Annotated in this window: 445 protein-coding genes, 11 tRNA genes, 2 other RNA genes and 5 pseudogenes (2 of these 463 only partly in view); 198 read left to right on the top strand and 265 right to left on the bottom strand. The window is 65.0% G+C overall.

Annotated elements, in window-relative coordinates:
* Both J0J06_RS05360 and secG read right to left on the bottom strand, forming a co-directional pair.
* Positions 1-1,484, bottom strand: partial view of a CTP synthase gene (locus J0J06_RS05360; RefSeq protein ID WP_294040295.1) — the 5' portion only. 151 nt of this gene lie to the left of the window's left edge; only the first 1,484 of its 1,635 coding nucleotides appear in the window; its start codon is at positions 1,482-1,484; its stop codon lies beyond the left edge, outside the window.
* Positions 1,485-1,582: 98 nt separating this feature from the next.
* Positions 1,583-1,987 (bottom strand): preprotein translocase subunit SecG, encoded by a 405-nt coding sequence (secG, locus tag J0J06_RS05365; protein ID WP_294040845.1) that lies wholly within the window; start codon positions 1,985-1,987, stop codon positions 1,583-1,585.
* 243 nt (positions 1,988-2,230) lie between these two features.
* Here secG and J0J06_RS05370 point away from each other — a divergent pair, with 243 nt between their 5' ends.
* From J0J06_RS05370 to eda, 8 genes are all read left to right on the top strand, one after another.
* Positions 2,231-2,551, top strand: a complete 321-nt coding sequence (locus J0J06_RS05370; RefSeq protein ID WP_294040846.1) for a MarR family transcriptional regulator — start codon at positions 2,231-2,233, stop codon at positions 2,549-2,551.
* A complete protein-coding gene (locus J0J06_RS05375) occupies positions 2,487-2,861 on the top strand; it encodes an SH3 domain-containing protein (RefSeq protein ID WP_294040296.1) in 375 nt (124 codons plus the stop codon). Before J0J06_RS05370 ends, J0J06_RS05375 begins: the two co-directional genes overlap by 65 nt.
* Positions 2,858-3,787: an N-acetyl-gamma-glutamyl-phosphate reductase gene (argC, locus tag J0J06_RS05380; RefSeq protein WP_294040297.1), complete on the top strand. Its 930-nt coding sequence runs from the start codon at positions 2,858-2,860 to the stop codon at positions 3,785-3,787. Before J0J06_RS05375 ends, argC begins: the two co-directional genes overlap by 4 nt.
* Positions 3,788-3,801: 14 nt before the next feature.
* On the top strand, positions 3,802-5,271 hold the full coding sequence (zwf, locus tag J0J06_RS05385; protein WP_294040298.1) for a glucose-6-phosphate dehydrogenase: 1,470 nt from the start codon (positions 3,802-3,804) through the stop codon (positions 5,269-5,271).
* A gap of 112 nt (positions 5,272-5,383) precedes the next feature.
* Positions 5,384-6,097 (top strand): 6-phosphogluconolactonase, encoded by a 714-nt coding sequence (gene pgl, locus J0J06_RS05390; protein ID WP_294040299.1) that lies wholly within the window; start codon positions 5,384-5,386, stop codon positions 6,095-6,097.
* A gap of 85 nt (positions 6,098-6,182) precedes the next feature.
* The gene (gene edd / locus J0J06_RS05395) at positions 6,183-7,991 is read left to right on the top strand and encodes a phosphogluconate dehydratase (RefSeq protein WP_294040300.1); all 1,809 of its coding nucleotides are present in this window, start codon (positions 6,183-6,185) and stop codon (positions 7,989-7,991) included.
* Entirely contained in the window at positions 7,988-8,962 is a 975-nt protein-coding gene (glk, locus tag J0J06_RS05400; protein ID WP_294040301.1) for a glucokinase, read from the top strand. Before edd ends, glk begins: the two co-directional genes overlap by 4 nt.
* Complete coding sequence (gene eda / locus J0J06_RS05405) at positions 8,955-9,575, top strand: bifunctional 4-hydroxy-2-oxoglutarate aldolase/2-dehydro-3-deoxy-phosphogluconate aldolase (protein ID WP_294040302.1); 621 nt, start codon at positions 8,955-8,957, stop codon at positions 9,573-9,575. The genes glk and eda overlap by 8 nt, the downstream gene beginning before the upstream one ends.
* Here eda and mltG read toward each other — a convergent pair whose 3' ends face one another.
* The 5 genes from mltG to fabG form a co-directional block, all read right to left on the bottom strand.
* On the bottom strand, positions 9,576-10,544 hold the full coding sequence (mltG, locus tag J0J06_RS05410) for an endolytic transglycosylase MltG (protein ID WP_294040303.1): 969 nt from the start codon (positions 10,542-10,544) through the stop codon (positions 9,576-9,578).
* 10 nt (positions 10,545-10,554) lie between these two features.
* Entirely contained in the window at positions 10,555-11,814 is a 1,260-nt protein-coding gene (fabF, locus tag J0J06_RS05415) for a beta-ketoacyl-ACP synthase II (protein ID WP_294040304.1), read from the bottom strand.
* A gap of 112 nt (positions 11,815-11,926) precedes the next feature.
* A complete protein-coding gene (locus J0J06_RS05420; protein WP_146571264.1) occupies positions 11,927-12,163 on the bottom strand; it encodes an acyl carrier protein in 237 nt (78 codons plus the stop codon).
* Positions 12,164-12,256: 93 nt separating this feature from the next.
* A complete protein-coding gene (locus J0J06_RS05425; protein WP_294040305.1) occupies positions 12,257-12,772 on the bottom strand; it encodes a hypothetical protein in 516 nt (171 codons plus the stop codon).
* Positions 12,769-13,509, bottom strand: coding sequence for a 3-oxoacyl-[acyl-carrier-protein] reductase (fabG, locus tag J0J06_RS05430; protein ID WP_294040306.1), 741 nt, complete (start codon positions 13,507-13,509; stop codon positions 12,769-12,771). The genes J0J06_RS05425 and fabG overlap by 4 nt, the downstream gene beginning before the upstream one ends.
* Before the next feature lie 47 nt (positions 13,510-13,556).
* Between fabG and J0J06_RS05435 the strand changes: the two genes are divergently transcribed.
* Positions 13,557-14,000, top strand: a complete 444-nt coding sequence (locus tag J0J06_RS05435; RefSeq protein ID WP_294040307.1) for a hypothetical protein — start codon at positions 13,557-13,559, stop codon at positions 13,998-14,000.
* Between the two features lie 24 nt (positions 14,001-14,024).
* Complete coding sequence (locus J0J06_RS05440; protein WP_294040308.1) at positions 14,025-14,432, top strand: hypothetical protein; 408 nt, start codon at positions 14,025-14,027, stop codon at positions 14,430-14,432.
* Between the two features lie 4 nt (positions 14,433-14,436).
* Here the strand turns inward: J0J06_RS05440 and fabD are convergent, their stop codons facing one another.
* Positions 14,437-15,372, bottom strand: coding sequence for an ACP S-malonyltransferase (gene fabD / locus J0J06_RS05445; protein ID WP_294040309.1), 936 nt, complete (start codon positions 15,370-15,372; stop codon positions 14,437-14,439).
* 171 nt (positions 15,373-15,543) lie between these two features.
* On the opposite strand from fabD, the gene rpsF reads away from it, so the two are divergent.
* The 3 genes from rpsF to rplI are packed head-to-tail and all read left to right on the top strand — an operon-like array spanning position 15,544 to position 16,812.
* A complete protein-coding gene (gene rpsF, locus J0J06_RS05450; protein ID WP_294040310.1) occupies positions 15,544-15,948 on the top strand; it encodes a 30S ribosomal protein S6 in 405 nt (134 codons plus the stop codon).
* A gap of 12 nt (positions 15,949-15,960) precedes the next feature.
* Positions 15,961-16,185, top strand: a complete 225-nt coding sequence (gene rpsR / locus J0J06_RS05455) for a 30S ribosomal protein S18 (protein WP_066583513.1) — start codon at positions 15,961-15,963, stop codon at positions 16,183-16,185.
* A 12-nt stretch (positions 16,186-16,197) separates the two neighbouring features.
* Positions 16,198-16,812 (top strand): 50S ribosomal protein L9, encoded by a 615-nt coding sequence (rplI, locus tag J0J06_RS05460; RefSeq protein ID WP_294040311.1) that lies wholly within the window; start codon positions 16,198-16,200, stop codon positions 16,810-16,812.
* 318 nt (positions 16,813-17,130) lie between these two features.
* On the opposite strand, the gene mutL is transcribed toward rplI, so the two are convergent.
* Positions 17,131-18,936, bottom strand: a complete 1,806-nt coding sequence (gene mutL / locus J0J06_RS05465) for a DNA mismatch repair endonuclease MutL (protein WP_294040312.1) — start codon at positions 18,934-18,936, stop codon at positions 17,131-17,133.
* A 141-nt stretch (positions 18,937-19,077) separates the two neighbouring features.
* Between mutL and J0J06_RS05470 the strand changes: the two genes are divergently transcribed.
* The 6 genes from J0J06_RS05470 (at position 19,078) to J0J06_RS05495 (ending at position 24,911) form a co-directional block, all read left to right on the top strand.
* Positions 19,078-20,121 carry a rod shape-determining protein gene (locus J0J06_RS05470; protein ID WP_294040313.1) on the top strand — a complete coding sequence of 348 codons (1,044 nt, stop codon included), beginning with the start codon at positions 19,078-19,080 and terminating at the stop codon, positions 20,119-20,121.
* 50 nt (positions 20,122-20,171) lie between these two features.
* Positions 20,172-21,047, top strand: coding sequence for a rod shape-determining protein MreC (gene mreC, locus J0J06_RS05475; protein ID WP_294040314.1), 876 nt, complete (start codon positions 20,172-20,174; stop codon positions 21,045-21,047).
* Positions 21,044-21,556, top strand: coding sequence for a rod shape-determining protein MreD (gene mreD / locus J0J06_RS05480; protein WP_294040315.1), 513 nt, complete (start codon positions 21,044-21,046; stop codon positions 21,554-21,556). The genes mreC and mreD overlap by 4 nt, the downstream gene beginning before the upstream one ends.
* A complete protein-coding gene (mrdA, locus tag J0J06_RS05485; protein ID WP_294040316.1) occupies positions 21,553-23,625 on the top strand; it encodes a penicillin-binding protein 2 in 2,073 nt (690 codons plus the stop codon). Before mreD ends, mrdA begins: the two co-directional genes overlap by 4 nt.
* Complete coding sequence (gene rodA, locus J0J06_RS05490) at positions 23,622-24,752, top strand: rod shape-determining protein RodA (RefSeq protein ID WP_294040317.1); 1,131 nt, start codon at positions 23,622-23,624, stop codon at positions 24,750-24,752. Before mrdA ends, rodA begins: the two co-directional genes overlap by 4 nt.
* Before the next feature lie 83 nt (positions 24,753-24,835).
* Positions 24,836-24,911 (top strand) — tRNA-Lys (locus J0J06_RS05495).
* Between the two features lie 78 nt (positions 24,912-24,989).
* Here the strand turns inward: J0J06_RS05495 and J0J06_RS05500 are convergent.
* Positions 24,990-27,614, bottom strand: a complete 2,625-nt coding sequence (locus J0J06_RS05500; RefSeq protein ID WP_294040318.1) for a sensor histidine kinase KdpD — start codon at positions 27,612-27,614, stop codon at positions 24,990-24,992.
* 226 nt (positions 27,615-27,840) lie between these two features.
* Here J0J06_RS05500 and kdpF point away from each other — a divergent pair, with 226 nt between their 5' ends.
* Genes kdpF through J0J06_RS05525 form a run of 5 tightly spaced genes read left to right on the top strand, consistent with a single transcriptional unit; the run spans position 27,841 to position 32,965 of the window.
* A complete protein-coding gene (kdpF, locus tag J0J06_RS05505; protein WP_294040319.1) occupies positions 27,841-27,930 on the top strand; it encodes a K(+)-transporting ATPase subunit F in 90 nt (29 codons plus the stop codon).
* The gene (gene kdpA, locus J0J06_RS05510; protein WP_294040320.1) at positions 27,930-29,633 is read left to right on the top strand and encodes a potassium-transporting ATPase subunit KdpA; all 1,704 of its coding nucleotides are present in this window, start codon (positions 27,930-27,932) and stop codon (positions 29,631-29,633) included. The genes kdpF and kdpA overlap by 1 nt, the downstream gene beginning before the upstream one ends.
* Before the next feature lie 10 nt (positions 29,634-29,643).
* Entirely contained in the window at positions 29,644-31,662 is a 2,019-nt protein-coding gene (kdpB, locus tag J0J06_RS05515) for a potassium-transporting ATPase subunit KdpB (RefSeq protein WP_294040321.1), read from the top strand.
* A gap of 11 nt (positions 31,663-31,673) precedes the next feature.
* A complete protein-coding gene (gene kdpC, locus J0J06_RS05520) occupies positions 31,674-32,264 on the top strand; it encodes a potassium-transporting ATPase subunit KdpC (protein WP_294040322.1) in 591 nt (196 codons plus the stop codon).
* Between the two features lie 8 nt (positions 32,265-32,272).
* A complete protein-coding gene (locus tag J0J06_RS05525; protein WP_294040323.1) occupies positions 32,273-32,965 on the top strand; it encodes a response regulator in 693 nt (230 codons plus the stop codon).
* A gap of 213 nt (positions 32,966-33,178) precedes the next feature.
* Here J0J06_RS05525 and J0J06_RS05530 read toward each other — a convergent pair whose 3' ends face one another.
* Positions 33,179-33,778 carry a PEPxxWA-CTERM sorting domain-containing protein gene (locus tag J0J06_RS05530; protein ID WP_294040847.1) on the bottom strand — a complete coding sequence of 200 codons (600 nt, stop codon included), beginning with the start codon at positions 33,776-33,778 and terminating at the stop codon, positions 33,179-33,181.
* Between the two features lie 303 nt (positions 33,779-34,081).
* A complete protein-coding gene (locus J0J06_RS05535; protein ID WP_294040324.1) occupies positions 34,082-34,732 on the bottom strand; it encodes a PEPxxWA-CTERM sorting domain-containing protein in 651 nt (216 codons plus the stop codon).
* Positions 34,733-35,019: 287 nt separating this feature from the next.
* On the opposite strand from J0J06_RS05535, the gene J0J06_RS05540 reads away from it, so the two are divergent.
* The 5 genes from J0J06_RS05540 (at position 35,020) to J0J06_RS05560 (ending at position 40,992) form a co-directional block, all read left to right on the top strand.
* Positions 35,020-36,735 (top strand): tetratricopeptide repeat-containing sulfotransferase family protein, encoded by a 1,716-nt coding sequence (locus J0J06_RS05540; protein WP_294040325.1) that lies wholly within the window; start codon positions 35,020-35,022, stop codon positions 36,733-36,735.
* 124 nt (positions 36,736-36,859) lie between these two features.
* Positions 36,860-37,810, top strand: coding sequence for a sulfate adenylyltransferase subunit CysD (cysD, locus tag J0J06_RS05545; protein WP_294040326.1), 951 nt, complete (start codon positions 36,860-36,862; stop codon positions 37,808-37,810).
* Positions 37,807-39,723: a sulfate adenylyltransferase subunit CysN gene (gene cysN / locus J0J06_RS05550; protein WP_294040327.1), complete on the top strand. Its 1,917-nt coding sequence runs from the start codon at positions 37,807-37,809 to the stop codon at positions 39,721-39,723. The genes cysD and cysN overlap by 4 nt, the downstream gene beginning before the upstream one ends.
* On the top strand, positions 39,720-40,457 hold the full coding sequence (locus J0J06_RS05555; protein ID WP_294040328.1) for a 3'(2'),5'-bisphosphate nucleotidase CysQ: 738 nt from the start codon (positions 39,720-39,722) through the stop codon (positions 40,455-40,457). The genes cysN and J0J06_RS05555 overlap by 4 nt, the downstream gene beginning before the upstream one ends.
* A 10-nt stretch (positions 40,458-40,467) precedes the next feature.
* Positions 40,468-40,992 (top strand): gamma carbonic anhydrase family protein, encoded by a 525-nt coding sequence (locus tag J0J06_RS05560; protein ID WP_294040329.1) that lies wholly within the window; start codon positions 40,468-40,470, stop codon positions 40,990-40,992.
* A 93-nt stretch (positions 40,993-41,085) separates the two neighbouring features.
* Here the strand turns inward: J0J06_RS05560 and J0J06_RS05565 are convergent, their stop codons facing one another.
* The gene (locus J0J06_RS05565; RefSeq protein ID WP_294040330.1) at positions 41,086-43,674 is read right to left on the bottom strand and encodes a M1 family metallopeptidase; all 2,589 of its coding nucleotides are present in this window, start codon (positions 43,672-43,674) and stop codon (positions 41,086-41,088) included.
* A gap of 145 nt (positions 43,675-43,819) precedes the next feature.
* Between J0J06_RS05565 and J0J06_RS05570 the strand changes: the two genes are divergently transcribed.
* Complete coding sequence (locus tag J0J06_RS05570) at positions 43,820-44,779, top strand: nitronate monooxygenase family protein (RefSeq protein WP_294040331.1); 960 nt, start codon at positions 43,820-43,822, stop codon at positions 44,777-44,779.
* A gap of 86 nt (positions 44,780-44,865) precedes the next feature.
* On the opposite strand, the gene J0J06_RS05575 is transcribed toward J0J06_RS05570, so the two are convergent.
* Entirely contained in the window at positions 44,866-45,327 is a 462-nt protein-coding gene (locus J0J06_RS05575; RefSeq protein WP_294040332.1) for a DUF1465 family protein, read from the bottom strand.
* Between the two features lie 68 nt (positions 45,328-45,395).
* The gene (locus J0J06_RS05580) at positions 45,396-45,593 is read right to left on the bottom strand and encodes a DUF465 domain-containing protein (protein WP_294040333.1); all 198 of its coding nucleotides are present in this window, start codon (positions 45,591-45,593) and stop codon (positions 45,396-45,398) included.
* Positions 45,594-45,733: 140 nt separating this feature from the next.
* Between J0J06_RS05580 and J0J06_RS05585 the strand changes: the two genes are divergently transcribed.
* Positions 45,734-45,889, top strand: coding sequence for a YdcH family protein (locus J0J06_RS05585; protein WP_294040334.1), 156 nt, complete (start codon positions 45,734-45,736; stop codon positions 45,887-45,889).
* Between the two features lie 41 nt (positions 45,890-45,930).
* On the opposite strand, the gene J0J06_RS05590 is transcribed toward J0J06_RS05585, so the two are convergent.
* The 4 genes from J0J06_RS05590 to J0J06_RS05605 form a co-directional block, all read right to left on the bottom strand.
* Positions 45,931-46,299: a PilZ domain-containing protein gene (locus J0J06_RS05590; RefSeq protein ID WP_294040335.1), complete on the bottom strand. Its 369-nt coding sequence runs from the start codon at positions 46,297-46,299 to the stop codon at positions 45,931-45,933.
* 95 nt (positions 46,300-46,394) lie between these two features.
* Positions 46,395-46,856, bottom strand: a complete 462-nt coding sequence (gene dksA / locus J0J06_RS05595) for an RNA polymerase-binding protein DksA (RefSeq protein WP_294040336.1) — start codon at positions 46,854-46,856, stop codon at positions 46,395-46,397.
* A 417-nt stretch (positions 46,857-47,273) separates the two neighbouring features.
* Positions 47,274-48,104: a hypothetical protein gene (locus tag J0J06_RS05600; RefSeq protein ID WP_294040337.1), complete on the bottom strand. Its 831-nt coding sequence runs from the start codon at positions 48,102-48,104 to the stop codon at positions 47,274-47,276.
* 27 nt (positions 48,105-48,131) lie between these two features.
* A complete protein-coding gene (locus J0J06_RS05605) occupies positions 48,132-48,314 on the bottom strand; it encodes a hypothetical protein (protein WP_294040338.1) in 183 nt (60 codons plus the stop codon).
* 134 nt (positions 48,315-48,448) lie between these two features.
* Here J0J06_RS05605 and serS point away from each other — a divergent pair, with 134 nt between their 5' ends.
* From serS to J0J06_RS05625, 4 genes are all read left to right on the top strand, one after another.
* The gene (serS, locus tag J0J06_RS05610) at positions 48,449-49,726 is read left to right on the top strand and encodes a serine--tRNA ligase (protein ID WP_294040339.1); all 1,278 of its coding nucleotides are present in this window, start codon (positions 48,449-48,451) and stop codon (positions 49,724-49,726) included.
* A gap of 59 nt (positions 49,727-49,785) precedes the next feature.
* A complete protein-coding gene (locus J0J06_RS05615; protein ID WP_294040340.1) occupies positions 49,786-50,862 on the top strand; it encodes a M23 family metallopeptidase in 1,077 nt (358 codons plus the stop codon).
* A gap of 25 nt (positions 50,863-50,887) precedes the next feature.
* The gene (gene tyrS / locus J0J06_RS05620) at positions 50,888-52,111 is read left to right on the top strand and encodes a tyrosine--tRNA ligase (protein WP_294040341.1); all 1,224 of its coding nucleotides are present in this window, start codon (positions 50,888-50,890) and stop codon (positions 52,109-52,111) included.
* A 78-nt stretch (positions 52,112-52,189) separates the two neighbouring features.
* Complete coding sequence (locus J0J06_RS05625; RefSeq protein WP_294040342.1) at positions 52,190-52,522, top strand: PilZ domain-containing protein; 333 nt, start codon at positions 52,190-52,192, stop codon at positions 52,520-52,522.
* Here J0J06_RS05625 and recG read toward each other — a convergent pair.
* Entirely contained in the window at positions 52,519-54,570 is a 2,052-nt protein-coding gene (gene recG, locus J0J06_RS05630) for an ATP-dependent DNA helicase RecG (protein WP_294040343.1), read from the bottom strand. The genes J0J06_RS05625 and recG overlap by 4 nt on opposite strands.
* Before the next feature lie 76 nt (positions 54,571-54,646).
* Here recG and J0J06_RS05635 point away from each other — a divergent pair, with 76 nt between their 5' ends.
* The 3 genes from J0J06_RS05635 (at position 54,647) to J0J06_RS05645 (ending at position 58,970) form a co-directional block, all read left to right on the top strand.
* Entirely contained in the window at positions 54,647-54,922 is a 276-nt protein-coding gene (locus tag J0J06_RS05635; RefSeq protein WP_294040344.1) for a succinate dehydrogenase assembly factor 2, read from the top strand.
* Positions 54,919-58,371, top strand: a complete 3,453-nt coding sequence (mfd, locus tag J0J06_RS05640) for a transcription-repair coupling factor (protein WP_294040345.1) — start codon at positions 54,919-54,921, stop codon at positions 58,369-58,371. The genes J0J06_RS05635 and mfd overlap by 4 nt, the downstream gene beginning before the upstream one ends.
* A gap of 83 nt (positions 58,372-58,454) precedes the next feature.
* Positions 58,455-58,970: a GAF domain-containing protein gene (locus J0J06_RS05645; protein ID WP_294040346.1), complete on the top strand. Its 516-nt coding sequence runs from the start codon at positions 58,455-58,457 to the stop codon at positions 58,968-58,970.
* Here J0J06_RS05645 and J0J06_RS05650 read toward each other — a convergent pair.
* Positions 58,967-59,773, bottom strand: coding sequence for an EAL domain-containing protein (locus J0J06_RS05650; protein ID WP_294040347.1), 807 nt, complete (start codon positions 59,771-59,773; stop codon positions 58,967-58,969). The genes J0J06_RS05645 and J0J06_RS05650 overlap by 4 nt on opposite strands.
* Positions 59,774-59,851: 78 nt before the next feature.
* Between J0J06_RS05650 and moaA the strand changes: the two genes are divergently transcribed.
* From moaA to J0J06_RS05670, 4 genes are all read left to right on the top strand, one after another.
* A complete protein-coding gene (moaA, locus tag J0J06_RS05655) occupies positions 59,852-60,865 on the top strand; it encodes a GTP 3',8-cyclase MoaA (protein ID WP_294040348.1) in 1,014 nt (337 codons plus the stop codon).
* A 256-nt stretch (positions 60,866-61,121) separates the two neighbouring features.
* On the top strand, positions 61,122-61,901 hold the full coding sequence (locus tag J0J06_RS05660) for an NAD kinase (protein ID WP_294040349.1): 780 nt from the start codon (positions 61,122-61,124) through the stop codon (positions 61,899-61,901).
* Between the two features lie 53 nt (positions 61,902-61,954).
* Positions 61,955-62,029 (top strand) — tRNA-Asn (locus tag J0J06_RS05665).
* A 152-nt stretch (positions 62,030-62,181) separates the two neighbouring features.
* Entirely contained in the window at positions 62,182-62,763 is a 582-nt protein-coding gene (locus J0J06_RS05670; protein ID WP_294040350.1) for a hypothetical protein, read from the top strand.
* Between the two features lie 60 nt (positions 62,764-62,823).
* Here J0J06_RS05670 and secA read toward each other — a convergent pair whose 3' ends face one another.
* The 3 genes from secA to J0J06_RS05685 form a co-directional block, all read right to left on the bottom strand.
* A complete protein-coding gene (secA, locus tag J0J06_RS05675; protein ID WP_294040351.1) occupies positions 62,824-65,565 on the bottom strand; it encodes a preprotein translocase subunit SecA in 2,742 nt (913 codons plus the stop codon).
* Positions 65,566-65,661: 96 nt separating this feature from the next.
* Entirely contained in the window at positions 65,662-65,916 is a 255-nt protein-coding gene (locus J0J06_RS05680; protein WP_294040352.1) for a hypothetical protein, read from the bottom strand.
* A gap of 94 nt (positions 65,917-66,010) precedes the next feature.
* Positions 66,011-66,838: an energy transducer TonB gene (locus J0J06_RS05685; protein ID WP_294040353.1), complete on the bottom strand. Its 828-nt coding sequence runs from the start codon at positions 66,836-66,838 to the stop codon at positions 66,011-66,013.
* 101 nt (positions 66,839-66,939) lie between these two features.
* On the opposite strand from J0J06_RS05685, the gene argJ reads away from it, so the two are divergent.
* Both argJ and trmFO read left to right on the top strand, forming a co-directional pair.
* Positions 66,940-68,166 (top strand): bifunctional glutamate N-acetyltransferase/amino-acid acetyltransferase ArgJ, encoded by a 1,227-nt coding sequence (gene argJ, locus J0J06_RS05690; protein WP_294040354.1) that lies wholly within the window; start codon positions 66,940-66,942, stop codon positions 68,164-68,166.
* On the top strand, positions 68,166-69,476 hold the full coding sequence (trmFO, locus tag J0J06_RS05695; RefSeq protein ID WP_294040355.1) for a methylenetetrahydrofolate--tRNA-(uracil(54)-C(5))-methyltransferase (FADH(2)-oxidizing) TrmFO: 1,311 nt from the start codon (positions 68,166-68,168) through the stop codon (positions 69,474-69,476). Before argJ ends, trmFO begins: the two co-directional genes overlap by 1 nt.
* Here trmFO and J0J06_RS05700 read toward each other — a convergent pair.
* Positions 69,473-69,955 (bottom strand): EF-hand domain-containing protein, encoded by a 483-nt coding sequence (locus tag J0J06_RS05700; protein WP_294040356.1) that lies wholly within the window; start codon positions 69,953-69,955, stop codon positions 69,473-69,475. The two genes, trmFO and J0J06_RS05700, sit on opposite strands and share 4 nt — an antisense overlap.
* Positions 69,956-70,015: 60 nt before the next feature.
* Positions 70,016-70,672 (bottom strand): squalene/phytoene synthase family protein, encoded by a 657-nt coding sequence (locus J0J06_RS05705; protein ID WP_294040357.1) that lies wholly within the window; start codon positions 70,670-70,672, stop codon positions 70,016-70,018.
* A gap of 75 nt (positions 70,673-70,747) precedes the next feature.
* On the opposite strand from J0J06_RS05705, the gene J0J06_RS05710 reads away from it, so the two are divergent.
* Genes J0J06_RS05710 through J0J06_RS05720 form a run of 3 tightly spaced genes read left to right on the top strand, consistent with a single transcriptional unit; the run spans position 70,748 to position 73,955 of the window.
* Positions 70,748-72,652 (top strand): TadE/TadG family type IV pilus assembly protein, encoded by a 1,905-nt coding sequence (locus J0J06_RS05710; protein WP_294040358.1) that lies wholly within the window; start codon positions 70,748-70,750, stop codon positions 72,650-72,652.
* Positions 72,652-73,236 (top strand): TadE/TadG family type IV pilus assembly protein, encoded by a 585-nt coding sequence (locus J0J06_RS05715; protein WP_294040848.1) that lies wholly within the window; start codon positions 72,652-72,654, stop codon positions 73,234-73,236. Before J0J06_RS05710 ends, J0J06_RS05715 begins: the two co-directional genes overlap by 1 nt.
* The gene (locus J0J06_RS05720) at positions 73,236-73,955 is read left to right on the top strand and encodes a hypothetical protein (protein WP_294040359.1); all 720 of its coding nucleotides are present in this window, start codon (positions 73,236-73,238) and stop codon (positions 73,953-73,955) included. Before J0J06_RS05715 ends, J0J06_RS05720 begins: the two co-directional genes overlap by 1 nt.
* A 71-nt stretch (positions 73,956-74,026) precedes the next feature.
* On the opposite strand, the gene ahcY is transcribed toward J0J06_RS05720, so the two are convergent.
* Entirely contained in the window at positions 74,027-75,433 is a 1,407-nt protein-coding gene (gene ahcY / locus J0J06_RS05725; protein WP_294040360.1) for an adenosylhomocysteinase, read from the bottom strand.
* A gap of 211 nt (positions 75,434-75,644) precedes the next feature.
* Positions 75,645-76,205, bottom strand: a complete 561-nt coding sequence (locus tag J0J06_RS05730; RefSeq protein ID WP_294040361.1) for a YqgE/AlgH family protein — start codon at positions 76,203-76,205, stop codon at positions 75,645-75,647.
* Between the two features lie 97 nt (positions 76,206-76,302).
* Here J0J06_RS05730 and J0J06_RS05735 point away from each other — a divergent pair, with 97 nt between their 5' ends.
* The 3 genes from J0J06_RS05735 (at position 76,303) to J0J06_RS05745 (ending at position 78,824) form a co-directional block, all read left to right on the top strand.
* The gene (locus J0J06_RS05735; RefSeq protein ID WP_294040362.1) at positions 76,303-76,785 is read left to right on the top strand and encodes a peroxiredoxin; all 483 of its coding nucleotides are present in this window, start codon (positions 76,303-76,305) and stop codon (positions 76,783-76,785) included.
* 98 nt (positions 76,786-76,883) lie between these two features.
* Positions 76,884-77,342 (top strand): hypothetical protein, encoded by a 459-nt coding sequence (locus J0J06_RS05740; RefSeq protein WP_294040363.1) that lies wholly within the window; start codon positions 76,884-76,886, stop codon positions 77,340-77,342.
* A 45-nt stretch (positions 77,343-77,387) separates the two neighbouring features.
* A complete protein-coding gene (locus J0J06_RS05745) occupies positions 77,388-78,824 on the top strand; it encodes an AMP nucleosidase (protein ID WP_294040364.1) in 1,437 nt (478 codons plus the stop codon).
* A gap of 34 nt (positions 78,825-78,858) precedes the next feature.
* Here the strand turns inward: J0J06_RS05745 and J0J06_RS05750 are convergent, their stop codons facing one another.
* The 15 genes from J0J06_RS05750 to J0J06_RS05820 all read right to left on the bottom strand — a co-directional run bounded on the left by J0J06_RS05750 (position 78,859) and on the right by J0J06_RS05820 (position 91,675).
* Positions 78,859-79,410 carry a hypothetical protein gene (locus tag J0J06_RS05750; protein WP_294040365.1) on the bottom strand — a complete coding sequence of 184 codons (552 nt, stop codon included), beginning with the start codon at positions 79,408-79,410 and terminating at the stop codon, positions 78,859-78,861.
* Between the two features lie 193 nt (positions 79,411-79,603).
* Positions 79,604-80,293 (bottom strand): SIMPL domain-containing protein, encoded by a 690-nt coding sequence (locus J0J06_RS05755; RefSeq protein WP_294040366.1) that lies wholly within the window; start codon positions 80,291-80,293, stop codon positions 79,604-79,606.
* On the bottom strand, positions 80,293-82,122 hold the full coding sequence (locus J0J06_RS05760) for a M2 family metallopeptidase (RefSeq protein WP_294040367.1): 1,830 nt from the start codon (positions 82,120-82,122) through the stop codon (positions 80,293-80,295). The genes J0J06_RS05755 and J0J06_RS05760 overlap by 1 nt, the downstream gene beginning before the upstream one ends.
* Before the next feature lie 53 nt (positions 82,123-82,175).
* Positions 82,176-82,937 (bottom strand): alpha/beta fold hydrolase, encoded by a 762-nt coding sequence (locus tag J0J06_RS05765; protein ID WP_294040368.1) that lies wholly within the window; start codon positions 82,935-82,937, stop codon positions 82,176-82,178.
* A complete protein-coding gene (locus tag J0J06_RS05770) occupies positions 82,918-83,361 on the bottom strand; it encodes a GFA family protein (protein ID WP_294040369.1) in 444 nt (147 codons plus the stop codon). The genes J0J06_RS05765 and J0J06_RS05770 overlap by 20 nt, the downstream gene beginning before the upstream one ends.
* Before the next feature lie 82 nt (positions 83,362-83,443).
* Positions 83,444-83,802, bottom strand: an RNA gene (gene rnpB / locus J0J06_RS05775) — RNase P RNA component class A.
* A gap of 43 nt (positions 83,803-83,845) precedes the next feature.
* On the bottom strand, positions 83,846-84,604 hold the full coding sequence (locus tag J0J06_RS05780; protein WP_294040370.1) for a CHAP domain-containing protein: 759 nt from the start codon (positions 84,602-84,604) through the stop codon (positions 83,846-83,848).
* Positions 84,605-84,715: 111 nt separating this feature from the next.
* On the bottom strand, positions 84,716-85,405 hold the full coding sequence (locus tag J0J06_RS05785; RefSeq protein WP_294040371.1) for an N-acetylmuramoyl-L-alanine amidase: 690 nt from the start codon (positions 85,403-85,405) through the stop codon (positions 84,716-84,718).
* 37 nt (positions 85,406-85,442) lie between these two features.
* The gene (locus J0J06_RS05790) at positions 85,443-86,261 is read right to left on the bottom strand and encodes a protein-glutamate O-methyltransferase CheR (protein ID WP_294040372.1); all 819 of its coding nucleotides are present in this window, start codon (positions 86,259-86,261) and stop codon (positions 85,443-85,445) included.
* A complete protein-coding gene (locus J0J06_RS05795) occupies positions 86,255-87,325 on the bottom strand; it encodes a chemotaxis protein CheB (protein ID WP_294040373.1) in 1,071 nt (356 codons plus the stop codon). The genes J0J06_RS05790 and J0J06_RS05795 overlap by 7 nt, the downstream gene beginning before the upstream one ends.
* Positions 87,326-87,341: 16 nt before the next feature.
* Positions 87,342-87,707 (bottom strand): response regulator, encoded by a 366-nt coding sequence (locus J0J06_RS05800; protein WP_294040849.1) that lies wholly within the window; start codon positions 87,705-87,707, stop codon positions 87,342-87,344.
* A 62-nt stretch (positions 87,708-87,769) separates the two neighbouring features.
* Positions 87,770-88,213, bottom strand: a complete 444-nt coding sequence (locus tag J0J06_RS05805; protein WP_294040374.1) for a chemotaxis protein CheW — start codon at positions 88,211-88,213, stop codon at positions 87,770-87,772.
* Positions 88,210-90,516 carry a chemotaxis protein CheW gene (locus J0J06_RS05810; protein ID WP_294040375.1) on the bottom strand — a complete coding sequence of 769 codons (2,307 nt, stop codon included), beginning with the start codon at positions 90,514-90,516 and terminating at the stop codon, positions 88,210-88,212. Before J0J06_RS05810 ends, J0J06_RS05805 begins: the two co-directional genes overlap by 4 nt.
* 57 nt (positions 90,517-90,573) lie before the next feature.
* A complete protein-coding gene (locus J0J06_RS05815) occupies positions 90,574-91,218 on the bottom strand; it encodes a histidine phosphotransferase family protein (protein WP_294040376.1) in 645 nt (214 codons plus the stop codon).
* Positions 91,219-91,285: 67 nt separating this feature from the next.
* Positions 91,286-91,675, bottom strand: a complete 390-nt coding sequence (locus tag J0J06_RS05820; protein ID WP_294040377.1) for a M67 family metallopeptidase — start codon at positions 91,673-91,675, stop codon at positions 91,286-91,288.
* Between the two features lie 20 nt (positions 91,676-91,695).
* Between J0J06_RS05820 and J0J06_RS05825 the strand changes: the two genes are divergently transcribed.
* The 5 genes and pseudogenes from J0J06_RS05825 to mtgA all read left to right on the top strand — a co-directional run bounded on the left by J0J06_RS05825 (position 91,696) and on the right by mtgA (position 96,286).
* Entirely contained in the window at positions 91,696-92,646 is a 951-nt protein-coding gene (locus J0J06_RS05825; RefSeq protein ID WP_294040378.1) for an RluA family pseudouridine synthase, read from the top strand.
* 67 nt (positions 92,647-92,713) lie between these two features.
* On the top strand, positions 92,714-93,616 hold the full coding sequence (gene rpoH / locus J0J06_RS05830; RefSeq protein ID WP_294040379.1) for an RNA polymerase sigma factor RpoH: 903 nt from the start codon (positions 92,714-92,716) through the stop codon (positions 93,614-93,616).
* A 168-nt stretch (positions 93,617-93,784) separates the two neighbouring features.
* A complete protein-coding gene (locus J0J06_RS05835; RefSeq protein WP_294040380.1) occupies positions 93,785-94,276 on the top strand; it encodes a hypothetical protein in 492 nt (163 codons plus the stop codon).
* A 3-nt stretch (positions 94,277-94,279) separates the two neighbouring features.
* Positions 94,280-95,476, top strand: a pseudogene (locus J0J06_RS05840) (NAD(P)/FAD-dependent oxidoreductase); the annotation flags it as partial.
* A 99-nt stretch (positions 95,477-95,575) separates the two neighbouring features.
* Complete coding sequence (gene mtgA, locus J0J06_RS05845) at positions 95,576-96,286, top strand: monofunctional biosynthetic peptidoglycan transglycosylase (protein ID WP_294040850.1); 711 nt, start codon at positions 95,576-95,578, stop codon at positions 96,284-96,286.
* A gap of 111 nt (positions 96,287-96,397) precedes the next feature.
* Here mtgA and J0J06_RS05850 read toward each other — a convergent pair whose 3' ends face one another.
* The 8 genes from J0J06_RS05850 to J0J06_RS05885 form a co-directional block, all read right to left on the bottom strand.
* Positions 96,398-96,721: a YbaB/EbfC family nucleoid-associated protein gene (locus tag J0J06_RS05850; RefSeq protein WP_294040381.1), complete on the bottom strand. Its 324-nt coding sequence runs from the start codon at positions 96,719-96,721 to the stop codon at positions 96,398-96,400.
* Complete coding sequence (locus J0J06_RS05855; RefSeq protein WP_294040382.1) at positions 96,718-98,352, bottom strand: DNA polymerase III subunit gamma/tau; 1,635 nt, start codon at positions 98,350-98,352, stop codon at positions 96,718-96,720. The genes J0J06_RS05850 and J0J06_RS05855 overlap by 4 nt, the downstream gene beginning before the upstream one ends.
* Positions 98,353-98,401: 49 nt before the next feature.
* Positions 98,402-98,743, bottom strand: coding sequence for a hypothetical protein (locus tag J0J06_RS05860; RefSeq protein WP_294040383.1), 342 nt, complete (start codon positions 98,741-98,743; stop codon positions 98,402-98,404).
* 171 nt (positions 98,744-98,914) lie between these two features.
* Positions 98,915-99,012, bottom strand: an RNA gene (gene ffs / locus J0J06_RS05865) — signal recognition particle sRNA small type.
* Positions 99,013-99,056: 44 nt separating this feature from the next.
* Positions 99,057-99,290 (bottom strand): hypothetical protein, encoded by a 234-nt coding sequence (locus J0J06_RS05870; protein WP_294040384.1) that lies wholly within the window; start codon positions 99,288-99,290, stop codon positions 99,057-99,059.
* Between the two features lie 93 nt (positions 99,291-99,383).
* Positions 99,384-99,713 (bottom strand): 2Fe-2S iron-sulfur cluster-binding protein, encoded by a 330-nt coding sequence (locus J0J06_RS05875; RefSeq protein WP_294040385.1) that lies wholly within the window; start codon positions 99,711-99,713, stop codon positions 99,384-99,386.
* Positions 99,710-100,801 carry a cysteine desulfurase family protein gene (locus tag J0J06_RS05880; protein WP_294040851.1) on the bottom strand — a complete coding sequence of 364 codons (1,092 nt, stop codon included), beginning with the start codon at positions 100,799-100,801 and terminating at the stop codon, positions 99,710-99,712. The genes J0J06_RS05875 and J0J06_RS05880 overlap by 4 nt, the downstream gene beginning before the upstream one ends.
* On the bottom strand, positions 100,798-101,871 hold the full coding sequence (locus J0J06_RS05885; RefSeq protein ID WP_294040386.1) for an aminotransferase class V-fold PLP-dependent enzyme: 1,074 nt from the start codon (positions 101,869-101,871) through the stop codon (positions 100,798-100,800). The genes J0J06_RS05880 and J0J06_RS05885 overlap by 4 nt, the downstream gene beginning before the upstream one ends.
* 101 nt (positions 101,872-101,972) lie before the next feature.
* On the opposite strand from J0J06_RS05885, the gene J0J06_RS05890 reads away from it, so the two are divergent.
* Both J0J06_RS05890 and J0J06_RS05895 read left to right on the top strand, forming a co-directional pair.
* Positions 101,973-102,629, top strand: a complete 657-nt coding sequence (locus tag J0J06_RS05890; RefSeq protein WP_294040387.1) for an alpha/beta hydrolase — start codon at positions 101,973-101,975, stop codon at positions 102,627-102,629.
* A complete protein-coding gene (locus tag J0J06_RS05895; protein WP_294040388.1) occupies positions 102,626-102,949 on the top strand; it encodes a hypothetical protein in 324 nt (107 codons plus the stop codon). The genes J0J06_RS05890 and J0J06_RS05895 overlap by 4 nt, the downstream gene beginning before the upstream one ends.
* Before the next feature lie 8 nt (positions 102,950-102,957).
* Here the strand turns inward: J0J06_RS05895 and J0J06_RS05900 are convergent, their stop codons facing one another.
* Together J0J06_RS05900 and J0J06_RS05905 are read right to left on the bottom strand one after the other, a co-directional pair.
* On the bottom strand, positions 102,958-103,125 hold the full coding sequence (locus J0J06_RS05900; protein ID WP_294040389.1) for a hypothetical protein: 168 nt from the start codon (positions 103,123-103,125) through the stop codon (positions 102,958-102,960).
* 121 nt (positions 103,126-103,246) lie between these two features.
* Positions 103,247-104,254, bottom strand: a complete 1,008-nt coding sequence (locus J0J06_RS05905; protein WP_294040390.1) for a threonine/serine dehydratase — start codon at positions 104,252-104,254, stop codon at positions 103,247-103,249.
* Between the two features lie 141 nt (positions 104,255-104,395).
* On the opposite strand from J0J06_RS05905, the gene J0J06_RS05910 reads away from it, so the two are divergent.
* From J0J06_RS05910 to J0J06_RS05925, 4 genes are all read left to right on the top strand, one after another.
* The gene (locus J0J06_RS05910) at positions 104,396-105,580 is read left to right on the top strand and encodes a type III PLP-dependent enzyme (protein ID WP_294040391.1); all 1,185 of its coding nucleotides are present in this window, start codon (positions 104,396-104,398) and stop codon (positions 105,578-105,580) included.
* A 101-nt stretch (positions 105,581-105,681) separates the two neighbouring features.
* Complete coding sequence (locus J0J06_RS05915; RefSeq protein ID WP_294040392.1) at positions 105,682-106,761, top strand: deoxyhypusine synthase; 1,080 nt, start codon at positions 105,682-105,684, stop codon at positions 106,759-106,761.
* Positions 106,762-107,040: 279 nt separating this feature from the next.
* Complete coding sequence (locus J0J06_RS05920) at positions 107,041-107,478, top strand: MAPEG family protein (RefSeq protein WP_294040393.1); 438 nt, start codon at positions 107,041-107,043, stop codon at positions 107,476-107,478.
* Positions 107,471-107,656, top strand: a complete 186-nt coding sequence (locus tag J0J06_RS05925) for a hypothetical protein (protein ID WP_294040394.1) — start codon at positions 107,471-107,473, stop codon at positions 107,654-107,656. Before J0J06_RS05920 ends, J0J06_RS05925 begins: the two co-directional genes overlap by 8 nt.
* Before the next feature lie 100 nt (positions 107,657-107,756).
* Here J0J06_RS05925 and J0J06_RS05930 read toward each other — a convergent pair whose 3' ends face one another.
* From J0J06_RS05930 to J0J06_RS05985, 12 genes are all read right to left on the bottom strand, one after another.
* Positions 107,757-109,637 (bottom strand): XrtA/PEP-CTERM system amidotransferase, encoded by a 1,881-nt coding sequence (locus J0J06_RS05930; RefSeq protein WP_294040395.1) that lies wholly within the window; start codon positions 109,635-109,637, stop codon positions 107,757-107,759.
* On the bottom strand, positions 109,638-111,164 hold the full coding sequence (gene xrtA / locus J0J06_RS05935; protein WP_294040396.1) for an exosortase A: 1,527 nt from the start codon (positions 111,162-111,164) through the stop codon (positions 109,638-109,640).
* A complete protein-coding gene (locus J0J06_RS05940) occupies positions 111,161-112,357 on the bottom strand; it encodes a TIGR03087 family PEP-CTERM/XrtA system glycosyltransferase (RefSeq protein ID WP_294040397.1) in 1,197 nt (398 codons plus the stop codon). Before J0J06_RS05940 ends, xrtA begins: the two co-directional genes overlap by 4 nt.
* The gene (locus J0J06_RS05945; RefSeq protein WP_294040398.1) at positions 112,357-113,430 is read right to left on the bottom strand and encodes a FemAB family XrtA/PEP-CTERM system-associated protein; all 1,074 of its coding nucleotides are present in this window, start codon (positions 113,428-113,430) and stop codon (positions 112,357-112,359) included. Before J0J06_RS05945 ends, J0J06_RS05940 begins: the two co-directional genes overlap by 1 nt.
* Positions 113,427-114,266, bottom strand: a complete 840-nt coding sequence (locus J0J06_RS05950; protein WP_294040399.1) for an XrtA system polysaccharide deacetylase — start codon at positions 114,264-114,266, stop codon at positions 113,427-113,429. Before J0J06_RS05950 ends, J0J06_RS05945 begins: the two co-directional genes overlap by 4 nt.
* Before the next feature lie 12 nt (positions 114,267-114,278).
* Positions 114,279-115,289 carry an AAA family ATPase gene (locus tag J0J06_RS05955; protein ID WP_294040852.1) on the bottom strand — a complete coding sequence of 337 codons (1,011 nt, stop codon included), beginning with the start codon at positions 115,287-115,289 and terminating at the stop codon, positions 114,279-114,281.
* A gap of 13 nt (positions 115,290-115,302) precedes the next feature.
* Entirely contained in the window at positions 115,303-116,919 is a 1,617-nt protein-coding gene (locus J0J06_RS05960) for a hypothetical protein (RefSeq protein WP_294040400.1), read from the bottom strand.
* Positions 116,916-117,866 carry an AAA family ATPase gene (locus J0J06_RS05965; protein ID WP_294040401.1) on the bottom strand — a complete coding sequence of 317 codons (951 nt, stop codon included), beginning with the start codon at positions 117,864-117,866 and terminating at the stop codon, positions 116,916-116,918. Before J0J06_RS05965 ends, J0J06_RS05960 begins: the two co-directional genes overlap by 4 nt.
* A complete protein-coding gene (locus J0J06_RS05970; protein ID WP_294040402.1) occupies positions 117,863-119,374 on the bottom strand; it encodes an XrtA system polysaccharide chain length determinant in 1,512 nt (503 codons plus the stop codon). The genes J0J06_RS05965 and J0J06_RS05970 overlap by 4 nt, the downstream gene beginning before the upstream one ends.
* Before the next feature lie 14 nt (positions 119,375-119,388).
* Positions 119,389-120,033 carry an XrtA/PEP-CTERM system exopolysaccharide export protein gene (locus tag J0J06_RS05975; RefSeq protein WP_294040403.1) on the bottom strand — a complete coding sequence of 215 codons (645 nt, stop codon included), beginning with the start codon at positions 120,031-120,033 and terminating at the stop codon, positions 119,389-119,391.
* Between the two features lie 106 nt (positions 120,034-120,139).
* A complete protein-coding gene (locus tag J0J06_RS05980) occupies positions 120,140-121,351 on the bottom strand; it encodes a pyridoxal-dependent decarboxylase, exosortase A system-associated (protein ID WP_294040404.1) in 1,212 nt (403 codons plus the stop codon).
* Positions 121,348-122,835: an AMP-binding protein gene (locus J0J06_RS05985; protein ID WP_294040405.1), complete on the bottom strand. Its 1,488-nt coding sequence runs from the start codon at positions 122,833-122,835 to the stop codon at positions 121,348-121,350. Before J0J06_RS05985 ends, J0J06_RS05980 begins: the two co-directional genes overlap by 4 nt.
* 79 nt (positions 122,836-122,914) lie before the next feature.
* Between J0J06_RS05985 and J0J06_RS05990 the strand changes: the two genes are divergently transcribed.
* From J0J06_RS05990 to J0J06_RS06000, 3 genes are read left to right on the top strand one after another with little or no spacing between them, the layout of a single operon-like run.
* On the top strand, positions 122,915-123,190 hold the full coding sequence (locus tag J0J06_RS05990) for an acyl carrier protein (protein WP_294040406.1): 276 nt from the start codon (positions 122,915-122,917) through the stop codon (positions 123,188-123,190).
* On the top strand, positions 123,187-123,879 hold the full coding sequence (locus J0J06_RS05995; RefSeq protein WP_294040407.1) for a hypothetical protein: 693 nt from the start codon (positions 123,187-123,189) through the stop codon (positions 123,877-123,879). Before J0J06_RS05990 ends, J0J06_RS05995 begins: the two co-directional genes overlap by 4 nt.
* Entirely contained in the window at positions 123,867-124,631 is a 765-nt protein-coding gene (locus J0J06_RS06000; protein ID WP_294040408.1) for a hydrolase 1, exosortase A system-associated, read from the top strand. Before J0J06_RS05995 ends, J0J06_RS06000 begins: the two co-directional genes overlap by 13 nt.
* A 1-nt stretch (position 124,632) precedes the next feature.
* Here the strand turns inward: J0J06_RS06000 and trxB are convergent, their stop codons facing one another.
* Positions 124,633-125,601 carry a thioredoxin-disulfide reductase gene (gene trxB / locus J0J06_RS06005; protein ID WP_294040409.1) on the bottom strand — a complete coding sequence of 323 codons (969 nt, stop codon included), beginning with the start codon at positions 125,599-125,601 and terminating at the stop codon, positions 124,633-124,635.
* 145 nt (positions 125,602-125,746) lie between these two features.
* Between trxB and J0J06_RS06010 the strand changes: the two genes are divergently transcribed.
* The gene (locus J0J06_RS06010; protein WP_294040410.1) at positions 125,747-126,772 is read left to right on the top strand and encodes an alpha/beta hydrolase; all 1,026 of its coding nucleotides are present in this window, start codon (positions 125,747-125,749) and stop codon (positions 126,770-126,772) included.
* 1 nt (position 126,773) lies between these two features.
* Here J0J06_RS06010 and J0J06_RS06015 read toward each other — a convergent pair whose 3' ends face one another.
* Positions 126,774-127,970, bottom strand: a complete 1,197-nt coding sequence (locus J0J06_RS06015) for an acetyl-CoA C-acyltransferase (protein ID WP_294040411.1) — start codon at positions 127,968-127,970, stop codon at positions 126,774-126,776.
* Between the two features lie 60 nt (positions 127,971-128,030).
* On the opposite strand from J0J06_RS06015, the gene J0J06_RS06020 reads away from it, so the two are divergent.
* Positions 128,031-128,900: a CoA ester lyase gene (locus J0J06_RS06020; RefSeq protein WP_294040412.1), complete on the top strand. Its 870-nt coding sequence runs from the start codon at positions 128,031-128,033 to the stop codon at positions 128,898-128,900.
* 193 nt (positions 128,901-129,093) lie between these two features.
* On the opposite strand, the gene J0J06_RS06025 is transcribed toward J0J06_RS06020, so the two are convergent.
* The 4 genes from J0J06_RS06025 to J0J06_RS06040 form a co-directional block, all read right to left on the bottom strand.
* Positions 129,094-129,170, bottom strand: a tRNA-Met gene (locus tag J0J06_RS06025).
* A gap of 55 nt (positions 129,171-129,225) precedes the next feature.
* Positions 129,226-129,723: a 2'-5' RNA ligase family protein gene (locus tag J0J06_RS06030; RefSeq protein ID WP_294040413.1), complete on the bottom strand. Its 498-nt coding sequence runs from the start codon at positions 129,721-129,723 to the stop codon at positions 129,226-129,228.
* A 141-nt stretch (positions 129,724-129,864) separates the two neighbouring features.
* Entirely contained in the window at positions 129,865-131,805 is a 1,941-nt protein-coding gene (locus tag J0J06_RS06035; protein ID WP_294040414.1) for a potassium transporter Kup, read from the bottom strand.
* A gap of 105 nt (positions 131,806-131,910) precedes the next feature.
* Positions 131,911-132,354, bottom strand: coding sequence for an Lrp/AsnC family transcriptional regulator (locus J0J06_RS06040; protein WP_294040415.1), 444 nt, complete (start codon positions 132,352-132,354; stop codon positions 131,911-131,913).
* 124 nt (positions 132,355-132,478) lie between these two features.
* Here J0J06_RS06040 and ald point away from each other — a divergent pair, with 124 nt between their 5' ends.
* A complete protein-coding gene (gene ald, locus J0J06_RS06045; protein WP_294040416.1) occupies positions 132,479-133,585 on the top strand; it encodes an alanine dehydrogenase in 1,107 nt (368 codons plus the stop codon).
* Between the two features lie 48 nt (positions 133,586-133,633).
* On the top strand, positions 133,634-133,948 hold the full coding sequence (locus J0J06_RS06050) for a hypothetical protein (RefSeq protein WP_294040417.1): 315 nt from the start codon (positions 133,634-133,636) through the stop codon (positions 133,946-133,948).
* Between the two features lie 2 nt (positions 133,949-133,950).
* Here J0J06_RS06050 and J0J06_RS06055 read toward each other — a convergent pair whose 3' ends face one another.
* The 17 genes from J0J06_RS06055 to J0J06_RS06135 all read right to left on the bottom strand — a co-directional run bounded on the left by J0J06_RS06055 (position 133,951) and on the right by J0J06_RS06135 (position 149,214).
* Entirely contained in the window at positions 133,951-134,580 is a 630-nt protein-coding gene (locus tag J0J06_RS06055) for a hypothetical protein (protein ID WP_294040418.1), read from the bottom strand.
* Between the two features lie 73 nt (positions 134,581-134,653).
* Positions 134,654-136,585, bottom strand: a complete 1,932-nt coding sequence (locus J0J06_RS06060; RefSeq protein WP_294040419.1) for a heme lyase CcmF/NrfE family subunit — start codon at positions 136,583-136,585, stop codon at positions 134,654-134,656.
* Positions 136,582-136,704: a hypothetical protein gene (locus J0J06_RS06065; RefSeq protein WP_294040420.1), complete on the bottom strand. Its 123-nt coding sequence runs from the start codon at positions 136,702-136,704 to the stop codon at positions 136,582-136,584. Before J0J06_RS06065 ends, J0J06_RS06060 begins: the two co-directional genes overlap by 4 nt.
* Before the next feature lie 81 nt (positions 136,705-136,785).
* A complete protein-coding gene (locus J0J06_RS06070; protein ID WP_294040421.1) occupies positions 136,786-137,838 on the bottom strand; it encodes a Glu/Leu/Phe/Val dehydrogenase dimerization domain-containing protein in 1,053 nt (350 codons plus the stop codon).
* A 93-nt stretch (positions 137,839-137,931) separates the two neighbouring features.
* Positions 137,932-138,008, bottom strand: a tRNA-His gene (locus J0J06_RS06075).
* Between the two features lie 48 nt (positions 138,009-138,056).
* Positions 138,057-138,776: a type II secretion system protein N gene (locus J0J06_RS06080; protein WP_294040422.1), complete on the bottom strand. Its 720-nt coding sequence runs from the start codon at positions 138,774-138,776 to the stop codon at positions 138,057-138,059.
* Entirely contained in the window at positions 138,773-139,246 is a 474-nt protein-coding gene (gspM, locus tag J0J06_RS06085; RefSeq protein WP_294040423.1) for a type II secretion system protein GspM, read from the bottom strand. The genes J0J06_RS06080 and gspM overlap by 4 nt, the downstream gene beginning before the upstream one ends.
* Entirely contained in the window at positions 139,243-140,340 is a 1,098-nt protein-coding gene (gene gspL / locus J0J06_RS06090) for a type II secretion system protein GspL (protein WP_294040424.1), read from the bottom strand. The genes gspM and gspL overlap by 4 nt, the downstream gene beginning before the upstream one ends.
* Positions 140,337-141,302, bottom strand: coding sequence for a type II secretion system minor pseudopilin GspK (gene gspK, locus J0J06_RS06095; RefSeq protein ID WP_294040425.1), 966 nt, complete (start codon positions 141,300-141,302; stop codon positions 140,337-140,339). The genes gspL and gspK overlap by 4 nt, the downstream gene beginning before the upstream one ends.
* Positions 141,292-141,972: a type II secretion system minor pseudopilin GspJ gene (gene gspJ, locus J0J06_RS06100; RefSeq protein WP_294040426.1), complete on the bottom strand. Its 681-nt coding sequence runs from the start codon at positions 141,970-141,972 to the stop codon at positions 141,292-141,294. Before gspJ ends, gspK begins: the two co-directional genes overlap by 11 nt.
* Positions 141,969-142,379: a type II secretion system minor pseudopilin GspI gene (gene gspI, locus J0J06_RS06105; protein WP_294040427.1), complete on the bottom strand. Its 411-nt coding sequence runs from the start codon at positions 142,377-142,379 to the stop codon at positions 141,969-141,971. Before gspI ends, gspJ begins: the two co-directional genes overlap by 4 nt.
* A gap of 61 nt (positions 142,380-142,440) precedes the next feature.
* On the bottom strand, positions 142,441-142,914 hold the full coding sequence (locus tag J0J06_RS06110; protein WP_294040428.1) for a GspH/FimT family pseudopilin: 474 nt from the start codon (positions 142,912-142,914) through the stop codon (positions 142,441-142,443).
* A 3-nt stretch (positions 142,915-142,917) separates the two neighbouring features.
* The gene (gene gspG, locus J0J06_RS06115) at positions 142,918-143,397 is read right to left on the bottom strand and encodes a type II secretion system major pseudopilin GspG (RefSeq protein WP_294040429.1); all 480 of its coding nucleotides are present in this window, start codon (positions 143,395-143,397) and stop codon (positions 142,918-142,920) included.
* Positions 143,398-143,404: 7 nt separating this feature from the next.
* On the bottom strand, positions 143,405-144,631 hold the full coding sequence (gene gspF, locus J0J06_RS06120) for a type II secretion system inner membrane protein GspF (protein WP_294040430.1): 1,227 nt from the start codon (positions 144,629-144,631) through the stop codon (positions 143,405-143,407).
* The gene (locus tag J0J06_RS06125; RefSeq protein WP_294040853.1) at positions 144,624-146,102 is read right to left on the bottom strand and encodes an ATPase, T2SS/T4P/T4SS family; all 1,479 of its coding nucleotides are present in this window, start codon (positions 146,100-146,102) and stop codon (positions 144,624-144,626) included. Before J0J06_RS06125 ends, gspF begins: the two co-directional genes overlap by 8 nt.
* Positions 146,103-146,176: 74 nt before the next feature.
* The gene (gene gspD, locus J0J06_RS06130; RefSeq protein WP_294040431.1) at positions 146,177-148,378 is read right to left on the bottom strand and encodes a type II secretion system secretin GspD; all 2,202 of its coding nucleotides are present in this window, start codon (positions 148,376-148,378) and stop codon (positions 146,177-146,179) included.
* The gene (locus tag J0J06_RS06135) at positions 148,375-149,214 is read right to left on the bottom strand and encodes a type II secretion system protein N (protein ID WP_366931195.1); all 840 of its coding nucleotides are present in this window, start codon (positions 149,212-149,214) and stop codon (positions 148,375-148,377) included. The genes gspD and J0J06_RS06135 overlap by 4 nt, the downstream gene beginning before the upstream one ends.
* A gap of 167 nt (positions 149,215-149,381) precedes the next feature.
* On the opposite strand from J0J06_RS06135, the gene J0J06_RS06140 reads away from it, so the two are divergent.
* Entirely contained in the window at positions 149,382-150,071 is a 690-nt protein-coding gene (locus J0J06_RS06140) for a 2OG-Fe(II) oxygenase (RefSeq protein ID WP_294040433.1), read from the top strand.
* A 206-nt stretch (positions 150,072-150,277) separates the two neighbouring features.
* Positions 150,278-152,902: a TonB-dependent receptor gene (locus tag J0J06_RS06145; RefSeq protein WP_294040434.1), complete on the top strand. Its 2,625-nt coding sequence runs from the start codon at positions 150,278-150,280 to the stop codon at positions 152,900-152,902.
* A gap of 231 nt (positions 152,903-153,133) precedes the next feature.
* Here J0J06_RS06145 and J0J06_RS06150 read toward each other — a convergent pair.
* From J0J06_RS06150 to lon, 3 genes are all read right to left on the bottom strand, one after another.
* Positions 153,134-153,208, bottom strand: a tRNA-Val gene (locus J0J06_RS06150).
* 53 nt (positions 153,209-153,261) lie between these two features.
* On the bottom strand, positions 153,262-153,534 hold the full coding sequence (locus tag J0J06_RS06155; protein WP_294040435.1) for an HU family DNA-binding protein: 273 nt from the start codon (positions 153,532-153,534) through the stop codon (positions 153,262-153,264).
* A 165-nt stretch (positions 153,535-153,699) separates the two neighbouring features.
* Positions 153,700-156,093, bottom strand: coding sequence for an endopeptidase La (lon, locus tag J0J06_RS06160; RefSeq protein ID WP_294040436.1), 2,394 nt, complete (start codon positions 156,091-156,093; stop codon positions 153,700-153,702).
* Between the two features lie 97 nt (positions 156,094-156,190).
* Here lon and J0J06_RS06165 point away from each other — a divergent pair, with 97 nt between their 5' ends.
* Together J0J06_RS06165 and J0J06_RS06170 are read left to right on the top strand one after the other, a co-directional pair.
* Entirely contained in the window at positions 156,191-157,888 is a 1,698-nt protein-coding gene (locus J0J06_RS06165; protein ID WP_294040854.1) for a M1 family metallopeptidase, read from the top strand.
* A gap of 10 nt (positions 157,889-157,898) precedes the next feature.
* Positions 157,899-158,504, top strand: coding sequence for an isoprenylcysteine carboxylmethyltransferase family protein (locus tag J0J06_RS06170; protein ID WP_294040437.1), 606 nt, complete (start codon positions 157,899-157,901; stop codon positions 158,502-158,504).
* On the opposite strand, the gene J0J06_RS06175 is transcribed toward J0J06_RS06170, so the two are convergent.
* From J0J06_RS06175 to clpP, 4 genes are all read right to left on the bottom strand, one after another.
* Positions 158,501-159,079: a GNAT family N-acetyltransferase gene (locus tag J0J06_RS06175; protein WP_294040438.1), complete on the bottom strand. Its 579-nt coding sequence runs from the start codon at positions 159,077-159,079 to the stop codon at positions 158,501-158,503. The genes J0J06_RS06170 and J0J06_RS06175 overlap by 4 nt on opposite strands.
* Positions 159,076-159,321 (bottom strand): DUF1272 domain-containing protein, encoded by a 246-nt coding sequence (locus J0J06_RS06180; RefSeq protein WP_294040439.1) that lies wholly within the window; start codon positions 159,319-159,321, stop codon positions 159,076-159,078. The genes J0J06_RS06175 and J0J06_RS06180 overlap by 4 nt, the downstream gene beginning before the upstream one ends.
* A 101-nt stretch (positions 159,322-159,422) precedes the next feature.
* On the bottom strand, positions 159,423-160,694 hold the full coding sequence (gene clpX, locus J0J06_RS06185; protein ID WP_294040440.1) for an ATP-dependent Clp protease ATP-binding subunit ClpX: 1,272 nt from the start codon (positions 160,692-160,694) through the stop codon (positions 159,423-159,425).
* Between the two features lie 113 nt (positions 160,695-160,807).
* The gene (gene clpP / locus J0J06_RS06190) at positions 160,808-161,482 is read right to left on the bottom strand and encodes an ATP-dependent Clp endopeptidase proteolytic subunit ClpP (RefSeq protein WP_294040441.1); all 675 of its coding nucleotides are present in this window, start codon (positions 161,480-161,482) and stop codon (positions 160,808-160,810) included.
* A 149-nt stretch (positions 161,483-161,631) separates the two neighbouring features.
* Here clpP and J0J06_RS06195 point away from each other — a divergent pair, with 149 nt between their 5' ends.
* From J0J06_RS06195 to J0J06_RS06205, 3 genes are read left to right on the top strand one after another with little or no spacing between them, the layout of a single operon-like run.
* Positions 161,632-162,657 carry an aldehyde reductase gene (locus J0J06_RS06195; RefSeq protein WP_294040442.1) on the top strand — a complete coding sequence of 342 codons (1,026 nt, stop codon included), beginning with the start codon at positions 161,632-161,634 and terminating at the stop codon, positions 162,655-162,657.
* A complete protein-coding gene (locus tag J0J06_RS06200) occupies positions 162,654-163,037 on the top strand; it encodes a DOPA 4,5-dioxygenase family protein (RefSeq protein ID WP_294040443.1) in 384 nt (127 codons plus the stop codon). Before J0J06_RS06195 ends, J0J06_RS06200 begins: the two co-directional genes overlap by 4 nt.
* A gap of 31 nt (positions 163,038-163,068) precedes the next feature.
* Entirely contained in the window at positions 163,069-163,401 is a 333-nt protein-coding gene (locus J0J06_RS06205; protein WP_294040444.1) for a hypothetical protein, read from the top strand.
* Position 163,402: 1 nt separating this feature from the next.
* On the opposite strand, the gene J0J06_RS06210 is transcribed toward J0J06_RS06205, so the two are convergent.
* The 3 genes from J0J06_RS06210 to J0J06_RS06220 form a co-directional block, all read right to left on the bottom strand.
* Positions 163,403-164,329 (bottom strand): glycosyltransferase, encoded by a 927-nt coding sequence (locus J0J06_RS06210; protein WP_294040445.1) that lies wholly within the window; start codon positions 164,327-164,329, stop codon positions 163,403-163,405.
* Between the two features lie 139 nt (positions 164,330-164,468).
* Positions 164,469-166,067, bottom strand: a complete 1,599-nt coding sequence (gene tig / locus J0J06_RS06215) for a trigger factor (RefSeq protein ID WP_294040446.1) — start codon at positions 166,065-166,067, stop codon at positions 164,469-164,471.
* Between the two features lie 60 nt (positions 166,068-166,127).
* A tRNA-Leu gene (locus J0J06_RS06220) sits at positions 166,128-166,212 on the bottom strand.
* 95 nt (positions 166,213-166,307) lie between these two features.
* On the opposite strand from J0J06_RS06220, the gene J0J06_RS06225 reads away from it, so the two are divergent.
* Entirely contained in the window at positions 166,308-166,457 is a 150-nt protein-coding gene (locus tag J0J06_RS06225) for a hypothetical protein (RefSeq protein WP_294040447.1), read from the top strand.
* Here J0J06_RS06225 and J0J06_RS06230 read toward each other — a convergent pair whose 3' ends face one another.
* The 3 genes from J0J06_RS06230 to J0J06_RS06240 form a co-directional block, all read right to left on the bottom strand.
* Positions 166,458-167,099: a peptidylprolyl isomerase gene (locus J0J06_RS06230; RefSeq protein WP_294040448.1), complete on the bottom strand. Its 642-nt coding sequence runs from the start codon at positions 167,097-167,099 to the stop codon at positions 166,458-166,460.
* Between the two features lie 112 nt (positions 167,100-167,211).
* Positions 167,212-168,702, bottom strand: coding sequence for an Asp-tRNA(Asn)/Glu-tRNA(Gln) amidotransferase subunit GatB (gene gatB / locus J0J06_RS06235; protein ID WP_294040449.1), 1,491 nt, complete (start codon positions 168,700-168,702; stop codon positions 167,212-167,214).
* Between the two features lie 38 nt (positions 168,703-168,740).
* A complete protein-coding gene (locus J0J06_RS06240; protein WP_294040450.1) occupies positions 168,741-169,181 on the bottom strand; it encodes a response regulator in 441 nt (146 codons plus the stop codon).
* 126 nt (positions 169,182-169,307) lie between these two features.
* Between J0J06_RS06240 and J0J06_RS06245 the strand changes: the two genes are divergently transcribed.
* The gene (locus J0J06_RS06245; RefSeq protein ID WP_294040451.1) at positions 169,308-170,369 is read left to right on the top strand and encodes a pseudouridine synthase; all 1,062 of its coding nucleotides are present in this window, start codon (positions 169,308-169,310) and stop codon (positions 170,367-170,369) included.
* Positions 170,369-170,905 (top strand): 16S rRNA (guanine(966)-N(2))-methyltransferase RsmD, encoded by a 537-nt coding sequence (gene rsmD, locus J0J06_RS06250; protein ID WP_294040452.1) that lies wholly within the window; start codon positions 170,369-170,371, stop codon positions 170,903-170,905. Before J0J06_RS06245 ends, rsmD begins: the two co-directional genes overlap by 1 nt.
* Here rsmD and J0J06_RS06255 read toward each other — a convergent pair.
* The 4 genes from J0J06_RS06255 to J0J06_RS06270 form a co-directional block, all read right to left on the bottom strand.
* Positions 170,902-172,365, bottom strand: coding sequence for an NAD(P)/FAD-dependent oxidoreductase (locus J0J06_RS06255; RefSeq protein ID WP_294040855.1), 1,464 nt, complete (start codon positions 172,363-172,365; stop codon positions 170,902-170,904). The two genes, rsmD and J0J06_RS06255, sit on opposite strands and share 4 nt — an antisense overlap.
* 67 nt (positions 172,366-172,432) lie before the next feature.
* Positions 172,433-176,638, bottom strand: a complete 4,206-nt coding sequence (locus J0J06_RS06260; RefSeq protein ID WP_294040453.1) for a translocation/assembly module TamB domain-containing protein — start codon at positions 176,636-176,638, stop codon at positions 172,433-172,435.
* Positions 176,638-178,689, bottom strand: a complete 2,052-nt coding sequence (locus J0J06_RS06265) for a BamA/TamA family outer membrane protein (protein ID WP_294040856.1) — start codon at positions 178,687-178,689, stop codon at positions 176,638-176,640. Before J0J06_RS06265 ends, J0J06_RS06260 begins: the two co-directional genes overlap by 1 nt.
* A 191-nt stretch (positions 178,690-178,880) precedes the next feature.
* Entirely contained in the window at positions 178,881-179,336 is a 456-nt protein-coding gene (locus J0J06_RS06270; protein ID WP_294040454.1) for a MarR family winged helix-turn-helix transcriptional regulator, read from the bottom strand.
* 129 nt (positions 179,337-179,465) lie between these two features.
* Here J0J06_RS06270 and hppD point away from each other — a divergent pair, with 129 nt between their 5' ends.
* A complete protein-coding gene (hppD, locus tag J0J06_RS06275) occupies positions 179,466-180,533 on the top strand; it encodes a 4-hydroxyphenylpyruvate dioxygenase (RefSeq protein ID WP_294040455.1) in 1,068 nt (355 codons plus the stop codon).
* A gap of 85 nt (positions 180,534-180,618) precedes the next feature.
* Entirely contained in the window at positions 180,619-182,052 is a 1,434-nt protein-coding gene (gene hmgA, locus J0J06_RS06280) for a homogentisate 1,2-dioxygenase (RefSeq protein WP_294040456.1), read from the top strand.
* Between the two features lie 1,467 nt (positions 182,053-183,519).
* Here the strand turns inward: hmgA and J0J06_RS06285 are convergent.
* The 3 genes from J0J06_RS06285 to J0J06_RS06295 all read right to left on the bottom strand — a co-directional run bounded on the left by J0J06_RS06285 (position 183,520) and on the right by J0J06_RS06295 (position 186,272).
* Positions 183,520-184,929: a coniferyl aldehyde dehydrogenase gene (locus tag J0J06_RS06285; protein ID WP_294040857.1), complete on the bottom strand. Its 1,410-nt coding sequence runs from the start codon at positions 184,927-184,929 to the stop codon at positions 183,520-183,522.
* A gap of 111 nt (positions 184,930-185,040) precedes the next feature.
* Positions 185,041-185,508, bottom strand: coding sequence for a hypothetical protein (locus J0J06_RS06290; protein ID WP_294040457.1), 468 nt, complete (start codon positions 185,506-185,508; stop codon positions 185,041-185,043).
* Entirely contained in the window at positions 185,505-186,272 is a 768-nt protein-coding gene (locus J0J06_RS06295; RefSeq protein ID WP_294040458.1) for an A24 family peptidase, read from the bottom strand. The genes J0J06_RS06290 and J0J06_RS06295 overlap by 4 nt, the downstream gene beginning before the upstream one ends.
* 105 nt (positions 186,273-186,377) lie before the next feature.
* Between J0J06_RS06295 and J0J06_RS06300 the strand changes: the two genes are divergently transcribed.
* The gene (locus J0J06_RS06300) at positions 186,378-187,562 is read left to right on the top strand and encodes an acetyl-CoA C-acyltransferase (protein WP_294040459.1); all 1,185 of its coding nucleotides are present in this window, start codon (positions 186,378-186,380) and stop codon (positions 187,560-187,562) included.
* A gap of 30 nt (positions 187,563-187,592) precedes the next feature.
* Here J0J06_RS06300 and J0J06_RS06305 read toward each other — a convergent pair whose 3' ends face one another.
* Positions 187,593-187,907: a septum formation initiator family protein gene (locus J0J06_RS06305; RefSeq protein WP_294040460.1), complete on the bottom strand. Its 315-nt coding sequence runs from the start codon at positions 187,905-187,907 to the stop codon at positions 187,593-187,595.
* Positions 187,908-188,014: 107 nt separating this feature from the next.
* Positions 188,015-189,298 (bottom strand): phosphopyruvate hydratase, encoded by a 1,284-nt coding sequence (gene eno, locus J0J06_RS06310; protein ID WP_294040461.1) that lies wholly within the window; start codon positions 189,296-189,298, stop codon positions 188,015-188,017.
* Positions 189,299-189,442: 144 nt separating this feature from the next.
* Here eno and J0J06_RS06315 point away from each other — a divergent pair, with 144 nt between their 5' ends.
* From J0J06_RS06315 to J0J06_RS06335, 5 genes are read left to right on the top strand one after another with little or no spacing between them, the layout of a single operon-like run.
* On the top strand, positions 189,443-189,895 hold the full coding sequence (locus J0J06_RS06315; protein WP_294040462.1) for a hypothetical protein: 453 nt from the start codon (positions 189,443-189,445) through the stop codon (positions 189,893-189,895).
* 15 nt (positions 189,896-189,910) lie between these two features.
* A complete protein-coding gene (locus J0J06_RS06320) occupies positions 189,911-190,270 on the top strand; it encodes a phage holin family protein (RefSeq protein WP_294040463.1) in 360 nt (119 codons plus the stop codon).
* Positions 190,267-190,554 (top strand): DUF3618 domain-containing protein, encoded by a 288-nt coding sequence (locus J0J06_RS06325; protein ID WP_294040464.1) that lies wholly within the window; start codon positions 190,267-190,269, stop codon positions 190,552-190,554. Before J0J06_RS06320 ends, J0J06_RS06325 begins: the two co-directional genes overlap by 4 nt.
* A 25-nt stretch (positions 190,555-190,579) precedes the next feature.
* Complete coding sequence (locus tag J0J06_RS06330) at positions 190,580-191,035, top strand: hypothetical protein (protein WP_294040465.1); 456 nt, start codon at positions 190,580-190,582, stop codon at positions 191,033-191,035.
* Positions 191,036-191,071: 36 nt separating this feature from the next.
* Positions 191,072-191,299 (top strand): DUF4170 domain-containing protein, encoded by a 228-nt coding sequence (locus J0J06_RS06335; RefSeq protein ID WP_294040466.1) that lies wholly within the window; start codon positions 191,072-191,074, stop codon positions 191,297-191,299.
* Here J0J06_RS06335 and J0J06_RS06340 read toward each other — a convergent pair.
* The 5 genes from J0J06_RS06340 to carA form a co-directional block, all read right to left on the bottom strand.
* The gene (locus tag J0J06_RS06340; RefSeq protein ID WP_294040467.1) at positions 191,296-191,886 is read right to left on the bottom strand and encodes a rhomboid family intramembrane serine protease; all 591 of its coding nucleotides are present in this window, start codon (positions 191,884-191,886) and stop codon (positions 191,296-191,298) included. The genes J0J06_RS06335 and J0J06_RS06340 overlap by 4 nt on opposite strands.
* A 50-nt stretch (positions 191,887-191,936) precedes the next feature.
* The gene (gene greA / locus J0J06_RS06345; protein WP_294040468.1) at positions 191,937-192,413 is read right to left on the bottom strand and encodes a transcription elongation factor GreA; all 477 of its coding nucleotides are present in this window, start codon (positions 192,411-192,413) and stop codon (positions 191,937-191,939) included.
* 79 nt (positions 192,414-192,492) lie between these two features.
* Positions 192,493-195,816, bottom strand: a complete 3,324-nt coding sequence (gene carB, locus J0J06_RS06350) for a carbamoyl-phosphate synthase large subunit (protein ID WP_294040469.1) — start codon at positions 195,814-195,816, stop codon at positions 192,493-192,495.
* Positions 195,816-196,379: a hypothetical protein gene (locus tag J0J06_RS06355; protein WP_294040470.1), complete on the bottom strand. Its 564-nt coding sequence runs from the start codon at positions 196,377-196,379 to the stop codon at positions 195,816-195,818. The genes carB and J0J06_RS06355 overlap by 1 nt, the downstream gene beginning before the upstream one ends.
* On the bottom strand, positions 196,376-197,548 hold the full coding sequence (gene carA, locus J0J06_RS06360; RefSeq protein WP_294040471.1) for a glutamine-hydrolyzing carbamoyl-phosphate synthase small subunit: 1,173 nt from the start codon (positions 197,546-197,548) through the stop codon (positions 196,376-196,378). The genes J0J06_RS06355 and carA overlap by 4 nt, the downstream gene beginning before the upstream one ends.
* 105 nt (positions 197,549-197,653) lie before the next feature.
* Between carA and J0J06_RS06365 the strand changes: the two genes are divergently transcribed.
* From J0J06_RS06365 to rpoD, 3 genes are all read left to right on the top strand, one after another.
* Positions 197,654-198,106 (top strand): GatB/YqeY domain-containing protein, encoded by a 453-nt coding sequence (locus J0J06_RS06365; protein ID WP_294040472.1) that lies wholly within the window; start codon positions 197,654-197,656, stop codon positions 198,104-198,106.
* 65 nt (positions 198,107-198,171) lie between these two features.
* Positions 198,172-200,043 (top strand): DNA primase, encoded by a 1,872-nt coding sequence (dnaG, locus tag J0J06_RS06370; protein WP_294040473.1) that lies wholly within the window; start codon positions 198,172-198,174, stop codon positions 200,041-200,043.
* Positions 200,043-202,079: an RNA polymerase sigma factor RpoD gene (rpoD, locus tag J0J06_RS06375; RefSeq protein WP_294040474.1), complete on the top strand. Its 2,037-nt coding sequence runs from the start codon at positions 200,043-200,045 to the stop codon at positions 202,077-202,079. The genes dnaG and rpoD overlap by 1 nt, the downstream gene beginning before the upstream one ends.
* A gap of 142 nt (positions 202,080-202,221) precedes the next feature.
* Here rpoD and J0J06_RS06380 read toward each other — a convergent pair whose 3' ends face one another.
* Both J0J06_RS06380 and J0J06_RS06385 read right to left on the bottom strand, forming a co-directional pair.
* Positions 202,222-203,466, bottom strand: coding sequence for an NF038122 family metalloprotease (locus tag J0J06_RS06380; protein ID WP_294040475.1), 1,245 nt, complete (start codon positions 203,464-203,466; stop codon positions 202,222-202,224).
* 236 nt (positions 203,467-203,702) lie between these two features.
* Positions 203,703-204,929, bottom strand: coding sequence for an NF038122 family metalloprotease (locus J0J06_RS06385; RefSeq protein ID WP_294040476.1), 1,227 nt, complete (start codon positions 204,927-204,929; stop codon positions 203,703-203,705).
* 188 nt (positions 204,930-205,117) lie between these two features.
* Between J0J06_RS06385 and J0J06_RS06390 the strand changes: the two genes are divergently transcribed.
* A complete protein-coding gene (locus tag J0J06_RS06390; protein ID WP_294040477.1) occupies positions 205,118-206,584 on the top strand; it encodes a sulfotransferase in 1,467 nt (488 codons plus the stop codon).
* A 63-nt stretch (positions 206,585-206,647) separates the two neighbouring features.
* On the opposite strand, the gene J0J06_RS06395 is transcribed toward J0J06_RS06390, so the two are convergent.
* Together J0J06_RS06395 and J0J06_RS06400 are read right to left on the bottom strand one after the other, a co-directional pair.
* Positions 206,648-207,361 (bottom strand): PEPxxWA-CTERM sorting domain-containing protein, encoded by a 714-nt coding sequence (locus tag J0J06_RS06395; protein ID WP_294040478.1) that lies wholly within the window; start codon positions 207,359-207,361, stop codon positions 206,648-206,650.
* A 207-nt stretch (positions 207,362-207,568) separates the two neighbouring features.
* Positions 207,569-209,257: a M28 family peptidase gene (locus J0J06_RS06400; RefSeq protein ID WP_294040479.1), complete on the bottom strand. Its 1,689-nt coding sequence runs from the start codon at positions 209,255-209,257 to the stop codon at positions 207,569-207,571.
* Positions 209,258-209,373: 116 nt separating this feature from the next.
* Between J0J06_RS06400 and J0J06_RS06405 the strand changes: the two genes are divergently transcribed.
* The 6 genes from J0J06_RS06405 to J0J06_RS06430 all read left to right on the top strand — a co-directional run bounded on the left by J0J06_RS06405 (position 209,374) and on the right by J0J06_RS06430 (position 214,389).
* A complete protein-coding gene (locus tag J0J06_RS06405; protein WP_294040480.1) occupies positions 209,374-209,904 on the top strand; it encodes a hypothetical protein in 531 nt (176 codons plus the stop codon).
* Positions 209,905-210,019: 115 nt separating this feature from the next.
* Positions 210,020-210,685: a hypothetical protein gene (locus J0J06_RS06410; protein ID WP_294040481.1), complete on the top strand. Its 666-nt coding sequence runs from the start codon at positions 210,020-210,022 to the stop codon at positions 210,683-210,685.
* An 88-nt stretch (positions 210,686-210,773) separates the two neighbouring features.
* Entirely contained in the window at positions 210,774-211,628 is an 855-nt protein-coding gene (locus J0J06_RS06415) for a MoxR family ATPase (protein ID WP_294040858.1), read from the top strand.
* Positions 211,629-211,736: 108 nt separating this feature from the next.
* The gene (locus J0J06_RS06420; protein ID WP_294040482.1) at positions 211,737-212,594 is read left to right on the top strand and encodes a DUF817 domain-containing protein; all 858 of its coding nucleotides are present in this window, start codon (positions 211,737-211,739) and stop codon (positions 212,592-212,594) included.
* Positions 212,595-212,658: 64 nt separating this feature from the next.
* A complete protein-coding gene (locus J0J06_RS06425; protein ID WP_294040483.1) occupies positions 212,659-213,183 on the top strand; it encodes a CHAP domain-containing protein in 525 nt (174 codons plus the stop codon).
* A gap of 27 nt (positions 213,184-213,210) precedes the next feature.
* Complete coding sequence (locus tag J0J06_RS06430; RefSeq protein ID WP_294040484.1) at positions 213,211-214,389, top strand: VWA domain-containing protein; 1,179 nt, start codon at positions 213,211-213,213, stop codon at positions 214,387-214,389.
* Here J0J06_RS06430 and J0J06_RS06435 read toward each other — a convergent pair whose 3' ends face one another.
* From J0J06_RS06435 to J0J06_RS06450, 4 genes are all read right to left on the bottom strand, one after another.
* The gene (locus J0J06_RS06435; RefSeq protein WP_294040485.1) at positions 214,390-214,533 is read right to left on the bottom strand and encodes a hypothetical protein; all 144 of its coding nucleotides are present in this window, start codon (positions 214,531-214,533) and stop codon (positions 214,390-214,392) included. It lies immediately after the preceding gene.
* Between the two features lie 125 nt (positions 214,534-214,658).
* Positions 214,659-215,531 carry a hypothetical protein gene (locus tag J0J06_RS06440; protein ID WP_294040486.1) on the bottom strand — a complete coding sequence of 291 codons (873 nt, stop codon included), beginning with the start codon at positions 215,529-215,531 and terminating at the stop codon, positions 214,659-214,661.
* A 7-nt stretch (positions 215,532-215,538) separates the two neighbouring features.
* Complete coding sequence (locus J0J06_RS06445; protein WP_294040487.1) at positions 215,539-216,735, bottom strand: DUF1343 domain-containing protein; 1,197 nt, start codon at positions 216,733-216,735, stop codon at positions 215,539-215,541.
* Positions 216,732-217,073: a hypothetical protein gene (locus tag J0J06_RS06450; RefSeq protein ID WP_294040488.1), complete on the bottom strand. Its 342-nt coding sequence runs from the start codon at positions 217,071-217,073 to the stop codon at positions 216,732-216,734. The genes J0J06_RS06445 and J0J06_RS06450 overlap by 4 nt, the downstream gene beginning before the upstream one ends.
* Before the next feature lie 343 nt (positions 217,074-217,416).
* Between J0J06_RS06450 and rimO the strand changes: the two genes are divergently transcribed.
* From rimO to J0J06_RS06470, 4 genes are all read left to right on the top strand, one after another.
* Positions 217,417-218,751 (top strand): 30S ribosomal protein S12 methylthiotransferase RimO, encoded by a 1,335-nt coding sequence (rimO, locus tag J0J06_RS06455; RefSeq protein WP_294040489.1) that lies wholly within the window; start codon positions 217,417-217,419, stop codon positions 218,749-218,751.
* 158 nt (positions 218,752-218,909) lie between these two features.
* Positions 218,910-219,893: a hypothetical protein gene (locus J0J06_RS06460; RefSeq protein WP_294040490.1), complete on the top strand. Its 984-nt coding sequence runs from the start codon at positions 218,910-218,912 to the stop codon at positions 219,891-219,893.
* A gap of 44 nt (positions 219,894-219,937) precedes the next feature.
* Complete coding sequence (locus J0J06_RS06465) at positions 219,938-221,341, top strand: serine hydrolase (RefSeq protein ID WP_294040491.1); 1,404 nt, start codon at positions 219,938-219,940, stop codon at positions 221,339-221,341.
* Positions 221,338-222,720 (top strand): M17 family metallopeptidase, encoded by a 1,383-nt coding sequence (locus J0J06_RS06470; protein ID WP_294040492.1) that lies wholly within the window; start codon positions 221,338-221,340, stop codon positions 222,718-222,720. Before J0J06_RS06465 ends, J0J06_RS06470 begins: the two co-directional genes overlap by 4 nt.
* Positions 222,721-222,751: 31 nt before the next feature.
* On the opposite strand, the gene J0J06_RS06475 is transcribed toward J0J06_RS06470, so the two are convergent.
* On the bottom strand, positions 222,752-223,042 hold the full coding sequence (locus J0J06_RS06475) for a hypothetical protein (protein ID WP_294040493.1): 291 nt from the start codon (positions 223,040-223,042) through the stop codon (positions 222,752-222,754).
* A gap of 62 nt (positions 223,043-223,104) precedes the next feature.
* Entirely contained in the window at positions 223,105-223,863 is a 759-nt protein-coding gene (gene tpiA, locus J0J06_RS06480; protein WP_294040494.1) for a triose-phosphate isomerase, read from the bottom strand.
* Between the two features lie 118 nt (positions 223,864-223,981).
* Between tpiA and J0J06_RS06485 the strand changes: the two genes are divergently transcribed.
* Together J0J06_RS06485 and J0J06_RS06490 are read left to right on the top strand one after the other, a co-directional pair.
* Positions 223,982-225,961, top strand: a complete 1,980-nt coding sequence (locus tag J0J06_RS06485; protein ID WP_294040495.1) for a peptidylprolyl isomerase — start codon at positions 223,982-223,984, stop codon at positions 225,959-225,961.
* Between the two features lie 8 nt (positions 225,962-225,969).
* Entirely contained in the window at positions 225,970-227,478 is a 1,509-nt protein-coding gene (locus tag J0J06_RS06490) for a chorismate-binding protein (protein ID WP_294040496.1), read from the top strand.
* A 53-nt stretch (positions 227,479-227,531) separates the two neighbouring features.
* Here J0J06_RS06490 and J0J06_RS06495 read toward each other — a convergent pair whose 3' ends face one another.
* Complete coding sequence (locus J0J06_RS06495) at positions 227,532-227,954, bottom strand: hypothetical protein (RefSeq protein ID WP_294040497.1); 423 nt, start codon at positions 227,952-227,954, stop codon at positions 227,532-227,534.
* A gap of 147 nt (positions 227,955-228,101) precedes the next feature.
* Between J0J06_RS06495 and J0J06_RS06500 the strand changes: the two genes are divergently transcribed.
* The 4 genes from J0J06_RS06500 to moaC all read left to right on the top strand — a co-directional run bounded on the left by J0J06_RS06500 (position 228,102) and on the right by moaC (position 231,019).
* A complete protein-coding gene (locus J0J06_RS06500; RefSeq protein ID WP_294040498.1) occupies positions 228,102-228,686 on the top strand; it encodes an aminodeoxychorismate/anthranilate synthase component II in 585 nt (194 codons plus the stop codon).
* A complete protein-coding gene (gene trpD, locus J0J06_RS06505; protein ID WP_294040499.1) occupies positions 228,683-229,678 on the top strand; it encodes an anthranilate phosphoribosyltransferase in 996 nt (331 codons plus the stop codon). Before J0J06_RS06500 ends, trpD begins: the two co-directional genes overlap by 4 nt.
* Positions 229,675-230,463 (top strand): indole-3-glycerol phosphate synthase TrpC, encoded by a 789-nt coding sequence (gene trpC / locus J0J06_RS06510; RefSeq protein ID WP_294040500.1) that lies wholly within the window; start codon positions 229,675-229,677, stop codon positions 230,461-230,463. Before trpD ends, trpC begins: the two co-directional genes overlap by 4 nt.
* Before the next feature lie 85 nt (positions 230,464-230,548).
* Entirely contained in the window at positions 230,549-231,019 is a 471-nt protein-coding gene (gene moaC / locus J0J06_RS06515; protein WP_294040501.1) for a cyclic pyranopterin monophosphate synthase MoaC, read from the top strand.
* Here the strand turns inward: moaC and J0J06_RS06520 are convergent.
* On the bottom strand, positions 231,016-231,651 hold the full coding sequence (locus tag J0J06_RS06520) for a hypothetical protein (protein WP_294040502.1): 636 nt from the start codon (positions 231,649-231,651) through the stop codon (positions 231,016-231,018). The genes moaC and J0J06_RS06520 overlap by 4 nt on opposite strands.
* A 92-nt stretch (positions 231,652-231,743) precedes the next feature.
* Between J0J06_RS06520 and glp the strand changes: the two genes are divergently transcribed.
* Complete coding sequence (glp, locus tag J0J06_RS06525) at positions 231,744-232,928, top strand: gephyrin-like molybdotransferase Glp (RefSeq protein ID WP_294040503.1); 1,185 nt, start codon at positions 231,744-231,746, stop codon at positions 232,926-232,928.
* A gap of 56 nt (positions 232,929-232,984) precedes the next feature.
* A complete protein-coding gene (lexA, locus tag J0J06_RS06530) occupies positions 232,985-233,650 on the top strand; it encodes a transcriptional repressor LexA (RefSeq protein ID WP_294040504.1) in 666 nt (221 codons plus the stop codon).
* On the opposite strand, the gene J0J06_RS06535 is transcribed toward lexA, so the two are convergent.
* The gene (locus tag J0J06_RS06535) at positions 233,541-235,799 is read right to left on the bottom strand and encodes a ComEC/Rec2 family competence protein (protein ID WP_294040505.1); all 2,259 of its coding nucleotides are present in this window, start codon (positions 235,797-235,799) and stop codon (positions 233,541-233,543) included. The genes lexA and J0J06_RS06535 overlap by 110 nt on opposite strands.
* Positions 235,800-235,827: 28 nt before the next feature.
* Between J0J06_RS06535 and gltX the strand changes: the two genes are divergently transcribed.
* From gltX to J0J06_RS06555, 4 genes are read left to right on the top strand one after another with little or no spacing between them, the layout of a single operon-like run.
* Positions 235,828-237,258, top strand: coding sequence for a glutamate--tRNA ligase (gene gltX / locus J0J06_RS06540; RefSeq protein ID WP_294040506.1), 1,431 nt, complete (start codon positions 235,828-235,830; stop codon positions 237,256-237,258).
* A 19-nt stretch (positions 237,259-237,277) separates the two neighbouring features.
* Complete coding sequence (locus J0J06_RS06545; protein WP_294040507.1) at positions 237,278-238,555, top strand: citrate synthase; 1,278 nt, start codon at positions 237,278-237,280, stop codon at positions 238,553-238,555.
* Complete coding sequence (locus tag J0J06_RS06550; RefSeq protein ID WP_294040508.1) at positions 238,555-238,746, top strand: hypothetical protein; 192 nt, start codon at positions 238,555-238,557, stop codon at positions 238,744-238,746. The genes J0J06_RS06545 and J0J06_RS06550 overlap by 1 nt, the downstream gene beginning before the upstream one ends.
* A gap of 25 nt (positions 238,747-238,771) precedes the next feature.
* Complete coding sequence (locus J0J06_RS06555) at positions 238,772-239,017, top strand: hypothetical protein (RefSeq protein WP_294040509.1); 246 nt, start codon at positions 238,772-238,774, stop codon at positions 239,015-239,017.
* Positions 239,018-239,022: 5 nt separating this feature from the next.
* On the opposite strand, the gene J0J06_RS06560 is transcribed toward J0J06_RS06555, so the two are convergent.
* From J0J06_RS06560 to J0J06_RS06575, 4 genes are read right to left on the bottom strand one after another with little or no spacing between them, the layout of a single operon-like run.
* On the bottom strand, positions 239,023-240,381 hold the full coding sequence (locus J0J06_RS06560) for a HAMP domain-containing sensor histidine kinase (RefSeq protein WP_294040510.1): 1,359 nt from the start codon (positions 240,379-240,381) through the stop codon (positions 239,023-239,025).
* Positions 240,378-241,421 (bottom strand): DUF2336 domain-containing protein, encoded by a 1,044-nt coding sequence (locus J0J06_RS06565; protein ID WP_294040511.1) that lies wholly within the window; start codon positions 241,419-241,421, stop codon positions 240,378-240,380. Before J0J06_RS06565 ends, J0J06_RS06560 begins: the two co-directional genes overlap by 4 nt.
* A gap of 48 nt (positions 241,422-241,469) precedes the next feature.
* Positions 241,470-242,648 (bottom strand): hypothetical protein, encoded by a 1,179-nt coding sequence (locus J0J06_RS06570; RefSeq protein ID WP_294040512.1) that lies wholly within the window; start codon positions 242,646-242,648, stop codon positions 241,470-241,472.
* Between the two features lie 40 nt (positions 242,649-242,688).
* Positions 242,689-242,979, bottom strand: coding sequence for an Hpt domain-containing protein (locus tag J0J06_RS06575; RefSeq protein ID WP_294040513.1), 291 nt, complete (start codon positions 242,977-242,979; stop codon positions 242,689-242,691).
* 81 nt (positions 242,980-243,060) lie between these two features.
* Here J0J06_RS06575 and J0J06_RS06580 point away from each other — a divergent pair, with 81 nt between their 5' ends.
* Positions 243,061-244,881: a hypothetical protein gene (locus tag J0J06_RS06580; RefSeq protein ID WP_294040514.1), complete on the top strand. Its 1,821-nt coding sequence runs from the start codon at positions 243,061-243,063 to the stop codon at positions 244,879-244,881.
* A 10-nt stretch (positions 244,882-244,891) separates the two neighbouring features.
* Here J0J06_RS06580 and J0J06_RS06585 read toward each other — a convergent pair whose 3' ends face one another.
* The 33 genes from J0J06_RS06585 to gap all read right to left on the bottom strand — a co-directional run bounded on the left by J0J06_RS06585 (position 244,892) and on the right by gap (position 274,240).
* Positions 244,892-245,161 (bottom strand): DUF1467 family protein, encoded by a 270-nt coding sequence (locus J0J06_RS06585; RefSeq protein WP_294040515.1) that lies wholly within the window; start codon positions 245,159-245,161, stop codon positions 244,892-244,894.
* 1 nt (position 245,162) lies between these two features.
* On the bottom strand, positions 245,163-246,803 hold the full coding sequence (locus J0J06_RS06590) for a ribonuclease J (RefSeq protein ID WP_294040516.1): 1,641 nt from the start codon (positions 246,801-246,803) through the stop codon (positions 245,163-245,165).
* Between the two features lie 45 nt (positions 246,804-246,848).
* A complete protein-coding gene (locus tag J0J06_RS06595; protein ID WP_294040517.1) occupies positions 246,849-247,625 on the bottom strand; it encodes a type III pantothenate kinase in 777 nt (258 codons plus the stop codon).
* 15 nt (positions 247,626-247,640) lie between these two features.
* Positions 247,641-248,336 (bottom strand): biotin--[acetyl-CoA-carboxylase] ligase, encoded by a 696-nt coding sequence (locus J0J06_RS06600; protein ID WP_294040859.1) that lies wholly within the window; start codon positions 248,334-248,336, stop codon positions 247,641-247,643.
* 8 nt (positions 248,337-248,344) lie between these two features.
* Complete coding sequence (gene nuoN / locus J0J06_RS06605) at positions 248,345-249,793, bottom strand: NADH-quinone oxidoreductase subunit NuoN (RefSeq protein WP_294040518.1); 1,449 nt, start codon at positions 249,791-249,793, stop codon at positions 248,345-248,347.
* Complete coding sequence (locus J0J06_RS06610; RefSeq protein WP_294040519.1) at positions 249,793-251,322, bottom strand: NADH-quinone oxidoreductase subunit M; 1,530 nt, start codon at positions 251,320-251,322, stop codon at positions 249,793-249,795. Before J0J06_RS06610 ends, nuoN begins: the two co-directional genes overlap by 1 nt.
* A complete protein-coding gene (gene nuoL / locus J0J06_RS06615) occupies positions 251,319-253,388 on the bottom strand; it encodes an NADH-quinone oxidoreductase subunit L (protein WP_294040520.1) in 2,070 nt (689 codons plus the stop codon). The genes J0J06_RS06610 and nuoL overlap by 4 nt, the downstream gene beginning before the upstream one ends.
* Before the next feature lie 4 nt (positions 253,389-253,392).
* On the bottom strand, positions 253,393-253,698 hold the full coding sequence (gene nuoK / locus J0J06_RS06620; RefSeq protein WP_146570401.1) for an NADH-quinone oxidoreductase subunit NuoK: 306 nt from the start codon (positions 253,696-253,698) through the stop codon (positions 253,393-253,395).
* Complete coding sequence (locus J0J06_RS06625) at positions 253,695-254,306, bottom strand: NADH-quinone oxidoreductase subunit J (RefSeq protein ID WP_294040521.1); 612 nt, start codon at positions 254,304-254,306, stop codon at positions 253,695-253,697. Before J0J06_RS06625 ends, nuoK begins: the two co-directional genes overlap by 4 nt.
* A gap of 33 nt (positions 254,307-254,339) precedes the next feature.
* On the bottom strand, positions 254,340-254,825 hold the full coding sequence (nuoI, locus tag J0J06_RS06630) for an NADH-quinone oxidoreductase subunit NuoI (RefSeq protein ID WP_294040522.1): 486 nt from the start codon (positions 254,823-254,825) through the stop codon (positions 254,340-254,342).
* Positions 254,822-255,241 carry a hypothetical protein gene (locus tag J0J06_RS06635; protein ID WP_294040523.1) on the bottom strand — a complete coding sequence of 140 codons (420 nt, stop codon included), beginning with the start codon at positions 255,239-255,241 and terminating at the stop codon, positions 254,822-254,824. The genes nuoI and J0J06_RS06635 overlap by 4 nt, the downstream gene beginning before the upstream one ends.
* On the bottom strand, positions 255,238-256,290 hold the full coding sequence (gene nuoH / locus J0J06_RS06640; RefSeq protein ID WP_294040524.1) for an NADH-quinone oxidoreductase subunit NuoH: 1,053 nt from the start codon (positions 256,288-256,290) through the stop codon (positions 255,238-255,240). The genes J0J06_RS06635 and nuoH overlap by 4 nt, the downstream gene beginning before the upstream one ends.
* The gene (locus J0J06_RS06645; RefSeq protein WP_294040525.1) at positions 256,287-256,568 is read right to left on the bottom strand and encodes a hypothetical protein; all 282 of its coding nucleotides are present in this window, start codon (positions 256,566-256,568) and stop codon (positions 256,287-256,289) included. The genes nuoH and J0J06_RS06645 overlap by 4 nt, the downstream gene beginning before the upstream one ends.
* Positions 256,565-258,583: an NADH-quinone oxidoreductase subunit NuoG gene (gene nuoG, locus J0J06_RS06650; protein ID WP_294040526.1), complete on the bottom strand. Its 2,019-nt coding sequence runs from the start codon at positions 258,581-258,583 to the stop codon at positions 256,565-256,567. Before nuoG ends, J0J06_RS06645 begins: the two co-directional genes overlap by 4 nt.
* Before the next feature lie 24 nt (positions 258,584-258,607).
* Entirely contained in the window at positions 258,608-259,324 is a 717-nt protein-coding gene (locus J0J06_RS06655) for a hypothetical protein (RefSeq protein ID WP_294040527.1), read from the bottom strand.
* An 8-nt stretch (positions 259,325-259,332) separates the two neighbouring features.
* Positions 259,333-259,944, bottom strand: coding sequence for a hypothetical protein (locus J0J06_RS06660; protein WP_294040528.1), 612 nt, complete (start codon positions 259,942-259,944; stop codon positions 259,333-259,335).
* A 43-nt stretch (positions 259,945-259,987) separates the two neighbouring features.
* The gene (locus J0J06_RS06665; protein ID WP_294040529.1) at positions 259,988-260,449 is read right to left on the bottom strand and encodes a hypothetical protein; all 462 of its coding nucleotides are present in this window, start codon (positions 260,447-260,449) and stop codon (positions 259,988-259,990) included.
* 221 nt (positions 260,450-260,670) lie between these two features.
* A complete protein-coding gene (gene nuoF, locus J0J06_RS06670) occupies positions 260,671-261,975 on the bottom strand; it encodes an NADH-quinone oxidoreductase subunit NuoF (RefSeq protein ID WP_294040530.1) in 1,305 nt (434 codons plus the stop codon).
* On the bottom strand, positions 261,975-262,142 hold the full coding sequence (locus J0J06_RS06675; protein WP_294040531.1) for a hypothetical protein: 168 nt from the start codon (positions 262,140-262,142) through the stop codon (positions 261,975-261,977). The genes nuoF and J0J06_RS06675 overlap by 1 nt, the downstream gene beginning before the upstream one ends.
* Positions 262,142-262,807 (bottom strand): NAD(P)H-dependent oxidoreductase subunit E, encoded by a 666-nt coding sequence (locus J0J06_RS06680; RefSeq protein WP_146570385.1) that lies wholly within the window; start codon positions 262,805-262,807, stop codon positions 262,142-262,144. Before J0J06_RS06680 ends, J0J06_RS06675 begins: the two co-directional genes overlap by 1 nt.
* Positions 262,808-262,993: 186 nt before the next feature.
* Positions 262,994-264,229: an NADH-quinone oxidoreductase subunit D gene (locus tag J0J06_RS06685; RefSeq protein WP_294040532.1), complete on the bottom strand. Its 1,236-nt coding sequence runs from the start codon at positions 264,227-264,229 to the stop codon at positions 262,994-262,996.
* The gene (locus J0J06_RS06690) at positions 264,222-265,130 is read right to left on the bottom strand and encodes an NADH-quinone oxidoreductase subunit C (protein ID WP_294040533.1); all 909 of its coding nucleotides are present in this window, start codon (positions 265,128-265,130) and stop codon (positions 264,222-264,224) included. The genes J0J06_RS06685 and J0J06_RS06690 overlap by 8 nt, the downstream gene beginning before the upstream one ends.
* Entirely contained in the window at positions 265,127-265,699 is a 573-nt protein-coding gene (locus J0J06_RS06695) for an NADH-quinone oxidoreductase subunit B family protein (RefSeq protein WP_294040534.1), read from the bottom strand. Before J0J06_RS06695 ends, J0J06_RS06690 begins: the two co-directional genes overlap by 4 nt.
* Positions 265,696-266,070 (bottom strand): NADH-quinone oxidoreductase subunit A, encoded by a 375-nt coding sequence (locus J0J06_RS06700; protein WP_294040535.1) that lies wholly within the window; start codon positions 266,068-266,070, stop codon positions 265,696-265,698. The genes J0J06_RS06695 and J0J06_RS06700 overlap by 4 nt, the downstream gene beginning before the upstream one ends.
* A 110-nt stretch (positions 266,071-266,180) precedes the next feature.
* Positions 266,181-267,374 carry a diguanylate cyclase gene (locus tag J0J06_RS06705; RefSeq protein WP_294040536.1) on the bottom strand — a complete coding sequence of 398 codons (1,194 nt, stop codon included), beginning with the start codon at positions 267,372-267,374 and terminating at the stop codon, positions 266,181-266,183.
* A gap of 55 nt (positions 267,375-267,429) precedes the next feature.
* Positions 267,430-268,242, bottom strand: coding sequence for an inositol monophosphatase family protein (locus J0J06_RS06710; RefSeq protein WP_294040537.1), 813 nt, complete (start codon positions 268,240-268,242; stop codon positions 267,430-267,432).
* A 6-nt stretch (positions 268,243-268,248) separates the two neighbouring features.
* Positions 268,249-268,812: an elongation factor P gene (efp, locus tag J0J06_RS06715; protein WP_294040538.1), complete on the bottom strand. Its 564-nt coding sequence runs from the start codon at positions 268,810-268,812 to the stop codon at positions 268,249-268,251.
* Positions 268,813-268,846: 34 nt separating this feature from the next.
* Positions 268,847-269,548, bottom strand: a complete 702-nt coding sequence (thiE, locus tag J0J06_RS06720; RefSeq protein ID WP_294040539.1) for a thiamine phosphate synthase — start codon at positions 269,546-269,548, stop codon at positions 268,847-268,849.
* Between the two features lie 337 nt (positions 269,549-269,885).
* Complete coding sequence (locus J0J06_RS06725; RefSeq protein ID WP_294040540.1) at positions 269,886-270,350, bottom strand: hypothetical protein; 465 nt, start codon at positions 270,348-270,350, stop codon at positions 269,886-269,888.
* Between the two features lie 36 nt (positions 270,351-270,386).
* Positions 270,387-271,058 carry an O-methyltransferase gene (locus tag J0J06_RS06730; protein WP_294040541.1) on the bottom strand — a complete coding sequence of 224 codons (672 nt, stop codon included), beginning with the start codon at positions 271,056-271,058 and terminating at the stop codon, positions 270,387-270,389.
* Complete coding sequence (locus tag J0J06_RS06735) at positions 271,058-271,954, bottom strand: fructose bisphosphate aldolase (RefSeq protein ID WP_294040542.1); 897 nt, start codon at positions 271,952-271,954, stop codon at positions 271,058-271,060. The genes J0J06_RS06730 and J0J06_RS06735 overlap by 1 nt, the downstream gene beginning before the upstream one ends.
* A 77-nt stretch (positions 271,955-272,031) precedes the next feature.
* A complete protein-coding gene (locus J0J06_RS06740; RefSeq protein ID WP_294040543.1) occupies positions 272,032-273,228 on the bottom strand; it encodes a phosphoglycerate kinase in 1,197 nt (398 codons plus the stop codon).
* Between the two features lies 1 nt (position 273,229).
* Positions 273,230-274,240: a type I glyceraldehyde-3-phosphate dehydrogenase gene (gene gap / locus J0J06_RS06745; RefSeq protein WP_294040544.1), complete on the bottom strand. Its 1,011-nt coding sequence runs from the start codon at positions 274,238-274,240 to the stop codon at positions 273,230-273,232.
* A 146-nt stretch (positions 274,241-274,386) separates the two neighbouring features.
* Between gap and J0J06_RS06750 the strand changes: the two genes are divergently transcribed.
* The 4 genes from J0J06_RS06750 (at position 274,387) to J0J06_RS06765 (ending at position 275,919) form a co-directional block, all read left to right on the top strand.
* The gene (locus J0J06_RS06750) at positions 274,387-274,560 is read left to right on the top strand and encodes a hypothetical protein (protein WP_294040545.1); all 174 of its coding nucleotides are present in this window, start codon (positions 274,387-274,389) and stop codon (positions 274,558-274,560) included.
* Positions 274,553-274,861, top strand: coding sequence for a cell division protein ZapA (locus J0J06_RS06755; RefSeq protein WP_294040546.1), 309 nt, complete (start codon positions 274,553-274,555; stop codon positions 274,859-274,861). Before J0J06_RS06750 ends, J0J06_RS06755 begins: the two co-directional genes overlap by 8 nt.
* A gap of 273 nt (positions 274,862-275,134) precedes the next feature.
* Positions 275,135-275,680: a 5-formyltetrahydrofolate cyclo-ligase gene (locus J0J06_RS06760; RefSeq protein WP_294040547.1), complete on the top strand. Its 546-nt coding sequence runs from the start codon at positions 275,135-275,137 to the stop codon at positions 275,678-275,680.
* Entirely contained in the window at positions 275,677-275,919 is a 243-nt protein-coding gene (locus J0J06_RS06765) for a DUF2842 domain-containing protein (RefSeq protein WP_294040548.1), read from the top strand. The genes J0J06_RS06760 and J0J06_RS06765 overlap by 4 nt, the downstream gene beginning before the upstream one ends.
* A 204-nt stretch (positions 275,920-276,123) precedes the next feature.
* On the opposite strand, the gene J0J06_RS06770 is transcribed toward J0J06_RS06765, so the two are convergent.
* Together J0J06_RS06770 and J0J06_RS06775 are read right to left on the bottom strand one after the other, a co-directional pair.
* Positions 276,124-276,200, bottom strand: a tRNA-Asp gene (locus J0J06_RS06770).
* A 62-nt stretch (positions 276,201-276,262) separates the two neighbouring features.
* On the bottom strand, positions 276,263-277,471 hold the full coding sequence (locus tag J0J06_RS06775) for an AI-2E family transporter (RefSeq protein WP_294040860.1): 1,209 nt from the start codon (positions 277,469-277,471) through the stop codon (positions 276,263-276,265).
* A gap of 86 nt (positions 277,472-277,557) precedes the next feature.
* Here J0J06_RS06775 and J0J06_RS06780 point away from each other — a divergent pair, with 86 nt between their 5' ends.
* Positions 277,558-279,042: a glycerol kinase gene (locus J0J06_RS06780; protein ID WP_294040549.1), complete on the top strand. Its 1,485-nt coding sequence runs from the start codon at positions 277,558-277,560 to the stop codon at positions 279,040-279,042.
* A 10-nt stretch (positions 279,043-279,052) separates the two neighbouring features.
* Here the strand turns inward: J0J06_RS06780 and J0J06_RS06785 are convergent, their stop codons facing one another.
* Positions 279,053-279,793, bottom strand: a complete 741-nt coding sequence (locus J0J06_RS06785) for a Crp/Fnr family transcriptional regulator (RefSeq protein WP_294040550.1) — start codon at positions 279,791-279,793, stop codon at positions 279,053-279,055.
* A gap of 44 nt (positions 279,794-279,837) precedes the next feature.
* The gene (locus tag J0J06_RS06790; protein WP_294040551.1) at positions 279,838-280,350 is read right to left on the bottom strand and encodes a GNAT family N-acetyltransferase; all 513 of its coding nucleotides are present in this window, start codon (positions 280,348-280,350) and stop codon (positions 279,838-279,840) included.
* Between the two features lie 98 nt (positions 280,351-280,448).
* On the opposite strand from J0J06_RS06790, the gene J0J06_RS06795 reads away from it, so the two are divergent.
* Positions 280,449-281,720, top strand: a complete 1,272-nt coding sequence (locus tag J0J06_RS06795; protein ID WP_294040552.1) for an MFS transporter — start codon at positions 280,449-280,451, stop codon at positions 281,718-281,720.
* Here the strand turns inward: J0J06_RS06795 and J0J06_RS06800 are convergent.
* Together J0J06_RS06800 and J0J06_RS06805 are read right to left on the bottom strand one after the other, a co-directional pair.
* The gene (locus J0J06_RS06800) at positions 281,717-281,851 is read right to left on the bottom strand and encodes a hypothetical protein (protein WP_294040553.1); all 135 of its coding nucleotides are present in this window, start codon (positions 281,849-281,851) and stop codon (positions 281,717-281,719) included. The genes J0J06_RS06795 and J0J06_RS06800 overlap by 4 nt on opposite strands.
* 72 nt (positions 281,852-281,923) lie before the next feature.
* Complete coding sequence (locus J0J06_RS06805) at positions 281,924-283,627, bottom strand: class I adenylate-forming enzyme family protein (RefSeq protein ID WP_294040861.1); 1,704 nt, start codon at positions 283,625-283,627, stop codon at positions 281,924-281,926.
* A gap of 167 nt (positions 283,628-283,794) precedes the next feature.
* Between J0J06_RS06805 and J0J06_RS06810 the strand changes: the two genes are divergently transcribed.
* The 6 genes from J0J06_RS06810 to J0J06_RS06835 all read left to right on the top strand — a co-directional run bounded on the left by J0J06_RS06810 (position 283,795) and on the right by J0J06_RS06835 (position 291,791).
* Positions 283,795-285,015, top strand: a complete 1,221-nt coding sequence (locus tag J0J06_RS06810; protein WP_294040554.1) for a serine hydrolase — start codon at positions 283,795-283,797, stop codon at positions 285,013-285,015.
* 98 nt (positions 285,016-285,113) lie between these two features.
* Positions 285,114-287,141 (top strand): 3-hydroxyacyl-CoA dehydrogenase NAD-binding domain-containing protein, encoded by a 2,028-nt coding sequence (locus tag J0J06_RS06815; protein WP_294040555.1) that lies wholly within the window; start codon positions 285,114-285,116, stop codon positions 287,139-287,141.
* A complete protein-coding gene (locus J0J06_RS06820; protein ID WP_294040556.1) occupies positions 287,141-288,484 on the top strand; it encodes an amidase family protein in 1,344 nt (447 codons plus the stop codon). The genes J0J06_RS06815 and J0J06_RS06820 overlap by 1 nt, the downstream gene beginning before the upstream one ends.
* Positions 288,481-289,665, top strand: a complete 1,185-nt coding sequence (locus J0J06_RS06825; RefSeq protein WP_294040557.1) for an acyl-CoA dehydrogenase family protein — start codon at positions 288,481-288,483, stop codon at positions 289,663-289,665. The genes J0J06_RS06820 and J0J06_RS06825 overlap by 4 nt, the downstream gene beginning before the upstream one ends.
* 90 nt (positions 289,666-289,755) lie before the next feature.
* Positions 289,756-290,883: an acyl-CoA dehydrogenase gene (locus tag J0J06_RS06830; protein WP_294040558.1), complete on the top strand. Its 1,128-nt coding sequence runs from the start codon at positions 289,756-289,758 to the stop codon at positions 290,881-290,883.
* Entirely contained in the window at positions 290,883-291,791 is a 909-nt protein-coding gene (locus J0J06_RS06835; protein WP_294040559.1) for an acyl-CoA thioesterase II, read from the top strand. Before J0J06_RS06830 ends, J0J06_RS06835 begins: the two co-directional genes overlap by 1 nt.
* A gap of 3 nt (positions 291,792-291,794) precedes the next feature.
* On the opposite strand, the gene J0J06_RS06840 is transcribed toward J0J06_RS06835, so the two are convergent.
* The 8 genes from J0J06_RS06840 to J0J06_RS06875 all read right to left on the bottom strand — a co-directional run bounded on the left by J0J06_RS06840 (position 291,795) and on the right by J0J06_RS06875 (position 298,804).
* A complete protein-coding gene (locus J0J06_RS06840) occupies positions 291,795-292,040 on the bottom strand; it encodes a hypothetical protein (protein WP_294040560.1) in 246 nt (81 codons plus the stop codon).
* A gap of 120 nt (positions 292,041-292,160) precedes the next feature.
* The gene (locus J0J06_RS06845) at positions 292,161-293,063 is read right to left on the bottom strand and encodes an energy transducer TonB (RefSeq protein ID WP_294040561.1); all 903 of its coding nucleotides are present in this window, start codon (positions 293,061-293,063) and stop codon (positions 292,161-292,163) included.
* 210 nt (positions 293,064-293,273) lie between these two features.
* The gene (locus tag J0J06_RS06850) at positions 293,274-293,573 is read right to left on the bottom strand and encodes a putative quinol monooxygenase (protein WP_294040562.1); all 300 of its coding nucleotides are present in this window, start codon (positions 293,571-293,573) and stop codon (positions 293,274-293,276) included.
* On the bottom strand, positions 293,573-294,373 hold the full coding sequence (locus J0J06_RS06855; protein WP_294040563.1) for an SDR family oxidoreductase: 801 nt from the start codon (positions 294,371-294,373) through the stop codon (positions 293,573-293,575). The genes J0J06_RS06850 and J0J06_RS06855 overlap by 1 nt, the downstream gene beginning before the upstream one ends.
* 123 nt (positions 294,374-294,496) lie before the next feature.
* Positions 294,497-295,261, bottom strand: a complete 765-nt coding sequence (locus J0J06_RS06860; protein ID WP_294040564.1) for an SDR family oxidoreductase — start codon at positions 295,259-295,261, stop codon at positions 294,497-294,499.
* Between the two features lie 20 nt (positions 295,262-295,281).
* The gene (locus tag J0J06_RS06865) at positions 295,282-296,349 is read right to left on the bottom strand and encodes a phosphotransferase family protein (RefSeq protein WP_294040565.1); all 1,068 of its coding nucleotides are present in this window, start codon (positions 296,347-296,349) and stop codon (positions 295,282-295,284) included.
* Positions 296,346-297,431, bottom strand: a complete 1,086-nt coding sequence (locus J0J06_RS06870; RefSeq protein ID WP_294040566.1) for a Zn-dependent alcohol dehydrogenase — start codon at positions 297,429-297,431, stop codon at positions 296,346-296,348. The genes J0J06_RS06865 and J0J06_RS06870 overlap by 4 nt, the downstream gene beginning before the upstream one ends.
* Before the next feature lie 89 nt (positions 297,432-297,520).
* Positions 297,521-298,804 (bottom strand): acyl-CoA dehydrogenase family protein, encoded by a 1,284-nt coding sequence (locus tag J0J06_RS06875; RefSeq protein WP_294040567.1) that lies wholly within the window; start codon positions 298,802-298,804, stop codon positions 297,521-297,523.
* Between the two features lie 163 nt (positions 298,805-298,967).
* On the opposite strand from J0J06_RS06875, the gene J0J06_RS06880 reads away from it, so the two are divergent.
* Positions 298,968-300,209 (top strand): TetR/AcrR family transcriptional regulator, encoded by a 1,242-nt coding sequence (locus tag J0J06_RS06880; RefSeq protein ID WP_294040568.1) that lies wholly within the window; start codon positions 298,968-298,970, stop codon positions 300,207-300,209.
* On the opposite strand, the gene J0J06_RS06885 is transcribed toward J0J06_RS06880, so the two are convergent.
* The 4 genes from J0J06_RS06885 to J0J06_RS06900 all read right to left on the bottom strand — a co-directional run bounded on the left by J0J06_RS06885 (position 300,206) and on the right by J0J06_RS06900 (position 306,848).
* Positions 300,206-301,501 (bottom strand): MFS transporter, encoded by a 1,296-nt coding sequence (locus J0J06_RS06885; protein ID WP_294040569.1) that lies wholly within the window; start codon positions 301,499-301,501, stop codon positions 300,206-300,208. The two genes, J0J06_RS06880 and J0J06_RS06885, sit on opposite strands and share 4 nt — an antisense overlap.
* A gap of 71 nt (positions 301,502-301,572) precedes the next feature.
* Positions 301,573-304,317: a TonB-dependent receptor gene (locus tag J0J06_RS06890; RefSeq protein WP_294040862.1), complete on the bottom strand. Its 2,745-nt coding sequence runs from the start codon at positions 304,315-304,317 to the stop codon at positions 301,573-301,575.
* Positions 304,318-304,526: 209 nt separating this feature from the next.
* Positions 304,527-305,600, bottom strand: coding sequence for an acyl-CoA dehydrogenase family protein (locus J0J06_RS06895; protein WP_294040570.1), 1,074 nt, complete (start codon positions 305,598-305,600; stop codon positions 304,527-304,529).
* 36 nt (positions 305,601-305,636) lie between these two features.
* Positions 305,637-306,848: an acyl-CoA dehydrogenase family protein gene (locus J0J06_RS06900; protein WP_294040571.1), complete on the bottom strand. Its 1,212-nt coding sequence runs from the start codon at positions 306,846-306,848 to the stop codon at positions 305,637-305,639.
* Between the two features lie 49 nt (positions 306,849-306,897).
* On the opposite strand from J0J06_RS06900, the gene J0J06_RS06905 reads away from it, so the two are divergent.
* Both J0J06_RS06905 and J0J06_RS06910 read left to right on the top strand, forming a co-directional pair.
* On the top strand, positions 306,898-307,617 hold the full coding sequence (locus J0J06_RS06905; RefSeq protein WP_294040572.1) for a DNA alkylation repair protein: 720 nt from the start codon (positions 306,898-306,900) through the stop codon (positions 307,615-307,617).
* Positions 307,618-307,807: 190 nt separating this feature from the next.
* Complete coding sequence (locus tag J0J06_RS06910) at positions 307,808-309,031, top strand: MFS transporter (RefSeq protein ID WP_294040573.1); 1,224 nt, start codon at positions 307,808-307,810, stop codon at positions 309,029-309,031.
* Here the strand turns inward: J0J06_RS06910 and J0J06_RS06915 are convergent.
* Positions 309,028-309,825, bottom strand: a complete 798-nt coding sequence (locus J0J06_RS06915) for an SDR family oxidoreductase (protein WP_294040574.1) — start codon at positions 309,823-309,825, stop codon at positions 309,028-309,030. The genes J0J06_RS06910 and J0J06_RS06915 overlap by 4 nt on opposite strands.
* Positions 309,822-310,433 carry a glutathione S-transferase family protein gene (locus J0J06_RS06920; protein ID WP_294040575.1) on the bottom strand — a complete coding sequence of 204 codons (612 nt, stop codon included), beginning with the start codon at positions 310,431-310,433 and terminating at the stop codon, positions 309,822-309,824. The genes J0J06_RS06915 and J0J06_RS06920 overlap by 4 nt, the downstream gene beginning before the upstream one ends.
* A 72-nt stretch (positions 310,434-310,505) precedes the next feature.
* Here J0J06_RS06920 and J0J06_RS06925 point away from each other — a divergent pair, with 72 nt between their 5' ends.
* The 5 genes from J0J06_RS06925 to J0J06_RS06945 all read left to right on the top strand — a co-directional run bounded on the left by J0J06_RS06925 (position 310,506) and on the right by J0J06_RS06945 (position 315,712).
* A complete protein-coding gene (locus J0J06_RS06925; RefSeq protein ID WP_294040576.1) occupies positions 310,506-312,038 on the top strand; it encodes a class I adenylate-forming enzyme family protein in 1,533 nt (510 codons plus the stop codon).
* Entirely contained in the window at positions 312,035-312,808 is a 774-nt protein-coding gene (locus J0J06_RS06930) for a thioesterase family protein (RefSeq protein WP_294040577.1), read from the top strand. Before J0J06_RS06925 ends, J0J06_RS06930 begins: the two co-directional genes overlap by 4 nt.
* A 164-nt stretch (positions 312,809-312,972) precedes the next feature.
* Positions 312,973-313,524: a hypothetical protein gene (locus J0J06_RS06935; RefSeq protein WP_294040578.1), complete on the top strand. Its 552-nt coding sequence runs from the start codon at positions 312,973-312,975 to the stop codon at positions 313,522-313,524.
* Positions 313,525-313,616: 92 nt separating this feature from the next.
* Positions 313,617-314,336: a response regulator gene (locus J0J06_RS06940; protein WP_294040579.1), complete on the top strand. Its 720-nt coding sequence runs from the start codon at positions 313,617-313,619 to the stop codon at positions 314,334-314,336.
* Between the two features lie 29 nt (positions 314,337-314,365).
* Positions 314,366-315,712: a HAMP domain-containing sensor histidine kinase gene (locus J0J06_RS06945; protein ID WP_294040863.1), complete on the top strand. Its 1,347-nt coding sequence runs from the start codon at positions 314,366-314,368 to the stop codon at positions 315,710-315,712.
* On the opposite strand, the gene J0J06_RS06950 is transcribed toward J0J06_RS06945, so the two are convergent.
* Both J0J06_RS06950 and J0J06_RS06955 read right to left on the bottom strand, forming a co-directional pair.
* A complete protein-coding gene (locus J0J06_RS06950) occupies positions 315,709-317,229 on the bottom strand; it encodes an MFS transporter (protein WP_294040580.1) in 1,521 nt (506 codons plus the stop codon). The two genes, J0J06_RS06945 and J0J06_RS06950, sit on opposite strands and share 4 nt — an antisense overlap.
* Before the next feature lie 11 nt (positions 317,230-317,240).
* Positions 317,241-318,272 carry a LacI family DNA-binding transcriptional regulator gene (locus J0J06_RS06955; RefSeq protein ID WP_294040581.1) on the bottom strand — a complete coding sequence of 344 codons (1,032 nt, stop codon included), beginning with the start codon at positions 318,270-318,272 and terminating at the stop codon, positions 317,241-317,243.
* A 254-nt stretch (positions 318,273-318,526) separates the two neighbouring features.
* Here J0J06_RS06955 and J0J06_RS06960 point away from each other — a divergent pair, with 254 nt between their 5' ends.
* The 6 genes from J0J06_RS06960 to J0J06_RS06985 all read left to right on the top strand — a co-directional run bounded on the left by J0J06_RS06960 (position 318,527) and on the right by J0J06_RS06985 (position 329,921).
* Positions 318,527-319,903, top strand: a complete 1,377-nt coding sequence (locus tag J0J06_RS06960; RefSeq protein WP_294040582.1) for an alpha-amylase family glycosyl hydrolase — start codon at positions 318,527-318,529, stop codon at positions 319,901-319,903.
* 180 nt (positions 319,904-320,083) lie between these two features.
* Positions 320,084-322,870: a TonB-dependent receptor gene (locus J0J06_RS06965; protein ID WP_294040583.1), complete on the top strand. Its 2,787-nt coding sequence runs from the start codon at positions 320,084-320,086 to the stop codon at positions 322,868-322,870.
* Between the two features lie 62 nt (positions 322,871-322,932).
* Positions 322,933-324,450 (top strand): tryptophan halogenase family protein, encoded by a 1,518-nt coding sequence (locus tag J0J06_RS06970; protein ID WP_294040584.1) that lies wholly within the window; start codon positions 322,933-322,935, stop codon positions 324,448-324,450.
* Positions 324,447-326,246, top strand: a complete 1,800-nt coding sequence (locus J0J06_RS06975; protein ID WP_294040585.1) for an alpha-amylase family glycosyl hydrolase — start codon at positions 324,447-324,449, stop codon at positions 326,244-326,246. Before J0J06_RS06970 ends, J0J06_RS06975 begins: the two co-directional genes overlap by 4 nt.
* The gene (locus tag J0J06_RS06980; RefSeq protein WP_294040586.1) at positions 326,243-327,865 is read left to right on the top strand and encodes an alpha-glucosidase; all 1,623 of its coding nucleotides are present in this window, start codon (positions 326,243-326,245) and stop codon (positions 327,863-327,865) included. The genes J0J06_RS06975 and J0J06_RS06980 overlap by 4 nt, the downstream gene beginning before the upstream one ends.
* 10 nt (positions 327,866-327,875) lie before the next feature.
* Positions 327,876-329,921, top strand: a complete 2,046-nt coding sequence (locus tag J0J06_RS06985) for a glycoside hydrolase family 97 protein (protein WP_294040587.1) — start codon at positions 327,876-327,878, stop codon at positions 329,919-329,921.
* A gap of 11 nt (positions 329,922-329,932) precedes the next feature.
* On the opposite strand, the gene J0J06_RS06990 is transcribed toward J0J06_RS06985, so the two are convergent.
* The 3 genes from J0J06_RS06990 to J0J06_RS07000 form a co-directional block, all read right to left on the bottom strand.
* Positions 329,933-330,017 (bottom strand) — tRNA-Leu (locus J0J06_RS06990).
* Between the two features lie 58 nt (positions 330,018-330,075).
* Complete coding sequence (locus tag J0J06_RS06995; protein WP_294040588.1) at positions 330,076-330,621, bottom strand: DUF805 domain-containing protein; 546 nt, start codon at positions 330,619-330,621, stop codon at positions 330,076-330,078.
* A gap of 60 nt (positions 330,622-330,681) precedes the next feature.
* Entirely contained in the window at positions 330,682-332,190 is a 1,509-nt protein-coding gene (locus J0J06_RS07000) for a YifB family Mg chelatase-like AAA ATPase (protein ID WP_294040589.1), read from the bottom strand.
* Positions 332,191-332,432: 242 nt separating this feature from the next.
* Between J0J06_RS07000 and rpmH the strand changes: the two genes are divergently transcribed.
* From rpmH to J0J06_RS07035, 7 genes are all read left to right on the top strand, one after another.
* Positions 332,433-332,567, top strand: a complete 135-nt coding sequence (rpmH, locus tag J0J06_RS07005; protein WP_135983209.1) for a 50S ribosomal protein L34 — start codon at positions 332,433-332,435, stop codon at positions 332,565-332,567.
* Between the two features lie 5 nt (positions 332,568-332,572).
* Positions 332,573-332,890, top strand: a complete 318-nt coding sequence (rnpA, locus tag J0J06_RS07010) for a ribonuclease P protein component (RefSeq protein WP_294040864.1) — start codon at positions 332,573-332,575, stop codon at positions 332,888-332,890.
* Positions 332,887-333,111, top strand: a complete 225-nt coding sequence (gene yidD, locus J0J06_RS07015; RefSeq protein ID WP_294040590.1) for a membrane protein insertion efficiency factor YidD — start codon at positions 332,887-332,889, stop codon at positions 333,109-333,111. Before rnpA ends, yidD begins: the two co-directional genes overlap by 4 nt.
* 24 nt (positions 333,112-333,135) lie before the next feature.
* The gene (yidC, locus tag J0J06_RS07020) at positions 333,136-334,836 is read left to right on the top strand and encodes a membrane protein insertase YidC (RefSeq protein ID WP_294040591.1); all 1,701 of its coding nucleotides are present in this window, start codon (positions 333,136-333,138) and stop codon (positions 334,834-334,836) included.
* Positions 334,837-335,487: a ribosome biogenesis GTP-binding protein YihA/YsxC gene (gene yihA / locus J0J06_RS07025; RefSeq protein ID WP_294040592.1), complete on the top strand. Its 651-nt coding sequence runs from the start codon at positions 334,837-334,839 to the stop codon at positions 335,485-335,487. It abuts the gene before it with no gap.
* A gap of 118 nt (positions 335,488-335,605) precedes the next feature.
* A complete protein-coding gene (locus tag J0J06_RS07030; RefSeq protein ID WP_294040593.1) occupies positions 335,606-335,755 on the top strand; it encodes a hypothetical protein in 150 nt (49 codons plus the stop codon).
* Positions 335,756-335,819: 64 nt separating this feature from the next.
* Positions 335,820-336,935: a zinc-binding dehydrogenase gene (locus J0J06_RS07035; protein WP_366931196.1), complete on the top strand. Its 1,116-nt coding sequence runs from the start codon at positions 335,820-335,822 to the stop codon at positions 336,933-336,935.
* Positions 336,936-336,946: 11 nt separating this feature from the next.
* Here J0J06_RS07035 and J0J06_RS07040 read toward each other — a convergent pair whose 3' ends face one another.
* Entirely contained in the window at positions 336,947-337,564 is a 618-nt protein-coding gene (locus J0J06_RS07040; RefSeq protein ID WP_294040594.1) for an SH3 domain-containing protein, read from the bottom strand.
* Positions 337,565-337,698: 134 nt separating this feature from the next.
* On the opposite strand from J0J06_RS07040, the gene J0J06_RS07045 reads away from it, so the two are divergent.
* The 4 genes from J0J06_RS07045 (at position 337,699) to J0J06_RS07060 (ending at position 340,574) form a co-directional block, all read left to right on the top strand.
* The gene (locus J0J06_RS07045) at positions 337,699-337,830 is read left to right on the top strand and encodes a hypothetical protein (RefSeq protein WP_294040595.1); all 132 of its coding nucleotides are present in this window, start codon (positions 337,699-337,701) and stop codon (positions 337,828-337,830) included.
* A gap of 68 nt (positions 337,831-337,898) precedes the next feature.
* Positions 337,899-338,567 carry a glutathione S-transferase family protein gene (locus J0J06_RS07050; protein ID WP_294040596.1) on the top strand — a complete coding sequence of 223 codons (669 nt, stop codon included), beginning with the start codon at positions 337,899-337,901 and terminating at the stop codon, positions 338,565-338,567.
* Positions 338,568-338,694: 127 nt separating this feature from the next.
* Positions 338,695-339,759, top strand: a complete 1,065-nt coding sequence (locus J0J06_RS07055) for a hypothetical protein (protein ID WP_294040597.1) — start codon at positions 338,695-338,697, stop codon at positions 339,757-339,759.
* 11 nt (positions 339,760-339,770) lie between these two features.
* Entirely contained in the window at positions 339,771-340,574 is an 804-nt protein-coding gene (locus J0J06_RS07060) for a hypothetical protein (protein WP_294040598.1), read from the top strand.
* 57 nt (positions 340,575-340,631) lie between these two features.
* Here J0J06_RS07060 and J0J06_RS07065 read toward each other — a convergent pair whose 3' ends face one another.
* Entirely contained in the window at positions 340,632-341,081 is a 450-nt protein-coding gene (locus tag J0J06_RS07065) for a cupin domain-containing protein (protein ID WP_294040599.1), read from the bottom strand.
* Positions 341,082-341,112: 31 nt separating this feature from the next.
* Here J0J06_RS07065 and dapE point away from each other — a divergent pair, with 31 nt between their 5' ends.
* Positions 341,113-342,231 (top strand): succinyl-diaminopimelate desuccinylase, encoded by a 1,119-nt coding sequence (gene dapE, locus J0J06_RS07070; protein WP_294040600.1) that lies wholly within the window; start codon positions 341,113-341,115, stop codon positions 342,229-342,231.
* 75 nt (positions 342,232-342,306) lie between these two features.
* Here the strand turns inward: dapE and J0J06_RS07075 are convergent, their stop codons facing one another.
* The 4 genes from J0J06_RS07075 to glmU are packed head-to-tail and all read right to left on the bottom strand — an operon-like array spanning position 342,307 to position 347,111.
* A complete protein-coding gene (locus J0J06_RS07075) occupies positions 342,307-343,680 on the bottom strand; it encodes a cytochrome P450 (RefSeq protein ID WP_294040601.1) in 1,374 nt (457 codons plus the stop codon).
* A 32-nt stretch (positions 343,681-343,712) separates the two neighbouring features.
* A complete protein-coding gene (locus J0J06_RS07080) occupies positions 343,713-343,937 on the bottom strand; it encodes a hypothetical protein (RefSeq protein ID WP_294040602.1) in 225 nt (74 codons plus the stop codon).
* Positions 343,934-345,757 (bottom strand): glutamine--fructose-6-phosphate transaminase (isomerizing), encoded by a 1,824-nt coding sequence (glmS, locus tag J0J06_RS07085; protein WP_294040603.1) that lies wholly within the window; start codon positions 345,755-345,757, stop codon positions 343,934-343,936. Before glmS ends, J0J06_RS07080 begins: the two co-directional genes overlap by 4 nt.
* A 1-nt stretch (position 345,758) precedes the next feature.
* Positions 345,759-347,111, bottom strand: coding sequence for a bifunctional UDP-N-acetylglucosamine diphosphorylase/glucosamine-1-phosphate N-acetyltransferase GlmU (gene glmU, locus J0J06_RS07090; RefSeq protein ID WP_294040604.1), 1,353 nt, complete (start codon positions 347,109-347,111; stop codon positions 345,759-345,761).
* Positions 347,112-347,191: 80 nt separating this feature from the next.
* Between glmU and J0J06_RS07095 the strand changes: the two genes are divergently transcribed.
* Positions 347,192-347,833, top strand: a complete 642-nt coding sequence (locus J0J06_RS07095; protein ID WP_294040605.1) for an HAD-IA family hydrolase — start codon at positions 347,192-347,194, stop codon at positions 347,831-347,833.
* On the opposite strand, the gene J0J06_RS07100 is transcribed toward J0J06_RS07095, so the two are convergent.
* Positions 347,827-348,234 (bottom strand): hypothetical protein, encoded by a 408-nt coding sequence (locus tag J0J06_RS07100; RefSeq protein ID WP_294040606.1) that lies wholly within the window; start codon positions 348,232-348,234, stop codon positions 347,827-347,829. The two genes, J0J06_RS07095 and J0J06_RS07100, sit on opposite strands and share 7 nt — an antisense overlap.
* 101 nt (positions 348,235-348,335) lie before the next feature.
* Between J0J06_RS07100 and J0J06_RS07105 the strand changes: the two genes are divergently transcribed.
* From J0J06_RS07105 to J0J06_RS07135, 7 genes are all read left to right on the top strand, one after another.
* Positions 348,336-349,391, top strand: a complete 1,056-nt coding sequence (locus tag J0J06_RS07105) for an ATP-binding protein (protein WP_294040607.1) — start codon at positions 348,336-348,338, stop codon at positions 349,389-349,391.
* Positions 349,392-349,447: 56 nt separating this feature from the next.
* The gene (gene phoU / locus J0J06_RS07110) at positions 349,448-350,134 is read left to right on the top strand and encodes a phosphate signaling complex protein PhoU (RefSeq protein ID WP_294040608.1); all 687 of its coding nucleotides are present in this window, start codon (positions 349,448-349,450) and stop codon (positions 350,132-350,134) included.
* Complete coding sequence (phoB, locus tag J0J06_RS07115; protein WP_294040609.1) at positions 350,131-350,823, top strand: phosphate regulon transcriptional regulator PhoB; 693 nt, start codon at positions 350,131-350,133, stop codon at positions 350,821-350,823. The genes phoU and phoB overlap by 4 nt, the downstream gene beginning before the upstream one ends.
* A 155-nt stretch (positions 350,824-350,978) precedes the next feature.
* Positions 350,979-351,290 (top strand): hypothetical protein, encoded by a 312-nt coding sequence (locus tag J0J06_RS07120; RefSeq protein WP_294040610.1) that lies wholly within the window; start codon positions 350,979-350,981, stop codon positions 351,288-351,290.
* A 137-nt stretch (positions 351,291-351,427) separates the two neighbouring features.
* On the top strand, positions 351,428-352,327 hold the full coding sequence (locus J0J06_RS07125) for an SDR family NAD(P)-dependent oxidoreductase (protein ID WP_294040611.1): 900 nt from the start codon (positions 351,428-351,430) through the stop codon (positions 352,325-352,327).
* Positions 352,328-352,387: 60 nt separating this feature from the next.
* Positions 352,388-352,570, top strand: coding sequence for a hypothetical protein (locus tag J0J06_RS07130; protein WP_294040612.1), 183 nt, complete (start codon positions 352,388-352,390; stop codon positions 352,568-352,570).
* A gap of 72 nt (positions 352,571-352,642) precedes the next feature.
* Positions 352,643-353,674, top strand: coding sequence for a hypothetical protein (locus J0J06_RS07135; RefSeq protein ID WP_294040613.1), 1,032 nt, complete (start codon positions 352,643-352,645; stop codon positions 353,672-353,674).
* 61 nt (positions 353,675-353,735) lie between these two features.
* Here the strand turns inward: J0J06_RS07135 and J0J06_RS07140 are convergent, their stop codons facing one another.
* Together J0J06_RS07140 and epsC are read right to left on the bottom strand one after the other, a co-directional pair.
* Entirely contained in the window at positions 353,736-354,080 is a 345-nt protein-coding gene (locus J0J06_RS07140; protein WP_294040614.1) for a DUF2794 domain-containing protein, read from the bottom strand.
* On the bottom strand, positions 354,080-354,754 hold the full coding sequence (epsC, locus tag J0J06_RS07145; RefSeq protein ID WP_294040615.1) for a serine O-acetyltransferase EpsC: 675 nt from the start codon (positions 354,752-354,754) through the stop codon (positions 354,080-354,082). The genes J0J06_RS07140 and epsC overlap by 1 nt, the downstream gene beginning before the upstream one ends.
* A gap of 157 nt (positions 354,755-354,911) precedes the next feature.
* On the opposite strand from epsC, the gene J0J06_RS07150 reads away from it, so the two are divergent.
* A complete protein-coding gene (locus J0J06_RS07150; RefSeq protein ID WP_294040616.1) occupies positions 354,912-355,682 on the top strand; it encodes a sulfite exporter TauE/SafE family protein in 771 nt (256 codons plus the stop codon).
* Between the two features lie 18 nt (positions 355,683-355,700).
* Here J0J06_RS07150 and J0J06_RS07155 read toward each other — a convergent pair whose 3' ends face one another.
* Together J0J06_RS07155 and J0J06_RS07160 are read right to left on the bottom strand one after the other, a co-directional pair.
* Positions 355,701-356,219, bottom strand: coding sequence for a carboxymuconolactone decarboxylase family protein (locus J0J06_RS07155; protein ID WP_294040617.1), 519 nt, complete (start codon positions 356,217-356,219; stop codon positions 355,701-355,703).
* 147 nt (positions 356,220-356,366) lie between these two features.
* Complete coding sequence (locus J0J06_RS07160; protein WP_294040618.1) at positions 356,367-356,912, bottom strand: peroxiredoxin; 546 nt, start codon at positions 356,910-356,912, stop codon at positions 356,367-356,369.
* A 157-nt stretch (positions 356,913-357,069) separates the two neighbouring features.
* Between J0J06_RS07160 and J0J06_RS07165 the strand changes: the two genes are divergently transcribed.
* Positions 357,070-357,969 carry a hydrogen peroxide-inducible genes activator gene (locus J0J06_RS07165; protein WP_294040619.1) on the top strand — a complete coding sequence of 300 codons (900 nt, stop codon included), beginning with the start codon at positions 357,070-357,072 and terminating at the stop codon, positions 357,967-357,969.
* Here J0J06_RS07165 and J0J06_RS07170 read toward each other — a convergent pair.
* From J0J06_RS07170 to pgsA, 3 genes are read right to left on the bottom strand one after another with little or no spacing between them, the layout of a single operon-like run.
* On the bottom strand, positions 357,966-358,403 hold the full coding sequence (locus J0J06_RS07170; RefSeq protein WP_294040620.1) for a molybdenum cofactor biosynthesis protein MoaE: 438 nt from the start codon (positions 358,401-358,403) through the stop codon (positions 357,966-357,968). The two genes, J0J06_RS07165 and J0J06_RS07170, sit on opposite strands and share 4 nt — an antisense overlap.
* A complete protein-coding gene (locus tag J0J06_RS07175; RefSeq protein ID WP_294040621.1) occupies positions 358,400-358,639 on the bottom strand; it encodes a MoaD/ThiS family protein in 240 nt (79 codons plus the stop codon). Before J0J06_RS07175 ends, J0J06_RS07170 begins: the two co-directional genes overlap by 4 nt.
* Positions 358,636-359,187 (bottom strand): CDP-diacylglycerol--glycerol-3-phosphate 3-phosphatidyltransferase, encoded by a 552-nt coding sequence (gene pgsA / locus J0J06_RS07180; RefSeq protein ID WP_294040622.1) that lies wholly within the window; start codon positions 359,185-359,187, stop codon positions 358,636-358,638. Before pgsA ends, J0J06_RS07175 begins: the two co-directional genes overlap by 4 nt.
* Before the next feature lie 139 nt (positions 359,188-359,326).
* Between pgsA and J0J06_RS07185 the strand changes: the two genes are divergently transcribed.
* Together J0J06_RS07185 and J0J06_RS07190 are read left to right on the top strand one after the other, a co-directional pair.
* Positions 359,327-360,616 carry an MFS transporter gene (locus J0J06_RS07185; protein ID WP_294040623.1) on the top strand — a complete coding sequence of 430 codons (1,290 nt, stop codon included), beginning with the start codon at positions 359,327-359,329 and terminating at the stop codon, positions 360,614-360,616.
* Positions 360,617-361,195: 579 nt separating this feature from the next.
* The gene (locus J0J06_RS07190) at positions 361,196-362,359 is read left to right on the top strand and encodes a site-specific integrase (protein WP_294040624.1); all 1,164 of its coding nucleotides are present in this window, start codon (positions 361,196-361,198) and stop codon (positions 362,357-362,359) included.
* A 3-nt stretch (positions 362,360-362,362) separates the two neighbouring features.
* Here the strand turns inward: J0J06_RS07190 and J0J06_RS07195 are convergent, their stop codons facing one another.
* The 4 genes and pseudogenes from J0J06_RS07195 to J0J06_RS07210 all read right to left on the bottom strand — a co-directional run.
* Complete coding sequence (locus J0J06_RS07195; protein WP_294040625.1) at positions 362,363-362,608, bottom strand: helix-turn-helix domain-containing protein; 246 nt, start codon at positions 362,606-362,608, stop codon at positions 362,363-362,365.
* A complete protein-coding gene (locus tag J0J06_RS07200) occupies positions 362,605-362,832 on the bottom strand; it encodes a DUF2274 domain-containing protein (protein ID WP_294040626.1) in 228 nt (75 codons plus the stop codon). Before J0J06_RS07200 ends, J0J06_RS07195 begins: the two co-directional genes overlap by 4 nt.
* Positions 362,833-362,834: 2 nt before the next feature.
* Positions 362,835-364,055 carry a TrbI/VirB10 family protein gene (locus J0J06_RS07205; protein ID WP_294040627.1) on the bottom strand — a complete coding sequence of 407 codons (1,221 nt, stop codon included), beginning with the start codon at positions 364,053-364,055 and terminating at the stop codon, positions 362,835-362,837.
* Positions 364,052-364,516 (bottom strand): annotated as a pseudogene (locus J0J06_RS07210) (TrbG/VirB9 family P-type conjugative transfer protein); the annotation flags it as partial. The gene J0J06_RS07205 and the pseudogene J0J06_RS07210, both read right to left, overlap by 4 nt.
* Before the next feature lie 99 nt (positions 364,517-364,615).
* On the opposite strand from J0J06_RS07210, the gene J0J06_RS07215 reads away from it, so the two are divergent.
* On the top strand, positions 364,616-365,161 hold the full coding sequence (locus J0J06_RS07215) for a HEPN domain-containing protein (protein WP_294040628.1): 546 nt from the start codon (positions 364,616-364,618) through the stop codon (positions 365,159-365,161).
* Positions 365,162-365,510: 349 nt separating this feature from the next.
* On the opposite strand, the gene J0J06_RS07220 is transcribed toward J0J06_RS07215, so the two are convergent.
* The 4 genes from J0J06_RS07220 to J0J06_RS07235 all read right to left on the bottom strand — a co-directional run bounded on the left by J0J06_RS07220 (position 365,511) and on the right by J0J06_RS07235 (position 371,221).
* On the bottom strand, positions 365,511-366,722 hold the full coding sequence (locus J0J06_RS07220; RefSeq protein ID WP_294040629.1) for a serine hydrolase: 1,212 nt from the start codon (positions 366,720-366,722) through the stop codon (positions 365,511-365,513).
* Between the two features lie 92 nt (positions 366,723-366,814).
* A complete protein-coding gene (locus tag J0J06_RS07225) occupies positions 366,815-369,046 on the bottom strand; it encodes a TonB-dependent receptor (protein WP_294040630.1) in 2,232 nt (743 codons plus the stop codon).
* Between the two features lie 137 nt (positions 369,047-369,183).
* A complete protein-coding gene (locus J0J06_RS07230; RefSeq protein WP_294040631.1) occupies positions 369,184-370,485 on the bottom strand; it encodes a hypothetical protein in 1,302 nt (433 codons plus the stop codon).
* Entirely contained in the window at positions 370,463-371,221 is a 759-nt protein-coding gene (locus tag J0J06_RS07235; RefSeq protein WP_294040632.1) for a GntR family transcriptional regulator, read from the bottom strand. Before J0J06_RS07235 ends, J0J06_RS07230 begins: the two co-directional genes overlap by 23 nt.
* 87 nt (positions 371,222-371,308) lie before the next feature.
* Here J0J06_RS07235 and J0J06_RS07240 point away from each other — a divergent pair, with 87 nt between their 5' ends.
* Positions 371,309-372,328 carry a serine hydrolase gene (locus J0J06_RS07240; RefSeq protein WP_294040633.1) on the top strand — a complete coding sequence of 340 codons (1,020 nt, stop codon included), beginning with the start codon at positions 371,309-371,311 and terminating at the stop codon, positions 372,326-372,328.
* Between the two features lie 31 nt (positions 372,329-372,359).
* Here the strand turns inward: J0J06_RS07240 and J0J06_RS07245 are convergent, their stop codons facing one another.
* Positions 372,360-373,745 (bottom strand): ATP-binding protein, encoded by a 1,386-nt coding sequence (locus J0J06_RS07245; protein WP_294040634.1) that lies wholly within the window; start codon positions 373,743-373,745, stop codon positions 372,360-372,362.
* Positions 373,746-373,747: 2 nt separating this feature from the next.
* On the bottom strand, positions 373,748-374,467 hold the full coding sequence (locus J0J06_RS07250; RefSeq protein ID WP_294040635.1) for a response regulator: 720 nt from the start codon (positions 374,465-374,467) through the stop codon (positions 373,748-373,750).
* Positions 374,468-374,633: 166 nt separating this feature from the next.
* Here J0J06_RS07250 and J0J06_RS07255 point away from each other — a divergent pair, with 166 nt between their 5' ends.
* The 4 genes from J0J06_RS07255 (at position 374,634) to J0J06_RS07270 (ending at position 377,950) form a co-directional block, all read left to right on the top strand.
* Positions 374,634-375,041, top strand: a complete 408-nt coding sequence (locus J0J06_RS07255; protein ID WP_294040636.1) for a hypothetical protein — start codon at positions 374,634-374,636, stop codon at positions 375,039-375,041.
* Between the two features lie 117 nt (positions 375,042-375,158).
* The gene (locus J0J06_RS07260; RefSeq protein WP_294040637.1) at positions 375,159-375,527 is read left to right on the top strand and encodes an EF-hand domain-containing protein; all 369 of its coding nucleotides are present in this window, start codon (positions 375,159-375,161) and stop codon (positions 375,525-375,527) included.
* A 1-nt stretch (position 375,528) separates the two neighbouring features.
* A complete protein-coding gene (locus tag J0J06_RS07265) occupies positions 375,529-376,398 on the top strand; it encodes a sterol desaturase family protein (protein WP_294040638.1) in 870 nt (289 codons plus the stop codon).
* Positions 376,399-377,053: 655 nt separating this feature from the next.
* On the top strand, positions 377,054-377,950 hold the full coding sequence (locus J0J06_RS07270; protein WP_294040639.1) for a hypothetical protein: 897 nt from the start codon (positions 377,054-377,056) through the stop codon (positions 377,948-377,950).
* A gap of 262 nt (positions 377,951-378,212) precedes the next feature.
* Here J0J06_RS07270 and J0J06_RS07275 read toward each other — a convergent pair whose 3' ends face one another.
* Positions 378,213-378,620, bottom strand: a complete 408-nt coding sequence (locus tag J0J06_RS07275) for a darcynin family protein (protein ID WP_294040640.1) — start codon at positions 378,618-378,620, stop codon at positions 378,213-378,215.
* A 31-nt stretch (positions 378,621-378,651) separates the two neighbouring features.
* On the opposite strand from J0J06_RS07275, the gene J0J06_RS07280 reads away from it, so the two are divergent.
* A complete protein-coding gene (locus J0J06_RS07280) occupies positions 378,652-379,296 on the top strand; it encodes a TetR/AcrR family transcriptional regulator (protein ID WP_294040641.1) in 645 nt (214 codons plus the stop codon).
* Positions 379,297-379,888: 592 nt separating this feature from the next.
* Here J0J06_RS07280 and J0J06_RS07285 read toward each other — a convergent pair.
* Positions 379,889-380,644, bottom strand: coding sequence for a hypothetical protein (locus J0J06_RS07285; RefSeq protein WP_294040642.1), 756 nt, complete (start codon positions 380,642-380,644; stop codon positions 379,889-379,891).
* Positions 380,638-381,339 carry a hypothetical protein gene (locus J0J06_RS07290; RefSeq protein ID WP_294040643.1) on the bottom strand — a complete coding sequence of 234 codons (702 nt, stop codon included), beginning with the start codon at positions 381,337-381,339 and terminating at the stop codon, positions 380,638-380,640. Before J0J06_RS07290 ends, J0J06_RS07285 begins: the two co-directional genes overlap by 7 nt.
* Here J0J06_RS07290 and J0J06_RS07295 point away from each other — a divergent pair.
* Both J0J06_RS07295 and J0J06_RS07300 read left to right on the top strand, forming a co-directional pair.
* Complete coding sequence (locus J0J06_RS07295) at positions 381,325-381,657, top strand: hypothetical protein (protein WP_294040644.1); 333 nt, start codon at positions 381,325-381,327, stop codon at positions 381,655-381,657. The genes J0J06_RS07290 and J0J06_RS07295 overlap by 15 nt on opposite strands.
* A 136-nt stretch (positions 381,658-381,793) precedes the next feature.
* A pseudogene (locus tag J0J06_RS07300) lies at positions 381,794-382,003 on the top strand (IS6 family transposase); the annotation flags it as partial.
* A gap of 177 nt (positions 382,004-382,180) precedes the next feature.
* On the opposite strand, the gene J0J06_RS07305 reads toward J0J06_RS07300, so the two are convergent.
* Genes J0J06_RS07305 through J0J06_RS07350 form a run of 10 tightly spaced genes read right to left on the bottom strand, consistent with a single transcriptional unit; the run spans position 382,181 to position 396,769 of the window.
* Entirely contained in the window at positions 382,181-384,250 is a 2,070-nt protein-coding gene (locus J0J06_RS07305; protein ID WP_294040645.1) for a beta-galactosidase, read from the bottom strand.
* A complete protein-coding gene (locus tag J0J06_RS07310; protein ID WP_294040646.1) occupies positions 384,247-385,638 on the bottom strand; it encodes a hypothetical protein in 1,392 nt (463 codons plus the stop codon). The genes J0J06_RS07305 and J0J06_RS07310 overlap by 4 nt, the downstream gene beginning before the upstream one ends.
* Before the next feature lie 11 nt (positions 385,639-385,649).
* Positions 385,650-387,197, bottom strand: a complete 1,548-nt coding sequence (gene treA / locus J0J06_RS07315) for an alpha,alpha-trehalase TreA (protein ID WP_294040647.1) — start codon at positions 387,195-387,197, stop codon at positions 385,650-385,652.
* Positions 387,194-388,417 carry a sugar MFS transporter gene (locus tag J0J06_RS07320; RefSeq protein ID WP_294040648.1) on the bottom strand — a complete coding sequence of 408 codons (1,224 nt, stop codon included), beginning with the start codon at positions 388,415-388,417 and terminating at the stop codon, positions 387,194-387,196. Before J0J06_RS07320 ends, treA begins: the two co-directional genes overlap by 4 nt.
* Entirely contained in the window at positions 388,414-389,448 is a 1,035-nt protein-coding gene (locus tag J0J06_RS07325; RefSeq protein ID WP_294040649.1) for an alpha/beta hydrolase fold domain-containing protein, read from the bottom strand. The genes J0J06_RS07320 and J0J06_RS07325 overlap by 4 nt, the downstream gene beginning before the upstream one ends.
* Positions 389,445-390,407, bottom strand: a complete 963-nt coding sequence (locus J0J06_RS07330; RefSeq protein ID WP_294040650.1) for an alpha/beta hydrolase fold domain-containing protein — start codon at positions 390,405-390,407, stop codon at positions 389,445-389,447. The genes J0J06_RS07325 and J0J06_RS07330 overlap by 4 nt, the downstream gene beginning before the upstream one ends.
* Positions 390,404-391,615: a family 1 glycosylhydrolase gene (locus J0J06_RS07335; protein WP_294040651.1), complete on the bottom strand. Its 1,212-nt coding sequence runs from the start codon at positions 391,613-391,615 to the stop codon at positions 390,404-390,406. Before J0J06_RS07335 ends, J0J06_RS07330 begins: the two co-directional genes overlap by 4 nt.
* Positions 391,612-392,922, bottom strand: a complete 1,311-nt coding sequence (locus J0J06_RS07340; protein ID WP_294040652.1) for a family 1 glycosylhydrolase — start codon at positions 392,920-392,922, stop codon at positions 391,612-391,614. Before J0J06_RS07340 ends, J0J06_RS07335 begins: the two co-directional genes overlap by 4 nt.
* Positions 392,919-394,310, bottom strand: coding sequence for a prolyl oligopeptidase family serine peptidase (locus tag J0J06_RS07345; protein ID WP_294040653.1), 1,392 nt, complete (start codon positions 394,308-394,310; stop codon positions 392,919-392,921). The genes J0J06_RS07340 and J0J06_RS07345 overlap by 4 nt, the downstream gene beginning before the upstream one ends.
* A 23-nt stretch (positions 394,311-394,333) precedes the next feature.
* Positions 394,334-396,769, bottom strand: a complete 2,436-nt coding sequence (locus tag J0J06_RS07350) for a TonB-dependent receptor (RefSeq protein WP_294040654.1) — start codon at positions 396,767-396,769, stop codon at positions 394,334-394,336.
* 139 nt (positions 396,770-396,908) lie between these two features.
* Between J0J06_RS07350 and J0J06_RS07355 the strand changes: the two genes are divergently transcribed.
* Complete coding sequence (locus J0J06_RS07355) at positions 396,909-397,940, top strand: LacI family DNA-binding transcriptional regulator (protein ID WP_294040655.1); 1,032 nt, start codon at positions 396,909-396,911, stop codon at positions 397,938-397,940.
* A 47-nt stretch (positions 397,941-397,987) separates the two neighbouring features.
* Here J0J06_RS07355 and J0J06_RS07360 read toward each other — a convergent pair whose 3' ends face one another.
* The 3 genes from J0J06_RS07360 to J0J06_RS07370 all read right to left on the bottom strand — a co-directional run bounded on the left by J0J06_RS07360 (position 397,988) and on the right by J0J06_RS07370 (position 401,573).
* Positions 397,988-399,229 (bottom strand): MFS transporter, encoded by a 1,242-nt coding sequence (locus J0J06_RS07360; protein ID WP_294040656.1) that lies wholly within the window; start codon positions 399,227-399,229, stop codon positions 397,988-397,990.
* A 23-nt stretch (positions 399,230-399,252) separates the two neighbouring features.
* A complete protein-coding gene (locus tag J0J06_RS07365; RefSeq protein ID WP_294040657.1) occupies positions 399,253-400,548 on the bottom strand; it encodes a glycerate kinase in 1,296 nt (431 codons plus the stop codon).
* Between the two features lie 119 nt (positions 400,549-400,667).
* Positions 400,668-401,573, bottom strand: coding sequence for a LysR substrate-binding domain-containing protein (locus tag J0J06_RS07370; RefSeq protein ID WP_294040658.1), 906 nt, complete (start codon positions 401,571-401,573; stop codon positions 400,668-400,670).
* A 167-nt stretch (positions 401,574-401,740) separates the two neighbouring features.
* On the opposite strand from J0J06_RS07370, the gene J0J06_RS07375 reads away from it, so the two are divergent.
* The 3 genes from J0J06_RS07375 to J0J06_RS07385 all read left to right on the top strand — a co-directional run bounded on the left by J0J06_RS07375 (position 401,741) and on the right by J0J06_RS07385 (position 406,788).
* Complete coding sequence (locus J0J06_RS07375; RefSeq protein WP_294040659.1) at positions 401,741-404,215, top strand: TonB-dependent siderophore receptor; 2,475 nt, start codon at positions 401,741-401,743, stop codon at positions 404,213-404,215.
* Position 404,216: 1 nt separating this feature from the next.
* A complete protein-coding gene (locus J0J06_RS07380) occupies positions 404,217-405,485 on the top strand; it encodes a trehalase family glycosidase (RefSeq protein ID WP_294040660.1) in 1,269 nt (422 codons plus the stop codon).
* Positions 405,486-405,633: 148 nt separating this feature from the next.
* Positions 405,634-406,788 (top strand): serine hydrolase, encoded by a 1,155-nt coding sequence (locus J0J06_RS07385; RefSeq protein ID WP_294040661.1) that lies wholly within the window; start codon positions 405,634-405,636, stop codon positions 406,786-406,788.
* Positions 406,789-406,882: 94 nt separating this feature from the next.
* Here J0J06_RS07385 and J0J06_RS07390 read toward each other — a convergent pair whose 3' ends face one another.
* The 4 genes and pseudogenes from J0J06_RS07390 to J0J06_RS16860 form a co-directional block, all read right to left on the bottom strand.
* The gene (locus J0J06_RS07390; protein WP_294040662.1) at positions 406,883-407,728 is read right to left on the bottom strand and encodes an alpha/beta hydrolase; all 846 of its coding nucleotides are present in this window, start codon (positions 407,726-407,728) and stop codon (positions 406,883-406,885) included.
* Between the two features lie 136 nt (positions 407,729-407,864).
* Positions 407,865-408,188 carry a TonB-dependent receptor gene (locus tag J0J06_RS07395; protein WP_366931199.1) on the bottom strand — a complete coding sequence of 108 codons (324 nt, stop codon included), beginning with the start codon at positions 408,186-408,188 and terminating at the stop codon, positions 407,865-407,867.
* 43 nt (positions 408,189-408,231) lie between these two features.
* Positions 408,232-408,888, bottom strand: a pseudogene (locus J0J06_RS07400) (substrate binding domain-containing protein); the annotation flags it as partial.
* Positions 408,824-408,997 (bottom strand): annotated as a pseudogene (locus tag J0J06_RS16860) (LysR family transcriptional regulator); the annotation flags it as partial. The pseudogenes J0J06_RS07400 and J0J06_RS16860, both read right to left, overlap by 65 nt.
* A 151-nt stretch (positions 408,998-409,148) precedes the next feature.
* On the opposite strand from J0J06_RS16860, the gene J0J06_RS07405 reads away from it, so the two are divergent.
* Both J0J06_RS07405 and J0J06_RS07410 read left to right on the top strand, forming a co-directional pair.
* Positions 409,149-410,279, top strand: coding sequence for an SDR family NAD(P)-dependent oxidoreductase (locus tag J0J06_RS07405; RefSeq protein ID WP_294040663.1), 1,131 nt, complete (start codon positions 409,149-409,151; stop codon positions 410,277-410,279).
* Between the two features lie 485 nt (positions 410,280-410,764).
* Positions 410,765-411,022 carry a hypothetical protein gene (locus J0J06_RS07410; protein ID WP_294040664.1) on the top strand — a complete coding sequence of 86 codons (258 nt, stop codon included), beginning with the start codon at positions 410,765-410,767 and terminating at the stop codon, positions 411,020-411,022.
* 405 nt (positions 411,023-411,427) lie between these two features.
* Here the strand turns inward: J0J06_RS07410 and J0J06_RS07415 are convergent.
* Together J0J06_RS07415 and J0J06_RS07420 are read right to left on the bottom strand one after the other, a co-directional pair.
* Positions 411,428-411,503: transfer RNA gene (locus J0J06_RS07415), tRNA-Ala, on the bottom strand.
* An 80-nt stretch (positions 411,504-411,583) separates the two neighbouring features.
* The gene (locus tag J0J06_RS07420; RefSeq protein WP_294040665.1) at positions 411,584-411,898 is read right to left on the bottom strand and encodes a TIGR02300 family protein; all 315 of its coding nucleotides are present in this window, start codon (positions 411,896-411,898) and stop codon (positions 411,584-411,586) included.
* A 98-nt stretch (positions 411,899-411,996) separates the two neighbouring features.
* Between J0J06_RS07420 and aroA the strand changes: the two genes are divergently transcribed.
* From aroA to J0J06_RS07435, 3 genes are read left to right on the top strand one after another with little or no spacing between them, the layout of a single operon-like run.
* Positions 411,997-413,325, top strand: a complete 1,329-nt coding sequence (aroA, locus tag J0J06_RS07425) for a 3-phosphoshikimate 1-carboxyvinyltransferase (protein WP_294040666.1) — start codon at positions 411,997-411,999, stop codon at positions 413,323-413,325.
* On the top strand, positions 413,322-414,305 hold the full coding sequence (locus J0J06_RS07430; RefSeq protein WP_294040667.1) for a proline iminopeptidase-family hydrolase: 984 nt from the start codon (positions 413,322-413,324) through the stop codon (positions 414,303-414,305). The genes aroA and J0J06_RS07430 overlap by 4 nt, the downstream gene beginning before the upstream one ends.
* 24 nt (positions 414,306-414,329) lie before the next feature.
* Complete coding sequence (locus J0J06_RS07435; RefSeq protein WP_294040668.1) at positions 414,330-414,965, top strand: d(CMP) kinase; 636 nt, start codon at positions 414,330-414,332, stop codon at positions 414,963-414,965.
* On the opposite strand, the gene J0J06_RS07440 is transcribed toward J0J06_RS07435, so the two are convergent.
* Positions 414,957-416,255: a chloride channel protein gene (locus J0J06_RS07440; RefSeq protein ID WP_294040669.1), complete on the bottom strand. Its 1,299-nt coding sequence runs from the start codon at positions 416,253-416,255 to the stop codon at positions 414,957-414,959. The genes J0J06_RS07435 and J0J06_RS07440 overlap by 9 nt on opposite strands.
* 281 nt (positions 416,256-416,536) lie before the next feature.
* Here J0J06_RS07440 and rpsA point away from each other — a divergent pair, with 281 nt between their 5' ends.
* Together rpsA and ihfB are read left to right on the top strand one after the other, a co-directional pair.
* Complete coding sequence (gene rpsA / locus J0J06_RS07445) at positions 416,537-418,258, top strand: 30S ribosomal protein S1 (RefSeq protein ID WP_294040670.1); 1,722 nt, start codon at positions 416,537-416,539, stop codon at positions 418,256-418,258.
* A 197-nt stretch (positions 418,259-418,455) separates the two neighbouring features.
* Positions 418,456-418,734: an integration host factor subunit beta gene (ihfB, locus tag J0J06_RS07450; RefSeq protein ID WP_294040867.1), complete on the top strand. Its 279-nt coding sequence runs from the start codon at positions 418,456-418,458 to the stop codon at positions 418,732-418,734.
* Between the two features lie 161 nt (positions 418,735-418,895).
* On the opposite strand, the gene J0J06_RS07455 is transcribed toward ihfB, so the two are convergent.
* Positions 418,896-418,981 (bottom strand) — tRNA-Leu (locus J0J06_RS07455).
* A gap of 76 nt (positions 418,982-419,057) precedes the next feature.
* On the opposite strand from J0J06_RS07455, the gene J0J06_RS07460 reads away from it, so the two are divergent.
* Positions 419,058-420,533: an ABC transporter substrate-binding protein gene (locus J0J06_RS07460; protein ID WP_294040671.1), complete on the top strand. Its 1,476-nt coding sequence runs from the start codon at positions 419,058-419,060 to the stop codon at positions 420,531-420,533.
* 26 nt (positions 420,534-420,559) lie between these two features.
* The gene (locus J0J06_RS07465) at positions 420,560-420,964 is read left to right on the top strand and encodes a DUF4112 domain-containing protein (protein ID WP_294040672.1); all 405 of its coding nucleotides are present in this window, start codon (positions 420,560-420,562) and stop codon (positions 420,962-420,964) included.
* Here the strand turns inward: J0J06_RS07465 and J0J06_RS07470 are convergent.
* From J0J06_RS07470 to nadC, 3 genes are read right to left on the bottom strand one after another with little or no spacing between them, the layout of a single operon-like run.
* A complete protein-coding gene (locus J0J06_RS07470; protein ID WP_294040673.1) occupies positions 420,961-421,680 on the bottom strand; it encodes a ribonuclease T2 in 720 nt (239 codons plus the stop codon). The genes J0J06_RS07465 and J0J06_RS07470 overlap by 4 nt on opposite strands.
* Positions 421,677-422,084 (bottom strand): hypothetical protein, encoded by a 408-nt coding sequence (locus J0J06_RS07475; RefSeq protein WP_294040674.1) that lies wholly within the window; start codon positions 422,082-422,084, stop codon positions 421,677-421,679. Before J0J06_RS07475 ends, J0J06_RS07470 begins: the two co-directional genes overlap by 4 nt.
* A gap of 31 nt (positions 422,085-422,115) precedes the next feature.
* Positions 422,116-422,973, bottom strand: coding sequence for a carboxylating nicotinate-nucleotide diphosphorylase (gene nadC, locus J0J06_RS07480; RefSeq protein WP_294040675.1), 858 nt, complete (start codon positions 422,971-422,973; stop codon positions 422,116-422,118).
* Positions 422,974-423,026: 53 nt separating this feature from the next.
* On the opposite strand from nadC, the gene J0J06_RS07485 reads away from it, so the two are divergent.
* Positions 423,027-423,548 (top strand): DUF1697 domain-containing protein, encoded by a 522-nt coding sequence (locus tag J0J06_RS07485; RefSeq protein ID WP_294040676.1) that lies wholly within the window; start codon positions 423,027-423,029, stop codon positions 423,546-423,548.
* Positions 423,549-423,639: 91 nt separating this feature from the next.
* Positions 423,640-424,395: a polyphosphate kinase 2 gene (locus J0J06_RS07490; RefSeq protein ID WP_294040677.1), complete on the top strand. Its 756-nt coding sequence runs from the start codon at positions 423,640-423,642 to the stop codon at positions 424,393-424,395.
* A gap of 37 nt (positions 424,396-424,432) precedes the next feature.
* On the opposite strand, the gene J0J06_RS07495 is transcribed toward J0J06_RS07490, so the two are convergent.
* The 15 genes from J0J06_RS07495 to J0J06_RS07565 all read right to left on the bottom strand — a co-directional run bounded on the left by J0J06_RS07495 (position 424,433) and on the right by J0J06_RS07565 (position 436,754).
* A complete protein-coding gene (locus J0J06_RS07495; RefSeq protein ID WP_294040678.1) occupies positions 424,433-424,654 on the bottom strand; it encodes a hypothetical protein in 222 nt (73 codons plus the stop codon).
* 81 nt (positions 424,655-424,735) lie between these two features.
* Entirely contained in the window at positions 424,736-425,734 is a 999-nt protein-coding gene (gene nadA, locus J0J06_RS07500; protein ID WP_294040679.1) for a quinolinate synthase NadA, read from the bottom strand.
* A 39-nt stretch (positions 425,735-425,773) separates the two neighbouring features.
* Complete coding sequence (locus J0J06_RS07505) at positions 425,774-426,562, bottom strand: hypothetical protein (protein WP_294040680.1); 789 nt, start codon at positions 426,560-426,562, stop codon at positions 425,774-425,776.
* A 40-nt stretch (positions 426,563-426,602) separates the two neighbouring features.
* On the bottom strand, positions 426,603-427,472 hold the full coding sequence (locus J0J06_RS07510; RefSeq protein WP_294040681.1) for an MBL fold metallo-hydrolase: 870 nt from the start codon (positions 427,470-427,472) through the stop codon (positions 426,603-426,605).
* 99 nt (positions 427,473-427,571) lie between these two features.
* Positions 427,572-429,122 (bottom strand): M56 family metallopeptidase, encoded by a 1,551-nt coding sequence (locus J0J06_RS07515; protein WP_294040682.1) that lies wholly within the window; start codon positions 429,120-429,122, stop codon positions 427,572-427,574.
* The gene (locus tag J0J06_RS07520) at positions 429,119-429,487 is read right to left on the bottom strand and encodes a BlaI/MecI/CopY family transcriptional regulator (RefSeq protein ID WP_294040683.1); all 369 of its coding nucleotides are present in this window, start codon (positions 429,485-429,487) and stop codon (positions 429,119-429,121) included. The genes J0J06_RS07515 and J0J06_RS07520 overlap by 4 nt, the downstream gene beginning before the upstream one ends.
* A 279-nt stretch (positions 429,488-429,766) precedes the next feature.
* Positions 429,767-431,056: a glycosyltransferase gene (locus tag J0J06_RS07525; RefSeq protein WP_294040684.1), complete on the bottom strand. Its 1,290-nt coding sequence runs from the start codon at positions 431,054-431,056 to the stop codon at positions 429,767-429,769.
* A gap of 21 nt (positions 431,057-431,077) precedes the next feature.
* Entirely contained in the window at positions 431,078-431,407 is a 330-nt protein-coding gene (gene grxD, locus J0J06_RS07530; protein WP_294040685.1) for a Grx4 family monothiol glutaredoxin, read from the bottom strand.
* A 27-nt stretch (positions 431,408-431,434) separates the two neighbouring features.
* Complete coding sequence (locus J0J06_RS07535; protein ID WP_294040686.1) at positions 431,435-431,665, bottom strand: BolA family transcriptional regulator; 231 nt, start codon at positions 431,663-431,665, stop codon at positions 431,435-431,437.
* Position 431,666: 1 nt separating this feature from the next.
* Positions 431,667-431,990, bottom strand: coding sequence for a DUF1476 domain-containing protein (locus J0J06_RS07540; protein WP_294040687.1), 324 nt, complete (start codon positions 431,988-431,990; stop codon positions 431,667-431,669).
* A gap of 145 nt (positions 431,991-432,135) precedes the next feature.
* Positions 432,136-433,137 (bottom strand): NADPH:quinone oxidoreductase family protein, encoded by a 1,002-nt coding sequence (locus J0J06_RS07545; RefSeq protein ID WP_294040688.1) that lies wholly within the window; start codon positions 433,135-433,137, stop codon positions 432,136-432,138.
* Positions 433,118-433,729, bottom strand: a complete 612-nt coding sequence (leuD, locus tag J0J06_RS07550) for a 3-isopropylmalate dehydratase small subunit (RefSeq protein ID WP_294040868.1) — start codon at positions 433,727-433,729, stop codon at positions 433,118-433,120. Before leuD ends, J0J06_RS07545 begins: the two co-directional genes overlap by 20 nt.
* 216 nt (positions 433,730-433,945) lie before the next feature.
* A complete protein-coding gene (leuC, locus tag J0J06_RS07555; RefSeq protein WP_294040689.1) occupies positions 433,946-435,382 on the bottom strand; it encodes a 3-isopropylmalate dehydratase large subunit in 1,437 nt (478 codons plus the stop codon).
* 92 nt (positions 435,383-435,474) lie between these two features.
* A complete protein-coding gene (locus tag J0J06_RS07560; RefSeq protein ID WP_294040690.1) occupies positions 435,475-436,044 on the bottom strand; it encodes a hypothetical protein in 570 nt (189 codons plus the stop codon).
* A 29-nt stretch (positions 436,045-436,073) separates the two neighbouring features.
* Positions 436,074-436,754, bottom strand: coding sequence for a ferritin-like domain-containing protein (locus J0J06_RS07565; RefSeq protein WP_294040691.1), 681 nt, complete (start codon positions 436,752-436,754; stop codon positions 436,074-436,076).
* Between the two features lie 124 nt (positions 436,755-436,878).
* Here J0J06_RS07565 and purS point away from each other — a divergent pair, with 124 nt between their 5' ends.
* The 4 genes from purS (at position 436,879) to J0J06_RS07585 (ending at position 438,646) form a co-directional block, all read left to right on the top strand.
* On the top strand, positions 436,879-437,106 hold the full coding sequence (purS, locus tag J0J06_RS07570; protein WP_294040692.1) for a phosphoribosylformylglycinamidine synthase subunit PurS: 228 nt from the start codon (positions 436,879-436,881) through the stop codon (positions 437,104-437,106).
* 126 nt (positions 437,107-437,232) lie between these two features.
* A complete protein-coding gene (gene purQ, locus J0J06_RS07575; RefSeq protein ID WP_294040693.1) occupies positions 437,233-437,901 on the top strand; it encodes a phosphoribosylformylglycinamidine synthase subunit PurQ in 669 nt (222 codons plus the stop codon).
* 35 nt (positions 437,902-437,936) lie between these two features.
* Positions 437,937-438,200, top strand: coding sequence for a hypothetical protein (locus J0J06_RS07580; protein ID WP_294040694.1), 264 nt, complete (start codon positions 437,937-437,939; stop codon positions 438,198-438,200).
* The gene (locus J0J06_RS07585; protein ID WP_294040695.1) at positions 438,197-438,646 is read left to right on the top strand and encodes a PIN domain-containing protein; all 450 of its coding nucleotides are present in this window, start codon (positions 438,197-438,199) and stop codon (positions 438,644-438,646) included. The genes J0J06_RS07580 and J0J06_RS07585 overlap by 4 nt, the downstream gene beginning before the upstream one ends.
* Here the strand turns inward: J0J06_RS07585 and J0J06_RS07590 are convergent.
* On the bottom strand, positions 438,643-439,383 hold the full coding sequence (locus tag J0J06_RS07590) for a queuosine precursor transporter (RefSeq protein WP_294040696.1): 741 nt from the start codon (positions 439,381-439,383) through the stop codon (positions 438,643-438,645). The genes J0J06_RS07585 and J0J06_RS07590 overlap by 4 nt on opposite strands.
* Before the next feature lie 58 nt (positions 439,384-439,441).
* Between J0J06_RS07590 and J0J06_RS07595 the strand changes: the two genes are divergently transcribed.
* From J0J06_RS07595 to J0J06_RS07610, 4 genes are all read left to right on the top strand, one after another.
* Positions 439,442-439,518 (top strand) — tRNA-Arg (locus J0J06_RS07595).
* 89 nt (positions 439,519-439,607) lie between these two features.
* Positions 439,608-440,087 carry a hypothetical protein gene (locus J0J06_RS07600; protein ID WP_294040697.1) on the top strand — a complete coding sequence of 160 codons (480 nt, stop codon included), beginning with the start codon at positions 439,608-439,610 and terminating at the stop codon, positions 440,085-440,087.
* A gap of 215 nt (positions 440,088-440,302) precedes the next feature.
* The gene (locus J0J06_RS07605) at positions 440,303-441,208 is read left to right on the top strand and encodes an IS1595 family transposase (RefSeq protein WP_294040869.1); all 906 of its coding nucleotides are present in this window, start codon (positions 440,303-440,305) and stop codon (positions 441,206-441,208) included.
* The gene (locus J0J06_RS07610; RefSeq protein WP_294040698.1) at positions 441,208-441,411 is read left to right on the top strand and encodes a hypothetical protein; all 204 of its coding nucleotides are present in this window, start codon (positions 441,208-441,210) and stop codon (positions 441,409-441,411) included. Before J0J06_RS07605 ends, J0J06_RS07610 begins: the two co-directional genes overlap by 1 nt.
* On the opposite strand, the gene J0J06_RS07615 is transcribed toward J0J06_RS07610, so the two are convergent.
* The 3 genes from J0J06_RS07615 to J0J06_RS07625 all read right to left on the bottom strand — a co-directional run bounded on the left by J0J06_RS07615 (position 441,404) and on the right by J0J06_RS07625 (position 443,671).
* Positions 441,404-441,793 carry a hypothetical protein gene (locus tag J0J06_RS07615; RefSeq protein ID WP_294040699.1) on the bottom strand — a complete coding sequence of 130 codons (390 nt, stop codon included), beginning with the start codon at positions 441,791-441,793 and terminating at the stop codon, positions 441,404-441,406. The two genes, J0J06_RS07610 and J0J06_RS07615, sit on opposite strands and share 8 nt — an antisense overlap.
* Before the next feature lie 610 nt (positions 441,794-442,403).
* Positions 442,404-443,228 carry a hypothetical protein gene (locus tag J0J06_RS07620; protein WP_294040700.1) on the bottom strand — a complete coding sequence of 275 codons (825 nt, stop codon included), beginning with the start codon at positions 443,226-443,228 and terminating at the stop codon, positions 442,404-442,406.
* A gap of 14 nt (positions 443,229-443,242) precedes the next feature.
* Positions 443,243-443,671, bottom strand: coding sequence for a hypothetical protein (locus J0J06_RS07625; protein ID WP_294040701.1), 429 nt, complete (start codon positions 443,669-443,671; stop codon positions 443,243-443,245).
* Positions 443,672-443,848: 177 nt separating this feature from the next.
* On the opposite strand from J0J06_RS07625, the gene J0J06_RS07630 reads away from it, so the two are divergent.
* Positions 443,849-444,025, top strand: coding sequence for a DUF2158 domain-containing protein (locus J0J06_RS07630; protein ID WP_294040702.1), 177 nt, complete (start codon positions 443,849-443,851; stop codon positions 444,023-444,025).
* Positions 444,026-444,186: 161 nt separating this feature from the next.
* Here the strand turns inward: J0J06_RS07630 and J0J06_RS07635 are convergent, their stop codons facing one another.
* Positions 444,187-444,696, bottom strand: a complete 510-nt coding sequence (locus J0J06_RS07635; protein WP_294040703.1) for a hypothetical protein — start codon at positions 444,694-444,696, stop codon at positions 444,187-444,189.
* 63 nt (positions 444,697-444,759) lie between these two features.
* Here J0J06_RS07635 and J0J06_RS07640 point away from each other — a divergent pair, with 63 nt between their 5' ends.
* Complete coding sequence (locus tag J0J06_RS07640; protein ID WP_294040704.1) at positions 444,760-445,116, top strand: DUF2513 domain-containing protein; 357 nt, start codon at positions 444,760-444,762, stop codon at positions 445,114-445,116.
* A gap of 115 nt (positions 445,117-445,231) precedes the next feature.
* On the opposite strand, the gene J0J06_RS07645 is transcribed toward J0J06_RS07640, so the two are convergent.
* From J0J06_RS07645 to J0J06_RS07660, 4 genes are all read right to left on the bottom strand, one after another.
* Positions 445,232-446,266, bottom strand: a complete 1,035-nt coding sequence (locus J0J06_RS07645; RefSeq protein WP_294040705.1) for an amidohydrolase family protein — start codon at positions 446,264-446,266, stop codon at positions 445,232-445,234.
* Positions 446,267-446,412: 146 nt separating this feature from the next.
* Positions 446,413-447,444 carry a CaiB/BaiF CoA-transferase family protein gene (locus tag J0J06_RS07650; RefSeq protein WP_294040706.1) on the bottom strand — a complete coding sequence of 344 codons (1,032 nt, stop codon included), beginning with the start codon at positions 447,442-447,444 and terminating at the stop codon, positions 446,413-446,415.
* Position 447,445: 1 nt separating this feature from the next.
* Positions 447,446-448,228 carry an SDR family NAD(P)-dependent oxidoreductase gene (locus tag J0J06_RS07655; protein ID WP_294040707.1) on the bottom strand — a complete coding sequence of 261 codons (783 nt, stop codon included), beginning with the start codon at positions 448,226-448,228 and terminating at the stop codon, positions 447,446-447,448.
* A 12-nt stretch (positions 448,229-448,240) separates the two neighbouring features.
* Positions 448,241-449,416, bottom strand: coding sequence for an acetyl-CoA C-acetyltransferase (locus J0J06_RS07660; protein WP_294040708.1), 1,176 nt, complete (start codon positions 449,414-449,416; stop codon positions 448,241-448,243).
* A 134-nt stretch (positions 449,417-449,550) separates the two neighbouring features.
* On the opposite strand from J0J06_RS07660, the gene J0J06_RS07665 reads away from it, so the two are divergent.
* Positions 449,551-451,270, top strand: partial view of a malate synthase G gene (locus J0J06_RS07665; RefSeq protein ID WP_294040709.1) — the 5' portion only. 371 nt of this gene lie beyond the right edge of the window; the window shows 1,720 of its 2,091 coding nt (coding positions 1-1,720); its start codon is at positions 449,551-449,553; its stop codon lies off the right edge, out of view.

Below are 451,270 nucleotides of genomic sequence, written 5' to 3' on the forward strand. Positions count from 1 at the left end.
TCCGGGGACATCCCGCTGAAGACCAAGCCGCCTTTTTCCAGCGCGTCGCGATAGCCGGTATTCACTTCGTACCGATGGCGATGACGTTCCGAAATGCTGGTCGCGCCGTAGATCGAGGACACGACGCTGTTTCCGTCCAGCTTCGCTTCATACGCGCCGAGCCGCATCGTGCCGCCCAGATCGCCGCCAGCCTCGCGCTTTTCGACGCCTTCCTTGGTCATCCACTCGGTAATGATCCCGACCACCGGTTCTTCGGTCGGGCCGAATTCGGTCGATGACGCCTTGTCGATGCCCGCCAGGTTCCGCGCGCCTTCGATGCACGCCATCTGCATCCCGAAGCAGATGCCGAAATAGGGCACGCCGCGTTCGCGCGCGAACTTGACCGAGGCGATCTTGCCCTCCGCCCCGCGCTCGCCGAACGCGCCAGGCACGAGGATGGCGTGGAGCGGTTCAAGATGCTGGGCGATGTCGCTGTCGGCGTGCTCGAATATCTCCGCGTCGATCCAGCGGACGTTGACCTTCACGCGGTTCGCGATGCCACCATGGACGAGCGCTTCGTTGAGCGACTTGTACGCGTCCTGCAAACCGACATATTTGCCGACCACGCCGACCGTCACTTCCCCTTCGGGATTGGTCAGCCGATCGGTGATGTCGGTCCAGCGCGAGAGATCGGGCTTGGTGCCGGGCTCGATCCCGAACGCGTTGAGGACCGCCTCATCAAGGCCCTCCTGATGATATTGTTCGGGCACTGCGTAGATGCTCTTGGCATCGAGCGCGGGAATTACCGCTTCCTTGGGCACGTTGCAGAACAGGGCGATCTTCGCGCGCTCTCCGGCGGGCAGCGGTTGCTCGCAACGGCAAACCAGCACGTCGGGCTGAACGCCCAAAGCAGCGAGCTCGCGCACCGAATGCTGGGTCGGCTTGGTTTTCAGCTCGCCCGCCGCCGCGATGTAGGGAACCAGCGTCACATGCACGCTGACCGAATTGCCGCGGCCGAGGTCGTTGCGGAGCTGGCGGATCGCCTCGATGAACGGCAGCGATTCGATGTCGCCGACCGTTCCGCCAATCTCGCACAGCACGAAGTCGAGATCGTCGGTCTCGTCCAGCGCGAAAGCCTTGATCGCGTCGGTGACGTGCGGGATCACCTGGACGGTCGCGCCCAGATAGTCGCCGCGCCGCTCCCGCTGGATGATCTGCTGATAGATCCGGCCGGACGTGACGTTGTCCGACTGCCGCGCCGCGACGCCGGTGAAACGCTCATAGTGACCGAGATCGAGATCGGTCTCCGCCCCGTCGTCGGTCACATAGACTTCGCCATGCTGATACGGACTCATCGTGCCCGGATCGACGTTGAGATAGGGATCGAATTTCCGGATGCGGACGCGATAACCGCGCGCTTGCAGGAGGGCCGCCAGAGAGGCTGCCATCAAACCCTTGCCAAGCGAGGAGACCACGCCGCCGGTAATGAAGATAAACCGCGCCATGGGAGAAAACGCCTAGCTTGGAATGGGGACGAACGGCAAGCGCGCGGATGCCCGCACCGGCAAATAAATTGCCGGCGCGGCGCGCGAAAACCGCAAAGTTACTTCTTGGGGGCGGTCGTATTGCCCTGTGGCGACGTTACGCCCGGGAAGCTCAAATTGGCGGGCGCCGCCGCATTGCCCGTGTCGCCGCCAAACGACCCGGCATTGGGCAGCGGCTGGTTGGGCGCCGGAGCCGTCGTCGGCGCGGTGCGCTTGATCGACGTGTCGACCGTCGTCGCGTGGCGCGTCGCCGCCAGAAAGGCGAGCGCGATCGACAGCACGACAAAGGCCGTCGCCAGGATCGCTGTCGAACGCGTCAGGAAATCCGCCGCGCCGCGCGCAGACATCAGCCCCGCAGGGCTGCCGCCGCCAGTCAGCCCGCCGCCCTCCGAACGCTGCATCAGGATGACCGTGACGAGCGCGAGCGCGATCAGGAAGTGGACGACGAGCAGGAAGCTGAACAGCATGGAAGGATGAATGCCTGAAATTGCGAAAGCGGGCACATAGGCGAGCGAACCGCCGCGATCAACCTGTCCACGAAGATGGCTGGTCCTGGTCGATCGTGTGACATTTCGTATCAATCCTGAAACCAACCAGCCTTTGCGCACGTTGTTACGGCACCGATCTCGTCCCGTTTTCGAGTAGTTGATGTGAGCAACGCAATGAACATCGCCGCGACTTTCGCCACCGCACCACTGACGCGGTGGATGAATACACTGGTCGATTATGTCCGGTCCGGCGAACCGGACCTGACCAATCGCCAGATGGCGCTATTGTTGGTCGTCTACCTCAGCCCGGGCCCCCATACGGTGCGTGGACTGGCCCGCGCGCTGAACGTATCCAAGCCCGTCGTGACGCGCGCCTTGAATAGGCTGGGCGCACTCGGCTATCTGCGCCGCCAGCGCGACGATACCGACAAACGCAACATCTTCATCGCGCGGACCACCGAAGGGGCAGAATTTCTTGAAGAATTCGGACAATTTGTGGGAGAAGGCGGCGCATCCCGCGCTCGCCGCGCCACCGCGTAAGAATTTCTCGTTGACCGGCCGGTCGGTCGCGATCGACCCGCGCCACAACGCTGTTCGCCCCGATCTCGCCGACGTCCGCCTCGCCGAATACGTATTCGCCCCCCACTACGCCGCGCCGATGACCTGTGTGGTGACTCGCTCGGTCGCGCTGCACGCCGAATCCTCGCCCGCGTCCGAAATTCTGGCAGAGTTGCAGCCGGGCGAAGCGTTCGAATGCCTGGAAGTCCTACGCGAAGTGGCGTGGGGCGTGTCGCCCGACCGGCGCCTTGCCGGTTATATCGACCGGGACGCACTGGATCAGGTCACGTGACCGTCAGCATATTTATCGACGGAGGCCACGGCACGACAGGCCTCGAGATCGCCGAGCGGCTCGGCGGGCGCGACGACGTCGCGTTAATCGTCCTGGACGACACCCGGCGCAAAGATGCCGCGGCGCGCGCCGAAGCGCTCAATGACGCGGATTTCGTCATCCTCTGCCTGCCCGACGATGCGGCGCGGGAGGCGGTCGGCCTGATCTCGTCCGCCCGGACTCGCGTGATCGACGCGTCCAGCGCGCATCGTGTCGCCGATGGCTGGATCTACGGCTTTGCCGAACTGGAGTCCGGCCAACAGTCCGCGATCGCCGCTGCCCCCCGCGTGGCCAACCCCGGTTGCTACCCGACCGGATTCCTCGCTTTGGTCCGACCGCTGGTCCGCGCGGGACTGATTCCTTCGGGCTGGCCGCTTAGTGTCAACGCGATGTCGGGCTATTCGGGCGGCGGCAAATCGATGATCGCCGAATTCGAGGGCGGCGAGCCCCCTACCCGTGCCCGCGCCTATGGCCTCGACCTCGCGCACAAGCACATCGCCGAGATGCGCAAGCATGCCGGGCTCGATCACTTGCCAATCTTCCAGCCCGGCGTCGCCGACACCTATCGCGGGATGATCGTCGAGGTGCCGTTGCCGCTCCATGCGCTGCCCGGCAAGCCAACGCTGGCGCAGATCGAAGCGGCGCTGAGCGAAGCCTATGCCGGATCGCCGATCGTCCACGTCGCGCCGGGCGACGTCAAATTCGTGCGGATCGAGGACGATGCGGGAACCGATCGCTTGACGTTGCGCGTTTGCGGGAACGACGCGAACGGTCAGGCGCGCCTGATCGCGACGCTCGATAATCTCGGCAAGGGCGCGGCGGGCGCGGCGGTACAGAATCTCAACATCATGGCCGGGTTCGATGCGACCGCTGGCCTGACGCTCTAGAAGAAAGGCTTACGATGCCCGGAACGCGCCAGCCGCTCGACAAACTGTTGCTGTTCGGGGCGACCGGCGACTTGTCGCAGCGCATGCTGCTGCCGTCGCTCTACGGGCTGGACGAGGACGGGCTGCTCCCCGGCGGCATGAAAATCACCGGAACCGCGCGCACCGTGTTCGAAGACGGCGCGTTCCGCAAATTCGCGAAGGATGCGCTCGAAAAATACCTGCCCGAGGATCGCAAGGACAAGGACAAGATCGCGTCCTTCCTGAAGCGTCTAAACTATCAGGCGCTCGACGCGACCCAGCCCGAACATTTCAAGGATCTGTCGGACGAACTCGGCGACACGTCGAAGGGCATGGCGATTTTCCTGTCGACGGCGCCCAGCCTGTTCGAACCGACGATTAAGGGGCTGAAGACTGCCGGATTGGCGCATGGCAATGTGCGGATCGGGCTGGAGAAGCCGCTCGGCTACGATCTCGCCTCCAGCCGAGAGATCAACGACGCGGTCGCCGCGGTTTTTCCCGAGGACCGGATTTTCCGCATCGACCATTATCTGGGCAAGGAAACCGTCCAGAACATTCTGGCGCTGCGCTTCGGCAATTCGTTTTTCGAGCCGGTGTGGAACTCGCAAGGCATCGACAATATCCAGATCACGATCGCCGAGACGGTCGGGCTGGAGGAGCGCGCGGGCTATTATGACGGCGCGGGCGCGCTGCGCGACATGATCACCAACCACGCGCTTCAGCTCCTCGCGCTGATCGCGATGGAGCCCCCTGCGCGCTACGACAAGGATGCGATCCGCGATGAAAAGGCGAAGGTGTTTCGCTGCCTGCGCATCATGTCGCCCGCGGAAGTGCCGCAGAACACCGTCACGGGCCAATATGGCCCCGGCGCGGTCGATGGGCAGATCGTTAAGGGCTACCTCGACGAACTGGGCAAGCCGTCGGTCACCGAGACCTTCGTCGCGATCAAGGCCAATATCGACAATTGGCGGTGGCAGGGCGTGCCCTTCTACCTGCGCACCGGCAAGCGCATGGCGGTGCGCCGCAGCGAGATCGCGATCCAGTTCAAGCCGGTGCCGCATTCCATGTTCGCGGGGCGCGGCGGTCTGCTCCAGCCCAACCGGCTGACCATCCGGCTGCAGCCTGAGGAATATATTCAGATGCTCGTGATGGCGAAGGAGCCGAGTCTGGACCGCGACGGCGTGCACCTGCGCGAAGTGCCGCTCAATCTCAGCCTCGACGCCGAATTCGCGGGCACCCGCCGCCGCATCGCCTATGAACGCTTGCTACTCGATTTGATCGAGGGCGATCAGACGCTGTTCGTGCGCCGCGACGAGGTGGAGGCGCAATGGACTTGGACCGACGCGATCCGCGCCGGATGGGCCGCGAACGATATGAAACCCAAGACCTACGCCTCGGGCAGTTGGGGGCCCTCCACCTCGATCGCGCTGACCGAGCGCGACGGCGTGACCTGGCAGGACGACTGATCGACCAAATCCGTCACCCCGGACTTGACCCGGGGTCCCGCTTGATGCGTTGAAAAACAAGAAGCGGGATGTCGGATCAAGCCCGGCATGACGCAAGGGAAAGCACAGAAATATGGCCGTGAACGAAGAGATCGAATGGTGGGACTATGAGGATGCGGAGGAGATGGCCGAAGCCGTCGCCGGCGACATCCAGTTCATCATCGAAAGCGCGATCGACGCGCGCGGCGCCGCGGTCATCGCGCTCGCGGGCGGCAAGACCCCGCTCCCCATCTACGCGCTCCTGAGCGAGGCCAAGCTCGACTGGAAGCGCGTGACGATCATCCCCGGCGACGAGCGCATTGTGCCGTTGGGCGATCCGCTATCGAACGTAACATCCCTCGCCCGGACATTCCTGCCCAAGGGTGCGCGAGTGATGCCTATCGTGCCGACCGCGACCGCGGATTATAAGGCTGCGGGGCGTTCGGCCGATGCGCTGATGCAAGATCTCCACTGGCCGCTCGACCTGTGCCTGCTCGGCGTCGGCGGCGACGGGCACACGGCGTCGATCTTCCCTGGCCCCGATTTCGACGAGGCGCTGAACGGACCGAAGGAACGCCGTGCCTTGGGCGTGATGCCTGAACCGCTGCCAGCCGAAGCACCGGTCGCGCGCGTGACGCTGAGCCGCGCGGCGATCGTGTCGTCGGCGTCGGTGATGATCGCCGTGACGGGCGCGGCCAAGAAGAAGGTGATCGAGGACGCGATCAGCCAGGGCGCGGGTTCGCCCTATCCGATCGGCCGCGTGCTGGCCGACACCGAATTGCCGGTCGACATCCACTGGGCGCCGTGACTATCGGCATACGTATGTGACCGCCACCCCGGTCTTGTGCCGGGGTCCGCCGAGCCGCAAAGCGTCAGGGCATGAGGGATAGACGATGAACCCCGCCGTTTCCGCTGTCACCGATCGCATCATACAACGCTCGCGCACCGGGCGTGCGGCCTATCTCAACCTTATCGCGCGCGAACGCGACGCCGGGCTCAAGCGCCCGATGCTCGGCTGCGCCAACCTCGCGCACGGCTATGCGGGGACCGAGGAAGATCGCGACGCGATGAAGGCCGATCGCGGCATGAACATCGGCATCGTCACCTCGTACAACGACATGCTGTCGGCCCACGCGGTCTATTACCGTTACCCCGAACAGATGAAGGTGTGGGCACGCGAAGCCGGGGCGACGGCGCAGGTCGCAGGGGGCGTGCCCGCGATGTGCGATGGCGTGACGCAGGGCTATCCGGGCATGGAGCTGTCGCTGTTCAGTCGCGACACGATCGCGCTCGGCACGGCGGTGGCGCTGAGCCACGGCATGTTCGAGGGCGCGGCGCTGCTCGGCATTTGCGACAAGATCGTGCCGGGGCTGCTGATGGGAGCGCTGCGCTTCGGGCATCTGCCGATGATCCTCATCCCCGGCGGCCCCATGCGCACTGGCCTCGCGAACAAGCAGAAAGCCGCGGTGCGCGAAGCGTTCGCCGAAGGGAAAGTCGGGCGCGAGGAACTGTTGGACGCGGAAATCGGCGCCTATCATTCGAAAGGCACCTGCACCTTTTACGGCACCGCCAACACCAACCAGATGATGATGGAGGTAATGGGCCTGCACATGCCCGGCGCGGCGTTCGCCAATCCGGGTACCAAGTTGCGCCAGGAGCTGACGCGCGCGGCGACCCATCGTTTGGCGGCGATCGGCTGGGACGGCGACGATTATCGCCCGCTCGGACATTGCGTGGACGAGAAAGCGATCGTCAACGCCGCAGTCGGCCTGCTCGCGACGGGCGGCTCGACCAATCACTTGATCCACCTGCCCGCGATCGCTCGCGCCGCCGGGATCATGATCGATTGGGAGGATTTCGACGCGCTCAGCCGGGCCGTGCCGCTGGTCGCGCGCGTCTATCCCAACGGCTCGGCCGACGTGAATGGGTTCGAGGACGCCGGCGGGATGCCATTCGTGATCCGCGAGCTGCTAGGTGCCGGGTTGCTGCACGGAGACATCCTGACCGTTGCGGGCGACTTCGCGGATTACGGGAGGCGACCGGTGGTCGAGGGCGACGGCCTGCGCTGGGAAGATCCAGGCGCGAGCGGTGACGACACCATCCTGCGCCCCGCCTCCAATCCCTTCTCGCCCGAAGGCGGCTTCCGCATCCTCGCCGGCAATCTGGGCCGCGCGTGCATCAAGGTGTCGGCGGTCGATCGCGAACGGTGGATGATCGAAGCCCCCGCCCGCGTGTTCCACGACCAGGCAGAGGTGCAGGCGGCGTTCAAGGCTGGCGAACTCGACCGCGACGTCATCGTCGTCGTCCGCTTCCAGGGCCCGCGCGCCAACGGCATGCCCGAACTCCACAAGCTGACCCCGCCGCTGGGCGTCCTGCAGAATCGCGGGTTCAAGGTTGCGCTGGTCACCGACGGTCGCATGTCGGGCGCATCGGGCAAGGTGCCGGCAGCGATCCACTGCTCACCCGAGGCGCTGGGTGGCGGGCCGCTCGGCAAGGTGCGCGACGGCGACGTGATCCGGCTCGATGCAGTGAACGGCACGCTCGAGGCCCTGGTCGATGCGGTCGAATGGGATGGGCGCGAGCTCGCCGAATGCCCGCCAGCCGCCGAGGGCATGGGCCGCGAACTTTTCGGGCTGTTCCGCGGCGCGGCTGACGAAGCCGAACTCGGCGCGTCGGCGATCTTCGCGGGAGCCGGTCTGTGACGGAGGTCGTCGCGGTCGATATTGGTGGCACCCACGCGCGCTTCGCCATCGCCGAGGTGGCGGGCGGCAAGGTCGTTTCGCTCGGCGATGTGGTGACTCAGAAGACCGCCGAGCACGCGAGCCTGCAGACCGCGTGGCAGGATTTCGGCAAACAGGCAGGTCGTCCACTGCCCAAGGCCGCGGCGATCGCGGTGGCCTCGCCGGTCGGCGGCGACGTCATCAAGCTCACCAACAATCCGTGGATCATCCGCCCGGCGCTGATCCCTGAACGGCTCGGCGCTGACACCTGGGTCATCGTCAACGATTTCGGCGCGATCGCGCACGCCGTGGCGCAGTTGCCCGACGCGGATTTCCTCCACATCTGCGGACCCGAGCGGCCGCTGGCGCGCGACGGCGTAACCTCGATCTGCGGGCCCGGCACCGGCCTGGGCGTCGCGGGCGTGCTCCATGCGGGCGGAACCTATCACGTGATGTCGACCGAAGGCGGGCACGTCGATTTCGCCCCGCTGGACGCGTTCGAGGATGCGATGCTCAAGCGGTTGCGCAACAGCTTCACGCGCGTGTCGGCCGAGCGTGTCTGCGCCGGCCCGGCTATCGTCGCGATCTACGAAACGCTGGCGGAGATCGAGGGCAAGGCGGTGCGGCACCTCGACGACAAGGCGATCTGGGGGCTGGCGTTCGACGGCAGCGACAGCCTGGCGATCGCCGCGCTCGACCGTTTCGTCCTCGCGCTCGGCGCGTTCGCAGGCGACCTTGCACTGACGCAAGGCGCGAAGGACGTCGTCATCGCCGGCGGGCTTGGCCTACGGCTCAAGGATCACTTCGCCCGATCGGGCTTCGCCGAACGCTTTACCGCCAAGGGCCGGTTCCAGCAGATGATGGCGAATACGCCGGTCAAGCTCATCACTCACCCCCAGCCCGGCCTCTATGGCGCCGCGGCCGCCTTCGCGCAGGAGCATTCCAATGACTGACGGCGTGAACGACATCGAACGCATCATGCTGGCCGCGCCCGTGATCCCGGTGATCGTGATCGAAGACCTCGCCACGGCGCGTCCGCTCGCCGAGGCGTTGGTCGCGGGCGGCCTGCCGGCGCTCGAAGTCACGATGCGCACGCCCGTGGCGCTCGACGCGATCCGCGCAATGAAGGAGGTCCCCGGCGCGATCGTCGGCGCGGGGACGGTGGTCAACACGGCGCAGTTCGAACAGGTGATGGACGCCGGCGTCGAATTCATCGTCTCGCCGGGGCTGACCGAACGACTCGCCCAGCCGATCATCGCGAGCGGCGTGCCCTACCTTCCGGGCATCGCCAATTCGGCCGACATCATGCGCGGGCTCGATCTCGGCCTGACGCACTTCAAGTTCTTTCCTGCCGAGGCGAATGGCGGGCTGAAGGCGCTCAAGGCCCTCGCGGCACCCTTCTACCAGTGCAAATTCTGCCCAACCGGTGGAGTCAGCGAAGCGAATGCGCCCGACTGGCTGGCGTTCGACCCGGTGCTGTGCGTCGGCGGCAGCTGGGTGTGCAGCGGCACGCCCGAAGAGGTCGAGGCGAAGGCCCGCGCTGCGGCAGGACTGCGCGCTTCCTGATCAGCAGAAGCCCGTTTCGCCCCGCTGGCACCGTATCTGCCGCCATTTGGCGACGTTCGCCGATTGCTGTTCGAGCGTGTCGGAGAACACGCTGCCCCCCGTCCCGTCCGCGACGAAATACAGCGCGTTCGAGTCCGCCGGATCGAGCACCGCGTCGATCGAAGCGCGCCCCGGATTGGCGATCGGCGTCTTGGGCAACCCAGTCATCGTATAGGTATTATACTCGTTCTTCGCGTTCTTTTCGGACAGCAGGATGCGCCGGCCGAGCGGCTTGCCGAACGTCACCGGATAGATGATCGTCGGGTCGGCCTGGAGCATCATCCCCTTCTTGAGCCGGTTCGAATAGACGGCCGCGACCATGCGGCGCTCGTCGGGCTTGCCGGTTTCCTTCTCGACGATGGAGGCGAGGATCAGCGCTTCCTCCGGCGTCTTCACGACCAGCCCCGGCTTGCGCTTGGCCCATGCCTTGGCGAGGTAATCCGTCATCGCGCGCTGCATCTGCGCGACCACCGACGCACGCGTATCGCCGCGCTGATAGCTGTAGCTGTCGGGCAGGAGCGATCCTTCCGCGGGCCGGGCAATCGTCCCGGTCAATTCGGGCGCCGCCATGATGCGTTCCTGCGCCAGGATCGACGGCAAGCCTTCGGGAATCGTCACGAAGCGCTGGAGCGTCTTGCCGCCCTGCAGCACTTTCAGGACATCGGCTGCGCTGAGATGCGCCGGAATGCCGAATTCGCCGGCCTTGATGCCTTCGCTGCCGCCCAGAATCTTGGCGAACAGCACGAAGCGCGTGGCCGAACGGATCGCTCCCGCCGCTTCGAGCTGCTTGGCCGCTCCGTTCAGGCCTGTGCCCGGCTCGATCTCGACCGTCAGGTTACGCGGCGCGGGCCCGGCCCCGCCCCAATCATGGATCGCCCATACCGCAAACGCGATCAGGGCGAGAAACGTCAGGCAGCCGAAGCGGCGCATCGCCCTTCCCTCAGATCGCCTTCATCACCAGGCTGGCGTTGGTGCCGCCGAACCCGAAGCTGTTGTTGAGCACCGCCTTGACCTTGCGCTCCTTCGCCTTGTGCGGGACCAGATCCACGCCCGCGCAATTCTCGCTCGGATTGTCGAGGTTGAGTGTCGGCGGGACGATCTGGTCGCGCAACGCGAGGATGCAGAAGATCGATTCGACCGCGCCCGCGCCACCGAGCAGATGCCCGATCGCCGACTTGGTCGAGGACATCGACATATGATCGAGTTCGTTGCCGAACAGCCGCCGCACAGCGTTGAGTTCGAGTTCGTCGCCGAGCGGCGTCGAGGTGCCGTGCGCGTTGATGTAATCGATGTCGCCAAGGCTCAGCCCCGACTTCTTCATCGCCATTTCCATCGACCGATACGCCCCCGATCCCTCTGGGTGCGGCGCGGTCACGTGATAGGCGTCGCCCGACAGGCCGTAACCGACGACTTCGGCGTAGATTTTCGCGCCGCGCTTCTTCGCGTGCTCATATTCCTCGAGGCACACCACACCTGCGCCTTCGCCCATCACGAAGCCGTCACGCGCCTGGTCATAGGGGCGGCTCGCGCGCCATGGCTCGTCGCGGAAACCGGTCGAGAGGGCGCGGGCCTGCCCGAACCCGGCGATGCCGATCGGGCAGATCGCACTTTCGGAGCCACCCGCGAGCATCACGTCTGCGTCGTCCATCGCGATCATCCGCGCGGCGTCGCCGATCGAATGCGCGCCGGTCGAACAGGCCGTCACGACCGCGTGGTTCGGACCCATCAGCCCGTATTTGATCTGCACCTGGCCGGTGATGAGGTTGATGAGGCGGCCGTGGACGAAGTGCGGCGAGACTCGCTTCGGGCCTTTTTCCGCCAGCACCAGCGACTCGCTCTCGATCCCCGGCAGGCCGCCGATCCCCGACCCGATCGAACAGCCCGCGCGATAGCGCTCCTCCTCGCTCATCTCGGTCAGGCCGGCATCCTCCAGCGCCTGGCCGGCGGCGTCGATGCCGAACACGATGAACGGATCGACCTGACGCTGAATCTTGTGATCGACTCGCTTGCTCGCGTCGAAGCCATATTCGTGATCGGCCGGCTTCACTTCGCAGGCATAGTTGCTCTGGAAATCGGTGGCGTCGAACCGCGTGATCGTGCCCGCGCCCGATTTCGCGGCGATGATGTTCTTCCACGTCGTTTCGACGTCGGCGCCCAGGGGGGTCACCAGGCCCAGCCCGGTTACGACTACGCGGCGCATGCCAATCTCCAGATCATTGTCGTCAAAAGCGAAACGGCCCCCCGCCCTGGGTTGCCCGGGGACGGGGAGCCGCTCGTTACTCTATACCGCGGCGACACGCCACGGTGCGGGCTCAGCCCTGGTTCGCGTCGATATAGGTGATCGCGTCGTTGACAGTCGTGATCTTCTCCGCGGCGTCGTCCGGGATCTCGACCCCGAATTCCTCCTCGAACGCCATCACCAACTCGACAATGTCGAGGCTGTCGGCACCGAGATCGTCGATGAAGCTCGCTTCGGGCGTTACCGATGCGGCTTCGACGCCCAGATGCTCGACCACGATCTTCTTCACCCGGTCGGCAGTATCGCTCATTCGTCGCTTCCCTCTATTGTTCGGAGGGCGTCGCCTCCGGGGTTTCCTGAACGCACGTAGAACGCGGTGGGTGCCTGCGCAAGAGGGGCCTTGTCAGGCGGCGGCGAAGTCAGCTTTGTCGAATTCCAGTGCGGCCAACGTCGAGAACCAAAGCATCACCAGATATTTTCGCTTGGGATCAACCGCGGCAACCGCAACCGCGTCTTTGGCTTTGTTGGAAGGATCGCCGTCGACCAGACTGCGCCGATCCACGGCGGCCATGGCGGAATATCGCGTTGCCAATGCCACCGGATCGAACCCATTGCGCTTCAGGACCGGCTCCGCGCCTTGGCGCGTTGCCGTTGCCAAAGCATAGGACACGGCCAGCTGCGTGGCATTGCCCGACCAGCCATTGGCGTCCTGGCACGCCGCACGCGCCGCCAGTAGCGCGTCGCGATCATCGGCTATCGGGTCACCCGCCTTGCCAGCCTCCACGGCGGCAACCACGCGGGCACCGATCCGCTGCATCGCCGCCGGACCAAGTTTCGCCTCGATGCAGCCGATGTCGCCGTTCGCCGCCCAGGCGCTGCCGGGAGCGAACAAGGCCGCTGCGATCAACAGCGTCTTCACAGCATCGCCATCCCGCCATTGACGTGGATCGTCTGGCCGGTGACGTAACCCGCTTCCTTCGACGCGAGGTACACGACCGCCGCGCCGATGTCCTCTCCGGTGCCGAGGTCCCCCGCCGGAATGCGCGTCAACAGCGCGGTCTTCTGCGCCTCGGGCAAAACATCGGTCATCGCCGAGCGGATGAAGCCCGGCGCGACGCAATTGACTGTGATGTGCCGGCTCGCGAGCTCCTGCGCCAACGCCTTCGACATGCCGACCAGCCCCGCTTTCGACGCGGCGTAATTGGCCTGGCCCGGATTGCCCGTCGCGCCGACGACGCTGGTGATCGAAATGACGCGGCCATAGCGCGCCTTCATCATCGGCTTGGCGGCGGCGCGGATCAGGCGGAACGCGGCCTCCAGATTGACGCGGATCACTTGGTCCCACTCCTCGTCCTTCATCCGCATCGCCAAATTGTCGCGCGTGACGCCGGCATTGTTGACCAAGATGTCGAGCTTGCCACCCAGCGCCTCGACGGCTGAGGGCACGAGCGCATCGACCGCCGCGCCGTCGGACAGGTCGCATTGCAAGGCTACGTGATCGCCACCGAGCGATGCACGGAACGCCTCCAGCTTATCGGCATTGGACCCCGACACCGCGAGCCGCGCGCCTTGCCCCGCCAACGCCTGCGCGATCGCCGATCCGATCCCTCCCGAAGCGCCCGTCACCAGCGCGGTCATGCCTGTCAGATCGAACATTATTGGCTCCAACTTGGTGGCAACTTACGTTGCGCGGTTTCGGTCCTTTGACGATCAAGCGCCATATTCGACAGGACTGGACAATGGCAATCGCGCCCGAAGCAGAGGACAACGATCCGGAACCCGGGCCAGGTGAGCCTGCGCCTGCTGAGGAACCTGTTCAACCTGCGGCGGCGGAAGCTGCCGACAAGGATGCCCCGCCCGCACCGCCCGACCCGCAACCCGATACCGCGGCGGCGGCAGCTGCGGCTACCGCGGCGGCTGTCGCAGCGGTAGTGAGCGCCGATCCTAACCTGGTATCGACCACCGTAGCGCTTCCGCTCGACGCCCTGGAGTTTCTGCGCTCCGAATCAACAAGGAACGGAACCAGCACAGGCGACGAACTCCGCCGGTCGATCGGCACGCAGAAGTTCCTGCGCGACAAGATAGCGGAAGGCGCGACGCTTCAGTTGCGTGATGCAAAAGGCAATTTGTTCGACGTGAAGATCTGACGGGACCGATTGGGGGCAACGGAGATGGCGACGAATCTCGATCTGGAAACCACGGGGACCGGCCCCTCGTTGCCGGCCAACCAGTTGCCCGCGCCCTTCACGATCGAATCCGGCGACGCCGCAACGCGCAAGTGGGTAAGCTTCATCCTTATCGCGATACTGGCGGCGCTGATCCTCGCCGCCTTCGTGGATCTGTTCATCGTGAACGGGCCAAACCCATCCCCGCCGGTATCGGTTACTGGAATGAGCGGTGATTCGATCCAAAACGCGCTGTCCGTCTACAACAACGCTGTTTCGCTGGATTCGTCGGCCGATGCCGATCGTCTACTGAGACTGCTCAACATCATATTCGGCCCCGTCGTGACGCTGGTCAGTTCGGTCGTCGGTTTCTACTTCGGCGCGCGCACCGCAAAGGAAGGCGCGAGCGGTTGAGCGCCTAGAAACTCTTCGCCAGCCCCTCGATATCGTCCATCGAGATCACGCTGGTCGCATCGACATCGGGGGCGATGCGCTTGACCATCGGGGATAGCACCTTCCCGCCGAATTCAATGAAGCGCTCGACCCCGGTGTCGGTCATGTTGAGCACCGATTCGCGCCAGCGGACCATGCCGGTAACTTGCTCCACCAACAGCTTGCGGATCGTATCGACGTCGCTGACCGGTTGCGCGGTGACGTTGGCGAATACCGGCACAAGCGGCGTGTCGATCCGCGCCTCGGCCAGCGCCTTGTCCATCGCATCGGCGGCCGGCTGCATCATCGGGCAGTGGAACGGCGCCGACACTGGCAGCGCGATTGCGCGCTTGGCACCATATTCCTTGGCGATTTCGATCGCTCGGTCGATCGCGGCTTTTGCCCCGGAAATCACGACCTGTGACGGGTCGTTGTCGTTGGCGACCGTGCAGACTTCGCCCTGCGCGGCCGCATTGGCGATCACCTGCGCGGTTGCGAGATCGGCGCCGAGCAATGCCGCCATGCTTCCCTGTCCGACCGGAACCGCTGCCTGCATCGCTTCACCGCGATGGCGCAGCAACAGCGCGGTCGTCGCGAGATCGAGCGCCCCGGCGGCGCACAAAGCGCTATATTCGCCGAGCGAATGCCCGGCGACATAATCGGCCTTGTCGGCGAGCACCACGCCGCCATCCTTCTCCAGCACCCGCAACGTGGCGATCGCGTTCGCCATGATCGCCGGCTGGGCGTTGGCGGTGAGCGTCAGTTCGTCCGCCGGCCCTTCGAACATCAGCCGCGACAGGTGCTGGCCCAGCACCTCGTCGACTTCCTCGAACACCGCCCGCGCGACCGGACTGGCCTCGGCGAGCGCTTTCCCCATGCCGACCGCCTGACTGCCCTGCCCCGGAAAAATGAACGCGCGCATCTTGCCTCTCCTTCGGCCTGCGGCACTAGAAATGTCGGACGCGACGCGCAACGCTTGCTTTTTGCGTTCGATTCCGCCAATGCCCCGCGCTTCCGAACAAACGGAAAGACGATAGCCGGAGGGGCGTCGCACGGTGCGGCGTCAGCGATCGGCCAACAGTGAGAAGAAAGCATGGCTCTTTACGAGCATGTGTTCCTTGCGCGCCAGGACCTGGCACAGGCGCAAGTGGACGCTCTGGCGGAAGCCGCCACCAAGATCATCGAAGCCGGTGAAGGCAAGGTCGTGAAGACCGAGACCTGGGGCCTGCGTTCGCTCGCCTATCGCATCGCGAAGAACCGCAAGGCGCATTACGTGATGCTCGAAATCGACGCACCGGGTTCGGTCGTCGCCGAACTGGAGCGTCAGACGCAGATCAACGAAGACGTGATCCGCTACATGACCGTCAAGGTCGACGAGCATGAGAACGGCCCGACCGTCATGATGCGCAAGGGTGAGCGCGACCGCGAGCGTGGTCGTGAACGCGGCGATCGCCCCGACCGTGACCGCGGTCCCCGCGGCGGCTTCGACAGCGAATAAGGAATTAGAGACATGGCACGACCCTTTTTCCGCCGCCGCAAGAGCTGCCCCTTCTCCGCGAAGGACGCTCCCCGGATCGACTACAAGGACGTCCGGCTGCTGCAGGGCTTCGTCTCCGAGCGTGGCAAGATCGTCCCCTCGCGCATCACCTCGGTGAGCGCGAAGAAGCAGCGCGAACTCGCCCAGGCGATCAAGCGCGCCCGTCATCTGGGCCTGCTGCCCTACCTCGTTAAGTAAGGAGCGCCCGCGATGGACGTTATTCTGCTGGAACGCGTCGAGAAGCTCGGCGCCATCGGCGATGTCGTGAAGGTCAAGGACGGGTTCGCCCGCAACTTCCTTCTGCCGAACAAGAAGGCGCTCCGCGCCAACGAAGCCAACCGCAAGGTCTTCGAAGCCAACCGCGCGAAGATCGAGGCCGACAACGCCTCGCGCCGTTCGGACGCCGAGAAGGACGCCAAGTCGTACGACGACGCGTCGGTCACGCTGATCCGCCAGTCGTCGAACACGGGCCAGCTGTACGGCTCGGTCGCGGTGCGCGACCTGGTCGAGGCGATGGAAGCGGCCGGCCATAAGGTCAGCAAGAGCCAGATCGTGCTCGCCAAGCCGATCAAGGCGATCGGCCTCTATGACGTGAAGGTGCAGTTGCACCCCGAAGTCGCCGTGACCGTCAAGGTCAACGTCGCGCGCTCGCCCGAAGAGGCAGAGATGCAGGCGTCGGGTGTCGACGTCATGGCGGCGATGTTCGAGAAGGACGAAGCGGGCTTCACCGAGGATTTCGATCCGAACGCCGAACCCGGCGCGACCGCCGAGGTCAAGGTGGTGGCCGATGCGACGGAAGCCACCGAGGACAACGCCGAAGCCTGAACAGTTTCGTCATTGCCGAAATGAAGAAAGGGTCGTCCGGGCATTTCCGGGCGGCCCTTTCTCATTGCGACCCTCACGGGAATGATGAAGAATTCGCGACGTTCCGAAGCGGGGAGGTCAGAACGTCGAAACGCATGCTCCGAGCACCGCAGCCAACGGGATCAGCGCAAAGATAACGGGCACTACCTTATTCACGGCGATTTCCATCGGGTCTTGATGACCTCAAGTCGCTAAAATGCGCCGTCGCCACAATGTTTCCAGGGGATGAACGAAATAGATATTGGTGGGCTGGCGGAACTTTTTGTTGTTCCGGCCACGTCACTTCCTTCCAAACAACTTCTCGATGTCGCCGTGCGCCAGCTTCACCCAGGTCGGGCGGCCGTGGTTGCACTGGCCCGAATGCGGGGTAACCTCCATTTCGCGGAGCAGCGCGTTCATTTCGGCGACTGACAGCACGCGGCCCGCTCGGACCGATCCGTGGCACGCCATCGTCGCGGCGACGTGATCGAGGCGCTCCTTCAGCGATAGCGCTTGGTCGAACGCGGCGAGTTCGTCGGCCAGATCGGTAACAAGGCCCGTCACGTCGCCCCGCCCCAGCATCGCCGGAGTCGCGCGGACCAGCATCGCGCGCGGCCCGAACCGTTCGAGTTCCAGCCCGAGTTCAGTGAGTTCGCCGAGCCGCGCTTCCAGCCGGTCGCAGGCGGGTTCGTCGAGTTCGATCACTTCGGCGATCAGCAGCGCCTGGCTCGCCACCCTGCCCCCGGCCAGCGCCGCGCGCATGCGTTCGAGGACGAGGCGTTCATGCGCCGCATGCTGATCCACCAGCACCAGCCCGTCCTCCGCCTCGGCAACGATATAGGTCTTGGCGACTTGCCCGCGCGCCACGCCGAGCGGGTGCTGGATGGTATCGGGCAGCTGCGCATAAGCCGGCTCGGCGCGCGCGGCTGGGGGAGGCATCGTAAATGTCGGGCGTCGGTCATAAACCCTTTCCGTCACCCCCGCGAAAGCGGGGGCCCAGCTCCTATCCGAACCGCTAGGTGCAAGCGTTGGAGATGGGTCCCCGCTTTCGCGGGGATGACGATCAAGAGGCTCCGCCTGCCACGCTGCCAGCGCATCCTCATTCGGCCGCTGGGAACTACGATGCCCCGCTTCGTCCAGCGCGCGGCGCAACCCGCTGACGATCAGCCCGCGAATCATCTGCGGCTCGCGGAATCGGACTTCGGTCTTGGCGGGGTGGACGTTGACGTCGACCTCGCTTGCCGGAAGATCGAGGAACAGCGCCACCACTGGATGCCGGTCGCGCGCGATCATCTCCGCATAGGCGCCGCGGATCGCGCCCATCAGCAACCGGTCCTTCACCGGTCGCCCGTTGACGAACAGATACTGATGATCGGCAACGCCACGGTTGAAGGTAGGCAGCCCCGCCACCCCGCCCAACCGCACGCCCTCGCGTTCCAGATCGACGCCGACACTGTTTTCCGCCAGCGCGCGATCAGTCAGCGCCGCAACGCGCGCGGGGCGATCTTCCGCGCCGTTGGTCGCCAGTGCGCGCCTGCCGTCATGTTCGACCGAAAAGGCGATATCGGGTCGCGCCATCGCCAGCCGGCGGACGATATCGAGGCTCGCGCCATATTCGGCCCGTGCGGTGCGCAGGAATTTGCGCCGCGCCGGCACCTTGCCGAACAGTCCCTCGACCAGCACCCGCGTGCCCGGCGGCAAGGCGGCAGGGCCTTCCTCGGCCAGCGCTCCATTATCGACTACACGCCGCCAGCCGTCGCCGCCGCGCACCCGGCTCTCCAGCGTCAAGCGTGCGACGCTCGCGATCGACGGCAACGCCTCGCCGCGGAAGCCCAGGGTCGTTACTTGATCGATCTCCTCATGGGGCAGCTTCGACGTCGCGTGCCGCTCCAGCGCCAGCGCCATGTCGGCGGGCGTCATCCCGCATCCGTCATCGACCACTTCGATCAGGTCAATGCCCCCGCTCGCCAGCCGAACCGCGATCCGCGTCGCGCCCGCATCGATCGCGTTTTCGACCAGTTCCTTCAACGCGCTGGCAGGTCTTTCCACCACTTCACCGGCAGCGATACGATTGACCAGATGTTCGGGCAGGCGCCGTATTGACATGGTTATGACTCTAGCCCAAGCGACCGGCTCTCGCGACCGTTAATGCCGTCCCCCCGGAGCCCGGAAATCGGCTTTGGCGGCGAGAGAACAGATAATCGACGCGCGCATTGGTCGCGCAGCTTTTCGGGCGGTGTTTTCACTATGGTCTTCGGGCGTTTCTTCAAGCTGATGTCGCACGACATGGCGATTGATCTCGGTACTGCCAATACGGTCGTTTATCTGCGCGGGCGCGGCGTCGTGCTCAACGAGCCGTCGGTGGTCGCGGTCGAAACGCTCAACGGCCAGAAAAAGGTCAAGGCAGTCGGCGACGACGCCAAGCTGATGATGGGCAAGACCCCGGACAGCATCCAGGCGATCCGTCCGCTGCGTGACGGCGTCATCGCCGACATCGACGTCGCCGAGCAGATGATCAAGCACTTCATCCACAAGGTGCATGGCGGGCAGAAGCGCTTCATGCGCTGGCCGCAGATCGTGATTTGCGTGCCGTCGGGTTCGACCAGCGTCGAGCGCCGCGCGATCCGCGACGCCGCGCAGAACGCCGGCGCATCGCAGGTCTGGCTGATCGAGGAGCCGATGGCGGCCGCGATCGGTGCCGATATGCCCGTGACTGAGCCGATCGGCTCGATGGTCGTCGACATCGGCGGCGGCACGACCGAAGTCGCGGTGCTGTCGCTGCGCGGCCTCGCCTACACGACCTCGGTGCGCGTCGGCGGTGACAAGATGGACGAAGCGATCGTCTCCTACGTCCGCCGCAATCATAACCTACTGATCGGCGAAGCCACCGCCGAGCGGATCAAGCAGGAAGTCGGCACCGCCAAGCCGCCTGCCGACGGCATCGGCCTGACGATCCACATCAAGGGCCGCGACCTCGTCAACGGCGTGCCCAAGGAAATCCAGATCAACCAGGGCCAGATCGCCGAGGCGTTGTCCGAACCGGTCGGCACGATCGTCGAGGGCGTGCGGATCGCGCTGGAAAACACCGCGCCTGAACTGGCGGCGGACATCGTCGATCAGGGCATCGTACTCACCGGCGGCGGTGCGTTGCTCCACGGCATCGACGAGGTGCTGCGCGACGAGACCGGCCTGCCGGTGACGATCGCCGAGGATCCGCTGACCTGCGTTGCGCTCGGCACCGGCCGCGCGCTCGAGGATCCAATGTTCCGCGGCGTCCTGCACACCGCCTGATTTTGCTGCTAAGGCACGACCCACGCGGCCTTTTGATGTGAGGGAGTTGGATGGCGCCGCCACGCAACCGGCGCCCGGGTTTCTCACGGCGGGCGCAATATAGTCTGTTCATTGGCTACGTGATTGCGATCGCGGGGGCGCTTGTTGGCGCTGTCCTGCTCGCACTTTCGACGCTCAATCCGCCGGCTTTTTCCGCGCTGCGCGCCGGCGCGGCCGAAGTCATGGCGCCGGTAAGCTGGGCGCTAGGTTCGGTGTGGAACGCGATTACCTCGATCCCGGAGGCGATCGGCAGCTATTTCGGCGTGCATGCCGAGAATGCACGGCTGAAGGAGCAAGTTACCGACGATCGTCGCCAGCTCGTTCGTGCCCGGGCGATCGCGTATGAAAATATCCGATTGAAGAAACTGCTGTCGGTCCGCGAACCGGGCAGCGACACGATCGCCACCGCGCGTATCGTCAGCTCCTCGGCCAGTAGCACGCGGCGCTATGGCCTGATCTACTCGGGTCTGATCCAGGGCGTCCATGCCGGTATGCCAGTGCGCGCGGCCGACGGGCTGGTCGGGCGCATCCTGGAGGCCGGGCCTGACACCGCCCGTGTCCTGTTGTTGATCGATCCCGAGAGCATCGTGCCCGTCCGCCGCACAAGGGACGGCGCGCCGGGCTTCGCAACCGGGCGCGGCGATGGCTTGCTCGACGTCAAGCCGATCGCGCTGGGCAATGCCGAATATGCTCCGGGCGATGTTCTCGTGACATCAGGGTCGGGCGGCATCTTTCCGCCCAATATACCCGTCGCAAAGGTCGTCAGCCGCAACCGCGACGGCGTGCTTGCTAAGCCGTTCGAATTGCCGGACGCTTTCGATTATGCGGTCGTGCTGCGCGCATATCTGACTGCGCCTCTTCCCACGACCGGCGAGACGCAGCCTTGAAGCCCCAAAGCGGCGCCTTTGCGCCAGAACCTTCGCGGGCTGCAATATGGGCGATCCCCGTCGCCTCGGTGATGGCGGGGTCGTTGCTTACGATCATCCCGCTGGTGGCGACGTTCCCGGTGTTGCCCCCGCTCGGGCTCATGACGTTGCTCTCGTGGCGGCTGCTGCGGCCGGAATGGACTCGCATATGGAGTCCCCTGCCCTTTGGCTTTTTTGACGATCTCGTCAGCGGTCAGCCGCTGGGCAGCGCGATATTCCTGTGGTCGATCGCGTTCCTGATCGTCGATTTGCTCGATCGCCGCTTGGTGTCGCGCGATTTCTGGCAGGATTGGGTACTCGCCTCGGGTGCGATCACGTTCTGCCTGTTCGGCGGACGCTTGATCGCGGCCCCGCTTGCGGCGCATGTCGATACCGTGTTGCTGTTTCAGATGGTCACCGCGGTGCTGCTCTTTCCCGTCGTCTCCCGCATCGTCGCGTGGCTCGATACCAAGCGTGGTCGCCAGCCATGAGCCGCCCGCCGCGCCAGATTACCGAAGCGGCGCAAAGCTACAGTTTCTCGCGCCGCGCCATGATGGTCGGCGCCGCGCAGGGCGCCGTCGCGCTGGCGCTGGCCGGACGAATGGGCTGGCTCGCCATCGCGCAGAACGAGCAATACAAGCTGTTGTCCGAACGCAACCGCGTCAACCTGACGATGATCCCACCGCGGCGCGGGTGGATCGTCGATCGCTATGGCCATGCGATCGCCAACAACCGCACCGATTTCCGCGTCGATATCATCCGCGACCGCCTGCCGGCATCGGAAGAACCGCGCGTTCTCAAGTTGCTCCAGCAATTGCTCGGCCTGCCACCCGAGCAGATCAGCCGGATAGAGAACGACCTCAAGCGCGCCGCGGGATTCCAGCCTGTTCAGGTCGCCGAGAACCTGAACCCCGAAGTGTTCGCCGCAGTACAGGTGCGCTTGCCCGAACTGCCCGGCGTCGCTCCCACCGCCGGCTATTCGCGTAACTACCCCGCAGCTCAGGCGGTCGCGCACCTGACCGGCTATGTCGGCACGGCGTCCGCCGAGGATTATCAGAAAACCAAGAATCCGTTGCTGATCACGCCCGGTTTCAAGATCGGCAAGGACGGACTCGAACGCGCGCTGGAGGACAAGCTGCGCGGCACGCCCGGGGCCAAGCGAGTCGAAGTCACCGCGCGCGGCAAGCTTGTTCGCGAGCTCGAAACACGACCCGACATCGCCGGGCACGTCCAGCGGCTGACGATCGATGCCGGTCTGCAGGAATATGCTGCGCGCCGGCTCGGCACCAATTCTGGGTCGGCGGTCGTGATCGACGTCACGAGCGGCGACGTGCTCGCATTCGTCTCGGTCCCCGCCTACGATCCCAACAGCTTTTCCGGTGGAATCAGCCATCTCGAATGGAAGATGCTGTCGGATAACGACCACGTTCCGTTGATGAACAAGGTCCTCCAAGGGTTGTATCCTCCGGGATCGACGGTCAAGCCGATGAACGGGCTGGCATTGCTCCACAACGGGGTCAGTCCCGAAGACCGGGTCACCTGCAGCGGCGCGCTCAGGGTGGGTACGGGCGTTTTCCACTGCCACAAGCGTGGCGGCCATGGCCCGCTCAATCTCAAGCAAGCGATCATGTACAGCTGCGACATCTATTTTTACGAGATGGTGCGGCGCCTGGGCTATGATCACGTTGCGCCGATCGCGCGGACGCTGGGGCTCGGGCAGAAGTTCGACCTGCCCTTCTCCACGCAACGCTTCGGCACCGTGCCCGACAGCGCGTGGAAGCGCCGCAAATACAAGTCCGATTGGACCGTGCCCGATTCGCTCAACGCGTCGATCGGCCAAGGTTACGTTCTGGCCAATCCTCTGCAACTCGCCGTGATGGCGTCGCGGATCGCGTCTGGCCGCGCGCTTACCCCGCGACTGCTAATGAATGGCCCGGCGACGATCGCGAACCCTCTGCCGATCAACCCCGATCACCTCGCGATCGTCCGCAACGCCATGTACGGCGTGGTGAACGAAGGCGGCACCGGCGGCCGCGCGCGGCTCAACATCCCCGGCGCGTCGCTTGCCGCCAAGACCGGCACCGCGCAGGTCCGCCGCATCACCATGGCGGAACGCGGCAGCGGCGTGCTGAGCAATGCCTCCCTGCCCTTCAAGCTGCGCGACCACGCCTTGTTCGTCTGCTTCGCGCCGGTCGAAAACCCCAAATACGCCGCCGGCATCGTCCTCGAACATGGCGGCCATACGGTGACCAATCTCGATACCCCGGGCATCGGACGCGACATCATCACCTACCTGCTCGACCGTGATAAGGCGCTGGCGTCGCTCGCCGAAGTCGAACCGACCTGGGGCGGCGACATCGCGACACGCGCGGCGGCGGAGACGGCGGCTTATCAGGGCAAGATCTCCGCGCTGCAGGCGGTACAGACCGAAACCGACGCGACCGCGCCGACCGACGCTCCCGCGGTCGAGGCGGCGACTGACGCAGCCAATACGTCCGCCGCGGCGATCGCCAACACCGCATTGCCCGCCGAACAGGGATCGCACGAGGTCGAACAGTGACCCAGGGTTCATCGGCGTCGCTCGGTTTCGTGCCCGAACCGCTCGCGCAACTGCCGTGGAAGATCATCCTGCTGATCCTGGCGATCGGCTGTTTCGACTTGCTGGTCCTCTATTCGGCGGCGGGGGGGCATATTCGTCCCTGGGCCTTGTCGCAGGGCATCCGGTTCTTCGTATTTCTCGGCGGCGCCATATTGCTCTCCCGCGTGCGGGAAGATGTGTGGGGCATGATCAGCCTGCCGGCCTATGTCGTCATCCTGGTCATGCTGATCGGGGTCGAACTGCTGGGCAAGGTCGCGGGCGGCGGCCAGCGCTGGCTCGACCTCGGGATCATTCGCCTGCAGCCGTCGGAACTGATGAAGCCGTTCATCGTCCTCGCCTGCGCCCGCTTCTACGACCTGCTCCCGCCCAGCGAGGTGCGCAAGTTCGGCGCGATTTGGCCCGCTTTGTTGCTAATAGCGCTTCCCGCTGGCCTCGTCATGCTCCAGCCCGATCTCGGCACCGGCTTGATGATTACCGCGGGCGGCATCACCGTGATGTTCCTGGCGGGCATCCCGCTACGGCTGTTCATCATTGCCGGGCTGACCGCGCCCGTCCTCGGGCTGGTCGCCTATAATTACGTGCTGCACGATTATCAGCGCAACCGGATCGCGATCTTTCTTGATCCCGAAAAGGATCCGCTGGGCATCGGCTATCACATCACCCAGTCGAAGATAGCGATCGGATCCGGCGGGATTTGGGGCAAGGGCTTCCTCAACGGGTCGCAAAGCCACCTCGACTACCTGCCCGAGGGCCAGACCGACTTCGCGCTCGCGACGATGATGGAGGAATGGGGACTGGTCGGCGGCGTTCTGCTGATCATCGCCTGGTTCGCGATCATCTGGTGGGCGATGGGCGTCGCGATGCGCGCGCAAGGCCGCTTTGCGCGGCTGACGGCTGCCGGCCTCGCTACCACCCTGTTCTTCTACGTGTCGATCAACATGGCGATGGTGATGGGCATGGCGCCGGTCGTCGGCGTGCCGCTTCCACTCATTAGCTTCGGGGGCACGGCGCAGATGACGGCGTTGCTGTGCATCGGCATCCTGATGTCGATCGACCGCAGCAGCCGGCAGCAACCTATCGGCTGGTAGCGGCGCGACGTAAAAAGTGTTTGCAAAGCGCGACCGCGATGCTAACGGCCTCCCTCCCCGATCGGGGACAGCCTTTCCGGCATGGACGCATAGCTCAGTTGGTAGAGCAGCTGACTCTTAATCAGCGGGTCCTAGGTTCGAGCCCTAGTGCGTCCACCACCCGATCTGAATAGTTGGCTCGATTGCAAGGCGATGCCCCGCGAGTCGCGCAATCACCGCGGAGGCACGCGCGATTGATCATGGGCCGACGGGAAATCTCAAACTAAACACTGCCCCACCTTCGGTCGCATTGGATGCGCCGATCGAAACGCCCATCGCGTCGGCGAATCCCTTTGCGATTGCTAAACCAAGCCCGCTTCCGCCGGTGCGATCTCCGCCCCTGCCCTGCACAAACGTCGCAAAGACGCTTTCCTCGTTGCCGGGTTCGAGGCCTAACCCGCGATCTCGCACGGACAAGATGACGGCGTCCGGAGCCCGCTCGCCAATGATTTCGATCGGTCCCGCGCCGCCGTGGATCGCCGCGTTGGCGAGCAGGTTGATCAGGATGTGATGCAGCAGGACCGGATCGGCTTCGACCAGCGGCAGATTGGCCGGCACGCGCAAGTCGATATGGTTGCCGCGCAGTAGGTCCTTCAAATCATGGACCGCACTCGCAACTGCGTCGGTCAAGTCGATAGGCTCCGGGGAGATGCGCAAAGCGCCAGTATCGATCCGCACCATGTCGAGCAGATTGTCCAGAAATCGCCGCAACCGCGCGATGTCGGCGCGCGCCATTGGCATGGATTCGGCGTCGGGATACTCCTTCGCAAGCGCATCGATCGAGGCGGCGACCGAGGTCAACGGCGTCCTGAGATCATGCCCGATCGACGACAGCAAGGCAGCGCGTAGCCGGTCGCGCTCGCGCAGCACCGAAACGTCGCGGAGCTGATCCTCGAGCTTGAGCCGCTCCTGCGCCAGCGCGGCCTGGCCGAGGATCGTCGTGAGCAGCACCGCGCGACCGGCGCCCACCGGATCGCCGCCATCGTCAGCAAGGAGCCCGACGACACCCAAGGTGCCGAGCGACGTCACGAGCGGCTGAAACTGCCAGTCCGCCGATATGAGGGTCGCGGTGCCGACCCCGGCCGGCTCGCCTTTGCTCCACGCCCAGTCGGCGGCGGCGCGATCGACCGTGCCGAGCGCCGGCGCGTCTCCCGGCGCCGCGGCGATCGGCGTCAGCTCGCCGTTGCGCTGATCGAGCAGGATCGTGGTAACACCTAGCAGTCGGGCGATCTCCGTCGCAATCGTCTGGCTCGTCGTTTGCCAGTCGGCGGCGCGGGCCAGCGCCTGGCCGAATCCCGCCACCGCCGCATTTTCCTGCGCGCTGCGAGCGCCGATCGTTGCGCGAATCTTGAGGCGGCCGGTCAGGTTCGCCGTCAGCGCCGCGATGCCGATCAGCACGAACATCGTCAGCACACTTTGCGGATCGGCGATCGTGAACGTGTAGATCGGCGGCAGGAAGAAGAAGTTATACGCGAGACCAGAGAGGACGCCGGTCGCGATGCCTGGCCACAGACCGAGCCGCCCAGAGGCGACGATCACCGGCAATAGATAGATTAGATCGATCCCGCCGACGCCGATCCACGGTTCCACCAGCTTGGCGAACCCGGTCGTCGCCCCAACCAGGGCGATGACGGCGAGTCCGTACAGGGCCAAACTCCAATCGCTCTGCACGATCGCGGCGCGCATGCGTGGCGTCGCTTCGCCGGCGGGGATGACGTGGACCGCGAGTCCTTCGCTCACCGCGAGCATCGACTCGACCACCGACCCGTGGCGCAGCGCGAACCACCAGGAGCGGTGCGACTTGCCGATCACCAGTTGGGTAATACGCGCTTCGGTGACTTGCTCGCGCAATCCTGCCGTGACGCTCTCGGCCGGGATGGTGGCGATGGTGGCGCCGAGACTAGCGGCGAGGCTCAGCGTATCGGCGACCTGACGGCGTTGGTCGTCGCCGAAAGCCGCCGCGCGGGGCGTCTCGATGAACACCGCCTGCCACGGCGCGCGCAGGGCATCGGCGAGCCGCTTGGCCGTGCGGACCAGATTTTCGGCGCCGGGCAGCTCGCTGACCGCGACCAGCACGCGCTCGCCGCCCGCATAGGTGCCCGTCGTCGCCTGCGCGTCGAGATGCTCGGTCAGCGCGCGATCGACGTTGAGCGCCGCGTGACGCAATGCCATTTCGCGTAGCGCCGTCAGGTTGGCCTTTGAGAAGAAACGATCCAGCGCGCGCGTCGCCTCGGCGGGGATATAGACCTTGCCCGCCTTCAGCCGATCGATCAGTTCGTCGGGCGGCAGGTCGACAACCTCGACCTCTGCGCCGTCGAACACGCTGTCCGGCACCGTTTCGCGCACACGGACGCGGGTGAAACTCGCAACGACGTCGTTCAGGCTTTCGACATGCTGGACGTTAAGCGTGGTGTAGACATCGATCCCGGCGTCGAGCAGCTCCATCACGTCCTGCCACCGCTTTGGATGGCGGCTGCCCGGCGCATTCGTGTGGGCAAATTCGTCGACCAAGGCGAGTTGCGGGCGGCGAGCGAGGATGGCGTCTAGGTCCATCTCTTCGAGCGCGTGGCCCTGATAATCGACCGTTCTCCGCGCAATCGCCTCGAGCGGTTCAACCAGCGCCTGCGTTTCCGCGCGGCCGTGCGTTTCCACCACCGCGACCACGACATCGGCGCCGCCGCGCAACCGCTCGGCGCCTTCCTGCAACATCTCGAACGTCTTGCCGACCCCGGGCGCTGCCCCGAGGAAGATCTTCAGCCGCCCGCGTCTTTCCGCATTCGCGGCCCGCAGCAGCGCGTCGGGTGAAGGGCGAGCATCGATCATGCGACAGACCTAGGCACTGTTCCGCGCGCGTGAAAAGGCCGCCGCGGGGATCTTTATGGCTTCTTAATGCGAACCGCCCGTTTTCGCCCGCGAACCTTAATGCTCTCCGCGCCTATCTCGCCGGCCGACCCAATCGGAGGCCGCAAATGCCCGACATCATCTGGCTCGCCATTATCGGCGGGCTGTTCCTCGCGACGCTCGCCTTCGTGCGGCTGTGCGACAACGCATGAGCCTGCACCTCACGCTCGCGGGCGTCACCGCGCTCGGCCTGCTCCTCTATCTCGTTGCCGTGCTCGTGCGGCCGGAGAAATTCTGATGACTTGGCAAGGCTGGGCGCTGATCGCGCTGTTCTTCACTGTTCTCGCCGCGCTGGCCAAGCCGGTGGGGTCATGGCTGTTCGCACTTTACGAAGGACGCCGCACGCCGCTGCACGCGGTGCTCGGGCCGGTCGAACGAGGGTTCTACAAGCTGTCGGGCATCGACCCGGACGCCGACCAGAACTGGCGGCGCTACGCCGTGCATATGCTGGTGTTCCAGCTCGTCACGGTCTTGTTCACTTATTTCGTCCTGCGGGCGCAGAGCTGGTTGCCGCTCAACCAACGCGGCATGCCCGGCGTCGGGGCGGACGGTTCGATGAACACCGCGATCGCCTTCGTCACCAACACCAATTGGCAATGGTATGTCGGCGAAGCGACCATGTCGAACCTCAGCCAGATGTTGGGGCTGACCATCCATAACTTCTTCAGCGCGGCAACCGGCATCGCGATCGCTTTCGCCCTGTTCCGCGGGTTCGCGCGGCGCGAGGCGAAGGGGGTCGGCAATTTCTGGGCCGACATGACCCGGATCACGCTCTACGTTTTAGTGCCGATCTGCGTCGTGTATGCGCTGTATTTGCTCCTGAGCGGCGTGCCTCAGACGTTCGCGGCGAGCATCGACGCGACCACGCTGGAGGGCGCAAAACAGACGATCGCGCTTGGCCCAGTCGCGTCGCAGGAAGCGATCAAGATGCTCGGCACCAACGGCGGCGGTTTCTTCAACGCAAATTCCGCGCATCCGTTCGAGAATCCGACCGCGTTGACCAACCTGGTCCAGATGCTGTCGATCTTCGTCCTCGGCGTCGGGCTGACCTATACGTTCGGTAAGGCGGTCGGCGATACGCGCCAGGGCTGGGCGATCGTGGGCGCGATGGCGATCCTGTTTCTTGCCGGCACGACGGTCGCCTATTGGCAGGAAGCGGCAGGGAACCCTGTCCTTCACCATCTCGGCCTGGCCGGGGGCAACATGGAGGGCAAGGAGGTGCGCTTCGGCATTTCCGCCAGCGCCCTGTTCGCCGCCGTCACGAGCGCCGCATCGTGCGGCGCGGTCAACGCTATGCATGACAGCTTTACGGCGCTCGGCGGCATGATCCCGCTTTTCAACATCCAGCTCGGCGAGATCGTCGTCGGCGGGGTCGGGTCGGGCATCTACGGCTTTCTGCTGTTCGCCATTCTCGCGGTGTTCGTCGCCGGGCTGATGGTCGGGCGCACGCCCGAATATGTCGGCAAGAAGATCGAGAGCCGCGAGGTCAAGCTCGCGGTGCTGGCGATCGCGGTGCTGCCATTGTCGATCCTGGGGTTCACCGCGCTGTCGGCGGTGATGCCTGATGGGCTGGCGGGGCCGCTCAACAAGGGACCGCACGGGTTCAGCGAAATCCTCTACGCCTTCGCGTCGGCCACGGGGAATAACGGTTCGGCCTTCGCTGGTCTGACCGCAGGGACACCCTGGTACAACGGGTTGCTCGGGGTTGCGATGTGGGTGGGGCGGTTCTTCGTGATCGTCCCCGTGCTCGCCATCGCCGGCAGTCTTGCGGCGAAGAAGCACACGCCGGCCGGTGCGGGGTCGTTCCCGACCACCGGTGGCCTTTGGGTCGGGCTGCTGGTCGGGATCATCCTGATCCTCGGCGGTCTCACCTTCCTGCCCAGCCTCGCGCTCGGACCGATCGCTGATCATCTCGCGATGATCAACGGCCAGCTTTTCTGAGGACATCACAATGACCACAACATCCATGTTCTCGGGCGAATTGATCGTCCCGGCGATCGGCGACGCGATCAAGAAGCTCGACCCGCGCCAGTTGGTGAAGAATCCGGTGCTGTTCGTGACGGCGGTCATCGCGCTGCTGCTGACCGTGCTACTCGCGCTCGGCGGCGAGCCGCTCCCGGCCGGGTTCCAGATCCAGCTCATCGTGTGGCTGTGGCTGACCGTTCTGTTCGGCACCTTCGCCGAAGCGCTCGCCGAGGGTCGGGGCCGCGCGCAAGCCGCGAGCCTGCGCGCCACCAAATCCGAACTTCAGGCCAAGCGCCTGACCGGCGTCGGCGACACGTGGGGCATGATCGAGGCGTGGCGGCTGCAAAAGGGCGAGACGGTGCTGGTCGAAACCGGCGACCTCATCCCCGCCGACGGCGAAGTGGTTGAGGGCGTCGCCTCGGTCAACGAAGCCGCGATCACCGGCGAGAGCGCGCCGGTCATCCGCGAAGCCGGCGGCGACCGCTCGGCCGTCACCGCAGGGACCCGCGTCATCTCCGATCGCATTAAGGTGCGCGTCACGCAGGAGCCGGGCCAGGGTTTCCTCGACCGCATGATCGCGCTGGTCGAAGGCGCCGAACGTCAGAAAACACCGAACGAGATCGCGCTGACGATCCTGCTGGTCGGCCTGACGATCATCTTCCTGATCGCGGTCGGGACGATCCCCGGCTTTGCGAGCTATGCGGGGGGCAGCGTGCCGGTGGCGATCCTCGCCGCACTGCTGATCACGCTCATCCCCACGACCATTGCGGCCCTGCTGTCGGCGATCGGCATCGCTGGCATGGACCGGCTGATCCGCTTCAACGTGCTCGCCAAGTCGGGTCGCGCAGTCGAGGCGGCTGGCGACGTCGATACGCTGTTGCTCGACAAGACCGGCACGATCACCATCGGTGACCGCCAGGCTAGCGAGTTCCGCCCGATCGGCGGGATCGACGCCAAGACGCTCGCCGAAGCGGCGATGCTCGCCAGCCTGGCCGACGAGACGCCCGAAGGCCGGTCGATCGTTGTTTTGGCGCGTGAGAAGTTCGCCTTGTCGGCCACGTTGCCCAGTGACGCCGAGATCATCCCGTTCACCGCGCAGACGCGTAGTTCGGGGATCAAGCTCGACGGGGTCGTCGTGCTCAAGGGTGCGGTGGATTCGATCCTGAAGACGTTGCCCGCCGACGCTCCCGGCGCGGTCGATATCAAACGCGCTACCGATGAGATCGCGCGCGGCGGCATGACCCCGCTCGCGGTGATCCGCGACGGGCGACTGCTCGGGGCGGTCGCGCTCAAGGACGTGGTGAAAGCCGGCGTCCGCGAACGCTTCGCCGAACTCCGCCGGATGGGCATCCGTACCGTCATGATCACGGGCGACAACCCGCTGACCGCCGCCGCGATCGCCGCGGAGGCTGGCGTGGACGATTTCCTCGCCGAGGCGACGCCGGAGGACAAGCTGGCCCTGATCCGCAAGGAGCAGCAGGGTGGCAAGCTGGTCGCGATGTGCGGCGACGGCACCAATGACGCGCCTGCGCTTGCCCAAGCTGATGTCGGCGTGGCGATGAACACCGGCACCCAAGCCGCGCGCGAGGCGGGCAACATGGTCGACCTCGACAGCGATCCGACGAAGCTGATCGAGATCGTCGGACTCGGCAAGCAGTTGTTGATGACGCGCGGCGCGCTTACCACTTTCTCGGTCGCAAACGACGTCGCCAAATATTTCGCGATTATCCCGGCGATGTTCGTCGCGCTCTATCCAGGCCTGGGCGTCCTCAACGTCATGGGTCTGGCGAGCCCGCGAAGCGCAATCCTGTCGGCGATCATCTTCAACGCGCTGATCATCCCGTTCCTCGTCCCGCTCGCGCTCAAGGGCGTCAAATATCGCGCGATCGGCGCGGGCCCGCTGCTCGCGCGCAACCTTACCGTCTACGGCCTTGGCGGCCTGATCGCCCCGTTCGTCGGCATCAAGCTGATCGACCTTGCCGTCGCCGGCCTCCATCTCGCTTGAGGAAATACACCATGCTCAAGGAATTCACTTCCGCGCTGCGCCCAGCGATTGTGCTGACAGTGCTGTTCGCCGCCTTGCTCGGCCTCGTCTATCCCGCCGCGATCACGGGCATCGGTCAAATCATCGCACCTGCCGCCGCCAACGGCAGCTTGATCAGGGACGCCAAAGGTAACGTCATTGGGTCGGCGCTGATCGGCCAGTCCTTTTCGAGTGCCGCCTATTTCCACGGTCGCCCCTCCGCCGCCGGAAAGAACGGCTATGATGCCACCGCCTCGTCGGGGTCTAACCTTGGCCCGACGAGCCAGGCGCTGGTCGATCGCGTGAAGACCGATCTCGCCGCGGCCAAAGCCTCCGATCCAGGTTCCAACGTTCCCGCCGACCTGGTGACGGCCTCCGCCTCGGGGCTCGATCCCCACATCAGCCCCGAGGCAGCTTTGTTTCAGGTCGCGCGCGTGGCCAAGGCGCGCGGAATCGCTGCTGACAAGGTGAAGGCGCTTGTGGCGGACAACACGTCGTGGCCGTTGCTCGGTTTCATCGGCGAGCCGCGCGTCAACGTGTTGCAACTCAACCTCGCGCTCGACCGGATCGCACCGCGGCCGTAACAGGGGGCATGGCCGCGAACTCCAAGATCCTGATCGTCGAGGACGACGCGCATATCCGCCGCCTGCTCCGCGTCGCCATCGAGCGCGCGGGTTATGCGGCGGGTGAAGCGGCAACGGCGCGAGAAGCGCTGTCGCTGGCCGACATCGATAAGCCCGACGTCGTGCTGCTCGACCTCGGCCTGCCGGATCGCGATGGGCTCGAACTGATCCAGCTGTTTCGCGGCAAGGCGGCGGTGATCGTCGTGTCGGCACGCGAGGACACGACGGAAAAGGTCGCCGCGCTTGACCTCGGCGCCGACGACTATCTCACCAAGCCGTTCGACACCGAAGAACTCCTCGCCCGGGTGCGTGCGGCGCTACGTCATCGGGCGGCCGGTGACGCTGGCCAAACCGTCGTCACCGCAAGCGACGTCGAGATCGACCTGAACCGCCGTCGCGTTCGTCGCGCGGGCGAGGAAGTCCACCTCTCGCCGAAGGAATATGGCGTTCTCGCCGAACTGGCGAAACGCCCCGACCGGGTGATCGGCCACCGCCAGCTCCTCCGCACTGTCTGGGGCCCGGCACATGAGGATCACATCGACTATTTGCGGATCGTGATACGAAACCTGCGGCAAAAGTTGGAAGCCGACCCATCCCGCCCCCATTTAATCGCAAACGAACTAGGCGTCGGCTACAGGCTGTTGCAGGACCAATCGCTCTAACGCGGCGCTTGCGTCTCGATCTTCCCCATATGGCGTTTTAAATAGCGAAACTTCACCGGTCACTTGGGCAGTTCCAAGGGCCACGCGAAGTCGTGAACACAACTCCTTATTGAAGAGATCGGCGCAGGCGGGTCAAGTGCAGGTCGGCACGCAAAAAGAAACCGCCGTCCGGATTACCCGGACGGCGGCTTGCTTTCGTTCGTTCTCTAGCGATCAGGCCGCGTAGCGGACCCGCGTCGTCGTTGCACGAGTGCGGCGCATCGTCGCGCCCATCGCACCGAAGCCCAAAATCATCAGCGCCCACGTCGCCGGCTCGGGAACACCCGCCGTCGCACCCGGTACCGTGATCGCGCCGCCGCTATTTTCAAAGGTCCAGCCATTGATCGTCAGCGGGAAGCCGGTCGAGCCGCCGCTGGTCAGGGTCATATAGCCGTAATTGATCGCGCTAGTGGCCTCGTTATAGAAGCGGAACCCGAGAATATGCGTGCCCGGGGTTTGAAAGGCCGCCGTAGCAGTCGATGCGGTAACCTGGGCGAAAACCGACGCCGAAGACACTACCGCGCCTGGAGCGAGAGCAACATAAGGACCGGTGGTCGTCGAAGCCACACCGCTGGCTTGCGATGGCGTGGCGCTCCAGAAGAAGGAAAGAGCGGTGCCGGAATTGTAGGGATTGAAGTCCCAACCGGAGACGGCCGATCCGGTCGCGCCCGTCGCGCCCGTCAACAGGTTTATATAAATGCCGTCGAAACTGTTCGGGACGTTGATCGGTGTCGAGAACGTGATGGGCCCCGCATATGCAGTTCCCGTGGACATGAGCAATGCAGCGGCGGCTGCAGCGAATTTCGATCTCATCAGAAAAACTCCCTGTTACAATCAGATGGCAACATTGCGGCCCGCTTTTTTGCCCGACTTTTCCCTTGTGCCATGAAGGTTGGGCGAGTCGTTAATCTGACATTAACACAATTTAACCCCCACCGAGCGCCTATTTCGGCACATGTCCCGAACCGGGACAAGCTCGATGGAGAGGCGAGGACTCCCGAAGCAATGCGTGAAGCAAAAAGAAACCGCCGTCCGGATTACCCGGACGGCGGCTTGCTTTCGTTCGTTCTCCAGCGATCAGGCCGCGTAGCGGACCCGCGTCGTCGTTGCACGAGTGCGGCGCATCGTCGCGCCCATCGCACCGAAGCCCAAAATCATCAGCGCCCACGTCGCCGGCTCCGGAACACCCGCAACCGCGGCGGGCACAGTGATCGCGCCGCCCGAATTTTCGAACGTCCAGCTCAGGATTGTAGCCGGGAAGCCGTTAGGACCCGTATTCTGGATCCGCATATATCCGTAATTGATGCTGGAGGTCGATTCATTGTAAAATCGGAAACCCAGCGTGTGGATACCGGTCGTCTGGAACGCGGCCGATCCAGCGGCTCCGCCACCGCCCGAGGTAGCCGAGAAAGCCGACAACGACGAAACCACAGTTCCCGGCGCCAGGTCGAGATAGGCACCATTGGCGGTAGCTGCGACGCCGCCGCTTACGCTAGGCGCGGTGTTGTTCCAGAAAAACGTGAACACCGAATTGGTGAGATACATGTTGACGTCCCAACCGGATACGCCTGAGCCGCTCGATCCAGTCGCTCCCGTCAGGAGATTGAGGTAAACGCCATCGATATTGTTCGGAACATTGATCGGGGTCGAGAAGGTAACCGGTCCAGCGTAAGCGTTGCCGGCGGTCATGAGCAATGCGGCTGTCGCTGCGGCGAGTTTCGATTTCATCAACTGGCTCCCTTTCAAATGATAATCAGGTCATCTCGGTTCTGTTCGCCCAACTCGCCTTTCGGGGTTAGATCGAATCGTTAATCGGACGTTAACACAAGTCATCAGGTCGCTCGGCACTATTCCGACTAACCCAGGTCATGGAGAGCCGAAAATGCGTCCCGAAACGAAACAGGTTTACCTGTTACGACTGTCGGCTTTGTCATTACGCTCACGGTGGGATCAGCGCTTAGGATTTAGGCCCGTGCGAATGGCGTCTCACGATTTGAACGCTTAAGACTGGGCGGATGCGAAAACTTTCCGTCTCGGGCCAAACGCTGCCGCCGCTCGACAACACACTGGATTGGCGCCGCCGGGCGGCCAAGCTCTTGGCGAAGGGCGATCGCAAGGGCGCCGCCAAGGCATTCCAGCGCTATATCGCCGCGCCGATGACGCAGCCGCTTTTGCGCAGTGCTCAGGCGTCGATCGCACGACGCGATTTCGCCTCGGCCGAGTTCTTGCTCGACCAACATCTCGCCAGCGATCCAGACGATCCCGCGGCGCTGCATTTGCTCGGGCAGGTCGCGTTGGCGACCGGCAAGTTCGGCGCAGCGGAGGCGGCGTTGCGCCGCGCGATTGAAATCGTGCCCGCATTCGCCGAAGCGCGCTATCGCCTCGCCTTGGCTTGCCTTTCGCAGGGTAAGTTCGATCTCGCACTGGCCGAGGCCGATCACTTGCTGCGCACGGCCCCCCGCCACCTCGACTATCTCCGGATGCGGGCGGCGGCACAACTCGGCCGGGGAGACGCGGTCAAAGCTGCCGAAACCAATGCGGCACTGGTTCAGGCGCATCCCGGACGAGCCGATCTGTTGCTCGCTTACGGTAATTCGCTCCGGCCGCTGCGCCGCGCGAAGGATGCCGCCGCCGCCTATCGCGGCGTCATCGATCTGGCGCCACATATGGGCGAGGCCTGGTGGCAACTCGCCAACATGAAGATCGCCGCGCTCGATGACGAAGACGTCGCGACGATCCGGACGATCCTCGCTTCGGATGCGCCGTCCGGTGACGATCGGTGCCATTTGAATTTCGCCCTGGCGCGCGCGCTCGAGGATCGCGGGGACTACGGCCCGGCCATGGAGGCCTATCGCGTCGCCAATCGCGAGCGGCTGCGCATCCAGCCCGAAGTGCCGGGCATTACCGGTGCCGAACTGGCCGATCGCGCGATTGCGTTGTTCACGCCGGAGTTTCTGGCAGCGCATGAGGGGATGGGCGATCCGTCGCGCGCGCCGATCTTCATCCTCGGCATGCCGCGCAGCGGATCGACGCTCGTCGAGCAGATTTTGGCGGCGCATCCCCAGATCGAAGGAATGCAGGAACTACCCGAGCTCGGCCTGGTGGTGCGTACGCTCGATAATGGCGGCCATCCGGGCGCGGCAGCTTATCCCGAAAGCCTCGCCGATTGCGGGCCGGATCGGTTACGCGCCCTCGGGGCGGAGTATCTGGCAGGCGTCGCCGCCAAGCGCCGCACCGATCGCCCGCATTTTCTCGACAAGCAATGGTCGAACTGCCTGCATGTCGGGCTGATCAACTTGATACTGCCCAACGCGCGGATCATCGACACCCGCCGCGATCCACTCGCCTGTTGCCTGTCGATGTTCCGCCAGCATTTCGCCAGGGGCGCGTCGTTCACTTACTCCATCGACAGCCTTGCCCAGACATATCGTGCCTATGACCGGCTGATCGCCCATTTCGATGCCGTCCGCCCCGGGCGGATCAAACGCATCCAGCTCGATCACCTGATCAGCGACACCGAAGCGACGGTGCGCGATTTGCTAGATCACCTGGAACTGCCGTTCGCGCCCGAGTGCCTGCGCTTTCACGAATCCGACCGTCCGGTATTCACGCCGAGCGCTGAACAAGTACGCCGGCCGATCAATCGTGACGCGGATGCGCTGGTGGCGGGATTCGCGCCCTTCGTGGATGATCTTCGCGCCGCCTTGGGCAATCTCTTCGCCGCATCCTGACGGCTTTTTACGCTAGAAGCGGCGCCGTTTCCTACGCGGCGGACCGTGCATGACGCAGACAGGCTTTCGCGCTTTAAAGAAGCGTTGGCGTGCGTCGTGCTATGCGGCCACTATGTAGGCGGCGATGTATGGGATCGATCAACCGATGACGGCGCGGGTTTCCGGCAATCGCGCGCAGCCTCCGCTCACGCACCTGCAGCGGCTGGAAGCGGAGAGCATCCATATCCTGCGCGAGGTAGTGGCCGAGGCGGAGCGCCCGGTCATGCTCTATTCGGTCGGCAAGGACAGCGCGGTGATGCTGCACTTGGCGAAGAAGGCCTTTTATCCGGCGCCCCCGCCCTTCCCGCTGCTTCATGTCGATACGACCTGGAAATTCCGCGACATGTATGCCCTGCGCGACAAGGCGGCGCGCGATGCGGGGATGGAGTTGCTTGTCCATCAGAACCCCGAGGCCGCCGCGCGGGGGATCAATCCGTTCGACCATGGGGGGCTCCATACAGATATGTGGAAGACCGAGGGTCTGAAGCAGGCGCTCGATAAATACGGCTTCGACGCCGCGTTTGGCGGCGCGCGGCGCGACGAGGAAAAGAGCCGCGCCAAGGAACGGGTATTCAGCTTCCGCTCGGCGAGCCATCGCTGGGACCCGAAGGCGCAGCGGCCCGAACTCTGGAACCTCTACAACGCGAAGAAGGCCAAGGGCGAAAGCATCCGCGTCTTCCCGCTGTCGAACTGGACCGAACTCGACATCTGGCAATATATCGATCTGGAGGGGATCGAGATCGTCCCGCTTTATTTCGCCGCGCCGCGCCCGACGGTCGAGCGCGACGGCATGCTGCTGATGGTCGACGATGAACGCTTCCGCCTCGCGCCCGGCGAAGTGCCGGTCGAACGCTCGATCCGTTTCCGCACGCTTGGCTGCTATCCGCTGACCGGCGCGGTCGAGAGTGAGGCGGCGACGCTGCCCGACATCATCCAGGAAATGCTGCTGACGACCACCAGCGAGCGCCAGGGCCGCGCGATCGACCACGACCAGGCGGCGTCGATGGAGAAGAAAAAGCAGGAGGGCTACTTTTGACCGCCGCCTTCCGCCCCGACGCGTTGATCGCGCAGGACATTCAAGCCTACCTGGCGCAACATCAGCGCAAGACGTTGCTGCGCTTCATCACCTGCGGGTCGGTGGACGACGGCAAGTCCACGCTGATCGGGAGGCTGCTGTACGACAGCAAGATGATCTTCGACGACCAGCTCGCCGCGCTGGAGGCCGACAGCAAGCGGGTCGGCACACAGGGTCAGGAAATCGATTTCGCGCTGCTGGTGGACGGCCTCGCCGCCGAGCGCGAACAGGGTATCACGATCGACGTCGCCTATCGCTTCTTCGCGACCGAGAAGCGCAAATTCATCGTCGCCGACACGCCGGGGCACGAGCAATATACCCGCAACATGGTGACCGGCGCCTCGACCGCCGACCTCGCCGTGATCCTGATCGACGCACGCAAGGGCGTGCTGACCCAGACGCGGCGGCACAGCTATCTCGCGCACCTGATCGGCATCCGCCACGTCGTGCTGGCGGTGAATAAGATGGACTTGGTCGGCTACGATCAGGCGACCTACGACGCGATCGTCGCCGATTATGCCAAGTTCGCGAAGAGTATCGGTATCGCCGCGTTCACGCCGATCCCGATATCCGGATTCAAGGGCGACAACGTCACCGCCCCCTCCCCCAACACGCCGTGGTATGTCGGCCCGAGCCTGATCGAGCATCTCGAGACGGTCGAACTCGACGCCGACGCCGACCGCGCCAAGCCGTTCCGCATGGCCGTGCAATGGGTCAATCGTCCCAATCTTGATTTCCGGGGATTTGCCGGGACGATTGCGGCTGGGACGATCGCGCCCGGCGACGCCATCCGGGTGCTACCTTCGGGCAAGACGTCCTCTGTCGAGCGAATAGTGACGTTCGATGGTGATCTGGATTTGGCGGTCGCCGGCCAGTCGGTGACGCTGACCCTGGCGGACGAGATCGATTGCTCGCGCGGCGACGTCATCGCGGTCGCCGACAACCCGCCGCAGGTCGCCGACCAGTTCGAGGCGACGATCGTCTGGATGGCGGACGACGCGCTGCTGCCCGGCCGCGGATACTGGCTGAAGCTCGGTACCCAGACCGTCACCGCACAGATCCACGCGCCCAAATATCAGGTCAACGTCAACACGCTCGAACAAATCGCGGCAAAGACGCTCGATCTCAACGCAATCGGCGTCGCCAACCTGGTGACCGACAAGCCGATCGTGTTCGAACCCTATGCCGACAGCCGCGAGCTCGGCGGTTTCATCCTGATCGACAAGCTGACCAACGCGACGGTCGCTGCCGGCATGCTGCACTTCGCCCTGCGCCGCGCCCGCGACGTCCATTGGCAATCGATCGACGTGACGCGCGCCGCTCATGCCCAGCAAAAGGGCCAGGAGCCGAAGGTCCTGTGGTTCACCGGTCTGTCGGGTTCCGGCAAGTCGACCATCGCCAATCTGGTCGAGAAGAAGCTGTTCGCGCTCGGCCGGCATTCCTACCTGCTCGACGGCGACAATGTGCGGCATGGGCTCAACAAGGACCTTGGCTTCAACGATGCCGACCGGATCGAGAATATCCGCCGCGTCGGCGAAGTCGCCAAGCTCATGACAGATGCCGGCCTGATCGTGCTGACGGCTTTCATTTCGCCGTTCCGCGCCGAGCGCGAACTGGTCCGCGCGATGCTACCGGCGGGCGATTTCGTCGAGATTTTCGTCGACACGCCGCTTCAGGTGGCCGAGGCGCGCGACGTGAAGGGCCTCTACAGGAAGGCGCGCACCGGGGAGATCGCCAACTTCACGGGCATCTCCAGTCCCTACGAAGCGCCCGAACGGCCGGACATCCGCGTGGATACCACTGCGGAAACTCCCGAGGCGGCGGCGGAGCGGATCGTCGAACATATCATGGGCGTCTGGAGTCCTGACCTGTGAGCGCGCCCACGCAGGACGACGCAGATTTCGCCGCGCGGATCGCGGAAGCGGCAGGGAAGCTGCTCCAGGAAGTACGCGCGTCGCGGGATTGGGAGCCGAAGGAACTCGGCAAGGCGGGCGATAGCGCCGCGAACGACCTGCTATGTCACGCGATCACCACAGAACGGCCCGACGATGGCTTGTTGTCGGAAGAGCGCAAGTGTGACGGTTCGAGGCTCCTGAAATCGCGAACGTGGATCATCGATCCGGTCGACGGCACCCGCGAATATGGCGAGGCGCGCGAGGACTGGGCGGTGCACGTCGCGCTCTGCGTCGACGGGGAGCCCGTGCTCGGCGCAGTCGCCTTGCCGGATGTGGGACTGGTGCTTCGCTCGGATGCTCCCCCTGCCCTTGGCCCCCTCAACGATCCGCCCCGCATGCTGGTCAGCCGCACGCGCCCAGCGGCCGAAGCCGTCGCAGTCGCGGAAGCTATCGGTGCGGAACTCGTTCCGATGGGATCGGCAGGTGCAAAGGCGATGGCCGTGGTGCGCGGGACCGCCGACATCTATCTGCATTCGGGCGGGCAATATGAATGGGACAGCGCCGCCCCGGTCGCGGTCGCGCTCGCCGCGGGGCTGCATTGCGCGCGGCTCGACGGCACGCCGCTCATCTACAATTGCGAAGATACATACGTTCACGATCTGCTGATCTGTCGTAAGGAACTGGTCGGCGCGGTGATGGCCGCGCTCGGCTGAGGGAGCGCGCATGCCCATCTACGAACTCGACGGCAAAGTCCCCGTCATTGGCAAGGGCGTGTGGATTGCGCCCGACGCGCATGTGATCGGGGAGGTCGTGCTCGGCGACGATGTCGGCGTGTGGTTCGGCACGGTAATCCGCGGCGACACGTCGCTGATCACGGTGGGGGACCGCACGAATTTGCAGGACGGCAGCATGCTGCATTCCGACCATGGCGTGCCGCTGACGATCGGTGTGGAGTGCACGATCGGCCACCATGCGATCCTGCACGGCTGCACCATCGGCGACCGCGTGCTCGTCGGGATGGGCGCCACTGTCCTGAACCAGGCGGTCATCGGCGACGAATGCGTGGTCGGCGCCAACGCCCTCGTGACGGAGGGCAAGAGCTTCGAACCGGGCAGCCTGATCGTCGGCAGCCCCGCCCGTAGCGTCAAGACGCTCGATCCCGGCAAGCGCGCGTTCCTGAAGCTCTCCGCCGATCACTATGTCGCGAACGCGCACCGGTTCGCGAAGGGCCTGAAGCGGATCGACTGATCCCGCCGTCACCCCGGCCTGGAGCCGGGGTGACGTTTTTTCAGACGAGAAAGCGAGATGCCGGATCAAGTCCGGCATGACGGGAACGAGGCTCTAGCTCGCCGCCCCGGCCCACCCCGCCACGCCGCCCCGTAGCCGATCGGCCACCGCCTTGCGGACGGCGATCTGCGACAGCGCACGCTTCGCGCCGCCGCGCGCCGTTTCGGGTTGCTTGGCGGCAAAGGCCTGAATTTTGCCGGGCATGGCGGGGTCGTTCGATCCAGCGCCCAGGCTCGGAATGAACGCCGCGCGAGAACTCGCCTCCAGCGCGCCGTTGACCAACTCCGCATTCGCAACCGCGAAATCGAACGCCAGGTCGGGGTGCCCACCGGCCACCGCACGCAGGATCGTCGGCTTCTGTTGCGCGGTCAGCACGTCGCCTTTGACCAGATCAAGCGCGCGCGCCGCCAGCACCGGGTCCTTCGCCGACCCGAGCAGCCGGACATATTCGTTCTTCACCACCGGATTGTTCTCCGCCTTGAACAGCGCGAGCAGGTCATCCCACTCGGCCGGCGTCGCGTTGGCGGCGAAGGTCGCCAGGATCGGCGCGCGGATCGCTGGCGGGATCGCCGACTGATCGGTCTTGAGTCGGGCGAAATAGGCCCGCGCACGCTTGAGCACCTCGGGATCGCCGGCGCGGCCCAGCCGTCCAACCAGATCCTCGCGCAAATTGGTGACGAGCGGCGATTCGCCCGCTCGCGCCTCATACCCGATCTTCGCCAGCACGGGTCCGAGCTTGCGGATCGTCAACGCATTGACCTGGGCGTTCAGCGGCGTGCCGCCGTAGAGTCCCGAAAGACTGCCGAGCTGGCCCGATACCAGCGACCATTCGAGCGGGCTCGCGTCAGCAGGCACCGCGTCGAGCGTTGCTGCATACGTGGCAAAGTCCTGATCGCCGCTCCGCGCCAACGCATAATCGTCGCCCAGCATGCCGAGCCGATCGGCCAGATCCATCTTGGCGTAATTCGCGACCAGCGCGGCATGCGGCTCCGCCGCGTAGCGAACGCGCGCGTAGCTGCCCTTCCCCAGATTGACGACGACTGGCGCGCAACCCTTCACCGTCACCGAATAGGGTTTGTCGCTTTTGACCAACGACGTCGTGACCGGCCCGCCGATGCTCGCAACGCGCAACGGCACTTGCCACTGCTGCGGCGTCTTCGACGCGGCATCGAGCCCGAACCGCCCCTGATCGAGCGTGACCAGCGTATTGCCGTTGGTGCACGTCGCACTGGTCACGGTGATCAACGGCACGCCGCCCTGCAGCGTGAAGTCGTGCGCGAACGACGCGACCGGCTTGCCCGACGCTTGCTCCAGCTCGGCCCAAAGCTGATCGGTCTGCGTGTTCCCATATTTGTATTTGGCCATGTAGCGGCGGATGCCAGCACGGAACGCATCCGGCCCGATCGTCGATTCGATCATGCCGATCACCGCCTGGCCCTTTTGATAGGTGATCGTGTCGAACGCCTCGCCGATCTGATCGACGGTCTCGACGTGGCGGATGATCGGATGGGTCGCCGCCGTCGCATCGAGCGCAAAGCCAGCCTCGCGATCCGACGACACCGCCGCATCACGCGCGAACCAGTCGGGATTGAGATCGGCCGACGCCTTGTTCTCCATCCACGACGCAAAACCCTCATTCAGCCACAGGTCGTCCCACCAGCGCATCGTGACGAGGTCACCGAACCATTGGTGCGCCATTTCATGCGCGACGACGACGAAGATGCGCTGTTTGTCGCTTTCGGTGGCGCGCTTCTGGTCGAACAGCAATTCGGGTTCGAAATAGAAGATCGCGCCCCAATTCTCCATGGCGCCGAAAAACTGGCTGGTGCCGGGTCCGGCGATCATGTCCAGCTTGGGCAGCGGATAAGGCTGGCCGAAATAGTCGTTGTAATAGGTCAGCAGGCGCTTGGCCGATGCAAGCGCGTAGTCGCCCTGATGCGACACGCCCTTGCGCGTGATGACGCCGATTTCGGTCTTGCCGGCCATCACCGTCTTGCGCTCCATGTCGCCCATGCCGAGGAACAGCAGGTAGCTCGACATGACCGGCGACTGTTTGAAGCTGTAGAGTTGCGTGCCGTCGGGTCGCGGGGTCACGACGCCCGGCATGTTCGAGAAAGCAAGTTGCCCCTTGGGCGCAACCGCCCGCAGCGTGAACTTCGCCTTGAAGCTCGGTTCGTCCCACATCGGCGCGAACCGGCGGGCGTCGGGCGCCTCGAATTGCGTCGCGAGCATCCGGGCCTTCGACCCGTCGTTGTTGGTATAGTCGATCGCGAAGAAGCCGGCGGCGGACTGGTTGATCTTGCCGGTCCAGGCGAACGCAATCGTATGGACCCCGACCTTCGCTGCCATGGGGAGCGTCAGCGTCACGCGCTGATTGGCGTCATCCAGCTTGAACGTCACCGCCTTGCCATCGACCGTCGCCTTGTTGATCGCGAGTTCGGCGGCGTTGAGCGTGATCGTCTTCGTCGCCGTCTTCACGTCGACCGTAATCGTTTCGCTTCCAGTGAAGGTCATCGCCCCCGCGTTGGGATTGATCGTGATGTCATAGGCGACCGGCACGACGTCACGGCCCAGTTGCGCGGCGGCGAGCGCCGGACTTGCGGTGGTGACCATCAGCGCGGCGGCGGCGGCAAGAAGCTTCATTGGGCGACCTTCATTCTTGGTGTGTTGCCGGGCCATAACGCCACGGCGGTGATTGGCAAATGGATTGATCCGGTCAGAATCGGCCGTGACGTACCGTCATTTCGAAAGGGCTTTTCTGTGGTTACGGCTGCGCTATGAACCTAGCATGAGCCTGCCGCCTTTGTTCGATCGCCTGCGCCTGCCCGTTATCGGGTCGCCGCTTTTCATCATCTCCGGCCCGGAACTGGTCATCGCCCAGTGCAAGGCTGGGATCGTCGGCTCCTTCCCCGCGCTCAACGCTCGGCCCCAGTCGCTGCTTGACGAGTGGCTGCACCGCATCACCGAGGAATTGTCGGCGCATAACCGCGACAACCCAGACCGGCCCGCCGCGCCGTTCGCGGTCAACCAGATCGTCCACAAATCGAACGACCGGCTCGAAGCCGACCTGATGACCTGCGCCAAGTGGCAGGTGCCGATCATCATCACGTCGCTCGGCGCGCGCGAGGAACTCAACACCGCCGTCCATGGCTGGGGCGGCATTACGCTGCACGACGTGATCGACGATCGGTTCGCGCGGAAAGCCATAGAAAAGGGTGCGGACGGGCTGATCGCGGTCGCGGCCGGCGCCGGGGGCCATGCCGGCCGGCTGTCGCCGTTCGCGATCATCCAGGAAATCCGCCAGTGGTTCGACGGCCCGCTCGCTTTGTCGGGGTCGATTGCCAATGGCGGCGCGGTGCTGGCGGCACAAGCGATGGGGGCTGATCTCGCCTATATCGGCTCGCCGTTCATCGCGACCGACGAGGCCAACGCGGTCGAGGGCTACAAACAGGAGATCGTCGAGAGCAAGGCCGCCGACATCGTCTATTCGAACCTGTTTACCGGCGTTCACGGCAATTACCTGCGCGGCTCGATCGTCGCGGCCGGCATGGACCCGGATAATCTGCCCGAAGGCGACCTCAGCACGATGAATTTCGGCGACGGCAATTCGAGCAAGGCCAAGGCGTGGAAGGACATCTGGGGGTCCGGTCAGGGCATCGGCGTGATCGACAAGGTCGAACCCGTCGCGGTGCGGGTCGATCGGCTGGAAGCGGAGTACAAGGCGGCGAAAGCGCGGATCCTGGCCTAACCGTGCTCCTGCGAAAGCAGGAGCACAGGGTCGCGCTTACCGAAAACTATCCTAGGCTCCTGCCTTCGCAGGAGCACGCTAATGGATCAAAAAGCCATCGCCAGCCGGGCCTGCATATGCTGCACAGGGCTGTCGGACGGTTGCGGCTCGACCTGCGCATCATCGAGCCGCGCGACGCGGCGATGAAGGTCGATGCTCGCGGCGATCAGCGTGCGGGCCTCTGCCGGCATCTGCTCGAGCACGGCTTCGTCGGTGACCGGCGCATCGCCCAGCCGGCGCGCCGGATCGAGCGCGTCGCGCGCGCTGAGCTCGCCCGCATCGACCGCGCGCTGAGTCAGCAGCCAGGCAATGATGTGCATCAGCCGCGTCGTCACCTTCAACGATTCGCAGGAAAAGGTAACACGCCCCAGCGGGTCGAGCGCTTCGCGTTCGATCCGTGCGCCTTGGTCGAAATAGCCCCGCGCCTCGTCGGCGAGCAGCATCGCATCGACATAGAGCGAGTCGATCATCCGGCGATGAATCCGCGCGTTGGTTACATCGGCTGCCATGTCGGCAACGTCGCCTGAATCGACCGCAGCCGCAAGGGGAACTCGCTGACTCCGCGTCCCAAATTCGATCAGGCGATTATATCCGGGATGAGCTGATCCTCCAGCATCGCGATCTCGTCCTTCAACGCCAACTTGCGCTTCTTCATCCGGGCAAGCTGGAGCTGATCGCTCGTACCGAGCAGCCGCAATGCGTCGATCGCCGAGTCGAGGTCGCGATGCTCGGTCCGAAGCGTGCCGAGCCGTAGGATGATCTGGGCCTCGTCCATGGATTCTCCACATTTCCCGGCACTTTTCCGATCATCGGCAAAACGACGCGGCGTGTCGATTCGCAAGCGAAATCGATGGCGACTTTTAACGCTTTTCGTGTTCTATTTGCTTCCCCCACTGAATGAAGGAGGTTGCTCCCATGCAGAACCCGCATCTTTCGGCTCTCGAGACGAAGCACAGCGTGCTGGACCGGCAGATCATGGCCGAGAGCCATCGCCCGGCGCCGGATTCACGCATTCTGGCGGACCTCAAAAAGCAGAAATTGCGAGTGAAGGAAGCGATCGCCTCGCTGTAACGGGCAAAGTGGGCGTCCTCGGCCCGCCCGGGGCGCCCGTTTTAAAAGAGCGGCTTTAACGGCTCGCTTTTCGTGGGTGCGCTCCGCGAGCTCACGGGCTTTCGCGCTTTCAGCGGATCGATCGGGTTGTCGAAGGCGATGCCGATCCGCCCCGCCGCGCTCCACGCGACTTGCCCGGTCACCCTGCCGACGCCGCGCAGGTCGATGTCGACCGGATTGCCGATGTCCAGCGGATGCGCATATTCCGCCATCAGCCCGCCCGGCGACAGGTTGCGCACGCGCACCTGGAGCGGCCCCGGCCGTCCGTGGATCGCAAGGTCCGCGACCAGGAACAGACTGTCACGCGACTTTGCCCGCTTCGCCGAATCGACGCTCAAATCGGGAAAAGTGTTGGGTGTGGAATCGTTCATGCGCCCTGCCCGAAACGGAAACGTCTCGCCAGCGCACGGATAAGGCCGAATTGTTGTCGAAAGGGTTAAAGCCGCGGCAGGGCTAATGTCCCGATTCAGTCCTCGCGGGACACCTTCTCGTTACGTTCGTGACGCTCCTGCGCCTCGACGGTCATCGTCGCGATCGGGCGGGCCTCCAGCCGGCCCAGCGAAATCGGCTCGCCAGTAACCTCGCAATAGCCATATTCCCCGTCCTCGATGCGGCGCAAGGCAGCGTCGATCTTCGCGATCAGCTTGCGCTGGCGATCGCGCGTGCGGAGTTCGATCCCCCAATCGGTCTCGCTCGACGCACGATCGGTCAGATCCGCCTCGCGCAGCGGTTCGACCTGCAACTGCGACAATGTGGTTTCGGCTTCCTTGAGGATCGCCTCTTTCCAGCGGAGCAGCTTGGTGCGGAAATACGCTTGCTGCCGCGGGTTCATGAACTCTTCGTCCGCGCTCGGACGATAGCCGTCGTCGGCGTCGTTCGCGGGCAGTTCGAAACTGGAATCTTCTAAGCGATTCAAAGCCGTTGCCATCCCCACTCTCCCGACTGACCCGTGGCGCCGCTTCTGCCGCTGCCCCGGGTCGCCCCGTGGGGCGGGCCTATAGCGATGCTCGGGCGGCTCCACAAGCAATTGACGACAGGCCGTTTCGATCGCTCCCGTCGCCGGCCCTCCGGGTATAGCAGTCCGGCTTTCGCAGCCCTGAACCCCATGGTCAGGAGCATGAAAGTAAAATCGAACAGCATCGAGCCACGGTGAGCGAGCGCCGTCACGTTTCACAATGAAACGTTAACTATAACTGCATCGCGACAGTCACGGCGAAAGACGTTTCCGTATCATTATTCTTGGTTAATGGCGTTGCACTTAATGTTTTGTTTCGCACTATGCCAATAGTGGCTCACCAGCTGCAATGAAGCATCACCGTCTCCGGTTTTTGGGGGATTGGGACGGTTAACGATAAGAGAGTGACGCGATGTCTGTTCGGATGGCCATGGCAAAACTTTGCGCCTGCGCTTGCGGCGGCGCGATCATCGGCGGGGGCGCCGTCAAGGTATCCGAAACGGCCAAGCCGCGCGCCGGGTACGCCAAGACGACATACAAGAAGCGCGTCGTCCGCACGACGCGGACCGCCTCGGCCCGCGCCGCACGCGTTCGCAAGGTCGTGACCACGACCACGACGGCCTGCCCGCCTGCGGTCGTCACCGTTGCCGGTGGCCCGCCGCTACCCGCTCCGCCGCCCTTCACGGGGTCGAGCGGTGATGGCGGCGCGGTAGTCGTCGGGGGTTCGGGCGGCGGTTTCGGCGGCGGCTTCTTCACTGGCGGCTTTTTCGGCGGCAGCGGCGGATCATCGGGCGGCGGGATCGTTGTATCATCGACCTCCTCGACCAGCGGCGGATCGACCAGCAGCTCGACGTCGGGCGGTTCCTCTTCGACCTCCTCCGGCGGCAGCGGCGGGTCCTCGACCTCGTCGTCGACCGGCGGTTTCTCGTCGGGCAGCACCTCGTCCAGTTCGTCGGGCAACGTCTCGTCCGCGTCGGGCGGATCGTCGGGCAACGTGTCGTCCGCATCGGGCGGCTCGTCTAGCTCCTCTTCGGGCAATGTCTCGTCGTCCTCGAGCGGCGACGTGTCCTCGTCGACATCTTCCTCGTCGTCGGGCAACGTCTCCTCGTCGTCCTCGTCCAGCGGCAATGTGTCGTCGTCGACCTCGTCCTCGACCTCCTCGTCGTCCAACGGCTCGTCGAGCTCGACCTCGTCGTCTTCGAACGGCTCGAGTTCATCCAATTCGTCGGCCAGCAGTTCCTCGTCGAGCTACGGCTCGTCGTCCAAGGGCTGGAGCTCGTCGAGCAGCTGGGGCGGTTCGAGCGGCTGGCACGGCAGCAGCGGCTCGACCGGTTCGTCGGGCGGTCCGCCCGCGCCGGTTCCCGCACCGCCGATGATCTTCCTGTTCGGTGGCGCCGCCGCCGCCTTGGTCGCGCGCAAGCGCTTCGCCAAACAGACGACCGTTACCGCCTAAGGCGTATCTTTGTAGGGCGGGGTCAGGCCGGCGGGACCATCAGGTCCCGCCGGCCTTTCCTTTTCGCGCGCGGGTTGCGCAGCCCGCCCCGCCCCGCCATAGCCGCGTCGCCATGCACGACATCCGCCAGATCCGCGACAACCCGGAAGCTTTCGACGCAGGACTTGCCCGGCGCGGCCTGTCGCGGATGGCCACGGACTTACTCGCGCTCGATGAGAAAAGGCGCGCGGTGATCACCGAATTGCAGGCAGGTCAGACGCGCCGCAACGAAGCATCGAAAGCGATCGGCGCGGCTAAGGCCGCGAAGGACGAAGCGACCGCTCAGGCGCTGATGGCGGAAGTCGCCACGCTCAAGATGCGGATGCCGGAACTGGAGGAGGAGGAGCGGGCGGCGGAGGCGGCGCTCAACGATTCGCTTGCCGCAATCCCCAACCTCCCGCTCGCCGACGTGCCGCAGGGCGCGGACGAAGACGATAACGAACTCGTGGCCGAGCATGGCAAGCGTCCCGACTTCGCCTTCGCGGTTCGGGAGCATGACGAGATTGGCCCCCCGCTCGGTCTCGATTTCGAGACCGGCGCGATACTCGCCGGTGCGCGATTCACGCTGGTGCGCGGGGCGGCGGCGCGGCTCAACCGCGCGCTCGGCCAGTTCGGCCTCGACGTGCTGACGCGCGATCACGGTTATGAGGAAGTCGTCCCGCCGCTGATGGTCCGGGATGATGCAATGTTCGGCACCGGCCAGCTCCCCAAATTCGCCGAGGATCTGTTCCAGACCACCGACGGCCGCTGGCTGATCCCGACCAGCGAGGTCAGCCTGACCAACATCGTCCGCGAAAAGATCCTGAGCGGTGATGAACTTCCCTTGCGCTTTACCGCCCTCACCCCCTGCTTCCGTTCCGAGGCGGGCGCGGCGGGACGCGATACGCGCGGGTTCATCCGCCAGCACCAGTTCGAAAAGGCCGAAATGGTCTCGATCGTCGCGCCGGATCAGTCCGAGGCCGAGCACGAACGCATGACCGCCGCCGCCGAGGACGTGCTGACACGGCTCGGCCTGCCCTTCCGTCGGATGAAGCTGTGCACCGGCGACATGGGCTTCTCCGCCGCGCGCACGTACGACCTCGAAGTGTGGCTGCCCGGCCAGGGCCGCTATCGCGAGATTTCGAGTTGTTCGACCTGCACCGATTTCCAGGCGCGCCGCATGAATGCGCGCTATCGCGGCGAGGACGGCAAGCCCGCGTTCGTCCACACGCTCAACGGTTCGGGCCTCGTGGTCGGGCGGATGATGGTCGCGATCCTGGAGAATTATCAGCAGGAGGACGGATCGGTCGCGATTCCCGACGCGCTGCAACCCTATCTGCGCGGTCTCAACCGGCTGGAACCGGCCGCCTGATTGCCTCCCGCCTTGCCTGCGCTATGCTCCGCTAGCGGGGGTTGAACATGCGAGCGACCATGTCTGTAGTGTTGATGCTGGCGCTTACCGGCTGCATCCCCCCGGGACAGGATTATGGGCCGCCCGACGCGGGACAGCCGCAAACGGCTTACGATCCGCCGCCCGGCCGCGACGATCCGCAGGACGATTACGGCCGTCGTCCGATCGATGCCGATGTCCCCGCTCCGCCCGCTGCCCCGCCAGCCTGGGTCGCGCAGCCGGTCACGCCCGACGCGCGGACGATTCCCAACTCGACCTATGTCGTCCGGTCCGACGACACGCTGCGCGGCGTCGCGGAGCGGGTCGGCGCAAGCGCGGAAATCATCGCGGATGCCAACGGCCTGACCGCCCCGTTCACGCTCCGCCCCGGCCAGCGGCTGACGATTCCCGGCGGCCGCTATCACCTGATCCGCCCCGGCGAGTCGGGCATTGCGATCGCGCGCGCCTATGGCGTCAAATGGGCCGACATCGTCGCCGCCAACGATCTGGCCGAGCCTTACGTGCTGCGCTCCGGCCGCCGCATCCTCATCCCGGGCGGCACACCGCCGCAGACGCTTGCGGAGCGCGCCGCCGCGTTCAAGATCGACCTGGGTGACATCGCCACCGGCGGCGGCGAGCCTGCTATTCCCGAAGGTGGCCGCGCGCCCCGCGCCGCCAGCGTCGTACGCAAGCCGCTGCCACCCACCGTGCCGATCGCGACGCCCGGCCCGTTCAACGGCGCCTTCGTGTGGCCCGTCTCCACCGGCAACGTCGTCAAGCGGTTCGGCGCAGGCGACAGCGGGGAGCGCAACGACGGCATCAAGATCGCGGTGCCGCTCGGCACGCCGATCAAAGCGTCAGCGGACGGCGTGGTAATCTACACCGCCACCAACGTCCCAGGCCTCGGCGGGCTGGTGATGGTCAAGCATGGCGACGGCTGGACCAGCGTCTATGGTCATGCCAGCCGCATCCTCGTCCAGCGCGGCCAGGCGGTGAAACGCGGCCAATCGCTCGGGCTGTCGGGGGCGACGGGCTTCGCCGACCGGCCCGAGTTGCACTTCGAGCTGCGCAAGGGGCGTGTCCCGGTCGATCCGCTGAGCGAGTTGCCGAGGCGGTAGTGCGAATGCTACCGGCGCGCGCATCATGACCTACCAATCCGATCTGCTCCGCCTGCTCGACGAGCGCGGCTACATTCATCAGATGACCGACGCGGCGGGGCTCGATGCACTCGCCGCCCAGCAGATCGTGCCCGGCTATATCGGCTTCGATCCAACCGCGCCGTCGCTCCATGTCGGCAGCCTGGTGCAGATCATGCTGCTGCGCCGGTTGCAGCAGTCGGGGCACAAGCCGATCGTGCTGATGGGAGGCGGTACCGGCAAGGTCGGCGATCCGAGCTTCAAGGACGAAGCGCGCAAGCTGATGACGGTCGAGACGATCAACGCGAACATCGCTTCGCTGAAGACCGTATTCGCGAAGTTTCTTAAATTCGGCGACGGTCCGACCGATGCGGTGATGGTCGACAATGCGGAGTGGCTCGACAAGCTCGAATACCTGCCGTTTCTACGCGACATCGGGCAGTATTTCTCGATCAACCGGATGCTCGGGTTCGACTCGGTCAAGCTCCGGCTCGACCGCGAGCAATCACTGTCGTTCCTCGAATTCAACTATATGATCCTTCAGGGCTACGACTTCCTGGAACTGTCGCGGCGGATGGGATGCCGGCTGCAGATGGGCGGGTCGGACCAGTGGGGGAATATCGTCAACGGCATCGACCTCGCGCGCCGCGCCGACGGGACCGAGGTGTTCGCCGTGACGACGCCGCTGATCACGACCGCGGACGGCGGCAAGATGGGGAAGACCGCGGCGGGCGCCGTGTGGCTCAACGAGGATGCGCTGCCAGCCTATGACTATTGGCAGTTCTGGCGGAACACCGACGACCGCGACGTGGGCAAGTTCCTGCGGCTGTTCACCGATTTGCCGCTCGACGAGATAGCCCGGCTGGAGGCGCTGGAAGGCGCGGAGATCAACCAGGCCAAGATCGTGCTCGCCAACGAAGCTACCGCGATGTGCCGGGGGGCGGATGCCGCGACGCTGGCGGCAGATACCGCGCGCAGGACTTTCGAGGAGGGTGCGAGCGGCGATGCGTTGCCGACGCTCGCCGTTAGCGGGTCGGTGGGTATCGTCGATGCGCTGGTCGGTTTGGGCTTCTGCGCATCGAAGGGAGAGGCGCGGCGGTTGATCGCGGGCGGCGGCGCTCGAGTCGACGGCGAGAAGGTCGCGGACGAAACGCTCGTCATTGAAATGGACGGAAATCCGGTCCGCTTGTCGGCGGGCAAGAAGCATCACGGGCTGCTGACGCCTAATTAAAGCATCGTTAACGCCCGTTAAATACGTTCCTTTTCAAGCTTTTCACACGCGAGTTCCTAGCGTGGCGGCGGAACAGGGATGACGATACCGATGGCCGCAGCCGCAATGGCCTTTACCGACAGACGCGACGTCCCGCGCGACGAGGTGGATTATCGCGCGCGGGCCTATGGCGCCGATGCGCAGCCGCTGTCGTTGCAGGTCGTCAACATGTCGGCACAGGGCCTGATGGCGCGAATCGTCGGCGACCGCCCGGTCGGCGAACGGCTGCGCATCACCTTGCCGGTGGTCGGCGCGATCGGCGCCGAAGTGCGCTGGTCGCTCGGCGGTCGGATCGGGTGCGAGCTCGACCGGCCAATCGGGATGGCGGAATATTACGAACTGCTCGCCGCGCTGCTGAAGGGCGTGCGCTAACCCGAGCGGAGAAGCTGCACCCCGGCATCGCGCTCGAACAGATAGAGCGCAATCCGCGCCGCCTGGCCTCGTGGCCCCGCCAGCCCGCCATCACGATCGATCAGGAGGCGCGCGTCGTCATTGGCGATGGGCAGCAGCTCGTTGAGCTGCTCCGGCGTCGCGATCCGGAACCCCTGCTCGCCCGATTGCCGGGTGCCGAGCATCTCCCCCGCGCCGCGCAGCCGCAGATCCTCCTCGGCGATGCGGAAGCCGTCATTGGTCTCGCGCATCAGCGCCAGCCGCGCGCGCGACGTCTCGCTCAGAGTTCCACCGCGGATCAGCAGGCAGATCGACTTTCCGCTTCCCCGCCCCACGCGTCCGCGCAGCTGGTGGAGTTGCGCCAGTCCGAAGCGGTCGGCATGCTCGATGACGATCAGGGTCGCATTGGGCACGTCGACACCGACCTCGATCACTGTCGTGGCGACCAGCACGCCGAGCCGCCCGCTCGCGAACGCGGCCATCACCGAATCCTTCTCGGTGGGCTTCATGCGGCCGTGGACCAGCCCGATGCGGTCGCCGAACCGCGCCTGCAGGGCCGCGGCGCGCGCTTCGGCGGCGGCGAGGTCGGACTTTTCCGACTCCTCGACCAGCGGGCACACCCAATACGCCTGCCCGTCGGCCTCGAGATGCCGACCGATCCCCTCCACCACCTCGCCCAGCCGATCCTCCGACACCACGCGAGTCTCAATTGGCTGGCGGCCCGGCGGCATTTCGTCGAGCCGGCTGACGTCCATTTCGCCATATTGCGCGAGCGTCAACGTGCGCGGAATCGGCGTCGCGGTCATCGCCAGCAGGTGCGGCGCGTTGCCCTTGTCCTGCAGCAGCATGCGTTGCGCGACGCCGAAACGATGCTGCTCGTCCACGACGACTAACCCGAGATCCTTGTAAGTCACCGCTTCCTGGAAAATCGCGTGCGTGCCGACCAGAATGTCGATCGACCCATCGGCGAGCCCCATCAGCGTCGATTCGCGTACTCGCCCCTTATCGCGGCCGGTCAGCACCGCGACGTTTACTGGCAAGCTTGCGAGCATCCGCTGCAACGTTTCGAAATGCTGCCGCGCGAGGATTTCGGTCGGGGCCAGAAACGCACCCTGCGCCCCCGCCTCTACCGCGATCAGCAGCGCCATCGTCGCGACCAACGTCTTGCCCGATCCGACATCTCCCTGGAGCAGCCGCAGCATCGGTGAGGATTGCGCCAGGTCACCCTCGATCTCGCGAATCGTCCGCGCCTGCGCGCCCGTCGGCGCATAGGGCAGCTTGAGCATATCCCGCAGCCGCCTGTCGCTCGCCAGCGCCTTGCCCCGCCGCGCTCGCGACGACGCGCGGACCAGCATGAAGGCGAGCTGGTTGGCGAACAGTTCGTCATAGGCGAGCCGCTCGCGCGCCTTGGCGTCCGCCGGGTCGGCATGCGCGCGCGCCAGCGAATCGCGCCAATCAGGCCATTGGTGCCGCGATTTCAGTCCCGGCTCGATCCATTCGGGCAAATCGGGCGCGCGATCGATCGCCTGATGCGCGAAATCGCCCAGGCGGCGCGAGCTCAGCCCTTCGGACAGCGGATAAATCGCCTCGCGCTCGCGAAACCCCTCCCCAGCGTCGATCAGATCGGGGTGGATGATCTGGAGCTCCTGCCCATACATCTCCAGCTTGCCCGACATCCGCTTCGGCTCGTTGAGCGGCAACAGCTTCCGCACCCAGCCCGACGATCCTCCGAAATAGATCAGGCTGACGTAGTTGCCATGCCCGTCGATCGCGTGGACGCGCATCGGCCCGCGCGGGCTGCTGCTGGTCCTGTAGTCAACCGGCGTCAGCGTGATCGCGATCGTCCGCCCGGCATCCGCCATATCGAGTTCGTCGCGTGGGACTCGATCGATGAATCCGGTCGGCAGGTGGAACGCGACATCGACCACGCGGTGCAGCCCGAGCTTGTCGAGCGGCTTGGCCAGCCCCGGCCCGACGCCCTTCAGCGCGGTGACTTCGGCAAACAGCGGGTTGAGGATGTCGGGGCGCATAGCTATCTGAAACCGACCCTAGCCCCAGCCGACTGCGCCGAAAAGCGCCGCCGGCCAATTGCCGTTGGAACTCCGCATGGACCGCGACATTCGCCTCAAACGCCTGCGCTTTCGTTCGTGGCATCGCGGCACCAAGGAAGCCGACCTGATGATCGGGGGATTCTTCGACCGTCACGGGGCGAGCTGGGACGCGGCGCAGCTCGACTGGTTCGAGGCGCTGCTGGAGGAACAGGACGTCGACATCATGGCCTGGGCGATGGGCACTCTTCCCTGTCCCGAGCGGTGGGAGGGGGCCATGATGGCTCAGATGCGCGCGCTCGATTTCGTTCCGATAGCCGCGAAGCCCGCATGACCGACCCGCGTAAAATTCTATCCGCGACGCAGCCGCTGACGCTGGCGGGCGTCCCGGCGGGATTCCTGCCGGTGCTGCTGGCGGATCTCGCGCGCGCGGCGCCGGCGCGGACGGTATTGATCGCGCCCGACGACGCGGAGATGCGCAGCGTCGCCTCGACGATAGGCTATTTTGCGCCGGAGATCGAGGTGATCGCATATCCCGCGTGGGACTGCCTGCCCTACGACCGCGCGAGTCCGACGCTGCGGATCATGGCCGAGCGGCTTGCGGCGCTGCACCGGCTGCAAGCCAAGCCAAAGGGGCCGCAACTGCTCGTCACGACCGCCAACGCCGCGACGCAGCGCACGCTGACGCCGTTCCGCGTGCGGCAACTGGTCGCGCGGCTGGCGCCCGGCGAGCGGATCGGGCGCGACAAGCTGGCGGCGTTGCTGTCGGCCAACGGCTATGTCCGCACCGACACGGTCCACGACCAGGGCGAGTTCGCGGTGCGCGGCGGGCTAGTCGACCTGTTCCCGAGCGGCGAGGAACAGGCGCTGCGGCTCGATTTCTTCGGCGACGAGATCGAGAGCGTGCGCACGTTCGATCCGAGCGATCAGCGCACGACCGGGCGGATCGATGGTTTTACGTTGCTGCCCGCGTCGGAGGCGCTGCTCGATGACGACTCGATCAAGCGGTTCCGCGCGCGCTATCGCGAGACGTTCGGCGCAACCGCGACCGGCGATCCGCTCTATCAGGCAATCAGCGAAGGCCGCCGCCTAGCCGGGATGGAGCATTGGCTGCCGTTGTTCGAGGAGCGGCTGGAGACGCTGTTCGATCATATCGGCGACGACGCGCTGGTCGTGTGCGAGGCTGGGGTCACCGCGGCTGCCGAGCAGCGGTTCGAGGCGGTCACCGATTATCACGCCAATCGCGTCAAGGCGCAGTCGGGCGATCCGGGCAGCTATCGCCCCCTGCCCGCCAACGCTTTGTACCTCACCGCCGACGATTGGTCCGCCAAGCTCGCGACAGCGAAGGCGCACCTGGCCACGCCGTTCCATGAACCCGAAAGCGCTACCGTTATCGACTTCGACGTCGACGGTCCCCGCGACTTCGCGCCCGAACGCGCGAGCGGCGTCAACATTTACGAGGCCGTCGTCGAGCACCTCGACAAGCTGCGCAAAGACAAGAAGAAACTGATTCTCGCCAGCTATTCCGCCGGGTCGCGCGAGCGGCTCGCGGGGTTGCTGCGCGATCACGACCTGACCGGTGCCGTGCTGGTCGACACCTGGCAGGAGGCGCTCGGCGCGGCGGATCGCGGTGTCGCGCTGACGATCCTGTCGCTCGACCACGGTTTCTCCGCTCCGGACATCGCGTTGCTGACCGAGCAGGATATGCTCGGCGACCGCCTGGTCCGCCGCAACCGGCGCAAGAAATCGGCCGACGCCTTCCTCGCCGAACTCGCTACGCTGTCGCCCGGCGATCTCGTCGTCCACGCCGATCACGGCATCGGCCGCTACGAAGGGCTGACCCAGATCCCGGTGCAAAAGGCGCCGCACGATTGCGTCGCGCTGACCTATGCCGGCGGCGACAAGCTCTACGTCCCGGTCGAGAATCTCGAAGTCCTGAGCCGCTACGGGTCGGACGAAGGCGGCACGCTCGACAAGCTGGGCGGCGAGGCGTGGCAGCGGCGCAAGAGCCGCATGAAGGAGCGCATCCGCGAGATCGCCGGCGAGCTGATCGCGACCGCGGCGGAGCGCGCGCTCCACCCTGGCGACGTCATCACGCCCGACGAGGCAGGCTATCCGGCGTTCGTCGACCGCTTCCCCTATGAGGAAACCGACGACCAGGATCGCGCGATCGACGACGTGCTCGGCGATTTGTCGGCGGGCAAGCCGATGGACCGGCTGGTCGTCGGCGACGTCGGCTTCGGCAAGACCGAGGTCGCGCTGCGCGCCGCGTTCGCCGCCGCGATGGCGGGCAAGCAGGTCGCGATCGTGTGCCCCACCACGCTGCTCGCGCGCCAGCATTACAACAATTTCGTCACGCGGTTCGAAGGCTTCCCGATCAGGATTGGCCGCCTTTCGCGCCTCGTCGGCACCGCCGAGGCGAAAGCGACGCGCGAGGGCCTCGCCGACGGCACGACCGACCTCGTCGTCGGCACGCACGCGATCCTTGCGAAACAGGTCGAGTTCAAGCGGCTCGGCCTCGTCGTGGTCGATGAGGAGCAGCGCTTCGGCGTCACGCACAAGGAACGCCTCAAGACGCTGCGCGCCGACGTCCATGTCCTCACGCTGACCGCGACGCCGATCCCGCGCACCTTGCAGATGGCGATGTCGGGCATTCGCGAACTGTCGGTGATCCAGACCCCGCCGGTAGATCGCCTGGCGGTGCGCACCTACGTCATGCCCTGGGACCCGGTCGTGCTGCGCGAAGCGTTGCTGCGCGAACATTATCGCGGCGGGCAAAGCTTCGTCGTGACGCCGCGCATCAAGGATCTGCCCGATATCGAAGCCTTCCTGCGCGAGCAGGTGCCCGAAGTCCGCTACGTCGTCGCGCACGGCCAGATGGGCGCGGGCGAAGTCGAGGAGCGGATGTCCGCCTTCTACGACAAGAAATTCGAGGTACTGGTTTCGACCACCATCGTTGAATCGGGCCTCGACATCCCCAGCGCCAACACGATGATCGTCCACCGCGCCGACATGTTCGGCCTTGCCCAGCTCTACCAGCTGCGTGGGCGCGTCGGCCGGTCGAAGACGCGCGCCTATGCCTATATGACGACGCCGCCCAACCGCATCGTCACGGAGACCGCCGACAAGCGCCTGAAGGTGCTGAGCGACCTCGACACGATCGGCGCGGGGTTCCAGCTGGCGAGCTACGACCTCGACATTCGAGGTGCCGGCAATCTGCTCGGCGACGAGCAGTCGGGGCATATCCGCGAGGTCGGCTACGAACTCTACCAGTCCATGCTCGAGGAGGCGATCATGGAGGCGAAGGCGGGCGGCATAGCAACGCGTCCGCGCGATTTCAGCCCCCAGATCACTGTCGATGCGCCAATCATGATCCCGGAGGATTACGTCCCCGACCTCGACCTGCGCATGGGCCTCTATCGCCGCCTCAACGACCTCGACGAACAAGACAGCATCGAGGCGTTCGCCGCCGAACTGATCGATCGTTTCGGCCCGTTGCCGGAGGCGACCGCGAACCTGATCAAGCTGATCGAGGTGAAGCTCAACGCCAAGACGGCGTGCGTCGCCAAGATCGACCTCGGGCCGAAGGGCGCATTGGTCAGCTTCCACGACGACAAGCCGCCGAATGTTGAGGGGCTGCTCGCTTATGTCGACCGGCTTAAGGGGGTCGCCAAACTCCGTCCCGACAGCAAACTCGTCATCGCCCGCGAATGGGCCGATCCGCAGGCCCGGTTGAACGGCGCGCTGCAATTGTCGAAGGGGCTGGCCAAGGCCGCGCTATAATCCAATATAAGCATGGGTCGACAACGGCTTATCGGTAACCCCTGCTTTACCCGAGGGGCGTAGGATGGGGACGGGAGGCGCCGATGAACAAGACCGTCCGATTCCAGCGCTGGCGTTTGCTGAGCGCCGCGACGCGTCGGCTCGGCGAGGCGGGTTCGCTCGACGGGATCCTCGAAATCCTGCGCATCAGCGCACGCGCGATCCTGCAATCCGACGGCGTTGCGGTGGTGCGCCGCGAAGGCGACATGGTCCATTATGTCGGCGAGGACGCGATCGCGCCGTTATGGTCGGGCCAGCGCTTCCCGATCGCGACCTGTATTTCCGGAATCTCGATGCTCGAACGGCGGATGGTGGTTATCCCGGACATTCGCGTCGATCCGCACGTGCCGCTCAACGCCTATCTGTCGACGTTCGTCGCCAGCATGGCGATGGCGCCGATCGGCCACGGAGCGCCCGTGGCCGCTATTGGCGCCTATTGGCGGACGACCGCCCCGATCGAGGAGGATGCGCTGACCTTGCTCGACATGCTGGCGCGGGGCGCAAGCGCACAGCTCGAACGGATCGCCGACGAACGGCTCCTGTCGCGCATCGCTTCCTAGCTGCCGGCCAGTTCAGCCAACGCGGCGCTGGACAAGGGCGCGGCACAAAGGAAACCCTGGAATATATCCGCGCCCGCCTCGGCCAGCAGATCGCGCTGGCGTTGGGTTTCGACCCCCTCGACGATGACCGTCAGTCCCAACGCGCGCGCGATCGCGATCACACCCTTCACCACCACTTGGCCGCGCAGCGACCCGTCAATGTCGTGCGTCAGCCGAGCGTCGAGCTTGACCACGTCGGCCGGCAGTTCCTTGAGATACGCCAGACTAGAATAGCCCGTCCCGAAATCGTCGAGCGCGACGCGACATCCGCCCGACCGAAGCGCGTCGAGCACCGCGGCGGCCTTGGCCAGATCGGCGATGAGGTCATGCTCGGTCACTTCGATCGTCAGCCGCGACGCCGGAAAGCCGTGCTGCGCCATCCGCGCGAGCAGCACCTCGGCAAACCCCGATCGGGCGAGATCACGCCCCGTGACGTTGATCGACAGCCGCAAATTGCCGAGCGCAGCGGGCCACGCCGCCGCATCGGCCAGCGCCACATCATGGATTTCGTCGGATACCGCCGCGATCAGCTCCGCGCGCTTGGCCGCGGCGAACAGCCGTTCCGCCCCCACCTCGTCCCTGCCCGGCCGACGCCAGCGCGCCAGCGCCTCGGCGCCGACGATCGCGCCGCTCGCCATCGACACTTGCGGCTGGAACAGCACGACGATTTCGCCACCGCCCAGCGCTGGGGGTAAATGGTCCGAGAGTCGCCGGCCGCGCGGCGTCCCCTGTTCGTTGGTTTGTCGCCCCGCTGGTCGATGCATCGTCTGTCCTTACGCACCGCGCCCTGTTCGGCCAAGCACTTGTGCGTTTGCGTCGCACCGCCTAGCTCTCGCCTCACGATGGCGTCCCAATCCGCCCTGATCGGCAACCCATTGAAAGATGGGCACGGCCGCACGATCAGCTATCTGCGCGTGTCCGTGACGGACCGCTGCGACTTGCGCTGCCGCTATTGCATGGCGGAGAAGATGACCTTCCTGCCGCGGAACGCGCTGCTCGCGCTGGAAGAAATCGCCATCATCGCCGAACGCTTCATCGCGCGCAGCGTTACCAAGATCAGGCTGAGCGGCGGCGAGCCGCTGGTGCGGCGCGACGTGATTGATCTCGCGCGGCGATTGGGCCGGCATATCGGGTACGGGCTCGACGAACTGACGATGACGACCAACGGCACGCGGCTCGCGGAACATGCGGAGGCGCTGCATGCCGCCGGGATGCGCCGCCTCAACGTCAGCCTCGACAGCCGTGATCCCGACCGATTCCGCTATATCACGCGGCACGGCGATGTGGGCCAAGTCCTCGACGGGATCGCGGCGGCGAAATCTGCCGGGCTGGCGGTCAAGATCAACATGGTCGCGCTGAAGGGCCTTAATGCCAACGAGATTGCCCCGATGCTCGCCTGGTGTGTCGAGCAGGGCCACGACCTCAGCTTGATCGAGACCATGCCGCTGGGAGCGATCGACGAGGATCGCGCCGATCGTTTCCTGCCACTGACCGATGTGTTCGCCGACCTGTCGGAAGCGTTCGGTCTGACTCGCGATACGCACGACAGCGGTGGCCCGGCGCGCTATTGGCGAGTGGGCGCGAGCGGCACGCGGCTGGGCCTGATTTCCCCGCTGACCGCCAATTTCTGCGACGGCTGCAATCGCGTGCGGCTGACCACCGAGGGCCGGCTATACTCGTGCCTCGGCCATGACGATCAGGTCGATCTGAAGGTCGCCCTGCGCGAGGGCGGAGTCGCGGGCCTCGACGCCGCGATCGACCGCGCCGTCGCGATCAAGCCCGCCCGCCACGATTTCCGCGTCGCCGCTGGCGCGGCGCCCACCGTCGCGCGCCATATGAGCGTCACCGGCGGATGATCGGCGCCTGCACTCATGGCCGGCAATGGTCGAGATCGCCCGGGAAAGGCCGCCGGCGAGGAGCGCAGCGCAGTCGCGTAGCCGGCGCTACGCGCAAGCAAGCGACGAAGACCGGTGGGCTTTCCCGGGCCGCGAAGCGGCGGGCGGAATTTCGCACCGGGACGTCGTCGCTCGTCGGTCACGATGCATTTGGCATCGCTCCCTCCTTGCTCCTTGCCCAGCACGAAATTCCGCTCCGTCTCGACCGTTGCCGGCCATGAGTGCAGGCCCCAAACGCGCCCTGGTCGTCTCGCCGACCGCCCAAGCCCAAACCGCTAAGCGCGAGTTGCGCGGCGCCTATGACTGGGTGCCGGTCGAGGAGGCGGAGTTGATCGTCGCGCTCGGCGGCGACGGTTTCATGCTTCAGACGCTCCACGCGATGCTCGAGCGGCGCGGCGATCCGGTGCCGGTGTTCGGCATGAACCTCGGCACGGTCGGCTTCCTGATGAACGAATGGCGCGGCGACGGGCTGGACGCACGTCTGGAACGCGCCAAGTCTTTCAAGGTCACGCCCTTGCAGATGACCGCCCGCACTGTCTCGGGCGAAAGCTTCGTGTTGCCAGCGATCAACGAAGTGTCGCTGCTCCGCGAAACCCGCCAGACGGCAAAGCTCGAAGTGACGGTCAACGACCGCATCGTCCTGCCCGAACTGGCGTGCGACGGCATCCTGGCCGCGACGCCCGCGGGATCGACCGCCTACAACCTGTCCGCCAACGGCCCGATCCTGCCGCTAGGATCGGGGATGATCGCGCTGACCGCGATCTCGGCGTTTCGCCCCCGGCGCTGGCGCGGCGCTGTCCTGCCCGAAAAGGCGCGTATCACGCTCAAGGTGCTCGAACCCGCCAAGCGGCCGGTCTCCGCCGTGGCCGACCAGCGCGAAGTGCGCGACGTCGCACAAGTCGACATCGCGATCGACCGCACGCGCGAACTGACCTTGCTGTTCGACCCCGAACATGCGCTCGACGACCGCATCACGATGGAGCAGTTCGCCTCATAGCTTTGGGGTTGCATCGCGAAGTCGGGCGTTTATAGAGCGCCCCTCAACGCTATTCCCTGATAGCTCAGCGGTAGAGCTCTCGACTGTTAATCGAGCGGCCGTAGGTTCGAATCCTACTCAGGGAGCCAGCGGCGCGACCGTCGGCGGCGTCGCCACCTCCCGCGACAAAATGTGACAATTTATTTCCGGCCTCGGGCGGGAGCCAAGCCGTTCATCCTGCGTTCCACCTATCCGCGATAGGATGGATCGTTTAGAACCATCGGCGAACGGAGACTTGTTTATGGCGTTTTCATTCCGCCGCACCTCGGCCCTGGGCCTGATCGCGGCTTCGACGCTGGCACTCGCCGGCTGTATTTCCGAAACCACATATCGCCCGGCCACGGGCACCGGCTTCGCTCGCGAGGGGTTCAGCGATCGACAGATCGAAGCCAACCGCTTCGTCGTCAGCTTCGCCGGCAACACCGTGACCAGCCGCGACACCGTCGAGAAATACCTCCTGTTCCGCGCGGCGGAGATCACCGTCCAGAACGGCTATGATTATTTCGTCACGGCCGATCGCGACATCGACAAGAAGGAGCGGACCTATACGACGCCCAGCTTCGGCGGCGGCTACGGCTTCGGCTATGGCGGCTGGGGCCCGCGCTGGCGCTATTACGGGCGCGGTTATGGCTGGCGCTCGTGGGATCCGTTCTGGGGCGATCCGTTCTTCGACCGCACCGTCGATATTAATACGGTCGAAAAATACGAAGCCACGGCAGAGATCGTGATGGGCAAGGGTCCGAAGCCCGCGGGCAACGTCCGCGCGTTCGACGCCCGCGCGGTGATGTCCAACATCGGCCCGTCGGTGGTGCTGCCGAAATAAGCGGCGCGCCATTCACGCAAAGATGAAAAGGCCGGGGATCACTCCCCGGCCTTTTTCGTTTTAAGCAGCCTGCCCGTGGCAATGCTTGTATTTCAACCCCGACCCGCACGGGCACGGCGCGTTGCGGCTGACCCTGCCCTCCCATTCCGCGGGATCGGTGCCCAGATCGGGTTCCTCGGGCCGGACGTAGGATAACGGCGGCAGCGTCGTGGTGACCGTGCCCAGCGCCCCGCCGTCGAGATCGCGCGTATCGTCCTCGCCCGAGAACGGATCGAAATGCTGCGTGATGAAATCGGGCAGCTCAGGCAGTTCCGGCGGCGGCTGGAAACGGAACTCGGCATGCGCGAGCGTGCGAGTCACATCCTCGCGGATCGACGACAGCATGCGCTCGAAAAGCGCGAACGCCTCCTGCTTATACTCGTTGATCGGCGTCTTCTGCGCATAGGCGCGCAAGTGAATGACCTGGCGCAGCGCGTCGAGCGTCGCGAGATGCTCCTTCCAGTGGTGGTCGAGATTCTGCAGCAGGATTGATTTCTCGATCGTGGTCCACGTTTCGGCATCGATGTCCGCGCTCTTGCTCGTGACCAGGGCATCGGCGGCCTCGCGCAGCCGCTCCTCGACCATCTCGACATCGACCGATTCCTCGGTGAGCCAATCGTCGACCGGCGGCGTAATACCGAGCAGCTCGGTCGCTTTGGCCTTCATGCCCTCGACGTCCCACTGTTCGGGGTAGGATCCCGGCGGGCAAGAATCGCCGACGATCGAATTGACCGTCTCGGCGCGCATATCCTCGACCACGTCGCCAACCGCGTCGGCATCCATGATGTCCGCGCGCTGTTCGTAGACGACCTTGCGCTGGTCGTTCATCACGTCGTCATATTCGACGACCTGCTTGCGGATGTCGTAGTTGCGCGCTTCGACCTTCTTCTGCGCGGTCTCGATCGCCTTCGACATCCAGCGCGACGGCGGCAGCGCCTCGCCATCCTCCAGGCTGGAGCGCATCATCTTCGCGAACAGCGTGTTGGGTCCGAAGATACGCAGCAGGTCGTCGTCCAGCGACAGATAGAATCGCGACAGGCCGGGGTCGCCCTGGCGGCCCGAACGGCCTCTCAACTGATTGTCGATGCGACGGCTTTCGTGGCGTTCGGTGCCGAGCACGAACAGACCACCGGCCGCGAGCACTTCCTGCTTCTCTGCGGCGATCTCCGCCTTGATCCGCTCGATCGCGGCGTCGCGTTCCGGCCCTTCGGGCATTTCGGCGAGTTCGTCCTCGATGCGGAACTCCAGGTTGCCGCCAAGCTGGATGTCGGTGCCGCGGCCCGCCATATTGGTCGCGATCGTGACCGCGCCCTTGCGGCCCGCCTGCGCCACGATATGCGCTTCCATCTCGTGATAGCGCGCGTTGAGCACCTTGTGCTCGACCCCTTCCTCGACAAGGAATTCGGAGAGCATTTCGGATTTCTCGATCGACACGGTGCCGACCAGGATCGGCTGACCCTTGTCGGCATGTTCCTTGATCGTCTTCGCGATGCCGCGGAACTTGTCGTTCAGGTCCTTGTAGAACGTGTCCTCCTCGTCCACGCGCTTGACCGGCACGTTGGTCGGTATCGACACGACGTTCATCTTGTAGATGTCGTAGAACTCCGCCGCTTCGGTCGCCGCGGTCCCGGTCATGCCCGACAGCTTGGGATACATGCGGAAATAGTTCTGGAAGGTGATCGAGGCCATCGTCTGGTTCTCGGGCTCGATATCGACGCCCTCCTTCGCCTCGACCGCCTGGTGCAGGCCGTCCGACCAGCGCCTGCCGTCCATCATGCGACCGGTGAACTCGTCGATGATGATGACCTTGCCGTCTTTCACGATGTAATCGATGTCGCGCTTGAACATCATGTTGGCGCGCAGCGACTGGTTGAGGTGGTGGACCACCTGCGTGTTTTCGAAATCGTAGAGGTTATCGCCCTGGAGCAGCCCGGCCGCCTCCAGCATCCGCTCGACCGCCTCGGTGCCGTCTTCGGTCAGGATGATCGACTTCTGCTTCTCGTCCTTTTCGTAGGTGTCGGGCGCGAGCTGCTTCACGATCGCATCGACGCTCTTGTAGAGTTCCGACTTGTCGTCGGTCGGGCCGGAGATGATCAGCGGCGTGCGCGCTTCGTCGATCAGCACCGAATCGACTTCGTCGACGATCGCCATCGCGAACGGACGCTGCACCATCTGGTCGCGCTCGTATTTCATGTTGTCGCGCAGATAGTCGAAGCCGAATTCGTTGTTCGTGCCGTACGTGATGTCCGACCCATAGGCCGTCTTGCGCTGCTCGTCGGTCAGGTTCGGGATGATGACGCCGACCGTCATGCCTAGGAACTTATAGATCCGCCCCATCCACTCGGCGTCGCGCGCCGCCAGATAGTCGTTGACGGTAATGACGTGGACGCCCTTTCCGGTCAGCGCGTTGAGATAGACCGCCAGCGTCGCGACCAGGGTCTTGCCCTCGCCCGTCCGCATCTCGGCGATCTCGCCGCGATGGAGGACGATGCCGCCGATCATCTGCACGTCGAAATGACGCATGCCGAGCACGCGCATCGCCGCCTCACGCACGGTGGCGAAGGCTTCGGGCAGCAAATCGTCGAGCTTCTCGCCGTTCGCGAGCCGCGCGCGGAACTTGACCGTCTGATCGGCCAGCGTCGCATCGTCCATCGCCTTGAGCGACGGTTCGAAGCCGTTGATCTTGTTGACGATCGATCCGAGCGACTTAACGTAACGATCGTTGGACGACCCGAAAATGGATTTGGCGAGTCCGCCGAGCATGATGGTATTCCTGTTATATGGAGTGCGCGCAGCGCCGGGGACGCCGCACGGAAAATCAGCGTTGTGAAGGGGTCCGGCGCAGGCCAGACAGCCGGCTTATTCGCGCCGGCGGCTCGCGAAGGCGGGAACCGGATCGGCCAGCGCGAACGCGCGAAGCTCCGGCGTGACGCTGGTAGCAGGACCACCGACCGCCTGAACCGGCCGCGCCGCCACCTGAAGCCGCGCTGCCGCCGTCGCCTTGACGACGCTCGCGACGCTGCTGCTCAACGCCGCCGGCGTGACCGGCGCACGCACGCCACCCGAACCGCTAAGCGCGGACAGCAGGGCGGACAGGAGCAGGATCAGGTTCAAGCGATTACTTCACAGACGATGCGTGCGCGGTGACATAGGGGCGCGGAGGTTAAAGGTCTAATTATTTTGGCCAGCCATGCGAGACGGTCTGCCATCATTGCGCCGTTGGACGAGACATGACGAGTTTGACTCGGACGCCGCTCGGCTTGTCGATAGGCAAAAATGGGCCAGGTGGATTAGTGCATGTGTTCGTAATGGGCGGTCCACTCTGCGCCTCGACCCGGCAATTCGACACCTTACCGTCCGTGTTCACGTCAACATGTATGATCATCATCATGATGGCTTCACGGCCATCAGCTTCGTAGGTCATTGGGATTGCCGGTGTCCCATCGATGCCAAGCGATGACTCTACAACGAGTTCGGTCATTGGTGCAGTCGAGTTGCCGCGTGCAAAAGTTCCGAACTCAGGGGGCATTTCGCGCGTGACTGCACACATTTGCACGTCTGCCGGTGCAGGACCGGTGCGTTGCTCACTGCATGAAACGATCTTGCCAGCGGAATCGATCTTGATCTTGGCCCCGACACGCCAAGGCCCCGTCAGTTTAGTTGGCGGGCTGTCCTGCAATTCCCATCTCACTGCCGGCAACGTGTAGGTCGATGCGACAGGTCGGCCGCTCGCGTCCTTGGCCGGAACGAACCGCGCATTGGCAAGCGCCAGTTCGCAGGTACGCGCGTCCAGCGAAGCCGAACCGCTGCTCTCGACGATTTTGCAGGCAACGGCGGCGCCGGTCTTGTCGACCGAAAGTTGAGCGACGACCCGGCCCTGCTCGCCCTTGCGTTTCGCTTCGGGCGGATAGATGTCCATCGGGAACCAGTCGCCAATATTTCCCCGCGGGTGCGTCGGCTCCAGTCCGTCCTGGGCCGCGCCGGCCGTCGGCAATGCCAGCACCATCGCCAGCCCCAGCAATACCCGTCGCATCATATCTGCACCAACCGATCTCGAATTACTCGACCCTAGCCGATATCGATTGGTTGTCATCCACCCACTTTGCCTTGATCGAATAGGCCTCTTATGAGGCGTGCATGACCGACCGCTCTCCCCTCGCCCCGTCATCGCTGCCTGACCTGCCCGAAATCGCCGGCGTCACGCGCCGTGTCGCGCGGGCGCGTTACAAGACGTGGGACCGGTGCGACCTGACCTATGTCGAGCTGGCCCCGGGCACGACGGTCGCCGGTGTAACGACCAAGAGTAAATGCGCCTCGCCGGAGGTTGATTGGTGCCGCGCGGCGCTGGTGCTGGGCCGTGCGCGTGCACTGGTCGTCAATGCCGGCAACTCCAACGCCTTTACCGGCGATCGTGGACGGTATGCGGTCGAAGGCCTCGTCGCTCGCGTCGCCCGCCGTCTCGATTGCCAGCCCTCGGACGTGTTCGTCGCCTCTACGGGCGTGATCGGCGTGCCGCTGCCGCTCGACAAGGCCGAAGCCGGCTTGAGTGCCGCGTTCACCGCCGACCCCTGCGACTGGATCGTCGCGGCAGAGACGATCATGACCACCGACACCTTCGCGAAGGTCGCGGTAACGCAAGCCGTGATCGGCGACAAAACCGTCAACCTGGTCGGCATCATCAAGGGGTCGGGCATGATCGCGCCCGACATGGCGACGATGCTGGGCTTCGTCTTCACCGACGCGGCGGTCGATGCCGCGTGGCTGCAATCGGCGCTGTCGGCGGCGAACACCAAGAGCTTTTCGTGCATCACGGTCGACAGCGACACGTCGACCAGCGACACCGTGCTCGCCTTCGCGACGGGGGCGGCGGGCAACGTCGCGATCGCCGATAATGGCGACCCGGGGGCAAACGCCTTCCGCGCCGCGCTAGACGATCTCTGCCTGCAACTCGCTCACCTGGTCGTGCGCGACGGTGAGGGCGCGTCGAAATTCATCCGCATCGACGTGACCGGCGCCGAGAGTGACGACAGCGCGCATCGCATCGGCATGAGCATCGCCAACTCGCCGCTCGTGAAGACCGCGATCGCCGGTGAGGACGCCAATTGGGGGCGCGTGGTGATGGCGGTCGGCAAGGCGGGCGAACCCGCCGAGCGCGACAAGCTCGCCATCCGCTTCGGCGAGACGCAAGTGGCGAAAGACGGCCTCGCGGTCGATGGCTATGACGAAGCGCCGGTCGCGGCCCATTTGAAGGGCCAGGACATCGACATCGGCGTTGATCTGGGCCTTGGCGATGGCCGGGCAACGGTGTGGACGTGCGACCTGACCCACGGCTACATCTCGATTAACGCCGACTATCGCAGCTGATGACGCATCAGGTTCACATCATCGGCGGCGGTCTGGCCGGATCGGAAGCGGCATGGCAGCTCGCCGAGGCGGGCGTGCGCGTGAAGCTGTCCGAAATGCGCGGCGGCGGTGACATGTCGCCCGCTCACCAGACCGACAGCCTGGCAGAGCTCGTCTGCTCGAACAGCTTTCGGTCGGACGACGCAGAGAACAACGCCGTCGGCCTGCTCCACGCCGAGATGCGCACGTTCGGTTCGATCATCATGGCCGAGGGCGACCGGCACAAGGTTCCCGCCGGATCGGCGCTGGCGGTCGATCGTGAGGGCTTTTCGGCCGGCGTCACCGCACGCCTGGCGGCACATCCCAATATCGAGATCGTCCGCGAACGCGTCGATACATTGCCGGAGGGTCCCGCGATCATCGCCACCGGCCCCCTCACCGCCCCTGGCCTGGCCTCCAGCATCGGCGCGGCGACCGGCAGCGACGCTCTCGCCTTTTTCGATGCGATCGCCCCGATCGTGCATCACGACAGCATCGACATGAGCGTCGCGTGGCGCCAGGCGCGATGGAACAAGGGCGGCGACGACTACATCAACTGCCCGCTCGACAAGGACCAGTATCACGCCTTCGTCCAGGGCCTGATCGACGGCGAAAAGGGTGAGTTTCGCGACTGGGAAAAGAACACGCCCTATTTCGAAGGTTGCATGCCGATCGAGGTGATGGCGGAGCGCGGGCCGGAGACGTTGCGGTTCGGGCCGATGAAGGGTGTCGGACTGGACGATCCGCGCACCGGGCGCTGGCCCTATGCCTGCGTCCAGCTACGCCAGGACAATGCCAGCGGTACGCTGTGGAACATCGTCGGGTTCCAGACCAAGCTGAAGCACGCCGAGCAGGTGCGGCTGTTCCGGACGATCCCGGGGCTTGAGAACGCCGAATTCGCACGGCTGGGCGGTCTGCATCGCAACACCTTCATCCGCTCGCCCGAATTGCTCGACCCAACGTTGCGGCTCAAGTCGCGGCCCAACATCCGGTTCGCCGGCCAGATCACGGGCTGCGAGGGCTATGTCGAAAGCGCGGCGATTGGGTTGCTCGCGGGCCGGTTTGCCGCGGCGGAACTGCGGGGTGACGTCATGACGCCGCCGCCGGTCGAGACGGCCCTGGGGGCACTGCTGCATCATATCACCGGCGCAGCGGAGGCCGAGACCTACCAGCCGATGAACGTCAATTTCGGGCTGATGCCGCCGATCCCCGGCCGCACCAAGAAAGCGGATCGCAAGAAGATGTACACCGACCGTGCCCGCGCCGCGCTCGCGGAGTGGATGGCGGCTTAGGATTCTTCGTCGCGATTGTCGCTCGCGGGCGCCGGTTTGTCGCGGCAGTTCGCCTTGGCGCGGGGCTTACGCTTGACCGCCGTCGTGGCGAACTCGGTCGCGTTCATCGCGCCGGACTTGTCGGCGTCGGCGGTGGCGAACTTGGTTTCGGCCTTGATCGCCCATTCGTCGAACGACAACGCGCCGTCGCCATTGGTGTCGAGCTTGGCATAGGCTTTCTTCCGGGACGCGAGATATTCGTCGCGTGTGATCGATCCGTCGCGATCCTTGTCATAGCGATTGAAGCGCTTTTCCTCGCGCGTCTTGGCCGTCGCCTCCGGCACGGCGGGATCAGCGGTGGCCTGGCCCTCGGCGGTCGCGGCGCTCGCCGCCGGCATCGCCGCGAGCGGCGCCACCGTCGCCGGCCGCATCGCCTGCAGCATCATCCCCGCCACGACCAGCAAAGCCCCTGCGCCAGCCCCCGCCAGATACCGCCACATCGCGCCGCCCCCTTGATGCCCAGGTGCGATAGAATATCGTGTAATCCTCGACGGTAAAGACTAGCGCCCCGTAAGCCGGTGCCAGGCCAGCCGCGCCACGCGCCGCGCCGTCGCGGGACCGGCAAGATTCATCCGCGCGATATGTGTCAGTGCCCCCAACGGCCGGCCCTTCCGGCTCCATCGGCGGGCCGTCGCGCCGACAAGCAGCGGCAGCGCCGCGTCTCGCGCGATACCGGCCAGGACAGGATCACTGAGATGCGCGGCGAGATCGGCCAGCGCCCAGCCTCGCCCGGCCTCGGCCAGCGGGTCATCGACGCTACCGAGCACGGCTCCAGCCACCTCGAACAGGACTGCGCCCCGTAACCGCCCGTATTCATCGATGGCGTGTTGGTCGACAGGGCCGAGCAGCAATTCCCAACCGTCGTTCATCGTGGCGAGCGCCTCGCCCGTCAGTCCGAGCGGCAACACGTCCGCCGCGAGCGCCTCCAGCACCGGCTCCGCAGGCGGCGGCGCGGTATCGAGTTTCGCCAGCGCCTCCCGCCACCAAGCCAACCGCATCTGCCCTACCATCGGCTCCCGCGTCGTTCGCAGGACCTGGCCCAGCGCGGCGTCGAGTGCGAACAGCGCCCGTAACCCCGCACGCCGATCCGCTGGAGCATAGCTCATTGCCAGCGCGCGCTCCGGGTCCTCGATCGTCGTCACCGTAACATTAACCATTCGTCTTTAGGCGTCGTTATCCCTGCGAAGGCCATAGCGCACGCTCGTAGGATTTTATCGGGCGGAACGGGGCGGATGATCCAACCAGACGATCGTAAGGCGGTGCGGACGGCGTCCACCATGGGCAAGCTCCGTCGCGACGTGCGCGGCAACACGCTGGCGATGATGGCGATCGCGCTGATTCCGATTTCGGCGATGATCGGTTCGGGCATCGACACCGCGCGACTCTATGTCGTCAAGGTACGGTTGCAACAGGCTTGCGACGCTGGCGTGCTCGCCGGGCGCAAGGCAATGCTGTCGTCGAACTCGACTACGCTCGACACGAATGCCACGAATCAGGCAAGCGCATCGTTCAACAACAATTTCAAGGCGGGCTGGATGCGGACCGACACGGTCAGCTTCACGCCCTCGAAGACGACCGACCAACAAGTCAGCGGCGTGGCGTCGGCGAACGTGCCGATGAGCATCATGAAGATGTTCTCCGCGCCCGATGTCACGCTGAACGTGACGTGCGAGGCGCGCTACGACGTCGCCGACACCGACATGATGTTCGTGCTCGACACAACCGGGTCGATGGCCTGCACGTCGGGCGGCACCTGCACCGGCGCGGTCGATACTTATACGCGGTCCAACGGCACGACCGGCTATAAATCGCGCGAGGCGTCGGGATCGAAGATTTCAGGCCTGCGGACGGCCGTGCTCAATTTCTACGATACGATCGCGGCCAATATCGATCCTACCACGCACGTCCGCTACGGCTTCGTCACCTATTCGTCGACAGTGAACGCCGGCAAGGCGTTATACGACCTGTCGCCGAGCAACATCGTCGACAGCTGGACCTATCAGTCGCGCAAGATCGTCGGCGATGCCTACAACGGCAATTCGTCCACGACGAACTATACCGGCAAGACCGACGCCGATTGCAACGCGATGGCGGGCCGTACCCCAGCCACGGGTTTTACCACTACCGGCCAGGCCACACTGTACACCGTCGCCAAGCTCCCGTCGGCCAACAGCGGTACGTGTCAGATCAAGAACCAGCCGCTGAAGCCGACATGGCGCTACCAGCCCGTCACCTATGACACGAGCCAGTTCAAGACCGGCAACGCCGTCAACGATCCCAGCCGGATCGACGGCTCGAAGAGTTCCTGGGCCGGCTGTATCGAGGAACGCGATACGACCGCATCGGCGACGTTCGACGTCAACAACTTGCCACCCGACCTCGATCCCGACCTCGCTCCGACCAACGACTCGACCAAATGGCGCCCTATGTGGCCGGATGTCGAATATTACCGCGGCGGCAATACGACGTTGGACTATTCGGGCGACAGCAGCCTCCCGACCACTCCGGTCGCGCCTTATGCGTTCGGTGATAAGGAATATACCGGCAGCAGCGCGGTTCAATCGATGGTCCCGATGGACTATTCCGCCAACCAGAGCAGCGGATATTATTCCTGCGGCAAGCCGGTGTCACGCCTGGCAGTGATGACCCGGACGGATGTCAGCAACTTCGTCAACGCCGTCGATTTCGTCGCGCTCGGCGGCACGTATCACGATACCGGGATGATCTGGGGTACCCGGATGATCTCACCCAACGGCATCTTCGCGTCGGACACCGCCGCCTGGCCGGGCCGCAACGCGCCGAACCGCTATATCGTCTTCATGACCGACGGCGACATGGCGCCGAACGAGAAGATCTACGGCATGTACGGCATGGAATATTACGACAAGCGCGTCACTGGATCGGCCGGGACGTCGAACCTCACCAACTATCACAACGCACGCTTCCTGGCGGAATGCGCGGCGGCGAAGGCGCGCAACATCAAGGTGTTCGTGATCGGCTTCGGCCAGACCCTCACCACGCAGCTCACTCAGTGCGCTTCGCCGGGCAAGGCCTATTACGCCAGCGACAATGCTTCCCTGAACCAGGCGTTCCAGGACATCGCCAAGCAGATCGCGCTGCTCCGGATTTCGCAGTGATGCGTGCGCTCCGCTCCCTCCGTCGCGATACGCGCGGCGCGACGATCGTCGAATTCGCGATCGTCGCGCCCGTGATGATCCTGATGATGATGGGCATCGGCGATCTCGGCTATCAGGTCTACGCGCAATCGATCCTCAACGGCGCGATGCAAAAGGCCGGGCGGGACTCCGCGATCCAGGGCGGCGCCAACGCCACCGCGACGATCGACGGCAAGGTGTCGGCGATGGTGAAGAACATTGCGCAGAATGCGACGATCAGCTTCACGCGCAAGAACTACAGCTCGTTCAGCGTCATCAAGCCGGAGCCGTTCACCGATACCAACGGCAATGGCGTGCGCGACACTGGCGAGTGCTACACGGACGTCAACGGCAACAAGCAATGGGATGCCGATCCGGGCATGACCGGTCAAGGCGGCGCCAACGACGTCACGGTCTACACCGCCACGGTCACCTATCCCCATCTTTTTCCCGTCACCGGCCTGTTCGGCTGGCCGAGCACGCAGACGATCACCGCGTCGACCCTGCTCAAGAACCAACCCTATGCGTCACAGACGGTGGTGACTCCCGCGACGATATGCACATGATGATCTCCAAGGCTCGCACCGCTTTCTCGGCGCTCGCGCGCATGCGCCGCCGGCTGTCTCGCGACACCAGCGGTCTCGCGATGCTCGAATTCGCGTTCTCCGCGCCGATCGTGCTGATGATCGGGCTTTACGGTGTCGAGACCGCCAATCAGGCGCTGATCAACCTCAAGATCAGCCAGATCGCACTCAGCCTCGCCGACAACGGCTCGCGCGTCGGGTTGATCAGCGGCGCGAACATCGAGCAGTTGCGCGAGATCGACTTGAACGACGTGCTGGTAGCGGCGAAGAACCAGGGTTCCAGCATCGGCCTGACGACCAACGGCCGCATCACCATGTCGAGCCTCGAAAAGGATTCGAGCGGCACCCAACGCATCCATTGGCAGCGCTGCATCGGAACGAAATCGGGCACCAACTACGATTCGAGCTACGGGACGACGACCGTGACGGCGGGTACCGACACCACCCCCGCAAATGCCGGAACGCTCGCCCCCAATGGAATGGGCGACCCCGGCGCGCAGGTCCAGGCCCCGACCAGCGGCGGCGTGATCTTCGTGGAGATCAACTACGATTATCAGCCCATCGTCGGCAATTGGCTGTTCGGTCCGATGCGCATTCACTACCTCGCGTCGTTCGTGGTGCGCGACAATCGCGACTTCACGCAGATCTACAACCCCTCGCCGACCGCGACGCGGGCGACCTGCAACCTCTACCCGGCCTGATCCGCCGAACATGAAAAGGCCGCGCTCCCGATCGGAAACGCGGCCTTTTCCTTGCCCGTTCGGGCCGAGCCTTAGTAGCGGTAGTGATCCGGCTTGAACGGCCCTTCGACCGGCACGCCGATATAGTCCGCTTGCTTCTGCGACAGCTTGGTCAGCTTCACGCCCAGCTTTTCGAGGTGCAGTTCAGCGACCTTCTCGTCCAGGTGCTTCGGCAGGACATAAACGTCGTTCTTGTACTCGTTCGCCTTGGTGAACAACTCGATCTGCGCCAGCGTCTGGTTGGTGAAGCTCGACGACATCACGAACGACGGATGGCCGGTCGCGTTGCCCAGGTTCACCAGCCGGCCCTTCGACAGGATGATGATCTGCTTGCCGTCGGGGAATTCGACCAGATCGACCTGCGGCTTCACCTCGGTCCACTTGTAATTCGACAGGCCCGAAATCTGGATCTCACTGTCGAAATGGCCGATGTTGCAGACGATCGCCATGTTCTTCATTCCCGCCATATGCTCGGCGGTGATGACGTCGGCGTTGCCGGTCGCGGTGACGAAGATGTCGGAGCGCGTGACTGCTTCCTCCATCGTGACCACCTCATAGCCTTCCATCGCCGCCTGCAGGGCGCAGATCGGGTCGATCTCCGTCACCAGCACGCGCGCGCCGCCGTTGCGCAGCGACGCCGCCGATCCCTTGCCGACATCGCCGAAGCCGGCGACGGTCGCGACCTTGCCGGCCAGCATCACGTCGGTGCCGCGACGGATGGCGTCGACCAAGGATTCCTTGCAGCCATAAAGGTTGTCGAACTTCGACTTGGTCACGCTGTCGTTGACGTTGATCGCCGGGAACGGCAGTTCGCCCTTCTTCGCGATCGCGTACAGGCGGTGGACGCCGGTGGTCGTCTCTTCCGACACGCCCTTGATGTTCTTGACGGTCTCGGTGAGGTAGCCAGGCTTGCGCTTGATGAATTCCTTCACCGCGCGCTGCATCTCGACTTCCTCGTCATTCTCGGGCTCGCCGAACGACTGGCCGGCTTCGAGCTTGGCGCCCCACAGTGCGAACATCGTCGCGTCGCCGCCGTCGTCGAGGATCATGTTGCAGGTCTCGTCGCCCCAATCGAAGATCGAGCCGACATAGTCCCAATATTCGGCCAGGCTCTCGCCCTTCACCGCGAACACCGGCACGCCCGACGCCGCGATGGCGGCGGCGGCATGGTCCTGGGTCGAGTAGATGTTGCAGGTTGCCCAGCGAACCTTCGCGCCCAGCGCGGTCAGCGTCTCGATCAGGACAGCGGTCTGGATCGTCATGTGCAGCGAACCGGTGATGCGCGCACCCTTCAGCGGCTGGCTGGCGCCGAATTCCTGACGGAGCGCCATCAGACCCGGCATCTCGGTCTCGGCGATGTCGATTTCCTTGCGGCCGAAATCGGCGAGGGAAATGTCCTTCACGACATAATCGGTTGCACGGTCGAGCACGGTGGCCACGTCAGAATTCTCCGAAATTGGATTGATGCCGCGCGCCCTACAGCGATGCGCCCCGGATTGCAATAAGCATATAAAGATTTCTTTATATGTCTTTCGCCAAGATAGTCGCGGCCATGTCCTCGCCCTAGTCGCGACGATAGTTGATTACCCTACGCCAGGTGCGCTCGGCCCGTCCGCGGTGCATTCCACAAGGGACGGTCGAGCGGCTGGCTCACGCCCTGCCGGTCTCCGGCGCGAGCAGGCGAGGATCGATCCCCGCGCTAGCGAACCCCGCGGCCCAGCGATCGTCCGCCGGCGTGTCATAGATCAGGCTTTCATCCGCCGTCACGTTGAACCAGCCGTGACGCAACATCTCGCCGTCAAGCTGCCCCGCGCCCCACCCGGCATAGCCCAAGGCAACGACCCACCGACTCGGCCCCGCCCCCTCGGCAATCGCGTGCAGCACATCGACCGTGCCCGACAGCGACCAGCGTCCCGCGACGTCGATCGTGTCCTGCCCTCCCCAATCGGTCGAATGGATCACGAATCCTCGCCGTGGCTCGACCGGGCCGCCGAAATGGACCGGCGCATCGGGCGCGACGCCATGATCGATCTCGAACTGGTCGAGCACGTCGTGCAGTCCAAGACCGTCGATCTCGGCGCCGATGCCGATACCGATCGCGCCGTCCTCGTCATGCCCGCACATCGCTATCACGGCATGGTCGAACCGCGGATCGCCGATCCCCGGCATCGCGAGCAGGAATTGTCCGACCAGAAAACGCGCCGACTCCATGCCCGCTATCTTAAGCGGAGCGTCACCGCTTCGTCACCGCTTGAAATTACGCGCCGGCATGCCAAGTGGCTCACGACACTTTTAGGGAGAAGATGACATGACCGTTTCCGTCGGCGACAAGCTGCCCTCGACCACCATCGTCAAGGCGACCGAGAACGGGCCGGAAGCGGTCAGCTCCGACGAGTTCTTTGCAGGCCGCAAGGTCGCGCTCGTCGCGGTGCCGGGTGCGTTCACGCCTACTTGTTCGGCGCGTCACTTGCCCGGCTTCCTCGACAAGGCCGAGGAGATCAAGGCGAAGGGCGTCGATGAGATCGCTTTCACCTCGGTCAACGACGCGTTCGTGATGGGTGCCTGGGGCAAGGCCAATGAGGCTGCCGGCAAGGTGACAATGCTCGCCGACGGCAACGGCGATTTCGCCAAGGCGGTCGGGCTGACGATGGACGGCAGCAAATTCGGCATGGGCGAGCGCAGCCAGCGTTATTCGATGATCGTCGACGACGGCGTCGTCACCGAACTCAATGTGGAAGCGCCGGGCGAGTTCAACGTCAGCTCGGCGGAGCACTTGCTCGAACAGCTCTGATTCGTCGCGCCTCCGAAACAAAAGACTCGGTTCCTGGAACGCTTGGTGTAATCCTGGCGTTCTCGAAACCGTAATCTTGGCAATTTCGGAGAGTAAAGATGGCTGACGCGAAGAAGCCCACGACCCCCGCCCGCGCAAAGCCCGCCGCCGCGGCGAAATCAACCGCCAGCAAGCACTGGGTCGACGCCGAAAAACTGCTCGCCCGCGCGCAGAAGGAAGCGAACGTCCTGCTCGACCGCGCCCAGAAGGAGGGCGCCAAGCTGCTCGACAAGGCGCAGAAGGAAGCCGGCGTCCTCCTGAACAAGGCGCAGGTCGCGATCAGCGACGGCGCGAGCAAGGCGGTCAAGGCCGCGAAGGACAATCCGAAGGTCGCGGCCGGGATCGCGGCCGGGGCCGCCGCGACGATCGCCGGGGGCGCCTATGCCGCGACCAAGCTGAAATCGGGCAAGAAATCCGCCGCCGCGCCGAAAACCACGGCAGCCGCCAAACCCGCCGCGCGCAAGCCGGCAGCCCGCAAGCCCGCCGCACGCAAACCGGCGGCCCCGAAGAAGCCGTAACGCCACCGACTTGCCAGCGTCACTCTCCTGCTTTAGCCGCAGGAGATGACGCAGGCTTCCGAGATCGTCGCCGAACTCGATCGGCTCTACACCGCATCCGTCGCGCGCTTGAAGGCTGCGCTGACCGATTACATCACCTCCGGCAAGACGCCCGCGCCTGAAGCGCGCATCGACGGCTCCTATGCCTATCCCGAAATACGCCTGGTCTATCGCGGCAATGATGATCGCCCAGCCCCGCTGCGATCTTTCGGACGGCTGTCGGAGGCGGGCGATTACCGCATCAGCGTGACCAAGCCGGCGATCTTCGCCGACTACCTCACCGAACAACTCACGCTGCTGATCGAGGATTACGACGTCGAGGTCTCCGCGGTGCCGGGCCGGCAGGAGATCCCCTTTCCCTACGTGCTCGACGCCGAACAGGTCAGCGCGCTGGAGACGATCTCCGTGCTGGAACTCGCACGCTGGTTCCCGGCGACCGAGCTCGCCCATATCGGCGACGAGATTGCCGACGGCCTGCTGACGCCCAACGAAGCGCGCCCGCTTGCGCTGTTCGATGGCCTGCGCACCGATTTCAGCCTCGCGCGGTTGCGGCACTATACCGGCACCCCACCCGAACACGTCCAGCGCTTCGTGCTGTTCACCAACTATCACCGCTATGTCGACGAATTCGTCCGCTGGGCGTTCGCGCAACTGGGCGAAGGCAGCCGCTTTACCGGCGTGTCGGGCGCGGGCGGCGTGTTGCTGCACGCGGGCGACGATCTGGAGGCGGCGATGGCCGACACCAGCGCGTGGCGGCGGCATCAGATGCCCGCCTATCACTTGATGGCCGACGACCATACCGGCATCACGCTGGTGAATATCGGCGTCGGGCCGTCGAACGCCAAGACGATCTGCGACCATCTCGCGGTGCTGCGGCCCGAGGCCTGGCTGATGATCGGGCATTGCGGCGGGCTGCGGCCGAGCCAGCGGATCGGCGACTATGTCCTCGCCCACGCCTATCTGCGCGACGATCACGTGCTCGACGACGTGCTGCCCCCCGAAATCCCCGTTCCGGCGATCGCCGAGGTGCAGGTGGCGATGGCGCGCGCGGCGGAAAAGATCAGCGGCCAGTCCGGTGAAGAGCTAAAGCGGCGGCTGCGCACCGGCACGATCGTCACCACCGACGACCGCAACTGGGAGTTGCGTTATACCAAATCGGCGTTGCGTTTCTCGCTCAGCCGCGCAGCCGGGATCGACATGGAATCGGCGACGATCGCGGCGCAGGGCTATCGCTTCCGCGTGCCGTACGGGACGCTGCTGTGCGTGTCGGACAAGCCGCTCCACGGCGAACTCAAGCTGCCCGGCCAGGCCAACGCATTCTACGAACGCGCGATCGCCGAGCACATGCGTATCGGCATCCAGACGTGCGAGGAATTACGGCTTGAGGGCGCCAAGCTCCACAGTCGCAAACTGCGCGCATTCAACGAACCGCCCTTCCGTTAGGGAAGGTGCGGGCTGGTCGCGACGGAACGATCTGTTATGCATTGAGAATCGGGACGAAGAACAGGGAATCCGCGATGGCCACGACTCCGAAAAAGACCGGCACGACCAAACCCAAGGCGGCGGCTGCAAAGCCTGCAGCCGCAAAGGCCGAGGCTGCGGCAAAGCCCGCCACGACCAAGACGCCGACCAAGCCCAAGGGCCCGACCGCCAAGCCGGCGGCGACGGCGAAGCCTGCAGCCAAGGCTCCGGCCAAACCCAAGGCAGCCGCGAAACCTGCCGCCAAGCCCGCCGGCGTTACTGCGGCCGCGCCGAAGGCCAAGGTCGCACCCAAGGCCAAGGCGGCCACGAAGCCCGTCGCGTCCGCTAAGTCGGCCGCGCCAAAAACCGCCGCCGAACCGACGCCAGCCGCAAGCACGAAAACGGTGGCGAAGGCAAAGCCGGCCGCTAAGCCAAAGGCTACCGCAGCGGCGAAACCTGCCGCCAAGCCGAAGGCTGCAGCGACGCCGAAACCCGCTGTTAAGGCGGCAACCAAACCAAAAGCCGCCGCAAAACCCAAAGCGTCAGCCAAACCGAAGGCGACGCCCACGGTCGAAGCTGTCGCGACACCCGAACCCGTTGCGGTAGTACCCGAACCGACGCCGGTGCCTTCCCCCGCTCCGGCGATTTCGAAGTCCGACACGCCGCAACGCAAGCGCGGGTTCCTCGCCAAGCTCGCGGCGTTTTTCTCCGGAAATAGCGACTGAACGCACGCCGGGGTCTGACCCCGGCGGCGCGTCACATCATTTCTTGCCGTCGAGCCGGAAGGTCACGGTCACGGCCACGTCGATCGGCACGGTGTCGCCGCGCGACGGCTCGAATATGTTTTTGGGACCGCGCGCCGCGATCGACATGCCGTAGCTGACCAACGTGCCGAGATCACCGCGTTCGCTGACTTTGACCACCGTCGCGTTGGCGTAACCGAGCGAGTCGGCATAATTCTGCGCGTCGAGCTTGGCCTTGGCGATCGCATCCCGTTTGGCCGCGCGGTTCGCGACCGTCGTGTCGCTGATCGAACTGACCGGAGCCTGATCGGCGCTCGCGCCCTCCGTCCTGCTTACGAACTCGCGCGCTGCGTTGATCGCCACGCGCGTCGTCGCCTGGACCGAGAAGCTTTCGGACGCGCTCGGTTTTTCCTCGGTCTTGTCGGTAGAGGTTTCGAAAGCGTCGAGCTTGATCGACGCGGCCTTGGTCGCGCCCGATTCTTCGGGAACCAGCGTCGCGCCGGCGGCGGACAGTTGCTGGAGCAACGCAGCCTTCTTCGTCGCCAGCGCCGCCTTCGCCTTGGCCTCAGTATCGCCGGTCGCGGTCAGGTCGACCGCTAGGACGAATCGGGTCGCCGGCGCATCGACGTGCCCGACCGCGACGACTTCGACCGTCACCGGCTCGTTTGCCGCGCCCGCCAGCGCGAGCGCCAGCCATAAAGGTGCCATCACCATCCGCTCGGTTTTCCCTTATTCTGTTGGTCCAGCCATTTCTTCAGTGGCGCAAAATAATCGACCAGAGCTTGCCCCGAAATCTCGCGGCTCCCAGTGAACGCCTGCAACGCGTCGGGCCATGGCTTCGACTGGCCCATCTCCAGCATTTTCTGAAGGTTCGCGCCGACCTGCTTGTTGCCGTAGAACGAACAGCGATGCAGCGGCCCAGTCCAACCGGCCTGCTTGCACGCCGCCTGATAGAATTGGAACTGCAGCAACCGCGCCAGGAAATAACGCGTATAGGGTGTGTTCGCGGGGATGTGATATTTTGCCCCGGCGTCGAACCGCGTGGCGTCGCGCGCGACGGGCGGCTTGATCCCCTGATATTGCAGCCGCAGCGAATCCCACGCGCCCTGATAATTGTCAGGCTTGATGCTGCCATCGAACACGCCCCAGCGCCATTTGTCGACCAGCAGGCCGAACGGCAGGAACGCGACCTTGTCCATCGCCTGGCGGAGCAGCAGCCCGGTGTCCTTGTCCGCGCTCGGGACCTTCGACGGATCGAGCAGGCCGATCTTGACCAGGTAATCGGGCGTGATCGACAGCGCGACGAAATCGCCGATGGCTTCGTGGAACCCGTCATTGGCGCCGTTCTGATAGAGGAACGACTGGTTCATGTACGCGCGCTGGTAATAATTATGCCCCAGCTCGTGATGGATCGTCACGAAGTCGTCGGCATTGACCTTCGTGCACATCTTGATGCGGACATCGGTCTTGTTGTCGATGTCCCATGCCGATGCGTGACACACCACTTCGCGGTCGGCGGGCTTGGTGATCTGTGATCGCGTCCAGAACGTGTCGGGCAACGGTGCGAAGCCGAGCGAGGAATAGAAGCCCTCGCCGGTCTTCACCATCTTGATCGGGTCGTAACCCTTCTCGCGAAGGAGTGCGCCGGTATCGTAACCGATGTCGCCCGCCCCCTTGGGCGCGACGATGTCATAGATGTTGCCCCATTCCTGCGCCCACATATTGCCCAGCAGGTCGGCGCGGATCGGGCCGGTCTTGGGCTGGACCGCATCGCCATATTTCTCGTTCAGCTTCCAGCGGACATAGGTGTGGAGCGACTTGTAGAGCGGCTCGACCTGCTTCCACAGCCGGTCGGTCATCGCCGCGAACTGCTCAGGCGTCATGTCGTAGCCCGACCGCCACATCGCGCCGACATCCTTGTAGCCGAGCTCGGCCGCCCCTTCGTTGGCGATCCCGACCATCTCCGCATAATTCGCCTTGGACGGCGCGCCGACATTGTCGTTCCAGCTCGTCCACATCTCCTGCAACTTCGCCGGATCGCGCGTCGTGCCCATCGCCGCTTCGATGTCCGACCCGTTGATCGGCTTACCGTCGAGTGTCCCCCTCCCTTTCCCGTAATCAGACTGCAGCCTGGTCGCGATCCGCGACAGCTTGTCGGCCGCGCCGAGCGTCGATGGCGCGGGAAGCGTAAGACTATTGCGTAGGAGGTCGAGCTTGCGCTTGGTGTCGGGGGAAAGTCCCGCGACCTTCTGATATTTCGCCGCCTCACCGGCATATTTGACGCCAAGCAAGGTCAGCTTCGCGCCCACCCGCGCCGCCAGCGCATCGGTGTCGTCGGTGATGTAGGTCGCGTTGACCCAGCCGACCTGATTGCCCTCGATCGACGCCTCGGCCAGAGTCTTTTCGGCGTCGGCGGTGAACTTGTCGGCGTCGGCTGCGGTCGGCTCCGTGCCCTCGTTCGCCTGGCTGGCGATCGCGACGGCGCCCGACAGGACCAGGGCGAGCGCAAGGCTAGACGCCACGGCGGTGCGGATCATTGGACGACTCCCCGAATGTGAAGCTCAGACACTGATATGCCGCCCGAGGGCGGTCAAGCAGCCAAATAATCCGCGATCTCCTGGCCGAGTTCGGGGCGCAACACGGCGCTCATGTGGGTGCCCGGAATCTCGCGATAGGTGGCGTGCGGCAACGCCTCGGTGAGTACGTGCGCGGAACCATTGTCGTGGTCATCCGCGCCCTGCAGCACCAGCACCCGCATCGAGACCGCGCGGACCTTTTCCTCCGGAGTGTTTACGAAAGTGTCTAGTATATGGAGCAACGCAACGGGATCGCCCTTGGTGGTTTTGAGGAAAGCCTCGGCCAGCCATTCCGGGCTGCCCTGCTTGAACGTGCCGAGATTGGTCAGGATGTTGCGGAAATGATCGCTGCGCCCTTCGGTGTGCGTCAGCCCCGTCAGACCCATGCCCGACAATATCGCACGCCGCGGCTTCGCGCCGTTTACCAGCATCCGCATCGTCGTGCGCGCGCCCAGCGAATAGCCGCCGAGATCATACTCTGTGAGACCGAGATGCTCGATCAGGGCGAACCCGTCGCGCATCAGCACGTCGGGCGGATAGGCGGCCGGATCATGCGGTTTCGCGCTCGACCCGTGCGCACGCAGATCGGGCATGATCACCCGGAACCCAGCCGCCGCGATCGTCGCCGCATGGCCATACCGAATCCAGTTGGTGTGCGCGTCGGAGAAATAGCCGTGGATCAGGACCAGCGGACGCCCCTCCCCCGTCTCGCGCCAGGCCAGCCGCTCGCCGTCGAAGCTGTCGAAAAACTGTGGTTCAATCGGGGAGTTTGCCACAGGCGGCGATCCACTTTGCGGTGATGTTGGGATTGTCATCGGTGCGATATTCGGGGAGCCCGTGCAACTCCATCCACGCTTCGTTGCGGCTTTCGACACCCGAATGGTCGACCGGGCGGAAGCGGGACGGGTCGTCGAAGCTGCCCACGGTCAGGTCCATCCCGTCCGACCCGTCGCCTTCATAGGTCAGCGGCGTGCCACATGCCGCGCAGAATCCACGCACAGCGATCGGCGACGAACGATACCGCTCCGGCTCACGCTCCCAGTGGAGGCCGGAACGCCTCACTTGCTTGAGCGCCGCGGCAAATCCGCCGGTCGCCCGCTGGCACATGCGGCAATGGCAGAGATAGGCATCCTGATCGTCGACCTGCACGGCGTAACGGATGCGGCCGCACTGGCATCCTCCGGCCATCGTTTCGGACATTCCACGCCCTCCATGAGAGGCGAACCGCGCGTTCGCCTGCGCCCGCGCGCCGACGGTTAGCACCCGCCAACCGCCCCGCAAAAGCGCCAGAGGATCTGTAAGCCGGGTTCTGTCCACCGCCGAAGCGGATGGGCGACCATTCCTCTAGGACGACGCTTGCGCGCCGCCTCCAGCAACCAACCCGGGCGACGGGTGGGAACACACCCATATGCCGCCCCTATTCGGTCTTGCTCCCGGTGGGGTTTGCCGTGCCGCCGCTGTTACCAGCCGCGCGGTGCGCTCTTACCGCACCCTTTCACCCTCACCCGCCGAAGCGGGCAGTCTGCTCTCTGTGGCACTTTCCCTGGGGTCGCCCCCGGCGGGCGTTACCCGCCACCGTCGTTCCGCGGAGCCCGGACTTTCCTCGCGTGCTTGCACACCCGCGGCCGCCCGATCCTCTGGCGCAACAGCGTGTACATGACGCCCCGCCCCCGCTCAAGCGCGGTCAAGTGAAGTCGAGAAAACCCTTGAGTTCGCTATCGGGAATCTTGCGGCGATTGAGTTCGAAGACCCCTATGCCGTTGCTGCTGCCGTTGGGGTTACTATTTCCCTCGACGGTGCGCAGCGCGCCGCCGCTCACCGACTTGATGATGCCGGTGTGCCCTAGCCCATCGCCGTGATCGAGGATGAATACCATTCCCGGCTTGACGAGCGACGGGTCGGCCATGGCGCGTGCCTTGGTCAGGATGCGCGTGGGCATGCCGGTCTTTACGCGGTTCCAGGCGTCGAGGCAGCCGGCCGTCCGTGGGAACAGGTTCTGCATCCCCTGGTTCGCGGCGCCATGCTTGAAGCACCAATAGACGAATGCCATGCACCAGAAATTGCCGACCCCGACACCAGCCTCCGTCAGATAGGCATCGACTTGCGGTCCACGGTTCGATCCCGGCGGCTGTTCCATCACGCCGATCTGGGTAATCGCCTCTGCCAATGCGGCGGCGGCAAGCCCCGTGGCCACATTCGTCGTGGTCGTGCCGAACAGTGCCCCCCAAGTCATCGGGCCGATCACCCCGTCGACCTTGAGCGGCAATCCGCCCGCGTCGAAATGTTGCGACTGGAACAATTTCACCAGCGACGCGACCGACGCATCGAAGCCGTTATTCGCCCCGCTCAACCGGTACCCAAAATTCGCCAGCGCACCGACGACGGCGGCAACGATTCCCGGGTCGGTCTCGCCGACTTTGATGAGACGGCCTGGATAATTCATGATGCCTTCCCCCGAAGACCATTCGCCGGCCCCAGCCCTTAGGCGGGGCTGCATCCCGACTATCATCGGGCCGGAGATGGCCTAAGCGGGGAAGCAACCGATTCGGCTGCTTCAGTCGTCGCCTTGGGGTTTGGGAAGCAGCAAGGCGAGGAGCAGGCAGCGGCATTCGCCGTCTATCTCGCCGTCAATCAATTCGGGGCGGAAGCGCCGCTGAAAGGCGACGACCGCGGCAAGCTTGTCGGTCACTTCGTAGCCGAAGCGTTCTAGCGCGAGGAGGAAACCGGCATCGCTCCACAACGGATCGATCAAGTTCTTGGTCGGGCGGGGCATCGCCAACCGCAGCCGCGCGAGCTTGCCCCAGGGGAACAATTCACCCGGATCCTGCTTGCGCGTCGGCGCAATATCCGAATGACCGACGATGTTGCCGCGCGTGATGCCGTGGCGTTCCTTGATGTCCTGCATCAACACGATCAGCGCGTCGATCTGCGCCTCCGGAAAGTCGCGATAGCCGAATTCGTGGCCCGGGTTGACCAATTCGATCCCGATCGACGCGGAATTGACGTCGGTTATCCCCCGCCAATGCGACTGGCCCGCGTGCCAGGCGCGCTTGTCCTCGGGCACCAGCCGATGGACCGTTCCGTCCTCGTCGATCAGGTAATGCGCCGACACCTCCGCGTTCGGATCGGTCAGCCGCGCAATCGCAGCCTCGGCGCTTTCCATGCCGGTATAGTGCAGCACGATCATCGTGACCGGCAGTTGCCGCTCGCTGAAATTGGGCGACGGGGTCTCGACGATACTCACGAAGCGAGGATTGCGGCGAACGCGGCGGAAAGTAAACCTACGCCGCGGCGGCGGTTGCGACGGCCGGTTCGTAGAGACCGCGGAACCGCTGGCTCGGGCGGAACGCATCGGTCTGGCCGATTACCGTCTCCCCCGCGCCGAGCACGAGCACACCATCGGGCCGCAGCACCTGCGCCAGCCGCGCAAGCACCTTGCGGCGCAGATCGAGCGAGAAATAGAGCAGAACGTTGCGGCACAGGATCACGTCGAACCGCCCGGTCGGCAGCGGATCGGCGACCAGGTTCATGCGGCGGAACGACACCAATCGCGTCAGTTCCGGGTTGGCGATCCACTCGCCATCGACCGTGTCGAACCATCGCATCATCCGCCGGACCGCCAGGCCGCGCTGGATTTCGAACTGGGTGTACCGCCCGGCCCTGGCGCGCGCCAACACCGATTCCGACACGTCCGTCGCGACGATCTCCGGCATTTCGGCACCGATATTCTCGGCGAACATCATCGCGAGACTGAGCGGTTCCTGCCCGGTCGAGCATCCCGCCGACCAGATACGCGCGCGCCGGGTGTTGGGGATCGCCGCGATTGCTTCCGCCACCAGATCGAACACTGCGGCGTCGCGGAAGAAGAAGCTTTCCTGATTGAGCAATTCGTCCACCACGCGGTCGGCGAGCGGCCCGTTGCGATCGGCTCGGACTGCCGCCGCCAGTCCTTCGAGACAGTCATGGCCGGTATCGCGCATGGAGGGCTTGAGCGCGGTTTCGATCCGCCAGCGGCGGCTGGCGTCGATTTGCTGTCCGGTCCGCGATTCCAGCAACGCTGCAAATTCGTTGGTCGGGCTGCCGGTTCGGGGGATCAGCATGAGGGAGCCGATGCCGGACGACGCCGGCGCGCGATCAACTGGCCGATCTCATCGGGCGGCAGGATCGCGTCGGCCAGACCGCCCGCCGCCACCGCGCCGGGCATGCCCCAGATGACCGACGACGCGCGGTCCTGTACCACGACGCAGCCGCCAGCGGCGGCCAGGCTCGCCGCGCCGATCGCGCCATCGCGGCCCATCCCGCTCAACACCACGCCAAGCGCGCGATCGCCGTAGGTCGCCGCGATCGAATCGAGCATCGGATCGACCGACGGCAGACATCCGCTCGGCGCGGGCGTGGTCGACAGCCGTACCGCCGTCGTCTCGCCGATCGAGACACAGCGCAGATGCGCATTTCCCGGCGCGATCAGGATGCGGCCCGGCCGGATTCGGGCATGATCCTCGGCCACCTCGCACGGGCGATTGGCCAGCACCGCCACCTGGGCCGCGAAATAGGGCATGAACGAGTCCGGCAAATGCTGGGTGATCAGGATCGGCAGGCGGAAATCGGCCGGCAGCGACCGCAGCAGCAAGCTGAGTGCATGGATGCCCCCTGTCGATGCGCCGATCGCGACGATGTCGAAGTCATCGCCCGGCGCGAATACCGCGACGGGCGTGCGCGGCACGACGATCTCGTCATTTTCGACGAGGCGGGCGATCTTGTGGTTGAGGAGATCGGCGAACCGGCCGGCGAACGCGCCGACCTCCGGCTTGACCAGCGTATCGGCGGCGCCGAGCGCCAGCGCCTGGACCGTAGTGGCGGCGCCATCGCCGCACGCTGACGAAACGATCAGGACGCGCGCGCCCTGCCCCGCGGCGATGAGGTCTGGCAAGGCGGTCAGGCCGTCGACGCCGGGCATCTCGATGTCGAGGATGATCACGTCGACGCGGTGCCGGGCAAGGAAGTCCTGCGCGGCATCGGCGTTCGGCACCGCACCGGCAACGAGGAAGTCGCCCGCCCCGTCGATCGCACGCGCCATCACGGCGCGCGCGACGACCGAGTCATCGACGATCAGGACCGATGGCGGTGTGTCGAATTGTTGTTTGTCGGGAGCCGGGCTGGCCATCGCGCCAACGCCGGGCTCAGGCCATGCCCACGATCTGGAGCTTGCTCTCGAGCGTCTCGCGGTCGAATGGCTTCATCACATATTCGTCGGCACCCGCATCGATCGCGGCGCGGATATAGGCCATCCCGTTCTCGGTCGTGCAGAACACCACCTTGGGGCGGCTGGCGAGCGCCGTGTCGCGAAGAGCGCGCAGGAAATCCATCCCGCTCATCACCGGCATGTTCCAGTCGAGTAGGATCACGTCGGGTGCGGACGCCAGGCAGCTGTCGAGCGCTTCGCGACCGTCGGCGGCCTCGCTGACCTCGAAGTCGAGCGCTTCGAGGATGTGGCGGGCAACCTTGCGGATCACCTTCGAATCATCGACAACCAGACACGTCTTCATGATCGTAAAACCCTGTAACATCGCCCCGTTCAACGACTTAGCTTCAACTAATGATCAGCAAGTTAATTGATCGCCGCGGTGTGATCCGACGCGCCATGAACCAGCGCCGTCAGGTTGATCGCCAGAATGGGCTCGCCGTCGCGCTCGATCTCGCCGCAACCCGCGCGTCGCCAGCCCGCGTCGAGCGCAATCCCCGACGGCAGCGGCGACGCTTCGAACGGTGCGACGTCCTCCAGTGAATCGACCAGCACCGCGTAATGATGTCCATCGATCACAGTGATGACCGCGCGCGATCCCGCAATGCCGATCGGCGGCAGGCCAAGCGCCGCGTGAGTATCGATCACCGTCACCACGCGGCTGCGCAGCGCGGCAAGACCGCGAATGTGTTTCGCGACGCGGGGCGTCGGCGTGACGGAGCCGATGTCGACGACCGATTCGACCTGAGCGGAATCGATTGCGACACCGCGTCCGGCGATATGCGCTATCAGAAAGAGTTGCTCGCTCATGCCGCCTCCACCCGCTTGGCGACCGCCGCGAGGAGTCCCGCCCGGTCGTAGCGGTAAACTTGTTCGCTCGATCCGATGTCGCGGCGATCATTGGTCAGCCGGATGATGCGATCGTCGTGCCGGTCGTCCGCGTCGGTCGTCAGAATGACAGCCGGCTCCTCGCCCGCATCGGTCTTCATCGCGACGCGATACCCCGCTGCCTCCAGCACCGGCTTGAGGAAGGTCGCGATCCAGCCGTCCCCTTCGCCGTGGATCAGGCACAAGGGCGCGCCGGGCTGCACGACAGCCGCGCTGTTGGGGCCGAGCAGCCATTGCGGGTCGATCAGTTCGATCTGTTCGTCATCGATCGTGACGACGCCCAGGATCGGCCCTGCCTGGACCGACGGAACTATTTCCGCTGGCACTGCGACAATATCGACCGGCTCGGCGATGGCGTAAGCAACTTCCGCCTCGCCATCCTTGATCCGCAGCACCGCGAGATCGACGCGGCCGGCAACGTCACCAAGCGACGCGAGCGGGACGATCCGGCCGTCGATCAACAATCGCATCCGACCGCCGCTGAAGCGAGCCGTGTCGGACGGGACGGTCTCGACGCGGTCGATGATCGCCAGCGGCACCGCACGGCGTCGGCCGTCGAGATCCTCGAACAACAGGGCATCGACCGTCGGCGCGACTGCCGCTTCGGTCTCTTCGTCGTCGATCACCGCATCGTGCGTGAAATTGATGCCCGCCGCGGTCGCGATCCCGGCGCAATCCAGCAGCAGCATCGGCGATCCGCTGTCGGGCAGCGTCTGGCCGGCATAGATGCCCGACGCCATCACCGCGGGCGCGGCCGGCTTGATCACCAGCTCTTCGTGATCGAGCACCGAATCGACCGCGACGGCGAAGCTGCCGCCGCTCGCGCTGATGATCGCCAGCATGTCGGCGGCGGCCGGGTTGGCGGGCGCCAGGCCCAGCAGAGCGCCAAGATCGACGAGCGGCATCCGCCGGTCGCGCACCGTCGCCGCGGCGGTATCGCCCAGCAAGTCGATGCGGATGGCATCGCCGCCGACATGGACGATTTCTTCGATCGCTTGCCGCGTGACGGCAAAGCGTTGTCCGGCGACGCCGATGACGATGGCGGGAATGATCGACAAGGTCAGCGGGACATGGATCAGGATGCGCAGGCCACGACCGCGCGCGTTGACCAGTTCGATGCGACCGCCAATCTGTTCGATATTGGCGCGTACCACGTCCATCCCGACGCCGCGCCCCGAAATCGCCGTGACTTCGTCCTTGGTCGACAGGCCGGGCTCGAAGATTAGGTCGAGCTTGGCACGTTCGCTGAGCGCTGAAAGGTCGCGCCCGCGCGACTGGCCTGACGCAGTGAGTTTCTGAACCAGCCGGTCGGTATCGATGCCGCGCCCATCGTCGGAGATCTCGATGATGATCTGGTTGCCCGACTGGCGCGCGCAGACCACGAGGCGCCCGACCTCGCGCTTGCCGGCGGCGCGGCGCTGTTCAGGAGATTCGATGCCGTGGTCGATCGAATTGCGGATGATATGGACCAGCGGGTCGCGCATCATCTCGATCATCTCACGATCGAGTTCGACGTCGGCGCCCTCCACGACGAGCTGAACTTGCTTGCCCAGTTCGGCAACGGTGTCGCGGACCATGCGCGGCAACGCGGAGAAAAGCGCGTCGATTTTTTGCATGCGCGTCCGCGTGACGGTGTCGCGCATTTCGGCGACGGTCAGCGACAGACGATCCAGCGCGGCCTCGATCCCGGGATCGCCCTGATGATCGCGCATCCGGCGCGCGAGTTCGTTACGCGCCAGCACCATGTCGGACATGCCGCTCATCATGCGGTCGAGCAAATCGGTCGAAAGCCGAACGCTGCGATTGGCGGCGCGCTGGCTGGACGACGCCTGTTGCGCGACGGGCGTAGCCATCTCCGCGCTGCCGTCGAGTGCGGCAATCAGCAACTCTTCGCCGCTGTCGTCCAACGCCGTGCCAGCGTCGATGGCTTCGACGATTTCACCGATCCGATCGACGATCGCGAGCACCGCTGTGACGAGCGGGGCGTCGGGCGAGCGTTCGCCCGACCGCAGCGCCGACAGCACGTCCTCAGCGGCATGGCTCAACCGCGCGAGACGCGGCAGATCGAGAAAGCCGCAGCTTCCCTTGACGGTGTGAACGAAGCGGAAAATGGCGTCGAGCCTGGCCCGATCCTCTGGCGCAGCTTCCCACGCGACGATCTCGCCCGAGAGCGCTTCCAGCGTCTCGCGCGTTTCGGCAATGAATTCCTGGAGCAGATCGTCCATGGGTCCCCGGGTCTGGCGCTCGGGCGAACATTGGACGATCAGTGGTAAAGGAGACGTTTACCCGGCGTGAATTGTCACGCCAAACAGCAGGATAGGCGAATCAGGCTCGGAAATCTGAACGGTCCCGTTGCCCGCCGTCACCAGCGAGTGCACCAAATAGGCCGCCGCGCTACGCGGGGTCACGCCGTCCTCACCCAGATCACCGAGCAGGGTCGAGCGCAATTCCTGGTCGAGCACCAGCCGCGGCCCCTCGGCGCGGACGACGATCTCGATCTTGTCGCCCAGTTCCTCTGCGCCGATGTCGAGCTGGCCGCCACGGACCAGCGCATCGCCCGCGATCAGCGCGAGGTTCATCAGCACCTTGACCGCCGGCTTGGGCAACGCGCCCTCCTCGATCATCCAGCCGATCGCGATTTTCCCGCCCTCGCCGAACAACCCCTCGATCGCGGTCCGCGCTTCGCGCGTGTCGACCTTGTCGCCAAACCCGCCCGCCGCACCGAATGCCAAGCGGAAGAATTTGAGCTTGTTGGCCGACGCCCGTGCGCTTTCGTTGAGCAGATCCAGACACCGCTGCCGCATATCCGGGTCGTGCTCGTCGGCAAGCAGCTCGAGTCCGTTATTCAGCGCGCCGACCGGGCTGAGCAAGTCGTGGCACAGGCGCGAACAGAGCAGGCTGGCGAAATCGACCGGGGTGATGGTCATGCGGACGTTTCTTTCGGTTCTTGTCGTGCGCTTCTTGGCGTAGCATGCCGTCGCTAGCAACCTTTCGTCATGTCAGCCGGAATGGGAGGCGCTCGAACGTGGCGTCGTTCGAGGCAAGCCACGCGGTCGCATCGCTGTCGGCGACTATCACCCACACCTCCCCGCCCCGCGCCGACGCGGCATCGCGGGCCGACGGTTCGGCTTTACCGGTGGGGTGAGAGTGGTAGTGCCCGATCACTGCGGGACCGCCTATTCGCGCCTGCTTATGGGCAGTGATCAGCGCTTGCGAATCGATCTCGAATGCCATCCTCGGCTCCGCCGCGACGTTCCGGCACGGTACTACGCGTTCGACCTGTAACCCCCGGCCGAGCAGCAGCCCGCACACCTCGACGTCGGGACTCGCCGCCGCCTCGGCCCGGATCGCGTCGAGCGCCGCCCTTGAAATTTCCAGCCTCATCCCCATCTCCGTACACGAAAATGGTCTCGGGGGTTTCCATCATCGAAGCGCAGGTTTCCGCGGCCGCCAACGGCTGGCGGCTCGACCGTGCGCTGGCCGACGCGGTGCCGACACTGTCGCGCGAGCGGCTGAAGGCGCTGATCTCGTCGGGCGCGGTCAGCGACCGGACGGGGGCGCTGTTGCGCGACCCAGCCAGGAAAGCGGTGGCGGGCGACGTGCTGTCGGTCGCGGTGCCCGATCCCACTCCAGCGCACAACGAAGCGCAGGACATCCCGCTGGTCGTCGCGTTCGAGGACGAGCATCTGATCGTGATCGACAAGCCCGCGGGCCTGGTCGTCCACCCGGCAGCGGGCAACCTCGACGGGACGCTGGTCAACGCGCTGCTCCACCATTGCGGCGGCAGCCTGTCGGGGATCGGCGGCGTGGCGCGGCCGGGGATCGTGCACCGCATCGACAAGGATACGTCAGGGCTGATGGTCGCCGCCAAGACCGATCGAGCGCATGTCGGCCTCGCCAAGCAGTTCGCCGATCACTCGATCGACCGCCGCTACAAGGCGATCGTGTCGGGCCGCCTGACCACCAAGTCTGGCACCGTCGATGCGCCGCTCGCGCGCAGTCCGCAGAACCGCAAGAAGATCGCGATCGTGCAGACCGGCAAGCGCGCGGTCACGCACTGGTCCCAGCTTGCCCAGCTGTCGGACGCCACGTTCGTCGAATGCCGCCTCGAAACCGGACGCACGCATCAGGTGCGCGTGCATATGGCGTCGATCGGCCATCCCTTGCTGGGAGACCCGGTTTATGGTAGAACAAAACAGGTTCATCGGAAGGATTTGGAAACCCTGAATTTCCGCCGCCAGGCATTGCACGCGGCGGTTCTGGGGTTCATCCATCCCATCACAAGAGAAGCTTTGTCGTTCGAAAGCGAAATGCCTGCGGACATGCAGGAACTGTTCGATACACTGGCTCGTTGATTATTGTGCAGCGCAGCACGTCGCCTCTTCTGGGGCGTGCCGGCTGAAGGAAAGGGAGTAGAAGATCATGGCAAACCGCAGCAACGTCCCCGCGACGATTCCTGCTCTCGGCGGCGAGGCGAGCCTCAACCGCTATCTGGCCGAGATCAAGAAATTCCCCGTCCTGACGCCGGAGCAGGAATACATGCTCGCCAAACGTTTCGAGGAACATGGCGACACGGAAGCCGCGCATCAGCTCGTCACCAGCCACCTGCGCCTCGTCGCGAAGATCGCGATGGGCTATCGCGGTTATGGCCTGCCCGTCTCGGAACTGATTTCCGAAGGCAATATCGGCCTGATGCAGGGCGTGAAGAAGTTCGAGGCCGATCGCGGCTTCCGCCTCTCGACCTATGCGATGTGGTGGATCCGCGCGTCGATCCAGGAATTCATCCTGCGCTCGTGGAGCCTGGTGAAGATGGGCACGACCGCCGCGCAGAAGAAATTGTTCTTCAACCTGCGCCGGATGAAGTCGAAGCTCGACGCGTTCGACGACGGCGACCTGTCACAGGAGAATCTCGCCAAGATCGCCAAGGACCTCGGCGTGACCGAGGAAGAGGTGACCAGCATGAACCGCCGCATGGCGATGGGCGGCGACACGTCGCTCAACGTCTCGATGCGCGAGGATGGCGAAGGTCAGTGGCAGGATTGGTTGCAGGACGATTCGCCCTTGCAGGATCAGGTCGTCGCCGAGACGCAGGAGGCGGACGTCCGCCACAGCCTGCTGACCGAGGCGATGGAAGACCTCAACGAGCGTGAACGCCACATCCTGACGGAACGTCGCCTGACCGACGACCCCAAGACGCTCGAGGAGCTATCGCAGGTCTATGGCGTCAGCCGCGAGCGTGTCCGCCAGATCGAGGTGCGCGCGTTCGAGAAGCTGCAGAAGGTGATGATGCGGCTTGCAGGCGAAAAGCGCCTGATCGCGGCGTAAGCCTCCTTTATCCGTCACCCCGGCCTTGAGCCGGGGTCCTGCTTTCTCAACCGGAAGAAGAAGCGGGATGCCGGATCAAGTCCGGCATGACGAACGGGGTTTGCACCTCCTGGTTTACACGCGCCCTGCGGCTCCCTAGCCTCCCCGCTCAACCATCGGGGACCGATCATGTGGCGTTACGTCAAGATACCCAAGGCCATCGCGCTGCTGGCGTTCCTGCTGCCGTGGATGACGGTGTCGTGTTCGAACACCAAGGTAGCGGAGGCGAACGGCTGGGAACTGGTGCTGGGCCGCATCCGCCCCGTGATGCAGGCCGCGAGCGACGCGCCCGCCCATGCCGATAAACTCAACATTTACCTCGCCGCCGCCGTCGCGTTGATCGTCGTCGGGCTAATCTTTTCGCTGATGCGCAAGCGTCTCGCGCCGGTGGTGGTCGCGACGTCGCTCGGCGCGCTCGCGCTGATCTGGGCGGGCGCTCAGCAATATACGCCTCAACGCCTCGCCGACGCCGCGAAGCGTGGCGGTGAAGCGGGCATGGACGACATCGCCACATCGGTGATCCGCATCGATTGGCAGATCGGCTATTGGGTCGCGCTCGGCGCGCTCCTGGTTGCCGCCCTGCTGGCGTTCCTCGCGATCCGTGATCCCGACACGCGCTAACGGATGAAACACGACGTCGTCGTCATCGGCGGGGGCGCGGCCGGGATCGCCGCCGCCCGGCGTCTGCACGACGCGCGCGCCGACGTCCTGCTGGTCGAGGCGAGCGGACGGCTCGGTGGGCGGGCGCATACCGTTCGGGTGCGCGGCGAAGTGCTCGACCTCGGCTGTGCGTGGCTGCATTCGGCCGATCGCAATCCATGGACCCGGATCGCATTGGCGGAAGGGTTCCAGATCGACCGCACGCCGGCGGGCTGGCGCACGCAATGGAACGATCTGGGCTTTTCCAGGGAGGAACGCGCGGCGTTCGAAGCGGCCTACGCCCAATGGCACGAACGCGCGGAACGCTTCGTCCACGGCCCAGACCGCCCGCTCAGCGACTTCATCCCCGCCGCCTCGCCCTGGCGTCCGCTGATCGATGCGATTTCGGGCTATGCCAACGGCGCGAATTTGCGGGACGTCTCCCTCCACGACTGGGCGGCGTACGAAAATGCTGCGGGCGACGACAATTGGCGGCTGCGCGAGGGATATGGCACGCTCATTTCGGCGTACGGGAAGCGGCTGCCCGTCAAGCTCGACGCGCCCGTCTCGCTGATCGATCATCGCGGTGCCGTCATCCGTCTCATGACGCCCAGCGGCATCATCGAAGCGGATCGCGTGATCGTCGCGGTGCCGACGCCGATCATCGCCGATGGCGACCTTCGTTTCGACCCGCCGCTCGAGGACAAGCGCCAGGCCGCCGCCGCGCTCCCGCTCGGGCTGGCCGACAAGATCTTCCTTGGCATTAAGGGCGGTGACTATCCGCAGAACGCGCACCTGATCGGCAACCCGCGCAGCGCCAATACCGCGAGCTATCAGGTCGGTTGGCTCGGCCAGCCAGTGATCGAAGCTTTTTTCGGCGGCGATTGTGCCGAGGCGCTGGAACGGATCGACGACCGCGCCGCCGCCGATTTCGCGATCGGAGAATTAGCGGGACTGCTCGGCAACGACTGGCGGATGCGGCTACAGCCTCTCGCCCGTACCCGGTGGCGCGCGGAGAAATTCATTCGCGGGAGCTATTCGCACGCGCGCGTGGGCCAGGCCGGGCAGCGCAATATCCTGGCTTCGGCGCACGACGACCGCTTGTTCTTTGCCGGCGAGGCATGCCACCCGAACGATTTCTCGACCGCGCACGGCGCTTACGAGACCGGGATCACCGCCGCCGAAGAGGTGCTTGCGGCGGGGCGCCGTCCGCGCGTAGTGGCGGCCATGCCGCTCGCCGCGGTCCCGACCCTCGCCACGACCGAACCTGCCGACGACGCCATGCCTGCAAGACGCACCAGCCCCCGCCGTTCTTGGCCGCGCCGCATCTTTGGATGGGCCTGGAAATCCGTGCTGGGCTTCGTGGTGCTCAGTGTCGTCTGGGTCGGACTCTACCGTTTCGTCAACCCGCCGATCACCTTCACGATGCTGGCGGACGGCGTGTCGGGGAACGGCATCGTCAAGCAGTGGATGTCGCTCGATCAGATGGATCCGCGGATGGCCCGCGCCGCGATCGCGGGCGAGGATTCGCGCTTCTGCCTGCACAACGGCTTCGATCTTCGCGCGATCGAGCAGGCCTATAATCGCAACCAGAAAGGCGGCCGCATCCGCGGCGGCTCGACCATCAGCCAGCAGACCGCGAAGAATGTCTTCCTGATCCAGGGCGGCGGCTATGTCCGCAAGGCGTTCGAGGCGTATTTCACCTTCCTGATCGAACATCTGTGGGGGAAGCGGCGGATCATGGAGGTGTATCTCAACGTCGCGGAGACCGGGATCGGCACCTACGGCGCCAATGCCGGGTCGATCCGCTATTTCGGACACGACGCGTCGAAACTGACGGCGATCGAGGCGGGGCGGATCGCCGCGGTGTTGCCGCTACCGAAGAAGCGCGACGCAGTGGACCCGACGGGCTTCGTGCGGCGACACGGCAACGCGATCGCGCGCTATGTGGACGTGGTGCGCGGCAGTGGGCTGGATAGCTGTTTGAAATAGCGTTGCGGTGCTCCCTCGTCACCCCGGCCTCGAGCCGGGGTCCCGCTTGATCGACGCAGAAAAGAAGTGGGATGCCGGATCAAGTCCGGCATGACGACGTAAAACTACTCGTCAGAAGGGCAGCTTGAACCCCGGCGGCAGCGGCATGCCCTGCGTCATCTTCGACATCTCGGCATTCGACGCGGCATCGGCCTTCGCCCGCGCATCGTTGAACGCGGCGACGATCAAATCCTCCAGCATCTGCTTGTCCGCCGGCACGATGAGCGAATCGTCGATCGAGATGGCGATGATCCGACCCTTGGCCGACGCCTTCACCTTGACGAGGCCACCACCCGACGCACCTTCGACCTCGATCTGGTCGAGCCCGTCCTGCGCCTTGGCCAGTTCGGCCTGGACGTTCTGCGCCATCGCCATGATGTCTTCGAGACTCTTCATGATGCCTGTATTTCCTTGTTCCAGTTTTCCAGCACCGCGTCGGGGAACGCCTCGAACGCCGCCTTGACGATGGGGGTTTCGAGGATCGCGGCACGCTCCGCTTCTTCCGCCGCCTTGCGCCGCTCCGACAGCGTCGCCTCTCCCACGGCATCCTCGGTCGTGATCTTCCATTTGACGCCCGTGAGGTCGTGCAGTCGCGCCGCCAATTGGCTTGGCAAGTCGGCCGGGAGCGGCCGCTGCGTGCTCAGCGTCAGTTCGGGCGGCGCATAGCGGATCGGGCGGGCATTGGCGTTGAGATGCGACAATAGCGATCCCCCACCGTTGCGCTGGATCAACCCGACCATGTCCTCGAATGTCGCCGGGAGAGCGTTGACCGGTGTAGCGGCGAGCGCTGACGTTCCGCTGGCGGCGGGAGCAGCCGCGATCGGCGCACCCGACGCGATCTGGCGCGCCAGTTCGCCCGGGTCTGGCAGGCTGGAGGCATGGACCACGCGCAGCAGCGCCATCTCCCCCGCCTCGATCGGCAAGGCGGCGCGCCCGACCTCGTCATGCCCCTTGAGCATCAGCTGCCACAGCCGATGCAGCGCCGGGAACGAAAGGTTCTGCGCCCAGCTCCGATAGGCTTCGCGTTCCTCCGCCGATTGCGCAGGGTCGGCATCGCCGCCGAGCTTGGCCAGCGTGGTCGCATGGACGGTCTCCAGCAATCCACGCAACACCGACTGCGGATCGACGCCGAGATCGTATTGCGTTCGTAGAGCACTGAGCGCGCCCGCCGCGTCGCTCGCCAGCAGCAGCCCAAACAGGTCGCGGATCGCCGCACGATCGCTCAAGCCCAGCATCGCGCGGACCGCTGGCGCGCTCACGCCGCCGCCCTCCATCCCGGCATGCGCGATCGCCTGATCGAGGATCGAGAGGCCGTCGCGCGCCGACCCGTCCGCCGCACGCGCGATCAGCGCCAGCGCCTCAGGCTCGGCCTCCGCGCCCTCCAGCTCCGATACATGCGCGAAATGCGCCGCCAGTTTGTCCGCTGGGATCCGCCGCAGATCGAACCGCTGGCACCGCGACAGCACGGTCACTGGCACCTTCTGCACCTCGGTCGTCGCCAGCAGGAACTTCACATGCTCGGGCGGTTCTTCCAACGTCTTCAGAAGCGCGTTGAACGCATTCTTCGACAGCATATGGACTTCGTCGATGATGTAGATCTTGAACCGCGCGCCGAACGCCGCCAGTCGCGCCGCGTCGATCACCGCGCGCATGTCATCGACGCCGGTGTGGCTCGCGGCGTCCATCTCGATCACGTCGATATTGCGCCCTTCGGCGATCGAGACGCAGGGCTCGCACACGCCGCACGGGTCGATCGTCGGACCCCCCTGCCCATCCGGGCCGATGCAGTTGAGAGCCTTCGCTATCAAACGCGCGGTGCTGGTCTTGCCCACCCCGCGCACACCCGTCAGCAGGAACGCGTGCGCGAGCCTCCCGCGACGGATTGCATTGGCCAGCGTCTGGACCATCGCGTCCTGGCCGATAAGCTGATCGAAACTCTGCGGCCGGTATTTGCGCGCCAGAACGCGATAGGCGGTGTCTTTGGGCTGAGGCGGCTCGCCAAGGTCGAGGAAGGAGTCGTCGGACATCGACCCCTATCTAGGATCGGCGAGCCGTAATGTCGAAGGCTATGCGCCCTCAATAAACGCGATAGCAGCGACGATAGCCGTGGCGGTAGCGGCACACCGTGCGGCCACCACGCCAGCTGCGATACGGGCGGTAGTAGCGATTGGGGCGGTAATAGCCGCGCCGATAGTAACCGCGATTACCACGCCAGCTGCGGTTGCCGCGCCAACCGCGATCGGCCCGCCAGCCGCGACCGTCGCGATATTGCTCAGCGGTGGTGCCGGCGGCCGGGTCCGCGTTGATCGATGAAGAGACGGGAACCGCCTTCGTCAGTGCCGTGCTGGCTGCGGCGGGCGTCGCGCTCACGATGCCGGCAAAGGCCAACGCCGCGGCAAGAATTGGGGCAAAACGCATCACAAGTCTCCTTTAGGTCAGAGGCATTGTCCAAATGCGCTACCACGGATTGTTGTTCCGGCGTTATGACTGAGGAAACGCGTCATAGCAAAGCGATGGCGTCGGACAGCGCCTTGCACTGCCGGCCGCGCTTGTTTTCGAGGCGCGATGCAATCGCGCACTCGAAAACTGCGCGGTGGGAGCCGGAACGACCCGTGGCGAAATCGTTGTGGCTGCTGCCTTCCGGCCCTGACCAGGTTGGCGACGACCACGTCCGCCCGACTCCCGCGCGCCATATGGCGGGGTCGGGCGGCGCTTTCAAGCGGTCAGCGAATTACCAGCGGACGCGCACGTTACGGCATTGGCGCCATTTCTTCCCGTGCCGCCACTTGGTCGTGCAGACCTTTTTCCATTTCCAGCGATGGCCACCGTTCCAGCGGCGCTCTGTATCGCTGGTTCGCGTCACCGTGGTGCGGGTGACTCGTTCCTGACCGGGAGCGGCGTTCGCGGCGGCCGGCACGACCACGACACCCGCAGCCATGGCCGCAATCAAAAGCAGCTTTTTCATATGCAGTTCCTCTTCCTGAATTCCCCCATGCCGCCAGAACGGTCGAGCGGCAGGCTCGTTCCGTAACCGAAATATCGGCACGGATCGGCCGGATCAGCGGCCCTGCATGTTCTTGGATTCGGGGGGTATATGCACGGTCAGGGCCTCGATGCCGTCGAGCCAGATCTGGCAGGCGAGTCGGCTGTACCGTGTGGCGCCAGCCGCGAGATCGAGCATGTCTTCCTCCTCCTCGACGGCAGGCGGCAGCTTGGCGAAGTCGCCGGCGTCGATGATCACATGACAGGTCGAACAGGCCATCTGTCCCTCGCACGTTCCCTCCAGCGGCTCGCCGGCGTTCTGCGCCACGTCGAGCAGGCGGTCGCCGGGCTGCGCCTCGACTTCGCGCCGTGAGCCGTCCCGCTCGATGAAGGTCACGCGAGTCATGCTGCGATCCGCTGCGCGCGGGCGGCGGCATCGATCCGGGTAAGTGCGTCGACCAGTTCGTCCTCGGTCGTGTACCGGCCGAAACCCAACCGGATGCTCGACTTCGCCTCTGCGTCGCCAAGCCCGATCGCCTGCAGCACGTGGCTCGGCCGTCCCGATCCGCTGGCGCAGGCGGATCCGGCAGAGAAGGCAATGTCGCGCAAGTCGGACATCAGCCGCGCGACGTCGAGACCTTTGCGACGGATGTTGAGGTTGCCTTTGAAGCGATGGTCGATCGAACCGTTGATCGTCCATTCCGGCCCGAGCCTACTAACCGCAGCATCCCACAGATCGATGATATGATCGTCTTCGCCTCCGACATCGTCGACGTAGATGCGCGCCGCCGCACCGAAACCGGCGCACAGCGCTGGTGACAAGGTGCCGGATCGACCGCCCGGCTCCTGCCCGCCGCCGTTGAGCAGCGGATCGAGCTTTATGCCCTCGCGTATCCATAGCGCGCCGACCCCCTTGGGTCCGTAAATCTTGTGCGCTGACACCGCGATCAAGTCGGGTGATTGGGGCATGTCGAGTTTGCCGTATCCCTGCACGGCGTCGCACAAGAATAGCGCGCCAGCTTCGTGCGCCAGCGCCGCCAATTCGTCGATCGGCTGGATCACGCCGACTTCGTTGTTGATCAGCATGATGGCGACCAACCCCGTGCCGGGCTGGATGACCTCGGCCGCGCGATTGAGATCGATCAAGCCGTCTGGCTGGACGGGTAGGACCGTGAACGGTCGCCCATAGCGGGCCTCCGCATACACCGTGTCGAGCACCGCCGCGTGTTCGGTGCTGGCGGTGACGATCGGACCAGTCGTGCCCTTAATCGCCCAGTTGAGCGCCTCGGTCGCGCCGCTCGTGAAGCTGACCGTGCCGCCTTCCGGCAGTAACGCTGCGACTTGCTCGCGCGCCACCTCGACCGCCGCCTTCGCCGCGCGGCCTTCACGGTGCGCCGAATGCGGGTTGGCGTGTTGGTCGCGGAGCCACGGCAGCATCGCCTCGAACGCCTCGGACGCGAGCGGTGTCGTTGCCTGATAGTCGAGATAGGTCATGCCGCCCTCGATCGCCCCGCCACGATGTCGCGCCATACCGCGATGAACGTGTCCAGGTCGCCTTGGGTGGTCGATCGCCCGAAGCTGACGCGCACTACCTCCTGCGCCGCCTGCTGATCCCAGCCCATCGCGGTCAGCACATGGCTCGGCTTCATGCTCCCGCTGGCGCAGGCGCTGCCCGCCGATACCGCGATCCCGGCCATGTCGAGCCGGATCAATTGGGTGGTCGCAGCAACGCCGGGCAAGCGGTACGATCCAATCGCCGGATGCCGCAATGCCCCCGAAAGCACCGGCTCGGCACCGAGTGACGTCATGGCGTCGTCGAGATAGCGGCGCAGCTCGGCATAGCGCGCGACGTCCTCCGGCTCGGCGAGCGCGGCGGCATAGCCGAGTATCGCGGGCATGTTCTCCGTTCCCGGCCGATAGCCCCGCTCCTGCCCCCCGGTCGGGTCGAGCGTGGCGAGATCGCGCACCAGCAGCGCGCCGACCCCGATCGGCCCGCCGCGCTTGTGCGCCGACAGTGCGACGAAATCGGCATGCCGCGCGACGTCGCGATCGGCGCCCGCCGGCATCTGTGCAGCATCGACCAGCAGCAGGTGGCCAGCGGCATGAACGCGCTCAGCCAGCGCCGCGATCGGCTGGCGCACGCCGGTTTCGCTGTTCGCCCATTGGATCGCGACGACCGCCCGGCCCTCCCCCGCCATCGCGGCGTCGAGCGCGTCGCCATCGACCAGCCCGTCTGCGCCAACCTTGATGAGCGCGATGTCATACGCCGCGCGCAGCACCGCGTCATGCTCGACCGCGCCCGCCAGCCGCCGTTCGACCGTGCTCCGCGTCAGCGCGATGCTGAGCGACTCGCTCGCCCCGCTTGTGAACAGCACTTCGCCCGCCCAGCCATAGGCCGCTGCGACTTGCCCCCGCGCGGCCTCCAGCGCCGCTTTTGCCGCGCGCCCCTCGGCGTGCGGCGAGGACGGATTGGCCCAGCGCGCGAACCCTTCCGCCATCGCCTCGCGCGCCGCAGGCAGCAGCGGCGTGGTCGCGGCATGGTCGAGATAGATGCGGGCGCTCATCGGGGCCGATTCGTTCCAATTGCGTGACAGGACTTCCTGCCTATATAGCGCGCAACCTTTCCCGCCACACTGGCGGCCACTTATTCCTGCGACAGGACATTATGCCCGAAGTCATTTTCCCCGGCCCCGAAGGCCGTCTCGAAGGCCGTTTCAACCCCGGCCCCAAGCCCCGCGCGCCGGTCGCGATGATCCTACACCCGCACCCGCAGGCGATGGGCACGATGAACAACCGCATCGTGATGGAGCTCTACAAGACGTTCCAGCGCCGCGGCTTCGCGACCTTGCGCTTCAATTTCCGCGGCGTCGGCAAGAGCCAGGGCACGTTCGACAACGGCATCGGCGAGCTGTCGGACGCGGCGTCGGCGCTCGACTGGGTGCAGAGCTTCCATCCGGAGGCCTCGACCACCTGGATAGCGGGCGTCAGTTTCGGCGCGTGGATCGGCATGCAGCTCTTGATGCGCCGCCCGGAAATCCGCGGCTTCATCTCGGTCGCGCCGCCCGCGAACCTCTACGACTTCACCTTCCTCGCGCCGTGCCCGGCGAGCGGCATCCTGATCGCCGGCGAGAATGACGAAGTGGCGACCCCGGTCGCGATCCAGAAGCTGGTCGACAAGCTCCGCACCCAGCGCCACATCACGATCCACCACGACACGATCCCGAAAGCGAACCATTTCTTCGAGCATGAGATGGGGGAATTGATGGGGAGCGTGGACAAGTATCTGGACATGCGGCTCGACCCGAATTCGCCGATCAGGTGATCGTTTCGCGGCTAGCGCTGGCTGCCGTCGCCGCGCTGGTCGCGCTTGCACCCGCTTATTCGGCGTCCCGATCTCTGCCAATCACAGTGCAAATCCGTGACGCTGCGAGTTGTTTTGCATCGGTCGATGGTAGCGACTTCAAACTGCCAGACGATCGCGGGCGCTTTGTTCAGCGGCTTAAGCAGCTGCGAAAAAAATGGCGCGGGATTTCGATCGTTAGCGACACCGACGTCCGTTATAAATGCGTCGGCGGGGTCATCTTTCTAGCTCAATCTGCTAAGTTCAAAAACGTCGGCTTCCCGGCGCAACCGCCGCAATGACCAGACGTCTAAAGCGTCCAGATCACCACATTCCCCACCAGCACCAGCGCCATCACGACCATCAGCATGCCCTTCGTCCGCGTGTCCGGGCGTAGCGTCAGCCTCACGCCGAAGAACGCCAGGATGAACGCCGCGATCATCGCGATCGCGGGGGCGACCTGTTCGAGGCCAGTCATGCGTGCCGATACTCTTTTGCTCGTGCTCCGGCGCAGGCCGGAGCGCTGGAGATGGAAGGCTGCGATTGCCAACGCTCCGGCCTTCGCCGGAGCACAGCCAAGGAACTGATCGACGTGGTCTTCATGCGCCGCTCAGCGCCGGGATGGCGGGGGCTTCGGCGGGTTCGGGCGCCAGCGCGCGCGCATACGCCTCCATGTCCACATTGCCGCCCGACAGGATGATCAGCATCCCCGGCTCGGCCTCGACCTTGCCCGCGAGCAGCGCCGCCAGCGCCACCGCGCCACCCGGCTCGACCACCAGACGCAGCACCGACGCCGCCCAGCGTTGCGCCGCGCGCACCTCGGCCTCGCTGACCGCCACGCCCTTCGCGTCACGGCGCGCCAGCACCTCGAACGTCAGCGGTGAGACCTCCGGCGTCTGCAACGCGTCGCACGCGGTCGGCGGCGGGTTGGGGCCGACCGGCTCGATCCAGCTCGCCTCCAGGCTGCGGCGCATGTCATCCCAGCCCTCCGGCTCGACCACGGTGATCCGCGCCTCCGACAGGCCGAGCGCGATGCCAGACGCGAGGCCGCCGCCGCCGCATGGCACGACGACATGGCTCGGCTCGCCCAGCCCCATCGCTTCCATCTGCCGCCGCGCCTCGATCGCGACCGATCCCTGCCCCTCGATGATCCACGGATCGTCGAAGCTCGGCACCAACGTCGCGCCCCGCGCCTCGGCCAGGTCGCGCGCCTTGCGGATACGATCCTCACCGCCCGCGCGGTCGTAAGGCACCACTTCCGCCCCCAGCGCAAGTGTCCCGTCGCGCTTCGCCCGCGGCGCGTCGGCGGGCATCACGATGGTCGCGGGCATGCCGAGTCTCTTCGCCGCCCAGGCGACGCCTTGCGCGTGATTCCCGGAACTGAACGCAACGACTCCCTTGCGTCGTTGATCCTCGTCCAGCGCCGTCAGCCGGTGCCACGCCCCGCGCAGCTTGAACGCGCCGATCGGCTGCAGCGATTCCGCCTTAAAGGCGACCGTCACACCGTTGAAATCATGCGTAAAAAGCGGCGTCGGCGGCAGGATCGCGGCGATTTTCGCGGCGGCGTCCCGCACCCCGGCCCGCGTCGGCTGTCGCACGATCGTCACTGCTCGCCTCCTGTCACAAAAAAACGCTTTACGTGGGGGGTCACCGACCCTATCTGCCCGCTTCCCGCTGCCCCATGGGACTTCCAACCGCAAGGCAGCATTTCGTGAACGACGGCGCAAGCCACTTGGAGGTCCCTTGAATTGCAGCAGCATCATAACGCGCTGGGGCTAGCTACTGCCCTCCGACCGGTAGCTCCGGTCACGCTCATTCGTCCGCACGCTGCCGCGCGCGCCGCTCGATTCTTCGTAGAGAAGTTTCCGGGCCGCTCGATGTATGCGGTGAAGGCGAACCCCTCGCCCGATCTGCTCCAGATCCTGTGGGACAGCGGCATCACGCATTACGACGTCGCGTCGCTCAACGAAGTGCGGCTGGTGCGGCGCACGTTGCCCGAGGCGGTGCTGTGCTTCATGCACCCGGTGAAGGCCGAGGAAGCGATCGCGCAGGCGTATTTCGAGCATGGCGTGAAGACCTTCAGCCTCGATTCGATCGAGGAACTCGACAAGATCGTCCGCGCGACCCGCAACGCCAGCGACCTGACGCTCTGCGTGCGGCTGCGCGTCTCGTCGGAACATTCGAAGCTCAGCCTCGCGTCGAAGTTCGGCGTGGCGCCCGGCGAATCGAAGGAATTGCTGTTCCAGGCCCGCCAGGTCGCCGACGCGCTCGGCATCTGCTTCCATGTCGGCAGCCAGGCGATGACGCCCCAGGCCTATGCCGATGCGATGGAGCGCGTGCGCCAGGCGATCGTCGAGGCCGCGGTGACGGTCGACGTCGTCGACGTTGGCGGCGGGTTCCCGTCGACCTATCCGGGCATGGAGCCGCCGCCGCTCGAACTGTATTTCGAGACGATTTATCGCGCGTTCGAATCGCTGCCGATTTCGTATTCGGCGGAATTGTGGGCGGAGCCGGGCCGCGCTTTGTGTGCCGAATACAGCTCGATCATCGTGCGCGTGGAAAAGCGTCGCGGCGACGAACTGTACATCAACGATGGCGCGTACGGTGCGCTGTTCGATGCCGCGCATATCGACTGGCGCTTTCCGGTGACGCTGCTGCGCGAGCCCGACAGCAACGCCAAGGACATGCCGTTCAGCTTCTACGGCCCGACCTGCGACGATCTCGATTACATGAAGGGTCCCTTCCTGCTCCCGGCGGACATCCGTGCGGGCGATTATCTCGAGATCGGGATGCTCGGCGCGTACGGTTCGGCGATGCGAACCGCGTTCAACGGCTTCGGATCGGACGAGACGGTGATCGTCGAGGACGAACCGATGGCGTCGCTCTACGTCGCGCCGGACCAACAGGTCGCGTCGAACGTCGTAAAGCTGTAACAACTCGTTTCTAGCGAATTGGCGGCGGCGCGCTGCGGTGCACCGCCCCCTTACGGGTTTCCGCGTCCCCATAACGACGGCGGCATGAGAGAAAGAAAACCATGACCGACACCCTGACCAAGACCGCCGCGGCGAACGCGCCGATCAACGACACCCGCAAGGCGGAACTGCTGTCGAAGCAAGTCAAGCACATCGACATCACCAGCTTCGACGCGCGACCGATCGTCGATGCGATGAGCGACATGAGCTTCACCAGCCGCGACCTTGGCCGCGCGACGAAGATTTATAATCAGATGCTGGCGGACAAGGATTGCACGGTTTGCCTGGTCATCGCCGGATCGACCTCGGCCGGCGGCTGCATGGACCTCTATGCAGAGTTGATCCGCAACAACATGGTCGATGTCGTCGTCGCGACCGGCGCTTCGATCGTCGATATGGATTTCTTCGAAGGCCTTGGCCACAAGCACTATCAGGCGCTTGAAATTCCTGACGATGATACGCTGCGCTCGCTTTATATCGATCGCATCTACGACACCTATATCGACGAGGAGCAGCTCCAGGATTGCGACCATACGATCCTGAAGATCGCCGATTCGCTCGAGCCGAAGCCCTATTCGAGCCGCGCGTTCATCCGCGAGATGGGCAAGTATCTCGCCGAGCACGGCAAGAAGGATAACAGCCTCGTCAAGCTCGCCTACGAGCATGACGTGCCGATCTTCTGCCCGGCGTTCGTCGATTCATCGGCCGGCTTCGGCCTCGTCAAGCATCAGGTCGACCGTGCCAAGGCGGGCAAGCCCTATATGGTGCTCGACGCGATCGCCGATTTCCGCGAGCTCACCGAGATCAAGATCCAGGCGGGCACCACTGGCCTGCTGATGATCGGGGGCGGCGTGCCGAAGAACTTCATTCAGGACACCGTCGTCTGCGCCGAAATCCTGGGCCATGAGGATGTCGAGGTCCACAAATACGCCGTGCAGATCACCGTCGCCGACGTCCGCGACGGCGCGTGCTCGTCCTCGACGCTGCAGGAAGCCGCAAGCTGGGGCAAGGTGAACACCGGGATCGAACAGATGGTGTTCGCCGAAGCCGGGTCGGTCATGCCGCTGCTGGCGTCGGACGCCTATCACCGCGGCCATTGGAAGGACCGCGCGAAGCGCGCCTGGGGCAAGCTGTTCGCCTGACCCCAAACACCAACCGTCGTGCCCCCGGCCCTGAGCCGGGGTCGCGCTTTTCGTCGCGAACAGAACAAAGACCCGGGATGCCGGATCAAGTCCTGCATAACGATTGGTTGATCCTTACCGTGCCGCCCTCGCGACACCCGCCATCCGGTTGATATGCGCGAACGAAGCATCGACGCCGCCCGAGCCGCCTTCGACGCTCTTAAAGCGTTTTCACCAGCAACGTTGCGTTCCCGAACCGATTGATGCAGCCTAACCGGTAACGCTTTGGGGAGAGGCTTGATGCACAGTGAAATCCTGAAACCGATGGTCGTCCTGATCGCATGGACGCTGGTGATGCTCGTGTGGCTGGTCGCAACGCGACTGCCGGCAATGAAGGCGGCCGGTGTCGATCTCGGCAAACTGGTCGGTGGCAAGGGGGCCGATGCGGACGGCGTTCTGCCCCCTGCAACACAATGGAAGGCGCACAATTATAACCACCTGATGGAACAGCCCACGTTGTTCTACGCGGTGTGTCTGGTCATCGCGTTCAGCGGCACGGGCGACGGCATGAACGCCTGGATCGCCTGGGGCTATGTCGGTTTCCGGATTGCGCACAGCTTGTGGCAAGCGACCGTCAACAAGGTATCGACCCGCTTCCTGCTGTTCGCGCTATCGACTCTGTGCCTCGTAGCGCTGACGCTCCATGCGGCGATGGCGGTGTTCCAGTTCCATGGCTAAGGGCGAAGGGTTCGAGCGCCACAAGCAACCGTGGCGTCAGAACGAGGTGCAGAAGCTCCACACGCTCGCCAAGAAGGGGATGGCGCTGAAAGCGATCGCCAAGGCGCTGACCCGGAGCGAGGAATCGGTGAAGGCCCGCGCGAAGGAAGACGGGCTGAATATCGCCAAGCTGCGTTAGGCTCGGCGCAGTGAAATAGCTGCGCTATTTCGCGCTTTGCGCCGAGTCCGGCCGGCGGCGCGTCTGCGCCGACCGACGGCGCGAATTCACTTCGCGCCACCTAGCCGAACAGGTGCGCCAAACTCCGCTCGAGCGTCACCAGCTGCCATAACGTCCGGCCATGCTCGGCGCGCCCGGCCCGGTGGTCGGCAGCCAGCTTCTCGATCGCCGGGCCGTCGAACCATTGCAGTAGCCGCGGCGACCGAGCGAGCCCAGCCGCCTCCCCGGCCAGATCCCGGCGAAACCAGGTGCTGATCGGCGTCACGAACCCCATCTTGGGCCGATACAGGATGTCGCGCGGCAGATAGCGCTCCATCGCCTTCTTCATCAGCCATTTGCCCTGCCCGCCGCGCAAACGCATCGACACCGGTAACGACGCGGCGAATTCCATCAGCCTGTAGTCGAGCAACGGTTCACGCGCCTCCAGGCTCACCGCCATGCTGGTGCGGTCGATCTTGGTCAGGATGTCGCCGGGCAGCCAGTGCTGCACATCGGCATATTGCGCGCGGTCGAGCGCTTCGCGCGCCGGCGCGTCGCGCATCGTCGCGATGTAGCGGTTCTCCGCGCGATGCCCGCCGAGCTGCCGCCAGGCGTCGACGGTAAAGAGCTGCTGGCGCAGCGCCGGCGTCGTCACCCCGACCGATCGCGCATAGGCGGTCGCGCCGTCATCCGCGAGCGCAAGCAACGTCGTCTTTGCCCGCAACGGCCGCGGCGCCCAATCGGCCTTGGGATAGAACCGCCCGAGCGTCCCGAACACGGTCGAGGACAGGCCACCCGGCAGCAGCGACCGCACGCGTTCCTCAGCCGCCTGAAACTTGTAGCGGCGATACCCCGCGAACGCTTCGTCGGCGCCGTCGCCGGAAAGCGCGACCGTGACTTGCTCGCGCGCCAATTCGCACACGCGATACGTCGCGAGCGCTGAGGCATCGGCGAAGGGTTCGTCGAACGCCGTAGTCAGCCGGTCGATCAGCGCGAAATCGTCCGCCGCGACGACGCGCTCGCGGTGATCGGTGTGGTACCGCGCAGCGATCGCATCGGCGTAGGCGCGCTCGTCATGCCCCGCTTCCTGGAAACCGATCGTGCACGTCTTGACCGCGCCCTTCGACGCCTCCGCCATCAGCGCGACGACGGCCGAACTATCGACCCCGCCTGACAGGAACGCGCCGAGCGGCACGTCCGACACCATACGCAGCCGCACCGCCGCGCGCATCCGCTCGACCAGTTCGGCCTCCAGATCCCGGACCGACCCGCTGGCGCGCCGGGTGAAGTCCATGTCCCACCAGCGTTGCGGGTGCGGGATCGGCCGCCCGCGCTCTAGCAGCAGGAAATGCGCGGCGGGCAGCTTCTTCACTCCCGCGACGATGCAGGCGTCGTCGGGGACGTAGCCGAGCCCCATGAAATCCTCGATCGCCGACAGATCGGGCGCGCGGCGCAGCAACGGATGCGCGAGCAGTCCCTTCAACTCTGACGCGAACGCCACCGACCCATCGCTCAGTTCGACATAGTGGAGCGGCTTCACCCCGAGCCGGTCGCGAGCGAGGAAGAGGCTCTGTCGTCCGGCGTCGTGCAACGCGAACGCGAACATGCCGTTGAGCCGCTCCAGCATCGCCGGTCCCCAGGCGCGCCAGCCATGGAGCAACACTTCGGTATCGCCATTAGTGACGAACTTCGCGCCCATCACCTGAAGCGCCTTACGCACCTCGGCGAAATTATAGATCTCGCCGTTATACGTGACCGTCAGGTCGCCGTCCTGCATCGGCTGCGAGCTGCCCGCGACGTCGATGATCGCGAGGCGGCGATGACTGAGCCCCACGCCCGGCGCGGTCCACACCCCTGCCCCGTCCGGCCCGCGATGCGCCTGCGCGTCGGCCATCGCCAGCACTCGAGCGCGATCGACCGGCTTTGGAGTTCCGGGGTGGAAGACCCCGGCGATACCGCACATCTAGCGCGTCATGCCCGCGCTGCGATCCGCCAGCACGTCGAGCGGGCCGAGCGACGCCAGGAACGTCGTCATCGTCGCCCGCGGATCGCGGCCGCCTTCCACCGACAGATGGATCGCGACGGCACGCTGCGGGCCACCGAACAGTTTCGCCTTGAGGGTTTCGAGCTTCACGATTTTCCCGCTGGAGGTCAGCACCGACCCGACCCGATACCATGTCGCGACTTGCCGCTCCACCGGTCCCGGCGCGGTCATCGCCACGACTGTGCCACCGTTCAGCGCATCCAGGTCCTTTATCTTCACCCAGCGGTCATCCTGCCGGATCGCGCCGATGCCGAATCCGACGATCTCCTTGCCCTCGCGCTGGCTGCCATAGACGGCGATGGCAAGATCGACCGTATTGCCTTGCGCATCGACGTAACGGCCGAACAGCTGATGGTCGGCGCCCGGATAGTTGGGCATCCACGGTGCGGTCGTGCTGACGGGTGCGCGATTCCAACCGGGCACTTGCGGCAGATCGATGTGCGCGGGCAGCGCTTGTGCCCGATGCGCAATCGCCGCAGACCATGTGGGAAAGATCATCGCCGTCGCCAGCACGAGCAACGCGGCGACCGGCACGTCGAGCCGCCACCGAATGGCTCCCCGGAGCTTCGCCGGATCGAACGCCGGCGCATCGGGCGCGCGGTCGAACCACTTCCACCCGATCGCGAGCACCGCCGCCATCACCAGCCCGAAGAACACCCAGCCGAACACGATATGGTCGTATCCGGTCGCTTGCTCCACGCTCGTCAGAACGGCGGCATAAATCGTCCCGAACGCGCGGATACCGTTCGCCAGCACCGGCACGACCAATGCCATCGCCATGAAGGCAAGCCGTCGCGGCCAGGTGCGGTAGCAAAGGTTCGCGACCAGCACGCCGTACGCGACCATCGCGATCACGAACTTCGATCCCGAGCACGCTTCCGCCACCTCGAAATACTTGCCCCCTGCGGTGATCAGCACGCCATCGACCGTCGCCGGCGCGCCGACCAGATGAAGCAAGTGCATCGTCATCCAGACCGTCACTGTCTGGAGCGGCGGCTCGAGGAAGTCGCCGAAGGGCACCAGGAACAGCGCATAGGCCAGCGGAAAGAGCAGCCCGCGCGCGACGTTTGGCCCCAGCACCGTCACCACGGCGCCCTGCAACATCATCACCAGCCCGAAATGCCGCGCGAACGACACTGTCCCGGCATCGCCGAGCAGCCAGCCAAACCCGCCCGCCGCGACCAGCGCCAGCCCCGGCGCCCAGCCCTGCGGCGTCAGTTGCGCGAGTTCGCTCCGCCGGATCCACACCAGCCAGCCGATCACCGGCGCGATGAACAGGCAATGCCCGAACGTCGTATTGGTCCAGTAGAGCGCGGCGAGATCGCTCACGTCGCGGCGGAACGCGACAAGCAGCACCGCCACGACCAGCCCGAGCGCAACCAGCGGTCGACGCCATGCCGCCGCTAGTGTGAAGGCGTTCGGCGCGGTCTGCGCGATACTGGTCACGCCGCGCTCCGCGCCGCGGACGATCCACCGACCAGCGCATCCAGCAGGGCCAGCCGCGCCGTCCAGCCATAGCGTCGTTTGACCTGCTCGCGCGCCTTCCGGCCCAGCGCATCGGCCCGGTCCCGATCGCCCAGCAGTTCCACCACCGCCCGCGCAATATCATCCGCCCCGGCTCCACTCAGGATCGCGCCGTCATGGTCGATCCCCTCGGACGCCGGCATGCTCGCAACCACCGGCTGCGCCATCGCCATGGCTTCGAGCACCTTGTTCTGGATGCCCCGCGCGATCTTGAGTGGCGCAACCACGCATGCCGCCGCGGCGAGCCAGCCGCGCACGTCCGCAACCTCGCCGGTGACGATCACCGCGTCGCCCGCCAACGCCCGAACCGCGTCGGTCGGATGACGCCCGACGATCGCAAATCGCGCGCCCGGATGCGCCGCGCGGATCATCGGCAGGATGTCGCGCGCAAACCACGTCACCGCCTCGACATTCGGGCGGTAATCCATCTGCCCGGTGAACACGATCAGCGGCCCCGCGACATCCACCGTTTCGAACGCCACGTCCGGATCGAAAAAGTCGGTATCGATGCCGTTCTCGACCACCTGCACGTTCTGCGCGCCCGTTCTCACGCGAAAGATCTGCGCCTCGGCCGCGCTGACGAACAGGCTGGCGTCGACGCGGCGCGCCGTCGCCTGTTCGAACGCCTGCAAAGCCCCCGCCTCGCGCGCCATCAGCCAGCGCATCGGGCCGTGCGAACCCTTCGCGTAATCGGCGAACTTCAGCGAATCCATGTCGCAGAAATCCATGATCACCCGCCCGCCAAAATCGGCGGGGACATATTGCGCCATTTGCCCCGAGAAGACGTAGATCGTGTCGATCGCCTCGCGCGCCAGCACGTCCGCCACTGCGGCGCGCATCGCCTTGTCGTCGAACGCGGTCAGCGAGGCCGGCTTGCCCTGCGCCAGCGCTTCCAGTGTCGCGACCACCCGCGACTTGCCGCGCCAGAGCACTTCCCGGCTCGCGGTCAGCGACGCCAGGCCGCCATGATCCAGATCACGCCGATCATCAGCGAACGCGAGCAGATGCACTCGCTTCCGGCTGCTGAGATACTTGAGCACGTTATACGCCCGGATCTTGTCCCCACGATCGGGCGGAAACGGCGACCGGTGCGCCAGGAACAACAAATCACCCATCAGCCGAGGCCTTTGGCGATCACCGGCCCTATCGTGTTCGCCAGCCACAAGGGCAGCTTCTTCCAGACCGCGACTTGCAGCCGATATTTCGGGCTCATCGGGTTCATTTCGCGCGGAGCCTCGCCCGGCGCGACGCGCTTGGCATAGCGCAGCGGCACACCCTCGAACCCCCAATTCTTCTTGAACGCGGCGACGCCCGTTCCCGCCTTCGATCTGCCGAAATCGTAGCGCGTACAGGCCTTGTTCGCGCGAGCATGGCGCATAAGCTCGTAGTACAGCCGATCGTTCGCCTTCAGCGCGCGCGCTTCGCGCGTGCCGCCGCCCCAGAACGGGTAGACGGTGCCGTTGAGATAGACGCTGAACACGCTCGCATGCGGCGTGCCGCGATGCGAGACGGTGACGATATCGGCATGATCGCCGAGTTCCTTCGCGACCTCGCGAAACAGCTTCGCCGGGAACACGGGCGTGCCGAGGTTCCGCACGCTTTCCGAGAACACGCTATAGTGCATCGCGAGGTCGTTCGGCCAATTGCCGATCGCGACTTGCAGGTCGCCGTCGAGCGACTTGCGCACCTCTGCGCGCTGCTTGCGGGGGATCGCGAGCAACTGCGCCTCGTCGTCGGCGGACAGGTCGCGCGAGAAGCCGAGATAGGTCGTGTCATCGACGATCCACCCCTCGCCCGGCGCCGGTCCGCCACGCAGTTCGAGACTCGGGCAGCCCAGCTTTTCGGCGAGCGCCCAGCCCGATGCCGCCAAGGCGTCGGCGACGGCATCGCGGCGCGTCAGGATGCCGCCATCTACCGCGAACCCGGTCGACACCAACGCGTTGCCGAACAGCGGCGAGCGAATCTCCGTCAGCGGCAACACGCCGACGATCTCGCCATCGGCGGTCTGCGCGATCAGGCAATGCGCGGTCTGGCCGCACGCGCGCGCCACCGCGACGTTCCAGCCGGTCAGATGGAACGGCGTCGCATCGGGATGCGCGCGAACATAGTCGTCGATCCGCGCGCGCTCGGCGGCATCACCGAGGTCGGCAGGCGTTATGGCGACGAGCGTGGAAGGCTGGACGGTCATGACAGCCGCGCCGCTTCCTGCGCGACAACCGCATCGACGCGACCCCATTGATGCTTCGCGACCAGGGTCCGCAGCTTGCCCGCCATCGCACCGAGCCGCGGATAGTGGCGCAGCTTCGACCGCAGCGGCGCGTTCGCGACGCGCGGCTGGCCGGGATCCATGTCCCACGGGTGGAAATAGAAGACGGCTGGGCGATCGGCGCGGTTGGTCCGGGCGATCGCGCGATAGGTGATTTCGCCGGGCAGCAACCGGAAGAAGCCGCCTCCGGTCACGATTTTCCTGACGCCGATACTCGCCAGGCTAACCGGCAGCTCGATCAGATCCGATCCCGCAACCGGTCGATAGGCATGCTTGGGCGCATCCGCCCAGCCATAATGGTCATGCGAGATCGGCGCGACGCTGGACGAATATCGATAGCCTTCCTCGGCAAGTACCTGATGCGCCCAGGGCGTCCGGTGGTCGATCGAGAAACTCGGGGCGCGATAGCCGGTAACCTTCTGCCCCGATGCATCCTCCAGCGCCGTTCGCGCGCGCTTCAGATCGTCGCGGAACGCCGCCGCATCCATCGTGAACACGCGGTCATGGTCCCAGCCGTGACTGGCGACCTCATGACCCTCCGCGACCATGCGCCGGATCAGTTTCGGATGCCGGTCCGCCACCCAGCCGAGCGTGAAGAACGTCGCCTTGACCTCGCTCTCGGCGAACAGGTCGAGCACCTTGCCGGTATTGTAGTCGACGCGACCCTCCAGCCCGTCCCAGTCGGCCTTCTTGATCACGCGTTCGAACGCGCCGACCTGGAACCATTCCTCGACATCGACGGACAGGCCGTTGAGCATGATCCCTCTCCGTCAGGCCGCGCGGCCGCCGCGCATTGCCTCGGCGCCCTCGACCCAGTCGACCAGCAACGCGAGCACGCGGCGCAGCGCCGCATCCTGTTCCTCCAGCCGCGCCTCGATCGCCGCGAACCGGTCCGGCGCGATCGACACGGGGTGCGCAACCGGCCCCGGCATCGGCAGCGGCGCAGGAACGGGCGCAGGGACGACCGGCATGTCGCCGTTGATGTCGGCCGCGACCAGATCCACCGTCCGGCCGTCGATCACGTCGAGCCGCTCGACCGCGCCTTGCAGCATCACGCGCGCGGCAAGCTGGTTGAGCCGGCGCGGCACGCCGTCCGAACCGCGATACAGCGCGTCGATCGCGTCCGGCGTGAAATCGGGATGCCCACGCCACCCGGCAAGCGACAGGCGGTGCGCGATATAGGGCTCGATCTCCTCGCGCCCCATCGGGTCGAGATGATGGACCGCGATCACGCGCTGGCGAAGCTGTTCGAGCCGGTCAGACCCGTTGAGCGCCGCACGAAATTCGGGCTGGCCGAGCAGCACGGTCTGCAACAGGGCATGCCCACCAGCCTGGAAATTGGACAGCATCCGCAATTCTTCCAGCGCGCCATTGTCCAGCGCCTGCGCCTCGTCGACGATCAGCAATGTCCGCCGCCCGCTCCGCGCGACTGCGTGCAAGCCCCGCTCGATCGCAACGAGCAACTGCGCCTTGGTCAGTCCGGCGTTCTCGACCCCCAGCCCGCCCGCGACGATGCGCAGCAAGTCGTCGGCCTCGATCTGGGTGGAGACCAGCTTGATCGCGTGCAGCCGGTCGTGGTCGATCGTCGCCAGCAAGTGGCCGATCAGGGTGGTCTTGCCCGCACCCACCTCTCCGGTGATGACGATGAATCCCTCGCCCTGGCTCAGACCATAGCCCAGATAGGCCATTGCCTTGCGGTGCGTGGCGCTGTCGAACCAGAATTTCGGATCGGGCGTCAGCGCGAACGGGCGTTCGCTCAGTCCGTAATGGTCGTCGTGCATCATCGCTTGCCCTTCAGAACTGATACCGCGCGCCGACCAGCGCCTGCGCCTGCGTCTGGTCCTGCTGCCCGTCCTGGCTGAACGTGTAGGCGCCGACGGACAGGCTCGTGCCCAACCGCCCGAAGCTGCGCGACAGCGAACCGGTGGCGCCAAGGCTCAGGATGCCGGGCGCAAGGCCGCTGTCGTAATAATTGGCGAACACGTCGCCGCTCAGCGTCGTGCGCGGCCCGAGCCGGGTCGAATAGAACAATTGCGCGTAATAGCTTTCGTCGGTCACGCCATAGATGACGATGCCCGGGCTTTGCGGCGCGTAGAGCTTGCGGTTGGCATAGCCGGCGCCAAACCCGATCTGCGACTCGCCGCGCGTCAGGCTGACCGTGCCGTCGATCCCGCGCGAACGATAGGTCGCGTTGGACACCGACTGGAACACCGAATTGAGGCAGGCGCCCGTCGCCCCGCCACCGGTCGTGCCGAACGTGCAGCCGCTGAACTGCTGCGCCAGCAAGTCGCGCGTCTGCGTGAATTCCTTGGGCAGGCCGCGCAGGCCCCGCTGCAATTGGCCACCAAACGTCTCCACCTGGTCATAGACGGCGACCTGGACGCCGACGCTCGGCGTCGGTGCATAGCTGAACGATCCGGTGTAGCTCCAGCTGCCGTACCGCCGCCCGACCCGCGCTTCGAACTGGGTGCGCGGACTGGGCCGCCACAGCACGCCAGCGTCCCAATAGATGCCGTCGGTGCGATAGGCGATGCGGCGCGGCGATGCCGGGTCGGTGACGAAGCGGCCGTTGCGGTCGATCACCGGATCGCCCGCCGTATCGAGCAGCGGATCGCGCGCGCTCGACGTGATCTTCTCGTAACCGACGCCGCCCACCACAGCGACCGTACGGCTGAGCGGCATAACGATGTCGCCGCGGCCATACAGGCCCTCGAACCGGCCACCGAGCTGGCCCTGATCCTCCCGCGTCCACCCACCGCTCAGAGTCATGCCGAACGGCGCGACCGTGCCCGACTTGAACCCGGTCGACAGCGTCGCGAGATGGATCTTCGAATCGTCGAAATAATCGATCCGCGGGCTGCCCGGAGCGATGCCCGTCGGGCCTGGCTCGGTCACCTTGGTATAGGCGAAGCGATAGCCGCCGTTGATGAAGATCGGCCCGCGCCCGGTCGCGAAGCTTGGCCCGACATACGCCGAATAGACGTTGCTGACGTTGCTGTTGTCGTTGCCGAAAAAGATCGGCGCCGCGCCGCGAATATCGTTGCGCGTGCGCGTCGCGATTCCGCCCGCCTCGATCGACAAGCCACGCGTCACGCGCAGTTGCGCGTTGGCGAGACCGCTCAGGATGTCCGCGTCGCTCTGGCGGTTATCGTAGGTGAACTGATGTTCGTAGCGCGCCGAAATGTTGACCGTGACGCGCTGCGTATTGACCGACGCATCCACGCCGGCCGCCGCCGACGTATAGGTCAGCACGTCGTCCGATACCGAATCCCACGTCAGCACCTGACTGAGCTCGATATAGGGCGCGATCGCGACGTGACGCTTTCCGCCTCCGTCGCGATCCTGCGCCGCCGAAGGCGTCGCCGCCAGCAGCGCCGCGATCATCGCGGCCCCGGTTATCCTGATGATCATTGGCCGTCCCCCTGATGGCCGTAATAGCTGCCGAAGCGCGCGCCCCCGGGCGCATACGAAACGCTGTTCAGCAAAAGCTGGATTTCTTCGCACCCCTCGAGCCGATGCACGGCGTCCCGAATGTCGCTTTCGATCGTACTGTCGGCGCGGACCACGAGCATGACCTGACCGACATGGAGCGCAAGCACCGATGCGGGCGACGCGGCGAGCGCGGGTGGCGAATCGAAGATCACGACGCGCTGCGGATCGGCCGCGAGCAACCGCGCGATCACCGCGGGCGTGCGGTCGCTGGCGATGAGTTCGGTGTCCGACGTCGATCCTGCGCCGGCCGGCAACAGGCTGAGATTGGGAATATCCGTCCCCACGACGCAGCTTTCGACGTCGATCGACGGATCGCCCAGCGCGTCGAGCAGGCCGGGGCCATCCTGGACGCCCAGGCGGCTCATCACGCTCGGCTTCGCGAAATCGGCATCGACCAGTAGGACGCGCACGTTGCGCTCCGCCGCCATCGAGATGGCAAGGTTGACCGCGCAATAGGTCTTGCCGTCGCCGGGCTGGGGCGAACAGACCAATATCGTGCGCGCCTTGGCCGGATCGATCGCGGCGAGGCGGCGTGCGGTCAGGAGCAACTGCCGCTTGGCGAGGCGGAATTCCTCCGCGAGCACGCCGACCGGCGCGCCGGGGACGAGCAGTCCGTTTTCGGCCAGCGCCTCACGGTCGATCGCCGCCTCGCGCGTGGGCACCGGTGGCGCGTAGGACACGCGCGCGGCGGCGGGCGGCTGTACGACGGCCTGCAATTGCGGTTCACGTTCAACCGGCTCGACGGGCGGCGCGGGCGGCAAGTCGTTTTCGGGAATGACCGGCACGCGGAAATGCGCGGTGAAATCGTACACCTCGGCCGCGCGTTCGAGCAGCGAGCCGCCTTGCCTGATGATCGGCTTGTTCATGCCGCCAGCCCCCGCATCAGCATCTCGACCCCGAGCAGCCCAACGAACGCCACGACCAGCGCCGCGCTCGCCCCCGCGAACAGCTTGAGCTTGCGCTTTCGTAAATCGGCGTCGGCACGCGACACACGCTCGCTGATCGATCCGATCACGGGCAGCCCGCTCGCCTTTTCCAGCCGCCCGGCAGTCGCGAACGTCACCTTGAGCTGCGCCATCGCATAGGCCGCCGCGAGTCCGCCGCCGATCGCCAGGATCAACACGCCGGCCAGCAAAACCGGCCGGTTGGGTGCGGTGGGCTTGCGCGGCGCCGTCGGTGGATCGATCGTGCGGAACTTGATGGCATCGGTCTGCGCCTGCGCTTGCGCACGCACGCGGATCGTCTCGCGCTGGCCGAGCATTGCGTCGTACTTGTCCTTGAGCACCTGATAGTCGCGCTCGATCTGGCCCTGCTCGCTAGCGACCGCCGGGTCGCCGTTCAGCTTGGCGATGATCGCGTTGATGTCACCCTGCAGCTGTGACTTGCGCGCGCTGAGCGCGGCGACCTGTGCCTGCTTGTCGGCCTGCATCGACTTGAGCGAAAGATACATTGGGTTGGGCTGTCCGCCCCCGCCCGCGCCCAAGGGTTCGGCATTCGCGGCTGCCCGCGCCGCCGCAAGCTGGCTCTTGAGCGCAACCACGTCGGGATGGCTCTCGGTATAGCCCTTGGCCCGCGCGTCGGCGAGCTGCCCTTCGATCGCGGCCAGCCGTGCGCGCGCCGGGCCGCCGACGACGCCTGTAGGCCCCGCCACGGTCGGCTGCGCGCCCGCCATCTGGCCGTTGATCGCGGCAAGGCTGGTCTGCGCCGCCGCGAGATCGCTGTCGATCTGCGCCATCTGCGTACGCGCCGCCGCCATGCGATCCTGCAATGTGCCCGTGCCCGGCAGCGAGCCGAGATACTGGGTCTGGAACTGCGTCCGCTTGGCGTCGGCATCGGCGAGCCGCGTCTGCATCTGATCGACCTGCCCGTCGAGGAAGCGCAACGTCGCCTGCGTATCGGTGCGGTCGTCCGACAAGTTCTGGTCGACGAAGATCGAGATCAGCTTGTCGACGATTTGCTTGGCGAGTTTGGGGCTCGAAGCGGACGCCGTGATCTCGAACAGGTTATTTTGCTGCGCGACGACCTTGATCGATGTCTGCAGGCCGGCGACGCGATCGGCAATATCCTGCGTACCCGATACGGTATTAGCCAGGTCGGTGCCGCGCACGACCTTTTCCAGGTTGACCGCGCTGGTCAGCGTCTGGCGGATCGTATCGACATCGTTCTGCTGGTCGGCGGCGGTCACGCCGATCGCCGCGGGCAGCACGCTGCTGATCTGGACAAACACGCGCGCCTTCGCTTCATAGCGGTTGGGCAACTGGCTGACGACCAGCCAGCCGAGGATCGCAATTCCCCACGCTACGCCCAGCGCGAGCCAGCGGCGACGCCAGATCGAATGCAGGGCGATGCGGATTTCTTCGTAGAGGCCGTTCACCGGTCGATGCCCCCTTAGAACATCGACTCAGGGATGATGATGACGTCGCCCGGCTCCAGCCGGACGTTCGCCGTCGGGTCGCCGCTCTTCAGCAACTTGCCGATCTTGATGTTGTAGGTCTGCTGCTTCCCAGTGTCCCGGTTATAGCGGACCAGTCGCGCGCGGTTGCCCGCGGCGTATTGGTTGAGGCCCCCGACCGCGATCATCGCATCGAGCAGCGTCATGTTGGCTCGATACGGCAGCGACGCCGGCTTCTCGGTCGCGCCGACGATGCGGATCTGCTGGCTGAACGTGCTCTGCGCCGATTCGACGATGACCGAGACGATCGGGTCCTTGATGTAGGTGCCGAGCGCGATCTTCATGTCGTCGGCCAGCATCGCCGGGCTCTTGCCGACGGCGGGCATATCGCTGACCAAGGGCGTCGTGATGCGGCCATCGGGGCGCACCGTGACCTTCGCCGACAGTTCGGGGTTGCGCCATACGAAGATGTTGAGCTGGTCTAGCGGGCCGATAATATATTCCTCGCCCGGCTGCTCCTTGGAGGCGACGAATGCGGCGGGTGGTAGCGAGCCGCGCCCCCCGCCTCCCGCACAGCCGCTGAGCGCGCTGGCGCTCGCCCCCAAAAGGACGGCGGCCCTGGAAAGTTCGATGAAACGCATAACCGGCCTCCTGATGCGCGCTTGACGATGCCGGTGACGTCACTTCCGGCGCGCGCAGACTTTCAGCGGCGGCTATGGGCCGACGGGGGTAAAGATAGCGTTAGGACTATGCTCGGGGAATCTGGGTGTCGCCGGTCAGGAACTCGGCGGGCCGGGCGTGGCCGAGAAAATCGACCGGGCTGGCGCTCAGGCCATAGGCCCCCGCCATGAACACCGCGATGACGTCACCCGGGCGGGCCGCGGGCAATTCCACCTGATCGGCGAGCCGGTCGAGCGGGGTGCAGAGGGGGCCGACCACGGTGACGGTCTCGGTCGGCGTTCCGGCCTCGGCGGTCGCGACGGCGACTGGATAATTCCGGCGGACAACGGTGCCGAGATTTCCGGTCGCCGCGAGTTGATGATTGAGGCCGCCGTCGCACACCAGAAAGGTCTCACCGCGGCTTTCCTTCCGATCGACGACGCGCGTCAGATACACCCCCGCTTCGCCTACCAGCCAGCGACCCAGCTCAATCGCGAAACGCGTCTCGGGCAGCGCGGAAAGGCGCGGCATCAACGTCGCGCCGATCGCCTCGACATAGAGGGGCGTCTCGCCCGGAAAATAGGGAATGCCAAACCCGCCGCCGAGATTGACGAGCGGCGGCGTGGTTCCCGCCTCGTTCGCCAGACGCTCTGCGAGATCGAGCGTATGCGCCTGGCTGTCGATGATCGCGGCGACGTCGAGCGCTTGCGACCCGGCGAAGATATGAAAGCCGCGCCAGTCCGCACCCGCCGCGATGATGCGCTTTACCAGGGCCGGCACTTGCTCCGCATCGACCCCGAACGGCGAGGCACGCCCGCCCATTCGCATCCCCGATCCGCGTAGTTCGAATTCGGGGTTTACGCGCACCGCCAGCCGGGGCGTGAATCCGATGCGATCCGCTATGGCGAGCGCGCGGTCCGCCTCTCCCGCCGATTCCAGGTTGATCGTCACCCCGGCGCGGATCGCCATCTCCAATTCCGCGTCGCGCTTGCCCGGCCCGGCGAAGCTGCGCTGATTCGCGAAGTTGTCGGTCATCGCCAGTTCGCCGCCCGACGCGATGTCGAACCCATCCACCAACGGCGCCATCGCCGCCAGCATCGGCGCGAACGGATTGGCCTTCACCGCATAGTGCAGATCGACGACGGGAAACGCCGCCCGGAACCGCTCAATCCGGCCGGCGACCATTCCGAAGTCATAGACAAACACCGGCGTCTGGGCGGTGAAGTCGCTCACCGGCCGTCCACCGATCGTGAGCGGCGCTTCGCGGAATTCGGCGGGGATCGCGCCCATCGGCTTCATGACGTCACTTCCCCCTTGAGTGCCGCGCGGTCGAGCTTGCCGTTGGCGTTGCGCGGCAATTCGCCGCGCCACACGTAGCGCGACGGCTGCATGAAGTTCGGCAGGTCGCGGCGCAAGCGCTCACGCAATGCGTCCTCGGCCGACCCGTCCCCCTTCGCCACGACGACGATCACTTGCCCCAGCTTGTCATCGGACACGCCGATCGCGACCGCCTCCGCAGTTTCGCCACCCGCCATCACGGCTTCCTCGACCTCGGTCGGACTGATCCGGTTGCCCGCCGATTTGATCATCTCGTCGTCGCGTCCGACGAAGCGCAGTAAGCCGTCGGCATCGGCGACGACAGTGTCGCCCGACCATACCGCCATGCCGCCCGTCCCCGACCAGTCCGGGGCAGGCCTGAACCGTACCGCCGTGCGCTCCGGATCGCGCCAATAGCCTTGAGCGACCAGCGGGCCGGCATGCACCATTTCACCCGCCTCGCCGGCCCCGGCGGCGCTGCCGTCAGGGCGCACGACCAGCACTTCGGCGAACGGGATCGCGCGCCCGATCGAATCGGGGTTGTCGGCCACCAGCGCCGGATCGAGATAGGTCGACCGGAACGCCTCGGTCAGGCCGTACATGGGGTAGATGTCCATTGTCGGGAAACGTTCGCGCAGACCGTCGATCAGCCGCCGCGTCAATGTGCCGCCGGAATTGGTAATTCGTTTCAAACTACTTACGTCTATATCCTTCGGGGTAACCTCAAGTAGTTGCGCCCATAGCGGCGGCACGCCGGCCAGCGTCGTGATCCGATCGCGCTCGATCGCGCGATAGACGTCACGCGGCAGCAGATAATCGAACGGCACCACGCACGCCCCCGCCGCCCAGGTCGAGAGCAACTGGTTCTGCCCATAATCGAAACTGAGCGGCAGCACGCCAAGCACACGGTCTTGCGGCGTCAGTTTCAGGTAATGCGCCACGCTGATCGCGCCGAGCCACAGATTGGCGTGACTGAGCATCACGCCCTTGGGTCGTCCGGTCGATCCCGACGTGTATAGCAACGCCGCCAGCGCATCGGGGTCGGCATCCGACGGCGGCATGACGCTACCGCCGAGCGGCGGATCGTCGGTCACGACGCGCCACGCCCCCGACGCCAGCGTCTCCGCCCGCGCCGGCTGGGTCAACAGCAGCCGCGCGCCGCTGTCGCCCAGAATATGCTGTACCTGCAATGCCTTGAGTAGCGGATTTACCGGCACATGGACGAAACCCGCGCGCGCCGCCGCCAGCGGCATCAGGCACGCAAGGCGCGTTTTGGGCAGCCATGTCGCGACGCGATCGCCCGCCGCCAGTCCCTGCCCCGCCAGCCACGCCGCCAGCGCGCCGACCGCCGCCTCCAACCCGGCATAGTCGAGCACGCCTTCGCGAGTCGCCAGCGCCGGATCGCCGGACTTGCCCCGCAACGTCAGGTGATCGATCGGCAGCGGCACGGCGTCGAGCGGGATCATGCCGCCCTGATAGCGGCACACGGCGTCCGCCCCAAGCGCCCTTCCCAATCCGCCGGCTTGCCGTTACCGCGCCGTCACGATGACCAAGCACCATGCCGCCGCGAAGGTCGACCGGACCGTCCGCGCCGTTCTCAAGGATGTCCTCGCCCTCAGCGATGCTCGCGTCGCCGCGTTCGACGACGAAACGCCGCTGTTCGGCGCGCTGCCCGAGCTCGATTCGATGGCGGTGGCGGGCGTGCTGACCGAAATCGAGGACCGGCTCGGCATCCTGATCGAGGATGACGAGGTCGACGGCGAGATGCTTGAGACGTTCGGCGCGCTCCGGCGGTTCGCGCAATCCAAGGTGAAGGATTGAACGACACCTATGACTGGGCCGGCGGGCGCGAGGCGATGCTCCGCTTCGGACCCGCCACCGGGCCGGTCGTGATGGTCGCGCTGCCCCTGTTCGAGGAAGCCAATCGCACGCGCACATTCGCGGTCGGGCTGTTGCGCAGACTGGCCGATCGCGGCGTCGGCGGCGTGCTGCCCGATCTGCCCGGCCAGAATGAAAGCCCCGTCGCGACTGAACACGCCATGCTGGCGGGCTGGCGAACGGCGTTCGCGGCGGCGGCGGCGGCGACTGGCCGACAAGTGCATAGCGTTACGACGCGCGGCGGGGCGCTGGTCGATCACGACGCGAACGTTGTCAGCCGCTGGCAACTCGCGCCGGCCAAAGGAGAAGCGCTGATCCGCGAACTTTTCCGCACGGCGCAGGCCGCCGGCGAGCCGGTCGAGATCGATCTCGATGCATGGAGCGACGAAGGCGGCCCCGTCACCATCGCCGGAAACCGCATCAGCCGCCCCCTGCTCCGCGACCTCAACGCCGCCGATTGCGTGCGCGACGGGCTGGTCCGCGTGGTGCGGCTCGACACCGACCCCGCCGTCGCCGACCGCAAGGTCGAAGGCGCGCCGCTCTGGCGCCGCAGCGAGCCTGGCGACGACGCCGCGCTCGCCACCATCCTTGCCGACGACATCGCCGATTGGATCGCGCGATGCGCGAGCTGATCTGGTTCCCCTGCGAGGGCGACACGCTCGCCGGCACGCTCGACGACGCGGCGGGTGGCACCGGGCTGCTGATCGTCTCCGGCGGCAACGAGATCCGCTGCGGCGCGCATCGCGGCATGGCGCTGCTCGCGGCGGAACTGGCGGCGGACGGCGTGCCGGTGTTCCGGTTCGACCGGAGGGGGATCGGCGATTCGGAAGGGGCGAATTACGGCTATGCGGAAAGCGGCCCCGACATCGCCGCCGCCGCGCAGGCGTTCCGCACCGTCGCCCCGAATGTGAAGCGCATCGTCGGGTTCGGCAATTGCGACGCCGCGACCGCGCTGGCGCTGTTCCATCGCGCGGCGGGGATTGACTCGCTGGTGCTCGCGAATCCGTGGATCGGCGACGAAGACGACGGCATGCCCCCCGCCGACGCGATCCGATCGCACTATGCCGATCGCGTGCGCGACCCCAAACAATGGCTGCGGCTGGCGACAGGTGGGATCAATATCGGCAAGGCGATCAAAGGCTTGCGCAAGGTTTCGAAGGGAACGCCGCAACCCGGCAACCCGATCGCCGAGCAGATGGCGACGGCATTGGGCGACACGCCGCACCGCTTCCTGCTCGCCAACCGGGACAATACGGCGATGCGTTTCGCCGGTTTGTGGCCCTATGGCGGGGACAAGCGCGAATGCGCGACCGACAGCCACAGTTTCGCGCGGCCCGGCGACGCGCAATGGCTCGCCGCGCAACTCCGCGAGGCACTCGGCTAGCCTATTCCGCCGCTTCGGCGACCTTCTCGAAATCGGCCTCGGCCAGGAACCGCTCGGCGTCGAGCGCCGCCATGCACCCGGTCCCAGCCGCGGTCACGGCCTGGCGATAGACCTTGTCCATCACGTCGCCGCACGCGAACACGCCGGGTACGCTGGTCCGCGTCGATCCGGTCTCGACCTTGATGTAATGGTCCGAATCTAGCTCCAGATGCCCGCGGAACAATTCGGTCGCCGGGTGATGGCCGATGGCCACAAAGCCGCCCTCGACGTCGAGCCGCGACAATTCGCCCGTCACCGTGTCGCGCAGTTCGAGCGCGACCAGCCCGGACGTGCCCCCGCCATCGACGAAGCTCTCGACTTCCTTGTTCCAGATCACCCTGATCCGCTCGTTTGCGTGAAGCCGCTCCTGCAGGATCTTCTCCGCGCGCAGCGAATCGCGGCGGTGGATCAACGTCACGTCGGGCGAATGGTTGGTCAGGTACAGCGCCTCCTCAACCGCGGTATTGCCGCCGCCGATCACCGCGACCTTCTTGCCGCGGTAGAAGAAGCCATCGCATGTCGCGCACGCGCTGACGCCCTTGCCCTTCAACGCTTCCTCGCTGTCGAGCCCCAGCCACTTGGCCTGCGCGCCCGTCGCGATCACCAGCACGTCGCCCTCGTAAATGTCGCCACCATCGCCGACGAGCCGGAACGGGCGGCGGGTCAGATCGACCTCGACGATCGTGTCCCACATCATCCGCGTGCCGACATGTTCGGCCTGCGCCTGCATTTCCTGCATCAGCCACGGGCCCTGGATGATCTCGCGGAAACCGGGATAGTTCTCGACATCGGTGGTGGTGGTCAGCTGGCCGCCCGGCTGGATGCCCTGCACGACGATCGGCGACAGCCCGGCGCGCGCGCCATAGATCGCCGCGCTGAGGCCGGCCGGACCGGAACCGAGGATGAGCATGCGAGTGGTATGCGTGGTCATGGAGTGCGTCCTAAGGGCGAAGGCCCGTCGGGTGCAAATGTGGCGCGCGGCTTATCCACAACAAGGTTGGTGCCACAGGAGAAAAGCTTGCATCGCCTCAAGCGCGGCAAGATGCTTATCCCTCCGCTTTATCGGGGAGAATCGCGTGCGTCGCCTGTCATTGGCTCTCTTCGGTCTTGTCGCGCTGGCCAACGCGGCGTGTAGCACTGAGAAGGCACCGGCGACGGCCAAGCCGACCCCAGCGCCAGCGCTGGCCGCTCCTTCAACTGCCGATTCTCCCGCCGTGCGCAGCACTGGGGTCTGGCAACCCGCCCCTGGCCTTATCCAGACGCCCATTTGGCCCGGCAGCCCGCCCGATGGCACCTTCAAGCCGCAGGGGCCGGAAAGCCTGCTGACGTTCAAGGAGCCGCCGGAATATGGCGGCAAGTCGCAGGCTGTGCTCGACATCGCGACTCCGACACTGACCGTAATCCCGCCCAAGGGCCGCAATACCGGCACCGCAGTCATCGTCTTTCCCGGCGGCGGGTTCCAAATGGTGTTCATCGACCTGGAAGGCACCGAAATCTGCAACTGGCTGGTTGAGCGGGGCATCACTTGCATCGTTTCCAAATACCGCGCGCCCGGCGGCAACGACTATTGGGACAAGGACCTCAAGCGCCAAATCACGCCCGGCATACCACGCGCGCTGCAGGACGCGCAGCGTACGATCCGGCTGGTGCGATCTAAGGCAAAGGAGCTCAATATCGATCCGAACAAGATCGGGGTGATGGGCTTTTCCGCGGGCGGCTATCTCGTCGCCCAGACCAGCAACATTCTCAAACCGACGTACAAACCCGTCGATGCGATCGACCAGATCAGCAGCCGCCCCGATTTCGCCGTCGCGCTCTATCCGGGCCACATCTGCCGTAACGAGGGCACGACGTTCGACCCCTCGCTACCGATCGCCAAGAACGCGCCACCCACCTTCATCGCGCAGGCGTGGGACGACCCGGTCGACCCGATCTGCAACAGCCTGATGTACGCGAGCGCGCTCGACAAAGCGGGCGCATCCGTCGAAATGCACCTGTTCGCCAAGGGCGGCCACGCCTTCGGCCTGCGCAAGAAGGACCAGCCGGTGGGTGAATGGCCGCTGCTGGTCGAGCGGTGGATGAAGGCGATCGGGGTGCTGTAGGTCAGGGAATTTCGAACAACCCCGCCGCGCCCATGCCGCCGGCGGTGCACATCGAGACGACGACGTATTGCACGCCGCGCTTGCGGCCTTCGATCAGCGCGTGGCCGACCAGGCGGCTGCCGGTCATGCCGAACGGGTGCCCGACCGCGATCGCGCCGCCGTTGACGTTGAGCTTGGCGGGATCGATCCCGAGTTCGTCGCGGCAATACAGGCATTGCGACGCGAACGCCTCATTGATTTCCCACAGGCCGATGTCCCCGATGCTCAGCCCCGCGCGCTTGAGCAGCTTGGGGATCGCGAACACGGGGCCGATGCCCATCTCGTCGGGTTCGCACCCCGCGACCTGGAACCCGCGATAGATGCCGAGAATGTCCTTGCCCTCGGACTCCGCCGCCTTGCGCTCCATCAGGATCTGCGCGGCGGCGCCGTCCGACAGTTGCGAGGCGTTGCCGGCGGTGATGTACTTGCCTTCCTTGATCACCAGGCCGTCCTTGAACACGGTGCGCAGACCAGAGAGGATCTCGGTCGTCGTCCCGCCGCGAATGCCCTCGTCCTGCGTCACCGTGACCTGTTCGGTGCCCGTCTGGTTGCCTTCCTTGTCGAAGGTAGCCTTCTCGACCGTGATCGGCACGATCTCCTCGGCGAACGCCCCCTTCGCCAGCCCGTCGAACGCGCGCTGCTGGCTCATCGCGGCGAACTCGTCCTGCGCCGCGCGGCTGATGCCGTACCGCTCCGCCACCACCTCGGCGGTTTCGATCATCGGCATATAGGCGTAGGGCTTCTTCGCGATGACGGACGCGTTCTGGTACGGCGCCGGGGCCTGCTTCATCGTCAGCGTGATCGATTCCATGCCGCCCGCCAACGCCACGTCGAGCTCGTCGCACATGATCCCGCGCGCCGCGAGCGCGATCGCGGTCAGGCCCGATCCGCACTTTCGATCAAGCGTAAAGGCCGGCACGCTGGTCGGCAGCCCGGCCGCGAAGATCGTGTTGCGCGCGACGTTATAGCCTTGCGTCCCCCACTCGTTGCCCGCGCCGTAGAACACGTCGTCGATCCGCGCCGGGTCGATCCCCGCCCGCTCCACCGCCGCGTTCATTACGTGCGCGCCCATCACCGGCGCCTCGGTCGCATTGAAATAGCCCCGGCCGGCTTTGCCGATGCCCGTCCGGGCGGTGGAAACGATCACGGCTTCACGCATGGGATTCTCCTCGTTTGCGACCCACTAGCGCGTCGTCGCGCTCTCGGCCACATTGCGCGCATGACCGAACCGCTCACCGCCCGCTCGCTGTTGTTCGCCCCCGGCGACTCCCCCCGCAAGCTCGAAAAGGCCGGCCTGAGCGCCGCCGACCTCGTCATCATCGACCTCGAGGATGCCGTCGCCGAAAGCGCCAAGCCAGCGGCGCGGGTTGCGGTCGCGCAGCACCTCGAGACCGCGGATCGCCGCCAGCCGCACTGGGTGCGGATCAACCCGCTCGACACGCCGCACGCGCTGCCCGATCTCGCGGCGATCGTGGCCTCGCGGCCCGATGGCGTCATGCTGCCAAAGGCGACTCGCGCCGACGCGGAGGCGCTGAACCGCTACCTCGAAGCACTCGAGACGGCGGCCGGCCTGCCGCTTGGCGGTATCCCGGTGTGCGTGCTCGCGACCGAGACCGCGGCGGGTGTGTTCGATGTCGGCAATTATGCCGGCTGCCCGCGTCTCGCGGGTTTGAGCTGGGGCGCGGAGGACAGCGCGACCGCGCTCGGCGCGACGAGCAACCGTGGCGACGACGGCGAGTATGACTTCCCCTATCAGGTATTCCGCACCCTCTGCCTGACCGGCGCCGCAGCGGCGGGCGTCAGCGCGATCGAGACGATCTACGGCGACTTCCGCGACGCCGCTGGCCTGGAAAAGATGGCGCGCGCCGCCCGCCGTGCGGGTTTCCGCGGGATGCTGGCGATCCATCCCGATCAGGTGCCGGGGATCAACGCCGCCTTCTCCCCTACCGCCGACGAGATCGCGCACGCCGAAGCCGTCGTCGCCGCGTTCGCCGCCAATCCCGGCGCGGGTACGGTCGGGCTGAACGGCGCGATGCTCGACATGCCGCACCTGAAACGCGCGCAGGCCGTGCTGGCGATGCGGCGGTAAAACGATGCGAAGGGGCCTGATCGCTATTGTCGCATTCGCCGTGATCGCCAGCGCTGGATTTTTCGCGGGATGGTGGTGGCGCGGGGAAACGGCGAAAGAGGCTTGCCGTATGGCGGAAGGCACATGGCGACCGAATGACGGCTATTGTGTCGCGCCGAAACTGGGCGAGATGCAAACCTGATTGGATTGCAAATGGTAGCGGAGGAGGGACTTGAACCCCCGACCCCAGGATTATGATTCCCGTGCTCTAACCAGCTGAGCTACTCCGCCCCGAAAGGCCCGCGTTGCCGCGAGCGGCGGGCTATAGGTAGCGCTCCATAGGCGGTCAAGCGCACATATGGCGCGACAGCGGCTCCCACGGCCCGCCGCGATACCACCAGGCGGCATAACCGGTGATCTTTAAGGGGCGCGGGCGGAAATCGGCCTGCAATTCGGTCAGCAGTGCTTTGGCCACAGGCGGTTCAACCTTGTTCTGGATCGTGATGTGCGCCCGCCAAGGCGCGGCGTCCTGCGGCGTCAGTACTCCCGACCAGATGTCGGCCAGATATTCTCTGACGCCTTCCAGCCCCGGGCTATCGATGCGATAGGCCACGCCCCTCCCCAGCGGGATCAGTGAGGCAACGTGTCCCTTGGGCGCTCCTTCCCGCGCCGCGTCGCCAAGACGCTGCCGCACTTCGCTTTCCAGCGACGGCGGCAAATGATGGAAAATCGTCAGGTGTGCGCTCAGGAAATTGCGCTCGGGCGGGAAATGCGCCTGCCGCTGCCGGTCGAACCACGCCTGATCCTCGCCGCCGAGCAACGCCGTGACGATTATGGGCGCCATCTCCATACGACCGTCATCCCCGCGAAAGCGGGGCCCCATCTCTCAGGCCATCACCGCTAAAATCGGTTGTGGCGATGGATTGCGTAGGAGATGGGTCCCCGCTTTCGCGGGGATGACGAAATTGGAAGATACGCCGCCCCGTCAAATCTCGACCTGGCTCCCCAGCTCGACCACGCGGTTGGTCGGCAGGCGGAAGAACTCCATCGCGCTTTCGGCGTTCCTCAGCATCCACGCGAACAGCTTCTCGCGCCAAATCGCCATCCCCGGCTTGGACGAGGGCAGCAGCGTCTGCCGCGCCAGGAAGAAGCTGGTGTCCATCATCTTGAACTTGTCGCCGCATCCAGTGACGAGGCCCAGCGCGGCGGGCACGTCCGCCTCCTCCATAAAGCCGTATTTGAGGACGACGCGATGGAATCCGTGGCCCAAATGATCGAGATGCACACGCTCGGCCGCCGGGTAGTACGGGACATCGACGATCTTCACGGTCAACAGGATGATGCGTTCGTGCAGCACTTTGTTGTGCTTTAGGTTGTGGAGCAGCGCGTGCGGCACGCCGTCGGCGCTGGACGTCATGAACACGGCGGTGCCGGGCACGCGGCTGGCATGGGTCGCGGCGGACGAAATGAACACCTTGATCGGCATCGCGGCCTCGCGCAGCCGCGCCATCATCAGCTGACGCCCCTTCGCCCACGTCGTCAGGATCGTGAACACGATCAGACCGACCAGCAAGGGGAACCAGCCTCCGTCGGGAATCTTGGTCAAGTTGGCCGCAAGGTACGCACCGTCAACTAGGAAAAAGACGCTGAGCAGCGGGATCGCCGCCCATTTCGGCCAGTGCCACAACCGGAACAGCACGACGCCGAGCAGGCAGGTGTCGATCGTCATCGCCCCCGTCACCGCGATGCCATAAGCGCTGGTCAGGTTGGACGAGGTGCGGAAGAACAGCACCAGAAGGATGACCATGGTCAGCAGCAGCCAGTTGATCAGCGGAATGTAGATCTGTCCCGCGGTCGACGCGCTGGTATGTTCGATGCGCAGGCGCGGCACGAAACCGAGCTGGATCGCCTGTTGCGTCACTGAAAAAGCGCCCGAAATCACCGCCTGCGACGCGATCACCGCGGCGGCGGTCGCCAGCAACACGAGCGGAAGCTGGAGATAGTCGGGCGCGAGCAGATAGAACGGGCTTTCGAGCGCGGGCGCTCCGTCGCGAGTCAGCAGCGCCGCCTGCCCCATATAATTGAGGATCAGCGCGGGCAGCACGAAGAACAGCCACGACATGCCGATCGGCTTGCGCCCGAAATGCCCCATATCGGCGTAGAGCGCCTCCGCACCCGTCACCGCGAGCACGACCGACCCGAGCGCCAGGAACGCGCGATGCGGATCGAGCAGGAAGAACTCGACCGCGTAATGCGGAGAGAAGGCCCATAGCACGCCCGGGGTCGCGGCGACGCTGATGACACCCAGCGTCGCGATCACCGCGAAATAGGTCAGCATGATCGGCCCGAAGAACAGCCCCACCTTCGCGGTGCCGCTTTTCTGGATCAGGAACAGGAAGATCAGGATGCCGATCACGATCGGCAGCACGAAATGCGCCATGCCCGGCTGCGCGACGGCCAGACCCTCTACGGCCGACAGCACCGACACCGCCGGGGTGATCATCGAATCGCCATAGAACAGCGACGTCGCGAACACGCCGAGCAGGACGATCCCCGCAGTCCATCGCTTGTTGCCTGCGGTGCGCGAGATCAAGGCGAGCAGCGCCAGACTGCCCCCCTCTCCCTTGTTATCGGCGCGCATGATGATCGCGACATATTTGACCGTTACGACGATCATCATCGACCAGAACATCAGGCTGGTGACGCCCATGATGTGCGCCGGGTCGAGGCTCAGCTTGTGGTGACCGTTGAAGGTCTCGCGAAACGCATAGAGCGGGCTGGTGCCGATGTCGCCGAACACGATGCCGATCGCGCCGATCGCCAGCTTGAGGATGCCGTCATTGCCATGGCCGTGCCCATGCCCGTCCGGCGCGTCGATCGCGGGCGGGGTCGGCGAAGTCGATACGGAGGGATTGGCGGCGCTCATCGCGCGGCCGATGGGAGGGTCATGACGACCGTGTAAGCCCCTGTTTACGGTGGCGGTCCGTTAGCATCAGGCGGCACGGCCCGCAACGGGCGAGTGAATGCCCGGTCATGGCCGCCGGAGCACTTCGCGGATGACGAAATGCGACGCGAGCCGAGTGACTCCCGGCAACCGCGATAGCGTCTCGCGATGGATTCGCTCGAAACTGTCGTCGCGAGTCACCTCGACGTGGAGCATATAATCGGCTTCGCCGCTCATCAGGAAACAGTCGCGCACTTGCGGACATTCCGCGATTTCCTTCTCGAATTCGGCCATCGTTTCCTGGCGTTGATCGCGCAACGTGACGTTGACCATCACGACGCTGGGATGCCCCCGCGCCTCGCGCGACAGTACCGCGCGGAATCCCGCGATTAGGCCCCGTTCGCGCAACGAACCGACCCGGCGATGCGCCGCGCTGCCCGACAGGCCCACCTTCTCGCCCAGTTCCGCGCTGGTAAGATCCGAGTTGGTGACGAGCTGACCGAGAATCCTGCGGTCCAGGGCATCGAGCATTTTTTCTCACTCACGAATGTAATGGCGCAAGGATTTCCCGCCAACAGGCATCATCGCGGATAATTTTGCGAACCTCTCCCGCCCTTCTGGCTGTATTCCCGCGACAATCAAGAGGAGAGATTTCATGCGAGTCGGTGTCCCCAAGGAAATCAAGAACCACGAATATCGTGTCGGCCTGACCCCGGCGTCCGTCGCCGAGCTGGTGCATGCCGGTCACGAAGTGATCGTCGAGACCAAGGCCGGCAGCGGCATCGACTTCGCCGACAGCGCCTATACCGACGCGGGCGCGCGCATCGTCGGTACCGCGCAGGAAGTGTTCGATCAGGCCGAGATGATCGTGAAGGTCAAGGAACCGCAGCAGAGCGAGATCGCGATGCTCAAGCCCCATCATCTGCTGTTCACCTACCTCCACCTCGCCGCCGACAAGCCACAGGCCGAGGGCTTGATGAAGTCCGGCGCGACGTGCATCGCCTACGAGACCGTCACCGACCGCAAGGGCGGGCTCCCGCTGCTCAAGCCGATGTCCGAAGTCGCAGGCCGCATGTCGGTCCAGGTCGGCGCGCACTATCTCGAAAAGGAACAGGGCGGCCGCGGCGTGCTGCTCGGCGGCGTGCCCGGCGTGGCCCCGGCCAAGGTCGCTATTCTTGGCGGCGGCATTTCGGGCGTCAACGCTGCGCAGATGGCGGTCGGCATGCGCGCCGATGTCACGATCTACGACATTTCGAACGATCGGCTCGCCGAACTCGACATGTTCTTCTCGTCGCAGATCAAGACCGAATTCGCGTCGAAAGCAGCGATCGCCGAAGCCGTGAAGCACGCCAATCTGGTGATCGGCGCGGTGCTGGTCCCCGGCGCGGCGGCGCCCAAGCTCGTCACGCGCGAGATGATCAAGACGATGCAGCGCGGTTCGGTGCTGGTCGACATCGCGATCGACCAGGGCGGCTGCTTCGAGACTAGTCACGCGACGACGCACGAGGACCCGGTGTTCGAAGTCGACGGCGTGATCCACTATTGCGTCGCCAACATGCCCGGCGCGGTCGCGCGGACGTCTGCATTCGCGCTCAACAACGCCACCCTGCCCTTCGCGCTGCAACTCGCGAACCTGGGGGCGGAAGCGGCGATGAAGGCTAATCCGCACCTTGCGGCCGGCCTCAACGTCTACAAGGGCAAGATCGCGTTCAAGGCGGTCGCCGACGATCTCGACTTGCCCTATGAGGCATGGAACGGTTGAGCCGCACCGCGACGGCGGTTATGATTGCGCTGGAACGGAGGGACTCCGATGAAATCGATGATCCTGATCGCCGCCGCGCCGGTCCTGCTGGCGGGGTGCAAAGCCAGCGGAACGGCCGATGCGAACACCGCATCCACCGCCAACGCATCAGCGCCTGAAGTCGTCCCCGATTCGGTGACGGTCAACGGCGTGACCTATGTTCGCGCCGGGCTCGACAAGATCAGCCCGGCGTCGGCACCGGCCCCCATACCGACACCCGCCGCTTCGCCGTCGAGCACCCCGCCCCCAGCGATGTCGGATACCGGATCGTCGGTCCCGCCGAACAGCGGCACTGGCGGCGCCGCGGCGGACCACGAGCAATAGAGTCAGGGCCTGGCGTTCGCCTGGACCAGATAGGCGTCGAGTATTGCCAGTCGCTTGGCGATGTCGCCGCGATAACTCGCGTTCGGCGGCGTCAGCTTGAGCGCGCGCACCCAGAAAGGCCGCGCTTCCGCTAGCTGCCCCGCCCGCACATAGGCCCAGCCGAGGAAAAAGGGCGGCCCGGGATGGTCGGGCGCGAGGCGCATCGCCTGTTGGTAGGCAAAGAGCGATGCCGGCGAGACGACGTTGTCATGGAGCGCGATGACGTTGCCGAGTTCACTCCACAACGCGGGGTTCTTCGGCGCATAATCGACACCGCCGGTGACGACGCGAGCGGCGAACTCGGTCTTGCCGTCGGCGAGCGCGACGTCCGAAATACCGAAATACATCGACTCGCCACCGAACCGCCCGAACAGTGCGTCGCGCATCGCCTTGTAAGCCGGATCGACCGGCAGCTTGACGCTCTGCGCCTTTACCGGTTGCCCGCCGGTCAACGGCTGACCCTGCCGAGCATAGCCCGCGGCGCCGAGCATCAGCATCGACCCGACCAGCGACCACAGCAACCGCGGCACGCGCAGTACGACGAGCAACGCCGCCGTCGTCACCACGATCAGCGCGAGCATTACCCAGCCCATCAGCCGTCCCTCCGGCGGAAGCTCAACCGCGCGACAGCAGCGCCGCCGACCAGCAACACGATCCGCGCCCGTATCACCCGTAATAGTCCTCGTCGGCGACCACGCGCGGCCGACCGCGCCGCACGCGCCCGATCAGCGACAGCGCGCCGCCCAGCGCGACCATCGCCCCGCCAAGCCAGATGAACGTCACGAACGGCTTCCACCACAATCGCAATTGATACCCGCCGCTCGGGTCGCGCTGGCCGAGCACGGTGTAAAGCTGCCCGTCGATCCGTGTCGAGATGGCGGACTCGTTCGTATTGGTCGGCGGGTCGGAGAAATAGCGCGCTTGCGGCGACAGGGTGAACGGCGCGCCGTTCTGACCGCGCGTAATACTGAGATCGGCGGCGATCGCCGACCAATTCGGCCCCATTACCGGCCGCAGCCCCTTCAACCGCACCCAATACGGCCCGACAGCGTGCGCCTCCCCGATTCGGGCCACCACCAACCGTTCCTTAGTGAAGGCACTGTCGCTCGCCATGCCGGCCAGGCTGACCGCGATGCCGAGGTGCGCGACCACCATGCCCCAGGTGAACAACGGCGTGCGGCGCAGATTGCGCCCCCACAATGGCGCGACGCTCGCCACCGCCAGCCCTGCCGCCAGCGCCAGCCCGAGCAGCGGCAGCACGCCGATCCCCCAGGCGAACGGCACCAGGACGATCAGCGCCGCGCCGAACCCCGCGACGGGCCACGTCATCCGCTTGAACAAGGCATTCGCCTGATCCCGCCGCCAGCGCAACAGCGGCCCGGCCGCCATGAACACCACCAGCACCAGCGCGATCGGCCCAGTGGCCTTGTCGAAGAACGGCTTGCCGACCGACAATTGCACGCCCATCCCCGCCGCGACGATCGGATAGAGCGTACCGATCAGCACGATCCCCAGGATCACCGATAGCAGCAGATTGTTGACCACCAGCGCACCCTCGCGGCTCAAGGGCGCGAACACGTTCCCCTGCCGCACCGTACCGACCCTGAGCGCAAACAACGCCAGCGCCCCGCCGATATAGATCGCGAGTAGCGCCAGGATGAACGCCCCACGCTCCGGATCGACCGCAAAGGCATGGACGCTGGTCAGGATGCCCGACCGCACCAGGAACGTCCCGATCATGCTCATGCTGAATGCAACCACCGCCAGCATGATCGTCCACGCGCGCAAACCGTCGCGCGTCGCCAGCACGCTGACCGAATGGAGCAGCGCCGTCGCGGCCAGCCAGGGCATAAGGCTGGCATTCTCGACCGGGTCCCAAAACCACCAACCGCCCCAGCCGAGCTCGTAATAGGCCCAGTAGCTGCCCGCGGTGATGCCCAGCGTTAGGAACACCCACGCTCCCAGCACCCAGGGCCGCATCGCCCGCGCGAACGCCGGCCCGACCTCGCGCGTCACCAGAGCCCCGACCGCGAACGAAAACGCGACTGAAATCCCGACATAGCCGATGTAGAGCGTCGGCGGATGGAACGCCAAACCCGGGTCCTGCAGCAGCGGGTTGAGGCCCTGCCCGTCCGCCGGCGCCGGAAACACCCGGGCGAACGGGTTGGAAGCGATCAGCAGGAACGCGTAGAACCCCGTCGCGATCAGCGCCTGTGCGCCGATCGTCGCGCTCAGCGTCCGCTGATCGAGACGCCGCTCGAACACCGCCACCGCCGCGCCCGCCAGCCCCAGGATCGTCACCCAGAGCAGCATCGAGCCCTCATGGTTCCCCCACGCACCGGCCAGCTTGTACAGCATCGGCTTGGCCGAATGGCTGTTCTCCACGACCAGCTTCACCGACATGTCGCTGCGCGCGAACGCCAGGATCAGGCACAGCATCGCCAGCGCGACGAGGAACCCCTGCGCGATCGCGACCGGGCGGATGGCGCGGACCATCTCCTCCCGACCGCTGTAGACGACATTCGCCGCTAGCAGCAGCTGCAACGCTGCCATGGCCGCTGCCAGCCACAGCGCGGCAAGCCCTGCCTCGGCGATCATTGCTTCAACGACCCGATTTCGTGCAGCTTGCCCGCAAGTTCGGGCGGCCGATACTTCTCTTCAAGCTTCTCGAGCCACTGGAAACACGCGGGATTCGCGAAGGGGGTTAGGCTGGGCACGATCAACGGCGGATAGGCGAAGATTTGCGCGGCGTCATCACCGCCGCGCGCTAGTGTGACCCTGACGTGACCTTTGGCCAGTCAGCCCCGGCCGATCAGCCGCCGCGCGATCGAATCGGCAACGTCGGACGACGGCGCACCGGTGCGGTCGCTTTCGTCCCAAACCTCGACCAGTCGCTCTGGGATCTTGGCGATACGCGCCTCGACCTCGGCCTGGTCGCCTTGCCCCAGATATTCGAGGCCGACATTGATGATGCCGCCTGCGTTGATCACATAATCGGGTGCATAGAGGATGCCACGCGCGTGGAGCCGCGCGCCGTCCTCGCGCGTCGCGAGCTGATTGTTCGCGCCACCGGCAATGACCTTCGTGTTGAGCGCTGCGATCGACTGTTCGGTCAGGATCGCCCCGAGCGCGTTGGGGCTGACGATGTCGGCCTCCAGGCTCAGGATCGCGTCGGTCGCAACGGTCTCCGCACCAAGTTCGGCGGCCAGCGCCTTCGCGCGTTCGGCGTTGACGTCGGCCAGGGTGAGTTTGGCCCCGTCCTTCGCCAGCAACTTCGCCAATCCACCGCCAACGCTGCCGACGCCCTGAATGGCGACATGCACACCCGCCATGCTGTCGACGCCGAGCCCGCGCTTTGCCGCCGCCTTGACGCCCTGATACACACCGCTCGCCGTATAGGGTCCGGGATCGCCGCCAGCGCCGCCCGCCGCCACCGGCAGCCCGGAGACATGGCGCGTCTTCGTCGCGATCACCTTCATGCTCGCTTCGGACATACCGACATCCTCGGCCGTCACATACCGCCCGCCGAGCGATTCAACCGCGGCGCCGAACGCCTCGAGCTGCGCCTCGCTGATCGTGTCGCCCGGCTTGGCCGCTAGCACCACGCCCTTGCCCCCGCCCAGCGGCAGGCCGGCCATCGCATTCTTGTAGCTCATCCCGCGCGACAGCCGCAGCGCGTCGGTGATCGCACGATTGGCGTCGGCATAATGCCAGAAGCGCACGCCGCCCGCCGCCGGGCCGAGGTTGGTCGAATGCACCGCGATGATCGCGGTAAGTCCGGCCTTCGGGTCGCGGAACAGGTGGACGCCCTCATGGTCGTCGAAATCGGGCAAGTCCCAAACTGAGGTCATGGTCGCTCCGGCGGCAGCGAAGAAAATTACTGCGGCGCGTAATATTGTTTTAGCGCAGCAAAGGCGAGTCGGAATACGCCGCGCTTGCGAAAATGGGGCGACCGACGGGACTTGAACCCGCAACTTCCGGCATCACAAGCCGGCGCTCTAACCAATTGAACTACGGTCGCCGCGAAGCGCCCGCCCCTAGCGGGAGGCGGGTGGCGCGGTCAAGCTTATCAGAAGTTGCCATTCACCGTCATGCGATAACCGGCGTTGGTCTGGCGAAATCCCGCATTCGTCAGCGACTCGCCGACCGCCGGATCGGATGGGCGCACCACCAACTCCGCCCGATACTTGCCGTCGGCCTCAATCGTGACCGCGATCGATTCGGTCTGTGCCTGGCTGGCCAGCGGGATCCGCAGGGCGCCGCCTTCGCACCGCGCATTGCCTGTCAGCGTCGGCGGCAAGTTGAGCTGGGGCATCGTCGCAGCGATCATCGCCGTGACCTTGCCCTCGGCGGTCTCGCATCGCCCGTCGCGGAAACGCACGCTCACGTCGTCGAGCTGAATCGAGGTGATCGGCACCGGCGCGAAGGCGTCGCCCGCCGGAACGATCGCGCTCACGTCATCGACTCCGCTGGTGTTTCGGCTGAAGCTGACAGCGCCGGAAAGCCCTGCATTGGCCGCCCCTTCCTGCCCTCGAACATCGATCCGCGCGCGCCCGATGAGCAACTGGATCGGCGACAGGCCGGCGCTCACATCACCCAGCGCGACATTGCCATAATGTGCTTCGTTCAGCCCGCCCCACCAGACCGGGCCGGTCACTTCGCGCGCGCTCAATCCTTCGCCCGCCAGCCCGAACACGCCGAGCGCGAGCCGCATCGGGAACAATATGATCAGCGCGATCAGCATCATCCCGCCGAACAAAGCGACGGGCCGCGTTTTGAGAGCGATCACGACGCCATCTTTCGGAAAGTGATGTCGGCCGCGACGTTGCGGTTGCCAGCGTCGGTCACATTGATCTGATCGACGATCACGCCCTGCTCCTCAAGCCCGCCGATCCAAACGAGCAACGCCCCGCCCCGCGCCGAATTGAGGTGAACGCGCAGCTTCGCCCCGTCCGGGGCCACCGAATCGAGCGCGAACCCCGCAGCCGACGCAGATTCGCGGACCAGCGCATCAAGCGGCGTCGCGGGCGGCTCGGGCCGGACACGGCGCAGCGCCTTGACCGCATCGACTTGCGCTCGGGTCTGCGCCAGCCGTACTGCGGCGTCCGCATTGCGCCGCCGCGCCGACGAAAGCGCGTCGTCGATCGGCAGCACGACCGCCCAGACGATCGTCACGCCGAGCAGCGCGAGCATAACGAGAATCATCCACTTCTCGCGCTTGCTGCGCTCGTCGAACCAGGTCCTTGCGCGCGCGATCATAGCGGCCCCACCGTCAGCACCCCGGTCAGCCGCCCGGCGCCACCGGTAAAGGTGCTCGGCTCGGCGCTGAACCCCGCTGCCGCCAGCCGGGTCTGGACGTCGACGATCTGTCCTTGCGTCTGCGTCGCGAGCGACACGCGCAGCTTGCCGCTGGGGTCGAAGGACAGCCCGGTGATTTCCGCCCCCGGCACCGCCGCGACCGCCGCCGACACGCTCGCGGCGGTACGGCTGAACCCGGCCCCGCCGCCGCGCAGACGAGACAGGCGGTCGGTCAATTGCTGCCCGGCGTCGTTCACCGTCTCGCCACGCGCCAGACCATCGCGCGCCAGCGCATCGGCTTGCGCCTCCAGCGATGCGGCCGACAGGTTGTAGCGGACGATCTGCACCAGCGTGATCAACAGCGTCACGCTCATGATCGCGGCGATCAGCCAGGCCAGCCGCCGCACCAGCGCCCAGTCGATCGCGGCGCGCTTGCGCAGCGCGAACGCGCCCTGCCGCAAATCGAGCGGGGGATCGGCCAAAGCGGCGACGATCGCCGCCTCCATCGCATCGCGATCGAGCGTCGCGACCGGCGCGTCGCCAACGATCAGCGCGGTCAAGCCGTCCTCGTCGGCGAACCCGCTCGACGGCCCGCGCACCACGCGCCCGTCGCCGAGGTCGCCGATCACATAACCTTCGTCCGGGCGGGGCAGCAGCATCGGCGAGGGCACGACCGACGCCGCCTCGAACCCGCTTTCCGCAAGCATGGCGAGCCAGTCGCTCATCTGCCCGGCCGCGACCGCGCCGACCGGACGCTCGCTCAATCCTTCTTCCTGTCCGACCGCGACATGCAGGTCGCCGAGCGGCGTCACGCTCGCCTCGGCAACGAGCAGCCGCGCCGCAGCAGTGGCCTGGGCCAGCGAGCGATCCGGCAAATCCGCCCAGTGCAGCACCACCGCGTCGGCCGGCGCGATCGCGACCGTCGTCGCCTCGGGCGGCTGGTCGCGGCCCGGCAAGCCATCGCCACGGCTTGCGATCACGCCATCGCGAATCGTCAGCCAGCGCCACGAATCCTTGGGCCGCGCGGGCAGGAACAAGGCGACGATGTCGCTCATGCTCCCTCGCCCCATTGCCGCGCCACCAGCGCAGGTTGCGGCGTCCGCGCGTCGATCAATCCGGTCTGGCGCAGCGTCGCGCCGCCGATCGTCACGTCAGTGATCAGCGCGAACCACTGTGTCGTCACGCCCGTTCCCCCCGGTGCCCCGCCGGGCACCTTAGCGGCAAGCGAGCCGCTGCTCCAGAAATTGCTGACCTGCGACCAGCCAGTCTCGGGCCGCGTCAGCAGCGCGCGCCGCACCTCTTCCGCGCCGAGCGTATCGGGCGTCATCGCCGCGATCAGCGCGCTGCGCTCGGGCTCGATCGTGTTGACGTTGACCGTCGCCGGATCAGTCGTCGGCAGCGCACAGACATAGGGGCGCAGCTTCTCGTAGATCTGCGGCGTGACGCCCGCGACGGCGCGCAATTCGCTGGGATCGGCCATCAGCGTGTTGGCGGTGCGATAACCGCTATAGGCCGCATCCTCCGCACCGCCCGCGATCGGATTATTGTCGGTGTCGATCCAGTCCGCGCTCGCCGCCGCGATCGAATCGCCATTGGGCACGCCGATCAGCCGCATCAGCCGCGCGAACTGCGTCACGCCAGCGGACCGCACGACATAGGTATCGACCCCGCTGCGTACGACCAGACTGTTGAGGTTGAAGCAATTCCCGCCGTCATGGACGCGCGCGGTCGCGACGCCGTCGGGGATCGGGAGCGGGAACGGCCGGTCGCTCCACCCGCCCGCCAGCGACACCGTAGATTTCGGGTCCTTGCGCACCGACTGGATGCGGATCAGCGCCATCACCGCCGCCGCCTGCGACCAGCCGCGCGCTTGCTCCATCGCCTTTGCGTTGGCGGCCTGGCGTGTCGACAGGTTGAGCTTCTCCATCGTCGCTGCCGCCAGCGCGCCGACAATCGCGACCAGCAGCAGCACGGTCAGCAGCGCCGCGCCGCGCTCTTGTCCGCGATCAGTTCGCATTGGCCACCGGCTTCGCCATCGCATTGCCGATACCGACGAGGAAGAGTTCGCGAAAGGTCGTACCGTCCGTGCGCGTGATCGTCATTTCGACCGCATCGGGCAACGGCGTACCCGGCTTCCCTTGCCAACGATCCGACCACGCTCCGGCTAGGCGATAACGTAGCGTCACCGACGACACGCCGGTCAGCAAAGTAGCAGCGGGCAACGGCGCGGCGCCGTCGAGCATCGGATAGGCGACGCGGTCGATCGTGCCCGTCTCGCTCAGGACATAGTCGACCTTCTGCGCATTGGGCCGCGGCGCGGCATCGACGTTGTCCCACCCGCCACGCACAAGGCGCAGCAAGGTCGCGCCATTGCTTCCTTCAAACGCGGGCCGCGTGGCGCCGCCTTCGTCGCGCGTCGGTCTGGGCAGCGCCTGCGCCAGATCGCCGACCAGTACGCCGTCGAGCCGCGACAGAGCAGCCACATCGTCGAGCTTCTTCCCCGCGACCGCCTGTGCGCGCACGCCGAACGACAGCAGCGACACCCCTGCTGCCGCCAGCAGGCCGAAGATCAGCAACGAGATCATCATCTCGATGAGCGTGAAGCCGTGTTCGGCAGAACACGTCAAAGAGTCGAAGCCGTGTTCGGCGGAACGCCCCACAGGATCGAAGCCGGTATCCTGCTTCATGGTGTCGGGCTCGGCGTGGGCGTCGGACTGGGAGGCGGTGGCGGCGGGTTGTCGCGTAATACCGTCAGCTTGCCCGCGACGCCCGCCGCGTCGGCCACGGTGACGTCGATCCGAAACACGCGGTCGCCGTCCCCCACCGGCGAAACCGTTCGCGTCCATTGCCAGTTATGGCGACCGTTGGTCTCCGTCCCCTGCGCCGTGCCGAGCGTCGGCACCTTGGCGTCGGTCAGCGCCTCGACCGCGACGTTGCGCGCGACGATCCCGGCCAACAGCGAGCGATCGACCGCCGCCGCCCCGCGAAAGCTCGCGCCTTCGAGCCGGATCAACGCGAGCGCGGCCAGGCTGAACACGGTCAGCGCGACCATCATCTCGATCAGCGTGAAGCCCTGTTGGGCGGAACGTCGCAAGGGTGTGAAGCCGTTTTGGGCGGAACGCCGCAAGGACAAGGAGCCACGTTGGCCAGAGCGCTCAACCACCGACCCGTACCGCCCCGTTGATCCCGACCGCGACGCGCATCGATTGCCCCTCGCGGCGCAGTTCCACGGTCATCGGCCGGTCCGCCATGCCGGTCGGATCGAACACCACGCGATCGCGTCCGCCCAAGCCGGCCGGCACCGCCTTGATGCCGTTCTTCCATTGCACGACGCCGAGTTTGTCGCCGAGCGCGCGCCATTGCCCGCCGATGCGCTCGTCGAAGCCATAGCCGCCCACTGTAACCCACACGCTGACCGGCCGCGCATTGACGATCGCGGCGTCATGCGCCGCTCGTGCGCGCGCCGCGAAGCGCTCGGCATCGTCGCGGATCCGGCCCCGCGGATCGGGAATCACCAGCACGACCGCCGCCGTCATCAGCGCGATCACCGCGATGACGATCATCAGTTCAATGAGCGTGAAGCCCTGTTGGGCGGAACGCCTAGAAAAGCTGAATCCGCGTTCGTCCATTCGTTATTGCCAACTGCCAATATCGGCGTCCGCGCCCTGTCCACCTTCCTTGCCGTCCGCGCCCAGGCTCCACACGTCGAACGCGCCGTGCTGACCCGGCGAGGCGTAGAGATAAGGGCGCCCCCAGGGGTCTTTCTCGATCTTCTTGATGTAGCCGCCCTTCTGATATTGCGACGGATCGGTCAGGCTCGCGGGCGGCGTCACCAACGCGTTTAGCCCATCCGCAGTCGACGGATAGCTGCCCATCGAGAGCTGATAGGCGTTCAGCGCACTTTCGAGCGTCGAGATGTCGCTCTTCGCCTTCACGACCTTCGCCTTGTCGCCGAACGGGACGACGTTGATCACGACGATCGCCGCGAGCAGGCCCAGGATGACGATCACTACCATCAGTTCCACGAGCGTGAAGCCGTGTTCGGCGGAACGCCTGGAAGTCTCGAAGCCTTGTTCGTCGTCGCGGCGGCAGTCGGGGTTCAGGATACGCATATCGGCCTCATTGTCCGGCAAGGGTTTCGAGCTGCAGGATCGGCAGCAGGATGGAAAGCACGATGGTGGCGACGATGCCCCCCATCACGACGATGATGATCGGCTCGAGCAGCGACAGCGCGGTCGCGGTGAAGCGGTCGAACTCGCGCTCGAGATAATCGGCAGCGCGTTCGAGCATCTCGTCGAGCCGCCCCGCCGCCTCGCCCGACGCCGCCATGTAGGTCAGCAACGGCGGGAAGACCTGCGACCGCCGCATCGCGGTCGACAGGCTGCCGCCGCCGCGGATCGCATCGACGATCTCGTCGGTCGCGGCGCGCAGGCGCAGGTTGTTGATCGTACTCGCGGTCAGCGTCAGCCCGTCGAGCAACGGCAACCGGCTCGCCACCATCGTCCCCAGCGTCCGCGCCATGCGTGCGGCGTGGAGATCGCGGATCAGCCGCCCGAGAAACGGCAGCCGCAGCAGCCAGCTGTCGAACCGCAGCTTGAACGCCGGGCTCTTCATCCCGCGCCAGAACGCGAAACCGATGCCCGCAACGACGATCAGCGCCAGCCACCAATAATGCGCCATCACCCACGACACGCCCATTACCGCGCGCGTCAGGAAGGGAAGTTGCTGCCCGACATTGTCGAACTGCTCGACCACTTGCGGCACGACGAACATCATCAGCGCGGTCACGACGAGCACCGCGACGACCGCCAGCACGCTGGGATAGGCGAGCGCTGTAATCACCTTGCCGCGGATTTCTGCCTGTCGCTCAAGCAAGACCGCCAGCCGATCGAGGATCGTCGGCAGCGTTCCCGAACCCTCGCCCGCCGCGACCATCGCGCGATAGAGCGGCGGAAAACTCTTCGGCTCGCGCGCCATCGCGTCGGACAGGCGGCGGCCCTCGACCACGCCCGCATGGACGTTATCGACCACCGCCCGGACGGCTTCCTGCTCGGTCTGGCGCGTGATCGTGCGGAGCGACTCCTCGAGCGGGGCGACGCGGTTGAGCGTCGCGAGCTGGCGCGTGAACAGGGTCAGCGCCTTGCCGTTCATCCGTTTGGCGCCGCCGATCTCCAGATTGAGCAAAGACCGTGACTTGGGGGGCGGCCCCGAGCCGGCCTCGATCCGCACAACATACATCCGCCGCCGGTCGAGCGCATTGCGCGCCTCGTCGATCGAGGGCGCGGCGATATGCCCCTTCTGCTCGTGCCCGCGCGTATCGATCGCGATGTAATCGAAGTCAGCCATCGTCCGGCACTTCGGCCATGTCGTTGCGCGACACGCGCACAGCCTCCTCGGGCGTCGTCAGGCCGTCGCGCACCAATTGCCGCGCCGCCGCCGCCAGATTGGGCGAATTCGAGAAAGCGTGGCGCGCGATCGCGGTCTCGTCGCCGCCTTCGTTGATCAGCCGCCGGACCGTCTCGTCGACCCGAACCGCCTCGAACACGCCGATACGACCCTTGAACCCGGTCTGCGAGCACTGTTCGCACCCGGCCGGTTCGTAGATCGTCGCGCCAACTTCGATCCCGAGCAAGGCGGCGACTTGCGGCGACGCTGGCTCGGCCTTGCGGCAATGCTCGCACAGCCGCCGCACCAGCCGCTGGGCGATCACCGCGCGCAGCGTCGAAGCGAGCAGGAACGGCTCCACCTTCATATCGCGCATCCGCGTGATCGCGCCGACCGCGTCGTTGGTATGGACGGTCGACAGCACGAGGTGCCCGGTCAGCGACGCCTGCACGGCAATCTCGGCGGTCTCGCGGTCGCGGATTTCGCCGACCATCACGACCTCGGGATCCTGACGCAGGATCGCGCGCAGGCCCGCCGCAAAGGTCAGCCCGACCTTCGGGTTGACCTGCGTCTGGCTGACCCCCTCGATCGCATATTCGACGGGGTCCTCGATCGTCAGGATATTGCGCGTGCCGTCGTTGAGCAGCCGCAGCGCGCCGTAAAGCGTCGTGGTCTTGCCCGACCCGGTCGGGCCGGTGACGAGGATGATGCCGTTAGGTTCGGCCAGCGCGTGCCTCAACAGCTTGTTGGTCGCCGGCGTCATCCCAAGTACGTCGAGGTCGATCCCGGCATTGTCCTTGTCGAGGATACGCAGCACCACGCGCTCGCCAGCGCGGCTCGGCAGGGTCGAAACGCGTACGTCGAGCAGCTTGCCGCCCAGCGTCAGGCCTATCCGCCCATCCTGCGGAATACGCCGTTCGGCGATGTCGAGGCGGGCCATCACCTTGATGCGGCTGACCACCACGGGCGCGACATGCGGCGGCATCCGCAACGTCTCGCGCAGCACGCCGTCGATCCGCATGCGCACGACCAAGCCCGTCTCGTACGGCTCGATATGAATGTCCGACACGCCGTTGCGCGCGGCGTCGGCGATGATGCCGTTGATCAACCGGATCGCGGGCGCGTCGTCGGCGGTGTCGAGCAGATCGTCGGCGGTCGGCAGATCGGTCGCCAGCATGTCGAGCTCGCCAATCCCGAGTGTCCCGGCGGCCAGCGCGGTCGCCTGACCGTCCATCGCGTAGCGATCGCCAAGCAACCGGTCGAACGCGTCGGGTGCAACGCTCTGGACCGCGAACGGCCGCCCCAGCGCGCGGCGCAATTCAAGCAAGACCTTGGGATCAGCTCCTTCGCGCATGCTGACTGACAAACTATCGCCGTCACGATCCAGCACGACCCCGAACCGGCGCGCGAACAGATACGGCACCGCGACCATCGCCGCGGGCGTCACCAGCGGTTCGGGCCCCGGCGCGTCGTCCGCCGCGATCATGTCGCCGGTGCGGATGACGGTCATTTCCTCGGCTTGCCCTTGGTGGGCGTTGCCGGGCCGCTCATCGTCGGCACCGCGATCCGGGGGTCTTCGATATTGCCGGGAATGGGGGCCGAAGGAATCGGCGGGGTCGCGCCCATGTAATCGCGCACCAACTGGTCGATCGACGGCTCCTCGTCGGGGCGCTGCCCGGCCTGTTGCAGCCGCAGATAGCCGTAACGCTGTTCGGTGACTCGCCGCGTATCCGCCGCCGTCTTGAGGATGGTCGGTCGGATGAAGATCATCAGGTTGGTCTTGGTCCGCGACCGGGCTTTCGACTTGAACAGATTGCCCACCACCGGAATGTCGCCGAGCAGCGGAATCTTCTCGATCGTGCGCCGCTCGTCGTCGCTCAACAGCCCGCCAATCACCGCGATCTGGCCGTCATCGACGGTCAGCACGGTCTCGACCTCGCGCTTGTTGAGGATCAAGTCCGAATTGTCGCTGCTGACCGGCCCAGCAATCGAACTGACTTGCTGGCGCAGATAGAGCTTGATCGCGCCGCTCGAATTGACCTGCGGCCGCACCTGCAACTGGATGCCGACATTCTCGCGTTGCGTGGTGCGGAATGCATTGTCGAAATTGCTCGACAGGGCTTGCCCCGTCGTCACCGGCACTTCCTGGCCGACCAGGATACGCGCCTCGGTATTGTCGATGACGGTCACCGACGGCGCCTGGAGCAGGTTGGAGGTGGTATCGCTCTTCACCGCGTTGATGATCGAGCCGAAAATCGCGTCCTTGCCGATATTGAACGCACCGCCGCCGAAACCGCCGTTCGCGCCCAGGATCGAACTGATTGCCGACTGCGCCAGGCTGTCGCTGACCGCGTTATTGGTCGTCGTGACAGTTGTGGTGCCGTTGACGGTCGTGGTCGTCGTCGCCAGCGACCGCGCGCCGATCGCGCCCGCAATTGTGAGAAGGTTGGGCGCGGAATTGCTGAAGGTGGACGCGAAGCTGGGGATGCCGCTGCCGGGCAGACCGGCGAGCAGAAACTGGACCCCCAGCTTGCTGGCCGTCGTGTCGGACACTTCGGCCACGATCGCCTCGACCAGCACTTGTTCGCGGCGCGTATCGAGCTTGGCGATGACATCGGCGAGTTGACGCTGCACTTCGCCGGGCGCGGCGATGACGATCGCGTTGGCTCCGGCGAAACGCGTGATCACAGACGCGCTGCGGCCGCCGATCCCAGTAATCGCGGGCGTGCCACTGGCAGGAGCCGTGGTCGTCGCGACCGGCGCGGCGGCCGGCGCCGTTGCCGCCGTGGTCGACCCGGTCGTCGAATTGTTGCCGCCAATACTGCTCGCCGCGCTCAGCCCCTGCGTCTCGGGCGGTTGCGTCACCGGCTGACCGACCAATTGCTGGAGCACGGGCAGTAATTGCGCGGCGTCGACATTCTCCAGGAACACCACGCGGATTTCCTGGCCGCTGCGCGCCTTCTTGTCGAGGTCCTGCGCCATCGCCGCCAGCCGCGCGACCGTGTTCGCGTCGCCGCGGATCGCGACGGCGTTGGAGCTTTCGATCGGCACGACGCTGGCGCTCGACGCGCCTGTTCCAGCGCCGCCCGCCGCGCCACTGATCAACGCACTCAGCGCGGTCGCGATCTCCTTTGCGTTGGCGTTCTGCAGCGCGATGATCCGCGTCGCCGCAGCGTCGGTGTCGAGGCGTCGCAATACTTCGCGCACGCGGCGGACATTGTCGGCGAAATCGACGACCACCACCGCGTTGCTGCCGCGATTGGCCGTCACCGATCCTTGCGGACTCACCAGGCTGCGCACGCTGTCGATTGCCTGGGTCGCGTCGATCGAGCGGAGCCGCACGATTTCCGTGACGAACTGGTTGCGGTTAGCGCCTGCGGATCCGACCCGGCCGGGCTGGGTCGCGGCACCGTCGAGCGGCTGGATACGGAACGCGCCGTTTGTGGTCGGCACCGCGACGAAGCCGTTTGCGCGCAAAGTCGACAGGAACAGCTCGAAATATTCCGACCGGCTCAGCGCACGCTCGCTGACCACCGTCACCTTGCCTTGCACGCGGCTGTCGATGATGAACACGCGGCCGGTCACGCGCGCGGCATCGGCGATATAGGCGCGAATGTCGGCGTCGCGCACGTTGACCGTGGTCTGCGCGGCCAACGGCTCGGCGAGCGTCAGCGCGATCAGCGCGGCGGCGAAGGGAAGTTTCTTCATTGACCTCTTATCGTCGTAGTGAGCGCCAGCGTCTGGCCATTGCGCTCCACGGTAATCGAAATGCTAGAACCGGCCGTCAGTCCGGAAAAGACGCGATCAAGATCAGCGGGGCCGGTAATTGCCCGTCCTCCGGCGGCGGTGACGACGTCGCCATCCTTCAAGCCGATGGTGCGGAAGGCGGCGCCATTGCCTTGCGAGCGGACGACGAGGCCGGTGATGCGGCCGCCGTCGATACGCGGGGTGAACCCGATGTCGGACTTGAGCTGCGACGCGTTGACGCCCGGCAGCTTGCCGTCTGCCGCCGATCCGACCGGCGGCGGCGGCGGCGCGACAGGGACAGCGCCCTGAGGCACGGCACCTGGAGCCGACGCAACCGGCGCCGCCACGGTCGCTGCGGGAGCCGGCCCGCCCGACTGGTCGATGTACAACTCCTCGGCCTTGCCGCCGCGGTCGATCGTCACATGGTCGAACGCCACCGCCTTCAGACGCACGCCGGGAACGATCTCCTGCCCAAGCCCGATGCTGTTCTGCACGCCGTCGGGCCCGGCGATGATCGCCGAACTTTGGCCCGTCGCATCGTCGATCCGCGTGCCGAACAACGTGAGTTGCAGCGACGTGACCGCCGTCGTTCCGCCCTGCGCGCCGCTAACGCGGAAGAACGGGTCGAACCCGCGCAGGATCGCGGCCGGCGATCCGCCCATTCCCGGCTGCGCCAGTCGCCAGTCGCCCAGCGGGCCGACCGGGGTGACGATCGTCCAGAACAAGCGCGCGCACTGGATCGCCAGGACGGCAAGCAGTAGCAACTCGCCAATCGAATAGAGATTCAACGCCGGCATCCGGCGGAGCATGGCGCGCAAGCGGGGGCTGGGACTAAGCCGCATGACGCACCTCGCCGATGCTCGCGACGCGGCGGAAATATGGACGGGGGGCACGTCGCATAAGCATTGTTTAGCGATTCAGCAGAATCTGGCGACTACCAATTTTGTCTGGCAGTAGAATAACGATGATCGCCCCCACGACCGCCGCCTTAGCAACTGGCTTTGGATCAGGCCATCCGTCCGAACCCGTCGTCGCACACATCCTGTCGCATCCGGGCGTCCTGCGCACTCCCAGTCCGAAACTTACCCTGTTTCAGAAGCGCGGGTTCGCCGACCCGGCGCTGTGTGCGCAACTGGTTGCGCTGATCGATGAGTCACGCCGCCCCTCGACCGTTTCCGACTATAATGGCGATGCCGCCTTCCGGACCAGCGAGACCTGCGATCTCGATGCGGCCCTGCCCGTCGTGGCCGACATCGAGCGACTGATCATCGATTTCACCGGATTGGACCCGGTGCACGGCGAACCGATCCAGGGCCAGCGTTACGCGGTCGGCCAGGAATTCAAGGGGCACACCGACTATTTCGAGCCGCAGGGCATCGACTTCCACAAATATTGCTCGATCGCCGGCAACCGGACCTGGACGGTCATGATCTACCTGAACGAACCCGACGCCGGCGGCGCGACGCGGTTCAAGGCGATCGACAAGACGATCCAGCCAGAGACCGGCAAATTGCTTTGCTGGAATAACCTGCGCCCCGACGGCTCCCCCAACCCGAGCACAATCCATCAGGGCATGAAGGTCCGCGCCGGCGTGAAATACGTGATAACCAAATGGTTTCGCGAGCGCCCCTGGGGGTTCGGCGAGGCGCCGTGACGCCTGGACCGTCATCGAACCGTCACAAGAGTCTCCAAAACTTCATCCAATCGTTACGCCGGAGTCACGCGACTGACGCCGAAGCGTCGCACGCCGTTCCTAGAGGACCCCAGACGAAGCCGCGAACGACAGTGATTCGCGACTGATCGTCGGCATGTTGATCGATCGGCGACGCAACAGCGCGCCGAATTGGGGACCGGAAAATCATGAACCTTTCTTCACGCCTTCGCGCGCAGCTTCTGCTTGGCGGCGCTTTGCTGGCGATGACCGCCACGCCCGCCATCGCGCAAACCGCGCCGGCCTCTGCCCCAGCACCGCAGGACCAGCCTGCCCCGCAGGACAATGGCGAAGGTCTGGCCGACATCGTCGTCACGGCGACCAAGGTAACGACCAACCTCCAGAAGACGCCGATCTCGATAAGCGTGCTCAGCACCGAGGCGCTGACCGACCGCCACGTCCAGAGCCTCTTCAACCTCGCGGACGGCACCGTACCGTCGCTGCGTATCGCGACGTTCGAAGCGCGCCAGTCGGCGCTGACCATCGGTATCCGGGGTATCGTCCCTTACGACCAGAACCAGACGGCGCGCGACGGCGGCGTCAGCGTTTATATCGATGGCGTCGCGCTGGGTAAGACACAGGGCCTGAACGCGGCGTTGTTCGACATCGAGCGCATCGAGGTGCTGAAGGGTCCGCAGGGCACGCTGTTCGGCCGCAATACCGAAGGCGGTGCGCTGTCGCTGGTGACCAAGGCGCCGACCGGCGAATGGGGCGGCAACCTGACCGCCGGCCTCGGCAATTACGGCAGCCGGAACGCCAACATCAACATCAACCTGCCCGAATTCATGGGCTTCTCGTTCAAGTTCGACGGCGTCTATCAGCACCAGGACCCGACCGTGAAGAACCCGCTCTCCGGGTCGACCGGCTGGAACTATTACGACCGCAAGGGCGGCCGCGCCGCCGCGCGTTGGAAGCCCTTCGAAGGCTTCACCGCCGACTTCGCCTATGACTATGCGAAGGACGAGAACACGCCGCAGTACAGCCAGTTGCTGAACTACAATCCGAACAACTACCTTGTCGGCACCTACACCAACCCGCAAACCGGCGTTCTCGGCACCTCGCTGTTCGTGCCGGGCACGGGCGCAGCAACCCCGATCGCTTGCGGCGGCACGATTACCGCGGCGCAGGCCGCGGCTGGCCGTCCCGTCTGCGTTGCGCCGCTGGCGCCACTGGTCAAAGTTCACACCGGCCGCCAAACCGTTGCCGACATCGGTGTTCCGCAGCAGCCCAGCGTCGACATCACGCACGGCTTCTCGGCGAACCTGAAGTACACCGCCGCCCCCTGGCTCGAACTGCGCTCGATCACCGCCTGGCGCGGGGTATCGACCGACCAGTGGGACAATTCGGGCGGCGCCAACCGCAGCACTTACGCGCCGAACGCGAACTTCAGCCGCTACAGCCTGTCGTTTCTCCGCCAGCATCAGTTCAGCCAGGAATTCCAGGCGGTCGGCAGCACCGGCGGCTTTCAGTATGTGCTGGGCGCCTATTACTACACGGAGCGCGCCACCGAATATGCCGCGACCCCGCTGAGCAACCTGTGGAACGCCGATGGATCGGCCTACACCATTCGCAGCGCGATCCCCGGACCGGGCACGATCACGGGCGCGAATTCGGGCTATCAGCAGTATGACCCGTCGTGCGCCAACAATCTGGCGGCGGTCGTTCCGCAGTTCGCGAACAGCTGTCAGTTCATCACGCGCGCCAGCGAAGCGTTCGATCACAACTATTCGATCTTCGGCAACGTGACCTACACGCCGGAAGCCCTGGATTGGCTGCACGTCACCGCCGGCGGCCGCTGGACCAAGGATAAGCGGCGCGGTCAGCTCTACGTCGTGAACAACCGCGCCGACCTCAACCCGCTCAGCGCGGTCGTCAACAGCGTTGCGGCGCCGTTCCGCTTCTCGAACAGCATCAGCCGCTTCGACCCGATGTTCAACATCGCGATCGACGCCAGCGACGATGTCCATCTCTACGCGAAATATGCGACCGGCTTCCGGGCCGGCGGCGCCAACGACCGTTCGCAGAGCTTCAACGCGTTCGGGCCGGAATCGGTCAAGTCGTATGAAGTCGGCGCGAAGATGGAGTTCTTGAACCGCCGCGTCCGCCTGAACCTGGCGGGCTTCATCATGGATCGTAGCAATACGCAGTTCGATTTCGACTTGTTCGACACCGCCGCGACCAGCCCGACCAACGGCGCCCATATCGAGCAAACCCAGAATGCCGGCATGAGCAAAATCCGCGGTATCGAAGCCGATCTGACGATCGCGCCGGTGCGCGGCCTGACCCTGAACGCCTCCTATGCCTACACGTACTGGAAGGCGCCTTCGGCGATCAATTCGATCACCGGCGGTCTGCCGCAGCAGCTCTACATCGTCTACACGCCGAAGAACGCGGCGTCGGGTTCGATCGATTATGAAGTGCCCGTTGCCGGTGGCGACACGAAGGTCCGTTTCCACCTCGATGCGGCCTATGCGAGCAGCCAGTACAGTTTCCAGCTCGAACCGACCAAGACCGACGCGAGCTTCATCGTGAATGGCCGCATAGCGCTCGCCGACATTGCGGTTGCCAGCAGCAACAAGGTGACGCTGGCGTTCTGGGTGCGCAACCTGTTCGACCGGACCTACGTCTATCGCCGCTCGGCTGCGAACTCGTCGCCGGTGCTAAATTACAACGGCACGACGCTGGTTTCGACCAACTATGGCGGCATCCTGGGTGACTACGGCAATCTCAACCCGCCGCGGACCTGGGGTTTCGAACTCAGCGCGAAGTTCTAACCACTCCTCCCCAAGGAAAACTGAGGGCGGCTCGAAAGGGCCGCCCTTTTCTTTGTACGGGCAGCACAAGGCGCGGGCGACCGTGCCGGACGGCATAGCCTTTTTGCGCTTGGAATTTTTGGAGGCCGTAGCGCCGCAGCGAAACCGCTTCGTCGAACGGCGCCGTAGCCCGCCGGCCGCGCTTGATGGCGTGCGAACTAGCCACGCTAGCCCGTTTCACCATCTGCGCGATGGTGGGCGCGACAGGGATTGAACCTGTGACCCCACCCGTGTGAAGGGTGTGCTCTACCGCTGAGCTACGCGCCCGCTATCGTCGGGAGAGCGCGCCTTAGAGAGCGGCGCGCACGGTGTCCAGTCGATTAGTTGACCGAATCCTTCAGGCCCTTGCCCGCCTTGAACTTGGGCTGGCTCGACGCCTTGATCGTCATCGGTTCGCCAGTACGCGGATTGCGTCCGGTCGACGCCTTGCGCTTGGAAACCGAAAAGGTACCGAACCCGACCAGGCGAACCTCGTCGCCCTTCTTGAGCGCGCCGCCGATAACATCGAACACCGCTTCGACCGCTTTCGATGCATCGCCCTTGCTGAGGCCAGCAGTATCGGCAACCGACGCGATCAGCTCTTGCTTGTTCATGGGACTCGAAACCCCCGTTTTGAGTTTATGTCGGTAATAAGACTCGCCGCACCGGCGGACGGCGCAGTAAGGCGATTGCCCTATCCCGAGTCAAACCGATTCCGCCGCAAATCCAATCCCATTGGGAGAATTTGCGGCGGATCGTTTCGGCAGCGGTTGCATCCCCTAGTGGTGCATTTCCCCCGCGGGTGCGATCGGCGCGGGCGGTTGCGCCGCCAGTTCATCCGCCTCGGTCCAGTCGATCGCCTCGAGCGGACCGGTCAGCGCCAACCGCAGCACCTCATCGACATGCTCGACCGGCACGATCTTCAGGCCGTCGCGGATGTTCTGCGGAATGTCGGCGAGATCCTTCTCGTTCTCCTTGGGGATCAGCACCGTTTCGATACCGCCGCGCAGAGCGGCGAGCAGCTTTTCCTTCAACCCACCGATCGGGAGAACGCGACCACGCAGCGTCACCTCACCGGTCATCGCTACTTCGCGCCGCACCGGAACCCCGGTCAGCGTCGAGACGATCGACGTCACCAGGCCCACGCCCGCCGACGGACCGTCCTTCGGCACCGCCCCTTCGGGCAAATGGACGTGAATGTCCTTGCGCGCGAACAGGCTGGGCTTGATGCCGTACGACGGCGATCGCGCCTTGATGAAGCTCATCGCCGTCTCGGCCGATTCCTTCATCACGTCACCCAGCTTGCCCGTCAGCTTGATCGCGCCCTTACCCGGCACCGTCACGCTCTCGATCGTCAGCAGCTCGCCGCCGACTTCGGTCCAGGCGAGCCCGGTGACAGCACCGATCTGGTGCTCGGTCTCCGACAGGCCATGGCGGTATTTCTGCACACCGGCATATTCGTGGAGATTTTCGGGCGTGATCGTTACGCTTTCCGCCTTGCCCTCCAGGATCTGGCGCAGCGCCTTGCGGATCAGCTTGGCGATCTCGCGTTCGAGCGTGCGGACTCCTGCCTCGCGCGTGTAACGCTGGATCAACGCGCGCAGGCCTTCCTTGGTCAGCGTGAACTCGCCGTCCTTCAGGCCGTGCGCCTCGATCTGCTTGGCGATCAGATGGCGCTCGGCGATCTCGACCTTCTCGTCCTCGGTGTACCCTTCCAGTCGGATGATCTCCATCCGGTCGAGCAGCGGCTGCGGCAAGTTGAGCGAGTTCGCGGTCGTGACGAACATCACGTCCGACAGGTCGATGTCGATTTCGAGATAATGGTCGTTGAACTTGTTGTTCTGTTCGGGGTCGAGCACTTCGAGCAGCGCCGACGCCGGATCACCCCGGAAATCCTGGCCCAGCTTGTCGATCTCGTCGAGCAGGAACAGCGGATTGCTCGTCCCCGCCTTCTTGAGGTTGGTCACGATCTTGCCCGGCAGCGAACCGATATAGGTCCGCCGGTGGCCACGGATCTCGGCCTCGTCGCGCACGCCGCCCAGCGACTGGCGGATGAACTCGCGACCCGTCGCCTTGGCGATCGACTTGCCCAGGCTCGTCTTTCCCACACCCGGAGGACCGACGAGGCACAGGATCGGACCCTTCAGCTTGTTGGTCCGCGCCTGCACCGCGAGATATTCCACGATACGATCCTTGACCTTCTCCAGCGCATAATGGTCCTCGTCGAGCACCGCTTGCGCCGCGGCAATGTCCTTCTTGAGCTTCGACTTCTTGCCCCATGGCAGCCCGAGCAGCACGTCGAGATAGTTGCGCACGACGGTCGCCTCGGCGCTCATCGGCGCCATCGTCTTGAGCTTCTTGAGCTCGGCGGTCGCCTTGGTACGCGCTTCCTTCGACAGCTTGAGCGTCGCGATCTTCTGAGTCAGCTCGGCGATCTCATCGCCGTCGCCTTCCTCGCCCTCGTTGCCGAGTTCGCGCTGGATCGCCTTCAACTGCTCGTTGAGGTAATATTCACGCTGGGTCTTCTCCATCTGGCGCTTGACCCGCGACTTGATCTTCTTCTCGACCTGCAGGACGCCGAGCTCGCCTTCCATGAAGGCATAGACCATCTCGAGCCGCTTCGACTGATCGAGCTCGACCAGCAGCGCCTGCTTGTCCGCGACCTTGATCGCGATGTTGCCCGCGATCGAATCGGCCAAGCGAGACGGTTCCTCGATCTCGCTCATCTGCACGGCGGTTTCGGCGGGCAGCTTCTTGTTGAGCTTCGAATAATTTTCGAACTGATCGACCACGGAACGCATCAGCGCGGCAATCTCGACCCCCTGCGCCGGTTCCTCGTCGATCCGCTCGACATCGGCGGTCAGGTGATCGCCGACGCCGGTCAATTCGCTCAGCGTTGCACGCGCCTTGCCCTCGACCAAGACCCGCACCGTGCCGTCGGGCAGCTTCAGCAGCTGCAAGATCGTCGCGATAACACCCATGTCATACAGATCATCGCGGCCGGGGTCGTCCTGGCCGGGATCGAGCTGCGCGACGAGAAAAATCTCCTTATCGGCCGCCATTGCGGTTTCCAGCGCCGCAACCGACTTGTCGCGGCCGACGAACAGCGGCACGATCATGTGCGGAAAAACAACGATGTCGCGCAGCGGCAAAACGGGGAAGGATTGGGTCATGAATACTCCGACGGCGCCCGATCCGAGCGCATTTCCCCGTTTATATGGGAATGATGAGCATTCCATCAATCGCTGGCGACGTTTCGGGACTGTGTTCCTGGGGATAAGCGTGCTGCTCGCTGCGTCCTCCGGCGCTGCGACGACATTGCCCAAGAAGGGCGAACCGCCGCTCACCGAACAGACTCAGCGATCGGGCGGGCCGATCGATCCGGACCAGGCCAAGTTGCGGTTCGACCTCGCCGATCTGTCGTTCGAGGTGCTGCCCGAGGTGGAGCAAGTCAGGAACGTCGCGCGGCTCACCTTCACCGCAAAGGCGCCGATCGACAAGCTCGTCATCGATCTCGACCGCAACCTCGGCCCCAGCGCCGTCGCGATCGACGGCAAGGCTCTGCCGCGCTCGGCTTTCGCCAATCCCGAAGGGCGACTGACGATCACCCTGCCCCGCACCTACGCCGCCGGCGATAAGGTGACGGCGACGATCACTTACGGGGGCACACCCCATGTTGCCGTCAAGGCGCCATGGGACGACGGGATGGTCTGGTCCAAGACCAAGGACGGCCGCCCGTGGATCGCGAGCACCAGCGAAGGTTATGGTTGCGACATTCTCTGGCCTTGCCTCGACTTCCCGACCGGGGAGCCCGCCCTCGTCAGGCTGCACATCACCGTCCCGAAGGGACTGAAAGCGCCCGCCAACGGCGTGTTCAAGGGAGTCGATACCCTGCCCGATGGCCGGACGACCTGGAACTGGGAAGCCAAGCACCCCAACACCTACGCCATCGCGCTGAACATCGCGCCGTACGAGGTGATCGAGGGTAATTACCGGAGCCGCTTCGGCAACACGATCCCGATGTTCTACTGGTATCTGCCGGGCGAGGAAGCGCAGGCAAAGGCGCTGTTTGCCGAATTCGCGCCCACGCTCGATTTCTACGAGGCGAATGTCGGCCCCTATCCGTTCGGGGACGAGAAGGTCGGCGTGGTGGAAACCCCGCACCTCGGCATGGAGCACCAGACGATCAACGCATATGGCAACGCCTACAAGAAGGCGCCCGAAGGGTTCGACTGGCTGTTCCAGCACGAATTCGGCCACGAATGGTTCGGCAACCAGATCACCGCCGCCAATTGGGACGATTACTGGCTGCACGAGGGATACGAGCAATATATGCAGCCCGCCTACGGCCTGTGGCGCGAAGGCTATGCCCGCTACGCGACGATGATGGACAAGCAGCGCAACGCCATCATGAACCTAGTGCCGATCGTCCGCGACCGCGAGGTGACGGAGGAGGAAGTCTATGAGCTTTCCAAGGGCGGACCAGGCCAAGACATCTACAACAAGGGGTCGTGGATCCTCCACACCTTGCGCTGGCTGATCGGCGACAAAGATTTCTGGGACGTGACGCGGCTGGAGGTTTACGGTCGATCCGATCCAAAGCCCGGCAACTTTGCCCCGCGCTACGGATCGACCCGCGAATATCAGGCTTTCGTGAAGAAGGTGACGGGCAAGGATTACGACTGGTTCTTCGACGTCTATCTACGCCGTGCCGCGCTCCCCGAACTGATCGAGGCGCGGAGCGGCGATAAGCTGACCCTGGTGTGGCTGACACCGGACAATCTGCCCTTCCCGATGCCGATCGAGGTGTTGATCGGCGACAAACTGGTGACGGTGCCGATGCCGGAGGGCGGCGCGACGATCGACGCGCCCGCCGATGCGCGCGTGCTGGTCGATCCGTTCGCGCGCGTGCTGCGCCGGTCGAAGGCGGTCGAGGATTTTCAGGCAGGGCTGCGCAAGCCAAGTTAGGAGGGCGGCGGTGTCGAGATATTTCCCAAACGATCCCGTTGGCTTGCCGGGGCTGGCGGTCATTTGCGTCGGCTTTCTGGGCTTCTTCATCGCGTTGCTGATCGCGCGCGCCCGCGTCGTCCGCGCCGCGGCCGCGCCGATGTCGCAAAGTGCGCCGATCACGCGGCTGTGGATCGTCGTGCAGGGCGTCGGCATCGGGATCGCCGGCTTCGGCCCAATCCGCGTCACGCTCGATCCCATGTCGAGCCAGGCGATCGCCGAGGCGATCATGGTGGGACTGCTGATGGCTGGCGCGGTCGGGCTGTTCAACGCGTCGTCGCGCGCGATGGGCAAGAATTGGGCGGTGGTGGCGCAAACCCGTAGCGACCACGTGCTGGTGCAGAACGGCCCGTTCGCGTGGGTACGCAATCCTATCTATGTCGCGATGTCGTTCTTCATGTTCGCGATGACGATCGCGTTCGGGCATTCCCGCAACCTAGTCGTCGCGATTCCGGTGTTCGCGCTGGGCACCTGGATGCGCGTGGTGCGCGAGGAAGGCCTGCTGCGGAGCCAGTTCGGGGCGGCCTATGACGATTATGCCGCGCGAGTGAAACGTTTCGTACCCGGGCTATTCTAGGCCGGGCGGAGCATCGACCAGAATTTCGGACCGCCCTTCGGGACATGCCACTCGCTCGTCACGTGAAAGCCGATCGATTGATAGAGCGCGACGTTGCGCTCGGTGGCCGTCTCCAGATAGGCGGGCGCTCGTTCGCTGGCGGTGCGGGCCAGACCTTCGCGGATCGACGCGCCGCCCAGCCCCTTCCCCTGAAACGCGGGATCGACGCCGGCGATATGGAGATACCAGTGGCGCTCGGGCGGGGCGTGCTCTTCGATCGCATTTCCGACCCTGAGCGCTCGGGGAAGCGCGAAACCGAGCGCGCCGACCAACGGGATCGCCTGGCGCAGCAAGTCGATCGTCGTGGCCTGCGCGGTTCCGGGCCGCTGCCACAAGGTCGCCGCCTGCGCATTGCCGGTGACGAGGCGCATCCCGGGCGCGTCGGCGTCGAACAGCAGAGCGAACAGCCGCGGCAGGCGCTTCACCCGGTCGCGCGGGTCGGGAAAGATGTAGCTCATCGCCGGATCGTCGGCGAAGGCACGCGCCAGCATCGCGGTGATCGCGGCGCTGTCGTCCTGAACCGCCTCGCGAATCACGCCGCCTGGCAGCCCTTGGCTTTCAGGATGCGCTTGGTCGATGCAGGATGCCGTTCGAGGAAGGCCTTCGGGCGGATCGGCCGGGGCACGAAATTACCGCCGCAGTTCGGACATACCCCGCCCAACACGCCTTCCGCGCAATCGGCGCAGAAGGTGCATTCGAACGTACAGATCCGCGCATCCGGGCTGTCCGGCGGCAAGTCGCGGTCGCAGCATTCGCAATTGGGGCGAAGTTCAAGCACCTCAAAACTCCCCCCGGCGTGCTCCGGCGCAGGCCGGAGCGCTGGCAACAAGTGATACGCCCAATCCCAGGACTCCGGCCTTCGCCTGAGCACGGGCCAGCCTATGCCGCGTCGCCTGCGCCCGCCTTTTCCTTCTTGGCGTACACGCGGATCGGGTCCTTCGTGCCGTTGACCACGTCCTTGTCGATCATGACCTCGTCGACGCCATCCATCCCCGGCAGGTCGAACATCGTGTCGAGCAGAATGCCCTCCAGGATCGAGCGCAGCCCGCGCGCGCCGGTTTTGCGGTCGATCGCCTTCTTGGCGACCGTGGTCAGCGCGTCGTCGGTGAAGCCGAGCTTCACCTCCTCCATGTCGAACAGCTTCTGATACTGTTTGACGAGCGCGTTTTTCGGCTCGCTCAGTATCTTGACCAGCGCATCGGTATCGAGGTCCTCGAGCGTCGCAATGACGGGGAGACGACCCACGAATTCGGGTATCAGCCCGAACTTCAGCAGATCCTCGGGCTCGACATTCTTGAGCACTTCGCCGGTGCGGCGTTCCTCGGGAGTCGCGACATAGGCGCCGAAGCCGATCGACTTGCCCTGCTGGCGATCGGCGATGATCTTTTCGAGGCCGCTGAATGCGCCGCCGCAGATGAACAGGATGTTGGTCGTGTCGACCTGCAGGAATTCCTGCTGCGGGTGCTTGCGGCCGCCCTGCGGCGGGACGCTCGCGGTGGTGCCTTCCATCAGCTTCAGCAGCGCCTGCTGCACACCCTCGCCCGACACGTCGCGCGTGATCGAGGGGTTCTCCGCCTTGCGGCTGATCTTGTCGATTTCGTCGATATAGACGATCCCGCGCTGCGCCCGCTCGACGTTATAGTCCGACGCCTGAAGAAGCTTGAGAATGATGTTCTCGACATCCTCGCCGACATAGCCGGCTTCGGTCAGTGTCGTCGCGTCGGCCATCGTGAAGGGCACGTCGAGGATGCGCGCCAGCGTCTGCGCCAGCAGCGTCTTGCCGCATCCGGTCGGACCGACGAGCAGGATGTTCGACTTGGCGAGTTCGACCTCCGCGCCCTTCGCGCCGTGGTTGAGCCGCTTGTAATGGTTGTGCACCGCGACCGACAGCACGCGCTTGGCGCGGCGCTGGCCGATTACGTAATCGTCGAGCACGTCGCAGATTTCCTGTGGCGTCGGAACGCCACCGTCCTTCTTCGACACCAGCGCCGACTTCGTTTCCTCGCGGATGATGTCGTTGCAGAGTTCGACGCACTCGTCGCAAATGAACACGGTCGGGCCGGCGATGAGCTTACGGACTTCGTGCTGCGACTTGCCGCAGAACGAGCAATAAAGCGTGCTCTTCGAATCGCCGCCGCTGAGTTTCGTCATTCAAACTTTCCTTCGCCCCGACGGGGGCTTGAGCGCCGGGAGTGTAACCCGACGCTCTCAATTACCACAATGACCAAAATAAGACGTTTACGACGTTCTGTTTTTGGCTCCGGTTACGCGGCCTGCGCCTCGTCCGCGGGGGCAGGACGCTTGTCAAACACTTCGTCGACCAGCCCGAACGCCTTGGCTTCCTCGGCCTCCAGGAAATTGTCGCGATCCATCGCCTTTTCGATCACTTCGATCGGCTGGCCGGTATATTTCGAGTAAAGCGTGTTCATCCGGTGCCGGATGCGCAGGATCTCCTTGGCCTGGATCTCAATGTCCGACGCCATGCCCTGCGCGCCGCCCGACGGCTGGTGGATCATGATCCGCGCGTTGGTCAGCGCGACGCGCATGCCCGGCTCACCAGCCGCGAGCAGGAAGCTGCCCATCGATGCCGCCTGGCCGATGCACACCGTGCCGACGCGCGGACGGATATATTGCATCGTGTCGTGGATCGCCATGCCCGCCGTGACGACGCCGCCCGGCGAGTTGATGTACATGAAGATGTCCTTCTTCGGGTTCTCCGACTCGAGGAAGAGCAACTGGGCGGTGATCAGCGAGGCCATGTGATCCTCGACCGGCCCAACTACGAAGATGATCCGCTCGCGCAGCAGCCGCGAATAGATGTCGAAGCTGCGCTCGCCGCGGTTCGACTGCTCGATGACGATCGGCACCAGCCCGCCGGTCACGGGGTCGATCTGGAAGCCCGGAGGAGTGAACTGGCCGGTTTCGAACGGATTGATCATGGGAAGTCTCGTGGTCCTTATGCCCTTGCGACGCCCTACATCGGCGCTCGGTTCGCGGGGCGCAAGGGGGGCACGTGGTGAACGGCGGCGGCTGGCCGTCTTGCGCCATCCCCCGATCGCGCCCACTTTCCGGTAAAAGGGGAGCGACAATGAGCACAGTTCTGGTCACGGGCGGGTCGGGGTTCGTCGGCGGACACGTCATCCTGCAATTGCTGGAGGCTGGTCACACCGTACGGACAACGGTGCGCAGCCTGCCGAAGGAAGCCGCCGTGCGCGCGACGCTGGAGAAAGGGGGCGCGACCAATCTCGACAAGCTGACGTTTTTTGCCGCCGACCTGGAGAAGGATGACGGCTGGGCGGCGGCTGTCGCGGGGTGCGAGTACGTCCAGCATGTCGCCTCCCCTTTCCCGATCGCGCAGCCCAAGGACGAAATGGAGCTGATCCGCCCCGCGGTCGAGGGCACCCTCCGCGTGCTGCGCGCCGCGCGCGACGCCGGGGTCAAGCGCGTCGTCCAGACCTCGTCCTTCGCCGCGATCGGTTATGGCCATGGCCAGAGCGACAAGGAGTATGACGAACGCGACTGGACCAATGTCGATGGCCCCGCCGTCCAGCCGTACATGAAGTCCAAGACGCTCGCCGAGCGTGCCGCATGGGACTTCGTCGAGCGCGAAGGCAACGGGATGGAACTCGCCGTGGTCAATCCGGTGGGTATTTTCGGGCCAGCGCTCAACGGCGACCTTTCCACGTCGGTCGAACTGGTCAAGCGCATGATCGAGGGCAAGCTGCCTGGCGTGCCGCGGCTCTATTTGGGGGCGGTCGACGTGCGCGACGTGGCGGGCATGCAGGTCAAGGCGATGACCGCGCCGGAGGCCAGAGGCGAGCGTTTCCTCGCGGTCGCGGGCAAGGCGTTGTCGTTCCACGACATGGCGGAAGCGCTGCACACGGGACTCGGCGAGGAAGGCGCGAAGGCGAAGATGCGCGAACTGCCCGACTGGCTGGTGCTTATCGTCGCAATCTTCAACCCGCTCGCGCGCGAAGCGGTGCCCCGGCTGGGGATCAAGGCCAACGCCAGCAACCGCAAGGCGCGCGAGGTGCTGGGCTGGGAGTTCATTTCGAGCGAGGATGCGATCGTGGCGAGTGGGCGCAGCCTGATCGATCTGGGATTGATCAAGTGAACGACAACGCGCCGTGGCACGCGCATATCTATTACGATGCTGGCGAGCGCGACGCCGCCGAGGCACTTCGCGCGCGGTTCGAGAATATCGCGGCGGACGCGCCGATCCTGTTCGTCGGCGGCATGGTCGATCGCCCGGTCGGTCCCCACCCCATTTCCCAGTTCGAAATCCACTTTCCGGCCAGCGCCCGCGCGGCCGTGGCGGAGGAAATCGGCAAAACCGGACTGCGCGCGCTGATCCACCCGCTGACCGATGACGACCTGGCCGATCATACGACGCTGGCGCACTGGATCGGCGAGCCGCTCGACCTCGACGTCAGCGTGCTCGACCCGCCGGGCATGAACCAGGGAATGGCGCGATTCGGAAAGAGTGACTTCTGAGATGATACGGGTCGCGCTCACCCTAGCGTCATTGGCCGCGATGGCTGGCACGGCACTAGCGACAGGCGACACCGCAAGGACCCGGTTTCGCGCCGGCGATGCGATCGTGTTGGGGACGGTCAAGAACCTCGACTATCGGGCCGCTAACATGCCCGACGACATACTCGGCCACGGCTGGATCACGGCGGACCTGCATATCACGAAGGTCGAGCGCGGCACCGTGCCGACGTCCGATCTCAAAGTAAGGTACTTCGCCCATACCTATCGATATGGAGACAGGATTCTGCGATTCCATATTCGCCCGTCTGGCGACGGCATCTATTCGGTCTGTGCCAAACGCGGTGAAGGCGTGCGCTGCAAATAGGTCAGCCACCCGGCGCCGGGTGCGCCAGATAGGCCAGCCGCCGCACCTCGCGCCGTCCTCGCACCACGGTGTCCAGGATCAGCCCAGCGAAGAAGCTCAGCGCCGCAAGGATGATCAGTCCGGTCGCCAGTATCGCGGTCGGGAAACGCGGGACGAGTGAGGTTTGGAGGTAGGTCACGACCAGCGGGATCGCGAGGATTACCGCCGCTACCGCCAACAGCGCCGCGATCCAGCCGAAGAACAACAAAGGCCGTTCGATACGATAGAGCATCGCGATCGTCTTCGCGATGCGCCAGCCGTCGCCATAGGTGCTGAGCTTCGACACCGACCCTTCGGGCCGCGCGAAGTAACGCGTTTCGACCTCGCCGACCGGCATGCGCAGCTCGAGCGCATGGACGCTGATCTCGGTCTCGATCTCGAAGCCCCCGCTGAGCACCGGAAAGCTTTTCACGAAGCGGCGCGAAAACGCGCGATAGCCCGAAAAGATGTCGGTGAAGCTGCGCCCGAACAGCCGGGCGAGCAGCCCAGTCATCGCGCGGTTGCCCATCACGTGTCCGCGTCGATAGGCGTCGGCGGCTTCGTGGACTCGCGTGCCGACCACCATGTCGAGTTGCTCGCCGGACAGCCGCGCGATCATCGCGGGAGCTGCCTCAGCGTCATAGGTCGCATCGCCGTCTGCCATCACGTAGATGTCGGCGTCGACATCGGCGAACATGCGGCGGACGACATTGCCCTTGCCCTGCATGCGTTCGGTGCGAACGATCGCGCCCGCCTCGCGCGCCACCTCGACCGTGCGGTCGCTCGAATTGTTGTCGTAAACGTAGATCGCAGCACCGGGCAGCGCGGCGCGGAAACCCGCGACCGTCTGCGCGATCGCGGCTTCCTCGTTATAGCAGGGCAGCAGGACTGCGATGCGTGGTTCGGTCAAAACAACCCCCAGTCGTCACCCGGCCTTATGCCGGGGTCCACCGGGCGGCCAAGTGAGAAGTTAGAACCTCTTGACCATAGCTTGCGGCACCGTGGACCCCGGCACAAGGCTGGGGTGACGGTTTTGACGTTGGGCTCGCTTAAGCCTTCTTCGCCGGAGCCTTCTTGGCGGCTGGCTTCTTGGCCGGAGCCTCTTCAGCCTTCTCGGCAGACGCCTTCTTGGTCGCCGCCTTCTTCACCGGCTCTGCCTTTTCGGCGGCAGGCTCGGCATCAACCTTCTTCGCCTTGGACTTTGCCGCTTCCGGCTTGGCGTCGTCGGCCTTCGCATCCTTCTTGGCAGCGGTCTTCTTCGCCGCCTTGGGCTTGTGGTTGTCGTGGTCGTGATGGTGCGTGCCGGTCGCGAAGCCGTCCTCGCTCTCGATCGCTTCCTCAAGCTGCTCGCGAGTCACTTCGCGATCCTTGATCTCCGCCTTCTCGAACAGGAAGTCGACGACCTTGTCCTCATAGAGCGGCGCGCGAAGCTGAGCTGCGGCCATCGGCTCCTGCTGGATATACTGGATGAAACGCTGCTGATCCTCGGGACCGTACTGCTGCGCGGCCTGCGCGATCAGGCGGTTCATTTCCTGGCTCGACACCTCGATGCCGTTGGCCTGGCCGATTTCCGACAGGAGCAGGCCAAGACGCACGCGGCGCTCGGCGATCGCGCGGTAATCGTCCTTCTCGCTCTCCATCTCGGCCAGCGCGGCCTCGGGATCGGGCTCGTGCGTCGCTTCGTGCTTGAGCTGTTCCCAGATCTGCGCGAACTCGGCTTCGACCATCGACGGCGGGACCGGGAAGTCATGGCCAGCAGCGAGTTGATCGAGCAGCTTGCGCTTCATGTGCGTGCGCGTCAGGCCGTTGAGTTCCTGCTCGACCTGCCCTTTGAGCAGCCCCTTGAGCTGATCGAGATCCTTGAGGCCAAGCGACGTCGCCAGCGCGTCGTTGATCTTGGTCTCGCCCGCGGTCTTCACCGACTTGGCGACGAGGTCGAACGTCGCGGGCCGACCGGCGAGTTCCTTCGCGGGATAATCCTCGGGGAACGTCACCTTGATCTGCTTTTCGTCGCCGGCCTTCATGCCGACGACCTGGTCCTCGAAGCCGGGGATCAGGCGGCCCGCGCCGATCTCCACCGCCATGTCGGTGCCGGTGCCGCCGTCGAACGCGACGCCGTCGGCGGTCTTGCCGGCGAAATCGACCGTGACGAGGTCACCCTGCTTGGCCTTGTATCCGTCCTTGGTGTCGTTCCAGCTCTTCTGCTGGTCGGCGAACTTCTGGAGCTGCGCCTGGACCGCGTCGTCATTGGCCGGAACCGTCAGGCGCTCGAGCTTGATCTTGTCGATCGCCGGGGTCGGCACGTCGGGCAGGACTTCCAGCTCGACCTTGAGTTCGGCGTCCTTGCCTTCCTCATATTCGTTCTCGAGGCTAACGGAAGGCGACATCGCCGGGCGCAGCTTTTCCTTCGAGATCAGGTTCTGGATGCCGTCCTGAATCGCGGTGTTGAGCGCATCCTGCATCAGCGCGGGGCCGTGCATCTTGCGGATCAGGTTCGCGGGCACCTTGCCGGGACGGAAACCCGGCATGCGGATCTGCGGCGCGACCTTCTTGACCTCGGCATCGACCTTGGCGTCGATCTCCTTGGCGGTAATCTTCAGGGTGTAGGCGCGCTTCAGCCCTTCGTTCAACGTCTCGACAGTCTGCATTTCAGGCCTTTGTCGTAAAAGGAAATTGGGTGTCAGTGCCTCCCCGTTCGTCACGGGGACTGGTGCGGGCGAAGGGACTCGAACCCCCACATCTTGCGATACTGGAACCTAAATCCAGCGCGTCTACCAGTTCCGCCACGCCCGCTTGGGACACCGCCGGTCGGCGGCGTCTATAGCAAGTGTCGGGTAAGGAGCAACCCGGCACGACACAAAGGCGTTGATGTCCCGAAAGGAACCATCATGGCCACTCAACCGCCCCCCGAACTGCCGCCCCATCCGAGCCAGCCGCTCGAACCCGACGGACCCCCGCCAGAGATCAGTCCGCCGACGCCGGACGTGGACGTGCCATCGCCGGGAGAACAGCCGACGGGGCCGGCGAATCCGGTCTAGTTACTTCACCCGCCGCGCCGACAATATCCGGACCGGCGCGACGGGCACTTCGCCCTTGAACGCGCCGCGGATCGAACCGGTCTTTGACACAGGCGCATCGAATATCTTGAGGACGACATCCATCCCCTCAACCACGCGGCCGAACGCGGCATAGCCGGCATTGTCCCCCGGCTTCGAAGGGTCCGCATCCATCGACGCGCGCTGGTCGCCGAGCATGATCGTGAAGTCTCCACGCGCGGTGCCGGGCTTGAGGCGGGGCGTCGAGAGCACGCCGTCGATGTGCTGGATACCGGTCAGCGTCGTCGGCTCGTGTTTGACCGGCGGCAGCGTCTTTGCGGGATCACCGTTGGTGCCGAACTGGACGAACCCGAACCGCGTATCGACCTTGACCACGCGGTAGAAGGTGATGCCGTCGAGCCGTTTCTGATCGACATAGCGCAGGAAATTGCCCGCGCTGATCGGGGCGCGTTTGGTGTCGGCCTCGACAACGAAGCGGCCGGCGGTCGTTTCGATCGCGACTCGGGGGAGTGGCGGACCGGCTGGCGTTGGGGCGGGTGACGGGACTGGCGCGGGTGGCGGCGTTGTCTGGGCCGAGATAGGAGCGGCTATCAACGCCGCCAGCAGTGCAATCAACCGCCGCATATCGACCTCCTATTTCGTCATCCCCGCGAAAGCGGAGACCCATCTCTTGACCGTGCCGCCAAGCCCATCGGTGAGGAGATGGGCCCCCGCTTTCGCGGGGGTGACGGTGAAATTACGAGGCCAACGCCTTCTTGAGCAGTTCGTTGACCACCGCCGGATTGGCCTTGCCCTGCATCGCCTTCATTGTCTGGCCAACGAAGAAACCGAACAAAGCCTCCTTGCCGCCGCGATACTGTTCGAGCTGGCCGGGATTCTTCCCCAGCACGTCTGCGATCACCGCTTCGATCGCGCCGGTGTCCGACGTCTGCTTGAGTCCGCGTTCCTCGACGATCTTGCCCGGTGCGTCGCCGGTTTCCAGCATCACCTCGAACACCTGCTTGGCCAGGCTCCCCGACAGCGTGCCGTCAGCGACGAGCGCCAGCAGTTCGGCGGCCTGTCCCGGCCCGACGGGCGACTCGCTGATGTCCTTGCCCAGCCGGTTGAGCGCGCCGAACAGCTCTGACGAAACCCAGTTCGCCGCCGCGACCGGCTTCGCGCCCTGGTCGAGCAGCGCGTCGAACCAGCGCGCGGTCTCGACCTCGGCGGTCAGGACATTCGCCTGGTACGGCGTAATCCCCAACCCTTCGTAGCGCGCGCGCTTGGCGTCGGGCAGTTCGGGCAGGCTTGCGCGGCACTCCGCCAGGAACGCGTCGTCGAGTTCGAGCGGGAGCAGATCGGGGTCGGGGAAGTAGCGGTAATCGTGCGCGTCTTCCTTCGAGCGCATCGACCGCGTCGTGCCGGTGTCGGGATTGAACAGCCGCGTTTCCTGGACGATCTGGCCGCCGCCTTCGAGCACATCGACCTGGCGTGACGCCTCATGCTCGATCGCCTGCATCACGAAGCGGATCGAATTGACGTTCTTGGTTTCGGTACGCGTGCCGAAATCCCCACCCGGGCGGCGCACGCTGACGTTGACGTCGGCGCGCATCGACCCCTGGTCCATATTGCCGTCGCACGACCCGACATAGCGCAGGATCGACCGCAGCTTCGTGAGGTACGCCCCGGCTTCGGCAGGCGAGCGCATATCGGGGCGGCTGACGATTTCCATCAACGCGACGCCCGAGCGATTGAGATCGACATAAGACCGGGTGGGGTGCTGATCGTGCATCAGCTTGCCGGCGTCCTGCTCAACATGGATTCGCTCGACGCCGATCGTTTTGGTCGGGGCCTCCTCGCCCTCCAGCTCGATCTCGATTGCGCCCTCGCCGACCAACGGATGGTAAAGCTGGCTGATCTGATACCCCTGCGGCAGATCGGCATAGAAATAGTTCTTGCGGTCGAACCGCGACCATTTGTTGATGTGCGCGTCGATCGCCATGCCGGTGCGCACCGCCTGGCGGATGCACTCGCGGTTGGGAACGGGCAGCATGCCGGGCATCGCGGCATCGACCAGCGATACCTGCGTGTTCGGCTCCGCGCCGAACGCGGTCGCCGCGCCGGAGAACAATTTGGCGTTCGACGTGACCTGGGCATGGACCTCCAGCCCGATGATCACTTCCCACTCGCCGGTGGCGCCGTGGATGCGGTACGAGGAAGGCGCGGCTTTGCTCAGGACGTCAGTCATGCGCCGCGAATAGCCCTAGCGGGCGTCGTGCCGCAAGATCAGGCGACCGCTTCCTGATCGAACAGTGAGAAACCACGCGGCAGGCGGCGCGGGCGGGCGCGGCCCTGCATGTGGTTGTCGACCGCCGCGATCGCGCCGATCAGGTCCGCGGGACTGTAGGGCTTGGCGAGACACCCCCGCGCGAACGCCTTGCCGTCGGCCGGGCAATCGCCGGTGCAGAAGATCACCGCAACCCCGCGCGCATGGGCATGGCGCGCAAGGTCGATCCCGCTTCCGTCGGCCAGCGCGACATCGGCGAGGATAAGGTGGACATCGGCATTGGCATTCAGCACGGCCAGCGCGTCGGACACCCGATCGACCGTCGCCACCACCTCGAATCCTTCTTCGGTCAGGGTGTGTTCGTTGTCGAACGCGATCAGCGGCTCGTCCTCGCAGATCAGGAGCCGCGTGATCGTTCTTTTGCGCCGTCCGAACACCATTGCCGTTCATTCCCTGCACGCGGATCGTTTCGTTCGCGCGTCGTTACGCTGCCGTCGCTTAACCCCCGGCAACGATTCGGGATGCAGATTTTAGGCCCGTCGCCGACAAAACGGTATATTGGCGTGATGATGCCATCGACCAAGACCCCCGACGACCAGCGAATCGCAAAATTATTGGCGCGTGCCGGCGTCGCATCCCGGCGAGAGATCGAACGGATGATCGTCGAGGGGCGTGTGGCGCTGAACGGAGTTGCGATCGACACGCCAGCTACCCTGCTGGCCTCACTCGACGGGGTGACGGTGGACGGCAATCCGGTCGCCGCCCCCACCGCGGCGCGGCTGTTCATCTACCACAAGCCAAGCGGGCTGCTGGTGACGGAGCGCGATCCGGGCGGGCGGCCGACCATTTACGATCGCTTGCCCAAGACGTTGCCGCGCGTCGTCCCGGTGGGCCGGCTCGACCTCAATACCGAGGGGTTGCTGCTGCTCACGACCGATGGGGGGTTGAAGCGGCAGTTGGAACTTCCCGCGACAGGTGTCGAACGCGCCTATCGTGCGCGCGCCTATGGCAACGTGACGCAGGCGCAGCTCGAGGACCTGATCGAGGGCGTCGAGATCGAGGGCGTGCGCTACGGATCGATCGACGCCAATCTCGAACGCCGCACCGGGGCGAACGTGTGGATCGAACTGGTCCTGACCGAGGGCAAGAATCGCGAAGTCCGGCGCGTGCTCGAACATCTCGGCCTCAAGGTCAGCCGGTTGATCCGCACGCGCTACGGCCCGTTTGTGCTGGGCGACTTGCCGGTGGGCGCGGTCGGCGAAGTGCGGCAGCATGACGTCGAATCGTTCCGCGCCAATCCTACGCGCAAGGACTTGCCACAGCCCGCGCGCAAACGGGAACAAAGCGTGCAGCCGGTCACGCCGCGCACCGCGCCGAAACGCGAGCCGGATCGCCCTACCTCGCGTCCGGCAAAACCGGCGCGGCCCGCCACGCCCGCCAAGGCCCCTCGACAGCGCGCCGACGGTACACTCGCGGTAAGAGCCGGATCGACCAGCGCCGCGCGCTCGTCGCGGGCGCGGAGTTTCCGTGAGGATCGCGGCGACCGGCCTGCCCCTGCCCGTCCCTCTCGCGGCCCCGCCGGCGGTCGCGGCAAGCCGGGCGGACGTCCCCCGCGCGGGCGCAAATAATGCGGATCATCGCCGGGCAATGGCGCGGACGCGCGATCGTCGCACCGAAGGGCGACGCGACTCGCCCCACCGCCGATCGCACGCGCGAAGCCTTGTTCTCGATGCTGGTCAGCCGGATCGGCAGTTTCGATGGGCTGGCGGTCGGCGACCTGTTCGCCGGATCGGGCGCGCTCGGGCTGGAAGCATTGTCGCGGGGAGCGGCGTCATGCCTGTTTGTCGAGCAGGACAAAGCCGCGCTCGACGCCTTGCGGGCGAACGTCGCGAAGCTTGGCGCGAAGGCAGACGTTCGCGCGCAATCGGTGATGGCATTGGGGCCGGCCACCGCGCCGCTCGACGTGATCATGATGGACCCGCCCTACGGCACCGGCGCGGGCGCGGTCGCGCTCGACCGGCTGGCGCGGCTCGGCTGGGTCGGCCCGGCGACCTGGGTGAGCATAGAATCGCAGCGCAACGAACCAGTCGAAGTCGCCGGGTTCGTCGCGGATGCCGACAAGATCTACGGCAAGGCGCGGGTTACGCTATTGGGGATGGCCTAGGCCGCTTCCTTCACCCGCGCCGGCACCGGGTTCGAAAACACCATTTCGTTGTCCACCGACCCGAACTTCAGAGCCATTAGGTCTAGCGCGTAATTCTGGTGGACCTTCCACGGCTTGCGCGCGCCCTGTTTGGGGAATTTGTCCATCGCGCGGGTGACGTAGCCCGACGAGAAATCGAGGAAAGGCTCCTCGCCCACCGCGTCGGTCGGTGTCGGCGTCGCCTGGCGCAGCCCGCGCTTCTTCATCGTGTTGAGCAACCGGCAGACATAGGCGCAAGTCAGGTCCGCCTTCAGCGTCCAGGACGCATTGGTATAGCCGAACGACGACGCCATGTTCGGGATGCCCGAATACATCATGCCTTTGTAGTTGATCGTCTTCGACAGGTCCTGCGCGACGCCGTCGACCGAGAATTGCACGTCGCTGAGCAATTGCAGCTCCAGCCCCGTCGCGGTGACGATGATGTCAGCGGGGAGCGTCTTGCCCGACGCGAGCTTGATTCCCTCCGGCACGAAGCGGTCGATAGTGTCGGTGACGACATCCGCCTTCCCTTCGCGGATCGACGCGAACAGGTCGCCGTCGGGGACCAGGCACAGGCGCTGGTCCCACGGGTTATAGCGCGGCGTGAAATGCTTTTCGATGTCGTGGTTGGGCAATTCCTCGCGCACCATGCCGAGCAACCGCTCCTTGGTCCGTTCCGGCTTCTTGCGCGCCATGCGGAAGAAGAACATGCCGAACAGCACGTTGCGCCAGCGCGTGATGCCATAGGCCGCCTTGGATGGCAGCTTGGCGCGCAGCCAGTTGGCCAGCGCATCCTGGGCGGGCCGCGCGACGATATAGGTCGGCGATCGCTGGAGCATGGTGATGTGCTTCGTCTTCGGCGCCATGGCGGGCACCAACGTCACCGCGGTCGCGCCGCTACCGATCACGACGACATTCTTGCCGGAATAATCCAGGTCCTCGGGCCAGAACTGGGGATGGACGATCCGTCCCTTGAAGTCGTCCGCACCGGCGAACTCCGGCGAATGACCCTTGGCGTAATTGTAATAGCCGGAGCACATGAAGAGGAAATTGCAGGTCATCGTGACCGGTCCGTCCGGCCCCGTCGCCTCGACCGTCCAGCGCGCATCCTCGGTCGACCAGGCCGCCCGCTTGACATGGTGGTTGTAGCGGATCTTTTGGTCGATGCCGTAATCGGCCGCGGTCTTTTGCAGATAGTTCAGGATGTTGGGGCCGTCGGCAATCGCCTTCGGCTCGGTCCAGGGCCGGAACGAATAGCCCAGGGTGTACATATCCGAATCGGAGCGGATACCGGGATAGCGGAATAGATCCCAGGTACCGCCGAGCGACGCCCGCCCCTCCAGAATCGCGTAACTCCGGTCGGGGCACAGGGTCTGCAGATAATACCCCGCGCCGATCCCCGAAATCCCCGCGCCCACGACCAGAACGTCGACATGTTCCATGGCAGCCACCTCTCCTCCATACCGGATATTCGATTGGCGAGCGGATGGCAACTTACATCGATGTCAGTTAGAAATTCTTCTGATACTTCACGCTCGCGCCGGACCCACCGAACGAGCTCATCTGCGACAGGATGCTGAGGCTCTTGGTCAGCGAGATTTCGAGCTGGGTCGCGGTGAAGCCGCGCGCGTCGGTGATGATCTCGATATAGATGTTACGCGTGATGTACTTCCCCGCGGCAAGCGCCGTGCCGCGCCCGGTCACGTCGTCCGCGCCGAGGATGCGCAAGCGGTCGATCCCCAAACCACTGCGCAGCTTGCCGAGTCCGCCAAGCCCCCCGCCCCCGCCGCGCAACGAATTGAGCGCCGCAGCGAGCTGAAGCGCCTCGACCGCCGACAGGTTTTCCGGGTTGGTGCCGAACAGCAACCGGCTCAGCACCTCGTCCTGCGGCAAGGTCGGCGTCGAGGTGAAGGTGATCTGCGGCCGCTGGCCCGTGCCGCCGATATTGATTACCGCCGTGATGCCGTTGGTGTCGGTCGTCGCCGAAATGTCGATGTCGGGATCGCTCAGCGCGTTGCCGCTGAACCGCACGTTGCCACGATTGATGTCGAACCGCTTGCCCGCGAAACTATAGGTGCCGCGCACGACCTCCGCCGAGCCCGACACGGTCGGCGAGGCCGATGTCCCGCCCACGCGCATGTTGAGCGACCATTCGGATTCGAGACCCATGCCGCTGACGAACAACTGGTTGGCGGCGCGAATCCGCAGGTCGAGCTTGAAATTGCTGTCCGCTGCCGGCGCGGTGTGCGGGCGCGGGCCGTCCGACTTGCGGCGCACGCCCTTCAGCTCGGGCACTTCGGCCTGGCCCTGATAGACCACTTCATAGCGCGCGTTGGGGATGCGCAGGTCACCCTTGATCAGGCCGCCCTGCTTGCCGTTGGTGACGCTGATCGTGCCGGTCGCCGTGCCCGACAGCGCGTCGCTGTCGGCAAGCGTCGCATTCTGCAACGTCGCGTCGAGCTGCAGCGGGAAACCGGCGTCGGCGGCGAGGCCGATCCAGCCCTTGGCACTGACCGTACCCTGCCCCGCCTTGGCCTCCAGATTGGTGATTTCCAAACGGTCCCGGGTGAACCGCCCGGCGAGCTGCATGTCGGTCAGCTTCGTTCCATAGGCTGTATTGATATAGGTCAGATGGTCGGCGCGCACGATGCCGTTGAGCTGCGGCGACCCGAGTTGCCCGCCGAAATCGGCCGCGACCGCGATACCGCCCGACGCTTGCTGGTTGGGCAGGCCGGTCAGCGAGAACAGCACGCCCGCCGGGCCGTTATAGCGGATGCCGCCGGTCAGGGGCGCGGACATCAGCCGATCCGACCAGTATGCGCCGGACCCGAGCGGGGCGAGGTTGGCCTGCATCCGCCCGACCGTCGTCGTCCCGCGCTTGACCAGCGCGCGCACGTCGCCCCCCTCGGCGGTCAATCGACCGACCAGGGTTATGTCGACCGGCTGCGACACGATTTCCGCGCTCGACCGGGTAAAGCCCGTGACCGTCATCTGCGTGTCGATGTTCGGCACCGTCCCACCGTCGCGCTGGACATAGTCCACGCTGCCGGTCGCCACCCCGTCGATGTTAAGGCCCGGCACCAGCGCGTTGGCGACCGACAGATCGAGCTTGTCGAGCCGCGCCTGGAGCGTCGTGTCCTTGCCGTAGCTGCCCGCGATGCGCGCGGTTCCCTTGTCGAACACGATCTGGGTCGGCTGTAGTTTGTATTCGCCATTGATCGGCTCGATCCGCGCCGGGCGCGGCGTACGGAACGCGATGCCATTGGCTTTGCCCTGTACCGCGACAAGCCACAGATCGGGGCGCAGCTGCCCGCTCAGCCCCATCGTGAAGGGCACGCCGCTCGACCCGTTGGCCATCGCCTGCACCGTGCCGGTCCGGTTGGCATAGTCGATCTTCGCGCGTGCCACGGCGAGGACGGTGTCGCCGTACCGCAGGTTGGCGAGCTGGACGTCGGCCAGCACCCGCGGCGCGTTCGGGTAGAGGATGATCGTCCCCGTCGCGAGCGCGCGCCCGATCGTGAAGTCGACCGCCCCGGGGATCTTAGCGTTATAGGCGCGGGCGTCGAAATCGGCGCGCTGGACGTCGCCCTCCGCAGCAAGGGTCGCGACGCCGTTGACCCCGGAACCCGCGAATTTCAGCGTCCCCGCGAACGGCCCGGCTGGCGTCTGCTGAAGGTTGCCGAGCAGATTGATCCCGGCAAGCTGCGTCCCCTGATTGACCTGTACCGTCAGCACCTTGCCGGTGCGGATGAACACGTCGGCGCCGAACGCGCCATAGGCGGTGTCGCCTTTTGCGATCACGGCATAGCCGTCGCCCTTGCCCCGGATCGTCGCTTCGAGGCCCGACAGTCCCACGCCCATGCCCGGGCGCGGCGCGCGGATGACGGCGACCGGCGCGCTCGCGGTACCCGTGACTCGCGCCGAAACCGGGCCGTACGCCTTCGACAGGCCATCGCCCGCGAACAGCAATTGTCCGTTGGGGGAATAGCTCCCCGCGCCCCGATACAGCGTGAATTGCGGCGCCGTCAGCTTTACGTTGTTGAACGTGATCAACCCGTTGGTGTCGTAACCGACGTCGCTCGACACCAGCGCATTGCCGCCCAGGAAATCGGATACGCCGCCATTGAAGATGCGCTTGGTCCGCGCGACGACATGGCCCTTGATCCCGAATCCGCCCGACGGGACGCTCACCAGCTTTGCGTCGGTGGTCAGATTGACGATGCCGATGCCGTCGATCGTGTAATCGTTGACTCTGCCCTTCAGCGCGCCGGTGTAGCGGCCGCTCGGCAGATCGGCGACGACGATCGCGGTGGCGTCGATCCGGTCCGATTTGAGCTTGAGGTTGTCGGACAGCAGCTTGCCGTTCGCATAGGCGAAATCGCCGATCGCGCTGACATTGGTGAGCAGATTGCCTGCCGCCGCGTTCAATCCGGTCACGCGCCGTGCCCGTGCGTTGACCGGGACCAGCACATGCTTCGCATCGACCGTCGCCTTGCCCGATGCGGCTAAACCTTCAACCCCGGTGCCGTTGAACGACAGAGCGGCCGCGCTGATGCTGTAGCCGATCGTCGGCGTCGCGAACGGCCCGTCGAGCGTCAGGTGCGCCATCGCGTCGCGCCCCGCCAGATTGGGCAGGATCGCACCCGGCGTCAGCAACCGCGCATCGACGACGACATTGCCGAACGTATTCTCGCCCAGGTCAAACAGCCCGTTCGCCGCGACCGCCAGCGCGCTCGACTTGAGCGTCATCCGCGTCGTCGCCTTGCGCTTGTCGAGCGTCGCGGCGACATCGATCATCATCCCGCCCGCGGTCAGCCGCTCGACCGGGCCGGCCATATAGAGTCCGGGATGAGTCAATCCGCGGATCGTGAACGTGCCGTTCGCCGCGCCGAGGTCGAGATTGGCGAGATTCTGGCCGCCGAGCGTCGCGATCCCCTTGCCGGTCCATGACTTCCAATCGCCTTTGCCGTCGACACGGACAGCGAGTGGCGCCTTTGTACCGCTCATCGCCGCGACCACGCCGTCGCCGGGCGCGTCGAGCGAGGCCTTGATCGTCAGCCGGTCGTCCTTCGGGACCGCGTCGAGCGTCAGCCGCAGCCTGTCGCCGCCAGCAATCCCCGGCCCGCGCAAGGCGTCGGCATTGGCGACGAGCTGGGCGCGCCCGCTCGCAATGTGCGTCGCGCCGTCGATGCGGACCAGATGCGACTGGCCCGTCACCCCCTTCACCAGCACCAAACGGTCGACCTTCAGCCGGTCGATGTCTATGTCGATGTCGGGCAACAAAGGCGCATTGGGATCGCTGGGCTTTAGGTCTACCGCCCGCGTCATGGTGACGAGCGGCGCTTCCATCGAATTGACGTCGATATGATTCCAGAAGAACTGGAACGGGTGCCAGTCGATCACGGCTGACGGCGCGGTCAGGAACACCCCCTTGGTGTCGCTGACGCGCAGATCGACCAACTCCATGCGGTTGTAGATCGATCCCTTGATCCGCCCGACCTTGATGTTGAGCCCGGTCTCGGTTGTGTAGGCCGCGAGGCGCGAGACGATGAAGCGATGCCCCGGCGCGGTGTCGAGCAACACATATACCGCAAGCAACAATGCCGCGATGCCGAGCAGGACGATCGCGACCCAGCGCGTGATCGACTGCCACAGCGGTCGGCGCACGACAACCACCGTCTCCGGCGCATCCGCGGGGACGACCGTATCCGCCATCAGAATGCCTGGCCGATCGAAATGTAGAGAGCGATGCGGCCGTCGCCCTTGCGCCGGTTGAGCGGCGTCGCGACGTCGACGCGGACCGGGCCGAAATTGGTGTAGAACCGCCCGCCGATCCCCGCACCGAAGCGCAGATCCTTGAACTTCGGCATGCTGGATTCGTACGAATTGCCGCCGTCGAGGAACGGCACGATCCCGAAATTGCCGAAGCGATAGCGCGCTTCGACGGCGAATTCGTTGAGGCTGCGGCCGCCGACTGGATCGCCGTTGGGATCGAACGGGCCGAGCCGCTGATAGCCGTAACCGCGCACCGACCCGCCGCCGCCGCCATAATAGCGCCGCGACGGCGCGAGATCGTCGCGCGCGATGTTCTGGATCGACCCGACGCGGACGCGCCCCGCCAGCACCAGGTTGTCCATCACCGGATAGTAGGTGCTGGCCTCTGCGATCGCACGCAGATAGGGCCGCACCGCGCCCCGTACCGACGTTTCGGGGCTGAGCGACAGCTTGAACCGATAGCCCTTCGTCGGGTCCAGCAGGTCGTTGGTGGTATCGAATTGCCCCGCGACCGGCAGCGCGGCGATGAAATAGGTTCCGCGCCGGCGCTTGGCCAACGCGAAGTCATAGACATCCTCGTTGGTGCCGGTCAGTTCGAACCCGTATTGATACGTGAATTTCTTCTGCCAGATCGGCGTGGAATCATAGGATACGCGCCCGATCAGCGACAGCGACACGGCGTTGAACGCGTCGTAATTGTTGCGCCCAGCCGCCAGCCCGAAACTCAGCGTACGGTCGCGCTGACGCCAGTTCGATCGGCGGAAAGTTATGCCTGCCCCCTGTTCCTGCGTGCCCGCCACCGCATTCAGGATCAGCGCGCCCTCTGGGGGGAACGCGTTGCGCGCGGTGTAGGTCGCCTCGGCACGAAGTCCTTGCCCGGTGCTATAGCCTCCCGTCGCAGCGATCGAGCGCGTCTTGCCGACACGCTGGGTCACGGCAATATCGACGATGCGCGTACCGTCCGGCGCGTCCTTGCCCGTATCGACCGGTTCGACCGTAACGGTCGAGAACAGGCCGGTCGCGACCAAAGCCTTGCGCAGATCGTCGATACCGCGCGTGTCGTACAGTTGCCCCGGCTTGAAGCGGCGCAGCACGCGGATATGGTCGGCCCCGAACGCCAATCGCCCGTTCGTCGTGATGTCACCGAAACGCGACCGCGGTCCCGTGTCGATCGGCAGCGTATAGTCCCCGGTGAAGTTGCTTTCATCGAGCAGGATGTCGCGCGTGCCCAGCCGGGCGAACGGATAGCCGGTCTGGCCGAGCTGGAGACTGACATTCGCCTCCGCGCCCTGGATGCGTTCGGCTTCGATCGGGTCGCCGGTGCGCAGCGGCAGGTTCCTCGCGATCAGGTCGTCGGGCGGCAACGGATAGGCGTCGACCGCGATCGCGCCGAGCCGATACAGCTTGCCCGGCACCGCATTTATCACCGCGCGGACTCGGGTCGGGTCGTTGGGGATCGTTTCGATCACCGATACCGCGCTGGCGTCGTAATAGCCCTTGCTCTTCATCAAGCGGACGGCGAGCGCTTCGTCCTCGCGGGCGCGGGCAGTGACCATCGGGATGTTCGCCGCCTTGCCGCCGCCTTTCTTGAGCGCCGAGAAGGTGCGGAAATCGCCGCCGAGGTCGAGCGCGTCGAGTCCGTTGATTACGGTGTCGTAGCGGACCTGCGCGCCCTTTTTGTCGTTGGTCGCCGCAACCTCGACCACCGGGACGGTATTGTAGCTGTCGAGCGGGACCAGCGGCTGGGCGAGTTCCGCCGGCGGTTCGGACGGCGGCGGCAGCGTGCCGGGCGCCACGACCGGCGCTGGCGATGCGGTGACGCTATCGGGCGCTTTGTCGGCAGTCTGTGGCGTGAACGGCGCATCCTGCGGAATCGGTTCGAGCGGCGCGTTGATGTCGTCGGACAATTTGGGCAGCGCCGCGTTGAAATCCTTGTCGGTGACGATCGGCTTGTCGCCGTCGGGGTCGGCGGTGGGCGTCGGAATCGGCACCGGCTTGCCCTGCTGGCCTCCCGGCGTCGTCGGCGCGGGTGTCGTCTGGGCGAGCAAAACGCCCGGCACGAGCGCACCCACCGCAATCGCGTAACAAGCCTGGTTGACGATACGCGACACGACAGCCCCTTTGCCGGGGATCCTGCTATCGGCCCCTTCCTCGACTGCCAACGCTTTCTCCTGCGCCGAGTTCATTCGATCGGTTCGGGCGCGATCCGGGCCGCGGCCAGTTCGATCCGTTCGAGCATCGCCGACAAGGTACGGCGTTCGGCCGGATCGAGCTGTTCGAAGATCGCGGCCTCCATCTCCAACGCCTTGGGCGCGACCTGATCGTATAGCGCGCGACCGGTCGCCGTCAGCGTCAGCAAATGCGACCGCCTGTCGCCCGCATTGGGTTGCCGCGCAATCAGCCCGCGTTCCACCAGGGCTTGCGCAGCGCGACTGACCGTCACCTTGTCCATCCGCGTCGCCACACCGACGGCTTGCTGCGCGATCGGCTGCCCCTCTGCAATAACTGCGATCAACCGCCATTCCGGAATCTTCAGGGCGAACAGCCGATCGTATGCGGTCGCGATCGCCTCCGACACGCGATTAGACACGACCGAAAGCCGATAGGGCAGAAAGGTGTCGAGCTTGAGTTGTGTCACATTGGTGACGCTAGCGCGCCCCATCCTTCCCGTCACCCCGAACATGCCCGGCGATCACGTCTTTGGTGTGGACGCCAGGCCCGAACCACGATATAGTTTCAATTGAAACCACTTTCCCCGGAGCCGACCATGACCGACAGCCACGACAACCCGATGGGCCTCGACGGCTTCGAATTCGTCGAATTCACCTCGCCCGATCCGGCGGCGATGGCCGATCTGTTCGAGAAGATGGGCTTCACCCATGTCGGCAATCACCGGTCCAAGAACGTGCGCCGTTACGCGCAGGGCGACATCAACTTTCTGTTGAACATGGAAGACGCTGGGCAAGTCGCGGGCTTCCGCAACGCGCATGGGCCGAGCGCCAATGCGATGGCGTTCCGCGTCGCCGACGCTGCCAGGGCGCTCAAGCTGGCCGAGGAACGCGGCGCGGTCCCGGTCGAGGGCAAGGTCGGCCCGGCCGAACTCAACATCCCGGCGATCGAGGGGATCGGCGGCGCGAACCTGTATCTGGTCGATCGCCGCGGCGGATCGACGATCTACGACATCGACTTCGAACCGACCGGCGCGGGGGTGGACGATCATAGCGTCGGCCTCCACACGCTCGACCACCTGACCCACAACCTTCTGCGCGGGCGGATGGATTATTGGGCCGATTATTACGAACGCATCTTCAACTTCCGCCAAATCCGCTATTTCGACATCGAGGGTCAGGCGACCGGCCTGTTCTCCAAGGCGATGACCGCTCCCGACGACAAGATCCGCATCCCGCTCAACGAAAGCCAGGACGAGCATTCGCAGATCGAGGAGTTCATCAAGGATTATAAGGGCGAAGGCATCCAGCACCTGGCGCTCGCGACCGACGACATCTTCACGACGGTCGATCAACTGCGCGCCAACGGCATCCGCTTCCAGACCACGCCGCAGACCTATTTCGACCTGATCGACAAGCGACTGCCCGGTCACAACCATGACGTCGAAGAAATGCGCAAGCGCGACATCCTGATCGACGGCGCGCCGGAAACGGGCGGCGGCCTGTTGCTCCAGATCTTCACCGAGAACATGGTCGGTCCGATCTTCTTCGAGATCATCCAGCGCAAGGGCAATGACGGCTTCGGCGAGGGTAATTTCAAGGCACTGTTCGAGAGTATCGAGCTGGATCAAATCCGTCGCGGTGTGGTGCCGGGGGTGGAGGCGTAACCGCGCAACACATGCTGGCCGTCACCCTGAACTTGTTTCAGGGTCCATCGCGCCACAGGCAGCGACTTAGCAATTGGAGAGATGGATGCTGAAACAAGTTCAGCATGAAGGCAGCGGGTACATGACCGGCCTCGGCAACCACTTCGCGACCGAAGCCGTCGCGGGCGCGCTGCCGGTCGGGCGCAACTCCCCGCAAAAGCCGGCGTTCGGCCTCTATGCGGAGCAGCTCAGCGGTACCGCGTTCACCGCGCCGCGGCACGAGAACCGGCGGACGTGGCTGTATCGCCTGCGCCCCAGCGCAGCGCACCCCGCTTTCACGCGCTATGAGGGCGCGCCGCGTTTCGCGCCCGGCCTGTCGAAACGCCCCCTCGCCCCCAACCGCCTGCGCTGGCAGCCGCTTGAGGAGGCTCAGGACGCCGACTGGCTCGACAGCCTGACAACGATGGTCGTGGCGGGCGACGGTCCGCGCACGCAGGCCGGGGTCGCGATGCACGTCTATCACGCGACGCGCGACATGACCGACCGTGCCTTCGCCAGCGCGGATGGGGAATTGCTGATCCTGCCCGAACAGGGCGCTTTGCGCATTCTCACCGAAATGGGCCGAATCGATATCGCCCCCGGCCAGGTGGCGGTGATCCCGCGTGGCGTCCGCTTCCGCGTCGAACTGATCGATGGACGAGCGCGCGGCTATGTCGCGGAAAACCATGGCCAACCGTTCCGCCTCCCCGATCTCGGCCCGATCGGGTCGAACGGCCTCGCCAATCCGCGCGATTTCGAGACGCCGGTGGCCTGGTTCGAGGATCGCGAAGGCGACTTCGCGCTTATCCAGAAATTCGAAGGCGCGTGCTGGTCGACCAATCTCGGCCGCAGCCCGCTCGATGTCGTCGCGTGGCACGGCAATTACGCGCCGTACCGTTACGATCTGGCGCGCTTCAACACGATCGGCAGCATCAGCTTCGACCACCCCGATCCGTCGATCTTCACCGTCCTTACCTCGCCCAGCGACGTGCCCGGCACCGCGAACGCCGATTTCGTGATCTTCCCGCCGCGCTGGATGGTCGCCGAGAACACGTTCCGCCCGCCCTGGTTCCACCGCAACACGATGAGCGAGTGCATGGGGCTGCTCTACGGCGCCTACGACGCCAAGGCCGAAGGCTTTCGCCCCGGCGCGATGAGCCTGCACAACCAGATGAGCGGACACGGGCCGGACGTAGCGAGCTGGAAAGGCGCCAGCGAGGCCGACCTCAAGCCGCACAAGATCGATGGCACGATGGCGTTCATGATCGAGAGCCGCTGGGTGTTCCACTGCACTGACTACGCGCTGGAAACGAGCGCGCTGGATGAGGACTATGACGAGGTGTGGTCGGGGTTTCCGAAGGGGGAGCTGCCAAACGGCGACCAGTCGTCGTCCTTGTCCTTGGGGCTGAGCAGCGTCCTCGCCTCGTCCAGTTTTCCCGCTACGATCAGGTTTAGCGCGTCGAGCGGTACATTCTTGTCACGCGCAAGGTGCGGAGCATAGGCGAGCGCCTGTAGCGCGCGAGCCGCGGTCGGGCCGTCGCCATCGGCTAACGCCTGCCGTGCAACGGCTAGCCGGATGCCGTTGCTTTCCGGCGCCAACACTGCTGCGCGCAGCAACGCCTTGACCGCGCTGGGGGTCGGTTTGACCTTGGCCGCCACAAAGCTGGCGTAAAACAGATAGAGCGGCATCACGGCATTAGGGTTGCTCTTGTTGGCTTTCAGATACCATCCGCGCGCCGCCGACCAGACTTTGGGATCGGTCGTGTTGGCGAGCGCCGCGCGTGATACAGCGACCCGTCCCTTCATGACGAGCGCCGGTTCCAAATCAGCCTGGATCGCGAGAGCGCGGTCGGCGGCCTGATCCGCGCGGTCGGTGCGTCCCGCCTTGAATTCCATTTCGGCGACTTGTGCCTGCAACAGAGCGTCGTCAGGATATTTCTTCGCAATCCCCTCGGCCTGGATCGCCAACCCCAGCCTGTAGTCTTTGGCGGTTCGGCGGATCGCGATGTAAGTCGGCATCAACGCGGCTTGGCCCGGCGGCATCGTCGTGACAGTGGCGGTCACGGGCTTGGGCGGCGAAATGAGCAACGGCGCCTCTAATTTGCCGCGGCGATACAGGTCAAGTTCGGTGTCGAGCGCCTTCAGATCGCCGAACGCCTTGGCCGCCGCGGCCATGCTCGGTTCGCCCCGGTTTATCCCCGTCAGATATTTGTCCAGCTGCCCTTTGTGACTCGGCCGCAGGAGCAGCAGGTGGGTCAGCAGCCAGCCGCGCGAATAGAGCAGCGAGACATCGTCGGGGTAGCCGTTGCGTCCGGGATCGAACAATTGCTTCAGCGGCACGCGGATGTCGCGCCCCAATCCTTCCGTACGATAACTTGCCGGATGACCGATCGTCAGCGAACCATCGTCACCGAAGGTCGTGTTGGCATTGAATTCGGCGAACCCTTCCGAAAACCACATCGGATAGGCGACCGGAAAGTTGGAATACATGAAGTGGTGCGAATATTCGTGGAGCAGCACCACCTGAGAACTCGACTGGCGGCCCTTGGTCTTGCGGTCAGCGTCGGGCGAGTGCAAGCTGACGATGAACGAGCGCTCCGCGTCAGGATTGTAATACCCGAGCACGCCGGGGCAATAAACGCAGGCTCGGTTGAACAGGTCTTCCCGCAACGCATAGATAGTGATCGGCCGCAACGCCTGATCGGGATTTTCCTTGACGCCGTAAAGCAGCCGCAGCGCGGCATCGAACTTCTCGAGCCTGATCGCGTAGCCTCGCGCATTGTCTTCGGTGTCGTCGATCGACAGGATGAAATGCTCAGTCCGCACCTGCCGCCATTCGGCCTTCGCGGGCGCCGTGACCATCGCCAGTGTTGCCAACGCCACGATCAACTTATGCATATCTGCCCCCGCCCGATTCGCAGCGAAACCTAGGGTAAACAGTCGTTTCGGCACAACGGTCTGGAGGCCGTCACTTCATCTGCCGCTTCGCGCTCGCCATCGTCGCCTTCCCATAGGGCGGCATGATCCCCGCGAGCTTCGCGACGTTGATCTTCGGCTGGCGGTACACCGCCTTGGCGTGGCTGAAGGTCTTGAAGCCGTCATGCCCGTGATACCCGCCCATCCCCGACGGGCCGATGCCGCCGAACGGCAGTTCTTCCTGGCTGATGTGGAAGATGACGTCGTTGAGCGTCACCCCGCCCGAGATCGTGCGGTCGAGCACGCGGCGGCGCTCGGCATCGTTATCCCCGAAATAATATAGGCCGAGCGGCCGGTCGCGGCGGTTGACCTCGGCGATCGCCGCGTCGACGCCACCGCTGTAGCGGCGCACCGGCAGGATCGGGCCGAAGATTTCCTCCTGCATCACCGTCATGTCGTCGGTCGCATTTCGGACGATGTGGAGCGGCATCTTGCGCGTGTTGCTGCTGCCGAAATCCTCGCTGGCTGGATTGACCGTCTCGATCGTCGCTCCCTTCGCGCGAGCATCTTCAAGCCAGTCCTGCAGCCGCTGATGGTGCCGGTCGTTGACGATCGAGGTGTAATCGGGGTTCGCCAACAGGGTCGGATACATCGCCGACACCGCGCTCTTCAGACCGTCCACCACAGCCTGTTCCTGGTCGTCGGGTACCAGCATGTAATCGGGTGCCAGGCAGATTTGCCCCGCATTGAGCATCTTGCCCAGTGCCACGCGCTCGGTCGCGCGCTTGATGTCGGCGTCGCGCCCCACGATCACCGGCGACTTGCCGCCAAGTTCGAGCGTGACCGGGGTCAGATTGTCGGCGGCGGCATGGAGGATGTGCCGCCCGATCCCGGTGGCGCCGGTGAAGATCAGGTGATCGAACGGCAATTCGGCAAACGCCTTCCCCACCTCCGGCCCGCCCGAAAAGAACGCGAGCTCGTCCGCCGCATAATATCGGGGGCAGATTTCCTCGAACAGTGCCGCCGTCCTTGGGGTGAACTCGCTCGACTTCACCATCGCGCGATTGCCCGCGGCGAAGATATTGGCGATCGGCGCCATCACCAGCTGGATCGGGAAATTCCACGGCGCGATCACGCCGACCACGCCCTTGGGCTGATATTCGATCCACCCCTTCGCGCCGAGCAGCCCGAGCGGAAAGGTCACCGGGCGCCGTTCGGGGCGCATCCACTTGTCGAGATGCTTGATGGCGTGGCTTATCGGCGCGATCGAGGCGGCGATGTCAGTCACCATCGTCTGTTCGCGGCTGCGATGCCCGAAATCCTCCGACAGCGCGTCGCAAAAGGCGTCCGCATGGTCGCGGATCATCGCGGCGGCGCGCTTGAGGCGATCCTTGCGGGTCGCGGCGGAGACCGGCAGCTCCGCTTGAAACGCGGCACGCTGCACATCGAGCGTTTGGCGCATCTGGTTCATTCCGCCCCTCCGTTCGCCCTGACCTTGTGGCAGGGCCGTCTTTGCGTGGTGTGAAGAAAGATCAGGGAAACAACAAGCGCCGCCCGGACGAGTTCGGTCCCGTCACGCGCACCCGATCAGGCCACCGGCGGGCACCACCACCGTGTCCTGCCCCGGTCGGTCGATCCGCAACGTCGCCTCCCCGATCCGCGCGCCGTTCGCCAGATTGGCGTCGTTCGCGATCGTCATGTCCAGCGTCGCGGTGACGTCGCCGCCCTTATATTCGGTGGTGTGGGAGAATCCGAAGCCGCCGGTCCCGTCCTGCCCAATCATCGCGAAATCCTGCACCTTGCCATCGATCGTCAGGCGGATCTTCCCGGGATCGGCGACTGCCATCGCGATCATCGCCTGGCTCGGCCCGCGCGTCCACAGGAAGGCCGCGCATCCCTTTGCGGGCAGGTCCTGCTTGGGGAGCACGCCGATCGGCAGGCCGTCGACGCTGGGCGCGATGGGCGCAGGCGCAGGGGTCTTCTTGTCCCTGGCAAGTGCGGGCGCGGCGAGGACGATCAGGGCCAAAGCGAGCTTCTTCATGGACCGAACGCTATCATGACCAGCCACATCGGGTAAGCCGCGATCGCCATCAGCGCGCCGAACGGCACCCAATCGCCGCCGGAAACGGCCTGCCCCCTCAGCCGCGCTGTGAGCAGCGCCCCGAGACCGACGATGCACGCGAGAAGCAGCACGAACGGCAGCATCGCCCACCCGACCCACAATCCGATCGCGCCGAACAGCTTGGGATCGCCGCCGCCCAGCCCGTCACGCCCTCGGATGCGGCGGTAGGCGAACGCGATCAGCCAGAGCGACGCAAATCCGGCGACGCCGCCGATAAGCCGGTCGGGCCAGTCGGGCGGCGCGACCGCGATCGACATTAGTCCCGCCACCGCCAGCGTACCGGTCAGCCGGTCCGGCAACCAGAACTCGGCGACATCGAGCGCCGCCAGCGCCAGCAGCAGCCACCCGAACACCGCGCCAGCCACGCCGACCAGCCCCGGCGCGGCAAGCCCGCTGATGACGCCCAGCACCACGCAACCAAGCTCTATCTGCCAGTGGCGCGGATCGATCGCCACGCCGCAGCTTCGGCACCGCCCATGCAACACGAGCGCGCTGGCCAAAGGCACCAGTTCCCAAGTGCACAATGTCCGCCCACACGCATCGCACGCGGATCGTCCGCCGATCACCGATCGCTCTTGCGGCCAACGAATCACCAACGTCGCGAGGAAACTGCCGACGATCGCGCCCAGAACGCCGAGTGCCGTCGGCCAAACCCAGTCAGGTAGTGAAGCGAGCGCGCCCATCCCCCCTCCCTAGCGCGGCGTGCAGCATCGCCAAACTGCCGTGCGGCAATTTGTATTCCGGCGCTGCCACCCCTAGATCGCGCGCAACCAATCTGGAGCCTCACAATGACCGCCGACCCGATCGTCATCCTGTCCTATGCCCGCACCCCGATGGGGAGCTTTCAGGGCGCGCTGACGGGGGCTTCCGCGACGCAACTCGGCGCGACCGCGGTGAAGGGCGCGGTCGAGCGCGCCGGGGTCGATCCCAAGGCGATCGAGCGAATCTATATGGGCTGCGTCCTTCCCGCCGGGCTTGGACAGGCTCCCGCTCGGCAAGCCGCGATCAACGCCGGGCTGGGCGAGCATGTCGAGGCGACCACGGTCAACAAGATGTGCGGGTCGGGCATGCAAGCGACGATCATGGGCGCGGAGGCACTGGCGGCCGGATCGGTCGACCTGCTTGTCGTGGGCGGCATGGAGAGCATGACCAACGCGCCCTATCTGTCGATGCGCCATCGCGGCGGCGCGCGGATCGGGCATGATGTCCTCAAGGATCACATGTATCTCGACGGACTCGAGGACGCCTATGAACCCGGCAAGTTGATGGGCAACTTCGCGGAAGACACCGCGCAGGAATATCAGTTCACCCGTGCCGCGCAGGACGACTATGCGATCGCGAGCCTGACTCGCGCGCAGGAAGCGCAGAAATCGGGCGCGTTCGACCGCGAGATCGTCCCCGTGGAGGTCGTCGGCCGCAAGGGCACGGACACGATCACGATCGACGAACAACCGGCCAAGGGCGACCCCGCGAAAATCCCCACGCTCAAGCCGGCTTTTTCGAAGGATGGCACCATCACCGCCGCCAACGCCTCGTCGATTTCGGACGGGGCGGCGGCGCTTGTCCTGACTCGCCAGTCGGTCGCGGACAAGCTCGGCAAGACGCCGGTCGCGCGCGTCGTCGCGACCGCCGCGCACGCCCACGCACCTGCCCTGTTCACCACCGCCCCCGTTCAGGCGATGCAGAAAGCGCTCGACAAGGCCGGCTGGACCGTCGCCGACGTTGACCTATTCGAGGTGAACGAGGCATTCGCGGTCGTCGCGATGATAGCGATGCACGACCTCGGCATCCCGCACGACAAGATCAACGTGAATGGCGGCGCGACCGCGCTCGGCCATCCGATCGGCGCGAGCGGCGCGCGCATCCTGACCACCCTGGTATCGGCGCTACAGACGCGCGGACTGAAGCGCGGACTGGCGTCGCTGTGCATCGGCGGCGGCGAGGCGACCGCGGTCGCGGTCGAGCTGATCTGACGGCCTCCCGCGCGGCGCAGCGAGCGCCGGTTACTTCAGGGGAAGGACGACCTCGTTAGGGTTGATGACGTTCAGTTGCTTGCGAGCCTGTTCGTCGGCCATATCGGGATCGACCTTCTTGGGATCGAGCAACTGGACGCGGTTGGCGATAGCCGCCTGTTGCCGCTTGAGCTGCGCGAGATGCTGTTCCTGGCGCTTGAGCATCCGCTGATAGTCGCCATAGGCCAGCGCGCCGTTCGACCCAACCACGGCATAGGTGCCGAAGAACGCCATGACCGCCAGCGCGAACGCGGGCAAGGCGGCGCGGCGGAATACGGAGCGGAAAGTGGTGTGACGGCGCGTCATGGTCGCGTCATCTCTCGCGCAAGCCGATTCGCCGGGCAAGCCGAAATTAACCATGTTTTCGGCGAATCGAGTCGGATCAGCGGTGAAACGAATCGTCGGCGCGGAACTTATCGCGCAGCGCGTAGCACGCCGCGTCCGGCATAGACCCCGACGTCGCCCAGTTCCTCCTCGATGCGGATCAACTGGTTGTATTTCGCCAGCCGATCCGAACGCGCGAGGCTGCCGGTCTTTATCTGCCCGCAATTGGTCGCCACCGCCAAGTCGGCGATCGTCGAATCCTCGGTCTCGCCCGACCGGTGCGACATCACCGCGGTGTAGCCGGAGCGCTGCGCCATCGACACCGCCGCCAGCGTTTCGGTCAGCGTGCCGATCTGGTTGACCTTGATCAGGATCGAATTGCCCAGCCCCTTCCCGATCCCGTCGGCAAGCCGCCTCGGATTGGTCACGAACAGATCGTCGCCGACCAGTTGGACCTTGTCACCGATCAGGTCGGTCAGCGCCTTCCAGCCCTCGAAATCGTCCTCGGCCATCCCGTCCTCGATCGAGAAGATTGGATATTTGGCGACGAGGTCGGCGTAATAGGCCGCCATTTCGTGCGGGCTGAGAATCTTGTTCTCCGCCGAGATGTTGTATTTGCCGTTCTCAAAGAATTCGGTCGACGCCGGGTCGAGCGCGAGCATCACGTCATCGCCGGGCTTGTACCCGGCCCCTTCTATCGCCCGCATGATGAAGTCGAGCGCATCGGTGGTGTTGGCGATGTCGGGCGCGAAGCCGCCTTCGTCGCCGACGCCGGTCGACAAGCCCTTGTCGTGCAGCATCTTCTTCAGCGTGTGGAAGATCTCCGACCCGTAGCGCACCGCCTCGAACAGGCTCGACGCGCCGACCGGCACGATCATGAATTCCTGAAAGTCGATCGGATTGTCGGCATGCTCGCCGCCATTGATGATATTCATCATCGGCACCGGCAGGACGTGCGCGTTGACCCCGCCGACATAGCGATAGAGCGGCAGCCCGCGCGCATCCGCCGCGGCCTTGGCGGTCGCGAGGCTCACGCCCAGGATCGCGTTCGCGCCCAGCCGCGCCTTGTTCGGCGTGCCGTCGAGCGCGATCATCGCATTGTCGACATCGGCCTGATCCTCGGCGTCCAGCCCCAGGATCGCGTCGGCGATCTCTCCGTTCACCGCATCGACCGCCTTCTGAACGCCCTTGCCCGACCAGCGGCTCTTGTCGCCGTCGCGCAGTTCGACCGCTTCGTGCGCACCGGTCGAGGCGCCCGACGGCACCGCCGCGCGGCCGAAGCTGCCGTCCTCCAGCATCACCTCCACTTCGACCGTCGGATTGCCCCGGCTGTCGATGATTTGGCGGGCATGCATGTCGATGATTGCGGTCATGGAACGGTCTTCCTAGATTGGGGGAAGCAAGGGTGTCGCGGCGGCGCTCTATCGGGTTCGTTCGGATCGGGCAATTCGCCTGAAACTTCGGAACCCGCAAAGCCCGCCTTGGTTGTTTGACGCGTTGGAGTAAGGAACACGATCATGGCCGATACCGCACCGAATGAGACTATCGTCGACAATGAAACCGGCACTGGCGCGAAAGACGCCATGGCCGGCGTGCAGACGCTGAAGGATAACGTCATCAAGTTTGCCAACGATGCCGGCGACAAGGCGAAGGCCGCGGCCGAGGACGGCAAGACGCGGGCCGGCGGCGCGCTCGACGAACTCGCGACGATGCTGCGCGACGCGGCGACCAGCGTCGATGAGAAGGTCGGCGACCAATACGGCCAATATGCCCGGTCGGCGGCCGACGCGGTGGCGAACTTCTCGCAATCGCTCCAGTCGAAGCAGGTCGACGACTTGATCGACGACGCGCGCGAGTTCGTGAAGAAGAGTCCGGCGGTCGCGATCGGCACCGCCGCCGCCATCGGCTTCGTACTGGCACGGCTGGTCAAGGCGGGGCTGGACGAACCCGCCGGCGACAAGAAGGCCTGATCGGCCCGGCCGCGCGTGGAGGAAAAGCAACCGCCCGAACAGGAAAGCATCCCCGCGTTGGTCAGCCGCCTGATCGACGATGGCGAAGGCTTCGTCCGGGCAGAGCTTAAACTCTACCGCGCGCGGGTGGTCGCCCGGGTCGGTGAGGCGCGCAACGCGGTCATCCTGGCGGTCGTCGCGTTGTCGCTCGCCCAGGCGGTGATCGTCGCGGCGCTGGTCGGTTTGCTGATCCTGTTGCGGCCCGCGCTCGGTCCCGGCGGCGCGACCGCCGTGGTCGTGGCCGGTGGGCTAGCGCTGGCCGCGCTGCTGGCGTGGCTCGGCTGGCGGCAATTGCTCAAGGCGACGCAGATCAAGGACAGGGACGAACGGCCATGAGCCTGATCGACGACGAACTCGCCAGAGCCGAAGCCGCTGCGGCTGCGCGGCGGCAACAGCTCGCCAGCACCGTCGTCGCCTTGCAATCGCGGCTCAAGCCCAGCGCGCTTGCCCGTGATGCGATCGGCGAGCTCAAGGAAGTCGGCGGCGAAATCGCCCAGGCGGGCGTCGACACGATCAAGCGCCATCCGGTGACCGCCACGGGCGTTATCGCGACGCTGACCGCATTTTTTGCACGCAAACCGTTGCGGCGCTTGTTTCACCGGCGCTCCAGCGACACATAATCACGCTCAGATCGAGGAGTGCGCGATGACCGAATCGACTAACAAGCAGCCCGCCGGCCGTATGGAAACCGCGCTGACCACGGCGCGCGGCGCGGCCAACGACGCCCTCGGCGAAACCCGTGCAGCGGCGAAGCGCGTCGGCAGGGCTGCGGAGGCCAATCCCCTCGCCGTCGTCGCGGGAGGGATCGCGATCGGGCTGGCGGCGGGCGCGCTGCTGCCGCGCACGAAGCGCGAAACCAAGCTGCTGGGTCCAGTGGGCAAGCGGATCAACGGCGCGGCGGCGGGTGCTGCCCTGGCGGCCAAGGACGCGGCGAAGGCCGAACTCGGCGCATTCCCGCTGAGCAAGGAGGCGGCGCGCGAGCAAGTCAGCAAGTTACTCGATCAGGTCGGCAAGGCGATGTCGGCGGGCGGTGACGCCGCGCTGGCGGCGCAGAAGGAAGCGCCGAAACCGGTCAAAAGAACGCGGCGCAAGGCCGATTGACCTTTACTTGACGCGGACGCGCGATATGGGGCCGCCATGAGCAAGCTCCATCTCGTATTCGGCGGCCGCGTCAAGGACCCCCAAACGCTCGATTTCGATGAATCGACGATCGAAGTCGTCGGCATCTTCCCCGATTTCGCGAGTGCCGAGAAAGCGTGGCGCGCGGCCGCTCAACGCACTGTCGACGACGCCGAAATGAAGTTCGTGGTGGTCCACCTGCACCGCCTGCTTGAGCCCGATCCGGATTTGCAGGCGAGCGGCTAAGCGTCCCTATAGCGCCAGAGCAACAATGGGCGCGTCAGTATCAATCCGGCTATAAACCCGCCGATATGCGCGCCGATCGCCACCGGCTGATCGGTCAACGTCGCGTAGCCGACCAGCAGATTGATGATCGTCCACGCCGCCCCGAGCCACACGGCATGGAGCACGCCCGCCGATAGCGGCCCAATCTGGCGAGCGCGATTGCGGCCGTAGAGCAAGGCATAGGCCGCGACGACGGCGGAGATCGCCCCGCTGGCGCCGATCATCGGCATCATCGACTGCGGATCCTGCGCCCACTGCCCCGCCGCTGCCGCGTAAGCGCCGATGAAATATAGAACGCCGATCGCCTTCGATCCGAGAGCGCGCTCGACCTCGCGCCCGCAATAGACGAACATCACCATATTGAAGAGCAGGTGAAACACCCCGCCATGGAGCAACGTCGCAGTCAGCGGCGTGAGCCAGGCCGGAATCGGCGGCCCCGCCCACGTCACCGCTTGGTAAGGCGCGAGAGCGGGAATGAACCCGCCGACCAGCGCCGCCATCTGACTCTCGCCTGCCAGCCCGACCAGCGCGGAAACGAGAATCGTCACCGCGGCGATGCCGTAGGTGGCGGGCGCGTCGCGCCAGGCGAACCCCTGGCTCAGATGAACTCGATCTTGCTGATGAGGTAGTAACGGTCGCCCGCGGGCACCGACACTTCGACCTCTTCATCGACCTTGCGCCCGATCAGCGCGCGGCCGATCGGCGAATTGTAGCTGATCCGGCCGGTCTTGGCGTCCGCCTCGGTCTCGCCGACGATCTGATACTTGGTCGCCTTGTCGTCCTCGTCGAGCAAGGTCACGGTCGCGCCGAAAACGACCTTGTCGCCCGACAATTCCTTGGGATCGATGATCTGGGCACGGCTCAGCTTGCCTTCGATGTCGGCGATGGTCGCCTCGTTCTGGCCCTGCTGCTCCTTGGCGGCATGATATTCGGCGTTTTCCGACAAGTCGCCATGCGCGCGCGCTTCCTCGATCGCATCCACGATCAACGGGCGCTCCTCTTTCAAGCGACGCAGATCTGCCGTGAGCTTCTCATAGCCCTCTTGCAGCATCGGCATCTTCTCGACGGTCGCCATACCCCTAATCCTTCGTCAAAATCTCTGCCCCAAGCGACCTGTGGAAGGGCCGCCCGCACCTTGTTTCTCTATGTGGGGATCAATTGTGCGAGTGCGAATGATAAGACTGGAGCGGTCGAACTTCAAGAGAGCGCGTCGCAAGGCCGACGATCGCCCGCGCCGCCTCCACGCTGGCGGGCGCGGTCGTGAAGTACGGAATCTTCTGGCCGAGTGCCGCGACCCGGATCGGTTTGGAGTCCTTCAGCGACTGCCAGCCCTCGGTCGTGTTGAAGATCATGTCGATCCCGCCATCGACCACGCGATCGACGATATGCGGACGACCCTGCGCTACCTTGTTGACGCGCTCGACCTTCACGCCGTGCTCGCTCAGATAGTCGGCAGTGCCCCCTGTCGCGACGATAGTGAAGCCGAAATCGGCGAGCGCGCGCACACCCGGCAGGATCACCGGCTTGTCGCTGTCCTTGACGCTGACGAACACCGTACCGCTCTCGGGCAGGACGGTCCCCGCCCCCAGCTCGGCTTTGCCGAACGCGCCGGTGAAGTCCTGGTCGATCCCCATCACTTCGCCGGTCGATTTCATCTCGGGGCTCAGCACCGGGTCGATCCCGGGGAAGCGGTTGAACGGGAACACCGCTTCCTTGACCGCGAAATAGGGAATGTCGCGGTCGATCCTCGGCAGGTTCGCCATCTTCTCGCCCGCCATCACGCGGCTCGCGATCTTGGCGATGGGCGCACCGATCGCCTTGGCGACGAACGGCACCGTGCGGCTGGCGCGCGGGTTGACCTCGATCAGATAGACCTTGCCGTCCTTGACCGCGAACTGGATGTTCATCAGCCCGACGACGTTCAGGGCCCGCGCGAGAGCATCGGCCTGCCGCTCGATCTCGGCGACGATCTCCGCGGGCAGCGAATAAGGCGGGATCGAGCACGCGCTGTCGCCCGAATGGACCCCGGCTTCCTCGATATGCTGGAGAACGCCCGCAACTACGACATCGGTGCCGTCGCAGATCGCGTCGACGTCGACCTCGATGGCGTCGCGAAGATATTGGTCGATCAGAACAGGTGACTCGCCGGACACTTGCACTGCAGTCTGGATATACTCTTCGAGCTGCGGCCGCCCGTCGACGATCTCCATCGCGCGGCCGCCGAGCACGTAGCTCGGCCGCATCAGCACAGGGTAGCCGATCCGTTCGGCCACCGCGACCGCCTCCTCGGCGCTGCGGGCGATGCCGTTGGCGGGCTGGAGCAGGCCGAGCTTGTTGACCAGCGCCGCGAACCGCTCGCGGTCCTCGGCCAGATCGATCGCGTCGGGGCTGGTGCCGAGGATCGGGATGCCCGCCTTTTCCAGCGCGCGCGCCAGGTTGAGCGGGGTCTGCCCGCCGAACTGGACGATCACGCCGACCAATTCGCCCGCCTGCTGCTCGACATGCAGGATTTCGAGCACGTCCTCGGCGGTCAGCGGCTCGAAGTAGAGGCGGTCCGACGTGTCGTAATCGGTCGACACGGTTTCCGGGTTGCAATTGACCATGATCGTCTCGAACCCGGCATCCGCCAGCGCGAAACAGGCGTGGCAGCAGCAGTAATCGAACTCGATCCCCTGCCCGATCCGGTTCGGCCCGCCGCCCAGGATGACGATCTTGCGCCGGGTCGAGGGCATCGCCTCGTTCTCCGGCTCGCCGAAGCTGGGCGCTTCGTAGGTCGAGTACATGTACGGCGTCTTGGCGTCGAACTCGGCCGCGCAGGTGTCGATGCGCTTGAACACCGGGCGCACGCCGAGTTTGTGGCGTAAAGCGCGCACCTCGTCCTCGTTGACCCCGCCGACCATCGCCTTGACCGCTTCGTGGATCAGCCCGCCGCGCGCCTGATAGCGATCGCGCAACCCGGCGGAGGTCAGCGCGAGGAAGCCGAGGCGCTTGTCCGAAAAGCCCATCGCCTTCAGCCGCCGCAGCCCCGCGGCATCCTGCGGCAGGCCGTTTTCCAGCACCTCGTTCTCCGCCGCGACGATCTCCGCGATACGCTCGAGGAACCACGGATCGTATTTCGCGATCGCGTGCACCTCGGCGACGGTGAAGCCTTCGCGCAGCGCCTGCGCCGCTACCAGCAGCCGGTCGGGCGTCGGCAGCGCCAGCGCCGCCTCGATCTCGTCCTTCGGCGCACCGACGAGGCGATCGACGATGTTGAACCCGCTCAGCCCCGTCTCGAGGCCCCGCAGCGCCTTCTGCATCGACTCATGGATGTTGCGCCCGATCGCCATCACTTCGCCGACCGACTTCATCGCGGTGCCGAGCAGCGGCTCCGCGCCCTTGAACTTCTCGAACGCGAAGCGCGGGATCTTGGTCACGACATAGTCGATCGTCGGCTCGAACGATGCGGGCGTGGCACCGGTGATGTCGTTCTCGATCTCGTCGAGCGTGTAGCCCACCGCCAGCTTCGCCGCGACCTTGGCGATCGGGAAGCCCGTCGCCTTCGACGCCAGCGCAGACGAGCGACTGACGCGCGGATTCATCTCGATCACGATCAGGCGGCCGTCCTTGGGATTGACCGCGAACTGGACGTTCGACCCGCCCGTCTCCACCCCGATCTCGCGCAGCACCGCGATGCTCGCGTTGCGCATGATCTGATATTCCTTGTCGGTCAGCGTCAGCGCCGGCGCGACGGTGATCGAATCGCCCGTATGGACGCCCATCGGATCGACGTTCTCGATCGAGCAGATGATGATGGCATTGTCGTGCTTGTCGCGCACGACCTCCATCTCATATTCCTTCCAGCCGAGCAGCGATTCCTCGATCAGAACCTCGGTCGTCGGCGAGAGATCGAGTCCCGAGCGGACGATCGTCAGGAACTCGTCGCGGTTATACGCGATCCCCCCACCCGATCCGCCCATCGTAAAGCTCGGCCGGATGATCGCCGGCAACCCGACCTTCTCCAGCCCCTCCAGCGCCTCCGCTTCGGTATGCGCGATCGCCGAACGCGCGCTTTCCAGCCCGATCTTGTCCATCGCGGTGCGGAACTTCAGCCGGTCCTCGGCCTTGTCGATCGCCTCGGCATCGGCGCCGATCATCGTCACGCCGAACTTTTCCAGCGTGCCGTCGCGGAACAGCGCGAGCGCGGTGTTGAGCGCGGTCTGCCCGCCCATCGTCGGCAGGACGGCGTCAGGCCGCTCCTTCTCGATGATCTTGGCGACGACGGCGGGGGTGATCGGCTCGACATAGGTCGCGTCGGCCAGCTCGGGATCGGTCATGATCGTCGCCGGGTTCGAATTGACCAGGACGATGCGATAGCCTTCTTCCTTCAGCGCCTTGATCGCCTGCGTGCCCGAATAATCGAACTCGCACGCCTGGCCGATGACGATCGGCCCCGCGCCGATGACGAGGATCGAGGAAATGTCGGTGCGTTTGGGCATTAACCGTGCGACCTAAGTAGTGCGATTATCGCGATGAAGAGGGAAGCGACCGACGCGATTGAGCTAGCTCGCTCGACGATTTCCCAGATCAAATCTCCGGGCGGATTTGGCGACTCTGCGAGGACCTTCGCGGCTAACACCAAGGCCACGACCTGCGAACGCTCGCTGTTAGTGAGTGTCAGGTTTTCCAACTCACCCTGAATGCGCGTAAGTTCGTGCGCGATGCGTTCTCGACGCTCCTCGTCCAGCACAACAGGATTTGGCCTACCGGTCCAACTACTGCTGTCCACTGCAGTTTGGCGAAGGAGCACGTCTTCAACGTGCCGGATTCCCGCTTTGAGTATGCGAGTTTTCCAGGTCGACGGTCGATACTTCGTCGCCTCAACTTCCGCGAAAAGGTTTTCTCGGCAATCCTCAGCAAACTGTACAGCTGCATAAGTCCGAAGCGGAACGGCTTTCGCGCTCGCAACGGATCCTAAGGTAGTCTTTTGATCGGGCCGGCGCTTTTCAGCCTCGTAAAGTCCGACCAGTACCAAGTCGAAGAACTGCTCGTAATTTGTCACGGCGCGACCGACATCGAATTCACAAACCGCTCGAACAGATAGAAACTGTCCTGCGGCCCCGGGCTTGCCTCGGGGTGGTATTGCACGCTGAACGCGTTGCGGTCGGTTAGTTCGAGCCCGGCATTCGAGCCGTCGAACAGCGACACGTGAGTCTCGCACGCATTGGCGGGGAGGCTGTCGCGTTCGACCGCGAAGCCGTGGTTCATGCTGGTGATCTCGACCGCGCCGTCCGACAGCCGCTTGACCGGATGGTTGGCGCCGCGATGGCCCTGGAACATCTTGGTCGTGCGCGCGCCGACCGCCAGCCCGAGCAATTGATGGCCGAGGCAGATGCCGAACAGCGGCTTGCCGGTCTCCAGCAACTGCCGGATCACCGGCACCGCATACTCGCCGGTCGCGGCCGGATCGCCCGGACCGTTCGACAGGAAGATGCCATCGGGCGCGAGCGCCATGACCTGATCGAAGGTTGCGGTCGCGGGGACGACGCTGACCTTGGCGCCCGCCTGCACCAGATTGCGGAAGATATTGCGCTTGCTGCCGTAATCGATCGCGACGACGTGGGGACGGTCAGCCTCCCCACCTTCGCCGCCATAGCCGAACCCCAACCGCCAGACGCCACCTTCCCAGCCATAATCGGCCTCGGTCGTGACCGCGATCGCCAGGTCCATCCCCTCCAGTCCCGGCCACGCCCGCGCCATGTCGAGCAGCAGCGGAATGTCGAACTGGCCGTCCGCGGCATGCGCGATCACGCCATTGGGTGCGCCTCCGCTACGAATCCGCCGCGTCAGCGCGCGCGTGTCGATTCCCGACAGGCCGATCCGCGCATGCTTCTTCATCCAGGCATCGAGCCGCTCGGTGCTGCGGAATGACGAGGGCGCGGTCACGTCCTCGCGCACGATCATGCCCAAAGCGTGCGGCATGTCCGCCTCGACGTCGTCGGCATTCGCCCCGACATTGCCGATGTGCGGGAAGGTGAAGGTGATGATCTGGCCCGCGAACGACGGGTCGGTCATGATTTCCTGGTAACCGGTCATCGCAGTGTGGAAGCACACCTCGCCGACCGCCTGCCCTTCGGCGCCGAATCCGCGGCCCCAGACGACCTCGCCGCTCGCCAGGACGAGAACGCCCGTGGCTCCTTCAGGCGCGCGAAAAGTCGTGGCGTCGGCCATTGCGGGCGGGCACTCCGTTGGGTTGAAACAGCGATGTCGCTAAGTCCCGCCGCCTAAACCCCTACCCCCCTCGCGTCAACCGGATCGGGGCGCTATGTGGTCCGCATGATACGTGACGACATCAAAGCCGCCCAGATCGCCGCCATGAAGGCCGGCGACAAGGAATCCCGCAACGCGATCAGCCTGATCCAGTCGGCGATCAAGAATCGCGACATCGAGGAACGGACCAAGGCGCAACCGAACGACGACGACACGTTGGTGGTCGAAGTGCTGCAGAAAATGGTCAAGCAGCGCCGCGAATCGATCGAGATGTTCCGTAAGGGCGACCGCGAGGAACTGGCCAAGGCGGAAGAAGCCGAGGTCGCGGTGATCGAACGCTTCCTGCCCGCGCAGATGAGCGAGGCGGAAACCGCCGCCGCGATCGAGGCGATCAAGGCCGAACTCGGGGCGAGTGGCATGAAGGACATGGGCCGCGTGATGGCCGAACTGAAGGCGCGCCATGCGAGCAGCCTCGATATGTCGAAGGCCAGCGCGGCGGTGAAGGCGGCACTATCCTGACCTGTGGAAAACCCGCCCGTTGCGTGAAGGGCGGGTTGCTGCGATAGGCATGCTATAATGCGCGGGTGAGTCTCACCCCCGCCTTCCTCGACGAACTCCGCGCCCGGACCCTGCTGTCCGCGCTGGTGGGGAAGACCGTCAAGCTCACCAAGGCGGGGCGCGAGTTCAAGGGCTGTTGCCCGTTCCACAACGAAAAGACGCCGAGCTTCTACGTCAACGACGACAAGGCGTTCTACCACTGCTTCGGCTGTTCGGCGCATGGCGACGCGATCCGCTGGATGACCGAGCAGCGCGGCCTCCCCTTCATCGACGCGGTGAAGGAACTCGCCCAGGCCGCCGGGATGGAGATGCCCGCGCAGGACCGCCAGGCTGTCGAGCGCGCCGAACGCGCCAAGGGTCTGCACGACGTGATGCAGGCAGCCGCCGACTGGTTCGAGGCGCAGCTTGGCGGGTTGGACGGCGGCGAGGCGCGCGCCCTGCTGGAGCGGCGCAAGATTTCGGACGCGACACGGCGTGCGTTCAATTTCGGCTATGCCCCGGATTCGCGCGGCAAGCTGCGCACCGCGCTGCGCGACTTCGGCGACGCGTTGCTGATCGAGGCTGGCTTGCTGATCAAGGTCGAGGACAAGGAGCCCTACGACCGGTTCCGCGGCCGACTGATGATCCCGATCCGCGATCCGCGCGGACGCGTGATCGCGTTCGGCGGGCGCATCGTGGGCGACGGCGAGCCCAAATATCTCAACTCGCCCGACACACCGCTCTTCGACAAGGGCCGCACGCTCTACAATCTCGACAAGGCCGCCCCGGCCAGCCGCAAGACCGACCGGCTGATCGTGGTCGAAGGCTATATGGACGTGATCGCGCTGGCCCCGGCCGGGTTCGGCGATGTCGTGGCCCCCAACGGCACCGCCGTGACCGAGGCGCAGCTCGAACGGATGTGGCGAATGGCCGACGTCCCGGTGATCTGTCTCGACGGCGATGCGGCGGGGCAGAAAGCGGCGATCCGCGCTGCGCATCGCGCGCTGCCGGGGCTGGCGCCGGGCCGCAGCCTGAGCTTCGTGACCCTACCCGACGGACAGGACCCCGACGACCTGGTCCGCGCTTCCGGCGCGCGCGCGTTCGAGGCGCTGCTCGACAAGCCCGAACCGTTGGTCGACCTGCTGTGGCGGCACGAATACGCCGCCGAACTGCTCGACACCCCCGAGCAACGCGCCGGCCTCAAGCGTCGCCTCGCCGATCACGCCAACACGATCGTCGACCCCAACGTCCGCCACGAATATCTCGCCGAGTTCCGGCGCCGCGTCGACGACCTGTTCGCCAAGCCGCCGCGTGAGTTCCAGCCCCGCACCTTCGCGCCGCGCCGCCCGGGCACGAAATGGACGCCCCCCACCCCGCCGGCGACCGCGCAGGCCAAAGCGGTCCGCGCCGCCGGCATCGACCGCGTGCTGGCAAAGGCAGTACTCGCCGGGCTGATCCGCCATCCTGCCGAAATCGCCCGGCACATGGAAGTGCTGGGCAGCCTGAAGCTCGTCGATGGCGCTCTCGCGCGGCTGTTCGAAGCGGTGGTCGATCTCGCGCTGGAGGACCGGGCGCTTGATAGCCAGCGCCTCGTCACCATATTGGGCACTTCCGGACTTGGTCAGATCACGACGGACCTGCTCCGGGCCGACGCCACGCCCTATTCCTTCACGAAAGGCGACGCCGATCCCAAACGCGCCAGCGCCGATCTGGACGAGGCGATCGCGATCATGGTGGCGCGGCCCGAAGTAGATGCGGCGCTCGCCTCTGCAACGGCGGAGTTGGAAACGACGACATCCGACGCGGCGTTCGCTCGGCAAATGGAACTGCTGAAAGAACAGCGCGCTTTGGAAGAGCGGCTTGCAAATCTGATCCAGGCTAATAACGACGCGGACGAATTCGAAATTGAGGGCGATTGATGGCGAAGAATAACGGCGGCGAAGGCGACGAAACCCTGGAAATGGGCGACGCTCCGCTGATCGACCTGAACGATGCGAACATCAAGAAGGTGATCGCGCGCGCCAAGAAGCGCGGATATATTACCTACGATCAGCTCAACGATGCGCTGCCGCAGGGTGAAATGTCTTCGGATCAGATCGAGGACATCAGCGCGGCTCTGTCCGAAATGGGCATCAACATCGTCGAGAACGAAGAAGCCGGCGAGGAAGGCGACGAGCAGCAGAAGGAAGACGAGGACGATATCGATCCGGTCGATTCGCCCGACGATAATGCGCCTGCGCTCGAGACCAAGAAGAAGGAAACGGTCGACCGCACCGACGATCCGGTGCGCATGTATTTGCGCGAAATGGGCGCGGTGGAATTGCTCAGCCGCGAGGGCGAAATCGCCATCGCCAAGCGGATCGAGGCCGGCCGCGACACGATGATCCTGGGTCTGTGCGAAAGCCCGATCACGTTCAACGCGATCATCGACTGGTCGACCGCGCTGAACGAAGGCACGATGCAGTTGCGCGAGATCCTCGATCTCGACGCGATGCTGTCCAAGGGTCCGTCAGCCGAGCAGGTCGAGGGCGCCGAGGACGACGATTCAGGCGAAATCAGCGAAAAGACCGCGGGCGCCAGCTTCAAGGAAGAAGAGGACGTCAAGGAAGAGGTCTCGGCCGACGAGGACGAGGACGACATGACCGAGCGTCGTGCGCCGCGCATCTCCGACGACGAGGAAGAGGATAACACGCTCAGCCTCGCGCAGATGGAGGAGCAGCTCAAGCCGATGGCGCTGGAGCGGTTCGCCAACATCACGTCGATCTACAAGAAATTCTCGAAGATGCAGGCGACGCGCCTGGATCAGATGAGCGCTGGCGGCGAGCTGTCGGCGGGTGACGAGCGCAAGTATCAAAAGCTGCGCGAGGAACTCACCGCGGAGGTCGAGAGCGTCCAGTTCCACCAGGCGAAGATCGAATATCTGGTCGACCAGCTCTATTCGTTCAACCGGCGCCTGACCGCGCTGGGCGGGCAGATGCTGCGCCTGGCCGAGCGGCACAAGGTCAGCCGTGCCGACTTCCTCAACCGCTATGTCGGACACGAACTCGATGAAAGCTGGCTGAGCACGGTCGAGGGCGTCGACAAGAAGTGGGCGGCCTTCGCGGGCGCCGAGACCGCAGCGGTGGATCGCATCCGCACCGAGATCAGCGAGATCAGCCAGCAGACCGGTATGGCGCTCGGCGAGTTCCGCCGCATCGTCAACATGGTGCAAAAAGGCGAGCGCGAGGCGCGCATCGCCAAGAAGGAAATGGTCGAGGCGAACCTTCGCCTCGTCATCTCGATCGCTAAAAAGTATACGAACCGCGGCCTGCAATTCCTTGATCTTATTCAGGAAGGTAACATCGGCCTGATGAAGGCGGTCGACAAGTTCGAGTATCGCCGCGGCTACAAGTTCAGCACCTACGCAACGTGGTGGATCCGTCAGGCGATCACCCGCTCGATCGCCGACCAGGCCCGCACGATCCGCATCCCGGTCCACATGATCGAGACGATCAACAAGCTGGTCCGCACGTCGCGCCAGTTCCTCCACGAGCAGGGCCGCGAGCCCACGCCGGAGGAAATGGCCGAGCGGCTGAGCATGCCGCTCGAGAAGGTCCGCAAGGTGATGAAGATCGCCAAGGAGCCGATCAGCCTCGAAACGCCGATCGGCGACGAGGAGGATTCGCACCTCGGCGATTTCATCGAGGACAAGAATGCGGTGATCCCGGTCGACGCCGCGATCCAGGCGAACCTCAAGGAAACGGTCACCCGCGTGCTGGCGAGCCTGACCCCGCGCGAGGAACGCGTGCTGCGCATGCGCTTCGGGATCGGCATGAACACCGACCACACGCTGGAGGAAGTGGGCCAGCAGTTCAGCGTGACTCGCGAACGCATCCGCCAGATCGAAGCCAAGGCGCTCAGGAAACTGAAGCATCCGAGCCGCAGCCGGAAAATGCGGTCCTTCCTCGACCAATAGTCGATCGGCCGGGCTGGCCGGAACCGATGTGACAAAGCCGTCGATCGCTGGATCGGCGGCTTTTTCCTTTGTCGACTCCGAGAAAACGAAAAAGGCCGCCGGTCTTTCGACCGGCGGCCCATTTCCTTAGCGCAGGCTGGTCTTACGCGAAGCGGACCCGCGCCGTGACCTTGCGGTTGCGACGCATCGCCGCACCCATCAGGCCAAAGCCCATGATCATCATCGCCCAGGTCGCCGGTTCCGGCACCGGAGCGGTGGCGAACTGGCTGTAGATCTGCGCCGTGTTGATCAGGTAATTCGATCCGCGCGAACCGACCGCGATGTTCCAGCCGATCGCGTCGAACGCCGCGAGGTCGAGCGCCGTGATCTCGCCCATCTGCTTGTAGCAGAAGGTCGGGTCCATGATGCCAATCTGCCCGGTGCAGCCGACAGCATCCTTCCAGTGCGACGCCTGGTCGCCATCGCCATTGTAGGTGCCCGTCGCGAACAGCGAGTTGCCGCCCCACTGCGTCAGGCCGCCGTCGGTGGAGAAGTACGACGCCGTGCCGACCGACATGTCGAGCACGGGGCCGTTACCGGCAACCACGTTGTGCGGGTCCATACTGTAACGGAACATGTCGAGCGCCGAGAATAGCGCGGTCTGGTTGAAGTTGAACTGGTTGCCGGTAGCGACACCAGGGCCGTTGGGGCCACCGAAATAGTCGAGATAATCGACGCCCGACACGAAGCCAAGCGCGTGGCCGATTTCGTGGATCGCGACGCCGATAAAATCCATCGTATTGGCGGTAATGCCGTCGGTGGGATCGAAGTCGAAATTGAAGTTGGTCGAGAACTGGACCTCACCGTCGAGCTGCTGAGTGTTGCTCGCATCGTAGGTCGCCGTACCGCCGATCGCCTTCACGTTGGCCGTATTGAGATACAGCGTCTTGTTGTTCAGCGCGTTCACACCCGTCGTGCTATTATCATAACGCCAGGTGTTGGTGTTGATGCCGTTATTGCCGCTGTTCGGGCCGTTGGTGATGAAAGCCGCAGCGCCATTGGTCAGCGTCGGCAACACGATGCCCGTATCAACGGCGGAGTTGCTCTTGGTTGCGTTGACGCCTGATTCCCAGTTGGCGACGGTGTAATTCATCCCGGAGCTGCCGGTCGAACCGATAATGCCCGAGCCGAGCGCCGCGGTGCCGACACCCAGCTTGATCGTGACATTGTTGGTGAGCACCGAGCTCCAGTAGGCGGCCGCGATCTGGAAACCGGCGCGGAACGCGGCTTGTTGAGCTGGCGTACCGGCAAAACCCTGATCGACCAGGATGATGTTGGCGGCGTTGGCCTGGCCTGCGGTGATCGCGGACATGGCGGCGCCAATGCAAAGCAGCTTGCGAAACTTCATTTCGTGAAAACCCCCTTTTTGCAGCCGTTGGAGGCCGGCTGAACCCACACATTAACAGTTTGTTAACAATTCAAGCAACTCCCTGAGCGTAGAATGCGGCACCCTTCCTGTCTCAATCTGGAACAAAGAGAATGGGTTAGGATGAAGATCGTAACGATGGCGCGCCCGATCGACCCAAAAACGAAAAAGGCCGCCGGTCTTTCGACCGACGGCCCATTTCTTAGCCGAAGCTAACCTTACGCGAAGCGGACCTGCGCATTGACCTTGCGGTTGCGACGCATCGCCGCACCCATCAGGCCAAAGCCCATGATCATCATCGCCCAGGTCGCCGGCTCCGGCACCGGAGCGGTCGCGAACTGACGATAGATCGATGCAGTCGAGGTCGTCTGGTAGTTCAGCGCATTCACGCTGAGGTTCCAGCCCATCGCGTCATAGGCGGCGAGATCGAGACCCGTGATGTAACCCGTCTGGCCGTAGCAGAAGGTCGGATCCAGGATGCCGTTGCCGATCGCGCAGCCTGCGGTATCACGCCAGTGCGACGCCTGCTGCTTGTCGGTGCCGTTGTAACGGCCGTTCGAGAAGTTGTTCCCGAAGAGAGCAGTCGCCCCGCCGTCGATCGAGAAGTACTTGTCGCCACTGACCGACAGGTCAAGTACGGGGTTGGAACCCGGCGCGACGTTCGTCGGGTCATTGCTATAGCGGAACATGTCCAGCGCCGAATAGATGGACGTCGAGTTCAGGCTATAGCTCAGCGCGCCCGCATTGGGGCTATTGCCACCGCCGTTGATACCATAGATGTCAAGGAAATCGACACCCGACACGAAGCCCAGCGCGTGGCCGATTTCATGGATCGCGACGCCGATGAAGTCCATCGTGCCGGCAGTGATGCCGTCGGTCGGATCGAAGTCGAACGAGAAGTTCGTGCTGAAAGTCACAGTACCGTCGACGGTCGCCGAAGTCACACCGGCGACGTTGGCGCCGATCGCCTTGATCAGCGAGGTGTTCTCGTAAAGCGTCTTGCTGCTGGTCGTCGCGCCCGCGTCCCAAACTTTGGTGCTAAGGTCGTCTTTGCCGTTAGCAGCCACACCGTTCGTGATGAAACTGGCGCCGCCATTGGTCAGCGTCGGCAGCACGGCGGTCTGGTCGATCACCGAGTTGCTCTTGGTCGCGTTAACGCGCTGTTCCCAGGTTGCCACGCTCAAGTCAGCGCGAGTGCTGCCCGTCGAACCGATGATGCCGGAACCCAGCGAGGCGGTGCCGACCTTGAGGTTGATCGTGACGTTGTTCGTCAGGATCGATCCCCAGTAGGCAGCCGCGATCTGGAAGCCGGCTTTGAACGCTGCCTGCTGTGCGGGAGTGCCCGCAAAACCGTTGTCGATCAAAATGATGTCAGCTGCGTTTGCCGGCACCGCCCCCATCACGCTGGCCGCGACGCCGCAAGCAAGTAACTTCTTCATACGCATAGGAAAATCCCCCATAACCGAATGTCACGACTTGTGCCGTTAACAGTGTGTTAATCTTTATTAAGTCGCCTCGAGTCAATCCGGTTCGAATGCATCCGGCGCCGGATTTTCCGAGAGGTGTATCTTAGCGGGACAGTCGGGATCGCATCGCCTATGGCCCCGCCAAGCCGACCCGGTAGGAGCGCCCGATGGCCACGATGACCAATGCCGATGTCGCCGGCGCCGCCGCCGCGTTGAAGAACGCCCTCGCCCGCCGTGACCGGGCGGAAACCAATCGAGTGGTTGCCGCAATGCTCGACGGCCAGGCGCCGCTCGGGGCGAAATGGGGCGAAATATCGCGGCTGATGCAGGTCAGCGGCGAGTTCTCCCTCGCCCATCGCGCGATCGACGCTTACGTCGCCGCATCGCCAGACAAGGCGAGAGCGCTCTACGCGAAGGTCGTGCTCTACACTCAGTCGGGCCAGTTGCAGGAGGCGCACGACCTGCTGAAGACCCTGCCCACGGACGTGCCTGACCCTGGCGGCCACGCCTACGTGCTTGGCAACACCGCGATGACCCTCGGGCGCGTGCAGGAGGCGAGCGATTATCTCGCGACGGCGCTCAAGCACCGCCCCGGCTGGGGTCCCGCCTGGCTGTCGCTATCGACCGCGGTCAATCTCGCCGATAGCCCGTTCGGCGAGCAGTTGCTGGCCGAGGAAACCATCGCCCAACGCCAGGGGCCGGCCGACCTCGCCCGCTATTATTACGCGCTCGGCAAGCTCCATGCCGATCGCAAGGACCACGACGCCACCTTCGCCGCCTTCGCGCGCGGCGCCGAACTGCTCCGCGCGGAAACGCCCTATAGCCGCGCCGGCGACGAAGCAAATTCGCGCGAGGCGATGACCGGGTACCCCGCCGGTTTCATCGAGCGGCTGAACGAGCAGGTCAGCGTCGACACCAGCCGCCCGATCTTCGTCACCGGCCTCCCCCGCTCCGGCACGACGCTCGTCGAACAGATCCTTGCCAGCCATAGCGCAGTCGCGGACGGTGGCGAGCTCAACATCATCCAGCACGTCGCGGTCGCGGCGGGCGGCGTGTCGGGAGAGCATCTCGAAAAGTATCTCGCCGGCAACGGCAAGGTGGACACGCTCGCCGACCTATACCTCCATTTACTCGCCGAACGCATGGGGCCGGCGGGGCGGATCGTCGACAAGTCGATCGACGTCAGCCGTTGCCTCGGTCTGATCGCCAGCACGCTGCCCGACGCGCCGTTGATCTGGATGCGGCGCGACCCGCTCGATTGTGCCTGGTCGTGCTTCCGTACCTTCTTCATCCACGGCGTCGCGTGGAGCTACGACCTCGCCGACATTGCGCAGCACTTCATGCTCGAGGACGCGCTTTGCGCCTTCTGGCAGGAGCGGCTCGGCGACCGGTTGCTGGTCGTACCCTATACCGACCTGGTCGAGGACCCGGAGACCTGGACGCGTCGGCTGCTCGACCATTGCGGACTCGCCGAGGAGGCCGGTGCGTTCGCGCCGCACCTGACCGAACGCCGCGTCGCCACCGCCAGCGCACTTCAGGTCCGCCGCCCGATCAACCGGGACGGCCTGAACGTCGCTGCCCCCTACCGCGAGCAGCTGCAGCCGTTCATCGACACCTATCGCCCGATCGCGTGAAAAAAGGCCGCAGCGAAAAGCCTCGCTGCGGCCCTTGATCGGAACCCGAGAGCTCCCCGCCCGTCAGGCAGCGAACGTCACCGCCGCGCGACGACGATGGCGCAGCGACGCGCCCATCATACCGAATCCCACGATCATCAGCGCCCAGGTCGCCGGCTCCGGCACCGCGGCCACGTCGAACGAGACGTTGTCGAAATATTGCGAGGCGACGCCGCTCGCCGGCGCGAATAGGCGAGTAGCCTGCAGCGACAGCGTATGCTGGCCGGCGCTCAGCGTGGTGGTGAAGTTCAGCGTGTTGCGCAGCGTGATCGGGCCGCCCGCGACATCGCCGAAGTCATAACTGGCGAGCACGACGCCGTCGACCAGCACGCTCATCAGGCCGACGCCCAGCGCGCCGCTGCTGCGGGTATAGTAAGCCGCGATGTCCGCGCTGAACGTCGCGACACCACCGGCCGTGGTGAAGATCTGCGACACGCCGCCACCTTCGCCGGGATTCGAATTGTAGGGTCCGTTGATCTTGCCGGCGTTGAGGAACAGCGCGTTCGACGCGCCCGATCCGGTCGTGTTGAACGAAACGACCGACGCGCTCTGCGGCTGCGCCTGGGTCGGCGTGCTCGGCGTCGCGGCGATCGTGCCGTTGGCCGTGGTATAGGAGGTCCAGCCGGTCAGGCCGTTCTCGAAATTACCGTTGATCAGGACCGGACCGGCGTGCGCGACGCCGACCGACGATGTGGCGAACACGACGGCGGCCGACAGCTTGGCAAAACTCTTGTTCATGAAACTCTTCCCCGTTTTCAAGGCGAGCAGACGGGACCGCCGGCACAGGGTGCCCGGCGACCCGAATGATCGATGATTGGCATACTACCCACGGCCCGCTGCCGCCGACCGTCTCCCGGCGCGTATCGGCGCCTCGTGACTCATTAATGAGTCTTTAGTGACGTTTCCGCGATCGGTGACGAACCGCTTCGTTCTGGCACAGATCGCTCAGTGATCGGTGCTGTAGGCCGCGATGCTCGGCGCGATCGGATCGAGCAGCACCCAGAGCGCGATTCCCACCGCCGCCGCAAGCAATAGACCGCTGATCAGCGTCGCGCGGCGGCTATCCGCCTCCGGCATCAGCGGCAGCAGCAGGACGGTCGAAACCGCCAGCGGCATCGCGGCGATCATCGGCGTTTTCGGTCCGACTGCCTGAAGCAGGAAAAAGCCGAAGCCGAGCATGTAGCCGACCCCCAGCATCGCGGCGACCACAACGGCGACCGTCCCGATTGCCGGCACATATCGCCGCACCGCCAGCGCCAACCCGCCGAGCATCAGCGGCACGGCGATCGGATAGGCCGCAGTCGGCGCGGTCGCCTGCATGAACAGGCCGAGCAGGAGCAACGGCAACGCGGCGCCGAAGACTCCCGCGGCATCGGTCGGCAGCCAGCGGCGGAACAAGGCTAGCGCGGCAAGGCAGACCAGCAGCGCCTGCCCCTCCAGCCGCGGGATCGCCGCGAGCCGGTCGTAATAGTTGGTCGCTCCGCCCGCGCCCGACACGATATTGACGAGATACAACGCGAGGCCTGCCACCACCGTCAGCGCGAGCAGGGTCCCTGCCCCGCGCACCGACTCGCCGATCGTCCCCCTCCCCCACGCTGCGACGGCGTAACCCGCCGCGCCGAGCGCCAGGATCAGCCATCCGACCGCCGCCGCATAGCTCACGAACACCAGCCCGAACGCATCGAAGAACACGCTGTCCGCCGCCTTGCCCGGCAGCGTCGGCGCGGCGAGCAGCCCGCGCGTCAGGCCGAGCACTTGCCGTCCCATGTCCTGCAAGGCGCCCTGATCGAGCGCGTCGGGGGTCGCCAGCGGCGAGTGATAGAGTTGCGGCCGTCCGATAAACGCGAAATTGAACCCCGGCACGCCGAGTTTCTTGGCGACGGTATAGTCGGTCGAATTGGGCAGCTTCTTGTAAACGAACACGCTGAGCGATGTGGCGACCGGTCGCGCCACGCTGCGTCCGAACAAGTCCATCATCGCGCCGTTGTCGCTGCCCGTTTCGAACATCGACGCGCGCCCGCCGCCACCACGAGTCTCCAGGTTGACGATGACGCCGACGCGGGCGCGACGCGGATCGCTCGCGAAAAAGACCTTCGCCCCTTCCAGCCCGAGTTCCTCGCCGTCGCTCAACAGCACGATCAGGTCGCGCGCCGGCTGGCCCTGCGCCCGGATCGCGCGCACCGTCTCGAGAATGGAGGCGACCCCGGCGCCGTCATCGGCCGCGCCGGGCGAGCCCCACACGCTGTCATGATGCGCCATCAGCAACACCGCTGGCAGCGACCGGTCGCGCCCCGGCAGCACCGCGACGATGTTGGTCAGCGGCGGCGTGACGCTCGACTTGTTCCAGTTCGACAGACGCTTGGCCGCCGCCTCGCTCATCGTGCCGGTCGGCGTATCGACCGTCATCCCGAGCGATCGCAGTCGCGCGATCAAATAGGCACGGAGCGCCGCGTTCTCTCCGCTGCCCGTCGGGTGAGGCGCGCGGCCTATCTCTCGGACATCGGCCATCGCCCGCGTCGCCGAGAAAGCGGTCGCCGGTGCATCGCCGCCAAGCGGACTCGGCGGAGTCGTCGCAACGATCGCCAGCGCTACCGCACCGATGACCGCAAGCACCAAGGCCAGCCAGTTCCGCATCGCCACCCCTCCCGTTTGGGCCGGACGTTACGAGGCGCGGTCGTAATGAGCAACAAACGCCTCCGCTTCGGTCGCAAGACCTTGTCCTGCGAACCGCGAGCGCCGATCACGCGGACATGGATACGCCCGCCGACCGCGACGATACGACCACCGCATCGGATCTGGTCCGCCGTTTCGGCCTGTGGAGCGAACGCGCGACGCGGGAGCCGGTCTATATCCTGCGCCACGGGCGGCCCCGGCTAATCCTGGCGTCTGTCGAACTGATCGAGATGCTGTGCCAGCCGCGCGAGGAGGAGGAAGACCAAGCCTCGCTCGACGAGACCTTCGCCATGTCGCGCGGGGCGGCGATCGCGCGAATCGACCGCTATGGCTTCCTCGATGGACCCCACACCGCGCTCGCCGCCCTGACCGGGATCGGGGTTTCGATGCTGTCGAGCCTGCGCTTTGTCGCCTTGTTCTCGATCCAGTCGCGCCGCGCCGTTGCCGACCTGATCGCCGCCGTCGGCGAGGACGGACAGCCTCGCTCCGGTTCAGGCCGACTGCTGACCGAGGCGGGGGACGCGCGCCAGGTGACGGTCGCCTTCGCTCCCCGCCGCCGCGACTCCGCGATCGACGGAGTCGTCGCGCTGATCCTCGCGACCAACTGATCCGTCGCCGAGACAAGTTGTTACATGTTTAAGACCGCATAAACCGGGTCTTTACGCGCTTCGGTATATTCCTCGGCCCCAGATAGTCGCGAAATCAATGCATAGTTGGGGTGCCATGCCAGTCGAAACCGTCCCGTTCGATCGCCAAAGCGGTAGTTGGAGCGTACTCGCCGCGCTGGCCGACGCCGACGGCAGCGCGCGTCATCCCTTCGTCCAGGCCATCAGCGCGCGCGACGCGGCGACTCGTGACCTGGCCGATGCGATCCACTTGCTCTGCGCGCTGCATGGGCGGCATCCCGGCGTCATCGACTACGCCCTGACCCATGGCCCCAGCGTCGCAGCCGAGTCCTGGCTCGAGGAAGCGGCAAGCGCTTTTGCCGAGGAGCGCGCATTGCTCGCAAAGCTCACCGCCGCCGCTGGCCCTATCCCCTCGACCCCTGGCCAGGCCGAATCCGAAGCGGCGGTAGCCCACCAGATCCGCGCCCTGGACATGCTCGCCCAGTCGGACCGCACCGGATGCGCGGTGGGCGCGGCGATCGCGCTGGTCCTCGACTGGCGCGTGGTTCGCGATGTGCTGGACGCCGCCGCGACGCGCGCCGGCCTTCCCGTTCCCGCCTCTTCGCTGCCGATAGAAGCCGACACCGCTACGCTAGCCGCGACACTGGCCGCCGACGCGGCGGTGGAACGCGCGATGAGCTTCGGCGCGCAGCAATTGCTCGCGCAGCATCGCGCGCTGTGGGATCTGGCCGAAGCCCGCAAGAGTGCGCGCGACCGGCATTGAGGTTCGGCGCCGGGCGCACCCGCGCTTGCCTTTCGCGACCAGCTAAGCAAAGCAAACCCGACATTCGAAAAGTCGAGGATTGAGCATGATTCGCTTCGCCGGCACCGAAAGCTACGTTGCGACCAACGACCTGAAGGTCGCCGTCAACGCCGCGGTGACATTGCGCCGGCCGTTGCTGGTGAAGGGCGAACCGGGTACCGGCAAGACCGTCCTCGCCTATGAGATCGCCAAGGCCGTCAACGCGCCGCTGATCGAGTGGAACGTCAAGTCGACCACCAAGGCGCAACAGGGCCTGTACGAATATGACGCGGTCGCCCGCCTGCGCGACGGCCAGCTTGGCGACGAGCGCGTCCACGACATCGCAAACTACATCCGCAAGGGTAAGTTGTGGGAGGCGTTCACGGCGCCGCAGGTCCCCGTCCTGCTGATCGACGAGATCGACAAGGCCGATATCGAATTCCCCAACGACTTGCTCCAGGAACTCGATCGCATGGAATTCCATGTCTACGAGACCAAGGAGACCGTGCGCGCCGCCGAGCGCCCGATCGTCGTCATCACCAGCAACAACGAAAAGGAACTGCCCGACGCGTTCCTGCGCCGCTGCTTCTTCCACTACATCAAGTTCCCCGACAGGGACACGATGCAAGCCATTGTCGACGTTCACTTTCCCGGCATCCAGAAGATCCTGGTGTCGAAGGCGATGGACATTTTCTACGACGTCCGCGACGTGCCCGGCCTCAAGAAGAAACCATCGACCAGCGAGTTGCTCGACTGGCTGAAGCTGCTCCTCCACGAGGACATGCCGCTCGACGTGCTCCAGAACCGCGACCCGACCAAGGCGATCCCGCCCCTGCACGGCGCATTGCTCAAGAACGAACAGGACGTGATGCTGTTCGAGCGCCTCGCGTTCATGGCCAAGCGGCAGCAGGGCGGGCCGCGCTGAGCCCTTCGTCATGCCGGGGTTGTCCCGGCATCTGCATTGCCACAATCAACGACTTCGCAGGTGGCGCGGCGGACCCCGGCACAGGGCCGGGGTGACGAAGGAGTCGGGATGAGCGATCCGAACAACGTAAAGGGCGCCACGCGCTTCGCCCGTGTCCGTGCAGCGCTCGAGGCGCGGACGCCCCGGGCCGGATGGCGGCTGTGGATATACGAATTCCTGCTGTTCGGGTTCAAGCAGGGCTGGGCGTGCCTGTTCGGCGCGCTGATGCTCGCGCTGCTGCTCGGCACACATTTCTTCTATCCGGCCGACGCCCCGCTCGCCCGCAACGATTTTCTGACGATCATGGCGGTGCTGATCCAGGCGGGCATGCTCGCTTTCCGGCTGGAGAATTGGGAGGAGGCGAAGGTCATCCTCGCCTTCCACGTCACAGGCACGATCATGGAGCAGTTCAAGACGCGCTCGGGATCCTGGAACTATGCCGATGGCGGCGTGCTACACATCGGCATGGTGCCGCTCTATTCGGGGTTCATGTACGCCGCGGTGGGCAGCTACATCGCCCGCGTCTGGCGCATCTTCCGCTTTCGCTTCGAGCCCTATCCGCCGCTCTGGACGACGATCGTGCTGGCTGTCGCGATCTATATCAATTTCTTCGCGCACCATTGGCTGCCCGACATCCGGCTCGGCCTGTTTGCGGCGACCGCCCTGCTGTTCTGGCGCACCCAGGTCTATTTCACCGTCTGGCGAGCCGAGCGCCGCATGCCGCTTCTCGTCGGCTGGTTCCTGGTCGCCTTGTTCATCTGGTTCGCGGAAAATATCGGTACTTTCGCGCATGCCTGGTCCTACCCCAACCAGCGCAAAGGCTGGGAACTGGTCAGCCCGGCCAAGCTCGGCGCATGGTATCTGCTGATGATCATTTCGTTCGTGATGGTCTCGCTGGTCCACGGCCGGAAATCGCCGCGCGAATAATCATCCTTTAACTGCGTTGCCGTAACGTCGGCGGGTCATGCGGGGTGGAACTATCTTCGGCGGAATGCTTGCGGCGATGCTGGCCGGCGCGGTTGCGTTGCCGGCGCAGGCCGCGTCTTTGCTCGATTATGTTGGCCAGTGCGTGCCCTTCGCGCGCGCCGCTTCCGGCATCCAGATCTACGGCGACGCCTGGACGTGGTGGGACCAGGCGGAGGGCCGCTATCAGCGCGGCGAGACGCCCAGGGTTGGGTCGGTCATGGCGTTCGCGAAGCAGGACCGCCTGCCGCTCGGCCATGTCGCCGTCGTCAGCCGGATCGTCGATGGCCGCGTGCTGATGCTGACGCACGCCAACTGGTCGCGTCAGAACGGCGAGCGCGGCCATGCCGAACAGGACGTCACGGTCTATGACGTCAGCCGCGACAATGATTGGAGCGAAGTCCGCGTCTGGTATCGCGACAATGACGGGCTGGGTAGCACGACCTATCGTGTCAACGGCTTTATCTATCCCGACCGCAAGACCAGGACGGCCCCGGAACTGACCGCGAAACAGCCCGACTATGTCGGCGCGCTGATCGACGCCTATCGCTGAGGCGAAACGCGCGTTACGCTGGCGCGCATGTTCTTCAACTTCCTCGACGAGCTCCGCGCCGCCGGCATCCCCGCCAGCCTGAAGGAGCACCTCATCCTGCTCGAAGCGCTCGACAAGGACGTGATCAGCCGCACGCCGGAGGATTTCTATTACCTGTCCCGCGCGGTGTACGTGAAGGACGAGGGGCTGCTCGACCGCTTCGACCAGGTCTTCGCCAAGGTATTCAGAGGCATCGCAATAACCTATGGCACCACGCAGGCCGAGATTCCCGCCGACTGGCTGAAGTCGGTCGCCGAAAAATATCTGACGCCCGAGGAAATGGAGAAGATCAAGTCCCTCGGCTCGTGGGACGAGATCATGGAGACGCTGAAGAAGCGGCTCGAGGAACAGGAAAAGCGCCACCAGGGCGGCAACAAGTGGATCGGCACCGGCGGCACGTCGCCCTACGGCAATGACGGCTACAATCCCGAAGGCGTGCGGATCGGCGGCGAATCGAAGCATGGCAAGGCGATCAAGGTCTGGGACCAGCGCGAGTTCAGGAATCTCGACAACACGCGCGAGCTCGGCACGCGCAACATCAAGGTCGCGCTGCGTCGCCTGCGCCGCTTCGCGCGCGAAGGATCGGCCGACGAGCTCGACATCGACGGCACGATCGACGGCACCGCGCGGCAGGGCTGGCTCGACATCCGCATGCGGCCGGAGCGGCACAATGCAGTCAAGCTGCTGCTATTCCTCGACGTGGGCGGGTCGATGGACCCGTGGATCAAGCTCTGCGAGGAACTTTTCTCGGCCGCGACCAGCGAGTTCAAGAACCTGGAGTTCTTCTACTTCCATAACTGCCCGTACGAGGGCGTATGGAAGGACAATCGCCGGCGCTTCGCCGAGCGCACGCCGATGTGGGACGTGCTCCACAAATACGGCCATGACTATAAACTCGTGATCGTCGGCGATGGATCGATGAGCCCCTACGAAATCACGCATCCCGGCGGCTCGGTCGAGCATTTCAACGAGGAATCGGGCGCGGTGTGGATGCACCGGCTGACGACGACCTATCCGGCCGCGGTATGGCTCAACCCGATCAAGGAAGAGCAATGGGGCTATTCGCAGTCGATCAAGATCATGCGCGAGCTGATGAACGACCGCATGTACCCGCTGACGCTCGCCGGACTGGACGACGCGATGCGGGAATTGACACGGAAGCGGTGATCAGCCGCAAAGCTGCGCGAGTTTCGCCTCGAACTTGGCGACCAGCGCTAGCCGGCGACTCCGCGCTTCGGCCGTCAGCGCGGTGCGCGCCGCGACCTGCTCCTGCGCCAGACGGCGCGCGTAAAAACGAATATCCGATTCCATTGGGCTGTCCCCGCCCCTGCGATTCCCGACAGCCTTATTGATGTAAATTATGACACTTATTGCATCCACTTTGGGACTAACCGACAGAAGCATACGGCAAAGCGTTGGTTTGATTCGTATTTCGCCTATTTTCCCTTCGCAATCCGCCTTGCGATCGCGCTTCGCTCGGTCACGGCGGCGGAACGTCCGTCCGACGCGTACAACGCCCGGAGATAGGCTGAGTCCGTGGCGGTCAACGATCGCGGCGGTGTCGGCGAACCGTCGAGCAGCGTCAAAATCGTGTCGATCGTTCCGCCTGGCGCAGGCGGTCGAGTATGCGCCAGACCGCGCATAGCCGCATAATCTGCAATCTGGCGCAGGCTAAATCCGACCGTCGCCGCCTCATCGATCACCACGAATGACGCTTCCATATCCTGACGGGTCGGCGCCTTGATGATCGACGCCGACATCACGCGCAACGTCGGGATTCCCCCCAGCGGGTTGGGGCCGGCCTCGTCACGCGTCTTCTTCAGCCCCTGCCCGTCTTCGTTGCGAAGCGATGTCACGCTCCATGCCCGCGCCGGGGCGGGCGCAATTAGGGCGTCGATTTCCCCCGCAGTCAGCCCTTCCAGCCAACCGCTGCGGCGACGGCGAATGTCTGCAACGAGAGCACTGCCGTTCTCCGCGATCACGACGATCAGGTTTGGCGAACATTTCGTTTTGCGATCGACCGACATGCCTGCGGCAAGCGCATCGGCGACGATCCGCCGCTCGACGATTGCGGCATAGTCGCGGGGCAACCCGATGACGACTGGACAGATCGGTTGGTGAAAGCGCGCCAATTGCGTGTCGGTGCGGACCGATATTTCCCCGACATAGCGCTCCACAGCCTTACGGTCGGCGGTGCGGCGGTCGCGTACGACGATGTCATCGTTTGGCGCGGCCGGTGCTGAGCTCTGGGCAAGCGCGGCGGCAGGCATTGCCGAGAGCAGGACCGCGATCAGGGCACGTTCGATCATATACGCCTCAATACAACAGGTGCGGCCGCCGCACATCGGTCCACGCGGCCTCGTCGGGCCGCGTCAGCGCGTCCAGATCGCCGGGCAGCGCGGTCGAGTCATCGACCCATTCGCGCAATCCCGGCCCGCCGTTGATGACGTCGATCGCCAGCTTGTCGAACTCGTATTCGTATGGGAAATCGCGCCACAGATCGTAGTCTGGATAGAGCGACCGGATCGCCTTGAACCCCAGTGCCTGGAGCCGCCACGGCTTGAACGCCGCATGGTCGTACGCCGCGCCCTCGGCATGGATGAACACGCCGTTGCAGAGTTGCCCGGCATGCTTGTGGAAGGTCGGCTGGAACCAGATGTCGCGTAGCGTGCAACCGGCCAGCCACTGCGGCGCGATCCGGTGCATCTCCGCAATCACCGCCTTGGCGTCGATGTCGGGCGCACCGAACAGTTCGAGCGGCCGCGTCGTCCCCCTACCCTCGCTCAGCGTCGTGCCCTCGAGCATCACCGTGCCGGCATAGGCGCGCGCCATGTTGACGTTGGCGGCGTTGGGGCTTGGGTTGATCCACACCCGCTCGGGCGGCCAGCCGAAGCCCGGCGCGGCCTCGGGCGCCCAGCCCTCCATCGCGATGACGCGATAGTCGACGTCAAGCTTGAAGTGGTCGATGAACCACTTGCCCATCTCGCCCAATGTCATGCCGTGCCGCATCGGCATCGGCCCCGCCCCCACAAAGCTCTCCCAGCCGGGCAGCAAAGTCAGCCCCTCGACCGGGCGCCCGGCCGGATTGGGCCGATCGAGCACCCATACCGACTTGCCGTGCTCGGCCGCCGCTTCGAGGACGTAGAGCAGAGTCGTGACGAAGGTATAGATACGGCACCCGACGTCCTGCAGGTCGATCAGGATCGTGTCGAACGTCCCCATCGACTGCCCGCTCGGCCGCCGCACCTCGCCGTAGAGGCTGAAGACCGGGATATTGTAGGTCGGGTCGGTGTAATCGGGCGACTCCATCATATTGTCCTGGAGGTCGCCGCGCACGCCATGCTGAGGCCCGAACATCGCAGATACGTTGAGGCCGCTCGCCACGAGCGCGTCGAGCGAATGCGTCAGGTCCGCCGTCACCGACGCCGGATGCGCGAGCAGCGCGACGCGCTTGCCCGCGAGCGGCTTGCGCAGGTCGGGGTCGGCGAGCAGGCGATCGATACCGAATTTCATGGGGCGTCAGGTGCCGGGAGCTTGGCGATAAAGCAATCCGGGTTATGGAAATCGGGCGGCCCGGGCGCGTGCGCGAGCGCCCAGTAGGATTTGGTGCCGTCGGTTTCCTCAATCACGACGCTCAGGCCGATCTTCGCATCGAGCGTTTTGAGCATCGACAGGTCCAGTTCCGCAGCGAGCCAATACCAACCCGGCGTGTTCGGCGTACTTTCAATCTCCGGATCGAAAGCAAGATCGACGTTGCGCATGCCAGCACGATAGCCTTCGAACCCATAAGCGGCCCACCGGAAAGAGGGCGACAGGTTGAACTCGATGTAATCGCCGCCGCCATCGGGCATCACGAACACTTCGCAGCATGTCGTTTTCCACAATTCGTCCGCACGCTCTGGCTCTAGCATTGGGGGTAGCAACAGCGATCCGTCATGTGCGATGCAAAATTCCAACCAAAAGTCGGTAGGTCGTTCTTGACCGACGGAGGTTTGGACCGCAATCGAAGTCACGCCCTTAGCCGGCGTTTCGGGGTGTGGAATAAGCGAATATCTAGCCACTTCACGCCCCTCCGGCGAAGGCCGGGGTCCAGTTGCGGCCGGCTCGTTGCTGGACCCCGGCCTTCGCCGGGGAGGCGCAAAAAGGCAAGCGCTGGAAAATATCTGCAAGTGTCGCTATGTGCCGCGCCTTCCCATGGCAACAATCCTTCCCTCCCCGCCGCGCGTCGGCATGGTGTCGCTCGGCTGTCCCAAGAACCTTGTCGACAGCGAACGCATCCTGACCAAACTGCGCAGCGACGGCTATCAGATGTCGCCCGATTATGCCGGGGCCGACGTCGTGCTGGTCAACACTTGCGGCTTCCTCGATTCCGCCAAGGAGGAATCGCTTGAAGCGATCGGCGAGGCGCTGTCCGAAAACGGCCGGGTCATCGTCACCGGCTGCATGGGCAAGGAAGCCGAGACGATCCGCGCGCGCTTCCCGAAGGTACTCGCGATCACCGGTGCGCACGAATATGAGCAGGTCGTCGGCGCGGTGCACGACGCGGCGCCGATGCCGCCCAACGCCTTCCTCAACCTGGTGCCGGAAAGCGGCCTGAAGCTCACCCCGCGCCACTACAGCTATCTGAAGATTTCGGAGGGCTGCAACCACCGCTGCGCCTTCTGCATCATTCCCAGCCTGCGCGGCGATCTGGTATCGCGCCGCCCCGACGCGATCCTGCGCGAGGCGGAGAAACTGGTCGAGGCGGGCACGAAGGAACTGCTGGTCATCAGCCAGGACACGTCGGCGTACGGCGTCGACATCAAGCATTTCCCGCGGATGTGGCACGGCCACGAAGTCCGCGCCCACATGACCGACCTGGCGCGCGAACTCGGCAAGATCGCGCCGTGGGTGCGGCTGCACTACGTGTATCCGTATCCGCATGTCGATCAGGTCATTCCGCTGATGGCGGAGGGGCTCATCCTCCCGTACCTCGACATCCCTTTCCAGCATGCCAGCCGCAACGTGCTGAAGCTGATGAAGCGCCCCGCCAACGAGGCCAAGGTGCTCGAACGCGTCAAATCGTGGCGTGCGATGGTGCCCGACATCGCGATCCGATCGACCTTCGTGGTCGGCTTCCCCGGCGAGACCGAGGAGGATTTCCAGTATCTGCTCGACTGGCTGGACGAAGCGCAGCTCGATCGCGTCGGCGCGTTCCGGTTCGAACCCGTGGAGGGTGCCGCGGCGAACGCCCTGCCCGATCATGTGCCCGACGAGGTCAAGGAAGAGCGCTACGCCCGTATCATGGAAAAGACCGCGGCGATCAGCGCGGCGAAACTCGCCGCCAAGGTCGGGCGTACGTTCGACGTGATCGTCGATGCGGTGGATGACGAAGGCGGCGCGACCGGCCGCTCCTATGCCGACGCGCCGGAGATCGACGGCGAGGTCTTCCTGCGCGACGCCGGACATCTGAACGTCGGCGACATCGTGCCTGCGGTCGTCGAGGACGCCGACGACCACGATCTGTATGGGGTTCCAACCTCCGCCTAACCCCCTCCGTCACCCCGGCCTTGAGCCGGGGTCCAGCTTGTGAAGAAGGAAGAAGCGGGATGCCGGATCAAGTCCGGCATGACGATTGATAGCTGAGTCCCGATCCCGGACTCGACTAGCTTTGGCTCTCGCTTCTCGTGTGATCTAAACCAGCCCTGATGGTCAAGGCGCTGATAATCCTGTTCGGCCTGCTCGTCGCGAGCATGGCGCCCGCGCAAGTCGCGCCGCAGCGGATCGTCTCGTCCGTTGATCCGCTGACGATGGGGACGGACGATTTCACTCGCCTCGCCGACCCCGCCTTGTGGGAGGGACTTACCGTCACCCGCATTGAATTCCGCGACGACCGCGCCTTTTGGCGTATCTATCGCATCGATAATATCCGCAAACCCAAGGGCCCGCTCTGGTTCGTCCCGCACGATAACGAAAATGCCGCGTTCCAGGCCGCGATCTACGCTGTGCGCGCCTATGGCGGCCAGGTCATCGCGGTCGAGGAAGCGCGGTCGACCAGCGGGCCGGACAGCCGGATGAACGGCGACGTCGCGTTCGGCAAGCCGATCGACCCCAACCGCAACTTTCGCGACGAGACGCCCAATTACGCCCGCGAGATCCTCGCAGGCCTCGGCCAGCCGCCGCGGCTGATCGTTGCGCTCCACACCAACGAAGCGGGCTACGACGCGGCCTCTTCGCTCTGCGGACCTCCGCCCCCGGCCTATACCGGCAGGGGCGAGATTTCGGTTCTGCTGTGCAACGACCTCTACACGCCGCGCCGCTCGGTCTATGCAGACTGGCCGTTCGACGACACCGACAGCGTCGCGATCGTATCCTACCCCGGCAGCGGCGGACCCGGCGACGGCTATTGCGTCGGGGCGCTCGCCGATGCCGACATGAACATCATGCTCGAACGCGTGATGACCAGCGACGGGTCGCTGTCCAACTTCGCGCTGTTCCACGGCTTGCCCTATGTGAATCTGGAAACGCAGGAGCGCGGCGTCACACCCTCGGGCCTCGGCGATGCGCGCAGCCGGTTGCTGGCGATGATCGGGATTGTGATGGATCGCTGCGCGCCGATCGAGGGCCTGTCGCTGCGCCCGCCACGCGCGCCCGAGCCGATCCGTCCGCCCAAGCGCAAGAAGTGGCGCTAAACCGGGACTAGCGCACCGCGTCCGCGCGGTTATGGTGCGCTGCCATGACACCACGCCATTTGCTCGCGCTCCCGTTCGTCCTGCTCGCCACGCCGGTCCTGGCGCAGGACCTTACCCCCGCCGAAACCGCACAGGTCGATGCGATCGTCAGCGACGCGCTCGCCAAAACCGGGGTGCCGTCCGCTTCCATCGCGATCGTCCGCGACGGGAAGATCGTACTGGCCAAAGCCTATGGCAAACAGTCCGAAACGCTGAAGGATACGAGCGCGGACCGGCCCTACCAGATCGCCTCCATCTCCAAGCAGTTCACCGCCGCCGCGCTGCTGCTGCTCGAGGATGAGGGCAAGCTGAGCCTCGACGACACCGTGTCGAAATGGCTTCCCGGCATATCGGGCGGCGACAAGATCAAGCTGCGGCAATTGCTCAGCCACACATCGGGGCTGCAGGATTACTGGCCGCAGGATTACAGCTTCGCCGCGATGGCCAAGGCCACCACGCCGCAGGGCATCGTCGATCGCTGGGCGAAGAAGCCGCTCGATTTCGAACCGGGCGCGCAGTGGCAATATTCGAACACCGCCTATGTCGTCGCCGGAATGATCGTGGAGAAGGCGGCGGGCAAGCCCTTGCTCGCATACCTCCAGGAGAAGATCTTCAAGCCGCTCGGGATGAAGGCGATCGACCAGGACAAGGCGATCGGCCCAGCTTTCCCGCAAGGTTATGGCCGCTATGCGCTCGGCCCGGTGCGACCTGAAAAGCCGTCGGCGCCGGGCTGGCTATACGCCGCCGGCGAACTGTCGATGTCGGCGGCGGACCTCGCCAAGTGGGACATCGCGCGAATCAACCGCAGCCTGCTCCCCGGCGACGACTGGGAAGCGCAGGAAACCACGGTCAAGCTGACCGACGGCACGGACACTCGGTACGGGCTTGGGGTTTTCGTCCGTAACATCAACGGACGCGTCGGGATCGAGCATAGCGGCGAAGCGGTCGGCTTCATTTCCGAGAACGTTGTCTATCCGAAAGACAAGGCCGCGTTCGTCGTCCTGACCAACAGCTGGTCGGCGGGCGCGGCGTCGCAGATCGCCGGCAAGCTCGCCGCCACCTTCCTGCCACCGCCCGCCAAGACCGCGAGCGGGGACGAAGCACAGGCCGCCACGAAAGCGCGCGTGGTCTTCGACCAATTGCGCGGCGGCACGCTCGACCGGTTGCTGCTGACCGAGGACGCCAATTACTATTTCACGCCGACGGCGATCGCCGATTACCGCGCCAGCCTCGGCCCGCTCGGCGACCCGCAGAGCTTCACGCCCCGCGGCGGCGGCACATTGCGCGGCGGGTTCGTCATCCGCGGCTATGTCATCAAATATGCCGACCGCACGCTGAACCTCAGCACCTTCTTCGACCCGGCGACGGGCAAGATCGAGCAGTTCCTCGTCACGCCGAGCGGCCAGTGACCGACTTTGCCGCGCTGCTCCAGCCCGATCGCGGCCAGCCGGCGCGCACGATCGAAGTCATTCATCCGGACGACTATGCCGACTGGCTGAAGGGCCAACCAAAGCGCATCCGCGCGCTGCTCGACGCCCAGAAGGTGACGGGCAAGGCGGGCAACAAGGCGATCCTGCCCGGCGAGGGCGAGGACTGGTCGGCGCTGCTGGTGTGCGATGATGATCTGTCATCGCCGTGGCGCGTCGCGTCGCAGCCAGGGTTCCTGCCCGAAGGCACCTATCGCCTGAAACCCGCTGAGGTCGGCGCCGCGGGACTCGGCTGGCTGCTCGCGCAATACCGGTTCGATCGTTATACCAAGCCCGACAAGGACAGCGGCCCACGCGTCCTGCTGACCGGCGATCCGGCGAGCATCGACGAAACCGTTCGCCTCGCCCAGGCCACCACCCTGGTGCGCGACCTGGTCAATACCGGGTCGTCGGACATGGGTCCGGCCGAGCTCGAGACCGAAGCGGAGAAGCTCGCGAAGAAGCATCACGCCACCACCCACGTCACGCGCGGCGATGCGCTGGCGAAGGGCTATCCGATGATCGACGCGGTCGGCCGCGCCGCTGCCAAGCATCGCGCGCCCCGCCTGATCGAACTCGAATGGGGGAACCCCAAGCACCCGCGTATCGCTGTGATCGGCAAGGGCGTGTGCTTCGATTCGGGCGGACTCGACATCAAACCGGCCAGCGGCATGCGGCTGATGAAGAAGGACATGGGCGGCGCGGCGCACGCGCTGGCGCTGGCAAGCCTGATCATGGACTCGCGGCTGCCGGTGCGGCTCCACCTGCTGATCCCGGCGGTCGAGAACTCCATATCCGCCGACGCCTTCCGCCCCGGCGACGTGCTGGCGACGCGCAAGGGCCTGACGGTCGAGAACACGAACACCGACGCCGAAGGCCGCCTCGTCCTGGGTGACGCGCTGACCAAGGCTGGCGAAGACAAGCCGGAGCTGATCATCGATTTTGCCACCCTCACTGGCGCAGCGCGTGTAGCGCTCGGCCCGGATTTGCCCGCGACCTTCGTCAACGACGAGGCGCTGGCAAACGAGCTGCTGGCGGCAGGAACGGCGACCTATGACCCACTGTGGCGAATGCCGCTGTGGGACGGCTATGACGAGTATCTCAAGTCCGACATCGCCGACCTGATCAACGCCCCCGACAACGGCTATGCCGGCGCGGTGACGGCGGCGCTGTTCCTCCGCCGCTTCGTCCCCGAAGGCGCCGCCTGGGCGCACCTGGACACGTTCGCCTGGCGCCCGACCGCGAAGAATGGACGACCCAAGGGTGGCGAAGCGTATGGGCTGCGCGCGGCGTGGGCGATGCTAAGGGGGCGGTTTGGGTAAATGAGTAACTGATTGGGAAGCTGTCGCTCGCTCAGAAAATGCCCACCGCTGCGTCGGCCCAGATAAGCATTACGACGCCCAACGCTATCGAAACGATTAGAGAGCGGATGTTCCATCGCGTGGACGCGCGAAAAGCCAACTCAACCGAGCCTCCGAGACACCCTAACAGCAAGCCAGCAGCCAGGAAGTCGTTAAGATCCCAGACAACCTCTTTTGTGAATTGCATTGCGACAAGCGGCAATGCGAGCAGCAAACATAGCGCGCCCCACAACAAGTAGCGCCAATCACCCATACCTGTGCTTTCTCGCCGCACGCTGATCATCGCAAACGCTCCGAAGTTCTTTCTTACAAGACCAGAGCGCACCGATGTCCGCAAGTAGGTCGTTAGCCGACGTCCCCAACGACAGCAGCGGCCTCGATGATCGGCACGAATTTGGCAGCCGTCAGGCTTGCGCCACCGACCAGCGCGCCGTCGACGTCGCCCGCGCCGAGCAGTTCCGCTGCATTGTCGGGCGTCACCGACCCGCCGTACAATATCCGCATCCCCTCGGCCTGATTGCCGATCATCGCGCGCAGCTGTTCGCGGATCGCGCCGTGCATCGCCGCGACATCCGCCGCCGTCGGCGTGCGCCCGGTGCCGATCGCCCAGACCGGTTCATAGGCGATCGACAGCCAGTCCGCCGCCGCGCCATCGGGCAGCGACCCCGCGACCTGCGCCGTCACCACCGCTTCCGCATCGCCCGCATCACGCTGGTCGAGCGTTTCGCCGACGCACAGGATGGCCGCGATGCCGTTGCGATACGCGGCCTCCGCCTTGCCCTTCACATCGGCGTCGGTCTCGCACTGGTCGGCGCGGCGCTCGCTATGCCCGACGATCGTGAAGATCGCCCCCGCTTCCTTGACCATCGCCGCCGATACGCAACCGGTATGCGCGCCCTTGTCGGCGGCATGCACGTCCTCCGCCCCGATCGCCAGGCCGGGAACGAGCTGAACGGCAGGCGCGATCAGCGTCGCGGGGACCGCCACCGCGACATCGACCTCCGGCGCGGCCAGCGCCGCCGTGCGAATGCCGTCGAGCTCGACCAGCGACGCCAAACTCCCGTTCATCTTCCAATTGCCCGCGATCAGCTTGCGCCGTGTCATAGATCCTCCCGTTTTCGCCGCCCGCGATAACGCGCGCGGGGCAACAGGCAACCCGCTTGATGCCTGCGCGCCCTCCCCCTAAAGCGAGCGATCATTTTCGCACAATCGATCGGTTTCCATGCTCGGTATCTTTCGCGGCTTTCTGAATTCGAAGGTCGGCCTCATCATTACCTTCGCCGTGCTCGGCATCATCGCGCTGGCGTTCGGGCTGGGCGACGTGACCGGACTGCGCTCGAACGCGGTCAATGGCGGCCCGACCGGATCGACGCTGGTCACGATCGGCAAGGAAGCGGTCACGTCGACCGAGATCCGGGCCAATACCGAACGGACGATCAACGCCTATCGCCAGCAATACCCGCAACTGACGATGGAGGAATTCATCACCAAGGGCGGCTTTGACGGTCCGTTCGAGAACCGCATCAACTCGACCGCGCTGGCTTTGTTCGGCGAAAGCCAGGGGATGCGCGTCGGCCGCGCGCTGGCGGACACGGAAATCACGTCGCAGCCGCAGTTCAAGGGGCTCGACGGCAAGTTCGACCGCGAACTCTACAAGCAATTTCTCGCTCAACAGCGGATGGGCGACGCCGAGCTCCACACCGAAATCGGGCGCAACATGCTGGCCCAGCTCGTGATCGGACCGATGTTGCCGCAGGCGACCGGCACGCTGGCCGCACCAGCCTCGATCGCGACGCCGTATGCGTCGATGCTGCTCGAAAAGCGCACCGGTACGGTCGCGTTCATCGACACGAAGAAAATCCCGCAGGGCGCCCCCGTCACCGACGCCGAAGCCGCCGCTTATTACAAGGCGAATATCGACCGCTACACCGTGCCGGAACGCCGTTCGGTACGGTATGCCACCGTCTCGATCGCCGATCTGCGCGCCAAGTCGGCGCCCACCGACGCCGAGATCGCCAAGGCCTATACCGCTGCCGCCGCGACCTTCGCGCCGACCGAGAAACGATCGATGCGTCAGGTCGTGCTGCTCGACCAGAAAAGCGCCGATGCGCTGGCGGCAAAGGTCCGCAGCGGCACCCCGATCGAGGCCGCGGCCAAGGCGGTCGGACTCGACGCCGGTCTGCTCGCCGACCAGACTAAGGCGGCCTACGCCGCCCAGACCAGCGCCGCGATCGCCGACCAGCTGTTCGCCGCCAACGAAGGCGCAGTGATCGGGCCGGTCAAGACCGCGCTCGGCTGGGCGGTGATCCATCTCGAAAAGATCACCAAGGTCCCCGGCAAGACGCTGGAACAGGCCAAGCCTGACCTGGTCAAGACCCTGACCGACCAGAAGACCGCCGTCGCCGCCAGCGCTTTGCGCGCCCAGATCAGCGACGCGATCGCCAACAACGCGACCATCGACGAGATCGCGCAGAAGCTCTCCCTGACGCTTCAATCCTCGCCCGCGCTCGACGCGCAGGGGAACGATCCCGACACCAAGACGCCGCCCCCCGCCCAGCCCGATCCGCTGCGCGCGGTCCTGAGCGCGGTCGCGTTCCAGGCCGATGTCGAGGACAATCCGCAAATCGCGCCGGTCGACAAGGAGGGCGGCTTCGCGCTGGTCAAGCTCGACAAGGTCGTTCCCGCCGCGCCGCGTCCGCTCGCCAGCGTGATCGACGAGGTGAAGAAGAACTTCATCGTCGATCGCCAGGTGCGCGCGGCGCGCGACGTCGCCACCGCCGTCCGCGACAAGGTCGGCAAGGGAACGCCGCTCGCCAAGGCCCTGGCCGAAACCGGCATCGCGTTCGACGCGACCAAGCCCATCACCGGCACGCGCGGACAACTCGTCGGCACGAACAAGCCCGACCGCGGCCTGATCCTGTTGTTCAACACGCCGCAGGGCGCCGCAAAGGTACTCGAAGCGCCATACAAGGGCGGCTGGTTCGTGATCGTCACCGATTCGATCCAGCGAGGCGACGCCCGCCAGAAACCCGACGAGATCAAGAGGTTGCAGGCCTATCTCGGCGGTCAGGCTGCCGACGAATATGCCCAGCAGTTCGTCCGGGCGGTGCGCAATCAGGTGGGCGTGAAGCGCAACGACGCGGCGATCAATGCGCTGCGCGCCGAACTGCTTGGCCAGGGCGGTTCGCCCGACGGCCAGTAAGTCCGGCGATGGTCGAGGGGGCGGAAGCGGCGCGGGCGGCGATCGCCGCCGGACGGCCCGCGCTCGTGTGGCGCAGGCAAGTTGCCGATACCGAAACGCCGGTCGCCGCCGCGCTCAAGCTGATCGAGCCCGAACGCGGCGACTTCCTGCTCGAATCGGTCGAGGGCGGCGCGGTGCGCGGGCGGCACAGCCTGCTCGGGCTCGCCCCCGATTTGGTGTTTCGCGCGAAGGGCGAGCGAGCGGAAATCAACCGGCACTGGCTGACCGACCGCGCGGCGTTTGCGGACGCCGGCAAGCCGACCCTCGACGCCTTTCGCGATCTCGTCGCGTCGTGCCGGATGGACGCCGTCCCCCCCGAACTGCCGCGCGCGCTGGCCTGTCTGGTCGGCTATTTCGGCTATGAGACGGTGGGATTGGTCGAAACGCTGCCGCGTCCCGCAGGCGACGGCCTGGGCCTCCCCGACATGGTGTTCGTTCGCCCGACCGTTGTGCTGATCTTCGACCGGCTGGCGGACCAATTGTTCCTCGTCGCGCCGCTCTGGCCCGACAGCGGCCTGACTGCAGACCGTGCGATCGCCCTGGCGGAGGAGCGGATCGACGCGGTCGCGGCGCGGCTGGCAAGCGCCGCCGCCCCTGCCCCACGCGCCGGCGATTTACCCGAACCCGCTTTGACCCCGGTGCTGCCCGAGGGCGCATATCGGTCGATGGTGCTCAAGGCGAAGGACTATATCGCGGCTGGCGACATCTTTCAGGTCGTGCTCGCGCAACGCTTCACCGCACCGTTCGTGCTGCCGCCGATCGAACTCTACCGCGCGCTCAGGCGAATCAACCCCTCGCCGTTCCTGTATTTCCTCGATCTGCCCGATTTCGCGCTGTCTGGGTCGAGTCCGGAAATCCTCGTCCGGCTGCGCGACGGCGACGTCACGATCCGTCCGATCGCCGGCACGCGCCCGCGCGGCGCGACCGCCAGCGAAGACGAGGAAAACCGCACGTCCCTGCTCGCCGATCCCAAGGAACGCGCCGAGCATCTGATGCTGCTCGATCTCGGGCGTAACGATGCGGGTCGCGTCGGCGCGGCCGGCAGCGTGCGCGTCACCGACAGTTATACGGTCGAGATGTACAGCCACGTCATGCACATCGTCTCTAACGTCGTCGCGCGGCTGGATGACGGCAAGGACGCGCTCGACGCGCTGTTCGCGGGTTTCCCCGCCGGGACCGTCTCTGGCGCGCCCAAGGTTCGCGCGTGCGAGATCATCGCCGAACTCGAGCCAGAAGCGCGCGGCGCTTATGCCGGCGGCGTCGGCTATTTCTCGCCCGACGGATCGATGGATTCGTGCATCGTGCTCAGGACCGCCATCGTCAAGGACGGCGTGATGCACGTTCAGGCGGGTGCTGGAATCGTGGCGGATTCGACCCCCGAATACGAACAGCGCGAATGCGAGGCGAAGGCCGGCGCCCTCCTCGCTGCTGCGCGCGAAGCCGTCGCCCGGGCGCAGGATGCGCGGTTCGGGCAGTAGGCCTCCACAATCAAGGCGCTACCCCGTCGTGGCCTGAACCTAACCTAGGACGATCACTGCACCGGCTGGTTCGGATCCTCGTTGGTGCCCTTGGCGCGTTTCTCCGCCTTGAACTGGCGGGCGATCGCGCGCGCGCAGCCGGTCTGCCCGCCCGATCCCACCGGCGAACACGTATCGGGCAACCCCGCCGCCTCGCGGCTGGTCTGTTCGTCGGTCGCGAGCCGCGTGGTCCAGGCCTGGTTCTTCGAGGGGATAGGCCCGCTCTCGCGCAGTTCCTTGGGAATGCGATAGGGATTGTCGACGCGGTTGCAGACGACAATCTCGTCCGCGGTCGATTCGGGACATTTGTCGGTCGCGCTGATCGTCACCGACTTGATCCGCGCGGGCGGCTGGCCGGATTCGGCCTGCTTGTCCTGCGCGATGGCGCCGACAGGGAGCGCGAGCAGGGTCAGCGCGACAAGAGCGGTACGGATCATGAAACTGCGACCTTTGGTTGAGTGGCTTCAACGCCACCGAGATAGGATCGATCCCGTATCAATCCAACCGCGCGCGGGCCGAAACGCGGCGAAACGAAGGCGCGGTGTCGATTGTCGTCGCGGACGAGACCCGCTAGCGGGACCGCGATGATCCTGGTTATCGACAATTACGACAGCTTCACCTGGAACCTGGTCCATTACCTGATGGAGCTGGGCCAGGAGGTGCGGGTCGTGCGCAACGACGCGCTGACCGCGCGCGACGCGATCGCGAGCAATGCCGAAGGCTTCCTGATCTCGCCCGGCCCGTGCACCCCCAACGAGGCCGGGATCAGCCTCGATCTGGTCGCGGCGTGCGCGGAGGCGGGCAAGCCGCTGCTCGGCGTGTGCCTGGGCCATCAGTCGATCGGCCAGCATTTCGGCGGGCGCGTGGTGCGCGGCGGGCTGATGCACGGCAAGACGTCGGCGATCACGCATGACGGCACGGGCCTGTTCGCGGGCGTCCCCTCCCCGTTCCGGGCGACGCGCTATCACTCGCTGGTGGTCGAGGAAATTCCGGCCGAGCTGGTGGTGAACGCGACCGCCGACGACGGCTTCGTGATGGGCTTCCGCCACCGCGACCTCCCGATCCACGGCGTGCAGTTCCATCCGGAGAGCATCGCGACCGAGCATGGCCACGCGCTGCTGGCGAACTTCCTGGAGATCGCGGGCCTGAAGCCGAAGGCGTTGGCGTGACCAGCGTCTCGCTGCTGCCCGATCCCGCGACCCCGCTGTCGCACGAATCCGCGCGGCAGGCCTTCGCCGACATCCTCGACGCCAAAGCCAGCGAGGAAGCGATCGCCGACTTCCTGATCGCGCTCAGCGATCGCGGCGAGACCAGCATCGAGATCGCCGAGGCCGCCCGCGCGCTGCGCGACCGCCTGATCCCGATCGACGCGCCGCCGACCGCGATCGACGTGTGCGGCACCGGCGGCGACGGGCACCACACGCTCAACGTCTCGACCGCGGTGTCGCTGGTGGTCGCGGCCAACGGCGTCCCCGTCGCCAAACATGGCAACCGCGCCGCCTCCAGCAAGGCCGGCGCCGCCGACACGCTCGAAGCGCTCGGCCTCGATATGGAGCGCGCCGGCGCGATGGCTCAGGCCACTCTCGCCGATCTCGGCATCTGTTTCCTGTTCGCCGCCAACCACCACCCGGCGATGAAGCGCATCACCCCGATCCGCCGGCGCATCGGCAAGCGCACGATCTTCAACCTGATGGGTCCGCTCGCCAACCCCGCGCACGTCACGCGCCAGCTGATCGGCATTGCCCGCCCCGATTATGCTGAAACCTATGCCGAGGCGCTGGGCGCGCTCGGCACCGAAGCCGGGCTGATCGTGTCGGGCGAGGAAGGGCTCGACGAAGTGTCGGGCGCCGGGCCGACCGTCGCGATCAGCGTCGGCCAGCTTTCGATGCCCGCCCGCATCGCGCCGGAGGATGCCGGCCTGCCCCGTCACCCGATCGCAGCGATCCATGGCGGCGATCCCGCCTACAACGCCGCCGCCTTGCGCCGCCTGCTCCAAGGCGAACATGGCGCCTATCGCGACGCTGTCCTGATCAACGCCGCCGCCGCCTTGATGGTCGCGGGCCATGTCGACAGCCTAACCGAGGGTGCGGAGGAAGCGGCCGAAATGATCGACCGCGGGCTTGCCAACGCGCTGCTCGACTGCTGGATCGCCTATAAATGACCGACATCCTGCAACGCATCGTCGAGACCAAGCGCGCCGAGGTCGCCGCGAAGAAGGCGACCACCTCGCTCGCCAGCCTGGACGCGATGATCGCGCGCCGCGACGCCCCGCGCGGGTTCAAGGCCGCGCTCGACAAGCGGGCGAAGACCGGCCCCGCGTTGATCGCCGAGATCAAGAAGGCCAGCCCCTCAAAGGGCTTGATCCGCGCCGATTTCGATCCGCCCGCCCACGCCCGCGCCTATCAACGGGGCGGCGCGACTTGCCTGTCGGTCCTGACCGACGAGCAATATTTCCAGGGTGACGACGCCTATCTTCGCGCCGTCCATGACGCCGTCGCGCTGCCGGTCATCCGCAAGGATTTCATGATCGATCCGTGGCAAGTTCACGAAAGCCGCGCGCTGGGCGCCGACGCGATCCTGATCATCGTTGCCGCACTGGACGACGGAGCGATGGCGGAGATCGAGGCGGCGGCGATCGACTGCCGGCTCGACGCGCTGGTCGAGGTGCACGACGAACGCGAGATGGAACGCGCTCTGAAGCTGAAGTCGCGGCTGATCGGCGTCAACAACCGCGACTTGCGCGACTTTACCGTCAGTTTCGACCGCACCTGGGAGCTGGTCGGCAAGGCGCCCGAAGGCTGCACCTTCGTCGCCGAAAGCGGGCTGACCGGCCGCGCCGATCTCGACGCGATGCGCGCGCACGGCATCAACTGCTTCCTGGTCGGCGAGGCGTTGATGCGCGCGGCCGATGTGGAGGCGGCGACGCGGGAGCTGTTGGCACAGTAGAACCCGTTCGGGCTGAGCTTGTCGAAGCCCGTGTCCGGCACACGCCCTTCGACAAGCTCAGGGCGAACGGAGTAGGGAGGAAGCGATGACCACCCTCACCCATATCGACGACACGGGCGCGGCCCGGATGGTCGATGTCTCGGCCAAGCCCGACACGCAACGCCGCGCCGTGGCCGAAGGCCGTATCGCGATGTCGGCGGACGCCGCCGCCGCGATCCGGGATGGCGCGGTCGCGAAGGGCGACGTCCTCGCCGTCGCGCGCGTCGCCGGGATCATGGCGGCCAAACGCACCGGAGACCTCATCCCGCTCTGCCACCCCCTCCCCATCGCCAGCGTCGCGATCGACTTGGCACCCGACGACGCCGGCGTCACCGCCACCGCGAGCGTCACCACCACCGGCAAGACCGGGGTCGAGATGGAAGCGATGACCGCCGTCTCGGTCGCGCTGCTGACGATCTACGACATGACCAAGGCGGTCGATAAGGCAATGGTGATCGGCGGCGTGCGCCTGATCGAAAAGACCGGCGGCAAATCGGGCGACTGGCGCGCGCCCTAAGGCTTTACGCGCCGGAACCGGATCGTCCGCCCGTACCGTTCGAACACCAGATCGCCGCCCGCGCGCGTCAGCGGCGTCGCCCGAAAATCGACCTTCCCCAGATCGTTCGGCTCGAACCGGAACGCAAACCCGTATCCCTTGGCGGGGTCGATCGTCACCGGCGCGCTCGCCAGGTCGAACATATCGAGCGACGGCGCGACCTTTACCGGCGGATTACCCGGATCGATCGCGATCGACGTGTCGCCCTCGCCCAATTGCTGATCGATCACGCGCCCGTCGGTCAGCACGACGTGCGCGTCGAAATATTGCCGGCTCATCCCGCTCGGCAACGCCAGCGTGATCCTCACCGTCCCGCGCGGCGCGACCGTCTGCCCGATCAGGCTGAACCGCGGCGGCGTTACCCGATCGCTGGTCAACCGCACCACGCGATCATCGGCAGCCCACGTCCCCGCCGCCTGTTCGTCGAGCGCGCCATAGGACATGGCATAATCGAACCGCCCATCGGCCTTCAGCCGCAACCCTACCGCCATTTCCATCTGCCCGCCGTCATAGGTGCCTATCAAGGCCGCGGGATGGGGGTCGGCCGCCGCGGCGACGAGTGCGGGCAACATCATCGCGATCAACGCCCTCATGCCCGCTCCCCCGCAAAATGCTGTCCCGACGCCGTCGCACTATGCCATAGCGGCGGCATGTCGTCTCCCACCCCATGCGACCCCTGCGCCGTATGACCCTCCTGCCCGTCGCCGACGCCCAGGCGCGGTTGTTCGCGATGGCGCCGCGCGTCGCCACAGAGACGGTCTCGCTGGCGCAGGCAGCCGGGCGCTGGACGGCGGCGCCGGTGATCGCACGCCGATCGCAACCCGCCGCCGACCTGTCGGCGATGGACGGCTATGCGATCCGCTTCGCCGACTTGCCCGGCCAGTGGCGCGTGATCGGCGAGAGCGCGGCCGGGCGCGCCTTTGCCGGACCGGTCGGGCCGGGCGAGGCGGCACGCGTCTTCACCGGGGCGGCGATGCCGACGGGTACCGACAGCGTATTGGTGCAGGAAGAAGCGGCGCGTGACGGCGACACCTTGCGCTTGTCCGGCGAAGGGCCGCCCGTGCTGGGCAAGAGCGTGCGGCGCAAGGGTCTCGATTTCAACGCGGGCGACACGCTGATCGTAGCAGGCGAGCGGCTGACCCCCGCACGGATCGCGCTGGCGGCGACCGGCGGGCATGGCGAACTGACGGTCGCCCGGCGGCTCCGCGTCGCGATCCTGGCGACGGGGGACGAGTTGATAGCCCCCGGCGCAACTTCCGACGATCCGCTCACGCTGCCAGAAGGCAATAGTGCGATGCTCGCCGCGATGCTCGCCGACCTGCCCGTCGATGTAGAATCTCTTGGCATCATCCCCGACCGGCTCGACGCGCTCACCGCCGCGTTCACCGGGTCACAGGCCGATATCGTCGTCACCACCGGGGGCGCGTCGGTCGGCGACCACGACCTTGTCCGCCCCGCGCTGGAGGTGGCGGGCGGGGCGGTAAACTTCTGGCGAATCGCGATCCGGCCGGGCAAGCCGATGCTGGCCGGAACGCTCGGCGATGCGGTCGTCCTCGGCCTGCCCGGCAATCCCGTGTCGGCGTTCGTCACCGCCACCCTGTTCCTCCGCCCCCTGATCGCGGCGATGGCGGGCGCGCGACACCCATTGCCACGAACACTGACCGCAACGCTGGCTGAATCGCTGCCCGCGAACGACCATCGGCAGGATTATCTGCGCGCAACGATTTCCAACGGGCGCGTCGCCACGGCCGCCATCCAGGACAGTTCGATGCTCGCGACCCTGGCCCGCGCCGACTGTCTGATCGTCCGCGCATCGCACGCGCCGGCCGCCCAAACGGGCGACACGGTGGAGATCATCGCGCTCGCTTGACTTGCCGTTTTATGTTCCATATTGGTTCCGCGTCTGTTCTAGGACGGAGGAACATCATGCTCACGAAGAAGCAGCACGAACTCATCTGCTTCATCAACGACCGGCTCGCCGAAACAGGCGTATCGCCGTCGTTCGAGGAAATGAAGGACGCGCTCGACCTCAAGTCGAAATCGGGCGTGCACCGCCTGATTTCCGCGCTCGAGGAGCGTCAGTTCCTGCGTCGCCTGCCCAATCGCGCGCGCGCGCTCGAAGTTTTGAAGATGCCCGAACGCGCCGAAAAGCGCGGCGCGGCGGTTCCAAAGCCCAGCAACTTCCGCCCCATCCCCGAACCCGCCAACGACGTGATCGAAATCCCGCTGCACGGCCGCATCGCCGCCGGCGTACCGATCGAAGCGTTTGAGGGCACGTCAACCCTCTCGGTTCCCGCGGCACTACTCGGAAATGGCGAACATTATGCGCTGGAAGTGTCGGGCGATTCGATGGTCGAGGCGGGTATTCTCGACGGCGATTATGCGCTGATCCGCCGCACCGAAACGGCGCGCGATGGCGAAATCGTCGTCGCGCTGATCGAAGACAGCGAGGCGACGCTCAAATATTTCCGTCGCGAAGGCGCTATGGTCCGGCTCGACCCGGCCAATCGCGCCTACGATCCGCAGCGTTATTCCCCGGCGCAGGTCCGCGTGCAGGGTCGCCTCGCGGGTTTGCTGCGGCGCTACGACTGACGATCCACGGGTGACGGTCACCGGGCGAGCGGACGGTGACGACCTGCCCGCTCGACAGCGCGATCGCCACGCCGCCGGTCCTGCGCAGCGCCAGCGCGTCGAGCTTTAGCCATTTCGGCGTGCAAGTGCGCGGCAAGCGGCGATCGCTGACAACGATGTCCGCCGATCGGCACGCAGCGACGAGCTGCTCGATCGGGAGCTGATAGACGCTCCGCGTGGCGAGGATGCGGAACGTGTGTCCGCCCGACGCGACCGTCGCCAGGCACGCATCGCGGCTGCACGACGCGAACGGTTGTTCGGACAGTAACAGCGCTCCGCCATCGACCCCCACATTCTCGGCCATCGTGTCACGGGCATAGTCGCCCGCCCGGTCACGCAGCATCGCCACACCACCGCCCGGCGTCCGGACCGCGAGATGCTGGCCGTCTCCTGATACAAGCAGGTCAGGCGCGGGCGTCGCCAGCGCCCAGAACGCTCCGACGGCAAACGGCCCGATCCCCGCCAGCCGCCACCGCGTCCGCCACAGCACAACCCACAACCCGCCGGCGATCATCAGCCCATAGGCTCCGCCCGGCATCGCGGGCAGCATCGCGAGCGATCCCGGCGCACCCGCGGCACTATGCGCAACCCACAGCAAGAGGTTGAGCGCCTTTCCCGTCACCCACCAGAACGGCGCCCCCAGCCCCACCGCGTCGAACGCCAGCGCCAGCGCTTCCGCCGGCATGATCACGAACGTCGTCAGCGGGATCGCGACGATGTTGGCAAACGCGCCGTAAAGACCGCTCTTATGGAAATGGTAGAGCGCGATCGGCGCCAGCGCAGCCTCGACCATCACGCCGGTCAGCAGCAGCGACGCGACCTCCCGAGTGGCCTTCCGCCACCACGCCTCGTCGCGCTTCATGAACCAGGCTTTGACGCGCGGCTGTTCGTGCAGGGCGACGATCGTTGCCACCGCCGCGAACGACAATTGGAAACTCGGCCCCATCAGCGCCTCGGGCCACAACAGCAGCACGACGAAGGCGCCCGTCGCGACTAGCCGCAAGGTGATCGCCTCGCGCCCCATCGCCAGCGCCGCCAGCACCAGCAACGCCGCGATGCACGACCGGGCGGTCGGCACTTGGCCACCGGTCAGCAATGTATAGCCGATCGCCGCCAGCGCCCCGAACCCCGCTGCGATCACCGGGATTCGCGTGCGCAGCGCCAGCCACGGCCACAAAGCGAGCAGCCGAGTCATCGCCCAGATCGTCCCGGCAACCACCGCCGTGATGTGCAACCCGCTGACCGACAACAGGTGGGCAAGGCCGGATCGCCGCATCGCGTCCGAATCGACCTCACTGATCGCCCCTTCGTCCCCCGCCGCCAGCGCCGCCGCGACGCCGCCCTCGCTCCCCGGCAAGCGCGCTTCGATATGCGCCGCGAGCGCGGCCCTCAGGCCGTTCGACCCGCTGCCAGGCGTCAGCACCGTAACCGGCGCGATCCCCTTCCCCGTCGCGCCCAGCCGATCGAACCACGCGACGCGGCGGAAATCATAAGCGCCCGGCACGGTCGCCGCGTTGGGCGGCATCAGCCGGGCCTGCAGCCTGATCGTCGCGCCGATGCCAAGATCGGCCGGCATGTCGCTCTGCGCGAGATTGACTCGAATGCGCGGCGGCAAGGCGGGCGGCGGCCGCGCCGCGTCACGATCGGTGTCGCTCTCCACCGCCAGCGGCGCCAGCCGAAGCCGCACCAGTTCGCGCGCCGGCAGTGGCTCCACTCCTTCGACTCGCGCCGTCATTGTCACGATCGTCGGCCGCGCCAGTACGGGAGCGGCGACGCTTTCCGCCCGCGACCACGCCAGCGCGATCCCCAGTGCCGCCATCGCAGCGCCGATCGCCACCGATCGCCCCGCGCGTCCATGCCGCCCCACCGCAATCGCCGCCAGCGCAACGGCGCCGAGCGCGCACATCGCCGCGACCCATTGCGCCGGATCGGGCAACACGAACCATACGGCGGTCCCGCCCCCCAGCGCCACTGGCAGCCACAGCGGCAACTGGTCCCGCTCCGCCTCCAACCACGCCTCAAGTGCGTCGCGCGCACGCCGGCCCCTTGCGGCCTGCGTTTGAAGCCACGAAATGTAAGTGCTAGAGGCCCCCTCGGCGATCGTCGCCATATGTCTTTCAGCTTGGGAGCACGCGCGGTTGAGCGCAAGTTCTGATCCCGGATCGCTTATCGGCGCATCCGATACCAACGTCGTCACCCGGTTCGCACCTTCGCCGACCGGCTATCTGCATATCGGCGGTGCGCGCACCGCGTTGTTTAACCTGCTGTTCGCGCGGCATCATGGCGGCAAGTTCCTGCTTCGGATCGAGGATACCGACCGCGCGCGATCGACGCAGCCGGCGATCGACGCGATCCTCGACGGCATGCGCTGGCTCGATCTCGACTGGGACGGCCCGGAAACCTATCAATTCGCCCGCGCCGATCGCCACGCCGAGGTCGCGATGGCAATGGTCGAAAAGGGCGCTGCGTACCGCTGCTACCTGACGCAGGACGAACTTGCGCAGATGCGCGCCGAGGCGGAGGCGGCGAAGAAGCCGCTGCGCATCCGCTCGCCGTGGCGCGACCGCGTGCCCAACGACCCGTCCGCGCCGCATGTCATCCGCCTGAAAGCGCCGACCGAAGGCGCGACGACGATCCACGATCGCGTGCAGGGCGAAGTCACCGTCCAGAATGCAGAAATCGACGACCTCGTCCTGCTCCGCTCCGACGGCACGCCGACCTATATGCTCGCGGTGGTGGTAGACGACCACGACATGGGCGTGACGCACGTCATCCGCGGCGACGACCACCTTAACAACGCGTTCCGCCAGTTGCCGATCTATCGCGCGATGGGCTGGCCGGAACCCGTCTATGCGCACATCCCGCTGATCCACGGATCGGACGGCGCCAAACTGTCGAAGCGTCACGGCGCGCTCGGCGTCGATGCCTATCGCGACGAAATGGGCCTGCTCCCCGAAGCGGTCGACAATTACCTGTTACGGCTCGGCTGGGGGCATGGCGACGACGAGATCATCAGCCGCGATCAGGCGATCCAGTGGTTCGACCTGGCCGGCGTCGGCAAATCACCGAGCCGGTTCGACCTGAAGAAGCTGGAGAACCTTAACGGTCATTATATCCGCGAGGCCGACGATACGCGCCTTGCCGATCTGGTCGCCGCGCGGCTTCCCAATTCGCTCAACGAAACGCAGCGCAACCTGCTGCGCCGCACCATGCCTTTTCTCAAGCCCCGCGCCGCCAATCTGATCGAGCTCGCGGATGGCAGCGCGTTCCTTTTCTCGGTCCGGCCGCTCCAAATCGATACGGACGCGGCGCCGCTTCTCGCGGGAGACGCACCGGCGCTTCTTTCGCAGTTGCACACCGCGCTTGACGCCGCCGAAAGCTGGGATACGGAGACTTTGGAAAACGCGGTCCGGCGGGTCGCCGAGGATGCCGGGGTTAAGCTGGGCCAGGTTGCGCAACCGCTGCGCGCCGCGCTGACCGGCAAGCGTACCTCTCCCGGCATTTTCGATGTGCTTGCCGTCCTCGGCCGCGAAGAAAGCCTGGGCCGCATCGCCGATCAGATGGCGTAAGGATTCGAAGGGAAAGACGATGACCGACACTTCCACCATCAAGCTCGGCGACCATGACTATGCGGTGATGTCGGGCAGCGTCGGTCCCGACGTGATCGACATCCGCAAGCTCTATGCCGACACCGGGATGTTCACCTACGATCCGGGCTTCACCTCGACCGCGAGCTGCGAAAGCGCGTTGACCTATATCGACGGCGACGAGGGAGTACTGCTCCACCGCGGCTATCCGATCGGCCAGCTCGCCGAAGAATCGAGCTTCATGGAAGTCAGCTACCTCCTGCTCAACGGCGAACTGCCGTCAGCAAAGGAGCTGCACGACTTCACGCATACGATCACCCGGCACACGATGCTGCACGAACAGCTGATGACCTTCTATCGCGGGTTCCGGCGCGACGCGCACCCGATGGCGATCATGTGTGGCGTGGTCGGTGCGCTCTCGGCTTTCTATCACGATTCGACCGACATCAACGACCCGCAGCAGCGCATGATCGCGTCGCATCGCCTGATCGCGAAGATGCCGACGATCGCAGCCATGGCCTACAAGTACAGCGTCGGCCAGCCGTTCCTCTACCCGGACAACGACTTGTCCTACACCGGCAACTTCCTGCGCATGACTTTCGGCGTGCCCGCGGAAAAATACGACGTGAACCCGGTGGTAGAAAAGGCGCTCGACCGCATCTTCATCCTCCATGCCGACCACGAACAGAACGCATCGACCTCGACCGTCCGCCTCGCCGGTTCGTCGGGCGCCAATCCGTTCGCGTGCATCGCGGCGGGCATCGCCTGCCTGTGGGGCCCGGCGCATGGTGGCGCGAACGAAGCAGCCCTCAACATGCTGCGCGAGATCGGCACGCCCGACCGCATTCCGGAATTCATCGCGCGCGCGAAGGACAAGAACGACCCGTTCCGCCTGATGGGCTTCGGCCACCGCGTGTACAAGAATTACGATCCGCGCGCGACGGTGATGCAGCAGACAGTGCGCGAGGTGTTCGACGCGCTGAAGGTCAATGACCCGGTGTTCGAAGTCGCGCTGCAGCTTGAGCACATGGCGCTCAACGATCCGTATTTCATCGACAAGAAGCTGTTCCCCAACGTCGATTTCTACTCGGGCGTGATTCTGTCGGCGATCGGCTTCCCGACGACGATGTTCACCGCCTTGTTCGCGCTCGCCCGCACCGTCGGCTGGGTCGCCCAGTGGAACGAGATGATCAGCGATCCCGCGCAGAAGATCGGCCGTCCGCGTCAGCTGTATACGGGTCCGACCCAACGCGACTACGTTCCGGTCGGCAAGCGCTGATGCGGCTGCTGTTCACCATCGCCGGCGTCTTGTGCGTCGCGATGGGCGGCTTGTGGTTCCTCCAGGGCGCCGGAATCGTCCATTGGCCGGCGTCGAGCTTCATGCTCGACATCCGTATCTGGATGCTCTGGGGCGGGTTGCTCGCTCTGTTCGGCCTGATGCTGATCGGCTGGGGCCGGCGGCGGCGCTGAGGCAATGACGTCATCGCTGCCTCGCGTGTTCTTCGACGCGAACGACGGGACGATGGAACACGGCTATTGGCTGATCTTCGAGCAGTCGAAGGCTGACCTAGCAGCATTAGGCGGCGCCTTGCGCGACGGACTTCTCGTCCAACTATACTCGCCGAACGAAATCGAGGTCCAAGCGATCCTGCGCTTTGAATGGGATAGCCATCGCGGCGGCATGTGGATCGGTCAGCCCATCGAGGAGACGCTTGTCCTGCTCGATGGCTCGCGAACTTAGTCTATCTAACTGCTCCGTCCCGGCAGGCTCAGCATGAACCGCGCGCCCTCGCCCGGCGCTGAATCGACGGTCAAGTCACCGCCCATCGCCCGCGCCAGCCGGCGCGCAATGTAGAGACCCAGACCGCTGCCGCCCGGCTCGCTCGGGTCGACGCGTTCGAACTTTTCGAAAATGTGCTCCTGGTCCTCGGCGGCTATGCCCTTGCCCTGGTCCGCGACGATGATCACCGCGGTCTGGCGGTCGCGGTGCGTCCGCACCCACACCATCCCGCCCTCGGGCGAATAGCGCACCGCATTTCCGATGAGATTGACCAGGATTTGCAGCACGCGCTTGAACTCCCCAATCGCGGGTGCTGCGTCTCCGTCCTGGGGCCGATCGATCCGTACATTGCGCTCGGCCGCGCGCACGCTGAGCAGACCGGCGGCGCGGCGGCCGAGATCGGCGAGATCGATCGGTTCGGCGGCAGCGGCGAAATCAGGCCGTTCGATCGCCTGCAGGTCGACCAGATCGTCGACCAGCGCCATCAAATGCCGCCCCGCGCTCGCGATATCGGCGGCGTATTCGACATAGTCCTGCCGGATCGGACCGTCGGTCTGCGCATTGATGCTGTCGGCGTTGGCGATGATCCGCCCCAGCGGCAGCTGCAGCGCGCGCTGCAGCCGCCCCTCAAACGCCTCGGTCAGTGTTTCGCCGGCTGGCTCTGCGGGAACGGGAGCAGCAACCGCAGCGCCGCGCCGCGCCGCGCCGACATAACCCGCGAACTTGCCCGCGCCGTCCAACCGAGGCCGCGCGGACAGCATCACCGTCGCGCCGGTTGCGCGGACCGTCGCGGGCTGGTCATTGAAGGGACCGTGCGCCAGCAGCACCGCGAACAACGGCATCGCGCCATGCTCGTCGGGTATCGGCGTCATCAGCGCGTCGAGCGGCTCGCCTAGCAGGCCATTCGGCTCGATCCCGTATTGCGCCGCCTCGGCTCCGATGGCCGTCAAGTGCAGTGTCGCGTCGGTCTCCCACGACCAATCCGCGTCGCGCAGCAACAGGTCACGTTCGCGCCGCGCCGAATCGATCGGCGGCGTCCACGGCGCCTTCACGCGCCAGCCACTGACCGCTAGCCTGACGCCGCTATCGACGGGATCGGCGCGCACCCACAATTCGACATCGTCGGGCCCGTCCGCCGCCAGCACATGCCGCGACACGGTGATGCCCAGCCGCTGCGCCAGCCGCGCCAGCACGGCGATTTGCGGCACAGCAAACGGTTGGCCGATCGCACCGCCTGCGCGCGCATTAAGTTCCTCGAGCGGGCCGTCCGCTTCCATCAGCCGCCCATCGCGATCGACGAACCCATGGACCGCCGCTTCGCTCATCGCGCGGCCTTCAACGCGGCAATCGCGGCACGAAAGTCGGCCGGCAACGTCAGCGGTGCGAGCGCCGCGCGCGCTTCGTCGGCGCCCACACCCATGACGGCGTCGAGCTGATCGGCGAACGCTTCGACATCGTGGCTCAGCGCAAGCCCGATCTTAGCGATCGTCGCGCGGTCGAGATCGATCGCGCGGAGCGCGAGCCACAAGGAATCGCCGCCGGTTACGACCAACTGGCGCGCGGCGGCAAAATCGGCACGCAGCGCGAACGCCAGCAGCGCCACAAACAGCCCGATGCTCCGATCGCCCAGCGCGTGGGTGAGCAACGCTGGCAGTTCCCCGGGCTGCGGATCGATCGCCGCCGCCAGCCGCGCCGCGGCTCCCTCGACCCGGTCGCCCTCGTCATGCCCGCCAAGCGCGTGCAGCGCCGCGTCGGCAATGACGCGCCCCGCATCGCCGGATGCTAACTGTTCGTGAATCGCCGCCGCCACCCACCAGACCAGCCGGTGATGCAGTTCGGCGGGCAGCGCAGTGCGGCTCATGCGCCCCGTATCAATAAAGGTGCGCCGCTCCGCCTCGCCCGCCATCGTAGCGCGCGCAGCGCTCGCCACATAGGTGTCGGCGCTCGCCGTCAGCCGCGCCAACAGGCTCGCCGCTTCGTGATCGTCGGGGGCGGCATCGGTCAGCGAATCCGCCAGCAGGTCGAGGCTTATGCGGTCGATCAGTTCGCGCATCAGGACGGGATCGCGCAGCACCCCCGCGCCAATCAGCCGGTCGAGCACCGGCGCGCCCTCGGCCGCCTCGGGCAACGACCGCGCCGCGCGCCGCCGTATATCGCCCTCGACCGCCGCGACCATCGCCGTAAGCGTCGCCGTCAGCGTCGCCCGCATGCGGTCGTCCAGCCGCGCATCCTCGTCGATGAAAAAGTCGTCGATGGCATGCGTCAGTCCGCGATCGGCACGCGCTAGCGCTGCCGCCGCACGCGCGAGCAGCTGACTGGCGCCGTTACGGCCGCCGTCGTCAATGTCGCGTTTATCGGTCGACATGGGAAAGCTGTACACCACGCGTCGTTAAAGGGCGGTTAGCCAGATGCCTCAGCCCGCGACCCGCTTGCGCAACTGTTCGATCGCGTGCGCCAGAGTCGCGAGGGCATAGCCCGCCGCCGCCGCGAGCCCGACCAGCGGCTGGCCGCCGATCGCCGCGGGTAGCAGCATAAGTGGATAGGCGGGCGGCGTCGCCCACCACAATCGCCGCTGCCCCGACCCGGCCGCCCGCTCGGCCAGGCACGCGGCGATGACGGCCGACAACGCCAGCAACGGCGCGGTCGCACTACCTGCCACCAACCCCGCCTGCCGCCCGAATAGCAGCGTCGCCAGCGCCGCCGCCACGGGAATCGACCATTTTGCCACCGAGATCAGCCATCTTTCGTCGCGCAGCCACCCCAGCACTTCGGCCAAGGCGAACAGCACGATCGCGGCGATCATCGCTCCCAGCCCGGACGCTGGCCAGCCGAGCACCAGCGCCGCTAGCCCGGCGCCCCCCACGACCATCCCCGATGCCGCGAGCATCAACGCCGGCACGCCCCGCGCCACGAGCGGCGGCAGGACGAGTTTGGCGAGCGGTGCGATCAGGAAGCGATCGATCCAGTTGGTCCGCGCACCGATCGCGGCGATCAATGCCGCGCGGCCCTTCGCCGCCAGCGCACGCGAATCGCGCTGGATGCCATGTCCGTCGCGCACCGCCGCTTCCGGCAAGGCAAGCTGCGCCGCGCCACGTTGCGCCACCACGCGGAGCAGCGACGACGCGAAATCATAGTCTGCTGGCAACTTGGCGACATCGGCGATGCGTTGCGGGTCGATCATGCCGACCCCGGCCCAGACCACGCCCGGCCCGATCCGCTCCAGCCCCTCGCTTTCGGGTGCGACGAGCAACGTGTCGCCCTCACGGTCGCGCATCGCTTCCACTACGCCGCCCGTCGTGACCAGCCCATCGGCAAGCCAGATGACGCGCGCCAGCGGGTGCAGCTTGGCGATGGCCTCTGCGGGGCCACGGACGGTGTCGACGACGACGCCGCGACGGCTCAACCGATTGACCGCTCCAAGCAATTCAGGTGTCAGCCGCGACACGACGACGACGATCTGCGACGCGCCCGCTGCGATCAGCAAACGCGCCTGAAACTCGATCAGGGTCACGCCACCGATCGGCAGCGTCGCCGCGAGCGTGTCGTGGCGGTCCGAAGCATCAGCAGTCGCGAACAGCAGCCCCGCAAGCATGACGGGGCTGTTACGGGGTGAAATTGCTTAACGCAAAGGGTTAGAGGCGAGCGACGGCCCGGCGCAGCTTGCGCACCATCTCCGCATCCCGGGGCGCCTCGGCTGCCTCCGACGCCAGCGCCATCAAGCGCACCGCGCCAAAGCTCGCCGCCAGCCCCTTGAGCCGCGATGCGCCAAGCGCCCAGCCAGCGTCGTCGGTCGCCGCCTCGATCGCCGCGATTGTGCGTTCCGCACTGCCGACAAAAGCGACACGCAGCTCCGCGATCAGGGTCGGTTCGTCGCCAAGCGCGGCTGCCAGTGTGGCGTCGATTGCTCCGGGGTCATAAGCCATAACGTTGCCGTAACACGGGGGCTTTAACGGATCGTTGCGTAATCGCTTTGATCCGGGCCAATTCATGGTAAACACGGTATCATGAGCGGGGGTTCAACCATCGTCGATCTGCGCGTGAACGATGTCGATTTCGGCAATTCGCCCGACGGCGCTTCCGCTGATCGCATCACTGCGGTGTCGGCCAACGAAGCCGAACCGCTCGACCTCAACCGCTATGCCGAAAGCACTGCCGAGCCCGACGAGACACTCGAACTCGACGCCTATGAGGTGTCGGCGAGCATTTCCGGCAAGGTTTTAGGCGGGGCCTTCCTGCTGCTCGCGGCTGCCTGGATCGGGTTCTTCGCCTATTACGTCACCCCCTTCTATCTGACCGCCCGACTGCCGCTGGCGATCGCCCAGATCGTCGCCCTGATGACGATGCCGCTGATCCTGCTCGGCGTGCTGTGGCTGATCGCCCGCCGATCGAGCAAGGCGGAGGCGCGGCGCTTCAATTCCACGGCGCTGTCGATGCGGGTCGAGGCGGGGCACCTCCAGGGCGTCGTCGCGGCGATGACGCACACGATCGAGGCCAACCGCCTAGCGCTCGCCGATCAGATCACCTCGATGATGGCGGCCGCCAGCGGCATGGCTGAACAAATCGCCAATGCGCAGGAACAGGCCGCTGGGCTCGACGCCGCGGCGCGCACGGCGGAGGACAAGCTCAACGTCCTGCTCGCTACCCTGCCCAAGGCGCATGCCGAAACCGACGCGCTGGCCGCGAAGATCGAAGCAACCGGGCTGACCGCGAGCGAACGCGCCGCCGCGCTCGACGCGCAAATCGTCGCCCTTTCGGAACGCGGCAAGGAGGCCGATGCGCTGACCAGTGGCGCGGCCGAACGGCTCGCGGCCAACATCGCGCGGATGGAGGCGACCAGCGAAACCGCCGGTGCAAGGCTGGAAAGCGTTACAGCTACCATGTCCGAAACCGTCGATGGCCTACTCGACCGCACCGCCAGCGCGGTCGATGAAGCGCGCAAGGGAATCACGGCGCAGGGCGACGCCATGGCCGCGATGCTGTCGGCGCACCAGGCGACACTCGACCGCACGGCGACCGACAGCGCCGGGGCGCTCGCAGAGCGTATAGCCGCGGTCGAGGCGGTAGTGAACCATGTCGCCGAAGTCTTGAACAACGGCCAGGCGCAAGTCGATGCGCTCGCACAGTCGATCCAGGACAGCCATGGCGCCGCCGAACGCTTTGCTGGCGAAGCTGCTCCGCAGCTGCTCGAAAGCCTGATGCGGATTCGCGACACCGCCAACACCGCCGCCGACCATGCGCGTGAGGCGATCGAACGGATCGTCCCCGACGCCAGCGCGGCGATCGAAACCGCAGGCAAGGAAGCGTTGGAGAAAAGCCTCGCCGCCATCGCAGAGGCGCAAACGACCGCAGCCGCCTCCGCCACAGAGGCATCGGACAAGCTCAACGACCAGATGCGCGCGATCGCCGACGCGTCGGGGCATATCGAAGCGCGGCTGGCCGCTACCAGCGACGCGGACGGTTTTGCGCGGCGCGTATCGCTGCTGATCGAATCGTTGCAATCGGCGGCGATCGACCTGTCGGCGATCTATGCCGCCGAGGTGCCGGACAAATCCTGGGCAGCCTATCTGCGCGGCGACCGCGGCGCGTTCAGCCGCCGCGCGGTCAAGCTGATCGGCGCGGCCGAGCTCAAGACGATCGCGCAAGTCTATGAACACGACTATACCGTCCGCGAGCACATCAACCGCTACATCCACGATTTCGAGGCGATGCTGCGCGCGGTGCTGGCGCAGCGCGACAGCGCGCCGATCGGCGTGACGTTGCTGTCGTCGGATATGGGCAAGCTCTATGTTGCGCTGGCCCAGTCGATCGAGCGGTTGCGCGCCTAGAGAATCGGCTTCAGTCGAGCCATCCGAAGAAATCGAGCATCTTCGGCGTGATCCAGCCGAACTCGTAATTCGCCACGAACGACGCCCATAGGATCGTCGCCACGATCGTCACGCGCAGCGCGATCTTCCGCATGCTGAATTCGTGCGGTGCGCTTTCGGCCTGCCCGGGAACATAGTCGCCCCCCGCCTCATTCGTCGTCCGCACCCCGAACGGCAGGACGAGGAACACCGAAAACGCCCAGAACAGAAAATAAATCGCGAGCAGCGACGTCCAGCGCATGTCAGATCTCGATCACCAGGACATCGACCACAGGCTTCTTCCCGGTCCATTTAGTCGCGACTCGCCGCACGCCGAGCCGGAGTGATTCGCGCAGATCAGCGAGATCGCCCTTGTGCTTGCGCACGACGTCCGCCGCGGCGTCGCACGCTTCGTCGAGGAAGCTTTCCTTGTCTTCCTCGACCGGCACACCCTGCAGGCGCACCTCTGGGCTGCCAACCAGCCGGTAATTGCCATCGATCGCCACGGCGACCGACATCTGGCCGAAGCTCGCCAACCGCCGCCGCTCGTTCATCGTCGCGCCGTCGGCGGGCAGGATGACGTCGCCGTCGAGCATCAGCCGCCCGACCGGCGCGTGTCCGATCTTCGCCGGCTCGCCCGGCGCAAGGCGGATGATGTCACCGTCATTCTGCACTAGGGCGCGCGGGATGCCATGTGCTAGGCCGAACCGAGCCTGCTCCATCATGTGGCGCATTTCGCCATGCACGGGCACGAGAATGTCCGGTCGGATCCAGCGATACATCGCCTCCAGTTCGGGCCGGCCCGGATGGCCGGAGACGTGGACATGCTCCTGCCGCTCGGTGACCATCTCCACACCCTTGGCGGCGAGTTGGTTCTGAATGCGGCCGATCGCGAGCTCGTTGCCGGGAATCTGCTTCGACGAGAAGATCACCGTGTCGCCCGCGTCCAGCTTGATGGAGTGCGTCCCTTCGGCAATGCGGCCGAGCGCGGCGCGCGGCTCGCCCTGGCCGCCTGTCGCAACCACCAGCACGTCGCTGCTGGGCAGGCCCATCGCGGATTCGGGCGAGATCGGATCCGGGAAATTCTTCAGATAGCCCGTGCTGCGCGCGACCGTCAGGATGCGGTCGAGCGAGCGGCCCGTGACGCAAATCTTGCGATTGGTCGCCTTCGCCACCTCGCCCAGCGTCTGCAGCCGTGCGGCGTTCGAGGCGAAGGTCGTGACGACGACGCGCCCCTTCGCCTTCTTCACCGCCGCGACCAGCCCGTCGCGCACGCTCGCCTCGCTGCCCGACGGCTCGGGATTGAACACGTTGGTCGAGTCGCAGACGAGCGCGAGCACGCCGTCGTCGCCAATCGTTTCCAATTGCTCGGGCGTTGAAGGCTTGCCGAGCACGGCATCGCTGGTGTCTATCTTCCAGTCGCCGGTGTGGAATACGCGGCCATAGGGCGTCCCGATCAACAACGCGCCAGCCTCCGGGATCGAGTGCGCTAAGGGAACCAGATCGACCGAGAAAGGCCCTATATCGAGCACCTTGCCGGGGCTGAGGATGTTGAGCTTGACGCGGTCCTGAACCCCCTCTTCCTCCAACTTGCCGCGGATCAGCCCTGCGGTGAACCTGCTGGCATAGAGGGGCACGCCGAGATCGTCGGCAAGGTAGGGCAGCGCACCGATATGGTCCTCATGACCATGGGTCAGCACGATGCCGACCAGGTTCTCGCGCTGTTCCTCGATAAATTGCAGGTCGGGCAGGATCAGGTCGACGCCGGGATAAGCGGGGTCGGCGAAGGTCACGCCCATGTCGACCATCAGCCACTTGCCCCGGCAGCCGTAGAGATTGACGTTCATGCCAATCTCGCCGGAGCCGCCCAGCGCGACGAAAAGCAGTTCGTTGTTCGGTATCACTCAGTTTCTTTCAAATTCCGGCGCGGCACATTGGCCGCGCAATCCTCAAGCGTGGGCGCGTTCCCACATCATCGCGAGCCCCTGGATCGTCAGGTCGGGCTCGATCGTATCGAATATAGTCGTGTGCTTCTCGAAAAGAACCGCCAGCCCACCAGTGGCGACCACCGTGACCGGCCGAGCAACCTCCGCCTTCATCCGCGCGACCAGGCCCTCGATCATCGCGATATAGCCCCAATAAATGCCGATCTGCATCTGGCTGACGGTATCGCGGCCGATCACCGTGGGGTCGGCCGGCGCCTCGATCGCAATACGCGGCAGCTTGGCGGCCGCGCTGACGAGTGCGTCGAGCGACAGGTTAATGCCAGGCGCGATGATCCCCCCCTTGTACGCGCCGCGATAGTCGATCCAGTCCACCGTCGTCGCCGTGCCGAAGTCGATCACGATCAGGTCGCCTTCGTGCAGCGCGTGCGCGGCGACCGCGTTGACCGCACGGTCGGCGCCCAAGCTCTGCGGTTCCTGAACGTCGATCGCGATGCCCCATTCGGCGCCCTTCTGGCCGGCGATCAGCGGAGTCCGGTCGAAATATTTAGCCGACAGCCATTCCAGATTGTGCGTCGCGCGCGGTACAACGGTAGAGATGATGACGCCGGTCACGTCCGATCGCTGATAACCCTCGATGCCGAGCAACTGGGTCAGCCACACGGCATATTCGTCGGCAGTGCGGCGCGGATCGGTGGCGATGCGCCAGCGTCCCTTGACCTCGCGGCCGTCAAGCAGCGCGAAGACCACATTGGTGTTACCGGCATCGATCGCGAGCAGCATTAGGGCCTCTTTCGACTACAGCAGGAACACGTCGCCAGCGTGAATGACACGCCGCGTGCCGTCCGCCAAGCGAAGGATGAGTGCGCCCTGTGCATCCAGTCCCTCGAAGAGACCGTCGACCGCCGAACCGTCGGGCAAGCGCGCGGTGAGCGGCGTGCCGACGGGATGTGCGGCGGAGACCCAACGGCGGCGCACGACATCGACCCCCTCGCCCCGCCAACGCTCGACCCAGCGAGCGAAAGCGTCGGCAAACGTCTCGGCGAAATCAGCCGGATCGACGCTTACCCCGTACGCCGCCAAGCTAGTAGCGACGCGGTCGGTGTCGGTCGGATGGAGGGAAAGGTTGACGCCAACCCCGATCACGACGGCGTCGCCTGCGCGTTCGAGCAGCACGCCCGAAAGTTTGGCGCCGTCGATCAATAGGTCGTTAGGCCATTTGAGCTGGGCAGCCCCAGGGCGATAGGCGCCGACCGCCTCCTCCAACGCCACCGCCGTCACCAACGCCAGCGTCGCCGCGGGCGGGTCGCTCGGCCGCACACGCACCAGCGTCGATGTGTAGAGGTTGCCGACAGGCGACACCCATTCGCGGCCCTGTCGACCCCGCCCACTCGTCTGGCGGTCGGCGCGCAGCCACACCCCTTCTTCCAGGCCGCTTGCGGCGAGCGCGATCATGTCGGCATTGGTCGACCCGGTCTCGGCGACCGTGCGGATCCGCTGGCTCAGAACAACGCCTTCGCCGCCGCCGCCGACCAGATGCCCAGCGGCTTCAGCATCAGCCACCCCACCGGCGAGATGAACAGCGCCAGCACGGCCATCACGGCATATTCGACCGCGCTGTCACGCTGGCGTTCGAACGCCCGCGCGGGCGCATCGAAATACATTACCTTGATCAGGCGCAGATAGTAGAACGCGCCGATCACCGATCCGACGAAGCCCGCCACCGCAAACGGCAACAGTCCCGCCTGTACCGCCGCGTTGAACACCGCCAGCTTGGCAAAGAACCCGAGCAACGGCGGGATGCCCGCCAGCGAGAACATGAAGATGATCATCGCCGCTGCGAGGCCGGGCTGCGTTTCGGACAGGCCCGACAGACTGTCGATGCTCTCGACCGCCTCGCCATTGGCGTCGCGCATCTGCAGCACGACGAGGAACGCGCCAACTGTCATTGCGATATAGATTGCCAGGTACAACAGGACCGAAGCCACACCGGCGGGCGTGCCGGCGGCGAGCCCAACGAGCATGAAGCCGACGTTACTGATCGACGAATAGGCGAGCAGCCGCTTGACATTGTTCTGCCCGATCGCCGCGACCGACCCGAAGATGATCGAGGCGAGGCTGGCGAAGATTACGATCTGCCGCCACTCGGCGACAGCCGGACCCATCGCCTCGATCGCGACGCGCACGCCGAGCGCCACCGCCGCCACCTTGGGCGCCGAGGCGAAGAACGCCGTCACCGGGGTCGGCGCGCCTTCGTAGACATCCGGCGTCCACATGTGGAACGGCACCGCCGACATCTTGAACGCCAGGCCGGCGAACACGAACACGAGGCCGAAAGTCAGCCCGAGCGACTTGCCCGCGCCATAGGCGGCCGCGATGCCGGTGAAGAGCGTCGTGCCACTGAATCCGTAGACCAGCGAGATGCCGTAGAGCAGGATGCCCGAGGCCAGCGCGCCGAGGACGAAATACTTCAGCCCCGCTTCCGCCGAGCGCTGATCGCGCCGCATGAAACTCGCCAACACGTACGCCGCAAGGCTGTTGAGCTCGAGCCCAACGTACAGCGTCAGCATATCGCCCGCCGACGCCATCATCCCCATTCCCGCCGTCGCGAGCAGGATCAGCACCGGATATTCGGGGTGCAGCGCATCGCCGTCACCGCGCGCGAAGAAGCGCGGCGCAACCAGGATCGATACCGCCGCGGCGGCGTAGATCAGCACCTTGGCGAACGCGGCGAAGGCGTCGGCGCGATACAGGCCGTCGAACACCGATCCAGCATAGGAAGCCGGTCCGGCGAGCGCGATTGCGGCCCCGAGCAGCACCGCGATCGCGGTCCAGCTCACCGCCTTGGTCGACTTCTGGCCGCCCCACGCTGCAACCAGCATTAGCGCAAGCGAGCCGATCGACAGGACGAGTTCGGGCATCGTCGCCTGAAGCGAAGTGTTCCAGTCCATCACTTCACCCCCTCATGGTGCGGGAGCGTCGCGACCGCCTTGCCCGGCGTCGGCGCGGCATCGCCCTTGGGCTCGGCGCGGCCGATCCGGTCGAGCAGGATCTTCACGTCGCCGCGCATCGGCGCGAGGAAGCTTTCGGGATAGACGCCCATCCACAGCACCGCCGCCGCGATCGGCGCAAGCAGCCACAATTCGCGGGTATTGAGGTCGGTCATCGCGCGGACATCGTCGAACTTGATATCGCCGAACACGACGCGGCGGTACAGGTAAAGCATATAGGCCGCGCCCAGGATGATGCCGGTCGTGCACAGTAAGGTGATCGTGGTCGACACCTTGTAGGTGCCCGCCAGGCTCAGGAATTCGCCGACGAAGTTGCTCGTGCCCGGCAGGCCAACCGACGCCATCGTGAACAACATGAATAGCGTCGCATAGCGCGGCATGTTGATCGCGAGCCCGCCGTAGCGGCTGATCTCACGCGTATGCAGCCGGTCGTAGATCACGCCGACGCACAGGAACAACGCGCCCGACACCAGGCCGTGGCCCAGCATCACCATCATCCCGCCTTCGATACCCTGGCGGTTGAAGCAGAACAGGCCGATCGTCACGATCGCCATGTGCGCCACCGAAGAATAGGCGATCAGCTTCTTCATGTCCGACTGCACCAGCGCGACCAGGCTGGTGTAGATCACCGCCACCGCCGACAGGCCGAACACCAGCCAGACGAGCGCCGACGACGCTTCGGGGAACATCGGCACCGAGAAGCGCAGGAAACCGTAACCGCCAAGCTTCAACAGCACGCCGGCCAGGATCACGGACCCGGCGGTGGGCGCCTGCACGTGCGCGTCGGGCAACCAGGTATGGACCGGCCACATCGGCATCTTGACCGCGAACGACGCGAAGAACGCCAGCCACAGCCAGGTCTGCGCATGGACCGGGAAATCGTGGTTGAGCAGCGTCGGGATGTAGCTCGTCCCCGCCTCGTTCACCATCCACAGCATCGCGACCAGCATCAGCAGCGAGCCGAGCAAGGTATAGAGGAAGAATTTATACGACGCGTAGATGCGGTTCGCGCCGCCCCAGATGCCGATAATCAGGAACATCGGGATCAGGCCACCTTCGAAGAAGATGTAGAACAGGAACAGGTCCTGCGCGGCGAAGGTGCCGATCATCAGCACTTCGGTCAGCAGGAACGCCGCCATATATTCGGGCACGCGCTTCTCGATCGAGGTCCAGCTGGCGCCGATGCAGATCGGCATTAGGAACACCGACAGCGCGATCAGCAACAGCGCGAAGCCGTCGATGCCGAGCGCCCAGTTGAACACGCCGGGGACCAGCGCGACATTCTCGACGAACTGCCACTGCGGTCCGCCGATCTGGAACTGGCTCCACAGCACCACGCCCAGCGCCAGGTCGATCAGGGTCGCCGCCAGCGCCAGCCAGCGCGCATTGTTCGCGCCGACGAACAGGCACGCGACCGCCGCGATCGCCGGCACCGCCAGCATCAGGCTCAGAATCGGAAAGCCGCTCATCGGCTGATCGCCCAGGTAACGGCGGCGGTCAGGCCGATCAGCATGACGAAGGCATAGGTGTAGACATATCCCGATTGCAGGCGGCCCGCGACGCGGCTGCCGAACGCGACGACCCAGGCCGAGCCGTTCGGGCCGAAGCGATCGATCGTGCCCTCGTCCCCCGCCTTCCAGAACAGCCGGCCGAGCGCGAACGCGGGGCGGACGAACAGCAGGTTGTAGAGCTCGTCGAAATACCATTTGTGGAAGACGAAGTCGTAGATGACGTAGAACGTCTTCGTGAAGCGCGCCGGGATGTCGGTGCGCCAGATATACGCCATCCAAGCGCCCGCAAAGCCGAGCAGCATCACGATCGTCGCCGACAGCTTCACCCACTCGGGCACCTCATGCGACGCGTGGTAAAGGTGCTCGTTGAAGGCGATCGCGCCGTGCCAATAGGTTTCGCCCGCACTCGGATCGACGAACGCGCCGTGGAACACGAACCCGGCAAATACCGCGCCGACGCTGAGCAGGATCAACGGGATCAGCATCGACAACGGGCTTTCGTGCGGATGATACCCGCCTGTGCCGGTCGGCAGATGCGCGGCATCCGGCGCATGCTCGTCCTCGTGCGCGCTGGTGCTTGCGGTCGACTCCGCCTCGCTGTCGTGATGGTCGTGGCCGTGACCATGCGCGTCGTGCAGCGCGTGCTGAATATGCTCCGACTGCGCCCAGCGCGGCTTGCCCCAGAAGGTCAGGAACATCAGGCGCCACGAATAGAAGCTGGTTAGCAGCGCGGCGAGCACGCCGACGACGAACGCGCCCGAGCCGCGGCCCGAGGCGAAAGCCAGTTCGAGGATCGCGTCCTTCGAGTAGAAACCGGCGAAGCCGAACACACCGGCGATGCCGACCCCCGTGATCGCCAGCGTGCCCAACAGCATCGCCCAGAACGTGATCGGGATGTGTTTCCGCAGCCCCCCGTAATAACGCATGTCCTGCTCGTGGTGCATCGCATGGATCACCGAGCCGGCGCCGAGGAACAGCAACGCCTTGAAGAACGCGTGCGTGAACAGGTGGAACATCGCCGCGCCGTACGCGCCGCTGCCCGCCGCGAAGAACATGTAGCCGAGCTGCGAACAGGTCGAATAGGCGATCACGCGCTTGATGTCGTTCTGGCACGTGCCGATCGTCGCGGCGAACAGACAGGTCGCAGCCCCAATCGTGACGACGAAGGTCAGCGCGACCTCGCTCGCCTCGAACATCGGCGACAGGCGGCAAACCATGAAGACGCCCGCGGTGACCATCGTCGCGGCGTGGATCAGCGCGGAGACGGGCGTCGGGCCCTCCATCGCGTCGGGCAACCAGGTGTGGAGGCCGAGCTGCGCCGACTTGCCCATCGCGCCGACGAACAGACACAGGCACAGCACCGTCATCGTGTCGAAACGAGCCCCAAGGAACCCAATCGTCGACCCGGCCATGTTGGGCGCGGCGGCCAGGATTTCGGGGATCGACACGGTGCCGAACACCAGGAACGTGCCGAAGATGCCTAGCATGAAGCCCAAATCACCCACACGGTTCACGACGAACGCCTTGATCGCGGCGGCGTTGGCGCTCGGCTTCTTGAACCAGAAGCCGATCAGCAGATAGCTCGCGAGGCCGACGCCTTCCCAGCCGAAGAACATCTGGACCAGGTTGTTCGCGGTCACCAGCATCAGCATCGCGAAGGTGAATAGCGAGAGATAAGCGAAGAACCGCGGCTGGTCCGGATCCTCGTCCATGTATCCCCACGAATAGAGGTGGACGAGCGCCGAGACGCTGGTGATCACGACCAGCATCACCGCGGTCAGGCTGTCGGCGCGCAACGCCCATTGGACGTCGAGCTCGCCCGACTTCATCCAGGTGAAAACCTGCTGCACCGGATACGGATCGCCGCCGCCCAGATAATGGATGAAGATCGGCCACGACAAAGCGCACGAGATGAACAGCGCGCCGGTGGTGACGGCCTTCGCCGGCACGTTGCCGATCGCGCGATTGCCGAGGCCCGCGACGATCGCCGCCAACAGCGGCAGGAAGACGATGATCTGGATCACGCGATCACCCCTTCATCCGGCTGGGATCGTCGACCGAAATCGTCCCCCGCCCGCGGAAATAGATGACCAGGATCGCGAGCCCGATCGCCGCCTCGCCCGCCGCGACGGTCAGCACGAACATCGCGAACACCTGCCCGACCAGATCGTGCAGATAGGCCGAGAAGGCGACGAGGTTCAGGTTCACCGCGAGCAGGATCAGCTCGATCGCCATCAGCATGATGATCAAATTCTTGCGGTTGGCGATCAGCCCCATCACGCCCATCGCGAACAGGATGGCCGCCACCACCAGATAATGCGTCAGCCCGATCACAGCTCCACCCCCTGGCCGACCGGCGGCTGCATGTTGCGTGTCGCGTCCTGCGGCCGGCGGGCGACCTGGCGGCTGATCTTCTGGCCCTTGACCCCGCCGCGCTGGCGGTGCGTCAGGACGATCGCGCCGATCATCGCGACAAGCAGGACCAATCCCGCCCCTTCGAACACGTAGAGATAGCGAGAATAGAGCAGGTGCCCGATCGCCTGAATGTTGGACATCTTCTCCGGCGTCGGCGCGATGCGCTGGTCGAGTTGCAGCCCGCCCGCGCCCCACGCGCCGATCGCGATGAAAATCTCGCACGCCAGCGCCACCGCGAACGCCAAGCCGATCGCGGCATAGCGCACGAACCCGGCGCGCATCGTCGCGAAATCGACGTCGAGCATCATCACGACGAACAGGAACAACACCGCGACCGCGCCGACATAGACGATGACGAGCAGCATCGCGATGAACTCGGCGCCGACCAGCAGCATCAGGCCTGCGGCGTTGAAGAACGCCATGATCAGCCACAGCACGGAATGCACCGGGTTGCGCGACGTGATCGTCAACGCCCCCGACAGGATCACCATCGCGGCAAAGAGGTAAAAGGCGATTGCCTGGATCACGGAATCAGGGGTCCCCGGAAAGTTGCTGGGCGCTTAACGGTAGGGTGCATCGGCGGCAAGGTTCGCGGCGATCGCACGTTCCCAGCGGTCGCCGTTGTCGAGCAGTTTCGCCTTGTCGTAGATCAACTCCTCGCGCGTTTCGGTGGCGAATTCGAAGTTCGGCCCCTCGACGATGGCATCGACCGGGCATGCTTCCTGGCACAGCCCGCAATAGATGCACTTGGTCATGTCGATGTCGTAGCGCGTCGTGCGGCGGCTGCCGTCGTCGCGCGGCTCGGCCTCGATCGTGATCGCGAGCGCCGGGCACACCGCCTCGCACAATTTGCACGCGATGCAGCGCTCTTCGCCATTGGGATAGCGGCGCAGCGCATGCTCGCCGCGGAAGCGGGGCGAGATCGGGTTTTTTTCGAACGGATAGTTGATCGTCGCCTTGGGCTTGAAGAAATAGCGCAAGGTCAGCCAGTGGGCCTTGATGAACTCCCACAGCGTGAACGACTTGATGATCTGGGCGGGGGTCATGAGTCTTCATTCCGCATGTTAGGAACCTGCGAACACGGTCGATCGATCGCACCGCTATTGAGCTTTAGTTGCGCTTTTGCCCTACCTTGGGGATCGAGAGTGACACGCATTTCCGCGTCATGCCCCTTAGGACGCAACGCAAATATAACGCCGCCGTCGTTAGGTGCATCGCCCATTTGTTCGATGGTGCTCTGGAAGGCGATTGCCGGGTCAGTTTTTGCGTTTTTTGTCAAATCGACATTGAACAGATTCTTGCCTTCCCAATACTCAAATTCGACGATGTAAAAGTCCCCACTACCCTCTGCTGTCTCGCAGAAAAATGTGCGCAGCGGCACGCGAAACTTGGTAGTTTCGACTGCTCGCATGGCGATATTTTGCGCGCCAGCTAACATGACGATCGCAGCTATCACGCTCACGATCCTACCCCGACCCGCACCCACATCAGGTAGCCGGACACGACAAACACGAAGATCAGCGACAGCGGCAGGAAGATTTTCCACCCCAGCCGCATCAGCTGGTCGTAGCGATAGCGCGGGACGGTCGCCTTCACCCAGCTGAACAGGAAGAAGAACACCAGGATCTTGGCGAACAGCCAGATGATCCCCGGCACCGCATACATCCATCCAACATTGAGCGGTGGCAGATAGCCGCCCCAGAACAGCACCGCGTTGAGCGCGCACATCAGGATGACGTTGGCATATTCGCCGAGCCAGTAGAGCGCGAAGCTCATCGACGAATATTCGGTTTGGTAGCCCGCGACGAGCTCGCTTTCCGCTTCGGTCAGGTCGAACGGGGCGCGTTGCGTCTCCGCCAGCGACGAGATGAAGAACACCACCGCCATCGGGAACAGCAGCGGGTTGATGAAATTGCCGTTGACCCAGCCCCAGGCGTAGCCGCGCTGCGCCTCGACGATGGTCGACAGATTGAAACTGCCCGCCCACAGCACGACCGAGATCAGGACGAAGCCGATCGACACTTCGTAGCTCACCATCTGCGCCGCCGCGCGCAGCGCCGAGTAGAACGGATATTTCGAGTTCGACGCCCAGCCGGCGATGATGATGCCGTAAACGCCGAGGCTCGACGCCGCGAGGACGTAGAGCAGGCCGACGTTGATGTTCGCCAGCACCACGCCCGCCTGGAACGGCACCACCGCCCACACGATCAGCGCGACTGTGAAGGTGATGATCGGCGCGATCAGGAACAGGCCCTTGTTCGCGGCCGACGGGATGATCGTTTCCTGCAGGAAGACCTTGAGCCCGTCCGCGAACGACTGGAGCAGGCCGAGCGGCCCGACCACGTTCGGACCGCGCCTGAGCGCCATCGCCGCCCAGATCTTGCGGTCGGCATAGATGATCATCGCGACCGCCAGCATCAGCGGGAGGGCGATGACGAGGATGTCGATGATCGTGGCGATGAACCACGCCCAGCCGTATTCGAGGCCGAGATAGGTGAACCAGGAGGTCATTCCGTCACAGCCTTGGACTGAACATATCGATCACAGCGCCACAACAGGGCGGCACCGAAAAACGGCCAGACCGCAGTACTGAGTCCGTTCACGAGCGCACCGATCAGCGAAAGCAGGTTGGAAGGAACGCCCCCCGGGGCATACGCTGAATATTCGGACCCATTAGGTCCCGCGTAGGTCGAATAGGCGATGATGACCGACACAATTGGAAGCACGATCGCCAAAGTGAACAGGATCGACGCTGCGCTGCGCATCGCCCAAGTGTAAAACGCCGTCATTCCGCCGCCTCCGCCAGCACCTGGCCGTGGATCAACTCCGCCGAGCATTGCTGCATCGTCGGGCTGGCGCGGCAGATCGCGTTGGTCAGGTAGAAATCCTGAATCGGATAGCCGGTAATCGTCCCTTGCGCCTTCGTGTCGAGCTTGGGTGGGGCCCAGTCGAATCGCTTGAGGCCGAGTTCGCCCAGCATCGGCGCGTCGAGCGCCATCTGCGCGCGGAGTTCCTCCAGGCTGTCGAACGGCAAGGTCACCTTCAGCGTCTCGCTGAGCGCGCGCAGGATCGTCCAGTCCTCGCGCGCATCGCCCGGCGGGAACACCGCGCGCTCGCCGCGCTGCACCCGGCCCTCGAGGTTGACGTAAGTGCCCGATTTCTCGGCATAGCTCGCGCCCGGCAGCACGACGTCGGCCGCCGCCGCGCCCTTGTCGCCGTGATGGCCGACATAGACTTTGAAGCTCTTGGCCAGCTTCGTGAAATCGACCTCGTCGGCGCCCATCAGGAACACCAGTTTCGGTTCCGCGGCGTAGATATCGGCGATCCCGCCCTTCTGCGCGAAGCCGAGCATCAGCCCGCCGTTCCGCGCCGCCGAGAAATGCAGCACGTTGAAGCCGTTCCACGCCGTGCCATCTTCGAGCGTGCGAAGGAGGTTCAGCGATTTGGCGAGCGCCAGCGCCGCACCGTGGCCGCCCTTCATCGCCGCGCCGCCGACGATCAGCATCGGACGCTTGGCATTCGCGAACGCCTCCGCCGCGGCCTTCGGCAATTTGCCGAGCAGCGACAGATCGTTCCCGAGCCATTCGGTCTTGTAGGTCAGGTCGATTTCGGGCCCGATCGCAAAGATTTTCGCGCCCTTCTTCACAGCCTTTCTGATCCGCGTGTTCACCAACGGCGCTTCCCAGCGCACGTTGGACCCGACGATCAGGATCGCGTCGGCCAGTTCGGCGCCCGCGATCGTGCTGTTGAAATTGACCGCGGCCAGGCTGGTCACGTCGTAATCCATGCCGGTCTGGCGGCCTTCGAGCAGCGAGCCGCCCATCGCCGTCACCAGTGCCTTGGCGGCAAAGATCGTCTCGCAATCGACCAGGTCGCCGTGCACCGCCGCGACGCTCTTGCCAGCCTTCACCGCAGCAATCGCTGCAAAGGCCTCGCCCCAGCTGGCCGCGACCAGCTTGCCGTTCTTGCGGATATACGGCCGGTCGAGCCGACGCCGCACCAGGCCGTCGACCGCGTGGCGGGTCTTGTCGCTCGCCCACTCCTCGTTGACGTCGTCATTGACGCGGGGCAGCGCACGCAGCACCTGGCGCCCGCGGCTGTCGAGCCGGATGTTGGTGCCGACCGCGTCCATCACGTCGATCGACAGCGTCTTCTTGAGCTCCCACGGCCGCGCCTCGAACGCGTACGGCTTCGACGTCAAAGCGCCGACCGGACACAGATCGACCACATTGCCCGACAATTCGCTGGTCACCGCGCTTTCGAGGTAGGACGTGATCTGCATGTCCTCGCCGCGATAGATAGCACCGATTTCCTCGACCCCCGCGACTTCCTCGGCGAAGCGGATGCACCGCGTGCACTGGATGCAGCGGGTCATGACCGTCTTGACGATCGGACCCATGTACTTCTCGGTCACCGCGCGCTTGTTCTCGGTGTAGCGCGAGTTGCCGCGACCGTACGCTACCGACTGGTCCTGCAAGTCACACTCGCCGCCCTGGTCGCAGATCGGGCAATCGAGCGGATGGTTGATCAGCAGGAATTCCATCACGCCTTCGCGCGCATTCTTGACCATCGGCGTGTTGGTAAAGATTTCCTGGTTGTCGGCGGCCGGCAGCGCGCACGACGCCTGCGGCTTCGGCGGCCCGGGCTTCACCTCGACGAGACACATCCGGCAATTGCCGGCGATCGACAGGCGTTCGTGATAGCAGAAGCGCGGAATCTCCTTGCCCGCCGCCTCGCACGCCTGGAGCACCGTGGCACCGGCGGGGACATCGACTTCGATCCCGTCTACTTTGAGTTTAGGCATGCAAGCGCCCCGAAATTGAATTGGTCATTTCGCCGGCGCTCCCCGGCCGAAACGGTTCCACATCGCGAAGGCGACGAAGGCACGGATACTCTTCGGCGACATTTTCACGTTTTGCCCCTGCGTCAGGCATGCGCCCAGCGCCGGGCCCATCGCCCGCGCCGCGACGAGTTCGTTGTCACTTGCCGGCATCGTACGCAACAGCGCGTCAGCATGCACAACATCCTTGCGCACCGCACAATCGGCGAACGTCGTCATCGACTGAGCTAGCGCCAGCTGATCGCCTTTTGACACGAAACTGACGGCTAGCGGTGTGGCGGATTCGCTAGGCACCGCGGGAGCGGTGCGATTGCGCGCAAGATACGCTTCTTCAGCCAGCAGATCGCGCAGGAAGGCAGGCTGCAAGCGGTATTCGAGCGCGGTCACGTCCATTCGGGCCTGGTTGCCCAGGCATTTATCGAGACCGAGGTCGTCACCGATATTCTTGATTCCCGCTCCCACCGTATCGACCGTCACCGCGTCACTATGCTCTAGCAGGGTCGTTACCTTGGCCGTCGAGCCACGATAGACGCACCGCGCAAAGCCCTTACGGACAACACCCGTGCCCTTGGCATCGACCGGCTTTGGCTTGGACGGGATCATTGATCCCGTCTGCATTTCGGGCTTCAGCTGCGCACGCGCCGACATCGCACCAAAGCACGACACAGCCAGCGTCCCCGCCAGAAGAGTTGCCGCCCGGCCCATCGTCGCGCCTACTTCGCCATCAAATGATAGAGCGGCTCAGCGACGAGCAGCCGGAGGTCGGCACGCTTGACCTTCATGTTCTGACCAGCCGGCACGCAGGGTGCCAGCACGATTGACAATCGGTCGATCGCGGTCTTTTCGGCAACACCGCCGGGTGCCGAGCGCGCCAAATCGACTGCCGCCTGGAGCGCCGCGCGGACGATACAATCGCCGAACATGCGAGTGCCGGCAGCGGCAGCATCATAATCGGTGCCCGGAGTCTTGCCAGCGCCGATCTCAAGCGCCCAGCCAGGTTGGGACGCGGCAGCAATATCGAAAGATTTTTTACCCATCCGCTTAATCAGCGCAGCATTGGCGATTTCCGCGCGATCGCGCCAAGCCAGCGCCCCGCTGACTGCCTTGTTGTCGTTACAGCCGCCGTAATATTCCAAAATCGGCTTTGCCGCGACGGCCTCAGACGGTGAACCCGGCATGGTATCGAGCAGCTTGCGCACGTCGGTCGCGTCATTATCGACCATACAGGCGGCAATCTCGGACGGCGTATCGGGCCGCGTCGCCGCGTTGACCTGTACGGCAACAAGCATTGCGACACCGATCGAGATGAAGACCTTGCCGTTCATTTCGCTGCCCTCCCACCAAGCCGATTGACCAGTCTCACAACACTCATTTTTCTATCCCCGGAAGCTCCGGCGCAATCGTGTCGAGATACAGCACCTCGGCAATCAGCCCTTCGAGTTCCGTCCGGGTGAACCGAAGCCGCGCGTTTTTATCGACGCACGCGGACAGGCCAGCCATTAACGCTGAAAATCCGGCATTCTCCATCGCAGACCCTGCCTTGCCCGTCACGACTTGATGAGCGGCAGCGGGCTGCCGGCGCACGGCACAGTCAAGAAACTTTCGCAACGCGACTCCCGACGCCATCGCCGAGCCGGGCGATAGCGTCACGCCGAAGGCGAAATCGACCGCGTCGGCCTTCAGCGTCCCCATCCCGGCCCCGAACCGCTCGCGATACAGCGCGGTATACAAGCCCCCACGGAAATGGACCGGCGAGAAATTCATCGTTCCGTTAAGCAGGCACTTGTCATCCACCAGCTTGCCCAGCGCCTTGTTCTCGTCGAGCGACATAGGCGGAAAGGCGATTGCGCGCATGACCGCTGTCCGATGCCGCGCTACGACGCAGCGCGCAAACCCCTCCATCACCAGGCGAGCCTTGGCTCCCGAATATTCACCTTCGTCGATGATCGCCGCTGGCTTGGCCGGGCCAGTCATCGACGGCGTGATTTGCGCAGTCGCCATCGGCGAGACTGCAACGGCCGCAACAGCCAGAAAAGTACGAGCGACGGACGTCACTCCGCCGCTTCCTGCATGGGCGTGAGGCCGCTAACGGCACGCTCCGCAATCCGTCGCTCGATTTCGGGGCGGAAGTGGCGGATCAGGCCCTGGATCGGCCACGCGGCGGCGTCGCCCAGCGCGCAGATCGTGTGGCCTTCGACCTGCTTGGTCACGTTGAACAACGTGTCGATCTCGGACACGTCGGCGTCGCCGGTGCGCAGCCGTTCCATCACGCGCCACATCCAGCCGGTGCCCTCGCGGCACGGCGTGCATTGGCCGCAGCTTTCGTGCTTGTAGAAATAGCTGATGCGGCTGATCGCGCGGACGATGTCGGTCGACTTGTCCATGACGATGACCGCCGCGGTGCCGAGCCCCGAGCCGAGCGCCTTCAGCCCGTCGAAGTCCATCGGGCAATCCATGATCTGCGCCGCCGGGACCAAAGGCACCGACGATCCGCCCGGGATCACCGCGAGCAGATTGTCCCACCCGCCGCGAATGCCGCCGCAATGTTCCTCGATCAGCTGGCGGAACGGGATCGACATGGCTTCCTCGACCACGCACGGCTTGTTCACGTGCCCGCTGATCTGGAAGAGCTTGGTGCCCCTGTTGTTCTCCGCGCCGAAGCTCGCGAACCACTCGGGTCCGCGCCGCAGAATGGTCGGCGCGACGGCGATCGATTCGACGTTATTGACCGTGGTCGGACAGCCGTAGAGCCCCGCGCCCGCCGGGAAGGGCGGCTTGAGCCGCGGCTGGCCCTTCTTGCCCTCGAGACTCTCGAGCATCGCGGTTTCTTCACCGCAGATGTAGGCCCCGGCCCCACGATGGCAGAACACGTCGAAGTCATAGCCCGACCCGCAGGCGTTCTTGCCGATGAGGCCAGCATCATACGCCTCGGCGATCGCGGCGAAGAGTGTCTCCGCCTCGCGGATATATTCGCCGCGAATGTAGATGTAGGCGGCGCGCGCGCGCATCGCGAACCCGGCGACCAGCGCGCCCTCGATCAGCTTGTGCGGATCGTGGCGGATGATCTCGCGGTCCTTGCAACTGCCCGGCTCGGATTCGTCGGCGTTGATGACCAGGAAATTGGGCCGATCGGGCCGCGGCTCCTTGGGCATGAAGCCCCATTTCGTGCCGGTTGGGAACCCCGCCCCGCCCCGCCCGCGCAGGCCCGACGCCTTGATCCGGTCGATGATCGTGTCCGCGCCGATTTCCAGCAGTTTCTTGGTATTGTCCCAATCGCCACGCGCCTTGGCCGCCTGCAGCCCCCAGGGCTGAAAGCCGTACACGTTAGTGAAGATGCGATCCTTGTCGGCGAGCATCAGCGACGCCCCCCCATCGCGCCACGCACGAAGTAGAACAGCACCAGCACGATCCCGACCGTCACGATCAGCCCGATCAGCGCAAACGCTACCTTGAGCACGATGCACAGAATCACCAATGCGCCGATGATCGCGAACAGGCCGAGGATCGGATTCATCCCGCGCATCACCATTGCCCCCGGTAATCGTGGTTCTCGGTCGCCATTTCCTTGAGGCTCGTCGGCCCACCCTCGGGGCAGCTCGCGCGGCGGCCGATCGTCGATCCCGCCGCCGGCGTCTCGCCCCGCGCCAGCGCCTCGAGCACCGCGATCGTGCGGTCGTAGTCGAGGTCCTCGTAATTATCGTCGTTGATCTGGACCATCGGCGCGTTGGCGCACACGCCCAGGCACTCGACCTCGGTCAGCGTGAACAAGCCATCGGGCGTCGTCCGCCCCTTCACCAGCCCATGGTTCTTGCACGCCGCCAGCACGTCGTCGCTGCCGGCCAGCATGCATGGCGTCGTGCCGCACACCTGGACGTGATAACGGCCGACCGGCGCCATGTTGAACATCGTGTAGAAGGTCGCAACCTCGTAGACGCGCATGTACGGCACGCCGATCGCGCGCGCGACGAACTCGATCACCGGCACCGGCAGCCAACCTTGTGTGTTGGTCTCCGCCCCGACCTGGCGCTGGGCGAGATCGAGCAGCGGGATCGACGCCGATTGCTCGCGCCCCGGCGGATAGCGGCCGATCACTTCCTTCGCCTTGGCGGCGTTCGCGTCGGTCCACGCAAAATCGCCCCAGCGCGCGCGGACCTCGGCTTCGTCGGGGATTTGGGGGGCTTCAGCCATGAGAAACTTGCCGATTACGGAAGAACAGAACAGCCTGAGCGATCAGGCAGACAATTGCGCTGAAAATCATCGCAGGCATCGATAGCAACGCGACCGCGAATGCGAGGTCCGACCCGCCTGACAGCAATGCGGCACAATATACCAGAATGGACAGGCCCAGCATAATCCGGGCTGCGAACAAGACCCTCACCGATCGCACTCCCCGAACACGATGTCGAGCGCGCCCAGGATCGCGGTCGTGTCGGCGAGCATGTGGCCCTTCGACATGAAGTCCATCGCCTGAAGGTGGCTGAACGCGGTCGGGCGGATCTTGCAGCGGTACGGCTTGTTGCTGCCGTCGGCGACCAGATAGACGCCGAACTCGCCCTTGGGGCTTTCGGTCGCTACGTACACGTCGCCCGCGGGGACGTGATAGCCCTCGGTATAGAGCTTGAAGTGATGGATCAGCGCTTCCATCGACTGCTTCATTTCGGCGCGCTTGGGCGGCACGACCTTGCGGTCGTCGCTCGCAATCGGGCCGTCGGGCAGTTCCGACAGGCATTGCTTCATGATGCGGACCGACTGGCGGACTTCCTCGACGCGGACCATGAACCGGTCATAGCAATCGCCGCGCGTGCCGACCGGCACGTCGAAGTCCATCTTCGCATAGGCGTCATAGGGTTGCGACTTGCGCAGGTCCCAGGGGATGCCCGAGCCGCGGATCATCGGGCCGGAGAAGCCCCAGCGCACCGCGTCCTCGCGGCTGACCACGGCGATGTCGACGTTGCGCTGCTTGAAGATGCGATTGTCGGCGACAAGGCTGATCGCGTCCTCGAACAATCGCGGCACGCGCGTGTCGAGCCAGTCGGCGATATCGGTCAGCAGCTTGAGCGGCACGTCCTGGTGCACGCCGCCGGGGCGGAAATAGTTGGAGTGCATCCGCGCGCCCGACGCGCGCTCGAAGAAGTTGAGGCAATCCTCGCGCAGCTCGAACATCCACAGGTTCGGCGTCATCGCGCCGACGTCCATGACGTGCGACCCGAGGTTGAGCATGTGGTTCGAAATGCGCGTCAGCTCGGCAAAGAACGTGCGCAGATATTGCGCGCGGATCGGCACTTCCAGGTCGAGCAGTTTCTCGACCGCGAGCACGAAGCTGTGCTCCATGCACAGCGGCGAGCAGTAATCGAGGCGATCGAAATACGGCAGCGCCTGCGCGTAGGTCTTGTACTCGATCAGCTTCTCGGTGCCGCGATGGAGCAGCCCGACGTGGGGATCGACGCGCTCGACGATCTCGCCGTCGAGTTCCATCACGAGGCGGAGCACGCCATGCGCGGCCGGATGCTGCGGCCCGAAATTTATCGTATAGTTCTGGATCTGCACGTCGCCGACCGTCGGATCCTCGGCGTCGGTCCGGTCGAGCTGCTTGTCGATATAATCAGCCATTCTTCGGCTCCGGCTTCTTACGGGCGCGGGCGGGCTTGGCCGGCTCGGTGGCGGTCGCGGCGTCCGGCTTCACGCGCGGCTTGGCGGCGACCTTGCGGGTGGCCGGGGCCCTGGCAGCCTCGGGAGCGGCAGCGACATCGGCCTTCTTTACCGGTGGCTTGCGCGCGGGCTTGGGCTTCGCGTCGGGTTCGGGCTTCCCGGCCCCGGTCTGCGCGGGTGTTTCGGTCACCTTGGGCGTCGGCGGTGGCGGCGCAGGCGGCGGTGGCGGGACCGGCGCACCTGCGGCAGGCGCCTTCTCGTCACCCGGCAGGATATAATCGGCGCCTTCCCACGGCGACATGAAGTCGAACGTGCGGAAATCCTGCGCCAGTTTCACCGGCTCGTACGCAACGCGCTTGGTCTCTTCCGAGTAGCGCAGCTCGACATAGCCGGTCAGCGGGAAGTCCTTGCGCTGCGGATGCCCGACAAAGCCGTAATCAGTCAGGATGCGGCGGAGGTCGGGGTTGCCCTCGAACAGCACGCCGTACATGTCGTAGACTTCGCGCTCGAGCCAGCCGGCGACCGGCCAGATGCCCGTCACCGACGGCACCGGCTTGATCTCGTCGGTCTGGACATGGACGCGGATGCGGTGGTTGCGCGTCAGCGACAGCAGGCAATAGACCACCTCGAAGCGGTCGGGCCGCTCCGGGTAGTCGACCCCGGCGATCTCCATCAGCTGTTGATATTCGAGCCCGGGCGTATCGCGCAGCAGGAGCATCGTTTCGACCAGGCTCTCACGAGCGACGGTGAACGACACCTCGTACGCCGCTTCCAGGCTGGACAGGACCTTCGTGCCGAGCGTCTTCTCCGCGACGTCGATCACGCCGTCATTGGGCGCATAGGCAGGCGCTGACGACTTCACCGCTCGATCGTCCCCGACCGGCGGATCTTCCGCTGCAGCTGCATGATGCCGTACAGCAACGCCTCGGCGGTCGGCGGGCAGCCGGGCACGTAGATGTCCACCGGCACGATCCGGTCGCACCCGCGCACGACGCTGTAGCTGTAATGGTAATAGCCGCCGCCATTGGCGCAGCTGCCCATCGAGATGACGTACTTCGGCTCCGACATCTGGTCGTAGACCTTGCGCAAAGCCGGGGCCATCTTGTTGCAGAGCGTTCCCGCGACGATCATCACGTCCGACTGGCGCGGGCTGGCGCGCGGCGCCGCGCCGAAGCGTTCGAGGTCGTAGCGCGGCATGTTGACGTGGATCATCTCGACCGCGCAACACGCGAGGCCGAACGTCATCCACCAGAGCGAGCCGGTCCGCGCCCACTGGAACAACTCCTCGGTCGAAGTGACGAGGAAGCCCTTGTCGGTCAGCTCACCGTTGAGGCCGTCGAAGAACGACTGGTCGGGCGGCAGGATCGACGACCCGCTGGGATCGTGGCGCAGCTCGACGGGGCCGGAATGCGGGGTCACGAGATTGCTCATTCCCAATCCAACGCTCCCTTCTTCCACGCATAGACAAGGCCAAGCGCCAGTTCGGCGATGAAGATCATCATCGACCCCCACGCCACCCAGCCGAGGTCGAACACGCTAACCGCCCAGGGATAGATAAACGCCGCTTCGAGGTCGAAGATGATGAACAGGATCGCGACGAGATAGAACCGCACGTCGAACTGGCTACGCGGGTCCTCGAACGCGGGAAAGCCGCATTCATATTCGCTGAGCTTTTCCGGGTTCGGCTGGTGCGCGCCGGTGAGCCGCGCGACAATCATCGGCAGGAACACGAAGGCGGAACTCAGGGCGAGCGCGACCCCCAGGAACAGGAGGATCGGCAGATATTGCGACAGGTCGACCAAAAGCTTTCTCTCGCAGGTGCGAAGCGTTGGCGCGTCTCTAGGACGGCACCCCCATTCCGGCAAGGGCGAGAGGCGTGAGAATGACTCGCAATTAACGCGAGTTGACGGACCTACGCTGCGCTGGCGAAGGGTGCGATCGCGCCGACTTCGTATCGATTCCGCCCCGCCAGCTTTGCTTGATACAAAGCGGCATCGGCGGCGATGGTCAGTTCGTGCATAGACCGGCCCGGCGCAGGTTCCATCGCGGCGACGCCCAGACTGATCGTTATCTTTTCGGGAAGCGCATAAGCGGGATCGGTGCTGCACTTGGCGACCATGACGCGCACGCGTTCGGCGATCGAGGCGGCGCCCGCCAGATCGACGCCGGGCAGGATCAGCATGAACTCCTCGCCCCCCTGGCGCGCGGCGAGATCGATCGGCGCGCGGATACCGGCTTCGAGCATCGCCGCCACCGCCTGCAACGCGCGGTCGCCCTCGTCATGGCCGTGCGTGTCGTTGAAATGCTTGAACCGATCGACGTCGATCGCGACCACCGCGAGCGGCCCGCTGTTGCGCAACGCGCGCGCCCATTCGTCGGCCAGCCTCATGTCGCGCGACCGGCGATTGGCCAGCCCGGTCAGCGGATCGGTGCGGCTGACTCGTTCGAGCGCGTCGCAGGCCTGTTCCAGTTCGCGCCCACGCTCGCCGAGCGAATCGACCAGCGCCTGATTGGCAGCAGCCAGGGTGAAGGCGTGCACCACCCGTTCGGCCAGACGGCGGCTGATTCCGAACATCGCGACGGTCAGCGCCAAGCTCGCGCTGGCGAGGATTACATGGCCCGGTCGTTCGGAGACCGCCAATCCGATCGCCGCGGCCAGCGTCACCGGGAAAGCGAAGATCGCATAGACCGGCCAATAGGACACGTTTGCGATCGTCATGCTGAGCGCGCCGAGCGTGATGCAGACGACGAGCATCACTTGATTGTCGGTGCCGGTCGCGAGCATCCATCCGACCGCCCCGCTCCACAGGATCGCCGACAGACCCGCAAATAGCGTCAGCAGCCGGGCGACGGATCGCGCCGGCATCTCGTCCAATTTGCCGGTGTGGAAACCGATGGCGACGCCGCTGCGCGCCGCGCTCAGCACGACCGTGGCGGCAAGCCAGGCGAACAGCCATCCGGCATGCGACGGCGTCCAGAAATACGCCGCCATCACGCCCGACCCGAACAGGTCCATGACAATCGTCGGCAATGCAAGCGCATAGACCGCGTTGACCCGCGCGCGCAGCAATGCGTCGTCGATCGTCGGGGGCGCGGAATCGGCCATCTTCCGGACCTAGCCCCGACAGCGTTAAGGGCGAGTTATCCGTTCGGGCGCCGGATCAGCGCAACGCGCCCGCGATCAGCTTGTGCAGGCGCGATTGTAGCGCGTCGTTTGCGGCAAGGAATTCGCTGCGTTCGATCATCTTGTCGCCGCCGCGGAAATCGGTGACGAACCCGCCCGCTTCCTTGACCAGCAACATCCCCGCCGCGACGTCCCACGGCTGCAGGTTCGATTCCCAATAGCCGTCGAACCGTCCTGCCGCGACCCAGGCTAGATCGAGCGCCGCCGATCCGAACCGGCGGATTCCCGCGACTTCGGGCGCGATCGCGCCGAAGATGCGGCTCCATTCGGCGAAATTGCCATGGCCGAGGAACGGGATGCCGGTCGCGATCAGCGAGTCGGCGAGATCCCGGCGCGCCGACACCCGCAGCCGCGCATCCTGCAACCACGCGCCCTTGCCCTTTTCGGCCCAGAAGCTCTCGTCGGTCATCGGCTGATAGACCAGCGCCGTGGTGATCTCGCGCTTGCCGTTCGCCAGCGGCTCCTCGACCGCGACCGAGATCGCGAAATGCGGGATACCGTGGAGAAAGTTCGACGTGCCGTCGAGCGGATCGACGATGAAGCGCGGTTTGTTGGGATCGCCGGGCAGCTCGCCGCCCTCCTCCGCCAGGATCGCCCAGTCTGGGCGGGCATGGCGAAGTTCCTCGACCAAGGTCTGTTCGGCGCGCTTGTCGGCCATCGACACGAAGTCGGCCGGGCCCTTGCGGCTGACCTGGAGGTGTTGGACTTCGTTGAAGTCGCGCCGCAACCGCGGCGCCGCCTTGCGCGCGGCGCGTTCGATGACGGTGAAAAGGCCGGAATGGCTAGGCATTTTTGTTTAGTCCGCGCGCCTTACATAGGTTTGCTCATACACATCGACAACAATCCGCGTGCCGCTCGCGATGTGGGGCGGGACCATGATGCGCACGCCATTGTCGAGAATGGCGGGCTTGTAGCTCGACGAGGCGGTCTGGCCCTTGACCACAGCGTCAGCCTCGACGATCGTCGCCTCGATCTGGTCGGGCAGCTGTACCGAGATCGGCTCCTCGTCGTACAGTTCCATCACGACGTCCATACCGTCCTGCAGGAACGCCGCGGCGTCGCCGAGCAGGTCGCGGGGAAGCGAGGTCTGGTCGTAGGTTTCCTTGTCCATGAACACCAGGGAATCGCCCTCGGCGAACAGGAACTGAAAGTCCTTGGTGTCGAGCCGCACCCGCTCCACGGTCTCGGCCGAGCGGAAGCGGACGTTGTTCTTGCGGCCGTCACGCAGGTTCTTCATTTCGACCTGCATGTAGGCGCCGCCCTTGCCCGGCTGGGTGTGCTGGATCTTGACCGCGCGCCAGATGCCGCCTTCATATTCTATGATGTTGCCGGGACGGATGTCCACGCCGCTGATCTTCATGACGATGTACCTGTGGATGAGGAAAGGCGGGCCTTTAGCCGGGCGACCCCGATCCGGCAAGCACGGCGGCGAAGGCTTGGACGGCGGCGGCTTCGTCGTCGCCCCACACCGCGTTCGACACCGCGAGGAAATCCGCCCCCGCAGCAACCAAAGGCGCGGCGTTGGCCGGGGTGATCCCACCGATCGCGACGCAAGGCAGCTCGAACAGGGCCGACCACCAGCTCAGGATCACCGGATCGGGCCGATGCGTCGTTTCCTTCGTCGTCGTCGGGTAGAAAGCGCCGAACGCGACATAGTCCGCGCCGGCATCGCCCGCCTCCATCGCGAGGTGGCGGCTGTCGTGGCACGTAACCCCGATCTGGACGTCAGGGCCGAGCGTGACGCGGGCTTCGCGCGGATCGCCGTCGCCCTGCCCCAAGTGCACGCCGTCCGCGCCGAGCCGCTTGGCGAGCGACACGCTGTCGTTGACGATGAACCCGACTTCGCGATCGGCGCAGATCCGCTGGAGGGGTTCGGCGAGCCGCGCCGCGTCGTGCTGATCCATGTCCTTCACGCGAAACTGGAACGCCGCGACCGGCCCGGCATCGAGCGCGCGCGCCAGCCGGTCGGCGAACCCGCCGGTCACGTCGAGCGGCGAGATCAGGTAGAGCTGGCACGGCGGCCGCCGCATGTCGCGCACGAAATTCGCCGCGAAATTCGGGTCGAGCGGGCCGAGCGGGTCTTCGTCGAAATCCATCGCACGCCTGTAGCGGTTTTCGCCGGAGTGTCGAATGCGGTGTGGGGTTGAATCGGCCTAAGGTCACACTTGGGTCACACTAGCGCGGTGTTCCGGGCCATTCTGGCATTTGTCGAAGATGCCGCGCAATCGAACTTCAGCAGTCCACTCAGATATGTCTTCGTGTTCCTGCGACGTCGGAAACCCAGGGCCATGCAGCAGAAGCTTCCCAGGGGTCCTGCCCTCGCAGGAGCACGCTGGCTGGGGTGTTACGATATCAAAGAGTTCGGCAAGGCTGTCAGGTGAAATCCTACTTTGCAAGTATCGTCTGTTATTGGGTGGAAAGCGGTCGTCAGGGCTACGCGAACTCATCTCGCTTATGTTCGGGCCGCAATCGGCCGATCTTTCTCGCATTTGCATGCGGAAGACGGGTTTCAAAAGCCCGAAGCTGCCTTCTCGCATCGACATCTCCCGCCCTCGCAGCCCGTCTCAGCCAGCGCCGATAGCCCGCCATGTCATTCCTGTTGAAATAGCTCATGGCGACATGCTGCGCCGCCCGCGCGTCACCTTTGCGGTAAGCACGTCGATATAGACCCGCCGCACTAAATGCGTCGCCGAATGTGCCAAAGGCTTCTCGGCTATTCCCATCCGAAAACCAATTAGCCAACTCGATCATGGCGCCGGAATGCCCGCGCAAGGCCAGGTGCCACATAATAGGCATCCAAAGACCTAAATGGCGCTCATATCTGATCGCCAACCCCTTCAGGTAAAGTCGATCATCGGCGGTTTCATCGCTTATCTGTTCCACCGAGATATTTTGCATGTAGGACGGACGTCCGCAATTGGGTCGTAAACAGTCCTAACCCACCACAGCCAGCAAGAACCCGTCCCATTTCTTCACGCCCACCGTCTGCACCGCCGTCGCGGTAAGCCTCGGATGCGCGGCGACGGCGTCGAACAGCGCCCGCGTTCCCTGAATGCGCTCGTCCACGCTGTCAGCGTCGAGCACCCCACCCTCGCGTACCACGTTATCCACCACGATCGCCGTGCCCGGGCGCGAAAGGCGGATCGCGTGGTCGAGATAGGCGGCGTTGTTCTGCTTGTCGGCGTCGATGAAGACGAAATCGAACGGGCCGGTCAGCGTCGCCAGCGTATCGAGCGCGGGGCCGTCGATCACCTTGACCCGCCCCGCCAGCCCGGCCGCCGCGAGATTCTCCCGCGCGACCGTCGCATTGTGCCCGACCAGTTCGAGCGAGATCAATTCGCCGTCCTCGGGCAACGCTCGGCCCAGCCAGATCGTCGAATAACCGCCCAGCGTCCCAATCTCCAGGATGCGCTTCGCCCCCGCCATCCGCGCCATCAGGTGCAGCAGCTTGCCCTGCACCGGCGCGACCGCGATGTCGTCCAGCCCGCGCTTCGCGCTGCTCGACACCGCGAAGTCTAGTTCGGGGTCCTGCGGCAGCAACCGCCCCTCGATATAATGATCGACCGCGGCCCAACTCGCATCCTGGGGCTGGGTCCGCTCGACCATCAGGCGGTCTTGTTCACGGAGGCGTCGTAGATTTCGTCGATCGCCTCGCCCAGCGCCTTGTCGAACTCGGCGTCGGTCATCTGGAAGCGCAGATCCTCGAGCAAGGCGCGGCTGAAGCTCGCGATCATGCCCTTGTTCTTCGCCAGTTCGACGCACGCGTCATGACGATTATAGCCGCCCGACAGCGCCACTACCTTCAGCACGCGGGGATGCGCGATCAACGCGTCATACTGGCCGGCATGCGCGGGCAGCGACAGCTTGAGCATGACCTTCGCGTCGCCCGGCATCGCGTCGAGCGCCTTCCTGAGCTCGTCGGTCAGGATCTCGTCGCACTGCGCGCGCTCGGCGCTCTTGATGTTGGTTTCCGGTTCCAGGATCGGGACGAGGCCGTGGCCCAGGACCTGCTGGCCGACCTCGACCTGCTGCGCGACGATCGCGGCGATCCCTTCGCGGTTGGCGAGGTTGACGACCGAGCGCTCCTTGGTGCCGAACATGCCGAGCTTCGCGGCGCGCGCGAGGAGATCGTCGAGGCCCGGCATCGGCTTCATCAACTGGACGCCGTTCGCTTCGTCCTCCAGCCCCTTGTCGATCTTGATGAACGGCACGACGCCGCGATCGGCCAGGACGGCCGGCGCCGGCCTGCCGTCGATCTGGCTGTCCATAGTGCGTTCGAACAGGATCGCGCCGATCACCTTGTCCCCGGTGAAAACTGGCGAGGTGATAATCCGCGCGCGCATCGCCTGGATCAGCGCGTACATCCCGGCGTCGTCCAACCACGCGCCTTCCTCGATGCCGTACCCCTTCAGCGCCTTGGGCGTCGATCCGCCCGACTGGTCGAGCGCGGCGAGGAAGCCGTGCCCGGCGGCGATCTTGGCGGTCATTTCGGCGGTGTTCATTCCTGCTCCCCATCAACGCTGCATACGTATGTGGCCGCGCTGTTAGACAGTGCGGCGACGGTCGGCAATGGCGGGGATCAGTTAACGGAGAGCGCCTTCACGCCGGGCAATTCCTTGCCCTCCATCCATTCGAGGAAGGCGCCGCCGGCAGTCGAAATGAAGGTCATGTCGCCCGCAACGCCAGCCTGGTTGACCGCCGCGACGGTGTCGCCGCCGCCGGCGACCGACACCAGCGACCCTTCGCGCGTGAGCGCGGCGACGGTGCGGGCGAGGCTCATCGTCGCGGCGTCGAACGGCGGCGTTTCGAACGCGCCGAGCGGACCGTTCCACACGAGCGTCCGGCAATTCTTGAGCACATCGCCCAGCGCCTCGGTCGCGGCGGGGCCGATGTCGAGGATCATCTCGTCGGGCGCGACTTCGTGGACGTTGACGGTACGCACGCTCGGCGGATTGGCGGCGAATTCCTTCGCGACCACGACGTCGTACGGCAGATGGATCGTGCAGCCGGCGCGGTCGGCGGCGTCGAAGATTTCGTCCGCGGTACCAGTCAGATCGTGCTCGCACAGGCTCTTGCCGACATTGACCCCGCGCGCGGCGAGGAATGTGTTGGCCATGCCGCCGCCGATGATGAGATGGTCGACCTTGTCGACCAGATGGCGCAGCACGTCGAGCTTCGAGGAGACCTTCGCGCCCCCGACCACCGCCGCAACGGGATGTTCAGGCGCGCCGAGCGCCTTGTCGAGCGCGTCGAGTTCGGCCTCCATCTGGCGACCGGCGAATGCGGGGAGCGCGCGGGCGAGCCCTTCGGTCGAGGCGTGTGCGCGGTGCGCGGCGGAAAAAGCGTCGTTGACGTAGAGATCGCCGAGTGCGGCAAACATCGCAACGACTTCCGGGTCGTTCTTCTCTTCACCTGCGAAAAAGCGAGTATTCTCAAGGACCGCGATGTCGCCATCCTTAAGCATCGCGACCGCCTCTTCCGCGCCGTCGCTGTCGATGAATCCCACCGGGCGGCCAAGCACCTGTTCGAACGGTTTGGTAACAAGCGACAGGCTCATTTCGGGGTGACGCTGGCCCTTGGGCCGCCCGAAATGCGCGAGAACGATGACCTTCGCGCCCTTGTCGGCCAGTTCGGCCACGGTCGGCACCGCCGCGCGCAGCCGCGTGTCGTCGGTCACCGCGCCATCTGCCATCGGCACGTTCAGGTCCTCGCGCACCAGCACGCGCTTACCAGCGATGTCGCCCATGTCATCGAGCGTTCGGAAGGCGCGCGCCATGTCAGATCAGCTTGGCCATCGCCTTGGCGGTGTCGACCATGCGGTTCGAGAAGCCCCATTCGTTGTCGTACCAGCTGACCACGCGGACCAGCTTGCCGTCCATCACCGCGGTTTCCAGGCTGTCGACGGTCGACGACGCGGGATCGCCCATCAGGTCGATCGAGACGAGCGGCTCGTCGGTATAGGCCAGCACGCCCTTTAAGGGGCCGCTCGCGCTCGCCGCCTTCAGCGCGGCGTTGACCTCATCCTTGGTCACGTCGCGCTTCGGCGTGAAGGTCAGGTCGATCAGCGACACGTCGGGGGTCGGCACGCGGATCGCCGAACCGTCGAGCTTGCCCTTCAGTTCGGGCAGCACTTCGCCCACCGCGCGCGCGGCACCAGTGGTGGTCGGAATCATCGACATGCCCGCAGCACGCGCGCGGCGCATGTCCGAATGGACCTGATCGAGGATCTTCTGGTCGTTGGTGTAGGCGTGAACCGTGGTCATCAGCCCGCGTTCGATCCCGAACGTGTCGTTCAGCACCTTGGCCACCGGGGCGAGGCAGTTGGTCGTGCATGACGCGTTCGACACGATCGTCATGTCGGCGGTCAGCTTGTCGTGGTTGACGCCATAGACGACGGTCAGGTCGACATTCTTGCCAGGTGCCGAGATCAGCACCTTCTTCGCGCCGGCGTCGATATGCTTCTGGCAAGCGTCGCGATCGGTGAAGAAGCCGGTACATTCGAGTACCAGGTCGACGCCCAGTTCCTTGTGCGGCAGGTTCGCCGGATCGCGCTCGGCGGTGACGCGGATGCGCTTGCCGTCGATCACCAGATCGTTGCCCTCGGCGCTGACGTCGCCCTCCCACATGCCGTGGACCGAGTCGCGCCGGAACAGGAAGGCGTTGGCCTTGGCGTCGCCCAGATCGTTGATCGCGACCAGTTCCAGCCCGGTGTCCTGCTGCTTCAGCATGGCGCGCGCGACAAGCCGCCCGATCCGCCCGAACCCGTTGATTGCTACCTTCACCGCCATGTCGTCGCTCCTGCGTCTAGATGCCGGCGCGCTCGAACGGGGCCGGTCGGTCGCGCGTGCCTTTGGGCATCGTCGCGCGACGCGTCAACCGTTACGCGGGGCGAATCGATCTTGTCGCCGCCCCCACCCGTGCTATTTCGATGCACATGGCAGAGGCTTCCCCCACCGATCGCATCGACGCCGCGCTCGCCCGGATCGAGCGCGCGGTGCAATCCCGCGATCGTTCGGCCGCCGACCTGCGGCAGCGCCACGACGCCCTGCGTGAGCGTGTGGGCGAAGCGATCGCGGCGCTCGACGCACTGGGGGCGAAGAATGGCTGAGGTTACGCTGACGATCGGCGACCGTCGCCATAACGTGACTTGCCGCGACGGCGAGGAAGCGCAGCTGCGCAAGCTCGGCGACATGCTCGACCGGCGCTGGGCGTCGGCCAACCGCGCATCGGGCGGACTCAACGCCGAACGCACGATGCTGTTGATCGCGCTGATGCTGGCCGACAGCCTGGATGCTGCCGAAAACCAGCCTGTTGGCGATGGCGGACCCAGTCCCGCATTCCTCACCCGGCTCGCCGACCGGCTCGAGGGGATCGCCGACGCCCTTGAGAAACCGGTCGCGAGCGCCTAAGTTCGTGAGTGGCGGGCACTGCCCGGTACGAGCCTTTATTATCCCTGAGGCTATTCATCATCCAAGGGGGCTGTCCCTGCCCGGACCCTGGTCCGACGTACATGGTCCCCACCTGACGTACCGTGCGTCAGAGGATAACCCGGCCAACGGCCAAGGCGGTCCCGCCACCGCGCCGCACGCACGTTCGGTAGCTGCGCTACCGACGAGACGCGCAAGCGCGGCCGGCGAGGCAACGCCTCGTCCCACGACGCGGCTTCGCCGCGGCACGCCAGTATGAAGATCGACAAACCTGCCCTCCGCGCCCACATCCGCGCCACCCGCGACGCCTTCGTCGCCAGCAACCCGCCGCCGATCAAGGTCCCCGACGCCTTCACCGCGCGCCTCTCGCACGGCCTGACCGTCACCTCCTACGTCCCCATGGGCAGCGAAGCCGACCCCTACCCCCTCGCCCGAGCCGCCGTGGAGGCGGGCTGCGTCCTCGCCCTTCCCCACGTGACCGTGCGCAGCGAACCGATGCGCTTCCTATCGTGGGATACGGAGGCCACGCTCGAAGCCGGGCCTTTCGGCCTCAGCCAGCCCGCCGCCAACGCAATCGAACTGCGCCCTGACATCATCCTGACGCCCCTGCTGGCATTCGATGCGAAGCTCGACCGGCTCGGCCAGGGTGCGGGCTATTACGATCGCGCCTTCGCCCGATTCCCCGAAGCATGGCGCATCGGCGTCGCCTGGAGTATCCAGCAGGTCGAAGAACTGCCCGTCGAGCCGTGGGACGAACCGCTCCACGCCGTCGTCACCGAACAAGGATGGATCACGCGATGACCCCGCCGACCGGCCCGCGCTGGCAGAAACCCGTCGGGATGCTGATCATCCTCGCGCTGATCGCGATCTGGTGTGTCGGCATCGTCAGCCTCGCGCCGTGGATCGGGCAGTGGCATCCCGCGGCGCAACTGTTGTTCTATGTGGCAGCAGGCGTGGTCTGGCTCTGGGTGCTGCCGATGCGGCGGATGCTGAGCTGGATGGAGACGGGGAAGTGGCGCGCCGATCGCGAGAGGCGCTAGCGTAGCTGGCGCACACGCGATCAAGCACGGCCAGCGGAAAGCACGCCATAAGGCGCGGCTTTGCCGCGACTGACGGCGCGGGATGGCGAAACTTTGAGTGAAAAGAAGCCGCGGCGAAGCCGCGTCGTCGATCAGAGCTACCCTCTGTCGCCCGAGCTCGCGCGTCTTGGAATTAGCTCCGCTAATGCCATGCGCGCTGCGCTATGGCGCGAGTGACGGGGCTCGAACCCGCGACCTCCGGCGTGACAGGCCGGCGCTCTAACCAACTGAGCTACACCCGCTTGGAAAGCGTGAGGCGCGGCCACTAAGCGAGCCGCCCTACCCTGTCAACAGCGCCCGACCGCTAATTTCGGCGTAGGGAGAAACGCGACTTGGGCCGTTCGCGGACTAGCGTGCCGCGCTCGAACAGGAAGCCCGCGATGTCGGGCTTGCCGGCGGCGCCCACCACAGTCTGGATGATAATGAGGAGGGGCACCGCGAGCAGCGCGCCCGGCGTCCCCCACACCCAACTCCAGAAGCTCAGCGAGATCAGGATCAGCACCGGATTGATCGTCAGCCGATGCCCGACGATCAGCGGCGTCACGGCATTCGCCTCGACCAGATGGCATCCGATCATGATGAACGATGGCAGCAGCGCGACCCAGATGTCGTTGAACGTCATCAGCCCGCCGATCGCCAGCAGCAGCGCGGCGGCGATCGGCCCAAAATAGGGAACGTAGTTGAGCAACGCGACGATGCCGCCCCACATCGCCGGATAGGGCATGCCGATCGCCCACAAGGCCGTCCCCACGATCGCCCCGAGCACCACGTTGATCATCGTGATCGTGCCGAGATAGGCGGACACGTCATCGACGACGTCCTGGATCACGCGCGCAGTCGCCATCGCGCCGCCGAAGCTCGCGCGGCTGGTGATCGTCGCGCGTCGGGTCCGGCTCCACCCCGCGAGGAAGAAGAACACCACCAGTACGCCGAAGAACACTTGAATGATCGCCGCCGGAGCCGAGGTCGCGGCGAGTTCGAGCAGCGATCCGGGCGGCGCGACGGCGGCGGTCGGCGCGGCTCGGACCGGCCCGGTGTTGGCAAGGTGCATGATCGTCTTGTTGAGGTATTTCTCAAGCGTCTGGTAGAGATCGAGCAGCGGCGCGAGGTTCGTCTGGATGCGATCGATCCGCTCCGGCAGGCGGCGGAAGAACTCGATCGCCGGTACGACGATCGCCGCCAGCGCGACATTGGCGAGCGCGAGGAAGCTGACGACGCAGACCAGCGAGGCCAGCCATGACGGCAGCCGCCGCCGCTCGAGCCATTCGAGCACCGGAATGAGCGCGATCGCGATGACCAGCGAAATCGTCACTGGCAGGAAGAACTCCGCGCCCGCCTTCAACGCGAACGGCAGGCCAAGCAGGAGCGCGATCCCGGCGATCAGCGTCAGCGCCGCGAGCAGCCGGTCGCGCCGGTCGTCGACCGGCGGCGCGGCATCGTCGATCGGGTCATCGGAGGCCAGGCCGGACCCCGGCGCGACAGCCGCCGCACCACCCAGCGGCACACCCGCCATCTCGTCCAACACTGGGTCGCCGCCGCTTTCCATTCGCCTTCCGTAGCGCCATTCCATCACAATGTAATCCCGGCTAGCGTGGCCGAATGGGAGAGAAACTGCTTGTCATCGACGAAGGCACGACATCGACGCGAGCGATGCTGTTCGCGCTGGACGGAACGTGCTTGGGATCGCAATCGGCGGACCTGACGCAGCATTACCCCGCGCCCGGTTTGGTCGAACACGACGCCGCCGAGATCTGGGAGCGAACGCTGTCCTGCGCGAAGGCGATGGTCGAGAAGGCCGACGGGGCGGAGCGCATCGCGGCGATCGGCATCACCAACCAGCGCGAGACCATCGTGTTCTGGGACAAACAGACCGGCGAGCCGCTCGCGCCCGCGATCGCGTGGCAGGACCGGCGGACGGCGCAGATGTGCCGCGACCTGAAGGAGGCCGGGCACGAACCGACCGTCCAGGCGCGGACCGGACTGCTGCTCGACCCCTATTTTTCGGGGTCGAAGATCGGCTGGGCGATGGCCAACTGGCCGCAGCTGAAAGAAGCCGGCGACCGGCTCGCGGTCGGCACGATCGATTCCTGGCTGGTGTGGAAACTCACGGCCAATGACGGGCGCGCCGGCGTGCATGTCACCGACGCCACCAACGCCAGCCGCACCGCGTTGATGGGGATCGGCAGCGGCCATTGGGACGACGGGCTGATCGACCTGTTCGACGCGCCGCGCGCCGCCTTGCCCGAAATCGTCGATTGCGCCGGGCACTACGGTGAGACGACGTTGTTCGGTGCGCCGATCCCGATCTGCGGCATGGCGGGCGACCAGCAGGCGGCGACGATCGGCCAGGCGTGCCTCGAACCCGGCGACACCAAGGCGACGTTCGGAACCGGCGCATTCGTGCTGACACAATATGGCGCGAAGCAGCCGACGTCGCACAACCGCTTGCTCGCGACGATCGCATGGCAACTCGACGGGCGGCGTGCCTATGCGCTCGAGGGGTCGGTGTTCGTCGCCGGCAGCTTGATCCAGTGGCTGCGCGATTCGCTGAAGCTGATCGCCACCGCGCAGGAAACCGAAGAACTGGCGCGATCGGTCCAGGACAATGCCGGCGTGTATCTCGTCCCCGCTTTGTCCGGCCTCGGCGCGCCATGGTGGCAGGCCGACGCACGCGCCAGCATTTCGGGCCTCAGCTTCACCGCGACGCGCGCGCATGTCGTCCGCGCCGCGCTGGAGGCGATGGCGCATCAGGCGAATGACCTCAAAACCGCCTTTGCCGCCGACGGCGCCGACTGGAAGGCGCTACGGATCGACGGCGGCATGGTCGCCAACGACTGGATGGCGCAGGATCTGGCGGACGTGCTGAACCTCGCAGTCGAGCGCCCGGTCTTCGCCGAGACGACAGCGCTGGGCGCTGCGATGCTGGCGGGCGTCGGTTGCGGGCTGTTCAAGGACCTCCACGCAGCGTCGTCAATGCGCGGCAAGATTGCGACGTTCGACTCCGCCATGGACGACACCGTTCGGAAAACCCGGCTCAATGGCTGGGCAAACGCCGTGAGGTCGGTGGTCGCCGCCGCCGGTTAGGCGCCGAAGGCTACGGCGTCCGAACCCCGTCGTCCCGCGCTTCGTCCTCCAGATAGAGATAATCGGGCTGGAATTCGCCGGTGTTCGCCAGCCGGTCGAAGTCCATCACCGTCACCATCCGGTCGGATACTTCGACCATCCCCGCCTCGCGCAGGACGCGTAGCGTGCGGTTGACGTGGACCGAGGTGAGGCCGCACGCCTCGCCAAGGTCCTGCTGCGTCAGCGGCCAGGCGAAGGTCCCGTCCTCGACCAGCCCGACTGCATCGAGCCGGCAATAGGTTTCGCTCAGCATGTGCGCGACGCGTCCCACGGCATCGAGCCGCCCGAGCCGGAAAATCCACTCGCGGTGCAGTGCCGCATCAAGCAGCGTCGAGAACCACAGGACGCGCCCCAGATGCGGCAAGCGTTCGATCAGCTCGGTCAATTTGTCGTGCGGAGCATAGGCTACCTGGCACTCGCTGATCGTCGCGACGTCATGGTCCAGCCGCTGCAGCGGATAGCCGTGCAGGTCGACGAAATCGCCCGGCGTCTGCACGCTCACGAGCTGCCGATGCCCGTCCGCCCCGTCCATGTAACGGCACATGAACCCGGAAATCAGGAACGTGCTGCGGTTCACGACGTCGCCGCGGCTTGTCACCACCTTGCGCTTGGGCAAGGTGACCGGCGCCGTGAGGATTTCGTCGAGTCCCGCCTTCTCTTCGTCACTCAATTCGCGGCGACGGCGGCCGCGCAGGAAATTGTCGCTCAGCATGGGCTCACTTTAGGTCCGTAAATGACCGAAGGCATTGATCGTTGTTAAGGTGTAACGCTTTCGCCGAGCAGGAGTTGCAGAAAGACGAGGTCGAGCCAGCGCCCGAATTTTTCCGCGACCTGCGGCATCCGTCCCACCTCGCGAAACCCCATCGCGCGGTGCAATGCGATCGACCCGTCATTGTCAGCCGCGATGCCGGCAACCATTGCATGCTTCGCCGCCAGCCGCGCCCGTTCAATGAGCGCGGCAAGCAGCGCCCGGCCGATGCCCTCGCGGTGCCGCGCCGGATCGACATAGATCGAATGTTCGACGGTCGACCGATACCCGTTCCACGCCCGAAACTCGCCGAACGAGGCGAACCCGGCGATGGCGCCGTCGCTTTCGGCGACCAGCACGGGAAAGCCATCGCTTTGCCGCCGCGCCAGCCACGCCTCGCGCCCAGTTAGGTCGGACACGCGTGTGTCGAAGATCGCGGTCGTCTCGCGCACCGCATGGTTGAAGATGGGCAGGATGCCCGCGGCGTCGGCGGCCAAGGCGTCGCGGATGATGGGCGTCATGACGGCGACGCTAGACGCAGCACTACGCCATTGCCAATCGATTGACGCCCATCCCCTCTCCTGCTCCACTGCTAGTCGGTCTTTCGGGGGGAAGAACGATGGCAGACGGATCGGCAACGCCGACGATCACACGCGGCCAAGTGCTCGGCGTGACGTTGGGCAATGCGCTCGAATTCTACGACTTTCTCGTCTTCAGCTTCTTCGCCGTCCAGATCGGCCAATGCTTCTTTCCCGCGACCAACCCGCAATCGAGCCTGCTGCTCGCGCTCGCGACGTTCGGCGCGGGGTTCCTGACGCGGCCGCTCGGCGCGTTCGTGATCGGCGGACTGGGCGACCGGATCGGGCGGCGGCCGATGATGTTGCTGTCGTTCGCGATGATCGGGCTGTCGACGCTCGGCGTGGCGATCACGCCGTCCTACGCGGCGATCGGCGTCGCCGCGCCGATCGCCATCATCCTGTTCCGGCTGGTCCAGGGCTTTGCGTTGGGCGGCGAGGTCGGGGCCAGCACTGCCTTTCTGTCCGAAGCTGCGCCAGCCGACAGGCGTGGATGGTACATATCAATGCAGTTCACCGGGCAAGGCGCCGCGACGTTGCTGGCGGGGGCGATCGGGGTCGCGCTGGCCGCGGCGATGGACGACGCCGCTTTGTCGAGCTGGGGGTGGCGGATTGCGATGGCGATCGGCGCGGCGACGGTTCCGGTGGGTCTGATGCTCCGCCGCACGTTGCCCGAAACGCTCCATGCCACCGTGTCGGCCGGGCGGGCGCCGCCGATGAAGAGTTTTGCGCCGATCGCGCTGTTCGGTTTCGTCGCAATGCTATCGGGGACAATCGGCACCTATGTGCTCAATTACATGACGACCTTCGCCAAGGCGACGCTGGGCATGCCGTCAGGCGTGGCGCTCGGCGCGACGATCGCGGTCGGGCTGGGCAACGTGATAGGGTCGGCGTCGGGCGGCTGGATGTCCGACATGCACGGGCGGCGGCCGTGGATGATCTGGCCGATGCTCGCGCTGGTGATGGGCGTGATACCCGGCTTCTGGCTGCTGGTCGGACACCCTACCGCCGGCACGCTATACGCGATCGGCTTCGGGTTGCGGCTGCTGCTGTCGCTGGCGGCGACGAGCGCGTTCATTGCCGTGACGGAGGCGTTGCCGATGCGGGTCCGCTCCGGGGCGATATCGATCGTATACGCGCTGGCGATTTCGATCTTCGGCGGATCGACGCAATTCGTCGTCGCGTGGCTGACCGGTATGACGGGCAATCCGCTGTCGCCGGCCTGGTACATGTTCGGGGCGTCGTTGCTCGGGCTCGTGGCGATGGCCTTCGCCAGCGAAAGCGCGCCGGCGAAGGTCGGGGTCGCCCCCGCCTAGAACGGCAGAGCGTGGAAATATTTGAGCACGCCCAGCACCGCGATCAGGATCGCGATGGCGATGATGACGTTCGCGACATCGAAACTGCTCTTGGCGACGACGGTACGTTCGTCAGTGTTTAGATCGGCCATGAAACCCTCCTTTGTTCCGGTGGCATAACGGCCGCCGGTGTCCCGGGTTCCGATCGATCGGCGGTTATCCGCCTAGGCGACCTCGGCGACGCGGTCCGCGAACAGCGTCTTCAGATCCTTCTTCAGGATCTTGCCGTTCGCGTTGCGCGGCAGCGTTTCGTGGACGAAGCGCACCGCCACCGGTGCCTTGAACGCCGCCAGCCGCTCGCGCACCCAGGCCTGCAGTTCGCTTTCGGTCGCGGTCATGCCGGGGGCCAGATGCACCACCGCCGCCGGCTCCTCGCCCAACGTGCGGTGCGGGATGCCGATAATCGCGCAGTCGGTCACCGCGGGATGTTCGTAGAGCGCGTTCTCCACCTCCGACGAATAGATGTTCTCGCCGCCGCGGATCACCATGTCCTTGGCGCGGTCGACGATATAGACGAACCCCTCCTCGTCGAGCCGGGCAAGGTCGCCGGTACGGACCCATCCATCGACGAAGGTTTCCGCCGACGCTTCGGGCTTGTTCCAATATTCCTTCACGATCATCGGCCCGCGCGCCCATAGTTCACCGACCTCGCCAACCGGCAGCACGGTCACGCCGTCGTCGGCGCGGATTTCAAGGTCGGCGACCGCGACGGGCGGCCCCGCGCTCGTCGGGCGGTTGAGATAATCCTCCGCCCCGTGGTGCGTGACCGTCGCCATCGTCTCGGTCATGCCCCAGCCGTTGCCGGGCAGAGCGCCAAACACCTCGTAAATCTTCTTCACCAACTCAGGCGCGGAGGGCGCGCCGCCATAGGCGATCGCCTCGATCGACGAGAGGTCGTACTTGTCGCGTTCCGGATGCTCCAGCAATTGCCACGCAATCGTCGGCACCCCGCCGGTGAAATGGACCTTCTCGCGCTCGATGATCTCCATCGCCTGGACCGGTTCCCACTTGCGCATGAAGATCGACGTGCCGCCGCTCGCCATCGTACCCATCAGCCCGGCAGAGCAGGCGGTGACATGGAACATCGGGATCACCGTCAGCGCGGTACGCGGCGTGGGATCGGGGATCGCTTCGCCACGCCGCAGAAAGCTTCGCGCCGCCGAATAGCCCGACGACATGATGTTGGTCGTCAGATTGCGGTGCGTGCCGAGCGCGCCCTTCGGATTGCCCGTCGTGCCGCTGGTGTAGAAGATCGTGGCGTCGTCGTCGGGATCGATCGCGACGCGCGGACGGTCGGCATCGGGCAGGTCGGCCCATGTTCCCGGCTGGCCGATCAAATCCTCCAGCGCCGTCGCGCCATCGATCGGCGCGGGCGCGCGCGCGACGATCAGCCGCTCGACTCCAGTCAGCGCGGGCAAATGCTCCCGGATGCGAGCAAGGCGCTCGACGTCGACGATCACCACCTTCGCAGCCGAATCGCGGATGCCGTATTCGAGTTCAGCACCCGTCCACCACGCATTGAGCGGCACGGCGATCGCGCCGGTCGTCGTGATGGCGAAGAACACGACCGGCCATTCGGGCAGATTGCGCATCGCGAAGGCGACTCGATCGCCCTTCCCGACACCCATTTCCTGCAACGCGCGCGCCAGCGTCGCCGTCGCGCGGTAATTGGCGTCGAAGGTCACGCGATCCTGGTCGAGGATGGTGAAGGTCCGCGCCGCGTGCGTGCGCGACAGATCGAGCACCTGACCCAGATCGCGCGGCGCGTATTTCCACACGCGCGTCGGCACGCCGCGGATCGTCACCGTCTCCATTTCGAACTTCGATCCCGGCGCCGTTAGCGCTGCGGCGGCATCCTTCAGCGACATCTTCGGCCAGGCCGGGTCCAGCGCGATTACGGGTTCGGTCGACACATGCTCTCCGTCGGTATGCACGGCGGTTCGCCGCCGTCGCTTTTGCCGTAATGTTAGAGTTGATTCGCGCGCCGCTCAAGGCAATAGGGAGTCGCGATTAGAAACGAGGGTATGGACGAGCGATGCTGATGAAAGCGCCCGAAAAGCACGGCTTCGACGCCGCCCGGCTCAATAGGATCCCCGCCTTCCTGAAGGAACGGTACCTCGATTCGGGCAAGCTGGCCAACGCTCAGCTGCTGATCGCGCGCGACGGCGAGATCGTCCATTTTTCGAGCCAGGGTCCTGCGCGCGAAGACGGCGGGGCGATCGACGAAACATCCTTGTTCCGCATCGCCAGCATGACCAAGCCGATTACGTCGATCGCGTTCATGATGCTGGTCGAGGAAGGCAAGGTCGCGGTCGATACGCCGGTCCACCACGTATTGCCGGAATTCAAAGGCCTCGGCGTGTTCGAGGCGGGCGGCGGCCCCGTCCCCTTCCAGACCAAGCCGACCGCGCAGCCGATGCGGATGGTCGACCTGCTCCGCCACACGTCGGGCCTGACCTACGGCTTCCAGCATCGCACAAACGTCGATGCCGCATATCGTGCGGGCAAGATCGAGAATTGGCACGGCGGACACGACCTCGATTCGTTTATTGGCGCCCTCGCGGAGATCCCGCTGGAATTCTCGCCCGGCGACGCATGGAATTATTCGGTGTCGACCGACGTGCTCGGCGCGGTGGTGCAGCGTGTGTCGGGCATGCCGCTCGACCGCTTCTTCGCCGAACGCATCTTCGGCCCGCTCAAGATGGACGATACCGGCTTCTGGGTGGAAGCGGACAAGGTCGATCGCCTGACCGATTGCTATACCTTCGTGCCGGGCAAGGGCCGGATCATGTACGATCGCGGCGCCGAGAGCGCGTGGTCGGCGAAGCCCAAACTCCTGTCGGGCGGCGGCGGGCTGGTCTCGACCGCCCTCGACTATAGCCGATTCTGCCAGATGTGCCTGAACGGCGGCGAACTCGACGACGTGCGCATCGTCGGGCGCAAGACGATCGAGCTGATGACGGCCAATCACTTGCCCGGCAATTCGGACCTCACCACCATGTCGCGGTCCTTGTTCAGCGAAGCGGCGCTGGCGGGCACCGGGTTCGGCCTCGGCTTCGCGGTGATGAAGGAACTCGCGCCCGGCATGGTCCAGGGGTCGGTTGGCGAATATTATTGGGGCGGGATGTTCTCGACCGCGTTCTTCATCGATCCGGTCGAGCGGCTTACCATGGTGTTCATGACCCAGATGAGCCCGTCGAGCACCTATCCGATCCGCCGCGAATTGAAGACGATGATCTACAGCGCCCTGACCTGATTTCTGTGCTCCGGCGCAGGCCGGAGCGCTGGCAACCTCGGTCGTCGCTGACGGCCTACGCTCCGGCCTTCGCCGGAACACGACAGGAGAGATAGCACGTGACTTCCCCGATCCGTACCGAACGCCATGGCGACGTGCTCGTCATCATTTCCAACAACCCGCCGGTCAACGCGCTCGGCGCGGCGGTGCGGATGGGGCTGGAGGCCGGAATCAAGGAAGGCGTCGCCGACGCCAGCATCAAGGCGATGGTGATCCGCTGCGACGGCCGGACGTTCTTTGCGGGCGCCGACATCACCGAGTTCGGCAAGCCTATGCAAGGCCCGGGCCTCGGCACCGTGATCGACATGATCGAAGCGTCGGACAAGCCGGTCGTCGCCGCGATCCACGGTACGGCGCTCGGCGGCGGGTGCGAGGTGACGCTCGGCTGCCATTATCGCGTCGCGGTGCCGTCGGCGAAGATCGGCACGCCCGAGGTGAAGCTCGGACTCCTGCCCGGCGCGGGCGGGACGCAGCGCATCCCGCGCATCGCCGGCGTGAAGCACGCGCTGCAGATGACCGCGGTCGGCGATCCGATCTCGGCCAAGGCGGCGCACGAAGCGGGGCTGGTCGACAAGATCGTCGGTGAGGATTCGCTCGAGGCCGACGCTATCGCCTTCGCGCGCGAGGTCGCGGACAAGCGCCCCCTGCCCCGCGCCGCCGAACAGACCGCAACCGCCGATCCCGAAGCCGTTGCCGAGTTCAAGAAAGCCAACGCCCGCAAGTTCCGCGGCTTCGACGCGCCCGCCGCGAACATCCGCTGCGTCGAAAAGGCGGCCGACGGCTCGACCTTTGCGGAAGGCATCGCGTTCGAGCGCGATGAGTTCATGAAGCTGATGATGGGCGTCCAGTCCGCCGCCCAGCGCTACATGTTCTTCGCCGAACGCCAGGCCGCCAAGGTCGACGACATCCCCGCCGACACCAAGCTGCGCCCGATCAAGAAGGTCGGCGTGATCGGCGCCGGCACGATGGGCGGCGGCATTTCGATGAACTTCCTGACCGCCGGCATCCCGGTGACGATCGTCGAAATGGCGCAGGAAGCGCTCGACCGGGGCGTGGGCGTGATCCGCAAGAATTACGACAATTCGGCCAAGCGCGGCCGCTTCACGCCGGAAAAGGTCGATGCGATGATGGGGCTGCTGACCCCGTCGCTCAGCCTCGACGCGCTCGCCGACTGCGACCTCGTCATCGAGGCCGTGTACGAGAATATGGACGTGAAGAAGGAACTGTTCGGCAAGCTCGACGCGATCGCCAAGCCGGGCGCGATTCTCGCGTCCAACACGTCCTACCTCGACGTCGATGAGATCGCGTCCGCCACCAAGCGGCCCGAGGACGTGATCGGCATGCACTTCTTCTCGCCGGCCAACGTCATGAAGCTGCTGGAAGTGGTGCGTGGCGCCAAGACCGCGCCCGACGTGCTGGCGACGGTGATGGCGCTGGCCAAACCGATCGGCAAGGTCGCGGTGGTGAGCGGCGTATGTCCAGGCTTCATCGGCAACCGCATGCTGTCGGCGCGCAACGCCCCAGCCAACGACATGCTGATGCAGGGCGCGCGGCCGGACCAGATCGACAAGGCCTTGGTCGATTTCGGCTTCCCGATGGGCGTGTTCCAGATGGGCGACCTGGCCGGGGTCGATATCGGCTGGCACCGCGACCCGACCAAGCAGGACTCGATCCGCGAAGTGCTGTGCGCGCGCGGGCGCTGGGGCCAGAAGACCGGCAAGGGCTGGTACGATTATGACGAGAACCGCAACCCGACGCCTTCCGCCGAAGTCGCCGAGATCATCGAGGATTTCCGGAGCCGATCGAATCAGGCGAAGAAGGACTTTACCGACGACGACATCATCGCCGCGACGATCTATCCGATGATCAACGAGGGCGCGAAGATCCTCGACGAAGGCATGGCGCAACGCGCGTCGGACATCGATACGGTATGGATCTATGGCTACGGCTGGCCGGTCTATCGCGGCGGGCCGATGTTCTACGGCAATACGGTCGGCCTCGATAAGGTCGTGGCGGGGCTGGAAAAGAACGGCGTCGCGGTCGCGCCTTTGCTCAAGCGCAAGGCCGAGGCGGGCGAGAAGTTCTGATGGCGACGATCGCCCCCGTCCGCCCGGCGCTTGCCGAACGCGGCGCGATCGAGACAGCGGCGGCGATCCGCAGCGGCGCGACCACCGCCCTGCTCGAATGCGAGGCGGCGATCGCGCGGATCGAGGGGCGCGACGGGCCGATCAACGCGGTCGTGGTACGCGATTTCGACCGCGCCCGGCATCAGGCGCGCGAGGCCGACCGGCGGCTGGCGGCGGGTGAGGCCGCGCCCCTGCTCGGCGTGCCGATGACGGTCAAGGAAAGCTTCGACGTCGCCGGCCTGCCGACCACTTGGGGGCTGGAGGCCGCGCGCGATTTCGTGCCTCGGGACGATGCCGTGGCCGTCAAGCGGCTGAAAGCGGCGGGCGCTGTGATCCTGGGCAAGACCAACGTGCCCCCGCTCCTCGCCGATCTGCAGGCGAACAACCCGGTCTATGGCCGCACCAACAACCCGCACCACCCGGGCCGCGTCGCCGGGGGATCGTCGGGCGGATCGGCGGCGGCGCTGGCGGCGGGCATGGTGCCGCTCGAACTCGGCAGCGACATTGGCGGATCGATCCGCGTGCCCGCCGCGTTCAACGGCGTTTGGGGTCACAAGCCGACTTTCGCCGCTTTGAGCCGGGTCGGGCATCACTTTCCCGGCACCGACGGCGCGCCGGGCGAATTGTCGGTGATCGGACCGATGGCGCGCAACCCGGACGACCTGGCTTTGGCGCTCGACGTGCTGGCCGACCATCCGCTGGTCCAGGCGGATAACCGCCCGGCGAGCGGCTATCGCATCCTCGTCCTGAACGAACATCCGGGCGCAAAGGTCGCGGCGCCGATCGCCGAAGCGCTCGACCGGCTGGCCGACGCGCTCCACGATGTGGGCGCGACGGTCGATCGCACCAGCGACCTGACCCCCGATCTCGACGCACAGCAGCGCCACTATATGAAGATGCTCAACATCACGATCGCGCGTGGCGTGCCGCAGGACGGCTCGGCTCCGACGACGCTGATCGAGTGGTTCGACCTGCGCGACGAGCAGGCGCGCAACAAGCGGGCGTGGAACGCGCTGTTCCGCCAGTACGACGCGGTCATCGCGCCGACGCTGGGCGTTACCGCCTTCGCGCACGACGACACGCCGCTGCCCAAGCGCGTGCTCGACATAAACGGCGAAGCGACACCGTTCGGGCTGCAGTTCGCCTTCCCCGGCCTCGCCACGTTCCCAATGCTGCCCGCCACCAGTTTTCCGATCGGGACCGACCCCGACGGCTTGCCGATCGGCGTGCAGGCGATCGCCGACACGCTCAACGACCACACAGCCATCGCCGTCGCGCGATTGGCGCATGGAGTAATGCAATGACCGACCTCGATACGTTCCGCGCAGAGACGCGCGCCTGGCTGGAGGCGAATTGCCCGCCGGAGATGCGGACTCCCGCGCGGTCGGAAAAGGACACCGTCTGGGGCGGGCGCGACCAGTCGATGCTGACCCCGGCGCAGAAGCAGTGGATGGACGCGATGGGCGCGCGCGGCTGGACCGTGCCCGACTGGCCGAAGGAGTATGGCGGCGGCGGGTTGTCGCCGGCCGAAACCAAGATCTTGCGCGAGGAAATGCGCGCGCTGGGCTGCCGCAACCCGCTCAACAGCTTCGGGATCTCGATGCTCGGCCCGGCGCTGCTCAAATATGGCAACGAGGCGCAGAAGAAGGAGCATCTGCCCAAGATCGCGCGCGGCGAAATCCGCTGGTGCCAAGGCTATTCGGAACCCAATGCCGGGTCCGATCTAGCCGCGCTGGCCACCTCCGCCGAAGACAAGGGCGATCATTTTCTGGTCAACGGGCAGAAGGTATGGACCAGCTACGCCGATCACGCCGACTGGATCTTCTGCCTGGTGCGCACCGACAAGTCGGTGAAGCAGGCGGGGATCAGCTTCCTGCTGTTCGACATGGCGAGCGAGGGCGTATCGACCAAGCCGATCCTGCTGATCAGCGGCTATTCGCCGTTCTGCGAAACCTTCTTCGACAATGTGAAGGTGCCGAAGGAGAACCTGGTCCACGAGCTCAACAAGGGTTGGGACGTCGCCAAATACCTGCTCGGCCACGAACGCGAGATGATTTCCGGCATGGGACTTGGCCTGTCGAGCGGCGGCACGCTGGTAGACAACGTGATCGACCGGCTGGGCCTCGACGCCGAGGGCCGCCTCGCCGACCCGATCCTGCGCACGCAGATCGCGCTCCATGAGGTTCGCGCCAAGGCGTTCGCCGCCATGTCGGAAAAGTTCATCGACGACCTCAAGGCCGGCAAGGCGCATCCCGCCCAGCCAAGCATGATGAAATATTACGGCACCGAACTGAACAAGTCGCGCCACGAACTCGAAATGGCGGCGGGCGGGTCGGACTCGCTCGAATGGGAAAGCGCGCGGTCGAACAACGGCGCCGCGCCCCGCGCCTGGCTGCGTACCAAGGCCAATTCGATCGAGGGCGGGACGAGCGAGGTTCAGCTCAACATCATCTCGAAGCGGATTCTGGAATTGCCGGACCGGTAAGCGCGCGCCCCGCGAGGACGGGATCCAGAATCACAAGCGCGTCGCGGGCCACCCCGGGGTCGGCCCGTCGCGAGGACACAAGGAAGAACGATGCCTCTCTATCTCAACGACGAACAAGCGATGCTGCGCGACACGGCGAAGGATTTCGTCGCCGAACATGCACCCGTCAAACACCTGCGGAACCTGCGCGACGCCAACGACCAGACCGGGTTCAGCCGCGATCTGTGGAAATCGTTCGCAGAAATGGGCTTCACCGGCATCCTGATCGGCGAGGACGATGGCGGCCTCGGCCTCGGCCATGTCGAAGCGGGCGTGGTGCTGGAGGAGATCGGCCGCAACCTGTCGCCCTCCCCTTTCCTCACGACCGCGGTCGCGGCGGTCGAGGCGCTGAAGGGCACCGCGCAGGCGGCGAAATATTTCCCGGGCATCATTTCGGGCGAAACCGTCGCGGCGCTGGCGATCGACGAACAGGCCAAATTCCGCGATTCGGTCGCATTGAAAGCCGAACGCTCGGGCAACGGGTTCAAGCTGTCGGGCAGGAAGCAGTTCGTCAGCCATGGCCATGTCGCGGACCTGATCATCGTCGCGGCGCGCACCGCCGGGTCGGCCAATGACGAGAATGGCGTCACGCTGTTCGCCGTCGAAAAGGGCGCTGCCGGCCTGACCGCCGAAGCCGAACGCCTGGCCGATTCGTCGCTCGCCGCCCGGCTGGAGTTCGACGGAGTCGAGGTCACGGCGGATGCGGTGATCGGCGAGGTCGATGCCGGGCGTGATCCGCTCAACCGCCTGCTCCGCGCGGGCCGCACCGGCGCATCGGCCGAACTGCTCGGCGTCGGCGGCGGCGCGATGGACATGACGGTCGACTATCTCAAGCAGCGCAAGCAATTCGGCGTCGTGATCGGCACCTTCCAGGCGCTCCAGCATCGGGCCGCGCATCTCTATGCGGAAATGGAGGTCGCCCGCGCCGCGACGCTGCGCGCGCAGCAATTGCTCGACGCAGGATCGGACCGCGCCGACGAGGCCGTGTCGGTCGCCAAGGCACAGGCGGGCCTCGCGACGACGCTCGCGGTGCAGGAAGGCGTACAGATGTTCGGCGGGATCGGCATGACCGACGAGTTCGACATCGGCCTCTACATGAAGCGCCAGCGCGTGCTCGCGGAAACCTTCGGCGATGCCAACTTCCATGCCGACAAATTGGCGCGTAACGCCGGTTATTGATGGCCGAAGACGATCCCGAACGCCCCGCGCGAACCCCCGAGCAATTGGTCGCGGGGCTCGTCGCCCTGCTCGACGTCGAGGAACTCGACACCGATCTCTATCGCGGAATGAGGCTGCCCGGCGGGCGCGGGCGCGTGTTCGGCGGCCAGGTGATCGGCCAGGCGCTCCAGGCGGCGCAGCGTTCCGCCGAGGACAAGAGCGCCCATTCGCTCCACGCCTATTTCATGCGCGCCGGCGACGATGCGCTGCCGATCGTCTATCGCGTGGTGCGCGATTTCGACGGCAAGAGTTTCGCCACGCGGCGCGTGATCGCGACGCAGAACGGCCAGCCGATCCTCAACATGGCGGCGAGTTTTCAGGTCGCGGAGGACGGGCTCCACCATCAGGACGCTTTCCCCGCCGACATCCCGCCGCCGGAGACTCTCAAGTCCGAGGCGGAGCTGAGGGTCGAAGCGGCGGAGCATTTGCCCGAGGAGCATCGCAAGCGCTTCCTAAACTGGAAAAGCCCGATCGACGTCCGCCCGCTCCACCCGCGCAACTGGTTCTCCCCGACCAAGCGCGATCCGGTCACCTATAGCTGGATCAAGGCGCTGGCCCCGCTCGGCGACGACCCGGCGACCCACCGCGCGATCCTGGCCTATGCGAGCGACATGGGACTGATGGCGACGAGCATGATGCCGCACGGGGTGAACTGGATGACTCCGGGTATGCAGACCGCGAGCCTCGACCATTCGATGTGGTTCCACGAGGATTTCCGCGCGGACGAGTGGCTTCTCTACGCCATGGACAGCCCATGGGCCGGGCATGGCCGCGGCATGAACCGGGGCAGCGTCTTCACCCGCGACGGCAGGCTGGTCGCCAGCGTCGCGCAGGAAGGGCTGATCCGGAAGCGCGAGCCGCGTTTGTAGCGCTTACGGGCTTTTGGCCTTGTTATTGTCGCTGACGGCGATGATCACGCCACCCGCGACGATCGCGAGCGCCAGCACCGCTGGGACTATCGCACTGCCGCCCAGCTTGTTCGACTTCGCGCTCGGGCTCGATGCGCGCACCGACTTACCAACCGATAGCGACGCCGCAGGGTTGGCGGGTGCGGCCAAGGCGGGGGCTGCGGTCATCGACAGCGCGGCAACCGCCACGGCCAGGTTCTGAAGACGCATTACTAACTCCTTGAAATCCCATTGTCGGGAACCGCGTCAACTGAGTGCACGCGACCCCGTTCCCCGCCGCGCGACGAAGCGATGGGATTGCCGGGTCGGGCTACTTTTCAGTCGGCGTCATCACGTAACCCACCCGCTAGACGCAGCCGACATAGCCCGATTGGACGGCGCGAGGCGTGCGGAAGTGATGATATTGACCGCCGCCATGCCGAAATCGGCGGCAGGCTCCGCGGCGAGAACGCGAATATTGCCAGTCGCTGCCCACGGCGCGGCATCGAAGGCTATTATCGCCCAGCCCTCGATCCCACGCTTCCGGTAATTGTCCGGATACCTCAACACCGGCTGGACCGCCCATTCGAGGTCAACCGGGCAAGTCGCGCCGTCAGGGCGGAAGCTCTGCTCTTCGGGCGCGGCGGGCGCTGGAAGCGGCTGCGCGGCCTTCCGATAGGGGTAAAGACACCCGGTTCGCTTCCCGCCCGAAAAGCGCGACCTAGCTACTGCGTCCCGTCCCGCCTGGTCGAGCGCGGCGTCGTTTGTCCCCGTAAGGGTGCGGATGCCGGTCGGCTTGCCGGCTGCGTCGATGTCGAGCTTCACCATGCTCCACTGCAACCGCCCGACGCTGCCCTTCAGCTTGGCGAAATCGGGATAGCCGCGCAGCAATGAGGAGGGCGCGGGGTTTAGGCAATCGGAATTAGCCGGCTTGATGCGATCGATCGCTTCGCGCGACGGTCGCGAATCGATCGACGCGCTGAGCAGATCGGCGACATCGGCCATCGCGATCGGCGTGCGCGTGGCGACATAGGTGACTTGGCAATCGCGGTGCGGCACCCCGGCCGCAAACCCGCTGGCGGCGAGCTCCCTGGCAAGATCGTCGGCGTTGGGCGTATAGCTCGCGCCAACCCGGCGGATGTCAATCGGCCGTCCGTCAGCCGCCACCGTGAAATCGATCGTGACGCGCGACTGCGACCCCATCTGCATCCAGCCGAAACTCGGGCGCAGAACGAATATTGCGGCGTTCGGCAAATCGGCGCCGACGCAGCGAACGGTCTCCGCGTTCCAGACTACCAGGGCCGCCGGATTGAGCGGCGCGGGCGGGATGGCGATTACGGGGCGCTCGGCCGCCCTGACCTACGCGCTGGCGACGGAAGGAAGGAAAGCGGCCGCTACGGCCAGAATAGCGAGAGTTTTCATGGTGATGATCGTGCATCGCCAGCACAGATCCGGCAATCAGAATCAGATCGGCTGGCCGTCATCGCTTTCATTGAGTTTCAGGGCGCGGTCGGTTATGCCGATCGCGCCGAACTGCGCGCGCCATTCTGCCCTGTGGGGCGTCTGAAAATGGGCATCGAGCGCGGCACGGTCGCGCCAGCGCTCACTGACATGGATGATGCACGGGTCGAGCACGTCCTGCGCGTAGTTATAGGCGAGGCACCCATCCTCCGCCCGGCTGCCCGCCAGCATTTTCGCCATCGCCGGGCGTGCAATATCGAGCGCGCCATCCGGGATGCGCACGGTGCCCATGATGATCAGCATCAGACCGCCGTACGCCCATATTCCTGCTTGGTCACCGGGTGGCTCGACGACAGGCCGCCATCGACCGCGATCGCCTGGCCGTTGACGTAGCTGGCCGCATCGCTGGCCAGGAACGCGGCAACCTCCGCCAGTTCCTCGGGCTGCGCGCCACGGCGCAAGGGATTGAGGCGACCTACGCGGTCCATCTTCCCTGCGTCGCGCGCATAGTCGAAAGTCGGCTTGGTCATGCCGGTTTCGGTCAGGCCGGGGCAGATCGCGTTAACGCGGACGTTCGACCCCGAAAGCTGCTGCGCCGACACTTGCGCCAGGTTGATGACGCCCGCCTTCGACGCCGAATAGGCCGGCGACCCCGCGCCCGATCGGATTCCCGCGACGCTGGCGGTCAGCACGATCGCGCCGCCGCCGCGCTCGGCGATCCTGGGCGCTGCATGCTTGATCGCCAGATACGGGCCGATCAGGTTCACGCGCAGCACTTCGGTGATCAGCGCGACGTCGGTGTCGAAGATATTCGCCATCCCGCCCGATATCCCGGCATTGGCGAAGATGATGTCGAGCCCGCCGAAGCGATCAACCGCAAGCTGGACGGTGCGGATCACGTCCTCTTCCAGCCCCGCGTCCATCTGGATCGCGACTGCCGTGCCACCGGCATCGGTGATCAGCTTCGCCGTCGCATCGGCACCGTCGGTCTTGTCGGCAACCACGACCTTGCCACCTTCGCGCGCGAACAGCATCGCAGTGGCGCGGCCGATGCCCGATCCGGCGCCGGTGACGATGATCGACTTATTCTCAAATCTTGCCATTCAATCCTCCGTCATGCCGGGCTTGTCCCGGCATCCACCGGGCGGCTAGGTCCAGCCTTCGAATTTCTTGCTCCACGCTCGCGGCATGGTGGATCCCGGCACAAGGCCGGGATGACGGCCACTCTAGATCGTCACCCCTCCATCCATCACGATAGTCTGCCCGGTGGTGAACGCCGCCGCCTTCGACGCCAGGAACACGACGCCGCCGGCAATATCCTCCGGGTCGCCGATGCGGCGGAGCGGCACGCTCTGGTTCGCCGCCTTGATGCGCTCCGGGTCTTCCCACAGCGCCCGGGCGAAGTCGGTCTTCACCAGCCCCGGCGCGATGCAGTTCACGCGGACATTATCCGGCCCGTATTCGTGCGCGAGATTGCGTGCGAGCTGCATGTCGGCGGCCTTGGAAATGCAGTAGGCGCCGATCGCGGTCGATCCGCGCAAGCCGCCGATCGACGAGATGATGATGATCGACCCATCGCGCCGCGCGCGCATCTCAGGCGCTACCATGCCGATCAGCCAGTGGTTCGACACGATGTTGTTGTCGAGGATCTTGCGGAACTGTTCGTCGCTGATGCCCGCCTGCGGCCCGTAATAGGGATTGGACGCGGCGTTGCAGACCAGCACGTCGATCTGCCCGAACGTCGCGCGAGTCTGGTCGACCAGGTTCTGCAGCGCGGCCTTGTCGGAGATGTTCGCGGCGACGGCGATCGCGGTGCCCTCGCCGAATTTCGCGTTGATCTCCGCCGCGACCCCGTCGCACGCATCCTGCTTGCGGCTGGAGATCACGACCTTCGCGCCATGCTCGGCGAGTTCGAACGCGCTCGCCTTGCCGATTCCCTTGGTCGAACCGGTGATGATCGCGACCTTGCCGGTCAGGTCGAACAGCGACATTGCCCTCTCCCTCTTGTCGTTCAGGCGCCCGCCTTTTGCGCGAATGCCCACGCCGCGTCGGCGAGCCGATAGACGCCCGCCGCCGACTTTTCGGCCTGCGCGGACGAGGCGGTGCCTTCGACGATGCGTTTCTTGATGCCCTGGACGATGCCCGTCAGCCGGAACAGATTGTAGGCGAAATACCAGTTGAGGTCGGGCAGCCCGTCGCGCCCGGTCGCCGCGCAATATCGCGCGACCATGTCCTCGATCGTCGGGATGCCGCTATCGCCGCCCGCCACGCCCATCACCCCCGACCGGCCCTCCGGAGCGGTCACCCAGCTCATCAGGAAATAACTGAAGTCAGCCAGCGGATCGCCGAGCGTCGACAGTTCCCAGTCGAGCAGCGCGATGACGCGGTTCTCGGTCTTGTGGAACATCATGTTGTCGATGCGGTAATCGCCATGGACAACCGACGTGCGCGTCTGCTCGGGGATCGTGAGCGGCAGATATTCGATCAGGCTCTCGACCGCGGGCATATGCTCGGTTTCGGCGAGCTTGTACTGCTTGGTCCAGCGCGCGACCTGGCGCTCGAAATAATTGCCCGGCTTGCCGTAATCGCCCAGCCCCGCCGCGACGTGATCGGTGTTGTGGAGCGCGGCGAGCGTGTCGCACATCGCGTTGTAGATTCCAGTGCGCTCGGTGAGTGTGTAATCGGGCAGCGTCCCGTCCCAAAGATTGCGGCCGTCGGCGAACCCCATGACGTAAAAATCGGTGCCGATCACCGCCGGGTCGGTGCACAGGCCATAAGGCCGCGCGACCGGGAAGCCGGTCGGGTACAGGCCGGCGATCACCTTATACTCGCGATCGACGGCATGCGCCGAGGGCAGCAGGTTACCGAACGGCTTGCGGCGCAGGACGTAGTCACCCGACGCGGCACTCAGTTTGTAGGTCGGGTTGGACTGGCCACCGGAAAATTTGGTGTAGCCGAGCGGCGCGGCGAACCCCTCGACATTTGCTTTCATCCAAGCCGTAAGCTTGCCGAGGTCGAGCGCATTCTTCTCGTCGACTTCGATGGTTTTGGGTGCGTCGTCGGGGTGCGCCGCCATCATGCGAACTCGATCACCGATCGCGCGGCGTCGCCCTTGCGCAGTTCGTCGAACGCGTGGTTGATCTTGTCGAGCGGCATCCGCTCGGCGATGATCGTGTCGAGATCGAGCAGCCCGCGCAGGTAGAAATCGACCAGCCGCGGAATATCGACCGGGAAGCGGTTGCCGCCCATCAGCGCGCCCTGCAGCTTCTTCGACGCCAGCAGATCGAGCGCCGACAGCCCGACCTTGCTGCCGAGCGGCATCATGCCCAGGATCGTCGCGGTGCCGCCGCGGCGCAGCACCTTGACCGCGGTGTCCGCCGACGCCTCGCGCCCGACCGCCTCGATCGCGTGATGGACACCGCCCTTGGTCAGCTCGACCACTTCGCCGACCGCATTCTCCGCCGTCGCGTCATAGCTGTGCGTCGCGCCAAGCTTCTCCGCCAGCGCGCGCTTCTCCGGCACCGGGTCGAGCGCGATGATCTTGCCCGCGCCGGCAATCTTCGCGGCGTTGACCGCGGCAAGTCCGATCCCGCCGCAGCCGACTACACACACCGTCTCGCCTGGTGTCACCGGACTCGAGTTGAAGACCGCGCCTGCCCCCGTCGTCACCGCGCATCCAAGCAACGCCGCGCGGTCGAGCGGCATGTCCGGATCGATCGCAACACAGGCATGCTCGTGGACCAGCATCATCTCCGCATAGGCCGACAGGTTGAGCATCTGGTGGACCGGCTCGCCGTTCAGGGTCAGCCGCGGCGCCGCGCCCTTCTGGCGGCGCACCTCGGCCGAAATGCACAGCGACATGCGCCCCGATACACAGAACTCGCAATGCCCGCAGAACGCCGACAAGCAGGTAACGACCGCGTCGCCGACCTTGACCGTGCGGACTTCGTCGCCGACCGCCTCGACGATCCCCGCCGCTTCGTGCCCCGGAATGGCCGGCAGCGGCGTTGGATACGCGCCATCGACGAAATGCAGGTCCGACCGGCAAACCCCACACGCCGCGGTACGGATCAGCACTTCGTGCGAGCCGGGCTTGGCAACCTCGACATCACAGATTTCGAGCGGCTTCTTCGCTTCGAACAGAACGGCTGCCTTCAACATTCACTCCTAACGTCCGTTCGCCCAGAGCTTGTCGAAGGGCGTATACTCTCACCGTGCTTCGACAGGTTCAGCACGAACTGTGGAAAGGTTCAGCGCGAAACCCCGATGTCCCCGCTCGACATGGTGTCGGCCTTGTATTCGGCATATTTGCCGAACTCGTTACGGGCGATCGCGCGGTTGTGGACCTCGTCCGGCCCGTCGGCGAAGCGCAACGTCCGCATCGCTGCCCATTGATGCGCCAGCGGGAAATCGTCCGACACGCCCCCGCCGCCGTGCGCCTGGATCGCGTCGTCGAGAATCTGCAGCGCCATGTTCGGCGCCTGCACCTTGATCATCGCGATTTCCAGCTGGGCGGACTTGTTGCCGGCCTTGTCCATCATGTCGGCCGCCTTGAGGCAGAGCAGACGCGTCATCTCGATGTCGATGCGACCGCGAGCGATCCGCTGTTCCCAGATCGAATGATCGGCGATGCGCTTTCCGAACGCGACGCGCGACAGGAGCCGCTTGGCCATCGCCTCGATCGCGGTCTCCGCCGTGCCGATCGTGCGCATGCAGTGATGGATGCGGCCCGGCCCGAGGCGCCCCTGCGCAATTTCGAACCCGCGGCCTTCCCCGAGCAAGATGTTCTCGACCGGCACGCGGACATTCTCGAGCAGCACCTGGCCGTGGCCGTGCGGCGCATGGTCATAGCCATAGACCGACAGCATCCGCTCGATCTTTACGCCGGGCGCGTCCATCGGGACCAGGATCTGGCTCTGCTGCGCGTGACGCTTGGCATCGGGGTTGGTCTTGCCCATCACGATCGCGACCGCGCAGCGCGGATCGCCCACCCCCGACGACCACCATTTGCGGCCGTTGATGACATAATGGTCGCCGTCGCGGACCATGCTCGTCTCGATGTTCGTCGCGTCCGACGACGCCACCGCCGGCTCGGTCATCAGGAAGGCGGAGCGAATATCGCCGTTCATCAGCGGCCGCAGCCACCGCTCCTTCTGCTCGCGCGTACCGTAGCGATGGAAAACCTCCATGTTGCCGGTGTCGGGCGCCGAACAGTTGAAGCACTCCGACGCCCAGCCGATCTTGCCCATTTCCTCTGCGCATAATGCATATTCGAGGTTGGTGAGCTGCGTTCCTTCGAACTCGAACGTGTCGTCAACATGCTGCTGCCCGGAATACGGCGGCATGAAGAAATTCCACAGGCCCTGCGCCTTCGCGAGGGCCTTCACCTCCTCAATCACCGGTAAAACCTTCCAGCGCTCACCCTCGTGGCTCTGTTCGTGATAGAGGTGGTTGCGGGGCGCGATTTCCTTGTCGATGAACGCCTTCACCCGGTCCCGGAAATAGGTCTCGCGGTCGCTCAATGTGAAGTCCATCGTATTGCTCTCCTGTGGCTGTCGGAGAATCGGCTAGACCATACCGCGTTTTCGGTAAAGCCGTTGAATGCGCTGTCCGCGACAAGCGGAATGATTCGAAAATAGGTCAGTTCTGTGACGGAAAACCGCTGGTTATGCGGCATGAAGCTGATAAGCTCCGTCAATGGGGCAAAGCGATACCGCAGAACTGGACGACACGACGGGGACCAAGCGTTTCCGCGCGAAACGCAACGCGATCCTGGCGGCGGCGTCGGAGGCGATCAACGAACAGAGCGCGAAGGGCATGACCTTCGCCGACGTCGCGCGGCGGGTCGGACTCAATACCACCAGCGTGACCTATTATTTCAAGCGAAAGGAGGATCTGGCGCAGGCGTGTTTCGAACACACGCTGCTGACCCTTGGCGACATGCTCGACGAGGCGCAGGCCGAACCGACGCCGGAAGCGCGCGTGGCCAAATACCTGTCGCTCAACATGGGCCGCTACGCACGCATCCGCGAAGATCAGGAACGCGCGCTGGCCGGCCTGAGCGACTTGCGGGCGATGGAGGAGCCGATGCTCGGCCGGTTGATGGCCGGCTGGCGCGACGTGTTCCGGCGCACGCGCGCCTTGTGGGACGATCACGGCGATCGGCGGCAAAAGGACCTGAACGGCGCGCGCGCGCACGCTTTGCTTGAAAACACCTTCTGGATTCCCGTCTGGATCAACCGGTACGACATTGACCAGTTCGACCGCGTCGAGGCGCGGTTGATGGACATGTTCCGCCACGGCATTGCGATGCCCGGCGCGACATGGGCGCCGGCGATGCTGAACGTCGAACATCAGGACGCCGAACCGGGGCGCGAGGCATTCCTGCGCGCGGCGACGCGGCTGATCAACGAACTCGGCTATCGCGGCGCTTCGGTGCAGAAGATCGCGTCCGAACTCAACGTGACGAAGGGCAGCTTCTACCACCATCTCGACGCCAAGGACGACCTCGTCATCGAATGCTACAAACGCAGCTTCGACACGATCATCGAAACGCAGCAAGCGGGCGAAGCGGCGGGCGGCGACTGGTGGCACAAATTGTCGAGCGTAATCGCGACGCTGCTCGACGTGCAATTCTCGGAACGCGGGCCGCTGCTGCGCACGACCGCGCTGACCGGGCTGCCGCGCAAGGTGCGCCAGGCGATGATCGACCGGTCGGACCGGATCGCGCGGCGCTATGCCGGCATGCTTTCGGACGGCGCGGCCGAAGGGTCGATCCGCCCGGTCGATGCGCTGATCGTCAGCCAGTCGCTAATGGCGCTGCAGAACGCGGCGTTCGACATGCGCAAATGGGCCAGCTCGATGCCGCGCGACCGCGCGGTCGCGATGTACGCCTCGACGCTGGCGTTCGGCATGTTTGATGATCGGGCCGCTGGCTAGCGACGCGCGCTGGCCCGCTTTAGCAACACCCCTGCCCGCCAATAATGGAAGATCGCCCACGGCGTGATCGCAGCGAAGGTGAACATCGCGTAGCGCAGCGATTCCGTCCCATACGTCGGCTTCAGCACATCGCTGATCGCACCCACCGCCACCGGTCCCAGCCCCAGCCCGATCATGTTGTTGATCAGCAGCGTGATCGCCGCCCAGGTCGCGCGCAGCCGTACTGGCGCTTCCGACTGGATCAACGAGAATGTCGCGCCGAGATAGGCGGTGGAAAACAGGATCGCGACGAAATAGGCGGTCACCGCGAATTGCGTGGTCGATGCAAGGTAGAAGGTAATCGTGAATGGCAGCGCGATCGACTTAAGCACCGCGACCATCCATGCCTGCGCATACAGTCCCCTCGAGCGCGTTAGCTGGTCGGCCAGCCGCCCACTCGCCACCGCGGCGAAGCCGAGGATGACAGCCGCCATGGGCGCGATCTTGAGCGCGATGTCGAGTTTGGTGAGGCCGAACGATCGCATCAGATAAGCGGGACCAAACGCCGTGTGGCCGTATCCGATCATTGATGTCAGCGTGAACCCGGCAATGACATGTAGCGCGGCACGGTTGCTGAACAGCGTTGCGAACCCGTCGGCCACAGTCGGCTTGGCATCTTCCATCGCGACCTGCGCGTCGGACATACCTCGCTTCGGCTCGGGTACGACCAGCCAGATGATCAGCGCGAGCAGCAATCCCGGCAGGCCGATCACATACATCGCGACGCGCCAGCCATAGTGGGTCGCGACGACGCCGCCGATGATCGTCCCGAACGCGGCGCCAAGCCCCACGCCGAGTGAATAGATCGACAGCGCCGACGCGCGTTTTTCGGGCGGGTAGAGGTCGGCGATGATCGAATGGCTGGGCGGGCTCGACCCCGCCTCGCCGATCCCGACGCCGATCCGCGCGCCGAGCAACTGCCAGAAATTCTGCGCCAAGCCACCCAGCGCGGTGAACGCGCTCCACACCGCAAGCGCGATCGCGATGATCCGCACGCGGTTGCTGCGGTCCGCCAGCCAAGCCACCGGAATGCCGAGCCCGGCATAGAAGATCGCAAACGCCAGACCGCCCAGCATCGCCATCTGCGCGTCGCTCAGGTGCAGGTCGCGGATGATGTCTTCGTTGAGGATCGCGAGGATCTGGCGATCCATATAGCTGAAGAAATAAGCGAGCGTCAGCAGCAGGACAGTCAGCGCACGGCGCTTCGCGGCAAAGGTCGCCTGGACTTCGGGAAGGCTGGTCGGAGAGGACACGGGCGCGACCTCGCTGCTCGGCTATGAAGTGACGGCCCCGCCACGCCCGAAAGGCGCGACGGGGGTATTCGTCAGAACTTGCCGCGCAACGTCACGCCGTAGGTCCGCGGCTCGGCAAGGAACGCGGAGAAGATCTGCGCCCCACCTGGATAAGCGCGATCGGGGGTGAACGTCGCATTGGCCCCGCCCGCCTGGAACGGTGAGCTGAACGCCACCTGCGTGTATTTGGCGTTGAGCACATTCTGCGCCCAGAACTCGAGCGACCAGCGGCTGTCCGCGCCGCGCAAGCCAACGCGCGCGTTCATCACGAAGAACGAATCCTGTTCCTTCTGCGGGAACAGGTCCGACCCCGTGTTGTAATCGCTCGTCAGGCGGCCATCGACATAGAACAACGCGCTCAGACCGGTGCCGCCGATCGGCGGAGTCCACGACACGCCCATCGTCGTCACCGTCTCCGGCGCGTTCGACAGATTGTCGCCCGGCAACATGCGCAGCGCCGCGTCGAGCGGCGCGCCCGCCGAATTGCCCACCAGATTCTTGCGGTAACTCGTATCGGCATAGGTGAAGCCGGCATTGACCGTCAGGTAACGGGTCGGATTGAGCACCGCCTCCAGTTCGACGCCCTGCGACTTCACGCCGGGGATAACCTTCCCGGTGCACGCGCCGGTGGCGGAGCTGGTGTCCATGTCCGCGCCGCCCAGGCTGCTCGAGCAAGCATCGATATTCTGGACAAGAAAGACCGAACCGTTGAACGTGTTCAGCTGGAAATTGCTGAACAGCTGGCGAAACGCCGCGACATTCAGGCTGAACCCGCGCGACGAGTATTTCAGGCCGATTTCGAAGGCGGTGTTGATTTCCTTGTCGAACTGCAGGTTGTTGACCAGTGCTTGCGCGCCGCCCGCCGCCGCAAAGGTCGTGGTGGGCAGGCCGCCGACGATCTGGATCGGATTCTTCAGCGCCGAGCGATCGAGGTTGAAGCCCCCCGCCTTATAGCCACGCGCATAGCTGGCGTAAGCGAGCAACCGCGGCGTGACCTTGTACGACAGGATCCCGGTCCCGGTCAGCTCGTTCTCCGACCGCTTGCTGTTGATCGACACGCCATTGAGTTCGGCGGTCGAATTGCCCTGGCAGCTCAGGCTGATCAGGCCGCCAGCGACGGCGGATAGCGCTGCGTTGGTCAGGAATGGCGTCAACGCGGTCTGCTGCGCCTGGCAGAGCGTGTTGTTGTTGCCAAAGGACGCATTCAGCTTCTTGGTCTCGTGCGTCCAGCGCAACCCGACGGTCAGCTTCAGCCCCGGCGCGATCTCGAAGATGTTGTGCGTGAAGAACGCATAGTTGCTGCTGTTCTGGTCATAGACCGACCGCGTGTCGCCGACATTGTTGATCTGATCGAGCCGGTCGAACGCCGCCAGGATCGTCGGGCCCGCCGCGCCGAACGCCCCGGACACGGTCGGACGCAGCGTGGTGCGGATACAGCCCGACGCGGTTGGATCGAACGCGAAGGCTAGACCGCCGCCATTGATGATGCGGCAACTGGCGAACCGGCCATATTGCGATCCGAATTTCAGGTTATCGCGGACCTCCAGATCCTCGTTCGCGTAATAGGCGCCGACGAGCCAGTCGAGCTTGCCGCCGAACGCTTCGCCCTGCAGCCGCAATTCCTGCGAGAAGGTCTTGAACTGGCGTGCGCCTGCATCCTTGCCCGGCGCACGATAGAGGATGTCGACATAGCTATAATCGGTGTCGGACGCCTGGTAGTTCTCATAGCCGCGATAGGCGGTGATCGAGGTCAGCTTCGCGCCGCCGCCAAGCTCCAGGTCGATCTGGCCCGACACGCCCCAATCGGTCGTCGTGCCCGCCGAACTGCGGCCCGGCGACAGATAGACGTTGCGCGAATAGGGATTGCTGAACGCGGCGGTCGGCTCGCCCAAGGCAGTCAGCACCGGAATGATCGAGTTGGCGGTCGTCAGCAGGTTGCGGTTCGCCGGCGCCACCGTCTGGTCGATATAGACCGCGGTGCAGCACGCTTCGTTACGATGGGTATAGTCGCCGATCAGGCGCACCGACAGGCTGCTCGACGGTTCGTACAGCAACTGGCCGCGCACGAAATAACGGTCGCGGTTGTTGATCCTCGTCCCGTCGGTCACGTTCTTGTAGAAACCGTCGCGCGATACATAGACGCCATCGACTCGCGCCGCGAGCGTCTCGCCCAGCGGCACGTTCACGTTTCCGGCGACTCGCCAGTAATTGTAGTTGCCGTAGGTGACTTCGCCCCCCGCGCCGAAATCGAACGCCGGCTTCTTCGAATAGATGCTGATGATACCGGCCGAGGCATTGCGGCCGAACAGCGTACCCTGCGGCCCGCGCAGTACCTCGATCCGGTCGATGTCGCCCAGTTCGTTGAGACCGATGCCCGACCGCGAGCGATACACCCCATCAACGAACACGGCGACCGAGCTTTCCAGTCCGGGATTGTCGCCGACCGTGCCGATACCGCGAAGGCGCGCCGATCCGTTCGATTCATTGCCGGTGGACGACACGAGCAGCGACGGCGCGATCTGGTTGAGCGCGCGGATATCGGTCGCGCCCGATTTGGCGAGGGTGTCGGCGTTGACCGCAGACACCGCAACCGGCACATCCGACAATTGCTGGCTGCGTCCCTGCGCCGTGATGACGATGTCGTTGCTTCTGTCGTCCTCCGGGCTTAGGGGCGCCGGAGCGGGCGTCGTGGGTGTTGTCTGTGCGGCGGCCGGCAAGGCGGCGGCGATTGCAACGGCGGACAGCGCGCAGGCGCACAGCAAGCGTGTCTTGGTCATCATTCTCTCCCCATCGGGCTGGCGCGCCTTAAGACGCCATACCCGGACCTCGAATAGGCACGCCCATTGATGGCGCGTCAAGCGCGCATCGCGTTGCAAATCGCCATCTTTACGCGCGTGTGACGAGAATGACGCACTTGATCCAGCCCGGACCGGACCAAACCCGATACCGGAATCCGGTCACCAATGCTGTCGTATCGGGCGCTGTTTCAATAGCCGTTGAGCGCCGCGAACCGATCCCGCAGGTAGGACGTATTGCCCCACATCGCCTCGAGCACGCGCATCCGCTTCAGGTAGAATCCCGCGTCGTACTCGTCGGTCATGCCGATCCCGCCGTGAAGCTGGATCATCTCACGGCTCATCAGATGCCCGACCTCGTTGGCCTTGGCCTTGGCGAGGATCGCCGCCTGACGCGTATCGCCGCCACTGTCGATCGCGGCGAGGCCAGCCTCGACCGCCGAGCGCATCAATTCGATGTCGCTATAGAGGTTCGCCATGCGGTGCTGCAGCGCCTGGAAGGTCGCTAGCACCTGGCCGAACTGGACGCGCTGCTTGAGATAGGCAAGCGTCGTCTCGAACGCCTGCCCCGCCATGCCGAGCATCTCCGCCGCCGCCAAGACACGGGCGCGATCCAGCGCCTTGCCAAGCAGATCGTCGGCACCGCCGGCCAATTTGTCGGCATCCGCGCCATCAAACGTCACGTCGGCATGGCTACGGAAATCGGTCAGACGCCGCCGCGACCGCGACACGCCCGCCGCGTCGCCCGCGACGAGATATAGGCCGTCGGCTGCCGCGACTACGAACAGTCCGGCGCTGTCCCCTTCCGCGACGAACGCCTTCGTCCCGCTGAGCTTGCCGCCCGACGCACTGGTCTTAATGTTCGCGGGATCGTGGCGCGGCCCCTCATCGACTGCCAGCGCCGCGACGATCTCACCGCTCGCGATGCCGGGCAGCCACTTCGTCTTCTGCTCGTCGCTCCCGCCCAGGATGATCGCCGACGCCGCGGCCGCAGATGCCGCCAGCGGGCTGGCGGTCAGCGTCTTGCCGAGTTCCTCGATCACCAGCCCTAGGCTCAGCCAGCCGAAATCGCTGCCGCCATGCGCTTCGGGAATGACGATCCCCGACCAGCCCATCTGCGCCATTTCGCCATAGACCGACGCGTCGAACCCAGCCGCGTCGTCGGCGTCGCGCACCTTGCGCCACGCGGTGACTGGGCTTTCGTTCGACGTCCACTCGCGCGCCATGTCGCGCAGCATCGTCTGTTCTTCGCTGAGTACGGCCATCTGAAAAATCTTTCGTAAATCATTGCGCAGGCGCGATTACTGGTGGTCGAGCATCCCCAGGATGCGCTTGGCGATGATGTTGTTCTGGACCTCGGTCGAACCGCCGTAGATCGTCGTCGCCTTGCCGAAGAGCCAGGCGCGGACTTGATGCAGCTCATCGGCGGAGAAGCCCTCGCCTTCCCAGCCCAGCCCCTGCAGCCCCTCGATCTCGATGATCAATTCCGACCGTTCCTGGCCCAGCTTGGTTCCGACCGTCTTGAGGATCGACGACACTTCGCTGACCCCGCCGACCGCCTTCGATTCCGCCATCACGCGCATCGCGGTGAGCTGGAACGCGCGCCAGTCCATTTCCCATTTGGTGATCCGCGCGCGCAGATCGCGGTCGGCGATCTTGCCCTCCTCCTCGCCGACGAACTTTTTGGCGAGATCGGCCAGGCTCGGCCCAGACATCTGCAGCCGCGATCCGCCGCCCGACAAATTGGTGCGCTCGTGCTGGAGCAGACGCTTGCCGATCGTCCAGCCCTGCCCTTCCTGACCGACCAGATTTTCCTTCGGCACCTTCACGTCGGTGAAGAACGTCTCGCAGAACGGCGACATGCCGCTGATCATCTTGATCGGCTTCACCTCGACGCCGGGCGCGGTCATGTCGATCAGGAGGAAGCTGATCCCCTTGTGCTTGTCCGACTTGTCGGTCCGCACCAGGCAGAAGCACTTGTCCGCCCACTGCCCGCCAGAGGTCCAGGTCTTCTGACCGTTGACGAGGTAATGGTCGCCCTTGTCCTCGGCGAAGGTCTGAAGGTTGGCGAGGTCCGACCCGGCATTGGGTTCCGAATAGCCCTGGCACCAGCGGATCTCGCCGCGCGCGATCGGCGGGATGTGCTCGTTCTTCTGCGCTTCGTTGCCATATTCGAGCAGGGTCGGGCCGAACATCATCACGCCCATCCCGCCGATCGGGTTCCACGCCCCGACCCGCGCCATTTCGTCGGCGAGCACGCGTGCCTGCGCCTTAGTAAGGCCGCCGCCGCCATATTCCTTCGGCCAGGTCGGCGTGCCCCACCCGCGATCCCCCATCGCGACGCGCCAGGCGGTCATTTCGGGCGTTTCGTCGGTTGGCCCCTCGACGCTCGCGAGCGCGTTGCCCTTGCCCTTCAGCGAGGGCGGGAAATTCGCGGCGAGGAAATCGCGCACCTCGGCGCGGAAATCGTCGAGCGCGTCCTTGGGCCGGTCGATTTCGGCGGCGGTCGCCATGGCAATCCTTTCCTTTTCACCGAATCTGAATATCGGGTATGGTGGCGGTGTGACACAAACCTCCCCAGACGAAAAGCCCCTCGCCGCCCGCGTCCGGACCGCGCTGGAATCCGTAGCGGAACCCGCGCGAGCGCCGGCGATGCAGGCATATATGAAATCGGCGATGCCCTATCTCGGCGTCGCGACGACTCCGCGGCGCCAGGCGCTTAAGGTGGTGTTCGCCGGCCTCGACTGGCCCGACAGAGCATCTTGGCAAGCCGATGTCCTCGCAATCTGGCGCAACGCCGAGTTTCGCGAGGAGCGCTACGCCGCCCTCGAGTTGACGGGGGTCAAGGCAGCACGCCGCTTCCAGACGATCGACGCGCTGCCGTTATATGAGGAGATGATCGTCACCGGGGCGTGGTGGGATTTTGTCGACGAAATCGCCGGGAATCGGTTGTGGGGACTGCTCCAGAACGATCGCACCGCGACGACTCGCACGATGCTCGCATGGTCGACCGACGCCGACATGTGGAAGCGCCGCAGTTCTATCCTCTGCCAGCTTCACGCCAAGACCGCGACCGACCTCGATTTGCTCTATGCCTGTATCGAACCGTCGCTCGTCTCGCGCGAATTCTTCTTGCGCAAGGCGATCGGCTGGGCCTTGCGCCAATATGCCTGGACCGATCCGGACGAAGTCGCGCGGTACGTTGCGGCGAACGAACGACGCCTCAGCGGCCTCAGCAAGCGCGAGGCGCTGAAGAACGCGGGCAAGCGGCGCGGCAAATAAACGCCCGTCATTTCCGCGAAAGCGGGGGGGGGTAACGGCTGGTGTTGGGACCGGCGACACTTTCCGCTGTCCTACAGGCCGCCACCTGTGACACATTCGCCGCGGATCGACCGTTCGGTGCGCGGTTGGCCGCAATTCGGCGCGTACGTCCCGTGTCTTTCGTGACCTTCGGGCGATTCGGCGGGGGACCATGATGACGTTCGAGAATCGCGCGATCCCGATCGCGCTGGCGGCGGTGCTGATCGACACGATCGGGTTCGGCATCATCATGCCGATTTTACCGCAGCTCATCACGCAGCTCGGTCATATCGACCTTGAACAGGCCACGCGCGTCGCGGGGTACATGCTCGTCGTGTTCTCGGTGATGCAGTTCTTCGCGGGGCCGGTGCTCGGCAATCTGAGTGACCGGTTCGGGCGGCGACCGATCCTGATGACGTCGATGCTGTGCTTCGGGATCGACTATGCGCTGATGGCCTGGGCACCGACGCTCGCGTGGCTGTTCCTGGGCCGCGCCATCGCGGGCGCGGCGGGCGCGGTCTATGGCCCCGCCGGATCGGTGATCGCCGACGTGACGCCCCCCGACAAACGCGGGGCGGCGTTCGGGCTGATCAGCTTGGCGTTCGGCGTCGGGTTCGTCGTCGGCCCCGCGCTCGGTGGCTTGCTGGGGGCGTTCGGCGTGCGCGCGCCCTTCATGGCGGCAGCGGCGCTGGCGCTGATCAACGCGGCGACGATGTACTTCCTGTTGCCGGAAACGCTCAAGCTGGAGAATCGCCGCCCCTTCAGTCTGCGCGACGCGCACATCGTCGGCGCGTTCCGGCCGCTGTTCCATGCCGGCAACGCCGCGCCGCTGCTGCTCGCCTGGTTCCTCTGGCAGCTCAGCCATATGGTCTATCCGGCGACCTGGTCGTTCTGGGCGGCGATCAGACTAGGGTGGGACGCAAAGGCGATCGGCTGGAGCCTTGCGTTCGTCGGCGTCATCATGGCGTGCGTCCAGGGTGGGCTGACCGGCCCGGTCATCAAGCGGTTCGGCGAGCGCCGGGCGATCGTGTTCGGCATGATCTCCGCTGCGACCGCCTTCTGCCTGTTCGCGTTCGCGACGGCCGGTTGGCAAGCCTATGTGCTGATGGCGATCAGCGCGTTTCAGGGTTTCGTCTTCCCCGCCTTCAACGGCCTGTTGTCACGGATGGTCGACGCCAAGCATCAGGGTGCGCTGCAGGGCGGCATCGGCAGCATGGGCAGCGTATCGTCCATCCTCGGGCCGCTGCTGCTGACTCAAGCGCTGGCGACCGGGGTCGACCACGGATTCGCCGGCGCTAACTTCCTGCTCGCGGCCCTGTTGGCGACCGCGGCGCTGGTCATCGTGGCGTGGAAGGTGCTCGACCGCGTACCGGGCAAAGCGGAGGCGCCGGCCTAGGCTTCCTTTCCCGGCCGCCGCGTCATTGCCATGTCCAGGTGCCCGCCGGCGTCGATCATCGTCACCTCGCCGGTGATCGCACGGCTGATCGGATCCAGCAGGTGAACGATCGGCCCGGCCACATCGTCCGGCCCGGCCGCAAAGCCCATCGGCACGCGGCTGGCGATGTTCCGGTTGAGCTTCTCGAACCCCTCCGCGCCCAGCCGTTTCTCGAACCAGCCGGTGCCGACATAGCCCGGCGCGACGGCATTGACCCTGATCTTCGGCGCCAGCACACGGGCGAGGCTTTTGGTCATCGTGATCAACGCGCCCTTCGACGCGGCATAGGCGACCGACGACCCCATACCGAACAGCCCGGCGACGCTCGCGACGTTGACGACCGCGGAGGCATCCTGTTCCCGCATCGCCGCGGCGCAAGCCCGCACCATCTGGAATGCGGCGACCGTGTTGAGGCGATAGATGTCGACGAAATCCTCGGCGTCCAGCGCATCGAGATCCTCGTGGTTGGCGAACTTGGTCCGGCCGGCATTGTTGATCAGGAAATCGATCCGCCCGAACGCGTCCGTCGCCGCCTGCGCTAGCGCCCGGCACGCGCAATCCTCCACGATGTCCGCCTGCACCGCGATCGATCCGTTGGCCGCCGACGCGGCAACGGCTTCCGCATCGTCACGGCTCGACGCATAATTGACCACGCACCGCACGCCGCGTTCGGCGAGCATCCGCACCAAGCTTGCGCCGATCCCGGTCCCGCCCCCGGTCACGATCGCGACGCGGCCCTCGAAACCCGCGCTCATGCCGCGGCGCTCGGACGCGCCGACACGCGCGCGTGCCAGGCCTTCAGGTGCGGCATGTCGTCGGCGATGGGAATGCCGATGAACCCCGCGAAATCGACGATCGTCAGCAAGCATATATCGGCCATCGTAAAGGCCTCCGTCGCCAGGAATTCGCGCCCGTCGAGATGCTTGTCGATGAAGCGCATCGCCTCATCCACGCGGGGGCGATTGCTCTCGCCGAACTCGGTGAATTGCTTGAGCAACCGCGCGGTCAGCGGATGCGTGTGCACCCAGATCATCGCCAGCGGCGAACCGAAGCGCAGTTCGACTCGCCGGATCCACATATCGACCGTGGCAATGCTCAGCGCGTCGGTCCCGAACATCGGCGGATCGGGATTGAGCGCATCGAAATAACGGCAGATCGAGACAGTTTCGGTCAGCACCATTCCCTCGTCCAGCTTGAGCGCAGGCACCTGTCCCAGCGGGTTGACCGCCAGAAACGCCTCCGACCGCAGCTCGCCGGTCATGATCGAGATGTCGGTCATCGGCACCTCGATGCCCTTCTCCGCCAGAAAGATGCGGACCCGGCGCGGATTGGGCGCCGGGTTGGGCGCGTTGTAGAACAGCATCTGATCCCCTCAATTCCCGTTTTCGAATTTCGCGTATGGCATTTGGACGAGCCTTCGCCTAGCGGAACGCGCATGAGCGCCGCCGACCTTCTCGCCAGCGATTTCGCTACTCTGCCTGCCATCCTGCAGGCGCATGCACAGGAACAAGGCGACAAGATCGCGGTCGCGGATGCCAGTGCGACATTGACCTATGCCCAACTCGACACGTTGATGAACCGGATCGCCGGGGCGTTGCAGCGGGACGGCGTGGCACAGGGCCAGTCGGTCGCGATCATCGCTTCCGCGTCGGTCGAATATGCCGCGATTTTCCTTGGCGCGCTCCGCGCTGGATGCGTCGCCGCGCCGCTCGCCCCGTCCTCGACGCCTGAAGCGCTCGCGGCGATGATCGGGGATTGCGGCGCGCCGGTCGTGTTCGTCGATGGCGAGAACGCCGCTGCGATCGCCGGTCAGCACACCTCTGCAAAGCAGGTTCGGCTCGACACCCCGGAATTTTACGACTGGCTCGCCGCGGAAGACGCTCACCCCGCCCCCGTTACGATCCGCCCGGAGGATGGCTTCAACATCATCTATTCGTCTGGCACCACCGGGACGCCCAAGGGGATCGTCCAGAGCCACGCCATGCGATGGGCGCATATCGGACGCAATTCGGCGGGCGGGTATGGCGACGCGGTGACGATGACCTCGACGCCGCTCTATTCCAACACAACGCTCGTCAGCTTCCTACCGACGCTCGGCTGGGGCGGGACAGTCGTGCTGATGAAGAAATTCGATGCGCGCGCTTTCCTCGAACTCGCCGAACGGCACCGCGCCACCCATGCGATGCTGGTTCCGGTGCAATATCAGCGGATCATGGCGCTGCCCGATTTCGACCGTTTCGACCTGTCGAGCTTCCGCCTCAAGACATCGACCAGCGCACCGTTCTCGGCCGCGCTCAAGGCGGATGTGCTCAAGCGCTGGCCGGGCATGCTCGTCGAATTCTACGGCATGACCGAAGGGGGCGCGACGACCGGGCTCAACGCGACCGAGCATCCCGACAAGCTCCACACTGTCGGCCAGCCGCTGCCGGGCCACGATATGCGGCTGATCGACGAGAACGGCCATGAAGTGCCGCAGGGCGAAACAGGCGAGGTCGTCGGCCGGTCGCCCGCGATGATGACCGGCTATCACGGCCGCGAGAAAGCCACCGCCGATGCCGAATGGTACGACAGCGACGGCAACCGCTTCATCCGCCACGGCGACATCGGCCGGTTCGACGAGGATGGCTTCCTGATCCTGATGGACCGCAAGAAGGACCTGATCATCTCGGGTGGGTTCAACATCTATCCGGTCGATCTGGAGGCCGTGCTGAAACAGCATCCCGCGGTGCAGGAATGCACCGTGATCGGCGTTTCGTCAGAGGCATGGGGTGAGACGCCGGTCGGGTTCTACGTGCCCAACACCAGCATCGCGACCAGCAGCGCCGAGATCATGAGCTGGACCAACGCCCAGCTCGGCAAGACCCAGCGGCTGTCGGCGCTACACGCGATCGATGAACTGCCGCGCAGCGCGATCGGCAAGGTGCTCAAGCGCGAACTGCGCGACCGGCTGGCGAAGGAAAACGCATGACCTCGATCGGCGAGATCCTGGCCGCGTCGACGCCGATCGAGGGTGGCTTTCGCGCGACCATTCCCGACAATTGGCTGCAAGGTCGCACCGCCTATGGCGGGCTGTCGAGCGCGCTTGCGCTCCACGCCGCGCAATTGCTGGAGGCCGATCTGCCGCCGCTGCGGTCGGCGCAGGTCGCCTTTATCGGACCGCTCGCGGGCGAGGTTAGCGTGGTCGCGACGAAGCTGCGCCGTGGCCGCACCGCCGCTTTCATCCAGGCCGACATCACGTCGGACGCGGGTTTGGGTTTCCGCGCGACCTTCGTGTTCATGGCGCCGCAGGAATCGCGCGTCGACCTGGACGACACCGTGGGAAGCAAGCATCGCCCGCCACCGCCGGGCACGGAACTCTATGTCGGCCCGCCAAATTTCTTCACCGGCAATTTCGAATTTTTCGACCTGAAGGATGAAACGCAGGGGGCTTCGTGGTTGCGATGGGCGCGACTGCGTGCGCGGGACGGGCTCGACCCGCTGGTCGAGCTGATGGCGATCGGCGACGCCCTACCGCCCGCCGCGTTCAGATTGTTCGGCAAGAACCCGGTGCCGTTGTCGTCGCTGACCTGGATCCTCAACCTGTTGACCCCGACGCCGGCGACGCGCGACGGCTGGTGGCTGCTCAACGCGACGACCGACCATGCCCGGCACGGCAGTTCGAGCCAGTCGATGACGATCTGGAACGCCGATGGCGAACGCATCGCCGACGCGATGCAGAGCGTTGCAATCTTTGGATAGAGCCGTCCGCGACGATGAGGCCGTCTATCGAACGGATTTGCGGCAAGAGCTGCCGCCGCACGACAAATTGCGACAATTTCGGCATGGACTGACACGCCCGCGTGACGAAGGGTGGCCATAAGCACAGGCGTTAGGGGAACACCCCACCCTGTCGAGGATCTGTCATGAATCGCTTTGTCGTCGCCGCCATTTTGGCCTCCACCGGATTCGCCGCCGTTGCCGCCAGCCCGCTGGCCGCGCAGACCGCGCCCGCCCCTGCCCCGATGGGCGATGCCGACCGCACGATCACGCGCGACGAGGCACTCGCCGCCGCCGACGCGCGGTTCGACCGCATGGACGTAAACAAGGACGGCAAGCTGGATGCGACCGAACTGGCGCCGCGCCGCCAGCCCGCCGCCGCTCCCGGCGCGATGCCGCCTCCTCCGCCTCCTGCGGACGGCGCCGCTCCACCTCCCCCGCAGCAGTCGCCGGGCAACCGCATGCTCGCGCGGCTCGACACCAATGGCGACGGCTTCGTCGATCGTGCCGAGTTCCGCGCCCAGGCGACCAGCCGCTTCGACCGGATCGACGCGAACAAGGATGGCAAGATCGACGCCGCCGAGCGCCAGGCGGCGCGCGACGCCATGGGAATGCGCGGCCGTCGTGGACCGGGTGCGGGTGGCGACATGCCTCCACCGCCGCCGGCCGACGCGCCAAAACCAGATGCCGGGCAGTAAATCCCCATTTGCCCCGGCCGCCGGGCGGGTGTCCCTCCACGCCCGCCCGGCTTCGCCTTCCCGCTGAGGCGACGATTGCCTAGACAGACCCGATGAGCGGCCTTCCCCACATATTGCTGGTCGACGACGAGCGTTCGATCCGCGAACCGCTAGCGCAGTACCTCACCAAGCAGGGCTTTCGCGTCACCCAGGCCGGCGACGCCGAAGGCGCGCGGGCGCGGATGGCGGCCTACGCCATCGACCTCGTCATCCTCGACATCATGATGCCGGGCGAGGACGGTCTCAGCCTCTGCCGTCACCTTCGCGCGTCGGGCGACATTCCCGTCATCCTGCTGACCGCCAAGAGCGAGGAGACCGACCGTATCGTCGGGCTGGAAATGGGTGCCGACGATTACGTCGTGAAGCCCTTTTCCCCCCGCGAACTGGCGACGCGCGCCAAGGTCATCCTGCGCCGCGCCGCGGCAGGTGGCAGCCGCCAGCATGCGCCGGAAAGCGGCTCCTACGCCTTCGGCGGGTGGGTGCTGAAGACCGGCGAGCGCGCGCTGGTCGATCGTGAAGGCGTGTCGGTGCCGCTATCGACCGGCGAGTACAACCTGCTGCTCGCGCTCGCGCTGCGGCCACGGCAGGTGCTGACCCGCGACCAGCTGCTCGATCTGACGCAAGGGCGCGAGGCGATGGCATTCGACCGCGCGATCGACAACCAGGTCAGCCGGCTGCGGCGCAAGATCGAACCGGATCCCAAGAACCCCGAACTGATCAAGACGGTCTGGGGCGGCGGCTATACGCTTGCCGCAGAGGTCACGCGTCTTTGAGGTTGTGGCCGCGCAACTTGCCGGGCCAGATGGCGGTCATGGTCGCGATCGGCCTGTTCGTCGCGCAGGCGGTCAATTTCGGGCTGGCATTGCGCGATCGCCAGGCATTCCGGCTTGAACAAGTCGTCGGACCGACCGCCTCGCGGCTGATCGACACGGCTCAGGGCCAGCGCGACCGCGAGGATGGCCGCGCGGCGCCCCCACCGGGAAATTGGACGCCCGGCGCATCGCCGTGGGACCAGTTCCGGTCTCTGCCGTCAGCGGCAAACCCGATGGAAGGCGGCCTTCGCCGCCGCACCGATGTCGAGCAGGGCCTCCGCCAGCGGCTGACCGAAGCAGGCCTGCCGATAGGCCAGGTCCTGACCGGCATCCGGCCAGTCCACGTAGACGACCCGAGGCTCAAGCGCATGTCGCGGTATCGCGAACAACGGTTTCGCGCAGCCGAAAGCGAATTGCTGATCGCGATCGAACAGCCCGGCGTCGGATGGTGGACGACCAGCGTGCCGTGGCAGGATTCGGAATGGCCGATCGTTTCGCGGCTGATCGTCCAGACGCTAGTGCTCTACGCGATCGTGCTGGTCCCGGTGCTGTGGGCGACGCGGCGTATCGCCCGGCCGTTGCGGACCTTGACCAAGGCGGCGGAAGGTTTTCATCCCACCGACGAACTCGCGCCGATAGAGGAAAGCGGGCCGCACGACGTCCGCACGCTGATCGTCGCATTCAACCAGTTGCGCACGCGCGTGATGGCAATGCTGGACGAGAAGGATCGGATGCTCGGCGCGATCGGGCACGACCTGCGCACCCCCCTCGCCGCGTTGCGGGTGCGGATCGAATCGGTCGAGGACGATGACGATCGTAGCAAGATGGCCGATACGATCGACGAGATGAACTCGACGCTCGACGACATTCTGTCGCTGGCGCGGCTGGGGCGCCCGAGCGAGCCCGTGACCGAAGTCGATGTCGCCGCGTTAGTCGATGCGGTGGTCGAGGATTTCCGCGACCTGGGCAAGCCGGTCGAGTTCGCCGAGGCCGATCGGCTCAAGATGCGGCTGCGCCCGTCATTGATGCGGCGCGCAGTGCGCAACCTGATCGAGAATGCGGTCAAATATGGCGGCGGCGCGGAGGTGTTCCTGCGTCCAGGGGCCAAGGCGGTCGAAATCGCCGTGTGCGATAAAGGCCCAGGCATTCCGGTCGAGCGGATCGGCGAGGTTTTCGAGGCCTTCACGCGTCTCGAAAGCTCGCGAAACAAGGGAACGGGCGGGATCGGACTGGGCCTTGCGCTCGCTCGCGCGATCGTGCGCGAGGCCGGTGGCGACATCCGCCTGGCGAACCGTCCGGAGGGTGGTCTCGCCGCGACGATTACGTTGCCACGCTAAACCGGAACCCCCCGGGTTTGGCGCCCGACGCTATCCTCCCGAACGCGCAGCATCGCCAGCGCCGCCAATACCATCACCCCCGCCGCGAACGCCATCGTCCAGATGGGTTCGGTCGGGAACCACGCCTTCATGATCGATCCCATGACGGTGGCGACCAACAATTGCGGCACGACGACAAAGACGTTGAACAACCCCATGTAAATCCCCAGCTTTCGCGGCGGCAGGCTGGAGGCGAGGATCGCATAGGGCATGGCGAGGATCGACGCCCAGGCGATGCCGATACCCACTTCGCTGACGAGCAACGCGCGGGCATCGTGGACGATGAAGAAGCTGGCATAGCCCGCCGCCCCGCACAGCAGGCCGACGATGTGGGTCCGCGCCTGACCGATCCTCGCCGCGAGCCATGGCAACAATGTGAGCGCGGCCACCGCCGCGACGCCGTTATAGACGCCGAACAAAGTATCGACCCATTGTCCGGCTTCCTGAAAGCGCGGGCTATCGCGATTGGGCGCGTCGAAGAAATATTGCGCCACTACCGGCCCGGTGTTGATCCACATGATGAACAGCGCCGACCAGGTGAAGAACTGGACCAGCGCGAGCTTCTTCATCAGCGGCGGCATGCCGGTGAAATCGCCAACGATATGGCCGAGCATCGCGGCTCCACGCCCCTGTCGCGCCCGCCAGATCACGAAGATGCTTGCCAGCCCGTACCCGGCGACCAGGGCGGCAAGCAGATACATTTCCTTTTGAAGATCGAACCGGTGCACGCCGATCGCGATCAGTCCCCCGGCAACGATCCATGTCAGGCAATTGGCATAGGTCCGCGCCGCCAACACACGGATCGTCTCGCCGTGCGCTTCCTCGGGGTCGCGATCGAACGACGCCATTTGCGCCGGATCGTATTCGCGCGTTGTCACGATCGTCCAAAGCACTGACAGAAACAGAGCGGCCCCGCCGAACCAGAACGCAAAGCGCACGGTGTCGGGTATCTGGCCCCCGACCGCCGCGTTGGAGACGCCGAGATGCTCCAGAATGTTCGGGAATATCGACCCGACCACGGCACCCGCACCGATAAAGGCGGTCTGCACCGCATAGCCGATACTGTGCTGGTCCTTGCGCAGCATGTCGCCGACGAACGCACGGAATGGCTCCATCGAAATGTTGAGCGACGCGTCGAGCACCCACAGCATGGCCGCGGCGAAAAGCAGCACATGCGCCTGCGGCATGACCACCAACGCCAGCGTCGCCAGGATCGCCCCGGTCAGGAAATAGGGCCGCCGCCGTCCTAGCCGCCCCAGCCAGGTGCGGTCGGACATGTGGCCGATGATCGGCTGGACCAGCAATCCGGTAAGCGGCGCCGCCACCCAGAGCGCGGGCAGATCGTCCAGGCTCGACCCAAGCGTCTGGAAGACCCGGCTCATGTTCGCGTTCTGCAGCGCGAAACCGATCTGGATGCCGAAAAAGCCGAACGAAATATTCCAAAGGCCGCGCCAATTCTGCCGCGGCTTTTCCAACATTGCCGCGTCCATCACTTGGCCTCGGCGGTCGAGCGGCGGACGATCAGGCGCGGCGGCAGGACCACCGCCTCGGTTTCCTCCGACCGGATGCGGCGAAGCAGTGTATCGACGAGCATCTCGCCGGCCTTCGCATAATCCTGCGCGATCGTGGTGAGCGGCGGGTGCGACAGGCTCGCGGCGGGGATGTCGTCGAACCCGACCACCGACACGTCGCGCGGAACGTCGAGTCCCGCTTCCTCCAGCGCGCGCATCGCGCCGATCGCAATCAGGTCGCTGGCCGCGAAGATGGCGTCGAACGGAATACCGCGCCCGATCAGTTTCTGGGCGGCTTCGTAGCCGGAGGCCTCGGTCGTGATGGCGTCGACTTGCAACCCGATATCGGGCTTCAATCCCGCACCGATCATCGCCTCGCATGCGCCGTGATACCGCTCTTCCAGTTCGGGCGAATGGCTCGACGCCTCACCCAGAAACGCGATCTTGCGGCGGCCGAGACCGATCAGGTGCGCCGCCGCATTGCGCCCGCCAAGGACATTGTCGCAGCCAATAGTAGTCCCCGGCTGGTCGGACTGGACCGATCCCCAGCGAACGAAATGCGTCCCTTGCGCCTCGAGCTGCTCCAGCCGTGAGCGATACGTCTCGTAATCACCATAGCCGAGCAGGATGATGCCGTCCGCCTTGTGGCTGTCCTCATAATCGACATGCCAGTTCGACGAGAGTTGCTGGAACGAGGTCAGCAAATCGTAGCCGCGCAACGAACACGTCCGCGCGATCGACCCCAGCATCGACAGGAAGAAGGGGTTAATGAGTGAATCGTCGGGCGTCGGATCTTCGAAGAACAGTAACGCCAGGGTGTTGGTGTGGCGGCTGCGCAGGGACGATGCGTTCTTGTCGACCTTGTAGTTGAGTTGCGCCGCGATCGCCTCGATGCGCTTGCGCGTCGCTTCGCTGACCGTGGGGTCGCCGCGCAGAGCGCGCGAGACGGTCGGCTGCGAAACGCCCGCGCGCTGCGCTATGTCGAACGACGTCGGCTTGTCGGATAGCATTGCCCGACGCTGTCTCCCCTTTCCGGCCGTCGAAAGCGACCGGCTCGGCGCCAGTGTAGCCGGGAGAAGGGCGCCGCGATAGGGTTCGCGCGCGAAACGTGTGTCAGGCACTTTTCCTCCCCGTGCGCCCTCTCGGGATGGGGCGGTCGCGCGACGCTAGGCGAGTGATGGCCCCGCCGATACGCCACTGCATACGTATTCGGCGGCGCGCGCGCTGCCAGGCGTGGCACAGGGCGCGAAAACCGGAGGACAGGATGCTGAAACTGATCGCGCTGGCGCTGCTGACGAGCATGATGAGCGCGCCTACTTACGCCGCGACCAAGGCGGCCGACCCGTACACGCCCAAGCCCTATGTCACACTGAAGCATCCAGCCTGGTCGAAGGATGCGGTGCTGTATCAGCTAAACATCCGCCAGTTCACGCGCGAGGGCACGTTCAAGGCGGCGGAGGCTCAACTGCCCCGTCTGAAGGAACTCGGCGTCGGCATTATCTGGCTGATGCCGATCAACCCGATCGGGGAGGAAAACCGCAAGGGAACGCTCGGCAGCCCATATTCGGTGAAGAACTATTACGGCGTGAACCCGGAATTCGGGACGCTCGCCGAGCTAAAGTCGTTCGTCGCGGCCGCGCACAAGCTTGGGATGCACGTCATTCTCGATTGGGTCGCGAACCATACGGCGTGGGACAATCCCATGCACAAGTTGCATCCCGACTGGTACGAACATGACTGGAAGGGCGCGAACCGGCCGACGCCGTGGTGGGACTGGTCGGACATCATCGACCTCGATTATTCGAAGCCCGGCCTACGCCGCTACATGACCGACGCGATGAAATATTGGGTGCGCGTCGCCGACATCGACGGATTCCGGTGCGACGTGGCGGGCTACGTTCCGCTCGATTTCTGGGAGAATGCCCGCGCCGAACTCGACCGCATCAAGCCCGTCTTCATGCTCGCCGAGTTTGACCAGCGCGACGTCCACCGCAAGGCGTTCGACGCGAGTTACGCGTGGAAATGGAACAACGCGATGGCAGACATCGCGGCGGGCAAGGCCGATGTCGGCGCGCTGTTCGGCTATTATTCGGAAACCGAAAGCGCGTGGCCTGCCGAGGCGATGCGGATGACCTATACCGAAAATCACGACCAGAATGCGTGGGAAGGCACCGAGTTCGAACGCTTCGGCAAGGCGCTGCCCAACGCGATCGTACTGTCGTTCGTCGGCGAGGGCATACCGCTGATCTACAACGGACAGGAAGCGGGCAACCCGAAGCGGCTGAAGTTCTTCGAACGCGATCCGATCGAATGGCGCGACCATCCCAACAACGACCTGTTCAAGCGCTTGATCGCCTTCCGCAAGGCGCACCCGGCGCTGTGGAATGCGCCATGGGGCGCGGCGATGACCCCTGTCGTGAACACCGCGCCGAGCAAGGTGCTGTCGTTCGTCCGCGCCAAGAACCGCGACAAGGTGTTCGCGCTGTTCAACCTCTCGGGCGATACGCAGACGATCGGCTTTACCGACGGGCCGAGCGACGGCCACTATGTCGACTTCGCCGATGGATCGGCGCTGACGATCACGCGATCGACCAGCGTGACGCTGGCGCCGTGGAGCTATCGAATCCTTAGTTCCAAGTAAGTGCGCCGGCGACGAACACCGGGCGATGCATTCGCGCAACACCGAGTGATGCATATTCTTGAATACGTATGTGGCCGACTTGGCCGATTTCGCGCCGGCAAATAGGGGCGGCAAGTCCGTAACGCGCCAAGTGGGCGCGCACCGAGGCCAAAGTTGGCGCGGCTGCAAGGGGAGGAATTAATGCGCTTTTCTCGATCCATTCGTCGTACCGATCTCGCACTGCGCGTCAGCTGCATCGCGTTGGCCGGTGCGCTGGCCGCCGTCGCATCGCCCGCGGCCGCACAGGACACCGCTGCGTCCGATCAAGCCGCCGACGCCGCCAACGACATCGTCGTGTCGGGCTTCCGCGCCTCGCTGCAAAGCGCGACCGCCAAGAAGAAGAATGTCGATCAGGTCGTCGAATCTGTCACGGCCGAAGACATCGGCAAGCTGCCCGACGCGTCGATCGCGGAATCGATCGCCCGCCTCCCCGGCCTCACCTCGCAGCGCCTTTCGGGTCGCTCCAATAGCATCTCGATCCGCGGCTTCTCGCCCGATTTCTCGACGACGCTGCTGAACGGCCGCGAACAGACCTCGACCGGCGACAACCGCGCGGTCGAATATGACCAGTATCCGTCGGAAGTCGTCAATTCGGTGCTGGTCTACAAGACGCCGATGGCGTCGATCATCGGCCAGGGCCTGTCGGGCACGGTCGACCTGCGCACGATCCGCCCGCTCGAATACGGCAAGACCGTCGTGTCGATCGGCGCGCGCGGCTCCTACGCCGATCTGGGCAAGCTCAACGCGAAGTCGCGTGACCTCGGCTACCGCGTCAACGGCGTCTATGTCGGCCAGTTCATGAACGACACGCTCGGCGTCGCCCTGTCGGCCAGCTATGTCAACGAACCTTATCAGATCAGCGAGTTCAACTCGTGGGGGTACGCCAACACGACGGCGGCGGCCACACCGGTCGTGATCGGCGGGTCCAAGTCGTACAACACGTCCACCACGCTCAAGCGGCTCGGTCTCCAGGGCACCGTCGAGTGGAAGCCGGCACCGAACTTCACGACGACGTTCGACGCCTTCTATTCGGACTTCAAGGACGACCAGATCAAGCGCGGCATCGAATTGCCGCTTTATTGGGGCGGCGCGCCGCTTACAAATGCGCAGACCGACCCGTCAACCGGGCTCATCACCTCTGGCACCTTCACCGGCGTGAAGGGCGTCGTCCGCAACGACGCATTCCAGCGCCACGCCAAGCTCTATTCGTTCGGGTGGAACGGCGCGTACAAAGGCGACAATGGCTGGAACGCCTATCTCGACGTCAGCTATTCGAAGACCGATCGCAACGAGCTCAACATCGAAAGCTATTCGGGCACGGGCCGCGCCGGGGTTGGCGCGACCGACACGATCGGCTTCAGCAGCGGCCTGCAAGGTTCGACCTTCACGCACAACCTCAACTATGGCGACTACAACCTGATCCAGCTGACCAGTCCGCAAGGTTGGGGCGGCACGCAGATCGCGACCAACGGGACCCAGGTGGTCGGCGGACAGGATGGCTATTACAACAACCGGTTCATCAGGGACGAGCTTTGGCAATACCGCGCCGAGGTCGAGAAGGAGATCGACAACGGGTTCATTCGGTCCGTGCAGTTCGGCCTGAATTACACCAACCGTTCCAAGGCGTTGACGCCGGACGAATATTTCCTGGGGCTGAAGGCCAACACCAACGGCACGACCAGCGTGTCGATTCCCAGCCAGTATCGGCTCGGGATGACCAACCTGCTGTTCGGCCTGGGTCCGGTGGTGAGCTACGACCCTGTCGCGCTGGTCAAGAGCGGGATCTACAACCTCGTGCCGAACCCCTATGGCGACGTCGTGGTCAAGGCCTATGACATCCGCGAAAAGCTGATGACAGGCTATTTCCAGACCAACATCAAGCACCAGATGGGCGCGTCCGAACTGACCGGCAATGTAGGCGTTCAGGTGATTGTGACCGACCAGAACTCCAACGGCGCGTCGGCAGTGTATCTCGGGGCCAACCCGAACGGCTCGCCCAATATCGGCGTGGCGCGGCGCAACGCCAGCACCGATTATGTCGACGTCCTGCCCAGCCTGAACCTGTCGCTGCGCCTGCCGAGCGATTTCGTGATCCGCTTCGCTGCGGCGCGCGAGATCATCCGGCCGCGCCTCGACGACATGCGCGCGACGGTGAGCTTCGGCTACACCTTCGCGACGATCAACGGACAGAACTTCGCCCAGGTCACCGGCAGCTCCGGCAATCCGGATTTGCGGCCGTGGCGCGCGAATGCGGTCGACCTGACCTTCGAGAAGTATTTCGGCGAGAAGGGCTTCATCTCGGCGCAGTTCTTCTACAAGGATCTGAAGAGCTACATCTACAATCAGGATACGGTGATCCCCACCACCAGCCTGGCGCTCGCTAGCCCGGGTCCGCAATATATCATCTCGCCCACCGCGGTGCTCAACACGCCAATCAACGGCAAGGGCGGCTCGCTTTACGGCGCCGAACTCGCGGCGACCCTGCCCTTCTCGACCTTCACCTCGGCGCTCGACGGCTTCGGCATCACGGGTGGCGCGTCTTACACCAAGACGCAGATCCACCCGACGCCGGGCGCGCCGTCGGAGGACATTCCGGGCTATTCGAAGTGGGTCGCCAACGGCACGCTCTTCTTCGAGAAGTGGGGCTTCAATGCGCGCGGCAGCGTCCGTTACCGTTCGACTTTCGTCGGCGAAGTATCAGGCTTCGCGGCCAACCGCGTCCGTCGCCGCGCGGCGCCGGAAACGATCGTCGATGCGCAGGTCGGCTATGACTTCGGCGGCGCGCTGAAGGGTCTGTCGATCTACGTCCAGGGACAGAACCTGACCGACGAGCCGTTCACGACCTACAACCCGAACCACCCAGAACAGGTGATCGACTATCAGAAATATGGTCGCCGGTTCCTGGCCGGGGCGTCATTCAAGTTCTGACATAGCCGCGGACGCCGCCGGTCGCCTATGACCGGCGGCGTCTCGAGGCGAAGGATTTTTCCGTGGAGCAGCGCACACAGACGCTCGTCATCGTCGGCGGTGGCACCGCCGGATGGATGACAGCCGCCATGACCGCGCGGTTCCTGGAAAGCGGCTGGCGCATCGTGCTGGTCGAATCGGACGCGATCGGCACGGTCGGCGTCGGTGAATCGACCATTCCGCAAATCCAGTTGTTCAACGCCGCGCTCGGGCTCGACGAGGACGACTTCCTCCGCGCGACGCAGGGCACGATCAAGCTGGGGATCGAATTCGACGGCTGGACCCAGCCGGGCGAGCGCTACATGCACGCGTTCGGCACGATCGGGCGCGGACTCGGCCTGACCCAATTCCATCATTACTGGCTGCGCGCGCGCCAGGCGGGAAGCGCGCAGGCCCTTTCGAGCTATTCTCTCAACGAAACCGCCGCCCGCCGGCTGAAGTTCGCTCGCCAGACCGGGCCGCAGCCGGGCGTCATTCCGCCGATGCCCTACGCCTTTCAGTTCGATGCCGCGCTCTACGCCGCCTATCTGCGCCGATATGCCGAAGCGCGCGGCGTCGTACGGGTCGAGGGTCGGATCGTCGGCGTAAAGCGTATCGGCGAGAGCGGCGATGTCGCGTCGGTGCGGCTGGACGACGACTGCGCGGTGGCGGGCGACCTGTTCGTCGACGCGTCGGGCTTCCGCTCGCTGCTGCTTGGCGAGGCGCTGGGGGTGGGGTTCGAGGACTGGTCGCACTGGCTGCCGTGCGACCGAGCGATGGCGGTGCCCTGCGCGCTCGGCGGCGATTTCACGCCCTACACCCGGGCGACGGCGCGCAAGGCCGGGTGGCAATGGCGCATCCCGCTCCAGCACCGCATCGGCAACGGCTATGTCTATGCCAGCAAGCACGTCTCCGACGACGAGGCGGCGGCGACCCTGCTCGCCAATCTCGACGGCGAAGCGATGGCCGATCCCAAGCCGCTTCGCTTCACCGCGGGAAAGCGCGATGCGTTCTTCGTCTGCAACGTGGTCGCGATCGGGCTCGCATCGGGATTTCTCGAGCCGCTCGAATCGACCAGTATCCACCTGATCCAGACCGCGATCGCGCGATTGCTCGACTTGCTGCCGGGCGGTCCGGTCAGCGACGCGGCGCGCGCCGAATATAACCGCCTCGCGCATTTCGAGTTCGACCGCATCCGCGACTTCCTCGTGCTGCACTATCACGCGAACCAGCGCGTCGGTGAGCCTTTGTGGGACCACGCCCGCATGATGTCCCTGCCCGAGGAACTGGACCGCAAGCTCGCCTTGTGGCGCGCGACCGGGAACGTCTCACGGCTCCCCGACGAATTGTTCGCCGAACCCGCCTGGGTCCAGGTGCTGATCGGCCAGGGCATCATCCCAGATCGCTATCACCCCCTCGCCGACCAGCTCGACAGCAGCGACCTCGACGGCTTCCTGTCGACGGTCGCCACCGTCGTCGACCGCACCGCTGCGGCGATGCGGAGCCATGCCGATTTCATCGCGCGCCACTGCGCCGCGCCAACCCGGAGCCTGACCGCATGATCCGCCGCGCGTTGCTGACCGCCCTGCTCGCCACGTCGCTCGTCCAGCCGGCGGTTTCGACCCCTGCCCCGGCGCCGTCCTATCGCGACCGCCTGCCCGAGGACGAGGTGATCTATTTCGTCCTTCCCGATCGGTTCGAAAACGGCGACCCGAAGAACGATACCGGCGGACTCAAGGGCGACCGGCTGACCACCGGGTTCGATCCGACCGCGAAAGGCTTCTATCATGGTGGCGACCTGAAGGGGCTGATCAAGCGGCTCGACTACATCCAGGCGCTCGGCGCGACCGCCTTGTGGGTCGGACCGATCTTCAAGAACAAGGCGGTGCAGGGACCGGTCGGTGACGAAAGCGCCGGCTATCACGGTTACTGGATCACCGACTTTACTCAGGTCGACCCCCATTTCGGCACCAACGCCGATTTCAAGGCGCTGGTCGATGCCGCCCATGCGCGCGGGATGAAGGTCTATATGGACATCATCGCCAACCACACCGCCGACGTGATCAAGTATCGCGAGTGCGCGCCCGACAAGCCGTGCGCGTATCGCAGCCGCGCCGATTATCCCTACACGCGGCGCGGCGGCATCGGCGGGCCGGCGATCAATCCTGCTTTCACCGGCGGGAATTATGACAAGCTGACCGACCCGATCTGGGCCTACACCCCTTATCTCCCCAAGGGGGAGGAGAAGGTGAAGGTTCCGGCGTGGCTCAACGACCCGGTCTATTACCACAATCGCGGCGATTCGACCTTCTCGACCGAGGATTCGCAGCTCGGCGATTTCTCCGGGCTCGACGACCTGATGACCGAGAATCCGCGTGTCATTGCCGGGATGATCGAGATCTACGGCAAGTGGATCGACGATTTCGGGGTCGACGGCTTCCGCATCGATACCGCGCAGCATGTCGACGCCGCGTTCTGGCGCGCGTTCGTCCCCGCGATGCTGGCGCGCGCCAGGGCGAACGGCATCCCCAATTTCCACATCTTCGGCGAAGTGTTCACCGATCAGATGGACCCTGCCCGCCTCGCCGAGCATACCCGCGCCGGCGGGTTGCCGTCGGTGCTCGACTTCGCCTTTGCCCGCGCCGTGATCGACACGGTCGGCGGGACCGCGCCGACCGGCGAGCTGTTCCGATTGTTCTTTGCCGACCCGGTCTACGAAGGCGGCGAAGCGGGCGCGCGCACCCTGCCCACCTTCCTCGGCAATCACGACGCGGGCCGTTTCTCGCAGTTCGTGAAGAAGGGCTTTCCGACCGCCAGCGACGACGAATTACTCAAGCGCGTCATGCTGGGCCACGCTATGCTGCTCACGCTGCGCGGCGTGCCGACGATCTATTACGGCGACGAACAGGGCTTCGTCAGCGACGGCGGCGACCAACTGGCGCGCGAGGACATGTTCGGCAGCAAGGTCGCGGTCTATAACGACAACAAGTTGCTCGGCACGACCAAGACCACCGCGACGCCGAGTTTCGGCACCGACAATCCGATCTTCAAGCTGATCGCCGAATTGTCGCGCATCCGCACCAGCCACCGCGCGCTCACTCGCGGGCGTCAGGAACTGCGCGCCTGGGGCAACAAGCCAGGCCTGTTCGCCGTGTCGCGGTTCGACCCAGATACGGGCAAGGAAGTGCTGATCGCGTTCAACACTTCGACCGCGCCGCTGTCGGCCAACGTCCTGGTCGATCAGGCATCGACGGCGTTCGCGCCGCTCCACGGCCGGTGCGCCGCCACCGCGAGCGCGCCGGGCAGCGTCAGGGCCGATCTCGCCCCGCTCGACTTCATCATCTGCGAGGCCAAGTGAACGACGTGTCCCGCCTGACCGTACCTGCATCGGCGACGCGCGAATGGTGGCGCGGCGCCGTGATCTATCAGATCTACCCGCGCAGCTTCGCCGATTCGAACGGCGACGGGATCGGCGACTTGCCGGGCATCACCGCGCATCTCGATCACGTCGCGAGCCTGGGCGTCGACGGCATCTGGCTGTCGCCCTTCTTCACGTCACCGATGCTCGATTTCGGTTACGACGTTGCGGATTATTGCGACGTCGATCCGATCTTCGGCACGCTCGCCGATTTCGACGCACTGATCGCCCGCGCACACGAACTGGGCCTCAAGGTGCTGATCGACCAGGTTTATTCGCATTCGAGCGACCAGCACGCCTGGTTCCGCGAAAGCCGCACCGACCGCACCAATCCCAGGGCCGACTGGTACGTCTGGGCCGACGCGAAGCCGGACGGATCGCCACCCAGCAACTGGCAGTCGGTGTTCGGCGGCCCCGCCTGGACGTGGGATGCGCGGCGCGGGCAATATTACATGCACAATTTCCTGGCGTCGCAGCCGCAGCTCCACGTTCACAATCGGGCGGTGCAGGACGCGTTGCTGGGGACGGCGAAGTTCTGGCTGGACCGCGGCGTCGACGGGTTCCGTATCGATGCGATCAACTTTTCGATGCACGACCCCGCGCTGACCGACAATCCGCCCGCCCCGCCGGGGCCGCGCACGCGTCCCTTCGATTTCCAGCTTCACATCCACAACCAGAGCCAACCGGAAATCCCCCTTTTCCTCGAGCGGCTCCGGTCGCTGCTGGATGGCTATGGCGCGACGTTCACCGTGGCCGAGGTCGGCGGCGCGCATCCGGAGGCGGAAATGCACGCTTTCACCGAGGGTGATCGCCGGCTCAATTCGGCCTATGGCTTCAACTTCCTCTACGCCGACCGGCTGACACCTGCGCTGGTCCGCGACGCGCTGGCGCAATGGCCGCAGACGCCGGGGACGGGCTGGCCGAGCTGGGCGTTCGAGAATCACGACGCGCCGCGCGCGATTTCGCGCTGGGTCGGGCCGGAGCATCGCGCGGCGTTCGCGCGGCTCAAGCTGCTGCTGCTGATCAGCCTGCGCGGCAACCTGTTCCTCTATCAGGGCGAGGAGCTCGGACTGACGCAGGTAGATATTCCGTTCGAATCGCTCAAGGACCCGGAAGCCATCGCCAACTGGCCGCTGACGCTGTCCCGCGACGGCGCGCGGACGCCGATGCCGTGGCGCGGCAACCCCAACGACCATGCCGGTTTCTCGACCGCGGCGCCGTGGCTGCCGATCGGCGAGGATCATGCGAGCCTTGCGGTCGATCGACAGAATGCCGACCCCGCATCGCTGCTCAACCTAACGCGCCGGCTGATCGCGTTCCGCCATGCAAGCGATGCGTTGATGACGGGCGATGTGGCGATGCTGGCGGTGACCGACACCCTGCTGGCGTTCGAGCGGTCGGCGGGGACCGAAACCCTGCTCTGCGTGTTCAATCTCGCGCCCGAACATGCCGACTGGACCCCGACCGACGCGGGCCAATGGAGCGCGGTGGAAACCGTGGGTGATGTCGATGGCTGGCGGCTTGGCGGCTATGCCGGGCTGATCGCGACCAGATTATGAGGAGTCCGCGATGCGGTTGGTGAGTTTCCTGGCCGCTTTGGCCATGCTGCTGGTGGCCGCGCCGGCCCTCGCGCAGTCGCCCGTCATCGACGCGAGTGTCGAATCCCCCGGCAAGGTGCTGAGCGCGTCGGTCGCGATCGGACCGGAAGGGCGCGCCAGCTACTCCGTGTCGCGGAACGGCAAGGCGGTGATCGCGCCTTCGTTGCTCGGCTTCCTGTTCACCGACGCCCCGCAATTCGCCCGCGACCTGGAAATCGCCAATGTCACGCGCTCGACCTTCGACGAAAGCTGGACCCAGCCATGGGGCGAATGGCGCACGATCCGCAACCATTACAACGAGATGCGCGTCACCCTTCGCGAGGTGAACAAGCTCAAGCGCAGCATCGCCGTCGTGTTCCGCGTCTATGACAACGGCATCGGCTTTCGCTACGAATTCCCCGACCAGCCCAACCTCAAGACCGCCAACATCGCCGAGGAACTGACGCAATTCGCGGTCGCCGAGTCCGCCACCGCCTGGTGGTCGCCCGCGTTCGAATCGAACCGCGAGGAACAGCTCTACAACAAGACCCCGATCGCCGAGATCGGCACCGCGCAGACCCCGTTGACGCTCAAGACCGCGAGCGGGCTCTACGTCGCGATCCACGAGGCGGCGTTGGTCGATTATTCGGGGATGAACGTCGCGAAGGTGCAGGGCGGATTGCTAAAGGCGGTACTGACGCCCTCGTCCAGCGGCCCGAAGGTCAGCCGCGCCGCGCCCTTCCCGACGCCGTGGCGCGTGCTGCTGATCACGCCCGATGCGCCGTCGCTGTACATGGCCAATTCGCTGATCCTCAACCTCAACGAGCCCAACAAGCTCGGCGACGTGTCCTGGGTCAAGCCGATGAAATATGTCGGCATCTGGTGGGGCATGCACCTCGACACGCAATCGTGGAGTTCGGGGCCGAAGCACGGCGCGACCACCGCGAACGTGATGAAGATGATCGACTTCGCCGCCGACAACGGGTTCAAGGGCGTGCTGGTCGAGGGGTGGAATGTCGGTTGGGACGGCGACTGGTTCGCCAATGGCTGGACCTTCAGCTTCACCCAGCCCTACCCCGACTATGACATCAAGAAGCTGACCGACTACGCCCGGTCGAAGGGCGTCGTGATCATCGGCCACAACGAGACGTCGGCGAACATCGCGCATTACGAGGACCAAATGCGCGCCGCGTTCGACCTCTATCAGAAGCTCGGCATCACCGCGGTGAAGACCGGTTACGTCTCCGACGCCGGCGGCGTGCAATGGCGCGCGCCGGACGGCTCGATCCGCTACGAATGGCATGAAGGTCAGGTGATGGCGCGCCACCATCTGCTCGTCGTCACCGAAGCCGCCAAGCGCCGCATCACGATCGACGCGCACGAGCCGATCAAGGATACGGGCTTGCGCCGCACTTATCCCAACTGGGTCAGTCGCGAGGGGCAGCGCGGCATGGAATACAATGCGTGGGGCGTGCCCAAGAACCCGCCCAAGTGGGAAAGCGAACTGGTCTTCACCCGGATGCTCGGCGGGCCGTTCGACTTCACGCCCGGCGTGCTCAGCCTGAAGGGCCGCGGCGACACCGACATATTGTCGACCATCGCCAAGCAGCTCGCGCTCTACGTCGTGATCTATTCGCCGATCCAGATGGCGGCCGACCTGCCGGAGAACTATGCGAAATATCCGGCGGCATTCCAGTTCATCAAGGATGTCGCGGTCGATTGGGACGACACGCGCGTGCTCAACGGCGAGGTCGGCGAATATGCCACGATCGTCCGCAAGGCCAAGGGATCGGAGGACTGGTTCCTCGGCTCGGTCGGCGACGACACCGCGCGCGCGTTCGACGTCAGTCTCGACTTCCTGTCACCCGGCAAGACCTACACCGCGCAAATCTATCGCGACGGTGACGACGCCGACTATCGCACCGACAAGCGCCACTCGATCGTGATCGAAACGCGCAAGGTAAAGAAGGGCGACGTGCTGACGATCAGGCTCGCGCCCGGTGGCGGCCAGGCGATCCGGTTCAAGGCTGGGAGATAGCGCCTAAGCACTGGTGCGGGTGGTCGGGCTCGAACCGACACTCCTTGCGGAACCGGATTTTGAGTCCGGCGCGTCTACCAATTCCACCACACCCGCTAGCGTGTGGGCGGCTGCCTAGACGAGGGGCGTCGTCCCGGCAAGCCGCCCCGAACGGTTACGAGAAAGTCTCGCCCAGATTGCTGGCTCCGCCCAGCGGATCGGGACCGTAGCGGTTCGGCCCAGTCGTGCCCGGCAGGCACCAGAACACCAGCAGCACAATGGCGCCGATCAGACCCAGCAGCGACACGATCCCGCCGATCGCCGACACACCGGTGCTGCCATTGGCGGCGGCGCCGACACTCAAGACCCAGCTGAGGAGGACCGGCCCCCAATAGATCATCACCCACCAGCCGGATCGGTCGGTGTCGTGCAGCCGGCGCACCTGCACCGCCAGCGTCGGGACGATCAGCCCGAGCCAGATGACGACGAAGACGACGGCAAGGATCCCCATCGACCCCAGGAAGCCCATCATGCCCCCGGCGGCGAGGCCGCCATTACCACTGGTCGCCATGCCCATCGCCCCTAGTCCAATGACCATCGCGACGACCATGAACACCAAATAGAGCAGAAACACGCCTAGCGTGAACATCCAGAATTCCATGCGCCGCGACCGGCCGCTGAATTCGGCATACCGCTTAAGCGGCAACAACATCCATTCCATGAAAGCCCCCTCTTGCTTAGCGCGGTCAGTCTGAACACGCCTGACGCCAAGTCAACTGTCTCAATTGGTTGGCGCGCGGCGGCGATAGCTTAGCGCTTCGGCGACGTGCACGCGGCCGACGCCGTCCGACTCTGCAAGATCGGCAATCGTCCGGGCGACGCGAAGGATGCGAGTATAGCCGCGCGCCGACAGCCGCATCGCCTCCGATGCTTGGGCCAGCAATGTCCGCCCGGCCTCATCCGGCGTCGCGACCGATTCGAGCAGGTCGCCGTCAATCTCGGCGTTGGTCCGGGCGGCATGACCGGCATAGCGCGCCGCCTGGATCGCGCGCGCCGCGGCGACGCGGGCGGCGACTTCGGCCGATCCTTCGGCGGGCGGCGGCAGGACGAGGTCGGCGGCGCTGACCGCCTGCACCTCGACATGCAGGTCGATGCGATCGAGCAGCGGCCCTGATACCTTGGCCTGATAATCCGCCGCGCATTTCGGCGCCCGCGCGCACGCCAGGCTCGCATCACCGAGATGCCCACAGCGGCACGGGTTCATCGCTGCGACCAACTGGACGCGCGCCGGAAAGGTAACGTGCGCATTGGCACGCGCGACGCTGACGGTGCCGGTCTCGAGCGGCTGGCGCAACGAATCGAGCACGGCGCGCTGGAATTCGGGCAGCTCGTCGAGGAACAGTACGCCGAGATGCGCGAGGCTGACCTCGCCCGGCCGCACGCGCAGCCCGCCGCCGACCAGCGCCGCCATCGACGCCGAATGGTGCGGCGCGCGATACGGCCGCGTCCGCGTGATCCGTCCGCCCTCCAGCGTGCCCGCGACCGATTGTACCATCGACACTTCGAGCGCTTCGGCGGCGTCGAGCGGCGGCAGGATGACGGGCAGGCATGACGCCATCAGCGACTTGCCTGCCCCGGGAGGGCCGACCATCAGCAGGTTGTGTGCGCCGGCCGCCGCGATCTCCAGCGCGCGCTTGGCGGTTTCCTGTCCCTTTACTTGCTTGAGGTCGGGGCCGAAGCTCGGTTCACTCGCCTCGCCGGGTTGAGGCGCGCCGAGCAACTGGCTGCCCTTCAGGTGGTTGAGCAGCGACAGCAGATCCGCCGCCGCGACGACCTGGACCGATCCTGCCCACGCCGCTTCCGCCCCCTGCGCGGCCGGACAGACCAGCCCCTTCCCTTCTTGCGACGCATGCAACGCCGCGAGCAACACGCCGGGCGACGGCGCGATGCGGCCGTCCAGCCCCAGTTCGCCGACCACGACGAACTCGCTCAGCGTCTCGGCATCGACAACGCCCATCGCGCCGAGCAACGCCAGCGCGATCGGCAAGTCGAAATGCGTGCCTTCCTTGGGCAGATCGGCGGGCGACAGGTTGACGACGATCCGCTTGGGCGGCAGCGACAGGCCCATCGCGGCGATCGCGCCCCTCACCCGCTCGCGGCTTTCCGCTACCGCCTTGTCGGCCAGCCCGACCACGGTGAAGCTCGGCAATCCGGCGATAAGGCTGCATTGGACCTCGACCGCGCGCGCTTCTAGCCCCAGGTACGCGACCGTCGATACCAAAGTCGTCATGCAAGCCCCCGCTTTCTCCGTATTCGTAACAGCTTGTCCGGGGTTGGAACAGCGATCGGTATCCCATCGAAAGATGTTATCGACAGCGTCTTGCACGACTGATACACCGCGCCCACATCCAACGCCGATGGAAAGGCGCTGTCCCTCCGCGTTGACTTATCGCGCGACCTCGCTTATGCGCGCCCCCAGCAAGGCCGCCTGCGTGGCGGCCCTTTTCTATTCTGACGATCAGGGAATGAGCGATGAAGCGGACTTTTCAGCCGAGCAACCTGGTGCGGGCGCGCCGGCACGGCTTCCGCGCGCGGATGGCGACCGTGGGCGGCCGCAACGTGATCCGCGCCCGCCGCGCACGCGGCCGCAAGAAGCTGTCGGCGTAATAACGCTGACCAAGCGCCGCGATTTCCTCGCGGCAAACAGCGGCAAACGCGCACCGATGCCGGGCTTCGTCCTGTTGGTTAAGGCGCGCGGGGACGGCGATCCCGCGATGCGGGTCGGCTATACGGTAACGAAGAAGATCGGCAACGCCGTGGTGCGCAATCGCATCAAGCGGCGTTTTCGCGCGTTGGCGCGCGAAATCCTGCCCCAGAGCGGAGTCGTGGGCGCCGACCATGTCCTGATCGGCCGGTCGGACGGCCTGACTCGCGACTTCGCTCAGTTGAAGGCCGACCTCACCAAGGCGTTGGCGAAAGTCGCGCGATGATCGGGCGATTCTTCACCTGGCTGCTCGTCGGCATCGTGCGGCTGTGGCAGATCGGCCCGTCGGCGATCCTGCCGCCGACCTGCCGCTATCAGCCGTCATGTTCGGCCTATGCAATCACCGCGCTTCGCCGCTATGGCCCGCTCAAGGGCGGGTGGCTGGCGGTCAAGCGGATCGCACGGTGCCATCCCTGGGGCGGGTATGGACCCGACCCTGTTCCCTGATTTCTCGATAAGGTCGCTGCATCCGTGAACGACAATCGCAATTTCATCACCTTCGCGATCATCGCGGCGCTGATCCTGTTCGGCTGGCCGGTGATCGCCAACAAGGTGTTCCCACCCGCCAACCCGCCGGTGACCAAGATCGAGGGCGGCAAGACCAAGATCGTGCCGAATCCGGCGTCCCCCTCCCCAACGACGCCTGCTAAGACCCGCGACCTGAAGGCGATCCTGGGCGAAAGCGCGGGGCAGCGCGTCGTGATCGACACGCCGACGCTGAAGGGTTCGATCAACCTGAAGGGCGCGCGGATCGATGATCTGGTGCTGACCCAGTACAAGGAAACGATCGCCAAGGATTCGCCGCCCATCCGCCTGCTCTCGCCGGTCGGCACTGCCGACGCTTATTACGCGCAGTTCGGGTGGCAGGATAACGGCCTGAAGCCGCCAAGCGCCGACACGGTGTGGAAGGCGAGCGGCGCTATGCTCGCGCCGGGCAAGCCGGTGACGCTGACCGCCGCCAACAGCCAGGGCCAGGTCTTCGCGATCGAACTGGCGGTCGACGACCAGTATATGTTCACGATCCGCCAGACGGTCGCGAACAAGGGCGCTGCACCGGTCGATGTCGCGCCCGCCGGCATCGTCAGTCGCGCGCGGCCCTCGGCCGACGTCGATAGCTGGACGATCCAGATCGGTCCGATGTCGGTGCATGACAGCAAGGCGGATTACGATCTTAATTATAAGGACGTTGCGGCATCGAAGCCGTTCACCACGAACGGCGGATGGCTGGGCTTCACCGACAAATACTGGCTGACCGCCCTGATTCCCGACCAGGGGTCGAGTTTCGCGGGCGAATTTACGGGGGCTGACGGGAGCGGCTATTCGGCGGACTATGCGCGCGCAAAGACGACGCTCGCGCCGGGCAAGGCCCTGACCCAGACCAGCCGCTTCTTCGCCGGATCAAAGGAAGTCAGAGTCCTCGATGGTTATCAGGACAAGCAGGGCGTCCAGCTGTTCGGCAAGGCGCTCGACTGGGGCTGGTTCGAGGTGATCGAGAAACCGATCTTCTATTATCTCGACTGGCTGTTCCGCATGATCGGCAATTTCGGCGTCGCGATCATGCTGTTGACGGTCACGATCCGTGGCCTGATCTTCCCAATCGCGCAGCGCCAGTTCGCGTCGATGGCGTCGATGCGCGCGATTCAGCCGAAGATGAAGGCGCTGCAGGAACGCTACAAGGACGACAAGCAGCGTCAGCAGCAGGAGATCATGAAGCTGTACAAGGATGAGAAGGTCAATCCTCTCGCGGGCTGCCTCCCTACCCTCATCCAGATCCCGATCATGTATTCGCTCTATAAGGTGCTGATGCTGACGATCGAAATGCGGCATCAACCGTTCGTCGCCTGGATCAAGGACCTGTCGGCGCCCGACCCGCTGACCCCGATCAACCTGTTCGGCCTGCTCGATTTCGTGCCGCCACACTGGATCGCGATCGGCGTGGTGCCGATCCTGCTCGGGATTTCGATGTGGCTGCAGTTCCGCATGAACCCCGCGCCGATGGACGAGACGCAGAAGCAAGTATTCGCGTTGATGCCGTGGGTGCTGATGTTCGTGATGGCGCCGTTCGCCGTCGGCCTGCAGGTCTACTGGATCACCAGCAATCTGCTGACCGTGCTGCAGCAGCGGGTGCTGTATTCGCGGCATCCGGCGCTCAGGGAACCGATGGCCAAGTAGGTGACGGAAACACCGGACACTTTCGACGAGGACACGATCGAGACGGCACGGAAGGTCTTTGCCGGCCCGATCGCGTTCCTCAAGTCTGCGCCTGCGCTCCAGCACTTGCCCGGCGCGGACGCGCCCGAAGTAGCGTTCGCCGGCCGATCAAACGTCGGCAAGTCGTCGCTGCTTAACGCGTTGACAAACCGGAACGGCCTTGCCCGCACTTCCAACACGCCGGGACGCACGCAGGAACTCAACTTTTTCGACGTGGGCCAGCCGCTTGCGTTCCGGCTGGTCGATATGCCCGGCTACGGCTTCGCTAAGGCACCCAAGGACGTCGTCAAGAAATGGCGGTTCCTGGTCAACGATTACCTGCGCGGGCGCGACGTGCTCAAGCGGACATTGGTTCTGGTCGATGCACGGCATGGGCTGAAGGATGTCGATCGCGAAATCATGGAGATGCTGGACAAGGCAGCGGTGAGCTATCGCCTGGTCCTGACCAAGGCGGACAAGATCAAGCCGACCGAACTCGCCGATGTCGCCGCGCGCACCGCCGCCGAGGCGCGCACGCGTCCCGCCGCCCACCCGGACATCATCGCGACGTCGAGCGAAACCGGCCTCGGTATCGCCGAGCTTCGCGCCGCCGTGATCGAAGCGATTGGTTAAATTGGATTCTTCGTCGCGTCCGCGGTAATCCGCGACAATCGACGGCGCTTTACCTTTCGGCAACCAAAGTCGTTTAAGGTTCTACCCTGAGGCACGCGTATGTGCGGGGTATCGTGACATGAAGTTCTTCATCCTGTTCGGGCTGCTCGCCGCGGTGATCGGCGACCTGACCTTCAACAACGGCGACTATACGCGGGCGTTCGGCCACCGGGTGTCCGAATTCGGCGACGCGATCCGCAACAGCAGCCAGACGCTCTGGGGCGCCTGACCCGGATTGCTCCGGGCGACTCCTCCCGCTAGATCGGTTGCAACAAGCAATCGATCGGGAGTGGATGATGACGTTACCGGCCAAGGCGCGCGAACTGCGCACGCTGATCACTGACGGCAAGCTCGAACTGTCGATCCAGGAAGTCGACGTGATGCCGCCGGGTCCGGGCGAAGTCGTGGTCCGGATCGAAGCCGCGCCGATCAACCCGTCCGATCAGCCTCTCCTGCTCGGCCCCGCCGACCTGACGACGCTGGCGAGCGACGGCCGCGTCACCACCGCTGCGATCCCCGAAGCGATGGCCGGTCTGGTCGCGGCGCGGCTCGGCAAGTCGCTGCCCGCGGGCAATGAAGGCGCGGGCGTGGTGGTCGCCGCGGGCGATGGCGCCGAACATCTGATCGGCAAGACCGTCGCCGTGCTCGGCGGCGCGATGTACACGCAATACAGAACGGTGCCGCTCGCCGCGGTGCTGGTCTATGGCGAGGGCGTCACCCCGGCGCAGGGCGCGTCGGCGTTCGTCAACCCGCTGACCGCGCTCGCCATGGTGGAGACGATGCGGATGGAAGGGCACACCGCTTTGGTCCACACCGCCGCGGCGTCGAACCTCGGCCAGATGCTCAACAAGATCTGCATCAAGGATGGCGTCGACCTCGTCAACATTGTGCGCAGCGACGAACAGGCGAAGATCCTGAGCAACATTGGCGCCAAATATATCATCGATTCGTCCAAGCCCGATTTCCGGGACGCGCTGGTCGATGCGCTGAGCGAGACGGGAGCGACGATCGCGTTCGACGCGACAGGCGGCGGCGACCTAGCCGGGCGCATCCTGGCGGCGATGGAGGCCGCGCTGGTCCGCAAGACTCCTCCAACGACGCAATATGGGTCGCCGGTGCACAAGCAGGTCTATATCTATGGCCGGCTCAACCTCACGCCGCTCACGATCGTGCAGAACATGGGATTCGCCTGGGGCGTGGGTGGGTTTTTGTTGACGCCGTTCCTGATGAAGGCGGGGACGGAAACAGTCGCGCGGTTGCGCCAGCGTGTCGCGGACGAGATCCTGACCACCTTCGCGAGCAGCTACACGTCCGAAATCTCGCTCGACCAGGCGATCGCGCCGGATACGATCCTCGGTTGGCAACGCAAGGCAACGGGGGAGAAATACCTGATCAACCCGACGCTGTAACGCGCCGGATCTCAGTCGCCGGCGATGAAGGCCGTCATCCGCCACGTGCCGTCGTTCTTGCGGAATACCGCGCGGTAGCTGTAGCCGGTCCAGAGGAAATCGTTCGAGACGTAGCCGGTGGTGCCGTCCTCGAACGTCACCTTGGTCCAGTCGCGCGCTTCGTCGCCGATCGTCACGCCTTCCCAATCGGCGGTGCGGACGACCTTGGCGGTCTTGGCCGGCGCCTCGCGGATGTTCACTCGCTCGCCGCTGATCAACGCGATGTCGGCCAGATCGCCGGTCGGACCGTTCTCATACCAATAGGGCGCGCTCGCCTCACCATCCTTCAACGAGCATCCGTGCGCCAGCATGCGGCCGAGTTGGCCCCAGATCTCCGACGTCGCCGGCTTGTCGAGCTTCCATTCCTTGGTGAACCCCGCGCGGCCGTGTGGGTCGCCCATGCTCCATTCGATATCGCTCGTCGTGACGGCCAGCAGCGCCTTGGCGTCCTTGCGCTTTACGACGTCGGCCAGCGCCGTGCGGAACGCGACGAACGACGCATCCGCGACGCAATCGTCGCGCGGCGGATATTGTTTGGCGTAAGCTGGCGACGCCGCAAGCAAAGTCGCGGCCAGGGCGGCACTAACCATCTTCATCGTCCGCATGGCATCACGCCGACGGCGCCAAGTCAATCATCGTTACGGCTAAAATCCAAATGTCGAATTTCACGAAGCCAAAAGCTTGAATTCGTGTCATCATGGCGTCGCATTCTTGGGGAGCCGTCATGGACAAGGACCCGAACGAGCAGGCCGACCAACGGGGCGGCACCGATCGCCGACAGGATAGCGACCCGGACTATGGCGGACCGGAGCGCCGCCAGAAGGATCGCCGCAAGGAAGCGCGCAGGCCGACCTGACCGGTTCGCGACGCGCGGAGTCGCCACGCCCGGTTGCCCGGCGGCGTGATCGGTCTTACCGACGCGCCATGCTCAAGCTCATCATCGGCAACAAGGCCTATTCGTCGTGGTCGCTGCGCGGCTGGCTCGCATGCAAGCAATCGGGACTGCCGTTCGAGGAAGTCGTCGTGCCGCTCTATGACGACGATTGGGACAAGCGCCGCGAAGGCGACGAGTTCGCGCCGTCGTCGGGCAAGGTGCCGATCCTGTGGGACGGCGACGTGGTGGTATGGGACAGTCTCGCGATCGTCGATTTCCTCAACGAACGGACCGGCAACACCAAATTCTGGCCCACCGACGAGGCCGCGCGCGCGATGGCACGATCGATGGCGGCGGAGATGCATTCGGGTTTCCAGAAGCTGCGCGCCAAGTGCACGATGAACATCCGCCAGGTCTATACTACCAAGAAGCCCGACGACGACGTGCTCGAGGACCTGACCAGGCTGATGGAAATCTGGGCGCAGGCGCGCGCGCGGTTCGGCGGCGACGGCGATTTCCTGTTCGGCGATTTCGGCGCGGCCGACATCATGTTCGCGCCGGTCTGCACGCGGATCGTGACCTATCAACTCCCGGTCGCGCGGTTCGCGGTGCCCTATGTCGAAACCGTGCTAAACCACCCCTTCATGCAGGACTGGATCGCCGCCGCGCAAGAAGAGGAATGGGTGATCGAGAAGTTCGAGCAAGCCGCATCTTCGTAACATTCGCGCTGGCGTCACTGCCAGCTACGGGCGGTGCTCTATAGCGGCCTTGACTGTTTTACCGATACTTCTAGGCTATTGGTATCAGGGGGGAATCGACTTGGCACGGACCGGGGGCGGACGAGGTGTGCGTGCGATAATCGCCAGCTGCCTGTTAGGCAGCCTGGCCCTGCTGTCGGGCTGTGTCGTCAGCGTGAGCGGCAGCGGATGGGGCGGCAGCGACCCCTGGGGCGGCACTCCCGCCGAGCGGTCCAAAGCCCAGATCAAGATGCTGGACAATGCGAAGGCAGGGCTCATCACCCTGCGCCAGTCCATCGACAAATCGGTCCCGGGGCAGCTTTGCAAGTTGGCCGCGGGCCCAGCCAGCGACGAGGACCTCGTCAAGGCCGCATCTTTGGTCAAGGGACGCTATCTCGATAGCATGGCCGCGCTGATCCAGACGAAGGGAATGCGCGACTTCTTCGCCAATCCCGTCATCCGCGCAGGACTCGCGGCCCAACCGGTTCCCGACGCGACGTACACATCGCTGAAGGATGTCGCGCTGGAGATCGACGCCAACACGGATCCGGCGGCCGCCGCGACCTATGCCCCCGACATCGGTGCGCACATCAATATGTCGATCGGGCTGATCGCGCGGGTGTGCGCCACGAACGACACATCCGCGCTGATTGACGAGGCGCTGAAGACGATCGAGCGAAGGCGAACGGCGCGCGATACCGCCGATTCCGAAGACGACGCGCTGATGTCGGCGGCGGGTGGTCTTTTGGACGTCGCCATGATCCAGTTCGAGCTGCAATTGTTCATGCGCAACATCGACCTGGCGATGCTGTTCGTGACGAGCCACGAGCTGTCGCACGTCACGTTCGACCGCGACCCGAACGCCGGCACGCCCGTCCGACGCGAAATCCGCGCGGACATCGTCGGCTATGTGCTGGTCGAGATGACAAGCGGCGACGACAAGGCAAAGGGAGCCGCCAGCACGGTCTTCGCGCAGAAACTAAGCTGGCGCACGACAAAGATGGACGAGATCGTGCGTATCGCCAGTACCGAGGGCTACGAGACAGTCTTCGACCAGGTCTACAAAAGCGCCGGCATGACCGAAGCCAATGCCGAACACCTGTCGATCGACGACCGGATCAAAGGATTGAACAGCTTTGCGAAACTGCTGACCGACCCAACACCGAGGAAATAGAGGAGGGAATCATGCGTTACCGTCACATCGCGCTGGTTGGTATCTTGACGCTCGTGCCCATTACCGCATCGGACGCCGGCAAGCCGCCCGCCAACCTCGACGATTTCATCAAATCGCAAGGCTTCACCTCGTTCCACCCGCCGCGCGCCGACGACGGCCTGGGCGCCATCATTTCGTTCGACAACAAGGGGCGTGAAACCATCGTCGCGCAGCCGGGCGATTGCATCGATCCCAAGGCAGCCGGGATGCTCCCCAAGCCCGGTGCGGTCGCTATTGGCGTGACGAGCTACAAGATCACCAAGAACAACACGTTCGGCGCGTCGATCACCGGCGACGGCGTGGCGAAGGCGATCGGCGTCAGCGAGCTCAACGCCAGCGCAGGCATCGGGACCGACAAGGTCGCGAGCATCGAGGTGAAGCTGACGAAGCCGTACCGTAATCGCCTGGTCAAACTGACGACGCTTAACCTGATCAAGGGCAAGCCCGCCGACTGGACCTGCGCATCACTGCTCGACGACAAGAAGAACCTCCTGATCCAGTCGGTCCTTGGGGCGGAAGGTATTTCCTACACCTTCACCGACGAGGGCGGTCGCAAGATCAACTTGACGCTCAAGTTACTGCAGGCGCTGGGCTTGTCGGCTGATATGCAGAAAAAGTACGAGGGCAAGGGCTCGCTCGATTTCAGCGGCGACATTTTGCTGGGGTATAACGTCTGGTCGCTGCGCTCGATGAGCGGGCTACAGTCCGCGACGACGACGCTGGTCGCGTTGACGCCCGGCAATGTCGAGGCTCTCCGGAACAAAGCGCTGAAGTAACGCCGATTGGTAGCGGTTTCGCGCACCGACGCGCGAAACCGCTACCATGGATCAATCTCAGAACTTGCTCCCATCCTTGCGCCTTTGTTCGCCGACGCTGGCGTAGAGGTGCATGTCGATGTCGGGATAATGGCAGTCGCTGGTCTGCGGCTTGCCCACAGCGACGAATACGCAGTCCGAGTCCGATCGGTTCTGCAGCACATGGCCGTTGCCGTCGTTCTTCGGAAACGCCGCGATGTCGCCTGTGCGCATGACATGCTCGCCGTCGTTGTCGACCAGCACGGCCTCGCCCGACAGCATGACGACGAACTCGTCCTCCCCCTCGTGCCAGTGGCGCTGCGACGACCAGGCACCGGGTTTGAGCGTGACATGGCTGAACCCGAAATCCTCGATCCCGCTCGCGGGCGCAAGGCGGCGGTACCAGCGCTCGCGCACGACGGTCGCGTAGTCGGGCGGATAGCCGGTCGCGTTCGACTGCGGGATTGTATCGAGGTCGAGCTTGGGCAATGCCGTCTCCACTGAAATCCAGGAGCCTATCTTGCCTCAAGTCGTCGATCTGACCAAGGCGCTGATCGCCGCCGAAAGCGTCACGCCCGCGCGGGGGCATGTATTCGACGTTCTCGCGCAAGCGCTCGCGGTCGCCGGGTTCGAGATCGACCGCTTCACGGTCGGCGAGGAACCGGACGGGCCGGTCGAGAACATGATCGCCTTGCGCGCCGGTACCGGGCCGCATCTGGCGTTCGCCGGGCATCTCGACGTGGTGCCGCCGGGCGATGGCTGGACCAGCGACGCGTTCGAGCCGGAGGTGCGCGGCGACCTGCTCCACGGTCGCGGCGCGGTCGACATGAAGGGCGCGATCGCCGCCTTCGCCGCCGCGGCGGCGCGCGTGAAAGGGCCAACGCTCAGTCTGCTGATCACCGGCGACGAGGAAGGTCCGGCGACCTATGGCACGCGCGCGATCATCGATCGGATGATGGAGCGCGGGCTGAAGCCGGACCTGTGCCTGGTCGGCGAACCCACCTCCGACCAACGGCTCGGCGACACGCTCAAGATCGGCCGGCGCGGGTCGGTCAACATCTGGATCGACGTGCCGGGTAAGCAGGGCCACGTTGCCTATCCCCACCTCGCCGATAACCCGATCCCGAAGCTGGTCGCGGCGCTGGCGGCGATCGACGCCATCGTGCTCGATCACGGCAACGACTGGTTCCAGCCGTCGAACATCGAAGTGACCGACGTGACGGTCGGCAACCCGGCGACCAACGTCATTCCCGCCAAGGCGTCGGCGCGGCTGTCGATCCGCTTCAACGACGAGCAGCGTGGCGAGGATCTGGTTGCGCTGATCGAGCGGACGGTGAAGCTGCACGCGCCGGAGGCGACGGTCATCGCGCGGATTTCGGGCGAGGCGTTCCTGACCGAGCCGGGGGAGCTGTCAACGCTGGTGTCGGATGCGATCGCGGCAGTCGCGGGCGTCACCCCTGCCCTGTCCACCACCGGCGGCACGAGCGACGCGCGGTTCCTGTCGCAGATTTGCCCCACCGTCGAATTCGGCCTGGTCAACGCGACGATGCACAAGACCGACGAAGCGGTTGCGGTGGCGGACCTGGAAACGCTGACCGAGATTTACGCCGACATCATCGCGAGAGTAGCCAAAACGTAGCCGTGCTCCGGCGAAGGCCGGAGCATTGGAGATGTGGGGCAATTGCCAAGGCTCCGGCCTTCACCGGAGCACACTTTATTGCAACGGCACCATCCGCACCGGCAACCCGTCCTTGGGGCGCGGGATCGGGAAGACCTGCCACGTGGCCCCTGCCCCAGCATCCGCTTCGATCCGATAACGCGACAAGAGGTTCGCCATCAGCAGCTTGATCTGCATCTGCGCGAAATGCAGCCCCAGGCACATATGCGCGCCGCCGCCATACGGGACCCAGGCGAAGCGGTGCCGCCCCTTCGACGCTTCGGGGGTGAAGCGCATCGGGTCGAACGTCTGCGGATCGGGCCAGTGTTCCGGCAGGTAATGGACATGCATCACGCTGATCCCGACATTGGTCCCGGCCGGAATGTCATAGCCGCCGAAGCTGAAATCGCGCACCGCGCGGCGGGGGATCGACGGCACCGGCGGCAACATGCGCAGCGTTTCCTTGAACGCATAATCGGTCAGCGTCAGGCGATCGAGCTGCTCGGTCAGCGGCACGCTTTTGTCGAGGCCCATGACCTCCTCGCGCAGCCGTTCCTGCCATTCGGGATGCCGGACCAGCCGCATGACCATACTGGTCGCCGACGACGTGATCGTGTCGTGCGCGGCCATCATCAGGAAATTCATGTGATCGGCGATCGCCTGGGTCGACAGCGGCTGGCCGTTCTCGTCCTTCGCGCGACAGAATTGCGAAAAGAAATCCTGGCGATTGCCGTCTTCGCTGCTTTCGCGCCGCGCCGGGATTTCGCGTTCGAACCAGTCGATCAGATACTGGCGCGCCTTCACGCCCTTGCGCATCGACGTGCCGGGCAGCGGTGCGCGGATCGGCGAGACGCTGGCCTGGACCTCGTCGACGAACGCCTGGTTGATCCGGTCGGCCTCCTCCCCGAGCTCGACGCCGAGGAAGCTCGTCGCGGCAAGGTCGAGGCTCAACTGCTTCACCGCCTTGTAGACCTGCAGATTGCCGCCCCAGGCCGCCACGGCGGACGCGATCCCGGCGTCAAGCTGAGTCGCATAATGCTTCATCGGCTCGGGCTTGAACGCGACCGACAGCGTCTTGCGGTCGGCGCGATGCTGGTCGAAATCCATCAGCATCAGCCCACGCGGGAACAACAGGTTGAGGATCGGGCCCCAGCCCTGTTCCGACGAGAACAATCGGTCGCGGTCGAACAGCACGAGCTCGTTCGCGTCGGCACCGAGCAGAATCACGCTGGTCCCGCCAAGCGCGCGGTTGCGATAGACCTGCCCATATTTCGCGATCATCTCGCGCCCGAATTTTTCGGGATCGCGCAGCAGGCGAAGCGTGTTGCCGATGATAGGCAATCCCTTCTCGCCCGGGATATGCGCAAGCGAGTCCGGCTTTTGCCGGGGCAGCCAATGCGGATTGGCGTCGAACGTGTGTGCGTAGGCCATGGGCTTACTTACCACAATGTCAGTAGCGAGGGCTAGTCCCCGCCGCCGCCGTCACCGCCACAATCACCGCCGCCGACATCGCCGGCGTGGCAGTGACCGGAATCGTCGCCATAGGAGGCCGACGAGGCGTCATAAATACCGCCGTCTCCGTTGCCGGCCTGTCCGTTCCTGCCGCCCGATCGACCCGTGATCGCGCCCAGCACGAGCAGAAACCCGACCGCGGCGAGCGCCACCACGACCATGACGACTGGGGTCACTCGACGGTCACGCTCTTCGCCAGATTGCGCGGCTGATCCACGTCGGTCCCCTTCGCCACGGCGACATGATAGGCCAGCAACTGCACCGGCACCGCATACACCAACGGCGCGATCAGCGGGTGGACCTTCGGCATGGTGATCGTCGCGACGCAACCCTCGCCCGCCGCCTCGACCCCGTCATAGTCGCTGATCAGGATGACCTTGCCGCCGCGCGCCTGGACTTCCTGCATGTTGCTGACGGTCTTGTCGAACAGCGGCCCCGACGGCGCGATGACGATGACCGGCACCAAGTCGTCGATCAGCGCGATCGGGCCGTGCTTCATCTCACCCGCCGCGTAACCTTCGGCGTGGATGTAGCTGATTTCCTTGAGTTTCAACGCGCCTTCGAGCGCCAGCGGATAGTCAGTCCCGCGCCCCAGATAGAGCACGTCGCGCGCCGCCGCGACGACCCCCGCCATCGCCTCGATCGATTCGTCATAGGCGAGCGCGCCGTTCAGCGCGGCCGGGGTTTCGGAGAGGTGCTTGACGATCGCCTTTTCCTCGGCGGCGTCGAGTCGGCCTTTCGCCCGCGCGAGATTGGCGGCGAACGCGGCGAGCACCGCGAGCTGGCACGTGAACGCCTTGGTCGAGGCGACGCCGATCTCCGGCCCGGCATGCGTCGGCAGCAACAGGTCGGCTTCGCGGGCCATCGAACTGGTCGGCACGTTGACCACCGCGGCGATCGTCTGCCCCTCGCTGCGGGCGTGGCGAAGCGCGGCGAGCGTATCGGCGGTCTCGCCCGACTGGCTGATGACGATCATCAGCCCGCCCTCTTCCATCACCGGCGCGCGGTAGCGGAATTCCGACGCGACATCGAGGTCGACCGGCACGCGCGCGAATTGCTCGAACCAGTATTTGGCGACCATCCCGGCGTAGAAACTCGTCCCGCACGCGACGATCGTGACGCGCTTGATCGCGCTGAGGTCGAAATCGGGGATCGGCAGGGTAACGCGATCCTCCATCCGCTGGAGGTAGCTGCGCAGCGTCTGCGCGACGACGATCGGCTGCTCGTAAATCTCCTTGAGCATGTAGTGCCGGTGATTGCCCTTGGAGATCAACTCGCCGGTCACGCCCGAAATGGTGACCGGGCGCTCGACCGGATTGTTGTCCTTGTCGAAGATCTGCGCGCCGTCGTGGGTAATGACGACCCAGTCGCCTTCCTCGAGATAGGCGATGCGCTGGGTTAGCGGCGCGAGCGCAAGCGCGTCGGAGCCGAGATAGGTCTCGCCATCGCCATAGCCGACCACCAGGGGCGATCCGAGCCGGGCGCCGACCAGCAACTCCGGGTGCTGGCGAAACAGGATCGCCAGCGCGAACGCGCCATGCAGCCGGGGCAGAACCTCCGCCACCGCCTCAGCGGGCGGGACACCGGCCTCGACCTTCTCGCTGATCAGGTGCGCGACGACTTCGGTGTCAGTCTCGCTCTCGAAGGTGCGCCCCCGTGCGATCAGTTCGTCCCGCAACGGCTTGAAATTCTCGATGATGCCGTTGTGGACCAACGCCACCTCGCCCGTCGCATGGGGGTGCGCATTGTTGGTGGTCGGGCCGCCGTGCGTCGCCCAGCGCGTGTGCGCGATCCCGGTATCGCCCGGCAGCGGATGCTCGTCGAGTTCCGTCGCCAGATTGATCAGCTTGCCCGACGCGCGCCGCCGCTCGATCGCGCCTTCCCAGACGGTAGCGATGCCCGCCGAATCATAGCCGCGATATTCGAGCCGCTTGAGCCCGTCGAGCAGACGCTCCGCAACCGGTTCCTTGCCGACGATGCCTACAATGCCACACATATTATTTCGCTGCCTTCTTTACCGACATCATATCACGAAAACGCTTGGCCCAGCCCGGTTTGGTCTCCTGCGGCGGGCGCACCAGCCGCAACGCATCGGCCTCGACATCGGACGTCACGGTCGATCCCGCACCGACGATCGCGCCCGCGCCGATCGTCACCGGCGCGACGAGTGCGGAGTTGGAGCCGACAAACGCGCCCTCACCAATCACGGTCTTGTATTTGAAGAAGCCATCGTAATTGCACGTGATCGTCCCCGCGCCGATGTTCGCCCCCGCGCCGATCTCGGCATCGCCCAGATAGGTCAGGTGGTTGGCCTTCGCGCCTTTGCCGAGCACGGCCTTCTTCACCTCGACGAAATTGCCGACCTTCGATTTCTCGCCGAGCACCGCGCCGGGGCGCAGCCGGGCATAGGGGCCGACCTCCGCGCCCGTCCCGACCGTCGCGCCCTCGATATGGCTGAACGCGCGGATCGTCGCGCCGTCGGCGATGCTGACGCCGGGGCCGAAAAAGACGTTGGGTTCGATCAGCACGTCCCGGCCGACCGCCGTATCGAACGAGAACCACACGGTGTCCGGCGCGACCAACGTCGCGCCTTCGGCCATCGCCCGGACGCGGCGCTTCGCCTGCCAACTGGCGTCGACCGCGGCGAGTTCGGCGCGGCTGTTGATCCCGGCGACTTCCGCCGCGTCGGTTTCGACCACGACCGATCCGCGTCCGTCCCTGTTCGCCAGCGCGGCGATGTCGGTGAGGTAATATTCGCCCGCCGCATTGTCGTTGGTGAGCCGCCCCAGCAGCCGGAACAGGTCAGCCGACCGCACCGCCATCAGCCCGGAATTACAGAGCGTTACGGCGCGTTCCTCAGCCGACGCGTCCTTGAACTCGACGATTTTTTCCAGCCGCCCGTCCGCGTCCGCGATTACGCGCCCATAGGCAGCGGCATCGTCCGGGCGGAACGCCAGCACGACGACGCTCGGCTCGCCCGCGCCGTGGAGGCGGTCGACCATCGCGCGCATCGTCTCGGTCGTGACCAGCGGCACGTCGCCATAAAGGATCAGCACGTCGCCCGCGAACCCCGCTAGCGCCGCTTCGGCCTGTTGCACCGCATGGCCGGTGCCGAGCTGTTCGGCCTGGATCGCGACTTCCGCGCCGAGGGGCGCCACCGCCGCCTCGACCTGTTCGCGCCGCGCGCCCGCCACCACCACCACCTTCGCCGGATCGAGCGCATCGACGCTGTCGATCAGGTGGAGCAGCATCGGCCGCCCGGCGATCGGGTGGAGCACCTTGTGCAGGTCGGACTTCATCCGCGTGCCCATTCCGGCGGCCAGGATGATCGCGGCGATCGGATTGGTCATAACTTCAGCGTCTCCGTGGTCAGCGGCCCTGCCACGAAGACCTTGCCATGGCCATAAAATTGCGGGCAGGCGCGCCGGCGATGGCCGATTTTCCTTTCGATATCGTCGGATTCGACCTGGACGGCACGCTGGTCGACAGCGCGGGCGATCTGGCGGCGGCGGTCAACCACGCGCTCTCCGCGGCGGGCCGGCCGCCCTTTGCCGTCGAGCAGATCCGGCCGATGATCGGCGGCGGCGCGCGGCTGATGCTGCAAACGGCGCTTCGGGCGAGCGGCGGCGACGAACAGCTCGACGCATTGCTGCCCGTTTTGCTCGCCTATTACGAAGCCAATATCGCGGTGACGACGCGGCCCTTTCCCGGCGTGACCGCGGCGCTCGACGCGCTGGCGGCGCGCGGCGTCACGCTGGCGATCGTCACCAACAAGCGCGAGCGGTTCACCGACCTGCTGCTCGGCGAGCTCGGCCTGACCGACCGCTTCGCGTGCATCATCAGCGGCGATACGATCCCCGGCAAGGCGAAGCCCGACCCCGAACCGATCGTGGAGATGATCCGGCGCTGTGGCGGCGGCAGGGCGGCGTTCGTCGGCGATTCGCGCTACGATGTCGAAGCGGCGCGCGCCGCCGGCGTCCCGGTCGCTGTCTTCGGCCAAGACGCGCTCGGTGATGCGGCGTTTGGCGATTATCGTCACCTCATTCCGAAGCTGGAATCCCTCGCTCAGTAACCGCCCTTCAGCGCGTCGGACTTGACGTGATAGCCGATCAGCACCGGCTTGCCGTCGGTCATGCGGAACACGAATTCTTCGTCTCCGGCACCCTTTTCGAAGGTGGTGTCGTAGGTCAGTTCGAGCCGATGATCGCCATTGTCGACGCGATCGTTGAACCCCGTGCGATTCGACGACTTCACGTTGCCCAACCGCGCGTGAATCCGTTCCAGGATCGGCGCCAGGCCGCCCGGCGTCGCCTTGATCTCCGCCCCTGCGGCGGCGTCGATCGCGGCGAACTGGGCGCCGTCATACTGTCGATGGAACACATCCACCGCCGTCCCGCCCGACGACAGGTCCTCCCCCATCGAACAGCCGCCGAGCGCCAGCGCCGCCACCGCCGCAAATGCATATCGCTTCATGTCGATCTCCCCCGAGTCGTGCGCCGCACTATACCTCGCCCTATCGCGCGCGCATCACACCGGGTGGCACCGCTGCGCCGCGTGCGATAGGGCAGAGCGCGATGGACGGTTCGCTTCCGATTCCCGCCGCGCCCCGGCTCGACACCGTGCTCGAAGGCATTGTCGAGCCCGTGCTGGTGCTCGCCGACGGCCGAGTCGAGGAGGCCAACGCCGCCGCGCGCGACCTGCTCGGCAACCACATCCTCGGCCAGGACGTGCGGCTAGCGATTCGCCATCCCGCCGCCGCGGAAAGGCTGACTGCGCCGCCGGGCGTTGGGGCATCCGGGCCGATCAACCTGGTTGGACTCGGCACGCTCGATCAGCGTTGGGAATTGCGGATCACCGACATTCCCGACGGCCGACGCATCGTCCATTTGATCGACCAGACCGGCAGCTATGCCGCGGAACGGATGCGAGTCGATTTCGTCGCCAACGCCAGCCACGAGTTGCGCACGCCGCTGGCGTCGATTCTCGGATTTGCGGAAACGCTGATCGACGAGGAGGACCCCGATCCGGCGATGCGCCAGCGTTTCCTGAAGGTGATCGCCGACGAGGCGCGCCGGATGCAGCGGCTGGTCGAGGACCTGATTTCGCTGAGCCGGATCGAGGCGGAGAAATATCGGTTGCCCGACGCGTCGGTGGATCTGGCGAAGCTACTCGATGAGGTGTGTTCCGAATTGCGCGACACCCACGATCCGCGCGTCGCCGACATCGTCATCGAATTCGTCGAAGATGTTCCGCCGGTGATCGGCGACCGCGCCCAGCTGAGCCAGGCGCTGCACAATCTGATCGGCAACGCGATGAAATATGGCCGCGCGGGAACGCCGGTGACGGTCAAGCTATGGCGATACCCCAATGGGATGGTGCGCCTGTCGGTGGGCGATGAGGGCGAAGGGATCGCGCCCGAACATATCCCGCGGCTGACCGAACGCTTCTACCGGGTCGATTCGGGGCGCAGCCGCGCGGTCGGCGGCACCGGATTGGGCCTCGCCATCGTCAAGCACGTGGTGGAGCGGCATCGCGGGCGGCTGGACATAGCGAGCCAAATCGGGCGCGGCACCGTCGTCACGATTCTGCTCCCCGCAGCGGCTTCCGGGGCCGCTGTCATCAAAGGGTAACGCTGACGTCACACAGGCGGCGCGCGGGCGACGCGTGATTCTTGAGGACTTCGACAGTGGCTACCGATTTCGCTGCGCAGACGTTCGACCATGACATTGGTCGTCTGCGCGGCATGTTAAGTCAGATGGGCGGGCTCGCCGAACGGGCGATCCACGACGCGATCAACGCCTTGCAGCGCGCCGATACCGATCTCGCGACACAAGTGCGGGAGAGCGACCGCAGCATCGATGCACTGCAGGCGGAGGTCGAATCGCTGGCGGTCGGCATCATCGCCGAGCGCACCCTGGTCGATGGCGACCTGCGCGATGTCGTCGCCGCGCTCAAGATTGCGGGCGTGATCGAGCGGATCGGCGACTATGCGAAGAACATCGCCAAGCGCGTGCCCCTGATCGAAAGCGAACATCCGATCGAACCGATCACCGTCATTCCGTCGATGGCGCGGCTGGCGGCGGAGATGGTGCATGACGTGCTCGATGCGTTTGCGGCGCGCGACGCGCAGGCGGCCGTCCTGGTATGCGATCGTGACCGCTTGCTGGACGATTTCTACGACGGGATCTTCCGCATCCTGGTGACGCATATGGTCGAAAACCCGGCGACGATCGGCCAGGTCGCGCATCTATTGTTCGTCGCCAAGAATCTCGAACGGATCGGCGACCATGCGACCAACGTCGCGGAAATGGTCTATTTCGCCGCGACCGGCAGGCAGATGCCCGAGCGAGCCAAGACAGGGGAAGCGCAATGAGCCGCGTGAAGATGCTGCTGGTCGAGGACGACGCGTCGCTCGCCGAACTGCTCGCCTATCATTTCAAGCGCGAGGACTTCGAGGTCAAGCACACGCCCGACGGCGAGGAAGCGCTGTTGCTGGCCAAGGAAGCGGCGCCCGACATCGTCCTGCTCGACTGGATGGTCGAGGGGCTGTCAGGGATCGAAGTGTGCCGGCGTCTCCGCCGGATGCCGGAAACGGCGAACATCCCGATCATCATGCTGACCGCACGCGGGGAAGAAGAGGATCGCGTCCGCGGCCTCGAAACCGGCGCCGACGATTACGTCACCAAGCCCTTCTCCCCGCGCGAACTCGTCGCGCGCGTCGGCGCGGTGCTGCGCCGCGTCCGCCCCGCGCTTGCCGGTGAAGCGCTGACCTATGCCGACATCGAAATGGACACGGTCGGCCACAAGGTGCGCCGCAACGGCGAGGTCGTCGCGCTCGGCCCGACCGAATTCCGCCTTCTGAAGCATTTCCTCGAACATCCGGGCTGGGTGTTCAGCCGCGAACGTCTGCTCGACGCGGTATGGGGCCATGACAGCGACATCGAGAGCCGGACGGTCGACGTCCATATCCGGCGGCTGCGCAAGGCGATCAACAAGGGCAACCGGCCCGACCTGATCCGCACGGTGCGGTCGGCGGGATATTCGCTCGACACCGGGGCCTGAATTCTCCTTCGCGCACACGGCGCGTACCGGGCTTCGGCACCACAAGCGAGCGGCGATCCCAATCACCGAATCGCCTGCGAAACGATGGAGCCATTTTCCCATTGCCGCGTTCTCCCACCCGTCACGCCTTGCGTGCAGGACTTCAGGAGAGTCGCATGAAACTTTTAGTCGCCGCGGCCGTCGCCGCTTTCGCCCTGCCAGCCTTCGCTCAGGATACCCCGCCAGCCGCGCCGCCGGCGCCGCAAACCGCCCCGATGCCGGCCGCCGATCCCAGCGCGCCGCCGCCAGCACCGATGGCCCCTCCCGCGCCGATGGCGGCACCTGCGCCGATGGCGGCACCGGCCGCTCCGCCCGCTGTGTCCGACGGCAATTACCCGCTCTGCAGCAAGACCGTGACCGACCATTGCACCGAGCGGTCGAACGCCCGCGGTGAGCGTTTGCGGTCGGTGCCGCGTAAGCCCGGCTGACGATACTACCCGCATATGCCGGGTCAGGCCGGGGCGGAATATCAACCCGCCCCGGCCTTTTTCGTATTTCGGGTATGGTCTCTTGCGCAGCGCAGCAAAAGCCGTAGGAAGCGCGCAAAATAAGCAGGAGCGACTTCATGACCATCCGTTTCGATGACAAGGTAGCGATCGTCACCGGCGCCGGCGGCGGCCTGGGCCGCGAATATGCGCTCGCGCTGGCGGCGCGCGGTGCGAAGGTCGTCGTAAACGACCTGGGCGGATCGCGCGACGGCACTGGCCACTCAGACGCCGCTCTCAAGGTTGTCGAAGAAATCAAGGCGGCTGGCGGCGAAGCCATGTCGAACGGCGGCAGCGTCACCGAATACGAACAGATGGTCGAGATGGTCGCCAAAGCCAAGGAGGCCTGGGGCGGCGTCCACATCCTGATCAACAATGCGGGCGTGTTGCGCGACAAGAGCTTCGCCAAGATGGAGCCGGCCGACTTCAAGTTCGTGGTCGACGTCCACCTCAACGGCTCGGCCAACTGCGCCAAGGCGGTGTGGGACCTGATGCGCGAGCAGGCCTATGGACGTATCCTGATGACCGCGTCGTCGACCGGCCTCTACGGCAATTTCGGCCAGGCCAATTACGGCGCCGCCAAGCTCGGCCTCGCCGGGCTGACCAAGACGCTCTACCTCGAGGGCGCGAAGTACAACATCAAGGTCAACACGATCGCGCCGACCGCAGGCACGCGCATGACCGAGGACATTTTCCCTGAGGAAGCGTTCAAGGCCTTTTCGCCCGACAAGGTCGCGCCTGCCGCGTTGTACCTCGTCAGCGAGGACGCGCCGTCCAACGCGATCGTCGGCGCCGGCGCGGGCGTATTCCAGGCGGCGTTCGTCACGCTGACCCAGGGCAAGCTGCTGACCGGCGACGAGTTGTCACCTGAGGGTGTCGCCGCACACTGGGCGGAAATCACCGACCGCACCGGCGAGATCGTCCCTGCGTCCGGCAATGAACAGGCCATGACGATCCTCAAGAAGTTGCAGGGCGGCTGAGCCCGGCGGAACTACCCCATCGGCCGATGGTTACTCCCCCCGCAAGGACAGGAGGACACAATGGCCGATGACGGAAAGACCACGATTATCGAAACGCGCGGCGGTGGCGGCGGCGCCATTGCATTGTTGGCGATCGCCATCATTGCCATCGCCGTCGTGCTGTTTCTGGTGTTCGGGCAGAACATGATGGGCAACACCAAGACGATCGACGCCGACGTGAAGATCGACACGCCGGCCAAGTGATCTGAGCACCATATCGGTGTATTGATACACTAACTCACCTATGATATGGCAGTCGTCCGAGAGGAGACTGCCATGTATAGCGAAAGCGATCTGGAGGGCGCGGTGGCGGCGGGGATCATGTCCCCGACCACCGCCGACGCTTTCCGCCAGCACATCGCCACCACGCGCGCGACGCCCGCGGTGGACGAGGAAAGCTTCCGGCTGCTGACCGGATTCAACGATATCTTCGTCGGCATCGCCATCGCGCTGCTGCTCGCCGCGCTGGCGCAGCTGGGCGACTGGTTCAATCACGCGTTGGCCGGAGCGGCCGTTGCGGCGGCGGCATGGGGGCTGGCCGAATATTTCACGCGCGTGCGGCGTATGGCGCTGCCGAGCATCATCCTGCTGATCGCGTTCGTCGGCGGGGTCGCCGCGACGATGATCGGCGCGCTGGTCGACATCGATCCCCAATGGTCGGACCGCACCAACGCGCTGGTCGGGTCGGGCATCGCGCTCGTCACCGGCGGGGCGGCATGGCTGCACTGGCGGCGCTTCATGGTCCCGATCACTGTCGCGGTCGGCGCGGCGGCGTGCGTCGGCGTAGGCGTCGGATTGTTCTTCGCCGCGACGCATGCGAGCGAAAACGCGATCTTCCCGCTGGTCCTGGTCGGCGGCCTCGCCACCTTCGCGCTGGCGATGTGGTGGGACGGTTCCGACCGTGAGCGCAAGACGCGGCGTAGCGACGTCGCGTTCTGGCTGCACCTCGCCGCAGCCCCGATGATCGCGCACACGGTATTCCACATGCTCGGCGTGTTCGAAGGGAATATCGGCGCGGCTCAGGCCGTAATCGTGATGGCGCTGTACGTCGTGTTCGCGATCATCGCGCTGGCGATCGATCGGCGTGCGCTGCTCGTGTCGAGCCTGGCCTATGTGCTCTACGCGCTGTCGACATTGTTCCAGCAGGCCGGTGCGGTCGAGCTGTCGATGGCGTTCACTGCGCTCGTGATCGGCTCCGCGCTGTTGAGCCTGTCGGCGTTCTGGCAGCCGATGCGGCGTGCGGTGGTCGGCATGCTGGGTGGCGGGCTGGCCAACCGCCTGCCCCCGGCTCAGGCCGCGACTGCCTAAACCTTTCGCTTGGTCACGAGCGATTCCCTCGCCCGGTGGTCTTCGGACCGCCGGGTGTTTTTTATTCCTCGATCAGCTTCATCAGCCGCCGTTCGACCGGCGCGAGGACCGGGCCAAGTTCATGCCCGCGCTTCAGCACCATGCCCGCTTCGTTGACCAGCGCCCACATCCCCTGCTTGTTACGCAGTTCCGGTCGCTTTTCGATCCGTATCTCAGGCCGCTCGGCGGTACGGCGGAAGGCGGCGAAAACCGCCGCGTCCCGAGTGAACTCGATGGCATAATCGCGCCAATGCCCGGCCGCGACCATGCGGCCGTAGAGGTCGAGGATGCGCGTCAGTTCGATCCGGTCGAAGCCGATCTGGCTCGGCTGCCGCCCCGGGATAGGAAACGGGGTGACGGTGCCCATCAGGCGCGGTCACGCTCCGGTTCGTATTCGGCGAGCAGCGCGTCGAGCCGTTTTCTCAGCGTTTCGATCTCGCACCGCAGGAGCTCGACCTTCTGGGTCTGTGGATCGAACTGTTCGCTGCAGGGCGTGCCATAAGCGAGGAACGGCTTTTCGCCCTTTCCTTCGACCATCGTCGCGCGCGCCGGGATCCCCACCATCACTGCGCCTTCAGGCACGTCTTTCGTCACGACCGCGTTCGCGCCGATCCGCGCGCCGTTTGCGACGGTGATCGGCCCCAGCACCTGCGCGCCGGAACCGATGATGACATTGTCCTCGATCGTCGGATGACGCTTGCCCGCGACCCCGTCGGCGGGATTGGTCCCGCCTAGCGTCACGCACTGATAGATCGTGACATTATCGCCGATCAACGCCGTTTCGCCGATCACCGTGAAGCCATGATCGATGAAGAAGTTCTTCCCGATCGTCGCCCCCGGATGGATGTCGATCGCGGTGAAGAAGCGCGAAATGTGGTTAACCCAGCGCGCGAGGAAGAACAGCCGCGCGCGAAAAAGGCGATGCGCGACCTTGTGAAAGGCCAGCGCCCACACACCCGGATAGAGCAGGATTTCCATGCGCGACCGGGGCGCGGGATCACGCGCGCGAATCGAATCGAGATAGTCCGTCAGGCCAGACATGCGGCCGGTCCCCTTAGCTTTCCCTGCATTTAGGGGTTCAGTACGCGGATTTCCAGCGCCGGACGTCGCCGCCTTGGAACACGCAAAGCCTATCTTTGTTGTAGGATTTCAGGGGCGGCGTCAGACTACCCGGCAGAACGAGGGAGTATTTGCGTCGATGTTCGACCTGTCGGCCGCCAGCATCGAAGCGATCCTGCCCTTCATCGCGATCGGTTTCGCCGCCCAATTGATCGACGGGGCGCTGGGCATGGCGTTTGGGCTGATCAACTCGACCTTGCTGGTCAGCGTGATGGGGATGCCCCCCGCCCTCGCCTCCGCCAGCGTCCATGCGGTCGAGACTTTCACGACGGCGGCGTCGGGCGCGAGCCATATCCTGCACCGGAACGTCAATTGGCGGTTGCTCGCCCGGCTGGTGATACCGGGCATGATCGGCGGCGTACTCGGCGCCTATGTCCTGTCGAACATCGACGCCGCCGTCGCGAAACCGTTCGTAATGGCCTATCTCGCAGCGATCGGCCTCTATCTGCTCTATCGCGCGTGGCATGGGCAGGTGGAGCGCAAGACGCCCAAGGTGATCGAGCCGCTCGGCTTGGTCGGCGGCTTTCTCGATGCCGCCGGCGGCGGTGGTTGGGGCCCCGTGGTTACGAGCAACCTGCTAGTCCAGGGTGCCGCGCCGCGCGAGACCGTGGGCACGGTCAACACGTCCGAGTTCTTCCTGACCGCCACGATCTCCGCGACCTTCATTGCGAGCCTAGGCTTCGCGGCCTTCACGCTCCAGACGCTCGGCGTGCTGATCGGCGGGTTGATCGCGGCACCGCTGGGCGGTGTGCTGGTCAAGCGTTTGCCCGCACGCACGCTGATGACGATGGTCGGGGTGTTGCTGACGCTGACCAGCGCGTTCTCGATCTGGCAGGCGCTGAGCAAATAGGCCCCGCGCCCCGCCAGGTCAGAGCGTCGCGTGAACCGTCGCGACCGCCTTCATCACCGCGCCCCAGCGCACGGCGTCCTGGATCGCCTGAGCGGTGACGCCGGCCTTCTTCAGCACGTTCTCATGCGCGTCGATGCAGAGGCCGCAGCCATTCATTGCGCTGATCGCGAGGCTGAACAGTTCGAAATCGTCCTTTGCGATGCCCGGCGCGCCAATGACGTTCATGCGCAGCTTGGCCGGCATGTTGGCGTATTCCTTGTTCCCCGCCAGGTGCGTGAACCGGTAATAGACGTTGTTCATTGCCATCACCGCGGCCGCCGCGCGCGCGGCATTGGCGGCTTCGGGGGAGAGCTTCCCATCGACTTCCGCCTCAGCCGCCTCGACCAGCGGCTTGTAGCCCGAGGCGTGCGCGCAGGCGAGCGCCAGCCCGAATTTTCGCTGGTCGCCCAACGAGGTTTCGTTGAGCAGCGATCCCACGTTCAGCCGGATGTCCTTGGCGTAATCGGGCAGCGTCTGGGCGAATTCCTTGAGCGACATGATGGTCCTTTGGCGCGCCCGACGATCCGGGCGGACGCCCGGCCGGTCGCGATGAAATGAATGGGACGGCGCGGGGTCCGGGGGATGGCCCCGCGCCTAGGGGTGCGGCAATTGGAGGGGGACGCCGCACCCGGTTCGGTCAGCGGATCAAGCCGCGATCTTCAGGACGTCCTCGCCCTTGTTCCAGTTGCACGGGCAAAGCTCGTCGGTCTGGAGCGCGTCGAGCACGCGCAGCGTCTCGGCCGGGTTGCGGCCGACGTTCAGGCCGTTGACCTGCACCGCCTGAATGATGCCGTCCGGATCGACCGTGAAGGTCGCGCGATAGGCGACATTCTCGTTCGCATCGAGGATGCCGAGCGCGGCGGCGAGCTTCGCGCCGTTGTCGGCGATCCACGGGAAATCGGCGGCGGCAAGATCGGGGTCGGACTTGCGCCACGCGAGGTGGACGTGGCTGGTGTCGGTCGATGCGCCGATCAGCACGGTGTCGCGATCCGCGAAATCGTCCGTCAGCGCCGAATAACCGACGATCTCGGTCGGGCAGACGAAGGTGAAGTCCTTCGGCCAGTAGAACACGACTTTCCACTTGCCCGGCGCGGTTTCGAGCACGTTGATCGTCTCGCCCGCGGGCAAGGCATCGGTGCCCTGCTGGACGGGAACGGTCAGATCGGGAAATTTGTCGCCAACGGTCAACATATATTGGGCCTCCAGCCAGAATTGGGGTCGGCCTTTGTCGACATCCTCTCGGGGAATCGGCGGAGCCTTGCGAGACTCTCTTGGGGTGGCGCTTATCGGCTAGCCATTGAGCGATCAAATAGTTTATTCACTCATCATTGATCGATTGAGGCAATCAATGACCACGTACCTGCCGACACTGAAGCAGCTCCACTATCTCGTCGCCCTGAAGGATCACGGTCATTTCGGCCGTGCGGCGGAGGCATGCTTCGTCACCCAATCGACGCTGTCGGCGGGCATCCGCGAACTGGAGACGCTGATCGGCGTGACGCTGGTCGAGCGAACGCGGCGAGTCGTGCGCTTCACACCGCTCGGCGACCGGATCGTCGACAAGGCGCGCCGCGTGATCCGCGAAGCGGAGGAACTGGGCGATATGGCGCGCGCCGCCGGGCGGCCGCTGTCGGGCGAGATGCGGATGAGCGTCATCCCGACGATCGCCCCGTTCATGCTGCCGCGCATCCTGCCCGCGCTGCGCCGCGATTATCCCGACCTCAAGCTGTTCCTGCGCGAGGAAACGACCGGCGCGGCGTGCGAGGGGTTGCACAACGGCCGCACCGACTGCGTGCTGCTCGCCCTGCCCTATGCGTGCGGCGAAGTGGCAGCACAGCCCTTGTTCGACGATCGCCTATTCGTCGCCTTTCCGCAGGCCGACTTGCCCGATCCGCCACCGACGATCGCCGCCGCCGACATCGACGAGACTCGGCTGCTGCTGCTCGAGGACGGCCATTGCCTGAAGGACCATGCGCTGGCGGCGTGCAATCGCCCCGAACTCGGCGCGCAGGCAATGATGCTCGGCACGTCGCTGCATACGATCGTGCAGATGGTCGACAACGGGCTGGGCGTGACGATGTTGCCCGAGATGGCGGTGGAAGCAGGCATACTGGATCACACCCACGTTTCCGCGCGCCCGCTGGCCGCCGAGCACGCGATGCGGACCGTCGCGTTGGTGTGGCGCCGCGCCTCGCCGCGCGAACGGGATTTCAGATTGCTGGCGGACGTGCTTCAGTCGGCGGCCTAGTGCCACTTCGCCGCGGCGTCTTGATCGCTCTCGCGCTCCCCGACCCACGTCGCGTCGGGGCCGCGCGTCTCCCGCTTCCAGAACGGCGCGTCGGTTTTGAGCCGGTCGATCAGGAAACTGCATGCCTCCAGCGCCGGGGCGCGGTGCGCGGCGCAGGTCGCGACGAAGACGATCCGCTCGCCTGGCTTCATCGCGCCGACCCGGTGAATCACCACAGCGCCAGCGAGCGTCCAGCGCTCGACCGCCGCCGCCGCCAGCCGTTCGAGCGCCGCCTCGGTCGCGCCGGGATAATGTTCGAGCAGCAGTTCGCCGACGCCGCCGTCGCTTCGCACCAGCCCCGTAAAGGTCGCGACCGCGCCGCCGCAAAGCCCGTCCAGCGCGACAATCTCCGCCGCAACGTCGATCGGCGTCTCGCTGACGACGACGCGGATCACCCGCCCGTCACAGGCGGAAAGATCGCGACCTCGCGCGCCCCGGCGATCGGCGCATCCAGGGGCACGAACTGCTGGTCGATCGCCGCGCGCAGCTTCGTCTTGTCCCTCAACACTTCATGCCCGAGCCAGTCGATCAGGTCGGCCACGCTGACCACCTCGACGGGTGGATCGACGTGTTCCTGCCCCCTCCCCACGCCCTCGCGGACCCAGGCGAAATAGAGCACCTCCACGGTCAATCCATGTGCTTGAGGCCGACGCGCAGATAGTCCCAGCCGGTGATGCAGGTCAGGATCGCCGCGCCCCACAAGGACGCGAGTCCCACGCTGTGCACCCACGGCCAGGCCGGGAGCGCGCCCGCCAGGATCAACGCGCCCAATGCGACCAGTTGCAGCGTCGTCTTCCACTTTGCGAGCTGAGACACGGGCACCGACACCTGTATCCCGCCCAAAAACTCGCGCAGCCCCGACACCATGATCTCACGGAGCAGGATGATCATCGCCGCGATGACATGCCACCCGCCGATGTCACCCCGCGCCACCAGCATCATCAGGACCGCGGCCACCATGATCTTGTCGGCGATCGGATCGAGAAAGACGCCGAGCTTGGACACCGTGCCCTGCGCGCGCGCCAGATAGCCGTCGAGATAATCGGTTACGGCGATCAGCGAATAGAGCACGAACCCGATGCCATATCCCGCGTGCCAGCCCGGCCACCACAGGCACGCGACCAGCACGGGCACGCCGACGATCCGCGACAATGTCAGCATATTGGGCAGCGTCCACATCGTGCCGTTCCTAGACCGGTCGCGCCGCGCCGCAAAGAGCCGACCGGCATACCGCGTCGACGAAAGATCGATTGTCGCGGGCGGTCGGCCTCGGCTAAGAGCCGCGCTCCATGACGGCCATCGAGGCACAACACATTTCATGATCAACGCGCTCGGCCTATTGAAGGAGCGCCGCTTCCTGCCGCTGTTCGTCACGCAGTTCCTCGGCGCCTTCAACGACAATCTGTTCAAACAGGCGATGGTGCTCGTCGTCGTCTATCAAATCTATCAGGACCCCGCCAAGGAACAGGGCTTCACCGCGCTCGCCAGCGCGCTCAGCATCATCGCGTTCGTGCTGTTGTCGGCGCTGGCCGGGCAACTGGCCGATTCGTTCGACAAGACGCGGATCATTCGCATCGTGAAGACGGCTGAGATCGGGATCATGATGGTCGGCGGCGCGGGGCTGATGCTGGCAAAGGCGGGATATACGAACGTCGCGATGGTGTTGATGCTCGGCACGATCTTCGCGCTCGGCGTGCATTCGACCTTCTTCGGGCCGATCAAGTACGCGATCCTGCCCCAGCATCTGAAAGAAGATGAGGTGCTCGGCGGCACCGGCCTGGTCGAATCGGCGACCTATATCGCGATCTTACTGGGCACCGTCCTCGCCGGATTCATGAAGGTCGAGCATGCGGTGATCGGCACGCTGGTGGTGGCTGTGATCGGCTGGCTGAGCGCACGCCAAGTGCTGCCGGCGCCGCGCCAGGGGCCCAAGCTAGAGATCAACTACAATCCCTTTACCTCGTCCTGGCGGCTGATCTCCGGCACGATGCACATTCCCCGGCTGTTCCTGGCGATCTGCGCGATCAGTTTCTTCTGGACGATGGGGATCGTGCTGATCGTCATCTTCACCCCGTTGGCGAAGAACGTCCTGACCGCGGACAAGCATGTCGCGACGCTGCTGACCGCCCTTTTCTCGGTCGGCATCGCGATCGGATCGGTTGCGATCAATTCGCTGCTGAAGGGACATACGTCAGCGAAATACGGTCCGGCCACGGTGCTGATCATGGGCGTGTGCGTGATGCTGTTCTCGTTCCTGTGCGAGGCATGGACGCCGGCGGCGCCCGGGCATCTCTACACCACGCTCGAATTCATCGCGGCGCCGATGGCGTGGTTCGTCATCGCCGCTTTGGTCGGGATCGCGATTTTCGGCGGCATGTTCGTCGTGCCGCTCTACGCGTTCCTGACGACGACGGTGCACAAGGACGAGACCGCGCGTACGGTCGCCGCGAACAACGTCGTCAATTCGGGCGCGATGGCGATCGGGTCGGTATTCGTGTCGCTGCTGACCGGCTGGGGCGTGGGATCGACCCACATGCTCTATCTGGTCGCCGCAATGTGCCCCATCTCCGCCTGGCTGGCGTGGAAGCTGCACAAGGCCTGTGACTAGGCGACGGCCGGGATCAGAATATCAGCGTATAGATGCAGATGAAGAACGCCGTGAAGCTGAGCACGAACAGCTTCAGATCGTTGTCGTCGCCACGCCCCCGCGTCAGTTCCGCCTGCACGGCGACGCGTTGACGGAAGGGGTGGCTGGCCCCGCGAGGGCGACGTGCGAAGTTGCGTGACATGGCGTAGAGTAAACGCCGCGTTTACGATTTCGACCAGCGTTAAGATTGGTTAACCAACGTCCGGTTTCGGGACGGCGGATTTCAGCGAATTTGCTTGAATTTTTAGCGCGGTAGCGCCGCGGCAACGCCACGTCGCCGGACGGCGCTCACCGTGCCGCCGACCGTTCGCGATTTGTGGTGGGGACGGCAGCACGATCGCTGCCCAAATCGCGAAATGGTGGAGCCGATGGCCATAATAAATCTATTCATCTACGTGCGTTATCGTTCGTTTTTAACATCTTTTCTTAGGCTTGTTGACCGTCTATATTCATTGCCGAGCGCAGCCGACCGCTTAAACTTGCCGCATTGTGTTGGGGAAAGTGTTGGGGAGGATTTGGCTGCAGACTGAGGCTTGATTGATGGCGCTCACCGCACTGCAAGTGACGAGAGCTAAGACCGGCACCCACGTCGATGGGAAGGGACTGCTCCTCCAGGTCAAACCCACGGGCGCTCGAAACTGGCTGTTGCGCATTCAGCAATCCGGACGGCGCCGCGACTTTGGCCTTGGTTCGGTCGATTGCGTATCGCTTGCCGAAGCTCGAGCTGCTGCCGCAACCCTTCGCGCCAATATCAAGAGAGGCTTTGAGCCCATTGACCGCGAGCCGCGGCGAGCGAAAACTCGGGCGGCAAAACGGGCGAAAACCTTCGAACAGGCAGCCCGTGATTGTTACGAGGCGCTCGAAGCTGGTTGGGACGACAAGCGCAAGCGCAACTGGATCACGAGCCTCGAGAACCACATCTTCCCCAAGATCGGCAAGAAGCCGATCGATACGATCGACAGCGCGCTCGTTCGTGATGCGCTGGCTCCCATCTGGCTGAAAATCCCGGATACGGCTCGTCGCATTCTTCAGCGTATTTCCGCCGTCCTGGACTTCGCGCACATCAAGGGCTGGCGCGACAGCGAGACCTCGCTCCGCACGGTGAGCAAGGGTTTGCCCCGACAGGGCGATCGCTCCCGCCACTACGATGCGATGCCCTATGATCAGGTTCCTAAGCTCGTTCAGCGGCTGGCTGAGAATCCGACGACTGTCGGGCGAGATGCGCTGCGGCTCCTGATCTACACCGCGGTTCGTTCGAACGAGGTCCGCAACGCCACGTGGGGCGAATTCGACCTTGAGGCTGGTATCTGGTCGATCCCCGCTGAACGCATGAAGGCGCGCGTCGCGCATTCCGTGCCGTTGTCCGGCCCTGCCCTCATTCTGTTGAAGCACTATTGGCGCAGCCGCCGCAGCGATGACGGCCTGGTCTTCTCGGCTCGTGGCAAGACGGCATTGTCGGACATGACGCTGACGAAGGTGTTGCGGTCCATGAACACCGGCACCAGCACGGTTCATGGATTTCGGAGCAGCTTTACCGACTGGTCGTCGGAGCGGACGGACGTTCCGAAGGAGGTCGCCGACAAGGCGCTTGCGCACGTCATCCCCGACCGCGTCGAGGCTGCTTACCGCCGCACCGACTTCTTTGATAAGCGGCGGAAACTCATGACACTGTGGACGGATTTTCTGCATGAGAAGAAGCCATGACGCTCATTGAATCCCGAGCGGAAGCTGCGACCCGCGCTTGAGCAAGGCTTCGAGGCTCTCGGTCGTAATCCGGGTGCTTTTGCCGATCTTGACGGCCTCAATCTCACCCTCGGCAATCAGCTGATAGAGCTTGGTGCGCCCAACCGATAAGGCATCAGCGGCCTCATCGACTGTCAGGCACAAGGGGCGAAGCGGCTGCGCCGCCGCTTCGCCGCCCGGTCGCGCGCTCCGGGGCTTTCGGCGGTTCATGGCTTGGTTGTTCGTGCCGCGCGGGCTTTCGCAAACCCCTTATCGGCATCCAGAAATGCCTTGAGCATGGCCGGCGCCAATTCCGTGACCGACGCGGCAACGCCATATGTCTCGGCATAAATCGCTGCATACTCATCAAGCAGCGCCGCCAGTTCGGGCAGGACGGCGATTGTCAGTTTGACCGACGTGCGATCCGGAAGGCGGCCGAGCTTCAACTCCGCCATTCTCAGTCTCCCCGCCAGGGCTTCAGGACAAGATCCTGATGGACCAGCAAGCGCACCGGAGCGCCCGGCCTGACCGTGATGGTCGGCTGGACGTTGAGATTGCGCGAGGTGAGTTGATCGCCGGCGCGCGACACATTCTGCTCGGCCGATTGCCGCAGCGCATCGACAAGATCGCCGCGGCCACTGAACTGCAGCTCCGCGCCAACCCCGAGCATCGTCGACAGCACGACACCTTTGAGCAGGGACCATGTGTGATAGTCCACTTTGTCGGCGAGGCCCGCGTAGCCCGAAGGATCACTGGCAGGCGCGTTGTCGATCTGTATCGAACTGCCATCGGGCAAGATGATGCGCTGCCATATAACCAGCGCCCTACTCTGCCCGAATGCCACAACAGAGTCGTACTTGCCGATCAAGCGCGCCCCTTGCGGAATGAGCAGGATCGTGCCGGTGGCGCTGTCGAACACGCGCTGGGTCACCTGCGCCGTCACCATGCCTGGAAGGTCCGATCGCAACCCGGTGATAAGACTCGCCGCAATCACACTGCCCGCCGATAACGTATAGGGTGATGGCGCGGCGGTAACGCGGCCTGGGTTCACATCGGCGCTCTTCACGGCATTCGCGGCGAAGTCGTTCTTGCGCCCTTGGCCGTTTGGGTCGTTCGCGGGATCGAGCGCCAGCTTGGCCGGCCCCTCGGACGGCGTGGCGCTGGTCGGCGTCGGGACGGCTGCCAACGCCGTAGCAGGGCGACTGGCGGTCTGAACCAGCAGACCAGACGCCCGGGCCGTCGCCAACTCCTGCGCGCGGCGTTGGCGCGCTTCGGCGGCAATCTGCGCCTTGTCGACGCCCGGCGTAGCCATGGGCGTGGGTGGCAACGCCGCGAGCTGGCGCTGGCGGTCGAGGATCGGCCGGCCGAGATCGCCGGGCAGCGGCGGCCCCAATTTCGGTGCGTCGCCGTAGCTGGTCGGCAGGCTACTCAACGTGTCGGACGGCGCCTTGATGGCGGGCGCCTGATCGTCGGGATTGGCCGCGAGCCTCAGCGCATGCGGCTCAAGCGCGAACCACGATGTCACCACGACGCCGCCCGCCGCGATCGCGGCGAGCGAGACGATCACGCCCCGCTTGAACCGGATCGCTCGCGCCGGACGCGCACGCAGTACCAGAGTTTCTGGGTCGACCTTGGGCGGCGGGGCCGGAATTTCCTCGATCGTGGGTTCGTCGCTCATGAAGCCCTCCCGCGACGCGAGGCACCGCGAGCGATCCGCACCACCTGCTGACGCTTGGTGCCCAGCCGCATTTCAGCGACGTCGAACAGGCGATCGACGATGTAGTAGCGCCCGCGCAGCCGAAAATTGACTAGCTCAGCGGCTCCCTTGTCGCCGGTGACGAACAACGGCGGCGCATCGGTCGAGCCAAGACCGGCAGGCAGCTCGATATAGGTCTGCTTGCCGTCATCGAACGCCCGCAGCGGTTTCCACGCCACCTGGTCGCCGGTGATTGTGTAGTTGAAGTGCAGTTGATCGACGTCGAGTGCGGAGGCGACCGGTGTTGCCGCGGCGGCTGCATCAGCCGCGCGTTTCAGCGCCAGCATCGTATCCTGCGGGTAGGTCCACGAGATCGCGGACATGGCCGGCCCCGCCGAACTCGTCAGCGTGAGGTGGTACGTGCGCCGGTCGGTCGTGATGAGGAATTCTGGGCGAAAGCCGACGATCACCTGACGCGCGCCGTCACGATCGAGAAGTCGATCTCCGCCCCCGTCAACTTCATCGTCCACGACCTTGCCGATGTGAATGAGCAACTCCGTCACGGCCGCCCCTTCTTCGTCGACATCGCCCGCGACGGGATCGCGCTCTATGAACTGGAAGGCAGCGAGTTTGAGCAGCCTCGCCCTCTCACCCGCGCTAAACGGCAAGCAGAGGCTCAACGATATTTCGACGAGTGGTTCACTAGCGCTGCAAACTTCAGGATGTCGGCCGACTTTATGGTGGAGAAGGGAGCGCCGAAGGAAGCAGCTTTCATGCAGCATCAGGCGACGGAGCGCTTCTATCACTGCGTCCTGCTGGTCCTGACACTGTACAGCCCCAAGTCGCACAAGCTGAACTTCTTGCGCTCACAGGCCGAGAGCCATGATGCTCGACTTATCCCGGTCTGGCCGCGCGACACCAAGTTTGGTCAACGGTGTTTCGAACTGCTGCGTCGTGCGTATGTCGATGCACGCTACTCGCCGCACTACAAGATCACCGCAGAGGAACTGGCCTGGGTCGGGGAACGCCTCGACGTCCTCCAAGCGCTTGTCAGGGAGATCTGCGAGGAGCGTCTGGCGTTAGGTTGAGCGCCGACCCGCAAACAAGTTCTGCACATCAACTCTCTAATCGGCGTCTCATGTCCATAATCGGGCCGTTTACCGACTAGCAGCTCTTGGTAAGGAATCGCGAAAAGCTGCCGCCCGGCATTAGACTCTCGACTGTTAATCGAGCGGCGGAAGCAGATCCAGCCGGCCACTTCGCCAAGCGCCTCAAGCGGCCGCACGATACAATGGCGGCCGACGGTGTCCTCGAAATTAAAAGCAGTGCGACGGGCCTAACAGCCTCACAATAACGAAGCCTTCGAATTATGCGCTGCCGGTTTCGCAAAACGAGGTAGCCGCTAGACGCGCTCAACAATGCGCCCAAAATAGCGCTCTATTGCCCGAGCGCCGCTAGAATCAACGGCTGAAGCGCCTGCTCTATCGGCACCGATTTGGTATCGCCCTCACCCACAGCGATCCGTGTTGCGATCAGCCCGTAATAGCCGTGCTTCCGATCAATCCACGGGAGCCAGCCGAACGCACCGGGCGCGGAGTTGACCTTCGCATCCGCACAGGTTGAGTCCCACGCGCTCTGTGGGCATTCGTTCCAGGATCCGGTCGCATATTGCCAATCCATCGATCCCACGCTCGACGGAATATAACCCCGCGCCAGGCCGACCGTTCGCGGCGCGAGAAAACCGTCCATATCCGAAATGAAGCCGCCCGCGAGGAACGCCTTAAGCAACTTGGCATAATCGTGCGCGCTCGATACCGCGCCGCCGGCCGCCCAGGTGTTGGCGTTCGCAGCATAAGTAGCGGTGCATGACTTGCCGGAGAGATGGAGCGCTGCGCTCAGCGAGGATTCGACGAACCGCGTGCAGTTCATCCCGAGCGGCGTGGTGACGTATTGAGCGAACAGGGCATCGAAGCTTTGGCCGCTGGTCGCTTCGGCAAGCGCTGCCGCGATCTGGATATGCTCGGGTCCGTAAGAAAAGGTGGTCCCCGGGTCGGTATCAAGACCCTTGTTGTAGATTGCCTGAGCACAATTTTGCAGCGTGTAGAGCGGGTTGTTCACACAGCTGACGTCAGTCGGCTTGGCGTTGAAACCGGAGGTGAGCGACAGGAGATATTGGAGCGTAACGGCGCTTCTTTTGTCGGCCGGGTCGCTCGTCCAGTAGGTCAGCCCAGGATAGGCATGGTCGCCCAGCGACACCTTTCCGGCTTCGACCATGCGCATCAACAGCGTGCCCGTCAGCCATTTTGACGCCGAGGCGATGGGATAGGCTTGATCCGAATTGAAATTGCCTTTGGTGATTTCGTGGATCGTGCCGTCCTTGGTGCCGATGATCAGTGCTCCATTGACGATAGCCGAGTTCTGAAAAGCGGCGTCAACGGCGCTAAAGTCCGGCGTGGCGGCGACCACCGGCGCAGCCTGCAGAGAGGCAGGAGCGAGCGTTGTCGCCGAACTCGGAACCGGCTCCGGGGCGTAGACCACGACGATCGGTGCCGAGGCGGCCCCGCCTGACGCCGCCGCATGGGCTGCCACGATTGCAAGAGTGCCGGCAGCGAACGCGGTGCCGGTAGCGTACCAAGCCTTCCTTTTCATCGACTTCTCCTCTCATGTCCTCGCGATGCGCGATCTTGGTTGCGTCACCGCCAATGCGGCTCCTGTTGATGTTGTGTTTTCCCTCCGCGCCGTTACCAGTGGAACCGCGCTTCAATGCCGATCACGCGCGGCGTGCTGTAACGGTTGATGGTGGTGTCGCGGGCGACGCGGTAGATTTGGTCAAACACGTTGTCGGCGAACAGCGATACCGTGACCGGCCCCTTTTCGATGCCCAGCCGCAGGTTCAGCAGGTCGAAGTCGTCGAGCTTGACCGAATTGACCTTGAGCTCCTGTACCCCGCCGAACTGGACCGAATAGAGCAGGTTGGCGACGATCGTGGTGCCGGCGATGAATCCATGCCGGAAATTGACGTTCACCGATGCGAGCCAATCAGGCACCTGCGGCAAGCGGAAGTCCTTGAACTTGCCGCTGGTGACCTTGCCGCCCTGCCACGATGCGCTCAGCGCGAAGCGGAACTGGCCGTTGGCGACCGGCAGAACGTTGCTCAGTTCCGCCTCCACGCCATAGGATCGCGCGTCGCCGGCGTTGGTTAGGAAAGAGGTCGCGGCGACCGGGCAGGCCGGATTGGTGACCGCGCAGCCATTATCGGTCTGGGCGATCAGATTCGAGAGGTCGGTATAATAGCCGGCCGCCGCGAAATAGAGGCCCTTGGCCGGAGCGCCGCGGATGCCGATCTCATAGCTGGTCGAATTCTCATTGCCATAGGCCGCCTGGATCGGTGTCGGCTGGCGCGGGTCGCCCAGATTGGTGTTGAAACCGCCGGCGCGATAGCTCGATCCGATCTTGGCATAAGTCAGAACCCCGCCGCCCAGCTTGTACGACAACGTGGCGTTGTACGAGACATTGTCCGGCTTGATCCGCACATCGACCACTCGCGCCGCGCCGCCGAGCGGCACACCGGTGCCGAGATCGAACAGCCGGGCAGACAATGCCCGGTCATCCTTGGTGTAACGGACTTCGCCGGTGACGTTCAGCGTGTCGGTCAAATCGTAACCGAGCGATCCATAGGCGGCGTAGCTCTTGTAATCGAGGCTCGCCGGAGCGCGCGTGCCGATCGACGGATTGGTGGGCGTGACGGTGCGCGTGGTCGACACCTGATAGTCGCTTTTCAGGATCAGCACGTCGCCACCGACCAGCCAAGTCAGCCGGTCGCCAAGCGCCTTGCCGGTCAGATGCAGGTCCTGGTTGAAGCTCTTGGTCGTGTCGATGACATGGGACGCTGCACCGGTATCGATATTGACGACGATGTCGCCACGCGCTCGCGCCGCGGCCAGATCGGCGGCGTCGATCCCGTCATTGTCCAAGTCATATTGCGAATTGCGGACGCGGTAGCTTGTCGTCGAACTCAGCGTCGCGCCGCCCAGATCGAGTGTCGCCAGCGCCTGATAGGTATCGACGTCCTGCGTCGCCCGTGGGCGGGTATTCCATGTGTAGCGAAATTTGTCCTGAACGAAGCCGCCCGGGAAGCCCGGCGTTCCGCGCGCGATCGCGATCTGATAGAATACGTCAGGCGTCGTCAGGTCCTGGGTCTCGGCGAGCAGAACGAGATCGAGTGGCCCGGTCTTGAACCGGATCTGGCCGCGCACGCCATATCCCTTTTGCCGGTCGAAATAGACGTCGTTGTCGGGGTTGTAGAAAAATCCCTTGTCCTGGCTGATGCCGTCACCGCTGACCCGGATCGCAATATCGTCGGTCAGCTTCAGGTTGACCGCGCCCTGAGCTTGCTTGCCCTCGGTCTCGAAATCGTAGCGCAGGTTGACGAAGCCGCTATTCTCGAACTCGGGCCGTGCCGAGATAATGTTGATGGCGCCGCCCACGGCGTTGCGGCCGTAGAGCGCGCCTTGCGTGCCGCGCAGCACTTCGACCCGCCCAATGTCGAGCAAGTCGAGTCGCGTGTAGTTGCGTCCGCCGATCCCGCCGCCGCCGATATAGGCGCCGTCCCGATACAGCCCGACGGAGGGATCGCCGTTGGTGGCACGCGCGGTCGACGAGGCGCGGATCGAGATTTCCGACGTGATCGTCGAATTGAGATTATTGAACCGCACGCTGGGCTGATCGGCGAGCAGTTCGCGCACATCGGTGGCGCCGCCGCGATCGTTCAGGCTCGTCGCATCTATGACTGACACCGCGGTCGGAATGTCCGATAATTTCTCGTCACGCCGCCGCGCGGTGACGACGATATCGCCCTGGCTTTCGCTCGCAGACGGAGACGCCGTCGCGGCCTCCTGCGCGACCGCCATCTGCGGCGCTGCCGCCATCGCGGCCAGGCCAGACGACAACAATAGAACTGCCCGCACCTTCATCCCATCCTCCCATCCGAACTGCGCCGAATTATCGATAATTCTAGGCGCAGAGATAGGGGGGCTGTCAATGGAAATGCTGTAGGGGTGCGTATTTTGGAGCTTGGGCGAGATAGCGGAAGAGAAAATATCCCCTACTATCAGCCCATTACTTCGGAGATTAGTTGCTTGCAGCCTTGGATCGCGCGCGCGGCCAGTGGCGCGCTGACGCAACGGGCATCGTCTTCCGCGACATGGTGGAACCGATGTGCGCCAAAGATACCGGCGACCTTCGGGTAGCCTGCGGCCAGGATATTGGTCAGTTCCCCCGCCGATCCCTGCCCGGTCGGATAGGCCATTTCGAGCCCCGACTGTCCGGCGAAGGCGCGCCGTGCCGGTTCCACGAGCGCCGGGCTCGTCATCAGAAAGCGTTGGGTATCCGCGCTCGGTAATGGCAACATCAGCCCGCCGCCCAGTTCCTGCCAGTCGCGCGCCGCGACATTGGCACCCAGGTGCAACCAGAAGGCAGTGGCAGCGGGCGGTGGCGCCGCGTCATCGAGCGACTTCTCGGCGCCCAGATACTCATATTCATGGCCGCTGTTACACAGCACCGCGATGTCATGATCCTTGAGCGCTCGCGGCGCCCAGCGCGCCAATGCCAGCCAGACGGCCAGGCCTGATCCGCGCTCGCCGGCACAGGTGAACCAGCCCGACCGCGGCGTCGACAGTACGATCCAGCGGCCCTTGCTGCGGTCGACCTTCCCGATCAGATTATAGGCCGGCCGCCGGCCGCCCTGCCCGAGGACATGCAAGGTCGCCTGCTCGCCCTTGGCTGCCGCGATCAGGAATGGCGCTGCCTTGTCGGGCGCGAGCACCGCCACGGGTTTGTCGAACATCGATTTGTTGCCATCGGCATTGAGCGCTATTGCCTTGCGCGTGGGACCGTTGGTGATCAGCACCGCCGCGACCGCCCCACCGGCAAGCGCGACGCGAACCGTGTCGGCGATCGGCTTGGCCAGCGCGGTCGACCAGCGGTTATAAGGCAGGTCGATCAACGCGATTGCGCCCGCCAGCTTGTCGGTCTCACCCGCCACCGGATCGACGCGCACCAGCCGTCCGGTGACGCCATCCCGGCCGGTCGGCACCACGATCGCCTGCGGCATGACCGGCGCCGTCGTGCTACCCGTAGAAATCTCCGCCCGCTCAATGTCGAAGAATGGCGCTTCGAATGCCTGGCGCTCGGTCCTGTAGCCTGATCGAGCCAATTCGCTGTCGAGCCATGCCCCGCATGCGGCGTCGCCAGGCCCACCCGACGCCTTCACGCCGAAGCCGATATAGCGTTCGAGGTCGGCTGCTACGCTGCCAGCGTCCGTCGCATCTTGAGCGCCCATCGCGGCGGCCGCCCCCGAACTCATCAACAGGCCGGATACTGCAAGCACCTCACGCCGATTGGCTCCCGTCATTTCTTTTGCTCCTTGTGCGCCGCCGTGGCGTCGCTCGTGCGCGCGACGCGGCAAGATACTCCTCCAGTGGCTCGGCGAAGCGCTCCTGCAGGTACCCAAGCAATGCTCTCGCTGCGCTGTCGGCGGCGTCGGGTTCGCGCGCGACGATATGGCGGCACAGGATTTCGTAGAGCTCCGCCGAGCGGATTCCCGCCTCGATACTGAAAAAATCAGCCGAAATGACTCGATGCTGCCAACTGGCGAAGACAGCGATGCGATTGAGCACATCGGTCGCCAAGTGGCCGCCGCACCGCCGCGCGATGAATGCGCCGACGCGATTCGACGACGCGAGATGTTCGAACGTGTTCTTGGTGCGATGGACCAGCGCCTTGTAGCCCTCCAGTCGCACCATCAGTTCCTTGCTGTCGGCGTCCGACATGGCGAGCGCGGCAAGTCGGCAGACGACGCCGAAATTGGCTTTCCACAGCTCGAATATTTCGGTCACCGCGTGCCGGTCGACCTCGATCACATGCGCGCCGCGCCACGGCACCACCTGGATCAATCCGATATGCGCGACATGACGGAACGCCTCGCGCACCGGAGCGTGGCTGACGCCAAACCGCTGCGCGATTTCGCGTTCGCGGATCCACGATCCCGGCTCGATACGCCATTCCACGATGTCCGCGATCAAGGCATCGGCGATCACACGATCTTGGGTCGGCGCATCGGGTTCGGGTTGCGACATGGTTTCCGTCATAGTGTGGCTATACTAGCGTGGAACTTCGCGGCTAGCGCGGCAAGCCCCTGATGTGCCATATTATCGATAATAATTGCTGGAGAGTCGATGATGCGCTGGACGCTTGCCCTTACCGCCGCGATCACCCTGCCCGTTGCGGCCCACGCGAAAGTGACACCGGCGCAATGTGCTGAAGCTATCGCTTATTCGGACGCTCACCATGGCCGCTCCGTGCTGGTGCTCGATTCGGGCAAGCCGGTATGCGAGCAATACACATCCAGTGACGCGGCGACCGCCAACGAATTATGGTCGGGAACCAAGAGCTTTGTCGGGATCATGGCCGCCGCCGCGGTGCAGGACAAATTGCTGACTCTCGACGAGCGTGCCGCCGACACCATCACCGAATGGAGGAGCGACCCCCGCAAATCGACCATCACGCTCCGGCAATTGCTGTCGATGGCGAGCGGTCAGGCCGGCACGATTGGCAGGCCACCGACCTATGCGGATGCGGTCGCCGCACCGCTATCGGCCGATCCCGGCACGAAGTTCCAATACGGTCCGACGCCGATGCAGATATTCGGCGAGATCATGCGCCGTAAGCTGGCCGCCAAAGGCGTGGATCCAAACCCGCTCACCTATCTGAAGCGCCGTGTGCTCGACCCGATCGGTATGACGATCGGCAGTTGGCGAAGCGGCCCCGACGGCAATCCGCTGATGCCGCAAGGGGCGGTCCTGACCGCGCGTGAGTGGGCGAAGGTCGGCGAATTCGTCCGCGCCGGCGGAAAGACCGGCGGCAAGCAGATCGTCGACCCGGCTACCCTCGCCGCGCTTTTCGAGCCAAGCGCGCTCAATCCGACTTACGGTCTGACCTGGTGGCTGCCGCATCCCAGTGCCAGCCCCGATCCGGTTACCGCGTCGACCGACATCGGACGGCGGGCCGCCGAGTTGCCCAAGGATCTGGTGGTCGCGGCGGGCGCCGGCGACCAGCGTCTCTACGTCATTCCGTCGCTGGGGCTGACCATCGTGCGACAGGCGAAACTCGATATAGTGGCAGCGATGCGCGGTGAGAAATCGGGCTGGTCGGATGCCGATTTCCTCGAGCGGTTGCTGGGACCCGGCAGTCGCTGACCGAGCTATCTTCGCATGGCTTCCGAGACATCTAGTCAGATACGGCTGGCGCCGGGCCTTGCTCCTCGGCGGCACCGATGGGCAACCAGAAGCTGGCGACAAAGCCGCCCGTGGCGCGATTGGCGAACACGATTTCCCCGCCCTGCCCGGTTACCAGGGCACGGACGATCGCCAGACCAAGCCCGGCGCCACCGGTTGTGCGATCGCGAGACGGGTCGAGCCTTCTGAACGGCTGGCCCAGCTGGCTGATCTGGTCGGGAGCGACGCCGGGGCCATCGTCTTCCACGTCCACCCGCCAGCGTTCGCCTTCCTTGCGCAAGCTCAGCATGACCGAATCGGCGTGACGCAGGGCATTATCGATCAGATTGTCGAGGATCCGGCGCACCGCGACCGGCGTCGCCACGATCGGAGCGGCGTCGACCGCCGCTGAAAACGACACACGTCTGCCGATCTCGCAATGAATTTCGGTCACACGTCGCAGTTCGCCTGCCAGGTCGATGGCACGCGAAATTTCCGCAGCGTTAGCTTCGGCCCGCGCGAGCAGCAACGTATCGTCGAGCAGGGCTGCCATCTCGTCGAGATCGCGCGCAGCGCGGGCACGTTGCCCCCGGTCGTCGATGAATTCGCTGCGTAGCCGCACACGAGTGATATAGGTTCGCATATCGTGAGCGATCGCTGCCAGCACACGCGTGCGCTCGGCCATCAGTTCGGCAATCCTTCCCTTCATCTCGTTATAGGCTTCGGCCAGATCGCGCAGTTCGCGCGAACCCGATACCGCGAGGTCGGGCGAATCCGGTTCTCCTCGAAAGGTGCGGATATCCCGGGCCAGCCGGGCCAGTGGCTGTGTGGTCGCGCGCACCGCAAGCGCCAGCGCGACGAGTGCGACGAGCCCCCCGAAGCCGAGCAGCGCGGCGCGCTGACGTAACAGCGTTCGAACCGGCTCGGACGGCTGGCTCTCGATCGTCAGCATCGACGGACGGTCACCGGCTAGCGCGATATGCAGCGCCAACGGATCGCCGCTCCACCATCCCGGCCAAGGGTTGATCAGCGTGATCGCAGGCAGCCGCGCGACTTGCCCAGTCACGGATAAGCGCCGCCCTGGCATGGCAAGGCTGTAAATACGCCCGATGTCCATGCCCTGCACGCTTTCCACCGTCGGCGGCAAGGGTCCATCATCCACCGCCGCGTGGTAGAGCGCCCCGTCGAACGCTGCGACGGTTGCTGCACGCCGGGCGGGTGGTGCGGCTTCGATCAGCTCGACCATCGCCCGTATCTGGATGCCGTCAGGCAAGCCAAGACTTCCGCCCTGTTGAGGTCGCCCGGACAGACTGGCGAGCGCGAACACGGCAAACTGCATCAAGACGAATCCTGCGACGAGAACGAGGGTGATCCGAAAGGCCAGCGTGCCGCGCTGCACCGCTACCCCCGTTCGACCGTGGCGGCGAGGCAATAGCCACCGCCGCGGATCGTCTTGACGATGCCGTCCCCCGCCAGATGCGCGGCCAGCTTGCGTCGCAGCTTGCCCACCTGCACGTCGATTGCGCGGTCGAAGGGGTGGGCATCGCGTCCGCGCGTCCAGTCAAGCAACTGATCGCGCGACAATACCCGGCGCGGATGGCGAATGAACGCCACCAACAGATCGAACTCGCCGCCGGTCAGGTCCACCTCCCTTGCGTCGGGGTCGGTCAGCGTGCGCGTCGCGAGATCGATCGTAAAGCCGGCAAAGTGCCAGCGCTCCGCCGCCGGGACGGGCACGACGCGGTGCTGGTCGCGCGTGCGACGCAGGATCGCGCGCACCCGGGCGACCAGTTCGCGAGGGTTGAACGGTTTGGCAAGATAGTCGTCCGCACCGATCTCCAGCCCGACGATACGATCGACATCATCGCCGCGCGCTGTGACCATCAGCACCGGCACCTCGCCCTCGGCTCTCAATCGGCGACAGATCGACAGCCCGTCCTCGCCCGGCAGCATCAGGTCGAGCACCGCCATATCGATGCGCCGCCGCGCGCGCAGTCGGTCGAACGCCTCGCCAGTCGGGCACAGTTCAGCCTCGAACCCCTCGCGGCGCAACAGGCCGGCGACCAGCGGTCCGATCTCGGGATCGTCTTCTATCACCGCGATGACGGTCTCGCTGTCCATATGCATCTACCATGCGCGGACGTCCGCTACGGCAGCAAGCAACGCAGTGCGTGCGCTTACATTTCTTCACATTTGGTCATGGCCCGCACGCACGCGGCTTACCTCTACTGTCCAGATTGCACGACGTCGGACAGCCCCCGTTCGGCGCAGACATACGGAGTAGATCATGAACAAGCTTATCACCGCCCTCGTCGCTGGCGCCACGCTCGTCGCGGGCATTGCTGCCATCCCTGCTGAGGCGCAGCGCCGCGGCGGCTCGATCTCGGTCCAGGGTTCGGCCGGCCGGGGCGGCACGCTCTCGCGCAGCGTCAATCGCCAGCCGGGCAGCAGCACGGTCACGCGCGGCATCCAGACCAATTCGGGCCGTGGCGCGACGACGACGCGCGGCGGCAGCTGGGCCAACGGCACCTATAGCGGCGGCAAGACGACCACGCTGAACAACGGCACGGCGTTCGGCCGCTCTACGACCGCAACCGCCAACGGCAACGGCTCGGGCAGTTTCTCGTCGACCGTCACTGGCCCTGGCGGCCAGTCGGGAACCGTTTCGGGCACCGTGACCAAGACCCCCCAATAAGGTCGCCCGATCTCGGACTCGGCGGCAGCAAGTGCCCTCTATCGCAGCCGCCGGGTCCGTTTTTTCTTTCAAGTGGTGAGTGAGATGAAAAAGTATCCTCTTTTTGTCGCCGCCGTCATGCTGGCCGCACCCGCCTTGGCGCAGGACGTCATGGCCGCAGACGCCAATCACGACGGTAAAATCACGCGGGCCGAATTCGCCGCGGCACGGCTCGCCAACTTCAACCGGCTCGATCGCAACGGAGACGGAGTCGTCAGTCAGGCCGATACCCCCACGATCGCTCGTCTCCGGCCCCAGATCCAGGCTTCCTTCCAGCAGTTTATCGCCATGGCGGACCTCAATCATGATGGCCAGGTGACCCGCGACGAACTGGCCAACGCCCCGATGCCGGTGTTCGATCGCGCCGACGTCAATCATGACGGCGTGATCGACGCCAGCGAGATGCCGGCGTTCCGCGCCGCGCTCGCCCAGATGCGGGGGCAGTGAGATGGACGAGCTCCTCGCCAAATCGCCGCTCTGGCTCGTTGTCGTGCTCGCCATGGTGCTCGTCGAACTGGTGTGGCGGGTGCGCGAGGGGCATGGATATGACCGGCGCACCGCGCTGACCACGCTTGGCCTCGTCGCGGGCAATGTCCCCGCCGCCGCGCTAAACGCGGTGGTGCTGGGCGCGATTTATTCGCTCGCATGGAAGGCGACCCCCATCCATCTGCCGCTAAACGACTGGAAGACCTGGGTTGCTGGCTTTGTCGCGGTCGAGTTCGCCTATTACTGGTTTCATCGCGCCAGCCACCGCGTGCGCTGGCTGTGGGCGAGCCATGCCGTCCATCATTCGGCCGAGCAGATGACCCTCCTGTCGTCGCTGCGGCTGGGCTGGACAAACCTGCTATCGGCGGGCTGGCTATTCTATGTTCCCCTGATCCTGGCCGGATTCGATCCCAAGCTAGTCGTGCTGCTGCTCGTGCTCGACTTGCGCTACCAGTTTTTTCTCCACACCGAGGCGAAGATTTCGCTCGGACCGCTCGAGTGGCTGCTCAATTCGCCATCGCATCATCGCGTCCATCACGGCCGCAATGACGCTTATCTCGATTGCAACTATGGCGGCGTCCTGATCGTCTTTGACCGGTTGTTCGGCACCTTTCGCGCCGAGCGCGCGGAAGAGCCTGTCGAATACGGCCTTAAGGGTCGCACCGCGGACTCCAACCCGTTCAAGCTGGTATGGCGCGAATGGGCTGACCTATTCGCAGCAATGCGCATGGCCGGCGGCCCGCGCGGCGCTATTCGGGTAGCCCTGTCGCCACCGGGGACGGCAATGCCAGTGAAGAGTCCATTGGGTAATCTCTCGATCGAGCAACGGTAGCGAGGAGCAAGAGCAATCCATGCGCTGCATTAGTCAGCAGGGTTTCGATCGCCCTCAAGCCAGCAGCATGAACGAACGGCTACTTTCGGGAATGTAACGAGCAGGGCGAACGTCCGTTGATAGGGCGCTCCGTCGCCAATCGGGCGGGCAAGATCCAAGCTCGGCCTGCAAGGCTACGCGTCGGAGTTTAACGGGGGGGCTCACTGCGTGGCCAATTCTCGCGAGTAGCACACGGTCTGTGAGGACCAGCCGAAAAACGGCTCGCTTCGGAACGCAGCACATCGAACGAGTTTACGGCCGGTGCGAAGGGCATGCGGCGCAGGAGCGTTGTGGTCAGTGGGAGTCACCGCGGACAACGGAGATCAAATTTTAACCCGCCGATTGCGAGCGATTCGACAATCGGCGTCCGCAAGGGACCGACCGACAAAGTGCGATGGAGCATCGATACATGAACTTGGCCGGCCAAATTCGGCGCGAAAGGTCCGAAGGTACCCGAAAACGTCCGGCATTCATGACACCGCTATTGATGCTCGGCTTGGCGGCCTGCGGCGATGGAGGCGCATCCACGCCAACTCCGACTCCGGCTCCCGTCCCCACGCCGACCCCTAGCCCATCTCCGACACCCACCCCTACTCCAAGCTCCACGCCGGTGAGTATGGACCAGCGCATCAGCGCGGCCACGTCCACGGCACGGAGCACGACAAACAATTGCGACGGCATCCGGCCCTTCTATTGGGAAGTCGGGGACAAGACGCAGCGCTTGGCGTCCGACTCCGTTCAGTCCGGCGGCGGATCGCCCGTTTATACCGCGACGACGATCATGAGCATCGCATCGGCGTCAAAGTGGATCTATGCCGCTTACGTTGTCCAGCGCCGCCAGGGCCGACTGACTGACGACGACATCAAATTCCTGACGTTTCGCAGCGGCTACACGAACTTTTCAAATTGCCTGCCGGGCCAGACCGTGGATGATTGTGTCGCGTACCAACAGAATGGCACGTATTCGGCGTTCACTGACGGCAAGTTCTCCTACGGCGGCGGGCATATGGAAAAGCACGCCAGCCTCATCGGACTGGGCGCGTTGAACAATGCGGGCCTGGCCGCGGAAATTCGGTCACAGCTCGGTACGGAGATCAGTCTTGGCTATAGCCAGCCGCAATTGGCCGGCGGCATTTACACCAATGCAGATGCCTATGCGGCATTTTTGCGCAGAATCCTGACCGGATCCTTGTTGATGAACGCGGCGCTCGGCACCAATGCCGTCTGCACCAATCCGACGACGTGCCCAGCGGGTACGGCCGTCAACACGCCAATTCCGACAACGGAAAGCTATCACTATTCGATCGGGCACTGGGTCGAGGACGATCCCGTCAACGGCGACGGCGCATTCAGCAGCGCAGGGGCGTTCGGGTTCTATCCTTGGATCGACGCTTCGAAGAGCTGGTACGGCATCGTCGCACGCGAGGATGCAACCGGGACCGGAAGCGGCTTTGCGTCTGCGCAATGCGGCCAACTTATTCGTAAGGCGTGGATCACCGGTGTCGCGCAATGACCGACGCACTCGAAATTGTGCCTTAACCGGTCAATCGCAATGACCGCTTTGAGTCGAGCCGAAAGTGAACCGAACGACGGGATTTGGGGCGCCTTGCTGACGGTCAGTTAAGCTTTCCAATTGCGAACGTGCGCGACTCAACCTGCTAGAGTGTTTGCGGAGCGCATGCCTTAATAGGCTCCTCGCTCGTTGAGGGCGTCCCGCTAAGTTTCCTTTGCGCGAAATACAAAAAAGGGGGCGGAGAAGACGCCCCCTCCCCTGGTCAGACAGTTATAGCCGGACGATCATAGTTTTTGGCATAGGCGTTTTCCACACCCGTCAATATCTCCGCGATTTCGAAATAGCGGTCCCAGAAGGCCGTTTCCCGAAGGTCCTCCACCAGTAGCTGGTAGGAATGATGGTCCGCCGCGTCCCACATCCAGATGTCGGTGACGCGCGTGGAATAGAACTCCACGTCAAAAAAGCGCAGCGAGACGTTGGCCGCGTGCTTCTTAAGGATCGGCGTGAAATGCTCGGCCAGAAGCTCGAAGCGACGATCGACGGGGAAGCCGAGCCATTCAGGCGAAGTCTTGACCAGCATGAAGACGGTGACGGTGGGTTTGAAGGGCGATTGTGGAGAAGTCATTGTGTGTCCTTGCATCATCGTTTGCAGGACGTAGAATGCGAGCATAATCTCACATCTGGCTACTCGCATTCGATTGATGGACGAGACGACGACCTTGCAGCGCCCCCGCCCCCGGAAGATCCCGCGCCAAGGCCGTTCCGCCGAGACGGTGCGGGCGATCGTTGAGGCAACGGCTCGCATTCTGGAACAGGGCGGACACGGTGCGCTCACCACCAATGCGGTCGCCGAGCGCGCGGGCGTCAGCATCGGCTCGCTCTACCAATATTTTCCCGGCAAGGAGGCGCTGATCGGGGCGTTGATCGTGCGCGAAACATCGCTGCTGATCACTGAGTGCGAGGCGGCAGTCGCTGGCGCGAATGGTCGAGCTGCATTGAAAAGGTTGATCGGATCGGCGGTTAACCACCAACTTCGCCGTCCTGCGCTAGCTAGGCTGTTGGATCTGGAAGAGGCACGACTGCCGTTCGACGCAGATACCCAGCGCGTTACCCGCCGGCTGCACTCGATCCTGTTCTCCGTCCTGTCGCGCGCCGATCTCCCACAGCAGCCCGACCCTGCTTTGGCCTCGCAGGACGTGTTGGCGATCATCAAGGGCATGGTGGACGCGGCCGGAGAACGTGGCGAACATGATCGGGACGCTCTTGGTTCGCGCGTGGAACGGGCCGTCTACGGTTACCTGGACAATGCCGCCGAGCGATTTGACAATCATGCCGCCGACGGCTGATCGCAACGGCTTTCCCAAAATTCGATCGTTTCGGCGATGGCGGCGCTATAAAGGGCCCGATGACAGTCAGCCCGGCCCTCTCGGCGTCCTTGAACGCGATCGGCAACGTTATGGCCGGAGCGGATGATCCTTGGTGGATCATCGCGAGTGCAGCCGTTGCCCTTCACGGGGCCGATCCCGGCCATGTGGCCGACGTGGACGTCCTGTTGAGCATTCGCGACGCACGACGGTATTGTCAGACCTACGGGGCGTGGTAAGTTGTCGCGGCTGTCAGTGCTTGCGAACCCGTTCGGCTCGTTCCCGGATGTTCTCCTGGCTGGCCTCCTAAATGGAGGTCGGAACCAGAAAGCTCGACCGATACGCGCTTAGCCCTGTTACTCTGACAACACCTGCGCGCAGCATATTTGGCATGGAGCTGTTTCTCGACCGCGTCGTCATCTTCGGCGTCGATCCAGCCGAAAAGCTTGAGGAGCCTTGAATTGCCCGTCTGAAGCGCCCCGCGGCACCCCTGCAAGTTGGCCGCGCGGCCGATCTTCATGCGCCAGTCGGCACCATTCTCTGCGAGGATGAATAGACCGCCATCAGCGGCGCTTCAGAGCTGGTAGGCGGCGCGCAAGCGCTCGACGACGACGACGCGCGTCATGGCGACACCGAACGCCTTGGGTTCGAAATCCTGCTCTTCGGCAAGTGCATTCGCGAACGTCGTCATGTCGGTGCGAACGGTTGCCGGCAACTCATACTGCGCATCGGCGGCAAGGAGCTGAAGCAGTCGCGCCACATCGTTGCGGTGCTTCTTGATGTCCTTGTCGTCGACCCTGATCCCTTCCGCACGGCGCGCGATCATGTCGATCCAAGCGCGCGCCTTGAACGGGATGATCGCAGCTTCGTCGAGCACCGGTATCGCGTCTACGATCCTGACCATCCCTTTGAGGAAGTCGTAATAGTCATTGTCGAGCAGGATCGCCGACAAGCTCGCGGCCTCTTCGTCGATCGGCAGCGGCGTCAGATGGCTGTCGTCGGCAAGTGTCAGGCCCTCCGGCTTGCGCGAAAACAGCTCAAGCATCGCGGGGTAATCGCGGCTGGCGGGCTTCTGGAAGCGATAGAGAACGCGCTTGCCCTCGCTTTGCTGGCGGACCTCATAGCCGCCCTCCTCGACAAATGCCCAGAAACGCTCGGCGAACGCAGCGTCGAGCGCTTCGACGATCAGCACGATATCGAGATCCTTGGTCGCGCGGAAATCGAGACCGGCATCGGTCATCAACAAGTCGCTTGCAGCGCCGCCGATGAGGACGAATTGATGGTCGTGCCCTGCGAAATGCTCACGAAAACGGTTGATGCCGACTACCATCCGAACTGTTCCAGTAATTGCTGTGCTGCCCGGGCTATACGCTCGTCCGGATGATGCCGCGTGCTCAAATGCAGCGAGATCGGATCGATCACGTCGTCGCGGGCGAGAGCGCGCGGATCGTAGCTCCACGTCTCCAGCTCGATCCGGTCGGTATCGTCGAAATCGAACCCCTCGCGCAGCTGGAAATCCGATTGCGCGATCTTCCAGTGCGCAGCGGCGAGAGCACGCTGCGCGAAAGGCGGTTCGGCCAGCATAGTGTAATGCGCCAGCGCGCTTTCGCCGGCGAATGGCGCAACATCCAGCGGCAAGGCGCCTCTTACCGTGCGCGTCTTGCGCACCGGCGACTGAAGTCGAGGTTCGACTGCATGCCATAAATCGGCGCCCTCGAGAGTGAAGCGGAGCCATCGCTGACGGCCGACGATTTGCGGCACGGCGAGCTCCATCGCCTCGAGCTCGTCGAGGGCGCGGCTCACGCTCATGATCGCGACTTCGTATCGCGCGGCAAGCTCGGTCTGGCTGGCCTCGCGCGGCAAGCGGTTGAGGAGTGCGGCGATCGTCAGCAGCTGGGCCGTCGGGCCGAGATGGTCGCCGACGATCACGCGCGGCCTCGATGTGCGCTCGCGCAAATCGAGCAATGCTTCGGGAACGTAGAGCTGCGCACCGGGCGCGACAAAACCGATATGACGGTCGACCATCTGGCGGCGGATCGCGGTGGAAACATGGTCGAGAAGAAGCAGGACCACGCGCACGCCCAGTTCGGCACGCAAGATGTCGCGGTGCCTGATGAACTGGTGGGTTGCCCCGGAGCCGGGAACCTGCTCGCGGATCGCGACCAGCAGCAGGGGCTCGCCGTTCAGCTGCCCTCGCCACAAGCGGTATCGATCGAGAAGGAAATGAGGCAATCCGCGTGGCTCGGTGTGCATGAGCCCAAGCTGCATACCGAAAGCTTGCTGCACATAGGCGCCCGCTTCGAGGGCCAGAGCGTCCAGGGCGCTGTCGGATATATGACCTAACATTAGATGACGCATTTAACACTGCCCCTGTTAAAAAACAATCTAGTGTTAAATAGCGTCGGGATATTCGACGGGCTTGGCGCCAAGCTTCCTCCCATCGCCAAATTTCATCGCAACCGTCGGGACAGCGAGGTCAGATAACCGGGCCGAGAACGCCCACCTGCCGTTCCGACGACGGGAGCGGGCGATGCTGCGGTTCAGGCGAATGCGAAGCTTACAAAAGTTCGCCTCGGTCCATGCCAACGTCCACAATCACTTCGCTTCCGAACGCCATCTCGTCGATCGCCAGACCTACAAGGAACGCCGATCAGCCGCCCTGGCTGAGTGGGGTCAGCTAGCGAGCTAGGCCGCCAGCTTCAAAGACCCAACTGCATCGTGGAGAGAGCGTTTCGCGTTAGTCTGACAGCACCCAACGGCGAGATGGTCTGCCTTTGGCGAGAAGTCGATCACGAGGGCGAAATCCTCGAGAGGGTACTGTGGGGGCGCTGGTTACAAAGGAACGCAGGTCCCGGAACAGCCTTCTTCAGGGAAGCAAGGCCACTAGCACATCGTGCGCGGGGAGAATGCGGGTCGGCGAGCATCCGAGGATACATCCCGCACCGTTGGGAAGGTTTACGGATACGCCATTGTTCGCGTGGTTGATCGCAATGAGCAGCCGCCGGTCGTTACGCCGGCGTATGCCGATCTCCACTTCGGCAGGCGCCTGGATGGAGGGAGCGGCCACCCCCGCCTCCCTCTCCGCCCAGCGCGTCACCGCTGCCTGGCCATTGCTATCAAGAACCGCGCCGAGATAAGCTATCCAGCCCTTGCCAGTCCGCCGCATCAGCATGCCAGGCTTGCCCGTTAGCCAAGCGTTGCCCGCCCCGTAACGCGCCATAACGGTCGCATCGCCTGAGTCGGGGACCAGCGTCTCCGCCCAGACTCCCACGTTGCCGCTCCACCCTCCTCCCTCCAGCCGGAGCGGTTCGTCCAGCGGATAATAATATTCGACGTGACCACCGAGCGTTCGACCCAACGGTCCCGGCTGACGCATCGGCCACAGGGCGTTATCGCCGTCCTTCATGCCAGAGCGCGGACCGATCAGGACATGTCCGCCCCCGCGAATATAGGCCGAGAGCCGTTCAGCCGTCGCCGACCCGAGAATGTTGAGTTGGGGAATCAGGACGAGCCTGTAGCGGGACAGATCAGCGTCGGGCGGCACGACATCGACCGTGCGTCCGACGGCATAGAGCGGTCGATACCAGTCTTTCATAATCGTCACGGGGTCGTAGTCGCGGGCGTGACGTTCCTGCTCGATCGACCACCGGCCTTCCTGCGAATAGACGATAGCGACGTCGGCCGTCTCCGGGATTGTCCCGGCCAAGAGCGGCCCCAGCCGGGCAAATTCTGCCGCGGTCCGCTCTATCTCAGGCAGCACCGGCATTGGCTTGCCATCGGGTCCGACGAGCGTGCCGTGATATTGCTCCTGCCCGTTCGGCGCACTGCGCCATTGCCAGTACAGAATAGCGTCAGCGCCGTGGAGGACGGCCTGCCAAGCGAGTTCGCGGGTCTGGCCGGGATCGAGCGAGCGATTGGTCGGTGCCCAATCCACCCTCCCCGGCTGCGTTTCCATGACCCAGAAATTGCGCTGCTTGTAGCCGCGCACGATATCGTGGTGGAGTGCGTTGGCGGCCCAGTCGGGACGTCCATTGGGGACGTAATCGTCCCACGCCGCGACATCGAGTTCGCGATGGACGAGATACTGATCGAAATTGTCATTCCAGACGGTCGAGTTGGTGGTGACAAACTGGCGCTTGTCAGCGGCGGCGCGGATCGCCCGGGCCTGCTCGCCGACATATTCAGCCCACAGGCTGCTGGCGAAGCGACGGAAGTCCAGGATCAGCGCTGGGTTCTGCGGCCCTTTGGACTTAAGCCGTACTTGATCGAACCGCTGATAGCGCTGGCTCCAGTATTCGGTGGCCCAGCGGCGGTTGAGCGTCTCGATCGTTCCGTATCGCGCAGCGAGCCAGGTGGCCCAGCGCGCCTTCGCCTCGCGGTCGAACGACGGCACGCCGATCTCATTGTCGATCTGCCACCCCACCACGTTCGGATTGCGACCGTATCGCTCGGCCAGCTTCGCCGCGATACGTCGAGCGTAGGTGCGATAGGTCGCGCTGGCGAAAGAGAATTGCCGCCGCTCGCCATGCCCCTCGACGCTGCCGTCCTCGTTGACGCGCAGCACGTCGGGATGCGCTTCGGTCAGCCAGATTGGCGGCGCTGCGGTCGGCGTGCCTATGACGACGCGAATGCCGTGCCGCGCCGCTGCGGCAATCGCCCGATCGAGCCACGCAAAGTCGAACGCGCCGTCCGCAGGCTCAAGCCTGGCCCAGGCGAATTCGCCGACGCGGACGACCGTTAGCCCGCTCCGCTGCATGCGCGCGAGATCTGCGTCCCACTCGGCCTCCGGCCATTGCTCCGGATACCACGATGCGCCGATCGCCAGTGGAGCTGTGACGAAGGGAGCCGGAGCAGAAGCCGGCGGGGAGGCGCTCCCTGGCGCGGCGCCAGCCGCCAGCAGGAGAAGTGTCGCGAGGAGGCGGCTTCTGGAAATCACCTCACTGCGTCAGCCGCCGGACGCCGCCCCTTTTCGACCCAGTCCCGCAACGCCTGCCACGTCCCGGCGGACTGCTCGGGCGTAAAGCCGCAATGCGTATATCCTTGAACGCCACCCGGGACGGGCAGCGGGGCCTTTACGCCGGGAACGGTATATTGCACCAGCAAGCGCTGGTTGCCCGCCCGCGCGACGATCCGACCCAACGCCTGCGACTGGGCGTAGGGCACCAGTGAGTCGATACGGTTGTGCAGCGTCACGAGCGGCACCGTAAAACGTCCTGTCGCCTGGTGCCAACGCCGCGCATTGGCGACCGCGCGCGGATCGGCGGCGATGCGCTGGACATCGCGGTTGAACGCGATTGCCTCTTCGGCGGTGAATGCCGGAGCCGCATAGATCTTACCTACATTGCCGTAGATATCGCCGCCCAGCGTGGTGCGCAGATCGTCCTCGCCCAGCGTGGCGGTTACAAGCGGAAAAGCGAACGACGCCGGTTCCGCCTCGAACCCGCTTATCGCGGCGATCTGTTGCACTATCCTCGCCTCGCGACCCTTGGGATCGGCATCTGCCGCCTTGAACAGCGCCAGCACCGGGCTTGCAATGCGGATGATCTGACCCCAGCGGAACGCCTCCGCATTCGTCTTGTCGCCCGCCGGCGGCTCGGTCGGCAATGCGGATTTGGTCAGATCATGCTCCCCGGGGAGCGCGTAGGGCGTATCGCGCGTCAGCAGATTGTAGGCGGCACGCATGTCGATCAGCTGGCCGAACAGGCTCTCCCATCCGTCCGTGACCCCGCACGAAGTCATGGCACCAGCAAACGCGCGCGGGTGCTGTTCGATCAGCGAAAGCACGATGTTGCCACCCATCGATGTGCCCGTAAGGAGCGTGCGCCGGGTGCCGAGCGTGGTCAGGAAGTCGCGCAAGCGCAGCGTGTTCTCGGTCGCGGTCTGCACCCCCATCCCGGCCTTGTCATATGCGCTGTGCCCGGCTGCATAGCCGTCGTTGTAGGCATCGAGCAGCACCCCGTTTGCGCCGGTGCCCTTGGCCAACGGATCGTCGAGCACGGCGACCGGCGTGCCCGGCGTCGAATAGCCATGGACGTAGAGCAGCGCGCCCTTATTCCAATTGGGGGGAAACGCGACAGCAAATTGTCGACCCGCCAGCTTGCCGTCGAGGATGAACCCGCCGCCTGGCGCCGGCTTAGTCGCGATGTCCGTCGCGCCCAGCGCCCGCGCTCTGGCGACCAGGCTGGCCTGGGCGGGCGTCAGACTCACCGCCGCTGGCGCATCCGCCATCGCCGCACCGCTGCTCGGTATGGAAGCCGTCGCCAGCATGGCCGCCAGCCCCAGACGCCGCAGCGTCCCCGAAACCGTCACGTAGTCGCGCATCATCCACTCCATGTTCATGAGGCCTGCCGAGGGGCCTCGTCCTGTGGTTTAGGCAAGGCATCGCCGCCGGGCATCCGCCGGATCATCTCCAGCGTCACACCATTGGTCCATCCGAAGCCCGTCTCCGTCGCATATTCTCCGCCATGGCCGACGCCGCCGCGCCGGACATCGTATTTCTCGATCAGCCGCCCGGTAGCGCTATACTCGGCCTGGACCACGCTCACCCATCGATCGGCGATGCGCCCGGCCAGCGAGTCCAGACCGTAGCGCTCCAGGCCGGCGACCGCGATCCATTGCAACGGCGCCCAGCCGTTGGGCGCATCCCACTGCTGTTCGGTAACCTCAAGCGTCGTCAGGAGGCCGCCCGGGGCGACCATCGCAGCCAAGGCCGTCGCCGTCCGCTCCGCCCGGCGTGGCGACGCCATTCCGGCGAACAGTGGAAACGCCATAGCGGCGGTCGGCTGGTCACTTACCTCCCCCACGTCAAGGTCATAGTCCGCATAGAAGCCGCACACGTCATTCCAGAGATGCGTTTCCATGGCGGCATGGCGCGTCGCCGCCGCGGCGGCGAAATATCGGGCCACGTCTTTTTCGCCCAGCCCCTCCGCTTCGTCCGCAATGGTGGCCTCCAGACCATGAAGCAGCGCGTTCAGATCGACTGGGAGCAGGCGCGTCGTGCGGATCGTCTCCAACGTCCGGCGATCTCCCAGCCAGCGGGAACTGAAGTCCCACCCGCTCTCGGCCGCCGCCCGCAGGTCGCGCCACACGTCCTGCGCGAGCCTGTCAGGAACGCGGGCAGCCAATTCGATGTCCTCACGCCAGGATTCGTCCCGAGGGGACGGCCGATCATCCCAATAGCGATTGAGCAGCGCGCCATCGGACAGTCGTACAACTCGCCGGTGGGTGCCGCCCGGCGCTAACCCGTCCGCTCCCTGCATCCAGAAACGGTGTTCAGCGATCATCCAGTCCAGCCGCTGCCGTCGACCGTCAATCGAGCGATCCTTCGAGAGCGCAGCCATCAGGTAGAAGACTGGCGGGTGCGAGCGGCTCAGATAATAGGTACGCGTGCCGTTGGGAACACGGCCGAACCGGTCAATTAAACTGCCGAACCCGGCGATCATTTCCTCTATCAGATCTTGACGACCCGATCGCGCCAGGCCCAGCATCGTGAAATAGCTGTCCCAATAATACAGCTCGCGGAATCGTCCGCCTGGCACCACATGGCGATAGGGCAATGGAATCAGCGTCGAGCCGACCTTGGGCGTCTCCGCTTCACGCGTCAGGCTTGGCCACAGCGAAACGATATGCTCGACGAGCGGCAGATTGTCGGGCGGCGTCGCCGGCGGCGGCACCGGCAGCGTGAAGTTCGCTGCTACGAAGCCGCGAATTCCATCGGGTCCCGACGGCGGCCGGACGCGCCAGTCGCGCAGGATCGCGGCGGGATCGCGCCGGGGTTCGGCGTCCGCAAACGTCTTCGAATCCTCGAACAGCCCGGCCGCCTGGACCGTGGCAAACAACTCGGCGAATACTTCGGACGGCGGCGGCAGGTCGGAGCCCGTCATGCCGCTGTCCACCGTTGTTGCCGTCGGATCACTGGCAGGATGCCGGCAACCAGCGCCAACGGGACCAGCGTCGCATAGAAGGCAAGCGCGCCATCGAGCTTCTGGAACAGCAGCCCCGTCAGGAACGAGCCTATCGTGCCTCCCAGTGCCGAGAAGATGACGATCAGGCCCATCATCGCGGCGTGTCGCCGGCGGGGCAGCGCGCTCAGCGCAACCGAACAAACCGTGGGGTAGATCGGCGCCAGAAACAGCCCCAGCAGCGGGAAAAGGAACGCGGCCGGTGGCGCATCGAGCCAGCCGATCGCCTGCACACCCGAGGCTTCCTTCGCCAAAGGCAGCGAGGCCAGCACAAGCAGCGCGACGCAACCGAGGCAGGTCAGCAGAACGAACAGCCAGTCCAGTCGTCGCAACACTGCTCCTGACACCAGCCGGCCCACTGCCAGCGCGCCGACGAAGATGCTCGACATCTGCACGCTCATTGCAGCGGGCAAGCGTAGAATCTGATTGTTGAACGTGGGCAACCAGGTGCCGACACCCTGTTCGATCAGCACATACAGGAACAGGGCGGCGAGGACGGTCACGGTCGCGGGCATCAGCGCCAGCCGCACCATCTCGCTCCAGCCGGCGGCAGATGGCTCGGCGTCGTCCACGCCCCCCTGATCGACCGGCGTTACAAGCCACAGCAAGGCCGCGCCACAGCAGCCCGCGCCGAGCAGTCGATACACGTGCAGCCATTGCGATCCGGTCGCGTCGGCTCCGATGAACCACCCGAACAGCCAGACGCCAACCAGCAGGCCGACCATGAACACGCCCTCGACCAGACCGGTAATGCTCGCATGGTCGGCCGGATCGCGGGCGAGAACGCCGATCGTGGCATAGGTCGCGACCTTGGCGACGCCAAAGCTCAGACCGGTCACGACGAACAGCGCCTGCATCGCCAGGAAGCGGTCCGCGAACGAGGCCGCAACACATGCCATTGCCATGGCCGCCATGACGCCGAGCAACGATCGGCGGTAGCCGATCGATGGTATCCGCGTCGCCAACAGAAAGGAAGCGGCGACAACCGAAAGATCCTTGCACGCCTCGAGTGTCGAACCCATTGGCTTGGTCGTGTCGAAATGGCGGATCGACTGCAGGATCACGACGCCGACGCTGTTCATCAAGATGCCGAGCAGCGCATAGCTGAGCGCCAGCGCGACCAAGACTCTCGCGCGGCTCACTTGCGCCCGTGCCCCAGATACCGGTCGAAGAACCGTGCGATCAGGGAATAGGCTTCGGTCGATTCCGGCATGTCGGGCCAGACGAAGAAGGCGTGCGGCAAGCCGTCGAACAGGTACAGCTCTGAGGGCACTCCGGCCGCCCCCAGCCGCCGATGCGCCAACGTCAGTGCGCTGACCGCGAAATCACGTCCGCCCGCCAGCAGCAAGGTCGGCGGCATCGCGCGCACTTCTGCATCCGACAACAGAGGATAGGCGGCGGCGTCGGTCACCGGGATACTCGTCATATAGGGCGTCGGCAGCGTCGCCGGCAACGCGGGCACGGGCAATGCCGCTCCGCCGGTGATCGGACCCGCGAGATAGGGACTGTCCCCCGAATAAGACGCGCCGGTGCCGCAAAACGTGCCGATCGCGCCGGGCTTGGGCAGCTTGAGGCGGCGGATCCACGCGGTCGCCTGGGCGGTGATGACGCCGCCGGCAGAGCAGCCGTAGATGCCGATATTGGCGGCCGGATATCGCTTGAGCAAAGCGCGATAGACGGCGGCGACGTCCTCCGACGCGGCAGGATATTTGAACTCGGGCGTCAGCCGATAATCGACCGTCACCACCCGGACGCGCATCGTCGCCGCGATCGGGATCGCCTCGACCAGCGCGCCGCTGCCCGAGCCCCACATGAAGGCGCCGCCATGCACGTTGATGAGCACGCGGCCCGCATTGCGCGGCGCGATACCCGCCGCCGGCTCGACGCTGTCGACCATCACGCCGCCGATCGTCTCGCGCCGCTCGCGGGTCGTGAAGTTCCGCCGCATCTCCGCCAGTCGGTCGTCATTATACTTTTGGTAGAAGGCACGTTGCTTGGCCAGATCGCCCTTGATCGCGTCCGGAGCGGTCGCCGCCCGCATGCGCGCCAGGACGTCCAGCGCTTGCGGGCTGAGCTGGTTGGAAGGGGGCAGCGTAAAAGATGGCACCACCGTCTGCGCCCCGAGCGGCGCGGCAGCGAAGGCAGCCAACAGAATCGTCAGGCGCAATTTCATCGGATGCCTCTCAGTCGAGCCCGGAAGAATCGCGCCATCGCCGCAAAGGCGGCGTCGGTCTCGGGCGCGTCGATATAGCTCCAGAAAGCATGGGGCAGCCCGTCATAGACGATCAGTTTGGCCGGCACCTCGGCAACGTCGAGGCGGCGGCAGAATTCCGTCGTCGCGCTCAAGAGGAAATCGCGACCGCTGGCGATGCAGAGCGTCGGGGGCCAGCCGGCCAGGTTGCCGCGTGCCGGCGACAGTGCGACATCGGCCCGGTTGCGCTTGCCCGCGTACATCGCGGCAACGGCGTCGGCGACCGCCGGGTTGGCGAAGCGAGCGATCGTGTCGCCATTGGCGGAGAGATCAGCAGTGCCGCTGAAGAAGCCCAACGCCGCCGGCAGCGCGACGCGGGTCTCCCGCAAACGCGCGACCAACTGGGCTGACAGGATGGCCCCGGCCGACGTCCCATAGACGCCGATCCGCCGCGACGGCCGATCTCGAAGCAGCGCGCGATAGACTCGCTCGGCGTCATCGACTGCCGCCGGGAAAGGATTCTCGGGCGACAGGCGATAGCGCACCGCCACCACGCGATAGCCGGTCAGGCCGGCGACCGCGGCATTCTCCGTGATCGATCCGGAATCGACGAGGAACCCGCCGCCATGGAGGTTGAGCAGCACGGGGCCGCCCGCTCGCTCGCTGGCCGGGGTAAAGACGCGGACCGGCACGCCCGCGATCACGTCCTCCTTCATCACGACTTTGTAGCGGTTGAGCCGCGGCATCCCGATCTCTCGCTGAATCGCCTCGGCGCGGGCACGCCGTTCTGAGAGTGTCGTCGGGTCCGCGCCGCGCGCGTCGTTCGCGGCGAGCCCGGCCCGTGCTTCCGGCGACAGGAAGGTGGGCCAAGGCGTCGGTGCCGTCTGGGCAGCAGCGCCAGTGGCAAACAGCGCAAGGCTCAGGACGAGTTGGCGGTTCACCGGCGTTTACTCACGAGATCGGCATACTGTCGTGCGCTGGGTTTTGGACGGCGGCGAAAGGTCGTGCGATCGACCGCAACCAGACCGAAGCGTTGACGATATCCGCGCCGCCATTCGAAATTGTCGAGCAGCGACCAGTGGAGATAGCCAATCACCGGCACGCCATCGCGCCGCGCCGTGTCCAACGACGTGAGGGCCTGTGGCAGATATCGTTGCCGCTGCTCATCGTCGGCCGATGCGATCCCGTTCTCCGTGACGAACACCGGCTTGCCGGTCGCCCGATGGGCATGGCGGACGCTGTTGCCCAGCGCCTGCGGATAGAATTCCTCGCCCGACTGGGTAAGTTCGGCACCATCTGGCGGAGGCAGAACGCCGCTCCGGCCGACACGTAAGCGCGTATAGGTCTGCACCCCGATAAAGTCGTCGTCCCATGCGACCGCAAAGAACGGCGCCTCGGCATGGCGACGATAGACTTCGATCCCGCTATCCGCTTCCGCCGCTTGCGCGTCCGGAATGGCTAGGCTGAGCCCGACCAGCGTCGCGGGCGCAGCGGCCTTCCATGCCGCCCGCGCAGCGCGGTGCCCGGCCAGCAGATTGGCGAGTGCCGCATCCTCGCCGCGCGAGTAGACCCAGACGTCGAACCGCTCTGATCCCGACGCGGTCGCCGCGCCAGCAAGCATGGCATCCAACTTTTGCCGGGCAGGATCGGCCAAAGGGGTGGCGGTCCAGCGACCCATCAGTGGCAGGTTGGGCTCGTTGAACGTCACGACATGGCTAGCGAACGCGCCCAAACGCCGCGCCACGCGATCGGCAAAGCGTACGAACCGGTCGGGCGCCTCCGCGCTCGCCCAGCCACCCGCTGCCGCGAACCAGCGCGGTGATGTAAAATGGCTGAGCGTCACGACTGGCGCAATGCCCTGCCCCCGACAGGCGTCTGCGATCTGCACGTAATGATCCAGCCATGCCTGGCTGAACTGCCCCGGCGCGGGCTCGACGCGCGACCATTCGACCGAAAAGCGGAACGCGTCCAACCCCATCGCTCGCACCAGCGCGACGTCCTCGCGCCAGCGGTTCAGGCTGTCGCAGGCGTCGCCGGAAGGTTCCACAAACGACGTGTCCTTTAGCTGTTCCAGCAGCCAGATATCGGCATTGACGTTGTTCCCTTCGATCTGATGCCCGGCGGTCGCTACGCCCCAAAGGAAGCTCATCGGCGCGGCGTTCCGCCGGCCCTGGCGATCCGGCCGAGAACACGCGCGCTAGGCTTGACGATACGGCGGAAGGTCGTGCGATCGACCGCGACCAGGCCGAACTTCGGACCATAGCCCGAGAGCCACTCGAAATTGTCGAGCAGAGACCAATGGATATAGCCGATCATCGGCACCCCGTCGGCCTTCGCCGCCATGACCGATGCGACCGCCGCTGGAATGAAGCGTTGCCGCACCGCATCGTCGGCGGCGTCGATGCCGTTTTCGGTGACCAGCACAGGCTTGCCGGTCGCCTGGTGCACATAGCGCACGACATTGCCGACCGCCGCGGGAAACCATTCCTTGCCGTCCGGACCGCGCTCGTCAGCCGGCACCTCGACGTCGCGGTTCTGCCCGACAAAGGCGCGGCCATAGGTCTGGACGCCCACGAAATCGTCCTTGTCCATCACCGCAAAGAACGGGCCGTAAATTTCGGCGCGCTTGCGCTCAATCCCACTGTCAGCGCCGATTGGCACATTGTCGGGGATGGCGAGGCTGAGCCCCACGGGCAAGTCGCCGCGTGCCGCCTTGATTGCCGCCCGCCCCTTCACATGGGCGGCGGTGACGCCGGGGATCATCGGTTCGGGATCGCCGGCGTTGAGCAGCGAGAAGCGGTCGGATCCGCTCGCCTTCGCCGCCGCCGCCACGCACGCCGCCATCCGGTCCAGGAACGGCTTCGGGATCGGCTTCACCGCCCATTTGCCGCCAAGCGCGAGGTTGGGCTCGTTGAAGGTGAGCGCGTGACCTATCCCGCCAGCCATGGCGCGCGCCACGCGGTCGCAATAGCGCGCGAACAGGTCGGGCGCGTCCCTGTTTTCCCATCCCCCGGCCGCCGCGAACCAGCGAGGCGTCGTGAAGTGGTTGAAGGTGACTATCGGCGCCAATCCCTGGTCGCGGCAATGATCGATGATCCGCCGGTAATGGTCGAGATAGGCCTGGCTGAACTGTCCTGGCGCGGGCTCGATCCGCGACCATTCGACCGAGAATCGATAGCAGTTGAGACCCAGCGCCTTGACGATCGCGACATCCTCGCGCCAGCGGTTGAGACTGTCACAGGCGTCGCCGGATGGCTCTGCGAACACGGTCGGTTTGACCTGTTCGAGCAGCCACATGTCGGCGTTGACGTTATTGCCTTCGACCTGGTGCCCGGCGGTCGCCGCACCCCATAGGAACGGCGCGCGGCGGGTCCCAGCCAGAGCCGGAACGGACGCGGCGATGGCTGCACTCGCCCCCAACCCGAGCGCTGCGCGGCGATCGACGGATACGCTCATTTGATCGCGTCGGCGGCCGGGCGCTTGCCGGTCTCGACCCAGCGACGCAGCAGCGGGAAGGTGCCGCTGTTCTGCGCCGGCGTGAACCCGCAATGGGTGTAGCCCTCCAGCCCGCCGGGCAGCGGAATGCGCGTCGGCGCCACGGCATATTGCACCAAGTTGCGGCTGTTGCCGGCCCGCGCGACGATCCGCCCGAGCGCCTCCGACTGAGCGAACGGCACCAGTGCGTCGATCATCTGGTGAATAGTAATCAAGGGCACCGTGAACCGTCCGGTCGCCTCGTGCCACTGCCGGGCATAGGCAATTGCCTTGGGGCTCGCCGCAAAGCGCTGAATGCGCCGATTGAAGTCCGCCGCCTCGGCCGCGGTCATCTCGGGCGGCACATACACCTTGCCGACATTGCCGACGGGCACGCCGCCCATCGTGGCAACGATATCGTCCATCCCGAGCGCGCCCGAATAGAGCGGGGCCGCGAGCGCGGAAGGGTCTGGCGCGAATCCGCCAATGGCCGCGACCTGGCGAATGATCCGGGCCTCCTTGCCCTGCGGATCCTTCTTGGCTGCGAGGAACAAGGCGAGGACGGGCATCAGCAGCTTGGTCTTCTGCTGGTTGCGGAATGCCTCTCCATCGGTCGTGTCGCCGGCCGCCGGGATCGTTGGGAGCGCGGAGCGTGTGACGTCGCGTTCGCCTGGCAACGCGTAAGGCGTACCCTCGGTTAGCACGTTGTAGGCGGCGCGCATGTCGATCAATTGACCGACCAGGCTTATCCATCCTTGGGTAACTCCACAGGCCGAGACCGCACCGGCGAACGCCTTGGGATGCTGTTCGATCAGCGACATGACGATACTGCCACCCATCGAACCGCCAGCGATATACATCCGCGTCGCGCCCACCTTCACCAAGAAGTCGCGCAAACGCAGCGTGTTTACCGCTCCTGTTTCAGTACCGACCCCCGATTTGTCGAATACCGCCAGGCCGACCGCGAACCCATCGCCGTAGGCCTGCTTGAGCATGCCGCCGCCCGGATCCTTGACGATCGGATCGTCAGGCACTGTCGGGATCGTGCCGGGCGTCGAATAGCCATTGGCGAAAAGCAGCCCCTGACGGTTCCACGATGCCGGGAACGCCAGAACGAATGTCCGCCCTGCCAGCTTGCCGTGAACCACCATGCCGCCGCCCGACGCCGGTCGGGTCGCGATGTCCGTCGCTCCGGCAAGCCGCATGCGCGCCAGGAGCGACTGCTGTCCCGCGCTCGCAGCGAACGGCGCAGAAGCGGGAGAAATGGCCGGCGGGACGGTTTGCGGCGTGGCCGGCGGCACACTCGACTGCGCGCCGGCGACGCTGGCGAGACCCACCGCGGACCCCAGCAACAAGTATAATCTACCCATGGTTGAACTCCGCGGCGTGGGAATCAGAAGTGATAGCGGACCGAAACCCCGTATTGCGCCGGCTCGCCATAGATCGCACCGGTCCAGCCGGAGCCGTAATAGGATGGATTGGCGGTCACCAAATAGTTCCGGTTGGTCACGTTCGTGCCGAATACCGCCAGATCGATGGGCTGCTTGCCGATATTGTTCCATTCGGCGCGCAGGTTCAGGAGACCATAAGCCGGGATCGTGTCGTAAGGCTGAGAATCCGGCGCGACGCGCTGCGAACTCTGCCACGACCAAGTCGCCTGTAGCGCGATGCGCCCGACGCTTTCCGGAAGAGGCAGCGTGTAACGCGCGTCGACGCTGTATTTGTGCTTCGGCACATACAGAAACGGCGTGTTGCTGAAGTCCTGGCTCGGCTGCGTCGACGTGGGAAGCGTGTTCCAGACATCGTATTTGGCGTCGTTATAGGAATACGTGACGCCGAGCTGGAGGGCGCGCGACAAGCGCAGCTGACCTTCGAATTCGACACCGAACACATGGGCCTTTTGAGCATTCGTCGCGGCGTCGGATCCGAGATAGACTTGGCGCTGCACCACCTGGATGTCGTTATACCAGGTGTAGAAAGCTGCCACGTTCGTCCGAAGACTAACACCACCGCCCAGCGCCCAGTCCCGCTTGAGTCCCACCTCCGCGTCGGTCACCTTCTCTGGCTTGAACGGGAACAGCGGATCGTTGGCGCCGCTTGGCGACAGAATAAGAATGACCGGGTTGATGCCGCCGCTCTTGTAGCCCCTGCGACTGACCGCATAGAGCAACGTGTTGTCGTCGGCCTGCCAGTCCAGCCCACCCTGCCAAGTGGGCCCGCCGCTCTTGCCGTCGAAGCCGGGATAGGTGCAGTTGGGATATTTGAGCGTCGGCAATTGACCTTTGGTCGTAGCGATAAAAGCGTCATAGACGCATAGATTGCTGCCCAGCGCCTGAGTGGTCAGCGCCGTCGGCAGCAGAGCCGCCGGCACGTTGGCGACAAGATTGGCGAACGACGAAGCGGGCAGATACGAGCTGATGTGCCCGCCATAGGTATCCCAGGTCCACCGATACCCGGCCGTGAGACTCAGCCGCGGCGTGATCTTGAAATTGGCGTTGGCGTACAGCGCCTTGCTGGTCCCGTGGACCTCGGCGCGATCCTGCACGCTCAACACCGGGTAGATATAGGGGGCGACGGGCAGGATGATCGGCGTCGCAGCGATGCCGAACGGAGCCTGCATCGGATTGATCGTCCGGAACGTTAGCGAATCGTTCGGGGTGCGGTCCTTCAGGTAGAAGCCGCCGACCTGCAGGCTGAGCCGCGGGCCATTATAGCGCAGCTGAAGCTCCTCGGTGATCGTCCGCAGGTTGTTGTTCCAGCCGCCCTCGAAGGCGCCATACAGATCGCTGATCGCCAAGCTCGACGCATCGCTGTCCGACGCGGTATTGGATTGGCTGGTCCCGTAACTGAAGATGTTCTTGATCGAGAAGGTGTCGGAGAGCTTGAGTTCACTGTTGTTGAGGATCAAGAAAGAGCGAGCAATGTCCTTGGTTGGGGTGCTTAGCGAAATGTTGCGATTACCCCTCGCCTGTTGCGCCGCGAGCAGCGGCGTCAGCAGCGCCCCATAGGTTTTGGCGGGGTTAACCGCGAGCAGCACGGTACCGCCGCCATTCTCGTCGACCGCGCGGTAGGAGATTGCGGTGTAGCTGGTGAAGTTAGCGCTCGGGTTGAACTGGATGCCAATGCGGCCGCTCCAATTGTCGCGGTTGAGATAATCGCGCTTGGTGACGATATCCTTCACATAGCCGTCGCGGAAGTCGAACTGGCCTGCGACGCGGACCGCGAGCACGTCACCGATCAGCGTAAAATTGGCGGCGCCATTGCCGCTCATCCGGTTAAAGCTGCCGAGCGTCTGCTCGAAATAGCCGGAAAAGCCGTCGAAGTCGGGCCGCTTGGGCTCGATGAGCACCGCACCGCCGGTAGAATTGCGACCGAACAGCGTTCCCTGCGGCCCTTTCAGCACCTGCAGGGACTGAAGGTCGTAAAAGACGCCGGGACCGCTCGCCGTATTGGGCACTTCCGCGAAGTAGGCGACCACGCCCGGGCCACTCCCCGTGCCGGCCCCACCGCTGCCGCCCATTCCGCGCAGGGTAAATTGCTCCTGGTTACGACTGACATGGCCGAGGACCGACAGCGAGGGCGTGAAGTTCTGAAGGTCGGTAGCGTTGCCGATCGCCTTGCTGCGCAAATCCTCTTGGCTGAGCGCGGTGACCGAAACGGGCACCTTTTGGCTGCGCTCCTCGGTCCGGCGGGCGGTGATGATGATGTCCTGAATCTGATCGTCACTTGCTGTCGGCTCGGCTGGGGCGGTCTGCGCCACGGCCGGCATTGCTCCGATCGTCAGCGCCAAGGGCGCCGCTCCAAAAAGTAGCGCAGTCGTGCGGATCATTATCTTATCCTCCCCTCGTCTCTCGAGACTCTTGCTCGATGTCACAGTCACCTAGTCATCTATGAAACGCATTTCAACAAAAGTTTCATCCGATGGCTCGGTCGTTGCGAGAGGGTCGGAGATCACCTACGAATGCCGTATGGCGAGGAAAGCAGAGGAGCGGGGAATAAAGCGCGCGACGCGCCCGACGATGGACGACATCGCGCGCTTGGCCAGTGTCTCCAAGCCGACCGTGTCGCGCGTTCTGAACGGCAGCACGCTCGTCAACGCCAAGACCCGCGAACGCGTGTTGGAGGTCGCGCGGGCGCAGGGTTATTCGGTCAATCGCAACGCCCAGAACCTGCGGCAGGAGCGCGCGAACGCGATCGCGGTAGTACTCGATTTCGGTTCCCACCGCCACGGGGCGATCGGGGACCCGTTCATCTTCGAACTGCTGGCCGGCGTGTCGGAGGCGCTTTCCGTCCGCGACGTCGGGCTTCTCCTGTCGCCAGCCGGCCTCGATACCGTTGAGGGCTTTGTCGATCTCTACCGGTCGCGCGGGGCGGACGGGTTCATTGTCTTGGGCCAAGGCTCTCGCGACGCCATGCTCCGGGAGGTGGCCGAGCGAGGCGTCCCAATGGTGGTCTGGGGGGCGGTCAACGACGAAGCCGGCTACTGCGCGGTGGGGAGCGACAATTTCCGCGGCGGCAAGCTCGCAGGCGAGCGGTTCCTTTCGCAGGAGCGCAGGCGCTGGCTTTTCGCCGGCGACGTTGGACACGAGGAGATAAACCTGCGCTTTCGTGGCCTTCGGGCGGCGGCTGCGGGCCGGGAAGACGTCACGATCGATTCGCTGATGGTCGGGTCGATGGCATTCTCCGAGACGTTCGAATGTGCGCGGACATATCTGGAGAACCATCCGACGCCGGACGCCGTGTTCGCGTTCTCCGACACAGCCGCGATGGCGATCATCGGGGCGTTCAGCGCCAAGGGATATCGCGCGCCCGACGATTACTCTCTCGTCGGCTACAACAATATCCCGCCGGCAGCGTTGTTCACCCCTGCGATTACCACGATCGAACAGCAGACTTTGGTCGCGGGGGCTATCCTGGTGGAGAAGCTGATACAGACCCTGAACGGCGCGCGCGCGAAGTCGGTGATGCTGCCTACCAGGCTGGTCGTGCGCGACACCTAACGACCGCGGCGGCAAACGAACGGGGTAATCTGCCGTCTTCTGCGGTATCATTTCGTGGCGGGCCGAAGCCCGACCCTCGCCGCTCCCTTCGGGTCGATCACGTTTCCGATACCCTCACGAAACAGCCCCTCGCCGGTGATCAGTACTGCGACGGCCACTAAGTAAGCGCCTGCCAGCGACGCGATCCCCGCCGCCAGACCGAACTGATCACCGGCGCGCGCCACCACAACCGGAGCGATGCCGCCGCCCACGAAACCCAGCGCCGTCATTAGGCCAACGGCGGTGGCTCGGGCGCGGGGGGCGACAATATCGTGCATTGCTGCGTAGATACATCCATCGAACACGCCTTTGCCCAGGCTGGAGGCAACGAGAACGGCCGCTACCCCGCCGGCCGTGGAAACGTACAGCAAAGGCACCAAACACAGACCCGCTACGCCCAGTCCGATCGCTAGCGCGTGAAACCGGCCGTTGGGCCGCCGTCGCGCCAGCGCATCGGCCAGCCAGCCACCGACCGGCACCGCACAGAAACCGGCGATGTTGATCGTCGCCGATCCCAGCAGCGCCGAGCCAGTGAGATCGAGCTTGAGGAAGTCGTGCGCAAAAGTCGGTGCCCAGACCATGACGCCGGTCGAGGCACCGTTGGCGAGGAAAAACACACCGCACAGGGCCAACACGGCCGGATTGCGCAGAAGCTCGCGGAACCGCCCCGTGCCGTCGATTTTCGGCCCGCGCTCGGACGGCGCATCGGCAAGCGCCCGGCGAAGCAGGAGTGCCCAGACTATACCGGCGACGCCGAACACGAGGAACGGCGCGCGCCACCCGAGCCGGTCCGCGATCAACCCGGCCGCCAGAGCACCAAGGCCTGCCCCGGCGAACAGGCCGGTCTGATGCAGTGCCAGCGCCCGACTCCGCATCTTGCCGGGGTGCCATTCGCTGATGAGCGCGGTCGCGCTGGGATAGTAGCTTGATTCGCCCACCGCGACCGCCGCGCGGATCGCCAGCAGCGTCGCGAACCCGCCCGCCAGGGTCATACAGCCCGTGGCGAGGCTCCAGACGATCAGGCCGTAAGCGATAACGCGAGATCGTCGCCACACATCGCCCATCCGTCCCGACACGAACACCGCCGCCGCGTAGACCCAGAAGAACGTGGAGTTGATGAGAGCGAGATGGGTGGCGTCGAGTCCGAACTCGTCCCGGATGCGCGGCATCGTGGCGACGAGGATCGACCGATCCGCTGCATTGAGAAACGATGCCACCCACAGCAGTGCGACCAGTAGCCACGGATACATGTCCCGTCGAGGTTGCACTCTCGTCACGACGGCTTACCCGCCGCCGGCTCGACGAGGATCACCCGGAAGTCGTTGACGTTCGTGAGCGTCGGCCCCGTAACCACCAGGTCACCTAGCGCCGCGAAGAAAGCATAAGCGTCGTTGCGGGCAAGATGGTCCAACGGGTCGAGCCCGAGAGCGGCGGCGCGCGATAGAGTGTCGGGCAGGATCATCGCGCCCGCCGCGTCTTCCGTGCCGTCGATCCCGTCCGTGTCGCAAGCAAGCGCACTGATCCGCCGGTCGCCACCGAGCGCGATGGCCATGCCCAGCAGATACTCCAGATTGCGACCGCCGCGGCCGTGAGGATTGACCACCGTGACGGTGGTCTCGCCACCCGATATGATCGCTCTGCGGCTGCTGTCGGCAGCAAGCCGCCGCGCCAGCGCAGCATGGCTAGCCCCGAGATGACGCGCCTCTGCCTGCAACCGGTCGCCGAGATTCGTGACGGCGAATCCTTCCTGCTCGGCAAGTTCGCAAGCCGCAGCCAGCGCATCGCGCGCATTCGCGACGATCTCCGTCTGACAGCCGGCGAGGCCAAGCGCGTCGGGCGAGGGCGTCTCGTTGGCAGGATCCGCCAGGGCGGCAGCCACCGAAGGTGGAACGTCGATGCCGTAACCCGATACGATCGCCCTGGCCTCGGCCAAGCCGCCCGCATCGGCCACCGTCGGCCCCGACGCCACGAACGCGGGATCATCGCCTGGAACGTCCGAGATGATGTAGGTCGTAGTCCGTGCCGGTCCGGCGGCGATGGCAAGTCGCCCGCCCTTAATTCTCGAAAGGCGCTTCCGCAGCGTGTTGATCTCGCCGATCGTCGCGCCTGACCGCAGGAGCGCCCGCGTGACCGCCTGCTTGTCCGCCAGCGTGACGCCGGCGACGGGCGCCGCTGCCAGTGCCGATCCGCCTCCCGAGAGCAGCAGGACCAGCCGGTCCGCCGCGCCCAGTTGGTCCGCCAACTGCAGGGCGCGCTCGGCGGCACGGACCGACTGGCTGTCGGGAACGGGGTGTCCGGCCTCGATCACCTCGACGACCGCCGGAAACTGGTGATGGAGAAGATGGCCATGGCGCGTCACGACGAGCCCGGCGTCCGGCGGACCCGCGCGGTCGATGGCCACGCGCATCATCGCCGCCGCCGCCTTGCCGATTGCGACGAAGGCGACCCGCCCCCCGTCGCTGCGCGGCAGCGAGGCAGGCATCACCGTCTCCGCGGAGACGGCCGAGACCGCGCGATCGAACAGCGAGCGCATCGCCTGCCGCTGCTCATCGAATTGCCCTTCGCTCATCCCGCTCCTACCGTACCAGGCCCTTCCCGGACCCTCTAACTTGCGCATGCTGGCCGATGCGAGCCATGTTCAATAGCGCTCGTTTGGACAACGGAATGTTCCGATCAGAGCAACCGATCTCAATGTGGCTCCCATGACAGGCGGCGGCGGAGCCGCTCAACGAGGAAGTCGATCAGCGTGCGGACTCTGACCGGAATGCTCTTGGGGTCCGCGAACAACGCATAGAAGTCGAGCATGTTCGACTGCCACCCGGGCAGCACCTCGAGGAGCCTGCCTTCGGCCAAGTCCGTTTTGCAGAGGAAGCCGGGAAGGCTTGCGATCCCCAGTCCCGCTAGCGTTGCCTGGCGCAGAAGCGACAGGTCGTTGGTCGCCAACCGCGCCGCGAACTCCACGGTCGCCTCGGCGCGGTCGCGATGCAGCTGCCAGCGATGCCGCCTGTCCATCCCGCCGAGCGCGAGGAGGTCGAACCGGGGGAGCTCGATATGGTTCTGCGGCATTCCCATCCGCTCCGCGAGCTCATGGGCGCAGAACAGCCCGCACTCGGCGCTGCCCAGCCGCGTCGCGACGAGACCTGAATCCGCAAGTGGTCCTACCTCGATCGCGATGTCGAAACCGTTCCTCAACATGGCGATGCCCTCGTCGCTCACGACGGTCAGCAAGCGAACGTCGGGATACTGCGCGAGGAACTCCGCGAGCAGAGGTCCTAGCAGGCTCTGACTGAGCGCGTGCGGCACGACGATTCGTATGATCCCTTGGGGATAGCGCTGCTGGCTCTGCAGCGCGCGCTCGCCGTCGCGAAGCACGCCAATCGAGCGCAGGCAGTATTCAAAGAATAGCGCGCCGTCCTCGGTCGCCGTCACCGCCCGTGTGTTGCGGCGGAGCAACTGGGTTTCCAGATGGTGCTCAAGACGCGTGATTCGCCTACTGACGCTGGACTTGGGCAGTCCCAGCTGCTCGCCGGCCCTGGTAAAACTTCCGGTTTCGACTACCTTGGCAAAGACCGTCAGATCCCCAAAATCGAGCATGCGGATTTCCCTTGTTTGCTGCGCATGGCTAGGTCATTGTTGCGCATTCGGCAACGAACCGTTGTGATTTTCCTGTATAGCGTTTTACGCTGTCGCCTTTCACTCTTGCGATAACGACGCCGAGAAATCGGTGCGACCGGTCATCGACCGCATTCGGGGAGGAAGATATGAAAGCGCAGAAAACCCTGTTGTCGACGTCACGCGCGGCCCTTCTGTCGGGTGCCGCCCTGTTCGCGCAACCTTCGTTTGCACAAGAGGCCGTCACTCCGGCACCTGCTGCGCCGCAGACCTCGACCACCGACGACGCGCAGCCCGACATCATCGTCACCGGTACCAGCGCGAAGCGCGCCGCGCGCGACACCCCACTGTCGGTGACAACGCTCGACGCTGTTCAGCTCCAGCGCACTGCCGCGTCCAGCCAGGCGGACATCCTCAACACCGTGCCGTCAATCAAGGCGGAGGGCGGCGGCGGCGAAGTCGCGGTCAACGTCTTCGTAAAGGGGTTGCCGCTTGGAGGTACCTATCAGCTCACCCCCCTGCAATATGACGGCATCCCCGTACTCAGCGCGTTCGGGCTCAATTCGTCGGCCTACGACGTCTATTATCGCAACGACCTGGGCATCGAGCGGCTCGAGTTCGTCCGCGGCGGGGTTTCGAATCTCTTCGGCTCCGGTTCGGTGGCCGGTTTGATCAACTACATCTCGCGGACTGGAAGCGACCGGCCGCAGGGCACGCTTCAGGTCGAATGGGCCGAGAAGGGCCGCGTTCGCGGTGACATCGCCCTGAGTGGCCCACTCGATGCCAATGCCGGCCTCTACTACGCAGTGTCAGGTTACTACCGGAATGACGATGGCCCCATCCGCACGGGGCTTCCGACCAAGGGCGGACAGATCCGCGCCAACATCAAGAAAGAATTCTCGGACGGTTCCGGCTTCGTCACGCTATATGGTCAATACATCAAGGATCGCGTGCAATTCTACCTGCCCTTTCCTTTAGACGGAACAACGCGTGAACGCATACCGGGCAATGACGGCAGCCTCGTCAACTCGGTCCAAACGGCTGCAGTGAGCAACCTCGGCTTCAACACTCCCGCTGGACGGTTCCAGACGTCCATCGCTGACGGCGTCTATACGAACGGCGGTCAAGTCGCACTGGAGTTCAACAAGCAGTTTGGTGACGGTTGGGGATTGAACGGCAAGGCGAAATACTCCCAATATGCCCACAAGTTCGGTTTCTTCCTCGATGGCGACGGCGTGGCGAACGTGCCGCAGACCCAGGCCGGATTCCTTGCGCTTCGCAGCCTACCGACCAACGCCACGTTCACCTATGCCGACGACGGGTCAGCTGTCGCGGCTAGCGCGCTGCTATTCGCCAACCGTTTCCAGGACCGTATCCGGCCGAACCACGACACCACCATCGAGCTCAACCTGACCAAGAAGATCACGAGCGGTGGGATCACGCACAACCTGACCTTGGGCGGTTACTTCGCCGACGCCTGGGCGCGCGACAACACGATCACCACCGCCTACCTCGCGGCCTTCAACAACCAGCCCCGACTCATCAACCTGACGGTGCGCGACAGCCTCGGCAATCCGACGGTCATCTCGAACGGCGGACTGCTCGATGCCGGCCTCGGCTATACCAACAACACCGCGGCGCAGTCGCGCTACGCGGTCTATCTTGCCGACCAGATCGAGGCCGGGCGACTGGTGGTGGACTTCGGCGGGCGCGTCGAATGGACCGATGGCGAGATCGGTCGCGCGCAGACGGCAACCTACATCACCGATACGACCACGCCTAACTTGTCGACTGCCCTACGCAACGTCGTCTGGGAGAACGGCACAGTGGTGTCGGGCAAGGTCAAGGCCTCTAGCTGGGCGCTATCGGCGGGCCTGCTCTACAAGATCTCGCCGAACCTCAACGTCTATATGAACGCCAACCGCGGCTTCTTCTTCCCTGCGCTCAACTCGATCTCGATCAGCGCGTCAGGCCAGACCCAATCCTATCAGCCGGAGATCATCCGGCAGGCCGAAGCCGGCCTCAAGTTCGGCGGCGGCCGGGTAAACGGCTCGCTCTCCGTATTCTACAACGACCTCAAGAACCGCCGCACCGTTCTGCTCGTGAATACCGGAAATGGCGGCGTCACCGAACAGGTGACCGTGGTTTCGACCCGAGCCTATGGCGTCGAAGCAGTATTGGGCGTCAAGCTGTTCGACCATCTGCGCTTCGACGGCAACGTCAGCCTGATCGACGACAAGTTCACGTCGCTCGACATCACGCCGCAGTTCATCGGCAACAAGGAACCCCGACAGCCCAACGTGCTCTATAACGCCGGGCTCTATTACGACGATGGTGCGTTCGATGCGTCGATCGCGAGCACCTATACCGGTCCGAACTACACCGACAATTCCAACGCGATCCGGCTCGGTGGGTTCAGTACTTGGCGTCTGATTGCCGGCTACAAAATTCCCACCGGGAACCGACAGGGCCTGCGGCTTGGCGTCGATGTCTATAATCTGTTCAACAGTCACGGCATCACTGAAGGTTCGCCGCGCCAGGTATCGCAGACGATTGGTGCTTATTTTGTAGGGCGTCCGATCCTACCGCGCCGTATCTCGGCCAAGCTTACCTACACGTTCTGACATGACCACAACCGCCGCGACCCGCGACGAGGAAGCTCGCGCTATCCTCGTCGCCAACGACCGCGGCGGTTACACGGTCCCGAACGGCCGGGTCTATCCTTTCCAGTGGAACTGGGATTCGGCCTTCGTCGCCTTGGGATTTGCGACATTCGACCTGGATCGCGCGTGGCGCGAGATCGAAACTCTGTTCGAAGCGCAGTGGCAGGACGGCTTCCTGCCGCACATCGTCTTCTGGCAGGACGATGCGGGCTACTTCCCGGGTCCCGACCGCTGGCAGACAGGAAGGACTCCGCGCACCTCGGGCATTACCCAGCCTCCCGTGGCGGCGACCGTGGCTCGCGCGCTGTGGGAGCGTGATCCGATCTCGCGCGGCCGGCTGGCAGCGCTGTTCCCAAAGCTGCTCGCCTGGCATCGCTGGTTCTGGCGGAATCGTGACTTCGAAGGTCGCGGCGTCGTGGTGGCGATGCATCCGTGGGAGACCGGTCGCGACAACTCGCCGGAATGGGACGCCCCGGGGATGGCAGTCGATACATCATGCGTCGCGCCCTACGTCCGCCGCGACACATCGCATCTCGATGCGGCGATGCGGCCGACCCAGGCCGAATATGACCGCTACGTTGCTTTAGTCGACTTCGGCCGTTCCGCCGGCTGGGACCACGCCGCGATTGCCCGGTCCAACCCCTTCCGGGTCGCCGACGTCGGCATGTCGATGATCCTGCTCCGCGCCGACCGCGACCTCCAGTCGCTGGCAGTCGAACTGGGCCTCGCCGCGGAGGCCGAAGAGATCGGCGCGAGGATCGCTCTTGCCGAGCGTGGCATCGAATGGCTGTGGAATGAGGAACTCGGCGCGTGGTGTTCCCGAGATACCATAACCGGCAGATCGTCCGGCTACGTTACCAGCGCAACCTTCTTGTCCTGGTACGCCGGTTTAACCGACCCGTCCCGAGATGCCCGGTTGCTCGCCCATGTCGAGCGGATCGGCACTCATGTGCCCTTCCTGATGCCCAGCTTGGACCCGGCTGATCCAGGCTTTCAGATGGTGCGCTATTGGCGCGGACCGGTTTGGGCGGTGCTGAATTACATGATCGGGCTGGGGCTGGCCGAGCGTGGCCACGTCGAACTCGCCACCCGAATGCGCGGCGACACGCAGGCCCTGATCGAGCGGGCCGGGTTCTACGAGGCGTTCGATCCCACCGACGGAGCACCGACGGGTGGAGATTCGTTCTCGTGGACAGCCGCGATCTGGCTATGCTGGACCAATGCTAAATAGAATTCTCTCGGTTCTCGCGGCGTTCGCGGTCGTCACGACATCGTCGGCCTCCAGCGGTGCATCGGGGGATCAGCTTACCCCGCGCCATCGAGAGAAAGAAAGCGGTGCCGGGTTCGACGCCTTGCGGCTTCGCCGCATCGACGACGCGATGCGGGCCGCCATCGCGCGGGGGCAAGTTAATGGCGTGGTCACGCTGCTGATGCGGCACGGCCGGGTCATCCGGTTCAATGCCTACGGTGACGACGATCCGACCACCGGCAAGCCGCTTTCCAAGGACGCCATCTTCCGCATCTTCTCCATGACAAAGCCGGTCACGGCAGTCGCGATGATGATTCTCTACGACGAGGGCAAATGGCGGCCTTCCGATCCGATCGCGATGCATCTGCCCGAATTGGCTAATCTCAAGGTCGCGACCGGTTTCGCTGCCGATGGCACGCCGATCCTCGCGGTCCCGCGCCGCCAGCCGACAGTCGGCGACGTGATGACCCATAGTGCCGGATTCGCCTACGGGCTCAGTCGGACGACGCCCATCGACCGTCTTTATGCGGACGCCCGCCTGTTCGACGTTCCCAACCGCGCGACATTTCTGCATCGCCTTTCCAACCTGCCGCTTGCCTACGAGCCCGGAACCGCCTGGCAGTATAGCGTCGGGATGGACATCGAGGCCGCGATGATCGAGCGGTTGTCCGGGCAGAGTCTGCCGGTTTTCATGGAGAACCGAATCTTCCGACCGCTCGGCATGGTCGACACCGGATTTTTCGTCCCTCCCGAAAAGATGTCCCGGCTCGCAACGCTCTATGCGCCCGCCCCCTCCACGGGAAGACTGACACCTTTCGTCGGCGCCCCTCTTGGCTTGGACGCGACCAGACCGCCTGCCGTCGCCAACGGTGGCGGTGGGCTGGTATCGACGGCCCGCGACTATGGGCGCTTCGCCCAGATGCTGCTCGATGGGGGTCAGTTGAGTGCGGTGCGGATTATTTCGCCGGCCGCCGCCAGGCTGATGATGGCAAACCATCTGCCCGACAGCTTCGCCGGCAACGGATACGGCATCGGCAACTTCGCATACGTCCCGGGCACGGGCTTCGCCTGGAACGGCGGCACCTATACCGATCCGGCGCTGGCCGGGCAGATTGTGGGAAAGGGCACCTATTTCTGGGACGGCGCCGCAGGCACCTGGTTCTGGATCGATCCGGTCAACGACATTGTCTTCGTCGGCATGATACAGCGCCTCGGCGGCCCCGGCGGCCCGGCCTTGCAGGAGGTGACACGACCGCTCGTCTACCAGGCGCTACGACCGCGATGAAGCGTTGACACAACGCTGCGTTCGATCACGGTTCCGTGACGTTGAAGCGGCAAGGTGAACGCGTAGCAAGATATGCCAGGATGGTGCGGGCCGCCTAGGCGGGGCGCTCCAAGAACAGATAATGCCCGCTATGGGGAATTTCATAGGCGACGCCGCAACGCTGGCCGGCGACGAACCTCGCTTCTTCCCGCATCATCCACGGGCGTATTTTTGCCAGCGAGTAGGCAATCACCGCACGACGCGTCGCGGGCGTCGCCGTAGCGGGCACCTGTTCTGCCACGTCCTTCGACGTGTATAGGGCAAGCGACGGCACCTTGATCTTGGTATAACGGGGTGGTGCGGCCATGTCGCCGGCGAGGATCGCGCCGGCTATTGCCGGGGGCGTGCGTGGGCGCAACCCTTCGGGATTGGCCCGCATCGTCGCTGCCAGATCGCTGGAGACTGCCGGAGACCCGACGCCAAGCGCGCCTGCACGCCATCGCGCCATCGCGCCATCGCGCCATCGCCGAGAGGCTAATGAGGTCGGCACCCGCGGGACCCGGTATCGGTGGCAGACCTGCCATGATGCCGGGACCGCCGAGCGGTCGTAGGCGGCATCGAGGGAGATCAGCCGCCGTACCCGATCCGGGTGGTCGGCGCCCAGCGAGCCGAGTTCGCCACCTGCGAGGCTGTGTCCGACAAAGGAAGCCCGGCGGATGCCGAGCCCATCCACGACCTCGATCACATCGCCGACCAGCCGCGTGTTGCCGTAATCTCCGGTAGCTGCGTCCCCCGACAGGCCATACCCCCGTCTGGTGATGGCGATCACCCGGCGCCCACGCCTAAGTAGAGGTGCCAGCTCGTCGAAAATCCGCGCCGAGTTTCCCAGCCCGGCAAGCAGCACGATCGCGGGACCCTTGCCGCCCCAGTCGACATAGTCGATCCGGGTGCCGTCGGACATGGTGCAAAAGGCGTCGACGCCAACGCCGGCATGCCCGCACGAGCGCGCGACGATGCGGACGCTGCCGGCGGCGGGGCCGCCTGTGCCGGCGCGACGACCATCGCCGATAGAGCAAGCAGAGCGCCCGCGAGCCGTTTCACAACTTGTAATCCAACGTCAGTCCGATCATGCGCGGCCGCACCAGAAACTGTTGGGGTCCGCGGATGCCCGTCGTCGCCTGTGAAATACCGCGGACATTGCCGGCGTTCTCGACGAAGGCCGCGATACCGACCGGACCGATTGTCACGCCCGCTCTCAAGTCGAAAAGGTTATAGCCGCCCTGGATCTGCGGATTCGGCGCGAGCTCGCCGGGCGCGCGAGAAAGGTAACGATAGCTGATGCCGAAGCTCGGCGCCAACGGCATGCCAACGGGGGCATAGCTGATCGAATCCGTTATCTGCCAGCGCGGGGCACCCGGCAATCGGCTTCCGGCGGGGGCCAGCGACGGTCTTCCAGTCGACGAACAGCCGGACTAGCAAACCACTTTCCAGGGCTCCCTTGCATGCCCGGGAAGTCGACGACGTGATGCAGAGGCCGCCTTTGGCGGCTGCGATTGCGCCGAAGGTGTCGTTGGTCGATAGGTGCGGCGTCAGGTCGAGACTAGCTGTCTCATCTCCGCGCTGGAATTGCCATGACGAGCCCCGTGATGCCGCCGGTCCCGAAATAATCCGATGGATCGAAAGATCGGAGGGGTGCTCTGGCGTTCCATGCCGCGCGAGATAAGCCGGCGCCGCGACGATCACGCGATGCATCGTGCCAATCAACCGGGCAGTGCCGGCCGTTTCCGGGAGTGCGCCAACGCGAATGCCCACATCGACCGCGTCGCGGACCATGTCCTGTCACCAGTCGTCGAGCATCAGTTCGATATGAAGACGCGGATGGCGTTCGGCGAAGGGGGCGAGCCGTGGAATGACCACCTGGATACCCATGGTAGACGGCATGGCGACCCGCAGCGCGCCTTGCAGGTCGCCGCTTTCCCGGACGCTGCTCTCCGCGTCTTCCAGCGCCGCAAGGATAAGGCTCGACGCGCGCGAGAAATTCCGCGCCTGCCTCGGTCGGGACCACCGCTCGCTTGGTACGGGACAGGAGCCGCGCGCCGAGTCCGGCTTCGGGCTCGGCAATCATCCGGGACACTTGCGATTGCGCGAGACCACATTCCCGCGCCGCTGCGGAAAAGCTGCCGAGCCGGGCCACGCGAGAGCAGAGGCTAAGCGACTGAATGTCCTTCACCGTGCAACCCGTTCCAACTCATCTATTGATGCTGTTCTAGCACAAATATTAGCGGAAAGCAGTGGCTACCGGCATTACCGCCCCCGCGCCATTTCCCCTTCATCGGATCGATGATGATTGCCGACGACGAGACACATGAAGGGAGCCGGTCATGAAAATATCGGGTTCCGTAGTTCTGCTAAACGGCGCCTATGGCGGCATGGGCCGAGACTTCGCAGGTGAGCTGCTGAAACGTGGCGCCGCCAAATTCTACGTCGCAGCACGCGATACGACGTCGCTGCGGGAGATGCTGGCAAGCGACGACCCGCGGTTGGTTTCGCTGCCGCTCGATGTCACGGACCCGGACCAGGTCGCCGCTGCAGCAGGCGTCCCGACCGACGTCACGCTGCTCGTCAACAATGCCGGGTACGCAGCGTTCGAAGGAGCGATCGCCGCCACCGAGGTGGAGGATGCCCGGCGTGAGATGGAGGTCAAATATTTCGGCACGCTCGCGATGACGCGGGCTTTCACGCCCATCCTCGCCAATAATGGCGGAGGAGCCGCGCTCACGACGCTCGGCTTGGTGGCGGGTAATGTGCCTGCGGCAGCGATAAACGGCCTGATCCTGGGCGGTCTCTATGCACTGGCCTGGAAGGTCGCGCCGATCCACCTCCCGGCCGACGACTGGAAAGTCTGGGCGCTGGGATTCGTCGCTGTCGAGTTCGCCTATTACTGGTTCCACCGCGCTAGCCACCGCATTCGCTGGCTCTGGGCGACTCATGCGGTCCATCATTCGGCCGAGCAGATGACCTTGCTCTCGTCGCTGCGGCTGGGCTGGACCAACCTGTTGTCGGCGGGCTGGATCTTCTACCTGCCGTTGATCCTGGTCGGGTTCGACCCGCGGCTGGTGGTGGTTCTGCTCGCATTCAACCTGCGCTATCAGTTCTTCCTTCATACCGAAGCCAGGATATCGCTGGGGTCGCTGGAATGGCTGCTCAATTCACCATCGCACCACCACTGCGTGCATCACGGCCGCAACGACGCCTATCTCGATCGCAATTATGGCGGCGTCCTGATCGTCTTCGACCGGTTGTTCGGTACCTTTCGCGCGGAACGGGAAGAGGACCCCGTCGAGTTCGGCCTGAAAGATCGGCCGCCCGTGACCAACCCTTTCAAGCTCGTCTGGCGAGAATGGTCGGACGTATTCGGTGCCATGCGGACGGCTGGAAACGTGCGCGGTGCCATCGGCGTGGCGATCTCTCCACCAGGCAGCCATGTCGGCAAACCGGACACTCCTCTCTAGGCACGACTTTCCGATGGTGTCCTACGGCCACAACAAGGGGGGAGTGAACGCTTAATCGATCGGGCGAATTTGAAACTCAACCCTCTTGGCCGGGTGGCCGACGCGCATGTCCAAGCCTCCGCTAAAACCGTCGGCACGCGCCCTCAAGCGTGTCCTCAACGCCCGGCCAGCCGATAAGACCTCAAATGATCTCTTGGAGAATCGGCTGATCGACTTGCGCGCCCCCTTAACGAGCGAGGGGCCACGAGCTGGCTGCGAGAAGGCCGACGGTCCGCTAGTCCGAAGAACTGGCCTCGCGCACCTCGATATACATCACGGTCCTAGAAACGTGTACCCGTCTCCGCCGTTTTGCTTGGCGCAGGATCAGCGAGTGCATCGCCGAATAGACCAGGGACAGCCACTGATGCGACACGGCGTTCAAAACCAGATTCTATCAGCATTGATGCCCATAGTCGGATCAGTCATCGCGCGATATGGAAACGCGGATGTCCGGTCACACCGATGCTCTTCTTGCACCTGAGTCCGATCTTTGGCGCGCCGTTCGCCCAGGCGTTCGGATCGCGGTTGTGCGGGGGACCATCCCCCATTCCGATTTCGATGGTTGGGAGAGCCTCGTCCGAAAAGAAGGCATATTGGCCGTCGAGGCTCTCCGCTGGCTCGACGACACGTCGCAGAGCGCCAAAGCGAAATGGAGCACGTCCCCGACCCGCCTGACATCAGAAGAATTGGCTGTGGTCGATTAGGCGAGAACCATGCTGCGCGCGGCCATCGCCAGCGTCGCGGGCTGAACAGAGCGACGAATAGAAGCATATATGAGCTGCCGGTCAGCGGCCGGCCGGATGCGGGCTGGAGCTCCAGAGGAATAAGCTCTGCCAAATTACGACGCGGACGAACCCAACGAAAAAAAGCCGATCATTCTAATACGAACGGCAAAGCCAATGGAATCTCATCTGCCAACGACTCGAGGCCGTCCAAGGCCCCAATTGGTCGATCACATAATGAGCTAGGCCCTCGAAGACACGGTGGGTGCGACAAGAACTTGACCGTGCGAACCGCGCAAAGACGGCCGTCAAAATGTTGGGAAAAATGTTGGGGAGATTTCACTCCGCCGGAAAAACGGAATAAAATCAATGTCTTACACGACGGAATGGTGGAGCCGAGGGGGATCGAACCCCTGACCTCTGCAATGCCATTGCAGCGCTCTCCCAGCTGAGCTACGGCCCCAATCCTTCGCGGGAAGGCGCCGCCCCTAGACGAAGCAGCGCCCCTTTGACAAGCGGGTGTTTCCCGCCTGCCCTACAAAATCAATGGTCGTCTTCGTCGCCGCCGGTCTCGACGCCCAGATCGTCGTCGCCGCCCAGATCGACTTCATCGTCCGCCGACGGCTCTTCGTCCTCGGCGATGTCGATGTCTTCACCCTCGAGATCCGCATCGTCCTTTTCAGGCTTGTCGGTCTTGATGACCTCGAACGGCAGAGGCTGCTTGGACTTCAGGATCGGTTCCGGGTTGAACGCGGTGTTGCACGCGATGCACACCACCGGGTCTTCCTTGCCCAGATCGTAGAAACGCGTCGCGCATTTCGGACACGTGCGCTTCGTGCCCCATTCCGGCTTGACCATGCCGCTAGTTACCTTTCGATTTATGCGATTTTCGGGTTGTGAACCCTAAAGTGGCGCGCGCCTTGCCATAGCGCAAGGGCACTGTCAAAGCCCCGGCGATGAGCCATTCCGCGCCGCAGCCTGTCGAGATTTCCCCAAGAGGTGCGTTGACCGGCCGCGTGACCGTGCCCGGCGACAAGTCGATCAGCCACCGTTCGCTGATGCTGTCCGGGCTGGCGGTCGGGGAAAGCCGGATCGAGGGGCTGCTCGAGGGCGAGGATGTGCTGGCCACCGCCGCCGCCATGCGCGCGATGGGTGTCACGATAGAACGATCCGACGACGGCGTCTGGCGCGTGTGGGGTGTCGGGGTCGGCGGGCTGCTCCAGCCTCAGGCGGCGCTCGACATGGGCAATTCGGGGACGTCGACGCGATTGCTCGCGGGGCTGGTCGCGAGCCATCCGATCACCGCGACCTTCACCGGCGACGCCTCGCTGTCGAAGCGGCCGATGGGGCGCGTGATCGAACCGCTGTCGCTGATGGGCGCGGATATTACCGCGAGCCCCGGCGGCCGCCTGCCGATGATGGTGCGCGGGATCAATCCGGCGGTGCCGATCGATTATACCCTGCCCGTCGCCTCGGCGCAGGTGAAGTCGGCGGTGCTGCTCGCGGGCCTCAACACGCCGGGCGTCACCCGCGTCATCGAGCCGGTGGCGACGCGCGATCACTCCGAACGGATGCTGGCGGGGTTCGGCGCGACGTTGACGGTCGAGGCCACCAATCGCGGGCGAGTCATCGCGATTACTGGTGAGGCCGAGTTGAAGCCGCAGCAGATCGTCGTGCCCGGCGATCCCAGCTCGGCGGCGTTCTGGGCGGTGGCGGCATCGATCGTGCCGGGCAGCGAGGTGACGATCGCCAATGTCGGCCTCAACCCGACCCGCGCCGGGCTGTTCACGGCCCTGCGGATGATGGGCGCCGACATTACCGAGGTCGATCCGCGCACCGTCGGCGGCGAGCCGGTCGCCGACCTCGTCGTCCGCCACGCACCGCTCACGGCGATCGACGTGTCGCCCGACCTCGCGCCGAGCATGATCGACGAATATCCGGTGCTGTTCGTCGCCGCCGCCTTCGCGCAGGGCCGCACGGTGGCGCGCGGGGCGCATGAGCTGCGCGTCAAGGAATCGGACCGCATCGCCGCGATGGCCACCGCGCTCGGCGCATGCGGCGTCGCGATCGAGGAGTTCGAAGATGGCCTGGCCGTCACCGGCACCGGCGGCGATCCGATCCCGGGCGACGCGACGATCGCCTCGCTGCTCGATCATCGCATCGCGATGGCGATGGCAGTGGCCGGACTGCATGCCCGTCAGCCGATAACGATCGACGACGCCGCGCCGGTCGCGACGAGCTACCCGGACTTCTTCACCACGCTCGACGGATTGCGCGTCGCGTGATCGGCCGCCGCGCGTTGCTCGCGGCAGGAGCGGCGTTCGCGGCTAGTTTTGTCCTGCCGCGCTCGCTGGCCGCGCGGGAGCCTGACGGCTATGCGCCGCCCGATCTCGAAAAGATGGTCCCGGTCGAGGGCGGGCGCGTCTATGTCCGCGTCAACGGTGACTTGCGCGGTCCCAAACCGCCGATCGTGATGCTCCATGGCGGACCCGGCGGCACGCACGCCCATTTCCTCCCCGCCCTCGTGCTCGCCGACGAGCGGGCGGTGATCCTCTACGACCAGCTCGACAGCGGCCAGTCGGACCGGCCCGGCGACCCCGCGAACTGGCGCGTGTCGCGGTTCGTCGACGAGGCGGAGTTGATCCGCAAAGCACTCGGCGTCGATCGCTGGCATCTGCTGGGACATAGCTGGGGCGGCACCCTCGCGCTCGAATATGGCGCGCGGCGGCCGGCGGCGTTGCGCGGACTGGCGCTGGCCAGCCCGCTCATCTCGACCAGAAGCTGGATCGCCGACGCCAATGCATTGCGCGCTTCATTGCCCACCGGCGTCCAGGCCGACATCGCGCAATGCGACGTCGCGCCGGGGCCGGTCTGCGACACTGGCACGAACGCCTTCTATCGCGCCTTCAACGGCCGCGAGCCGGCGACGACGGCCGCCGTCGCCTATGCCCGCGCGCATCCCGATGGGTTCAACCCGAAACTCTATTACGCGATGTGGGGCGCCAGCGAGTTCGTCTCGACCGGCAGCTTGCGCGACTATGATGGCGAGCCGCTGCTGGCGAAGCTGGACGGCAAGCGGACCTTGTTCCTGGGCGGCCAGTATGACGAGGCACGCCCCGCCACGCTCGCCGGTTTCGCCGCGCGCGTGCCCGGCGCCGAATTCGCCACCATTCCCGGCGCGGCGCACGGTATCTTCGCCGATCGGCCCCAGGAAACGGTCGCGTTGATCCGCGCGTGGCTGGCGCGACAGGATGCGCTCGCCTAGGTTCGGGCGAATGAAGGGAATCGCATGATCATCGCCGTCGACGGCCCCGCCGCCAGCGGCAAGGGCACCATCGCCCGCGCGCTCGCCAAGCATTACAAGCTCGCCCATCTCGACACTGGCCTGCTCTATCGCGCCGTAGCGGAAAACGTGCGCCGCATGGAGCTCGACCCGGCGATCGAGGCCGACGCGGTCGCGGCGAGCAATTTCCCCGACGAATTGCTCGACGACCCCGTGTTGCGTAGCGACGACGCCGGGCAGCGCGCGTCGATCGTCTCCGCCCACCCGCTGGTCCGCGCCGCCTTGCTCCAGCGCCAGCGCAAGTTCGCGCAACAGCCAGGCGGCGCGGTGCTCGACGGGCGCGACATCGGGACCGTGATCGCACCCGACGCCGACGCCAAATTGTTCGTTAAGGCGACACCCCAGATTCGCGCGCGCCGCCGCCATGCGGAGCTGAAGGGACACGGCTCGACGATCAGCCTCGACAAGGTGCTGGCCGACATCCGCGCGCGCGATCTGCGCGATACCGGCCGCAACGCCGCGCCTTTGGTCATGGCGGCGGACGCGGGCATCCTCGACACGAGCTTCCTGTCGATCGAGGCGGCGGTTATCCGCGCGATCGAATTGGTCGAACGGCAACGCGCGCTGAAGGCGTCAGCTTGACGCCAGCTTTTCGCGCCACGGCCTGGCGAGACCGTGATAGAGCCGCTCCTTGCATATCAGCGCGGACACGGCGTGAGCGATCAACGCAGCGAGAAAAAGCGGCAGGATCAACCCGCGACTGGCGGTCGCTTCGACAATGATGATCACCGCGGTCAACGGCGCGCGAACGACCCCCGTGAAATACGCGACCATCCCCAGCAACACGACCGCCCCGCCGGGATCGTCGGGAAAGAGAACACGTAGCACGGCCCCCAATCCCGACCCGGTCGCAAGCGATGGCGCGAAAATCCCGCCAGGCAATCCTCCCGCAGCCGTTGCCAGCGTCGATCCGAACTTGGCGGGGCCGAACCACCACGGCGCATTGGTGCCGTCGATGATCGCCCGCGCCGCCGAATAGCCGGTTCCCCAGGTCAGGCCGGTCGCTACGCCGAGCAACGCCACCGCGACGCCGCAGATCAGCGCCCACACGATCGGCCGTTCGTCGAGGAAGGGCAGCCAGCGCCGCTTCGCCACCCCGACGCCAAGCATCAGACGAGCAAATAAGCCACCGGTCAGCCCGCCCAACACGCCCGCCACCGGCGCGACGCGCAACACCGCGCCAATCTTCATCGTCTGCCCAACCGCGCCGAAATAGACGTAATCGCCGGAAAGACCGAGGCTGACGACACCCGCGATCAGAATCGTGGTCATCACCAGCAGCGCTACACGTTGCTCGTACGCGTCGGCCAGTTCCTCGATTGCGAAGGTCACACCGGCCAAGGGCGTGTTGAACGCCGCGGCGACGCCGGCTGCGCCTACGGCGATGATCATCGACGAGCGCAGGGGCGCACGCAGGACGCGATGATAGAAAGTCATGATCGCAGCCGAAACTTGTACCGTCGGTCCCTCGCGTCCGACGGAAGCGCCGCACAACAATGCCGCGACAGTGAACAAGCACTTGAGCGCCGCCGCCTTCAGCGAAATCAGCGTGTGCGACGCCTTCTTCACGTCGTGCGCCGCCGCAATGACCTGCGGAATGCCCGACCCCGCCGCCTCAGGCACGATGGCCCGCGTCAGCCAGGCAATCGCGGCAAAGCCCAAGGGCGTGATGGCCAGCGGCCACCATGGATGAAGCCGCGTCAGATCTTCGAAGGCTATACTGGCGCGGTCGGCCAGCCGCGCGAACAACAGCGCGGCGAGCCCGATAGTGACCGCCCCCGCCCCCATCGCGATGCGGCGCCGCCAGACGGCGGAGGCTGGGCCATGCCGCTTGAGCAACACGCGCCACCGCCGGTTGAAGGTGATCGGCATGGCGGCCGCATAACCGCGCCCGCGTCAAAAAGCCAAGACCTACGCCACCTTGCCTTAACGCGCCCTCGGCGCTATGTGCGCCCCCGTCCAGCGAGCAGGTTCTCGCGGAGGTCGGCGTGGCGGGTTTCCTGTCGCGCCCTTTTCGCTTTTGCGGCGCATCGCTTTCCTCCGCCTTCCCGTTCGTTCGGATGCCGTGCCGGCATGCGGCCGTCGCGGCGTTTTGGCCAAGACCACCGGAGACAACCGGTTGGCCGGAAAACATTGATTAGGAACTCGAATTTATGGCTTCTGCCGCAACCCCGACGCGCGACGATTTCGCGAAATTGCTCGAACAGACCCTGGGTGACGCCGACGGCTTCGAAGGCCGTGTGGTGCATGGCACCGTTACCGGCATCGAAAACGACATGGCCGTCATCGACGTCGGCCTGAAGTCCGAAGGCCGCGTGCCGCTGCGCGAATTCGCAGCCCCCGGCCAGAAGGCCGACCTGAAGGTCGGTGACGAAGTCGAGGTCTATGTCGACCGCGTCGAGAACGTGCACGGCGAAGCGATGCTGTCGCGCGACCGCGCCCGCCGCGAAGCCGCGTGGGACAAGCTGGAAGCGGAGTTCACGCAGAGCGCCCGCGTCGACGGCGTCATCTTCGGGCGCGTCAAGGGCGGCTTCACCGTCGACCTCGACGGCGCCGTGGCGTTCCTGCCCGGTAGCCAGGTGGACATCCGCCCGGTTCGCGACGTCCAGCCGCTGATGGACATCCCGCAGCCGTTCCAGATCCTGAAGATGGACCGCAAGCGCGGCAACATCGTCGTGTCGCGCCGCGCCGTGCTCGAGGAAACCCGCGCCGAACAGCGTTCGGGCCTGATCCTGAGCCTGGCCGAGGGCCAGATCATCGACGGCGTCGTCAAGAACATCACCGATTACGGTGCGTTCGTCGACCTGGGCGGCATCGACGGCCTGCTCCACGTCACCGACCTGTCGTACAAGCGCGTCGGCCATCCGTCGGAAGTCCTGAACATCGGCGACACCGTCAAGGTTCAGATCATCCGCATCAACAAGGACACGCAGCGCATCTCGCTCGGCATGAAGCAGCTCGAGAGCGATCCGTGGGACGGCGCCGCCGCCAAGTATCATGTCGGCGCGAAGATGACTGGCCGCGTGACCAACATCACCGAATATGGCGCGTTCGTCGAACTGGAAGCGGGCATCGAAGGCCTGGTCCACGTTTCGGAAATGAGCTGGACCAAGAAGAACGTCCATCCGGGCAAGATCGTCTCGACTTCGCAGGAAGTCGATGTCGTGGTGCTCGAAGTCGATGAGGACAAGCGTCGCATCTCGCTGGGCCTCAAGCAGGCCCAGGCCAACCCGTGGGAGGCCTTCGCGGCTGCGCACCCGGTCGGCACCGAGGTCGAGGGCGAAGTCAAAAACGCCACCGAATTCGGCCTGTTCATCGGCCTCGACAACGATGTCGACGGCATGGTCCACATGTCCGACATCGCCTGGGGCATTTCGGGCGAGGACGCGCTCAACCTGCACCGCAAGGGTGAGATGGTGAAGGCGATCGTGCTCGACATCGACGCTGAGAAGGAGCGCATCTCGCTCGGCATGAAGCAGCTCGAGCGTGGCGGCCCGTCGGGCGCCCCGTCGGCAGCGGCAGCGGCGTCGGGTGACAAGCTCAACAAGAACGCCATCGTCACCGTCACCGTCCTCGAAGTCCGCGACGCGGGCCTCGAAGTTCAGGTCGGCGAAGACGGCGCGACCGGCTTCATCAAGCGCACCGACCTCGGCCGCGACCGCGACGAGCAGCGTCCGGAGCGGTTCCAGGTCGGCCAGAAGTTCGACGCGATGGTGACGGGCTTCGACCGGTCGAAGAAGCCGACCTTCTCGGTCAAGGCGATGCAGATCGCCGAAGAGAAGCAGGCGGTCGCCCAATACGGTTCGTCCGACTCGGGCGCGTCGCTCGGCGACATCCTGGGCGAAGCTCTCAAGGCTCGCGACACCAAGAAGTAAGCACCAAAATGGGTAGTATCGCCCCGATACTACCCATTTTGTCGCCGTTTAGTCGCGAATCAGTCCTATTGTCGGACGCACTTTCGTTTTATGGAGTTGCTCAGGGAAGGTTATCACCTCGGCCGATGGGCCTTGGCGATAATGGCATACGGCTGTCCGATAGTTTCGTGCGGCTGGTGTTGGGAGACTGAGTGAAGATGATCCGTTCGGAACTTATTCAAAAGCTGTCGGACGCCAACCCGGACCTCGCGGCGCGCGATGTCGAGGCGATCGTCACTACCTTTTTCGACGAAATTTCGCGGCGGCTGGCCGCCGATGGTCGCGTGGAGCTACGCGGCTTCGGCGCCTTTTCGACTCGCGCACGCGACGCTCGCACCGGCCGCAACCCGCGCACCGGGGAACTGGTGGCGGTGGACGCGAAACGCGTGCCCTATTTCAAGCCCGGCAAGGAGATGCGGGTCAAGCTGAACGTCTGAGGGAACTTAGGGCGAGCGGAGCAAAGCCAGCGCACCTCAAGGGCTACGCACGTTCGGCGCGCCAACCTCCCAAGTCAACGACCGACTACGACCCGGCTCCGCCGGGTCGCTGATTCCTGGGCAATAGCAGCCGTTCGGCGCCAGCCCTCGGATCAAATCTATGGTGCGGACGGCGGGACTCGAACCCGCACACCCAATGGGCGAGGGATTTTAAGTCCCGTGCGTCTACCAATTTCGCCACGTCCGCGCTGCCGATCGAATGGCAAGCTATGGGACGGGACGCAAGCGAAGCTTGCCGTTGGCGCCGACGCGTCGAAACTGGCATGACGCGGGCGATGACCTTGCGCCGCTGGCTCCTCCCCCTGCTTGCTTTGTGCGCCGCCCCCGCGTGCCAGCAACGGCCCGACAAGGGCCCGGTGGTCGTGTCGGTGATCGGCAGCCGCCCCGTATTTGTCGACGTCAACAAGCGCAACGCCGACGAGGCGCAACGCCTGCTGCTCGATTCGACGGCGCAGGGGCTGGTGCGGTTCGACGCCGCCGGCCAGATCGAACCTGGCCTCGCCGAGCGATGGAACGTGATCGACGACGGCCGCACCTACATCTTCCGGCTGCGCGAAGCGCAATGGAACGACGGTTCGAAGGTCACCGCGGCCGACGTCGCGGCGATCCTGAAACGTGCGATCGCGCCCGCGTCGCGCAATCCGCTCAAGCCGTTTCTGACCGCGATCGACGACATCGCGGTGATGACCGACGCCGTGATCGAGGTCCGGCTGAGCCGCGCCCGGCCCGATTTGCTCAAATTGTTCGCGCAGCCCGAACTGTCGATCCTCCGGGAAAAGCCCATTGGCGGGGCGGGACCGTTTCGCATCGGCGCGACCGGCGGCGGCATCCTCCTCAGTCCCGCGATCGATCCGGTGCGGTCGCCCGAGGATGAACCCCAGGGGCCGTCGCCCGAACAGGATGTACGGCTGATCGGGGAGCGTGCGGCGCGCGCCATAGTCAGGTTCGCCGCGAAAGAATCGGATTATGTCGCCGGCGGCTCCGTCGATAACTTTCCGCTCGTCGCCCGCGCGCAAATCGCGCCGACCAATATCAAGTTCGATCCGGCGGCGGGCCTGTTCGGGCTGGCGATCGTCCGGCGCGACGGGTTGTTGTCCAGCGTGGAGGGACGCGCCGCGATCGCCCAGGCGATCGACCGCGCGGCGCTGATCGCCGCGATCACGCCCGACTGGGGCCAGCCGGTCGAGCGGCTGGTGCCAGACAAGCTCGATTCGGCGGCGGCGCCGGCGGTGCCAGCGTGGGCAGCGCTGACGCCCGACGCTCGGCTGGCGGCGGCGCGCGACGCCGTCGCGAAATATCGCGCGGACAATCCCGGCCCGATCGTGTTGCGCATCGCATTGCCCCCGGGTCCGGGCGGCACCATGCTCTACGGCCAGATCGCCGCGCGGTTGATCCTGATCGGCGTGCAGCCGCAGCGCCTGGCGATGAATGAGGATGCCGATCTGCGGCTGGTGGACGCGGTCGCGCCCTATGACAGCGCGCGCTGGTATCTCGCAACCGCCTGCGTCTTCTGCAACGACGATGCCCGCGCGGCGCTGGATGCGGCGCGCGACGCGCCCGACATGGCGACGCGCGCGCAACGGATCGCGGAGGCGGACGCGCTGATCTCCTCCGATGTCGCCTTCATTCCCATCGCGACGCCGCTGCGTTGGTCGTTGGTGTCGTTGCGGCTCAAGCAATGGCAAGGGAACGCGCGGGGCTGGCATCCATTGAATCATCTGCGCGCCGACACCAATTGAGTCGGACTATGGTCAATACCACGCGTATGCAGATGCCCGATCTGGGCGCCATCGTCCCCACCGGGCGCGACGCCGCGTCCGTGCGCCGGCGCGTCGAAGCGCTGGAGCATCTGCTTGAGGGGCTGTTCACGATCCCTGGCATCAAGCGCAAGGTCGGACTCGACGTCATCCTCGACGTGCTGCCGGTTGGCGGTGACGTGATCGGCGCGGCGATGGGCGCTTATATGGTGTGGGAAGCGCGCAACCTGGGGATTTCCAAGGTCCAGATGGCGCGCATGTTCGGCAATGTCGGCACCGACTTCCTGCTCGGGTTGATCCCGTTCGTCGGCGCGATCCCCGACTTCTTCTTCCGGTCGAACACGCGCAACCTGAAGATCATCAAGAAGCATCTCGACAAGCATCACCCCTCGACCGCGGTGATCGAGGGCTAGCGCCGCCGTCCGCTCCCCCGCCAGATCCTGAGCGAGGCGTTGTCGGCGAGTCCCCCCGTCCCCGCCTTGCAGCGCGTGTAATTGAACCGCGTGTCGAGGCACAGCCACAGTTCGTCGAGCCATCCGCGCTTGGCGGTAACGCGCACGGCGTCCGCCGGAACACCAGGATTGGCCGCAGCGAAGGCGGCGGTGAACTGGCCGACTGTCAGCGGCCCGCGCGACAGCGCGTTCATGTCGGGATAGCGAAGCTTCGCATATAGCCGACTCGATTTGCCGAAATATTCGGACGGCGTGATGCCCATGCACGTGCCGTGCTTCGCCCATTCATGCTGCATCAGCTGCGCCGACGGCGTCGCGCACATCATCCCCTTGATCGTCGCGGGCGGCAGCAGGGTGGTCGCCGCGCAATATTGCGGCCAGTCCTTCCCGACGCCGTCGGGCCACAGACCGTGCAGCGTGAAACCGAAGCGGTTGCCGCTGCCACATTGAAAGCGCGCGGCCGGCGTGAACCCGCCAGTGCGGCAGAATTGCGGGGACCAGGTGATCGCCAGCGTATAGCCACCGATCGGTAGGTTGCGCTGCGGCTCGCTCGCCGACGGCAAGTCCGGGCGCGGACGCGGCGGCGCGCCCGGCGCGGCGCAGACCAAAGCCTGCGCGCTGGCGATTCCCGGCGCGACCGCCAGCGCCACCGCGGCGATCCGCGCGATACGCTTCATGCTTTCTCTCCGAACCAGACCCGTGCATCGGGCCGGAACAACAAATAGACGGCGACCGCGTTGAGCACGAGCGCCGCGACGGCCAGCCAGCCCGCGGGATCGTTCGGCACGTTGCCCGCCAGGATCGCATAGCCCGACCCGAGCAGCGACAGGCAGAACCATCCCACGACAATCCATTTCGCGACCGCATTCGGCACCCGCGCGGTGAAATACCACAGGGCCAGCGAAACGGTGTAGATGAACACATAGAGCAGCGGCAGGAACCACGGCCCCAGCGTCGCGCGGATCTGCTCCACCTCCTGCGTCTGGTTGTTCACCGCCCATGTCATCGCGGTCACGACGACGCCGAGCAACAGCGACCCCAGATAGGCATATTCGTAATAGACGATCGACTTCGGCCGCATCGTATCCCCCAAAATCCAATGTTTCAGCTTGTCAGTCTCTTAGGACGAAATCCAGCCCGATGTCGGCGGCCGGGGCCGACTGGGTAAGCCGCCCGACGCTGATATAGGTGACGCCGGTTTCGGCGATCGCGCGGATCGTGTCGAGCCGCACCCCGCCGGACGCCTCGGTCGGCACGCGGCCGCCGACCAGAGTCACTGCGCCGCGCAGGGTCGGCACGTCCATATTGTCGAGCAGCAGGTGAGTTGCCCCCGCCGCCAGCGCGGACTCTATCTGGTCGACGCGATCGACCTCTACGATGATCCGCGCAATGCCCGCGTCCTTCGCGCGTCGCACCGCCTCGCCGACCGATCCGGCAACCGCGACGTGATTGTCCTTGATCATCGCCGCATCCCACAATCCCATGCGATGGTTGGTCGCGCCGCCCATCCGCGTCGCATATTTTTCGAGCAGACGCAGCCCGGGGATCGTCTTGCGCGTGTCGAGCAGGGTCGCGCCGGTCCCGGCGATCCGATCGACATAGGCGCGCGTCATCGTCGCGATGCCCGAGAGATGCTGGACGGTGTTGAGCGCCGATCGTTCGGCCGTCAGCATCGCGCGGGCGTTCCCCGTAAGCCGCATAAGGTCGCTGCCCGCCGCCGCCGGATCGCCATCCGCCGCAAGGATCTCGATCTCCACACCCGCATCGAGCGCGCGGAAGAACGCCGCCGCGATCGGCAGCCCGGCGACGACGATCGCATCGCGGCTGTCCATCACGCCGGCAAAGCGCGCGTCGGCGGGGATGACGGCGGCAGAGGTAATGTCACCCCCTTCCCCCATATCCTCGGCGAAGGTGGCGCGAACGAAGGCGTCGATGTCGAAGCCGGGAATGTCGAAAGCGGTTTCCGTCATGGTGCGGCCTCTGCCATGATCGGCGCCGAGCGACCACCCCGAAGGAGCCGATCATGACCGCCTATGCCGCCCTGCTCCGCGCCGTGAATGTCGGCGGCACCGGCAAACTGCCGATGACCGAGCTGACCGCGATGTGCGAGAAGGCCGGGTTCGCGAAGGTGAAGACCTATATCGCGAGCGGCAACGTCGTCTTCACCAGCGGAAAGGACGAGGCGACGGTCAAGGCGACGCTCGAAAAGGCGATGCAGGATTATGCGGGCAAGCCGGTCGGCGTGATGGTGCGGACCGCGGCGGAAATGGCGGCGGTGGCGAAGGCGAATCCCTTCCCCGACTCGCCCGGCAACCGCGTCGTCACGATCTTCCTCGACGACACGCCGCCGCAGCACACCGCCGACGAAGCCAGGAACGTCGATGGCGAGGAGATCGCGCTCGGCGCGCGCGAAATCTACGTGCGCTACACCGATCACGGCATGGCGGATTCGAAGCTCATCGTCCCGGCCGCCAAGGCCGGCACCGGTCGCAACATGAACACCGTCGTCAAGCTCGCGGCGATGGCGGCGGCGTTGGGCGGCTGAATCCGAGCATCGGTCCGCCTCGCTGCGGGACACCCTGACCCATTGCCGCGTGGCGGCGAATAGCGGAGACTTGGGGAAACGGAGGACCGACATGGGCAAGGACAAGAAGGATGGCGGCGACGAGCTCCAGCGCGGGCTGGTGCAGATGCAGCTCGCCCATATGCAGGACGGCACGCGGACGATCGTCGTCGTCGAAGGGCGCGACGGCGCGGGCAAGGACAGCACGATCGCGGCGCTGACCGAGCATCTGTCGGCGCGCTCGACCCGGATCGTCGCGCTGCCCAAGCCGAACGACCGCGAAAAGACGCAATGGTATTTCCAGCGCTATATCGCGCACTTGCCCGCCGCGGGCGAACTCGTGATCTTCAACCGCAGCTGGTACAACCGCGCCGGGGTGGAGGTGGTCAATGGCTTCTCGACAGTGGAGGAGCAGGCGCAGTTCCTGAAGGACGTGCCCGATTTCGAACGGATGCTGGTCGAAAGCGGGATCAAGCTCGTGAAGCTATGGCTCGACATCACCAACGCCGAGCAGAGGGAACGGCTCGACGATCGCGCGACTAATCCACTCAAGGCCCTGAAACGCTCGCCCTTGGATGCCGTCGCGCAGGACAAGTGGGACGATTACTCCAAGGCGCGCAACACAATGCTGATCGCCACGTCGAGCGCGGTCGCCCCCTGGGTCTGCGTGCGCGCCGACCACAAGAAGAAGGCGCACAAGGCCACGATCCGCCACATCCTCCGCACGCTGGCCCCCAACGAGGTGGCGAAGACGGTCGAGGTGCCGGACGCGGAGGTGTTGTTCCCGTTCGAAGCGAAGGCGGTGGAGGATGGGCGGTTGGAGAAGTAGCTCAAGCTTCTTCGCCAACCGCCTCCAAGAACGCATGTCAGCCCCATCTGCCGATATAAATGCCGGTGATACGATGATAATTGCCCGGCCCCGTCGCAGGGCTGGTTTCTAACGTAATTTCAGCATCTCTACTGAATGCAAGAATGCCGAGAGCAGCATGTGACGAATTGGCATCCGTCGCGAACGTTTCTGGCCTATCGGTGAACTGGAAATACAGTTCTCCGGTTTCGGCTGCGCGAATTCCTTTTACTTTAGTCATTTCCACCTCCTGAAGTTACTCAAGGAAGGTGGCAGTGATCACATAGTACGCAATGACAACGGTCCAAATCGGCCTAATCTCTCAATCCCCCGTCACCCGGACCGACCCCAAATCCCCCATCCCCACCGTTCCGCTCGCCATCGCGAGCATCGCGTCGAGGCTCTTTTTCGCCTTCAGCCGCAGGCTTTCCTCGATCTCGATCCGCGGCTCGAGGTCGCGCAGCGCGATGTAGAGTTTCTCCATCGTGTTGAGCGCCATATAGGGGCAGATGTTGCAGTTGCAGTTGCCGTCCGCGCCCGGCGCGCCGATGAAATGCTTGTCGGGCGCGGCCTTTTCCATCTGGTGGATGATGTGCGGTTCGGTCGCGACGATCAGCGTGTCGCCCGCCATCTCCCCCGCGAACTTCAGGATGCCGCTGGTCGACCCGACATAATCGGCATGGTCGAGGATATAGGGCGGGCATTCGGGGTGCGCGGCGATCGGCGCGCCGGGGTGCTGCGCCCTGAGCTTGAGCAATTCGGTCTCGCTGAACGCCTCGTGCACGATGCACACGCCCGGCCACAGCAGCATGTCGCGCCCGGTCTTGCGCGCCAGATAGCCGCCCAGATTCTTGTCCGGGCCGAAGATGATTTTCTGGTCCTTCGGGATCTGGCTCAGAATCTTTTCCGCTGAGGAGCTGGTGACGATGATGTCGCTGAGCGCCTTCACCTCGGTCGAGCAGTTGATGTAGGTCAGGGCGATCGCATCGGGATGCTGCGCGCGGAACGCGGCGAACTGGTCGGGGGGGCAACTGTCCTCAAGCGAACACCCGGCGTTGAGGTCTGGCAGCACCACGACCTTGTCGGGCGACAGTATCTTGGCGGTCTCCGCCATGAACTTGACGCCGCAGAATGCAATCACCTCGGCATCGGTCGCCTGCGCCTTTTTCGACAGATCGAGACTGTCACCGACGAAATCGGCCAGGTCCTGGATTTCGGGCTTCTGATAGTAATGCGCCAGGATCACCGCGTTGCGCTCACGCCGCAAACGGTCGATTTCGGCGCGGAGGTCGAGGCCCTTCAGGTGCGGATGCTGTTCCATGGCACGGACATGGCCCCGTGGCGCGCCGCGATCAAGCGGCTAGCGCCCCGTAACCAGCGGACCAGTCGGCGGTGGCGGAAAATCGAACGGCGGCACGTCGGCGCCCGGCGATCCGGCGGTGACCGAATTGTAGAGCGCGGTGCCGACGGGACTGTAGGTCACCGCTTCGGTCACGATGAAAGCCGCGATCATCACCGCAATGCCGCGGCCCCACGCCGGATGCACCACGCCGGCGCGGCGATAATCGGCGACCACACCGATTATCGGGAAGATCATAACGACGGCGAACGTCGCTTCCCATGCCCAGGGCACCAGCAAAGGGACTGGCAGCAGCCGCCCCAATGCCGGATCGAGCAGCATCGCCATCCCGCAGTAATGCAGCCGCCGATGCCATTCGGTGCGCCGCCGCATCACGATCGCGGCGATCGTCAGTCCGGCAAATGTAAAGACGGTCACCGGGTCGAAGACCAGGAACTGGACCGGCCGAAAGAAGAACGGCACGTGGCCCGCGCGCACCATCGCCACCGTCACCGCGCAGCCGAGCACGACCATCAGCACCATCCACCCCGCGCCGATCCAGCCCAAGGTACGATGCAACGCCATCGACCCGCGAGTGATGAAAATGTTCTGCAGGACGTAGAGCACCATCCAGCCCATGAAGACGAGGGCATGTGCGTGAACCAGGGGCGGCGCGCCGAAGCTGGACCGACCCATCGCGAGTTGAAGCGAGAAGCCGGCAACGATGGTCGCCGCCATCACAAACGCCATCACCAAGAAGAAATTGTCGTCGCGCGTCGGCGCGATATGCGGTGCGGCCAGTGTCGCCATGATGTTCCCCCCGGAAAATCCCGGGCGAGCGAATATCATTTCAGGGCGCGGGGCGCCAGCCGTCGTCCTGTTCGGCAACCAACCCGCGCGCCTGCAAGTCGATCAGGTGCGCCAGGACCGATCGTTCGGCTGCAGGGAACAAGCGCGGATCGATCCCGGCGTACATCTTCTCGACCATCGCAGGGACGGTCTGCGGGCCGGTCGCGAGCAGCCGGACGATCTGCCCCTCGCGCTGTTTCCGGTGGCCGATCAACCCACGGACCAGCCGCTGCGGCCGGTCGACCGGGTCACCGTGCGCCGGATAATAGATCCGGTCTTCGCGGCCCTGCAGCTTCGCCAGGCTGTTCAAATATGCCGCCATGTCGCCATCGGGTGGCGAGACGATCGTGGTCGACCATCCCATCACATGGTCGCCGGTGAACAGCGCCCCGAAACCTTCTTGAGCCTCGGGCAGGGCGAACGCCAGATGGTTGCTGGTGTGGCCGGGCGTCGAGAGCGCGGTCAGCGTCCACCCTTCGCCTGACACGCTCTCCCCCTCCACCAGCACGCGATCGGGCGCATAATCCTTGTCGAAGCTCGCATCGGCGCGCGGGCCTAGATCGTCGAGCGCGAGCGGCGCACATCCGACGATCGGCGCGGCGGTTGCGCCCTTGAGCGGGACGGCTCCTGGACTGTGGTCGCGGTGGGTGTGGGTGATGACGATCGCGGTCACCGGGCGACCGGCGATCGCGGCGATCAGTGCGTTGATATGATCAGGATTGTCCGGGCCAGGGTCGATCACCGCTAGATCGGTGGTCCCGACCAGATGCGTCTGCGTACCGGTGTGCGTGAACGGCGACGGATTGTTCGCCAACACCCGCGTCACCAGCGGTTCCAGGACCTGCGGGACGCCGGGTTGTTGTTCATCCATATCCGGCTGATGCCGAGCGGGCGGCGGTTTGGCAAGGAACGGGTTCGGGGTGGCGCGTGACCGGCACCACCCCTCGCCCCCTCCCTCCGGCTCGTTCGATCAATCGCGCTCGGCGCGGTCCGATTCCATATCACGGATCGATTCGTCGATCCCCTCGAGCGCTTCGCGGCGCGCGTCGGCCGGCATGTCGACGTTGCCGGCAATGCTGGCGCGGGCGCTGCGCAGACCCTTCAGCGCGCGATCATAGGCCATGCGCTGGATATCCCTGCTCTTGACCGCATTGTCCGCGCTGATCGAGGCGAGCCGCTCGATACGGTCGGTGCAGATGATCATGATCTTCTTGTCGCCGCGCGACTTGTCGATGACCATGCTCTCGCGCTTGCCGTTGCCGCCACCGCACCGGCGCGAGCGGACGTCTGGTATGTTCTTGAGCTCGGGTATGTTCGCCAGTTCGGGCATGTCCGGGACGTCGGGGATATCCTTGATATCCTCGCTGATCGTGTTGCCGTCCTTGTCGATCTTGACGATCTTGATCTTCTTGACGCGTGTCGGCGCTTCGGGCGCGGACGGCGGCGAGGCGGCTTTAGGGGGTGCCGGCAATTCGCTACCCTCGGGCATAGCGGGCGGTGCCGGCGGCGCACTCTGCAGCTTGGCGCCGATCCGCGCGTCGAGCTTCGAGATGTCGATGCCGGTCGCCTTCTCGACGCCGGCGCGCACGCTGGCGGCAGCGGCGGTGCCGCTGGCGGTGCCCGCCAGTCCGACGATCATCAGCGCAGCGACGGCCGTACCGCCTAGCGCCAGGCGAGTCCGCGACCGCGGTCCGGTGGTAAGCATCCTCAATCGTCCTTTCAGGTCATTTATCGTGTGAAGGTGGCAGGCCGCCGACACTGCGCCGCCATGCGCCGCCTTGACGATGGCGCAGGCATAGGTGTGGCGGTCGATCGGCGATCGCCCAGCGAGCACACGAGCGTCGTTGGCCATTTCCTGGTCGCTGCGGTACGCGCGGAAGGCACGCCACGCGATCGGGTTGAACCAGTGCAGCGCGAGCACGCCAAGCGCGATCCAGTTGGCGAAGAGGTCGCCGCGCTGATGGTGGCCGATCTCATGCGCCAGCGCGAGTTCGCGCTCGTCGGCATCGTAGCGCTCGGAGAAATCGCGCGGGAAAGCAACGTAGCGGCGGAAGATGCCGAACGCGAGCGGCCCCGACGCCGCCTCGGTCTCGATCACGTCGATCGCCCCGGCGCGCTCGGCGAGAGTGCTCCCGGCGATCATTCGCTGGCAGAAGCGCCAATGGCTGACCGTGTGCCAGCACAGAAACGCCGCCGCGCCGACACCCCACAGCACGGCCAAGGGTAAGCCGAGCGAGGAAAACAGGGATGCGGGCGCAGCGGCCGAGCCTCCGAGCGGCTCGATCACGTAAACCGTCAGCGTCTGGGTCAAATCGGGGGCCGCCGCCGTAGCGGCCGTTGCCGCGCTCCGCCACGCCGGCAATTGCGGGAGCGGCGGCAGGACCAGCCGGATCGCCGGCAACGCCCATAGCGCATAGGCGATGCCGGGACCGAAACTCCGGCGCACGGGGCCGCGGATGACGAGCACGATCGCCATCAGCACGGTGGAGGCGATCAGTGCCTCGATCATCCAGCCGATCACGACTTCAGATCCTTCAGCAGCGCCTCGATCTCGGCGATGTCCTGGTCGGTCAACTGGTCGCGTTCGGCGAGATGCGCGACGAGCGGCGTCAGCTTGCCGCCGAACAGCCGGTCGATCAGCCGCTGCGATTCACCCGCGACATAATCCTCCCGCGCGACGATAGGGCGATAGAGGTATCGGCGCCCATCCTCCTCATGCGCGATCGCGTTCTTGGCGAGCAGGCGGCCGAGCAAGGTCTTGACAGTGTTCGCGCTCCAGTCGCGCTCACGCGGCACGCGTTCGGCAACGTCCTGGGCGCTGAGCGGGCTTTGCTCCCACAGCACCTCCATGACGGTGTGTTCGGCATCGCTGATACGTTCGGCCACGACTCGCTCCTGCTATGACTACGCCTGTAATCGCATTGATTACTATTGTGGTCAAGCTAGGTTGGAACTGGGTCGCGCAATAGTCGGCAAATTTTACAAGTACGTCGAACCGCGTTGGAGCGTTAACCATCGAACGTGGCAGAAATCCTGCCTCCGTCCGACTTGGCACGCGCTCTGCAATGTAACGCGTGCCCGAGCGGTTTCCCGCTTCAGCAGGGGTGGACCGGCGCTCCCCCCGATCTCGCGCCGGTCCACCCTCACCCGGGTCTCACCAACAGACTATTCGGCGGCGACGGCGATTCTTTCGTCGTGCGGCACGCCCGGAAAACGCCATCCCGCACCCGCATTGGCCCGCGCGGCGGCATGTGCCATCGCCCGGGGATAGATATTGCCGAGCAAATGTTCGAACGTCCGCCGCCAACTGAAATTGGCCTCGACATACGCCCGCGCGGCCGCACCGATCGCATCATGGTCGGCGCGCCACAACTTGACGACATTATTCGCCATTGCCGTCGTGTCGTCGACTGGGCCTAGCAGTCCCAGCCCCGACGGTACGCGATCGGGCATCGCGCCTGACGCGACGCCGACCACCGGCAACCCGCTGGCCTGCGCCTCGAGCACCGAAATGCCGAACGTCTCGTCAGCCATCGCCGACACATAGATGTCCGAAGAGGCGAGTGCGCGGGCGAGTTCGGCGCGGTCTTTCTCGAAACCCGGGAAAGCGACCGGCAGCCCCACGGCTTCGGCCTGAAGGCGCCCCATCAGCTTGCCGTCGCCGATCATCACCATCGCCGCGCCCATGTCGGCCGGCAATTTCTTGAACATGTCGATCAGGCGGTCGGCCCGCTTCTCGTTATCGACGCGTCCAGCATAGACCAGCAGCGGACCGTCGCCCGGCAGCCCCAGTTCCCGCCGATATGCCGCGTCGCGCTTGGCCGGCGCGAACATGTCGATGTCGACACCCAGCGGCAGCACGTCGGTCCGCGTGATCCTGCGCCGCCCGAGCGCCTCTCGCGCATCCTCGCTGAGCGTATAGACCCAGTCGAACTCGCGATACGTAATCTCGGCATAGCCGTAGCTCAGCCATTGCAGCGCGCGCGCGGTCGTTTCGCCAAACTTCGCCTGGCCGACGCGATAGACATGCGCGTTGGGGAAATCGGTGCGGTACCCGGCGATCAGCGTAGTCTCCGGGAACGTCTTGCGGTGGTTGATCGCGGTCCAGGGCAGCACCCAAGGGCACAGGGATTCGATCACGTCCGGGCGATATTTGGCCAGTATGTCGCGAACCACGCGGGTGCGCAGGATGAAGCGGTAATTGGGGCTGCCACGCACCGGGTCGGCGCCGACCTCCGCGAAGATGTGGCGGCCGTTGACGGTGATCTTGTCCTCCGGCCCCGGCACGATCTGGAGCAGGTGGTGCGGCGTGTGCGTCAGGACATAATCCCGCTTCTCGCGCAGGTACGTGCTGATCCCGCCTCCGCCCGACGGCGCGTAGCTTTGCGTGAGGTCGCACAGGATCAGCGGGCCGGCCGTGCCCGGCCGCCGCGGAAAATCGCCATTGAGGAGCACAATGCTCTCCCTGTTTATCTGTTACGCTGGCGTAACGCCTTGGTCTGCAAAGAGTTGCGCCAGCTCGCCACTCTCGTACATTTCCATCATTATGTCGGACCCGCCGACAAACTCGCCTTTTACATAGAGTTGCGGGATGGTCGGCCAGTCGCTGAACGCCTTGATCCCTTGGCGAACCTCCTGATCCTGCAGCACGTCAACGCTGTCGAATTCGACGCCAAGATGGTTGAGGATCGCGACCGCCCGGCTCGAAAACCCGCATTGCGGGAATAGCGGGCTGCCCTTCATGAACAGCAGCACGTCGGCGCCGTTGACGAGGCCAGCGATGCGTTCCTGGGTCTGGTCGGTCATCGAATTCAATCCTTCATTCCGTCGCGCCTATTCGGCAGAGGTCGTAAGTTGCAGGGCGTGCAGCACACCGCCCATGCGCCCGCCAAGCGCATTGTAAACCGCCTGATGCTGCCGAACGCGCGGCACCCCCGCAAAAGATGCGCTGATCACGCGCGCGGCATAATGGTCACCGTCGCCTGCCAGATCGGTTATCTCGACCCTGGCGTCGGGAATGCCGGCCACGATCAGCGCTTCGATGTCGGCGGCCGCCATCGGCATGTTATTTCGATTCCAGCAACTGGCGGCGTGCTTCGACCGCCTGTTCCTCGATCGCCTTGCGGACCATCGCGTCGTCGGCGTCGACCCCCGCCGCAGTCAGATCGCCGAGCAGCTTGCGCACGACATCCTCGTCTCCGGCTTCCTCGAACTCCGCCTGAATTACGGCGCGCGAATAGGCTTCGGTTTCCTCGGGCGTGAGGTTCATCAGCCCCGCGGCCCATTGCCCGAGCAGCTTGTTGCGCCGCGCCGTCACGCGGAACGCCATTTCCTCGTCGTGCGCGAACTTGGTCTCGAAAGCGCGCTCGCGGTCGTCGAAGGTGGTCATTACTGCTCCCTGGCCGTTTGTTACGGCTTGGGAGATAGGGTGCGCATGGCGGTATGCCAAGGCGTGTTCAGGCAAAGGCCGGAACCTTGCCGGTTACTGCAAAGGCAGCGACTATCGCTCCGGCCTGCACCGGAGCAACCACGCGTCAATCCGCGACCTTAACCACCAGCTTTCCGATCGCGCCGCGTGCCGCCATCTTGGCGATCGCCTTGCCGCCGTCCGCGAACGCGAAGGTTTCGGTGACGCGCGGGGCGATCCTGCCGTCCTTCCATAGCCGGAACAGCCGGTCGATATGCGCGCGGTTGGCCTGCGGATCGCGCGCCGCGAACGCGCCCCAGAACACGCCGCACACGTCGCAGCTCTTGAGCAGCGTCAGGTTGAGCGGCAATTTCGGGATGCCCGCAGGGAAACCGACCACCAGATAGCGACCTTCCCAGCCGATCGACCGCAGCGCCGGTTCGGCATAGTCGCCGCCGACCGGATCGTAGATCACGTCATAACCCTGCTTGCCGCCCGCCGCCTTGAATTGCTCGGCAAGCGCCTTGGATTGGTCCTTGTCGAACGGCGCGCGGCCATAGACGATCGTCTCGTCCGCCCCCGCCTCGCGGCACGCCGCCGCCTTTTCCTCCGACGAGACCGCCGCCACGACCCGCGCGCCAAACGCCTTGCCCAGTTCGATCGCCGCGAGCCCCACGCCGCCCGCCGCGCCCAGGACGAGCATGTTGTGCCCCTCCTTCAAATGCCCGCGGTCGAGCAGCGCATGGATCGTCGTGCCATAGGTCAGGATCAGCGACGCACCTTCTTCGAAGCTACGCCCGTCGGGCAACGGGAAAAGGCTCGATGCCGGGACCGCGATCTTCTCGACCAGCCCGCCCGACCCGGTCGTGCCGAGCACGCGGTCGCCCGGCTTGAACTCGGTCACCCCTTCGCCGACGCTTTCGACTACGCCCGCCATCTCGCTGCCCGGTGCGAACGGGCGCGGCGGTTTGAACTGATACTTATCCTCGATGATCAGGACATCGGGATAGTTGATGCTGCACGCCTTGACCGCGACGACGACCTGGCCCGGCCCCGCAACCGGGTCCGGAAGTTCGTCCATCACCATTGTTTCGGGACCCCCAGGCGCCTTAGACAGCAACCCCCGCATGCACACTCTCCCGCCTGAGCCACGGGCGCTCGGCGGCGACCGCGGATTCGTATTTCGAAATCGCGGTATCCCTTGCCAGCGTCAGACCGACTTCGTCCAGCCCTTCCATCAGGCACGTGCGGCGAAACGGGTCGAGCGTGAATTCGAAGCGGTCCTGAAAGGGGGTGGTGACGGTCATCGTCTCCAGATCGACGCTCACCTCGTCGGTCTTCGCGACCTCGACGAGCCGATCGATCGCGTGCTGTGGCAGAACGACGGGTACGATCCCGTTCTTGACCGCATTGCCCGAAAAGATGTCCGAATAGCTCGGCGCGATGATTGCGGTGATGCCGAGATCCTTGAGCGCCCAGGCGGCATGTTCGCGGCTCGACCCGCACCCGAAATTGTCGCCCGCGATCAGGATCGGCGAACCGGCATAACGCTCATCGTCGAAGATGTTGCCGGGCTGCTCACGGACCGTCTCGAACGCGCCCTTGCCCAGCCCCTCCCGCGAGATCGTCTTGAGCCAATGTGCGGGAATGATGACGTCGGTATCGACGTTCTTGGCGCCCCAGGGGTAAGCGCGCCCCTCAACCCGGCGGACCGGCGTCATCGGCTGACCCACGCAGCTTGTGCTCCGGCGAAGGCCAAAGCGCGGGAAATCGAAGACCATTGCTGCCAACGCTCCGGCCTTCGCCGGAGCACGGCCACGCGTCCAACCATCGGCGTCACTTGGTCGGCTTTTCCGCAGGCGCGGGTCGCGCCATCGCCGCATAGGCAGCCACGCCGCTCAGAATTGACCCCGCCACCAGCAGAATGAGTACGCGCTTCATCGCCGACCCCCCATCAAGTCGCGGACGTCGGTCAGTCGTCCCGTGACCGCCGCGGCCGCCGCCATTGCCGGGGAAACCAAATGTGTCCGCGCGCCCGGCCCCTGTCGTCCTACGAAATTCCGATTCGAGGTGGAAGCGCACCGTGCGCCAGACGGTACTTTATCCGGGTTCATTGCCAGGCACATCGAGCATCCGGGTTCGCGCCATTCGAATCCGGCGGACAGGAAGATGCGGTCGAGCCCTTCGGCCTCGGCCTGGCGCTTGACGATGCCCGAACCCGGCACGACCAGCGCGCGCACGCCGTCGGCGACGTGGCGGCCGTCCGCGACCGAGGCGGCGGCGCGCAGATCCTCGATCCGGCTATTCGTGCAACTGCCGATGAAGATATAGTCGATGGCCACGTCCTGCATCGCGGTGCCCGCGGTCAGGCCCATATAGTCCAGCGATTTCTGCGCCGCGACGCGCTTCGACGCATCCTCGAAGCTTTCCGGGTCGGGCACGATGCCGGTGATCGGCACGACGTCCTCCGGGCTGGTGCCCCAGGTCAGCGACGGCGCGATGTCGCTCGCCGATAGCGTGACTACACGGTCATAGCGCGCTTCCGGGTCGGCAGGCAGCGTGCGCCACCACGCGACAGCCTGCTCCCACAAATCCCCCGTCGGCGCCATCGGGCGGCCCTTGAGATAGTCGAACGTCTTGTCGTCCGGCGCGATCAGGCCCGCGCGCGCGCCGCCCTCGATCGACATGTTGGCGACGGTCAGCCTTCCCTCGATCGACAGGTCGCGAATCGTGTCGCCGGTATATTCGACGACATAGCCAGTCCCGCCCGCCGCGCCGATCTTGCCGATGATCGCCAGTACGACATCCTTGGCCGACACGCCGAACCCAAGCGCGCCCTCGACGCGGATTTCCATCGTCTTGGATTGCTGAAGCAACAGCGTTTGCGTGGCGAGCACATGCTCGACCTCGCTGGTGCCGATGCCGAACGCCAGCGCCCCCAGCGCGCCGTGCGCCGAGGTATGGCTGTCGCCGCAGACCAGCGTGGTGCCCGGCAGCGTGAAGCCCTGCTCCGGCCCGACGACGTGGACGATCCCCTGCGCCTCGGCGAGCGCATCGATATAGGGCACGCCGAATTCCGCAACATTGCGGCGCAGCGCCTCGAGTTGATTCGCGCTCTCCGGATCGGCGATCGGTATCGGGTTGCCCGCCGCATCCACACGCGGGCTGGTCGGCAGATTGTGGTCAGGCACCGCCAGCGTCAGATCAGGCCGCCGCACCCCGCGCCCGGCGGCGCGCAGCCCCTCGAAGGCCTGCGGACTGGTCACTTCGTGGACCAGGTGCCGGTCGATATAGATCAGGCACGTCCCGTCGTCGCGCCGCTCGACGACGTGCGCATCCCAGATCTTTTCGTACAGGGTCTTCGGGCGACTCATGCTGAGCGCCCTACTCGCTTGTTGCTCGATCGCAAGCGACAAAGGAATTTTGTTGCGCGCTCAAGCGGCCAGCCGCGTTAGCGGTGCAGGCGTCAGCCGATCGTCGGAAAATAGAGGATGAAATAGGTGATCATCAAGCTCTGGATCGCGGCCGGGATAAGCAGCTGCACCCAGCGATTGCCCGCCAGCCAGGCGATCGCGATGAGCACGAGCGACGGCGGCAGGATGGCATAGGATGCCCAGTCCATCAGCGCCTCTTTCGGCAGGACCGTGAAATTCGTGATCACGCCGGCGATCACATATCCCGTCAGCGCGGCCAGATAGAGATGGCGCTCCTCCAAGGCGTGCTCGCCTAGATCGACATTCTCCTGATGACCGGGTTTCGGCACCAGCCAGAGGATATAGAGGAAGATCGCCGACGCCTGCAGCAGCAGGAAGACCAAGGTCGCCAGGCTCCATTTCGGCACGGTCCGGACCAGCCAGAGGCTCGTCCACAGGTCGAGGATCAGCGAAAGGCCGATCGTCAGCCACAACGCATAGCCGATCGTCCACCGCACGGTTGGCCGCGCACGGACCAGTTCGCCGACGCCGCTGATCAACTGCGTCAGCGCCAGCGACAGCACAACCGAAAACAGGATCAAGAAATATTCGAAAACACTCATGCCGCCCCCCGGGGGACGGTGTAGCGGTGTCAGGCCGCGGCGGAAAGCGGCCGCGGCGCCGGCTCATTTTCCAGCGCGTCGGCCCAATCGGTACGGCGCGGCAGCCACGGGTTGAGGAACAGAACCGGGATCTTGAGGAACAGCAATTCGCGGTGAATCCAGAAATCGGTCAGCCGCTCAGTCCACTTCGCCTGCCGCCGGCCCGTGCGGGCCAGCCAGTCGCGATACGGCATCCAGTGGCTCGGCTCGTCCTTCTCGACGATTCGGAAGATGCGCATCATCACGGGGTCGTGCTTGATCAGCGGCGACTTAAGCAGTTTCTCGACCTGCCACATCCCGCGCATCTCGGTCAGCATGATGACTCGGCACAACCGTTCGAACATGTCGGGCGAATCGATCACCTGCTGCGTATCGAGATCGTCGATCGTCACGCGAAACACGATCTCGACGAAGCGGTCGATATGGCCGAGCGCGCGATCGACCTTGAGCGGCATCTTGCCCTGCAGTTCGAACCAGCGCCGGAACATCGTGTAATGCTTGCGCTCGTCGGCGCGGTGCTTCTCGATCGCGGCGATGAACACATGGTCGTCGGGGCAGCGCACCCGAACCGCCTCCAGCACGCGGTCGATCGAGGTATAACCGCGATGTTCGTTGTAGATGTAGATCGATGCCAGGACATCGAGGTAACGGCGGCGGAACGCGACGAACATCGGGCAGTGCTACTCCTCGCCACGCCCGCCGACAATCAGGAGGATCGGCGGCGAGCCTTGCGGCGAATCGTTGGTGCCGCCATAGGGGCGCCGAGTTCACTCCCACCGATCAGGATACGCCGCCATGAAGGTCCGCATCGTCGTCACCCTCAAGCCCGGCGTACTCGACCCGCAGGGCAAGGCGATCCACAAGTCGCTCGAGGGCCTGGGGTTCGGCGGCATCAACGACGTCCGCGCCGGCAAGGTGATCGAGATGGATGTGGCCGACGGCACCAGCGACGACGACCTGGACGGCATGTGCCGCAAGCTGATCGCCAATACGGTCATCGAGAATTACCGGATCGAACGATAGAGTGATGGCTTGCGCCCTTCCCATTTCTCCGTGCTCCGGCGAAGGCCGGAGCGTTGGAGAGGCAAGACCGGGTCGCCAACGCTCCGGCCTTCTCCGGAGCGCAATTGATATCGAAAGGGATCATCGATGACCGCTGCCGTTATCGTCTTCCCCGGATCGAACTGCGACCGCGACCTGGCGGTGGCGATCGCGGCGGTGACGGGGCGGAAGCCCGTGATGCTGTGGCATGCGGAGACCGAATTACCCGCGGGATGCGACCTGATCGCGCTTCCTGGCGGCTTTTCCTACGGCGACTATCTCCGCTCCGGCGCGATGGCGGCGCGGTCGCCGGTGATGCGCGCGGTTATGGAAGCGGCCGAGCGCGGCGTGCCGGTGCTAGGCGTGTGCAACGGGTTCCAGGTGCTGACCGAAACCGGCCTGCTGCCCGGCGCCCTGATGCGTAACGCCGGGCTGAACTTCGTGTGCCGCGACGTCGAGCTGTCCGTCGAAAACGCGCAGTCCGCCTTCACCAGCCGCTATGCCGCGGGCGAGAAGATCCACATCCCGGTCGCGCACCATGACGGCAACTTCACCGCCGACCCGGAGACGCTCGACCGGCTCGAGGGCGAAGGCCGCGTCGCGTTCCGCTATACTGGCAACGTCAACGGCTCGGCACGACAGATTGCGGGCGTGCTCAACGCGGCCGGCAACGTGCTCGGCATGATGCCCCACCCCGAACGCAAGATCGAAGCCGCGCATGGCGGCGACGACGGGCGGCGGCTGTTCGAGGGATTGATGGAACTGGTCGGGGCTTGACCTTCGCATCCAATGTTGCTACAGTTGCAACTTAGATGGCGGAGGTTCAATTGTCGACGGTGACCGTAAGAGAATTGAATGCCAACATTTCCAAGGCGATCGCTCGTGTCGAGGCCGGGGAGACATTGGAAATCATGAAAAATGGCCGGGTCGTCGCTGAGATGCGCCCCCATATGCGCGAACAAAGCGAAGCTTGGCGGCGAGCGCACAAGGACTCGGCTACGTTTCTCCGTCGGGGAATCAATTTGGGCATAGGTCGCGTCAAAGCCGCCGACAAATACGACGATGCCGAGATATGAGATTCACCGTCGATTCCAATGTTTTGGTATATGCGCTGGATGCGGGCACGCCGGACAAACATGTAGTCGCGGTCGATATAATGATCCGCGCTTCGATGCTCGACATGGTGCTGACGGCCCAGGCGCTTGCCGAATTTCTCGCAGTCATCCGGCGCAAATATTCGGAGCACTTTGCGGCCGCCCTCGATCAAGCGCGCCGCTGGACCGTGCTGTTTCCGCCAATCGCGACGACACACGATCATGTGGTGGCCGGGGGAGACTTCGCGATCCGGCACAAGCTCCAGTTTTGGGATAGCGTCATTTGGCAAGCGGCGGCTTCCAAACAAGCCGTCTATTTTTTGTCAGAAGACCTGCAGGACGGACTGTCGATCAACGGCATGACGGTGCTGAATCCGTTCAATGACGATAACGCTTCTCTGCTTGGCGAAGTATTGCAAGAAGACTAAACCTTCGCCCGGAATGGCGAAAAATCTGTGCCGTCATCGAACACATCGACGCCCTCGGTTCGCTTCAGCCCGCCCACCACCAGATATGTCACCGGCGTCAGGAGCACTTCCCACGCCACCTTCAGCGCCCATTGCGTGAACAGCAACTTGATCACCAGCGCGTGGGTGAACCCCTCCGCGCTCCAGAACGCCAGCGGATAGAAGATCAGGCTGTCGACGCCCTCCCCCGCGATGGTCGATCCGATCGTGCGCATCCACAAATGCTTGCCGGCGCTCCAGATCTTCATCTTCGCCAGCACGAACGAATTGACGAACTCGCCCGCCCAGAACGCGCAGCAACTGGCGAACACGATGCGCGGCACCTGGCCGAAGATCGTCTCATATGCCTTCTGGTTGGTCCAATCCGGCGCGGGCGGCAGCGCTACGACGACCCAGCTCATCAGCGCCATGAACAGAACCGCGCCGAACCCCGCCCAGATCACGCGCCGCGCCCGCGCGTATCCATAAACCTCGGTCAGAACGTCGCCGATCACATAGCTGATCGGGAAGAACAGGATGCCCGCCCCGAACGGCCAGTATCCGTACCCCGGCAACCAAACTTGCGCGACCTTCCCCGCGCCGATCACGTTCGACAGCAACAGGATCGCGACGAACGCCGCCATCACGAAGTCGTAGTAGCGGAACTCGCGCACCGTATTCGCGGTCACCGCGCGCAATCTGTGATCCCCCTCGGTCATTCGGGCGTTATGATCGGCGTTCCTTCCTCGCGCAATCCGCGCTAGGCGGCTTCGCGACGCGCCCGTAGTTCAACTGGATAGAGCACGAGCCTTCTAAGCTTGGAGTTGCAGGTTCGAGTCCTGCCGGGCGCGCCAATCACCCGGTATTATGGCGCAATTGCACCGGACTCCAAACCTTTGAATCTGCGTTTCTTTCTGGTCAAACCGACCGAAAGGGACATCACATGGGCATTAGCAACGGTCGCGCTCATCTGGAGCGCAGGATCAGCACCTACCTCTCCGAACTCAACGAAAAACGCCGGCTCGCGAAGGGTGCGACCGAGGCTGCTGCCGACCTGCCGAGTCTACAAACTCGCATCACTCGGCTGGAAGAACTCATCCACGCGATCGAGACGCTACTTCGTGAAGACGACCCGTCGTGGAACTGTTCTCGCGTCAAGCCGAAGAAGAAGCACGCATTTCAGTCTCCTTTCCCGCTCGGCGAGGCCGGACCGATGGCGCTTGATGTGCTGCGTGAAGCGACCGAGCCGATGACCTGTCGCGACATTGTTAGGACGATGCTCGCGAACATCGGTGTCGCCGATTATGAGCGAGACCTGTTGGACAAATGCACCAACTCGCTCGCTGCCTATCTCACGAAACACAAGGGTGACCTGATCGAATCGAATGGCGCTTGGCCGCAGAAATGGTGGGTGATTCGTTGAATCGAGTTTGGAGCCGAAAAACTATCTGAGAAAAGACGCGAGTTAGTTCGCTAAATTGTTGGACGGTCACCAATACCAATCTGAGAAAAGGAGTTGTTGACCGACCCTAAAAATCTGCATTTTTCCTCTGCTGCACTAAGGCAACGGAGGCTAAGTCGCAGCATTTTCTTCTCTCGAAACAGGCGCGTGAGCTGAGCGTAAAGGGCATCACGCGCCTGTCCGACGAAGAGGCATTCTCGAAATATGTGGCGCTGCGCTTCGTCCACAACGGCGGCAAGCCGTTCTGCGAACGTTGCAACTCTCAAGATCTTTATTTCATCTCCACGCGGCGCAAATGGAAGTGCGCCAACAAAGGCTGTCAGCGCCATTTCTCGCCAACGACCGATACGCCCTTCGCGAGCCGTAAGCTCAGCTATCGCGACATCCTCATCGCAATCGCTCTTTTCGCAAAGGAGCCAAAAGGTCTGCCGGCCATTCGGCTGAGTCATCAGCTTGAGGTGGGTTACAAAACGGCGTTCGTTCTTCTGCATAAGATTCGGGAGCAAGTTGGCATCGAACAGCATCGGCACAAGTTGCGTGGCATTGTCGAAATCGATGGTGGCTATAACGGCGGCTACGTGCGGCCGTTCAACAATCAGGGCGACCGCATCGATAGGCGCGCCACGCGCTACTCTGAGAAGCGAAAATGCGTCTGCATCATGCGCGAGCGTGGCGGTCGAAGCAGGGCATTCATTTGCAGCGAGACAGAGGCGGCACGACTTGCACCGGAGGTCATTGAGCCCGGTAGCATTATCGTTTCGGACTACCACCCGGCCTACAACCGGTTACGTTCCCAATATCACGTTCTCAGGGTCAATCACGACAAGCAGTTCGCAGACGGGAACGCCTCGACTAACTGGGCGGAGTCGTACTTCGCTAGACTAGATCGCGCAGAGAAGGGGATCTTCCACCGCTTCGCTGGCGAATATTTCAGCGCCTACGTCAACGAGATTTCGTGGCGCGAGGACACTCGACGACAGAGCGATTTGCAGAAGTTCGACGCGCTGGCGCATTTGATGACGCGCGGCGGCGTATCACGGCGGTGGAAGGGGTATTGGCAACGACGGAAAGCTGCCGCGTGATGAGCACCTTTCGTTTCCACCTGATCGGCAGCGCCCAACCAGTCGAGCTAGATGTCGTCGCATCCACCATGGCCGAACTGGCCGGGTTGGTATCGCGGCAACGTTTTATCGAAGGTCGAATGACACAGCCTGACAGCGACGGCGTTTTAAGCGGGATGCTGATCGCCACGTCCCGGATACAGTGCGTGGTCGAAGTCAGTTAGCGGCATCGTCCCGCATCACGAGGCCGCTATCAGTGTCGACCTCGTATTTTGAAAAGTTGACCTTACCGTTCGTCTGGCCGCGAGAACAAATGACCTGATAGTGATGGCCCGACACGCGCGAGACGCTAACGGTCTCCCAACACCCGCTATCCTTGGTCGAGATGATCTCGCGAAACCCGTTGCCCGAGCTATCAAGGTCGTGCGCCTTTTGAAGGCCGGGATCGCCAGCCAAGAATTGCGCGTCTTTAATGTTGATCGGTTGAGCGGCTTCCGATTGATCGTCGCTTTTGCCTGAGCCGCCAAACATACAGCTACCGATCCCCAGCAGCATGAGTAGACCCAACATGGCGCTGCCTGCGCCGCCCTGCGCTCGATTGCTCACGATGTGATCCCGCGTTCGCCCGGCTGGTGCCGGGACGGTTAGTCACGCGCGAACACGGGTAAGCACGCCCCGCTTATTCGGCAGAGCCTGTTTTATTGAGCGGGCCGCCCGACATGGCGGACCCGTGTTCAGTGCGTGATGCACACCCCGCTCAGGTGACTAAGCCGTTGCGGGGCTCGCTAATGTTACAGCGGCTTCCAGCGCGTTAGCAAGCTCATTGCACCGGCTAGCTTTAACCTTATCTCAATCTAAGAGCTTGCAAGAATCAGTTTAAGATGCGCAGGAAGCTCCACATTTTAGGAACAATCCCTCACATTCGGGGTTGATAAGCTGCCTTTTGTATGTTACAAAGGTAGCGCTTTTGAGTAGATAGATGCCGGTTAACCCCGGCGTCGGTCTCCATGAGCCGGATTTGTCTACGTGCCTTTTGTGTTTAGGGATGAACCTCAAATTAGTTGAGCATTCCTGAACTAAAATGCCTGGATGGGAAGACTGGAGAGCGCCGGAACTTTTGTTTCCGTGAGGTAATTCGGTCCACCGCCGCAGCGAAGGGAGAAAGCGTTAGGCAACGAGATTGGGCGGAGTGGCAGAGATGCCCTCCGCCTTTCTGCTAATAATACATATCACTCGCAAACATGTTCAGATGGGTATCACGCTTCTCGTCGTTGCTCACGCCATGGCAATTCCAGAACTGTCCGCTGATCGACGTTCGATCAGCCTCGGTTTCTGATACGTTGTAATGTCGGTCCGCCTCAATACGAAAGCCGAACCGAAAACGAGCAGCTAGGTAGCAGTATGGCTTATGATGGCCTCCTGTCTCCGGTTTTGCGTGGCGTTCATTTCCATACACAAAGAACTTTTTATCGTCGTCAACTGCGTAGCGGGTGCCATAAGAGCTTTGACGCCTAGGACGGACTCGCTTCCTTAATGAAAGCAACTGTTTGTCAACTAAATTGTTAAAGTCTGGTCGTAACGTTTCTGCCGAGCACAGCCTCTTGAGTTCGCTCAAATCATTACCTGCGAAGTTTCTGAATGGAAGACTCAACAGTTTAACGTCGCTTGCTTGTTCAAATTTCCATGCCAAATGGCTAAAGGCTCGCAATCCTGTTGCTATGCTTTTGTGAAAAAAGTTAAGGGGACTCCCGCCCAGCAACCCAAAGTCAATTGGCACGGGAAACATTATATTAGTAACATTTTCAGTTAAATGCTGCCATCTCAAATCAATAAGAAGAATGCATTTCTCTGCATCTAAAGTCTCTTCAATGAGGAAGTTTTCCAATCCCTCAATTGAGGGACCATCATGTGGTATATAGCTGGACGCCGCGAGGGAAACGCGATGCGAGGCATAATAGCCTCTATTGAGCACTTCTTTGGGCGCAACATTATCCTTTAACCTACCGAAGAAACTCGATAGATCACGGTCAGGCGAAATCAAACAGACTCGTAGATTCATCGGCGCGTGAGAGCAGCAAGCACCTTTGTCGGAATAATGACTTGTTCGACTAAGTCATCGGGCAAGCTAGCTATAGCCCTAAAAAATTGTATTAGGACAACTTCATTAGACGACTTAGTAATACGTGGCAAACGCCTTTCGCTATCCGAATGGGCATCGTCGGCGGTATAAGCAAATTCAGCTTCCGGAGGGATTACCCCAATCTTAGGTTTTTGTATTGGATGCTCCACAACTTTAACCACACCCTGCTCTTCGAGCCGCTTGGCAAATGTTTTTAGGCGCTCTTCTCCAATTACATCTTTGTAATTTTTTCCGTCTTTGCGTAAATCAGTGGCGATTGAGGTTAGCAAATAAGGGGCCTCATAGCTTTCCCACTGCTCCTTTGTCTTTGCCGAAATGTAGGAGACAAGCTCATCTTCGGTCACGTATGCTCTCCTTCAGGCACAGCCTTTGGCCCGCATGGCATCGACTATAAGGCACAGACGATAACGAACTAACTCAAGCAGGGCTAGGTCTGCCATATGGTGAGCCCGCTTGGTGCGTTTGTCGCTAATTCCGGATCAATCGGGCCTCGGCTATGAGGCACTAAGAGGAGACCGCGAATGGATTATCAGATAGGCGATACGGTGATACTCAAATCCGGCGGTGAGATCATGACCGTCGAAAGCGTGGAAGGTGGGAGCATCGATTGCGTATGGTTTAACGGCAAGAAGGTCGAGCGGTCATCGTTTGACCCAAGAACGCTAAAGCCATTTGAGAACACCTTTGGCGGCTTCTAGCGACCGCGCACCACTTGGTGCGTTTGCTGGAATAGACCGTCTGGCCCATTTGCGCATTTGCACTACTACACTGAGAATGTAGCTTGCTGGTGGACGACACCGGAGCTTTTGACCGTTTCGGAATTAAGTAACGGTCCGGCGGCGGTCGAGGATCGCTATGGTTAGAAGTTCTGCCAAAGGGGTCGCTCCATCACCTCACCAGCCAACATTTTTCGCACGACCTCCAATTGCTGGCCCAAAAACTCTACCAGCATATCTCGCTCATCCACAGTCGCTTCTCGGTCGCCCACGGTTTCAGCCATATTTTCAAAGACGAGGCGAACGGCAAGCAAAACAGCGTTCAGAGCAACAAGGTGCCGCGCCAGCGATCGGCTGCCTTGGTCATCTAATTCATAAATTGGAAAACGAGCAATCTCATCAATAACGCCGCCAACCGCTAACGCTCCGCCACGGAGGGGCAGTGAGAGAGGAAGAAAGTTAGGCGTTGTGTGGTAGCTCTCGATGACTTCGTAACCGTGAGACAGCAACCTAGCAGCCGCCTTCTTTAGCTGGCGCTTGTGATACCAAATCGGAATGAACGCAGTTAGATAGGTTACAACAAGAGCCAGCATCGCGCCGGCGAACTGAGCCCATCCGGCGAGCTTATCATGGGCCTCTAACCACGAAACCATTCCGCCGCTCCTGTAAGATAGAGAATTTAGACTGCGATCCGCTGCAAATTGAAAGGTTATCGAATGAAGCGCGACATGGACAAGGTGCGCGGCGTGATGTTGGCACTGGAAGCAAAGACCGGTCCCTTCGTCCTAACTTACGACACGCCATCTATGGGCGGAACTGACGACGGAGCCGAGACCGTCGAGTATATTGTGTTGCTTCATTCGGGCGGGTTCTTGGAAAGCACCCAGCGCAACGTTTATCGCCTATCTTGGGCAGGACACGAGTTTCTCGACAGCGTGCGCGATCCCGAGATTTGGCGGCAGACGAAAGACGGAGCGGCCAAGATCGGCTCGTGGTCGATCACTTTGCTCGGAGAATTGGCGAAGGGCTTCCTCCGCGCGAAGGCAGCGTCCTTGGGACTACCGATCGGCTGACTGGCTCAACCTGATCAAGTTCGTGGTGCGTTTGCGCCATAATACCGCAATCACCCAGCAATCGAGTTTGCGGCGAAATCCGCAAGGCGCTGCATGTCGCGTTCCCGGGCTGTCGCTACATCGCCCAGTGGCGTTTGATCGTAGCCTGGTCGAGCCGCAGGAAGCGCGCCGCATTATTGTAAAGAATGTCGCGCTTTTGAGCGCGCGACAGGAACGGCGCCTGTTCGATCGCCTCAATCGATCGCTCGATCGCTTCGGGCCAGACCATCTGGTCCGAGCCGAACATGACGCGGTTGCCAAAGCCGGCATCGACCAGCGCTTTGAGATAACGGTAAAACGCAGCACGCGGCTGGGTATAAGCGATCACGCCGGTATCCACATAAACCTGTGGATGCGCGTAGAGAAACGCCAGCGTGTCATCCAGCATCGGATAGCCGGCGTGCATGAGGTTGAGGCGCAGCTTCGGATGCCGCACCAGCACATCTTCGAGCAACAGCGGGCTGCTCATTCGAGCGCGATAGCCCATGCCGGGAAGATACGGGGTCCCCGGGGGACCGGGGCCAATATGCAGCGATACCGGAAGGTCCAACGCCTCCGCCATCGACCATAACGGTTCAAGCTTGGGGCTGTCGGGCGAGATCCCGGCATATTGGGTTCCGATTTCGCCGATGACGGCGATGTCGCCGGCCTTCTTCGCCGCGGCAAAGGCGGCCAGCATTGCCGGACCATCCGAAAAGTCATCGAAACTGGGAGACAGCCCCGGCAGGATACGTTCCGGCGCCAGCTTGCGCCACGCGGCCACCGCGCTCTGGCGATCGTTGACCACGCCGATGATATTGCGCCGCTCCATGATCGCGATCGATCGGCGCATAATCTCGCCGTCGGTCGTCGGAGACCAGATCGGATCGCGACACGTCGGATGCTTGAAGAAGTAGATCAATGCCTCCGGCCAGGAGGTCTTCTGGTCCCAGACCGGCATTGGATAGAGGGGCGTGCACATCGCCAGCGGCGGTGGCCCCTGCTCGTCAGCGGCGGATGCGTGCAGATGCATGTCGATAATCGGCTCCCGGGCAGAAGCGCCGGAGGGTGCGGTCGTGATGAAGGCCAACACAAAAGCTGCCACGACCAACAACCGATTTTCCCGGGCCATTATTTACGTCTCCGCTGAATCGATTGAATTCGAAGAAGCGCTTAGAAGGCGGGCAGGAAGACGACAAGTAGCGCGCGACTATCCAAACGGGATACGCGACAGCTTTCACTAAAAGCGCGAACCGGGTTCCAACGGGCGAAAACTACCTATCGAAAGCGCGGCGCGGGCGCGGGTTGCAGGACGCCGTCGATCTCGACGAAGGTGCGCCGCGCGACATTGTGCGGGTGCGACGCGGCCTCCGCCATCGACAATACGGGCGCGAAGCAAACGTCGGTGCCTTCCATCAGCGCGCACCATTCATCGCGCGTCTTCGACTTGAAGATCGCGGTCAGCCGCTCCTTTTGCGCCGGCCATTGCGCACGGTCGAACTGGCCGTCGAACAGTGGGTCGCTTGCGATGCCCAACTTGTCGCGGAGCAGCGCATAAAATTGCGGTTCGATCGATCCGATGGCGACGTACCCGCCGTCCGCCGTCTCATAGGTGTCGTAGAACGGCGCGCCCGTATCCAGCAGGTTTGTGCCCTTCGCGTCGGCCCACATGCCGGTTGCGCGGAACCCCCACATCATCGCCATCAGCAACGCCGAGCCGTCGGTCATCGCGCAGTCGATCACTTGGCCCGGCGCACCGTTCCTGACCGCGAGCAACCCGCTGACCATGCCGAACGCCAGCATCATCGCCCCGCCGCCGAAATCGCCGACGAGATTGATCGGCGGCACCGGCTTCTCACCCGCCCGCCCGATCGCGCCGAGCACGCCCGACAGCGCGATGTAATTGATGTCGTGCCCGGCGGCGGCGGCATACGGGCCGTCCTGCCCCCAGCCGGTCATACGGCCGATCACCAGCTTTGGATTGTCAGCCAGCAGCACATCCGGCCCGATCCCCAGCCTTTCGATGACCCCCGGCCTAAATCCCTCGATCAGGCCGTCGGCGGTCTTCACCAGGTCGCGGAGCTTCGCGATGTCATCCGGCGACTTGAGATCGAGTTCGACATTGGTCCGCCCGCGCAGCAGCGGGTCGGCGGTCTTGCGAGTCGTTGGACTACGCGGATCGCCCGCCTTGCCCGGCCGATCGACGCGGATCACCTCCGCGCCATGATCGGCCAGCATCATCCCGCAGAACGGCCCCGGCCCGATCCCGGCGAGCTCGACGATGCGAATGCCGGTCAGCGGCCCCGGCATGTCAGCGCGGCGCCATCCTGATCGCGCCGTCGAGGCGGACGTCCTCACCGTTGAAATAACCGTTCTCGATCATCGTCAGCGCGAGGTGAGCATATTCGGGCGGATTGCCGAGCCGCTTCGGGAACGGCACCGACGCGGCCAGCGCATCCTTCACGTTCTGCGGCGCGCCCTGCATCAGCGGCGTCTCGAAAATGCCCGGCAGGATCGTGTTGATACGGATGCCCTCGCCCATCAGGTCGCGCGCGATCGGGAGTGTCATGCCGACCACGCCGCCCTTCGACGCCGAATAGGCCGCCTGGCCGATCTGGCCGTCCTCTGCCGCGACCGATGCGGTCATCACCATCGCGCCGCGCTCGCCATCCTCCAGCGGATCGAGCGTCAGCATCCCCGCCGCCGACTTGGCAACGCAGCGGAAGGTGCCGATCAGATTGATCTGGATGAGCCAGTCGAACGCCTGGAGGCTGAAATGCTTGATGCTGCCGTCTTCCTTGGATCGGCTGGCGGTCTTCATCGCATTGCCGGTGCCGGCACAGCACACCAGCACACGCTCCTGCCCATGCGCGGCGCGCGCCTTGGCGAAGCCGGCATCGACGCTGTCGTCGCTAGTCACGTTGACCTCGCAAAAGACGCCGCCGATCTCCGCCGCGACCGCTTCGCCTTTCTCCGCCTGCATGTCGAAGATCGCGACTTTGACACCCTTCGCCGCAAGCGCACGCGCGGTTGCCGCGCCGAGCCCCGACGCGCCGCCGGTGACGACCGCGGCCACCGAATTGTCCAGCTTCATGATATCTCTCCCTTACAGCCGCTCGACGATCGTGACGTTGGCGATCCCGCCGCCTTCGCACATCGTCTGCAGGCCCCATTTCTTGTCGCGCGCCTTCAGCGCGTGGAGCAAGGTCGTCATCAGCTTCGTGCCGCTTGCGCCGAGCGGATGGCCGAGCGCGATCGCACCGCCATTGACGTTGAGCTTCGCATGGTCCGCGCCGATCACGCGGAGCCACGCCAGCGGCACTGGCGCGAACGCTTCGTTCACTTCGTAGAGATCGATGTCCTCGATCTTCATGCCCGCCCGCTGGAGCGCACGCTGCGTCGCGGGGAGCGGCTCCTCGAGCATGATCACCGGGTCGCCTGCCGTGACGGTCAAATTGTGGATGCGGGCCAGCGGCGTCAGGCCGTGGTCCTTCAGCGCGCGTTCGCTGACGATCAGCACGCCCGACGACCCGTCGCAGATCTGGCTGGCCGACGCCGCGGTCAGCACGCTGCCCTCGCCAAGCGGTTTCACCGCGCCCATCGACTCCATGGTCGCGTCGTAGCGGATGCCCTCGTCCTTGGTATGAAGGACGATGTTGCCCTGTTCATCAACCACTTCGAGCGGCACGATCTCGTCCTTGAACGACCCCGCCTGCGTCGCCGCGGCCGCGCGGCGATGGCTTTCGAGCGAGAAGGCGTCGAGCTCCTCGCGGCTGAAACCGTATTTCTGCGCCATCATCCCGGCGCCGACGAACTGGCTGAACCCTGGCACGCCGTAGCGGTCCTTGATCTTCTGCGACCACGGGCCGACGCCGATGCCGAGTTGCGCGGGGGCGGAACTCGCGAGACCCATCGGCACGCGCGTCATGCTCTCGACGCCCGCCGCGATGACGATGTCCTGCGTCCCCGACATCACCGCTTGCGCAGCGAACTGGATCGCCTGTTGCGACGACCCGCACTGGCGGTCGATCGACACGGCGGGCACCGAATCGGGCAACGACGAGGCCATGACGGCGCTGCGCCCGATATGCGCCGACTGCTCGCCCGCCTGCATCACGCAGCCCATGATGACGTCCTCGACCGCCGCGCCGTCGATCCCCGACCGCTGCACCAGCGCGTCGAGCACCGCGCCGCCCAGATCGGCCGGGTGCCAGTCCTTCAGCTTGCCGCCACGCCGTCCGCCCGCGGTCCGCGCCGCAGCGACGATATATGCTTCCGCCATCCGAGCCTCTCCTATGATTTGAGTTGCAGATAGCCACCGGTTGACGCGAGCGGCAAGCTCATTTTCGTGTGGACGGTATGGTTCGTCGGTGTATTGGCACGGCTCCTCCCCACTCATTCTGAATGGAGTTGTGCGTGTCCGGAGGTTTCACTGATCGTCACGGGTTGCAGGTCGCAGCCGAGCTTGCCGATTTCATCGAACAGCGCGCCTTGCCCGGCACGGGAATCGCGCCCGAGGCGTTCTGGGCCGGCGCGGCCGCGATCTTCGCCGAGTTCGCGCCGCAGAACGCGAAGCTGCTCGAAAAGCGCGACCTTATCCAGGCGGAGCTGGACGGCTGGCACGCCCAGCGCTCCGGCACGGCGATCGACCAGCAGGAGTATCAGGCGTTCCTGAATTCGATCGGCTATCTGGTCGAAGAGCCCGCGCCGTTTCGGATCACGACCGAGAATGTCGATCCGGAAATCGCCACCACTGCTGGGCCGCAGCTCGTCGTGCCGGTGCTCAACGCGCGCTTCGTCCTCAACGCCGCGAATGCGCGCTGGGGCAGCCTTTACGACGCGCTGTACGGCACCGATGCATTGCCCGGCACGGCCAAGCCGGGCGGCTACGACCCCGATCGCGGCGCCCAGGTGATCGCATGGGCAAAGGGCTTTCTCGACGAAGCCGTACCCCTCGCCGGCGGGTCGTGGGCCGATCTGACCGAATCGCCGGTCCTTGCCGATCCGGCCCAATTGGTCGGCCGTGCCGGCGACAATCTTCTGTTCAAGCATAATGGCTTGCATATCGAAGTGGTGATCGATCGCGAGCATCCGATCGGGCGAACGGACCCCGCCGGCATCGCCGACGTCATCCTTGAAAGCGCGATCACCACGATCGTCGACCTCGAGGATTCGATCGCCGCGGTCGATGCGGAGGACAAGGTCGCGGCCTATGCGAACTGGCTGGGGCTGATGCGGGGCGATCTGGTCGAGAGCTTCGACAAGGGCGGCAAGCAACTCACACGTCGGCTCAACGATGACCGGCGCTATATCGCCCCCGACGGCACCAGCTTCACCCTGCCCGGCCGCGCGCTCATGTTCGTGCGCAACGTCGGGCACCTGATGACCACGCCAGCGGTGCGCCTGCCCGACGGTGGCGAGGCGCCCGAAGGTATCCTCGACGCGATCGTCACCAGCCTGATCGCGCTCCACGACATCAACGGCCCGCGCCGCAACAGCCGGACGGGCTCGATCTACATCGTCAAACCCAAGATGCACGGCCCCGACGAAGCCGCACTGACCAACGCCTTGTTCGACGCGGTCGAGGATTTGCTCGGCCTCGCGCGCCACACGATCAAGGTCGGGGTGATGGATGAGGAACGCCGCACCTCGGCCAACCTCGCCGCGTGCATCAAGGCGGTCAGCGGGCGGATCGCGTTCATCAACACCGGCTTCCTCGACCGCACCGGCGACGAGATCCATACCTCGATGCAGGCGGGGCCGATGATCCCCAAGGGCGAGATCAAGTCGTCCGGCTGGATCGCCGCCTACGAAAACCGCAACGTCCAGATCGGGCTCGCCTGCGGCCTCTCCGGCAAGGCGCAAATCGGCAAGGGCATGTGGGCCGCGCCCGACCGCATGGCCGACATGCTCGACCAGAAGATCGGCCATCCCAGGACCGGCGCCAACACCGCCTGGGTCCCCTCGCCCACCGCGGCGACCCTCCACGCGACGCATTATCATCGTGTCGACGTGTTCGCGCGGCAACACGAGCGCGCGGCCGAACCAGTCGCGCCGCTCGACGCGCTGCTCTCCGTGCCGCTCGCGCTTGGCCGCAACTGGACGCCCGACGAAGTCCGCGCCGAACTCGACAACA

This window comes from Sphingomonas sp., assembly GCF_017304615.1.
Classification (GTDB): Bacteria; Pseudomonadota; Alphaproteobacteria; order Sphingomonadales; family Sphingomonadaceae; genus Sphingomonas.

Coding starts and splice junctions, on each gene's coding strand:
- J0J06_RS06500 (WP_294040498.1), top strand. CDS start 228,102: ATGATCCTGGTTATCGACAATTACGACAGCTTCACCTGGAACCTGGTC.
- J0J06_RS07050 (WP_294040596.1), top strand. CDS start 337,899: ATGCTCAAGCTCATCATCGGCAACAAGGCCTATTCGTCGTGGTCGCTG.
- mreC (WP_294040314.1), top strand. CDS start 20,172: ATGGCGCCGCCACGCAACCGGCGCCCGGGTTTCTCACGGCGGGCGCAA.
- nadA (WP_294040679.1), bottom strand. CDS start 425,734: ATGGAACAGCATCCGCACCTGAAGGGCCTCGACCTCCGCGCCGAAATC.
- J0J06_RS06290 (WP_294040457.1), bottom strand. CDS start 185,508: ATGAAGAAGCTCGCTTTGGCCCTGATCGTCCTCGCCGCGCCCGCACTT.
- J0J06_RS06335 (WP_294040466.1), top strand. CDS start 191,072: ATGAGCAAGCTCCATCTCGTATTCGGCGGCCGCGTCAAGGACCCCCAA.
- J0J06_RS06495 (WP_294040497.1), bottom strand. CDS start 227,954: ATGATCCGTACCGCTCTTGTCGCGCTGACCCTGCTCGCGCTCCCTGTC.
- lon (WP_294040436.1), bottom strand. CDS start 156,093: ATGACCCAATCCTTCCCCGTTTTGCCGCTGCGCGACATCGTTGTTTTT.
- gspM (WP_294040423.1), bottom strand. CDS start 139,246: ATGATCGCGCGCGCAAGGACCTGGTTCGACGAGCGCAGCAAGCGCGAG.
- J0J06_RS05945 (WP_294040398.1), bottom strand. CDS start 113,430: ATGACCGTCCAGCCTTCCACGCTCGTCGCCATAACGCCTGCCGACCTC.
- J0J06_RS06330 (WP_294040465.1), top strand. CDS start 190,580: ATGACCGAATCGACTAACAAGCAGCCCGCCGGCCGTATGGAAACCGCG.
- rpoD (WP_294040474.1), top strand. CDS start 200,043: ATGGCGAAGAATAACGGCGGCGAAGGCGACGAAACCCTGGAAATGGGC.
- J0J06_RS06380 (WP_294040475.1), bottom strand. CDS start 203,466: ATGAAGTTTCGCAAGCTGCTTTGCATTGGCGCCGCCATGTCCGCGATC.
- J0J06_RS07285 (WP_294040642.1), bottom strand. CDS start 380,644: ATGGTAGTCGGCATCAACCGTTTTCGTGAGCATTTCGCAGGGCACGAC.
- J0J06_RS07295 (WP_294040644.1), top strand. CDS start 381,325: ATGACGGTCGACCATCTGGCGGCGGATCGCGGTGGAAACATGGTCGAG.
- J0J06_RS05565 (WP_294040330.1), bottom strand. CDS start 43,674: ATGAAGCTTCTTGCCGCCGCCGCCGCGCTGATGGTCACCACCGCAAGT.
- J0J06_RS06710 (WP_294040537.1), bottom strand. CDS start 268,242: ATGCCTAGCCATTCCGGCCTTTTCACCGTCATCGAACGCGCCGCGCGC.
- J0J06_RS06660 (WP_294040528.1), bottom strand. CDS start 259,944: ATGAACGGCAAGGTCTTCATCTCGATCGGTGTCGCAATGCTTGTTGCC.
- J0J06_RS07460 (WP_294040671.1), top strand. CDS start 419,058: ATGACGCGGGCGATGACCTTGCGCCGCTGGCTCCTCCCCCTGCTTGCT.
- J0J06_RS06520 (WP_294040502.1), bottom strand. CDS start 231,651: ATGAGGGCGTTGATCGCGATGATGTTGCCCGCACTCGTCGCCGCGGCG.
- J0J06_RS07420 (WP_294040665.1), bottom strand. CDS start 411,898: ATGGTCAAGCCGGAATGGGGCACGAAGCGCACGTGTCCGAAATGCGCG.
- J0J06_RS07355 (WP_294040655.1), top strand. CDS start 396,909: ATGGCGAGGAAAGCAGAGGAGCGGGGAATAAAGCGCGCGACGCGCCCG.
- J0J06_RS06060 (WP_294040419.1), bottom strand. CDS start 136,585: ATGATCGCCGAGGCAGGGCTTGCCGCGCTGTGGCTGGCAGCGGCCATG.
- J0J06_RS06830 (WP_294040558.1), top strand. CDS start 289,756: ATGCCTCTCTATCTCAACGACGAACAAGCGATGCTGCGCGACACGGCG.
- gspL (WP_294040424.1), bottom strand. CDS start 140,340: ATGAGCGACATCGTCGCCTTGTTCCTGCCCGCGCGGCCCAAGGATTCG.
- J0J06_RS07490 (WP_294040677.1), top strand. CDS start 423,640: ATGGGCAAGGACAAGAAGGATGGCGGCGACGAGCTCCAGCGCGGGCTG.
- J0J06_RS06230 (WP_294040448.1), bottom strand. CDS start 167,099: ATGCGGCGGTTGATTGCACTGCTGGCGGCGTTGATAGCCGCTCCTATC.
- carB (WP_294040469.1), bottom strand. CDS start 195,816: ATGCCCAAACGCACCGACATTTCCTCGATCCTCGTCATCGGCGCGGGG.
- J0J06_RS05925 (WP_294040394.1), top strand. CDS start 107,471: ATGGCTAAGGGCGAAGGGTTCGAGCGCCACAAGCAACCGTGGCGTCAG.
- J0J06_RS07150 (WP_294040616.1), top strand. CDS start 354,912: ATGTTCGACCTGTCGGCCGCCAGCATCGAAGCGATCCTGCCCTTCATC.
- J0J06_RS06870 (WP_294040566.1), bottom strand. CDS start 297,431: ATGTTGAAGGCAGCCGTTCTGTTCGAAGCGAAGAAGCCGCTCGAAATC.
- yidD (WP_294040590.1), top strand. CDS start 332,887: ATGATCGGGCGATTCTTCACCTGGCTGCTCGTCGGCATCGTGCGGCTG.
- ald (WP_294040416.1), top strand. CDS start 132,479: ATGCGAGTCGGTGTCCCCAAGGAAATCAAGAACCACGAATATCGTGTC.
- rplI (WP_294040311.1), top strand. CDS start 16,198: ATGGACGTTATTCTGCTGGAACGCGTCGAGAAGCTCGGCGCCATCGGC.
- J0J06_RS05560 (WP_294040329.1), top strand. CDS start 40,468: ATGCCCATCTACGAACTCGACGGCAAAGTCCCCGTCATTGGCAAGGGC.
- J0J06_RS07590 (WP_294040696.1), bottom strand. CDS start 439,383: ATGACCGAGGGGGATCACAGATTGCGCGCGGTGACCGCGAATACGGTG.
- leuC (WP_294040689.1), bottom strand. CDS start 435,382: ATGAGTCGCCCGAAGACCCTGTACGAAAAGATCTGGGATGCGCACGTC.
- J0J06_RS07535 (WP_294040686.1), bottom strand. CDS start 431,665: ATGCCGATGGCGGCCGCCGACATCGAAGCGCTGATCGTGGCCGGCATT.
- J0J06_RS06545 (WP_294040507.1), top strand. CDS start 237,278: ATGACCGACACTTCCACCATCAAGCTCGGCGACCATGACTATGCGGTG.
- J0J06_RS06300 (WP_294040459.1), top strand. CDS start 186,378: ATGACCGCCGACCCGATCGTCATCCTGTCCTATGCCCGCACCCCGATG.
- J0J06_RS06070 (WP_294040421.1), bottom strand. CDS start 137,838: ATGACCTCAGTTTGGGACTTGCCCGATTTCGACGACCATGAGGGCGTC.
- J0J06_RS07240 (WP_294040633.1), top strand. CDS start 371,309: ATGATGCGCTGGACGCTTGCCCTTACCGCCGCGATCACCCTGCCCGTT.
- J0J06_RS07365 (WP_294040657.1), bottom strand. CDS start 400,548: ATGAGCGAAGGGCAATTCGATGAGCAGCGGCAGGCGATGCGCTCGCTG.
- J0J06_RS06390 (WP_294040477.1), top strand. CDS start 205,118: ATGGCCACGATGACCAATGCCGATGTCGCCGGCGCCGCCGCCGCGTTG.
- J0J06_RS07235 (WP_294040632.1), bottom strand. CDS start 371,221: ATGACGGAAACCATGTCGCAACCCGAACCCGATGCGCCGACCCAAGAT.
- J0J06_RS07230 (WP_294040631.1), bottom strand. CDS start 370,485: ATGACGGGAGCCAATCGGCGTGAGGTGCTTGCAGTATCCGGCCTGTTG.
- glmU (WP_294040604.1), bottom strand. CDS start 347,111: ATGACCAATCCGATCGCCGCGATCATCCTGGCCGCCGGAATGGGCACG.
- J0J06_RS06030 (WP_294040413.1), bottom strand. CDS start 129,723: ATGGCGCCCATAATCGTCACGGCGTTGCTCGGCGGCGAGGATCAGGCG.
- J0J06_RS07120 (WP_294040610.1), top strand. CDS start 350,979: ATGAAACTTTTAGTCGCCGCGGCCGTCGCCGCTTTCGCCCTGCCAGCC.
- J0J06_RS06125 (WP_294040853.1), bottom strand. CDS start 146,102: ATGGTCGCGGTGCCGTATCTGTTCGCGCGCCGGTTCGGGGTCGTGCTG.
- edd (WP_294040300.1), top strand. CDS start 6,183: ATGAACCCCGCCGTTTCCGCTGTCACCGATCGCATCATACAACGCTCG.
- J0J06_RS06655 (WP_294040527.1), bottom strand. CDS start 259,324: ATGGGCCGGGCGGCAACTCTTCTGGCGGGGACGCTGGCTGTGTCGTGC.
- purQ (WP_294040693.1), top strand. CDS start 437,233: ATGACCGCTGCCGTTATCGTCTTCCCCGGATCGAACTGCGACCGCGAC.
- J0J06_RS07140 (WP_294040614.1), bottom strand. CDS start 354,080: ATGGGCACCGTCACCCCGTTTCCTATCCCGGGGCGGCAGCCGAGCCAG.
- J0J06_RS05500 (WP_294040318.1), bottom strand. CDS start 27,614: ATGATCGATGCTCGCCCTTCACCCGACGCGCTGCTGCGGGCCGCGAAT.
- J0J06_RS06735 (WP_294040542.1), bottom strand. CDS start 271,954: ATGAACACCGCCGAAATGACCGCCAAGATCGCCGCCGGGCACGGCTTC.
- J0J06_RS06850 (WP_294040562.1), bottom strand. CDS start 293,573: ATGCTGATCATCATGGGCACCGTGCGCATCCCGGATGGCGCGCTCGAT.
- rimO (WP_294040489.1), top strand. CDS start 217,417: ATGGCAACAATCCTTCCCTCCCCGCCGCGCGTCGGCATGGTGTCGCTC.
- J0J06_RS07610 (WP_294040698.1), top strand. CDS start 441,208: ATGAGCACCTTTCGTTTCCACCTGATCGGCAGCGCCCAACCAGTCGAG.
- J0J06_RS07635 (WP_294040703.1), bottom strand. CDS start 444,696: ATGGTTTCGTGGTTAGAGGCCCATGATAAGCTCGCCGGATGGGCTCAG.
- J0J06_RS06775 (WP_294040860.1), bottom strand. CDS start 277,471: ATGGCGGGTGTGCCGCTGGGTGGTGCGGCGGCTGTCGCGCCGGGGTCC.
- J0J06_RS07470 (WP_294040673.1), bottom strand. CDS start 421,680: ATGAAGCGTATCGCGCGGATCGCCGCGGTGGCGCTGGCGGTCGCGCCG.
- epsC (WP_294040615.1), bottom strand. CDS start 354,754: ATGTCTGGCCTGACGGACTATCTCGATTCGATTCGCGCGCGTGATCCC.
- J0J06_RS06840 (WP_294040560.1), bottom strand. CDS start 292,040: ATGCGTCTTCAGAACCTGGCCGTGGCGGTTGCCGCGCTGTCGATGACC.
- nuoN (WP_294040518.1), bottom strand. CDS start 249,793: ATGGACTGGAACACTTCGCTTCAGGCGACGATGCCCGAACTCGTCCTG.
- J0J06_RS06925 (WP_294040576.1), top strand. CDS start 310,506: ATGAGCGCCGCCGACCTTCTCGCCAGCGATTTCGCTACTCTGCCTGCC.
- J0J06_RS06560 (WP_294040510.1), bottom strand. CDS start 240,381: ATGAGCGAAGCGGCGGTCCATGGGTTCGTCGATCGCGATGGGCGGCTG.
- J0J06_RS07350 (WP_294040654.1), bottom strand. CDS start 396,769: ATGATCCGCACGACTGCGCTACTTTTTGGAGCGGCGCCCTTGGCGCTG.
- J0J06_RS05900 (WP_294040389.1), bottom strand. CDS start 103,125: ATGACTGGCCTCGAACAGGTCGCCCCCGCGATCGCGATGATCGCGGCG.
- J0J06_RS05735 (WP_294040362.1), top strand. CDS start 76,303: ATGACCGTTTCCGTCGGCGACAAGCTGCCCTCGACCACCATCGTCAAG.
- J0J06_RS07270 (WP_294040639.1), top strand. CDS start 377,054: ATGGACCAGCGCATCAGCGCGGCCACGTCCACGGCACGGAGCACGACA.
- J0J06_RS07250 (WP_294040635.1), bottom strand. CDS start 374,467: ATGGACAGCGAGACCGTCATCGCGGTGATAGAAGACGATCCCGAGATC.
- J0J06_RS05670 (WP_294040350.1), top strand. CDS start 62,182: ATGGCGTTTTCATTCCGCCGCACCTCGGCCCTGGGCCTGATCGCGGCT.
- J0J06_RS06580 (WP_294040514.1), top strand. CDS start 243,061: ATGAGCGGGGGTTCAACCATCGTCGATCTGCGCGTGAACGATGTCGAT.
- J0J06_RS05535 (WP_294040324.1), bottom strand. CDS start 34,732: ATGAAATCGAAACTCGCCGCAGCGACAGCCGCATTGCTCATGACCGCC.
- J0J06_RS06015 (WP_294040411.1), bottom strand. CDS start 127,970: ATGCGTGAAGCCGTGATCGTTTCCACCGCCCGGACGGGCATCGGCAAA.
- J0J06_RS06875 (WP_294040567.1), bottom strand. CDS start 298,804: ATGGACTTCACATTGAGCGACCGCGAGACCTATTTCCGGGACCGGGTG.
- J0J06_RS05470 (WP_294040313.1), top strand. CDS start 19,078: ATGGTCTTCGGGCGTTTCTTCAAGCTGATGTCGCACGACATGGCGATT.
- mutL (WP_294040312.1), bottom strand. CDS start 18,936: ATGTCAATACGGCGCCTGCCCGAACATCTGGTCAATCGTATCGCTGCC.
- phoB (WP_294040609.1), top strand. CDS start 350,131: ATGAGCCGCGTGAAGATGCTGCTGGTCGAGGACGACGCGTCGCTCGCC.
- J0J06_RS06960 (WP_294040582.1), top strand. CDS start 318,527: ATGCTGAAACTGATCGCGCTGGCGCTGCTGACGAGCATGATGAGCGCG.
- J0J06_RS05890 (WP_294040387.1), top strand. CDS start 101,973: ATGCCCGAAGTCATTTTCCCCGGCCCCGAAGGCCGTCTCGAAGGCCGT.
- J0J06_RS07200 (WP_294040626.1), bottom strand. CDS start 362,832: ATGGCGGAGTTGAAGCTCGGCCGCCTTCCGGATCGCACGTCGGTCAAA.
- J0J06_RS06325 (WP_294040464.1), top strand. CDS start 190,267: ATGAGCCTGATCGACGACGAACTCGCCAGAGCCGAAGCCGCTGCGGCT.
- J0J06_RS06550 (WP_294040508.1), top strand. CDS start 238,555: ATGCGGCTGCTGTTCACCATCGCCGGCGTCTTGTGCGTCGCGATGGGC.
- nuoF (WP_294040530.1), bottom strand. CDS start 261,975: ATGCTCGCCGACAAGGATCGCATCTTCACTAACGTGTACGGCTTTCAG.
- J0J06_RS06365 (WP_294040472.1), top strand. CDS start 197,654: ATGATACGTGACGACATCAAAGCCGCCCAGATCGCCGCCATGAAGGCC.
- J0J06_RS07160 (WP_294040618.1), bottom strand. CDS start 356,912: ATGTTGACCGTTGGCGACAAATTTCCCGATCTGACCGTTCCCGTCCAG.
- J0J06_RS06490 (WP_294040496.1), top strand. CDS start 225,970: ATGGTCGAGGGGGCGGAAGCGGCGCGGGCGGCGATCGCCGCCGGACGG.
- J0J06_RS07195 (WP_294040625.1), bottom strand. CDS start 362,608: ATGAACCGCCGAAAGCCCCGGAGCGCGCGACCGGGCGGCGAAGCGGCG.
- J0J06_RS06705 (WP_294040536.1), bottom strand. CDS start 267,374: ATGGCCGATTCCGCGCCCCCGACGATCGACGACGCATTGCTGCGCGCG.
- recG (WP_294040343.1), bottom strand. CDS start 54,570: ATGCGCCCCGACATCCTCAACCCGCTGTTTGCCGAAGTCACCGCGCTG.
- J0J06_RS05710 (WP_294040358.1), top strand. CDS start 70,748: ATGATCCAACCAGACGATCGTAAGGCGGTGCGGACGGCGTCCACCATG.
- J0J06_RS07310 (WP_294040646.1), bottom strand. CDS start 385,638: ATGATGCGCGACTACGTGACGGTTTCGGGGACGCTGCGGCGTCTGGGG.
- J0J06_RS07105 (WP_294040607.1), top strand. CDS start 348,336: ATGGACGGTTCGCTTCCGATTCCCGCCGCGCCCCGGCTCGACACCGTG.
- J0J06_RS05540 (WP_294040325.1), top strand. CDS start 35,020: ATGCGAAAACTTTCCGTCTCGGGCCAAACGCTGCCGCCGCTCGACAAC.
- J0J06_RS06225 (WP_294040447.1), top strand. CDS start 166,308: ATGGCCACTCAACCGCCCCCCGAACTGCCGCCCCATCCGAGCCAGCCG.
- J0J06_RS05760 (WP_294040367.1), bottom strand. CDS start 82,122: ATGATCCGCACCGCCGTGGCGTCTAGCCTTGCGCTCGCCCTGGTCCTG.
- J0J06_RS06285 (WP_294040857.1), bottom strand. CDS start 184,929: ATGCGCCAAACGCTCGATGTGCAGCGTGCCGCGTTTCAAGCGGAGCTG.
- J0J06_RS06910 (WP_294040573.1), top strand. CDS start 307,808: ATGATGACGTTCGAGAATCGCGCGATCCCGATCGCGCTGGCGGCGGTG.
- eno (WP_294040461.1), bottom strand. CDS start 189,298: ATGACCGCAATCATCGACATGCATGCCCGCCAAATCATCGACAGCCGG.
- J0J06_RS06675 (WP_294040531.1), bottom strand. CDS start 262,142: ATGCGCGGGATGAATCCGATCCTCGGCCTGTTCGCGATCATCGGCGCA.
- J0J06_RS07510 (WP_294040681.1), bottom strand. CDS start 427,472: ATGGATGAACAACAACCCGGCGTCCCGCAGGTCCTGGAACCGCTGGTG.
- J0J06_RS06810 (WP_294040554.1), top strand. CDS start 283,795: ATGCTGATGAAAGCGCCCGAAAAGCACGGCTTCGACGCCGCCCGGCTC.
- J0J06_RS06565 (WP_294040511.1), bottom strand. CDS start 241,421: ATGTCGACCGATAAACGCGACATTGACGACGGCGGCCGTAACGGCGCC.
- J0J06_RS07220 (WP_294040629.1), bottom strand. CDS start 366,722: ATGAAAAGGAAGGCTTGGTACGCTACCGGCACCGCGTTCGCTGCCGGC.
- J0J06_RS07360 (WP_294040656.1), bottom strand. CDS start 399,229: ATGTATCCGTGGCTACTGGTCGCACTGCTGTGGGTGGCATCGTTTCTC.
- eda (WP_294040302.1), top strand. CDS start 8,955: ATGACTGACGGCGTGAACGACATCGAACGCATCATGCTGGCCGCGCCC.
- efp (WP_294040538.1), bottom strand. CDS start 268,812: ATGAAGATCAGCGGCGTGGACATCCGTCCCGGCAACATCATAGAATAT.
- lexA (WP_294040504.1), top strand. CDS start 232,985: ATGCTCACGAAGAAGCAGCACGAACTCATCTGCTTCATCAACGACCGG.
- J0J06_RS06435 (WP_294040485.1), bottom strand. CDS start 214,533: ATGGAATCGGATATTCGTTTTTACGCGCGCCGTCTGGCGCAGGAGCAG.
- J0J06_RS05930 (WP_294040395.1), bottom strand. CDS start 109,637: ATGTGCGGTATCGCCGGGGTCTTCCACCCCGGAACTCCAAAGCCGGTC.
- J0J06_RS07100 (WP_294040606.1), bottom strand. CDS start 348,234: ATGAAGCGATATGCATTTGCGGCGGTGGCGGCGCTGGCGCTCGGCGGC.
- J0J06_RS06400 (WP_294040479.1), bottom strand. CDS start 209,257: ATGCGGAACTGGCTGGCCTTGGTGCTTGCGGTCATCGGTGCGGTAGCG.
- J0J06_RS06135 (WP_366931195.1), bottom strand. CDS start 149,214: ATGCCGGCGTTGAATCTCTATTCGATTGGCGAGTTGCTACTGCTTGCC.
- grxD (WP_294040685.1), bottom strand. CDS start 431,407: ATGACCGACCAGACCCAGGAACGCATCGCTGGCCTCGTCAACGGCGCC.
- J0J06_RS05770 (WP_294040369.1), bottom strand. CDS start 83,361: ATGTCCGAAACGATGGCCGGAGGATGCCAGTGCGGCCGCATCCGTTAC.
- J0J06_RS06880 (WP_294040568.1), top strand. CDS start 298,968: ATGGGGCAAAGCGATACCGCAGAACTGGACGACACGACGGGGACCAAG.
- J0J06_RS05700 (WP_294040356.1), bottom strand. CDS start 69,955: ATGTGGCGGTATCTGGCGGGGGCTGGCGCAGGGGCTTTGCTGGTCGTG.
- J0J06_RS07660 (WP_294040708.1), bottom strand. CDS start 449,416: ATGGCGGAAGCATATATCGTCGCTGCGGCGCGGACCGCGGGCGGACGG.
- J0J06_RS05615 (WP_294040340.1), top strand. CDS start 49,786: ATGTCTGTAGTGTTGATGCTGGCGCTTACCGGCTGCATCCCCCCGGGA.
- J0J06_RS07385 (WP_294040661.1), top strand. CDS start 405,634: ATGCGGGCCGCCATCGCGCGGGGGCAAGTTAATGGCGTGGTCACGCTG.
- argJ (WP_294040354.1), top strand. CDS start 66,940: ATGACCGACCGCTCTCCCCTCGCCCCGTCATCGCTGCCTGACCTGCCC.
- rpmH (WP_135983209.1), top strand. CDS start 332,433: ATGAAGCGGACTTTTCAGCCGAGCAACCTGGTGCGGGCGCGCCGGCAC.
- J0J06_RS07640 (WP_294040704.1), top strand. CDS start 444,760: ATGAAGCGCGACATGGACAAGGTGCGCGGCGTGATGTTGGCACTGGAA.
- gspK (WP_294040425.1), bottom strand. CDS start 141,302: ATGCGAACTGATCGCGGACAAGAGCGCGGCGCGGCGCTGCTGACCGTG.
- J0J06_RS06485 (WP_294040495.1), top strand. CDS start 223,982: ATGCTCGGTATCTTTCGCGGCTTTCTGAATTCGAAGGTCGGCCTCATC.
- J0J06_RS06420 (WP_294040482.1), top strand. CDS start 211,737: ATGAGCGATCCGAACAACGTAAAGGGCGCCACGCGCTTCGCCCGTGTC.
- J0J06_RS07505 (WP_294040680.1), bottom strand. CDS start 426,562: ATGGCGACACTGGCCGCACCGCATATCGCGCCGACGCGCGACGACAAT.
- J0J06_RS06825 (WP_294040557.1), top strand. CDS start 288,481: ATGACCGACCTCGATACGTTCCGCGCAGAGACGCGCGCCTGGCTGGAG.
- J0J06_RS06755 (WP_294040546.1), top strand. CDS start 274,553: ATGGCTGAGGTTACGCTGACGATCGGCGACCGTCGCCATAACGTGACT.
- J0J06_RS07650 (WP_294040706.1), bottom strand. CDS start 447,444: ATGCCGGGGCCGCTGACCGGCATTCGCATCGTCGAGCTCGCCGGGATC.
- mltG (WP_294040303.1), bottom strand. CDS start 10,544: ATGCGCCGCTTCGGCTGCCTGACGTTTCTCGCCCTGATCGCGTTTGCG.
- pgsA (WP_294040622.1), bottom strand. CDS start 359,187: ATGTGGACGCTGCCCAATATGCTGACATTGTCGCGGATCGTCGGCGTG.
- J0J06_RS07390 (WP_294040662.1), bottom strand. CDS start 407,728: ATGTCCGACGGCACCCGGATCGACTATGTCGACTGGGGCGGCAAGGGT.
- J0J06_RS07095 (WP_294040605.1), top strand. CDS start 347,192: ATGGCCGATTTTCCTTTCGATATCGTCGGATTCGACCTGGACGGCACG.
- J0J06_RS06155 (WP_294040435.1), bottom strand. CDS start 153,534: ATGAACAAGCAAGAGCTGATCGCGTCGGTTGCCGATACTGCTGGCCTC.
- J0J06_RS07440 (WP_294040669.1), bottom strand. CDS start 416,255: ATGCCGATCACCTTCAACCGGCGGTGGCGCGTGTTGCTCAAGCGGCAT.
- J0J06_RS05740 (WP_294040363.1), top strand. CDS start 76,884: ATGGCTGACGCGAAGAAGCCCACGACCCCCGCCCGCGCAAAGCCCGCC.
- J0J06_RS05965 (WP_294040401.1), bottom strand. CDS start 117,866: ATGAACAAGCCGATCATCAGGCAAGGCGGCTCGCTGCTCGAACGCGCG.
- J0J06_RS06050 (WP_294040417.1), top strand. CDS start 133,634: ATGAAATCGATGATCCTGATCGCCGCCGCGCCGGTCCTGCTGGCGGGG.
- J0J06_RS06475 (WP_294040493.1), bottom strand. CDS start 223,042: ATGATCAGCGTGCGGCGAGAAAGCACAGGTATGGGTGATTGGCGCTAC.
- J0J06_RS07030 (WP_294040593.1), top strand. CDS start 335,606: ATGAAGTTCTTCATCCTGTTCGGGCTGCTCGCCGCGGTGATCGGCGAC.
- dksA (WP_294040336.1), bottom strand. CDS start 46,856: ATGGCAACGGCTTTGAATCGCTTAGAAGATTCCAGTTTCGAACTGCCC.
- J0J06_RS06465 (WP_294040491.1), top strand. CDS start 219,938: ATGACACCACGCCATTTGCTCGCGCTCCCGTTCGTCCTGCTCGCCACG.
- gspJ (WP_294040426.1), bottom strand. CDS start 141,972: ATGAAGCAGGATACCGGCTTCGATCCTGTGGGGCGTTCCGCCGAACAC.
- J0J06_RS06780 (WP_294040549.1), top strand. CDS start 277,558: ATGGGAGAGAAACTGCTTGTCATCGACGAAGGCACGACATCGACGCGA.
- J0J06_RS07130 (WP_294040612.1), top strand. CDS start 352,388: ATGGCCGATGACGGAAAGACCACGATTATCGAAACGCGCGGCGGTGGC.
- J0J06_RS07475 (WP_294040674.1), bottom strand. CDS start 422,084: ATGCGGCCGAAGTCGATCGTCTATTACGAATATGCCTATCTGGGGTCG.
- J0J06_RS06750 (WP_294040545.1), top strand. CDS start 274,387: ATGGCAGAGGCTTCCCCCACCGATCGCATCGACGCCGCGCTCGCCCGG.
- J0J06_RS06805 (WP_294040861.1), bottom strand. CDS start 283,627: ATGTCGCTGAAGGATGCCGCCGCAGCGCTAACGGCGCCGGGATCGAAG.
- J0J06_RS05650 (WP_294040347.1), bottom strand. CDS start 59,773: ATGCATCGACCAGCGGGGCGACAAACCAACGAACAGGGGACGCCGCGC.
- J0J06_RS05990 (WP_294040406.1), top strand. CDS start 122,915: ATGACCAAGCACCATGCCGCCGCGAAGGTCGACCGGACCGTCCGCGCC.
- J0J06_RS06995 (WP_294040588.1), bottom strand. CDS start 330,621: ATGGAATGGATGTTGTTGCCGCTTAAGCGGTATGCCGAATTCAGCGGC.
- J0J06_RS05795 (WP_294040373.1), bottom strand. CDS start 87,325: ATGGCCAGCCCGGCTCCCGACAAACAACAATTCGACACACCGCCATCG.
- J0J06_RS07155 (WP_294040617.1), bottom strand. CDS start 356,219: ATGTCGCTCAAGGAATTCGCCCAGACGCTGCCCGATTACGCCAAGGAC.
- J0J06_RS07340 (WP_294040652.1), bottom strand. CDS start 392,922: ATGAGCGTATCCGTCGATCGCCGCGCAGCGCTCGGGTTGGGGGCGAGT.
- J0J06_RS05815 (WP_294040376.1), bottom strand. CDS start 91,218: ATGACCATCACCCCGGTCGATTTCGCCAGCCTGCTCTGTTCGCGCCTG.
- J0J06_RS06645 (WP_294040525.1), bottom strand. CDS start 256,568: ATGACGGCGTTTTACACTTGGGCGATGCGCAGCGCAGCGTCGATCCTG.
- J0J06_RS06055 (WP_294040418.1), bottom strand. CDS start 134,580: ATGGGCTGGGTAATGCTCGCGCTGATCGTGGTGACGACGGCGGCGTTG.
- J0J06_RS05880 (WP_294040851.1), bottom strand. CDS start 100,801: ATGACCTATCTCGACTATCAGGCAACGACACCGCTCGCGTCCGAGGCG.
- gspD (WP_294040431.1), bottom strand. CDS start 148,378: ATGAAGAAACTTCCCTTCGCCGCCGCGCTGATCGCGCTGACGCTCGCC.
- J0J06_RS06385 (WP_294040476.1), bottom strand. CDS start 204,929: ATGCGTATGAAGAAGTTACTTGCTTGCGGCGTCGCGGCCAGCGTGATG.
- J0J06_RS07600 (WP_294040697.1), top strand. CDS start 439,608: ATGGGCATTAGCAACGGTCGCGCTCATCTGGAGCGCAGGATCAGCACC.
- J0J06_RS06405 (WP_294040480.1), top strand. CDS start 209,374: ATGGATACGCCCGCCGACCGCGACGATACGACCACCGCATCGGATCTG.
- J0J06_RS05805 (WP_294040374.1), bottom strand. CDS start 88,213: ATGAGCGAGCAACTCTTTCTGATAGCGCATATCGCCGGACGCGGTGTC.
- J0J06_RS06315 (WP_294040462.1), top strand. CDS start 189,443: ATGGCCGATACCGCACCGAATGAGACTATCGTCGACAATGAAACCGGC.
- J0J06_RS07075 (WP_294040601.1), bottom strand. CDS start 343,680: ATGGCCTACGCACACACGTTCGACGCCAATCCGCATTGGCTGCCCCGG.
- J0J06_RS06940 (WP_294040579.1), top strand. CDS start 313,617: ATGAGCGGCCTTCCCCACATATTGCTGGTCGACGACGAGCGTTCGATC.
- fabF (WP_294040304.1), bottom strand. CDS start 11,814: ATGCGCCGCGTAGTCGTAACCGGGCTGGGCCTGGTGACCCCCCTGGGC.
- J0J06_RS05985 (WP_294040405.1), bottom strand. CDS start 122,835: ATGATCCCGCTCGACGCCGTGCCGCTGCCGATCGATCACCTGACGTTG.
- J0J06_RS05790 (WP_294040372.1), bottom strand. CDS start 86,261: ATGCTGATCCCCCGAACCGGCAGCCCGACCAACGAATTTGCAGCGTTG.
- J0J06_RS05420 (WP_146571264.1), bottom strand. CDS start 12,163: ATGAGCGATACTGCCGACCGGGTGAAGAAGATCGTGGTCGAGCATCTG.
- J0J06_RS06460 (WP_294040490.1), top strand. CDS start 218,910: ATGGTCAAGGCGCTGATAATCCTGTTCGGCCTGCTCGTCGCGAGCATG.
- J0J06_RS06800 (WP_294040553.1), bottom strand. CDS start 281,851: ATGGCCGATCTAAACACTGACGAACGTACCGTCGTCGCCAAGAGCAGT.
- J0J06_RS05570 (WP_294040331.1), top strand. CDS start 43,820: ATGAGCCTGCCGCCTTTGTTCGATCGCCTGCGCCTGCCCGTTATCGGG.
- J0J06_RS05755 (WP_294040366.1), bottom strand. CDS start 80,293: ATGGCACCTTTATGGCTGGCGCTCGCGCTGGCGGGCGCGGCAAACGAG.
- J0J06_RS06790 (WP_294040551.1), bottom strand. CDS start 280,350: ATGACGCCCATCATCCGCGACGCCTTGGCCGCCGACGCCGCGGGCATC.
- cysD (WP_294040326.1), top strand. CDS start 36,860: ATGTATGGGATCGATCAACCGATGACGGCGCGGGTTTCCGGCAATCGC.
- J0J06_RS06445 (WP_294040487.1), bottom strand. CDS start 216,735: ATGAAATTCGGTATCGATCGCCTGCTCGCCGACCCCGACCTGCGCAAG.
- rpsA (WP_294040670.1), top strand. CDS start 416,537: ATGGCTTCTGCCGCAACCCCGACGCGCGACGATTTCGCGAAATTGCTC.
- J0J06_RS06585 (WP_294040515.1), bottom strand. CDS start 245,161: ATGCGCTGGACGTCGCTGCTCGCGATTTATTTTCTGTTCTGGGCGTTT.
- J0J06_RS06665 (WP_294040529.1), bottom strand. CDS start 260,449: ATGTCGCTCGACGAGAACAAGGCGCTGGGCAAGCTGGTGGATGACAAG.
- J0J06_RS05720 (WP_294040359.1), top strand. CDS start 73,236: ATGATCTCCAAGGCTCGCACCGCTTTCTCGGCGCTCGCGCGCATGCGC.
- moaC (WP_294040501.1), top strand. CDS start 230,549: ATGACCACCCTCACCCATATCGACGACACGGGCGCGGCCCGGATGGTC.
- gspF (WP_294040430.1), bottom strand. CDS start 144,631: ATGGCTGACTTCGATTACATCGCGATCGATACGCGCGGGCACGAGCAG.
- J0J06_RS05730 (WP_294040361.1), bottom strand. CDS start 76,205: ATGGAGTCGGCGCGTTTTCTGGTCGGACAATTCCTGCTCGCGATGCCG.
- J0J06_RS07275 (WP_294040640.1), bottom strand. CDS start 378,620: ATGCTCGCATTCTACGTCCTGCAAACGATGATGCAAGGACACACAATG.
- J0J06_RS07655 (WP_294040707.1), bottom strand. CDS start 448,228: ATGAAGCTGGACAATTCGGTGGCCGCGGTCGTCACCGGCGGCGCGTCG.
- J0J06_RS05780 (WP_294040370.1), bottom strand. CDS start 84,604: ATGAATTATCCAGGCCGTCTCATCAAAGTCGGCGAGACCGACCCGGGA.
- J0J06_RS06000 (WP_294040408.1), top strand. CDS start 123,867: ATGCGCGAGCTGATCTGGTTCCCCTGCGAGGGCGACACGCTCGCCGGC.
- J0J06_RS06965 (WP_294040583.1), top strand. CDS start 320,084: ATGCGCTTTTCTCGATCCATTCGTCGTACCGATCTCGCACTGCGCGTC.
- J0J06_RS06765 (WP_294040548.1), top strand. CDS start 275,677: ATGACCCCGCCGACCGGCCCGCGCTGGCAGAAACCCGTCGGGATGCTG.
- J0J06_RS06425 (WP_294040483.1), top strand. CDS start 212,659: ATGCTTGCGGCGATGCTGGCCGGCGCGGTTGCGTTGCCGGCGCAGGCC.
- J0J06_RS06305 (WP_294040460.1), bottom strand. CDS start 187,907: ATGACGCGCCGTCACACCACTTTCCGCTCCGTATTCCGCCGCGCCGCC.
- J0J06_RS06245 (WP_294040451.1), top strand. CDS start 169,308: ATGATGCCATCGACCAAGACCCCCGACGACCAGCGAATCGCAAAATTA.
- J0J06_RS06740 (WP_294040543.1), bottom strand. CDS start 273,228: ATGGCGCGCGCCTTCCGAACGCTCGATGACATGGGCGACATCGCTGGT.
- J0J06_RS05915 (WP_294040392.1), top strand. CDS start 105,682: ATGACCGACACCCTGACCAAGACCGCCGCGGCGAACGCGCCGATCAAC.
- J0J06_RS05530 (WP_294040847.1), bottom strand. CDS start 33,778: ATGTCCACGGGAACTGCATATGCGGGGCCCATCACGTTCTCGACACCG.
- J0J06_RS06955 (WP_294040581.1), bottom strand. CDS start 318,272: ATGCTATCCGACAAGCCGACGTCGTTCGACATAGCGCAGCGCGCGGGC.
- J0J06_RS06835 (WP_294040559.1), top strand. CDS start 290,883: ATGGCCGAAGACGATCCCGAACGCCCCGCGCGAACCCCCGAGCAATTG.
- J0J06_RS07645 (WP_294040705.1), bottom strand. CDS start 446,266: ATGGCCCGGGAAAATCGGTTGTTGGTCGTGGCAGCTTTTGTGTTGGCC.
- J0J06_RS05645 (WP_294040346.1), top strand. CDS start 58,455: ATGAACAAGACCGTCCGATTCCAGCGCTGGCGTTTGCTGAGCGCCGCG.
- J0J06_RS07035 (WP_366931196.1), top strand. CDS start 335,820: ATGATGACGTTACCGGCCAAGGCGCGCGAACTGCGCACGCTGATCACT.
- rsmD (WP_294040452.1), top strand. CDS start 170,369: ATGCGGATCATCGCCGGGCAATGGCGCGGACGCGCGATCGTCGCACCG.
- J0J06_RS06865 (WP_294040565.1), bottom strand. CDS start 296,349: ATGATGGCGGCGCACCCCGACGACGCACCCAAAACCATCGAAGTCGAC.
- J0J06_RS06725 (WP_294040540.1), bottom strand. CDS start 270,350: ATGCAAAATATCTCGGTGGAACAGATAAGCGATGAAACCGCCGATGAT.
- ihfB (WP_294040867.1), top strand. CDS start 418,456: ATGATCCGTTCGGAACTTATTCAAAAGCTGTCGGACGCCAACCCGGAC.
- J0J06_RS05885 (WP_294040386.1), bottom strand. CDS start 101,871: ATGAGCGCCCGCATCTATCTCGACCATGCCGCGACCACGCCGCTGCTG.
- aroA (WP_294040666.1), top strand. CDS start 411,997: ATGAGCCATTCCGCGCCGCAGCCTGTCGAGATTTCCCCAAGAGGTGCG.
- J0J06_RS06595 (WP_294040517.1), bottom strand. CDS start 247,625: ATGCTGCTCGCGATCGATGCCGGTAACACCAATGTGGTCTTCGCGCTG.
- glmS (WP_294040603.1), bottom strand. CDS start 345,757: ATGTGTGGCATTGTAGGCATCGTCGGCAAGGAACCGGTTGCGGAGCGT.
- J0J06_RS07165 (WP_294040619.1), top strand. CDS start 357,070: ATGACCACGTACCTGCCGACACTGAAGCAGCTCCACTATCTCGTCGCC.
- J0J06_RS06255 (WP_294040855.1), bottom strand. CDS start 172,365: ATGGAACATGTCGACGTTCTGGTCGTGGGCGCGGGGATTTCGGGGATC.
- rpsR (WP_066583513.1), top strand. CDS start 15,961: ATGGCACGACCCTTTTTCCGCCGCCGCAAGAGCTGCCCCTTCTCCGCG.
- J0J06_RS07045 (WP_294040595.1), top strand. CDS start 337,699: ATGGACAAGGACCCGAACGAGCAGGCCGACCAACGGGGCGGCACCGAT.
- moaA (WP_294040348.1), top strand. CDS start 59,852: ATGGCGTCCCAATCCGCCCTGATCGGCAACCCATTGAAAGATGGGCAC.
- J0J06_RS07185 (WP_294040623.1), top strand. CDS start 359,327: ATGATCAACGCGCTCGGCCTATTGAAGGAGCGCCGCTTCCTGCCGCTG.
- J0J06_RS05745 (WP_294040364.1), top strand. CDS start 77,388: ATGACGCAGGCTTCCGAGATCGTCGCCGAACTCGATCGGCTCTACACC.
- J0J06_RS05955 (WP_294040852.1), bottom strand. CDS start 115,289: ATGCACGACGACCATTACGGACTGAGCGAACGCCCGTTCGCGCTGACG.
- J0J06_RS07255 (WP_294040636.1), top strand. CDS start 374,634: ATGAACAAGCTTATCACCGCCCTCGTCGCTGGCGCCACGCTCGTCGCG.
- J0J06_RS07580 (WP_294040694.1), top strand. CDS start 437,937: ATGGCGGAGGTTCAATTGTCGACGGTGACCGTAAGAGAATTGAATGCC.
- treA (WP_294040647.1), bottom strand. CDS start 387,197: ATGACGGGCTCCGACCTGCCGCCGCCGTCCGAAGTATTCGCCGAGTTG.
- J0J06_RS07465 (WP_294040672.1), top strand. CDS start 420,560: ATGCAGATGCCCGATCTGGGCGCCATCGTCCCCACCGGGCGCGACGCC.
- J0J06_RS06985 (WP_294040587.1), top strand. CDS start 327,876: ATGCGGTTGGTGAGTTTCCTGGCCGCTTTGGCCATGCTGCTGGTGGCC.
- J0J06_RS06820 (WP_294040556.1), top strand. CDS start 287,141: ATGGCGACGATCGCCCCCGTCCGCCCGGCGCTTGCCGAACGCGGCGCG.
- J0J06_RS06140 (WP_294040433.1), top strand. CDS start 149,382: ATGATCGCCCCCACGACCGCCGCCTTAGCAACTGGCTTTGGATCAGGC.
- clpX (WP_294040440.1), bottom strand. CDS start 160,694: ATGACGAAACTCAGCGGCGGCGATTCGAAGAGCACGCTTTATTGCTCG.
- J0J06_RS06430 (WP_294040484.1), top strand. CDS start 213,211: ATGTTCTTCAACTTCCTCGACGAGCTCCGCGCCGCCGGCATCCCCGCC.
- nuoG (WP_294040526.1), bottom strand. CDS start 258,583: ATGCCTAAACTCAAAGTAGACGGGATCGAAGTCGATGTCCCCGCCGGT.
- J0J06_RS05950 (WP_294040399.1), bottom strand. CDS start 114,266: ATGCTCAACGGCCTGTCCGTCGATGTCGAGGAATGGTTCCAGGTCGGC.
- J0J06_RS06535 (WP_294040505.1), bottom strand. CDS start 235,799: ATGGCGACGATCGCCGAGGGGGCCTCTAGCACTTACATTTCGTGGCTT.
- carA (WP_294040471.1), bottom strand. CDS start 197,548: ATGGCCGACGCCACGACTTTTCGCGCGCCTGAAGGAGCCACGGGCGTT.
- kdpA (WP_294040320.1), top strand. CDS start 27,930: ATGACTTGGCAAGGCTGGGCGCTGATCGCGCTGTTCTTCACTGTTCTC.
- J0J06_RS07540 (WP_294040687.1), bottom strand. CDS start 431,990: ATGACCACCTTCGACGACCGCGAGCGCGCTTTCGAGACCAAGTTCGCG.
- leuD (WP_294040868.1), bottom strand. CDS start 433,729: ATGACGCCGGTCCGCCGGGTTGAGGGGCGCGCTTACCCCTGGGGCGCC.
- J0J06_RS07125 (WP_294040611.1), top strand. CDS start 351,428: ATGACCATCCGTTTCGATGACAAGGTAGCGATCGTCACCGGCGCCGGC.
- J0J06_RS07040 (WP_294040594.1), bottom strand. CDS start 337,564: ATGGTTAGTGCCGCCCTGGCCGCGACTTTGCTTGCGGCGTCGCCAGCT.
- J0J06_RS06855 (WP_294040563.1), bottom strand. CDS start 294,373: ATGGCAAGATTTGAGAATAAGTCGATCATCGTCACCGGCGCCGGATCG.
- J0J06_RS07565 (WP_294040691.1), bottom strand. CDS start 436,754: ATGTTCGTCGCGTTCCGCCGCCGTTACCTCGATGTCCTGGCATCGATC.
- J0J06_RS06890 (WP_294040862.1), bottom strand. CDS start 304,317: ATGACCAAGACACGCTTGCTGTGCGCCTGCGCGCTGTCCGCCGTTGCA.
- J0J06_RS05820 (WP_294040377.1), bottom strand. CDS start 91,675: ATGAGGCTGGAAATTTCAAGGGCGGCGCTCGACGCGATCCGGGCCGAG.
- thiE (WP_294040539.1), bottom strand. CDS start 269,548: ATGGATTTCGACGAAGACCCGCTCGGCCCGCTCGACCCGAATTTCGCG.
- J0J06_RS05705 (WP_294040357.1), bottom strand. CDS start 70,672: ATGGTTAATGTTACGGTGACGACGATCGAGGACCCGGAGCGCGCGCTG.
- J0J06_RS07410 (WP_294040664.1), top strand. CDS start 410,765: ATGTCCGGTCACACCGATGCTCTTCTTGCACCTGAGTCCGATCTTTGG.
- J0J06_RS06395 (WP_294040478.1), bottom strand. CDS start 207,361: ATGAACAAGAGTTTTGCCAAGCTGTCGGCCGCCGTCGTGTTCGCCACA.
- J0J06_RS06935 (WP_294040578.1), top strand. CDS start 312,973: ATGAATCGCTTTGTCGTCGCCGCCATTTTGGCCTCCACCGGATTCGCC.
- J0J06_RS07190 (WP_294040624.1), top strand. CDS start 361,196: ATGGCGCTCACCGCACTGCAAGTGACGAGAGCTAAGACCGGCACCCAC.
- J0J06_RS05825 (WP_294040378.1), top strand. CDS start 91,696: ATGGTCTCGGGGGTTTCCATCATCGAAGCGCAGGTTTCCGCGGCCGCC.
- J0J06_RS07205 (WP_294040627.1), bottom strand. CDS start 364,055: ATGAGCGACGAACCCACGATCGAGGAAATTCCGGCCCCGCCGCCCAAG.
- J0J06_RS05440 (WP_294040308.1), top strand. CDS start 14,025: ATGGCGACGAATCTCGATCTGGAAACCACGGGGACCGGCCCCTCGTTG.
- J0J06_RS05525 (WP_294040323.1), top strand. CDS start 32,273: ATGGCCGCGAACTCCAAGATCCTGATCGTCGAGGACGACGCGCATATC.
- J0J06_RS05860 (WP_294040383.1), bottom strand. CDS start 98,743: ATGCGTTTTGCCCCAATTCTTGCCGCGGCGTTGGCCTTTGCCGGCATC.
- J0J06_RS07265 (WP_294040638.1), top strand. CDS start 375,529: ATGGACGAGCTCCTCGCCAAATCGCCGCTCTGGCTCGTTGTCGTGCTC.
- nadC (WP_294040675.1), bottom strand. CDS start 422,973: ATGACGGAAACCGCTTTCGACATTCCCGGCTTCGACATCGACGCCTTC.
- glp (WP_294040503.1), top strand. CDS start 231,744: ATGACCCTCCTGCCCGTCGCCGACGCCCAGGCGCGGTTGTTCGCGATG.
- J0J06_RS06570 (WP_294040512.1), bottom strand. CDS start 242,648: ATGCTTGCGGGGCTGCTGTTCGCGACTGCTGATGCTTCGGACCGCCAC.
- J0J06_RS05715 (WP_294040848.1), top strand. CDS start 72,652: ATGCGTGCGCTCCGCTCCCTCCGTCGCGATACGCGCGGCGCGACGATC.
- J0J06_RS06575 (WP_294040513.1), bottom strand. CDS start 242,979: ATGGCTTATGACCCCGGAGCAATCGACGCCACACTGGCAGCCGCGCTT.
- trmFO (WP_294040355.1), top strand. CDS start 68,166: ATGACGCATCAGGTTCACATCATCGGCGGCGGTCTGGCCGGATCGGAA.
- gatB (WP_294040449.1), bottom strand. CDS start 168,702: ATGACTGACGTCCTGAGCAAAGCCGCGCCTTCCTCGTACCGCATCCAC.
- J0J06_RS05685 (WP_294040353.1), bottom strand. CDS start 66,838: ATGATGCGACGGGTATTGCTGGGGCTGGCGATGGTGCTGGCATTGCCG.
- J0J06_RS05370 (WP_294040846.1), top strand. CDS start 2,231: ATGAATACACTGGTCGATTATGTCCGGTCCGGCGAACCGGACCTGACC.
- clpP (WP_294040441.1), bottom strand. CDS start 161,482: ATGATCAATCCGTTCGAAACCGGCCAGTTCACTCCTCCGGGCTTCCAG.
- J0J06_RS07325 (WP_294040649.1), bottom strand. CDS start 389,448: ATGAAATTGCGCCTGACGATTCTGTTGGCTGCCTTCGCTGCCGCGCCG.
- J0J06_RS07345 (WP_294040653.1), bottom strand. CDS start 394,310: ATGGGTAGATTATACTTGTTGCTGGGGTCCGCGGTGGGTCTCGCCAGC.
- nuoI (WP_294040522.1), bottom strand. CDS start 254,825: ATGACCCCCGCCCAGATCATCAAGTCGTTCACGCTGTGGGAGTTCATC.
- J0J06_RS05850 (WP_294040381.1), bottom strand. CDS start 96,721: ATGAAGAGTCTCGAAGACATCATGGCGATGGCGCAGAACGTCCAGGCC.
- J0J06_RS07585 (WP_294040695.1), top strand. CDS start 438,197: ATGAGATTCACCGTCGATTCCAATGTTTTGGTATATGCGCTGGATGCG.
- J0J06_RS05590 (WP_294040335.1), bottom strand. CDS start 46,299: ATGAACGATTCCACACCCAACACTTTTCCCGATTTGAGCGTCGATTCG.
- serS (WP_294040339.1), top strand. CDS start 48,449: ATGCACGACATCCGCCAGATCCGCGACAACCCGGAAGCTTTCGACGCA.
- J0J06_RS05975 (WP_294040403.1), bottom strand. CDS start 120,033: ATGCGTTTCATCGAACTTTCCAGGGCCGCCGTCCTTTTGGGGGCGAGC.
- J0J06_RS06110 (WP_294040428.1), bottom strand. CDS start 142,914: ATGGACGAACGCGGATTCAGCTTTTCTAGGCGTTCCGCCCAACAGGGC.
- J0J06_RS06240 (WP_294040450.1), bottom strand. CDS start 169,181: ATGGTGTTCGGACGGCGCAAAAGAACGATCACGCGGCTCCTGATCTGC.
- J0J06_RS06795 (WP_294040552.1), top strand. CDS start 280,449: ATGGCAGACGGATCGGCAACGCCGACGATCACACGCGGCCAAGTGCTC.
- J0J06_RS06730 (WP_294040541.1), bottom strand. CDS start 271,058: ATGGTCGAGCGGACCCAGCCCCAGGATGCGAGTTGGGCCGCGGTCGAT.
- trpC (WP_294040500.1), top strand. CDS start 229,675: ATGACCGACATCCTGCAACGCATCGTCGAGACCAAGCGCGCCGAGGTC.
- J0J06_RS06260 (WP_294040453.1), bottom strand. CDS start 176,638: ATGGCGGATACGGTCGTCCCCGCGGATGCGCCGGAGACGGTGGTTGTC.
- J0J06_RS07405 (WP_294040663.1), top strand. CDS start 409,149: ATGAAAATATCGGGTTCCGTAGTTCTGCTAAACGGCGCCTATGGCGGC.
- J0J06_RS06295 (WP_294040458.1), bottom strand. CDS start 186,272: ATGGGCGCGCTCGCTTCACTACCTGACTGGGTTTGGCCGACGGCACTC.
- J0J06_RS06450 (WP_294040488.1), bottom strand. CDS start 217,073: ATGCCCGATGGCGGCGGCGATTACATCGAGTTCAACCTGTCGCCCTCT.
- J0J06_RS05585 (WP_294040334.1), top strand. CDS start 45,734: ATGCAGAACCCGCATCTTTCGGCTCTCGAGACGAAGCACAGCGTGCTG.
- J0J06_RS07260 (WP_294040637.1), top strand. CDS start 375,159: ATGCTGGCCGCACCCGCCTTGGCGCAGGACGTCATGGCCGCAGACGCC.
- kdpF (WP_294040319.1), top strand. CDS start 27,841: ATGAGCCTGCACCTCACGCTCGCGGGCGTCACCGCGCTCGGCCTGCTC.
- tig (WP_294040446.1), bottom strand. CDS start 166,067: ATGCAGACTGTCGAGACGTTGAACGAAGGGCTGAAGCGCGCCTACACC.
- gspG (WP_294040429.1), bottom strand. CDS start 143,397: ATGCGTATCCTGAACCCCGACTGCCGCCGCGACGACGAACAAGGCTTC.
- hppD (WP_294040455.1), top strand. CDS start 179,466: ATGACCGACAGCCACGACAACCCGATGGGCCTCGACGGCTTCGAATTC.
- J0J06_RS06900 (WP_294040571.1), bottom strand. CDS start 306,848: ATGGCGACCGCCGCCGAAATCGACCGGCCCAAGGACGCGCTCGACGAT.
- J0J06_RS06035 (WP_294040414.1), bottom strand. CDS start 131,805: ATGAGCGCCGCCAATCCCTCCGTATCGACTTCGCCGACCCCGCCCGCG.
- rpsF (WP_294040310.1), top strand. CDS start 15,544: ATGGCTCTTTACGAGCATGTGTTCCTTGCGCGCCAGGACCTGGCACAG.
- mtgA (WP_294040850.1), top strand. CDS start 95,576: ATGCCTGCAAGACGCACCAGCCCCCGCCGTTCTTGGCCGCGCCGCATC.
- J0J06_RS05575 (WP_294040332.1), bottom strand. CDS start 45,327: ATGGCAGCCGATGTAACCAACGCGCGGATTCATCGCCGGATGATCGAC.
- J0J06_RS07495 (WP_294040678.1), bottom strand. CDS start 424,654: ATGACTAAAGTAAAAGGAATTCGCGCAGCCGAAACCGGAGAACTGTAT.
- J0J06_RS06860 (WP_294040564.1), bottom strand. CDS start 295,261: ATGTCGCTGTTCGACCTGACCGGCAAGGTCGCGATCATCACCGGTTCG.
- J0J06_RS06785 (WP_294040550.1), bottom strand. CDS start 279,793: ATGCTGAGCGACAATTTCCTGCGCGGCCGCCGTCGCCGCGAATTGAGT.
- J0J06_RS05800 (WP_294040849.1), bottom strand. CDS start 87,707: ATGAAGACGTGTCTGGTTGTCGATGATTCGAAGGTGATCCGCAAGGTT.
- J0J06_RS06920 (WP_294040575.1), bottom strand. CDS start 310,433: ATGCTGTTCTACAACGCGCCCAACCCGGCGCCCAATCCGCGCCGGGTC.
- rpoH (WP_294040379.1), top strand. CDS start 92,714: ATGGCAAACCGCAGCAACGTCCCCGCGACGATTCCTGCTCTCGGCGGC.
- J0J06_RS07290 (WP_294040643.1), bottom strand. CDS start 381,339: ATGGTCGACCGTCATATCGGTTTTGTCGCGCCCGGTGCGCAGCTCTAC.
- J0J06_RS06695 (WP_294040534.1), bottom strand. CDS start 265,699: ATGAGCAATCTCGTGACCCCGCATTCCGGCCCCGTCGAGCTGCGCCAC.
- J0J06_RS07435 (WP_294040668.1), top strand. CDS start 414,330: ATGATCATCGCCGTCGACGGCCCCGCCGCCAGCGGCAAGGGCACCATC.
- J0J06_RS06950 (WP_294040580.1), bottom strand. CDS start 317,229: ATGTTGGAAAAGCCGCGGCAGAATTGGCGCGGCCTTTGGAATATTTCG.
- J0J06_RS07630 (WP_294040702.1), top strand. CDS start 443,849: ATGGATTATCAGATAGGCGATACGGTGATACTCAAATCCGGCGGTGAG.
- J0J06_RS05980 (WP_294040404.1), bottom strand. CDS start 121,351: ATGAAGCCGATGGGCGCGATCCCCGCCGAATTCCGCGAAGCGCCGCTC.
- J0J06_RS05875 (WP_294040385.1), bottom strand. CDS start 99,713: ATGACTCGCGTGACCTTCATCGAGCGGGACGGCTCACGGCGCGAAGTC.
- J0J06_RS05835 (WP_294040380.1), top strand. CDS start 93,785: ATGTGGCGTTACGTCAAGATACCCAAGGCCATCGCGCTGCTGGCGTTC.
- nuoH (WP_294040524.1), bottom strand. CDS start 256,290: ATGACCTCCTGGTTCACCTATCTCGGCCTCGAATACGGCTGGGCGTGG.
- greA (WP_294040468.1), bottom strand. CDS start 192,413: ATGGCGACCGTCGAGAAGATGCCGATGCTGCAAGAGGGCTATGAGAAG.
- J0J06_RS07545 (WP_294040688.1), bottom strand. CDS start 433,137: ATGCGGGGGTTGCTGTCTAAGGCGCCTGGGGGTCCCGAAACAATGGTG.
- J0J06_RS07135 (WP_294040613.1), top strand. CDS start 352,643: ATGTATAGCGAAAGCGATCTGGAGGGCGCGGTGGCGGCGGGGATCATG.
- J0J06_RS05855 (WP_294040382.1), bottom strand. CDS start 98,352: ATGTCCGACGACTCCTTCCTCGACCTTGGCGAGCCGCCTCAGCCCAAA.
- J0J06_RS05810 (WP_294040375.1), bottom strand. CDS start 90,516: ATGGACGATCTGCTCCAGGAATTCATTGCCGAAACGCGCGAGACGCTG.
- J0J06_RS07485 (WP_294040676.1), top strand. CDS start 423,027: ATGACCGCCTATGCCGCCCTGCTCCGCGCCGTGAATGTCGGCGGCACC.
- J0J06_RS05625 (WP_294040342.1), top strand. CDS start 52,190: ATGACGATACCGATGGCCGCAGCCGCAATGGCCTTTACCGACAGACGC.
- J0J06_RS07280 (WP_294040641.1), top strand. CDS start 378,652: ATGGACGAGACGACGACCTTGCAGCGCCCCCGCCCCCGGAAGATCCCG.
- J0J06_RS07370 (WP_294040658.1), bottom strand. CDS start 401,573: ATGCTCGATTTTGGGGATCTGACGGTCTTTGCCAAGGTAGTCGAAACC.
- J0J06_RS05920 (WP_294040393.1), top strand. CDS start 107,041: ATGCACAGTGAAATCCTGAAACCGATGGTCGTCCTGATCGCATGGACG.
- J0J06_RS06020 (WP_294040412.1), top strand. CDS start 128,031: ATGACCGAACCGCTCACCGCCCGCTCGCTGTTGTTCGCCCCCGGCGAC.
- J0J06_RS05580 (WP_294040333.1), bottom strand. CDS start 45,593: ATGGACGAGGCCCAGATCATCCTACGGCTCGGCACGCTTCGGACCGAG.
- gap (WP_294040544.1), bottom strand. CDS start 274,240: ATGGCGGTGAAGGTAGCAATCAACGGGTTCGGGCGGATCGGGCGGCTT.
- J0J06_RS05960 (WP_294040400.1), bottom strand. CDS start 116,919: ATGATCATCAGGATAACCGGGGCCGCGATGATCGCGGCGCTGCTGGCG.
- J0J06_RS06895 (WP_294040570.1), bottom strand. CDS start 305,600: ATGGCCGTACTCAGCGAAGAACAGACGATGCTGCGCGACATGGCGCGC.
- J0J06_RS07375 (WP_294040659.1), top strand. CDS start 401,741: ATGAAAGCGCAGAAAACCCTGTTGTCGACGTCACGCGCGGCCCTTCTG.
- J0J06_RS07380 (WP_294040660.1), top strand. CDS start 404,217: ATGACCACAACCGCCGCGACCCGCGACGAGGAAGCTCGCGCTATCCTC.
- J0J06_RS06930 (WP_294040577.1), top strand. CDS start 312,035: ATGACCTCGATCGGCGAGATCCTGGCCGCGTCGACGCCGATCGAGGGT.
- fabD (WP_294040309.1), bottom strand. CDS start 15,372: ATGCGCGCGTTCATTTTTCCGGGGCAGGGCAGTCAGGCGGTCGGCATG.
- kdpB (WP_294040321.1), top strand. CDS start 29,644: ATGACCACAACATCCATGTTCTCGGGCGAATTGATCGTCCCGGCGATC.
- J0J06_RS07335 (WP_294040651.1), bottom strand. CDS start 391,615: ATGAGCTTCCTTTGGGGCGTAGCGACCGCCGGGCATCAGATCGAAGGG.
- J0J06_RS06975 (WP_294040585.1), top strand. CDS start 324,447: ATGATCCGCCGCGCGTTGCTGACCGCCCTGCTCGCCACGTCGCTCGTC.
- fabG (WP_294040306.1), bottom strand. CDS start 13,509: ATGTTCGATCTGACAGGCATGACCGCGCTGGTGACGGGCGCTTCGGGA.
- J0J06_RS06680 (WP_146570385.1), bottom strand. CDS start 262,807: ATGGCTGAAGCCCCCCAAATCCCCGACGAAGCCGAGGTCCGCGCGCGC.
- J0J06_RS06945 (WP_294040863.1), top strand. CDS start 314,366: ATGGCGGTCATGGTCGCGATCGGCCTGTTCGTCGCGCAGGCGGTCAAT.
- J0J06_RS06410 (WP_294040481.1), top strand. CDS start 210,020: ATGCCAGTCGAAACCGTCCCGTTCGATCGCCAAAGCGGTAGTTGGAGC.
- tpiA (WP_294040494.1), bottom strand. CDS start 223,863: ATGACACGGCGCAAGCTGATCGCGGGCAATTGGAAGATGAACGGGAGT.
- J0J06_RS07000 (WP_294040589.1), bottom strand. CDS start 332,190: ATGACGACTTTGGTATCGACGGTCGCGTACCTGGGGCTAGAAGCGCGC.
- J0J06_RS06760 (WP_294040547.1), top strand. CDS start 275,135: ATGAAGATCGACAAACCTGCCCTCCGCGCCCACATCCGCGCCACCCGC.
- J0J06_RS06040 (WP_294040415.1), bottom strand. CDS start 132,354: ATGCTCGATGCCCTGGACCGCAGGATTCTCGGTCAGCTCGTCACCAAC.
- J0J06_RS06915 (WP_294040574.1), bottom strand. CDS start 309,825: ATGAGCGCGGGTTTCGAGGGCCGCGTCGCGATCGTGACCGGGGGCGGG.
- pgl (WP_294040299.1), top strand. CDS start 5,384: ATGGCCGTGAACGAAGAGATCGAATGGTGGGACTATGAGGATGCGGAG.
- zwf (WP_294040298.1), top strand. CDS start 3,802: ATGCCCGGAACGCGCCAGCCGCTCGACAAACTGTTGCTGTTCGGGGCG.
- J0J06_RS06685 (WP_294040532.1), bottom strand. CDS start 264,229: ATGGCTGATTATATCGACAAGCAGCTCGACCGGACCGACGCCGAGGAT.
- J0J06_RS07225 (WP_294040630.1), bottom strand. CDS start 369,046: ATGAAGGTGCGGGCAGTTCTATTGTTGTCGTCTGGCCTGGCCGCGATG.
- tyrS (WP_294040341.1), top strand. CDS start 50,888: ATGACCTACCAATCCGATCTGCTCCGCCTGCTCGACGAGCGCGGCTAC.
- purS (WP_294040692.1), top strand. CDS start 436,879: ATGAAGGTCCGCATCGTCGTCACCCTCAAGCCCGGCGTACTCGACCCG.
- J0J06_RS07560 (WP_294040690.1), bottom strand. CDS start 436,044: ATGAGTGTTTTCGAATATTTCTTGATCCTGTTTTCGGTTGTGCTGTCG.
- J0J06_RS07060 (WP_294040598.1), top strand. CDS start 339,771: ATGCGTTACCGTCACATCGCGCTGGTTGGTATCTTGACGCTCGTGCCC.
- J0J06_RS06145 (WP_294040434.1), top strand. CDS start 150,278: ATGAACCTTTCTTCACGCCTTCGCGCGCAGCTTCTGCTTGGCGGCGCT.
- J0J06_RS06195 (WP_294040442.1), top strand. CDS start 161,632: ATGAGCACAGTTCTGGTCACGGGCGGGTCGGGGTTCGTCGGCGGACAC.
- J0J06_RS05940 (WP_294040397.1), bottom strand. CDS start 112,357: ATGGGTGATTTGTTGTTCCTGGCGCACCGGTCGCCGTTTCCGCCCGAT.
- J0J06_RS05870 (WP_294040384.1), bottom strand. CDS start 99,290: ATGAAAAAGCTGCTTTTGATTGCGGCCATGGCTGCGGGTGTCGTGGTC.
- J0J06_RS05660 (WP_294040349.1), top strand. CDS start 61,122: ATGAGTGCAGGCCCCAAACGCGCCCTGGTCGTCTCGCCGACCGCCCAA.
- kdpC (WP_294040322.1), top strand. CDS start 31,674: ATGCTCAAGGAATTCACTTCCGCGCTGCGCCCAGCGATTGTGCTGACA.
- mrdA (WP_294040316.1), top strand. CDS start 21,553: ATGAGCCGCCCGCCGCGCCAGATTACCGAAGCGGCGCAAAGCTACAGT.
- J0J06_RS06440 (WP_294040486.1), bottom strand. CDS start 215,531: ATGATCGAACGTGCCCTGATCGCGGTCCTGCTCTCGGCAATGCCTGCC.
- J0J06_RS06610 (WP_294040519.1), bottom strand. CDS start 251,322: ATGAGCGGCTTTCCGATTCTGAGCCTGATGCTGGCGGTGCCGGCGATC.
- J0J06_RS05635 (WP_294040344.1), top strand. CDS start 54,647: ATGGACCGCGACATTCGCCTCAAACGCCTGCGCTTTCGTTCGTGGCAT.
- mfd (WP_294040345.1), top strand. CDS start 54,919: ATGACCGACCCGCGTAAAATTCTATCCGCGACGCAGCCGCTGACGCTG.
- trxB (WP_294040409.1), bottom strand. CDS start 125,601: ATGACCACGCATACCACTCGCATGCTCATCCTCGGTTCCGGTCCGGCC.
- hmgA (WP_294040456.1), top strand. CDS start 180,619: ATGCTGAAACAAGTTCAGCATGAAGGCAGCGGGTACATGACCGGCCTC.
- secA (WP_294040351.1), bottom strand. CDS start 65,565: ATGCTCGGCGGACTCGCCAAATCCATTTTCGGGTCGTCCAACGATCGT.